Here is a 461,373-nt window from a genome sequence, read left to right on the forward strand (position 1 = left end):
ACGGGGTGTGGCGGCCGCCCTCGTCCTTCGACAGGATGTATGCCTGGCCCTCGAACTCCGTGTGGGGAGTCGTGGTGCCCGGCTTGACGACAACCTGTCCACGCTCGACATCTTCGCGCTTGATGCCACGAACGAGCAGTCCGACGTTGTCGCCGGCCTGGCCCGAGTCGAGCAGCTTGCGGAACATCTCGATACCCGTGACGGTGGTCTTGGTGGAGGTCTCCTTGATGCCGACGATCTCCACCTCCTCGTTCACGTTGACCGAGCCACGCTCGATACGACCGGTGACAACCGTGCCACGGCCGGTGATCGTGAAGACATCCTCGACGGGCATGAGGAAGGGCTTGTCCGTCTCGCGGACCGGGTCCGGGATGGACTCGTCGACTGCAGCCATCAGGTCGAGGATGGACTGCGTCCACTTCGGGTCACCCTCGAGTGCCTTGAGTGCCGAGATCGGAATGACGGGGGCTTCCTCGTCGAATTCCTGAGCGGCCAGCAGTTCGCGGACCTCCATCTCGACGAGCTCGAGGATCTCGTCATCGTCAACCATGTCGGCCTTGTTCAGGGCGACGAGGATGTAAGGAACGCCAACCTGGCGAGCGAGCAGGACATGCTCGCGCGTCTGGGGCATCGGGCCGTCGGTAGCTGCGACGACGAGGATAGCGCCGTCCATCTGAGCTGCGCCGGTGATCATGTTCTTGATGTAGTCGGCGTGACCCGGTGCATCGACGTGCGCGTAGTGGCGCTTTTCCGTCTGGTACTCAACATGCGAGATGTTGATCGTGATGCCACGAGCCTTTTCCTCGGGAGCCTTGTCGATCTGATCGAAGGCCGAAGCCTCGTTCAGGTCGGGGAATGCATCCGCGAGAACCTTGGTGATGGCCGCCGTCGTCGTGGTCTTGCCGTGGTCGACGTGACCAATGGTGCCGATGTTCACGTGCGGCTTCGTCCGCTCGAACTTCGCCTTCGCCACTTTGTGTCCTCCTGGACTGTTGTTGCTTGCCGTATGCAGCAGTGCGGTTGGTTGTTACTTGGTCGTGCTTCGTGCCGGAAGCAACCGAGGTCACTTGCCGGCGCGGGCTGGGGAGCTCGCTGTGCTTACTCGCCCGTCGCCTTGGCGATGATTTCCTTCGAGACGTTCGCGGGAACCTCTGCGTAGGAATCGAACACCATGGAGAAGTTCGCACGGCCCTGGGTCTTCGACCGCAGGTCACCGATGTAACCGAACATCTCCGAGAGCGGAACCAGCGCCTTCACGACACGGGCACCACTGCGTTCCTCCATGGCCTGGATCTGGCCACGGCGGGAGTTGAGGTCGCCGATCACGTCGCCCATGTACTCCTCGGGCGTTGTGACCTCGACAGCCATGAGCGGCTCGAGAATGACGGGGCCGGCCTTGCGGGCGGCTTCCTTCAGTGCCTGCGAACCGGCAACCTTGAACGCCATTTCCGAGGAGTCGACGTCGTGGTAAGCACCATCGAGCAGCGACAGCTTCAGGTTCACGAGCGGGTAGCCGGCGAGAACACCGTACTGCATCGCGTCCTGCGCACCAGCATCCACGGAGGGGATGTACTCGCGCGGGATACGTCCGCCGGAGACCTTGTTCTCGAACTCGTAGGTAGCACCGTCTTCGCCCACGAAAGGCTCCAGAGCGATGATGACCTTTGCGAACTGGCCCGAGCCACCCGTCTGCTTCTTGTGGGTGTAGTCGTGCTTCTCGACCTTCTTGGTGATGGTCTCGCGGTACGCAACCTGCGGCTTACCGACGTTCGCCTCGACCTTGAACTCGCGACGCATGCGGTCGACGAGGATGTCGAGGTGGAGCTCGCCCATACCGCCGATGACGGTCTGACCGGTCTCTTCGTCGAGTTCGACCGAGAAGGTCGGATCCTCTTCGGCGAGCTTCTGGATCGCGACGCCCAGCTTTTCCTGGTCGGACTTGGTCTTGGGCTCGATGGAGACCTGGATGACCGGCGCGGGGAACGACATCGACTCGAGGACGATGGGGCTCGCCTGATCGCACAAGGTGTCACCGGTGGTGGTGTCCTTGAGGCCGATCATTGCGTAGATGTGGCCGGCTACGGCCTCGTCTACCGGGTTCTCCTTGTTGGCGTGCATCTGGAAGAGCTTTCCGATGCGCTCCTTCTTGCCCTTGGTTGCGTTGAGCACCTGAGCGCCCGGATCGATACGACCCGAGTACACGCGGACGAAGGTCAGCTTGCCGAAGAACGGGTGAGCAGCGATCTTGAAGGCGAGAGCCGAGAACGGCTCTTCCTTGCTCGGCTTGCGAGTGATCTCTACTTCTTCGTCACCGAGCTTGTGGCCGACGACCTCGCCGATGTCCAGCGGGTTCGGCAGGTAATCGATGACTGCGTCGAGCATGGGCTGAACGCCCTTGTTCTTGAACGCGGAGCCACAGATGACCGGGTACAGCTCGGAAGCGACCGTCATCTTGCGGATGGCGCCCTTGATTTCCTCGACCGTGAGCTCTTCGCCGCCGAAGTACTTCTCCATGAGAGCTTCGTCGGACTCGGCAACGGTTTCGAGCAGCTTCTCGCGGTACTCTGCAGCCTTCTCGACGAGGTCCGCGGGGATCTCTTCGATGGTCGGCAGTGCACCGGTCGGAACTACGCCGCGCCAGGTGATGGCACGCATCTCGACCAGGTCGACGACGCCGTCGAAGTCGTCCTCAGCGCCGATGGGCAGCTGGAGAACGAGCGGCTTCGCGCCGAGACGGTCGATGATGGTCTGGACTGTGAAGTAGAAGTCCGCGCCCATCTTGTCCATCTTGTTGACGAAGCAGATGCGCGGAACGTCGTACTTGGCAGCCTGACGCCAAACCTGCTCGGACTGCGGCTCGACACCTTCCTTACCGTCGAAGACAGCAACTGCGCCGTCGAGCACGCGCAGCGACCGCTCCACCTCGACCGTGAAGTCGACGTGGCCGGGGGTGTCGATGATGTTGATCTGGTTGTTGTTCCAGAAGCAAGTCACGGCGGCAGACGTGATCGTGATGCCGCGTTCCTTCTCCTGCTCCATCCAGTCCGTCGTCGACGCACCGTCGTGCGTCTCACCGATCTTGTAATTGACACCGGTGTAGAACAGGATGCGCTCGGTGGTGGTGGTCTTGCCGGCATCGATGTGCGCCATGATGCCGATGTTGCGGACCTTGTTCAGGTCAGTCAGCACTTCCTGTGCCACAGGTTTCTTCCCCGCTCGTTGCTTGGTTTTCGGGTGTCGGCCGTATCCGGTGTGTTCCACCGTCAAGGCCATGGTCTTTCAATTATGTCTCTGCCGAGGCGAACCTGGCCACCTGCGTCCGGAAACCGGCGAGATGATCAGGTCGCCAACGGCGACAAGCGTCGGAGCCCCACCCGATGGCAGTTGCTCCGACGCTTTACATCACCAGCGGTAGTGGGCGAATGCCTTGTTGGCTTCGGCCATCTTGTGAGTGTCTTCGCGACGCTTCACAGCTGCACCGAGGCCATTGCTGGCATCGAGGAGCTCGTTGGCGAGACGCTCGACCATGGTCTTCTCACGACGTGCACGCGAGAAGGTGACCAGCCAGCGCAGTGCCAGCGTGGTGGAACGACCGGGACGAACCTCGACCGGCACCTGGTAGGTAGCGCCACCGACGCGGCGGCTACGAACCTCGAGTGCAGGCTTGACGTTGTCCAGGGCGCGCTTGAGAGTGACGACCGGATCGGTGCCGGTCTTCTCGCGTGCCTGCTCGAGAGCCTGGTACACGATTCGCTCTGCGGTGGACTTCTTGCCGTCCAGCAGGATCTTGTTGACGAGCTGCGTCACCAACGGGGAACCGTAAACCGGGTCGTTGATGAGCGGGCGCTTCGGAGCGGGGCCCTTACGTGGCATTAGCTCTTCTCCTTCTTGGCGCCGTAGCGGCTGCGTGCCTGCTTGCGACCCTTGACACCCTGGGTGTCCAGGGAGCCGCGGATGATCTTGTAACGGACACCCGGGAGGTCCTTCACACGACCGCCACGGACGAGCACCATGGAGTGCTCCTGAAGGTTGTGACCTTCACCGGGGATGTACGCGGTGACCTCGACCGAAGTCGTGAGGCGAACACGTGCGACCTTACGGAGCGCGGAGTTCGGCTTCTTGGGGGTGGTGGTGTACACGCGAGTGCACACGCCACGACGCTGCGGGCTGCCCTTGAGGGCTGCCGTCTTGACCTTGGCGGTCTTGTCGCGGCGACCCTTGCGGACCAGCTGGTTGATGGTTGGCATTTACCGGCTTTCTTGTGACGAACAGACTGCTCGAGCGAACTCGGGCCGTTCGAAAACGTGGCTGTTCTGAAATTAGGGATCTAGCAGTTGGAGCAAGAGAGCTGCTGCTCCTCACCCACCTCAGAGTCTGTACTCAGCACTTTCATGCCGCGCACTGCCCCCGAGGTCGGGCGTGTCGCATACCCCCACACAGGCAGCCGGATGCTCGTTCATCAGCAGTTTCTGCTCGAACGCGCGCACGGCAATACCTAGCTAGGCACACAGATCGGCCCGGGCATGCCGGACACGACCCATAACGATACCTGTCGGCGCGCCACGAGGTCAAAGCGAGGCCACGGTGATAGTGACCTCACGCTCTGACCAGACACTCTGGCTGCAAACTCAGACCACGCAGCCGGACCGGTCACGATCAGATGCTGCGGTTCAACGTCAACGCGCCGAGCTTTGCCGCAGCCTCGCACGGATCCGCGCCGCCCTGCGGCTCGGTGACCCACCACCCGAACACTCCCCCGGCCGGTGCGCTCGCGCTCACGCCGCAACTCTGCGGATCGGCCGGCTGGCGAACCTCGTAACCGCCACTGCCGTTGATGTCGATTTTCGCCACCACGTATCCCAGATGTTCGAAAGCAGCGCGCTCGTGATCGAGGGTGCCCGTCTCGAACCAGTTGAAGGTGATCTTGATCGGACCCGCGGCCCCGATGCCGTCCCAACGGCAGATAGCGCCGAAGAACCCACGCCCGACGGCGTCGGCACCCACGGCACCGGCGATCTGCTCGTCGGTGACGGCCTCGCATTCTTGGAGGACGTTGGCGAATTCCTGGCTGTCGCTACCGCCGTAGCTGCCCTCCGCACGGGGAGTCCCGATGACCACCGAGCCGCAGCCTGTCAGCAGAACCAGCGATCCAGCCAGGGCGAGCCCGATCCGTACGCGCTTCACGGCGCCCTCGAACTTCACTGTGCCCTCGAAACTGTTTTTTCCATCAGATCCCGCGCCACCGTGCATGGATCCGCGGTCGGCGGCAGCAAGCCGTAGGTGATCGACCAGTGCACGAAGTCTCCGCCGAACGCGATACCCAACTCGCACAACGAACCTGCCGTGGACGCGATGAAGCCTTGATGACCGCCGATCGTGATGTCGTCGGCAGGACGTCCGAGCAGGTCGGACCCTGCCCGTTCGCGGCCGATCGGGCTACCGCGGTACCAGGAGAAACTGACGCTCGGACCGCTCGAACCAGCCACCTCCCACTGGCAACCGACACCGTTGCGCGTCGTCGTCGCAAAAGTGCCGAGATTGAAGGCGTTGACAACTTCTTCGTCGGTCACCGAGCCGCATTCGGCGAACATCGGACCGGGATCGGTGGGTGCGAGCGCCGGCGAACTGGCGTCGTCCCCCGGCCGATCGGCGGACCCGTCGTCGGAGCTGCAGCCGACCACCGCCGAAAGCACGGCAGCCGAGACCAATACCGAAGTCCCGATCGAAGTGAGGGTGCGTGCGGCCATGGAGCCGACTGTACTTCTCGGTGGCCCCCGACACACGCCACGTGCGCACCTCGCTCATCGGTCGCCGCCACGCCGCTACCGATTCAGGGAGTCGGGACCGGTACCCGAACCAGCGTGGAATCCAATTGCGCCGCCCATTGTTTGACCACCTCGGTGCGTCGACGCGAGTCGTCGGTCAAGACGTCTGCCAGCCCCAGCCCGCGGGCCAGGTCCAGGGTCGCCTGTACCAAACGGTGCGTCACCGGATCGGAGTCGTCGACGCCCAGACTCTCGACGGCCATGCGGTGCGCGATGCGCCCGAACCGTTCCTCGAGGGGCAACACGCGGGCCCGCAGGTCGGGGTCGGAGGCAGCGGCCGTCCACACCTGCAGTGCTGCTTTGAACAGAGTCCCGGTGTAGTACTCGACCAACCGCGAAATGACCGCCTCGGTTCGTCCGGCACCCACCGGAAGGTCGGTCGATTCCTTTCGTGCCTGATCCATCCTGGCGTCGAACATCACCTCGAGCGCCGCGGTGATGAGGTCCTCGCGGGTCGGAAAGTGATGCTGCATCGCACCGCGGGACACCCCGGCACGCTGGGCGACGACGCTCATCGTCGTTGCGCTCCATCCGAGTTCGGCGAGACACTCCACAGTCACTTCGAGCAGGTGGGAGCGCGTGACTCGACTTCGGTCCTGCTTGGGTTCTCGAGTCATCGCGCCGCCATCCTTTCTACCGCTGTGTTCCAGTGCGCAGTTCTACTGCGCCCAGGCTGCTGGACGCTTCTGCAAGAAAGACATCATGCCCTCACGAGCCTCGTCAGAGGAAAACAGCCGGGCCGACTGCGCGATCATCTCCTCGCCGTCACGGTCGAATCCGGCCAGGACCGAACGCGTCGTGATCCACTTCGATTCGGCAAGTCCCTGCGGTGAACATTGGCGCAAGGTGCCGAGCAGTTCGGTGATCGACTCCCCCGTGTCCTGCGACGCGGCGGTGACGAGTCCGATGGATTCGGCCTCGTGCTGGCCGAACTTCTCTCCGGTGAGCAGGTATCGGCTCGCAGATCGCTGGTCGAGCCTCGGTAGGACCGTGAGCGAAATGATGGACGCTGCCAAACCCAACCGTGATTCCGTCACCGCGAAGGTGCTCGCCGGTCCGGCGACGACGATGTCGCACGCCCCGACAAGACCCATACCCCCGGCTCGGACGTGACCGTCGATGCGCCCGATCACCGGCTTGGGAAGCTCGAGAATGCTGCGCAAGAGCGTCAGCATTCCCCGCCCTCGTTCTTTGACGGCCTCTTCCGGAGATAAGGACGATCCGGAAGCCTCGCTGAGATCGGCTCCCGCACAGAATGTTCCACCGGTGTGGGTGAGCACCACCGCTCGAACTGCCGGATCGGCGGCCGCTGACGTCAACCCCGCTTGTAACTCCGTGACCAACCGCGTCGAAATCGCGTTGCGGTTGTGGGGTGAGTCGAGAGTGATCGTGGCAGCACCGCCCGATACTTCGTACCGTACGTATGGCTTGTCCTGATCCGTCATGAGTCTCCTCTTCAGTAGGACCGTTTAGTACGACCGCGGCAGACCGAGAGAGTGCTGCGAGACGAAGTTGAGGATCATCTCGCGGCTCACCGGCGCGACGCGGGCGATACGGGCCGCGCCGAGCATGGCGGCCAACCCGTATTCCTTCGTCAGGCCTGCGCCGCCGTGCGTCTGGATCGCCTGATCGAGCGCCTTGATGCTGGCTTCGGCGGCGGCGTACTTTGCCATGTTCGCGGCTTCGGCAGCACCGAAATCGTCACCGCTGTCGTAGAGCACTGCGGCCTTCTGCATCATCAGCTTGGCGAGCTCGAGTTCGATCTTCACCTGCGCGAGTGGATGCGAAATACCTTGGTGCGCACCGATCGGCGTCTTCCACACCGTGCGCTCGTTGGCGAACTTCACCGCAGCGTTCAGGGCGTAACGGCCCATGCCGATGGCCATCGACGCACCCAGGATGCGCTCGGGGTTGAGGCCGGCGAACAACTGCATCAGGGCGGCATCGGCTTCACCGACCAGAGCGTCGGCCGGCAAACGGACGTCGTCGAGGAACAAGATGAACTGGTGGTCCGGCTCGATGATGTCCATCTCCATCTGCGTCTTCACGAATCCGGGAGAATCCGTGGGGACGATGAACAGAGCGGGCTTGAGCTTGCCGGTCTTGGAGTCCTCGGTGCGCGCGACGATGAGGACCGCGTCAGCCTGATCGACACCCGAGATGTAGATCTTGTTGCCGCTCAGGATCCAGTCGTCGCCATCCCTGCGTGCCGTCGTGGTGATCTGATGAGAGTTGGAACCGGCGTCGGCCTCGGTGATTCCGAACGCCATGATCTTGGAGCCGTCGACGAGGCTGGGTAGCCACTGCTGCTTCTGCTCCGCCGTGCCGTACTTGCCGATGATGGTGCCGCAGATGGCCGGGGATACGACAACCAGGAGCAGACCGGCGCCCTGCGCCGCCAATTCCTCCTGCACCAGCGCGAGTTCGTAGATACCGGCACCGCCGCCGCCGTATTCCTCCGGCAGGTTGACGCCCAGGAATCCGAGTTTGCCCGCCTCGTTCCACAATTCGGTGAGCGGCTCACCCTTGCGCGCCTTGGGCAGCACGTAGTCGACGTAGTTGAAGCGCTCACCCAGTTTGGAAACGGATGCCCGCAGTTCCTTCTGCTCTTCGGTTTCGATGAAACTCATCATGCTTCCTCTTCTGTAGCGGGTTCTTCCACACGTGCGAGTACCGATCCGACCTCGACCTGCTGGCCGACGGCGACCGGAAGTTCTACCAGGACACCGGCAGTCGGCGCGGTGACGGTGTGTTCCATCTTCATGGCCTCTAGCCACAGAATCGGCTGGCCGGCAGTGACGGCGTCACCGAGTGCGGCGCCGAGGCGGATAACCGATCCCGGCATCGGAGCGAGCAACGAACCGGCGGCGACTTCCGCCGACGGATCCACGAAGCGCGGTGCTGCCGTCAACGCGACGGGCCCCAGCGAGGAGTCGACAAAAATCTCACTCCCGTATGCCGCCACGTCGAACGAACGCCGTACTCCGCTCTGCTCGAGCACTACCCGTGCAGCAGTTGCCGATACCAGGCTCACGTCGTCGAAGCCTTCTGCGTTCAACACGCCGCTTCGGCTCAGGGAGTAGCGGACGTCGTAGTCGCCCGACGCAGTGGAGTAGCTCTTGCTCTGCGGCTGCGACGGCAGGTTGCGCCACCCGCTGGGCAGGCGGCCGATGACGCGCGCCGACGCCCGGTTGTGCGCGGCATCGGCAAGTGCCGCCGCCAGCGCCGAAAGCCTTTCGGCGTCGGTGTCGGCCAGAGGCGTTGACAACTTCTCGAGGTCATGGGTCTCGAAGAACGCCGTATCGGTGTCCCCGGCAATGAAGGCGGGGTGAGCCAGGACATTGACGAGCAGATCGCGGTTGGTGCGCAGGCCGTGAATCCTGGTGCGCGCCAGCGTCGACGCGAGCAGCCGGGCAGCTGCGGTCCGCGTCGGCGCGTACGAGATGATCTTGGCCAACATCGGGTCGTAGTGGACGCCGACAACACTGCCGTCGACGACGCCGGAGTCGCGGCGAACGCCCTGCTCACGCAGAACACTGAATTCTTGCGGGTCACCGGGCAACTCGATGTGGTGAACGGTTCCACTCTGCGGCTGCCAGTTCTTGGCGGGGTCCTCGGCGTACAGGCGCACCTCGATCGAATGCCCCCGGATCTCCGGCTGTTCGTCCGGAAGTGCTTCACCTGAAGCGACCTGCAATTGCAGTTCCACCAGATCGAGTCCAGTGGTGCACTCCGTGACCGGATGCTCTACCTGCAAACGGGTGTTCATTTCCAGGAAGAAGAAGTCGCCTTTTTCGTCAGCCAGGAATTCAACGGTTCCTGCGCCTTCGTAACCGATGGCGTTGGCTGCGAGCCGCGAGGCGTCGAACAGCTTCTCGCGCATGGCGGGGATGCGCTGCACGAGCGGCGACGGTGCCTCTTCGACCACCTTCTGATGCCGACGCTGGATCGAGCACTCGCGCTCCCCCACCGCCCACACCCCACCGTGGCGGTCGGCCATGACCTGAACCTCGATGTGCCGACCGGTCTCGAGGTAGCGCTCGCAGAAGACAGTCGGGTCGCCGAAGGCGGACTGCGCCTCACGCCGCGCCGCTTCCAGTTCGCCGTCCAGCGCCGACAATTCACGAACGACACGCATTCCGCGTCCGCCGCCGCCCGCCGACGCCTTGATCAGCACCGGCAGATGAGCTTCGGTCACCGCAGCGGGATCGAGTTCGGACAGCACCGGAACTCCGGCCGCGTCCATGATCTTCTTGGACTCGACTTTCGACCCCATGAGCTCGATGGATTCGACGGGCGGACCGATCCACGTCAGCCCCGCGTCGATGACGCTGCGCGCGAACTCCGCGTTCTCGGAGAGGAATCCGTAGCCGGGGTGAATCGCGTCGGCGCCCGAAGCCTTGGCGGCGGCGATGATGAGCTCACCCCGCAGGTATGTCTCGGCAGGCGTGTTACCCGGCAGGCGAACCGAAGCATCGGCTTCGGCGACGTGAGGGCTGTCGGCATCCGCGTCGGAAAAAACCGCAACCGTGCCGATTCCGTTCTTGCGGCAGGTTGCAAAGACACGGCGGGCGATTTCGCCACGATTGGCGACCAGTACTGAAGTGATTGTCACGGCGTGCCTCACATACGGAAGACGCCGAAGTTCTCGGTGCCTTCGATCGGGGCGGTGGCAATGGCCGACAGGCACATTCCCACCACGGTGCGGGTGTCTCGGGGATCGATGACGCCGTCGTCGTACAGACGCCCGGACAGGAACATCGGAAGTGACTCGGCCTCGATCTGGTTCTCGATCATCGCGCGCATGCCGGCATCAGCCTGCTCGTCGAAAACCTGGCCGCGGGCCTCGGCAGCAGCGCGTCCCACGATGGAGATGACGCCGGCAAGCTGCGCACCGCCCATGACGGCGGACTTGGAACTGGGCCAGGCAAAGAGGAATCGCGGATCGAACGCCCGTCCGCACATGCCGTAGTGACCGGCGCCGTACGACGCTCCGAGCAAGATCGAGATGTGCGGAACCTTGGAGTTGGCTACCGCATTGATCATCATCGATCCGTGCTTGATCATGCCGCCCTCCTCGTATTCCTTACCCACCATGTAGCCGGTGGTGTTGTGCAGGAACAGCAACGGCGTGTTGGAGCGGTTGGCGAGCTGGATGAACTGCGTTGCCTTCTGGGACTCTTCGCTGAAGAGAACTCCACGTGCGTTGGCCAGGATGCCGATCGGGTAACCGTTGAGTTCGGCCCAGCCGGTCACGAGGGAGGAACCGTAGAGCGGCTTGAACTCGTCGAAGTCGGAACCGTCGACGATACGGGCAATGACCTCACGCGGATCGAACGGAATCTTCAGGTCGGCCGGAACGATGCCGAGCAACTCTTCCGGATCCTCGAGCGGTTCGATGATCTCCGCGCGAGGCGCCGGCCCCTTCTTGGTCCAGTTGAGTCGCTTGACGATCGAGCGACCGATGCGGATCGCGTCCTGCTCGTCGGCTGCGAAGTAGTCAGCCAACCCGGACTTGCGAGCGTGCATTTCGGCGCCGCCGAGTGCCTCGTCATCTGATTCCTCACCGGTGGCCATCTTGACCAGCGGCGGGCCTGCGAGGAACACCTTGGAGCGTTCCTTGATCATCACGACGTGGTCGGACATGCCCGGGATGTACGCGCCGCCGGCAGTCGAGTTACCGAAGACCAGTGCAATGGTGGGGATACCGGCTGCGGAAAGCTGTGTGAGGTCACGGAACATACGCCCGCCCGGGATGAACACCTCCTTCTGCGTCGGCAGGTCTGCACCGCCGGACTCGACCAGCGAGATCACCGGGAGGCGATTTTGCATGGCGATGTCGTTGGCGCGGAATCCCTTACGCAGCGTCCAAGGATTGCTGGTGCCGCCGCGCACGGTGGGATCGTTGGCGACGATCAGGCATTCGACACCTTCGACCACACCGATACCGACCACGGTGCTGGCGCCGACCGGGAAGTCACTCCCCCACGCAGCGAGGGGACACAGCTCGAGGAACGGCGAATCCTGATCGAGCAGGAGTTCGATCCGCTCGCGCGCCAGAAGCTTTCCCCGCTTGTGGTGCCGCTCGGTGTACTTCTCGCCGCCACCGGCAAGCGCCTTGGCGTGCTCGACCTCGATCTCGGCGAGCTTGGTGTTCATGGTCGATGTTGCGGTCTGATACACCTCGGAATTGGTGTCCAGCGTTGACCGGATGACACTCATGACTGATACCCCAATCGCTTGGCCGCGAGGCCGGTGAGGATTTCGGTGGTTCCGCCACCGATTCCCAGAATTCGCATGTCCCGGTACTGCCTCTCCACTTCACTTTCCTGCATGTATCCGAGGCCGCCGAACAGCTGAACGGCTTGGTTCGCAACCCATTCGCCCGTCTCGACTGCCGTGTTCTTCGCGAAGCACACCTCGGCGATCAGGTCGCCGTCACCGGCCATGTACCGCTCGATCACCGAGTGGGTGTACACCTTGGCGACGTCGATCTTGCGGGCCATCTCGGTGACGGTGTTCTGCACGGCCTGCCGACTGATGAGGGGCCGACCGAAAGTTTCGCGGGCGCGGCACCATTCGAGGGTCAGCTCCAGGCAACGTTCTGCACTGGCATACGCCTGCGCGGCGAGCGCGACACGTTCGGAAACAAATGCCTGGGCGATCTGCGCGAAGCCGCTGTTCTCTGCGCCGACCAGATTCTCCACCGGAACCCGGGCATCGACAAAGGACAGTTCCGCGGTATCGGATGCACGCCAGCCCATCTTCTCGAGTTTGCGTGAGACGGTGAATCCCGGTGTGCCCTTCTCGATCACGAGCAGTGAGACACCACCCGCGCCGGGGCCACCGGTGCGCACTGCGGTAACGACGAAGTCGGCTCGAACGCCGGAGGTGATGAACGTCTTGGCGCCGTTCACGACGTAATGATCGCCGTCGCGCTTGGCTGTAGTTGTCAGATGCCCGACGTCGCTGCCTCCGCCAGGCTCGGTGATGGCGAGCGAGCCGATCTTGTCGCCGCGCAGGGTCGGCTTGACCCACTTCTCGATCTGCGCCTCGTCGCCCGCTGCAATCAGGTGCGGCACCGCGATGCCGCAGGTGAAGAGCGAAGCGAACAGCCCGCCCGACGCACCTGCCTGATGCATCTCCTCACAGATCACGATGGAGTCGACGGCGTCGCCGCCCTCACCGCCGGCCGATTCGGGTGCACTGGCCCCGAGGAGCCCGAGAGCGCCTGCCTTGCGGTGCAATTCGCGCGGAATCTCGCCGTCGCGCTCCCACTGCGTCAGGTGCGGCAAAATCTCCTGGTTCACGAATCCGCGTACGGTCTCGCGAAGCGCAAGCCTTTCCGGTGTGGTCCACACGGTCACCGTGAATCCTCTTTCTCGTCAGTTGTGGGGAGTAGCGAAATCGGGATGTCGATGTGGCGCGAACGCAGCCATTCACCAATTCCCTTGGCCTGCGGATCGAACCGCGCCTGCGAGGCAACACCCTGGCCGAGAATTCCCTCGATCACGAAGTTGACGGCACGAAGGTGCGGAAGCTGGTAGCGAGTGACGTTCAGGTCTGCTGCTTCCGGTAGCAGTTCCTTGAGCATTTCGACGGTCAGATTGTGCGCCAACCACTTCCACTGATCGTCCGTGCGAACCCAGACGCCGACGTTGGCATTTCCACCCTTGTCGCCACTACGGGCACCGGCGATCGTGCCGAGTGGCACCGAAAGCGAAGACTGTGGCGGCAACGGCTCCGGACGCTCAGGTTCGTCGACGGCTTCGAGGTCCTGCGTCAGCGTCGACGGAGCGATGTCCACGCGAGTGCCGTCGGGCAGTACGGCCACGTGAGGCACCGATCCCGCGTCGACGTAGCCGGGGGTGAACACTCCGTACGGTTGTCCGTTGCTCGGCGGAGCGGTCAGCGAGAAGCCTGGGTAACTGGCGAGTGCCATTTCCACCGCAACCGCAGAGAAGGGACGACCGATCACCTTGGGATCGGAATCGCGAACCACGCAGCGCAGCAACGCACTCGCGGTTTCCTCGGTGTCGGAATCCGGGTGATCCGTGCGAGCGAGAGTCCAGGCCAGTTCGGCGGGCTTCTTCGTCAGCCAGGATTCGAGTTGAGTCTTCGCCAGATCGGCCTTGGCCTCGATGTCGAGACCCGTGAGGATGAACGTGGCCTCGTTGCGGAACCCGGCCAGCGTGTTGAGTGAGACCTTGTACTGCGGCGGCGGAGCCTCGCCCGTGACTCCGCTGATCAGCACCCGATCCGGGCCTTCCTGGGTGAGCACCGCGTTGTCGATGCGGGTGGTCACGTCCGGGCCTGCGTAGCGTCCACCCGTGATCTCGTACAGCAGCTGCGCCGTCACGGTGCCGACGCTCACCTCGCCATCCGTACCGGCATGCTTGGTGATGACCGAAGATCCGTCCGCGTTGATCTCGGCGATCGGGAATCCAGGACGGCCCAGATTCGGAATCTCGGTGAAGAACGCGTAGTTGCCGCCGGTGGCCTGGGTTCCACACTCGATGACGTGGCCCGCCGCGACAGCACCGGCCAGCTGATCGAAATCATCTCGCTTCCAACCGAAATGGTGAGCGGCGGGACCGACGATCACCGAAGCGTCGGTGACACGTCCGGTGACCACGACATCGGCGTCGGCCGACAATGCTTCGACGATGCCCCAGGCGCCGAGGTACGCGTTGGCCGTCAGCGGGGAGCCGAGTCCGAGTTCGTCTGCCCGAGAGACCAGATCGTCGCCCTCCACGTGGGCGATCTTCGCGTTCAACCCCAGCCTGGTGTTGACCTCGCGCAACGCGTCGGCCAGTCCGGCGGGATTGAGACCGCCTGCATTCGCGACGATCTTCACCCCCTTGTCGAGCGCAAGGCCGAGCGTGTCCTCCACCTGCCGCAGGAACGTCTTCGCGTAGCCGAGCGACGGGTCCTTCATCCGATCCCGCCCGAGGATCAACATCGTCAGTTCGGCCAGGTAGTCGCCGGTCAGGTAGTCGAGTTCGCCGCCCTCGAGCATCTCGCGCATCGCCGAGACGCGGTCGCCGTAGAACCCGGAGCAGTTACCGATCCGTACCGAACTCATTTGCCCACCTTCGATGCTCGTCCCTCATCGCTGGATCCGACGGCGGCTCGTCCCTCACCGCTGGGTCCGGCAAAGGCCTGCGCGAACCCGAGCCACTCGTCCGCGTCGGCACCCACGGCGACCAGATCGAGATCGGCGCGATTGGCGCGCTGGGTGACCAGCAAGCAGAAGTCCAACGCCGGCCCGGTAACCTTCTGCGGCGCATCTTCCGGCCCCCAGGTCCAGAGCGACCCGTCCGGCGCGGTCAACTCAACCCGGAAATCGTCGGCGGGCGGCGTCTTCTCGTTGACCGAGTACGCGAAGTTTCGCGTCCGCACACCCAGGTGAGCGATGTTCTTGATGCGCGCCGTCGGAGCGCGTTCGACGCCGAGTGCGTCGGCAACGTCCTGCCCGTGCGCCCACGTCTCCATCAGTCGCGCGGTAGCCATGGAGACACCGCCCATGGGCGGGCCGTACCAAGGGAACTTGGTTCCGGCCGGGGCGGCGGTGAGCGCCTCGACGAGTGCGGTGCGCCCCGCTCGCCAATCGGCGAGCAACTCCGCCGGCTGGCGGGCCGCCTGTTCGGCAGCACCGTCGTCGACAAACCCTGCCGGGTTCACGAACGCCGCCTTCAACTGCTCCGCGAACCCGTCCGGGTCGGTGATCGCCAGGATCGCTGCACTGTCCGTCCAGTGCAGGTGCCCGATCTGATGTGCGATGGTCCACCCTTCCGCAGGCGTCATTGTCGCCCACTTCTCCTCGGGCAGATCCGCAACCAGGGCGTCGAGGCTCTCGCCTTCGGCCCGCAAGTCATCGATGAACGTCTGAAGTTCGGCCATGCGACCAGCATCACACCCACATCCATAAAAATCAAGCACGAATGATTGTTATTGCGAAATCCTGTGGTGAGAGACTGAGTTCAACTGCCATCGACAACCAGGAGCACCCATGAGCGACGCCGTACTGATCTCGCGAACCGGCGATGTGGTCACGTGGACCCTCAATCGCCCGGACACCCGCAATGCGATCTCCGAGATCGACATGATCGAGGCCCTCGAAGACGCAGTCACCGCGGTCAACCGAGATCAGAGTGTGCGCACGGTCATTCTGACGGGGGCCGGATCGGCCTTCTCCTCCGGCGGCAACGTCAAGCACATGCGAGACAAGGAGGGCATGTTCGGTGGCGCACCCGGCGAGATCCGCCAGGGCTACCGGCACGGCATCCAACGCATCCCGCTCGCGCTGTACACGTGTGAGGTGCCGACCATCGCGGCGGTCAACGGCCCGGCCATCGGAGCGGGCTGCGACCTCTCACTCATGTGCGACCTCCGCATCGCCTCGACCGCCGCAGTCTTCGCCGAGAGTTTCGTCAAGGTAGGACTCATTCCCGGCGACGGCGGAGCGTGGCTGCTCCCCCGCGCGATCGGTAACGCCCGCGCGGCCGAGATGGCGTTCACCGGTGAACCGATCGATGCTGCGAGAGCACTCGACTGGGGTCTGGTCTCGCAGGTGACCGAACCCGAGGAATTGCTTTCCGCAGCGCACGCTTTGGCAGCTCGAGTAGCCGCCAATCCCCCGCAGGTACTCCGCATGACCAAAAAGCTCCTCCGCGAGGGCCAGCACCAGAGCCTCGAGAGCTTGCTCGAACTCTCCGCCGCCATGCAGTCGATCGCCCACCACACCCGAGATCACCACGAAGCCGTCGCCGCGATGCTCGAGCGTCGAAGTCCCGAGTTCACCGGAGAATGAAGGCCGGCAGTCAGCTACTGCCGGTCGGAGCAGTCCTCACGTCGATACTGTCGCTCCAGTTCGGAGCGGCATTCGCGACGACACTGTTCTCGCAGATCGGGCCGGCCGGAGCCACGACGCTGCGGCTGACGATCGCCGCGATCATCCTCGGCGTCATCGTCCGCCCGCGATGGAGCAGATGGTCGAACCGGCAGCGCAAAGGCATCTTCGCGCTGGGCATCGCCCTCGCCGTGATGAACGGCGCCTTCTACCTCGCCCTCGACACGGTGCCCATCGGAACGGCCGTCACCATCGAGTTCCTCGGACCGCTCACCCTGGCCGCAGTTCTGTCTCGTCGGTGGGCCGACGGAGCATGGGTGCTGCTCGCCTTCGGCGGAGTGTTGCTGCTCGGGTTGGGCGATCACGGCGAATCCGGTTTGGACCCGATCGGGGTGATGTTCGCGTTGATCGCCGCTACTGCGTGGGCCGGATACATCGTGGCCGGTTCCCACCTGGCCGCGACGCTCCCGAGCGCCGACGGGTTGGCAGGCGCAAGCATCGTCGCGGCCGTATTGACGCTGCCCTTCGGCGTCGTCTCGGGCGGAAGTGAACTGCTGGATCCGACGATGCTCGCCGCAGGCGCAGCCGTCGCCGTCCTCTCGTCCGTCATCCCGTACAGCTTGGAAATGTGGGCGCTGCGCTCTCTAGCCAAGAAAGTCTTTGCCGTCCTCATCGCCCTCGAACCCGCAGCGGCCGCACTGGCCGGAGTCCTCGTGATCGGGCAAACGCTCGACGCGTTCACACTCGTGGCCATCGCACTGGTGGTGACCGCGGGCGTCGGCACTGTCGTCATGAATCGAAAACCCACAGCGAAGTAGTCCAGGTACCGTCAGAGCACGTCATTCCAACGCACAGGAGAACCATGACCAACCCGATCATCGCCACCGTTCTCGGTAACACCCCGCAGATCGACGAAAGTGCGTTCATCGCACCCAACGCCACCGTTGTCGGCGCGGTGACCATCGCTGCGGGAGCCAGCATCTGGTACGGCGCGGTTATCCGCGGCGACGCAGAATCGATCTCCATCGGCGCTGACACGAACATTCAGGACAACTGCACCGTGCACGCCGACCCGACGTTCCCCGCAGTGCTGGGCGAACGAATCTCGGTCGGCCACAACGCAGTGCTGCACGGGTGCACCGTCGAAGACGACGTTCTCGTCGGCATGGGTGCCGTGGTGCTCAACGGCGCACACATCGGCTCGGGGTCACTGATTGCAGCCGGCGCCGTCGTGTCTCAGGGGATGCAAATCCCGCCTGGATCACTGGTCGCCGGCGTGCCCGCCAAGGTCAAACGTGAACTCTCCGAAGGCGAAAAGGCCGGTATCACCGCCAACGGCGCCGGCTACATCATGCTCGCGAAGGCTCACCAGGACATCGAACAAGCCTGATCGAAACGACGCTCGCGGCCGGTAGCAGCAAGAGCAACGACTAGCCTCGGGGCCGCAACGTACTGTTCGGCAACTCGGGTGCCGGGAGCGCCGGACCGTCGTATCCCGGCACGACGCCGAAACGCCGGTCCGGGACGCTGCCGTCGAATCCGGAGGCAAGCTCGGCCTGCCACTTGCGTCGATACTCGACGATCTCTTCGTGTGTACGGCCCATGAAGTTCCACCACATGATGACCTGCTCGCCCAACGGTTTCCCGCCGAGAAGTAGCAGTCGAGCCGGTTCGGATCCCGGATTGCGCAAAGTCAGTTTTCCGAAACCCGGTGCTTGATAACCCAACTCGGCCCAGCCGACAGTGGTACCACGCAGAACCACCGATCCTTGATCGACGATCACGCCGTGCTCATGTGAACGATCGACATCGAGGGCGATCTCGGCCCCAGGATCGAGAATCACCTCGGCACCGAGTAATTCGGTGAAGGTAGACACCGGAGACGTTTCACCGGCGAGCGAACCGAGGAACACACTGAGCGTGACACCATCGGTGGTCACCGGCTCCGGTCGATAGTGAACGAACGCGGGTGCGGTATCGCGCGCCGCATCCGGCAGCGCCACCCACAACTGCATCCCGTGCAGAACCTTCGTATTCGGCGTCGACACCTCGGAGTGCGCGATCCCACTCCCGGCCGTCATCAGATTCAGTTCACCCGGCCGCACCATCGCATGGGAACCGATGCTGTCACGGTGCTCGATCTCTCCGGTGAAAAGCCAACTCACCGTCTGCAAACCGGTATGCGGATGCGGCGGCACATGCATGCCCGGTCCTGAGCCGACGTCATCCGGACCGTAATGATCTGCAAAACACCATCCCCCGATCAGCGAACGCTCGCGTTGCGGGAGGGTGCGTCGCACTCGCATGGCCCGCGGGCCACCGAGCGGTACGTCGCGCGGGGTGAGGATCTGAATCTCGCTCTCCGCCGGATGGCCTTCGCATTCCTGCTCGACGGGCTGCGCTTCGAGGTTGCTCATATCGTCCATCCTGCCTCCAGTCATGACTGCGCGAGACGCAGACGCGTGCACAATTCGGCCAACAGTCGAAGTTCATCCGCGTCCAGGGCCGGTCCGACGTGGCGGCGGATGCTCGCGGCATGACGGCGACCCACTGATTTCTGCAGCGCTGCACCCGTTTCGGTGAGTTGCACGATCGTCCCGCGGCGATCCTGTGGATCAACACTTCTCGTTACCAGACCTTCGCCCTCCAACCGTTCCACCAGGCGACTGAGCGAAGGCTGGCTCAGCAATATCTCCCGATTCAGGTCACGCAGGCGAAGGGAACTACTCGGCGCAAGACTCAGCGTGAACAGCACGTCGTACTCGCGCATCGACACCTGATCCCAGACGTCGTCGGCAGAGAGCCGCCGCAGCACCGACACCTGTGCGCGAAACAAGGCTTCCCAGGCGTCGGTGGCGAGTTCGGTGGTGCTGACCGGAACCTCAGGCAGTTGCTCGTCAGGCAGTGACACTGCTTGCCTCACGAGCCGCCTTCATCGACGCGTGAGTGGGAGGGTTGTCCGGCACGTGTGCGGGCCGTCTGGCCGCGAACTCACGGCGCAGAACCGGAACAACTTCCTCACCGAGCAGATCGAGCTGCTCGAGCACCGTCTTCAGCGGCAGTCCGGCGTGATCCATCAGGAACAGCTGGCGCTGGTAGTCACCGAAGAAATCGGCAAACGCCAACGTCTTCTCGATGACCTGTTCAGGGGAACCGACGGTCAGCGGCGTCTGCTCGGTGAACTCTTCGAGTGAGGGCCCGTGGCCGTACACCGGGGCATTGTCGAAATACGGACGGAACTCCTTGACCGCGTCCTGACTGTTCTTGCGCATGAAGACCTGACCGCCGAGGCCGACGATCGCCTGATCCGCGGACCCGTGGCCGTAGTGCTCGTAACGCCGGCGGTAGAGATTGATCAGCTCGATGTAGTGCTCTTTCGGCCAGAAGATGTTGTTCGCGAAGAATCCGTCGCCGTGATACGCCGCGATCTCCGCGATCTCGGGGCTGCGGATCGAGCCGTGCCACACGAACGGCGCGACGCCGTCCAGCGGGCGAGGTGTGGACGTGAATCCCTGGAGTGGAGTGCGGTACTCCCCTTGCCAGTTCACGACCTCCTCGTCCCAGAGCCGGCGAAGAAGTTGATAGTTCTCGAGCGCCAACGGGATACCGGCGCGAATGTCCTTGCCGAACCACGGGTACACAGGCGCGGTGTTTCCGCGACCCATCATCAGATCGACGCGCCCCTCGGCGAGGTGTTGAAGCATCGCGTAATCCTCGGCGATCTTCACCGGGTCGTTGGTGGTGATCAGCGTCGTGGACGTGGAGAGCGTGATCTTCTCGGTCTGGGCCGCGATGTATCCGAGCATCGTGGTCGGAGATGACGGCACGAACGGCTTGTTGTGATGCTCGCCGGTCGCGAAGACGTCGAGACCGACTTCCTCGGCGTGCTTGGCGATGGTCGTCATGGCCTTGATGCGCTCGTGCTCTGTCGGGGTCTTACCCGTCGTGGGATCAGTGGTCACGTCACCGACCGTGAAGATTCCGAACTGCATGGTTGCTCCTCCGCGAACTAGATCCATGCGTTTGCATGTAACTGATCAAACATTCAACCATCCAGCTGTATTCCACGGCAAAAGGGTGAGGGCGGCACACAAGATGTGTGCCGCCCTCACCTGGACGAACGATCTACCGAAAAGCGGTCAGTGCATAACGATCGGCGTTGCCGTCTCGCCCTCGGCCACCGGCCTGGTGGTCTTGCTCCGCGGCAGGAAGAACGCCGGGATGAGGGTCAGGACGATCAGCACAGTGGCAACGAGGAAGGTGTTACCGAAGGCATCCGACGCCGCACTGAGAATCGAATTCGCAGCAGACTCCTGCGGACTTCCCGGTTCGGTCGGAATGTGCGAGGCCGCACCGACCATCGTCGTGTCGAGGCCACGATCGAGAAGCTGGTTGGTCAAGACCACCGACATCACGGCGGTACCGATCGAACCTGCGGTCTGCTGAACGATGTTCATCAGGGTGGAGCCGCGAGCAATCTGCTCGTTGGAGAGCGTCACGATAGCTGCGGTCATCAGCGGCATCATGGTGCAACCCATACCGAGGCCCATGACGAACAAGGCACCCATCAGCAGCCACGTCGGGGAATCCGAGGCAACCTGTGTGAACACACCCAAGCCGATCAGAATCAACGGCAAACCGGTCAGGACGATCTTGCCCGGGCCGATCTTGTCGACCAGTCGACCAGCGATGGGCATGGTGACCATAGCGCCGAGACCCTGCGGAGCCATCAACAATCCGGCAGCGAGCGTGGTGTGACCGCCGACCTGGATGAAGTAGCTCGGGAACAGCAACCCGGCGCCCATGAACGCGACGATGAACAGCGACGTCGTGATGACGGCGGTGGTCAACTGACGGTTCTTGAACAGGTGCAGGTCGATCAGCGGGTGATCCTTGTTGAGCGCGTGGAACACGAAGGCGATGATCAGTGCCAGACCGATACCGGCCGACACCAGAACCCGAGCGGACGCGACGGTTCCCACCTCAGGGATGGACGACACACCGAACAGGAACAGCGCCAGGCCGGGCGACAGCAGGATCATGCCGAGGAAGTCGAAGGACTCCGAAGGCTTCGCCTTGTCGGACGGCAGAATGATGAACGCAGCAGCCAGAGCGATGATGCCGATCGGCAAGTTGATCAGGAAGATCCAGTGCCAGCTCGCGGCCTCGATCAGCCAACCACCGAGAATCGGGCCGCCGATAGGACCGAGCAGCATCGGGATACCGAGAACTGCCATGACACGACCGACACGGTCCGGACCGGCGGCCCGGGTCATGATCGTCATACCGAGCGGCATCAACATGCCGCCGCCGAGACCCTGGAGCACGCGGAAGCCGATGAGCGAGGTGATGTCCCACGCCATCGCACAAGCGACCGAACCGAGCACGAACAGCACCAGGGCCGTCATGTACAGGCGCTTGGTGCCGAAACGGTCGGCAGCCCAACCGGTAACCGGAATGACCGTCGCCAAAGCGAGGGTGTAGGCCGTCATCGTCCACGCGACGGTGGCGTACGAAGTTTCGAAGTCCTCGGCAAAGGTGGTGAGCGCGACGCTCACCACGGTTACGTCGAGAATCGACATGATGGCGCCGAGCACCACCACGGAAGCGATCTTGAGGACCGCCCCGTCAAGTTTGTCGGACGCCGGTGCCGGCGCGTTCGGCGATGTCATCGCGAAGTCTCCTGGTTAAGTGCTCGCAGATAGTCACCCGCGAGAATGGGCTTGAGAGCCTCGAACAAACGAATCCGCTCTGGCTCAGGAACACGCGACGCGAATTCGCGAAGCTGGCCGCGCTTGCACTCGATGTGGTTGGTCGTCACCTTACGACCGGCCTCCGACAAGGAAACCCGCTTGACGCGTCGGTCCCGCTCGTCTTCACGGCGATCGACCAGACCCATATTCACGAGCTGATCGATGTTCCGCCCCGTAGCTGCCACCGAGAGCCGAAGCTCGTCGGCAACCTCGTTGATCGGGATCGCCGCATCACGTTGTGCAAGTACGAACAGCACACGCACCTGAGAGAACGAGAGATCCAGTTCGATCAACGCATCGATCGACTCCGAATCACCGGCGCTCATCAGGCGAGTGAACAACTCGTCGAGTGCTCCATACAGGTCATCAGAATCGGAAGCGATCACCTGGCAAATGGTAGTGCGGTTGCAACTATTGCCCAAATGAAAACATGTTGCAACTTATTATTTGGTGACCACCATCACGTTGCGAAGAATCATTCCTGCAGCAAGATGGCCTTTCCGAGAACTCTGCCGCTTTCGAGATCAGCCAGGGCAACTGCTGCGTCGGCAAGCGGATACCGTGCCTTGACCAGCGGACGCAAGCCGTTTCGGACGTGTTCTACCAGCGATGCGTGTACCTCGGCTACCGCCTCGGGATTGGTACGCGTGAACTCACCCCATGCCGCGCCGACAATGCTGATATTGCGAAACAGCACCCGGTTCACCTTTACCTCGGGAATACCGCCGCCGGCGAATCCGATCACCACGAGTCGTCCTTCTGGTGCCAGAACCCGGACCGCGTCGTCGAACGCATCGCCGCCCACCGGATCCACCACGATCTGAGCGCCGACGCCGTCGGTCAGTTCCCGAATCCGCTCTCCCCATCCCGGAGCCAGCGCGACCACCTCGTCGGCACCGAGCTCACGCAAGAAGTCATCGACGCCCTCGCGTCGTACCACGGCGATCACCCGGGCACCGTGCGCCTTGGCCAGCTGGATGGTTGCCGTTCCGACTCCGCCTGCAGCGCCCAGCACGACGACTGTCTCCCCCGCGACGATCTTCGCGCGACGAGCGAGCGCGAACTCCATCGTCTGATAGTTGATGATCAGCGAGGCCGCCTCGTCGAAGGCGAGTCCGTCCGGAATTCGGAGTACCTGCGCCGGGTTGACGGCAATCCGCTCTGCATACCCACCCAGATACGCGGCCCCGAGAACACGATCGCCCGGAGCGAAACCCGACCCTTCCGGCGCGGAGACCACGACGCCCGAGATCTCCGCGCCGGGAATGAACGGCGGTTCCGGGCGGATCTGATACTTGCCGTAGGTGATGAGTAGGTCCGGAAAGCAGACGCCACTGGCCTTCACATCGATGAGAACAAGACCTTCGGCTGCGGGCTCGGGAACCTCCTGCGCGACAATTCCTTCGGGACCGGACAGTTCCGTAACCACCATGGCGCGCACAGAAAGCTCCTCTTCGGGACATCTGAAGTCTGGACCGGTAACCCGGTTTTCTCGACTTTAACCCGGTACTCACGTCAGATCATCGTTCGCTCCCGATGTGCAGACGTTCGAGTCCGTCGAGAATCAGATCAAGACCGAAAGCGAATTCGGCGGCGTAGCTGTATCCCGGAGCTAGGACGTGCTCGGTGGTCAGCTCGGCCAGGTGCGGATACTGACCGCTCTCGAACGAGCCCATGATCGCCTTCGCCAGTTCCGTCGTTTCCTGCGCTGTTTCGAACGGCAAGCTCACCTCTTGCAGCACGAAGCCGTAGATGTACGCATCCATGATCGAAAAGGCATGCGCAGCAAGGGCGACCGGAAAGTCGGCAGCGCGTAGTGTTCCGATGACGGCGTCGTGGTGGCGCAGGGTCGCGGGACCAGGCGTCGTTCGGGACTCCATCAACGGAGTTGCCCACGGGTGCCTCCCCAGCACCTCCCGAGTCGATACCGCTCGCGCGTGAACTTCCGTTCGCCACGGCAGTCCCGGCGTCGGAAGATCGATCTCCGCAAAGACCGCGTCGACCATTCCGTCGAGCAGATCCCCCTTGTCCGAAACATGGTTGTACAGAGACATCGCCTCGACGCCCAGTTCGGTCCCCAGCTTCCGCATGGTCATCGAATCGATTCCGACGGAATCTGCAAGCGCCACGGCAGCGCGTACAACGTCATCTCGGGTCAATCTTGTGCGCTTCTCCACATTGACAGAACTTACACCGTAAGTGCAATACTTACGGCGTAAGCATTCGACGAACGGAGACTCGCATGCCGCAGGAACTGATGACCGCCGTCGTACAGGATCGCTACGGCGAAGCCGACGTTCTCTACCTCGACCACATTCCGCGCCCCACTGTCGCCGACAACGAAGTGCTGATTCGCGTCGAGGCCGCGTCCGTCGACCGCGGGGCATGGCATCTCATGGCCGGACTGCCATATCCGTTGCGCCTCGCGGGATTTGGACTGCGCAGACCTGAGAACCGGGTCCGCGGACTGGACGTTTCCGGCCGAGTGGAGGCCGTCGGCAGTTCGGTGACCCGCGTGGCAGTCGGCCAGGAGGTATACGGGATCGCGGTCGGTTCGTTCGCGGAGTACGCGTGCGCACTCGAGACGAAGATTGCTGCAAAACCTGCCCGGTTGTCGTTCGCACAAGCAGCAGCGGTGCCGGTCTCCGGCCTCACAGCGCTGCAAGCCGTGCGCGACCACGGCCGCGTGCAGGCCGGGCAATCCGTCCTCGTTCTCGGTGCGTCCGGTGGCGTCGGGATCTACGCGGTGCAGGTGGCAAAAGCCATGGGCGCGCTCGTCACCGGCGTATGCAGCACCTCGAAAGCCGATACCGTCCGCTCCCTCGGTGCCGACGAGGTTCTCGACTACCGCTTCGACGACGCCACCGACGGATCGCATCGGTACGACGTCATCATCGACACCGGCGGCAACCGCCGACTGCGAGATCTTCGACGGGCGCTCACACGCACCGGGAGGCTTGTGATCGTGGGCGGCGAGAACGGTGGACGGTGGCTCGGCGGAATCGATCGCCAAATCCGCGCACTGTGCTTGTCTCCGTTCGTATCTCAGAAGCTCGGGTCTTTGATGGCTTCGGAGAACGCCGAGGATCTGGAGGTGCTGACGGCAATGATCGACGCAGGTGTCATCACCCCGGTGATCGACTCCGTTCATCCCCTTGCCGACACCGCCGTCGCCGTGGCACGAATGGTCGACGGTTCCGGCTGCGGAAAGCAGATAATCGCCACTCGCTGAAAAGCCTGACAGAATCGGCTCACTCCAGCGAACAGGAATCTCACGTGAACCCAGATCTCACGCTCGCGCCGCAGCCAGACAGAGGACCGATCTTCGTCAAGTCCCGCCCGGTCCGTACCGGCGACATCGACGTCGCCAAGCAGGTCAGGCTCGACGCCGTCGCCCGTTATCTGCAGGACATCGGCAACGACAACATCGAAGCCGCCGGCGCCATCGACACTCATCCGCTCTGGATAGTGCGTCGTACGGTCGTCGTTGTCGTACGCCCGGCGATCTGGCCGGAAGAGTTGACGATGACTCGCTGGTGCTCCGGCTTCTCCACGAGATGGGCGAACATGCGCGTGCGCTTCGACGGCAGCAACGGCGCGCTGATGGAAACCGAAGGCTTCTGGATCAACATCAGCGCCGAGTCAGGCATGCCCACCAGGATGAGCGACGACTTCATGCGGCCGTTGGAAGAATCCACCGACGAGCATCGCCTGAAGTGGAAGCGTGTCCTCGCCGAGAACGCACCGGAGGCGGACGACGCGGGTGTTCTGGACACGCAGTTCTCTCTGCGCGCCACGGATATCGACCCGTTCGACCACGTGAACAACGCCGTCTACTGGCAGGCAGTCGAAGAGGTCCTCAGCGCTCGCACCGAACTGCGTACAGTTCCGCATCGAGCACTGATCGAGTACCTCTCCCCCATCGTCTCCAGCGACGACGTCGTCCTGCGCAGCCGCGTCGACGACAAGACCGTCACGGTCTGGTTCCTGGTCGGCGAAGCGCTCCGCGCAGTTGCGCAGGTGAGCGCCCTCTAACGCAGTTTCTGGGTCGCGACAGCCGCGACACCGAACACCAGCGCAAGAAGAATCGCGGCCCAGAAACCGAAGAGCCACCACACCACGCCGAACACGACCACTGCCGGGGCAACGGTGATGAAAGCGATGGTGGGGCTTTCGCGTACCACCTCGAGTGCAGTTCGGGCATTAGTTCGATCGAGCTTCTTACCGGCCATCGAAACCTCCTTCAAGGTCCTGACCATCCAGAGTAACCGGACTGACGGGCACAAAGCGGATACCGTGAACGCATGGCCGACCACCGCACCCTCGTCCTCATGCGACACGGCAAGTCCAGCTACCCCGAGGGCATCCGTGATCACGAGCGTCCGCTCGCCGAACGGGGCCTGCGCGAGGCCCGCATCGGCGGCGAATGGATCCGCGAAAACGTCCCGCCCGTAGACGCCGTTCTGTGCTCCACCTCCCGGCGGACCGTCGAAACCCTTGCCTCGACGGGAATCGAAGCTCCCGCCGGATTCGAGAAGTCCATCTACGGCGGCTCACCCGCAGACGTCATTGCAGCTGCGCGAACCACGTCCGACCACGTCAAGACGCTCCTGATCGTCGGACACGAACCCGGAATTCCCTGGACTGCACTCGATCTCGCATCGAACGAAAACTCCGAAGCAGCCCAACGTATCCGCGACAAGTTCCCGACTTCGGCGATCGCCGTCCTCTCCGTACCGGTGCCGTGGACCGAACTCGACGACTCCGTCGCCACTCTGCTCGAGTTTCACGTGCCTCGTTAGATCGACCACACCGCTAAAGCACCTCACGTAGCAGTCGGTCCGAAAGTGCAAGCGCGTCACGGTCGTACGTCGACGTCGACGCCAGCACTTCGTCGGCACCGGTCCGCTCGGCGAGATCGTGAAGCTGTTGTTTCACCTCGACAGGTGTGCCGTGCAGCGCCGACGCCATGAACGACTCGATACGCCTGGCATTTCGATCACTGCGCGGGGCGCGCCTGATCCCGTCCGGCGACGCGAGCGGCGGAAACTCCCCCGTCCGTGACGATTCTGCGAGCGCGTATGCCTCCGGGATCAGCAACTCACGCGCCGCGTCGGTGGTATCGGCAACCGCCACTTCGAGAGAAACCACCACATAGGGTTCGGGATGAGCGTCGGTGGCCCGGAAAGCTCGGCGGTACTCGTCCAATGCATCCACCCGGTCGGTGCTCCCGATTCCGAGTATCGGCCCACCCACGACCACCGGAATCCCCAGTTGCGCTGCCACTTTCAAACCTGTACGCGTCGCGAGTACGAAGATCGGCACCCCGGTCTGCGACGCCGGCCGTGCCGTCACTGCCGCGGATCCGTCCAGATAACGCCTCACCTCGTCCAGGTCCGACACAAACGTGTCCGGAGCGTCCTTGCTGCGTCGTAGTGCCTGACGTACGGGCTCCGTGAATCCCAGCGATCGGCCGAGGCCGAGATCGATTCGCCCCGGGTAGAGAGCCTCCAGCATCAGGAACTGCTCGGCGACGATCAGCGGTTGGTGATTCGGCAGCATGACCCCACCGCTGCCGAGTCTGATATCGCGCGTATGCGCGCCGATCGCGGCAAGCAGTACTGCCGGCGACCCGCTCCCGATCCCGGGCACCGCGTGATGCTCGGCGACCCAGAACCGGTGGTAGCCGAGAGCGTCGGCGTGCGCGGCACGTTCGACGGAATGCGTCAGAGCTGCGGAGTCGGGGTATCCGCTCCGGGTTCGGGATCGGTCGAGCAGTGAGAGAAGCACCCTCGGAGCAACAAGGAATTCGGAAAGTTTCATCCGGACGCCTAATGAGGACCGTTTCTGACCGCAATACCCGCAACACTGGACCTGTCGCCGGAATTCACCATCACATGAAGGGCACGTCATGGACATCAAGCTCGAACTGGTCGCCATTCCCGTCACCGACATCGACCGCGCCAAGGACTTCTACGTCCGCCTCGGATTCAATGCCGACCACGATCACACGGTCAGCGAAGACCTGCGATTCGTCCAGCTGACCCCTCCCGGTTCGGCCTGCTCGATCTGCATCGGCAAGGGAATCACCGACGCCGAGCCCGGCTCGGTCGTCGGCATGCAGGTAGTGGTCAAGGACATCGAAGAGGCTGAGCGCGAGTTCAAGAGCCGCGGCATCGACATCAGCCCGATCGACGACCAGGCCTGGGGGCGGTTCATCTACTTCGCCGACCCCGACGGGAACAAGTGGGCCGTCCAGGAGATCGTCATCCCGGACCTCAGCGGCAGCAACTCCTGAAAACGTCCCACTCCTGACATGAAAAATCCCCCCACCTCTTTCGAAGTGGGGGGATTTTCTACGAACTAACGCTTAGCGGTAGTCGTTGCTGAAGCCGTAGTCGTCCAGCGGAACTGCAGCACCGGTGTTCTGGCCGAAGCCGTCCGGGCTGTAGTACTGGTCGTCGTACGACGGCACTGCGTAAGCAGCGGCGCGTGCCTCTTCGGTGGGCTGAACCTGGATGTTGCGGTAACGGTTGATACCGGTACCGGCAGGGATCAGCTTGCCGATGATGACATTTTCCTTCAGACCGATCAGCTTGTCCGAGCGGCAGTTGATAGCCGCGTCGGTCAAGACACGAGTGGTCTCCTGGAACGATGCCGCGGACAGCCACGAATCCGTCGCGAGCGACGCCTTCGTGATACCCATGAGCACCGGACGGCCGGCTGCGGGCTCGCCACCCTCGGCGACAACGCGGCGGTTTGCCGACTCGAACTCGGCGCGCTCGGTGAGCGAACCGGGCAGGAACTCGGTGGCACCGGAATCGATGATCGTCACGCGACGAAGCATCTGGCGCACGATGACCTCGATGTGCTTGTCGTGGATCGACACACCCTGGCTCCGGTACACCTCCTGGACCTCGTTGACCAAGTGGATCTGAACCTGACGCGGACCCATGACTCGCAGGACCTCGTGGGGATCGGCAGCACCTTCCATGAGCTGCTGTCCGACCTCGACGTGGTCACCGTCAGCCAAGAGGCTTTCGCGACCGTCGGCGTGCTTGAAGACACGCAGACGCTGACGCTTGCTGAGCTTGTCGTAGACAACCTCTTCGCCGCCGTCGTCCGGAACGATGGTGATCTTGTAGAAACGATCGCCGTCTTCGAGCTGTACCCGACCGGTGACGTCCGCGATAGGAGCCTTGCCCTTGGGCACACGTGCCTCGAACAGCTCCTGGACACGCGGCAGACCGCCGGTGATGTCATCTCCTGCGACACCACCCTGGTGGAAGGTACGCATGGTCAGCTGGGTACCGGGCTCACCGATCGACTGTGCGGCGACGATACCGACAGCCTCACCGATGTCGACCAGCTTGCCGGTGGCCATCGAGCGGCCGTAGCAAGTGGCGCAAACGCCGGTGCCGGTGGTGCAGGTCAGGACCGAGCGGACCTTGACCGTCGTGATGCCGGCTTCGAGCAGAGCATCGATCGCGGGGTCACCGAGATCGTGGCCACGCTCGACGATGACGGTGCCGTTCGCGTCGACTGCATCGGCCGCCAAGGTACGGGCGTACGTGCTGGTCTCCACGTGAGCATCGCGGATCATCGTGCCGTCGGCCTGCTTCTCGGCGATCGTGGTGACGATGCCGCGCTCTGTTCCACAGTCGACCTCGCGGACGATGACGTCCTGCGAAACGTCCACCAGACGACGGGTCAGGTAACCCGAGTCGGCGGTGCGGAGTGCGGTATCGGCCAGACCCTTACGAGCACCGTGCGTGTTGATGAAGTACTCGAGAACCGTCAGGCCTTCCTTGAAGGAAGACTTGATCGGACGCGGGATGAACTCACCCTTCGGGTTTGTCACCAGGCCCTTCATACCGGCGAGCGAGCGAACCTGAGTCATGTTGCCGGCTGCGCCGGACTTCACGATCATCGGGATCGGGTTGCTGTCGGGGAAGTGAGCCTCCATGGCCTTGCCGACCTTGTCGGTCGCTTCCTGCCAAATGGTGACCAGAGCGCTGTTGCGCTCCTTCTTGTCCAGAGCACCACGCTGGTACTGCTTCTCGATCTTGTCGGCCTGAGCCTCGAAGTCCTCGATGATGGCAGGCTTCTCCGGCGGCACGAGCACGTCGGAGATCGAGACCGTGACACCCGAACGGGTGGCCCAGTAGAACCCGACGTCCTTGAGCTTGTCGACGGTCTGAGCAACCACGATCATCGGGTACCGCTCGGCGAGATCGTTGATGATCGTCGCCTGGCGCTTCTTCGGCATCTGCTCGTTGACGAACGGGTAGTCCGCCGGAAGCAGCTCGTTGAAGAGCACACGGCCGAGTGTCGTGGTGGCGGTCCAGCCGTCACCGTAGTTCCAGCCCTCGGGGAACAGTTCGTTCTCGAGGTCGCGCGGCGGACGCTGCTGCGTCAGACGCACCTTGATCTGAGCCTGAACCGAGAGCGCGCCGCGGTCGACTGCCATCTGAGCCTCGGCGGGCGAGGAGTACACGCCCTGCTCTGCCTCGTCGTTGGTCGGAGCAACGAGCTCACCGGTGACACCCTCGTCGAGACGGGTCAGGTGGAACAGACCCGTGACCATGTCCAGACGCGGCATGGCGAGCGGGCGACCCGAAGCAGGCGAGAGGATGTTGTTCGAGGACAGCATCAGGATGCGTGCCTCGGCCTGTGCCTCTGCCGACAGCGGGAGGTGAACAGCCATCTGGTCACCGTCGAAGTCGGCGTTGAAGGCCTCACACACCAGCGGGTGGAGCTGAATGGCCTTGCCCTCGACGAGCTGCGGCTCGAATGCCTGGATACCCAGACGGTGCAGCGTAGGTGCACGGTTGAGCAGCACGGGGTGCTCGGCGATGACCTCTTCGAGGACGTCCCACACCTGGACGCGCTTGCGCTCGACCATGCGCTTTGCCGACTTGATGTTCTGCGCGTGGTTCAGATCGACCAGACGCTTCATCACGAACGGCTTGAACAGCTCGAGAGCCATCAGCTTGGGCAGACCACACTGGTGCAGCTTGAGCTGAGGACCGACGACGATGACGGAACGACCCGAGTAGTCGACGCGCTTACCGAGCAGGTTCTGACGGAAGCGACCCTGCTTGCCCTTGAGCAGATCGCTCAGGGACTTCAGCGGGCGGTTACCCGGTCCGGTGACCGGACGTCCACGACGACCGTTGTCGAACAGGGCGTCGACCGACTCCTGCAGCATCCGCTTCTCGTTGTTGACGATGATCTCGGGAGCACCGAGGTCGATCAGTCGCTTGAGGCGGTTGTTGCGGTTGATGACGCGGCGGTACAGGTCGTTGAGGTCGGACGTCGCGAAACGTCCACCGTCGAGCTGAACCATCGGGCGAAGCTCCGGCGGGATCACCGGAACAGCGTTGAGGACCATGCCCATCGGCGAGTTGCCGTTGGTCTGGAATGCCGCAACCACCTTGAGGCGCTTGAGTGCACGCAGCTTCTTCTGGCCCTTGCCGCTGCGGATGGTCTCACGGAGAGACTCTGCCTCGGCGTCGAGGTCGAAGTTCTGCATCAAGATCTGGATGGACTCTGCGCCCATCGCACCCGTGAAGTACTCGCCGTAACGGTCGACCAGCTCGCGGTACAGGAGCTCGTCGATGATGAGCTGCTTGACGCTCAGCTTGGTGAAGGTGGTCCAGATCTCGTCGAGACGATCCAGCTCACGCTGCGCGCGGTCACGGAGCTGACGCATTTCGCGCTCGCCGCCGTCCTTGACCTTGCGGCGGACATCGGACTTAGCGCCCTCTGCCTCGAGCTCGGCGATGTCGGCTTCGAGCTTCTGCGCACGTGCCTCGAGATCGGCGTCGCGCTGATCTGCGACGGTCTTCTTCTCGACCTGCATCTCGGCTTCGAGGGTGGACAGCTCGTTGTGACGGAGCTCCTCGTCGACGCCGACGATGACGTAGGCAGCGAAGTAGATGATCTTTTCGAGATCCTTCGGAGCCAGGTCGAGCAGGTAACCGAGACGGCTCGGAACACCCTTGAAGTACCAGATGTGCGTGACCGGTGCGGCCAGTTCGATGTGACCCATACGCTCACGACGAACCTTGGCGCGAGTGACCTCGACGCCACAGCGCTCACAGATGATGCCCTTGAAGCGGACACGCTTGTACTTACCGCAGTAGCACTCCCAGTCCCGGGTGGGGCCGAAGATCTTCTCGCAGAAGAGGCCGTCCTTCTCGGGCTTGAGCGTGCGGTAGTTGATGGTCTCCGGCTTCTTGACCTCGCCGTAGGACCAATTGCGGATGTCCTCTGCACTGGCCAAGCCAATGCGGAGTTCATCGAAGAAGTTGACGTCGAGCACGTAACTTCCTTTCCCCGTTGGGGTTACGGTTGCCGGTCACCCGGCAACCTGACTGCCAATTCAAATGTGAACTACGCCCCCGGGCCGCTCTTTCAAGAGCAACCCGGGGACCGAAACCTAGTTCGCGAGGTCGTCGACCGTCGCAGCTTCGTTCCTGGACAGGTTGATGCCCAGGTTCGCTGCGGCCCGCTCCAAGTCCTCGTCGTCGCCGTCCGCCATCGTGATGGCCGCGCCGTCCGAGGACAGCACCTCCACGTTGAGGCAGAGCGACTGGAGCTCCTTGAGGAGCACCTTGAACGACTCGGGGATGCCGGGTTCGGGGATGTTCTCGCCCTTGACGATGGCTTCGTACACCTTGACTCGACCGACCACGTCGTCCGACTTGATGGTCAGCAGTTCCTGCAGCGTGTAAGCCGCGCCGTAGGCCTGCATCGCCCAGCACTCCATCTCACCGAAGCGCTGGCCACCGAACTGGGCCTTACCACCGAGAGGCTGCTGCGTGATCATCGAGTACGGACCGGTCGAACGAGCGTGGATCTTGTCGTCGACCAAGTGGTGCAGCTTGATGATGTACATGTAACCGACCGAGACCGGGTACGGGAACGGCTCGCCGGAGCGGCCGTCGAACAAGGTGGCCTTTCCGTCGGGTCCGACCATCTGCTCGCCGTCACGGTTCGGCAGCGTCGCGCCGAGGAGACCGGTGAGCTCGTCTTCCTTCGCACCGTCGAACACCGGGGTGGCGATGTTCGAGTCGGCCGGAGCGGACAGCATCTCTTCCGGCAGGGTCGCAGCCCAGTCGGGACGAGTGCCGTCGGACGCGATCTGAATGTTCCAGCCGGTCTTGCCGATCCACCCGAGGTGGGTCTCCAAGACCTGACCGATGTTCATACGACGCGGGACACCGTGCGTGTTCAAGATGATGTCGACAGGCGTGCCGTCCGAGAGGAACGGCATGTCTTCCTGCGGCAGGATCTTGCCGATGACGCCCTTGTTACCGTGGCGGCCGGCGAGCTTGTCGCCGTCCTGGATCTTGCGCTTCTGTGCCACGTAGACGCGGACCAACTCGTTGACACCGGGAGGCAGATCGTCGTCTTCGTCACGTGAGAACACGCGGATTCCGATGACCTTGCCGGTCTCACCGTGAGGAACCTTGAGGGACGTGTCACGAACCTCGCGAGCCTTCTCACCGAAGATGGCGCGAAGGAGGCGCTCTTCGGGGGTCAGCTCGGTCTCGCCCTTCGGCGTGACCTTTCCGACCAGCACGTCGCCGTCACGAACCTCGGCACCGATACGGATGATGCCGCGCTCGTCGAGGTCGGCAAGGACCTCGTCGGAGACGTTCGGGATGTCGCGAGTGATTTCCTCGGCACCGAGCTTGGTGTCGCGGGCATCGATCTCGTGCTCCTCGATGTGAATCGAGGTCAGGACGTCCTCTTCCACGAGACGCTGCGACAGAATGATCGCGTCCTCGTAGTTGTGGCCTTCCCACGGCATGATCGCGACGAGCAAGTTCTTGCCCAGCGCCATCTCACCGTTCTCGGTGCAAGGGCCGTCGGCCAGAACCTGGCCGGCCTCGACACGCTGTCCCTCGTCCACGATCGGACGCTGGTTGGCGCACGTGCCCTGGTTGGAACGCGCGAACTTGCGCATCCGGTACGTCTTGCGGCTTCCGTCGTCAGCCATCACCGTGACGTAGTCCGCGGAGATCTCCTCCACGACACCGGTCTTCTCGGTGATGATGACGTCGCCGGCATCCACAGCTGCACGCAGCTCCATGCCGGTTCCGACGAGAGGTGCCTCGCTGCGAACCAGCGGGACAGCCTGACGCTGCATGTTCGCGCCCATCAGGGCACGGTTTGCATCGTCGTGCTCGAGGAACGGAATCATCGCGGTTGCGACGGACACCATCTGACGCGGCGAAACGTCCATGTAGTCGATGTCGGAGGACGCGACGAACTCGACCTCGCCACCCTTACGGCGGACGAGAATCTTCGAGTCGGTGAAGCGACCCTCGCGGTCGATGGCCGAGTTGGCCTGCGCGACTACGTGGCGGTCTTCTTCGTCAGCGGTCAGGTAGTCGACCTCGTCGGTCACCTGTCCGTCGACGACGCGACGGTACGGGGTCTCGATGAAACCGAACGGGTTGACGCGGGCGTAGACCGACAGCGAACCGATCAGGCCGATGTTCGGGCCTTCCGGGGTCTCGATCGGGCACATGCGGCCGTAGTGCGACGGGTGAACGTCGCGAACCTCGAGGCCGGCGCGCTCACGGGACAGACCACCCGGGCCGAGGGCGGACAGACGACGCTTGTGCGTCAGCCCCGACAGCGGGTTGTTCTGGTCCATGAACTGCGACAGCTGGGAGGTTCCGAAGAACTCCCTGATCGCAGCGACGACGGGACGGATGTTGATCAGCGTCTGAGGCGTGATTGCCTCGACGTCCTGCGTGGTCATGCGCTCACGAACCACACGCTCCATGCGGGACAGGCCCACGCGGATCTGGTTCTGAATGAGCTCGCCGACGGTACGCAGACGACGGTTGCCGAAGTGGTCGATGTCGTCGACCTCGACGGGAACCTCGACGCCGCCCGGAGCCGTCATCGAGGTGTCACCTGCGTGCAGACGCACGAGGTACTCGACGGTGGCGACGATGTCTTCTTCGGTGAGCGTGGATGCAACGATCGGCTGACCCGCGTTCAGGCCGAGCTTCTTGTTGATCTTGTAACGACCCACGCGAGCGAGGTCGTAGCGCTTGTCCTTGAAGAACAGGTTCTCCAGCAGGGTCTGCGCGCTCTCCTTGGTGGGGGGCTCGCCCGGACGCAGCTTGCGGTAGATGTCGAGCAACGCCTCATCGGTGCCGGCGGTGTTGTCCTTCTCCAGCGTGGCCATGAGGATCTCGGAGAAGCCGAAGCGCTCCGTGATCTGCTCGGTGGTCCAGCCGAGTGCCTTGAGCAGGACGGTGACAGGCTGACGACGCTTGCGGTCGATACGGACACCAACGGTGTCGCGCTTGTCGACGTCGAACTCGAGCCATGCGCCGCGACCCGGGATCACCTTGACGCTGTGCAGATCCTTCTCGGTGCTCTTGTCGACGCTCATGTCGAAGTACACACCGGGGGAACGCACGAGCTGCGAGACGACCACACGCTCGGTGCCGTTGATGATGAAGGTGCCCTTGTCGGTCATCATCGGGAAATCTCCCATGAAGACCGTCTGGCTCTTGATCTCACCAGTGTTGTTGTTGATGAACTCCGCGGTGACGAACAACGGCGCCGCGTAGGTCATGTCCTTGTCTTTGCACTCGTCCGTCGAGGCCTTGACCTCGTCGAATCGAGGGTCGGAGAAGGACAGCGACATAGTGCCGTTGAAATCCTCGATCGGAGAAAGCTCCGCGAGGATGTCCTCGAGACCACCGGACACTGCATTGTCGCCGAGTGCCGCTGCTCGTTCACGCCAACTCTGCGCGCCGATCAGCCACTCGAACGAATCTGTCTGTACGTCAAGAAGCCCGGGAACTTCGAGGGGTTCGCGAACTTTCGCGAACGAAACCCTCTTCGGGGCTCCGGGGATTCCGGAAACTGCCTTGGTCTGGCTAGAGACTGCCAAGATGCGTCCTTCCAGCACCTCACGCGGGCCGCTCCGTGCTGTTGCGACCGCCGCTGTATCTGCTTCGAATTTCGCTGGTTACAACCCGAACGAAACCCGTCGCAGAAAGCAAGAAGTACTTGACTTCGCAGCGGTTGAGACGAGGGGTGGACAGGAGGCAGCCAGCGCAACGTCCAAAAGTACACCCTTACTCTGGAAATGTCGAGTCGGGTGTAACTGAGGGTCGAATTCAGATACTGACGTGAGACTGCCGATCACTCGTCCGTGCGTGTTCACCGATCAGAGTGGACCTTGCGGACCGCTCCGTCAAGGGCGAGAGCGCGTGTCGCAGCATTCGAACATTCGTGACGCGCATTCGAACACTGCCACCGGAAGTGTAGCCAGCAACGACGTCACATACGAAAAATCTGGACCGACATCGTGCGTCGGTCCAGATCTTCGCGCTGGTACGCAGGTGCTACTGGTCGCGAATCTCCGAGCTACTGGTCGCGAATCTCCGAGATCAGCCAGTTTCCGTCCTGCTTCTCCAGGCTCACGATGACCATTCCGGAGCGAGAGTCTGCCGCCACGCCGTTCTGCGTCGAGCTGACGTTCAGTTGGGCGAGCAACTGCGCCCGGTCCTTCTCGAGTCGTGTGATCCCGATCAGCGGGACATCAGCAGTCGTTGCCGTCTGAGTTTGTTCGACGCCGGCCTTCTGCGTGTCCTTGTACTGGGTCAGCTGATCGCGCATCGACTGGTTCAGGCCCTGGACACCCTTGTCGAAATCGGCGTCGAACGTGTCGGGAGAGAACGTGAAGACTGCAGCCAACGCCGACGGCGTCACACGAAGAACCTCAGCCGTGGCGCCTTCGTCCACCCAGGCGATGTCGTCCGTCTTCGCGCCGACTTTGAAGAAGGCGATGCCGGCGAGGATCGCGACGATGACCGCTGCGGCCCCCAGGATCGCGACCAGGCGCCAACCGGCCTTGGATTGTGTAGGTGTTGTCGCCGACTCCCCCGCGCCCGTCTCCGGGGTAGCAGGGGCCTTGGGCTCGTCTGCGACGGTTTTCGCCGGTTTGGTCAGATCGGGGCCTGGTGTGGATTCCGGAGCGTCGGTTTCCGTCTTCGGCGGCTCGATGTCTCCGGACTCGGCCTTCGTGAGCGTCGGCTCCGCAACCTTCGGCTTCGCAACCTCCTGTGTCTCTTCTTCCGGCTGTTCGATCGTGGGCTCGACCGGGTCCGAGTCGGACGTCCCCGCGGGGACGTTGAGCGAACGAGCGCTTCCAGCGATCTTCGGCCGACGGTTCTGAGGGGAGGACGGTCCGCCGGTACGACGTTTGGGTGGCATTACGCGCTTCTCCTTCGAGGGATGTCGGTGTGCAGGTTCGACGAACTACTGGCCACCGGAATCACCACCCTCGGTTGTCGGTGCAGGAGCACCGGATGCAGGTGCTTCGGTCCCCGAACCGGGTGCGGGCGTTGCGTCAGGAGCAGGCGTGGAGCCGTCGGCAGCCGGCAGAGTGCCCGAGCCGAGATCGAGCCGCGATCCGATCGGATCAGCGGACTGCGCCTTCCAGACCCCGTCGACCTCGACCATGCCCAGCCGCATGCCGAGCTGATTCTTGACGAACTGGTTGCCCTGGGTCGTGGTGACTCGAACGACGACCAGTGCCGTGGCGGTCCGGTCATCGGTATTGAGCTCGGTCAGCGCGGACTGCACAACTTCGGTGTCAGCCTTCGAACCCGAGTTACGCAACTCGTCGGTGATGGAATCCTGAACGGTCTGCAGGTACGTCGTCATCTCGTCACCGGTCACCGAAGAACGCATGTTCTCGATCGACTGGTCGAGATTCGCCGAATCCGCGTTGTTGAGGTTGATCGCGACTTGCTGCGCACCGATCAGCGCGTCGTCACGCATCTCGGCTGTGGTGCGGTCGGTGGTGAGCGCCCGAACGTACGGGACGCCGAACACACCGAGCGCAACCACTGCCGCCAGAAGCAAGACACCGACCGCAATCAGAGACGCTGTCAGCCCCTTCGGTCTACCGGTTGTCGGCGCTCCCGATTCGACTTGCTCGGGCCCGCCGGACTGCGGGGAACTGTTTCTCTGAATCACACTCACTACCCTACTTACCTGTTTTGCCCAGCCTCTGGCCGCGAATCGTCAACTGCCACAACTCAGTAGCCTGAACTGCACAAACTCGACCACATTCGGATCGGTCTACTTCGGTGTCACTCCGAGCAACGGTGCCAACTGCGTCGCGATCGGGTTGAGGTTCAACTTGTCCGGATCGACCTTCGGCTTGAAGTCCCAAGGCTGGATCGTGTCGGGATCGGCGTACACCACGCGGTTGGCACTGCGGACGCCCGTCTCGCTGCCCAGCGGCGTCTCACACGACGCCGCGGTGTTGAGCGGGAAATCCTGCTGGGTGTCGTCGAAATTGGGATTCTGACGCTTCATCTCGTCCAGGATCGCCATGGTGCCTTCGTAACCCACCGTGCACGAGAGCGGATTGTTGGTCTCGAGCACCAAGCCCTGATGGACCGTTCCGTCGCCGGGAGCAACCGTCGGTGCGGCAGCGGCCAGGCCGGGAAGGAAGATCAGGAACGGTTGCAGCGCGATCGTTCGGGGTGCAAGCGTCTTGGTGGTCGCGGCAAGATTGGTCAGGTCAGTCGTCAGGCTCGGGCCCGCCTCGTTGATGAGGGCACCGATCTGATCGCTGGCCGGGATGCCGTTGTCGATCAAGCGACGGATGTCCGGATCGCTGGTCCGCAACTGCGCCGTGACAGCATCGAGATCGGTACTGAACTGCTTGATCGCGGAGGACTGATCCGACTGCGTCGTCAGTACCGTCTCACTGTTCCGAATCAGCGCGAGCGTCTGAGGCAGAGTGTCGAGCCCGGACTGCGAGAGACCGGACAGCGAATCGGCCAGGACCTGAATGTCCTCGCCCTTGCCGTTGAATGCGGCACCGAGTTCGACGGCGACGGTGTGGAGCGCGTCGACCGGCACGGACTTGACCAAGCCGTTGGCACTGGTCAGCACATCCTCGATCGGGATCGGAGTTGTGGTGTCCCCCACCGCGATCACCGAGCCGTCCGCGAGGAACGGTCCCTGATCTGTATCGGGCTGAAGGTCGACGTACTGCTCACCGATGGCGGAGCGGTTGGCCACGACTGCACGGGCCGACGCGGGAATCTCCGGAGCACTGTTGTCGATCTTCAGGTCGACCTGAATTCCGTCGTCGGTCAACGACATGTCGCCCACTCGACCGACCGGCACACCGCGATACGTCACTTCGGCGTTGGTGAAAATTCCACCGGACGTGGCCAATTCGGTCTTGACCGTGTACTGACCGAACCCCATGAGGTTGTCCAGACGCACGTACTTGGCGCCGACGTAGATGAGACCCAGAAGCGCGACCACCACGAAGCCGACGAGCTGCCATCTGACCAGAGCTGATCTCACTGTCCATCACCACCGATTCCGAACTGTTCCAGCATTCCCTGGATGGGGTTGAGTGGGTCCGCTGCCGGAGCCGGTGTTGCCGGGTCACCGGCCGTGGTGGCGGGTAGACCGGCGACGACGGGGATCTGCGGCAGGATCGGAGCGATCGGCAGCAGCGACACCGTCGGCCAACCCGGCCGCGGTCCGTTTCCGTTGTAGTACGGGTTGGACGGATCGACTACCGGCTTGGGATTGCCGAACTTCGGCTGACGGTATTCCGGTTCACCCTGTCCGACACCGAGACCCGAGAGAGTGTTGCCGATCTGCAAGTCGACGCTCAGGAAGAGGTTCACGGAACCACCCTGCGCAATCTTCTCGACACCGTCCGGGAACGGGAACGTCGGAAGGAAAGGAAGTGCCCCGACGAAGTCGTCACCGGAGTCTGCAAGCGCCTGAAGCGTTGGACGCAGAGCCTGAAGATCAGCGATCAGATCGTCCTTGGACTGCGTGAGGACGTCGGTTCCCACTGTTCCGAGTCGATCCACCTGAGCAAGCATCTGCGTCAGCTGCGGGCGCTGCTCGTTGAGAACCTGTGTCGCAACGGGGAGTTCCTCGAGAATCTTCCCGATCTTCTCGTTCTGATCGTTGACGCGGGTCGAGAGCACATCCAGGCCGTCGAGCGCGCGGGTGATGTCGTCACGCTGTTCGTTGAGTCCACCGATGAGTGTGTTCGCCTGCTCCAGAAGACTTCTCGTCTTGCCCTCGCGACCGTCGAATGCGGCCCCGAGTTCTTCGACGATGGGTTGCAACTGGCCCACACCGCCGCCGTTGAGCAGCAGCGACAATGCGCCGAGAACCTGCTCGATCTCCGTGGCGTGGCGAGTGCGATCGAGCGGAATCAGGTCTCCGTCGGCCAGCTTCGCAGAGTCCGGTCCGGACGGCGGGGCCGACAACTGGATGAACTTCTCGCCGAGCAGGTTGGTCTGCTCGACCGCGGCAATTGCGTTGGCGGGTAGATCAACCGACGAGTCGAGGATGATTCCGACGTCCGCGGTCCATCCGTCCGGTCCGACCGACACGTCGTCGACTCGACCGACCGGAACACCGTCGACCTTCACAGCGGACTGCGGAACAAGGTCCAAGACATCGTCGAACTGAATGGTCAAGTGCATCGGATCGGAACCCACATCGGGACCGCCGGGAAGCGGAACCGCGTAGATTCCCTCGGACGAGCAGGCTGTTGCCGAGATCAGGACGGCGCACAGTCCGGCGCCGACTATCAATGAACGCTTCACTCGCCCTCCCCGTTTCCACTGGTCAGTCGCGGTGACACGACGCCGGGCACAGTGCCCGGAACTACCTGCATCTGCCGTTCGGAACCGGCAAGGATGCCGAAGGGAAGGTTCAGGCCTGCAGCCTGATTGGCTGCGTCGGTCATCGCAGCGACGTTTGCACACTGGTCGATAGCCGGTTGCATCTGCCTTCCCAATGCCTCGAACCGCGGATCACCGGGCAACAGCTTGCCGAGGTCCATCAACTTGCAGAGCACGCCGGCCGGGTTCTGCAGATCAGGGAACGCCAGACGTGAAGCCAGCACACCTGATTCGGCGTCGTACGAGTTGACCAAGTTGGAGATCGCCAGCGGAAGCATGGTGAGCGTGTTGGCCAGTGCTTCCTTGTTGTTCGCCAATGTCTGTGTCGGTTCGACGAGACCCTCGGTTGTCTGGACCAACTGATCGCGGTTGTCGGCCACGAACTTCGCGACGTCGCCGAGAGCAATCGAGAGCTGGTTCAGAGCGGCACCGAGATCGTCGCGCTCACCTGCCAAGAATCCGGTCAGGTCCGACAGCTGGGTGTTGAACTGACGCACCTGCTGATCGTTGGCCGCGAGAGCGCCCACGAAAGTATCCAGGTTCTTGATGGTGAGCGAGATGTTGTCACGCGAATCATTCAGCGTCCGTGCGGCATCCGAGAGGTTGGTGATGCTGTCTCCCAACGCTTCACCGTTGCCCTCGAGGTTGGCCGCACCCGTCTCGACGAAATCGGACAGCGCGCCGTTCTTGTTGGCACCTTCGGGACCGAGCGCCGACGCGAGTTCGTCGATGCTGGAGTACAACTGGTCGACCTCGACGGGCGTCGCAGTCTTCTCGATCGGAATGACTGCACCGCTGGCCATCTTGTCGCCGCCGGTGAAGACCGGTGTCAGCTGGATGTAGCGGTCGGCAACCACCGAAGGCGTGATCTGAGCGGCGCTGGCGCCGGCGGGGATGTCGATCCCACGATCGACGCGCAACTCGACCTTGACCTGATCTCCCTGAGGTTCGACGGATTCGACGGTGCCGACCTTGACACCGAGAACACGAACGTCGGAACCGTCGTAGATACCCACCGACTTGTCGAAGTAGGCGGTGATCTTGGTGGTACCGGCGCGAGTGAACACCCACCACAGCGCGCCACCGAGTACGAGTAACCCGATCAGAACAGCGGCGATGATCGCGACCGAGCGCTTCTTGGAGCCGCTTCCGGCTTCGGCAGTATCAGCCATCAGTTGCCTCCCAACGTACGAACGGGGTCACGGTAGCCCGGAATATCCGGCAGACCCGGCGGAAGGAGGTTCACGACGACCTGGTCGAACCAACGGCCGTTGCCGACCACGTTGGCGTACAAGCGAATGAAGGGTTCGTAGAGCTTCAGTGCCTTGTCCAAGTTCTCGTTGTTGGCCTTCAAGATGTCGATGACGCCGTTGAGCTGCGTCAGCGCCGGCCCGATTGCCGCCTCGTTGTCACGAACGAGACCGGTGAGCTGCTGAGAGACGCGCTGAGTTCCGGTGAGCAGCTGCGAAATCGCTTGCTGGCGATTGTTGAGCTCCTGCACCAGAAGTCCGCCGTCACGGATCAGCTGGGTGAACTCCTTGTTGCGATCCGCAAGAATCTGCGACGTCTTCCCGGTGGCGGCGAAGAGCTTCTGCAAGTCCTGATCGCGGCTCGCGATCGTCTGCGACAGCCGACTGACACCGTCGAGCGAAGCGCGGACATCGCCAGGTGTCTCGGAGAATGCCTGGGACAACGTCTCCATGCTCTTCGCCAACTGGTCGGTGTCGATGTCGCCGACGGTGTCCGCCGCGGCCGAGAAGGCCTGAACGACGTCGTACGGAGAGGTGGTGCGCTCGAGCGGAATCCGGTCCTTGGGATCGAGGTTGTCGGTTCCGCGCGGATCGAGTGCGAGGTACTTCTGTCCCAGAATCGTCTTGATCTGAATGGACGCAGAGGTTTGATCTCCCACCCACGCGTCACTGACCTTGAAGTCGACGAGAACACGGTCACCGTCGAGATCGACGGAAGTGACCTTGCCGACCTTCACGCCGGCGATACGAACCTCGTTACCAGGCTTGAGACCCGCAGCTTCGGAGAACTCGGCGGAGTAGGACGAGCCTGCTCCCACGAACGGAAGCGAATCGAGGAAGAACGCGGACAAAGTGGCCAACAGCACCACGAAGATACCGATGGCTCCGGCCATTGCCGGACTGCGACGTTTACTCATCGACCTTGCAACTCCCTCATACCGTCTTGAGTGCATCGCGTGGCCGCGTTGGTGTAAATCGGCTGATTGACCGTCGGCAGGCCGGTGGGCAGATTCAGCGAGGCAGACTGTCCTGGACCGGCAACGATGTCGATTCCGCACAGGTAGAACTGGAACCAGGAACCGTAACTCGCTACGCGAGCGAGCTTGTCGAGCTTGACCGGCAAGGTCTCGAGCACCGCGTTCACGTCGTCACTACGACGGTTGAGCGTGGTCGCCAGCGTGTTGAGCGCCGTGATCGAGCCCTGAATCGACGGCCGCGTCGGCTCGAGCAGATCTGCCGTGGCATCGGTCAACCCGGCGAGTGAGGTGACGGCCGAACCGACGACACCGCGCTCGTTGGCCAACCCGGTGACGAGTTGCTGGGTGTTGACGATCAGCGAATCGAGGTTCTTGTCGTTCGCGTTGACGGTGTCGAGAACGTCGTTGAGGTTCTTGATCACCGCCCCGATGACGGCGTCCTTGTCCGCGACGGTGTTGGTCAAACTCGCTGTGTTGCGGACGAGTTCGCTGATGGTGCCGGACTCCCCCTGGAAGACCTGGATGATCTGGTAGGACAGCTTGTTGACGTCGTCAGCGCTCAGGGTGGTGAACAGCGGCTTGAAGCCGTTGAACAGCGTCGTGAGATTTACTGCCGGGCGTGTCTGCGCCAACGGCAGGGTATCGCCGCCGGTGATCTTCTGCCCCTGGCTGCCTTCACCTTGCGAGAGCGAAATGTATCGCTGCCCGACCAGGTTGCGGAACCGGATCGTGGCGATGGAACTGGCAGGCAACCAATCACGGTCGGACACCGAGAACTGCACCTCGGCCTGGTTGTCGTTGACGATCGCGATCTTCTCGACCTGTCCGACACGAACACCGGCGATGCGCACCTCGTCGCCCTCGTTCAACGAGGTGACGTCGGAGAAGACGGCGTTGAACTTGGTGCCTCCGCCGCCGCCGAGGTTGGCGATGCTGGCGGCCAGCAATCCTGTCGCCAGGACGGTGACCACCACGAAGATGATGAGCTTTGTCAGTGGAGCTGCGAGTCCTCTCATTGGACGCTCACCTCCGCACCGGAAAATGCCGGAGCACTGACCATCGTGGTCCACGCCGGAACATCGTCCGGCGCAACACCGTTGGCCTGTCCGTAGATCACCTTCAACGTATCCTCTTCGAGTTTCGAGCCCGCGTAGCCGGCCTGCTGAGCAGGACCGCTGTTGTTGGTCGAGAACAACTGAGGTCCGGAGCCCTCGGGTGCAGGCAGGAATTCCATGGTGGCGGGACCGGGATTGCGGGAAGGAACCTGGTAGGAACCGTCACCGTACGAACCACCGGGGTACTGCGGGAACGGACGACCTGGCTCGGTGACGTTGTCGTAGCAAACCGGGCCGCGGTTGTCGACGAGCCGTGGCTCGTCCTGGTTGGGCAGGTAGCGACCCTTGGGGTTCACGATCTGAATACTCGCACGCACACCAGGATTGGGCGCGTCGGTGGACAGGATCTTGGCAGCTTCCGGGGCGGTGTCCGAGAAGCCCTTGAACGTGCACCCGAACGTCGGTGAGTACTGAGCCAGAAGCTGGAGAGCTTCCTTCGAATCCGCAGCGAGCGTGATGATCGAGGACGAGTTCGCTTCGAGGAAGGCTGCGGTGTCCGACGATGTCACGGTGAGCGACGCCAGCAGAGTCCGCAACTGTTCCTGCTTCTGAACCACCGTGTTACCCGTGGTCCGCAGATTGTCAAGAGCGTTGATCAGATCGGGCGCAGCGTCCGAGTACGTCTGGGAGAAGTCCGCGAACTTGCGCAGATCCTCTTGCACCGCGGGCAGCTCGGTGTTGACGCCGCGGAAGATCTCCTCGAGACGATCGACCGTCAGACCGAGCTCAGCGCCGCGTCCCGTCAGACCCTGCGCGAGAGAACCGAGAGTGTTCGCCAGATCCTGCGGCGGAATCGCCTGCAGAAGTGGGAGCAGTCCGTCCAGAACGTCGCCGACCTCGACAGCGTTTCCGCTCTTGTCCTGCTGGATCACCGTTCCCGCGGAAATCGGAGCAGCGGTGGTTCCCTCCGGAATGATCAGGGAGACGTATCGCTCACCGAAAAGCGTCTTCGGGAGCAGACGTGCCGTCACGTTCGACGGAATCAGATCAGCCTTGTCCGGTTCGATCGCGAGGACCGAGGTGACCTGACCGTCTTTTGTCGACGCGGATCGCACCTCGCCGACCAGCAGACCACGAACCTTGACGTCCGCGTTGGGTGGCAATGCATTTCCGACGGTGTCGGTGACGAGGTCGATCTTCACGACGTCCTTGAACGTCTTGTTGAAGGTTCCGATGGTGAAGGCCAGGAACAGTGCCAACACCACGAAGAACACGAGTCCGAGCACACGGCGGCGCAGGACTGACGGAGCCTCGATCATCCGGCCACCCTCACTGTCGTCGTGGTGCCCCAGATTGCGAGGCTGAGGAAGAAATCGAGAACGGCGATCGTGACGATTGCGGCGCGAACAGCACGGCCGACGGCCACGCCGACGCCTGCGGGACCACCCGAGGCATGGAACCCGTAGTAGCAGTGGATCAGAATCAGCACGAAGGCGAAGACCAGGACTTTCGCAAACGAATACAGCACGTCCTGCGGTGGCAGGAACAGATTGAAGTAGTGGTCGTACGAGCCCGTCGACTGCCCGTTGAACACGGTACTGATCACTCGCGACGCGAGGTACGCCGCAAGCAGACCCACGATGTACAGCGGGATGACGGCGACGAAGCCGGCGATCATGCGGGTCGTGACCAGGAACGGCACTGACGGAACTGCCATGACCTCCAGTGCATCGATCTCTTCGGAGATTCGCATAGCGCCGAGTTGAGCGGTGAAACCACAACCCACCGTGGCCGAGAGCGCAAGAGCCGCAACGATCGGAGCGATCTCACGGGTGTTGACGTATGCGGACAGGAAGCCGGTCAGGACCGAGCTACCCAACTGCTCCAGAGCGGCGAAGCCCTGCAGACCGACGACGACACCGGTGAATCCCGACATCATCGCGATGACACCGATCGTTCCGCCGATGACTGCGAGCGCACCGCTACCGAAGGTCACTTCGGCGAGCAGCCGAAGCGTCTCCTTCCGGTACCGATGCAGGGTGCGCGGGGTCCATGCGATTGCGCGCGCGTAGAACGACATCTGCTCGCCCGCGCGGTCCAACGCGTTCACTGGAATTCTGGCAACTTTGCGGCTCTTCAGCAGGAACTGATCGCCGCGGCCTCGTGCGATGGTCATTTAGGTCAAGATCCCTTCGCCGGCACGATCTGGAGGTACACCATCGTCAGAATCAGATTGGCGAAGAACAACAGCAGGAACGTGATGACGACGGCCTGGTTCACCGCCTCACCGACGCCCTTCGGGCCACCGGATGGGTGGAGTCCCTTGTACGCGGAGATCACACCGGCGATGACACCGAACACCGCGGCTTTGATCTCACCGCTCCAAATGTCCGGTAGCTGCGCAAAAGCTGAGAACGACGAGATGTAGGCACCGGGGTTACCGCCCTGCAGGATCACGTTGAAGAAGTAACCACCCGCGATACCGACGACGGACACCAGTCCGTTGAGCAGCACAGCGATCAGCACCATCGCGAGTACACGCGGAACCACCAGGCGCTGAATCGGATTGATTCCGAGGACTTCCATCGCGTCGATCTCTTCGCGAATGGTTCGTGAACCGAGGTCGGCCGTCACGGCCGATCCGGCCGCACCGGCGACCAACAATGCTGTCACCAGAGGGCTACCCTGCTGGATCACCGCCAGGACGCTGGCAGCGCCGGTGAACGATTCTGCACCCAACTGCTTGATCAGCGAACCGGTCTGCAGTGAGACGACGGCGCCGAAAGGGATGGCTACCAATGCCGTCGGCAAAATTGTCACGCTGGCGATGAACCAGGCCTGCTCGATGAACTCACGGAACTGAAATGGACGCCGGAACGTATTCCTGACGACGTCGACAAACAGTTCGACGATGTTTCCGGCCTGAGTTAATGCTCCGTTGACCGGACTCAGAACCGAGTTGCGGGTAACCCCCATCCGATATGCCTACCCTTGCCCGTGTGTCGTGTTTCCGTAGGGATCGCCCTCGTATGCAGGAATGACCTGCGTGTCTTGCGAGTTGTCGTTCCACTCCCCCTGATAGCCGCTCGCGTCGGCGTACTGGGGAGCGTACTGCCCAGTTCCGTCAACCTCGTCGAGGCTGTCCTGAATTGCCGCCTGAGCGTTAGCTGGGAGGGTGTGCATGATCTGGCGGACGCGCTCCTGGCGACGACGAACAGCCTGACGCTCCGGGTTTCCGGGGGTGGCCTTCATCTGCGGCACGATGCCCTCGACGTCGTCGACACCACCGGCGTGGTGACCGGCGTCGACGAGCGCCTGCTCGTGCGCCATCTGAGCCTCGTCCTTTTCCTCCGACATACCGATCGGACCGATCATCGTTCCGTTGAGGAACTGCTTGACGACGGGCTCGTCAGAGGTGAGCAGCACCTCACGAGGACCGAACATCACCAACTGACGACGGAAGAGCATGCCGATGTTGTCCGGCACCGTGCGTGCGAGGTTGATGTTGTGCGAGACGATCAGAATCGTCGCGTCCGACTGGGCGTTGATGTCGATCAGCGTCTGGCTGATGTACGTCGTACGCACCGGATCCAGACCGGAGTCAGGCTCGTCGACGAGGATGATCTCGGGATCGAGAACGAGTGCACGCGCAAGTCCGGCACGCTTGCGCATACCGCCGGAGATCTCACCGGGAAGCTTGTCCTCGGCGCCGACCAGACCCGTGAGATCGAGCTTCTCCATCACGATCTTGCGGATATCGGATTCCGACTTCTTGGTGTGCTCACGAAGCGGGAATGCGATGTTGTCGTACAAGTTCATCGAGCCGAACAGTGCGCCGTCCTGGAACAGAACGCCGAACAGCTTGCGGATCTCGTAGAGCTCCTTGGAGGAGCACTGCAGGATGTCCGTGCCGTCGATGACAATGGAGCCTTGTTCAGGGCGGAGCAGTCCGATCAGGGACTTCAGGAACACCGACTTACCGGTACCCGAAGGCCCGAGCAGTGCGCTGACCTCACCCGCGGGAAGTGTCAACGACACGTCCTGCCAAATCCTCTGCGACCCGAAAGACTTTGTCAGTCCTTGTACCGCTACCTCGACTCCCACCATTACCTCCGCGACGTCCGTTGCATGCATGCACCCGTGTGGGTTGGGTCACTCTATCGCATGGGAGTGGTACCCGTGACTGCGAATACTACTAACGAGTAGGGAAGAAGCATAATTCAGGTCACAGCCTAGTTCGGGCACCCCTCCCACCTGCATGGATTCCGACATATCACCCGCGAAAAAAGTTCAAAAAAAGAGGGCCACTCCCCGTGGGGAGTGGCCCTCTTCGTTACTACTCGCGAAGAGCAGCGGGAAAACCGTCTTACTTGATGACGATCTTTGCGCCGGCAGCTTCGAGCTTTTCCTTGGCAGCCTCTGCGGCGTCCTTGGCAACCTTCTCGAGGATGGCCTTCGGAGCGCTCTCGACGAGGTCCTTGGCTTCCTTCAGGCCGAGGCCGGAAACGACCTCACGGACGACCTTGATGACCTGGATCTTCTTGTCGCCAGCCGACTCGAGGACGACGTCGAACTCGTCCTGCTCTTCAGCAGCTTCTGCGCCGGCAGCCGGTGCGCCTGCAGCCGCGACGGCGACGGGAGCAGCAGCGGTGACCTCGAAGGTCTCCTCGAATGCCTTAACGAACTCCGAGAGCTCGAGGAGGGTGAGCTCCTTGAACTGGTCCAACAACTCTTCGGTGCTGAGCTTCGCCATTGTGGCGGTCCTTCCTGTAAGTCCCATGTCGCTGATCCGCGACCGGGCGGGGTTATAGCAGTGATGCGCGGGTGCGGATCAGCTTTCGGCTTCGGCCTCGGCCGGAGCCTCGGTGGCAGCCTCTGCGGGGGCCTCTGCGGCTCCGCCTTCTGCGGCCTTCTTCTCCTGCAGGGCAGCGGCCAAACGGGCCATCTGCGAAGCGGGAGCATTGAACAGGCCTGCGGCCTTTGCCAAGTTGCCCTTCATCGCGCCGGCAAGCTTTGCCAACAGGATTTCGCGGGATTCGAGATCCGCGATCTTGTTGACCTCTTCCACGGACAGCGCAGCGCCGTCCATGTAGCCGCCCTTGATGATGAGCGCCTTGTTGTCCTTAGCGAAGTTCTTCAGAGCCTTCGCAGCGTCGACCGGTTCGCCCTTGATGAATGCAATGGCGGTCGGACCAACGAACAGGTCATCAAGGCCCTCGATGCCAGCCTCTGCGGCGGCACGCTTGACCAGGGTGTTCTTGGCGACGGAGTAGGTGGCACCTTCTCCGAGAGCGCGTCGCAGTGTCGTGATGTTGCCAACCGAAAGGCCACGGTATTCCGTGACCACAGCGGCGGTCGAACCCTTGAACTGCTCGGTGATTTCCGCAACTGCGGAAACCTTCTCAGGCTTTGCCATACTTCGCCTCCTCTCGTGACAGTCGTTGTCCCACTCAGGAACCGCTGCACCTCATCGGGGTGAACCCGAGAAGACACAGTCCGCGACAGGCAAAACGCCCCGGCGCAAGCGCACGGGGCGTACAGAGGAAACATGAAGAAGAGGCTTACGAATCAGCGTAACGATGCAACGCAAAGCAGTGCATAACCAGGCAAACTGTAGAACCACTACATCAAGCTATCCCCCTACCTCGTTCACCTACGTGGGCCGCCGGGCACTCCCGGACTTTCAACCACACTCATTACTGAGTGCAATCACCAACGGTCTTGGGTAGAACATGATTTTGGGGTGAAGTTCATATCCAGCACTGAACTCCGCGTCGAAGACTACCTGACTACTCGCTGCATAACCAAATCGGCCTCGTCACGCAGCTGGTTTCTTCAAGCACCCGGTTTCTTCAAGCACCCGGTTTCTTCAAGCACCGATGGCCCTGGCGATCTTGTGTTCGATCTCTGCCCGAGCTCGGTCCGGCAGCACCAGCAGCCCGTCGAGTTCTTTGTGAGCCTTCCGATACGCACTCTGACGTTCCTGCGGCGTCGCGCCCTCGTCCATGGCCAGGCGCAGCAGACGTTGCGCCCGTACCAGGCGCTCTTGTTCATCGAGGGTGAATCCGCTCCGTCGGCGACGCTTCGCCTCCGCTTCCGCGATCTCGAAGGCGATCGAGTAAGCGTGCACCGCCTCGCGGTACTCGGTTTGTGCCTGCTGGTTGCCGATCATCGTCTCCGGATTGCCCGGACGGAGCAGATCGGCACGATATTTGGCTCGATGAAAATCGGCCGTCAAAGGCTCACGCATGTCCGTCATCATCGGAGTGTCGAGCAGTGTGACCGGATCGAGCTCGTACGAGAACCATCGGGCGTCGACCGCATCGTGCTGCTCGATGGCCTTGCCCAGCTCTCGGCGCTGCGTTTCTTCGTCGGCGTGATGTTGTGCGTTGGCCTGCGCGATGGCGACCTTGGTCTCCTGCTTGAGCCGGAAGCGCTCTTGCCGGCGCTCGATCCGCCTTTCGTTGGCAACCGCGACACCTTTCAGCGCCCCACCGATGGTGCCGCCGAAAACGAAGAGCAGCCACCAAAAGTTTCCGAGGAACTGGAACGCTTCGTGCATACCCCGATGATGCCACCGTTAGATCGATAACCACCGTTGGACCGGTACCACCGGCAGGGATCACCCTCTCCCGAAACAGACAAGAAGGCCGGCAGGGAGTGATCCCTGCCGGCCTTCTTGTTCGTATGCGGACTGCTTACGCGTCTGCAGCATCCTCGAGGAGGTTGCGAGTACGGTTCGGATCCACCGGGATGCCCGGACCGGTGGTGGTCGAGACCGTGATCTTCTTCACGTAGCGACCCTTGGCCGACGAGGGCTTCGCACGCAGGATCTCGTCCAGGGCTGCGCCGTAGTTCTCCACCAGCTTCTCATCGTCGAACGATGCCTTGCCGATGACGAAGTGCAGGTTGGCCTGCTTGTCGACGCGGAAGTTGATCTTTCCGCCCTTGATGTCGTTGACAGCCTTGGTGACATCCGCCGTGACGGTGCCCGTCTTCGGGTTCGGCATCAGGCCACGCGGTCCGAGGACACGGGCGATGCGGCCGACCTTGGCCATCTGATCAGGAGTCGCGATTGCGGCGTCGAAATCGACCCATCCACCCTGGATGCGCTCGATCAGGTCTTCTGCACCGACTACGTCAGCGCCTGCAGCCTCGGCTTCTGCTGCCTTCTCGCCAACAGCGAACACGATGACGCGAGCGGTCTTACCGGTGCCGTGGGGCAGGTTGACCGTTCCGCGGACCATCTGGTCAGCCTTACGGGGGTCGACGCCCAGACGAACTGCAACCTCAACGGTTGCATCCATCTTGGTGGACGACGTCTCCTTGGCGAGCTTTGCAGCCTGAAGCGGGCTGTAGAGCTTGTCTGCGTCGATCTTCTCAGCGGCGGCGAGGTACGCCTTGCTGCGCTTTGCCATTTGTTCTGTCCTTACTTATCACTGCAGCGAATTACCTGTGCAGTGGTGAATGGTTCAGTTGTGGTCGGGGCCTGGCCGGCCCTCCCACGTAGTGCTGTGGAGCGGACTATTAGCCCTGGACCGTGATGCCCATGGAACGAGCGGTGCCGGCGATGATCTTCGCGGCCTGCTCGATGTCATTGGCATTGAGGTCTTCAGCCTTGGTCTTCGCGATTTCGCGCACCTGATCCATGGTCACCGAGGCAACCTTGGTCTTGTGCGGTTCGCCGGAGCCCTTGGCGACGCCGGCTGCCTTGAGGAGCAGCTTGGCGGCGGGAGGGGTCTTCAGCTTGAAATCGAAGGTCCGGTCTTCGTAGACCGAGATCTCGACCGGCACAACGTTGCCGCGCTGGGACTCAGTCGCCGCGTTGTAGGCCTTGCAGAACTCCATGATGTTCACGCCGTGCTGACCGAGCGCGGGACCCACGGGAGGTGCAGGGTTAGCCTGACCTGCCTGGATCTGCAGCTTGATGAGCCCGGCGAGCTTCTTCTTCTTTGGGGGCATCTCTAGTTCCTAGTTTCTAGCTTGGGTGTGTGTCTTGCGTCGAACAAATTGCAAGTTTTGGGGTGGTCAGATCTTCGCGACCTGGTTGAAGTTGAGCTCAACCGGGGTTTCACGACCGAAGATCGACACGAGAACCTTGAGCTTCTGCTGCTCGCCGTTGACCTCGCTGATGCTGGCCGGAAGGGTTGCGAACGGGCCGTCCATGACGGTGACCGACTCGCCGACCTCGAAGTCGACCTCGATGAGGGGCTTGCCGAAGGACTCGGACGGTGCCTCGCCTGCTGCGACGGCGGCCGCTGCAGCCTGCTGCTTCTTCTGCTCCTGCTGCGGGAGCAGGAACTTGACGACCTCGTTGAGGGTCAGCGGCGAGGGACGCGACGTGGCACCGACAAAACCGGTGACGCCAGGCGTGTTGCGCACTGCGCCCCACGACTCGTCGTTGAGCTCCATGCGAACGAGGATGTATCCGGGCAGAACCTTGCGATTGACCTGCTTGCGCTGGCCGTTCTTGATCTCGGTGACCTCTTCGGTGGGAACTTCCACCTGGAAGATGTAGTCACCGACGTCGAGGTTCTGAACGCGAGTCTCGAGGTTGGTCTTGACCTTGTTCTCGTAACCGGCGTACGAGTGGATGACGTACCAGTCACCCGGGGCGCGACGCAGCGCAGCCTTGAGTTCGGCAACGGGATCCTCGACCTCGAGCTCGGCGGCGGGAGCGGCCTCGTCGGAGTTCTGGGCATCGTCGGAGATGACGTCCTCGGTCGCTGCAGCGTCTGCATCAGTGCCTTCGGCAACGTCTGCATCGGTGCCTTCGGCAACCACGACGTCTACTTCGGCTGCCGCCTCGGCAGAAACACGCTCTTCGGCCAAAGCCTCATTCGTGTCGTTCTCGGGGGTGCTCACTGGGGCACTCGCTTCCTCTCGTTACTCGGACCCGGGTCGGGTCTTGTCGCGCTCGCAGGCAAAGACGCCCGACTGCTACGGCGATCAGCCGAACAGCCAGGTGACACCCTTGATCACAGCGATATCGACGCCGCTGATGAAAGCGACCATGAAGACCACGAACGTCAGCACGACGCTGGTGTAGGTGATCATCTGCTTGCGGTTCGGCCAGATGACCTTACGGAGTTCTGCGATGACCTCGCGGAAGAATTTGCGCAGGCGCTTGAAGATGTTGTCCTTCTTCGCCTTGGGCTTCTTGCCGGGGTTCGTTGCAGTCGGCTTGGCCGAAGATGTCCGGGATGCCGTCCGGGCCGGAGTCTTCACGGTGGACGCGCTGACCGAGGCGCCGCGTGCAGCGCGCTTGCCGGTCGGCTTGTTGGAAACCCCACTGGATGCGGAGGGAGCCTTCTCGGCACCATCCTTGTCCAACGACAGATCGGAACGCGTAGTCGCGTCAGCTGCAGTGTCGTCGACACCGGTCGAATCGGCAGACGTTGAAGTCTCCGCATCCGAAGTGTCGGCGTCGCGCTTGGCGCGCTCCTCGCTCACGTCGTTCCTCTCAGTCGCTGGCATCCGGGGGCAGGGGCGACAGGACTTGAACCTGCAACCTGCGGTTTTGGAGACCGCTGCTCTGCCAGTTGAGCTACGCCCCTTTGGTTGACATCGACAGGTGGACCCTGCCTGAATCAACCGTTCTGCGATCACACAACATACGCGCTACCCGAGGTGAATGTCTTGCAACATTCAGGGCAGCGCGCAGCGCTGAGGAATCCCAGAAATCTCAGTGTACTTCAAAGCCCCGGAACAAACACAATCCGCCCTGCGATCAGGCTAGACGGACCGTGGCGGTGGCACGACCGAAGATCTTCTTACCTTCGGACTTGGCCACGATTGCCAGTACTGCGGTCTTGCTTTCTTCGTCGATCGACTTCACCTTGGCGGTGAACTCGATCTCGGCAGCCTTGTCGGCTGCCACGATCACCGGGCTCGTGAACCGTACGTTGTACTCGGTCACTGCGCCCGGATCCCCCAGCCATTCGGTGACGTAGCCGGCACCGATGCCCATGGAGAGCATGCCGTGCGCGACGACGTCCGGCAAGCCGGCAAGTCGTGCGACCTCGTCACTGAAGTGAATCGGATTGGGATCTCCCGAAACACCCGCGTAGTTGGCGAGGTTTCCACGCGTCAGGGTGACGGACTTCTCGGGGAGAAGTTCGCCGACACTCACGTCGGAAAATTTACGAAGCGACATGCATCATCACGTCCTTGACTGCGTGGGCGATGTTCTCGTCCACTTCCCCACCCGTTCGAGCAACGAGCGTTGTCCACGTGGTGACAACTGCTTCGTCGTTCTGATCGGTGATGATGTTCTTGGTCACGATGATGTCGCTACCTGCGGCCTGCCTGAACGAATCCAGGAAAACGTCGCAGAAGAGTCGGTCACCGACCTGCATGGGCTTGTGCAGTACCAGTCGCTGATCGGTCTGAAGAATCTGACTCAAGTCGTAGCCTGTGACGATCTCTTCGAACAGACGTCGCTGAGCAATGGCACCTACGATGGCGACGAACGTAATGGGAGCAATCAGGCCGTCGTATCCGAGGCCTTTGGCTGCCGATTCGTCGTAGTGCGCAGGATGCGCGTCCTGGACGGCGCGAGCGAACTCGCGCACCTTCTCGCGTCCGACCTCGTAGAAGTCTTCGACACGATAGTGGTGACCGACCATCTGGACGGCATGAGCGGCCGGGTCCGTAGGGACCTCGGCCGCTGCCTGGTTCTCTTGCAAATCTGTCACGCGGTGAGACTCTCTTCTAGCTAGGACCCGAAGACGCAGGCCCCGAGAGGGTCTTCCGCGAAAATCGTCGTCCTGTTAAGGACTTACTACTTCGACTCGCGATGCGACTGGTGGGTTCCGCAGTTGGGGCAGAACTTCTTGAGCTCCAGGCGATCGGGGTCGTTGCGCCGATTCTTCTTGGTGATGTAGTTGCGGTGCTTGCATACCTCGCAGGCCAAGGTGATCTTGGGCCGAACGTCGGTCGAGGAGGCCACGGGATGCCTTCTTTCGGGTGTATCTGATTACGAGCAATCAGGGTGGATCATGCATATTGTGTAGCGGTGACCGGACTTGAACCGGCGACGCAACGATTATGAGTCGTTTGCTCTACCAACTGAGCTACACCGCCTCGGTGTCGAGTGTCGCGCGGAAAGCACGGCACCACAATCCAGCGAGCCCCCTAACGGAATCGAACCGTTGACCTTTTCCTTACCATGGAAACGCTCTACCGACTGAGCTAAGGGGGCGTGGCTCAGGAGTGCGTTGCCGCTCTCTTGAAGCCTCCGAAAGATTACACACGAACGAGCGCCAGCACCAAATCCGCTGGTCATCGGGGTAAAAATGGTGCCGGAGCCCATTGTTGCACCGATCGGGGCCGCTGGCGAGGGCTTTGCGGGAACCAACTTGACCCCGCACTCCCCCGAAGCCATCCCAAGAAGCATTCCCGAGACCCCTGAGCCGCAGCCGACGCCGGCGTCACCAACGCGCACCCGACCTCGGAACAAGCACAAAAAAGTCAGCCCCGACTCTCGTAAAAAGAATCGGGGCTGACTTGGTGTGGCAGATGTAGGATTCGAACCTACGTAGGCATAAGCCGACGGATTTACAGTCCGCTCCCATTGGCCGCTCGGGCAATCTGCCGTGCTTGCACCAGGCTTCGATCCGGCGCATTCGCAAGTATATCGCGACGTGCGGCGGCCGAAAACGGCTTCCTCGGTGCGGTGAGAAGAATACAACGAACACACCCCCATTTTGCAAACCGGGTGGTAACGGGCGGTGCCGACCCGATAACGTCGAGGTGTCCACCGGTATGGAAGGTGGGCAGAACTCGATGTTCGTGAACTACCGGAAAGCGGGAGTGTGAAGTGGCTGATTCGTCCTTCGACGTGGTGAGCAAGGTTGACCGTCAAGAGGTGGACAACGCCCTGCATCAGGCTGCCAAGGAGTTGACCACGCGTTTCGACTTCCGAAACACGGGAGCGTCGATCGAGTGGTCTGGTGAAGAGACGATCACGTTGAACGCCGACACCGAGGAGCGACTGCTTGCCGCCCTCGACGTGTTCAAGGAGAAGTTGATCCGTCGTGACATCTCGCTGAAGGCATTCGATGCCGGCGAGCCGGCGCAGTCCGGAAAGATCTACAAGCTGTCCGGAACCTTGGTCCAGGGCATCAGCAGCGAGAACGCGAAGAAGATCACCAAGAAGATTCGCGACGAGGGCCCCAAGGGCGTCAAGGCGCAGATCCAGGGTGAGGAACTTCGTGTGAGCAGCAAGAAGCGCGACGACCTCCAGGGCGTCATCTCCCTGCTCAAGGGTGAGGACTTCGGGATCGCCCTGCAGTTCGTGAACTACCGGTAGTAGGGGCTGCGCCCCTGTGCGCGGTTAAGGAGTCCTGGGACTACCTAACCGTGCACAGGGGCCGAAGGCCTTACATCCCGGCCATCTTCTCCAAACGCTCGATACGATCCGCCATGGGCGGATGCGTCGAGAACAGCTTGCTCACCTTGTCCCCCGCTCTGAAGGGGTTGGCAATCATCAGGTGTGACTGCGCCGCGAGCTTGGGCTCAGGCGGCAACGGCGCGGCTGCCACGCCCGACTCGAGCTTGCGCAGCGCCGACGCCAACGCCAATGGGTCACCGGTGAGCTCGGCTCCCGATTGATCAGCCTGATACTCGCGAGAGCGCGAGACGGCCAGCTTGACCACGGTTGCCGCGATCGGTCCCAGTAGGGAGACGAGCAGCAAGGCGATCGGATTACTTCCCTGCCCGTTCCCTCGGCCACCGAAGATGCTCGCGTACATCGCGAAGTTGGCCAGGCCCGAGATGACGCTGGCCATCGCGCCGGCCACGGACGAGATCAAAATGTCCCGGTTGTAGACGTGAGAGAGTTCGTGCCCGAGTACGGCGCGCAGTTCGCGTTCGTTCAGGATCTGCATGATTCCGCTGGTCACGCACACCGCGGCGTGCCGAGGGCTACGACCGGTGGCAAACGCGTTCGGGGCGTTCGTGGGGCTGATGTACAGCCTGGGCATCGGTTGGTGCGCCGTCGTGGCGAGTTCGCGCACGATCCGGTAGATCGCCGGTGCCTCGACCTCGGTGATGGGCTGGGCGCGCATCGATCGAAGCGCCAGCTTGTCGCTGTTGAAGTACACGTAGGCATTCATGCCGACGGCAAACAGAACGGATCCCCACAGAAGGAACGGGCTGTTGAACAGCGAACCGATGAAGACGATCAGCGCCGACATCCCCACCAACAACCCGAATGTCTTCGCACCGTTCGCGTAGCCGTGCAAACTGCTCACCTCTTGCCTCGCTGGAGCCGAAGGCTCACCCGAACTCCCGGCGTATGCACCGGTTCTGTTCAGTCAACGAAGGACAGGGTCATCAGGGTTCCCACCCAGGGTCGTCAGGGTTTCACCCCAGGTGTGTCAGCCGACTCGTTCGATCGTGTAGTCCACGAGGCGCACGAGCGCTTCGTTCGCCGGTCCCTGCGGGAGCTCAGCCAACTGGGCCTTTGCCGAGACTGCGTACTCGCCCAGCTTTGCCTTCGCCTTGACCATGCCCGGCGAACGCTCGAGCAGTTCGAGAGCTTCTTCTACCAGTGCGTCTTCGGTGACCGGGCCCGCGAGCAGCTCCCGCAGGCGATCTGCGTCGGCTCCTTCTTCGCGGAACGCGTACAGGACGGGCAGGGTGTGGACACCCTCGCGCAGGTCGGTGCCCGGAGTCTTGCCGGACTGCGCCGATACGGACGAGATGTCGATGATGTCGTCGGAGATCTGGAACGCGGTGCCGACGGCGTCACCCAGGCGCTCGAGACGCTCGATGTGAGCTGCGTCGGCGCCGGAGAAGGTGCCGCCGAATCGTCCGGATGCAGCGATGAGCGAACCGGTCTTCTCCCACACGACCTTGAGGTAATGCTCGACCGGATCCTGTTCCTTCTTGACGCCGATCGTCTCGCGCATCTGGCCGGTGACCAGCTCTGCGAAGGTTTCGGCGATGATCCGAACAGCTTCGGGTCCGAGCGTCGATACCAGGCGTGATGCGTGCGCGAACAGATAGTCGCCGGCCAGGATCGCCACGCTGTTTCCCCAGCGGGCGTTGGCGCTGGGTGCTCCGCGCCGCATGGACGCCTCGTCCATGACGTCGTCGTGATAGAGCGTCGCCAGGTGAACGAGTTCGGTGACAGTCGCTGCGGTGATGATCGACGGATCGTTCGGCACCGGTCCGAGTTGCGCGGTCAGGATCGTGAACAACGGACGGAAGCGCTTTCCCCCGGCTCGCGCGAGATGCAGCGCGGCCTCGGTGAGGAAGTCTTCGCCGTCGGACAGCTCGCTGACCAACAACTCCTCGACATCGGAGAGTCCACCACGCACTACTGCGGCGAGCTGTTCGTCGCCCAGGTCGATGCCTGCAACGACGGTGCTCGATGCGGTTGCGTCGGCAGCAGTCTTTTCGGTGCTCACGATGTCAGTACCCATTCCTGTCGTCAGTGACGGCTCGGTTCCCACGGTAGTGAACCTAGCGGTTCGCACTCGGGACGGCCTCGCCACGGTGGCGATCGCGAGCCTGGGAAGATGTGAGTGTGTCCGTAGAAGAGCAGTCCCCCGTCGTCGATTCGCTTCCGGCCGAAACCGACATTGTGGTCATCGGCGCAGGTCCCGCGGGTTCTTCGGCCGCGGCATGGGCCGCCCGCAGTGGCCGAGACGTCGTGCTGGTGGACGCTGCCGTGTTCCCGCGAGACAAGACTTGTGGTGATGGACTCACTCCGCGCGCCGTGGCCGAACTGGATCTCCTCGGCCTCGGCGAGTGGGTTCGGTCACATACGACGAACAAGGGACTACGGTTGTCCGGCTTCGGCCAAGAACTCGAACTCGAGTGGCCAGGGACGTCGTTCCCGCCGATCGGCAGTGCGATCCCCCGGACCGAACTCGACGACGCCATTCGCCGGTGCGCCGTCGAATCCGGCGCGGTCATGGTCGAGGGCACCAAGGCTGTCGACGTCGAACTCGACGGTGATCGAGTAGCCGCCGTCGTACTCGCCGGCCCCTCGGGACGCAGCACTCTTCGTTGCCGGACGCTGATCATCGCCGACGGCGTTCGCTCGACGCTCGGCAAGAAGCTGGGACGGCAGTGGCACCGGGACACCGCGTACGGCGTCGCGGCACGCGCTTACGTCGCGACGCCGCGCAGCGCCGATCCGTGGATCACCTCGCATCTGGAACTGCGGGACGCCGAGGGCACGTTGCAGGCGGGGTACGGCTGGATCTTCCCGCTCGGCACCGGCGAGGTGAACATCGGCGTCGGGACACTGGCGACGTCCAAGCGCCCGGCGCCGGGTGCCCTACGTCCCTTGCTCGACTTGTACACCGACCAGCGCCGAAGCGAGTGGCAGTGGAGCAGCGAAATTCATTCCGTCGCTTCGGCTTTGCTACCCATGGGCGGCGCCGTCTCCAACATCGCCGGACGCAACTGGGCCGTGATCGGCGACGCCGCAGCGTGTGTGAACCCGCTCAACGGTGAGGGCATCGACTACGGCCTCGAAGGCGGACGTCTGGTGGTCGAACAGCTCGGCGCCGACGACCTCACGGAGCTGTGGCCGACCGTGCTTCGGGAGCATTACGGGCAGGCGTTCTCGGTCGCGCGCCGGCTCGCAGGCCTGCTGACGGTTCCGCAATTCCTGCCCGCCTCGGGCCCGATCGCGATGCGCTCACGGGCACTGATGACGGTCGCCGTTCGGGTGATGGGGAACCTCGTCACCGACGCCGACGCCGATCTGACGGCGAAGGCATGGCGTGCGTCGGGGGCCGCGTCGAGAAAGATCGACTCCCGACCGCTGTTCGGCTGAGCAAGTGCTGTGCGCCTTTATTAACCGCCCGCGGTTAATAAAGGCGCACAGCAGTTCAGGCAGTGGCGTAATGCAGCGCCACGATGCCGCCGGTGAGGTTGCGCCACTTGACGTTCTTCCACCCGGCAGCCTCGATCTTGCGTGCCAACTCTTCCTGGGTCGGCCAGGCACGGATCGATTCGGCGAGGTAGACGTAGGCGTCGGGGTTGCTGCTGACGGTGCGTGCGACCTGCGGGAGCGCCTTCATGAGGTACTCCATGTAGACCGTGCGGAAGGGCCCGAAGACGGGCGTCGAGAACTCACTGACGACGAGGCGGCCGCCCGGCTTGGTGACGCGGGCGATCTCGCGCAGTCCGGCTTCGAAGTCGGAGACGTTGCGCAGGCCGAAGGAAATCGTCGCGGCATCGAACACGTTGTCGGCATAGGGCAGGTACATCGCGTCACCTGCGACCATCGGAACTTTGCGCGAGATTCCGGCCTTGAGCATTCCCTTGGAGAAGTCGGTGGCGACGCACCAGGCACCGGAGCGCCCCAGTTCGACGGTCGAGACTCCGGTTCCGGCGGCGAGGTCGAGTACCTTCTCGCCCGGCTTGAGGTCGAGGGCTTCGCGGGTGGCCTTGCGCCAACCCTTGTCCTGGCCGAAGGACAGCACGGTGTTGGTGAGGTCGTATCGCTCCGCGACGTCGTCGAACATCGACGCGACTTCGTGCGGTTGCTTCTCGAGAGTTGCTCGGGTTCCGTGTGTATTGGCCACACCCGAAACGCTACCAACCCTCGGGCAGCGAGGGCGTTCAGGCTGCTCTGGCACCCGTTCGCCGCCCGAGGCCCTGCACGTCCTCGTAGTGACGGAGCAACTCTTCGCAGATTGCCGGCCAGGTCCGGTGCAGCACCGAGCGCCTCGCCGCGGAGCCGAACTGCACCCGCAGATCACGCTGACGAAGTGCGTCGACTGCGCTTGGCAGGAGTTCGGTGAACCTGTCCGTCGGCAGGAGGTAGCCGTTGCGGCAATGCGAGATCAGGTCACGCGGGCCACCGGCGTCCGGTCCGACGACAGGTACACCGCTCGCGAGGGCTTCCTGAACCGCCTGGCAGAAGGTCTCGTGCTCGCCGGGGTGAACGAATACGTCCAGGCTCGCATAGGCGTCGGCCAGCGCGGTACCGCCGAGTTGTCCGGTGAAGATCGCATCCGGCATCAGTCGTCGTAGGTTCTCGCGATCCGGGCCGTCTCCGACGATCACGATCTGCACGCTGGGATCGGCCGCCAGCACGGCCAGTCGCTCGACGTGCTTTTCGGGCGCGAGGCGACCGACGAAGCCGACCACCAACTGGTCGCTGTCGCCGATCCAGGACTGCCGCAACGCCGAGCTACGACGCGAAGGCGCGAATCGTTGTGCGTCGACGCCGCGGGCCCATCGGTGCACGCGCGGAATGCCGTGCTCTTCGAGGGCGTCGACTGCCGACGTGGAGGGTGCAAGGGTCCTGTTGCAGCTCTTGTGGATTCGACGGGTCCACGCCCACGCGGCGCGACTGGTGACGCCGAGACCGTAGCTTTCGGCAAATCCGGCGACGTCGGTCTGGTAAACCGCGACGGTGGGTATTGCGAGCCGCTTGGCGACGGCCACTCCCCCGGCGCCGAGCAGGAACGGAGACGCCAGATGGACGACGTCGGGCGCGAAGGTCCGCACGGCCGTCGTCAGACGCGGTTGTGGCAGGCCGACGGGGAGTGAACTGACTTTGGGCACCATGACGGCGGGCACCCGAACCACCTGAACACCTTCGTGTTCGGTGGCGGCAGAGGTGTCGGATCCGACAGTGTCCGGCGCAATGACCATGGCGTCGTGGCCAGTGCGATCGAGGTGTTCGAGCACGCGTAGTACCGAGTTGGTGACGCCGTTCATGTTGGGCAGGAATGACTCCGCAACGATGGCTACTCTCACACCGAGAACGGTGACAGGGCCAGGAAAAGTCCACGTCATGTTCGTGTGAAGTTCCGGCGAAGCGCGAACTAACTCGAGGCGACCGGTGCCGATCCCGGAGCTCCCGCTTCCCGCTTGCGCAGGTACCAGATCGACGGTCCAGCCAGGAGCCACGTCACGACGATCACCGATCCCGCCGGGATCAGCGCCACCGTCGCGTTGCGTCCCGCTACCCGGACCAAATCAGGGTCGGCTTTGGAGTACTCCACCTCGATGCGTTGTCCCACAGTCAGATTGGTGGGGTAGAGCACGCCGAGTTCGGGGTTGTGGTTGGCGCCGTCCGGTGTCACGAAGCTGATCGCCGAACGTAGCGAGCCTGCCGAGAGCACCTCGGCAGTTGCGGTCCCCATGTTCGATTCGATGGTCCGATCGTTGCGCCAGGCACCGAGAACCAGGATCACCGCGAGCACCGAAATGCCGACCGCAACCACCAGTACGCCGATGCGGAGGCGACGCAGAACCGTTTGCGTCACAGCTGTGCTCGCACGGAAGCGTGGAGTTCGCGCAGTCCACTGCGATCTGTCGCGACTTCGAGCACACGAATGCCGTTTGCGGGTTGCGCCAGCGTCGTTGCCAGGGCGTCGACGGTGACGGCTGCGTGCGGCACGCGGTAGGCCGCGCACAGCGCAGCGAGGTCCATGCCGTGCGGTGTTCCGAACACTCGCTCGAAGACGCCGGCGTACTGCGGGTCGCCTTGTTCGAGGAGCTCGAAGATGCCGCCGCCGTCGTCGTTGGCCACGACGATGGTGAGGTCGCTCGGCCTCGGCTCACCGGTCCCGATCAGCAGCCCGGACGCGTCGTGCAGGAAGGTCAGGTCGCCCATGAGAGCGACGGTCCGGCCGCCCTCGTACGCCAATGCGGCACCGACCGCCGCCGAGACGGTGCCGTCGATACCTGCGACCCCGCGATTGGACAGCACCCGGACAGCGGGCTTGGGATAGCTCACGAGGGCCGCGTCGCGAACGGGGTTGGAGGCGCCGAGCAGAAGCTGGTCGCCGTCCGCGAGTGCATCCATCACGGCAGCTGCCACGTGCAGGCCGGTGGCCTTGGGGTGGGCGTCGAGTTGCTTGCGGACGGCAGTTTCGGCGTGTTCGGTCAGCGCGGCGCATCGAGCAATCCAGGCGGGATCGGGCGTCCCGGTGACCACTGCCCTGGTTCCGGTGGCGAGCACGTTGCCGGATACGTCGGGCCAGCGCGGCCCGGTGGTCAGCGCGTAGACGTCGACGCTCGGATCGGCCAACACCTTCGAGACCTGACGATGCAACGTCGGGCGGCCGGTGATGATCGCCTGCTTGGGCTTGAGTTGCGAGAGCGCGAGTGGATGCAGTGCGATCCCGTGCATCGGAGCCGTCGGCTCGGCCACCGTCGGCAGGCCGGCCAGCTCAGGCCGAAGTGCGCTGCCATGTCCGGAAATGACCACCGTATCTGCGGTGAGGTCCAGATCGACCGGAACATCGAGCGTCGCGTTCTGGGTGGTGGTCCAGGCTGCACCGCCTGGACGGCCCTCCGGAACCGGGCCATGGACGTGCACGTCCGGCACCAGCGGCTCACGGAGCGGGATGTCGAAATGCACCGGACCCGCGTTTCCGGATCTGGTTCCGCGGGCAGCGGCGAGGACCCGGCAGACCGCCGAGCGCCACTGGCTGTTCTGCGTCGAATCGTCTTCGGCCAAGCCCAGGCTGATGGTTGCGCGAACCTGACTGCCGAAGAGCCCGAGCTGCTCGACGGTCTGGTTGGCGCCGGTGCCGAGCATCTCGTAAGGCCGGTTGGCGCTCAGGACCACCAGCGGCACTCGCGCATAGTTGGCCTCGAGGACAGCAGGTCCGAGATTCGCGACGGCGGTCCCGGAGGTCATCACGATGGGGACCGGTCGTTTCCCGGCGATTGCCAGTCCGAGTGCCAGAAAGCCTGCTGTCCGCTCGTCGATCCGCATGTGCAGACGCAACCGGCCGTCGAGATCGGCGGCCTGGAGGGCAAATGCGAGGGGCGCGTTGCGAGAGCCTGGACACAGCACGACTTCACGCACGCCACCACGAACCAGTTCGTCGACGACGGCTGTGGCTTGTGCAGTGGACGGATTCACGCCTTCAAGAGTGTCAGATGTTCGGGTGCAAGCATGCCCAGGGGCGGGGACAGCGGCATTATGTGTGGGTGCGCACACTCTTCGATCCAGCCGAGCTCGAACCCCGCCGGTTCTATCAGTTACTCACCGCTTCGGTGGTCCCCCGGCCGATTGCCTGGGTGTCCACCCTGTCGGCGGACGGCGTCGGCAATCTGGCTCCGTACAGCTTTTTCACCGTGGCAAGTTCGGCGCCGCCGATCGTGCAGTTCACGTCGGTCGGACGCAAGGACAGTCTGCGCAACATCGAAGCGACCGGCGAATTCGTGATCAACCTGGCGACCGCCACGCTCGCAGACGTGGTGAACAAGAGTTCGGCCTTCTACGACGCCGAGGCCGACGAATTTCTCGAGTTGAACATCCGTAGCGAACCGAGCGAGCGGGTTCGCCCCGTCCGGGTCGCCGACTCCCCGATCGCCATCGAATGCACGCTTCACCAGGTCATCGAGGTCGGTAATTCATTTGTCGTGATGGGAAATGTGGTCGCGGTCGCAGTACGTCCCGAGGCTGTCGCCGACGACGGGTTACCGGACTTCGCGGCAATCGCACCGATGAGCCGACTTGGCCGAGCGCAGTGGGGTCTTCCTCCCGAAGTCGTCGAAAAGGACAGACCCACCACTCCACACCGGCCGTAAATCAGGTTAGGGTTACCTGATTAGGTACGAGTAACAGCTAATCAGGGAGCAACCAGTCATGGCCAAGCGCGCCAAGTTCGTGAAACCGGCCTCACGCAGCATCGTGTCGGCGCAGGTCGTGGCGAACAAACGAATCAGCCCGAGCTTCATCCGAGTGACCATTGCCGGCGAAGAGCTGTCCACCATCGCACCGATGGGTGCCGATCAGTGGTTCCGCATGTTCATCCCGCAGGTCGGCCAGAGCGAACTCCGGTTGCCGAGCGCGGCAAGCAATCTCTGGTACGCGCAGTACCTGTTGATGTCCAAGGACACGCGACCGGTCGTGCGCAACTACACGATTCGCGCCTACCGTGCTGCCGGATCCGGTCTCTTCGGTGAGACCACGGAGATCGACATCGACTTCGCCTATCACGGCGACATCGGCCCGGCATCCGCGTGGGCGGACACCGCGTCGACCGGCGACAATGTCGCCCTCCTCGACGAAGGCTGCATCTACAACCCCACACCCGAGGCCAAGTGGCAACTGCTCGTCGGCGACGAGAGCGCACTTCCGGCGATCATCGGCATTCTGGAAACCGCGCCGGCAGACCTGCGTGCCGAGGTCTTCGTCGAGATTCCGAACATCGAAGACAAGCAAGACATTCCGGAGTTGGCGAACGTCAACGTGCATTGGCTCGTTCGCGAGGACGAACACGCAACGCCGGGTGTTCTGACCCTCGAGACCGTCCGCGCCGCCGAACTGCCCGAGGGGCCGTCCTACACGTTTGTCGCCGGCGAACAGGCACTCACCACCGGGCTGCGTCGGCATCTCGTGAACGACCGAAAGTTCGCCAAGACGGACATCACCTTCACCGGCTTCTGGCGCCACGGACATTCGGCTCACTGACAAACGAATGCAAAAAACGAGCGGCCCGGGAGAAACTCCCGGGCCGCTCGTTGTCTTACGTTCGCTTATGCAGCGTGCTTCTGGATCACATCGCCCAGACGCGGCAGAGCTGCAGTCACATGCTTCTTGGCCGAACCGCGCAGCTTCGAGTACATCGACTTGACGACGGCCTTGTCGCTACCTTCGATACGCTCGTCCGTCACCTCGAGGAGGGAATCGGCAACCGCGTCACCGCGGGCGCTGATGAAATCGGCGAAGCTGCCTTCACCGGAAGCCGAGAATTCCTGCCAGTACGGCTCGAGCTTTGCCACGAAAGCCGGCAGAAGCGCGGTGACGGCGTCCGGCACGATGGACGGGCTCACCTTCTTGACCGCGCCGTAGCCACCCTTGAGAGCCAGCCCTGAGGCCCCCGACTTATCCGAAACCTCTGCGTCGATCAAGGTCTGCACGTCCGCGACGACCGCGGGAACCCGTGATTCCTCGAGCAGGGTTTCGTTCAGAGCTGCAACCACTTTCGATCCCTTCATTCTTCACTGATGTTCATCAGGTCGCGCCCGAGACTATACGAAATTCGGCAGGTCTCTACTGCCGAGTATCCGATGGCAGCGCCTGGCCCTCTCCAACCACCAGTCGCGCCGGTCCGCGGGCGCGGCCAGCGTCTCGAGCAGAACCGGATCAGGCTCGACGGCACCAACGGACAAAGCGCCGTCGACGGCTGCTCCGGTGACCGCGATATCCCGGACGAACAGGCCGCCCGTGCCGAGGCCGCAGGCAAACGGAAGCCTGGGCAAGGCTGCCGCGGCCGCCAGTCCCGCGGACATCCCCACAGCCGTGTCCAGCGCACTCGATACCACCACCGGCACCCCGTAGTCCGCCAGCTGCGCCGACAGCGCCACCACAGCACGCATTCCGCCCAGCGGGGGCACCTTCACGACGGCTACGTCCGCTCCCCCGGCTCGTACGACGCGCAACGGGTCCTCGGCACGGCGAATGCTCTCGTCTGCAGCGATCCGCACACCGGTCCCCGCGGCGCGGACGCTGACCAGTTCCTCGACGCTTGCACACGGCTGCTCCGCATATTCGAGTTCACCGTCTTCGGTGATCGCTCGCAAAGCCGTGATCGCCTCGTCCACACTCCACCCGCCGTTGGCGTCGACGCGCACGTTCGGGATGTGCCGACGCACCTCGTTCACCCGGGCGACGTCCTGCGCCAACGACTGCCCCTTCTCGGCGACCTTGACCTTGGCGGTCCGGGCCCCGGGGAAGCGCTCCAACAATTGCGGAACGGTAGAGGCGTCGATCGCCGGCACGGTGGCGTTGACGGGAACGGCGTGACGAAGCGCAGGCGGCGGACCCAGCCACGCCGCCTCGATCCCGGCGAGCAGCCACTGCGACGCCTCGTCGTCGTCGTACTCGACGAAGGGTGCGAATTCTCCCCACCCGGCCGGGCCACGAACGAGCAGAGCCTCACGAGTCGTGATGCCGCGAAAGCGAACTCGCATCGGCAGCGCGAGCACCACGGCGTCCGAGATCAGATCGTCGAACGAGGGGAACATGTCAGGGCTGTCCTGGAAGCAGTTCGATCATGAGCGCCTCACCGTCGGCGAGGAGCTTGCCGTCGAGGTCGGTCAGGCGTGCGCTGACAAAGGTCTTGCGACCCTCGACCCGATCCACCTTCCCTTCGATCACCAGTTGCGTGTTGAGCGGAGTGATCGCACGGTAGTTGATGTGGAGGTAACCGGTCCGGGAAATCGGACGGCCACCCGCGTGGACCGTCATCCCGAAGACGTCGTCGAACAGCAAGGGCAGGACACCGCCGTGAGCGGCACCGTTGCCGCCCAGGTGGTAGCGGCGGAAGACGCCGGTACTGCGGACTCCTTCGGTGTCGAACTTCTCGACCATCCACGGGAGCATGAGGAGGCTGCCGCGTCCGGGCAGTTGGATGTTCGAGCCCGCGGGCGACTTGCCCTCCGGCACCTCGTACGGAGTCAACCGATCGGCAAGCTCCTCGGCCTGCGTAGCGATGTCTGCGAGTACGTCGTCGGGAACATTGGTCGAGACGGCAAGGTCCTGCAACCTGCGCATCGCTTCGACGAAGCGGCCGAAGTCCGGACCTGCGGGAGTGTGCCGGAACCGTGGAAATCCGCCCCGCTTCTCACCGTCTGTGACGATCTCCGTGCCGTCTGCGGTTTGTTCGCTCATGACCTGCACGTTAGCGCGCCCGGGAACGTGTTCTACCTCAGGCATCCGTTAGACACGCGAGGCGTGCCTCTATCGTGACTGAGGTGACCTTCAACCCGCAGCTCTGGCGCCCTGTTCCCGGATTCGAGAACCTCACCGACATCACGTACCACCGGCACGTCAGTCAAGGCACCGTTCGCGTCGCCTTCGACCGACCGGAAGTACGTAATGCGTTCCGCCCGCACACCGTCGACGAGTTGTACCGCGCGCTCGATCACGCCCGTATGACCTCCGACGTGGGAGCGGTCCTGCTCACCGGCAACGGACCGAGCGAGAAGGACGGCGGCTGGGCGTTCTGCTCGGGCGGAGACCAGCGCATCCGTGGCCGCAGCGGCTACCAGTACGCCGAAGGTGAAACGGCGGACACCGTCGACAAAGCACGCGCCGGACGCCTTCACATCCTCGAGGTCCAGCGCCTGATCCGCTTCATGCCGAAAGTCGTGATCTGCCTGGTCAACGGTTGGGCTGCGGGCGGCGGTCACAGCCTGCATGTGGTGTGCGACCTGACGCTCGCCAGCCGCGAGCACGCACGGTTCAAGCAGACCGACGCCGACGTCGGAAGCTTCGACGGCGGCTACGGCAGCGCCTATCTGGCAAAGATGGTGGGCCAGAAGTTCGCTCGCGAGATCTTCTTCCTGGGTGAGACGTACACCGCCGAGGAAATGCATCAGATGGGCGCGGTCAACAAGGTTGTCGACCACGCGGAACTCGAAAACGTCGCGATCGACTGGGCAGGCAAGATCAACGGCAAGTCGCCGCAGGCACAGCGGATGCTCAAGTACGCGTTCAACCTGCAGGACGACGGGTTGGTCGGCCAGCAGCTGTTCGCCGGTGAGGCAACACGTTTGGCGTACATGACCGACGAGGCCGTCGAGGGTCGCGACTCGTTCCTCGAAAAGCGTGATCCCGATTGGTCACCATATCCCTGGTACTTCTGAGACAGTAGGTGCGAGAGGGAGGTCGGACGTGGAGATTCTGAGTAGCCGTACGATATTGCGCCCGAGCGAGTACGAACGAACGCTGAGCTTCTACCGAGACACCCTCGGTCTGGCGATCGCTCGTGAATATCCCGGCGGCACAGTCTTCTTCGCCGGCCAAGGGCTGATCGAAGTCGCTGCGCACGGCGGCACCGGCGAAGGTGGCTTTCGCGGCGCGATCTGGCTGCAGGTCCGTGACCTCACTGCCGCTCAGACCGAACTGGTTCTCGCCGGAGTCAAGATCGCCCGCGAGGCCAGGCAAGAACCGTGGGGTCTGCACGAGATGTGGATCGCCGACCCGGACGGGACACCGATCGTGATGGTGCAGATCCCGGAGGACCATCCCATCCGACGCGATTCCCGGCCACCGTCCGCGTAGTCGAGACACCACTGTAGCCGAGCAGTGACAGATGCCCGCCACGACTTTCGTGGCGGGCATCTGTCGGTTCTTCGCAGAGATCAGTTGCGCGTGCTCAGCGCCTGAGAGATCTGATCTGTCTGGGCCTGACCCTCGAGCAGTTGGCGAACCAACCACAGCCGCAGCACCTTTGCCACCGATGCGGCCAGGAAGAGTGCGGCACCGACCACTGTCAGGGCGAGGAAAACCACGGTGAGGATCTGGTACGACACCAGATCCCGCAGGTCCGAGAGCGTCAGCGAAGAGATGTAGACGACGAAGGCGCCGACCACACCGACGACCATGAGCACCAGGCCGGCGATGCGCGTCGCAGCGTCGCCGCCTGCCTGCTTCTTGTCCAGCTTCAACTCTGCGATGTTCTTCTTGAATTCCTCACGGCGATCTTCGGCGAGAGTAGTCATCGTCATCCTCCTAGATAACTGGTAGAAAGTTCGTTTTCGATGTCGAGGGGATCGCCGGTCTTCACGACGCGTCCCTGCAACATCAGTGCGGCCGAGGTCGCGATGGGCAGCACCGCTCGTGCGAACTGCTCGGCGACGAGAATGGAAATGCCTTCGGCTGCAAGCGAGCCGACGACGTCGTACATCTGCGAGACGATTCGCGGTGCGAGACCCATCGACAGCTCGTCGAGCAGGAGCACCGTCGGGTGAGTGCCGAGCGCCCGTGACAGCGCCAGCATCTGCTGCTCGCCGCCGGACATCGATCCGGCCAACTGCCCGCGCCGCTCCCCCAGGATCGGGAACCTGCTGTACGCAACCTCTTCGAGTTCGGCCAACCCGACGCCCGTTCCCGTGGCGATCCACAGATTTTCGCGCACGGTCAGGTTTGCGAAGATCCCGCGTCCCTCGGGGATGGAGCAGACGCCCAGCCTCGCCAACTCCGAAGGCTCGACGCCGTTCACGACCTGGCCCGCGAGCCGGAACTCGCCGCGGGTGACCGGCAGGACGCCTGAGCAGATCTTGAGCGTCGACGTCTTGCCACCACCGTTGGGTCCGAGCAGCGCCACCACTGCGCCCGGTTCGAGTACCAGATCCACCCCGTGCAGAACCTCGATGGATCCGTAACCGGCACGGACACCGGACAGTTCGAGCAACGGTTCGGCGCGGTCGGGGCTGCGTATGCCCTCGTCGATTTTCGCCTCGCCAATTTTCGCTGAAGTCATACCGCCTCCTCCTCGGTCCCGATGTAGGCCGCGATCACTTCCGGATCCGTCCGGATCTTCTCCGGATCACCCGATGCGAGGACTGCGCCGTAGTCGAGCACGTGAATGGTCGAGCACACCTTCATCACCAGCGGAATGTCGTGCTCCACCAGACAGATTCCGAGTCCACCCGCCGCCAGCTCGGTGAGCATCTCGGCAAAGACCTCGGTTTCCTGCTCGGTCTGGCCCGAGGCCGGTTCGTCGAGCAGCAGCACTCGCGGGTCGGTCATGAGCGCCCGTGCAACTTCGACGACGCGGGCGCGTCCGGTGGGGATGTCCGCGACGTCCTTGTCCGCGACATCCGTCAGCCCGGTCAGCTCCAGCAGACGATCCGTCTCGCTGTCCACGTCGATCTTGTTGCGGCCGTTCGCCTTGTGGATGTCTCCCGCGACACGCAGGTTGTCACGCACCGACAGCGAGACGAACAGTTCGAGCCGCTGGAAGGTACGCGCAAGCCCGCGACCTGCCCGCTTGTGCGGCGGCAGCTTCGTCACGTCGACGCCGCCGAGGAACACCTGACCGGACGTGGGTTTCTGCAGCCCGGTGATGGTGTTGAAGAGCGTCGTCTTGCCCGCACCATTCGGTCCGATCAGTCCCGTCACGGTTCCGGGTTGCACGGTGAGCGAAACGTCCTTGACCGCGACGTGCCCACCGAAACGAACGCTCACACCGCGTGTTTCGAGAAGAGGTGCATCAGACATGGGCGGTCAACTCCTTCGGCGAGCCGCCCTGGTACTGAGGAATCCCCAGTTCGCGGTCGATCTCGTCACGGATCTCGGGGCTGTACGGGACGTCGATCCCGACGTCTTCGGGAACGACTGTCGCCTTGGCTGCCAATTCTTCCGGAGTGAGAACCGCACGGGGCATGACCATCTCGCCGATCACGGGCAGCATGAACACCACCGCGATCGTGATGGATGCGAACCACCAGTTGCCGAGTACGCCGGTCAGAGCAAGGACGTAGGTCAGCAGAACGACTGCGGCGCCGCCGATCAGAACCGGCCTGGCATCGGTGAGCCGACGGTAGCCGTCGATCACGCTGTGCACGGTGCCACTGGGGTTCGCGCCGACACCGATGCCGATCAGGGCCGGGCTGACGGCCGCGATGTTGCCCAGCAGCAGCCACATTCCCTCCAACTCCGGTTGCGCCGAAGCCAGATTGGTGAACGAGACCATGATGACGGCAAAGCCGATTCCGGCCATGAGTCCACCGAACAGCGCGCCGGTGACGTATCCGATGCCCGCGACGACGGTCAGCATGAGCAGCGAGAGGCTGACCATGATGGCAAAGCTCTCGCCCGAGACGGAACCCATCGCGCTCGACATCAGAATGCCGCCGAGACCGGCGATCCCTGAAGAGATCATGAAGACGCTCAGCTTGAGCCGAACCAGGCTCTGGCCGAGCATGGCCGAACCGGCCGGGCTGTCCTTCATCGCAGCGAGACGGCGCCCGTAGCCGCTGTTACGCAACGCGATGACGCCGACGCCGAGTACCGAGAACAGCGCGGTCACGGTCATCAGGAACACCGTTTCGTTGCTCAGATCGAGCGGGCCGATCTTCAGCGGCGGGAGGGCGATGTTGCCGTCTTTGAACAGCGAATACTTCATGCCGAACATCTCGTGTTCGGTGGTGTCGCGAAGGACCATGTTGGAGAGGAACACTCCGAATGCCATGGTCGCAAGCGCGAGATACAGCCCTCTGAGCCGCAGCGCCGGCAGGGCGACGAGGCCACCGATCACTGCGGTGACGAGGACTCCGACGACGATGCCCCACAGGTTGAGGTGCGCAGCCAACCCGGAACCTGAGATCCCGAAGTGGAAGGCCACGATGGTCGCGATAGCGCCGAAAGATACCGGCGCCAAGTTCAATTCACCCGCGTAGCCGGTGAGGAGTGTGAGCGAGAGTGCGATGATCGCGAAAGTCATTCCGATGGTCAGTGTCGTGACCGCCGACGTCACCATCAGCAGACGGATCAGGTACACGATGACGATCAGTGCTACGCCCCAGACGACGGCCTTGCGCACGCTCGGAACGTGGTACCGCTCACGAGTACGAGTGACCGCGCCGCGCAGGCGGTCCTGAGGTAGGACGATGAGTACGACGAACAGCGCGATCATCGGTAGGGAGACACGGAAATTCGACGTCCAACTCCAACTGGTCGGAAAGTACGCCAATACGTACGTACCGGCAAGCCCGAGAACCACGGCGCCGACGAACGTGCGTGGGATGCTGCGCAACCGACCGAACATGGCCGCGGCAAACGCGTCGATCACCAAGAGCGTCAACATGTTCGCCTCGAGTGTGCCGCCACTGATCGGGGTGATCAGGATGCCGGCCAGGACTGCGAGCGTCGAACCCATCGCCCAGGACAGTGCCGCGAGACGCTCCGGATTGTGGCCGTTGAGGCGCAGTAGTTCCGGATCGTCGACGACACCGCGCATCGCAACACCGGCACGGGTGCGCGTGAAAAGAATACGCAGGCCGACGGCGATCGCGATCGCGACGAGGATGCAGATCAGCTCGTGGTAGCGGATGCTCGCGCCGAACACCGTGATCTTGGACTGGTCACCGAAGAACATCTGCATCGTTCGGGCGGTCTCGGGATGCCAGAACCAGTGCGAGATCGAGAGCATTCCGAGCAGGATCGATACCGTCACAACGATTTTGGTGACCTCGGCGGTATCGCGTAGCCCCTTCATGATCAGGACGTAGAGGCCGAGACCCATCAGCGGACCGACCAGGACCAACGAGATCAGCAAGGCGACAACCGTGGGAAGTTCCCAGCCGTAGCGCAACTGCCAGTAGATGAACGCACCGAGCATTGCCTGTGCACCGTGCGCGAAGTTGAAGATGCCTGACGTGTTGTACGTGAGCACCAGCCCGGAGGCAGCGATCGCGTACACCGACCCCAGGACCAGGCCCAGGATCGTGAAAGTGACAAAAGTGTTCATGGCTGAACCCTCGTTAGGGACTCGGGCGGCGGTTGGCGCTCGCCGCCCGAGTCGGAAGAATCAGGACTGCGGCTTGATGACGTTGGCGTTCTGGTACTTCGTCGAAACGCGGTCAGCGCCGAGCTCGGTTCCCCAGGTGCTCTTGTCGGTCGCGACGAGGTACTTGGGGTCGCACTTGAATTCGCCCGCGGTGGACGGGAAGGCCTGCGAGTAGGTACTGCCCTTCAGCGAGGTCATGAGTCCGCAGGTGGCCGGCATGTTCTTGCCGGGATCGGTGACGGCATGCAATCCGCCGCCGTCCCACTCGTGAATGTTCGAGAGTTCGTCGACCATGCACTGACGCGTCAGATCGCTGCCGCACTCGTCCGCGGCGGCCGCCCACAGCAGGAACGACGACGCCGCCTGCATACCGAGAAGCGCAGTCTTGCCACCCTGCTCGGAAACCAGATCCACGTACTTCTTCACTGCGGGCACCTTGTCCGCGTTCTCGAGCATCTGGAAGGTCATGCCCGCGTTGAGGTTGTCGAGCAGTCCGGTGTCCTTGTTCCAATCGGAGACGGTCGCGCCGTACCAGGTGGCTTCACCGAAGAAGATGGGATCGATCCCGACCTGGTCGAGGGCCTTCACGAAGTTCAGCTCCGACGGGCTTGCCGATCGTGACGTCCAGATACCCTTCGCACCGCACTCCTTGTACTTCTCGGCAAACGGCACGTAGCTCGATTCGCCCTCGTAGTTGAGTGTGACGCCGCAATCCTTGAGCTTGAAGCCCGCTGCCTCGGCGATCGAACGAATCTTCGTGGTGGAGCTGATGATCGTGGGCATCGTGCTGTTGACGACGTCGAAGTCGTTCACCAGATCGGGATGCATCTCGGCCATCTGGAACCACTGCGAACCGTTCGCGTAGTCGACGGGGAACGGAACTCCCTGGAACGTCATGGGTCCGTTCGCGGCGTCCGGCGAGACGGTGAAGCCTGGCACTGACACCAGGTTGCACGCGACACGCGTCTGCTCCGCGGTCTGATCCATCGCGAAGCCGTAGCCGACCATCATGAACTGACTCGCGCACGCTTCCTGCATGACCGAGTTGGCCTGCGTCATCGCGGCGTCGTAGTCGGTACCGACGACCTTGCGGCCGTTGATACCGCCTTGATCGTTGCACCACGAGATGAGCGCGTTCACCGCATCGCTCATTTCCTTGTTCAGCCCGGGAGACTTCACGTACCCGCGGTCGTCACCGAACCCGATCTTGATCTCGGTGTCGCTGACGCCTTGATCGGTTGCGCCGGTGGCATCGCCTTCGCCACACGGCGAATCGAGGGTGCCGAACTTCGCGTCGGATGTGCTCGACGCAAGATCGGCGCTGACGCCTGATCCGCCGACAGCGACGGCGTAGGGATCGTCACCACGATTCGATGCGCAGGCTGATGCCAGAACGGCGGTCGCTGCGAGTGCCACGATCAGCTTCGTGGACTTGTTGGGCTTCACGGTCGGAGCTCTCCTTCTCACTGACAGACACCGAGATACAGAGGTGAAACCCCTGTTCCGGTGCGCTCGGTGCCCGTAGGTAATCAGCGTTTAAAACGGTCCGAATGTGCCTTCCCGGTGAGTGAGACCAAAAAGTGAGGTCCCACACAGGGTTCGGATTTCGTGGCGCTGAACACATCGCGAACGGCAGCGCCGCAGCCCACGCGCGGGGACGTACTCCACGGAGGCCCTGTTCGCATCCCGTTCGCTGTACTTTTACGCGTTCGATACGCACAATTCACGTTGTGACCGCAGAGCTCGTAATCCTCCTGGTGGTAGTTGTCACCGCCCTCGCGTTCGATTTCACGAATGGTTTTCACGACACGGGTAACGCAATGGCCACCTCCATCGCGACCGGTGCACTCAAGCCCAAAGTTGCGGTCACACTTTCCGCGATCCTGAACCTGGTCGGTGCGTTCCTGTCCGTCGAGGTCGCCGCGACGGTAGCCAAAGGTGTCGTCAACCTCGGCGCGGTCAGTGGGCAGGATCTGCTGCTGATCGTGTTCGCCGGTCTTGTCGGCGGAATCATCTGGAACCTGGCGACCTGGCTGCTCGGATTGCCGTCGAGCTCCTCGCACGCTCTGTTCGGCGGATTGATCGGCGCCGCGATCGCCTCCATCGGTATGGGCGGAGTCGAGTGGGGCGGAGTGCTGACCAAGGTCGTCGTCCCCGCAATCCTCGCGCCGGTCGTCGCTGCTCTGGTCGCGGGCGTCGGCACCAAGCTCGTGTACCGCATCACCGCATCCGTCAAGGAAGACGAGCGCGAGCGCGGTTTCCGTTTCGGCCAGATCGGCACCGCCTCCCTGATCTCACTTGCACACGGCACCAATGACGCCCAGAAGACTATGGGCGTCATCTTTTTGGCCCTGGTCGCTCACGGCACCATCACCGCCGAGACCGAGATGCCGTTCTGGGTGAAGTTCACCTGTGCCGTCGCGATCGCCCTCGGCACCTACCTCGGTGGTTGGCGCATCATCCGCACCCTGGGCAAGGGTCTTGTCGAGATTGCCGCGCCGCAGGGTCTGGCAGCCGAAGCGTCGTCCGCCGCCATCATCCTCACGTCGAGCCACCTCGGACTCCCCCTCTCGACCACCCACGTAGCCACCGGATCGATCCTCGGTACGGGTATCGGTCGCAAGGGCGCCGAGGTCCGTTGGGGTGTCGCCGGCCGGATGGCCGCAGCCTGGCTGATCACATTGCCGTCGGCTGCTGTCGTCGGAGCTATCTGCTGGGCTCTTGCACATCTGGTCGGCGGACTCGCCGGCGTGCTCGTCGTCTTCGCCGCGCTCATCGCCTTCGCGATCTTCATGTACATACGCTCGCGTAAGGAACCCGTGGACGCGGCGAACGTCACCGCCGAATGGGACGAGAATTCAGATGCGGCAATTGCCGAGATCCCGGCAGCCGAACCCACTCCGTCCACCGAAGCCACCCGCAACTCCTGAAAGGGGCGCAAGAGAATGCATCTACTCACCGATACCCTCGATTCGCTCTGGCAGGTAGTGGCAGTAGGACTGCTCTTCGGAGCGGGACTGCCGGCGATCTTCGCATTCGGCCTCAAGTCGCTGAGCCTGCCGAATCCCGACGGCACCGAAGGACCGACCACCCTGGGTAAAATGGGTGCGTACCTCTGTTTTGCGATCGTGCTCGTCACGATCTTCGCCGGAATTCTGTTGTTGATGAAGAACTTCTTGGCCAGCACGTTCGGAATCCACGTCTTCTGAGTGGTCGTCGCGGCACACCACTGAAACCACCGAAACGAAAATGAGGCCGAGGATTTGAGCAAGTATTCATTGCGCAGCGTGCTCGACTGGCTACGCGCCGGGTACCCCGAGGGCATCCCGGACAAGGATCATTTCGCCCTGCTCGCGGTTCTCCGTCGACGTCTGACCGACGAGGAGATCGAGCAGGTCGTTTCGATGTCCATCGAGTCCGCGCACGAGGTACCGGACCGCCACGTCGACTACGACACGATTCGCGCCATCATCGAGGGGATCCTCAACGAGGAGCCGTCCGAGGACGACGTCGATCGTGTCACCGAAAGACTGCGCGCAGGTGGGTGGCCGGTTATCGAAGACGTGGACGCCGACAACGAAGTTCGAGATGTGAGCTGACGTCATGGCTCTTCCGCCCTTCCTCACGTCGATAGTCGGCTGGTTGCGGGCCGGCTATCCCAATGGCGTCCCCGAACAGGACTACATCCCGCTCTTCGCACTCCTCACTCGCAGACTCTCCGAGGCCGAGGTCGACGCCGTCGCCGACGCGTTGATCGAGGACGGCGATCTGCCCATCGAGAAGACCGACATCCAGGTCCTCATCACGAAGATCACCAACGAGATGCCTCTCGAAACCGATGTCGACCGCGTGCGAAGCCATCTGGCTGACGGCGGTTGGCCCCTTGCCGGGCCGGACATCCGGTGAACGTTCTTCGCACACTCGCGGTTCCGCAGGGCGAGGCGGCTTTCGAGGTATTGCCTGCCGTCGCGCAGATCCTGGGCGGCGAGCACAACGCCGTGCTCCCCGTCCCGGCTGCCGACGCACGCGAGACGGCCCGACTGAGCGACGCTCTGCACCCCGATCAGCCCATCGACGACGGCGTCTCGCTGGTAGTCGCCACGTCGGGAACCACGGGAACGCCGAAGGGCGCGATGCTCGGTGCTGATGCCCTGCGGGCCAGCGGCGACGCGACCCACGAACGCCTCGGCGGCACAGGATCCTGGTTGCTCGTTCTCCCTCCGCACCACATCGCCGGTATGCAGGTTCTGCTGCGCAGTGTTCTCGCCGGAACGCAACCGGTGATCGTCGACGTCAGTGCGGGTTTCGACCCCGCAGCGCTTCCTGGCGCCGTGGCCGCGATGAGCGGACCGCGCCGCTACACCTCCTTGGTGCCGACGCAGTTGGTCAAGGCGCTCGGTGATCGCGCCGCGGTCGAGGCGTTGGCTTCACTCGACGCGGTTCTGCTCGGCGGCGCTGCGACTCCCGCGCCGGTACTCGCGCAGGCAACCGAAGCGGGCATCACCGTCGTCCGCACCTACGGGATGAGTGAAACCTCCGGCGGTTGCGTCTACGACGGAATCCCGTTGTCCGGAGCGCAGATTCGTATCGACGACGGGCGAGTGCTGCTGGGCGGACCGATGCTCGCGTCCGGGTACCGGGGGCTTCCCGACCACCCCGCTTTCGCCGAGCCCGGTTGGTTCCGGACCGACGACGCCGGAGCTGTGGTCGACGGAGTCCTGCGCATCAGCGGCCGGTTGGACGAGGCAATCTCCACCGGCGGGCTGACCGTCGTACCGCAGGTGGTCGAGGCCGCGTTGGCCGATCACCCCGCCGTTCGCGAGTGCGCGGTGATCGGCGTCGAGGACCAGCGGCTGGGGCAGCGGGTGGTGGCCGTGGTCGTACCCGAGGGCAAAGCTCCGACGCTCGACGAACTACGCACACATGCTCAGCGGACACTCGACGTCACCGCGGCGCCGCGCGAGCTGTTCGTCGTGGACGCACTGCCGCTCCGGGGGCCGGGCAAGCTCGACCGCGCCGCCCTGGTGGCTCGGTTCAGCTAGCAGCCGCAGCCCGATTGTTCAGCCGCAGGCCTGATCAGCGCCGCGGCTGCACAATCAGCGCGCGGCTCCGCGGAGGCAAGCCCGCTCGAACCTTTCGCGGACACGTTCGAAGTCGCGAAGATCCGCCCATACCCACCGGAACACCTCGAACCCCGCGTCCCGGATAGCGTCCTCCCGCAGTTTCTCGCGCTCTACCGCCCTACCCGGATTGTCGCCGCGGTACTTGACCATCCCGTCGAACTCGCCCACCACACCGTGCTCTTTCCAGAAGAAGTCGACTCGTCCGATGAACCTGCCACCGTGACGGATCTCGTGCTGCAGGGTCGGCTTCGGCCATCCGTCGGCGCGCATGCGTACCCGGCTGATGGACTCCCCCGGACTCTCGGCACCTGGTTCGACGAACGTCGCCGCCACTCGAGCGCGACTCATCCCCAGCCGTCCGCGCGCATGATCGAGCGAAGCGTCGACGTCCTCACGCCTCATCCCACGTCGCAGGGCGCAATCACCGATCACCACGGCGGTCTCGAACGGCGTCGTACGTGCGAGGTCGACGAACGTTCGCGCAAGCGACGTGGTTGCGACGCCGTCGATCAGCGCGACCTCCTCGGGCGGGACCACTGCTGGATGAAGATGCAAGGTCTGACTCTTCCGCCCACCCGAGCATCGGCTACGCGTCAGATGCACGGTGTCCAATCGCAATCCGCCGCAATCCAATCCGTGCATGACCGCTGCCGAAGCGTGGCTCACGATTGCGCCTGGTCCACAGCTTTCGGTGGCTACCATGACAGCGCAGCGGTGGCGTGCTCTCGCATCGAGTTCGCGGAAGTGATCGGCGCGCATGTAGATCCCCGCTGCGATTCGGTGCAGCTCGCCGCGCCTGACCGCTCGCTGCAACTGCGCGTCGCTGGTGCCGTCGCGGTGAGCCTGTGCCCGCGTGAGAATCTCCATGCAGCGAGCGTGATGCCGCCGCGCCCGCACACCGACAAGCAAGATCCGTCTGGGGATTGTTTGCCGGTTGTGGAGCACCGACCTCGCGCGCTGTGCAAGCAACCGCAAGTTCCACGCAAGGTCCATGCAAGATCGATCTGCCAAGCTTCATCCCATGAACCACACAGCTTCGCCTCTTGCCATCGAGGCCGACGGACTCGTCAAGAAGTTCGGCGAGCACCGCGCGGTCGACGGCGTCAGCCTCACCGTCCCCACCGGCTCGGTGTTCGGCGTCCTCGGGCCGAACGGCGCCGGCAAGACCACCACCGTCCGCATGCTCGCCACCCTCCTTCGCCCCGACGGCGGTGAGGCGCGCATCTTCGGTCACGACGTCAGCCGTGAACCCACCGCGGTCCGCTCCCTGATCGGCGTCACCGGGCAGTACGCCTCCGTCGACGAGGATCTGACCGCGACCGAGAACCTCGTGATCTTCTCCCGGTTGCTCGGCCTGAGCCGCCGCGATGCGCGCACCAAGTCCCTCGAACTCCTCGAGGAGTTCGACCTGGTCGAGGCCGCAACCAAACCGCTGAAGAACTTCTCCGGCGGTATGCGTCGGCGCCTGGATCTGGCGGCCAGCCTGATCGCCCGCCCGCCGCTGCTGTTCCTCGACGAACCCACCACCGGCCTGGATCCGCGCACCCGCGCCCAGATGTGGGTGACCATCCGGCGACTCGTCGCCGAGGGCTCTACGGTGTTGCTCACCACGCAGTACCTCGACGAGGCCGATCAGTTGGCCGATCGCATCGCGGTGATCGACCGCGGTCGCGTGATCGCCAACGGCACCGCCGACGAACTCAAGGCTTCGGTAGGGATCTCCTCCCTCCAGCTCAAGTTGGTCGACCGTGACCGAACCGAGGAAGCTCGCTCGCTCATCGCGGCTGCGCTGAGCGTCGAGGTGGGTGTCACCCCCGAAGTCGGGCGGATCACCGCACCACTGAGCGACCCGTCGATCACTGCGGACCTGTTGATCCGTCTGCGTGAGCAAGGAATTGCCGTCGACGAGATCAACGTACAGAAACCCAGCCTGGACGAAGTGTTCCTGACCATTACCGGGCACCAGCCCGAAGACGGTGGACGCAACGACGCCCAGTCCGACAACGACTCCGATCGGAGCGTCGCATGACAACCACCCTCACCAAACCCCGGTCGCCGATAGCCCAGCCGGATGCCGCACCGCGCCGCATCAGCCTGCAGCAGAGCTTCGCGAACACGTTCACGATGGCGTACCGCGGAATTCTCAAGATCAAGCACAACCCCGAGCAACTGTTCGACGTCGTCATCCAGCCGATCATCTTCACGTTGATGTTCACGTACATCTTCGGCGGCGCGATCGCCGGTGACGTGACGGCATATCTGCCGACGATCATCCCCGGCATCCTCGTCCAGACCGTCATCACCGGTTCCATCGTCACGGGCACTCAGCTTCGTGAGGACATGGACAAGGGCGTGTTCGACCGCTTCAAGTCCCTTCCCATCGCTCGTATCGCGCCGCTGTCCGGCGCATTGCTCGCCGACGTCGTGCGCTACGGCATCGCAACGACCATCACGTTCATCGTCGGTTTCGCGATGGGATACCGCGCCGCAGGCGGCGTGGTCGGCATTCTGTCTGCCGCGATCCTGGTCATGGTGTGCGCGTTCTCCATCAGCTGGATCTTCGCTCTCATGGGCGTGCTGATGAACAAAGCGTCCACGGTGCAGGGTGTTTCGATGCTCGTGCTGTTCCCGCTGACGTTCCTGTCGAATGCGTTCGTCGATCCTGCCACCATGCCGAGTTGGCTTCAGAAGTTCGTGAACGTCAATCCGGTCTCACACTTGGTGACCGCGGTTCGCGAGCTGGCCAACGACGGTCACTTCGGTATCCACGTCGTGTGGTCGTTGGTCGGCGCCGCGGTGATCGTTGCCGTCATGGCGCCCCTGACCGTCCGGATGTACATGCGCAAGACATAAGTCCCGCAACATCGTCCAGCTCTAATCCAGCACCGGTCCGCGAAGCGCAGCCAACACTGCTTCGCGGACCGCTCTGCGTGAGTAGCCCGACACCTTCTCGGTTTCCACAGACCACCTGTCGGCTCCGACTGCACCAACCGCGAAGTCGGAGAGGCGCGCATGGTGGAGCGAGACGAAGTCCTGTCTCCCCGGCATTTTCAACGACAGAGCCATCAGTTCGACCCCTCGATCGATGTTGCCCGTGACAAGATCGAACGACCCGATCGCCGACGCCAAGGAACCCGCGAGCGGCAGGTCCGCATAACCCTTGGGATCGAACTTGAGAGCACTCGAATCCTTCATCTGCAGAACACGATTTGCCACGAGTTCATGTCGGCCGTGAACGACGTGAGCACACACGGCCGCAGCACCGAGCAGAACGACGAAGGGATCACCGAAGATGTTCTCGATCGCAGAGCCCAACAACTCCAGTGCTTCTCGATACCTGGCCAACCCTTCGTCGATTCGGCCGTCGGCGAGATCCGCCTCGGCGATGCTCGCTATGAGCGCCGCGCGCCGTTGATCGGTTTCGATGGCACCGGTCCCACCCGAGTGCGCCAAGGCCGGGCGTGCCCGATCGAGAAGTGTTCGCCCGCCGGCGGTGTCACCGGATGCGATCATTGCTCCGGCTTGAAAGCAGATGAGCTGCATCGCCTCGTCACGTGCACCGAGGCGTTCCATCGACGCCGCCGCAATCGCGTAGAACTCGATGGCCTCGCCATATCGCGCGGATTGGCTGTGGACCGACCCGACATGCTGGGCCGCCATCGCAAGGCCCCACTCGTCACCGGCATTGGTCGCGTAGTCGAACAACGCTTCCCCGTCCAGCAATGCGCCCCGCAGATCCCCGATGTTCTCGCGCATATTCGAACGCGCGGACAGCGCAGCCATTCGGGTCTCGGGGTCGGAACTGCGAACGCCTTCCGCAACCAAACGCGCAAGTCTGTGGTTGGCGATCCCACTCGTGGTCAGCTTGATCAGAAATGCGAACAACGGACCGAGATCATCGCGCTCACGCAACAGCTTTCGAAGACGAACCCGCGCGCGGGCATGGTTTCGATCGGTCTCCGCGAAAAACAGATGCATCGCCACCAGAATGAACGTCGCGCCCACCAATTCTGCATTTACATCGCGTAGATCGTTGTCCGCGGTCGCCCCGACGATCTTCGACGCCCAGTTCGAGACTTCCGAATTCGATCCTCGTACGGCCCACAGAATCGCGAGGACGGGAAAGACGTTGGCTACGGTGACCGCGTCGCCGCGCTCCACGGCCCAGCGAAGAACCGCGAGAAGGTTGTCGTGCTCGGCGTCGAGGTCGGCAATCAGGCGCAGCTGATCCGTGCGTGCACGCACGACGGCGTCCTCGGCGATCGCGATTGCCCAGTCATCCAGGCGCCGGATGACTTCCGGCCCCTCTCCGGACGCGGCGAGTCGCTCCTCGCCGTATTCACGGACCGTCTCGAGCATGTAGTACCGAAGCTCACCCTGACCGTCGCTGACGGAAAGAAGTGACTGATTGACCAGCGCTTCGACGGCGCCGGCCACATCGGTCAACTCGCCCCACCCGGCAACGGCCTGCGCCGAGGAAAGCGTGAAACCTGCCGGGAATCGGCACAACCGACGCAACGCAATCTGATCACCGCTGCCCAACAGATTCCAGCTCCAGTCGATCACTGCGTGCAGAGTTCGATGCCGATCTGGAGACGTCGGATCATCGGAGCGCAACAATGCGAACCGATCTCGCAGTCTCGAACCGATTTCGTCGACGCTCATCGTGCGGACCCGGGCAGCCGCGAGCTCGATCGCCAACGGGAGTCCGTCGAGCGTCGTACACAGCTTGACGACCGCATCGACGTCCAGATGAACGGACGGCCGCACCGCACGGGCTCTCGCCGAGAAGAGTTCGACTGCCGAGCCGGTTCCGTCGTCGATCGCCAACGGCGGCAACGGGTACACCGCCTCGGCACTGATCATGAGCGGCGAACGACTGGTGGTCAGTACCGTCAGCTGACGACCGGCCGCGATCATCTCGGCCACGATCTCCGAACACGCGCCGATCACGTGCTCGCAATTGTCGAGGATGAGCAACATCGGACCGGCGGACAACGCCTCTTTGAGTCGCTCTCGCGCCGAATGCGTCCGGCCGACGGTCAATTTGCCTGGCGCCAGATCGGATTCGCTGATTCCGAGGGTGCCGCCGATGGCCGCGATGACATCTTCACTGCTGCGCAACGACGCCAACTCCACGAGTACCACCGCGACGCCAGGCTGGTTCACGGATCCGCGCAGGCCCAATTCGTGTGCGAGACGGGTTTTTCCGGCGCCACCGGGTCCGAGAATGGTGACCACACGTGAGCGAGCCAGCAAGGATTCGATCTGGTCGATGTCGCTGTCGCGACCGAGCAAGGTGTTGGGGGCAGCGCGTAGACCGATCGCCCGCGCAGCTCGCGGTGTTGCCGCAGGTGCCCCGAGAAGTTCCGCGTTCAGAGCCACCAGTGCGGGTGACGGATCAGCGCCCAGGCGATTGGCGAGGTGGTTGCGGAACTCCGCGAATACTTCGAGTGCCTCGTTGACTCGGCCGGCTCCGGCGAGCGCACGCATCAACGCTTCGGCCGCTGTGTCGTCGAACGGGCTTGCCAGATGGCGTCCGCGCACCAGTGGAATGGCGGCCGCGTACTCCCCCAACGTGAGCAACGCGTCGATCTGCACCGTCTCCAGTTCGTCGTACACGCGGCCTGCGTCGAGCGCCAGACGATCTGCGACGTCGCCGACCACGTCGCTCCCGGGGGTACCGCGCCACAGGCGCAGCGCCGCGGTCGTGACGGCGAGTGCCTCGGACGCGTCGGCGCCGCCGGCGCGCAGACGACGGGCGGCGTCCGCTGCCCGCGCCAGGTCGACACGCTCCCGAGCGAGAGTGAGCCGGTATCCGGCCGCCGTGACTTCGAGCGCCCCGTCCGGAAGTGCAGATCGCAGGCGCGAGACCTGAGTGTGGAGGGCGTTCATCGGTGAGCGCGGCGGCTCCAGCCCCCAGACGTCGTCGATCAGGCTCTGCGCGGTACGGGGCTCACCCGGATTGCGAGCCAGCGCAACCAGCAGAGTTCGAGCTCGCGGACCCGGCAACGGAACCAGACGATCGCCCACTTTGGTCGAAATGGGTCCGAGCAAGGCAATGTCTGCCGGGTCTTCGCCCGACTGCGCGTACCTGGCGCGCTCACTCACGTCTCGAGTCATGTGCTGATCCACCGCGTTCGATCGTATTGCACAGTGCAAAGATCGTTGTATGGCAACAGCTGCTCAATGGATCGAAGGCGCGAGGCCGCGCACACTCCCGAACGCGATTGCGCCCGTGCTGGTCGGCACCGGAGCCGCGGCGTCCCTGGACCTCGCAGTGTGGTGGAAGGCGCTCCTGGCACTGATCGTCTCCTTGGCCTTGATCGTCGGGGTGAATTTCGCGAACGACTACTCCGACGGAATCCGCGGAACGGACGACGACCGCGTCGGGCCACTGCGCTTGGTCGGATCGAAGTTGGTCAGTCCCGGAGCTGTGAAGGCCGCGGCGATCAGCTGCTTCACCGTTGCCGCGGTAGCCGGGTTCGTTCTGGCGGCGACCACAGCCTGGTGGCTGGTTGCGGTCGGCGTGTTCTGCATCATCGGTGCCTGGTTCTACACCGGCGGCAAGAAGCCGTACGGATACAGCGGGTTCGGCGAGATCGCCGTGTTCATCTTCTTCGGACTGATTGCAGTGCTGGGAACTCAGTTCGTACAGGCCGAGCGGGTGGATCTGGCCGGGCTGGCCGGCGCGATTGCCATCGGTTCGTTCTCGAGCGCGGTGCTCGTTGCCAACAATCTTCGAGACATCCCGACCGACACCGAGTCCGGAAAGATCACTCTCGCAGTCCGGCTCGGCGACGCCAGGACCCGCACGCTGCACGTGATCCTGCTGGCCGTCCCGTTCGTCGCGACCCTGCTGCTGATCCTGCGTACTCCGTGGGCATTGCTCGGATTGCTGGCGTTGCCACTGGCAATCCGAGCCAACGCCCCACTGCGTTCGGGCGGGCAGGGTATGGCCCTGATCCCCGCGTTGCGCGACACCGGACTCGCCATGCTCGTCTGGGGTGCCGCGACCGCAGTTGCGCTCAGTCTCGCCTGAAAGTCGACGGACTCAACGGTTGTCCGGGACGAACGCGCTGAGCAGGAAGTTCACGATCGAGATGATCAGCGCGCCCCAGACTGCCGTCCAGAAGCCGTCGACCGTCAAGCCGTAGGACGTTCCGGACGAGATCCACGCCGTCAGCATCAGCATGAGGGCGTTGATCACGAGCGTGAACAATCCGAGAGTCAGGATGAGCAGCGGTAGCGAGAGAAGCTGCACTACCGGCTTGATGAACGCGTTGACCACCGTGAAGATCAAAGCGATCACCGCGATCACGAGAACCGTGCCCCAGGTGCCGTTGTCGTGGTTGGCGATCGTGATGCCGGTGACCCACGCCGACGCCAGCCAGATGGCTATGCCGTTGATGATGAGACGTGCCAGAAATGTCATGTCTGAATGCTGGCACATCCCGCCCCGTGCATGCGGAGCCGTGCCGAATCTAGGCGGCGCGATTCATCTTCGCTTCCAAGCGCTCACGGATCACCGACATCGTGACCTGCGTTTCGAGGGCCTGACGGGTAGGCCCGTCGGCGACACGCAGGATGCCGAGCAGGATGTGTTCGGCACCGATTCGATTGTCCTTGTGCGCGAGCGCTTCACGAAGCGAGAGTTCCAACACCTTCTTGGAGTCCTTCTCGAATCGTGAACGAGGGAACCCAAATCGACTCTTGCGAGAAGTGTCGACGCCGTCCGGCACAGGAGTCTCGTCCAGCACACCTTCGCCGAAGGACTGCTCGAGACTCTCCCGAACCGCATCGAGATCGATGCCGATCGACTTGAGTATCTCGGCGTCGTCGTCGAAATTGTTCGAGCTACCTTCGTTCGATCCGGCGCCGGCGTGGTGGATCACGTCGAGGGAGACACCGGACTCGGTGAGCACCTCGGTGGCGATGCCCCGATCAGAGGTGAGCAGCGCGGTCAGAAGTTCCATCGGCGTGACCGGACCGGATCCGGCGACAGCATCGACAACGACGCCACGAGCCTGTGCGGAGAACCTTTCGAACATGGCAATTACCTGCCCTTCTCGCGCAGTGAACGCAGCATCGATTCCGACTGCGCGGACGCGTATTTCTTGTGGACGGCTTGACGGCTGACCTCGAGAGCTTCCGCGATCGCCTGCCAGGACCATCCGTGACGGCGCGCGTTGGCGACCTGAATGGCCTCGAGTTTTTCGAGTAGACGACGCAGCGCTCGAACAGCACGCAATCCCTCGGTGGGATCCGGGCTACCGGCGGCAGCAGCGAGAGAGGTTGCTTCGGTCATGATGTCAATTTAGGTTGACAACCGAAATCTGTCAACCAAAATTGACAGGCACGCCTAGTATCCGGCGACGGCTCCGTTCACTGCCACCTGCAAGTCGGCCTGCACAGTTCGGGCGATATCCATCGGCTTGTCCGGAAGTTCGGTCACCGGCATTCCGACAAAGACACTCGCAGCCTTGACGTCGCCGGCCACCGGACCGTAATTGATGCCGATCGACACCAGGGCCGGTGAGCAGCCCAACTTCTCGGCGCGCGCGACGATGTGGCCGATTCCGCTGTTGACGTGCTGCAGCCGCGTCGGGTCTTCGGTGTTGCACGTCCCTTCCGGGAAAATCGCCAGACAGTCCCCGTTGCCCAGCCGCTCGGCCGCGACGTCCATCATCACTCGGCCGGCATCCGAAACAGCCCGGAGGCCGTAGTTCTTGCTGCGAAAAACCGGGATGCTGCCCATCATGTCGACCTTCTTGCGCTGTGAAGGATCAACGAAGAGTTCGTCTTTGGCGAGGACCCGGGTCCGTCCGATCACTCGACGCAACGGAGTACGCCACGCGGTCGCCGCGAGCGTGAACTGGTCGCTCTCGGTCAGATGATTGACTGCCACGACCAACTGCGTCTTTCGTTCCAGCAGAGTCTTCAGCGCCGCTTCCGCACCCGGCGCGTACCTCACTCGCGGGCGGTACTTCAGCGCCAATGCGGCATAAGCGAGCTTCGCCACAAATCGGTTCTGCTGATGACTGCGGTAGTACTCGTACACAGCCTCGTAATTGTCGAGTGAAACTTCAGGATTGCCCATGATCCGCCCTCGCTGGAGAAGTGCCCCTTGACCAAACGATACACAACCTACGGTTGCGTAGGTTTGCGTTACAGAAGGCGTAGCGCTGGGAGAAACTCCACTCTCGAGGTAAAACGGTTTCTGTGATCCGCTCGGCCATATCCACCGACCTACCCGCACTGCAACAGATCGAGATCGCCGCGGGCGAACCGTTCCGAGACATCGGGATGGACGCCATCGCAGACGATCCACCGCCGACGCTCGACGAGTTGAACGATTTTCTCGCAGCCGAGCACATCTGGGTTCAGACCGACGCAAACGACGTACCCGTTGCGTACGCGCTCGTCGAGATCGTGGACGGCGGTGCACATATCGAACAGGTCTCCGTTCACCCCGATCATGCCCGCAAAGGCCTCGGAGCTCAGCTGATCGACGCCGTCACCGAATGGGCGGCGGACCACCACCACGATCTCGTGACTCTGACGACGTTCGTCGACGTTCCGTGGAACGCGCCGTACTACGAGCGACTCGGGTTCGTGCGCCTGGCCGAGAACACGCTCTCTCCCGGCCTGATACGCATCAGAACGGACGAGCAGTCGTCCGGGCTGGACGCCTGGCCGCGGGTGACGATGAGCCGCCCGTCACACGGTCCGGCGCCGGCGATTCAGGAACTGGCCGTCCACGCACCCGAACGGACGAACTCGTCCAACACTGCCGTCGGACCGAGCAGGTCGATCCCTTCCGACGCCACCCATTCGTCGTTGTAGTACGTGCCCGAGTAACGCTCTCCGCCGTCGCACAGCAGCGTGACGACGCTGCCGCTGCGCCCGGCTGCCATCATCTCGGCAATCAACGCAAAAGCTCCCCACAGGTTCGTCCCCGTCGAGCCACCTACTTTGCGCCCCAGGGCTGTGCTGGCGTGCCGGGCGGCCGCGATCGAGCCTGCGTCCGGCACCTTGATCATTCGGTCGACCACCTGACCGACAAACGACGGTTCGACGCGCGGACGGCCTATGCCCTCGATCCGGGAACCCCGTGTACCGACGATCGACGGATCGCTCGCTCGCCACGCGTCGAAGAACACGGAGTGCTCCGGATCTACCACGCACAGCCCCGTGTCGAATTTCCGATAGCGAAGAAAGCGGCCGATCGTGGCGCCGGTTCCGCCCGTCCCGGCTCCGACGACCACCCAGTCGGGAATCGGATGTTCCTCGTGCTCGAGCTGAGTGAAGATCGATTCGGCGATGTTGTTGTTTCCACGCCAGTCCGTCGCGCGCTCGGCGTGAGTGAACTGGTCCATGTAGTGACCGTTCAACTCACTCGCGAGCCGATGTGATTCCGAGTAGATCGAGGACGGATCGCTCACGAAATGACAACGTCCACCCTGCGCCTCGATCAGTGCGATCTTGGCGGGACTCGTGCTCGCGGGCATCACCGCGACAAAATCCAGGCCGAGCAACTTCGCGAAATACGCCTCGCTGACAGCCGTCGAACCGGACGACGCTTCGATGACTGTGGTCTCTTCGGTAACCCAGCCGTTGCAGATCGCGTAGAGGAAAAGCGACCGTGCGAGTCGATGCTTGAGACTTCCCGTGATGTGGGTCGACTCGTCCTTCAGATAGAGCTGGACGGTCCAGTTACTCGGCAGCGGATAGCGCAGTAGGTGAGTGTCCGCGCTGCGTTGCGCGTCGGCTTCGATCAGCCGCACCGCGTTGTCGACCCACTGGCGCGAGGTCCGACGGTCGACGTCGAGCGACTCCGTGGTCACCGCCCGTCTCCGCGCAGCTTGGAGCGAAGATCGTCACGATCGGACCGACGCTGGGCGTCGACCGCCGCGATGCCCGCATTGACACGCTTGCGCAGTTTCGCGAAGAGCAGCAGCGACAGCGGCAGCGCGATCAGAACTGCGAACAGTGCCGCGACGATCAAGGGAACGTCGGTGCCGGCGAGCTTTCCGCCACCGATGATGACGGCACCGATCACGACGACAAGCAGCAGCCGAGCGACCGAGTACAGCACCACGTCGCGGGCCAGTTGACCCTTGGTCACCGGCCCGGCAGCCGACTTTGCTTGCCCAGAGTTTGCGGAGGGTTTACTGGCCTTGACCGGCTCAGAAGGAACATTTTCGGGGTTTTCAGACAACTGACTCACCCTCTCAGGTTACCCATTCCGAATACGGGTGGGACTGAGCCCGCTATATCCATTTTGTCCTTTACTTAAACATTACTTTATCTTGAAAGATCGACTACCCGGCTATATCTGTGCAAACATTGCGCTACCACTCAGAAAACGGTCGAATGTGAGCGAAGGACTTCGAAACAAACTCGACGCAGGTTTTTGGCAACTGGTCGACACAACGGTTCGGAACCAAAGTTCGGAATCACTGCTCGGTTCGGAATCACTGTTCGTCAAACGTTCGACATCAACATGGAGGACCTCACAATGAGCGCACCAACCTTCAATACCGCCGCAGACGCACTCATGACGCCCGGACAGGTAGCGGCATTGTTTCATGTCGATCCCAAGACCGTGACCCGCTGGGCACACGCAGGACGACTGGGCTCGCTTCGCACACCAGGAGGACATCGTCGATTCCGTGAGACCGAGGTCATGCAGCTTCTGCGCTCGCTGACCACCGAAGCGGACAACAACTGAGCAACTTTCGCTCACGTCGAAGTACTTGTAGTACCCGACAGATCTTGCAGTACCCGACAGATACAGCACTAGCGCACCGAGCCGAAACGCTTGTCCGCACCACTTCTGGTGAAGCGGGCCGGAGACTGAGTAGGCTCGACTTCAGTTCCCTGAGGAGGTGCGCCGTGTTGTATCTGTTGGCGTTGGTGGGTTTGGTGACATTGATCGTTCTGATGTGGAAGGCGTTCGGGCCCGATCCGTCGACGCGTACCCCGGTGAGCGGCGTACGCGGGCCGGACGACGATCCCGAATTCCTGTGGAATGTGAACCAGCAAACACGACGCAAGCGCACGGAAGGGCCGGACGTACCGCCGACTGACACGTCGACGTAGCGTCCGGGCTCACCCGGCTATCCGATTACCGCCCCGGCAACGCGAACGGGGAGGCCGGAAAGTCCTGCGCAACCACCGCAGCCAACTCCAGCACCGCTTCCCGAGTACCTGGACGCAGCCGGTCCAGATCGATTTCGGCGCCCTCTTCCAAATGCGGATCGAACGGAATCAGTCTCACCGCTCGACAGCGCTGCTCGAAATGCTCGACGACCCGGGGCAGATCAACCTTGCCCGAGCGAGGCCGTACCGCGTTGATGACGGCTACGGACGTGGCGACCAGCCTGCTGTAACCGTGAGCGTCGAGCCAATCAAGTGTCGCGGAGGCGCTACGTGCACCGTCGACGGATCCGGAACTGACGACGATCAACGAATCTGCACCTTCGAGAATGGCCTGCATCGCCGAGTGCATCAATCCGGTGCCGCAGTCGGTCAGAACTATGCTGTAGAACTTCTCGAGCATGTCGACCGTGCGCGTGTAGTCCCCGCCGCTGAAGGCCTCTGAAACTGCTGGATCACTGTCGGATGCAAGCACTTCGAGACGGTGGCGATTCTGCGATGTGTAGCCGCGGACGTCGCTGTACTTCTCGATACTGTTCTCGTCGCGCAACAGGTTTCGCACTGTTGCCGGAGTTTCGAGCGGGATCTTCTGGCTCAGCGTTCCCCGGTCGGGGTTTGCATCGACAGCGACGACGCGATCGCCGCGGATCGAGCCGAACATCGACCCCAGTGTCGCAGTGGTCGTGGTCTTTCCGACGCCACCTTTGAGACTGAGCACCGCAACCTTGTAGCAGCCCTGCAGCGGCTGGTTGATCTGGCGCGTCAACTCGACGAGGTGCTGCTCCTTTGCACCGTTTCCGAGGTTCACCGATCGGCCGGACAACGTGTACAGCGCCTTGCGCCAGCCACCCACCGGGGCAGGCCGGACAGGCCGCTTGACGAGGAGCGCAGCCGAGAGATCTTGCGCAGTCATCGGGAGAGCTGACTCGAAGCGACTGTCCGGAGCCGAGTTGAATCCGGTCTGCGGCATCGGAGCGCGAGTAGGTGGCGCTGTCGGCGGGGCCATCGGCATGGCGTGGCCGTTCTGCAGGGCCTGGCCGTTCTGCACCGGCGCAGCGCCGGGGTGCCCGAACTGCCGAATCACGGGATTGGGCAGATGCACGCCGGGCGCAAAAGGCGCCTGCGGGTGCTGGAGCGGTCTCGCGGATCCATGCGCGGTCGGACTGGGCTGCGAATTCTGGACAGGCAGCGGATTCTGGACAGGCTGCGAATTCTGGGCAGGCTGCGAATTCTGGGCAGGCTGCGGAGCGCCAGTTCGTGAATCCGGAAGCGACCCTCCACGATTCGTAGGTTCGTAGGTCTGCATCGGCATCGCAGGCGAGGTCGAGAACTGGCCGTTGATCGGGCCTGGCTGCGCTGCCGGATACTGGATGACCGGAGTCTTGGGACCTGGCACCGGAGCCGCTGGGGTCGTCGTCGGCGGCGGAGCGGCGGGTGCACTGGGCGCCTGGCCGGCGACTTGCTGGAGCGGCCCGGAGTCGACCGGGGCCACGAAGAGACTACGAACGTCGCTGGGAACCGAGTCCGATGACGGCTCGGGCGCGGATGCGCGCGGCTCGCGCCGCGTCGGCTCGGCAGGGCGCACCGGCTCCCACAATCCTGCTCCGGCGTCTTCAATCTTGTCGGCCATCTCGCCGCTCCCCCTCGTCGATCCCACAGCTACCAGACAGCTAGTAATTCGCCAAGCTGCATCGTAACTGTTGCCCGCCCCTGACGTACCTACCGGTAATACCTACAGACCGGTCGGCAGCCACCCACGGTACCTCGAGAGGATCAGGTGAGTCCCGCGTAGGAGTGCAAGCCGGAGACGACCATGTTGATGATGAAGAGATTGAACAGCATCGCAACAAAACCGGCGATGTTGATCCAGGCGGCCTTCGTCTCCCGCCACCCGGACGTTGCCCTCGCATGCAGGTAGGCCGCGTAGATCACCCAGGCGATGAAGGACATCGTCTCCTTCGGATCCCAACCCCAGAAGCGTCCCCACGCAGCTTCCGCCCAGATGGCACCGAGGATGACGCCGGCGCCGAACAGCGGAAACGCGATGATCGTGCTCTTGTACGCCAAGCGGTCGAGAGTCTGGGCATCGGGCAGTCGCTCTGCGATCCGGCCACCGATGCTCGTGCCTTCGTCACCGGGCGGGAACTTCAGTCGCAGCAGGAACAGAAGGCTCGCGATACCGCCGATCATGAAGATTCCGGAGCCGACGCTGACGATCGTCACGTGAATCGGAAGCCAGTACGAGCGTAGCGCCGGCACCACGGGAGCCGCGTCGGCGTAGAGGACCGTGCCGGCGAGGAACATCAAGATCAGAACCGGCACCAGCAGGAAGACCCACATCGGACGGTACGCCGGTTTGATCAACAGGACGTGCCCGACCAGCAACGACGCCGCACACGCCATCGCCACGAACTCGTACATGTTGCCGAGCGGGAATCGTTCCGTCGCAAATCCGCGGAGCACGATCGACGCGATGATAAGCACCGTTCCGACGACCAGGACAGCTCGGCCCATTCCGCCGAATCGTTCCGAGAGCGACTTGCTCGGAGTCTCCGCGACCCTGCCAGGCACGGACGCGTCGACACCGCCGGCGGAGACCAGTTCCTTGTCCTGGACCGCCTTTGCTCTGGCCGACGCGTACTGCACGATGAGCAGCACAAACGCCAGCACGAGCACGGTGAAGGCGGACTTGAAGGCCCAGTCGCTGTACTGCGCGAGTGTCTCGTTCGTTGTCATCGGGCGTTCTCCTGCGCGTGCGGTTGGTTCACCGCGGTGGTCGGATTGCTTTTCAGCAAGCGGTCGGCGAGGCGGTCGAACTCGTCGCCCCAGCCTGCGTGGTCGGTGCGGGCAAGCCCACCAAGTTCTACTACAGTACGTCGTTCGTCATCTGGATAGATACGTGCCCAGACGCGGCGACGCTTGATCACGAGCGAGACGAGTAGGCCCGCCATCATGGTCAACGCCGAAACCAACACCCACACCTGAGCGGGATCGTGGGAGACCTGCAGGTTCACGAAGTCGACGGCACCATCGAATCGCACCTGGGTTCCGTCGGCAAGCGTCGCGCTCTCCCCCGGAAACAGATTGACTCGATCCTGCTTGACCAGTCGGCCCTGATTGATCAGTTCGGTGTTGAGTTCGAACAGCGATTGCGGGTTACCGGTATCGAGTCCGGTGTCGCCCTTGTAGATGTCGATGGCGACTGCCGGATCGTTCATCGCCGGGTAACTCGACGACAGCAGGTTGCCGTGGAACAGCGCGGTGGGCGCGAACAATCCTTCGATGGCAATCTGATTCTTCCGACGCTCGTCCGCATCGGGATACATGCCGCCCGGCGGGTCGAAGCGCATCGCGCCACTGCTCAGGAACGTCGTGGCGTCGTCCGGACGCCACTGGAGCGTCTCGGTGCGGGTCTCACCGTTCGGGAACGTGACGGTGAATGTCGGCGCATATCCGTGTCCCTGCAGGTACACACGATCGCCGGCGATCCGCAGTGGGTGGTTCACCTGGATGGTCGTGTCCCGCCAGGTATCGGACTCGAGGTCGTCGCCTGCCTGGTACGAGATGTCCGAGGTGAACATCTCGGCCTGACCGGTCTCGAGGTAGTCGGCCTGGAAATTCTTCACACGTACACACAGCGGGGTCATGCCGGTGCCGTCGAGGCTCAGACCGGCGACGAAGGAGTCGAACACTGCCGGCGAGGTCGTGCAGAACCCGGGGCCGTCGTTGGCGATGACGATGCGATTGCCCTCGTAGCCGAACAACTTGCCCGCGGCGATCGCGATCAACAATCCGACCAGCGAGAGGTGGAACACGAGGTTGCCGAACTCGCGGAGGTATCCCTTCTCCGCCGAGATGGTGATCTCGCCTTCGCGTCGTGATTTCGAATCGCCGCGACGCGTTTCGACGCGCCACCCGCGCAGTTCTTTCGACACCCGGGCAGCAAGTTCGTCGGGAGTCTCGCCGTCCACAACGCTCGTGGTGTGGTGCGGCAGGCGAGCAAGATTGCGCGGCGCATTCACCGGACGGGTGCGCAGCGCCTTCGCGTGCTCCACGCAACGCGGCAGGATGCAGCCGACCAGCGAGATGAAGAGCAATGCGTAGATCGCGGTGAACCAGAAACTGCTGAACACGTCGAACAATTCGAGGCGGTCCATCCACGGACCGAGCGTCGGACGCGCGGCGATGTAGTCGGTGACCTTGCCCTCGTTGAGGGTTCGCTGTGGCAGCAGGGCGCCGGGGATCGCAGCGAGCGCGAGGAGGAACAGCAGTACCAGCGCGGTCCGCATCGAGGTGAGCCCGCGCCAGGTGTTGCGCCCGAGTGCAACGACTCGACCGATCACCGACTGCTTCGGCAGCACGGGTTTCGGGTGGTCGTTATTGTCGTCAGCTGTCATATCGGCAGCGTCACCTCCGAGATAAATGCGTCGCGAACCCAGCCGACGAACTGGTCCCACGCGCCGGTGACGAGGGCGATCCCCACTGCCACCAACATGATTCCGCCGAAAATTTGAATGGTGCGTGCATTACGACGCAACCAGCCGACGCCGGTCAGCGCGCGCGCGGATCCCAGCGCCAAGATGATGAACGGCAGGCCGAGTCCGATGCAGTACGCGACGATCAACGTGACACCACGCGCGGCCGTCATCCCGTCGGTTCCCGCCGCTACGGACATCACGCCTGCCAATGTCGGACCGAGGCACGGCGTCCAGCCCAGAGCGAACACTCCCCCGAGCAGCGGCGCACCCACCAGTGACGACACGCGACGCGGTTCGAAACGAACGTCCTTCTGCAGCGCCGGAATCAGCCCGATGAAGACGAGACCCATTGCGATGGTGACGACACCGCCCACTCGCATCAGGACCTCGCGGTTGACGAGCAGCGTGGAGATCACGCCGAATACCGACGCGGTCGCGAGGACGAACACAACGGTGAAGCCCGCGACGAACAGTCCGGCCGCACCGGCCACCCTCAGTCGACTGCTCCGGGTGATCGTCCGCGTCTTCGCTTCTTCGGCGGTGATCGCGGGAGCGTCGGCACCGACGACGCCGGCCAGGTAGGACAGGTAGCCGGGAACGAGCGGCACGACGCACGGTGAAGCGAACGACACCAGACCGGCGAGCACACAGGCGCCGAGGGCGAGCAGAAGCGGACCGGACGACGCCGCGTTCTGAAACGCTTCGCCCACACCGGCACTCAGTGTGTCGCTGCCGGCCAGCAGCGTAGTGGTCGTGGTTGTCATCTTTACTGCGCGTCTTCCTGAGCTACTCGCTGGACGACGGGCAGCAAATCCTCGGCGAGAAGTTCTTGGAGGAACACCGCGGCGACGCGATGCTGGCGGTCCAGGACGATCGTCGTCGGAATGACCGACGTGGGGTAGCCGTCACCGAGGGCGATCAGCGAACGCATCGACGGGTCGTAGATCGACGGGTACGAGACCTTGTTGTCGACCACGAAGTCCTGCGCTTTGTTCTTGGTGTCGTCGCGGACGTTGATGCCGAGGAACTGCACGCCCGAATCCTTGGTCTGCTCGTAGACCTGTTCCAGGTCGTCGGCTTCGGCGCGGCACGGTCCGCACCACTGACCCCAGACGTTGAGAACGACGACCTTGCCCTCGAAGTCCTCGACACCGACCTTCTGACCTTCGTTCATCAGATCGGGCCCGGAGAGCTTGCCGATGGTGCCTCGGTCGGACGGCGGATCGTAGAAGATCTTGGTTTGTCCGCCCGGTGAGACGAAGTCGAAAGTTCCGCCCTGTGCGACGGCGTCGTCGCCGGTCGCGCAGGACGAGAGAAGAAGCATCGCCGACGCAGCGGCTGCGAATGCTGCGGCGATGCGGCGCGAAATCATGCTCCTGTCACTCTCGGGTCGGAGGCGCCGGCAGGTTCGGAGTAGACGATGTCGACCAGGGTGTCGCCTTCGTAGACCAGTGAAGTCAACGAGGCCAGTCCACACTGACGGTGACGGGGGTCGTGCCAGAGACGCTCGCCCTGCAGGAATCGACGCAGTGTCCAGACCGGGAGCTGATGGCTGACGACGACGGCTTCGTGTCCGACTGCCGCGACGCGTGCGGCATTGACGGCTGCGAGCATGCGATGCGCGATCTGCAGGTAGGGCTCGCCCCAGGACGGGGTGAACGGGTCACGCAGTTTCCACCAGTGACGCGGACGCGAGAGCGCACCGTCCCCGACGGCAACCTTGAGACCCTCGAACTCGTTGCCTGCCTCGATCAGGTTTTCGTCCGTGACGATGTCGAGCTTGTGTGCCTCGGCGATCGGAGTCGCGGTCTCTTGCGCCCGCTGCAGCGGCGACGCGACCACGTGGGTGATGTCGTGATCGGCGAGCACCGACGCGACCGCACGAGCCTGAGCTTCGCCCGCCACCGACAACCGGAAGCCCGGGAGCCGTCCGTAGAGGATCCCGCGCGGGTTGTGTACTTCGCCGTGGCGCAGGACGTGGACGATGGTGCGGGTGGACGTGTGGTCGGGGTGATCGGCGTCGGTCACAGTCGAGGGTCCTCGCTGAAGATGATGGATGTCGGAAGCGTGCGGGTGTTCTGGAATGGGAACTGGTCAGGGCTTGACGGCAGCAGCTGCGGCCTTGGCTGCGTGCGGCATGGCGTCGGCGATGATCGAGAAGGCTCGATCGTCGAGTGCTGCGGAGACGAACCACGCTTCGAACGCGCTCGGCGGCGGGTACACGCCGCGGGAGAGCAGTGCGTGGAAGAAGGCGGGGAATCGCCAGGTCTGCGCGGCTTTGGCTTCGTCGTAGTTGGTCACCGTGTTCTCGGTGAAGAACACGCTCACCAAGGTGCCTGCGTACTGCACTCGGTGTTCGACGCCTTCGGCGGTGAGTGCTTGGGTCATGAGGTCGCCGAGGGCGGTCGCGTTCCGGCCGAGCTTGGCGTACACCTCGGCGTCGGCGGCGCGCAGGCTCGCGAGTCCGGCGGCGACGGCTACGGGGTTACCCGAGAGGGTGCCTGCCTGGTAGACGGGACCGTCCGGTGCGAGGTGGCCCATGATGTCGGCGCGGCCGCCGAATGCTGCGGCGGGCAGTCCGCCGCTCATGACCTTGCCGAAGGTGTAGAGGTCGCCTGCGACGTTGTCGATGCCGTACCAACCCGAGGCACTGACGCGGAATCCGGTCATCACCTCGTCCATGATCAGGAGTGCGCCGTGCTCACGGGTGAGACGACGCAGTCCCTCGTTGAAACCGGGAAGCGGTGCGACGGCGCCCATGTTTCCGGCGGCAGCTTCGGTGATGACACACGCGATGGCGCCGGGATTGGCCGCGAAGGCCGCGGCCACCGCGTCGAGATCGTTGTAGCGCACGACGATGGTGTCTTCTGCTTGAGCGCCGGTCACGCCGGGAGAGGTCGGCAGCCCGAACGTCGCGAGGCCGGATCCGGCGTCGGCGAGAAGGGCGTCGACGTGGCCGTGGTAGCAACCGGAGAACTTGACGATCTTGGTCCGCCCGGTGAATCCGCGGGCGAGGCGGACTGCGCTCATCGTGGCTTCGGTTCCGGAGTTGACCAGGCGAACCTTTTCCACGGGCGCGACGCGGGCGACGATTTCCTCGGCGAGAGCGACTTCGCCTTCGGTCGGCGCACCGAAGGAGAGACCGCCGAGCGCGGCTTCGCGAACGGCTTCGACGACTGCCGGGTGAGCGTGCCCGAGAATCATCGGACCCCAGGACGACACCAGGTCGACGTAGTTGTTTCCGTCGACGTCGGTGAGGGTGTAGCCGGATGCTTCGCGAATGAATCGCGGTGTTCCGCCGACCGAACCGAACGCGCGGACGGGCGAGTTGACGCCACCCGGAATCACGTTGCCGGCACGTTCGAAGAGCCGAGCGGAGTTCGTTGCATGCACGTCGGGATCACCGGAAGACACAGTCACGGCTTCCAGTGTCCCAGTTCTGTCGAATCTGACAACGACAGGGTGTAGGACTTCGGTGCTCGAGGCGAGTTTTCCGGTCGAACCGGGCCCCGCGTGAGACGATTCCGGGCATGAAGCGACTGTTGACGACGCTGATGGTCTCGGCTGCGATTCTTCTCACATCGTGTGGTTCGGACGCTTCGAACGACGACAAGGCGACAGTTTCGTCGCCGCCGAGCGCCACCGACTCGGCTCGAACCACCGCGGCGACGAGCACCGACCCCGCGTTTCTCGGCGGGTGTTCGGCGGTGTCCGTCTACGTTCAGCAGCGTGTTCAGAGCGGCGACACGTCGACCCAGACGGCGGGCGCCGACTTCCTGAAGATCGTCGAGAACGACCCTTCGTACCAGGCTATGTCCGAGAGCGAGAAGGAACTCTTCCGCCAAGGAATCGAAGCGGGTGCCGCGGGCTCCTGCTGAATGTGAGGTTGGGATCGAACCGGGTTGCCCGCGGTGCGCTACGCGCTATCGTCGGTTCCATGGCCACCACAGCGGACCACCTCAGGACAACACTCGACGGACGCTGGCGGGAGGTGCGTGAGCGCGTTCGCGGCGAATTGAACGACGAACGTTTTGCTCCGCACTACACACCCAACACCGCCATTGCGCGCTCCAAGGCTCTCGAACAGATGCGGGTCCTCGCCGATCTCGGGTACGCCGCAAACGGTTTCGCCGTCTCTCACGGCGGAACGGGCGACGCGGGTGGCGCCGTCACCAGCATCGAGATGCTCGCGATGTCCGACCTCTCACTGATGGTCAAGGCCGGCGTCCAGTGGGGTCTGTTCGGCGGCGCCATCGAAAACCTCGGCACCGAGCGTCACCACCAGGCGTACGTCAAGCCGCTGATCGATCTGGACCTGCTCGGTTGCTTTGCGATGACCGAGACCGGTCACGGCAGCGACGTCCAGGAACTCGAAACCACGGCGACCTACGACGTCGAGACGGGCGAGTTCGTCGTCAACTCCCCCACTCCGTCCTCTCGCAAGGACTACATCGGCGGCGCTGCCCAGCACGCCACCGTCGCAGCGGTGTTCGCACAGCTGATCACCGGAGGCGAAAGTCAGGGCGTCCACTGCTTTGTCGTGCCGATTCGTGACGACGCCGGCAACGACCTCCCCGGCGTCACGACGTCCGACTGCGGGCTCAAGGGTGGACTGCCCGGAGTCGACAACGGCCGCATCGTCTTCGACCAGGTCCGCATCCCGCGTGAGAATCTACTCAACCGTTACGCCGACGTCGCCGAGGACGGCACGTACAGCTCGGCGATCGAGAACCCGAACCGTCGTTTCTTCACGATGGTCGGCACACTGGTTCGTGGACGTGTCACCGTCGGTGGTTCCGCGGCAGCGGCCGCCCGCGTCGGATTGGCCATCGCCGGTCGATACGCCCTGCAGCGCAGGCAGTTCAGTGCTCCGAAGAGTGACGACGAAGTCCTGATCATGGACTACCTCGTCCACCAGAAGCGTCTGCTGCCGTTGATCGCCCGCTCGTACGCTCTGCAGTTCGCACAGAACGAACTCGTCGCCGCGATGCACGACATCCAGAGCAGCGACGACCCGGATCCGCAGGAGCAGCGCGAACTCGAAGGTCGCGCCGCCGGACTCAAGGCCGCCAACACCTGGCATGCCACTCGGGCCATCCAGGAGGCACGCGAAGCCTGCGGCGGCGCAGGCTATCTCGCCGAGAACCGCCTCACCGCACTCAAGGCGGACACCGACGTCTTCACCACGTTCGAGGGTGACAACCACGTTCTGACGCAGTTGGTCGCAAAAGAACTCCTCACCTCCTACGCCGACGAAGTCCGCGGCATGAGCCCGGTCGACTGGATGCGCTTCGCCGCTACGACGGTCTCCGACGTGGTCAAGAAACGCACGGCAGCGCAGCAGATCCTGCAGACGATCGTCGACACTCGCCAGGACAACGAAGAGGACGGCAGCCTCTTCAATCGCGGCACCCAGATGAAGATGTTCGAAGACCGCGAAGAGTACCTACTCGCCACTGCGGCAAGGCGATTGCAGGCAGCGCAGAAGCGCGAGGAGAACCCGTTCGACGCGTTCAACTTCGTGCAGGACCACGTGCTCAAAGCCGCTCAGGCGCACATCGAGCGCGTCATCCTGGAAGCATTCGTCGCCGGCATCGACTCGTGTGAGGACGAGACCGCAAAGGAACTCTTCGGCGAGGTGTGCGATCTCTACGCACTGTCCGTGATCGAAGAGGACAAGGCCTGGTTCATGGAGCACCGGCATCTGTCGGTGGAGCGTTCGAAGGCCGTGACGCGCGGAATCAACGAGCGTTGCCGCACCCTGCGCCCCCACGTCGAGACACTGATCGACGGGTTCGGCATTCCGGACATCCTGCTGGGGTCCGCGATGCTCGACGGACCGGGCACCGACGCGGTACGGCTGAAGTAAAGGGTTCGGGTGAGGTCGGCAATCGCCGGCCCCACCACACTCAGTGCGCTGCTGCCTTTTTCGACTGGCGAGAGGCGAGCAGTCCGGTCAGGCCGAGTGCCGCGACCAGCCAGATCCCCAGAACGAGCAGGTGCGGTCCGGCGCCGTTGCCACTGAAGTAGATGACGGAGCGGATGGGCTCCATGGCTGCCGATCCGAGCCAGAACGAATGGATGTGCTGCCAAAATCCCGGCAGGAACGACACCGGAATGGCACCACCCGAACTCGGGAAGTTGATGAAAACGAGCACCGTCAGCACCGCGAAGATCGCGGCTTGGCCGAGCAGTCGATTGAGCAGGATGCTCACCGCACCGACGGTGAACGTGTAAACCATCGAGATTCCCAGCAGTTGCAGGATCTGGCCGAATGACGCCCCGAAGGCGTGCATGAAGATGCTGGTGATGCCGAAGGCTATGAGCGGGGTGAGTATCGCCGCACCGGCCAGGATCGAATACTGCTCTCGCAACCGCATTCTCGGCGCAACCTGACTGAGCACCGTGATGGTCAGGTAGCCACCGAGGGTGCAGACGATCAGGAAGTAGAAGAGTCCGACGGTCGAGGAGTCTCGCGCCGTGACAGGCGCCGAGTCGATCACCGTGACCTGCTGCCCCGTCTGCTCCGCAACCGAATGCGCCAAGCTGCTCACCACGGAAACCGTCGAGGCGCCCGCGCCGGTGGCGATATGTGCGGTCACGGTGTCACCGATCTCGATGGCGCCGATCGCATCGCGGTTGTCGATCCGAGAGAGTGCGTCGGCGGCGTTGGCTGTGGCAACGATGTCGAACTTGCCACCCGACGAAGCCTGGATTCCGTCGATCAGCGGGGCCGTGACGGACGGCGACCCGACCACCACGATCGGTGCCTGATTCGGCGTCGGCGCATGGAAGGCGCTGACGTAGCACAGGCAGAACATGATGACGAAGAACAACGGAAATGCGAGTCCACTGCCCACCATCTTCCAATTGGTCGGCGGATCGACAACTTCTTCGCTGGGTACTCGGACGTCGGTATCTGTCATATTCCACGCTCTCTTCACTAACCGCATCTAGCTGTCAACACCGTTGACAGACTCAACAGTCAACACCGTTGACACGTTATAGTCAACGCCGTTGACAACGCGGTCGGCGAGCGAGCACGGAGGTCGATGTCGTGACACCCACGAGGCACACGCCAGAGCAGGAGCAACCCTCGACATCCGAGGCGATTCGCGCGGCGGCGTTCCAACTGTTCGGCGAGCACGGGTTCGGCGGCACGTCAGTTCGCGCCATCGCCAAAGTTGCCGGAATCGATCCGGCCCTGGTCATCCGGCATTTCGGGTCCAAAGAAGCACTGTTCCTGGAAACCACGCCGGTTGCGGACTACTTCGAAGGCCAGTTCGACGGCCCACTCGACACCCTCGGTGAGCGAATCGCCGCCTTCGTCCTGGGCAAGGCCGACGCCCGGATGCTGTCGGTGTACACAGCGCTCATGCGAGCGTCGGACAGTCCACGCATCCGGGAGCGACTCAGAGACATGACCGGAGTATTCGCCACCAATCTCGCCGCTCGTCTAGACGGCGAAGACGCGTACACCCGCGCACTCCTGGTCTCCGCCCAGGTGTCCGGGCTGTTGAGCGTCCTCAGCGACGAGAGTATCCCCCAGTCCGCAGATCGCGACGAGTTGGCAAAACTCTACGGCCGGGCGATGCAGACGCTGATCGATCAGTACTGAGCGATGACCTCCTCGGCAAACCGCCGAACGGAGTCGAGTCGCCCCTGACGATCACCGGCGTCAACTTCGTAGCGATACCAGGGCAAAACTCTGATTTCCGTGACTCCGAGAGTCTCGAGTTCGCGATATCCGTCCAGATCACGAACATCCGTCGGCGAGACGTTGACGCCGAAAGGAACATCGGCACGACCGTACTCGACCCGCAATTCCGTGAGACAATCGATGGCGCAGGCTAATTCGGCTTTGGTCGTGTTCACCGACATCCAACCGTCGGCCAGCCTGGCTGCACGACGCAACCCCGGTTCGCTGTGCCCACCGATGTAGATCGGAACCGGAATCTCCGGAGCAGGACTGATCATCAGAGCGTCGAAATCGTAGTGCTTGCCGTGGTATTCGACCCATTCCGGCCCACGTCCCGCACACACCGCCTTGATGATCTCGATGGCTTCGTCGGTACGCGCGCCGCGGGTGCGCATCTCGGTACCGGTGAAGGTGAATTCCTCGGGAATCCAGGACAAACCGACGCCGAGAGCGACGCGGTTCCTCGACATCACGGCCATGGTCGCGACCTGCTTGGCTACCAACAGCGGATCGCGCAGTGGAAGTTTGAACACGTTGGTGTAGAAATGAATTCGCGATGTGACGGCCGCCATCGCCGCCATGGCAATGAACGGATCAGGCATCGGCGTCTCGGGCGCCCACATCCGCTTCCCGTCAGCAGTGTACGGGTACGGCGCCGACACCTGCTCCGGATAGAACACGGAATCCGGCATCGCGATTCCGTCGAACCCCACCTCTTCGGCGACCTGCGCCAACTCGCACAGTTCCAGGGCGTCGATCATCGCACCGGCCAAGGACCACTTCATCGTTCCACCGTTTCGCCGTTGGGCGAGATCCAAGCGCCGCCCAAGAACATGATGTCGGTGATGTTGCGTACGACGCCGTGAACATTGCCGTCCCATGCGGTCAACACCGACGCCGGCCCCCAGATCACGTAAGGCACAGTCGCGTTGGCGTACTCCTGCACCTTGCTGATCGCCTCACGGACAGCATCGTCCGTCGATGCCGTCTGCACAGCTGTGATCATCGCGTCCATCTCCGGGTCCGCGAAGCCGGACGGGTTGTTCTTCGAATCACTGGCCATACTGTTGTACAAATTGAGGTACGGCGCTTCTTCTCCGACCGGAGCGCCACCTCTGGTCATGTCGAAATCGTGGTCCTTGTATACCCGTCGAACCAGATCGGTCACATCGGTCGCGTAGTCGATGGTGACGTCGAAACCGATCGCGTTCAGCGACGCCTGAACCGTCAGTGCCGTCGCCTGTTGGCTCGGCTCCGAGGTGGTGAGGTAGCGGAGTTTCCCGTCGTACCCGTCGGACTTCGCTTGATCGAGCAGCGCCTTTGCCTTCACCTGATCGAACGGAATGCCTGCTGTGTTGTTGTACCAACGTGACGTCTGCGGGACCAGTTCGGAACTGGCGGTGCCCAATCCGTTGTTCGCCCGGGTATTGACCGCCGCCGGATCCACCCCGTAGGCGATCGCCTGACGGACGCGAACATCGGCCCCGGGCTTGCCCTCACGGTTGTTGATCGTGCCAATCCCGTTCTGTCCGGTCGGACTGAGGTAACCCGAGTATCCGTCGTCGAGAGCTTGTTCGATCACGGCCTCGTCGCGGAGGATGTACGTCATGTCGATCTGGCCGCTCTTCAACGATTCGTACTGAGACTGCGCACCCGACGTGGGAACAAACCGCACTGTGTCCAGTGGAGGTTTACCGCCCTGATAATCCGTGCGTGCGGCGAGTACCAGTTCTTCGTGCGGGGCGAACTTGGCCAAGGTGAACGGACCCGCCCCGATCGGTGTGAACGCTCTCTCCCCGGTTCCTGAAACCGACCCTGCCTCTCCCCCTGAACTTCGCGCAACGATCATTCCGGGCCCGAGCGACAACAGCGCCGGGAATTGACGCCAGGGCCGCTCGAGCACGAATTCGACTGTGGTGGCGTCGGGCGTCTCGATCCGATCCACGATGTTGAGCCAGGTCTGCGATACATCACCCTTGCCTGCCACGAATCGATCGATACTCCACTTCACCGCTTCCGCGTCGAGCGGACTTCCGTCGCTGAAGGTGAGGCCGTCAGCCAAAGTGACGGTGTACGAGGTGAAGTCGCTGTTGTTCGACAGTGTCTTCGCGAGTTGTGGCACGAAGCTCCCGTTTGTGGAGTCGCTGCGTACCAGCGTGTCGTAAATCGCGGCCATTTCGGTTCCGCCGGTCGAACCGGCGGCTTGCGTTCTCGTGGGGTCCAACGAGGAAGGGAACGAATAGGACCCGAAGGTGAGAACACCGCCGTCGATCCGCTCCCCCACATCTGGGGCGCCCACAAAACCAGCTGCGCCACTACTGCTCGGTGAAGCCGATCCCGAGTTGTCCCCACTGCTCGACGCGCAGCCGGCCAACATCAATGCACCGGCAAGCCCGAGCGCGACAAAGCGAGGGCCGAACCTAATCTTCCTGGTGTACATACGTTCCCAATCTCCGTCAGCGTGTCAGATCTTGACTACCTTCGACGTCGGGATCGGGTGCGAGTCCGCCTTGATCCAGCGCAGCGCCCATGTCCCCTCGGCATGCGAATCGGTGTCGATCCAGTTGCCATAACCCGGATCCTTCGCCGCCACGACGATTGTCATGGTGCCGTCGTCGTTGAGCTTCGCGGTGTGATTGTTGATGTAGATGTTCGTGCGGTTGTAGTCGAGGGACTCGACCCAGAAGTTCTGCAGCACGAAGTTGAAGTACTCGCAGTTCGGAACCTCGGTCTCGATGACCCACGCCTCGTCCTCGGCGAGCTTCCAGTAACCGTGGAAGTAGAAGATCGTCGGATCGCCGCCGGCATCCTGGAAGTAGTCCTGTCCCCAGTCGAAGATCTCGTTGGTGTGCGGCTGGAATTTGCGCGACCATTCCAGGAAGGTCTCCGCCATCCCCTTCACGATCCCGACGGACTTGGTGAGGCGCTCGCCGATCTCTTCCGGAGTCAACGGGACGAACTCCCCGTCCGGGTTCAGGCATTCGATGGTCAGATCACCGACAATCTCGTTGCGTCGATCCTGGTGAGTTTGCCGAACGGAGATGAGGTTGCTGTCGGGCGCCAAAGGCAGCCAAGCGCCCTCATCGGGCTTGTCGACGCTCGCGATGAACTCGAAACGGCCGTTCTCGTCGACCTCGAGGTCGTGGATATGCAGATCGCCGGTCTGCAGCATGGTGCCGTCGATGTGGTACCGATTTACGCGCGAGCCGAAGGTGATCAGCGGGACGGTGCCTCGGGTGCCGATGATCCGGTAGTTGTACTTACCGGAAATGTTGGCGCGCATGTAGACGTTGTCCGGGTTGTCGGCACCGATCTTCGTCATCATGTTCGGGTTCGGAGCCGACGAGAACTGCGGCCACCGCGGATCGGTGTACTCGACACAGTTGATCGTGCCGTACCGAAGCAACCGACTCAGGTAGCGGACGCCCTCGGCTTGAGTCAGCGGATCCTGAGGGACGATCTCGTCTTCCAGGACCTTTCCGACCTCGAGCAGATCTGCGCAGAACTTTTCCCAAACAGCATTCATGTGAATCTCCTTGTTTCGGTTGGGGCTTCGCCCTGTGTGCCTTTTTGGTAGTCGGCACTACCAAAAAGGCGCACAGGGCCGGTGGCCTTCAGGGTGTGGTGGCGAACTTCGCTTCGACGTCGGCAGCGCTCACGCCGAAATCCTCGAGCGAATAGCGATGCGACGGACGACGGTGCTCGGCAAGGCTGGCCTGATGCGACGCCTCCACCGCGGCGCGGGCGTCGTCTGTGAAGGGCAGGGCGAACTGTGCATAGATCTTCTCGACGGTGCCGACCGCATCGGCGATGAAGTCCTTGTAGTCGACGTCGATGAACTGATCGGGGTTGTAACGGCTACGGGCATTGTTGAAGTTCGCATTCCCTCGCGCCCACAACTCCAGTTGCGTGCGCCCGATGGCCGGACGATCGAAGGCCCTCGACATGTCGTGTCCGCCCTGCTCTACGAGGCTGAAGGTGGACGCCATCGATGTCAACGGGTCCCGGAAGGTCCGAACGAACAGTGCATCCGGATAGACCGACATGATCTCGTCGATCGCGAAGACATGGCTCGGGCTTTTGAGCACCCACCGTCTGTCCTGGTCGTGCAGCCCGATCAACTGCAGGTTCTTCTTGTGCCGCGCATATGTTTCGGTCCAGTCCTGCTCCGCCAGCCACCGGGTGTAACTCGGCACGTACGCCACCGTCTCGAACGCGGTCGAGAGCATCGTCTGCTGCAGCAGCCGCCAGCATTCCTCGACCTCCTCCGCCCCCATGAAATGAACCTTCATCAGGTCTGCCTCGTTACGCTGGCGAGCACGGTAGAAGGCGTCGGAGCGAACGTAATCTTCGTTCTCCGACCACTTGTCGCGCTCGGGGCGCGGCTGCGGCGTCTCGGCGAGCCACATCTCGGCGCCCTGATGCGCTGGGTCGGCACCGAGCAAGCGGTGCAGCGCGGTGCTGCCGGTGCGGGTCAACCCGACCACGAAGATCGGGCGTTCGATCGGAACATCTACGTGCTCTGGATATTTCGCGAATCCGGCCTCACTGGTCAGGCGACCCGCGAGCGCTCCGACGATCATCTTGCGAGCGATCACCTTGCCGTGAGGAGTGAGGTCGGCCTCGTTCTGGAACGACTCGAGGAGAACTCGAAGTCCTTCGAGATAGCTTTCGCTGCCGAAGTTTTCGTACCCGGCCGCCTCGCGCGCAGCCTGGTGCAGGTCATCGATGGAACCGATGCCGTCGTAATCCTGTGTCATGGCTAGTCCTTGTATGAGTTGATCAGTGGTGCGTGTGACCGCAGTTGACGTCGAGACATTGCCCTGTGATGGCCCTGGCTGAATCGGACAGGAGGAAGACGACAGCGTTTGCGATGTCATCTGGCTCCGGCAATCGGCGCAGATCGGCGCCCGCTGCGATCTCGTCGTAGATCACCTTGGGGTCGACTCCTGCCGCCGCCGCCTTCTTCTCGAACATGTTCTTGACCGAGTCCGCCCAGATATAGCCGGGAGCAACCGAATTGACTCGAACGCCCTTGGGACCGAGATCGATCGACAAACTGCGTGCCATTGCCAGGAGCCCGGATTTCATGATGCGGTAGGCCCCGAACCCGGGAAGCTGGTTGCGCAACACCATGGACGTGACCATCACGACGGACCCGTGCGACTCGATCAATGCCGGAGCAAATTCTCTGGTGACGTTCAACGCCGCGAGCAAGTTGATGTCGATGCCCGACTGGATGGACACCACGTCGGCGTCCAGGAGCGGGACCTGCGCGGGTTGAACAAATGCGTTGTTCACCAAGCAATGCACCGCACCGAACTCAGCGACAGTTGTCTCCGCCAACGAAGCGATCGAATCGACGTCGGTGAGGTTCGTCGGTACGGCCAACGCGATTCCGCCGCGGTCTCGAATCTCCCTTGCCACCGATTCCAAGCGCTCGGGTGTGCGGGCAGCCAGAACAACCTTCGCTCCGGCCGCCGCACTCTGCAGCGCAATCGAACGACCCAGCGCCGGGCCCACTCCCGAGACGACGACAACCTTGCCTGCCAGCAGGCCCTGATGGGTCAGCACAGCGCCTGCGGATCGAGAACAACACTCAGGGAGATGATCTTGCCGTTCTCGTCGAACTCGAACACGTCGGTGGCAGCGAAGTCAGGGATACCGGCGCGCTGCACCCGAAGCTGCATCGCTGCGTACTTTCCCGTCACCGAAATCGGACCGAGCAGGCTGACTGTGAAATCGACCTGCGCGTTCGCGGTATCGAATTCGCGAATCTCGTCGATGCCGCGGTAGGTCTTGACCCCCAGCGGTTCGTGTTGAACTGCGTCGGGCGCAAACAGCGCAACCAGTCCGTCGACGTCGTGACTTCCGAGACACTTGACGTAATCTTCTACGGCAGAAACTATTTCAGCCCTGTCAGGCATGGATGCTCCTCGTGTTCAGGCGGATCAAGAAATGGTTCCGCGGGCGCGGAGATGGTCGACGATCGCGATCGCAGCGTCCTCGGTCGTCGTGACACTGGTGTCGATGTGAATGTCAGGGTTCTGCGGCGGTTCGTACGGCGAATCGATTCCGGTGAAGTTCACCAACTCGCCCCGTCGAGCCTTCTTGTACAGCCCCTTGGGATCTCGCTCCTCTGCGACGGCAAGAGCGGTGTCGACGAAGATTTCGACGAACTGTTCGTCGCCGATCAATTCGCGGGCGGCATGACGCTCGGCCTCGAACGGTGAAATGAAGGACGCGAGCACGATCAGACCGGCGTCCGCCATCAGTCGGGTGACCTCGGTGACGCGACGGATGTTCTCGACGCGGTCGGCTTCGGTGAATCCGAGGTCTCGATTCAGCCCGTGACGGACGTTGTCTCCGTCGAGGAGGTAGGTGTGCGCGCCGAGTGCGTGTAGTTGACGCTCGACATCGTTCGCGATGGTCGACTTTCCCGAACCGGAGAGACCGGTGAACCAAAGAACTGCGGGTTGGTGTCCCTTGAGCCTGGTGTGCGCGGCCTCGTCGACGTCGACGGATTGCCAGTGAATGTTGTCCGATCGACGCAGCGAGTGCGTGATCATGCCCGCACCGACAGTGCCGTTGGTAAGGCGGTCGATGAGGATGAAGCTACCGGTGTCACGGTTGCCGACGTACGGGTCGAACGGGACCGGTCGATCGAAACTGAGGTTGCACACACCGATTTCGTTGAGCGCGAGAGTAGTCGTTGCGGTCTTCTCGAGAGTGTTGACGTTGATCTTGTGTTTCGGTTTGGTGATGCGCGCAGTGACTGTGACGGTACCGATCTGGCACAGGAACGGCCGTTCGGGCAGCATGGGAGCCTCACCCATCCAGACGATGCAGGCCTCGAACTGATCGGCTACGGCCGGCGGATTGTCGCCGATGGACAGCACATCACCGCGACTGATGTCGATCTCGTCGGCGAGCGTGATGGTGACCGAGCGGCCCGCACCGGCAACGTCGAGGTCGCCACCCATGGTCGCGATGCGCTCGACTGTGGACGTCTTTCCACTGGGGAGCACGCGGATGGGATCTCCGGGAGATACGGTGCCGGAAACGATCTGGCCGGAGAATCCGCGGAAGTCGAGGTCCGGCCGGTTGACCCACTGCACCGGCATCCGGAACGGAGCCGCGGCGGCAGCATCGTCGATGTCCACGCTTTCGAGATGCTCGATCAGGCTTGGTCCGGAGTACCACGGGGTATTCGCACTGCGCTCGGTGAGATTGTCACCCATGTATGCCGACATCGGGATGGCGACGAACCCGTCCAGACCGATCTCGTGAGCGAACTCTGCGTAATCCGCGGTAATGGCATCGAAGACCTCTTGCGAGTAGTCGACGAGGTCGAGTTTGTTCACGGCAAGCACCACGTGCTTGATCCCCAGCAACGACACCAGATACGAGTGCCGGCGGGTCTGAGTCAGTATCCCCTTGCGGGAATCGACAAGGATCACCGCAAGATCGGCGGTCGACGCGCCCGTCACCATGTTTCGGGTGTACTGCTCGTGCCCCGGAGTATCGGCGACGACGAACTTGCGTCGCTCGGTCGTGAAGTAGCGGTAGGCGACGTCGATCGTGATGCCCTGCTCACGTTCGGCGGCGAGGCCGTCGACCAGGAGCGCGAAATCGAGCCCCTCCCCCTGGGTTCCGCTCTTGCGCGAATCGGCTTCGAGCGCCGTCAACTGGTCGTCGAAGACGAGTTTCGATTCGTAGAGCAGACGGCCGATCAAGGTGCTCTTGCCGTCGTCGACGCTGCCGCACGTGATGAATCGCAGCATGCTCTTGTTTGCATGACGTTCGAGGTACGCCTCGATGTCGTCAGCGATCAGATCCGAGGAAACAGTCATCAGAAGTACCCCTCTTGCTTCTTCTTTTCCATCGACGCACTGGAGTCGTGGTCGATGACCCGTCCCTGGCGTTCGGAAGTGGTGGTGAGCAACATTTCCGAGATGATCTCGGTCAGGCTCGTTGCGGTCGATTCGACGGCTCCGGTCAGCGGGTAGCAGCCGAGGGTGCGGAAACGAACGCTCTTGAGTTCCGGGGTCTCTCCCGGCAGTAACGGCATCCGGTCGTCGTCGACCATGATCAGCGCACCGTCCCGCTCTACGACGGGCCGCTTGTCGGCGAAATACAGCGGAACGATCGGAATCTCTTCCTGGCGTATGTATTCCCACACATCCAGCTCGGTCCAGTTCGAGAGAGGGAAGACGCGCAGGCTCTCGCCCGGCGCTTTGCGGACGTTGTACATCCGCCACAGTTCCGGTCGCTGCTGCTTGGGATCCCAACGGTGCGCAGCTGATCGGATCGAGAAGATGCGTTCCTTGGCGCGGGATTTTTCTTCGTCACGTCGGGCGCCGCCGAATGCAGCGTCGAACTTGTAGTGATCGAGGGCTTGTTTGAGGCCTTCGGTCTTCCACATGTCGGTATGGACAGCGCTGCCGTGAGTGAACGGGTTGATCCCCTGCTTCACGCAGTCCGGGTTGGTGTGGACGATCAGATCGAGATCGCCTGCAGCAGCGGTACTGTCACGAAGTTTGTACATTTCACGGAACTTCCACGTGGTATCGACGTGCAGAAGCGGAAACGGCAGCTTCGACGGATAGAAGGCCTTGCGCGCCAGATGCAGCATCACGGCGGAGTCCTTGCCCACCGAGTACAACATCACCGGGTTCTCGCTCTGGGCAACAGCTTCACGCATGATGTGAATGCTCTCGGCTTCGAGTCGTTCGAGGTGCGTCAGTGTCGCGGTCATCGGCCCAGTTCCTCCAGTGCTTTCGGGGCGAGTTCGGGTCGGCAGATCAGCAGATCCGGCAACCACGGGTTTTCCTGGTTGTAGCGCAGTTCGCTGCCATCGATACGCGAAACATGCAGTCCCGCAGCATGTGCAACAGCAACGGGCGCCGCCGAATCCCACTCGTACTGTCCGCCCGCATGTGCGTAGATGTCTGCCTCACCCGAGACGACCGCCATTGCTTTGGCTCCGGCGGATCCCATTTCGATCAACTCCGCGCCCATCGAGTCGGCCATGCGCATGACCGGTTCCGGACGACGCGTCCGCGATACGACGACTCGAACCGGCGTCGCGGCATCCCGTTCGGTCCGATCATCGCTGCTCGAATAGGTGACGCCAAGGGCAGGCATTGCGACCGCACCGGTTGTGAGGACACCGTTTTCGGTCAGCGCAACATGAACGGCCCAGTCCGATCGTCCGGCCTCGCCGTACTCACGGGTGCCGTCGAGAGGGTCGACGATCCACACCCGATCCGCAGCCAGCCTCGCGAGGTCGTCAGCCCCTTCCTCCGACAGCACTGCATCCGCAGGAAAGCGTCGGGCGAGTTCGGCGACGATGAATTCGTGACTGAGCCGATCGGCCGCGTTCTTGAAAGTCGCGACATCACCGTCGTTTTCGCCGAGGGATTTCCGATGGTCGAGCAGAAGTTCTCCAGCCGCAGCGGCGATGTCGATCGCCGCGCGTTCATCGTTAGTGCGTGTCATAGGTACTCCACAACTGTGTAGACCTCCCGATCGATACGGGAAGAAAGGTCAGGCCGACCGCAGAGTGTCCAGCACTTTGCACTGGCCTCGATGTGGTCTGCGCCATACCGTAACACCAGAATGAACGATGTTCATTCTATTTCGAACAATGTTCATTCTATGATCTGAGTCACATCGAATTCTGGACGGCGCTCGACAACGAACAGTGTTCGATGTGAATTGAGGATGCCGACCACCGCGACTACGGTGATCAAATGAGCAGTACCAGCAGCAAGTCGATCTACGGCGACGCCGAAGTGCGTCGACGCCGAACTCTCGACGCGGCGATCTCGCTTCTGGACGAAGGAGGCTACTCCGCGCTCACGATCCGCGCTGTCGCCAAACGAGCCGGCACCAGCACTGGCCTGATCTACCAGTACTTCGTCGACAAGCAGGACATCTTCGCCGCCCTCCTCAGCGAAAGTCAGCTGGAAATGGCGGACTTCGTGAACTCGCTCCCCCGCGAGCAGGGACTGAGCGCCTTACTCGAGTCCATGATTTCCGAGTTTGCTCGGCACTGGGCACGGGTGGGTCGACTCACCACCACTTGGCGCGACATCGAAGGCATGGCCGGGTCCGACCGAGAAAGCATGCGGGAACTTCACGCATCCGTAGCGGTCTACAACTCGGCATTGATTCGAGCGCTCACCGAATCTGCTGCAGCCGAAGGGAGCCGGTTGATCGACGACCCCGCGTTGATCCATCTCGTGCTCTCCGGACTCAAAGGCCTGTCGGACACCATCGTCATCAACATCGCCAAAGAAGTCACACCCGAGTACTTCGTAAGCTTCTCCGCCCGGGCGCTCGCGCGGTCCATCACGGAGTGACGGACCGATACCTTACGAACGAACGAGGCGAGCGATGGCCGCCTGAGCTTCCTTGATCTTGACGTCCGCTTCCGGACCACCCTGCTTGGCAGCTTCGACGACGCAACCCGCAAGGTGGGCGTCGAGAAGCTTCAGGGACACGGACTGCAACGCGCTCGTCGCGGCGGATACCTGGGTGAGCACGTCGATGCAGTACCGGTCGTCTGCGACCATGCGTGAAATTCCGGCTACCTGACCTTCGATACGACGAAGGCGCTTGAGCAGATCGTCCTGCTCGGGGCTGTAACTACTCATACCGCAACTATACCCCCTACCCGTATGAGGGCTACTACGATGCGACGAAGCCCACCCGGACGCGGCGCACGACATCGATGGCCATCAGCCCCGCAACCAGAATCGACAACCCGGCGCCCGAGATCCAGAGACCGTCGTAGTGCGTGCTCTCGAACGGTGGAGCGCCCTCCAGTATCGGTCCGAAGTGGGACGTCGTCGTACCCGCTCGCCAGCACACGACCGCCAGAATCGTTGCGGCGACGATACCGAGTACACCGATCCACGTCTTCACGTCGACACGCGGGGATGGCTGTGGCTCAGTCATCGGCAGACCCGTCCGGTTCGACACCAACCACAACGACCTGACTCAACGCCTCGCGCAGTGCCTGATCGTCCTTTGCCCACGCCCGCACCAATCCCCCGGTGGTCAAACGTAAGCCGATACCGTGCCGACGCCTGGGCACTCCGGACAGCTCACCGAGCGCGCGTGCCGTTTCCCACGGTTCCATTTCGTCCTCGTAGGCAGCGTCGTCGGACTCCGGGAACACCTCGGCGATCTCGGTGATCGGCACCTCTTCGGTTCCCTGACGCAACGTGGTCGCGGTCAGAAGTACGCTCGCGTGCCGCCGTGCTGCGATCACCTGCACATAGACCAATCCGGTGAGGATCACGGCGAACATCGCCAGACCGAACCAATGCACCACCGGGCCGGTGAACAGTTCGATGACCAAGGCGATCAGGCAGAAGATCGGACCGAACGCGATGGCCCACCACCGAGAGCCCGGTTCGTAGTACAGAACGTCCGGGCCGATTTCCGGCGCGCGATCAGCCACGGGCAAACCAACTTCGGGTGGTGTCGCGGTAGATCGCGACGCAGGCACAGATCAGCATGACGGGAACAACCAGCGCGAGCACGGTACTGATCCCGGCCACGACCAGCGCGATCTGCAGCACCGCGAACACTCCGGACACGATCACCAGGATCCGTCGGCACAACGCCCTTCCGGCGCGAGTGGGACCGGCGAGGCCGCCGATCGCGAGGCCGGTCAACAGCAGAACCAGCCCTGACACCCGCACGAAGGTGACGTAGATGTCGATGTTTCCGGCCGAAACGCCTTGATCGGTGAACTGCTCACGCAACGAATACGAAGCGCTGGTGACATTGATCAGGCCGAAGAGTATGAGCAGGAACGCGCTGGCGATCCACAGCCAGAATGCTGCCTCGACAGCCGTCGGGCGCCTGACCTTCGTAGAGATACTCACGGGTTCAAGTGTGCGCTATCCGCTGACGATGCCCGGAATCATGAGCATCAGGAGTGTCACCAGAACAGAGGCTCCGAGGATCGCGAACAAGATCACTTCGGTGCGTGAACCACGTTGGCGCAGTGGCGCGTCGTGGGTGCTTTCCGTACGCAGGGCTTCCTGAGAACTCATCGCGTCCGACCTCTCCCCTACTACTTCAGTGACCCGTTTCACAGTACCCCGAGCTACCTACCGGTTCCCCGCCGGGGGGAAACGAAGAAAGTACGGATTGGACTCTTTTCGGTGCATCATCACGATCGCCCCGACAGCAGCAACTGCCTGCAGGATTTCCGCTCCGCCGAACAGCAGAGTGGCCGCGCCGCCGTCTCCGCCGAGCCCGAAGATCACCGGGATCGCGGAGACCAGCATGAAGACGCCACAGAACGTCAGCAACATTCGAGCCCAGTTCTTGCCGCGACTCATCGCGCGCACGAACAGAAGGAACACCGCGGTGACGATCACGACCAAAACCGCAGAGAACACGATGACCAGTGGGAACATGCCCTCCACGTCGGAACGCGTCAGACCGGCGTCGACAGCTGCCTGATTTCTGAGCATCTCGTCGACGAACATCGACTTCTGCCCGAGCAGCATCCAGATCATCGCGCCGCCCTGGACCAACCCCAGCGCCGTCACAGCCCACCACAACTGAATCGCAGTCACGACGTCCGTCGGCGGCTCGGGTTTCGGCGCAGGTCCCGGGTATCCGTTGTAACCGGGGCCGTATCCCGGGATCTGACCCGTCGGCATCGGTCCGAGTTCGCGGTACGGCTGATTCTCGAACGGCTGGTTCTCGTAGGGAGGTTCCCGGCGGGGCGGTTCCTGGCGCGACGGCGGCCACTGCTCGGTCATGACACCAGCGTATCGGTCGATACCGGCGCAGCCACCATGCGTGACTCCGTCACAGCCATCCGGCAACTTCCGACGCCCAGTACGTGAGGACCACGTCGGCACCGGCGCGGCGAATGCTGATGAGCGATTCGAGAATCGCCGCGTCCCGATCGATCCACCCGTTCTGCGCGGCCGCGGTGATCATCGAGTACTCCCCCGAGATCTGGTACGCAGCGACCGGAACCGGAGACCGGTCGGCGGTCTCACGCAGAATGTCCAGGTAGGACATTGCAGGCTTGACCATCACCATGTCGGCGCCCTCGGCGACGTCGAGGTCTACCTCGCGCATCGACTCGCGGCGATTGGCGCCGTCCTGCTGATACGTACGACGGTCGCCTTGCAGTGAGGATCCGACGGCTTCACGGAACGGCCCGTAGAACGCTGACGCATATTTCGCGGCATAGGCGAGCTGACCGACATCGACATACCCCGAAGCATCGAGTGCACCGCGGATCGCAGCCACCTGACCGTCCATCATGCCGCTGGGGCCGAGCAGGTGCGCACCCGATTCAGCTTGCGCGAGAGCCATTTCGACGTATCGGATCAAGGTCGCGTCGTTGTCGACAGCGCCGCCGGCAGTCAACACGCCGCAGTGGCCGTGATCGGTGAACTCGTCGAGGCAGGTATCGGCCATGATGACCGTCGAATCGCCGAGTTCGTCTGCCAGAGCGCGCAATCCGACGTTGAGGATGCCGTCGGGATCGGAGGCACCGGACCCCTGGGGATCCTTGTCCTCCGCCTTCGGGACACCGAACAGCATCAGGCCACCGACGCCGGCTTCCACCGCTTCCACCGCTGCGGACCGCAGCGAATCGAGGGTGTGCTGGAAAACGCCTGGCATGGAACTGATCTCACGCGGTGCGTCGATGCCGTCGGCGACGAACATCGGCAAAACGAGGTGCCGGGGTTCGAGCGAGGTCTCTGCCACGAGTCGCCGGAGCGCAGGAGTGCGCCGGAGCCGGCGAGGGCGATGAGTAGGAAACACGAGAAGTAGCCCTCCTTCGTCGGAACCTGTGAGCGGTTGAGGAGTCCACAGACTCCTCAACCCCTCACGGGTGCGCTAGCGCCTTCGAGACTTCTTGCGCGGGGGCGGCAAAGCACCTTCGGCGCGCAGACGAGCAGCATGCTCGGCGAGAGCCTCCACCAGCGGTCCCACCTGCGAGGTCTCGGGCTGCACGTCGACGCGCAGACCGAACTCGATAGCGGTTTCGGCCGTCTTCGGGCCGATGCACGCGACCAACGTGCGGGCGTGCGGCTTGCCGGCGATGCCGACGAGGTTGCGCACGGTCGAGGACGAGGTGAAGCAGACGGCGTCGAATCCACCGGTCTTGATCATCTCGCGGGTCTCGGCCGGCGGCGGCGCTGCCCGGACGGTGCGGTAGGCGGTGACGTCGTCGATCTCCCAACCGCGTTCGCGCAGGCCCTCTGCGAGGGTTTCGGTCGCAATGTCCGCCCGCGGCAACAGAACCCGGTTGACCGGATCGAAAACGTCGTCGTACGGGGCGAATTCGGCCAACAGGCCTTCGCTGGACTGCTCACCGGTCGGGATCAGCTCGGGGTTGATGCCGAACGAGCGCACCTTGGCTGCGGTTGCTTCACCGATGCAGGCGATCTTCACACCGGAGAAGGCGCGAGCGTCGAGGCCGAACTCTTCGAACTTCTCCCACACTGCGCGAACAGCATTGGTGGAAGTGAAGACGACCCACTGGTAGCGACCGTCGACGAGTCCCTTGACCGAACGCTCCATCTGAGCCGGGCTGCGAGGCGGCTCGACGGCGATGGTCGGAACCTCGATCGGGATCGCTCCGTGAGTGACCAGACGGTCGCTCATCTCGCCGGCCTGATCCTTGGTGCGCGGCACGAGGACGGTCCAGCCGTACAGAGCGCGCGATTCCCACCACGACATCTTGTTGCGCTGCGCGACAACCTTGCCGACGGTGACGATGAGCGAGCCCACCAGTTCGGATCCGGCTTCGTTGAGCGTCGCGAGAGTTGCCTCGACGGTTCGCTGCTGACGAGTGGTACCGCGGACGGTGATCGCAGCAGGCGTCTGCGGGGCCAAGCCGTTCTCGACCAGCGCGCTGGCGGTCTCGGCGAGATGTCCGGACGTCGCGTGCAGGACAAGCGGTCCCGGTGCAGCGGCCAGAGCAGCCCAGTCGACTTCACCGCGAACGTCGGCCTCGGTGTGACCCGAGCCGAGCGCCATGCCGGCGTAGCTCGGCACAGCCGAACCGGAAGGCAGACCCGGGAGAACCTCGAACTGAACCTGCGTACGGGCGACTGCGGTGACCTCTGCGATCACGGAATCCGTGGTCAGCGGGTCGCCGGAGACCAGACGCACGACGTCGTGGCCGTTCTTGGCCTCGTGCACCAATGTCTTTGCAACCTCGGCAGGCTCGCCGAGTGCCGGACGCACGTCCGCGATCAGCTCGCCGGTCTCCTCGTCGCGGCCCATGTCGATGCCGACGAGTGCGACGACGCCCTTGTCGACATCCGGATCGGTGAATGCCATTGCGGCGCCGGTGAGGACGTCACGTGCGCGAACGGTGAGCAGGGCGGGGTCGCCCGGTCCCGATCCCACGAACAGGATCCGTCCGGGAGTGTTCTTTCGGACTCGGGTCATCGGTGATTCTCCAGTGCGCTGTATCGAAATGGGAACTTGGTGCAAGTGCAAAGTGGGGCGTCAAACATCGGCTGCCTCGCCTGTAGTCACGTTCATCAACTCTCGGGCGCCGAGTTCGAGTAACTCGCGCGCTACCGCTCGGCCGAGTTCCTCGGCCTTGTCCGGCGCACCCACTGCGCCGGTACGGATGACGTCCGAACCGTCGATGGCGGCTGCGCAGCCGCGTACCGACAGTTCGTCGAAGATTCTGCCGTCGTCGTCGAGGGATTCGACGATCTCCGCGATCGCTCCCACCGGAGCGGTGCAGCCGGCTTCCAACTCGGCGAGCAGGGCGCGCTCGGCAGTAACTGCCGCCCGGGTACCCGCGTCGTCGTGCTCGGCTAGGATCGCCGCCAATTCCACATTGGCAGAAAGGCATTCGACGGCCAGAGCACCCTGCGCCGGAGCGGGGAGCATCTGCACGGGCTCGATGTTCTCGGTGATGAGATCGAGCAGACCGATACGAGACAGGCCGGCGCGAGCGAGGATCACGGCGTCGAGTTCACCGGATTCGACCTTGCCGAGACGGCGCTGCAGGTTGCCCCGCAACGGCACGATGTCGAGGCCGAGACCGAGTGCCTTCAGCTGCGAAACACGGCGCGGCGCCGAGGTTCCCACCTTGGAACCGGCCGGAAGCTCCCCGAGGACCAGACCGTCACGGGCGACCAGCGCGTCACGCGGATCTTCGCGTGGCGGAATCGCCGCGATGACGAAACGCGGGTCCTGCGCGGTCGGTAAGTCCTTGTAGGAATGCACCGCAACGTCGACGCGGTTGTCCAGCAAGGCTTCTCGAAGCTCTGCCGTGAACACTCCGACGCCGATCTTCTGGACGGGATCGGTGGACTGGTCGCCCTTGGTCTTGATGATGACCAACTCGGCGGGATGTCCGGCCGCAATGAGGGCATCGCGCACGGTACCGGCTTGCGTGGTCGCGAGAAGACTTCCGCGAGTGCCGATCCGCAGCGGGCTCCCCGATCGAGGGGTGGTGACGCTCATGCCTGCAGGTCCCTTCCAGTGCGGTCGCCGTCCACCAGATCGGTGGGTGTGGCCACGGCCGCGGGAGATCCGGGGCTGAGTTCGAAGAGTTCGCGCAGCGCTGCTGCGTAGGAGTCGCCGCCGGGGGCCGACGCCAGTTGCTTGACGCGCACGGTCGGGGCGTGGAGCAGCTTGTCCACGACGCGTCGCACGGTGCGTGCAACCTCGTCGCGCTGCGGATCGTCCAGGCCGGGCAGACGCGAATCGAGTCGCATCAGTTCGGCTTCGACGACGTCGGCGGCGCGCTGACGCAAAGCCGTCACGGTCGGAGTGACCTCCGCGAGGCGCTGTCCGGCAAGGTAGGTCGCAAGCTCGCCGGCGACGATGGTGCGTGCGGCATCTGCGTCAGAGGCGGCGGCGCCTGCCGCTGGATCACGCTGCAGCGTCTCCATGTCGAGAACGGTCACACCCGGCAGGCCGGCGACGGCGGGATCGATGTCGCGCGGCAGCCCGAGGTCGCAGATGACGAGGTGCTTGGTGTTGTCGCGATCGGGCTCGGCGAGTGCGCGGTGCACATCCGCCAGGGTGACCACTGCCCCGACCGCGCCGGTACAGGTGACCATGACATCTGCCTGCGCCATCGCGGCCGAAAGCTGATCGAAGGCAACACCGTCGGCGTCGACGCCGTTGGAGCGTGCCGTCTCTGCCAGGTGCTCGGCGCGTTCCTGTGTCCGGTTGACGACGACGATGCGTGCGATTCCGGCGCGGGTGAGATGCGCAACCGACAGACCGCCCATCGAGCCTGCACCGACAACCACGGCAGTGCGGCCGACCAGGCCGCCCTCACCGATGATGCCCGCTGCACGATCGAGAGCCACCGACACGACTGATGCTCCGGCGGAGTCGATTCCGGTTTCGGAATGCACTCGCTTGCCGACGCGCAGTGCCTGCTGAGCCAGTTCGTGGACGACGCGTCCGGCGGCCTGCTGCGCATCCGAAGATGCGTAGGCCGAACGGATCTGGCCGAGGATCTGCTGTTCGCCGATCACCATGGAATCGAGGCCGCTGGCCACCGCGAAGAGGTGCTCGACGGCTGCTTCGCTGTAGCGGACGTACGCGTGAGCGTGCAGCGCTGTCAGGTCGAGACCCGAATGGTCGGCCAGGATTTCACCGACCTCGGTGAGTGCACCGTGGAACGCGTCCACCACCGCGTAGACCTCCACCCGGTTACAGGTGGAGACGATCATCGCTTCGGAGATGTGCGAAGACGCCAGAAGCTTGTCGATCAGCTTCGGACGATCGGTGTCGGTGACAGCTACTCGCTCGAGCACCGGGACGGGCGCGGTTCGATGCGAGACCCCGACAAGCAGAACACTCACGGCGCGATCACTGATCCGTTTCTTGTCGAACCTGCTCCGACCGGAGCGGGTGAACTGGTGGATGGGACTGACGAAGCGGATGCGGCGTGAGCCACTCGTACTCGCGGCGCGCTGGATGCCTGATCGGCATTGCGCGCACTGTTGAAGGAGAGAACCTGCATCTCGACGGCTAGATCTACACGTCGCAGTTCCACGTGATCGGGAACGTCGAGGGCGATCGGCGAAAAACTCATGATGCAGCGCAGCCCGGCGCTGACGAACTGGTCGCACACGCCCTGAGCTGCCTCGTCCGGTGTGGAGATGACGCCGATGGTCGCATTCAGTTCACGGCAGGCGACGGTCAGTTCCTCGGTGCTGCGCACGACGAGATCCCCGACTCTGCTTCCGATTCGATCTGCATCACTGTCGAAGAGTCCGACCATCTCGAAACCGCGGCGGCTGAATCCGCCGTAGCCGACCAGCGCCTTGCCGAGGTTTCCGACTCCGACGAGAACGACCTTGTGCCCACGATCGAGTCCGAGTGCACGCTCGATGCGGATGCGGAGCCTGTTGACGTCGTACCCGACGCCACGGACACCGTTGGGTCCGAGGAACGACAGATCCTTACGCAACTTCGCTGATCCGACACCTGACGCCTGCGCGAGTTCCTCGCTCGAGACGATGGAGGTACCCCGGTCGGACATCACTCCGAGGACCCGCAGGTATGCGGCCAAGCGCGTCACCGTAGCCTGGGGGATGACGCGATCCTGAGCGATCGGGTCGGTAACCGAGGCGCTGGAAGCGTCGGTGACGGAAGAGCCCGCAGCGCCGGTGACGCGCTGAGCCACAGGCTCATGCGTCTGGTGCGGTTCGGTCACGTCGCTGGCTCCTCGTCCGGTCGACACGACTGTCGACCTCCACGATGCTCCGGGGGAATGTTCACACCACGGTAACCGCTTGTGAACCCATGCACAAAGTTGCTCGAGACGGGTTCGATGTGCCGTTCACCTGCAAAGCGGCTCCGCGGACAACTTTGAGGGTTGCCTTACTTGCGTAAATCGTCACGAAGGCGCTCCTCGTCGACTTCCCAGTAACCGTGCTCGCGTCCGTCGAGAAGAATGACGGGCAATCTGTCTCCGTACTCCGCTCTCAGCTCTGGATCCGTCGCGGCAGCTTCGTCCACGTCGATGCACGTCAATTCCAGCTCGAACTCGGAACAGACCCGTCGCAGGACCTCCGCCGCGCCGACGCAGGACGCGCATCCTGCGCGTGTCAACAGGGTCACTTCATGCGTAGCTGCAGTCATCGACGCATACCTTTCTTCTACGGGGACGCCATCTACTTGATCGGTCGAGTGTGCCTCCGGAGCCCCACTCGGTGCCAAATCGGCGGAGAGGAACGTCACACACCACAGGGAAGGTCACCATCCAACCCATCGGGCCTCATCGCGGAGGATAGGCTGACTCGAAGAGTTCTCTGCTCGAGAATGCAACACGGGAGGTGCGGGTGCCTGCGCGATCACTACCGAACGGCTCCGGATTCGGATCAGGGCTTGCCGGGGTCATTCTCCCCGGACGTCGCCATGTGAAGAATCCGCTGGGCCCGAGTGAGTCGGAAGTTCGAGCCAATCTCGCCGGCGAGGCGAGCGCTGACGCAGCTCTGGCATTGCACGAAGCTGCCAACCCCACAGAACCGGAAACCGGCGAAGAGCCCCCGGCCGTTCCGCGCGACCTCACGGCCGCCGCATTCTTCGACGTCGACAACACCATGGTGCAGGGTGCGTCGATCATCCACTTCGCCCGTGGTCTCGCTGCACGAAAGTATCTCAAGACCTCGGATCTGGTGGATTTCGCGTGGAAGCAGATCAAGTTCCGAGTCACCGGCCGAGAAAGTAGCGACGACGTCGCCGAAGGCCGCGAGAAAGCACTGTCCTTCGTGGCCGGTCGATCCACCGCCGAACTCGCCCGCCTCGGCGAGGAGATCTACGACGAGGTCATCGCCGACAAGATCTGGCCAGGCACGAGGGCGTTGGCCCAGATGCACCTCGACGCCGGACAACAGGTGTGGTTGGTGACGGCAACTCCGGTCGAACTGGCTCAGGTCATCGCCGAGAAACTGGGATTGACCGGCGCCTTGGGCACTGTCGCCGAGAGTGAGGACGGCGTCTTCACCGGCCGACTCGTCGGCGACATCCTGCACGGCATGGGCAAGGCGCACGCCGTACGGACGTTGGCGGTGCGTGAAGGACTCAATCTCAAGCGCTGTTCCGCCTACTCCGACAGCCACAACGACGTTCCGATGCTCTCGTTGGTGGGGACACCGGTGGCGATCAATCCCGACGCAGATCTTCGTGAACTCGCGAAGAACCGCGGGTGGGAAGTTCGCGATTTCCGCACCGGACGAAAGGCCGCCAAGATCGGCGTACCGACGGCGCTGGTGCTCGGAGCGGTCGGCGGGGCGCTCGCGGCAATTCTCGCCAGGCGCAAAGAACAGAACGTCTGAGCGGGTTCGGTCCGGATCGAGCAGCGATCCGGACCGAACTCAGCCGAGAAAGACGTTGCGACGCTTGGCCAACAGTCGATACAGCGTCTGCTGAATGGTTTCCCGGACGTGGTCCGTGACCTCGAACAGGACCATCGGATCGTCGGCGGCACCGCTCTCGAAGGTGTCGGTGACGATGGGCTTTCCGAACTCGATGTACCACTTCGACGGCAACGGAACCAGGCCGAGCGGCCCGAAGTGTGGAAACAGCGGTGTCACCGGGAAATACGGAAGACCGAGAACGCGTGCGAGTGTGGTGAGATCACCGATTTTGGGATAGATCTCCTCCGAACCCACGATCGAGCACGGAATGATCGGAACACCGGTTCGCATTGCGGCCGACACGAAGCCACCGCGCCCGAACCGCTGCAACTTGTACCGCTCACTGAACGGTTTCCCGATGCCCTTGAATCCTTCCGGGAACACGGCCGCGACTTCACCGTCGTTGAGCAGACGCTCGGCGTCGGGGTTGCAGGCCAACGTATGACCGGCTTTGCGCGCCAGTCCACCCACCACTGGCATCTCGAATGCCATGTCCGCAGCCAACATTCGCAGTGGACGATGCGCTGGATGGTGATCGTGCACGGCAACCGACGTCATCAGTCCGTCGATCGGGATCACACCGGCGTGGTTGGCGACCACAAGCGCTCCCCCGGTGAGGGGAATGTTCTCGATCCCACTGACCTCGACGCGAAACCACTTCTCGAACAACGGGCGCAACATCGGCATGACGACGTTGTCCGCGAAATGCGGGTCGAATCCGAACTCGTCGACCTCGTAGTCGCCCGACACCCGACGTCGGAAGAATTCTGCTGCCGAGGCGATCTGGTCGACGATCGCCGACCTGGCCGAATCGACGAACGTGCTCTCACCGCCGTGGTCGGCCGCCGAGGACACTCCGGACGGATGCCGACGTTCACTTTGTTCACGGATGTCACGCTCCGCACCGGTGACGGACTCACGCGAACGGGAAGTTGCCGACTTTCCGGTGTGAGTTGCGCTGGGCCGCAGGGGAATTACCTTCGCCACGTCAGTCACCCCTTCACCGCACTTCGTCCCGACAGCGGCATGTGCATCACGTCTGCACTTGTTGCCGCCGCGGCGGTGTCACCGCCGAGGATGGTGGTCAACGCATTCTCCGCCCGATCGATCCACTCGGACTTGATGATCCGGCGCGTCTGCATCGCACGCATGAAATCGTCGAGTGCTTGCATGGTGGTCCATCGCGGCTCGAACCCCAGCTCGCTGCGCATGCGAGTGGTGTCGAGTCCGCAGCCGAACCGGAAGTACTCGAGTTGCTCGTCGGTGTACAGCCTCATGGACGACCCCACCAACGCGCTCCCGACGCTGCGGAACAGAGCGAGCGGCATGGGAACTTCCACCCTGCCTGCCCGGCGGATCGCCTGCGACATCATGACCACTCCGTCGCCGGCGATGTTGTACGTACCCGAAGCGTGTCCGATGGTCGCCTTCTCCAGCGCCGCGAGGGCATCCTCGACGTGGAGCAATTGCAGGCGCGCGTTGCGCCCGACGATGGTGGGCACGAGTGGGGCGGTGACGTAGTGCCCGACGGTTGCAGTCAGCTGAGGTCCGATCAACGGCGCCAACCGCAGAATCCCGACCGAGATGTCCGGGCGCCGACGCCCCATTCCGCGGAGGTATCCCTCGATCTCGAGGCTGTCGCGGGCATATCCGCCCGGCGGCCGGCGGCGCGCACTCATTTCTTCGGTGAACTGAGCGGGATCCTTGGCACTGCACCCGTAGACGACCGAAGCCGAGCGCAGGATCACCTTGCGAACCGTCGGCGCTTTCTGGCAGACCGCGAACAGTTGCATGGCGCCGATGACGTTCATGTCCTTCATCGCGGCGCGGCTGCCGGCTTTGGGGGCTTTCTGAAGCGTCGACGCGTGCACGACGGTGTCGACCTCGGCGTTTCGGATCACTTTGCCGATCAGCGGATTGCGGATGTCTGCTCGCACGAATTCCGCGCGGCCCATTCTGCGCATCATGTCCTTGCTCGGACTGACGGCGTCGACGGCGATGACACGCTCGATCGACGGATTCTGCGCAAGCCTGGTCACCAGGTAGCCGCCGAGAAATCTGCTCGCCCCGGTCACCAGTACGACGCGAGGCGTCGTGCCCCCTGAAGTGTTGTCACCTTCAACCACCAAGTACCCCCATATCCAGTAGAAACGCGCTCTGCCGAAGCGTCCCTCCCGCGATTTTCCCCCACTTTACGGGCAGAGGGGGTCCCGCGCTGACTACCCAAATTTCGGCCATTCAAGACAAACCGCCCAGCCAATGAGACGTGGCACACATCGCTTCCCCCCGAATATGCTGATGCCCGCCACCCCGGAAGGGGTGGCGGGCATCAACAGGTACTGCTTATTTACCGAGTTTCCTGCGCTGTACTCGGGTACGACGAAGCAGCTTGCGGTGCTTCTTCTTCGACATGCGCTTGCGACGCTTCTTGATCACTGAACCCATAGCGGGTGTCCCTCACGTTCTTCTCTAGCGTTCCTGCGCACGCCGGTCACGTACGCCTGCGCCAAGCAATTGGCGCCTGGCCCTCGTTTTAACTAGCTCAGCGCCTTACGACACCAGCTTGCTGGTACGACAGTGACTCATCGTACCGGTGTGGACTCACTCGGCATAAACCGAGCCTCCGGCACAGCAACCGCTGTGCCCGCGACTCGGCTCACGCCGAGGTCATCCTCTTCGAACCGGCTGGTCAGCCGGCATCGAAGTACGAGGTTTCGAGGTAATCGTGTACCGCCTTCGCGTGTACACGGAACGAACGGCCCACTCGTACAGCGGGCAATTCGCCACTGTGTACCAACCGGTACACAGTCATTTTCGACACCCTCATCAAAGTTGCTACCTCAGCAACAGTGAGGAATTGCGTGCCGGCCACTGCCGGCTTTCCGTCGTGGGACGAACCCATGGACGGCTTGTTTGCAGACACCATTAATCCACATACCTCCAGCACGACTCGCGCCGCCGGCTTCCCCTCCGGCGGAACAGACACGTACGTACTAAGTCGAGCTTAGCTGTACTGGTGGGGTTAAAGCGACGGGTGTGGCTAAACGGACGACTATTCCGCAGCTGAACCCATCGCGGCCGAGCGCGACTTGGCGGCATCCAAGGCATCGAAGAACGCCGTCCGCAGGCCGCCCGCTTCGAGCTGACGCAGTGCCGCAGCCGTCGTTCCACCCGGTGACGTCACCGCGGCGCGAAGATCCGTCGCACTGTCGCCGGTGCGATCGAGCATCGCTGCGGAACCGACCATCGTCTGCACCACCAATTCGGTAGCGACCGGGCGCGTCAGGCCGAGACCGACTCCCGCGTCGATCATCGCTTCGGCAACCAAGAAGAAGTAGGCCGGGCCGGAACCGGAGACAGCAGTGACCGCGTCGATCTGCGATTCGGGAACCGTGACCACCTTGCCGACGCTGCCGAGGATGCCGCGTACGAGCTCGAGATGCTCGGCCTTGACGTGCCGTCCGGGCGAGAGAACGCTCACGCCCTCCCCAACCAGCATGGGGGTGTTCGGCATGACGCGGATGACCGGGAACCCTGCGGGCAGACGCGTTTCGAAGAACCCGGTCGGGATACCCGCCGCAAGGGAAACGATCAATTGCTCGAGGTCGCCGTCCAGATCGACCTTCGTCAACGCGGTGAGCGCCGATTCGACGTCGCCGGGCTTGACCGCGATGACGATGACGTCTGCGCCCTCGGCGGCGTCGGCGATCGTGCTGACGCGGATGGAGTATTCGGCGATCAATTCGTCTGCGCGAGGTTGATACTGCTCGGCGACAACCAGATCCTTGATGGCGTGGCCGGCCTGCAACAGCCCGGAGATCAGCGCCTCGCCGATCTTGCCGCCACCGATAATCGCAATTCTTGTCATGGCGAACAGCCTGCCACGACCGCAGCGATCGACCCTAGCGGGGCATCATCGCCAATTGACGACTCTGTACGACGACTGCGCCCGTCGAATCGAGAACAGCATGATCCTCTTCGAACCACGTGCTGCCCAGAACATCCGAGCTTGCCCGCACGCGAAGCCATCCCGGCGTCGGCAGTCGGCGCAGGTACGTCGTCAACTGCACGGTCGGCGCCCACCCGAACAGGCCGCGGTTCATCGTCACGGGCGCGCTGATGTCGCCCGCCATGATCGCGAACAGCACAGCGGTGTCGATGTCGTTCTCGTCCTCGGGTCGAGGACGAACCCACATCCTGACCTCGGCCTCGCCTTGACTGCCGGTCAGGAAGTGCGCCGAGGTGGTGTCGATTCGCATGTCGCAGCCCTGCCCGACGTGCACGACCTGCGCCATCGGGTGATCGCCGATGACGGCCACCGCACTCTCCGGCGGTTCCGGTGACATGTCGTCGATCGACGAGGCAGTGACGAAGGTGGGGTCGCCGTCATCGGGGAATCCGAGCGTGACCGCCGCGCGAACAGCGCTGCGTCCCGCCTGGCTCAACTCGACGTCGAACAGCGCGACCTGGCGTCCCTGCTTTCGGACGATCACCTCCAATTCGACTTCACCGGGGTCGGGGGCGGACAGATAGTTGGCGCTCACCGCGAGTGGCTGCATCTTCAGAAGCGAGTCGTTCTCACCTGCGCCGTCTCGCAGACATTGACGCGCGGCAGCGGCGCACACAGCCATCATGGAGCCGCCGTGCACTTTGGGCCCGATGGTCCAGATCGGATCGATCGTTGCGGTGTATCGCCCGTCGCCGAGCGAGGTGAGGCGATTGAGATCTTGAAAGGGACTGGTGCTCATCGATTTTCCTGTTCGGTGCTTTCTCGGTGTTGCGGGAAATGTCGTGCGGCCAAGTCTTGGTGCGCCAGGCGTCGCAATGCTGTCAGGACGGGTTCGTACATGGCGGTTCCGAGGACCGCATAGCGAATGCCGTCCTCGGTCGAACTGGTAGGCATCAGCTCGATTTCCACTTCGGCAATTCCTCGGATGTGGTCGCCGTATGCGCGCAATCGCTCGTCCGAGAGGCTCAGTCCGGCATCCTCGAGACCGATCAGTGCACGCTCGAGGTGAGCAACCGCCACGTACCTCGGCTCGTAGACCTGACCGAGAAACTCCAGAACCTTGCGAGCTCTGGGGAACTGTTGATCCGGCACCGGATCGACGTAGGGCGGTAGTTGCGCGATCGCGCGACCGAAAGTCTCGAATTCGGATCGCTCGTCACTGTCCACCAATTCGAGCACCGCACGAATCCGTGGAATCGCGAGTCCCGCCCCGGCCAGCGCCCTGATCAACGCGAGTCGCCGGACGTGCTGTTCGCCGTACCTCGCTCCCGTCGCGCTGGTCGGTTCACCAGGCATCAGCAGACCTTCACGGAGGTAGTACTTGATCGTGGCCAACGCAACGCCGGACTGTGCGGCCAATTCGGAAACCTTCACCGCTCCTCCGTCCAACTCGCTCGGGCCACCACTGGATAGTGATGCTATCCAATGATGGCCGAGCATCGGTAGGCAGGACACGCCTTGCGCTAGGGTTGAACCTTCTCTGCGCACACCACCAGAAATTTCCGAACGGAGCGAACAGGCGGAATGACGGATTTGCAGTCGGGGGCTCAACCCGACGAACAGTGGCGCATCGTCGAACCACTGACGCTGACTCCCCTGCTCACCGCCGCACTCGAGGTGTTCCACGAACTCGGTTACCACGGAGCGTCGGTTCGTGACATCGCAAAACGTGCCGGTGTCACCGTGCCGACGCTGTACTACCACCACGGCAACAAACAAGGCATCCTCGTCGCGCTGATGGAACCGGGCATCGAGAACGTCACCGCACGCGCGAGCGCTGCGGTCGACGCTGCCGGACCGTCGCCGACGGCACAGTTCGGCAATCTCGTCGAGGCGTGTGTTCTGCACATGACCAGTCGCTCCGACATCGCGTTCCTCGATTCCGAACTGCGGTACCTCGAGGACGCCGAACGAAAGAGCTACGCCGCCAAACGAAAGAAGCTCGAGAATCTACTCGTCGACGTTTTGACGGCAGGCGTCGACAGCGGTGAGTTCACGGTCCCGGACATCACCGGAACGGGCCGCGCACTGCTGGGCATGTGTCAGTCCGTCGTCCTCTGGTATCGACTCGACGGACCGCAGACTCCGCGCGAAGTCAGTGTTCTCTACCGCGAGATAGCTCTGAAAGCCGTCGGCGTCACTTCGTGAACGCTGGTCGAATTTCCAGGCATGTCCGATTAGCCCTTAACTGACGAACGTCACACCTGTCGGCTGACACCGAAACCGGGACGCGCCCACTGTCACGGGTCCACACTTAGAAGCAGAGATGCGCGGGGTGGATCCGCAGACCGAGGGAGTTCTTGACGTATGGCCAACAGCAATCCATTTGTTCCTCCGAGCGCGGTCGACGTCGACCTTTCCGCGGTTGCCTGGGGGGCAAACCGCACGATGTCCGACTTCGAGACGGGAATGTGGCGGATGGAAGAGGCGCAGCCGCAACTGCGCTCACCGATCGTTGCGGTAGAGGTTCTCGATCGAGCTCCGGACTGGGATCGACTTCTCGACGCAGTCGAGTGGGCATCGCACGTGGTTCCGCGTATTCGTATGCGCGCGGTGGAACCGGCGATGCAACTGGGCAATCCGGTGTGGTCGGTTGATCCCGAGTTCGACATCGGTTACCACCTACGACGCGTCCGCTTGCCTGCTCCGGCGGACTTCGATCACGCACTGCGCATGTGTCGTCACCTTGCGACCGAACCTTTCGACAAGGCTCGGCCGCCGTGGAGCGCGCTGCTCATCGAGGGTCTCGACGACGGTCGTGCCGTGTTCGTGGTCAAGACTCACCACTCCATCACCGACGGCATGGGCGGCATCCAGATGATGACGCTGCTGCACAGCAGGCGCCCGGATCCCACTCCGAACAAGCCCGACCGCACACCGCCGGCTCCGGAGCACCTGTCGTCGGTAGGTGCATTCGGCGAGGAGGTCGTCAGCGAGATCCGGCGTGCGCCATCCCGTATCGCCAAGCTGGTTCGCGGCGCCACCAATGTTGCGACCACGGCGATCTCGAGTCCGTTCAGCACGGCTTCCGAGGTCCTCGGGTACGCCAATTCACTCCGCAAGATCGTCACTCCCCCAGCTCGTTCCGGTTCCCCTCTGCTCCACGATCGTGGTCTCGGACGGTGGTTCGGAACTCTCGAAGTGGGTGTTCCCGAGCTCAAGGCCGGAGCAAAAGCTGCCGGCGGCTCACTCAACGACGCTTACGTCGCCGCTTTGCTCGGCGGCTTCCATCGCTACCACGAAGCCTTCGGACAATCCGTCGAGAGCATCCCGATGGGTATGCCGATCAGCATGCGCACCGGCGCGGATGCCAACGGCGGCAACCGGTTTGCAGCCGTTCGCTTCAACGGCCCGGTCGCCGAAACGGATCCGGCCAAACGCATCAGGCAGGTGCGAGAGATCGTTCTGAGTCTGCGTGAAGAACCCGCGTTGGACGCTATCGACGTCGCCGCCCCGATCCTCGCTCGCCTGCCGAACTATCTACTCGCGAACTGGTATCTGTCCCAGTCGACAGGACTGGACCTGCAGGCTAGCAACGTCGCCGGCGTACCGGTACCGGTCTATCTCGCCGGAGCGAAGATCGAGCGGATGTTCCCATTCGGCCCGGCGCCCGGTTGCGCGGCGATGGCGACACTGGTCTCCCACGTCGGGGTGTGCTGCATCGGAATCAATCTCGACACCGCCGCGATCACGAAGCCCGCGCTGCTGATGCAGTGCTTGCAGGAGAGCCTGGACGAGATCGTGGCTCTCGGAGTCACAACGGAAGGTGCGTGAGTCATGAGCGAGAACACGACCAACCCGCGCGTGTACCTCACCGAAACCATGACAGAGGCCGAAGCCGGCGTGCTGCGAAAGTGGCTTGCCGACAAGGCAACCTCATCCGAAACTCGGCCGGTCACCGTGAACATCACCGACAAGACTCTGGCAGAACTGGCGGCTCGGACCGACGACCCGATGCTCGCACCGCTTCGCGTGGTGTGGATTCCGGACACCCATACCAAACACAATGTCGCGGTGCGACTGCGTGATGCACTGGCACCACGGGATCCCCTCCACCCCGGACGCGGTGCGCAACGCAGAACCCTGCGCACCGACCCCTCACGGTGCCAAGTCATCGAAGGTGAACCAGCACCACTGAGCGATCTCGAGCGTCGCCTCGAAAAGAGCGGTGGCGGTTCACTACCCGAGTTCATCCGACGGCAGGCCGCCCTCGCACTCGAGCGCGCCGAATTGGGCCTTCTGGGTGGCCAGTACAAGGTGTCGCGGTTCGTCGTCGACGAGATCACCGACACCCGCCGGTTCACCACCGAGGTGATGGCTTTGGCCGACCGGTTGAACATCGCCGTCGCCGAAGTCGACCGCCGCGCCCGTGAAGCTCTCGAAGAAATGGTTGCCACCCAGAGTCGCCAGGCCATCGCGGTGTGGGATCGCCTGGGCCGCTACTTCGCTCGCGCCTACAAGCTGGACGTGGACACGAGCCGCTTCGAGGAACTCCGTGAGCTGAACAAGGAACACTCACTGGTCTTCCTCCCCAGTCACCGTTCGTACCTCGATCCCCTCGTCCTGCGTCCGGCGTTGATCGCGAACGGCTTGCCGCTCAATCACGTCATGGGCGGCCTCAACATCAGCTTCTGGCCCATGGGCTCGATCCTCAAGCGCAGCGGCACCGTCTTCATTCGTCGAAGCATCGGCAACGACGAGGTCTACAAGTGGTCGATGCACGAGTACATGCGCTACCTGCTCACCAAACGCTTCAATTTGGAGTGGTACATCGAAGGTGGACGCGGGCGTACCGGGAAACTACGCCCACCGCGCTTCGGTCTCCTGACCTACCTGACCAAGGCCTTTCAGGTCAGCGGCGCATCCGACGTGTACCTCGTCCCCGTCGCGCTGAGCTACGATCAGCTCTACGAGGTCGGGGCAATGGCTGCCGAGGCACTCGGCGCCGAGAAGACACCGGAAGGCCTGCGCTGGATGGTGGGTTACGTACGCGCACAGGGAAAACGCAACGGCGTCGCGCACGTGACCATCGGCCGGCCGCTCTCACTCGCGGACGCACTCAGCCAGGAAACCGATCAGCGCCTCGCCATTCAAAAGGCCGGCATCGAGGTGTGTCACCGCATCAACGAGGTCACACCGGTGACCGTGTCTTCACTGGCGATGTTGGCGTTCCTCGGAATCGAAGACCGGGCGTTGACAGTTCGTGAACTCACCGCGATTCTCACGCCGCTGTTCGGATACATCACCGCGCGAAATCTTCCGATCGCCGGCGACGTCGAACTGTCCGATCCGCGTGTCATCGAGAAGGCCCTGCAGACACACGTAGATTCCGGTGTGCTCGAGCGCTTCGATCGCGGCGGCGAGCAGGTCTTCTACCTCGGCAAGGACCAGCATCTTGTTGCTGCCTTCTACCGCAACAACACAATTCACTTTCTCGTCGTGCGCGCCATCACCGAACTCGTGCTCCAGGCAGCCGTCGAAGAGCGGTTCGAGGATCCCGTCGGAGACGGTTGGGCCGAGGCCAAGCGCATCCGCGACCTGATGAAGTTCGAGTTCTTCTTCAGCGACCGGGACACGTTCGAGCAGGAGATGCGAACCGAGCTGACCCTGATCGATCCCAAGTGGGAAACCGTCATGGCCGCCGACAAACGAACCGAGCACATGATCGAGACGGTGCGGCCGTACCTCGCGCACCGAGTGCTGCAACCGTTCCTCGAGGCGTACCAGGTTGTCGCCGATCAGCTTGTGCTCGCGCCGATTTCGACGTCGTTCGACGAAAAGTCCTTCATCAGCAACTGCATCGACGTCGCACATCAGCGTCGCCTGCGGCAGCAGATCGCCAGCAACGAATCGGTCTCCGGTGAGTTGTTCGCCACTGCACTGAATTTGGCGCGCAACCGTAACTTGATCGAAGTCGACGACGACGGAGTCCGGGCCAGGCGCCTGGCGTTTGCCGCGGAGATCAAGGTCCAGGTCGAACGTCTGCGCCATATCCGAGCACTCGCGCATGCACGGCTCGATCAGGTGGCAATGCCCGTGCCCGACGCCGCAGCAATAGTGACCATTCCAGAAGCAAACCGAGCACCCGCCGAGAGCGAGGAAGTAGGACTGTGACCGGACTCGAGCGTCTGCACTCCGCCATCGAAGCCGCGCCTCCCGGGCCCGGAACGATCGCCGCCTTCGACCTCGACGGCACGTTGATCAGCGGGTACTCAGCCAGCGTTGTGTACCGAGACCGCCTGCGACGCTTGGATATCAGCGTCGGCGAATTGTTGCGCACCACCGGCGCCGCGATCGACACCCAGTTCCGTGGCGCTGATGTCGGAGCGCTGATGGACATCGGCGTTCGCGCCCTGGGCGGCCGTACCGTCGAGGAACTCAACGACTGGGGCCGACGGTTGTTCAAGCAGGAGATCGCCGCGATGATCTACCCGGAAGCCCGTGGGCTACTGGCGGCGCACCGGCGAGCCGGCCACACGATCGTGATGGCCACGTCGGCGACTCCGTTCCAGGCCAAGTACGTCGCCGAAGATCTCGACATCGAAGACGTGCTGTGCACCGAACCCGAAGTCGTCGACGGCATGCTCACCGGCGAACTGTCCTCGCCCGCTCTGTGGGGGCCGGCCAAGGCCAATGCCCTTGCGGGCTATGCCGAGAAGATGGGCGCCGACTTGAAGAACGCGTTTGCGTACTCCAACGGTGTCGAAGACGTCTTCATGCTCGAGGCCGTCGGGCGACCTGTCGCGTTGAATCCCGATCGTGGTCTGGCCAGGATCGCGTTGCGCAATCACTGGCCTTCGGTCAGCCTGCGTAAACCGCAACGCGGCGCAACACCGATCTCGACGATCCGAACGGCAACCGCCATGGGTGCGCTTGCTGCCACCGCCGCCCTCGGCGCGTCGGCGGGCATCGTCACCGGCAACCGTCAACTGGGTGCGAACCTGGTCGGCACCTACGGCCCCGACATCTCGCTCTCACTGCTCGGCATCGACGTCGAGATCGACGGCGAGCACAACGTGTGGGACCACCGCCCGGCGGTGTTCATGTTCAACCATCAGAGTTCCCTGGACATGTTGGTCCTGGGAACTGTGATCAAGCGTGACGTGACCGGCGTCGCGAAGAAGGAAGCGGCAAGCGATCCACGGTTCATGCCCGTCGGTGCACTGCTCGACGTCGCCTACATCGACCGCACCGACACCACAAAAGCGAAGGCTGCGCTGCAACCGGCAGTCGACAAGCTCAAGAATGGTGTCTCGATAGTCATAGCTCCGGAGGGCACCCGTTCTCCGACGCCACGCCTGGGCCCTTTCAAGAAGGGCGGATTTCACTTGGCGATCCAAGCCGGTGTGCCGATCGTGCCCGTGGTGATTCACAATGCGGGTGAACGGATGTGGCGCAATTCGCTTGTCGCCCATCCAGGCCCGGTCTACGTCTCGGTGCTCGATCCCATCTCGACCGAAGGCTGGGAGACCAAAGACCTCGACGCACACGTCGAGAAGGTACGCGCGCAGTTCGAAGCTGCGCTACTTGCCGGCCACCGCTGAGCGTGCCAGGTGCTCGCGTGCAAACGCGAGCGCCTGCGCCAGCATCGACGACCGCTCCCGCCGGGTGCGCGCGTTCTGCGTGTTGATCTCGATGACAGCCTGGCCGCTGAATTCGCTCGCAGCCAATTGCTGACACAACTCCGCGCACGGCTGTGAGCCATGCCCCGGAATCAGGTGCTCGTCCATCGACGCCCCGCGACCGTCGGCCAGGTGCAGGTGCTCGAGCCCCTTGCCCATACGGGAGGCCAACTCCAAGGCATCCATGCCCGCCGTCGCGGTGTGCGACAGGTCGAGTGTGTAGTGAGCGTGATCGGAATCGGTCGGGTCGTACGACGGACTGAACGCGGACAACGCTGCCCCCGGACCACCACGTTTACGCAGCCGCTCCGCGGATTTGTCCTTGCCACCGAAGAAGCTGTCGGCGCGCATGGGGAACATATTCTCCACCGCCACCACGACGCTGCTCTTCGATTCGAGATCGACAACCTGTTCCGCGAAGCCTTCGGCGTACTTGCGCTGCCACCGGAACGGCGGGTGGACGACCACCGTCGACGCTCCCAAGGTTTCGGCAGTGCGTACCGAACGCTCGAGCTTCTCGACCGGATCGGAACCCCACACGCGCTGCGAAATCAGCAGACACGGCGCATGCACGGCCTGCACCGGAATCGCATACTTGCGAACGAGGGCAGCCACAGCACCGATGTCCTGACTCACGGATTCGGCCCACACCATCAGTTCGACACCGTCGTATCCGAGATCAGCGGCGTAGCGAAATGCTGCTTCCGTGTTCTCCGGATATACCGAAGCCGTCGACAAGCCGACAGCGATCGGCCGACGAACCATGCGCTGCGATCCCCCGATCATCGTCCGATCAACCCGAGGTCAACAAGAACGCCAGTGGACCGAGCGTCACGATCATGCCGACGACCACCGCGATCACGAAACTCGTGATGTCGTCCGTCTTGCGCAGAACTCGCACGACGGCCACCAAGCCGACGATCACGATCAGCGCGAGCACCAACGCCACCCACGGCAGCATGTCCCACAGCTTCTCGAAGCCCTTGAACATCGCGCCGCCGACGATCAGTGCAACAACCACCTGACCGGCAAGCACTGCCCATTCACGGATCGAGTTACGCTCGCCTGCCTCTTCCGCTGCCGGTTCGGCTTCGACATCGGACTCCGCGGCGGCACTGGACTTTTTTGCACTGTCATCGACAGCCGGCGCCTTGACCAGATCGACAACGGCGGTCGATTCGGCCTCGCCGGCATCCGCGTCTGCGATCTTGTCGATCAGTTCGGTGCTCTCTTCCGGCGCGGCCGGAGCAGGAGCAGTCGGTGCAGGTGCCTTCACGACAGGAGTGGGGACACGCGGCGGCAGGATCGGCGGACGCAACGACGGCGACTGCGTTGCAGCGCGCTCCTGACGCATCAGGTCGCCCGCCAGGGTCTGACCCGACAGCAGTGCTGGTTCCTGCGTTACCTGCGTCGGTGACGAGGAGTTGAGCGGTGCCCGGCTCACCCACTGTCCGGGCGAGGACTTCGAGGTCTGTCCCGGCGATGGCGTGGAAGTCGGCTTCGGAGTGGTGACCGGCGGTGTGGCAACCGGCTTCGACTCGGCCTTGGGTGCCTGCGGCTCGTCATCGTCATCGTCGTCGTCGAACGAGACGGCGAAGGCGGCGGTGCGGTCGGCGGGAACCTTCGGTGCCGGTTCGGCTGACTTGGCGGTTTCCGCGACAGCCTCGGCCGGCGCAGAAGATGCAGCGTTTTCTGGCGCAGGGGCTTCAGGCTGAGAAGCTGCTGGTTCGGCCGACTCGGGCTCGGCGGCCGCGCGCGATCCCGACTGGCGAACGATCGGGATCTCACCCGTCAGTTCGGCGACGGAGATGCCACCGGCTACGCCGCGCCGACGTCGTCCACCTCGGGATTCGACGCTCTGACCGTTCCGCTTGAGCAGTTCCGCTACGGAAATCTGCTGACTGTCCTCGGTCATCAAGCACTCACCACCAATTCACCGCCCATTTCTGTGTCGAGCTTTCGCAGAATCAGACCCTCACGCAGTGCCCAGGGACAAATTTCCAGTTCGTCCACTCCGAGCGCCCGCATGGTTGCCTCTGCGATGAGCGCGCCGGCCACAATCTGCTGTGACCGATCCGAGCTCACTCCTTCCAATTCTGCACGGTCCGCTGCCGTCATCCTGGATATGAAGGCTATGAGTTGCCTGAGTCCGCTGGAAGTCAGGGTCCGTTTTGCCCGGGGGCCTGCGGCAGAAGGGGCCGCGCCGGTGAGCCGAGCCAACGATCGGAAGGTCTTCGAGGTCCCGACCGTGCGGTCCCAGTCGCCGGCGGCGCGCAGTTCCTTGGCTGGTCCGACCAACTCCGCGTCCAGCCAGTCGCGCAATACAGCGACCCGGCGCTTGCCCGGCGGATCGGCCTGTAGCCAGTCGCGCGTCAACCGTCCCGCACCGAGTTGCAGTGAGAAGGCGACGTCCGGATCCTCGTCACCGCCTGCGGTGAGTTCGAGCGAGCCGCCGCCGATGTCCAGGTTCAGGATGCGTCCGGCGCTCCAGCCGTACCAGCGGCGCACGGCCAGAAAGGTCAGGCGGGCTTCGTCGACCCCGGAGAGAACCTCGAGATTTACTCCGGTCTCGGCGCGGACGCGGGCGAGCACAGCTTCGGAATTGTTGGCGTCACGGACGGCGGAAGTGGCAAAAGCCATCATTTCCTCGCATCCGGACGTCTTGGCGATACCGGCGAATTCGGAGACCGTCGACACCAAGCGATCGGCCCCTGACGTGGTGATATCGCCGCGGTCGTCAGTGTTTTCTGCCAGCCTCAACGTGGACTTGGTCGAGCTCATGGGTGTTGGGTGGCCGCCCCGATGGGCGTCCACAACCAATAGATGGACGGTATTGCTTCCGACGTCGAGTACCCCTAGTCGCACATCGCCACGTTACTGGGTCTACCGTCGGCCCTTGTGACAGCAGGTAACCCAGACCGGTCCCACAAGATGACTCCGAGCCCCGAGGTCGATCTCGATTTCCCGCGCGAATGGGTCGAATTTGTCGATCCGGACAACTCCGAGCACCTCATTTCCGCTGATATGACGTGGTTGCTCTCGCATTGGACCTGCGTGTTCGGCACGCCGGCGTGTCAGGGCATCATCGGCGACCGCCCGGACGACGGCTGCTGCTCGCACGGCGCTTTCCTCTCCGATCAGGAGGATCAGGACAAGCTCGATGCGTCAGTGAAAATGCTCACAGCCGAAGACTGGCAGTTCATGGAAAAGGGTCTCGGCAAGAAGGGCTACGTCGAAGAAGACGACCTCGAGGACGAGCCCGCGCTGCGCACCCGCCGCTACAAAGGTGCATGCATCTTCCTCAACCGGCCGGGTTTTGCCGGCGGCGAGGGCTGCGCACTGCATTCCATGGCGCTCAAGAAGGGCATCGAGCCGCTCGAGGTGAAGCCGGACGTGTGCTGGCAGCTACCCATCCGCCGCACCCAGGACTGGGTCGACCGGCCGGACGGCGTTCAGATCCTCAAGACCACGATCACCGAGTACGACCGCCGCGGCTGGGGTGAGGGCGGCGACGACCTCGCCTGGTACTGCTCCGGCTCCCCCGACGCTCATGTCGGGGAGCGGCAGGTCTGGCAGTCCTACGGGCCGGAACTGACAGAGCTTCTCGGAAAGCGTGCGTACGACGAGCTGGCTCGCCTCTGCAGGCGTCGCGCCGGCCTCGGCCTCATAGCAGTCCATCCGGCGACCACGATCGCTCAGAACAAAGCTCAGGGCTGACTCCACGTAAACAAAAAGAATTCAGCCGCTCACACGATCGTGTGGGCGGCTGAATTCGTCTCGAGGTTCGATCACGCTTCGAGCTTGTAGCCCAATCCTCGGACCGTGACCAGGTGTTCGGGCTTGGCCGGATCCGATTCGATCTTCGAACGCAACCGCTTCACGTGTACGTCAAGGGTTTTGGTGTCACCGACGTAGTCGGCGCCCCAGACGCGGTCGATCAACTGTCCACGGGTCAGCACCCGACCGGAGTTGCGGAGCAGGTACTCGAGGAGGTCGAACTCCTTGAGCGGCAACGTCACCGGGTTACCGGCGACCTGCACGACGTGACGCTCGACGTCCATCCGTACCGGTCCGGCCTCGAGCACCCCGTTGTCGGAGGCGAGATCCGCCTCGTTCTCCACCCCGCGACGCAGCACCGCACGGATGCGGGCGATCAGCTCGCGCGCCGAATACGGTTTGGTCACATAGTCGTCCGCGCCGAGTTCCAGGCCGACGACCTTGTCGATCTCACTGTCACGCGCCGTCACCATGATGACGGGAACGCCGGAGCGCGACCGCAGCGCCTTGCAGACGTCGGTGCCACTCATGCCGGGCAGCATGAGGTCGAGCAGGACGATGTCCGCTCCGGAGCGATCGAATTCCGCCAACGCCGACGGTCCGTCGTTGACGATGGTGGTCTCGAAGCCCTCCTTGCGGAGCAGGAACGCCAGCGGGTCCGCCAAGGACTCCTCGTCCTCCACGATCAGCACACTCGTCATCGTTTGGCCTCCATGCCGTTTTCTCTACTGCCTTGTTCTCGTCTGCCGATCCGCGTGGAACCGGCGGTTCCCGCGTCGTCAGAGTCGATGTCGTCGTCCGACTCCACGTGTGCGGGTATCTGCAACGTGAAGGTAGACCCTGTACCCGGTTTGCTCCACAGTTCGATGGAGCCGTTGTGATTGGCCGCGACGTGTTTGACGATCGCCAGCCCCAGACCGGTTCCGCCGGTCTGCCGTGACCGCGCCTTGTCCACGCGGAAGAATCTCTCGAACACTCGCTCCTGGTCCGCTTTCGCGATGCCTTCTCCTCGGTCGGTGACTGCGATCGCGACATTGTCGCCGCGTACCGACCGACTGACGGACACCGGAGAACCCTTGGGCGAGTATGCAATAGCGTTCTCGATGAGGTTGGACAATGCTGTGACGAGGAGAGTCTGATCCCCGAGCACTTCCAGCCCACTCGGATGGTCGGTGGTGACGGTGATCCCGGCGGCCTCGGCCGACAGATTCGACCTCGACAGTGCCTCGGACACCACGGTGTCGACGTCGACCACGTCGAGATCCGGCAGCTTCTCGGCGCCCTGGAGGCGCGAGAGTGCGATCAACTCGGTGACCATCTTGCCCAGACGAATCGACTCGCCCAGCACCCGTTCGCCGAAGTGCCGCACCGATTCCGGGTCGTCAGCAGATTCGAGCAGTGCCTCCGCGAGCAAACTCATCGCGCCGACCGGCGTCTTGAGTTCGTGGCTGACGTTCGCGACGAAATCGCGTCGCGTCGCCTCCATGCGGACCTGCTCGGAATCGTCGTCGGCGAACAGGACCACGAAATTGCGATCGTCCTTGCTGAGCAACCGGGCCGTGCCACGTACCGCGATCTTGTCGCGGCCGCGCTGAGCGGTCTGCGCCGTCAGATCGACCTCGACGGCTTGGCCCGTCCGTAGAACTTCCTGAGCAGCACGCCAGGCTCGCTCGTCGACCAGACGATTCTTGACGAGGCCGAGTTCCTCGGCGCGAGGGTTGAAGAGCACGACGTCGTGGAAACCGTCGACGACGGCGATACCGCTTTCCGAAGCCAACACGATGAGGTCGAGAACCTGAGACATCGTCAGCCCGGTCTGTTCGTCCGAGCGCTGACTCTGGCGCGACGACAGCCTGGGCACCAGCACCCCGCCGACGAGGTAACCGACCAAGCCGGCGACCACGACCAGCAGCACTGCAATCACGACACTCACGGCGCAATCGTACGTTCGCGCGAAGTGTCGGTTACGGCGGGTTCGGACGTTCCCGCCCGCGTAATCCGCCAGGTGGACGGCGTTGGTTCGTCGTTCATCTGTTGTTGGCCGAGGCCCCCCGAAAACACTGTTCGGGGGGCCTCGACGCACATCATCGGGTTGCTACTTTCCGCCCTGATTCGCCACCGCGGCGGCGCCGGCAGCTGCGGCCTCCGGATCCAGATAGGTGCCGCCGGGATTGAGCGGCTTCAGGTTCTCGTCGAGGTCGTAACGCAGCGGGATTCCGGTCGGGATGTTCAGGCCCGCGATGTCCTCGTCCGAGATGCCGTCGAGGTGCTTGACCAATGCACGCAGCGAGTTGCCGTGCGCGGTGACCAGCACGTTCCGGCCGGCGAGCAGCTCCTGGGAGATGGTGTCCTCCCAGTACGGGATCAGACGCTTGACGACGTCGAGCAGGCACTCGGTCAAGGGAACCTCGTCGAGGTTCGCGTACCGGGGATCGGTGTCCTGGCTGTACTCGCTGCCGGCTTCGATGGCGGGCGGCGGGGTGTCGTAGCTACGACGCCAGAGCATGAACTGCTCGTTTCCGTACTCTTCCTTGGTCTGCGCCTTGTTCTTGCCCTGCAGAGCGCCGTAGTGGCGCTCGTTGAGACGCCAGTCGCGCACTACCGGGATCCAGTGGCGATCGGCGGCGTCGAGTGCGAGGTTGGCCGTGCTGATCGCGCGGCGCAGCAGAGACGTGTAGAGAACGTCGGGCAACAGGTTGTGCTCGGCGAGCAGTTCGCCGGCGCGCTTGCCCTCGGCCATGCCCTTGTCTGTCAGGTGTACGTCCACCCATCCGGTGAACAGATTGAGTGCATTCCATTCGCTCTCGCCGTGGCGGAGCAGGACCAGGGTTCCGATACTCATGGCGTTCATCCTGGCACGAGTACCGGAACCCTTCTTGATCAACCCTGTCCGGAAATCAGCTCGGGGCTACTTCCGCAGTTCGCAGATCCTTGCGGAGGATCTTTCCGGCCGCGGATTTCGGCACGGTGCTGATGAACGAAACCTGGCGAACCTTCTTGTGCGGCGAGACTCGCTCGGCGACGAACGAGATCACGTCGGCTTCGGTCAACTCGGCGCCGCCCTGGAGCACGACGAATGCCTTCGGGACCTCTTCGCCCTCGGCGTCGAGCACGCCGATCACGGCGGCGTCGGCGATCTGCGGGTGGGTCAGCAGCAAGGCCTCGAGTTCCGCCGGGGGAACCTGGTAGCCCTTGTACTTGATCAGTTCCTTGAGGCGGTCGACGATCTTGACGACGCCGTCGCCGTCGACGGTCGCAATGTCACCGGTGTGCAGGTAACCGTCGTCGTCGAGGGTGTCCTTGGTGGCCTGGTCGTTGCCGAGGTAGCCGAGCATGATGTTCGGGCCCTTGCACCACAGTTCGCCGGGCTCGCTGACGCCGTCCGAGCCGAGAGCCGGGTACGCGACCTCTTCGCCCGTTCCGGGGTCGACGAGCTTGCATTCCATGTTGGCGATGGTCGGACCGCACGTGTCGAGGGCGATGTCGTCACGATCGAAGGGGATCGCGTGCGAGACCGGGCTCATCTCGGACATGCCGTAGCCCTGGCGGACGTGGCAGTTCAACCGGTCGGCGACGGCCTTGCCGAGCGCCGCGTCGAGCGGGGCCGCACCGGAGAAGATGGTGTGCACGCTCGAGAGGTCGTACTGATCGACAAGCGGGTGCTTTGCCAGCGCGACGGCAACGGGCGGTGCGACGAAGATGTACGTCGACTTCTGCTCGGCGACGATCCGCAGGAACTCGACGAGATCGAACTTCGGCATCGTGATGAGGCTCGCGCGGCGGTAGAGCGCAGCGTTGAGCAGGACAGTCATGCCGTAGATGTGGAAGAACGGCAGGACCGCGAGAATCTTGTCGTCGGTCTCGATGCCCATCCGCGGAATGATCTGGCAGACGTTGGCCACGAGGTTCCGATGGGTGAGCATGACCCCCTTGGGTCGGCCGGTGGTGCCAGACGAGTACGGCAGCACCGCGAGCTGGGTGGCCGGATCGAAGGAGACCTCGGGCGCCGCTGCGCCCTCGCCGAGCAGATCTCGCAGCGACAGATGGCCTTCGGCACCGTCGAGCACGAAGACGTTCTCAGCCGGGATACCGACCAGGTCAGCAGCTGCCTTTGCCTGCGGCAGGAGCGGCGAGACGGTGAAGAGGAACTTGGCCTTGGAATCGGTGAGCTGCTTGGCGATGTCCTCGGCGGTGTAGAGCGCGTTGATCGTGGTCGCGACGCCACCGGCACGAAGGATGCCGTGGAAGACGGAACCGAAGGCCGGGACGTTGGGCGAATGCAGCCCGACCACGTCGCCGACGGCGAGTCCGCGCGCTGCGAGAGCGCCTGCAACGCCGTTGATCTGTGCGATCAGCGAAGCGTACGTGGTGACTGCGCCCGAACTGCCCTCGACGAATGCCGTCTTGTCGAGGTCTGCGGGGTCGGTATTTCCGAACAGGAAGTCGTAGACGCTGAGGTTGGGGATTTCAACGTCGGGGAACGGACTCTTGAAGCTCACTGTGCTCCTCGAAAAGTTGCGCGGCGGGGTGGTGTGACCAACTTACTGTGACTCACGGGAACAGTATTATTCCGTGACGACAGTCACAAGTAAAGGTCACTTTACGTGACACATCCACGATGTGTCTCACCCCGCTCGATCAGCTCTGCGCGGGCTCCTCCTCGATGAGGTGCTTGAACGGTTCGAGATTCGCCAGCGACTCGCCTCGCGACACCCGCCACGCCCACTCACGCTTGATGGACGAGGAGAAGCCGAGTTCGAGGATGACGTTGAAATCGCCGTCGGCGGCTTCGAGAACCTGACCGAGCACTCGGTCGAGTTCATCGCCGGTCACGGCATGCTCCGCGATCTTGCCGACCAGGTAGATGTCCCCGACCTTGTCGAGTGTGTACGCCACCCCGTACAGACGACGGTTGCGCTTGAGCAGGAACTTGTAGACGCCTTCGAAGTTCTCGTCCACCTTGCGGCACACGAAGGCCTCGACCCGCACACCGTGATTGCCGACGGTGAGCAGAGTCGACGTCTTGAGTTTGTGTTCACCGGGAAGTTCGACGATGAAATGCGCGTCGTCTTTTCTGGTGAATTCGAGTTCGCGCTCGGTGAGAGCCTGCTCGATGGTGTCCGAAATGCTGCTCATGTACGCACTCCCCCGGTCCGGCGCAGACGCCACAGACCCCGCGCACGGCGGGGCGAGAAGTCGCTTGGACCGGTTCCGTTGTTGTAGTTGACTGCGGCTTTGCGATAGCTCTCGAGCAAACCGTCCGCGGTGTGTTCCCACGAGAAATTCTCGGCGTGACGCGGTGCCTGCGCGGCGAGTTCGGCCAAGCGCGTCGGCGCTGTCACCAAAGATTCGAGGGCGCCGGCCCAGTCTTCGGTGCGGTGTCCTTGAACCAGCAGGCCTGTCTCCCCGTTGCGTACGGCTACTCCCAGTCCGCCGACGTCGGCGGCGATCACGGGAGTTCCGCAGGCTTGAGCTTCGATGGCGACCAACCCGAAGGACTCCGAATAGCTCGGCACCGCAACCAGATCCGAGGCACGGTAGACATCGGCGAGACGCTCCGGTGCCTGCGGTGGCAAGAACGTCACCTGCGCGGTGATGCCGAGTGATCGTGCAAGTTCGATCAGCACGTCCGGCCGCGCGAGGCCGGTTCCGGACGGTCCACCGACGACGAGGATGCGCAGCGGCAACCCGGGGCTGCGGCTGATCACTTCGGCGGCAGCACGCAGCAGAACGTCCGGCGCTTTGAGCGGTTGGATGCGGCCGACGAAAGTCACGACGATCTCGCCCGGGTCCAACCCCAACGACGCGCGGGCTGAATCGCGATCGCCCGGTCGATAGCGGGTGAGATCGGCGCCGGGAGCCACGACGTCGATACGCGTGGGGTCTGCGCCGTACAACTCGTGCAGCGCCTTGGCTTCGTCGGTGGTGTTGGCGACCAGGCGATCGGACTCGGCGACTACTTGCTGCTCACCGATCTGACGTGCTGCCGGCTCCGGGGTGTCTCCCTCGGCAAGCGAAAGATTCTTCACCGCCGCGAGGGTGTGGGCAGTGTGTACGAGGGGGACGCCCCAACGGTCGCGAGCCAGCCAGCCGACCTGCCCGGACAACCAGTAGTGCGAGTGGATCAGGCTGTAGTACCCGGGCTCGTGTCGCGCTTCCTCCCGTAGAACGCCCGCGACGAAGGCACACAGTTGAGTCGGCAGATCCGCCTTGTCCAGCCCTTCGAAGGGACCAGCTGCAATGTTCCGAACCCGCACTCCGGGAGCGGCGTCCACCACGGGTGCGTCGGCCGAGGACGTCGCGCGGGTGAATATCTCCACCTCGACGCCACGTTTGGCGAGCTGAATCGCGGATTGCAGAACGTAGACGTTCATCCCACCCGCGTCACCGGTGCCGGGTTGCGCCAATGGCGAGGTGTGGACCGAGAGAACGGCCACCCGGCGAGGGCGCGAAATGTGCATGGGCGTCACGACTCCATACTGCCCCCTCACCGGGCGCGAACTCTAACCGAGGCTCGAGATGAAGGTTCGCACTTCGGACACGAATCGTGTCGGATCCTCCACGAACGGGCCGTGATTGCAGCCTTCCCAGTACGACGCCTGGGACTTGGGAATCAGTTCCTCGGCGTGCTTACCTGCACTCACGTCGACGACGGAGTCCTCGGTTCCGTGCAGAACGAGAACGGGGATATCCAGGTTGCGAAGCAAGTCGTCGTGACCGACAGCACGGTTGAACAATGCTGCGCGCACCCGCGGACGAGTCGAGAGGCTGTACCCGAACAAGGCCTGCGACGCTGCACCCTTGCCCTCGGGTGGGCCGGTGAGAGCGTTGCCGAAAGCGCCGAGTGCCCTGATCGCCTCGCGGGGATCTTCGGACATCGCGCCGGGAACCGCGCTACGCATCGCCGAGCCGACCTTGCCGCCCTTCTCACCGCGGCCGATGCTGGTGATCGCACCGACCAGAACCGCACCCGCCACCGCACCGGTTCCGTGCGCTGCCAGATAATCGCAGATCACCAGACCGCCGTACGACCAGCCGAGCAGTATCGCGTTCTCGGTAACGCCTTCTGCCGCGAGAACAGCCGCGACGTCGCCGGCCCAGTTCGCGGAGTCGTCGTATCCGGTTTCGGGAGCGTCGGAGTAACCGTGGCCGCGCAGATCGACAGCGATCAGGCGGTAGTCCGCAGCCAGGTCCGCGAGGACCTGCTCGCCCCAGCACTGCGACGACTGAGCCCAGCCGTGCAGCAGCACCAGCGGGGTCCCCGCCGAATTTCCGGTTACTCGATAGACGATGGACGTGCCGTCGACGCTGACGGCTTCACGAATAGACATGCCGTCACGATAGAGGCTGCGACTGCGGCGCCGACCGCGAGCATGTACGCCGACGAGACGCCGTAGCGGTCGATCAGTTGCCCGGCCAGCGCAGACCCGAGCGCCACGCCGACGCCGAGGCCGGTGACCGTCAGGGTCATTCCCTCCGTGAGCTTTTCCGGGGGGACGATCTGTTCGACCAGGGCTGTCGCGATGATGAGCGTCGGTGCGACGGTCGCGCCTGCCAGCACGTACGCGCCCGCGAGTGCGGCCACGTTTCCGACCAGGAGTAGTGGGACGCTGAGAACGGCGACCCCGGAGGACGCGATCATCAACTGACCTCGCAGCGACCGCGCCGGGTGCATCGACCCGAAGATCAGTCCCGCGATTCCCGAACCGCCGGCGAACAGCGCGAGGACCAGCGTCGCGGATCCCGGCGAATTCTGTTCCTGGGTGAACGCGATGGCGCCGACGTCGATGACGCCGAAGATCGTTCCGAGCATCACCATGATCACGATGACGATCCACATCACGTGGTTACCGAGAACCGACCGTCCGCGGCCGGGTCGACGCGGATGCACCTTCGGTTCGGTTCCGCGCTGTATGACCAGCAGCAGGGTTCCGGTGACCAGCAGAATCAGTCCCGCCAGTGGTCCCGCCTCGGGAAAGAGCCCGATGCTCAGGCCAACCGAAATGACGGGGCCCGCCACGAAACAGAGTTCGTCCACCACGGATTCGAAGGCAAAGGCGGTGCGCAGCTGAGGTTTTCCGACATAGATCGCCACCCACCTGGCGCGGATCATCGCGCCGATCGTCGGGGTGGCGCCGCCGGGGACGACCAGAACGAAAAGCAGCCAATCGGGAGCTTCCATCCGCACTGCGAGCAAGAGCGCCCCGATCGCTGTGACGCTCACGGCTGCGGCAATCGGCAGGACCGCACGCTGTCCGAAGCGGTCGACCGCACGTGAGACCGCGGGCGCGATGATCGCCGACGACAGCGCGAAAACTGCGGCGAGCGCGCCGGCGAGCGCGTAGTCACCACGAAGTTGCGAGATCATCGTCACGATTCCGATGCCGATCATGGCGATCGGCAGCCTTGCGACAAATCCGGCGGCCGAGAAGGCGACCGATCCGGGGGCGGCAAAGATCTCGCGGTAGGCGCTCAGCAGGCCTTTGTTGGTGGATTCGCTCATGTCAGCTTCTCGTGCACTGAACAAGGTTCACAGAGCCGAGGCCGACTCGACAAATCGTTTTCACTGTGCGCTCGGGTTGACCTGTCGGTAACTTGCCTTACGATTGCGCGAATGAGTGTCCTGGTGTGTTTCCACGCCCATCCCGATGACGAAGTTTTCACTACGGGTGGCGTGATGAGAATGGCCGCCGACGCAGGTCACCGCGTCGTAGTCGTCACCGCTACCGACGGTGCTCTCGGTGAATTCCCCGACGGCCTGTTGGACGAATACGAGACGTTGGCTCAGCGCCGCAGCCGTGAACTCGAGGCGTCCACCGACGCGTTGGGCGCCAATCGCGTCGTGTCCCTGCATTACCCGGATTCGGGGATGGTGGGTACGCCCGAGAACGAGAATCCGGAAGCGTTCTGCAACGTCGACGTCGAGAAGGCCGCCGAGCGTCTTGCCGAGGTTCTTCGTGAAGAGAACGCCGATGTCCTGACCATCTACGACCCCAACGGCGGATACGGGCACCCGGATCACATCCAGGTCCACCATGTCGGCGTCCGGGCCGCAGAACTCGCAGGCACGCCGTTCGTCTACGAGGCGTCCACCAACCGCGATCACATGAAGATGCTGATGCAGGCCAACCCCGAGTGGACCGAAGAGGCGCAGCCGCCGGACATCGAATCGTTCGGGCTTCCGGCAGACCAACTCACCACCGCCGTCGATGTCAGTTCGGTGATCTCGTCCAAGCGCGCGGCCATGTACGCACACGCGACGCAGGTCGGCGATTTCGGCCCGTTCCTCGAAATGCCGACGGAGCAGCTCGCCGCGGCATTCGGCACCGAGTGGTTCCGTCGCCGCAACGCGCCGGAAGGTCTGTCCGAAACCGCCCTTCCCCTCTGAAGTCACCGCCCTCGATAAACCGAAGTCCCGACGGAGGTTTCGGCGGCTCGTTACCATCGGTAGGCATGGACCTCGAACAACTTGTCGCGAGCATGCCTTTTGCAGTTCACACCGGAATTCAGTTGGACAGCGCGGCACCCGAACAGGTTGTCGGCCATCTGGATTGGGACAGCCACCGCACCACCGCCGGCAACGGAATGCACGGCGGCGCCTTGATGACGCTGGCAGACAGCGTCGGCGCCGTCTGTGCCTTCCTCAATCTTCCGCCCGGTGCAAGCACTTCCACCACCAGTTCGTCGACCGTGTTCACTCGCGGGGTGCGCAAGGGCACGGTCACCGCAACCGCCCGGCCACTGCGTGCGGGGCGCAGCACCGTCGCGGTCGTGACCGAGATTCGCGACGACGAAGGCCGCCTCGTCGCTCAGGTCACCGCATCACAGGCAGTACTGGGACCGTGAAGCGTCCCGCGTACCGCGCCTCGGGTGCCACCCTGCCGTACGGCAATCTGCTTGCCTCCCATGATGTTGCGATGGAGGGTTACTTCTGGCGATTCACGATGCCAGGCAGCGGACGGGTGGTGATCGCGCTCGCCGGAATCAACAAGTCCGACGGCGGCAACTGGTCGACGCTCGGTCTCGCGGCGCATCCAGGCGGATTCCTCCGTACCGCCGAACATCCGAGCGGATCGGCCGATCCACGGATCCTGGGGGCCTACGCCGACAACGCTTTCCGCGGCAATGCCGATCGACTGCAGGTCGATTTCGGCGACAGCCATCTCGACGTGCGGATCAGCAATCAGCGATTCTGGCCGCATCGCCGCTTCGGGGGATCGAGCTACTTCCAATCAGTTCCCGCACTCAATCAATACTGGCATCCGTGGCTGCTCGGCGGCCGGGTCGAGGGAAGCGCCGTCATCGACGGGCAGAACTGGGATCTCACCGGGGCACAGGTGTACGGCGAGAAGAACTGGGGAAAGGGAGGATTCCCGGAATCCTGGTGGTGGGGACAGGCACAGGGGTTCACCGATCCTCGAGCCTGCGTGGCGTTTGCCGGCGGCCAGGTCAGCGCCGGACCTCTGCGCACCGAAGTCACCGCCGTCGTTGCCGCGCTACCGGACGGAACGGTATTGCGGCTGGGTAATCCGCTGACGTCACAGGTGGAGACGACGGTGTCCGACGATCGCTGGACTCTTCGCGGCTACAGCCGGAAGTGGAGCGTCGACATCGACGGGACCGCGCCCATCGCCGACGCACATATTCTTCCTGTTCCGATACCTGCCGAGCGTCGAAACGTGCCAGGAGCGCTCGAGCATCTCGGTGGAACCATGTCGGTCATCGTCCGCCGGCGCGGCACCATAGTCTGGAAGGACAGGTCACGGTTGGCTGCTCTCGAGCACGGCGGATTGGATCGGGCGCAGGCCGAACTCACTCGACGGGAACAGCTCTCGCAAGATCGATGAGAGCGGAGGCCGCCGGATTCTTGCCGCCCGACGAACGCCAGACCAATTCCAGCCGAGATCGTGCTTCCGGTTCGAGATCGATCCGATGCAACTCCCCCACTGTCGACTCCGGAAGCACAGCCATTCCCAGCCCCTGCGCTGCCAATGAAACGATGATGCCGAGGTTGCTTGCCTCGAGCGCAACCGTCGGCTTGGTACCGGCTGCGGCGCACGCGAAGTCCAGACACGTTCTGATGCCGGTTCCCTCCGGCAGACAGATGACCGATTGCGTCGCGAGTTCGGCAAACGGCAGAGACGACACCTCGGCCAGCGGATGATCCGCCGCCACTCCGGCCACCAGTCGTTCGTCGGTGATCACCCTCGATTCGAGCCCTTCCGGCAGCTTGCCCGCCACCCCGATGACGGCTATGTCGAAGGTTCCGTCCAACACTCCGGCAAGCAAACTGCGCGAATCGTCCTCGGCCAGCGAAATGTCCAGTCCGGGGTGTTTGTTGTGCAACCGACTGAGCAGATCTGTGAGGTCGGCGGAAGCGCAGGCGGTAACCATCCCGACCGAAACGGAACCCCGAACCAGTCCGTTCAAGGCATCGACAGCGTCGCGGGTGCTCTGAACGGAAGCGAGTGCAGCGTAGGCGTGCGGGAGGACAGCTCGCCCGGCGTCGGTCAGACAAACGGTTCGACCACTTCGATCGAGCAATTCCTGCCCCAACTCACGTTCCAGCCGTTTGACCTGCGCACTCACACCCGGTTGGGCTACGTGAAGCCGCTCGGCGGCGCGAGTGAAGTTGGCTTCCTCCACTACCGTGACAAAGTATTCGAGCTGCCGAAGTTCCATAACTGCTGATTCTAGCTGCGAGACAAACTAGATCTTGGACTTATCGCCGGTGCGGTAGAACGATGGAAGCATGACAACAACAGATGACGTTCAGAAGGCCGGAACCCCGGAAGACATCGCGAAGCTTTTTGTGCAGTTCGCCAACGCTGGTGACGCAGACGCCGTCGCCGCACTCTACGAGGAGGATGCGGTGATGGCCTTCCCGCCCGGATCACTCACCGTGGGCCGCCAAGCCATCCGCGAGGTGATCTCTCAGATGCTGGCAGCTGCACCGAGATTCACCGTCGAGGAATCTCTACCGACGGTGATCAGCGGCGACCTCGCCATGACCTCGACCAAACCTTCCGACGGAACCGGCGGGCGCACGCAGGTCGCGCGCCGCCAGTCCGACGGATCATGGTTGCGAGTCTTGGATCGACCGGAACTCTGACTACCCTCTTCGCAGTCAGACGGCCGACGCGCGACGCATGGCCGCAGCGGGATCAGCAAACAGTGAACTCAGTGACACGACCGTGGAAGCGTATTCCTGAACCCGATTACCGAAACCGGTAATTCGAATGTCCTTACGCTCCAACGAGGATGCCGTCGAGAAAGCCTCGGCGACATGGGGCACTCCGGCGGGATAGTCGGTGAATGCCTGACCACCCAGAATCACACGATCCGGGTTGAACAGGTCACGCAGCATTGCCACCGTCCGGCCGAGGACGCGTGCTCGATCAACCAGAAGTTCGTGTGCCGGAATGGAACCCGACGACGCAGCCCGGTAGACGTCCGCGATCGTGACTCGCTCACTGCCCTGGATCACGGCGCCCGAAGACAAAGCCTGCGCAACTACAGCGCGGTCACTGATCGTTGCTTCAAGGCAACCCACGGCGCCGCAGGTGCACCGTGCGGACGAACCCGTCGGAAGGTGCGCGATCGAACCGGGTCCGCTGGACGGCGTGTGTACTCGACCTTCGAAAGTGATTGCGATACCGGCAGTTTCACGGGCGTAGAAGTACAGCCCGGTAGTGCCCGGTGTCGGAGCCTCGGCACGGTCGGTGCTGAGCAGAAGTTCCGACGCAGCCATCGCCTCGACGTGGGCTGCGACTGAGACGGGGAGATCCAAGCCGGCTCCGATGATGGATCCGACTTTGGCGCCCTTCCACCCCAGGCGCGGGTGATCGACTACTCCGGTCGCCGAATCGACGCGACCGCCGATGGCCACGCCGACGGCGAGTGGACGACGCTTGTGCCACCGTGAGGCAAACGATTTGGCCGAGCGCGCAATGGTGGCAAGCGCGACAGCAGAATTGGTGGCGGGAGTCGGAATCTCGACGGCGCCGAGCACCTTCCCGCGGATGTCGCTGGCGATGATGCTGGTGACGACGGCACCGATATGAATGCCCACGGTCAAGTACGGCTCGTGGTTGACCTCGAACGGAACCCGCGGACGCCCGATGGCGCCGGAGGCCGTCAAGTCTGCGCGTTCGCGCAGGATCCCGAGGTCCAGCAGGCTCGTGACCTGCCGGTTCACGGTGGCAATACTCAGTCCGGACGCTTTCGCCGCGGTATCGCGAGAGAGCGGTCCGCGGGATCGAGCAATGCGCAACACCGTCGCGGACGGTCCGTCGGCAATGCGCAGTTCGGGCACGACGATCTGGGTACGGGTCCGTGTTCCCGAGAGCGCGGTTCGCGATCGGATGTTCGGAATGGCGGAGATGGTGGGTGTCGACATGGCTGTCCCTTGCAGAAGGAGGAGAAGGCGCATATCTCTGTCGACCGCGAAATCAGCTTTTGCGCTGGTCAAGCGAAGAGAAAGACAGGAAAGGCGCAGAAATTAGCTGCAGAAAGAACGGCGGCGACAACACAGCTCTCGCGCCAAGGGCAGACGCGAACCAAGCGCAGCGGTCACATAGGTGACCCGCAAAGCGGCAGGCTGGTCGGTCGACATGGCTCCAAAAGTAGCAGCTTCACCGAGATTCACAAATCAGGTGCGGTAACGATCACACTGACCACAACCCTGTCGAGGCGGATTCTCGCGTGTTTGGGTGGGTGCACTCCCCACGAAAGGTGCACCATGTCTACAGCTTTCGCCAAGCCGACCCTCACGGACGCGGCATCAACGAACGGGGCGGCTGCCGGCGCCGCTCGCGGCACTGTCACCCCCCTCGGCGCGCATATCGGCGCCCGAATCGACGGAATCACTCTCGGCGAGCACCTCGATCCGGCGACGATCTCACTCATCCGACAGGCGCTTCTCGAACACAAGGTGATCTTCTTCCGCGGACAGAACCACCTCGACAACGATTCGCAGTACGAGTTCGCCCAGCTGTTGGGCACCCCGACCACTGCCCACCCCACGGTGAAGTCGCACGGCGCAAAAGTTCTGCCCATCGATTCGGACCTGGGCAAGGCCAACAGTTGGCACACCGACGTCACCTTCGTCGATCGCATCCCCAAGGCGTCGATCCTGCGCGCGGTGCAGCTGCCCGAATACGGCGGTTCGACGACGTGGGCGTCGGGGGTGGCCGCGTACAACGGACTGCCGGATCCACTCAAGGCGCTCGCGGAGAACCTCTGGGCTCGCCACACGAACGTCTACGATTACGCGGCCACCAGCGCCGAGCGTCTCACCGAAGATCGCACGGCCGCCTATCGCGAGGAGTTCCAGTCCACGTACTTCGAGACGGAGCACCCCGTGGTGCGTGTCCACCCTGAAACCGGAGAACGCACGCTCGTCCTCGGACATTTTGTCAAGAACTTCGTCGGGTTGAGCACCGAACAGTCGAACGGTGTGTTCAAGCTCTTGCAGGATCACGCCATCAAGCTCGAGTACACGACGCGCTGGAACTGGGAAGCGGGTGACGTCGCGATCTGGGACAACCGGGCCACCCAGCATTACGCGATCGCAGACTACGACAACCAGTACCGGCGTCTGGAGCGCATCACACTGGCCGGCGACATCCCGGTCAACATCCATGGGGAACGAAGCCGCAGTATCGCCGGCGACGCTTCCGAGTATTCGGTTATCGAAGGTGCAGTTGCGGCAGAAGGTGCCTCGAACAACTCATGACTCACGCAGATTCCGCACTTCCGCCGCACGCGCGCGGTTACGAAGGCTTCGAGGGTCGAATCGGCCGCACCGCAGCCGATTCGACCCCGGCGTGGCCCACAGCCACGACCCCGGCTCTCGGATCACCCAACATCGTCGTGGTTCTGATCGACGACATGGGATACAGCGACATCGGACCGTTCGGCTCCGAGATCGAGACTCCCACCCTCGACCGCCTTGCCTCGCAGGGCATTCGAATGACCAACTATCACACGACGCCCCTCTGCTCGCCGTCTCGCGCCGCGCTTCTCACCGGCCTCAATCCGCACCGCGCCGGGTACGGATTTGTTGCCAACGCCGATCCGGGATACCCCGGACTGCGTCTGGAATTGGCCGACGACGTCCAGACACTCCCCGAAATCCTCCGCGGCGCAGGCTATGCGACCTATGCGGTGGGCAAGTGGCATCTCGTGCGCGACGCAAACCTCGCCCCGGGACGAAGTCGTGATTCCTGGCCGACACAGCGTGGATTCGATCGCTACTACGGCTCACTCGAAGGACTCAATTCCTTCTATTACCCCAATCAATTGATCTCCGACAATTCTGTGGTCGACGTCGACGAGTATCCCGAGGGCTACTACCTCACCGACGATCTGACCGACAAGGCCGTCGGGTACATCAAGGACCTTCGCGCCCACGATCAGGACAAGCCGTTCTTTCTCTACTTCGCACACGTCGCCATGCACGGACCCTTACAGGCCAAACCCGCCGATCAGGCGAAATACCGCGGTCGCTACGACGAGGGCTGGGATCGAATCCGCGAGTCGCGGTTCGCCTCTCAGCTACTGCAGGGACTCTTTCCGGAGGGGACACGACAGGCACCGCGTAACTCCGAACCCGGGTTCGACGTGCCCGAATGGGATTCGCTCACGCCGGAGGTGCAGTCTCGGTTCGCCCGCTACATGGAGGTGTACGCGGCGATGGTCGACTCGATCGATCAGAGCGTCGGACGCATCGTCGACACCCTGGACGAACTGGGCGAACTCGACAACACGATCATCGTCTTCACCTCGGACAACGGCGGCACCGCCGAGGGCGGTTCGGACGGGACTCGAAGCTACTTCGCGCAGTTCGCACATATTCAGGATCCGGACTGGGTGGGCGATGTCCCACACGACGAATCCCTCATCGGCGGACCTGAATTGGGCGTGCACTATCCACGTGGATGGGGGCAGACGTCCAACACCCCCTTCCGGTTCTACAAAGGGCAATCCTTTGCCGGTGGGATCCGTGTTCCCTTCCTCCTGTCCTGGCCCGCGGGATTGAAACCCGAAGCGGGCGACAACGGGATCCGCGACCAGTTCGCGTATGTCACCGACCTGACGCCGACGCTTCTCGAACTGGCCGGAATCGAAACCCCCACCGTGCGAAACGGGCTGCCGGTCAAGGAGTTCGACGGTGTGTCGAGCGCGCCGGTTCTGCGTTCACCCACCGCTCCGAGTACCCACACCGAGCAGTACACCGAGGTGACCGGAATCCGCGGCTACTACAAGGACGGATGGAAACTGCTGGCGCTCGCTCCAGCTGACATCGACAAACCGCACTGGCAATTGTTCGACGTCCGAGCCGACCCGACCGAGCTCGACGACCTCGCATCACGGTTTCCCGACAAGGTTCGCGAACTCGCCGAGGCCTGGGACCACTCGGCGTGGGCGAACACCGTGTTTCCTCTACTGGGCAATACCGTCGGCGCGGTTCGCCGTCCGGAGGAAGAGGCACTCTCACGCCCGGTGCGACTACTTGCGGGAACGCCCCCGCTGGAGCGCTACCGCTCATCCAAACTGATCGGGTTCCGTGACTTCGACATCACGATCGAACTCGACGGTTACCGCGAAGGCGACGCCGGCGTCCTTGTCGCCCATGGGGATCCACAAGGTGGATATCTTCTCTACATCGAGGACGGCAACCTGCATCTCGGATACAACGCCTTCGGTTCATACTCCGTGGTCGATGCGGGGCCATTGCCGGTCGGCACCAAGCGAATCGACGTGTCCGTGGCTGTGTTACCGCGGTTGCGTTGGGATCTCCACGTCAGCGTCGACGGCATTCACGCGGGCCAACTGCTCGGGCAAGTACAACTGGTCGGGATGGCGCCGTGGACCGGCATCTCGGTCGGGGTCGACGCCAGAGGACCTGTGTCGTGGGAAGTACGACGACGCCACGGACCATTCCGGTACAGCGGCGCGCTGCGCGCCGTCACCTACACCCCTGGCCCGGTCAAGGTACCGCGTCGTCACATCGAATCCATCGAACGGGAGGCAGAGTATGCCGCCGACTAGCCCTACGATTGCATCATGACCATTTCTTCCGATGCCCGCATCGCCGTAGTCACCGGAGCCAGCTCCGGAATCGGTGAGGCCACCGCCCGCACCCTGGCAGCTCAGGGATTCCACGTCGTGATCGGTGCTCGCCGCGTCGATCGTCTCGAGAAGATCGCCGAGGAAATCGGTGGTACAGCTCTCGAACTCGACGTCACAGACGAGGATTCCGTCGACGCGTTCGCGGCCGTGGTCCCCCGTGTCGACGTGTTGGTCAACAACGCGGGTGGTGCAAAGGGTCTGGCAACAGTCCTGGACGCCGATCTGGACGACTGGCGGTGGATGTGGGAGACCAATGTTCTGGGTACGTTGCGTGTGACGAAGGCACTGCTGCCCAAGCTGATCGATTCGGGTGACGGTCTGGTCGTGACCATCACCTCGGTGGCCGCGCTGGAGGCATACGACAACGGCTCGGGCTACACCACCGCCAAACACGCTCAAGCCGTCCTTCATCGGACATTGCGCGGTGAACTGTTGGGTAAGCCCGTTCGACTGACCGAAATCGCGCCGGGAGCCGTCGTGACGGAGTTCTCACTCGTCCGGTTCGAGGGCGATCAGGACAAGGCCGACAAGGTGTACGAGGGAATCACACCGTTGGTGGCGCAGGACATCGCCGAGATCATCGGTTTTGTCGCGTCGCGGCCGTCACATGTGAACCTCGATCAGATCATCGTCAAGCCGAGGGATCAGGCAAGCCCCGGTCGGTTCCATCGCACCACCAGCTAGTTCGAATCGCACCGAACAGCTAGAGCCTCGGGCGAATCGACTGACGGAGGACGGAGTCGAGATTGCGTGCAATCTCGGCCTCCGTCACTTCCGCGGAAGCGCCGCGGGCACTCACGGTTTCACCCGCGGTGATGATGTACCGACCGTCGCCGGCATAGTCGTACCAGTGGAATGTTATTCCGTCGTCTGTCGGCCTGCTGTCGACGGCTCCTCCCGGGTATGCGGTGACTTCACCGATCGAGGTCCGCTCTCGGCCGAAGAATCTGCTCACTTCCTCGCTCCCGCGCGCACCGGCTGCGCTGCTCAGAAAGCTCTGCCTCCCGGCAGTTTTCGGCCTTTCGATGTTCAGGCCACGCTCCGATCCAGCGGGGCAGGTCGGCAGGTGATCGACGAGCATCCGCGGAATTGCCGACGGGCGTGCCACGGTGAAAACCACGTCGGAGCCACAGTCGACAGTCCTGCCGGGCAGTTGAGTCAGGAGCACACCCAGGTCGCCGGCAACAACACCGTGCAATCGCGTCACCGTACTCATCTTCTGCCCATGGAAACCGGAAACCTCCACACGAGCATCAGGATTCGCGAGAGCACCGAGAACGTGATGCAGCCGATCGTCGAGCACGGCAGACAGGTGCGCTCCCGCTCGACGTCGCGCCGCTGTCAACTCGATCATGGTGTCGGCCGCCGGACGAAACCGCAGCGGGTACGGGAGTCGGTCACGTCCGACCGCTTCCCAGAGAATCTGGAATTCGAGGCCGGTGAACTGCCATTGCATGGTGGTCATTCGCCCAGTACCGCCGGGGAGACCATGGGTAGGTCGCCGATCAGGGCGTTACCGTTCTCGACGGTGACGAGGTACCCGGGGGTGTCGTGAACGTTGTCTTCGTCTTGCCCTTGCCCTCGTCCCGGTGCCATGCCGCCGACGCCACCCATCGCGCCCCGACCGCTCTGCGCGCCCGTCGCCGAAGTACCGCCAGTTCCGTTGACTCCCCCACGTCCGCCACCGGCGAGGCCGCCGCCGCCGCCAGGGCCGCCAGGTCCGAGGGCTCCACCGGGCCCGAAGCCGCCGGTGCCGATTCCACCGGCAGAACCTCCACCCGAACCGCTACCCACCAGGCCTGACGGCACGCCGGAACCGAGCTGAGCACCATTCGGAGTTGCACGGGCAAGGCCATCCGGCGCTGCACCGGCGGACAGTGGACCGGCATGTGCCGCGGTGGTCCCGGCCGGGCCGGAATCGTTTGCGGACCGGGCGGCGTCGGCACCGGAATTCCCTTGGGTGTCAACACCACTACGGTTGTCACCATTTCCGGAATTGGGGCCTAAAGGGTTCTGACCGGAACCGTCTCCGGCCGGATTTGCACCGCCGGAGATTCCACCGTCCACTCCTCCACCAACTCCGCCACCCGACGCCGATGGCGCGCCGAGCCCGTTCCCCGTTCCCGAGGCCATACCTCCGCCGGAACCACCACCACCGAATGCGCCGCCACTTCCAGCCCCGCCACTTCCAGCCCCGCCATTGCCGGTGACCGGATTGAAAGCGGCCGGGAGGATCGGCACCTGGTCGTCCGCACGCTTCATGTACGGCAGATACACGTCCTTCATCACCTGGCGCGCTTGACGTTCGGCTTCTTCCGCTTCGTATTGGGCCTGCTTCCACGTAGCCCCGGGAACCAGGCTGAGAAACCTCTCGACCGTCGAGGCGCCGTCGGGTGCCGGAATCGAGCGTTTGGCCTCGTCGAGTGCGATCTTCGCCTCCTCGATCTTGTTCGAGATCAGATCGACCCGCACCTTCAGCTCACCCGCATCGGCCGAGTAGGCCAGCACTGCTTCCAACGCAGCCGAGCCTCCACGTCCCTGCCAGCCTTCGGTGATTGCACCGTTCACATCGCTCTGGAACTTCCCGATGCCAGATTCCACCCGGCCGGCAATGGCCTTCCAGGCCTCACCGATTGCACTCAGGGTTGCCGGATTCATCTCGCTGACGTGGTCGAAGATTTCGGAGTGCGACATCGCATCGAAAGGATCGTCGTCCACGATTGCATGTTCGCTGTACTCGAGCGATGACGTCTGGGCGGTGAGGGCATCGCGCTCACCCCACGCTCGTGCGCGCTCTGCATCGGCGTCGGCGGTCGCAACAGCCATCTCGTCGTCGAACGCGCCGCGGTCGTCGGTTACGGATTGCACCAGAGCAGATGTAGCGACTGCGCTCGCGATGGGAGCGCCGACAACTGGCAACGCCGCCACGCCGGACGGGACGGCATGCGTCGCTTCGGAGATCCTGCCAAGCACATCTTCCAGAAATGGAATGCCCACCGATGCCCCCTGACGTCGAAATCCCCGTCGGACTCCCCCGAGCCGACAGCGCTTACCTGTATTGACGCAAGCAACGCCCGGATGGTTCCGCTCGTCGACGGATTTCTCGGTTCACAGCAGTAGAGGCTTACGCCAGTGCAGACATCGACTTCCAGGTCGGCAAATCGATCGCCCAGTCGTAGATGTCGCCGTCCGCAGGCGACAGGTCGATCGACGTGCCGGTCACCTCGACGGGGTCACCGTAGAGGGCGGTTCCGAAGTATTCCTGCGCGTCGGATGTCGACAGGTTGATGCAACCGTTCGTGACGTTCGACGAGCCCTGCACCCCGGTGGTCTGAGGATTGGCGTGGATGAATTCGCCGTTGTTGGAGATGCGCACCGCCCAACGCTCACGCACGTTCTCGTAGAACGGCGGATTGGACATCATGAAGTCTTCGTACTTCTCCGTCACCATGTGAATGCCGCTGCGCGTGACGTTTCGAGGTTCGTTTCCCTCGCCGTAGCTGACGGGAATGTCCATGATCGTCTGACCGTCTCGCACCACCTGCATGCGGTGGCTCGGCGCGTTCGCCTTCACGATCTGGCTACGACCGATCGTGAAGTCGAGCGTGAGATCCTGGTCGCCGTAAGCGCCACCGCCGTAGTTCAAGCCGTAGAGCTTGGCGTCCAGATGGACAGTTGTGCCCGGCACCCAGTAATCGGCCGGTCGCCAATGGGCCCGTGATCCGCCGTTGTCGTCGGCCAGCCATGCCCACGATCCGGCGGTGGGCGGCACGGTGGTCACGACAAGCGCCTTCTCGACGGCCGCCTTGTCGACGACGGAGTTGTCGAACTGCAACGTGATCGGTGCCGCGATACCAACTTCCTGGCCGTCGGCGATGTTGAGGGTGGCGCCGGTGGTCGACTCCGGGGCGACCGTCGTAAAGCTCCCCTGCACTGGCACGGATTTACCGTCGGTTCCGGTTGCCGAGCCCGACCACGAATACGTGGTGCCGTAGCCGAGTGCCTCACTGACGGTGAACGTCGTCTTGTCAGGCGAGAGTTGTCCGGCGACGGCCTTACCGGCCGCGTTGCTGAGATTGACGTCGGCCAGTGTTCCCTGGGTCACCGCAACCGAGACGGGCGCGACCGGGCTGACGTCTTTGGTACCGGGTGCCGGCGTCGACACCACGGTCGCAACAGGCGCTGGTTCGGCGGCCGCCGCACCGCCTTGTCCGTCCTTGCCACCGATCGTGCAGCCGACGGCGGCCACCATCACCGCGAGCAATACAGCTACCAACGCAACAACACGCGAACGACTTCTCCGACCACCCAGCTCATGCACTTCAACAGGCTACCTGCGGGCTCCGTCAGGAATCAGATGGTGAAGCCCACAGTTACCGGTTCCGGTTCCAGGTGGACGCCGAACGCGGCTTCGACGCCGTCGCGAACCGTCCGCGCGAGCGAGACCACATCCGCGCTCGTTGCCGACCCTCTGTTGGTCAACGCCAAGGTGTGTTTCGTCGACAGCCTGGCCGGTGCATCTTCACCGGGATAACCCTTCGAGAATCCGGCCCGTTCGATCAACCATCCGGCCGAGAGCTTGGTTCCACCACTGCCCGGGAACTGCGGCACGGTGACGTCTCCGAGCTGTTCGGTTATTGCTCCGAGCACAGCGGGCAGCTTGTCGTCCGGCACCACGGGGTTGGTGAAGAAGGAACCCGCGCTCCAAGTGTCGTGGTCGTACGGATCGAGCACCATCGCCTTGCCTGTCCGCAATCCCAGAACCGCCTCGCGGACCTGCGACGCAGGCAACCGCTCGCCTTCCTCGGCCCCGAGTGCGGTGAACAGTTCGCGGTACGCGAGCGGGGCGCTCAATCCGTCGGTCGACGCATCGAATTCGACGGCGAGAACCACTGCTGCATCGGAATGCTTGAGAACACTCGACCGGTAGCCCAACTCGAGTTTCGACGGTTCGACCCACGACACTTCGCCGCTGCGTCGGTCGAGCAATTGAACCTGCCGGAGCCGCGAGCCCACCTCGACGCCGTACGCGCCGACGTTCTGCACCGGCGTCGCACCGGTCGAGCCCGGAATCCCGGACAGGCATTCGAGGCCGCCCAGTTCCGCGGCGACGGATTGGCCGACTACTTCGTCCCACACTGCGCCCGCTTCGGCAATGACGCGGTCCGTGTCGAGGCTCACGGTGGTGTTGGCCACACGAACGACAACTCCGTCGAATCCCGCGTCCGAGATCACGAGATTCGATCCGCCGGCGAGAATCAGCGTCGGGATCTGCTCGCGATCGAGCAGCGTCACGACGTCGATCAACGACTGCGTCGTCGGGCATTCGGCGAGCAGCCGCGCCGGTCCCCCGATTCGGAGCGTCGTCAATCCCGACAAGTCAACGTTCTCGGACACGAAAGCGCCTGATTCCACGACGCGTCTGCCAATGGTTACGTCCCACACATCGATAAACGGTAGCCTCCACAATCGTGAGCCGTCGCATCGAGCATTCGTCGAAGTACACAGTCCCCGCCGAGAAGGTCCATGAGGCGGTGACCTCCGAGCAGTACTGGCGCGACCGAATCGTCGCTGTCGGTGGTCCCGGCGCGGCGATCGAAGAGCTGACTGTTCGCGACGAGACCGTCGCGGTCACGATGTCGCAGATCATTGCTGCCGAGCATCTCCCGAGCATGGTGTCGAAGGTCGTCAACGGCGACATCGTCATCAAGCGCAGTGAGACGATGGCTCCTTTCAAGGACGGCAAGGCCACGGGCACCTTCTCCGCCCACGTCGACGGTGTTCCCGCCCGTATCGAGGGCACGCAGGTCCTGACTGGTGACGAGAACTCCGCCACTCTCGAAATCGAGGGTGAGGTCGAGGTCAAGATCCCGTTCCTCGGCGGAAAGATCGAAAGCGCGATCGTCGACGAGGTTGTCCGGCTCATCCAGGCCGAACAGGACTTCACCCGGGAGTGGATCGCCAAGTAAAATCCTGCGGGCGGCGATAGTTGTGGATACGGCCAATTTGGCTTGTCACAGCGCGTAACAGGTATTCTTTCCGATCATGGCTCGCCGCATCGACTACTCCGCCCGCTATCAGCACTCCCCCGAGCAGGTCTACGCGGCACTGGCGGACCGCTCGTACTGGGAGGCCCGCGTCGAGGAGATGCGCAAGCATTCCGAGAACCATGTGGAACATTTCGAGGTCACCGATTCCGGAATCGATCTCGTGCTGCACCACATTCTCCCGCGCACCGATTTGCCGGACATTGCTCAGACGGTGATGAAGAAGGATCTGGTCATCACGCGCAAGGAGTCGTACGGCGCCTTCGGCGACACCGTGACCGGAACGTACGAAGCGTCCATCCCGGCCGGGCCGGGGAATCTGTCCGGCACCATGGAGTTGTTCGCGACCGAGACCGGGTCCACGCTACGAACCACGTCCGAGGCGAAGGTCTTCATACCGTTCATCGGCGCGAAGTTGGAACAGCTCATGCTCATCAACCTCGTCGATCTGTTCCGCACCGAAGCCCAGGTCACCGCGACCTGGCTCGCCGCACGCTGAAGCCGACGTGAAGAAGGCTCCACCCCCGAAGATCGAGGGGGTCATCACCCGTGGCACGACGGGGATCAACAGACTGCGACGAAGTGACCGGTGGATCGTCCACAACCGCACTATCGCTCGCGCCCTGAACAATGCGGCCGATCCGTTGATCGTCGACCTCGGGTACGGGGCGAGGCCGGACACCACCTTCGAGATGGCAAGCCGCCTCACCGCTGTCCGGCGGGATCGACGCGTCATCGGGCTCGAGATCGACCCCGCCCGCGTGGTCGAGAGTCGTGACGGTGTCAGCTTCGCCCGTGGCGGATTCGAACTGGCCGGTCTCACACCCGTTTTCGTACGCGCCTTCAACGTCCTCCGGCAGTATCCGGAAGACGCCGTGGACTCTGCGTGGGCACACATTCAGTCCGGCCTCGCCCCGGGCGGACTGCTACTCGACGGAACCTGCGACGAGCTCGGAAGGCGTTGCGCCTGGGTGCTTCTCGACGCCGATCGTCCCTTGACCCTGACACTGGCCTGGGATCCCTTCGACATCGATCGCCCTTCCGACATCGCGGAACGTCTCCCGAAGGCTCTCATCCACCGCAACGTTCCGGGCGAGCCGATCCATGCACTGCTCAGCGCTGCCGATCGAGCCTGGGCAACTGCCGCGCCGCACGCCTCCTTCGGACCTCGACATCGCTGGGCTGCCGCATTGGAAATTCTTCGGGCGCAAGGAATTCCCGTGCAGCCCGCGCGACGACGTCTTCGCGACTGCATCCTGACGGTGCCATGGCATGTCGTAGCGCCGAACCCCTGAACTCGCAGACGGGAAACGCCTCGCCGCAGAAGTTGTCTCTGCGGCGAGGCGTCTGTGTGCAGGCGTCGGGCTAGGACCCGAAGATGTTTTCCAGGCTTCCCAGCGAACCTGTCGAACTGCCGCCGTTGCCGGGCTCTCCGCCGTCGGACTCTGCCGTGATCTTGACGGTGACTGCAGCCTGGGTCTCGGAACCGAGGTAGCCGTCAGTTCCGCTGAACACCGCGGTGATTCGGCGATCTCCGAGTTCGGTGAAGGTGTGCGAGAGCGTGGCCTTACCGTTCACCACCGCAACCGGTCCACCGATCGGGGTGGTTCCGTCCATGAACTGAACCGTTCCTGCGCTGAGCGTAGGTACCACTGCCGCAACGAGATCAACCTTCGCGCCCTTGACCGCTGACGCCGGAGCGCTCACGGTGATGGACGTTTCCTGATCCTCCGCGGCCGGAGCCGTGACCGAAACCGAGTGAGCGGCCGAGGTAGAGGTGAGGAATCCTGTTGCACCCGAGTAGACGGCCGTGATGTCGTGCGTACCGACGCTCGCGAACTCGTGCATGATCGACGCCTTGCCCTCGACGACCGGCACCGGCGAGCCGAGATTGCCCGAGCCGTCCTTGAACTGCACTGTGCCGCCCACCGGCGTCGGCGTGACGGTTACGGACAGACCAACTGCCGTACCGGTTTTTGCATCCGCCGGAACGGTCAAGACCGTCTGGGTCTGCTGGTCGGTGGGAGCCGGCGCCTTGACGTTCACGGTCTGGGCGTTCGATGTCGAGCCCAGGTAGTTACCCGAACCCGAGAACACTGCAGTGATGCTGTACTCACCCGCCACGTTGAAGATCGGCGTGGTTGTCGCTTTTCCGGTTGCGTCCACGGGAATCGGGGAGCCCAGATCCCTGCCACTTTCCTTGAACTGCACGGTGCCACCTGCAACACCGGTCGAGACAGAGGCAGTGAACGACAATGCCTCACCGGTCGACGCCGTCGACGGGCCGACGAGGGTGGTCGTTGTGTTCTCCTCGACCACCACCGGAGCGACTGTCAGCGCATGGGGCGCCGACGTCGAAGTCTGGTAGACACCGGAACCGGAGTACACCGCCACGATCGAATGCGCGCCTTCTGCATAGGAATTCGCCAGTGACGCCTTGCCGTTGGCGTCGACCGCAACAGCGCCGCCGAGGTCCGTTGCACCGTCTTTGAACTGCACCGTGCCACCCGCCGGCGTAGGCGACACCGTAGCCTCGACGGTCACGGACTCACCTGCGACCGCACTCGCGGGACCGGTGATCGCGGTTGCAGTGCTCTTGTCCGCTTCGGACACGACGACGTCGACAGCTGACGACGTGGAGGTCGCCACCTTTGCATTACCGAGGTACTTGGCCGTCACGCTGTGGGTTCGGACGTCAGCCGGTGTCCAGGCAAGTGTTGCAACACCATTGGCGAGCGCGCCCGCACCGATCTTGGAACCTGCGTCGAAGAACTCCACCGAATCACCGTCGGCACCACCGGTCACCGTCGCACTCAACGTCACCGGCTGCCCCACCTGAGCGCCACTGACCGGTGACACGGCCGTCGTCGAGACGTTCTTCTGAACATTGATCGACGGGCCACGACCATTCGTCGTGTCGTCAACGAACACCGTCCCGTCGAAATGCACCGTCGTCGACAAATTGGTACCACGAGCACAATCCGCGCCGACGCGATACTGGAATTCGAACGTCTTGACGTCACCGCCCCACATCGGCCACTCCGTAGCACCCGCACTCAACCGAACAGAATCAGCAGCCACCTCGTTGACACGGAACGCACTACCGTTCACCGTCGCCGAACCATCGACATACGTCATACACGCCGGATGAAAATCGCGCACCGCATACAGATTGTGAACCCCAGCAGTTCGCTTGAACACCGTCTTCGACGTGATCACATCACCCTCGGACGGCGTGCCGTTACTGATCGTCCGAGTCACCTTGTACCCATCGGAATTGAACTCCGCCGTCACCGGAGCCGCACCAGCAACCCCGACACCCGCAACCACCGCGAAACCCGCAGCAACAGCAAACACACTCAAACCTGCAACTGCACGACGTGCAGAACCTACAGACATAGATTTTCCTTCTCGAGAAGTGAGGGATATGGGTGATGCCCCACCACCTGAAGCGGGCGGGGCATCACCGGGTATCGATTGCTAGGAGCCGAAGATGTTGCCGAGGCTGCCGAGCGAACCGGTGCCGTTGCCTGGTTCTTCACCGTCGACCGGTGCGGCGATCTGGACGGAGACCTGATCGGAGGATGCCGTCACCGTGCCGGCACCCGAGTACTCCGCCGCGACAATTCGCTGACCCTGAGTTGCGGGCTTCCACGAAAGGCTGGCCTTTCCGGATGAATCGACCGTAGCCGTGCCGATGACGGTCTCGCCGTCCTTGAAGGTGACTGTGCCACCGGCATTTGCAGGACTGATCTGAGCGGAGATCGTCTGTGCAACGCCGACCTGCCCCGCTACTACGCTGAGATCTGTTGTGGAGCTTGTTGTTCCGGCGGGCTGTTCGGCGACTGTCACATTCGCGGTGGTACTCGACCCGGTGACGCCGGATCTGCCGGCGAACACAGCCTCGACGTTCTGCGCACCGGCAACCGTCGGAACCCAGGCGTAGGTCGCTTCACCGTTGCCTGCCACCGGCACCGAAGCGAGCACCGTTCCGCCGACCTTGAACGTGACCGTTCCACCGGTGCCCGACGCGGACACAGTCGCTTTGAGAGTGGTCGACTTGCCGACCTGCGCGCCCGAGATCGGCGCCAGCGTCGTACTGGACTGAGCATCGGCCTGCGAAACGTTCACGATCAGCGCTGCCGAAGCGGAACCGACGGCACGCGCCGTGTCGGCGAACTTCGCTGTGATCGAGTGGTCTCCACGGGTGGTCGGTGTCCAGGCAAGTGTTGCAACACCATTGGCGAGCGCGCCCGCACCGATCTTGGAACCTGCGTCGAAGAACTCCACCGAATCACCGTCGGCACCACCGGTCACCGTCGCACTCAACGTCACCGGCTGCCCCACCTGAGCGCCACTGACCGGTGACACGGCCGTCGTCGAGACGTTCTTCTGAACATTGATCGACGGGCCACGACCATTCGTCGTGTCGTCAACGAACACCGTCCCGTCGAAATGCACCGTCGTCGACAAATTGGTACCACGAGCACAATCCGCGCCGACGCGATACTGGAATTCGAACGTCTTGACGTCACCGCCCCACATCGGCCACTCCGTAGCACCCGCACTCAACCGAACAGAATCAGCAGCCACCTCGTTGACACGGAACGCACTACCGTTCACCGTCGCCGAACCATCGACATACGTCATACACGCCGGATGAAAATCGCGCACCGCATACAGATTGTGAACCGCGGCAGTTCGCTTGAACACCGTCTTCGACGTGATCACATCACCCTCGGACGGCGTGCCGTTACTGATCGTCCGAGTCACCTTGTACCCATCGGAATTGAACTCCGCCGTCACCGGAGCCGCACCAGCAACCCCGACACCCGCAACCACGGCAAAACCCGCAGAAATAGCAAACACACTCAAACCACCGACAACACGACGAACACCACTCACGGACATCCACATCCCTCTCGCACACGGGAGCAGACAGCCGTCCAGGACAAGCGTCCGTCTGCTTTTGATGCCGTGACGTTATCCCATTGACTGTAAAGTAACTACGCTTTTCGCCGAATTAGTTCATCGCCGACATCACCAAGCTGCAGCGATCATGGGTCGAAAGTCCCGAAGTACTGGTCCAGATATCGCTCCACCTGCACTGAAGTCAGAATATTCGCCCCGAAGTAGCGCATTTCAAATCTCTGATATTGGTGTCATATTCGATTTCGAACGTGATGCCAGAAGGTCGCAGAAGCATAGAAAATCAATCTCGACTACAGGCTTGCGGCGAGCGCCAACTCCACTCGGACGGCAACGTCGATGCTCGCGTTTTCACACGAGAAATACAACTCGTGCGCGTCCAGTCGACCTATCGCTACCGCATCGGCGACTACTTCGTTGAGCAGGACTTGAGAAATTCCACCGGAAGCGAGGTCGTGCACGGTGCGCAAAGGCGTGGTGATGCGGATGGGTCCAATCTGTTCGCACTCGTCGTCCGCGAGCGGCAGTCGGTGCAGGGCGACTTGGCGGGTCGGCGCCGCGAGTGGGTGCGCTGTCGAGAGATGAATAAAGCGAGGTTGCAGGTGCCCGAGGCCATGTAGATCTGCGGCGCTGTAATGCGAGACGGTGGCGCTACCGGCGAACCACGTGCACCACTTCGCAAATTCGTCCAAGGCAGTATGTCTGACGCGTTCGAGGCGAAAGAGTCCGCGGCACTCACATGTCCATGTTCCGGATTCCGTCATCTCCTCCATCGACGCCAGACCGAAACCCAGTTCGGACGCTTGGAGAGCCGTGACAAATCCACACTGTCGCAGCGCCAGCAGCTCGAGTGATTCGTAGTCCGAAGCCATGACCACCTCCGGTGACCGTCGAAAACGCCGTTTCGAACAGACTACGGGCGACTGTGTCGCGCATCACAGGAATGAGGAAGTGCGTATTCACAGAGTTCGTTCAGACTCGTCGGGAAGAATCTGGCGAATGACTGTCGCAGCGAACAACCCTCGTCCGCGCAACCGAGTGCTCGTCATCCTTCTCGTGGTGATCGCCGTGCTCGTGGCGGCACTCGTCGGTGGAGAACTGTACGTACGCAACCAGGTGAAGACCTGCATGGCCGATCAGTTCCAGAGCGAACTGGGATCCCAGGTCGACGTCGGGTTGAGCTGGAAGCCCGTACTCCTGCAGGCAGTCGACAAGAAGGTGCCGTACATCAGCATCGACAGTGACGACTCTTCGTTCGGCCCCGCAACGGGCATGCAGGTTCACGCGAAGGTGAACGACATCAACTTGCAGCCCTCGGCGGGTAACAGCGGCACCATCGGCAGCTCCAGCGCCGACGTCACCTGGTCTACCGCAGGCATTCTCGCCACCTTGCAGGAGCAGACCTTCGGTGGCCTCGTCTCCGGCGTCACCGCCGACTCGAGCGCCGGAACACTCGCGTTCGACGTCGGACCGGTCGGGCTCGCGAAGCTCACGGTCAAGCCCACCGTCACCAACGGTGTGGTCGACGTTCAGACCGTCGGCGCCGAGATTCTCGGATTGGGTCTGCCGACCGACCTGGTCGACGGCATCGTCCAGACACTCACCGACAGCCTGCAGACGTACCCGCTGGACATGAAGCCCACCAAGCTGACCGTTACCGACGACGCAATCCAGATCTCACTGGAGGGCGGCGCTTACGCCATGCCCGTCGCCGACGCGAACAACCAGAACGCCTCGGCGGTGCCGGACAGCTGCGGCCTGCTGACCTAGTCGGTCAGACCGTCCAATACTGCTCGGGTTCCGGACAATCCGAGACGGGTGGCGCCGGCCGCAATCATGTCGAGTGCGGCCTGCGTCGTACGTATTCCGCCACTGGCCTTGACTCCCACGCCTGGGCCGACCGTCCGTGCCATCAGTTCGACGGCCTCGACCGTCGCCCCACCCGCGGGGTGGAAGCCGGTGGAGGTCTTGACGAAGTTCGCCCCGGCACGCACGGCTGCGCGGCAACATTCGACGATGGCCTCGTCGGACAGGGCAGCGGTTTCGAGAATCACTTTGAGGATCGCACTCTCCCCCATCGCCTCACGGACGGTGAGGATGTCTGCGAGCACAGCGCTGTAGTCGCCGGCGACCGCCGCTCCTACGTCGATGACCATGTCGATCTCGGTAGCGCCCTGATCGACGGCCAGTCGCGCTTCGGCACCCTTGACCAGTGAATGATGCTTCCCCGACGGGAATCCGACGACGGCCGCCGTCACCAGTCCGTCGGCGCGAATCGGCAACATCGACGGCGAGACGCAGACGGCCAGCACACCGAGGCTGCGTGCCTCGTCGATCAGGGCGGTCACATCGGCCGCGGTGGCTTCGGGTTTGAGGAGAGTGTGGTCCACCATCGCGGCAACCTGGGAACGAGTGAGTGCAGCTTCAGACATGATGGAAAGCTTGGCACACCACCACGCGACCGTCGCCGCAGCCGCACCTGAGAGACTAGGCCGCATGACCGCTGCACCTTCGATCGACGATCGTCGCTATGTTCTGTCCCTTGGCTGCCCCGACACCACGGGCATCGTCGCACGCATCTCGACCTTTCTCACCGACGTCGGTGGATGGATCGTGGAGGCCGCGTACCACGCCGATGCCGACACCGGATGGTTCTTCACGCGTCAGGCGGTCCGTGCGTCGTCTGTGAGCATGAGCATCGACGAGCTTCGTGAACGGTTCAAAGCTGTTGCGGCCGAGATCGGTCCGGAAACCGAGTGGACTCTTCACGACTCCGGCGCACCCAAGAAGATCGTGCTGCTCGTGAGCAAGGAAGGTCACTGCTTGCATGACCTCCTGGGCCGCGCCGCGGGCGGAGAACTTCCGGCAGAGATCAGCGCCGTCATCGGAAATCACGAGGACCTGCGCAGTGTCACCGAGCGCCACGGGATCGACTTCCACCACGTTCCGTTCGCCAAGGACCCGGCCGAACGGGGACCGTCCTTCGAGAAGGTCCGCGCCCTGGTCGACGCCCACAACCCCGACGCCGTGGTTCTTGCACGCTTCATGCAGGTGCTTCCCGAATCACTGTGCGAGCACTGGGCCGGCCGCGCGATCAACATCCACCACAGCTTCTTGCCGTCGTTCATCGGTGCCCGCCCCTATCACCAGGCGTTCGCACGCGGCGTGAAGTTGATCGGCGCCACCTGCCACTACGTGACCGCCGAACTCGATGCCGGTCCGATCATCGAGCAGGACGTGATCCGTGTGGACCACGCCGACGATGTCGCCGACATGGTCCGCCAGGGTCGAGACATCGAAAAGCTCGTGCTCTCACGCGGACTGCGCTGGCACCTCGAGGATCGTGTTCTGGTCCACGGGCGCAAGACGGTCGTATTCAGCTAAGGCTGATCGGCAGGCAAGAGGGCAAGGACCTCCGGTACCGGCCGGAGGTGTGCGGCCAGAATTTCGAGAGCCTTGTCTGCATCGGATTCGTCCAGCGCCTCAACCAAGGCACGATGCTGCGCATTGATCGTGTCCAGGCGGTGCGGTCCCACGTTCAGGGCGCGCACCGCAACTCTCTGTTGCCGTGACCGGAGCGACTCGTAGAGTTCGGTCAGTACCGAGTTCTGTGCAGCTCTGACCATCGCAAGATGGAATTGCCGGTCGAGACCGGAAACCTCGAACCAATCACGTTCGCGCCCTGCAGCTTCCATCGGTTCGATCAGCTCGATCATTGACGTCGGCGCGCCGAAGCCTCGGGCACACAGCACCGTCACCGCGTGACCCTCGATCAGTTGCCGGCTCTGGTAGACCTCTTCGAGCTCACGGGCTGTCACGGTTCGGACCTGCGCGCCCTTGCGCGGCAGGAGAGTGATGAACTTTTCGGCGGCCAGCCGATGGAATGCCTCTCTGACCGGCGTACGGGACACCCCCATGGTCCCGGAGACCCACAGCTCGTCCAGGAATCGCCCCCCTTCGATCGATCCACGAATGATCTCGTCCCGCAACCAGACGTAGACGCGGTCGCGTGCCGGCCCCTGGGTGGCTGACGGGTCGGCAGTTGCCGGTGTCGACATCACAATCCCTTCGCACTGGCGTCCGCCGGGTTGACGAACTTGTAACAAATTCATCATACCGACTCTGGACACACCAAGTATTCTCTGTGTATACATGACGTATACGACAGCTGTGCGGGTCGTCACACCGATCAGATCAGTCGTAAAATCCCTACTGCCAAGGAGCCCACCAGCATGTTCAGCACTCCCGCCGACCGCCGTCACGCGATCTGGCTGTCCGATCCAAGCTTTGCCGCAGCAGAAATTGCGCGTGGGCTCGGCTACGGCGCGGTGATCCTCGACATCGAACACGGGTCGTTCGACCTTGCCGACCTCGAGCGATTCATCCCCTTCCTTCGCGGCCTGGACATGGAGGTTCTCGCGAAAGTACTGGGACCCGAGCGCGGACCCATTCAGCAGGCTCTCGACTTCGGCGCCACTGCCGTTGTCATTCCGCACATCGAAAATGCTTCCCATGCAAAGGAAGTCACTGCGTTCGCCAAATTCCCACCGCTAGGCGACCGTAGTTTCGCCGGCGGGCGCACGACCAACTACGGCGGTTTCACCGACGACTGGGTCCGTCGCCAGGACACCTTCACCCGTTGCTACCCGATGATCGAGGATGCCGGAGCAATCGAGAACATCGCAGACATCCTGGCACTGGACACCGTCGACGGCGTCTTCGTTGGCCCGTCCGATCTTTCGCTGCGCCGAGAACGCGGTGCATACACACGTACCGAGGGCGATTTTGCCGACCTCGCTATCGTTGCCGCAGCGGCAGCCGAAGCAGGCAAGCCGTGGGTACTGCCGGCGTGGAGCGTGGAAGAGAAAGAATTTGCCGTCCGACACGGCGCTGATCAGATGGCGTTGATCATGCAGCACGGTGCCCTCGCTGCCGGCTTTGCCGGACCGCTCGATCAGATCACTCGGATTCGGGAGTCTCGATGACAACACAAACCTCGGAACCCGGCTCGTCACCGATAAAGGCGGCCGTCCCGCCGAAGATCGGCCGTGCCCGTTGGGGTATCGCCGGAGTTCTCGGCGTCGGCATGTTCGTCAACTACATCGACCGCGTGAACCTCTCCATTGCCGCACCGGAGATCATGCGCGACTTCGACATCAGCGCTTCGCAAATGGGAATGGTCTCGTCCGCGTTCCTGTGGACGTACGCCATGCTCCAGATGCCGATCGGTTCGTTCATCGACCGCATCGGCGTGCGGTGGGTCAATCGAGCTGCCGCGTTTCTCTGGGCCGTGGCGTCGTTCGCCTCCGCTGCGGCAGGTGGACTGGGAATGCTCCTGGTCGCCCGACTCGTCCTCGGTGTCGGCGAAGCGCCTACTGTCCCGGCCGGCTGGAAAGCAATCGGCCAATGGTTCCCGAAGCAGGAGCGTGGGACCGCGACTTCCATCTTCGACGGGTGTGCCAAGATCTCGAACGTGATCGGCATCCCGATCATGGCGTTCTTGGTCACGACGTTCAGCTGGCACGCGGCCTTCATCTTCACCGGCATCCTCTCCGTGGCCTACCTCGCGATTTGGTGGCTGCTGTATCTGACGCCCAAAGAGGCACTGGCGAAAGGTCGGCTGAGCCAAGCGGAGTTCGACTACATCCGCGAGGGCGGCGCCGAAGACGAGGACGCAGAAACCAGCGGTTCGCTCAATGGTCTGGGCTACCTCCTGCGGCGACGCAAGACTTGGGGACTCGCACTCGGGTACGCGTCCTATACGTACGCCTACTACGTGCTCTTGACCTGGCTCCCCGCCTACTTGGAGAAGAGTTTCGGGGTCAACCTCCTCAAGGGCGGCATCTACACGATGATCCCGTGGCTCGTCGCCGTGATCGCACAGTTCCTCATCGCCGGCATCCTGATGGACAGGTGGTTGGCCAAAACGGGTGACGTCACCAAGGTCCGCCGTACGGTCCTCGTGGTCAGCCTCCTGGCATCACTTGCTGTCACGGGAGCGGCATACGCGGGATCGATCGCAGTCGCCCTGATCTTCCTCTCGATCGGAGCAGCAGGACTGGCAGTGTCGGTCCCCGCAGGTTCGTCCATCGTGGCGCTCATTGCGCCTGAGGGATACACCGGGTCGCTCGGCGGCATCGTCAATTTCGTGGCGAATCTGCTCGGAATCGCGGCGCCCATCGTGACCGGCATGGTGGTCGACGCCACCGGTTCGTTCGCCGGCGCGTTCATCGCGACCGGTGCGGTACTCATCGGCGGAATCTTCTGTTACACCGTGGTGCTCGGCAAGATCGAGAGAATGCCGGCGCCCCAAGCCCAGAAAGGCACAACCACATGGTCGACGTAGCAATCGCACAGTACGCCCCAGGACTCGACAAGCAGTCGAATCTCGAGCAACTCACGAAACTGGCGAGCGAAGCGGCGGAATCCGGCGCTCGCATCGTGGTCGCTCCCGAGTACGCGATGTTCACGGCTCCGAGCATGGACTCACGTTTCGTCTTGACCGCCGAGTCGCTCGACGGCGAATTCGTCTCAGCGCTGGCAGACCTCGCAACAACTCTCGGCATTCACATAGTCGCCGGGATCAACGAGGCAGTTACGGGCTCCGACAAGATCTCGAACACCTTGGTCGCCCTGGCCCCGAAACTCGGTGTCGTTGCGATCTACCGAAAGCTGCACCTGTACGACGCTTTCGGTTACAAGGAATCGGACGTCGTCCGTGCCGGTGAGATTCACGACCCCGAAACCTTTGTCGTGGAAGACGTCCGGTTCGGTCTTCAGACTTGCTACGACCTTCGCTTCCCGGAAACGACACGACGGATCGTCGATGCAGGCGCCGACGTTCTCCTCCTCCCGGCAGAGTGGGTGCCCGGCCCGTTGAAGGAAGATCACTGGACAACTCTCGTCCGCGCCCGCGCGATCGAGAACACGATCTACGTCGCGGCGGCCGACCAATGCGCACCGGCGGGATCAGGCGCGAGCATGATTGTGGATCCGATGGGCGTCATCGTCGCATCTCTGGGAGAACGCGTGGGTATGGCGACTGCAACCGTCTCCCTCGAACGAATCGCGGAGGTTCGGATGAAGAATCCGGCTCTCGAACTACGCAGATTCGGAGTCACCGCGCGCTAGAGATTGCGCAGTCGCACGATTTCCTTGTCGAACTCGTCGATGTTCTCGATCGACGACATGTGACCGACGCCCGGCAACACGATCAACCGTTCGAGGTTGCCGGCGTCGTCGAGGACCTGCGCAAGCTTGCGCGCATGGACCGGCGGAGTGAGCCGATCGAGCGAACCGACGAGCACGGTGGTCGGCACTTCGAGATTGTCGAGTCCCTCGTGAATGTCGAGGGTGCTCAGCGCTGCTCCCCAACCGCCACGAATACGCGGCTTGCACTCACGAACGATGTTCTCGCAGAACTGAATCTCGGCCTTGGTCGCGTTCGGTGACATCGAGACGTACTGGATCGCCTTCGTCATGGCGCCCGAGGAGACAAACGGAACGGGCGAACTGAGGATGGCGCGGCCCACGGGGACAGGCACCCGAGGAAAGCGATTGGGCAGTGGGATGACCGTGGTCTCGGCGATCAACCTTTCACTCGCGGTGCTCGCGAGCATGACCGCCGACGCGTACTTCTTGACCTCGTCGGGGTGACGACCAGCCCAGGCGATGATGCTCATCCCGCCCATGCTGTGACCGACGATGACCGCCTTCTTGTCCTCGCGAACCGTGGCTGCCAGCACGGCAGAGAGGTCGTCGGCGAGGACGTCCGGGCCGAGCGGAAGATTACCGACGGTGCTGCGTCCGTGACCGCGCTGATCGTAGGTGATGACGCGATATTCACCGGCAAGCGCATTGACCTGCGGGTACCAGAATTCGGTTGAGCACGTCCAGCCGTGACTGAGAACGATCGGATCGCCGTCGACGGGACCGTAAGCCCGGACATTGATGATCGCACCGTCGTCGGTGGTCAGTTCACTGATATCAGCTTTGAGCGTCGGAGTCTTCAGGAGTGCGTTGGGCTCGACGTCGCTCGAAAGAGTCAACCCGCGCGTGGATCGCCGATGACGGATCCCAGCGACTGCCGCGACGAGTGCTCCCACTCCGACGGCGCCTGCCAGTACTCGAAGCTCTGTGGTGCGCGAACGACTGGACATGCATTTACCCCTGACTGCTGCTGACGACAGACGGATGCAATCTATGTGTGACTGCCGTTAACCGACACTATCACTCGAACAACGCGCGTTGTCAGCGTTGGAGCGAAGAGTGGGGCAACACACGGTGACCTGGAACCGCGTCACCGGATGAGCAGAAACCGCGGCCCGCTACCAGCGGGAACCGCCATGCTGGATGTCGTCCACGCGCGGTCGAACGTCGACGAGATATACACACACTGCAACAACCGCGATGATGCCCAGGAGACCGACAGGGGATGTCGCCAGCAGGATCAACGCCGCAACGATCAGAATTCCGAGCCAGATCGGCTTGGTCAATTTGTTGACCGCGGTAAAGGCGTCCGGACGCTGCCTGACGGCATGAACGATCGCGTAGACAGCACCCACCAACGCGAGCACTTTCAGTGCGAGAAAGATCAGACCGACTAGCCCATCGACTTGAGTCACAACTACATCCTAAGTTCTCATCCGGTTCCCGACGAACACGAAGGCTCCCACACTCGGCTGAGCGCGGGAGCCTTCGTCAGGTGGAGCTGGGCAAAATCAGGCCTTCTTGGCCGGAGCAGCCTTCTTGGCCGGAGCCGGCGCGGTGGCCTTGGCCGGAGCAGCCTTTGCCGGTGCAGCCTTGGCCGGAGCGGCCTTCTTGGCGGCGGTGGTCGCGCGCTCCTGGACGTCGGAAGCAGCAGCGGTCACGCGAGCAGCAGCTTCCTTGGAAGCCTCGTCTGCCTGGTCACCGAGGTCGAGGACCTTCAGTGCTGCCTCGTCGCCTGCGTCGGCGATCTTCTCGCCGGCGTCAGCGATCTTCTCGCCGACCTCTTCTGCGGTGTCGGAGATGCGTCCGGCAGCGCGGCCGGCCAGCTTGGCAGCCTGCTCGCCCACGGCGCGCGTCTGACGAGCAACGGTTCCGAGTGCGTCTTCGGTCAGCTCGACGGCGTCGCCGAGTGCCGACTCTGCAGCAGCGATGCCCTCTTCGACTGCGGGCTGCTTGCGGATGCGCTCGACTGCGTCTTCGCCGCGCTCTGCGAGGGAGTTGTACAGATCGCCGGCAACCTTGAGGTATGCCTCGGCGACCTTGCGGAGTTCCTCGGGTGCGAACTTCTCTCGCAGCTCGGCGAGCTCTTCGGGCAGCTCGGACGGCAGGCCGGCGAGACGCTCGCGCAGTGCCTCGACGCTCTCGGCAACGTCACCCTGAACGGAAGCAAGCTTCTCGCGGGCACCGTCGACACGGCCGTTGACGTCACCCTGGGTGTTCTCGGCGCGCTCACGAACCTGAGCGACTACATCGGCCACGGCCTGGACAACCAGGTCGCCTGCGCCGACAGCGGCGTAGAGCGAGGTCTTGACGCTGTCGATGGCGTTCTTGTCAGTCATCTTGTTCTCCTAGTGAAGTCTCGGTGTCTGGAATTGCGGCCGATTCAGCGAAATCGGGCGCTGCGGCTGGTCTGGACGACTCGTTCTCGCGACAGAACGAGTCGTAGATTTCGAGCAGTACTTGCTTCTGCCGTTCGTTGATGGCCGTCTCGGCCAACACCGCGTCCCTGATGGGACTGTGCGGGCGTTGTTCGAGATATCCCGCTTGGACGTACAGGACTTCTGATGAGACCCGAAGACCCTTGGCAATTTGCGCCAGTACGTCTGCCGACGGTTTGCGCAATCCGCGTTCGATCTGACTCAGATACGGATTGCTGACGCCGGCGAGTTGAGCAAGTTGGCGCATCGAAACTTGGGCGGCTTCCCGCTGTGCACGAATGAACCCCCCGATGTCGTGTGCCGCAGAGCTGACGACGCGAGCTGCCAAGTCGCTTGCTCCGGCTGCGGCACCGGATAATTCACGATCTCCGTCATCGGAGTTCGTCGACTTCGCTGGCATTGCGTCCTCCCTTTCCAGTGGACATTTCCCAGGATAGGAGAGGGTGCTAACTATTGCAAGCACTACTGCTAGCACTCGTGGTGGACGTCACATACCGGACAGCTCAGCCGAAGATGAGAGTCGAAATCGTGTAGATCAGCAGCCCGGCGATCGAGCCGACAACGGTGCCGTTGATACGGATGAACTGAAGATCTCGACCGACCTGCAGCTCGATCTTCTGGCTCGCTTCGTCGGCATCCCACCGCTCGACCGTGTCGCTGATGACTCCGGTGATCTCGTCGGTGTAGTTCTCCGCGATGTACTTGGTGCCCTGCACCAGCCAGCCGTCGACCTTCTCACGCATGGATTCGTCGTCTCGCAGCCTGACTCCGAAGCCGGCCACGTTCTCGGCGACCTTGGTCCGCAGGGTGCTGTTCGGATCGTCGACCGACTCCATGATGAGGCGCTTGGCGACCTGCCACGTCGACGACGCCAGACCCGTCACTTCCTCGCGGCCCATGATCTCCGCCTTGATCCCTTCGGCCTTCTTGATGGTCTCCGGGTCGTTCTGCAGATCATCGGCGAAGTCGATCAGGAAGCGGTTGGCAGCGAGGCGTACCTCGTGTTCGGGATTGGAACGGACCTTCCAGGTGAACTCGACGAGTTCCTTGTAGATCTTCTCCCCCAGCATCGCGTCGACGAATTTCGGCGACCACGCCGGCGAATCGCGAACGATCACACGGTCGATCGTCTCCTGGCTGCCGAGTGCCCACTGATGCGCGCGCTCGGCAAGCAATTCGATGATCGGCAGTTGCTTGTTGTCCTTGAGCAACTCCCCGAGCACTCGGCCGATCGGCGGTCCCCACATGGGCTCGGCCAGCCGCTTCACGATCGTGTTGTCGATGATCTGGGCAATGTCCTCGTCGCGAAGAACCTCGACCATCCCGCGCAATACCGTCGACGTCTCGGCGGCGACGCGAGCGGCATTGGCAGGTTCAGCCATCCACGTACCGAGGCGGAGCGGAATCTGCGCCTGCTGCACCTTGGCCGACACAACCTCGGGAGCCAGGAAGTTCTGACCGACGAACGAGCTCAAACTGGCTCCGAGCTGGTCTTTCTTACGCTTGATGATGGCAGTGTGCGGGATGGGAAGCCCCATCGGATGACGGAAGAGCGCGGTGACGGCAAACCAGTCGGCAAGCGCGCCGACCATGCCCGCCTCGGACGCGGCCCGGACGTACCCGACCCACTCTCCGGCGCCGCGGGATTCCTGCCACCGGCAGAAGATGTAGACCACCGTCGCGAAGCCGAGGAGGCCAGTGGCGAAGACTTTCATCTTGCGAAGGTCCCGACGCTTGGCGGCGTCGTCGAAGGCGGAGAGGCTCAGTTGCTGCACCCTCGCCATTGTGCCGAAAGGTGTGACGCGGCGTAGCGCGAGCGACACGATGTCCGATTCGCTAGGACTTAATCCCCCGAACTGCGGATGTGAGTGCCCGAGATAAAGGCACGGACATTAAGCTGGACCAGAAAGTAGACCGATCGGACGTGGCTCGCACCACAGATATGAGATGACTCGTGGCCAAGAATGCCGTGCAGGACAACGAGCAGGTAGACGGCCCAGTCGTTGCTGATGCGAAGCCCGAGAAATCCGACGGTCGCAAGCGTCGGTGGCGCGAACACAAGATCGCTCGCCGCGAGGAACTCGTCGACGGCACCATCGCTGCTATCCGGGCCCGCGGCCGTGAGATCGGCATGGACGAGATCGCGTCCGAGATCGGTGTGTCCAAGACCGTGCTCTACCGGTACTTCGCCGACAAGAGCGACCTCACCACCGCCACGATGATGCGGTACGTCGAGACCATCCTGTCGCCGCGTATCTACGAAGCCATCAGCGGTGATCTCGACGATTTCGAACTCACCCAGGCCAGCATCACCGCGTACGTCGAGACGGTGGCATCCGACCCCGACATCTACCTCTACGTCATGGCCAACGGCGCCGGCGCCAACCGCGACGTCGTTGCCGATTCCGAGCGCATGATCGCCGAATTGCTCTCCACGGTGTTGGGCAATCGTCTTCGCGAGATGGAGATGGATTCCGGCGGTTCCCTGCCGTGGGCGTTCGGGATCGTCGGCGGAATTCAGCTCGCGACGCACTGGTGGATCTCCAACAAGTCGATGTCCGCAGAATCGCTGATCGACTACCTCACCATGATGACGTGGGGCGGCATCACCGGCATTGCTGCGGTCAACGGATCACCGGCCAAGTTCAAGTCGGTTCCGCATCCCCTCGTCAAGCCTGCCGAGGACTGACTCGCCCGAGACCGAACTTTCGAGCCACAGGGGTCGATCCTGTGGCACTCTTTCGGCATGGCACAAGACTCGCTGTGGGAAACACCGGCCGCCAAGACACTGCGGGCGGAGCCCGGGTTCGAACTCGATCAACTCGATCGCAACAGCACTCCGGGATTCACCGGAAACAAAGCTGACGGCGAACGTCTACTCGAGGAGCGCGGCGCGGTCCTGTCCGACCTGCAGGAGTTGCTCTACGCCAACGGCAGGTCCGGGGACAGCCGTTCCATCCTGCTGGTCCTGCAAGGAATGGACACCGCAGGCAAGGGTGGCATGGTCCGACACGTGATCGGTCACGTGGATCCTTCGGGAGTTCAGCACGCGGCCTTCGGCGTCCCGACCGAAGAGGAAAAGCAACATCACTACCTCTGGCGGATCAAGAAGGAACTCCCCCGCGGCGGCTATCTCGGTGTGTTCGATCGCTCCCACTACGAGGACGTCCTGGTCGTGCGCGTCCACGATCTTGTCCCTGAGGATGTCTGGAGCGCGCGCTACGACGAGATCAACCAGTTCGAGAAGGAACTCGTCGACGCCGGAACCACCATCGTGAAGGTGGCGATGTTCGTCTCGCTCGACGAGCAGAAGAAGCGGCTCGAAGAGCGGCTCGACCGCCCGGACAAGTACTGGAAGTACAACCCGGGTGATGTGACCGAACGCGGTTTGTGGCCTGCATATCAACAGGCGTATCAGGCAATGCTCGACAAGACGTCGACCGAGCACGCGCCGTGGTACGTCGTGCCGTGTGATCGGAAGTGGTACAGCCGAATTGCGGTCACGGAGCTACTGATCGACGCTCTGGAAAAGCTCGATCTCGACTGGCCGCCTGCCAACTTCGACATCGAGGCGGAGAAAGCGCGACTGGCACAGTCCTGATCAGAAGCAGTCCTGATCAGAACAGGTGTGGGGATTCGCGGTGCACTTTGTGGTCGTGATGAACGGTGCTGGTGTACAGGGCAACCGCCAGTCCGATGGACGCGACGCCGGCGAGCCCGGCAATCAACGCCCAACCACCGTGCCCTGAACCGGCGGCCACGAGAAAGCTGCCGAGACAGACAACTGTGGCCAGCACCAGGAAATACGACGCCCACGCTGCAAAGAGATTGAGCTTCATCGTTCGCTCCTCCGGTCGGATCTCTTTCGTTTCGACCGTACGCCGGAGCATGACGGTCGACAAGACACTCCTGTCGTGAGGTTTCCCGACGTCTACGCCGGGTAGCCGAATTGCATGGACATCGGAACTCTTTACCGCGGAATCGAATCGGCGCGCGGACTGGACGGTCCGTCCACTGGCATCAGACGCAGAATCCTCGAGATCACCGAGCGATCCGACAGATCGCGTACTGTCGCCGCACTTCTGCGCGGCGCCCTCGTCGGGCATCCCATCCATCCCGCCCTCGTGACCATTCCCGCGGGCGCGTGGACGGCTTCGCTGATCTTCGACGTGTCAGGCGATCCGCAGACTGCACGACGGTTGATCGGGCTCGGGCTGGTCTCGACGCCGCCGGCTTTGCTGACAGGCTGGCTGGACTGGTCCGAACGTGGCGACGTCGCACGCCGTGTGGGGCTGGTACACGCCGCGTCGAATGCTGTGGGGATCTGGTCTTTTGCCGCGTCGTACAGGCTACGCGGCAAGGATTCACTCGCGCTGGCGCGAGTTCTGTCGGTGCTGGGGCTCACCGCGGTCGGTGTCGGTGGCGCGCTCGGCGGTCACATCGTTTTCAAACTCATGGACGATCCTGCCGTCGAGGCTGCAGCGACTCCGGTTCTCGATCCCATCCTGGACGTGGTCAACTGAGCTGATCGGACCTCAATACTGTTCAGGCGTAAGCACTTCCGGAGTAGCTTCGTAGTTCTCGCGCGGTCTCGTCCGAATCCGCCAGTGGCCTGTTCATGACCCAGTGCGGGTTGCGCGTGCCCAGTGTCGCGGCAAAGTCGGCGACGGCGTCCGGGGTCGGCACTGCGTGTTCGCCCAGATATCCGAGAACGATGAGGTCCTCCCCTGAACGAGTCTCCACGGCCAGGGCCCAACCGCACGTCTCCTCCCACAGCAACGCCACCTCACGCCCAGGGAAACGCGGCACAGTTCGATCCAACGCGATGTAGGCCTCCAGAGGATGCTCGCGCCTGCAACACCATTGCTCTATGCCGGCCCCCACGCCGACCGCCACCCGTTGTACGTACCGCTCGAACCCGAGTCCGACGGTTGCGTCGACCAGCATTTGTTCTGTCATCGAACCTCACTCCTCGCCATCGTGTTTGGAATGTGCCCAGCGCTGACCGCGCCGAAACCCGGTTCAGATCACGGACTCCGGGTATCCCCAGACGAACCGATCAAGTGGAGAGGGGACCCGATGAAGTACTCGCCCGCTATGGCTCCCGGACGAATGCTGAAGATCTCCATGGTGTCGGTGAACGCCGATCCACTCGCACCGGTGGGCTGCTCGGCAGCCGGTGCACAGAACCTGCACGTCGACGAACTGTCCGCGGCCCTGGTTCGCGCCGGACACGATGTCACCGTCTTCACCAGGCGGGCACACGTCGGTGGACCGGACCGCGTTCGCGCCCGCGCCGGGTACTCCGTCGACTATCTCGAAGCCGGACCGACACACGCTCTCCCGGACGCCGAAATACTCCCCCACCTGGGCACCTTTGCCAGCATTCTGCGCGCTCAGTGGAGTACCGACCGACCCGATGTGGTGCACTCGCACTTCTGGATGTCTGGTGTGGCAACGGAACTCGCGACCCGCTCACTCGGCATCCCCGTACTTCAGACATTCCATTCCCTGGGATCTGCGGCGCACCGACACCTCGGAGCAGCCGACGACAGTCCATCGGAGCGGACTCACCTGGAACCGTTGATCGCCAGGGGCGCAACCCATGTGATCGCGACAAGTTCGGACGAGATCTTCGATCTGGTTCGGCAGGGGTCACCACGATCACGGACCACGATGGTGCCCTCGGGCGTCGATACCGAAGCGTTCACCCCGGAGGGACCCGCCGCGAAGAAGACCGCGCCGCATCGATTGATCTGCGTCGGAAGGCTGGTGGAGCAGAAGGGCTTCGATGTTGCCGTCGCCGCGCTGGCTTCGCTGCCGGACACGGAGTTGGTGGTGATCGGCGGGCCACCCGTCGCGCAACTGAGCACCGACGAGGTTGCGATCCGCTTGGTCAAGCTCGCCGAGCGGCTCGGCGTCGCAGATCGAGTCCAATTGTTGGGACGCGTTCCGCACCGCCAGCTACCGAAACTGATGCGGTCGGCCGACGCCCTCGTATGCACCCCCAGATACGAACCTTTCGGAATCGCGGCGCTGGAAGCGATGGCGTGCGGAGTTCCCGTAGTCGCGACTCCTGTTGGCGGACTGCGGGATACGGTAATCGACGGACTCACCGGGCGTCGGGTACCGGTGAACAGCCCCGTGGAAACCGCGCGCGCGGTCCGGCATCTTCTCGACGACGAAGACGAGGGCGCGGCGTTTGCACGGCAGAGTCGGGCCCGAGCGTGCGAATCGTATTCATGGGATCACGTCGCCACCGAGGTGGTCCGAACCTACGGCCGCTGCGTCACAGCACCGCCGAGAGCCCGCCAACACAAGGGCACTCACCGAAGTGAAGTGCACTGACGCTGACGGGCTCTACGAAGCTGATTTCTCGGAACTGGGGGTGACTCGAAACTATCGGCGAAAGGGCGGTATCAAGCCGGGAAACGTCGGGTCTCTTCGAGTCCGATTGCATGATCCAGCGACTCGTAGCAGGCAAACATCGACTCCTGACCAGCTGCTTTGAGTAGCCTCTGAACCGGGCGGGCGCAGACGAGCGCGAGTGTGCCGCCCACGTCGCGTGATCGCGTCGACAGGACCGACAGCACGGACAAGCCGCACGTCCCCATGAATTCGAGTTCGGAGAGATCGACAACCAGCGTCCGGTCCGCGGCAACGTGGTACGTCAAGAAGTCACGAAAAGCATTGGCGCTCATCAGGTCGATCTCGCCACGAACGTGGATCACAGCGGTATGTGCACTGATGCGGTGCGCGTGAAACGATGCGGTCGCTGTCCCGGTCGCGGGAGGTCCGTAATCTACCGATCCCTTCGCCGCGTTCGTAAAGCCTGAAATAGATGATCCTGGAACAACAGTCATGGTTCTCCCATCCCGCAACGGTTTACACTCTGCAAAAGAGAAGGGACCTCCGAAGGAGCCGCACGATGAACGGGTCTCCAGAATTGCGGATAAATCCCTCATCGGCTGTGTGCTCAACCTCGGTTTGAAACAGTACGCCAGCATGACCGGCGTCACAAGTGCGTTGCGACCATTCGTTTCGGTGTTCCGAACAAAAATGTGGTTTGGTCTGCGGTTCCGCGAGGTAATCCGATGTTGCGATCGCCAACGGTCGTGAGCAGAATCGTGTCGTTTACCCCGGCACCACCATCGACCAAATTTCGTGTTCGGGGGTCACTGTGAAGGTCGAGATGGGTATCGTTCTCGGCACCAGACTTCACCGCGACCCCTGGTACGACGATCCGGAGAACTTATGGCACACCTCAGCGCACTCGAGCCCGATCAGGATCAGACTCAGCCAGTTGTGGAGTTGAGGATTCAAGCGACTCTCGATCAGCTGTCGATTTTGCGTGCACTGGCCGCCACTGTTGCCATTCAGGAAAACTTCGACCTCGACGCCATCGCCGACATCAAATTGGCCATGGACGAAATCTGTACGCATCTGATTGTTCGTGCTGCGCCTGATTCGGTTCTGGTGTGTCGGTTCGTGTTCACTCCCCCGCAACTGCACGTATCCGTATCGACGACAACCACGGAGTACGAGGACAGCACTCAGCGATCGTTCGGGTGGCACATCCTCACCGAACTCACCGATTCGATTTCACTCGACCAGGAAGAGAACCTGGGCGGCGTCGGCTACATCACGACCATGAAGTTCACCAAGGCCCTCAGCGGGCGCCTGTGACCGCTTCCGCAGACGGCCCGTCACGCCCGCGCCGGCGGTCCACCGACGAATATCGGGACGTCATACCCGTTTTCGAGGAAATGCGGACCCTCGAGCCCCACAGTCCGGAGTACGAACGAGTGCGCACCGCACTGATCACCAGGTGCCTACCGTTGGCCGAACACATCGCCAGACGATTCGACGGACGCGGCGAGGCACACGACGATCTGGTTCAGGTGGCGCGTCTCGGTCTGGTCAACGCCGTCGACCGTTTCGATTCCACGCGCGGATCCGATTTCGTCTCGTTCGCGGTTCCCACCGTGATGGGCGAAGTTCGACGACACTTCCGCGACACCGGTTGGGCATTGCGGGTTCCACGCCGGATGAAGGAGTTGCACTTCCAACTCGGGCAAGCCATCAGCGAGCTGTCACAACAACTCGGGCACGCGCCGACCGTCGACGAGTTGGCCGAGACGTTGGGGATCGAACGTGAAGAAGTTGCCCAGGCGTTGATCGCCGGCAACGCGTACCAGACCGTCTCGGTCGACGGTGCCGCGTCCAATCACACCGACGATCTTCCGCTCGTGGAAACACTCGGTGACTACGACGCAGCACTCGAGAACGTCGAGAATCACGAGGCCTTACGTCCACTTCTCGACAAGCTGCCCGAACGAGAGCGGACGGTGTTGATGCTCAGATTCTTCGGAAACCTGACGCAGACACAGATCGCCGAGAAAGTCGGTGTGTCCCAGATGCACGTGTCGAGATTGCTCGCGAAGACATTGAGTAATCTTCGCGAGCAACTCGACTGAACGTGACTGAGGTGGTCAGATTGTTGCGGTGTCGATCACGAATCGGTATCGAACGTCGCTCTTGATCACGCGCTCGTAAGCGTCGTTGATGTCGCTCGCCGGAATCAGTTCGATTTCTGCGCCGATGCCGTGCTCGGCGCAGAAGTCGAGCATCTCCTGTGTCTGCGGGATGCCGCCCACCATGGAGCCGGCGAGGCTACGACGGTTTGCGGCGAGCGAGAATGCTCGAACTTCGATCGGCTTCTCCGGCAGGCCCAGTTCGACGAGCGTGCCGTTGATGGCGAGCAAGGACATGTAGGCGTCGATATCGAGATTGACCGAGACCGTGTTGAGGATCAGGTCGAACTCGCCGCGAAGAGCCTTGAACGTCTCACGGTCATTGGTCGCGTAGTAGTGATCGGCGCCGAGACGAAGGCCGTCTTCCTTCTTGCCGAGCGTCTGGCTCAGGACGGTGACTTCCGCGCCGAGCGCCTTGGCGATCTTCACACCGACGTGACCGAGGCCGCCGAAACCGATGATGGCGACCTTCTTGCCGGGGCCGGCATTCCAGTGCCGCAGCGGTGAGTACAAGGTGATGCCGGCGCACAGCAGCGGCGCGGCAACGTCGAGTTCGATGCCCTCGGGGATCGAGAGAACAAAATGCTCGGTGACGACGATGTGCGTCGAGTAGCCACCCTGAGTGCGCTCGCCGTCGCGTCCGGTGGCGTTGTATGTACCGGTCACACCCTTGCGGCAGTACTGCTCTTCGCCGGCCAGGCAGGCGTCGCACTCTCCGCAGGAGTCGACGAAGCAGCCGACGCCCACGCGGTCGCCGACTTTGTGCTTGGTGACATCCGAACCCACCGCGGCGACGACGCCGGCGATTTCGTGTCCGGGGACGATCGGGTACTTGGCTCCGCCCCACTCGTTGCGAGCGGTGTGGATGTCGGAGTGGCAGATGCCGGCAAATTTGATGTCGATGAGAATGTCCAGTGGACCGAGCTCGCGGCGTTCGACGGTGGTCTTCTCGAGCGGACCGTCAGCGGACGTCGCGGCGTAAGCAGCAGCAGTAACCATGCACACATGCCTACCCGTGCATGGAGGGACCTGCAAATCGCAGGCCCCTCCATGACGTGTTCTTGACGTGACTTACCCGGCGTCGCGCTCCGCTTGTTCGGCGCGACGACGCAGGCGCCTCGCGGCCGCAACCATGTTGCGCAGCGAAGGCTCGAGCTGCCATGGATGGCGGGTCTTGAGGCCACCGTCCGGGTTGGCCCACAAACGATCGAGAGAGATCGATTCGCTTGCCTCGGTGAGCAATTCGTCGAGCTCGTCGATGTCGGGAATCCGAGCCGAACGAGATTCGTACACACCGGGGCCGACGCCGTGCGTGAGCGCGCCTTCCTTGAGTGCTTCGAGAACCCACGTGATGGAGCGGGTCGCGACGATAGCCGTCACATCGGCGTCCAACCGTTCGATGGCGTCGACCACCGACGACCGAGCGGAGTACGTCAGATGTGTGTGGATCTGTGTTTCCGGCTTCGCTCCACCTGTTGCCAGACGGAACGCGTCGACGGCCCACTCCAGGTAGGCCTCCCGGCCGTCCTCACGCAGTGGCAGCAGTTCACGAATTGCCGGCTCGTCCACCTGGATGATGGCGATTCCGGCAGCTTCGAGATCCGCGATTTCGTCTCGAATGACAAGTGCCAGTTGCTCTGCCGTTTCGTAGAGCGGCTGATCCTGACGAACGAACGAACGGGCGATCATGGTGACCGGACCCGTCAGCATGCCCTTGACCGGCTTGTCGGTCAGCGACTGCGCGTACGCAATCCACTCGACCGTCATCGGCTTCGGACGTGCGATGTCGCCGTAGAGAATCGGCGGACGCGTGCAACGAGATCCGTAGGCCTGAACCCAACCGTTGTGCGTGAAGGCATAGCCCTCGAGCAGTTCGGCGAAGTACTGGACCATGTCGTTGCGCTCGTGCTCGCCGTGCACGAAGACATCGAGACCGATGTCCTCTTGCAGACGGATTGTGCGCTCGATCTCTTCCTGGATGCGCTTGTAGTAGTCGTCCCACTCCAAACGCCCCTGGCCGAGTTCGTAACGAGCCTGGCGAATCGCGTCGGTCTGCGGGAACGAACCCAATGTCTGGGCCGGAACCAAGGGCAGGTTCAACCGTTCCTGCTGAGCTTTACGACGCTCCTCGTACGGTGCACGCACACGATCTTCGGGCTTGATCGCGTTGACCCGAGCACGGACAGCGTGCTTGAGCTTGAAGTGCACCTTCGTCGGACGCTTACGCCACTTGTCCGAAGGACCTTCGGTGAGTGCCTTCGCCAGGGAGACGACCTCGCCGACCTTCTGCTTCGCAAAAGCCAGACGGTCTGCGACGTCTCCCGGAATGTCGTACTCGGAGAGCACGTCGTACGGCACGTGCAGCAGCGACGACGACGTGGAGACGACGAGGTCGGGCACAACGTCCTTGAGTTCGTTCAGGTACGTCAAGGTGTTGAACCGGTCGACGCGCCAGACGTTGCGACCGTCGACGACGCCCGCGTAGATGCGCTTGCGCTTGATGTTCGGCACTGCGGCCAGTTCCTCGGCCGTGATCTTGCCGTGCACCAAGTCCAGACCGAAGGCTTCGATCTTGGTGGGCGCCAAGATGTTGAGGGCTTCGCCGAACTTGCCGTACGGACCGGTCACCAACAGGCGTGGGCGGAGCGGAGCCGTCGACAGCTTCTCGTACGCACGTCCCAGAGCGGCTAGCTCCTCGGGGGTGCGGTCCTCGGTCACCGAAGGCTCGTCCAACTGAACACAGGTGGCACCGGCCTTGGCGAGCTGCTCGAAGAGCTTCTCGTACTCGGGCAGGAGCGCGTCCAACAAGTCGAGCGGGGTGAAGTTCGGATCGGACTTCTCGGTGGCAGGTCCGACCTTCGAGAGCAGAAGCAGCGAGACGGGCCCCATGATGACGGGGCGCAATTCGATGCCGCGCGCCTTAGCGCGTTCGAACTCGTCGAGAAGTGCCTCCGAGTTGAGCGAGAACACCGTGTTCGCGTCGATCTCGGGCTGACGGTAGTAATAGTTCGTGCCGAAGAAGCGCACCAGCTCGAGAGGCGGGAAGTCCGGGCGACCGCGGGCCATCGTGAAGTAGAAATCGAGCGGATCGAGGGCGCCCTCGAGCGGCTTGAACCGCTCCGGCACTGCGCCGAAGAGCAGCGCATTGTCGAGGACGTGATCGTAGAAGGAGAAGGTGTTGCCCGGAACCTGGCTCAGTCCCGTCGCAGCCAGTTCACTCCAGGTCGATTCCTGGAGTTCCTTGGCGACCGCGAGAAGTGCGTCCTTGTCCGAAGTGCCGTGCCAGTAGGACTCGAGGGCGCGCTTGAGCTCACGGCGCGGCCCGATGCGCGGATACCCCAGGACGCTGGAGCCGAATGCTGCAGTGCTGCTGGACATGCGGTCGACCTTTCTAACCGAGGGGCGCGAGCGCCCTGTGCGCGTTTATGGAGTCTCTACACTCCACAAACGCGCACAGGGGCTTTGGGCCTTAGCTTGCCTGCTTGGTGGAGCGACCGTTGTCGGCGTATTCGTAGAAGCCCGCGCCGGACTTCTTGCCGGTCAATCCGGCTTCGACCATACGCAGGAGCAGCGGCGGAGCGGAGTACAGCGGCTCCTTGAACTCTTCGTACATGGAGTCGGCGATGGACTTGACGGTGTCGAGTCCGACCAGGTCCGTCAGAGCCAGCGGACCCATGGGGTGCGCGAGGCCGAGAACCGTTGCCTTGTCGATGTCTTCCTTCGTAGCGAAGCCAGACTCGACCATGCGGATCGCCGAGAGCAGGTACGGCACCAGGAGTGCGTTGACGACGAAGCCGGAGCGGTCGGCACTGCGGACGACCTGCTTGCCGAGGATGTCGCTGGCAAAAGCCTCGGCGCGCTGCGAGACGGAGGCACTGGTCTTGAGCGTCGTCACCAATTCGACGAGCGGCAGAACCGGAACCGGGTTGAAGAAGTGCATACCGATGACTCGCTCGGGACGCTTGGTCGAGATGCCGAGCTTCATGATCGGGATCGACGACGTGTTGGACGCGAGAACCGCATCCGGGTCCGTCACGACCGCATCGAGCTCGGCGAAGATTTCGCTCTTGATCTTCTCGTCTTCGACGACGGCCTCCACGACGAGCTGGCGGTCCGCGAAATCTCCCAGATCGGAGGTGAAACGCAGACGCCATGCGGCCTGCTCACGCTCACGTTCTGTGATCTTTCCGCTGCTCACGCCGCGGTCGAGCGAACGCAGGATGCGTGAACGCCCGGCTGCTGCAAGCTCGCGAGTCTGCTCGAAGACCAGAACATCGACATGTGCGCGGGCGCACACCTCGGCGATTCCGGCACCCATGATTCCGGCGCCGATAACGCCGACGCGCTGAATTTTTTCGCTGGTCACGTCAGCTCCTTGTTTGTCTCGTGGAGTTTGTCTGGTGAAGGTGTTGTAAAAGGAGCACTTCGAACGGCGTCGACGCTGGTGGCCGACGCAATCGGAACTGCCTTGAAGACGAGAGAAAGTAGTGCGGTGATACAAGCAGGGGAGAGACCCGAAGCCGAGCCTCTCCCCCACCCGAAGTCAGTTCTTAGTGGAACTGGCCCTCTTCGGTGGAGCCCTTGAGAGCTGCCGTCGAGGTGTTGGGGTCAACGGTGGTGGCGATGGTGTCGAAGTAGCCGGCGCCAACCTCACGCTGGTGCTTGATAGCGGTGAAGCCACGCTCTTCGGCAGCCTTGAACTCGCGCTCCTGCAGGTCGACGAATGCCGTCATGCCTTCGCGGGCGTAGCCGTAGGCCAGGTCGAACATGCCGTAGTTGAGCGAGTGGAAGCCTGCCAGCGTGATGAACTGGAACTTGAAGCCCATCGCGCCGAGCTCCTTCTGGAACTTCGCGATGGTCGCGTCGTCCAGGTGCGCCTTCCAGTTGAAGGAAGGGGAGCAGTTGTAGGCCAGGAGCTGGTCCGGGAATTCGCTGCGAACGGACTCGGCGAACTTCTTTGCAACCTCGAGATCCGGCACGCCGGTCTCCATCCAGATGAGGTCTGCGTACGGTGCGTAAGCCTTGGCGCGAGCGATGCAGGGCTCGATGCCGTTCTTGACGCCGTAGAAGCCTTCAGCCGTGCGGGTTCCGTCGAGGAACGGGCGGTCACGCTCGTCCACGTCGGAGGTGATGAGGGTTGCAGCCTCAGCGTCGGTGCGGGCGATGATGACGGACGGAACGTCCGCAACGTCGGAAGCCAGACGAGCCGAGGTCAGGGTGCGGATGTGCTGCTGCGTGGGGATGAGCACCTTGCCACCGAGGTGGCCGCACTTCTTCTCCGAAGCGAGCTGATCCTCCCAGTGGACACCGGCAGCGCCGGCGCCGATCATGGCCTTCTGCAGCTCGTAAGCGTTGAGAGCGCCACCGAAGCCGGCTTCGGCGTCGGCAACGATCGGAGCGAGCCAGTTGCTGACGGAGGTGTCACCCTCGGTCTTGGCGATCTCGTCGGCGCGCAGCAGTGCGTTGTTGATGCGACGAACGACGGTCGGAACCGAGTTGGCCGGGTAGAGGCTCTGGTCCGGGTACGTGTGGCCCGAGAGGTTAGCGTCGCCGGCAACCTGCCAACCGGAGAGGTAGATGGCCTTCAGGCCGGCGCGAACCTGCTGCACAGCCATGTTGCCGGTAAGTGCACCGAGGGAGTTGATGTAGTCCTCGTTGTTCACGAGATCCCACAGGATCTCGGATCCGCGACGAGCGAGGGTCTGCTCCTCGACGACGGTGCCCTGGAGCTTGACGACCTGATCGGCCGTGTAGTTACGAGTAACGCCCTTCCAGCGAGGGTTGGTGTCCCAATCCTGCTGGAGCTCAGCTGCGGTCTTCGGGGTGCCGGTGGTCGACATCAAGACTCCATCTCTTTGATCTGCTGGTCCGGCCTGTTGTGAGCAGTACGTGCGTACTACTTCACATACTTGCCAGGCCCTTCTTGTGTACTTACCGAGAATGGCACATCGAAAAAGTGCCGTCTACCTGTTGCTAATGCCAATCTTCGCTACCTTTTCAACACACTTTGCTAAGTCTGTGAAGATTCCTACACGGCTGGTACTACCCAATCGGACAGGTTCCGTACTGGCGAGTAGCAAAGAAACCGCAGGCTGTGAACGAAATGCACTCAACTCCGTCACTTGCAAATTCCGGCAGTTCGCGCGGCACTCGGAACAGGCCCATCCGCTACTTCGGAGCCAACTTCACGACTCGCAAGTGACCGCAATCACTTCGTGGCAACAGGCTTCGCTCGGGCAATTCCAGGGATCTACCCGTCAGAAAGCCACAGACAACCCATTCGCCGGCCATATGCTGTCGAACCATGACTTGTCGTTCGACGCCCCCGACCGGGCGATAAAGCGGTGCCGGACAACTATCAGCGGCCACCGAACAACCAGGCATGGTCGCAATCCGGTCCACAGCCGCCACAGTTGGGCTACCGGGCCGCGCCGCAGTCGTATCCTCCGCCCCAGGGATTCCCGCCTGCACCGCCACGTGGAAATCCGCCGCCGCGTCGGCCCGGCTGGGTGATTCCGGTATCCGTAATCGGAGTCATCACTGTGTTGGCTCTCTTCGGCGGGCTTGCCTGGGTCCTCTGGCCGAAGGACGTCCCAAACTCAGCCGCCGGTGGCGCGGCCCAGACCACCATCACCGCCGCGAACACACCCGGCACCACGACAACCGCTCCCAGCACGACATCCCCGACGACCGCACGCGCCGCGAACTTCCCGGCCGGTGCGTCCGCCTGCCCCGGCGGGCAGCCGGCCGGAAGTTACAAGGAGTCCGCGACAAGTGGGGGCAAAACTTCGTGCGAGTTTGCCGAGGCAGTTCGGATCGCCTACGGAAACTCCGGTGCCACCGGTGCCTCCAGCACCGTGTCCGCACGTAGTCCGGTGACCGGCAAGGAGTACACGATGGCATGCAAGGTGACCTCCGGCATCGTCACCTGTACCGGCGGAGACAACGCGGTTGTGTACTTGCGCTGACGGGCGCAATTGCGGCATCGGCAACCCGGTGCGTGTCGTTCCAGTGTCGCACTTACGGATCCTCCGATAGCGTGACCGCATGCCTCTGTACGAGTTTCGCTGTACCGGCTGCGGCCCGCTCGAGCGGTCGTTCGCGATGGCCGAAGTGCCCCAGTCGATCCGTTGCCCCCAGTGCAGTCTCGAATCGAAGCGTGTTGTCTCGTCTCCCCGTTTGAGTCACAGCTCGTCAACCGCGATGGGTTTACTGGACAGCACTGCCCGATCAGCTCACGAGCCTGCCGTGGTCAGTGGGTCACTACCCGGCCGTGGCCGACAATCTGCCCCGACGACGTCCAATCCGTTGCACCGCAAGCTACCTCGCCCCTGAGCGTCCTCACCGCGCGTCCTGGCCGTGAGTCCCGATCCGACACGAAAGTCCTGCCGCCACGAGTTTTCCGTTTCTTCGAGAATGAGGAGTGCATATGCCTGAACTGCTGTTTCCACTCGATTCCGCCAAGAAATTCACCGACCAGGCGATCGTCGGCCACAATCGGTGGCACCCGGACATCCCGGCGGCGGTGACGGTGAAACCCGGTGATGCGTTTCGTGTCCATTGCCGCGAATGGTTCGACGGCGCGATACACAACGACGACTCGGCCGACGACATTCTCAATGCACCACTGACCACGGTCCACACGCTGTCCGGCCCCTTTTCCGTCGAAGGCGCGAAGCCCGGCGACCTCTTGATCGTCGACATCTTGGATATCGGGCCTATCCCCCAAGAAGATTCGGGTCCGTTGGCCGGCCAAGGCTGGGGGTACACGGGCATCTTCCCTCGAAACAACGGCGGCGGCTTCCTCACCGAACAGTTCCCCGACGCGTACAAGGCCGTCTGGGATTTCTCCGGCCAAACGGCGACGTCGCGTCACATTCCGCACGTCTCGTTCACGGGCATCGTCCACCCGGGGCTGATGGGTACTGCTCCGTCGGCGGCGTTGCTCGCCAAGTGGAATGCCCGCGAGGGCGCCCTCATTGCCACCGATCCCAATCGGGTTCCCCCGCTTGCACTTCCGCCCGAGCCCCGCGATGCAGTACTGGGAACCTTGACCGGTGACGAGTACACACGCGTAGCCGGCGAGGCGGCGCGCACCGCTCCCCCTCGCGAGAACGGTGGAAACCAGGACATCAAGAACCTCACCAAGGGCAGCCGAATCTTCTATCCGGTATTCGTGGACGGTGCGAATCTGTCGGTCGGCGATCTTCACTTCTCCCAGGGCGACGGTGAGATCACTTTCTGCGGTGCCATCGAGATGGGCGGCTTCATCGATCTTCGTGTGGACATCATCAAGGGCGGAATGGATACCTACGGCGTTTCCGAGAACGCCATCTTCATGCCGGGCAACACGGATCCGCAGTATTCCGAGTGGCTTGCGTTCTCGGGCACTTCCGTCACGTTGGACGGCGAACAGAAGTACCTGGATTCACATCTGTCCTACCAGCGTGCGTGCCTGCATGCGATCGAGTACCTGACCAAGTTCGGGTACGCGCCAGAGCAGGCGTACCTGCTGCTGGGTGCGGCACCGATCGAGGGCCGCCTGTCGGGCGTCGTGGATATCCCCAACTCGTGTTCGACGGTGTATCTCCCGACTGCGATCTTCGACTTCCCCCTCGCACCCTCGTCGAGCGGACCGTTCCAGATCGATCCCGGAATTGGCGCTCCGCGTTCGGAGAACAGGGTCTAGGCCTCCGGCCCCGTGAGTGGTTGAGGAGTGTGAGGACTCCTCAACCACTCACAGGGGGTACCGGTGCGAATTCTGCAAACCCACCTTTGCGAAGCCGGACTGTCACTCGTATCCTGGGAAAATGTCGAAAACCTTTGTCGGTGTCCGGCTCCGCCAACTGCGGACCGAGCGCGGGTTGAGTCAGGCTTCGCTGGCCAAGACGCTGGAGATCTCGGCAAGCTATCTCAATCAGATCGAGCACGACGTCCGGCCACTCACCGTGCCGGTCCTCCTGCGAATCAGTGAAGTCTTCGGTGTCGACACCACCTTCTTCTCCCCACAGGACGACACGCGCCTGATCGCGGAAATGCGTGAAGTTGCCCTCGATCAGGAGATGGGCATCGACGCCGACGCCCACGAAATCGCGGAGATGGTCTCCACGCACCCGGGCCTGGCCAAGGCGATGGTCAACATGCATCGCCGCTTCCGCAACACCACGGCGCAACTCGCCGCAGCGACGGAAGACCGCTTCTCGGACGGCAGCGGCAGCGGTTCGATCACCATGCCGCACGAGGAAGTGCGCGACTACTTCTATCAGCGGCAGAACTACATTCACGATCTCGACACCGCGGCCGAAGAACTCACTGCCCGGATGCGCTTTCATCGCGGCGACGTCGCCGGCGAGATCGCCAGACGCCTCGAAACCGTCCACGGCGTGCAGATCGTTCGACGAGTCGACCTGGGCGAGAACATACTTCATCGTTACGACCCGGATACCAGGGTCCTGGAAATCTCCGCACGGCTCTCCGGCGGGCAACAGGTCTTCAAGTTCGCGACAGAACTCGCGTACCTCGAGCACGGCGATCTGCTCGACTCGTTGGTGGCCGAAGGCAACTTCACCAGCGAAGCGTCGGTCTCTTTGGCGCGACTTGGATTGGCCAACTACTTCGCGGCGGCCACCGTGCTCCCATACAGCCAGTTCCACGACGTCGCCGAGGACTTCCGGTACGACATCGAGCGCATGTCCGCCTTCTATTCCGCGAGCTACGAGACGATCTGCCACCGCCTCTCGACTCTGCAGCGCCCCAAACTTCGCGGGGTTCCGTTCATGTTCGTCCGTGTCGACCGTGCCGGAAACATGTCGAAGCGTCAGTCCGCCACCGGATTCCACTTCTCCACCAGCGGCGGTACGTGCCCGCTGTGGAACGTCTACGAGACGTTCTCTTATCCGGGCAAGATCATGCCCCAGATCGCACAGATGCCCGACGGCCGCCGATACCTCTGGGTTGCTCGCACGGTCGAACGTCGAGCGGCTCGATACGGACAGCCCGCAAAGATCTTCGCCATCGGATTGGGATGCGAGATTCGACACGCCCACCGACTCGTCTACAGCGACGGTCTGGATCTGGACGAGTCGAATCCGGGAACTCCGATCGGCTCGGGCTGCCGTGTCTGCGAACGCCTCAACTGTCCGCAGCGTGCCTTCCCGCCGTTGGGTAAAGACCTCGACATCAGCGAGCACCGGAGTTCGATTTCGCCTTACGTGATTCGCTGACCGCGCTAACGCACGTAGTTGCGTAGGAACGCGACTGTGCGATCGAACGCGATCATCCCGTCCACGGTATCGAGGTCGAACTGATATTCGTGGTCCAGCGCAGGCTCGTGATCTTCGGGGTAGAACAGTGCGTCTACTTCGACGCCCAGATCGGCGAGCCGTTCTGCCATGGGTTTCGACTGGCTGGCGGTCAGTGGGTCGACATTTCCGCCGGTGATGAACGTCGCTGGAAAGTCCGAGGTCACATGGCCCAGTGTCGACATCTGACCCACTGCAGTCGACCCGTCGAAGTCCCTCGTTCCGAGATACCCCCACAGCGACTGCTTGTCGACGCCCCAACCGAAGTACTTCCCCTGCGACAGCAGGGGTTTCAGATCGAAGACCCCACAGTCGAGGACAACTCCGCGTATCTGCTCGGGACGTAATGCCGGTTCCACACCCATTTCCGACGCGTAGTCAGGGCTGGTCATGACCGTCGCCAACTGACTGGACAACTGCGCGCCTGCCGAATCTCCCGCAAGAAAGAGATTGTTCGAATCGACATGCAACCTGTCCGCATTGCTCACGATAAATCGATACGCGTCGTTCAGTTGATTCACTGCGGTGGGGTAATACGCATCTGGTCCCAGTGAGTAGTCCACCGAAATCACAGTGAAGCCTTGATTTGCCAACAGTTTGTAGTAACCGTCGGCATCAGTTCTCGATCCTGATATCCAGCCACCGCCGTGCACCCAGACCACCGTGGGTAGCGCCGAAGTGGACTCCGACGGGTAGTAAACGTCCAGTTGTGCATCGTCGTCGCCGTCGCGGTACGACTGATCGAGAATCGAGACGATTCCTGACGGTGCATGCCTGTCGAGTTGTGCGTGAGTCGCTTCGGAGCCACCCGCTGACATCCACCGTACGAGGAGAACTCCTGGCCACGGACTGACGATTGCCGCGGTTACCCCGGACAGCAGAATGACGACGAATACCGCCGCGATTCCGACAATGCGCCTTCGCCGTCTGTCGGGGGAAGACGCGCGCACAACAACTCCTGGGGTCGGATCGGATTCACCCAGGCTAGACCAAAAGGACTAGTCGAGAATTCCCCGGCAACACACCCGCGGCGCTTTGTCTGAAATGACCATTTCTTCAGCGTCTCAGCATCATCCGACAACTAGCGGGTGTGTGCGTCGAGAAACTGAACCGTGCGATCGAGGGCAGTGAGACCGTCGGCATTGTCCAGATCGAACTGATACTCGTGACCGAGCGCCGGAACGTGATCGGCCGGATAGAACAGTGTGTCGACCGCAACTCCCAACCCCGTCAATTTGTCAGCCAACGGTTTCGACTGAGAATCTGTCAAAGGATCCGCGTTGCCGCCGCTGATGTAGGCAGGCGGAAATTGAGCGCTGACGTAGTTCAAGGTCGACATCTGATCCGCTGCATCGGTACTCATGAAGTCACGCACCCCGGTATACGCCCAGAGGGACCGATCAACCCCCCAACCGATGATGCCGGGTCCGCCGACCATGTTCCCGACGTCGTAGATTCCACAGTTCAGGATTACTCCACGTAACTGATCCGGCCGCAGCGACGGGACCACGCCCACACGGTTCGCATACGCGGGATCAGTGACGAGAGTGGCGAGCTGACTCGAGAGTTGCGCTCCCGCAGAATCACCGGCGAGAACGACCGTCGTCGGATCAACATGCAGCCGTTCCGCATTCGCAACGACGTACGCGTGAGCGTCGTTGAGCTGCCGCACCGCTGTCGGATAGTGGTGCTCGGGTCCGAGTGAGTAGTCCAGGGACACAACGGTGTAGCCACGAGAGGCCAGCAACTCGTAGTACGGCGCGTAGTTGGACTTGCTTCCCGAGATCCAGGCACCGCCATGAGTCCAGATCACCGTAGGCAATGCGGTCGTCGTCGCTGCGGGAAAGTAGACATCCAGGTATGCGTCGTCGTCTTCGGCGCGGTACTGCTGGTCCTTGATCGAGTCGACGCCTTCGGGCGCGTGCTTCTCGAGCGCCTCGGTGACTTTCACGGCATCACGATCGAAGACCCATCGCACGGTGAGTGCGCCAGGTCTCGGGCTCAGAACGAAGGCCAGAACCACGGCTCCGACCAGAACGAACACAATTGCCAGAGCCCACAGCAAGCGCCTGCGCCACCGATGCGGTGAAGGGTTCGTCATCGGGTTTCCTTCACTCTCGGCAAAATGTCCGGATCAGCGTAACGCGGCGCCGGTACTGTCAGGCGCGATCAGCCGAGTTCAGCGATCCGCCGCTGCGCGAGTGCCTTGACTTCGCCCTTGGCTACTTTGCCGCCTGCCGCCATCGGCAATTCGGCGACCGTCATCACGTACTCGGGTATGTACTCGCGGGTCACTCCTCGGCTCTGCAGCCAGGCGGTCAGGTCCACCGAACTCAGATCGTCATCGGCGGACACGACGACCGCACAGACCTTCTCACCGAACAGCGGATCGTCGACTCCGACCACGGCGACCAGTTCCACCGAAGGATGCGCGCGCACGTACTCCTCGACCTCGACCGCGGAAATGTTCTTGCCGCCTCGAATGATGATGTCGGCTTTGCGCCCGACCACACGCACCCGCCCGGTCTCGTCGATCTCGACGATGTCGCCGAGAAGCATCCAACCGTCGTCGGTGTACAACTCGTCGTTTGCATCGACGTCGCCCCAATAACCCTGGCACATCAGCGGGCCGTTGACCGCAGGCTGACCGCGACGGACGGAGCCGGTCACTTCCTTTGCCGCATCGTCGAATACACGAACTTGCATGCGATCGATGACGTGGCCGCACGTCTTCAGTCGGGTATCGGAGCCGTCCGAAACCGTCGTCACCGAGACGGCGCCGGTTTCGTTTGATCCGTAGAACTGCAGGACAGCCGCTCCGGTACGTTGTTCGAAGGCCAGTGCCTCCGAATACGGCACGGCTTCACCACCGGTGAACATGAAACGAAGTGACGAGAGATCGGCCGATTCCGCGGCCTCCGAACGCAACAGCATCTTGAATTGTGTACTCACACAATTCAAAGCAGTCACCCGTTCGCGCTCGATCAACTCGATCATCACCGAAACGTCGAAGCGTTCCATGACGACATTGCGAGCACCGAGTAGCGCCGGCAGGAAATGCGAAGTCCAGAGGCCGAATCCGAAAGGTGCCGGAACCGCGCCGAGGAACACCTCATCCGGACCGATCGCCGCCGCCTCGGCGGCAATCTCGGAGAAACCAACCCAACGATCCTCGGTTTGTGTGACCAGTTTGGGTAGGCCCGTTGTGCCGGACGTCGAGTTCAGCATCGAAACGGCTGACGTGACAAAACACGGACTGGTTGCGGGGAACTGCTTTAGCTCGACCGGCAACGAGGTGAGTTCGCCGTTTGCACTCACGCGTTCGAAACTCACGTCGGCGCGTTCGTCGGCGAAGACGACGTCCAGTCCGGGATGCTCTGCCCGCAGACTCGCCACGAGTTCGGCGGTATCGACGCCGCGCAGCGTGCGAGTGGTGACGAGTACGGAGGCTTCCGAGCGGGCGATCAGATGAGAGATCTCGCGAATGCCCGAGCGCGAACCGATTCCGACCGCGACGCGGCCGGTACGAAATGCTGCGCAGAGAGCCGCATGGAATACAGCGGTGTCGGGGAGCAACACGGCTACATGTCCGTATCCCTCACCAGCTAGATCCAGCGCCGACGCGATCGCATCGGCAGCCGCGTCGTACTGTTTCCACGACACCCTCGATTCCGGAGTGACGAAGGCGGTTTCGTCCGGGATGGTCTCAGACCAATGCCTGACCATTTCGCTGATGCTGACGCCGGCGAACCGGTCCGGATTCGTGGCGAATTCACCGACGGTGAAGTCGAGTGTCTTCGTTTCAAGCATGATCGTCGATCATCTCCCGTCGGCGCTGAGGACGCCCATCGATTGTTTGTACGCGTTGTCCAGTGTCGCTGCGGAATCGCATTCGCGGACGAGTTCGCCGCGCTGCATGACATATCCGCGGTCGACAACCGATTTCAGTGCAGTGAGTGCCGGTTCCGTCACGATGACGGTCACACCCTCGGCGGCCAGACCCCCGACCAGCGCTCGCAGCTCCGCGACGATTTTCGGTGCCAGTCCTGTCATCATCTCGTCGAGGAGCAGCACCTTCGGGGTTTCAAGAAGTGCCCGCCCCAGAACCAACATCTGCTGCTCACCACCGCTGAGGACCCCGGCATAACTCTCGGAGCGTTCACGCAGGATCGGGAACCTCTCGAAAGCTGTTTCCACGGCTTCGGCTTTCAATCCCAGCAAGTCTGCGCCGACGCGTAGGTTCTCGCGAACGGACATTCGCATGAACAGTTGCCTGCCTTGGGGTACGTAGGCAAATCCGCTGCGGACACGATCCAGTGCCGATAATTTCTGGATCTCTCGACCATCGAATTTGATTGTCCCGGTGGCGGGAACCGAGCCGTAGATGGATCCCGCCAAGCTGGTCTTGCCTGCACCGTTCGGCCCGACGATCGCTGTCACTTCACCGGCGGGGGCGACAAGGGAGACTTCCCGGACGGCGACAGCGGATCCGTATCGAACTGTGACTCTGTCGAGTTCGAGCATGTCAGGCGCCTTCCTCGTATTCGGAACCGAAATAGACTTCTCGCATCGCGTCGCTGGCCAAGCACTCCTGCGGTGGTCCGTAGAACGCCACTGATCCGAAATTGAGCAGCACAATCTTGGTGGCGAGCGCCGCAATGAGATCGACGTTGTGATCGACCAGGACTACTCCTTTGCCCTGCGCGGCAATCGATCGCACGGCACCGGAGATGGCAGCGATGCCGTCGTGATCCGCGCCGGCAAACGGTTCGTCCAACAGGAGAACATCGGGTTCGGTCGCCATCGCCCGCGCCACCTCGACCAGACGCTGCGCCCCCAAACTGAGATCCCCGCAAGCACTCTCGACGTCGGCGACCGAGTATCGCGCAGCAATCTCCCGGGCCCGCTGTGCTGTCCGGTCCCAGTTCTCGAAAGGTCCTTTGATCGCCCACCACAGCGAGTGCAGAGGTGAGGTGATCTTGTGCCCGTACAGTCCCGGGATGATGTTGTCGACGGCGTCGAGTTCCGCCGCGAGCTGCGGATGTTGAAACGTGCGCGAGAGCCCTTGCCGTGCACGGCGCTCCGACGGCCCGGTCAAGGGAGCACCGGCGAGCGCGACGGTTCCGGAGTCTGCTTGCTGTGTGCCGAAGATGCAGTCCACCAGTGTGGTCTTGCCTGCCCCGTTCGGGCCGACCAGGCCGATCACCTCTCCCGGTCCGACGCTGAACGAGACATCGTCGACAGCGCGGACGCCGCCGTAGGACTTGTGGAGCCCGCTCACTTCGAGTAACCGCGTCATCGATTGCCACGCTCCTTGTACAGACGGTTCATTCGACCCAGAACGTTCTGACTCCACCCGATCACCCCACCAGGCGCGACGATGAGGATCACCAGGACGGCTCCGGCAAGCAGGAGTTCGCCGCTCCCCTGGTACCCGGGCATGTTCAGCGTCACGATCACCACGATCAATGCACCGAGCGGCGCACCCCATGCCGAACCTCGACCGCCGATGATCGGCATGAAGATCGCAAGGAAAACAATACTGAGAGTGAAGGTTTCAGGAGTGACAGCTTGCACCGACACAGTGAACAGCGATCCGCCGGTCGACGCGATCGCAGCACCGATCGCCAGCGCCACCACGGTCAGATGCGCAGGATTGACGCCGGAAGACCGTGCGACATTACGATTGTCGCGGGCAGCTTGCAACATCAGCCCCCACACCGATTTCCGAAGTCGATCGACAGCGACCGCGATCAGACACACGAACAAGATCGCGAACACGACCAATGCGTAGCGCGGTGGCTCCCAGCCGAACATCGTCACAGTCTCGACACCCGAGATCCCGGCCGACCCGCCGGTGAAACTCGGCCCGTCGATCAACCAGTGCTCGAAAGCGATACCGAACAACAAGGTCACTGCGGCAAGGTAGAAGCCGGAGAGTTTCTGTGTTGCCAAGCTGAGGAGTACTGCAACCGCTGCAGCGGCGAGGGCGCCGAGAATCCATCCCCACCACATCGACAACCCGGTCCGAACCGAGATCAGCGCAACGGCATACGCGCCGATCGCCGCATACGCGCTGTACGCCATCGACAGTGATCCCGCGAGCACGAATGGCACGTACATGCCGAGTGCGATCAGCGAATACGTCGCAGCGAGGAACACCAGATCCTGCCGGTACAGACTCGGCCCCATCCACAGCAGCACGGCAGCAACCACGACCACGGTGATCAGCGCTTCTCGTGACAGGGCGAGCATCCTCGTCCGGGAACCGCCGGATGTAGTGGGCGGATTTGACGTCAGCGGACTGGTAGAAAGCGAGGCCATCAGACGCGAACCTTCCTCGAGAGCAAGCCTTCCGGACGGAAAGCGAAGAACACCAGGGCAATCAACAGAATCGCGGTTTGAGCAGCACTCGCACCGAAGTAGTACGGGGCGAATACCTGGACGACGCCCAACACCATTCCGCCGATCAGCGGAGCCCAACTCCGGCCGGTACCACCGATGACGAGTGCGATGAATGCCGTCAGCGTCCATGACAGACCGCTCGTGAACTGAACACCGGCCTTGGGAGCGAACAGAAGTCCGGCGACGGCGGCGATCACACCCGCGAGGGTGAACGCGATGAGGCGTACCCGATCCACCGGCAAGCCCAGGACGCGGGCGGCATCCGGACTGTCGCCGACGGCGCGAAGCAGACGGCCCGAGGTGGACCGGTTCAGCCACAGTCCGATACCGACGAAGATCACTGCAGTTCCGACGACGAGTACAACGGTCGAACTGTCGACGGTGGCACCGAGCACCGATATCGGATCGAAGTCGAAGATCTTCTGCCCGGGAAGTGGTGTTCGGCCGAAGACAGTGCCGGCGAGCTGCTGGATCCCGAACAGTACTGCGGTCACAGCCACCAACGCCGGTAGTTCCCCACGACCCGATCGCTTCTGAACCTGTTTGACCACAAGCTTTTCCGTCAGGATCGACAGCGCCACCGCTACCGCGATCCCTAGCGGCATGGCAATCCAGAGAGCGAGCCGGTAATTGATCGCGACCCAACTCGACGCCATGGCCGCAACCATCGCATACGGACCCATCGCAAAATTGAAGAAATCGGCGCCGACCACCACGAGATACATTCCGAGGGCTATCAGTGAAAAGAATGCACCGATCTCGATGGCAGCGAGCCACAGTTGTGCGTCTGTCATGTCAAGGCTCCTCGGTTATCCACACGGGGGTTGGTAGGAATCCCACGGATGGGCCGGCTTGTTGTCCTCACCGAATTCGACGAGCACCAGTCCGCAGAGGCTGTCCGGAGCCAGGTGATCCTACGAGGAGAACGACAGTGTCAATCCGTCCTGGCCGAAGCTGGCGGGAAGTGCCGAAACCTGTTGAAGAGCATCACGAACGGCCGTCCGATCTCGGTGGTCGCCGGCAATTTCGATTGCCTCGGCCAACATCATGACGGCGTCGTACGCCTGTGCGTCGTAGGCAGTCAGTTGATAATCAGGCCCCTTAACCGCCTGGACCTTGCGACGCAGTTCGGCGGTTCTCGGGTTGTTCTCACTGAGCGAGCCCATGTACACCATGCCGCTCAACGCCTTCGGGTCCGCCAAAGCCCAAGATGCGGGCTGGTTCCCGATGGAAGCGAGTGAGAAGCGTTGCGTCTGCGGGGTGATCTTCGACAAGGTGTTGTGCGCGAGGATTTCGAAGTGCCCGCCGATACTGGCGACCAGAATCGCGTCCGGTTCGGTTTCCGCGAGACGTGAGACCTGTGCGGTGATGTCCGCGGCATCGACCGGCGCCTTTTCGACGCCCGTCACTCTCGCGCACTTCTCGAGCGCCGGCCGCAGGGTCTTGATGATTCCGTCGATGGACGCACTCGCGTCACCGAGAATTCCCAGGGACTTGTACCCCATCTTCTCGAAAGCCCCGCAGTACACCTGCGCGTACTGCTTCAAGGAGTTCGGAATCATGAACGAGTAGTCGTTGTCGGGCGCCGAGGCAAAGGCGTCGCTGAGAACGACCGGAGCTATCGCGGGGATCTTCGACTGCTGGAGAATCGACTTGGCCTGCAGCACCGACCCGCTGCCGGTGGCGAGGATGACCGCACTTGATCCGTGATCGACCAACTTCCGAATGATCGACGGGGTCTTGGTGGGACTGCTCTCGTCATTCTCGACAACCAATTCCACCTGCTTGCCGTTGATTCCGCCGGCCTGGTTGATCAGGTCGACAGTCATACGCACGGTCTTGCCGGCGATCGTGCTGTACGACGCACCGGGCCCGGTGGAGTCCTCGTCCAAACCGATGACGATGGTGTCTTCGGGAATGACACCGGCAGATGCGCACGCGCTCGCCCCGAGGACCACTGCCACGCAGACGGCAATCGCCTTTCCGAGTCTCACATCAATCTCCCGTCCAAACTCTGCTTGGTAAATCAAACAAGCGCTTGATTTACGAGTGTGGACAGAAGTATGCACTGGGTCACACCGATAGTCAAAATTCGAACTACACGCGCAGGAACTGCGGTGTTACGGCTTCTGCCGCTGCCGGATCGAGGAGCTGAGTTCGCGAATGACGGACTTCAATTCGTCGACGTCCGAACGGAGTTCGGCCATTTGGGAGTCAGAGCGGAGTTCTGCAAATTCGGAGGCAGGAGATACGGTCTGCGCTTCCTTCTTCGTCGTGGGCTGCGCAATGCGTGCCACCGGCTCGCCGTCGACGGAACGTGCGGCGAAGCCGTCCAGGAAAACCGAAATCAGATTGCGCTGCAGATCATCCGCCAACTCGGAAAGCTGCGGGCGATACTGCGCGACGGTGGACCAGACGGATTCACGCAGGAGACGGTGAAACTGTTCGGGATCGATGTCTTCCCGAAACTCCGCGTCGGCAATTCCGCGAGCGATAGCCGATCGCCAGTAGCTGTGTGCCTTCTGAACCAGGATGGTGATGGGCGTGTCCGCCGGTTGCGACGAAAGTATGGCTTCTCCCTGATAGACCTCCGTGGCATACGGGTGATCCACCGCCGATGCAAAAGACACCGAGACCATCGTTGCCAGGCGATCTCGGGCCGAACCTCCCGACTCGATCGAGTCTTCGTACCTGACGTTGAGGTCTTCGAGAAACCGGACGACGATCTCGTTGGCTATCGCATCCTTGGAGTCGAAGTAGTGGTAGAGGCTGCCGGAGAGAATCCCGACTTCGTCGGCGATGTCGCGTACCGTCGTCGCGGCGATTCCCCGCTCACTGAACAGCTTGGCCGCATGAGCGAGTATTTCGTCCCGTCGGGTCGAGCGCACGAGAAGATCCTTCCGACGTTCCGATCGTCAAGCGAGTGCTTGATCAATTTCTCGTCGATGCTAACACCGCACCCTCGCTGACCTGCGGTGTGAGGTCCTGGACATCCAATCGAAACACCGGACACACACTTGTCACCGACAGTCATTCCACCGCAACAACTTCCACCTACTCTGTGCACTCGACGAATACAGCGTTGTATACGCACTCCGGATACAGATCTGTCAGAGCCATTGTCTGCCAGAGCCATCGACACGAAAGGCCCGTACATGCGAACCTTCTCGAAGCGCACCCTTGCCGCGCCGGCCGCTCTCGCCGCGCTGGGCTTGGTTCTCACCGGCTGCGGAAGCAAGGCGACAGACACCGCATCGGGAGATTCGACGGCTACGTCGTGCGTCGACACCTCGGGGGACACGATCAAGGTCGGTTCTCTGAATTCACTCTCGGGCACCATGGCCATCAGTGAAGTGACGGTCCGCGACTCCATCTCGTTGGCGGTGCAGGAGATCAACGATTCCGGCGGTGTGCTGGGCAAGAAGATCCAGATCGTGGCAGAGGACGGCGCGTCGGAGCCGACAGTGTTCGCCGAGAAGGCCGAGAAACTGATCAGCAGCGATTGCGTCGCAGCAGTTTTCGGTGGCTGGACTTCCTCGAGCCGCAAGGCCATGCTGCCGGTGTTCGAGGACAACAATTCCTTGCTCTACTACCCGGTCCAGTACGAGGGGCTGGAAGATTCGAAGAACATCTTCTACACGGGTGCAACGACCAACCAGCAGATCATCCCCGCTCTGGATTACCTGAAGGAGAAGGGCGTCAAGTCGCTGTATCTGGTCGGCAGCGACTACGTGTTCCCGCAGACCGCCAACCGCATCATCAAGGCGTACGCGGCAGCGAACGGCATCGAGATCAAGGGCGAGGATTACACGCCATTGGGCTCGACCGACTTCTCCACCATCGTGAACAAGGTCCGCACAGCCGACGCCGATGCCGTGTTCAACACACTCAACGGTGATTCCAACGTCGCGTTCTTCCGTGAATACTCGAATGTCGGCCTGAAGCCCGCCGACATGCCCGTCGTCTCCGTCTCCATTGCGGAGGAAGAGGTCGGCGGTATCGGAGTCCAGAACGTCGAAGGCCAGCTGACGGCGTGGAACTGCTACCAGACCATCGACTCCCCCGAGAACAAGAAGTTCGTCGAGGCGTACAAGGCGAAGTTCGGCCAGGACAAGCCCACGTCCGATCCGATGGAAGCGGCATACACCTCCGTCTACCTCTGGAAGAACACAGTCGAGAAGGCCAACTCGTTTGCGGTCAAGGATATTCAGGACAACGCCGACGGTGTGACCTTCCAGGCACCCGAAGGACTCGTCACCATCGACGGCGACAACCACCACATCACCAAGACTGCCCGAATCGGCGAAATCCGTTCCGACGGACTGATCTACACGGTCTGGGATTCGGGACAGCCGATCGAGCCGGATCCGTACCTGAAGAACTACCCCTGGGCCGAGGGACTCGGCAGCTGATCGACGAAAGGCGGAATTGACGGAATCGACGAGTAGAGAGGTGGAGCGTCTGTCATGGATGTTGTGATCGGACAGTTGTTCACGGGTTTGAGTATCGGATCGATTCTCCTGTTGGCAGCGTTGGGATTGTCTCTCACGTTCGGGCAGATGGGTGTCATCAACATGGCACACGGCGAGTTCATCATGGCCGGCTCGTACACCGCATACGTAGTGCAGCAGGTGATCTCGAATGCAACGGGATCGTTGATCATTTCTCTGCTCGTCGGTTTTGTCGTCGGCGGACTGATGGGTGTCGTGCTCGAAGTGGTCCTGGTATCGCGGATGTACCACCGACCCCTCGATACCTTGTTGGTGACATTCGGCGTCGGATTGATCCTTCAGCAGTTGGCGCGCGACATCTTCGGCGCGCCGGCAGTCAATGTTTCGGCGCCGAGCTGGCTTTCGGGCGGGGTCGATATTTTCGGCGCCGTGGTACCGAAAACCCGCATCTTCATTCTGGTGTTGGCGATCGCAGCGGTGATCGCGCTTTCGGTCGCACTGAAGCAGTCGTCGATGGGTAGACGCATCCGGGCCGTCGTCCAAAATCGCGATCTGGCCGAGACGAGCGGAATCTCTTCTCGTCGTACGGACATCACGACCTTCTTCCTCGGTTCCGGACTCGCCGGCGTCGCGGGTGTCGCGTTGACACTCATCGGTTCCACCAGCCCGACCATCGGCCAGTCGTATCTGATCGACGCCTTCCTTGTTGTCGTCGTCGGCGGTCTCGGTCAGATGAAGGGAGCCGTGATCGCAGCCTTCGCCCTCGGCATCTTGAACTCGTTCATCGAGTACTCGACGACAGCGTCGATCGCGAAGGTGATCGTGTTCGTCATTATCGTCGTCTTCCTTCAAGTTCGGCCGCAGGGCCTGTTCGCAGTCAAGACGAGGAGCCTCGTATGAGCATCCTGAACAATTCCCGAATTCGGGTGTGGGGCGGTTTTGCACTTGCCGCGATCGTGCTGTTCGCCATCGCTCCGGCTGTGCTCTCGGACTTCAGGCTGTCACTGTTGGCCAAATTCCTGTGCTTCGCCATAGTCGCTGTCGGCATCGGCTTGGCTTGGGGCAGAGGCGGAATGCTCACGCTCGGCCAGGGCGTCTTCTTCGGAATCGGCGCATATGTGATGGCGATGCACCTCAAGATCGCCGATGCCGAACTCAAGGGCGACGCGGTACCGGACTTCATGTCCATCGCGGGCAAGACCGAACTTCCGGGATACTGGCAACCGTTCGCCTCGCCATTCGTGGCGATCTTCGCCATCCTTTTCCTGCCGGCCGCTGTTGCCTTTCTCCTCGGACTCGGTGTGTTCAAGCGGAGAGTCAAGGGCGCATACTTCGCGATCCTCTCGCAAGCACTCGCCGCGGCTTTCGCGATCCTCTTGATCGGCCAGCAGTCGATCGGTGGCAGCAACGGCCTCAACCGCTTTCGCACATTCTTCGGTTTCAACCTCAACGATCCGGCGAACAAGCAGATGTTGTTCTTCATCGCCGCCGGAGTTCTTCTCGCATCGGTCGCTCTGATTCGCCAGCTGATGAACTCCCGATACGGCGAACTCCTCGTCGCCGTCCGCGATCAAGAGGAGCGCGTACGTTTCCTCGGATACGATCCGGCGAACATCAAACTGGTCGCCTACGTGACCGCGGCGTTCCTCGCCGGTATCGCCGGTGCGCTTTTCGTTCCGATCGTGGGCATCATCTCCCCCGCCGACGTCGGGATCGTTCCGTCAATCGCCTTCCTCATCGGGGTCGCGATCGGTGGCCGCGCAACGCTTCTGGGTCCGGTACTCGGTGCGATCGGCGTCGCTTGGGCGCAGTCGACATTCTCGGAGAAACTCCCTTCGGGATGGATCTACGCACAAGGGTTGATGTTCATCGTCGTGGTCGGGTTCTTCCCGGCAGGTGTGGCCGGATTGTTCGCCCTGATGCGCCACCGCAAGAAGCGTGAGACCCCGGCCGACCCGCCGGTCAAGGTCTCCCAACCCGAACCAGTGGAGGTGTCGTCATGACCAACACAACCGCCACCAGCGAACCCACACCGGCACTGGGCGGCAACGCCGGAATGTCGTCCGAGTACCTCGAAGTACGGAACCTTTCGGTCAGCTTCGACGGTTTCAAGGCCGTCGACGGCGTCGACTTGACCCTCATGCAGGGCGACCTCAGGTTTCTCATCGGCCCGAACGGGGCTGGAAAGACAACGCTGGTCGACGCCATCACCGGACTCGTTCCCGCGACGGGTTCGATCACGAAGTCCGGCGAGCAACTACTCGGCAAGAAGGTTCACAAGATCGCCCGCCTCGGCGTCGGGCGAACCTTCCAGACGGCAAGCGTCTTCGAAGAACTCTCGGTGCTGCAGAATCTCGACATCGCGGCGGGAGCCGGTCGCTCGGCGTGGAACCTGCTCCGAAGGCGCAAAGGTGTGCTCCCCGAGATCGAGGAGGCTCTGGAGACAACCGGCTTGGAGCACCTCAGAGACACTCCCGCGGGCATTCTGGCGCACGGGCAGAAACAGTGGCTCGAAATCGGAATGTTGTTGGTGCAGAACTGTTCCGTGCTACTACTCGACGAGCCCGTCGCTGGGATGAGCCTGGAGGAGCGCGAGGAGACCGGAAACCTTCTGCGTCGCATCGGCGGTGCACGAACCGTCGTCGTGGTCGAGCACGACATGGACTTCATGCGATCGTTCGCCACGTCCGTCACAGTGCTCGCCGCTGGGAAAGTACTCGCCGAAGGAACTGTGGCGGAGGTTCAAGCCGACCCCAAGGTGCAAGAGGTCTATCTCGGCACAGCCGCTGCCGGAACCGATCTCGGCGCCGACACCGAACCGACCCCGGAGGACTGAATCATGCTCGAGCTCGTCGACATCCGCGCCGGCTACGGACGCACCGAAGTAATCCACGGCGTATCCTTACTGGTTCCCAGTGACGGGGTTGCGGCAGTCATGGGTCACAACGGTGCGGGTAAAACCACCTTGCTGCGCGCCGCCGTCGGTCTGATCAAACCTACGCGGGGAAAGGTACTTCTGAACGGTGAGGACATCACCGGACTACGACCGAGCGCCCGCGTCGCTCGCGGACTTGCCTACGTACCGCAGGGTCAGCAGTCGTTCGGACAACTGACAACTGCCGAGAATCTTCGGGTGGTCGCCGACGGGCGCAAACGCGGAAAGGCACTCATCGCAGAGGCATTGGATCTGTTTCCCGCGCTCACCACACTCCTCGACCGTCGCGCGGGACTTCTCTCCGGCGGGCAGCGCCAACAACTTGCCATCGCCCGCGCATTGATCACCGAGCCCAAGATCCTCATCCTCGACGAACCAACCGAGGGCATTCAGCCCAACGTGGTCGCCGAAATCGAAAGAACCGTCATGGAACTCACCGAGCGCGGCGATCTCGGTGTCCTCCTTGTCGAGCAGCACATCGGTTTCGCGCTCCAATCTGCTCAGCATTACAGCATTCTCGCGGCCGGACACGTGACCTCGACCGGTGAGGGCGGCACCACGTCCACCGAGGCGGTTCGTCGAGCGATGGCAATCTGACATGAGTGTGCGGCCGCCGCTGCGCGAACAGGTTTACCGGTCGATCCGAAACGATCTGATGTCCGGTCAAATCGCGCCCTCGGAACGACTGGGCGAGGAACGCCTGGCCCATCTCTACGGTGTCTCGCGAACACCGGTGCGCGAAGCGCTCGCAAAGTTGGAATCCGACGGGCTGGTCGAGCGCGACGAACATGGACTCTTTCCGTACCGACCGCACCTCGACGAGTTGGGTGGACTCTACGAGCTGCGCATACTCCTCGAGGTGCACGGGCTTCGTCGGGTACTCGACGGTGAGGCCCCCGCTCATGATCGAGACGCGCTCGGTTCCGAGCTCGACAAGTGGTACGCATTTCTCAAACAGATGCCGGTACCGGACGCCGGTTTCGTGACGCTCGACGAGGAGTTCCACATCGCGCTCCTCGCCTCGTCCGGAAACCACGCGTTGGTCGACGCCTTGCAGGCCGTCAACTCGAAGCTGCGCCCCGTGCGGATGTTCGACTACCTGACTCCCGACCGCATGAAGGCCACCGTGGAGGAACATATCTCCGTCGTCGAACTGGTTCTGGACGGCAAGATTCCGCAAGCCCACGAGGCGCTGGTATCGCACATCGACATCTCTCGTGCGGTTGTCCTCGACCGTGCTCGTCAGGCCCTCTCGTTGGCCGCCATGGCCAATGCCGTGCGTAACTGATCAGCGTCGTGTCGCTGAGTTCAGAGTGACGACTCCGGTGACGTGGTCTCTCGTCAGGGGGATCCTGAGGTACTCCCCCGGTGCGGTTGGCTTCGGGCCGAGTTCAGAACCGGGGACCGTACCCGTTGTGCCGTCCGAGCATTCGACTGCAACTTCGCTCGTGTAGTCCGCATCAGGCGCAACGTCGCAGGTGAGTCCGTCATCCGTGGTGAAGGCGGAGATACTCGAACCGACGGGCCCCTGGATTACTGTCCCGATTGGGTCCGCCGGAGCCGGTGTACTCGTGGTTGGTGTAGCCGTCGTTGTCGGCGTTGCTGTCGATGTCGGCGTTGCTGTCGATGTCGGGATTGCTGTCGGTGTCGGCACAGACGCGGTGGTCGTCATCCCTGCCGTGTTCTCAGCTGCCGTGGTCTCAGCTGCTGTGGTCTCAGCTGCTGTGGTCGAAGAAGTCGTCGATGACGGGGGTTCGCTCACCGAAGTAGGCGTCGGGCTGACCGCACGCGCAGCAAATCCGGTTGGGAGGCTCAGCGGCGTGACCGGGTATGTCGCGGTGCCAATTCCGCATTGAGCCGTTACAAGATTGAACGTCACGTTTGTGGTGCCCAGTATCTGCGCCCCCAGAATCGCAAAAGCTGCCATCGAAAGACTCACGCTCAGCGTCGATTGCGCCGTTGTTGCCGTGGACGTTCGCGTGCTCACGAGCTTGATGTTCGTGTATTGAATCGTCGCCAAGCCAGCGGCGTTCACAGTGGCGTCCGCCCCTGTCACCGTCACCGATCCGTTCTCGGCAGGCTGTGGAATCGTGAGGACGCGAGATCCCACCGTCACCTGATTCGTGGGGCTACTCGCCGATACCGATGCCCTGTTCGAGGTATCGCACGCAGCCCCTGCCGTAATCGGCGATGCCACAGTGACTATCGGCGCACTTACCAGATCAATCCCCAGTAGAGACAGCAAGTTCACTGTCACGGTCATCGAGGTGAGTGTCGACGTCGCATCGGTATCCGAAACAATTGCCGACTGGCAGCGGCCGCTCGCAGGCTGCCCGACCGAGTAGGCAGCGCACGACGAGATCGATCCGGTCCGGGACAACGAGTTGACACCCAGCAGCTTTGCAACCACCAGATTGGTTGTGTCCAGGTCCTTTCCAATCGTGTTCTGTTGTGAGACACCTTCGAACATCGAACTGCCGAAAAGATCTATCACGATTCCGCCACTGGACAACCCGAGCCCGCCGGCGCCTCTGCCGTACCCACTCGTCGTCCATGAACCGGTGGAAATCGGACCGGTCACGTATTCGGAGTCTGTCCACGCCGCTTCGGTCTCTCCGAACAGTGGGTGAGACGAGAAACCGGAGCCCAGAACAACCGCAACTGCCAATACGATGACTGAGAACAGGTGGCGACGCTTCATTGCCTCCCGCCGTCCGGCGGTAGAAGAACCTGAATGGGTTCGGTTTTCGGTTCGGCCAATTCGGCATCATCGTCGTCATCGGTATTGCGCGGCCAGAATACCGCAACCACCAAAGCGGCCATGGTCAGCGTGATCGCCCCCAGAACAAGAGGATTCGAGAAGTAGACGATCACCCGCGCCAATCCCGGAACGTGCCAGAGCACCTTTCGGACCGTGGTGACCTCGTATACCGCGGGATCAGCCGAAGCGTTGGCATCACCCTTGAGATCGAGAATCGTGATGCCGTTGTCCTGGGTACGAGCGGAGACGACCCGGTGGGTCACCGGCAGTTCGGACACTCCCCGATCGACGGTGACGACGTCGCCCACCTCGACGGAATCTGCCGGTACTTCCCGTACAACTGCCAGAGATCCGGTCGGAATGGTCGGCGACATCGATCCGGTCTTGAACATGATCAGTGTGATGTCGAAGGCGACGGCACAGATCACCAAAGCGATACAAACAACCCCACCGGCAGCGAGAACCTGAAGGATGCAGTCCCCGATGATCGTGGGGACCGAACGCTTCTTCGTCCGGGCATGTGTTGCCCGGGCATGTGTTGGCATTGCAGCTCCTTCAGGGTGTTGCACTGAACTGCCAAGTGGGAGTTGCCGTTTTACCGATCAACGCCGAGTTACTCCAATTAGCCGAGGTTCCGGGCAGCGAAATCTCGAAGCACAGCGCCACCGCGGCGCCCGGGGACGCTCCACCGGCGGGTAGCGCGATGGCCCCGACTGCGGAACCAGTTGAGAGCGACGGAAACACCGTCGCACTTCCCACCACGAATTGTGGTGTTCCCGTGGAGAAGGCTGACGCATCACAGGTCGTCGACTTGACCACCCGATACCGAAGCGCCGACGCCAGAGTGGAGTCGCCGGCAACCGTGGCCGCCTGCAGAGTGACGGATGCTGCCGGCGAGACCGGCACTGTTCGAAGAGATATCGGGCCGTACGAGAACGCACCGGGGCGAATCAGGAGCGCCGAGGGTGTGTACGTGAAAATGCCAGGGGCACTGGATGCATGCGACGACCATCCACCGCCGACGTTCGACTCGATTCCGAAGGTTCCGGTGCGAAACGATGCATCGCCCATCGTGCTGTCCACCCAACTGGCAGCCACGGTGGTTGCACCGATACCCAGGACGAGTCCCGAGGCCGCCAGTGCGTACACCTGACGCATTCGCCGTGTGACCACGCAGGCGTCAGGGGGTGGACTGGCCGGTGAACTGCCAGAGCAAGCGCCCGGTGTCCTTGCCCGACACGATCGAGGGGTCGACTCCGGCGGGCAGCGTGACCGCGAAGCACAGTTCGACCGGCACACCCGTGCCTAGCAAGGCGACATCCGAACCCGAACCTGCCGTCAAGGCCACCGGACTAGCTGTCGTGCCCACCCATGCTGTGCCTGCTCCAATTCCCGCCGCCGTGCAGGCCGTGGAGGAGACACCTCGATACACCGAGTACCGCAGGGCGGGTTTGAGATCGGCATCACCGCCCGTCGCACCGAGTAGTTGTACCGTCGCGCCGAAAGTGCTGGCCGTGGGACCGATCCGTAGCGCTACCGGCGCATATACCGTCGTTCCGGGTGCGAGTGTGTTGAATCCCGTGCTGAATTGGAAGTGGCCGGCGGAAGCGTCGACTTGATACTCACCCCAGGTCGTCAGTCCGTCGAAACTGCCCTGGAGATTCCAACTTCCCGTCTTGAACTGCGCGTCGCCGAAAACATTGTCTGTCCACGCTGCCAAGGTGACAGCGGCGCCGATACCGAGGACAAGTCCTCCGGCTAGTAATGCACGTACTTTGCGCTTGTTTACAGCCTTCCGATCAGTGGCCATGCTGGTCTCGATTCACTTGGAATGCGAAAGAACCTCCGATTCGGGAAATCTAGCCCCCACTTTCACCCGAAATATCCGAAATGACCGAAATTGAGACAAAGACTTGACGCCTTCTCCTCCTCGCCGCCATCTGTGGGCGTTGACCAGGGGGAAATAGGAAAGCCGGCCAGATGGTTGCACCTTCCAACGACGCTTGCGTTCTATTCGCTGAGAAAGGCTCCACCTCCATGGCCGTACCACTTTCCATCCTCGACCTCGCCCACATCGGGGACGACGAAACCGCCAAAGACAGCTTCGACGCCAGCGTGACCTTGGCGCAGCGTGCCGAGGAGTGGGGCTACAAGCGAATCTGGTACGCCGAGCACCACAACATGGGTTCCATCGCGTCTTCGGCAACCAGCGTTCTGATCAGCCACGTCGCCGCGAACACCAGCAAAATCCGCCTCGGCGCCGGTGGAATCATGCTGCCCAACCACGCACCGCTGACGATCGCCGAGCAGTTCGGCACCCTCGAGACTTTGCACCCCGGTCGAATCGATCTCGGTCTCGGCCGCGCGCCCGGTAGTGATCAGAAGACGATGCAGGCTTTGCGACGCGACCCGAGTTCTTCGGACAGCTTCCCGCAGGACGTACTCGAGCTTCAGGGCTACCTCGGCGACACCTCGCGCGTCCCCGGAATCAATGCCGTTCCCGGTAAGGGCACTCACGTTCCGCTCTACATTCTCGGATCGTCACTGTTCGGCGCCAAGCTCGCCGCGATGCTCGGCCTGCCGTATGCATTTGCCTCGCACTTCGCCCCCAACGCCCTGCGCGACGCCGTCGCAATCTACCGACGCGAGTTCAAGCCGTCGGAGCAGTTGGCGGAGCCGTACGTCATCGCCGGCGTCAACGTCATCGCCGCCGACACCCATGAGCAGGCTCAGCAGGACTTCCTCGCGGCCAAGCGTTCGCGCGTCAGTCTTCTTCTCGGGCGTGGACGCAAATTCACGGACGACGAAGCGGACATGCTGCTCGACTCCCCCGCCGGTCAGCAGGTTCTGCAAATGACCAAGTACAGCGCCATCGGCACGCCCGCCGAGGTGCGTGCGTACCTCGACGAATTCACCGAGCATGCGCAGGCCGACGAGCTGATCACGGTGTCGACCGGCACCAACCGCGAGGCATGGTTGCGCACGTTTGAACTCCTCGCCGACGTGAGCGATCTGGTGCCCGCCTAAGCTGCCGGTATGGGCGATCCATCCCGTCGCGGGTTCATCTCGGTACTGGCCGTACTACTTTCGACGGGTTGGGCCGCCAACCACTTTGCTTCGCTCATCCCGGTTCTCCGGGTGGACGAGGGCCTTTCGCATATCGTGCTCGACGGTGTTTTCGGTATCTATGCGCTCGGACTCCTACCCGGCCTGTTGACCGGTGGAGCAGTGTCGGACCGCGTCGGCCGAGCTGTAGTCGTCCTTCCCGGAGCACTCATAGCCTCGCTCGGAACCTTGATTCTTCTTCTCTGGCACGACGCGCCCGGGCTCATGGTCGGGCGCCTCGTAGTCGGTATCGGTGCCGGTCTGGCAATCGGCGCCGGTACCGCGTGGGCAGCTGACCTTCGCGGTAGGTCCGGAACCGTGATGGCGGGCGTAGTGCTCACCTCGGGTTTTGCACTGGGACCACTGTTTTCGGGTCTGTTGGCACAATTTGCCGCCTTCCCACTCGCTACGCCCTTTGTCGTCTCGGCCGTCTTGTCGGTGGGTTCGGTTGCCGCTGCTGCCTCGTGGAGTCTTACTCTTGCTCCCACCAAGGCTGCGACGTTCACACCGGTTCCCGACCGCTCTGCGCGGTCGGGAACCGGTGTGAAGGTCGCACTGCTCTGGGCACTTCCGTTGGCGCCATGGGTGTTCGCCAGCGCAACAGTGTCTTTCGTGACCATGACGGCCAGGCTCGGCGACCGCTACTCAGGTCCTCTCCTTCCGGGTTTCGCCGCGGCGCTGACTCTGGGTGCTGGAATCCTGGTTCAAACCGCTGCGCGCCATCGCAATTGGGGTCCTCAGGCCGGCACGGTCGGCGCCGCACTGGCGGCACTCGGATACTGCCTGGTCGCAGTCGGCGGCGCGCACCCCGCGCTCGGGTTGTTCATCGTCTGCGCGCTCGTCCTCGGTACGGCCTACGGACTGTGTCTACGTGAGGGACTGCTCGACCTCGAGTCGCTGGCTCCCCCGGCCTCGCGGGGCGCTTTGACCGGGATCTTCTACGTCGGCACCTATCTCGGATTCGGACTGCCGGTGCTACTGGTTGTCATCGAGCCCACGATGGGTCCGTCACTGCCGTTGGTGATCCTCGCCGCTGTTGCCGCAGTCGTTGCCGTGGTCCGATTCCGTCGATTGCGGTCGACCCAGGCTTCCACGTCACATCCGCGTCTCGAAGCCGCATCGGTCTGAACACCCGTTCGGACGGAGTTGGCGGTACTTGCAGTCGCAGCTACCCGGCGGTGTTAGCGTCGGAGGACCAGAAGGTAACTGCGTAGGGACACAGCACATGGGTAAGAGCGAGGCGGGCAAGGCCGAATCGGCCAAGAGCAGTGGCGACGATCTGACGGGTCGGCGCATCCTGATCACCGGCGCTGCCCGCAATATCGGTTCTTCGCTGGCCAGACGCCTGTACGACCGTGGCGCGTCCGTGGGACTGCTCGGCCTCGAGCCGGAACTTCTCGAGCAAGTCGCCACTTCCTGCGGCCGCGCGCCGTGGCAGTTGTGCGATGTCGCCGATCTCGAGCAGGTATCTCGCGGCGTCAGCTACATCGCTGAGCAACTGGGAGGCATCGACGTCGTCGTGGCCAATGCCGGCGTCGAGGCGAATTCGTCGATCCTCGGCGGAGACGTCGAAGACATGCGTCGCGCAGTCGAAGTCAACCTCATGGGCACGTACTACACCCTGCGCGCAGCGGGTCCCCACATCAGTCACGAAGATGGTTACGCCCTGGTGGTCGCCTCGGCCCACGGCGCGGCGAAGCACCCGTTCCGCGGACCGTTCGGTGCTTCGCGCGCCGGCGTCGAAGCGTTGGGCGACGCGTTGCGCCTGGAAATGAAACACCTTGGTACCAAGGTGGGCGTCGCGTATATCGGAGACATCGACACCGATACCACCGCACTCTCTTTCGACGGCGCTCGCGGAACCCTCGCCAGCGCCGGCACCACGACCGTCGCCGACGCCGTCGACGCGTTCGAGCGCGGTATCGTCGGCCGGAAGTCACGCGTACACGCGCCCCGCCGCAGCGCTGCGGTTCGCCACATCGCGCAACGAGCTATCGACCTCCGTCCCTCTCACATCCGTGGAGTCGCATGAACCCCCGCATCCCGCCCGGCCGATTCAAGGACCTCGGTCCGATCAACTGGGGAATCTGGCGTGTCCTGTCGAAGGCTGCCGGAGCACCCGATGCGCATCTGTTCAGCACCTTGGGGCGCACGGGTGGACTCTTCCGCGGTTGGCTGCACTACTCCGGCTCACTCATGCCCGGCGGCAAGATCTCTCGCCACGACACCGAACTGATCATCCTGCGGGTCGCGCACCTGCGGGACTGCGGTTACGAGATGGATCACCACATCAGGCTCGGCCGCAAAGCCGGAATCGACGCAGAAGAACTGGCCCGAATCATCGAGGGCCCTGGCGCTTCCGAGTTGAGTCCGCGTCACCGTGCGATCTTGACTGCGGTCGACGAGCTGGTCACCACCAAGGACATCACCGACAACACGTGGGGAACGCTCTCGCAGCATCTCGACGATCGTCGGCTGATCGAATTCACCTTGCTGGTCACTCAGTACGACGGCCTGGCCACCACGATCGGAACCTTGCGGGTTCAGCGCGACTTCTCCTGAAGTTCCGCGGCGGCCGTAACTCAGCTCTTACCCGAAGACATCTGGACGAAACACCTGATCAATAGCGTATACAGGTATGTCGACAGGGATGAACACGGCGCCGGAGCCACTGCGTGAGGTGGTCTACCGGGAACTACGCACCGAACTGGTCAACGGGACCATCGGGTTCGATCAACGCCTGACGGAACCGAAACTCTCCACGCGTTTCGGCATTTCTCGCACACCAGTACGGGAAGCGTTGACGATGCTGTGCGCCGATGGACTCCTGCGCCGGGAAGAATACGGGTTCTCCGCCGTGCGCCCGAGCATCCCGCGGATCCGAGACCTGTACGAGCTCCGAATCACTCTGGAACTACAAGGAATTACCCGGGCGATCGCAGATCCGACGATCCGGCACGACCGAACAATCCTCGACGACGAATTGGTGCGGTGGCGTGCCCTGGCTCTCGATCCGCCCGCTCAGGAACCGGGGTTCGTCGAACTGGACGAGGAATTCCACGTCGCCGTACTGAGTGCGTCGGGAAACAATGAACTGGTCGCGTCGCTGCTGTCGGTGAATTCCCGTATCCGGCACGTTCGGATGTACGACTTCATGGTCAACGGCCGCATCGACACCTCGATCGCGGAGCACATTCGAATCCTCGAAGAACTACGTGCCGGCAATCTGCCCGAGGCCCGCACGCTTTTGCACCAGCACATCGGCGAGTCTCTCGACGTCGTCCTCGACCGGGTGACCCGCGCGATCACCGCGCTCTCACTCGCCAACATCACGGACTGATCGGAGCAGTACACACCATGACCATCGCAGCAGAAGTTTTCACCCCGACAGCCCGGGTCGAGCAGGCATTCCAGCGGATCGAGGAAGTAGATCGCCCCGAAATCTGGATCACGTTGCGCCGCAAGGAAGATGTGCTTGCCGATGCCGCCTCGGCCGAAGCCAGACTCGCCGCAGGCGAGCACCTTCCCCTGGCTGGGCGCCTGGTCGCCGTCAAGGACAACGTCGACGTCGCCGGTCTGCCGACCACAGCGGCGTGCCCCGAATTCGCTTATGCGCCGGACGAAACTGCCAGTGCCGTTGCGCGGTTGATCGAGCACGGAGCTGTTGTTCTGGGGAAGACCAATCTGGACCAGTTCGCCACCGGACTGGTCGGAACGCGTAGTCCGCACGGAGCCGTTCGCTGCGCCTGGGACGAGAAGTTGATCTCGGGCGGTAGTAGCTCCGGATCCGCCGTCGCCGTGGCACTGGGGATTGCGGATATCGGAATCGGCACCGATACTGCCGGTTCCGGCCGGGTACCGGCGGCATTTCACGGGATCTACGGACTCAAGCTCTCGCTCGGCGTCATTCCCGTCCACGGAGTAGTGCCCGCCTGCATCGACTACGACGCTCTGACGGTGTTCGCCGGCGACCTCGAATCGGCAACCGCGGCAGCGGCAATCATGGTCGGCCACGAACCTCGAGATCCCCGCAGCCGCGTCTGGCCTTCCGACGTTCGTCTCGCGGCGGCGCCGAATCCCCGCGTCGCGGTCCCCCGAATCGAGGATCTCGCTCAACTTAGCCCGTCGTATCTGGCAGCATTTCAGGACACTGTGACAGCTCTGGTAGCCGGCGGCGCCGAGACCGAGACCGTCGACATCTCCGGGCTGCTCGACGCGGCCCGATTGCTCTACGACGGCGCCGTGGTGGCGCAGCGGTACGCCGCTGCCGGCGAGTTCCTCGAAACTCGTCCTGCCGGAGCAGATCCCGCGGTGTCCGACATCGTGCTCGGCGCGAAGCACCCCACCGGATACCAGCTAGTCGACGATCTCGACGCTCTCACCCACGCCAAGGCTGCCGCCCGGGAACTCCTCGCCGGGTTCGACGCCCTACTGCTTCCCACCACCACCGAACATCCGACCATCGCTGCCGTGACCGAGGATCCATTCGGAATCAACCGCCGGATGGGAACTTTCACCAACTTCTGCAACCTGCTCGACATGGCGGCCGTCGCGGCGCCCGGACACCGCACTGCCGAAGATCACCCGTTCGGCGTCATGTTCGTCGTACCCGCTTTCGACGACCAGATCGCCATCGACCTCGCTGCGCGACTCGGTGGTGTGCCTTCACCCGCCCTCGTCAATACCGGAATCGACCTCGCAGTATTCGGCGCTCACCTGCGCGGGCAACCCCTCAACACACAGTTGGTCGACCTCGGCGCGCGGTACGTCGAAACCGTCACGACCTCGGATGCCTACCGGCTCTTCGCTCTCGACACGACGCCACCGAAGCCCGGCCTGGTACGCCGTGGCCCTGGACTCGGCGCACCGGTCGTCGGCGAGATCTTCCGGATCTCACCGGCTGGCCTGGGAACGTTTCTCGCCGCCTTGCCCGCGCCGATGGCGCTCACCAGCGTCGAGTTATCGGACGGCAGAACGACAGTCGGTTTCAGCTGCACTCATGACGCCGTAAACGGCGCAGCTGACATCACCGGCTACGGCGGTTGGGCCGCGTACCTCTCTCGCTGACAGTCACGGCTTGCAGATTCGAGTGACGGCCTCGCGCACCACTTCACGGCGGCGCGCGATCTCGTCGGCGTCGACGTTCTGGTTGTCGGCCACACCGGGGGCCACGACCCAACCGAACACGAGGCCGAACAGCATCGTGATCAGGTCCTGGGGATCCCAGTGCTTCGAGATGAGGCCGTCTTCTTGAGCCTTGCGGATCGTGGCCATTCGCGGAACCCAGCTGGAATGTTCCTCGGCCAGCTTCTTCATCCGTGGTGCCTCACCCTGCAATTGACCCCAGATCATCATCCGTTGAATCTGTGGTTTGGCGAGCATTGCGTCGAACAGTTCGACGGCATGCGCGGGCATGTCTTCACCGGTGAACTCGACAGACTCCATCGCCTGCTCGAAGTCGACGTCGAGCACCGCGTGGAACAACGCGACCTTGTCACCGAAATAGGCGTAGAGGCGCTCCTTACTGGCGTTTCCGTTCTTCGCAATCCGATCGATGCGCGCACCGGCAAGCCCGTAGGTGCCGAATTCTTCTTGCGCAGCGTCGAGGATTCGCTGTTTTGTCGCGGTCACGTCAGTGGGAGCCATAGTGATGATGGTAACCGAACGAACTATTTCGTTTGACTCACCTGAGAAGGCTGGAATACCTTTTTCCAATGACTACCACGTCCCACGTCGACGGCGGCACTCTGCCACCGATCCCGGCTGTCTCCGAGAATCCGAATCATCAACGTCGCTGGCTGGTGCTCTGCATCGTCGCGTTCGCTCAACTCATGGTGGTGCTCGACGGCACCATCGTCTCCATCGCCCTGCCGGCAGCCCAGGAGGAACTGGGCATCAGCGACCTTGACCGCGCGTGGGTGGTCACGTCGTACGCCTTGGCGTTCGGTGCGCTGCTGCTCCTCGGCGGACGTATCGCAGACTACTGGGGCCGAAAGCGATCCTTCATCGTCGGCATGGCGGGCTTCGCGGTTGCCTCCGGCATCGGCGGCATCGCGCAGAGCGGTATCGAACTGTTCATCGCCCGCGCCGGCCAGGGCGTCTTCGCAGCATTGCTCGCGCCCGCTGCGCTGTCGATGCTCACCACCACCTTCATCGGAGAGAAGGAGCGCGCCAAGGCTTTTGCCGTCTACGGCGCGATCTCCGGCGGTGGCGCTGCCATCGGCCTGCTCCTCGGTGGAGTGCTGACGCAGTACGTCGACTGGCGCTGGTGCCTGCTCGTCAACATCCCGATCGCGCTGATCGCCATCGCTGCAGCCGTCCCGATCGTCAAGGAAACCAAAGCGCACGGCGACACGAGCTACGACCTTCCCGGCGCTGTCCTCATCGCCCTGGGGCTCGGATCACTGGTCTACGGATTCACACGCGCCGAGCACGGCTGGGGTCAGGCGGACACTTTGCTGTTCATCGCACTGGGTCTGGTCTTCCTCGCGATCTTCGTGGTCGTCGAGAGCCGCAGCAAGAATCCGCTTCTACCGCTGAGCGTTCCGTGGCATCGTGATCGCGGCGCTGCTCTGATCGGCTCCATGCTGGTGGGCGCCGCCCTGCTCGGCGGCACGTTGTACCTGACGTTCTACCTGCAGATCGTGCTCGGATTCAGCCCGGTCATGGCCGGCGTCGGATCGCTGCCGATGGCATTCTTCATCGTCTTGGCGTCGACCATCGCAGCGCAGTTGTCCACCAAGATCGGCCCCAAGCCGCTCATGGTCGCCGGCCCGCTGGTGGCCGCAGTAGGACTGCTCATGCTGACCCAGATCGAGGTACACAGCTCCTACTGGACGCACGTGTTCCCCGGCCTCGCGATCTTCGGCTTCGGACTGGGCCTGCTGATGGTGCCGATGCAGAACCTCGCACTTATCGGTGTTCCCGACCACGACGCCGGCGCCGCCAGTGCCCTCGTCAACGCCACCCTGCAGATAGGCGGCGCACTCGGAACTGCACTGTTCACCACGATCTACGCTTCGGCAAAGTCGGCCTTCACCGCCGACAACGCGGCGCCGATCCCGCCGGAAGGCATTCCTGTCGACATGTCGAATGCGACCATCCCGACCGGGGACCAATTGGCGCTACTCCCCCAGCCGGTGCAGGACTTCGTCGCCTCGATGACGGACTACTTCTTCGGCGCCGAGGTATCCGGATACTCGGCCGCATTCGGTTGGGCGGCAATCCTGTTGGCGATCATCGCACCGGTAGTGCTGGTTCTGGTCCGCGCCAAGAAGGGTGATCTGCCCGCCGAGGGTGCAGTCCACATGGGATAACCCCCTGTGCGCCTTTATTAACCGCCCGCGGTTAATAAAGGCGCACAGCAGGTCAGGCCTTCCTCAACACCTCAGCCACCGGAGCGCTGCTGCGGCCGATCAACTTCTGCAGGTCACCAGACTCAGTGTCCAACGCCCCCTTGGCAATTGCAGCATCGGAATCCGCGAGAATCTCTGCGACCGGGGCAGGCAGGCCGACGCTCTCGAGAATCCCCTTGTATGCGTCCTCGCTCACGAACTGGTACGCGACAGGCTTGCCTGCAAATTCGCTGATCTTCTCGGCCAATTCGGCGTAGGTGAGCCTCTCGTCACCGCCCAACTCGTACACTGCACCTTCATGACCATCGGTGGTCGCGACTACTGCTGCGGCGTCGGCGTAATCCGCACGCGCCGCAGCCGCGATCTTGCCTTCCGCTCCCGCACCGACCAGTGCGCCGCGTTCGATCACACCGGCCAGGTCGTTGGTGAAGTTCTCCCAGTACCAACCGTTGCGCAACAGCGCGAACGGAATACCGCTCCGAGTGAGCACGTCCTCGGTCGCCTTGTGCTCGGCAGCAAGCTTCATCGGCGTGTCCTGAGCATTCAAGATGCTCGTGTAGGCGATGAATCCGACGCCGGCAGCCTTCGCCGCGTCGATGATGTTGGTGTGTTGCGCGAGCCGTGACCCCACTTCACTTCCCGAGATCAGCACCAGCTTGTCGACGCCCGCCAATGCGGTTTCCAACGCCGAGGCATCGGCATAGTCCGCTTGACGTACAACTACTCCGCGGGCGGCGAGGCTTTCCGCCTTCTGTGGATTGCGGACGACTGCGACGATGTCGGACGCGGCGGTTCCCCGCTCGATCAACGACTCGACTACCAGTTGTCCGAGGTTTCCGGTTGCGCCGGTGACTGCAATGCTCATGCGAACTCCCGATCCAGGTTGAAGCGTAAATGCGTTCTGCAACCATCATGCACTTATTTTTCGTAAGTGCAACACGTCGAGTTAGCGCTATGGGATCGTGCAGTAGTAGCCTGGGTTCATGACCAGCACCGACTCACCTTCACGTGCTGCCCAGACCCCTGATCCGAATGCCGACGTCGTGGACCCAACGCTCGAGGCTGACGTCTTCGCTCGCGGGTGCAACTCTCGGGCGGCATTGCAGAATGCAACCGGACGCTGGGGCGCACTCGCGCTGGCGGCATTGAACGAGGGCCCGTACCGGTTCAGTGCCCTGCGCCGACGCGTCGACGGAGTCAGCGAGCGCATGCTCTCGCAGACCCTGCAAACACTCGAGCGGGATGGCCTCGTGCACCGTGAGGTACTCGAAACCATCCCGCCCAAAGTGGAATACAGCCTGACCGAACTCGGCGCCGACGTCGCCGCAAAGATCACGGCCCTGATCGAACTACTCGAATCGCAGGTGCCGAAAATCGTTGCGTCACAAGCGTCGTACGACGCTCGGAATCAGCTCAACTTGTCCGAAAGCTGAGCGATGAACTCGTCGAATGCGTAGGGAACGCTCAGCACCGTCGGAGCGGACGTAGCCATCGCGTAGTCCATTCCGACCAGACGAACCAGACGGCCGTTCGACACCGAGGTCATGTTCGCGAACGGACCGAAGGACATCAGCTTGTCCAGGTTGGTGCCGTCGGCGTCGACGAGAATGAAGACGTCGGCGTCGAGTGTGTCGATGGATTCCATGCCCACGGACACCGAACTGTCGCCGGAAGTGCACACTGCGTCGACACCGGGCGAGGTCTTCACCCCGAGCTGGCCGAGAAGACGGATCCGCGGGTCGGTGCCGCAGAAGACGATCAGGCCCTCGTCGGTGCGCATTGCATACGTTGCGGTTTTGCCCTGGAACTGTGGGTGATCAGCGGCCTGCTTCTCGAAGTACGCCCCGGTCTCGTCGATCAGCGTCTGAGCCTGCTCCGGCTGTCCGAGCGCTGCACCGATCATGCTCATCTGCTTGTCCCACGCCGTATCCCACGGCTGGTCGGGGAACGCGACGGTCGGCGCGATGTCACTGAGACGCTTGTACTCGCCCTCGTCGATGCCGGAGTAGACGGCGAGGATCACGTCGGGATCGAGCCCGAGGATCTGCTCGAACGGGATATCGGGATTGGTCGTCATGAGAACGGGCTTGGCACCGTTCAGACGCGAAGCGTCCCAGGGCAGGATGTTGTTCTCGATGCCGTCGCCGGAGAAGCTCTCCATGGCGACCGGAACCTTGTTCAGCGCGATCACCGCATCCTGGCCACTCCATCCGATGGTCACGATGCGCATAGGCTCCGCGTCGATCGTCGTCGAACCGTAGGCGTGGTCGACGGTCACGGGGAACGCCCCCGCCTCGGCGGCACCCGAAGCTTCGGTGTCCGATCCGGAGTCACCTGAGGTTCCACAGGCGGAGAGCGTCAGCGCGACGCAAGCCGCGAGCAGTACGGAACGAGTTTTCATGAGTGGTCCTTCGAAAGCCGGATGGTCGACTCGGGACGCTAATGCGTTGCGCGCCTACACCCCGACTCGAAGGCCTCAGATGGCGGTTTCGCAACACAACTCGACACAAAAGACGAAAAACCCCGTGTGCCTTTCCGGTAGTGCGAACTACCGAAAAGGCGCACGGGGCCGAAGGCCCTGCCGTCAGAAGTTGATCATGTGGCCGGCGAGGCCGTGGATCGCTTCCTGCAGTGCCTCACTGAGTGTGGGGTGGGTGTGGACGTTGCGTGCCAACTCGTTGACCGTGAGGTCCCACTTCTGGGCCAAGGTCAGCTCGGGCAGCAGTTCCGAAACATCCGGTCCAATGAGGTGCCCACCGAGCAGTTCGCCGTACTTCTTGTCGGCGATCAGCTTGACGAAACCGGTCGGGTCACCGAGACCGTGTGCCTTGCCGTTGGCAGCGAACGGGAAGTTCGCGACCTTGACGTCGTAGCCCTCGGCCTTGGCCTGCTCCTCGGTCAACCCGAACGAGGCGACCTGCGGCTGGCAGAACGTCGCACGGGGCATCATCCGGTAGTCACCGAGCGTCTGCGTCTCCGCGCCGCCGATGGTCTCGGCAGCGACGACGGCCTGAGCTTCCGCGACGTGAGCGAGCTGCAGCTTGGCGGTGACGTCACCGATGGCGAAGATGTGCGGGACGTTGGTGCGCATGTAGTCGTCGATCGCGATGGCGCCGCGATCGGTCAACGCGACACCGGTGTTCTCGAGGCCGAAGCCCTCCACGCGCGGTGCGAAGCCGACGGACTGCAAAACCTTGTCGACGACCACGGTCTCGATCTCACCGGACTTGTTGTCCTTGATCGAGACGGTGACCTTGCTGCCGTCGTCGCTGATGGACTGCACAGCGGCACCGGTCTTGATGGTGACGCCGAGCTTCTTGTATTGCTTGGCGATTTCCTTCGAGACATCGGCGTCCTCGTTGGGCAGTGCCCGATCGAGGAACTCGACGATCGTGACGTCGACTCCGTAGTTCTTGAGGACGTAACCGAACTCCATGCCGATCGCGCCGGCACCGACGATGAGGATCGAACCCGGAAGGTCACGGGTGAGGATCTGCTCTTCGTAGGTCACGACGTTCTCGCTCAGCGAGGTGCCCGGCAGCAGCTTGGTGTACGAACCCGTCGCGATGATCGCGTTGTCGAACGTGATCGTCTCGGTGCCACCCTTGCTCAGCTCCACGCTGATGGTGTTGGCGTCGACGAACGTGCCCTTGCCGTCGTACTCCGGGATCTTGTTCTTCTTCATCAAGAAGTGAATGCCCTTGACTCGCCCGTCCGCGACCTTGCGGCTGCGATCGAAAGCGGAGCCGAAATCGAAGGACACGTCTCCGGACATGCCGAACGTCTTCGCTTCTTTCGTGAAGATGTGCGCGAGTTCGGCGTTACGGAGAAGCGCCTTGGACGGAATGCAGCCGACATTCAGGCATACACCGCCCCAGTACTTCTGCTCGATGATGGCGGTGCTCAGGCCCAGTTGTGCCGCGCGGATAGCAGCGACGTACCCACCGGGGCCGGCTCCGAGGACAACGACGTCATAGTGTGAGGTCACGATTCACCAGGGTAGTCCTGCATCGTTTCGCTGTCCCCAGATGGTCGCATTACCCGTCGGTAGCCCACACTTCTCGGGCAACTCGGGCGAAATTTCCGCCGTACACGGCCTCGATCGACGGCTCGTCGAAGCCCCGGTCACGCAATACCTGATCAAGTGTCAGCACGTCCTCCGGAGGAGTCCACTGCAGTGGCCCCCACGCGGTGTACGCCTCGGAGAACGACGACGGGTTCTGCTCGATCTCTTCGCGGAAGTCATCGGCGTCGAAGGAGAAGTCGGAGCCGATCCCGACATGATCGATGCCGACGAGTCCCACAGCCTCTTCGATGTGGTCGGCCATCGCGGACAGCCGAGTCTGGTCGTCATCCGGTCCGTTGACGCCGAGGAATATGCCCACGCCGTTGACCCCGATTACGCCGCCGGTCTCCGCACACGCTCTGGCCTGATCGTCGGTGATGTTGCGCCGATGCTCCCACAACCTTCGGAGATTCGAGTGGCTGTAGATCATTGCTCGCTGGGTGATAGCTGAGATGTCCAACCCCGTCTGTACCGAACAATGTGAGCCGTCGACCGTCATTCCGACGCGATTCATCTCGGCAACCAGGTCACGGCCGTATCCACTCAACCCCGTGTCCGCCAGGTCCAAGCAGCCGCAGCCGGCAGCGTTCATGTAGTTATACGTCGGCAACATCGAGCGGACTCCGAGGTCGTAGAAGTACGAGACGTTGGCCAGGTCTCCCTCCAGCGGATTCGAGTCTTCCAGGTCGAAGGCCAGGGCGATTCCGCCGGACTCCTGAATCTCCACGACGCCGTCGACGCTGAAGACAGGGGTGATCTCCGGGAACTCGACCCGCGCCTGCCACGCGAAACTCTTGGCGATTGCCGTCGAGTCCGCGCGAGTCTGCGGCGAGTAACCGACGTTCACCGAAACGTAACTCCCCGCTGGGCGCTGATATCGGAGAAGATCTTCGACAGACGCGTTCGACTGCAGAGGTAGGCAACAATGTTGTTCCCATAGTGGATATGTCCGGTTCACTCACTAATCCCGTCGATGATCAGGGAAATTCACCTGAAACTGGTCGTACGTTCAGCAAATCTCTGGTTCACTGGCGGATAACGCACCGATGCGGTAGAACTTACAAGACTCACACGCCCTGTACCTATCGACAGAGCATGTACCCAGCATGAATTCCCGTACGGGAACAGCAACAAAGGACCGTTCACTCCTGGGCGGATTCGAAGGAATTTTAGGTGGAGGTTTCTGAACGTATGCGTGCTCGCACTTTCAAGCGTGGCCGTCTGGTCGCCGCTGTAGCCGCAGTATCCGTGCTGCCGATGCTGATCAGCCCTGCCGTGTCGTCCGCAGGCGGAGATCCGTCGACCACCACGGCAACTGTTGCCAAGGCAAACACAACGGGTTCCAAGCTCTCGAGCCGCACGGACAACGGGCGCATCGCCACCATCAAGGTGTACTCCCCTTCCATGGAACGCGATATTCCGCTCGAGGTCATCCTCCCGGCAGACGGCAGCGAACCCCGCCCGACGCTCTACCTGCTCAACGGTGCAGGCGGCGGCGAAGACCGGGCGACGTGGCAGCGCCAGACCGACGTCAACGAGTTCTTCGCTGACAAGAACGTCAACGTCGTCACCCCGCTCGAAGGTGCATTCAGCTACTACACCGACTGGGTGAACGACGACCCGTCCCTCGGCCGTCAGAAGTGGCAGACGTTCCTGACCCAGGAACTCCCGCCCGTCATCGACGCCGAGTTCAACACCAACGGCGTCCAGTCGATCTCCGCGATCTCGATGACCGCGACCTCGGTCCTCAACCTCGCCATCGCAGCTCCGGGCCTCTACAAGGGCGTCGGTGCATACAGCGGATGCGCCGAGACCAGCACACCGGTCGGCCAGTCCTCCATCGAACTGGTTGTGGGCATGCGCGGCGACGCTGACGTGACCAACATGTGGGGCCCCCTCGACGGCCAGGGCTGGATCGACAACGACCCCGTCGTCAACGCCGAGAAGCTCCGCGGCACCGAGCTCTTCATCTCCACCGGCTCCGGACTCCCCGGCCCGCACGACACCCTGAACAACGAGGCGATCAACGGACAGGTCGGCACACTCGCCAACCAGGTGATCGTCGGCGGCGTCATCGAGGCAGCAGTCAACTACTGCACCCACAACCTCGCCTACCGCCTCAACGATCTCAAGATCCCGGCCACCTTCGACTTCAAGCCGACCGGCACCCACTCGTGGGGCTACTGGGAAGACGATCTCCACAACTCCTGGCCGATGCTCGCTCGTTCGATGGGCATCTGACCGAAATCGTTCCGACTCGACCCCGCTCCCTGCACTTCCGGGAGCGGGGTCGAGTGCTTGTCTGGGCCGATTCGGGGGTTAATTCGGGGGTTAATTCCGGGGCCAATTCAATTGTCAGGCAATCGAATCGCGTCACTTTCTGCGCCCGCTCTGCTTTACTGACACATAACAAAAAGTGAACCTGTTCCAGTAAGGGCTCACAGGCACTTCGATCCGTTCCGGATCCGAAGACATTCAGGTGGAGGATCCGAACGTATGCGTGCTCGAATTTTCAAGCGTGGCAGTGTGATCGCAGCTCTCGCAGTGGCCACGGTGCTGCCGATGCTGATCAGTCCGGCGACAGCTTCTGCGGGCGGTGACACGTCCGGATCGCACGTCGTGAGCAACACCAAGACCGGCGACCGCAAGGTCACCATCTCGGTCTTCTCCCCGGCGATGGATCGCAACATCCCGCTCGAGGTCATCCTCCCCGCAGATGGCAGCGAACCCCGCCCGACGCTCTACCTGCTCAACGGTGCAGGCGGCGGCGAAGACTCGGCGACCTGGCAACGCAAGACCGACGTCATGAACTTCTTCCAGGACAAGAACGTCAACGTCGTCACTCCACTCGAAGGCGCGTTCAGCTATTACACCGACTGGGTGAACGACGATCCGGTTCTCGGTCGCCAGAAGTGGCAGACGTTCCTGACCAAGGAACTCCCGCCCGTCATCGACGCCGAGTTCAACACCAACAAGGTCCAGTCGATCTCCGCGATCTCCATGACCGCGACCTCGGTCCTCAACCTCGCCATCGCAGCTCCCGGCCTCTACAAGGGCGTCGGTGCATACAGCGGATGCGCCGAGACCAGCACCCCCGTCGGTCAGAGTGCGATCGAACTTGTCACAGGTACCCGCGGCGGAGCTGACATCACCAACATGTGGGGCCCCCTCGACGGCCAGGGCTGGAAGGACAACGATCCAGTCCTCAACGCCGAGAAGCTCCGCGGCACCGAACTCTACGTCTCCACCGGCTCGGGACTCCCCGGCCCACACGACACTCTCGCCAACCCCGCGATCAACGGTCAGGTCGGTGCGCTCGCCAACCAGGCGATCGTCGGCGGCGTCATCGAGGCAGCGGTCAACTACTGCACCCACAACCTCGCCTACCGCCTGAGCGATCTGAAGATCCCGGCCACCTTCGACTTCAAGCCGACCGGCACCCACTCGTGGGGCTACTGGCAGGACGATCTCCACAACTCCTGGCCGATGCTCGCTCACTCCCTGGGCGTCTGACCCGATTCGTTCTCACTCGACCCCGCTCCAGTGTTTCGGGAGCGGGGTCGAGTGCTGTCGGGAGCGAGCAGTAAGAATGGACGTATGACTTCCGATCAGCAGCCCACCACCGGCGACGACCCCTACCTCTGGCTCGAAGACGTGACCGGTGAGTCTGCACTCGATTGGGTCCGTCAGCACAATGCCGTGACCGAGGAGCAGCTCACCGACAACGAGCGCTTCGATCGACTGCAGAGCGACGTGCGCGAGATCCTCGATACCGACGCGCGAATCCCCTACGTCCGCCGTCGAGGTGAGTTCCTCTACAACTTCTGGCGCGACAGCACCCACGTTCGCGGATTGTGGCGACGCACGACGTTCGATCAGTACGTCACCGACGACCCGGAATGGGACGTCCTGGTCGACCTCGACGCCCTGGCCGAGGCCGAGGGCGAGAACTGGGTCTGGAAGGGCACGCAACTTCTACGGCCACACCGCAACCGTGCATTGATCAGCCTCTCCCGCGGCGGGGCAGACGCGGCGGTCGTTCGCGAGTTCGACATCGACAAGCGTGAGTTCCTCGCTCCCGAGGGCGAGAATCCCGGCTTCTACCTTCCCGAGGCCAAGACCGACATCGACTGGATCGACATCGATACCGTCTACGTCGGAACGGATATCGGACCAGGGTCGCTCACCGATTCCGGATATCCCCGTCTGGCCCAGCGGTGGAAGCGCGGCACTCCCCTCTCCAGCGCCGAGACCGTCTACGAGGGCCAGGCCACGGACGTGGCCATCTCGGCTTCGCACGATCCGACGCCCGGGTTCGAACGGGACTTCGTCACTCGCTCGGTCGATTTCTACAACTCTCAGCATTTCGAAGTTCGCCCCGACGGTGAACTGGTGCTCGTGGACGTCCCCGAGGACGCCGGGATCTCGATTCACCACGAGTGGTTGTTGATCCGCACCAAGTCCGTGTGGTCCGTCGAGGACACCGAATATCCGACCGGCGCACTGCTTGCCATCCGTTACGACGATTTCCTTGCCGGCTCACGAGCACTGACATCGATCTTCGAACCCGACGCACATTCCTCGCTCGAGCACTACACCTGGACACGCGATCATCTGATTCTGGTGGTCCTGACCGACGTGCGCACGACGCTGCGAATCCTGACGCCGGGCGAAAACGGCTGGGAGGATCGACCTTTCGAAGGGCTTCCAGAACTGACCAGTATCGAAATTCTCGACACCGACCCCGATGTCAGCAATGAATACTTCGTCAACTCGAGTGGATACACCTCCCCTGCAACTCTTTTACACGGCGTGATCGGCGAAACCGAACCCACTGCCCTCAAGCAGGCTCCCTCGTTCTTCGACGCCGAGGGCATCACCACGGAGCAGTTCTTCGCCACCTCTGCCGACGGCACCCAAGTTCCGTACTTCGTGGTGCGCAGTCCGCGTAGCGAGCCCGGCCCCACCCTGCTCTACGGGTACGGCGGATTCGAGATCTCGCTGACACCGTCGTACAGCGGTTCTCTGGGCCGTGCCTGGCTGACGCAGGGCGGAACCTATGTGGTTGCGAACATTCGTGGTGGCGGCGAGTACGGACCCGGTTGGCACACACAGGTTCTCAAGGCCGGGCGCCACAAGGTGCACGAAGACTTTGCTGCCGTCGCGAGAGACCTCGTCGAACGCGGAATCACGACCCCGGATCTTCTGGCAGCTCAGGGCGGAAGCAACGGCGGCCTGCTGATGGGCATCATGCTGACCAAGTACCCCGAACTCTTCGGCGCCATCGTCTGCCAGGTCCCGCTGCTGGACATGCGCCGATTCCATCTCCTACTGGCCGGCGCTTCCTGGATGGCCGAATACGGTGACCCCGATGTCCCCGAGGAGTGGGCATTCATCTCGGAGTACTCGCCGTATCAGAACCTCGACGCCGCCGCGTCGTACCCACCGATCCTGATCGCGACATCCACCCGCGACGACCGCGTCCACCCCGCACATGCCCGCAAGATGGCCGCACGGCTGGAAGAGCTGGGAAAGCCGGTGCTGTATTTCGAAAACATCGAGGGTGGCCACGGCGGCGCCGCGGACAATGTTCAGCTGGCCTTCAAGACCGCGCTGACCTACGAGTTCCTCTGGCAGAAGCTCGGCTGATCTTTCAGCGGTCGCGCAACCACGCGACGACGCGCTCGCTCGCAGCGGTGGGATTGCGTATCCAACCGTTGTGACCGAGTGGTTCGTCGATGTGCGTCATCGTCACTTGGGCCCCGGAGAGCTTGTCCACCAGGTTCTTTGCCGACCGGCGTGGAGCGAGATCGTCCCCTTCGATCGTGATCGACAGAACCGGCAAGGTCAGGCGAGCGATCCGCTCCTCGTAGTCGATATCCGCACCGACGGGTTCCATGCGACCGGTCCTGGCGAACCGGGCCCAATCGGTGATCAGTACTTTCGACTGTCGACCGAAGCCGCCGACGTTGACCCGGTCTCCAGGCCAGAAGCCGGCAATGTTGGCTGTCACCGACATCGCGGACGAACCCAGATAGAGTCCGGGCGCACGGATTCCGGGGAATCCGCGGTGATACGGCGATCCGGAGGCAACCAGGATCAGTCCGCCGAGCCGGCCCCGAATCCTGGACGCGTACATGACCCCGATCTGGCCGCCCATGCTGTGCCCCATCAGAAATGGTGTGCTGGCCGGAAACCGCTCACGCACCACCTCGAACGTCGCCGGACAATCGATCGAGACCAGTTCCTGATATCCGAAAACACTCGACGCGCTCGGGCGCGGTTTGCTGTCACCTTGGCCACGCAGTTCACCGATGGCCGCATTGAAGCCGGCTTCGACCAGGGCCTGCGCCACCGGATCGTAGAACCCGGCGGGAACTCCGAGCCCGGGCAACATCACCACCACGGGTGCGTCGTCGTTCGGTCCGGGAAACAGACGGATCGGGGTCACGGTGCCGTCGGGGAGTTGGATCGGTACGGTCTCCATTCAACTCACACTAACCACCCACGCCGCGGATGGGCAGAGCCCACGCGCCGACTATTCGAGGCTTCCCACGATCAGCGGATCCGGAGTACCCACGATCTCGTAATCCTTGTTGTCGTAATCGAACTGACTGAGCACGTGACGCATCGCGTTTATCCGCGCGCGTTTCTTGTCATTGCTCTTGATGACGGTCCACGGAGCGGTGTCGGTATCGGTGAACCGAATCATCTCTTCCTTCGCCGCCGTGTACGCATCCCACTTGTCCAGAGAAGCGATGTCCATCGGCGAAAGCTTCCACTGCCGAACGGGATCGACCTGTCTGATCGCGAACCGCGTGCGCTGCTCCAGCGGTGAAACCGAGAACCAGAACTTGATCAAGCTGATGCCGTCGTCGACGAGCATCTGCTCGAACAACGGCACCTGGCGCAGAAAACGCTCGTGCTCCTCGTCGGTGCAGAAGCCCATGACCCGCTCGACCCCGGCCCGGTTGTACCAAGACCGATCGAACATCACCAGTTCCCCGGCTGCGGGAAGGTGCTGCACATAGCGCTGGAAGTACCACTGCGTCGACTCGCGAGCCGACGGCTTCTCCAGCGCGACGACGCGAGCGCCACGAGGATTGAGGTGCTCCATGAATCGTTTGATCGTTCCGCCCTTGCCGGCAGCGTCGCGTCCTTCGAACACGATGGCGTGCCGTGCGCCGGTTTCTTTCGACCAGTTCTGCAGCTTGAGGAGTTCGATCTGCAGCAGACGCTTGGACATTTCGTACTCGTCCCGAGGCATCCGTGCGTCGTACGGGTAGCCCTCCCGCCAGGTGTCGACCTCGAAACCGTCCGGCGACGTCAGCAGCACCGGATCGTCGTCGTCATTGTCGTCGACGGTGAAGGCGGCGGTGTCGGCCAGATCGACGGCGGTCGAGAGATCCGCGAAGGCGCTGAGGAACGGTCGGCGTTCTGCTAAATCGGTCACCGCCGACAAGTTAGTCTCCCGCAGCAACCGTTCGGTGAAGCTGGGATGAACTACCGGGGTATGACACGACGGGCTCAAAAGATCAGGGTGCAGATGGGGGTCGTCCCCGATGGTTCCTGATGCGATCTCGCTTCAGAATTGAAGCATGACATTCGAAAGCAACACACCTCGCCCCTTCACCCGTTCCAACGACAAGAAAATGTTCGCCGGAGTGTGCGGCGGGATTGCAGATTACTTCGGCGCCGACGTCAATCTTGTCCGTCTACTCGCCGTTATCGCCGCTATTTGCACGGGTGGAACCGCGGCATTGGTATATCTCGCCGCCTGGATGCTCATGCCATTAGGGTGAGAATTCCGGCAATTCACATGGCGAGAATTACGCGCCGACAAAAGGTATTTCGGGGCCTACGCGCCAACACGAGCAGGCCCCGAAATCGACAATCTACTTGACGGCCAGGCCACTGACGCGGCCCAATCCTGACCGATGATCGCATCGACCGAGCCGGCAGCGTCCGCGACGGCCCCTTCAAGCATGACGTTCTCCATTAGACGTTCAGTGGTTCACTTGGGACGAGGAAATGACGCCAATCCGAAAACTCAGGGAATGACAGGCGGCGTAAAGCCGGGGGTGTCGAGAGATTATCGTTCGACCAACTCACGATTTTGGTCGGAAACTGCCTGCAGAAGCGTCGTGAACCCCACCCGCAATAATTCGATGTAGTGCTCGATATCCGGCATCGTCTCTCGCGAGACGATGACATTGAGCGTCAGAGAACCTCCACGCGCAGCAATGAGGAAGTGGCGCAGAATGTCTCCGTCGACCGGCGCCTGCCCACCGAGAACTGCCACCGCCGGCGCACCTTCGAAGACATTGCCGTCGACCGATACCGGGACATTGCTGATCGTCGTGTTCTGAATGACCTTGTGCGAAGGGTCAAGCTTGTTGATCCGACGCGAGAGACCGGTGAGTCTGAGCAGAGCCGCGGGCGACGTTTCGATGCGTGTGCCGTATCGACGGACGGCTGGGTGCAAACTCCGCCCCTTTGCCATCAGCGCCGAATCCCTGATTCGTGTCAGCCGCTCGACCGGATCTTCGACGTCCGTGTGCAGATCGACCGTCAACAGCGCCAGTTGGTTGGCCGATTCCCATTCGGCGATCTGCCGCATCGATCGGGGAACCATCGCCGCCAACCCACTGCCTGATTTCTCGCCCTTCTCCGACAGGTATGCGTCGAGAGCGCCGGCGACGACGGTCAGGAAGATGTCGTTGACCGTCACGTCCGGAACGGCCGCTCGGATCGCTTTGATGTCTGCGCCGTCCAGCGTCAGGAAATCGATCGTGATGTCTCCGCCCAGCATGCCGTTGAATCGGGTCGGCAGGCGGTCGGCCGAGTACGTAGGCAGCTCTCCGGCCTCTTCCGCCTCCCGAACCGTCTCGGCCGCAACCTTTGTCACGGACAGACCCCGGCCGAAACGGATCGCCTGGCCGGGCAAACCCACGACCGTGCGCCCGATCAAATCCAGCGACGAAAGCCCCGAACCGACACGCTTCGTCTCCGGCTTCGGCGGACCGGAGAACAGAAGGTTGGTCAGATCGCGGATCGCCAGACCGTCACCGGCCCCGTGGTGGGTCTTGAGCATGATCAGCGTCAGATTGCCCGGTAGCTCGTCGATCCCGTGCACTCCGGTCATGACGTGCAACTCCCAGGGCGGCCGGGACAAGTCCATCGGCTCACCGAGCGAGCACCCGAGCAATTCACGAACCGGCGCCCAACCGGCAACCGGGGCACGATGGACGTGCACGTGATCATCGACGTCGAAATCGGCCGGGACCCAATAGGGATAGTCCAGATCCAGCGGAACTCGCTGGAGTCGACTCGTGAACAGTGGCCAGTATCCGAATCTTTCGGTGATCCACCGAACCGCGTCGTCGTGCGTCATCTCTGCGAGCGGATGGCCCGTCGTGTCGAAGAAGTAGGCGCAGACCATGTGGCTCAGATGTCCGCCGGACTCGTTGTAGACGAACTCCGCGTCTCGCGGCCCCATCTGAGATACCGCGGCTGGCAACGAGTTCCGAAAGATCATGCATGCCCCTCAATTCCGACGCTGAACGAATGTCCGAATTGTAGCGAGCTGACATGCCGATCCTCTGGGTTCTGCTCGGAATCGTTGGGTATCACCGGATCCAGCAATCGGAAAAGGTGCCTGTGATTCCGATCGATCAGGAGGCAACCTCTTGGTTAGGTGAATCCGCAATCTGCATCGCGGCTGCCGCTGCCAAGTCATCGAAACTTGCCTCCCCCGCACGAGCAAAAGCCCGGCCCACCGAATGGTGGGCCGGGCTCTAGGAGCTAGGTGGAGATGGACTCAGAAGTCCATGCCGCCCATGCCGCCGGTCGGATCGCCTGCAGGCGCTCCGGCCTTCTCGGGCTTGTCAGCGACAACGGCTTCGGTCGTCAGGAACAGAGCCGCGATGGACGCTGCGTTCTGCAGTGCCGAGCGGGTGACCTTGACCGGGTCGTTGATGCCTGCAGCGAGCAGGTCGCCGTACTCGTTGGTCGCAGCGTTGAGGCCGTGACCTGCGGGCAGGTTGGAGACCTTGTCCGCAACAACGCCGGGCTCGAGGCCTGCGTTGAATGCGATCTGCTTGAGCGGAGCGGACAGTGCAACGCGAACGATGTTCGCGCCGGTTGCCTCGTCACCTTCGAGCTTGAGGTCGTCCAGTGCGGGAGCTGCCTGGAGAAGTGCAACGCCACCACCGGCGACGATGCCCTCTTCGACGGCTGCCTTTGCGTTACGCACTGCATCTTCGATGCGGTGCTTGCGCTCCTTGAGCTCGACCTCGGTAGCAGCGCCGGCCTTGATGACTGCAACGCCGCCGGCCAGCTTGGCCAGACGTTCCTGCAGCTTCTCACGGTCGTAATCCGAGTCGCTGTTCTCGATCTCGGCGCGGATCTGGCTGACACGACCGGCGATTGCGTCGGCGTCGCCGGCACCCTCGACGATGGTGGTCTCGTCCTTGGTGATGACGACCTTGCGTGCCTGGCCGAGGAGCTCGAGGCCTGCGGTCTCCAAGGAGAGTCCGACCTCTTCGCTGATGACCTCGCCACCGGTGAGGATGGCGATGTCGGCGAGCTGAGCCTTACGACGGTCACCGAAGCCGGGAGCCTTGACGGCAACAGACTTGAAGGTGCCACGGATCTTGTTGACCACGAGGGTGGAGAGAGCTTCGCCCTCGACGTCCTCGGCGATGATCAGGAGCGGCTTGCCGGACTGGATGACCTTCTCCAGCAGGGGCAGCAGGTCCTTGACCGTGGAGATCTTGGAGCTGACGAGCAGGATGTACGCGTCTTCGAGGACGGCTTCCTGACGCTCTGCATCGGTGGCGAAGTACGCCGAGATGTAGCCCTTGTCGAAGCGCATGCCCTCGGTGAGCTCGAGCTGCAGGCCGAAGGTGTTGGACTCCTCGACCGTGATGACGCCTTCCTTGCCGACCTTGTCCATAGCCTCGGCGATGAGCTCACCGATGGACGGGTCACCGGCGGAAATACCGGCGGTAGCAGCGATCTGCTCCTTGGTGTCGATCTCCTTGGCGGTCTCGAGCAGGCGAGCTGTGACAGCCTCGACAGCCTTCTCGATGCCGCGCTTGAGGCCGAGCGGGTTCGCGCCGGCTGCGACGTTGCGCAGACCTTCACGGACCAGTGCCTGTGCGAGAACGGTAGCGGTGGTGGTGCCGTCGCCAGCGACGTCGTCAGTCTTCTTGGCGACCTCCTTGACGAGCTCGGCGCCGATCTTCTCGTACGGGTCGTCGAGTTCGATCTCCTTGGCGATGGAAACACCATCGTTGGTGATCGTGGGGGCGCCCCACTTCTTTTCGAGAACGACGTTGCGACCCTTGGGGCCCAACGTCACCTTGACAGCGTCGGCGAGGGCGTTGAGGCCTCGCTCGAGGCCACGACGTGCCTCTTCGTCGAACGCGATGATCTTTGCCATTGCGAAGTGATCCTCCGGATAGGGGGTGACACACAAGGTGACCGCTCGTCGGGTCACCTCATCGGCACAAGGCGACCGTTTGACCGGTCACCTCATTACACGGGCGACCGATTTGCCTGGTCACCCATCTACGCCTGTGGTCTAGTCAGTGCCCGCGACGGACGACCGGGGGTGTCTATGGTTCCCGGTCTCACTGCCTCGACCTGGCACTCACGGTTCGCGAGTGCCAACTGCATTTTTAGCACTCGAGCGTGCCGAGTGCAAGGTTGAGCCTCAGCCCGCGATGCAGAACTGTCCGTTACTCAAATTGACCGCAAACGAGAGCACTCCGACGCAGTCGACGCCGTTGGCATCGGCCGTCGCGCCCGCCCCGTAACCGGCGATGGCGAAGGTGACATTTCCGTCAGCCGCCCCGGCCCGCGCGATACCGCCGCCGAGCGCGAATGCCTGCGCCTGACCGTTACCGCGAGAAGCCCCCAGCGCGGTTCCGAATCCGTTTGCATATGAATTGGAGTAGCCGTTGTCGGCGGCAACGCTCACTGCCGTACCGCTCTCGGCAGCACCGGCCTGCGAACGGCCGGCTCCGACGGACTGCGCGCCGCAGCTCGCGGTCTCTGAGACCTGGATGTCATTGGCCGACGGCGGCGAGACACACGTGACGGGGGCTGCCGAAGCAGCTCCCGCACCGGTCAGTGCCAGCCCGGCGGCGAGCCCCATACCTACAGTCATCACAGCCCCTGTTCTCGCCAGGCGGCCCCCCAACCGACTACTGGAAATTCCGCTGACTCGAGAGGATGAGCGGCGGAACCAGACTGACGAGATCAAGGGCATAGAAACTCCTTCGTGGAACAAGTTCATTGGATTCGGGCGCGAGAGTACCCGCTCGAGTGAAGTCCGTCACCCCCGCCTGGTCAAGCCTCGAGGACGACCCCGAGAAGGGCCGGAAGATCCGCGACCGAATCGATGACGTGGTCGGGCTTCTGAACCGAGAGGTCGAGCACTGTTTGCCGAAACTTGCCTGTGCGCACCAGAACTCCGGTCAGGCCGACCCGCTGTGAGGAGAGGACGTCCCCGATCAGATCGTCGCCGACCATCACCGTCGCCTCAGGTTCGACATGCATCAGCTCCGTGGCTGTAAGGAACCCCGTGAGAGACGGTTTACCCACCGCGGCGATATTTACACCCGCCACTTCCTCGAAGCCGGGCAAGTACGTTCCGGTGTCGATTCGAAGGCCACCTGACGTCTCCCACATCATCCCGCGGTGCATCGCGACGACGGGCACTCCGGCGAGCAGTAGTTCGAGCACTCTGCTCAGCGCCTCGTGGGTGAACTCCGGGCCGGCGCCGCCGAGAATCACGACCTCGGGATCGGCGTCGTCGAATTCGATTCCCTCGAGATCGGCGGACACGTCACCGTGATTGAGTACCCACGCCCTCGCGTCCGGGTACGTCGCCCGCACGTACTCCCCCGTGAGCCTGGCGGCAGTAACTATCTGGCTCGCCTCCACCTCGATACCGGCGTCGCACAACCCCTGCGCGATGAGTGTCGAACTGCGCGAGGTGGTGTTGGTCAGAAACCCACAGGCCAATCCGCGCCGCCGAACTTCGCGTACTGCTTCCCCTGCTCCCTCGATCGGCTGCCAGGACGTGAGCAGGACTCCGTCGATATCGAACAGAACACCTTCGATGTCGGCCATTGCACCAGCCTATATTCGCCATCGAGGTCCTGCCGAGGCGTCGAAACCCGAAATCCGTCGATCGCTCAGTAGGCTCCCACCCATGGACCTGCGCGACGACGACCTCTTCTCCGTCGCCGGTTCTCTGGCCGAATTGCTCGGCGCTCCCGTCACGATCGAGGACGAGAACTCGACGGTTCTCGCGTACTCCGGCGGCGAGCAGGCCGTGGACGAAGCTCGCATCGGCACGATCCTCGGTCGGCAGGTACCCAGCCGATTCCGCCAATTACTCTCCGATGCAGGAGTATTCGATCGGCTTCACCGAGAGAGCGATCCCATCTACGTCGACCTCGAAGACCCCTCGATCACGCCGCGACTGGTTATCGCAGTTCGCGAGAACGATCACCCCGTCGGCTCGATCTGGGTCGCACTGGCCGGATCACCGACGCCCACACAGGAATCGATACTTCGTTCCGCGGTATCTGTCGTGGCCGGGAGAATCGCCTCGGAGCGTGACCGGGTCGACAGCACACGCCGTCGCCAATCCCAGCGCGTCCAAGCATTGATCGGCGGTGGCGAACCCGCATTCCGCGCCGCAGACGACTTGCGGTTGGCAGGCCCGCTCACCGTCGTCGCCGTCGGAACCGTCGCGGGACCACTGCCGGCGGGGTTGGTCGCCTCCTTGAGCTTGTACCTGGACACTCTGGCCGTCGACGCCGTGATCGCACAGTTGATCGACTCGACGTACCTTGTTGTCGCCGCTGACGAAGCGAACGCCCGCCGACTGTTGGAGGACTTCCTCAGCCGCGCCCGCACACGAGCACAACTTGCCGTTGCGGTGGGCCGCACCGTGAAATCAGCCAGCGAATGCCATTTGTCACGCGCCGACGCCGACCATGTTCTGGGCGCGCTGCGACACAACCGGTCCGGCGGGATTGTCGCGGGTATGAACGACACCTTGGCGTCGGTACTGGCCTTACATGTTGCCGACATCTTCGACGGACTGAGCACCGCCACACCTATGCACGCCCTGGAAGGGTACGACCGTCGACATGGAAGCGAACTCGTCGCAACGGCCCACACCTTCCTCGACAAGGGCGGTGATGTCGCGAGTTCTTCCGCAGCATTGCATGTTCACCCCAACACTCTCCGCAATCGATTACGCCGCTGCAAGGAGATGTGCGGGGTTGACCTGAGCGACGCGGACACTCGACTGATCCTGATGCTTCAGTTCAAACTACGAAGTTCCTGAGCCGGCGAAGAAGGTATCGGAGCATCTCCCGTGCCGCTCCACTTTGGGAGGTATTCGACAAAATATCACCCAAAAGTATTAACGACCAGTCCGCCAAAAGTCATAATTACCGGCCACGATTCCCAAAACCCAGCAATTCGGCAATCATCAATCTTGCAATCTGGTTAGCGTTCCGCAAGATCTTCCTCTCACGGCCCAAATAGGCCATTTTGGTTGCCTGACCAGCATAAATGAAACACGTTTCAGTTTGGTTCTACAAATTCCTAGTCAAAGTGGACTTGCTCGAGCTAACCTCATTCTCGTCACGCCACATAAGACCCCGAACGCCACACGGATCTCTTAGCAGAACGATCGCAAGGGTCCGTGCACTAGTCGAACCTGCTCTTTGTGGAATGCAACAAGCATGCGCCGATGTACAAAAAGTCTTCCAGATCTATCGAAAGGATGGAACTTCATATGATCGCAATGTTCCTTCAAGCAACGGCTGCGTTGTTCACCGGATTACTGGACAATGTATGGAGCGGATCCCTAGTGCCCGGCATCGAGGGCGCCACCGGCTCGCTAGCCGGATTAATCGAGACCGGCTCATCGCAACCCTGATCCATTTCAGAACATCACCCAACGACAGGAGTAAACGATGGATCTAGGATCGATGGTGCCTTACCTCAAGGAACCGATAATTTTGCAGATCATTTCATTGCTCGTATACAGAGGCTCCATGGCGTCAGTCGACTTCGACTGGCAACCCCCACTCGGCTGACTTCAACAGAATTTCCTACCGTGATAAAAATCTACCGCAAGGAGCGTTAGCATAGTGGATACAGCAAGTATCATCGACGCAGTCACGAGCATTGATTCGCAATCATTGCTTCCCCCGTTCGTTTATGTGCAGGCAATAGTCGACGGCATCTTCAAGTCTATCTCCGCAGCCATCAACCTAATGGCTAGCGGTTCTGCAGGTATTGGTGGAAGCATTCAGACCGCCCTCGGCTCGACCGTTGCCCCGTAGTCGGGAGAGGAGACAATAATGTTCGATCTTTCAATGAGCTATCTGTCGGATCTGGTGGGATTTGGCTCAATCGACCTAGTAGGTACGTTCGCGAAGTATCTCAACACCCTGTCCGCGTACACGCCGACGCCGCTCTAAGGAAAGGTGATTTACAATGCTGCAAAGATATATCACCAGTTTGATCGCCTGGGCTACTGGGACCATAGAGTTGACCGGCCTGGGAAGTACCATTCTGCAGAAGTAAATTCTCTGGTGCAACTTCTCTACTCTGAACTTCGATGATCCCCGAGGCTCCAATTCGCCTCGGGGGTCATTTCGCGTTCCAAGCACGAGAGTTTTCCAGGCACGAGAGTTCCGGGCCACGAGAGTTCCGGGGCACGGACACTTTGATCCGGCACCCGCCACGTGAGGAGTTCGACATGAGACTGCCCAACCTGCTGGATGCGGCTGTCACACAGGTGAATCCGCGAGACGCGGACTTCGTCTACAACGAGTCCGCCGGCCACCTGAAGCATCTGGTCGGCGTGTACTTCTTCGAAACATCTCAGCACCCAGCCGCAGAATTCACGCAGGCGCAAGCCGTCGATTGGGTCACCGCCAGGCTCGGACACAATCGCATGTTCACCCACCGAATCCAGCACACGCCACTGGGACTCGGCCATCCGTACTGGGTTCCAGACCCCAACCTGGATGTGGGCGACCACGTGCGGGTCAACGCGATTTCCGAGCCGGGTTGGGCACCATTTCAAGAAATGCTCAGCGCCCTGCTGACCTCGAGAATGGATCTCAGCCGCCCACCGTGGGAACTGCACTTTTTCACGGGGATCGAGGGGCTTGACGCTCTACCCGGCAGGCTGACGGCGGTTGTGCTCAAGTCTCATCACAGCGCGGCCGACGGAATCGCGATCCGAATGCTGGGTGAAGCCATATTTTCGGATGCGCAACGGCCGAGGAAATCAGCACCTGCAATACGGTTCCTACGGGGACGTCTCTTCACGCGATCAGCGCTGAGTTTCCCCGGCCAACTTATCCAGTTCGCCAAGAGCATTCCGGGCAATCGGGCTGCTGCCCGTGCGGTAGTCGAGGCGAAGAGTGGTGGAGAATGGGACGAGTGCATCTACGAAAGTACTAGCACCCGCTTCAACTGCAAGGTAAGCGGGTCGGCATTGGTGGAGCCGATCATCCTCGCAGGCAACGAGGTTCGGCATGTGAAGAACGCAGTCCCCGGAGCGACTGTCAACGACGTCCTTCTGGCTGTGGTCGGTTGCGCGATGGCGCGATACCTTACCGAGAAGAGCGAAGCGCCTCGAGGTTCTCTGTTCGCGATGGTTCCGCGGTCCATGCGCAAGCAAGAGGAGTGGGAGTCCGCAAACCAATTGGTGAATCTGTCCGTGAACATGCACACCACGATCACGGATCCGCTGAAAAGACTCGCTCTCATCGCAGGGTCTGCACGCTCGGAGAAGGCCCGTACGTCCCACACAGCGGTCCGGCGGATGAGCACAGTGTTGGAGACCCTACCCGCTCCGATAGCGCGGTTGATGGCATATTCACGTCACCATGACGACTACAGCCCGGATGGGCCGCGGTATCAGCACACGATGGTGAGTAACATTCCGCTCTCGGTCAACGGACTGACCCTGAACGGGGCAACTGGCACTGCCGTACTCGCTAATCAAGCACCGGTCGACGGTGACGGGCTGCGGCACTTCATGGTAGCTGCGAGTGGCGGCAACCTAACGCTCAACGTTATTGCAGACGCCGCAACGATGCCAGATCTAGGCCACTACCTGGAGTTGCTTCGCGCGAGTTTCGAGGAACTGAAGGAAGCCGCAAAGACGCGTGAGCTCGAGAGCAACTCGACCGTCATCGCATCCTGATCCCTTATTCACCAAGACATTACGAGCCCGGCCTACCACTGCGGTAGGTCGGGATTCTTGTCGAGCGGGTAATTCTGCACGTAACTCGCATCCACATGGTCTGGAAGCGCCTCCCGGCACACACTTCTGGCACTCACGCACAAGACTACGCAAAACAGCGCTGCCTGAGTGGGGTGTCAGGCAGCGCTGCTAATCACCGGGGTCCGGATTGACTATGGATGCAGAACGCCCGCACCCGAATTCAGTGCCGGGTAACTACCGGTCGCACCCACCGCATTGGCGGGAATGCATGAGGTCGGCGCACTGACTGTCCCGAAGATAGGCACTGACGCCTTCGATGTGAAACGGAAGTAATTCGCCGAGAAGTTATACATCTGGGCCGCGGTGCCCTGAGTGTCGAACTTCACGTCCAACGCACTGTTCCGAGTTTGGAAACTAATCTTCGGAAGCTGGTATGTCACGCCTACGCCGACATCCGCACCGTCCACGATCAGTTGCGATCCGGTATCGGTGAGAGTGACCGTGCCTGTGTAGCCCGAACCGGAACCGGCCACCAGTGCGGCCGATCCTGCGACGAACGTCGCTGGGTCATAGCGGTAGACAAGCCTGACGTCATCAATGCCGAGGAATGTGACACCCGAGACGCCAGAACTGCTGGGTGTCGTCGCTGAACCGGGCTGAAGGGTGTATGAATTTACCCCGGGCGTGGCATTCACAGTGACGTGGTTAGCCGTGACCGAGGTTGGAACTACCTGATCCACGGTCTGCCCAACACTTACAGCGCGGCACGCCTGGTTATAGCTCGTCACCGTCGTACCTGCAGTTGCCGACGCCGGTGCAACTGCTGCGAATACCATGCCCGCCGAAGCAGTTACTACTGCTAGAGCGGCCACCGTACGTTTTGCCGTTGAAACATGCATATCTTCTACTCCTCATTCCCTTTCGGGATCGGTTTATAGCGTTGATAGCACTTCCTGCCAAAACGCAGTTCGAGCAAAGTTGAACTACTGCATTGACAGCCTCCGCATCACCGGAAGTTTCGCGGCGAAGGGGAAGTCTTTGAGGCCGTGCGCAGCACGATAGGATTTGTTCACTACCGATGCACGACCGAAATCTTGACAACGGAGATTAGCGATACGACATCACCCGGGAATCATGTCTCGATTCCGAAAAAGATGACGTCCGACCGTGAGAAACCACCTCCAATCAGCTGGTTTGGTAGCACCAATTCCACTGGATGCTCACACCGAGCGGTAAGTTGGAACAGCTGATCGACGATTGAAAGCCATTCACGATTTGCCGCTTATGTGATGACCGTCACCATACCTCAATTACTAGAACTTGTAACAGTTTTTGAAAGAAATCTCTCGACAACTTGAAACGGCGACCCCACTTACATCGAGGATTTGCACGCGACTAATACCAAGGAACTAACATTCAGCGAAACATTAATACTAAAGTATTAACAACGCAGCTCATTCCAGAGATGGTTAATACTTTAGTATTAATTCAAAAGTTCCAGTGCATTCACGAACCGACTCACTGTGATTCGCTTCCCAAGCGAGGGCTGTGCACTCGCACAACGCATTCCCCGAAGCTGTGGCCGAACGGCCAGTCCTTTTGCCACCCCTGCGATTCATGCTTGAGAGAAGAGCCGGATGTGACCGGCGTCTCGGTTCGAGCAGAGTCTGTAGAAGGAGTGCGTCATGGGAACTCGTCAAAGCCCCGATCGTGTGGTCGTGGTCGGTGCGGGTGTTGTCGGATTGTCGACGGCCTGGTTCTTGCAGGAACGTGGAGTCGAGGTCACCGTCGTCGATCGCAACGGCGTCGCAGCCGACGCGAGCTGGGGCAACGCCGGTTGGCTTGCCCCCGCATTGACGCTTCCGCTGCCCGAACCCGCAGTGCTCCAATACGGCTTGCGCGCGATGCTCAGCCCGTCGTCCCCGGTGTACGTGCCACTGACCACCGATCTGAAGCTGATTCGGTTCCTGGTCGGGTTCGCGCGCCACTGCACGCCGTCGAAGTGGCAGGAAGCGATGTCGGTCTACACCGAGGTCAACCGAACAGCCTTGGGCGCGTACGACGAACTCGCCGACGGTGGCGTCAAAGAGCTGACCCGCCTGGCCGATCCTTTCCTCGCCGCGTTTGCGTCCGAGAAGGACCGACAGACTTTGGTGGACGAGTTCCATCACGTCGAGGCCGCGGGCGGCGAGGTCGACTTCGACCTCCTCGACTACGACGCGATTCACTCGCTCGAGCCTTCACTCGGCCAGGGTGTGAAAGCCGGTTTGCGTCTGCGTAATCAGCGTTTCATCGATCCCCCGTTGTTCGTGAACTCGTTGGCGGACGCGGTTCGTGAACGCGGTGGAGAAATCGTCAGCGGTTTCGACGTCACGCAGATCGACGATCGGGTCGGCGGAGTCACTGTTCGCAGTGCACACGGTGATTCACGCGACGGCGACGCCGTGGTCATCTCGAGCGGTGCCCGCTTGAACAAGCTCGCAGCACCGTTCGGTGTGCGCAAACTGGTGCAGGCCGGACGCGGATACAGCTTCAGTGTCAAGCCCGAGCACCTCCCCAAGAACCCTGTGTATTTCCCCACCCAGCGCGTCGCATGCACTCCGTTGCACGATCGCTTCCGAGTGGCCGGAATGATGGAATTCCGCAGCCCTGACGCGCCGCTGGATCCACGCCGCGTGCAGGCGATCATCGATGCGGCCAAGCCGATGCTCAGCGGCATCGACTGGACTGCGCGGGAAGAGGAATGGGTGGGATCACGACCGTGCACTACCGACGGCTTGCCGTTGATCGGAGCCACGAAGTCGCCGCGGGTGCACGTCGCCGGTGGTCACGGGATGTGGGGAATCGCCCTGGGTCCGTTGACCGGAAAGATGGTGGCCGACTCGATGACCGGCGCTCAGACGCCGACCGTCATGCGCCACTTCGATCCGCTGCGCTGACAGCCGGTTTCACCCACTTGTAGTACGCGCCCGTCAGCAGAACCAGCCATCCGGCACCGACGAGCAGCGCAACTCGGGTATCGGCGATGACGCCGAGCAACACGATGACAAAAGCCAGGAACACGATCGCGAAGATCTGACCGTACGGCCACAGCGGCACTGGAAACTTCAGTGCCGCTGTTTCGTCTGCACTCATCTGAGCGCGGGAACGGAACTGCGAGAGCAGGATCATGATCCAGACGAAAATGGTGGCGAAGGTCGCCAGCGAGGCGATGACGAGGAACACCTGGTCCGGGATCAGGTAGTTGAGCAGTACTCCCACCAACAGGGCACCGGTCATGATGACAACAGTCATCCACGGAACACCGTTGGCGGAGACTCTCTTCATCACCTGCGGGGCCTGACCGGCATGCGACATTCCGAACATCATGCGACCCGCACCGAAAACGTCGCTGTTGATGGCGGACAGGGCCGCGGTGATGACAACGATGTTGAGGATCGATGCGGCCGTTCCCAATCCGAGGTTCTCGAAGATCTGGACGAACGGGCTGTTGTCGGAGTTGATGGTCTGCCACGGAATGATCGCCATGATGACGGCGAGGGTGCAGATGTAGAAGAGAATGATGCGCACCGGGACCGTGTTGACGGCTTTCCTGATGGTCTGCGCCGGATCCTCGGCTTCGCCCGCGGTGATACCGATGATCTCGGTGCCACCGAACGCGAACATGACGATCGCGAAACACGCGACGAATCCGCCGAAGCCCGTCGCGAAGAACCCGCCGTCCGACCAGAGGTGGCTGATTCCGGCATCGGTGTCGTGAACGCCGAATCCGAACACGATGATCGCGATGCCGCCGGCGATCATCGCGATGATGGCGGTGATCTTCACGAGCGTGAACCAGAATTCCAGTTCGCCGAACACCTTGACGCTCAACAGGTTTATCGCGCCGATGAAGAAGACGACAGCCAGAACCCAGATCCATCTCGGTACGTCCGGGAACCAGAACTGCATGTACAGCCCGAAGGCGGTGACGTCGGCGAGGCACACGATCACCATCTCGAACGTGTACGTCCACCCGGTCATGAAACCGGCGAGTGGTCCGAGGTGCTTGTTCGCGTACTCGCTGAACGAACCGGAAACCGGGTTACGGACCGCCATCTCGCCGAGCGCTCGCAACACCAGGTAGACCGCGATACCGCCGATCAGGTAGGCCAGGAGCACCGACGGGCCGGCTCGTTTGATGGCCTCGGCGCTGCCGTAGAACAGTCCGGTTCCGATGGCTGATCCGAGGGCGATGAAGCGGATATGGCGCGCTGTCAGCCCTCGCTTGAGGCCATCCTGCGTCGCGGCGTCGCTGTTCACTTCTCGGTACTCCAGTCGGATGGATCGTCATACGTGCGCGAACCATTGTCCGCTACCACCGCGCGTGTTCCCGCACGACCCTGTTGGACGGCCGTACAGTGACCTGACACACATGGTCCATTGACGGATCGCTTACGATCGACAAAAGTGTTTGTAACTTTACGTAGCATCAACTCGACTGGAGAGACTGTGTCCAACACCCTCGAAGCAAGCATCGACATCGACGCATCACCGCAGGACGTGTGGGCAATCGTCGCCGACCTGCAGCGCATGGGCGAATGGAGCCCCCAGTGCAAGGTGATGAAGGTAATCGGCGGGACCGTGCGTGAGGGCGCCAAGACGATCAACGTCAACCGCAAGGGCCTGCTGGTCTGGCCGACGTCGTCGAAGGTCGTTCGCTTCGAGCCCAACAAGTCGGTGGCGTTCCGCATCGCGGAGAACCGCACGATCTGGTCCTACGAACTCGAGCCGACCGCTACCGGCACCAAAGTGACCGAGCGTCGCGAGGCTCCCACCGGAACGTCGAAGGTCTCGCAGTTCCTCGTCAAGACCGTCCTGGGCGGAAACGCCGACTTCGAGGTCGAGCTCGTCGAAGGCATGAATGCCACATTGAAGCGTGTGAAGAGCGAGGCCGAGGCGGCTGCACGCACCGCTGCTTGACCCTCGACCTGGTCGAGGCATCAGGATCCGTTCCATGGATCCCGTGATGACACAGATAGCGCAGGCACAAGAATTGGCGAGCTCCGGCGATCGAGCCGGGGCTCGCTCTGCGTTCGAGAAGATGTGGGAAGAGATCAGCGCCGCCCCCGATGCGCTCCACATCGTCTCCCTCGCGCACTACATGGCCGACGTTCAAGACGATCCGGCTCAGGAGCTCTGCTGGGACCTGCGCGCCCTCGACGCTGCCGATTCGTTGACCGACGCGCGAGCCCAGGAACACCACGCATCGCTGCAGGTCGCCGGTTTCTATCCATCGCTGCACCTCAACCTGGCTGCCGACTACCGCAAACTCGGACGCGACACCGAGGCCGTCGAGCATCTGACGAAGGCCGAGGCGTCGGTCGGCACACTCGCCGACGACGGTTACGGCCGGATGATCAGGGGCGCTATCGAGCGACTGCGGGCAGAATTGATCCGTGACCACTAGTTCCGCCCTCTTGACGATCGGCGAGATGTCCCGGGCGTCGGCGCTCCCGATCAGCGCTCTGCGGTTCTACGACAAGGAAGGCGTGCTCGTCCCGCATTCCGTCGATCCGCACACCGGTTACCGCTGGTACACCGACGATCAGCTCCGCGACGCCCGCATGATCGCCGGTATGCGACGCGTCGGTGTTCCGATCCGCGACATGATGGCCGTCCTGACCGGGCCGGAACCGCATTCGTGCCTGGACGCCCATCTGCGCAACCTCGAGGACGGTCTCGCCGACGCCCGCGCCGAACTGGGGCGAATTCACCGGCTGATCGATTCGCTACCTGCCTCCGGCGGCGTGGACATCGACTCGTGGGATCTACGACGCGCACTCGACGCCGTGCTGTTCGCCGTGAACGAGGAATCGGAGTTCCCGATACTTCGCGGCGTCCACCTCGACATTCACGACGGCGTCGCTGCGTTTGTCACCACTGATCAGTTCCGGCTCGCGGTCGCAGAGGTGAAAGTTCACTCCGCTCTGACGGTGTCCGCTGTCGTTCCCGTGGCCTTCGCGCGATTGTTGCGCGATGTCGCCGGCGTCGTGACGCTGACTTTCTCCGCGCGCACGGTGACTGCGTCGTATCCGGGAGGTGAGGTGTCCAGCCCGCTGATCGAGGACGGCGAGTTCCCCGATCACCGAATCCTGCGCGAGCACAACGACGCCGTCGAACTGAGCGGCAACCAACTTGCCGCCCTGCTCAACGGCACCGAGGACAGCGCCGTCGTCAGCGTCGGCGAAGACGGTGGTGCACGGGTGAATCCGGGCGGAATGGATCCCCGTGAACAGTTCCGAGTACTGGTCGACCGACAGCGACTGCGCGACGCCGCCGCAGCCCAACCGGGGCGGCAACTGGTGATCCGAGTAAGCGGTGCGGCGCTGCCGCTGGCGATACGCACCGGCGACTGTGTCGGGTACTACTCGTACTTGATGCCACTACAGCCTGTAGGAGAGAAGGCGTTCACGTAATCTATGGATGCTCTACCACCCCGTACTGTCAGTGCGACCAGCAGAAGACCTACCGAGTAGTTAGAGGAGCCTGTGGCACGCCGACCCACACCCCCCGGAACCCCGCAACCCACCGGGATCGGACATATCGTCGATCTGGTTCGCCATGCGATTCCGCCACTTCATCCCGCCGGCCTGCCGTTCGTGCTGGCCCCGCTGGGAGTTGCAGCTCTAGGCCGCAACCGTAAGTGGGTGCGCCGAGCCGGTCTGACCACCGCCGCCGCATGCGCCACGTTCTTCCGTCACCCGCACCGGGTGCCGCCGAACCGCATCGGCGTCGTCGTCGCGCCCGCCGACGGCGAGGTGGCGTTGGTCGACAACGCCGTTCCGCCCGCCGAGCTCAATCTCGGAAGCGAGCCGCGCCCGCGCGTCAGCATCTTCCTGTCTGTTCTCGACGTGCATGTCCAGCGCAGCCCTGTCGGTGGAACGGTCAAAGAGGTCGTTCACCAGGCAGGCAAGTTCCTCTCCGCAGATCTCGCCGACGCCAGCGAGGTCAACGAGCGCAACAGCATGCTGATCGAAACCGCCGATGGTCACGACGTTGCGGTTGTCCAGATCGCGGGACTGCTCGCGCGCCGCATCGTCTGCTACGCCGGTGTCGGTGACGTCCTGCCGATCGGCGACACGTACGGACTGATCCGTTTCGGCTCACGCGTCGACACGTATTTCCCCGCCGGAACCACACTCCTGGTCGAGCCGGGACAACGCACGATCGGTGCTGAAACAGTTATCGCGCAACTGCCGTGAAGACGCCGAAGATGAAGTCAGCCGTGAAGAAGCCGGGAGCAGCCCAACCCGGCGCGAAGATGCCCAAACGCACCCAGGCGGTGCGGTTGCTGCCGTCCGTCATCACCATCCTGGCGCTGTGCGCCGGGCTGTCCGCCGTCAAATTCGCTCTCGACGGACAACCCGGTACCTCGCTCGCGATGATCGGCGCCGCTGCCGTCCTCGATTCACTCGACGGCCGCATCGCGCGACTGCTCGACGCCACCAGCAAGATCGGCGCCGAACTCGACTCACTGGCCGACTCCATCTCCTTCGGCGTCGCCCCGGCCCTGGTCCTGTACGTGACCTTGCTGGACGGCACCAGCATCGGCTGGATCATCGCGTTGATCTACGCGGTCAGCATCGTGTTGCGACTCGCACGTTTCAACACCCTGCTCGACGACGACGACGTCCCCGCGTACGCACGTGAGTACTTCGTCGGCGTTCCAGCTCCGGCCGGCGCACTCATCGCCCTCACTCCCCTGGCCGCGACGGCTCAGTGGGGTGACGGCTGGTGGTCTTCGCACTTCGTCGTCATCGTGTGGACGCTCTTCTCGGCTGCACTGATCGTCAGCCGCATCCCGACGCTGGCGATGAAGTCGGTATCCGTGCCGCCGCACATGGCGGCCGGCCTGCTCGTCCTGGTGACGTTGGCTGCGGCCGCACTCATCACCTACCCGTACATCCTGCTGATCGTTCTCATCGCGATCTACCTGGTGCACATCCCGTTTGCCGTGCACTCGAAGCGGTGGGTGGCAGCACGTCCTGAAACCTGGGACATCAAGCCTTCCGAACGCCGCGCGATCCGACGCCAACCCAACGTCGGTGGCCGCCGCTCGGCCGCTCGTCTCGGATTGCGGCGACCCCGCTAGTCCACGACGTACTCTCGAGAGGTGACTTCGCCGGAACTCGCCCTCACCGTTCGACTCAACACCTCTGCCGCCGACCTACGCCGCGGGGTAGTGCGCTTGCACCCCGAAGCGTTGGCGGCGTTGGGCATCCGCGAATGGGATGCCATCGCACTCATGGGAGCCCGCGGCACCGCGACCGTCGCGGGCCGTGCGCCCACCGGAACCCCGGCAGGCACGATCCTTCTCGACGACGTCACCATGTCGAACGTCGGCCTGACCGAGAACTCTTCCGTCGTGGTCGGTCCGGTGACGGTGTACGGAGCGCGATCCGTCTCCGTCACCGGCTCGTCCATGGCGACAAATTCGATCAGCTCGACGGTTCTGCGACAAGCCCTTCTGGGCAAGGTCGTCAGCGTCGGCGACACGGTCTCGCTCCTCCCCCGCGATCTCGGTCCGGGTACGAGCACTTCCGAAGCCACCCAAGCGCTTTCCCGCACCTTCGGCGTCGCGTGGACATCCGAACTGCTCACCGTCACGGCCGTCGAGCCTGCCGGTGGTCCGGTCAGCGTCCAGCCGAATTCGGCGGTCAACTGGGGTTCCGGCTCGGCGGGCACACTGACACCGAGTGCGCTTGTTTCCAGTCCGGCCGCCGTCGCGATCGAGCCTGCGCCGTCGGTTCCGCTGGATCACCTTGTCGGCGCGCAAGCGCAGGCAGCCAAGCTGACCGAGTGGCTCGGCCTGGCACTCGACGAACCAGAACTGCTCCGTACGCTCGGCGCCTCACCGCACCTCGGCGTCCTCATCACGGGCCCCGCCGGCGTGGGCAAAGCCACGTTGGCCCGCTCGGTCCTGTCCTCACGCAAACTTGTCGAACTCGACGGCCCGGGAGTCGGTGCCACCGAGGCAAATACCCGCCTGCAGCGAATCGTCGACGCCGTTGCTGCCGTGCGCGGCGGTGGTGTACTGCTGATCAGTGACATCGACGCTCTGCTTCCAGCCACCGCGGAACCGGTGTCCGCACTGATCCTCGAACAATTGCGCAGCGCCGTCGCAACCCCGGGCGTGGCATTCGTCGCGACCTCCGCCCATCCGGAGACCGTCGACGCGCGCCTTCGCGGCCAGGATCTCTGCGACCGGGAACTCGCACTTACCCTGCCGGACGGCGCAACCCGCAAGGCGTTGCTCGAACTCCTGCTCCGCCGCGTGCCCACCGGAACCCTCGAACTCGACGCCATCGCCTCGCGCGCACCGGGATTCGTGGTCGCCGACCTCGCGGCGCTCTGCCGTGAAGCTGCTTTGCGAGCGGCGACGCGGGCGTCCAAATCCGGTGATTCCCCGGAGATAACGCAGGAAGATCTTGTCGGCGCCCTCGAAGTGATTCGGCCACTGTCTCGTTCGAGTACCGAAGAACTGTCGATCGGCAGCGTCACCCTCGACGACGTCGGCGATATGGTCGAAACCAAACAGGCGCTCACCGAGGCGGTCCTGTGGCCGCTGCAGCACCCCGACTCCTTCGCACGCCTCGGTGTCGACCCACCACGCGGCGTGCTCCTCTACGGCCCTCCCGGCTGCGGTAAGACGTATCTCGTTCGTGCCCTTGCCAGCTCAGGTCACCTCAGCGTCCACGCCGTCAAAGGGGCTGAGCTGATGGACAAGTGGGTCGGCGCCTCCGAAAAGGCCGTACGCGAGTTGTTCCAGCGCGCACGCGATTCGGCGCCCTCGTTGATCTTCCTCGACGAAATCGACGCCCTTGCCCCGCGTCGTGGTCAAAGTTCCGACTCCGGGGTGTCAGATCGCGTCGTAGCCGCGTTGTTGACCGAACTCGACGGCGTCGAACCGCTACGCGACGTCGTGGTGTTGGGCGCCACCAATCGACCGGATCTGATCGACCCGGCTCTCCTGCGCCCCGGCAGACTCGAACGTCTCGTATTCGTACCGCCGCCGGATGCGGAGGCTCGCAAAGCGATTCTGCGTGCTTCCGGCAAGTCGGTACCGCTCGCCGAAGATGTCGATTTGGACATTCTGGCCGTCGATCTCGAGGGATACTCGGCAGCAGACTGCTCGGCTCTCCTGCGTGAGGCTGCACTCGCCGCCATGCGTCGGAGCATGGACGCGGCCGACGTGACGGCCGCGGACGTGGCAACCGCCCGTGAGAAGGTACGTCCCTCACTCGATCCCGAGCAGGTGGCACACCTACAGGCGTACGCGGACAACCGATAAGGACTGACCATGGCTGCTGATCTGGTTCTGTACGGCGACATCGTGACCATGCGCGAGGACTCACCACTCGCCCAGGCGCTCGCCGTGACGGGCGGCCGGATCACAGCCGTCGGCGCGCGCACGGACGTCGAGGAACTGGTGGGGCCGGATACCCGCGTTGTTGACGTCGGAGGCGCCGCTGTTCTGCCGGGGTTCATCGAGCCGCACGGTCACCCCCTGGAAGAAGCCATCGTGCTCGGGCCTGACGTCGTCGACATCCGGCCTGTCACGATCACCGAGGCGGATGCCGTAGTCGCTGCCGTCGTCGACACTGTTCGTTCGCGAGGTGCTGCCGGCGCTTCTCTGAACGGTTGGGACCCGTTGCTGCAGAAGGGCCTACCCGATCCGACCATCGACTGGCTGGACTCCGTAGCGCCGGAGTACCCCCTCGTGATCATGCACAACTCGGGACACGTCGCGTATTTCAACACGGCGGCAGCAGTGCAGGCCGGCATCACCCGCGATACCCCCGATCCGATCGGCGGATCGTACGGCCACGACGCGACGGGCGCACTCGACGGAGCCGCGTACGAAATGCCTGCGGTGTTCGCAGTCGCGGGCCACGCAGTCACTATCGGTGACGACTTCCCCGCACTGGTGGCGGCCGAATGCGCCCGGCTGAACGCCGCGGGAATCACCACCATCGCCGAATTGTCGTTCGACCCCAAGATGCGGCCCGCCCTGGCAGCGATAGCCGACGCCGGACTGCTCACCACCCGCCTGCGGCTCTACGAGATGTCCAACGACGCGCGCACTACCGAGGCGTCACCGGGCGACGGAAACGACCTGGTGCGCCAGATCGGCATCAAGGTCTGGTCCGACGGTTCACCGTGGGTCGGTAACATCGCCACCAGCTTCCCGTATCTCGATACCGAAGCCACCCGCGCGCTCGGGATCGCCTGCACGCACGGGCACGCCAACTACACCGGCGAACAGATCCACGACATCAGTTCCGCCTACTTCGCCAAGGGGTGGCAGATGGCGTGCCACGCCCACGGCGACGACGCGATCACCATGGTTCTCGACGCGTGGGAACGACTTCTGAAGGAGCACCCCCGGCCCGATCACCGGTTGCGCCTCGAACATGTCGGCGCGATGCGTCCGGATCAGTTCGTCCGCGCAGCGGAACTGGGCGTCACGGTCAGCATCTTCATCGACCACCTGCACTACTGGGGTGACGTTCTGGTCGATGACCTGTTCGGCCCCGAATACGGATCCGTTTGGGCCGCAGCAGGATCTGCACTCGCGGCCGGCCAGCGGTTCACCTTCCACAACGACGGACCCGTTACCCCCGCCAATCCGCTACGGAACATGCAGGACGCCGTCACCAGGCTTTCGCCCAGCGGCCGCGTCGTGGCACCCCAGGAACGGATCCCCGTGGACGCCGCCGTGCGCGCCCACACAGTCAACGCCGCGTGGCAGCTGTTCAGCGAAGATCACATCGGGTCCATCTTCCCCGGCGCCTACGCGGATCTTGTTGTGCTGTCGGCGAATCCCCTCGACGTCGAGCCGACCAGGCTGGCCGACATCACGGTGCTCGCCACCATCCTGGAGGGTCGGACGGTGTACGGAGACCTGAGCGCGATCGGCTGATCGGTCGCCGAACGCCGTGGACAAAGGCCGTAAACCTTCTCTGCTCGATTTCCAAGGATCGTTGCGAGAACGGAGACGGCGCAAGTGGCCTCAGGGTTCAGTGCGGATGTCGTCAATGACCTGGGCAATCGCATGTTTCGCCCAGGCCGTGATCTGCTCGTTCGTGTCGCGGTAGTACGGCAAGGCAACCAATGCAATCGACAGAGCCCATGCGCGGCCACGCGTCCAAGTTCCCTCGTCCACGTCAACACGAAGCCGGAATGTACGCCGAGTGCTCGGCGTCAGCAGAGTCCATGCAATGAGGCAGTCGAGATTGCCTGCCGCAAATCGAATGAAGATCCGAAAAGTCCCAAAAATCGGAATTGTCGAAAATTATTGCATAGGAAGCGTTTTCGAGATCCAAGTCTTGTGTTCGAAACTTTGTTCGATTAGACTTTGAGCATGGACAGTCGGGAAGCGTGGCAGCTGGATGGCGAGGGCCTCAAGAGTGAGGTTCTGGATCTGGTGCGCGCCCGGCACGAGTTGCAGTCGCGGATGGTGTTGTTGATCGTCGAGATGTTTTCCCGTGAGGTTCTCGGGGGGAAGGGTTTTCGGGCGATCGCGCAGTGGTTGCATGGTTCGACGAATTTGGAGATCGGTGAGTGCAGTCTGCTGGTCGGGTTGGCGCGGTTGTTGATGCTCGAACCTGTTGTCGCGGATGCGTTTCATCGTGGTGATGTGGATGCGTTGAAGGCGCGTCAGGTGGCGTCGTTTTGTCAGCATCCGCCGAAGAACATGACGGCGGCGGATGTGGACAAGGCTCGCGGGATCTTGTTGGGGTTGGCGTCGAAGAACATTGCGGATTGTGATGCGGTGCGGGCGGCGATTCGGCGGATCGAGAAGCAGTACGGCAAGCGTGGGGACGGTGTTCCGGTCGGCGAGGATTCGGAGCGGAACGAGTTCTACGCCTCGAAAGGCCTGTACGGCAGAGTAACTGTGAAGGGTGATTTAGATGCGGTCAACGGGGCCCGTCTGATCACGCTGCTGTCGAGCCTGTCTGCTCCGACACCGGAGAAGGACGGTGTCAAGGACACCCGCACGCCGGCATTACGACGGGCGGACGGGTTTTGTGAACTGTTGCGCCGGTACGAGCGGGCGGGGTTGGGCCCGATCGAAGGCGGAGTGAAACCGCACATCACGGTCACCGCGTCCGCGAAAGACATGACGGACCTTAAAGTTCTGAAAGACCTCTTGCCGTCCACCGAGGAGTTGGGGTTCGCGTGGACGGATTGGGTGGGCCCGATCAGTATCGACACTGCCCGGATGTTGGCCTGCGACTGCACTGTCACCCGAATCTGGTTGGATGAGAATGGTGTTCCGCTCGACTGCGGTAAGGAAGTGCGAACAGCGACCGTTCCGCAGCGACGGGCGTTGGCGGTTCGTGATGGTGGGTGTGCATTTCCGGGGTGTGGGACTCCGTCGGGGTGGTGCGATGCTCATCATATTGTTCACTGGAACGATGGTGGCCCAACGGATCTCGACAACCTGGTTCTGTTGTGCGGTCATCATCATCGGACGATGCATCACACGGAGTGGCGGGTGGAGATCGGCCCGGATCGAAAGACGGTGTTCTATCCGCCGATGTCGGTTGATCCGTATCAGCAGCCGATCGGCGGGAACAGCCCACCAACAGCAGCCTGAAGTGAAATAACTCGAGACGCGAGCACCGGGGCACGATCATGCCCCGGTGCCCATGCTGCGTTCCGTCATCTTCGCGGAGATGTACGGCCTACCAGCGGTTCCGAACCTCCTCGGCAAATCCGAGGAGATCTCGAACGACCACGGAGGTACCGTCGTCGAGGATCACTGTGCCGGAGAACTTTCCGAACACCTGATGCTGAATCGAACGCAGTACCCCGACGTCGAAAGTCGCGGCACGGTCGATGATCGGCTCGAAAGTCATCTCGAAGCGACCATCGTTGCTCGAGAAGTTCCACGGAGCGCCGTCGTACGTTCCCTGCGGGATGCCGAAGTCGATCCTGTCCAGTTTGTGTGCCCGACCGCCGACAAACACGATGTTCTCGCTGGCCGCCGTCGTGTCGCCGAAGCCGTAACCGATGTTGAATCCGAACCGCTCGCCGTTCACCAGTCCGGATGCAGAACCCCAGTACCAGGTGTTGTCGTAAGTCCAGACTCCCCTGCCCCAATCGAGAACGCCGAACGAGTCTTCCGAGCGAAATGTGAAGTCGTCACTCCCGATTCGCACGGTCCCGGCAGCGGGCAGGCAGTTGATCTTCTGGTTGTAGTAAAACGAACGGGACGCCTTCGGAAACGGTGTAGCGATCACCATCCGGTCATCGACAGGACCCGCCAGGAACAAATCGGCATGAAGGCCTCGCCCACCGTCGAAAGCCGGGTAGTCGACAATCAGGTGGCGCCCACCGTCCACATGGCGAAACTCGAAGCGAGCTTTACCTTTCGACACCACCACATCACCGTCGTCCGCGCTTTCGGGCAGACCGAGCCTTCCCATCGGGAACGGCAGCATCACGTTTTCGGTGATCTCGTGTGGTGTTCGGAAATCGAGCCAGGAGACTCCGAGCAAGCCCATGTACCCGTTGTCGGCGACGGTCAACGCGATGCCGTAATCCGCAGTGAGAACGCAGTAGTAGTCCCACTCCTTGATCCGGAACTTCGGAACGGTGATCGCAGAGCGTCGATACTTGCGAATCTCCGATGGGGCCCAACCCGTCTCGACCAAATGTCCGCCATCGTCGAGAAGCGGGCCGGGCGACATCAGTGTCTGCATTCTTACTTCCAGCGTCCCAAGATCTCGTTCGCACGGTTGGCCAATGCCATCTGGAAGAACGGACCGAAGCTCACACGTGCCACTCCGAGCGGACCGAAACTTGCCGGATCGTCCTGGTCCGGGATTCCGATCGCATTGATCGGAAGTGGAAGTTCGGACGTCAGGCGGCGCTGGGTCGCGTCGTCATGCCGCCCGACGGGGTAAAGAACGTCGGCGCCGGCGTCGGCCGCCAGCTTGAGGCGTGCGATGGCGCGATCGACACGATCGGACTCGTCACCGACCTGCTTCACGAACAGGTCGGTGCGCGCGTTGACGACAACGTGAACTCCGGCTGCGTCGGCGGCCTGACGAAGCCCACCCACAAAGTCGGCGTGCTCCTGCGCCTCACGCAAGCGTCCGCCTTCACTGTGGACGGTGTCCTCGATGTTGAGTCCGACAGCGCCGGCATCGATCAACCCGTCGATGAGAACTGCCGGCTCGAGCCCGTAACCACCCTCGATGTCCACCGAGATCGGGGCGTCGACCGCACCGGTGATCTGCTTGATCCGGTGCAGAAGTTCGTCGAAGGTGATGCCCTCGTTGTCCGGCTTGCCGATGGAATCGGAAACCGGGTGGCTGCCCACCGTCAGGGCTGCAAAACCTGCAGCCACCGCAAGATTCGCCGACCACGCGTCCCACACCGTCGGGAGAATGACCGGGTTACCTGGCTGGTGCAACGCCAATAGAGCAGTTGCCTTGTCGTTGATCGAAGTCATGCGGTGGCTCCTCGAGATCGTGGGGTGTACCTCTCACCTACCGACTCTAGTGAGCGACCGGGCAGCCTGTGCTCTTGTAATCGACCTGGAACTCCTTGATGCCGTTGATCCAACCCGAGCGCAGACGGCGCGGATCACCGATCTTGGTGATGTCCGGGACGTTGTCGGCGATGGCGTTGAACATCAAGTCGATCTCCATGCGAGCGAGGTTTGCACCGATGCAGAAGTGCGCGCCCGTTCCGCCGAAGCCCAAGTGCGGATTGGGGTTACGAGTGATGTCGAACGTCATCGGGTTCTCGAAGACGTCCTCGTCGAAGTTCGCGGAGCTGTACAGCATCACCACGCGCTGCCCCTTCTTGATCGACACTCCTGCCAGCTCGGTGTCCTCGAGCGCGGTGCGCTGGAACGCGGTGACCGGTGTCGCCCACCGGACGATCTCGTCGGCCGTCGTCTTGGGACGTTCCTTCTTGTACAGCTCCCACTGCTCGGGGTTGTCCAGGAACGCGATCATTCCGTGCGTGATGGCGTTGCGGGTGGTCTCGTTCCCTGCGACCGCCAGGATGAGCACGAAGAACCCGAACTCCTCCGGGCTCAAAGCGTCGCCGTCGATGTCGGCCTGGACCAGAGTCGTGACGATGTCATCTGCCGGACAGGTACGACGCGCGTCTGCCATTTGGTACGCGTATCCGAGGACCTCGGTGGACGCGACTGCCGGATCACCCTGGTATTCCGGGTCGTCGTAGCCCATCATCTCGTTGGACCACTTGAACAGCTTGTCCCGATCGTCCTGCGGTACACCGATCAGATCCGCGATCGCCTGGAGCGGCAGCTCGCTGGCAACCTGCTTCACGAAGTCGCCCGGGCCTTCGCTCACAGCGGTGTCGACGATGCTGCGCGCACGACGATCCAATTCGTCGCGCATGCCGTTGATCGCGCGCGGCGTGAACAGCTTCGAAATCAGCTTGCGGAGCTTGGTGTGCTCCGGCGCGTCCTTGTTGAGCAGAAGATGCCGGAGCATCTCGACGGCCTCACGTGGCATATCGTCGGCGAAACGCGCGATCGCGGTGTTCTCCCAGCTCGAGAACACATCGCTGCGCTGGCTGACCTCTTTGACGTCAGCGTGACGCGAGACCACCCAGTAGCCCTCGTCCTGGAATCCACCAACGGTCGGCGGCTGCTCACACCACCACACGGGCGCGCTTCGACGCAGTTCGGCGAATTCCTCGAAAGGGATCCGCTCCCCGAGGACAGCAGGATCGGTGACGTCGAATCCGGCCGGTAGGTCAGGCGTGCGAGTTGTGTCCGAGATGGTCATGGCGTCCTCTGATCGGTCGATTGTGCGCTACACCACAGAGTAGCTTTCACTAACGGGCTGTCAAGTGAAAGACGGAGAGTCTCGTGCAACTGACCCGTGAGAGCCCCCGCGGCACTAGGATCCCGGTAATGACAGATACCTCCGGCAGACTGACGCTGCGAGAGAAGCAGAAGCAGCGAACCCGCGCAGACCTCGTGGATGCCGCCGGCGCGCTCTTCACCGAACGCGGATACGCGGCTGTCACCGTCGAGGACATCGCCGGCCGGGTCGGTTGCAGCCGCGCCACCTTCTACCTGCACTTCCCCGGCAAGATCGACATACTCAAGGCCCTCGGCTCGAACACGGTCGTATCCAGCACGCTCGCGATATTCCAGGATCTCGACCACGTACTCGATTCCGGTTCGCGCGAAGAATTCGCCGGCTGGATCAACCGCGCTCTCGACTGGTGCCGCGATCACCACCACATGATGCGGGCGTGGGACGAGGCCATGGTCCTCGAACCCGAATTCCGAACACTGGCCCGCGAAGGCATCTCTGCACTGCCCAACGCGATGCCGTCGTACCTGGCACGCTGGCCGCAGAGCCGACACGACGAGGCGAAACTCCGGGTCGAGCTCCTGCTGACACAGATCGAGCGCTTCTTCATTCGGTGGGCGGAACAGGGCGCGATCACCGCGGGTGCGGACGTCGCGGCAGACGTTCTCACCGACATCTGGTTTCCGGCACTCACGCCGCCCACGACCGATGTTGCGGCGCCGCGATAGGTTGGCCCGATGCCACTCGACCTTCGAGCGATCCTCACCACCGTCGCTGCACTCCTGTCCGGGATACTCGCGGCGCTGGCCCTGACCAATCCCGTTCTTCGCGACTGGGCCATCGTGGCCTCCCCGTCGGAAGTAGATCGCTGGATCAGCAGCGGACCGACTGCTGTCGGACTCGGCGCCGTGATCGCCGTGCTTGCCTGCGCCCTCTCACAACGTCGCGGGTCCCGTCGGGCGGCGTGGATCGCGATCGCCGCCGGCGTCGCCGTCATCGCGATCGTTCGGGCAGTCGTACCCGAAGTTGCGTCACTGGACCTGTTGATCGCCTTGATCATCGTCAAAAGTGTTGCAGCGGGCACCATTCTGGGCTGCGTGGTTGCCGTCAGTTGGGACCGCACTGCCACGAAGAACGCGACACTCCTCGGCGTGCTCGCCACCTTCCTCGCGATCCGCACGTTCGCCGGTGGGACAGCCAGGATGACGACGTCTTCGGTGGGTGAGCCGTCGTGGTGGCTGATCGGCGCCACGGCCGCAGCAGCAATCGCCTGTGCAGTGACCGCGCAAGCCGGCTTCCGGATTCGCAAGCCGGACTCGGGTGAAATCCGCATCGCTCTCGTGGTGATCACCGCGCTGGCGATCGGGCATCGAGTGCTCGGCGCCGTGATCGACCGCCAGCAATACGCGTCTGAGGCGACCGCCTGGATCGTCATGGTTTTGGCGGCAGGCGCTGCGCTCGCCTTGACGTGGATCGCCGCTTACCGCCTCGGCGACGCCTCCGGTGCTGGTGGCAAGTTCCTCTGGGCGGCAACCGCACTGGCCGCTGCGTCGGCCCCGCTCTTCGTCGACATCGCGAAGGGTTCCGGCCACTGGGGAGACCTGAAGTCCCCTTGGGTACTGGTGCTTTTCGCGGCCCTGCCGGTTGCCGTCGGATTGAGACTGCACAAGCAGGTGCCAAACTTCGTGCCCATCGCCGTTCTCGTTGCGGTTCCACTGTCAGAACTACTGCCCTTCGACTCCGCGCACGGCGTCTGGTCAATCGCGCTGAAGATCGCCGCGCTGGGCCTCGCCGCCGGTTTACTGTTCGGTTCCCTTGCTCCCGGCAGCCTCGTCGACGCCACACTCGGACTCGCCATTCCCTTTGCCGCGATGACCTTCTCGTCGATCGCCATTCTCACCGATCAGCTCACCGCGCCGCCAGAGTTGACAGCGGCAGACATTCAGCGATTGATGGAACTTCCCATCCCGGCGCACGTCAGCGCCAACGGAGGACTATTCGGACGCGGAATAGGCATCACCATCGACTACGTCACCCCTCAGACCGTCGGCACTGCAATCCTCTTCGCCCTGATCATCGGATTCTGTGGTGCGGCGATCCTTCGACGATCCCACCCACCCGTCGAGGTATCGGAACCCACCGAGACCGCCTGATCGGGACAGACCGATGACCATCGACCTCCGGTCATGGACCGGCGCCCTCGCGGCCTTTCTCTCGGGAATCCTTGCCGCCGTGGCGCTGACGAACCCAGCGCGAATGAGATGGCCTGTTACCGAACCGCAGTCGAAGATCGACCAATGGATCAGCAGCCAATCCACCAGCGTCGTGGTGGGCGCCATCGTCGCCGTAGGGGCCTGCGCGTATCTCCAGCACCGCGGTTCTCGCAGGCGTGCGTGGGCGTTTGTGTACACGGGCGTCGTAGTGTTGATTCTGATCAGATTCCTCGTCGCCGAAGAAGTCGGTCTTGATCTGCTGAGCGTTCTGGGTTTCGCCAAAACCATTGCAGCCGGACTCATCCTGGGCGGCGCTGTCGCCGCATCGTGGGACAGCCGCCTCGGACGCAACCTGCTGATCATTGGCGTGGTGTCGACGTGGTTGGCCGCGCAATCGTCCACCGGCGATTTGATACCCGTCAGCACGTCGTCCATCGGCGAACCTGCCTGGGCACTTCTGTTGCTGACCCTGATCTGCGCAGTGGCGTGCGCAGTGACAGACGACTCCGAATTGCGGATCAGCGAAAGCGAACCGGGCGTCGCCGCAGCCGCTCTGGCAGTTGTCACCGGCCTCGCTGTCACCCAACGGATTCTGAGTTCGGTCGTCGACCGGCAAGAGAACCCACCGACGTTTTCGGGTTGGCTGGTCATGGTCGCGTCCACCGTCGCCGTCCTCACCCTGACCTGGTTCTGTGTGAGGAGACTGGACACAACTTCAGGCAGTGGCGGATTCCTTTGGGTTGCAACCGCTGTTGGAGCCGCCGCCACGACGGTGTTCGCGGATCTGACCGACCGCTTCTTTCTCGACGGTGACCGAACCTCGCCGTTGGTGATCGCTGCCCTCGCGATCATCGCGGTCGTCTTCGGCTTGTCGCGTTCCCGACACCGGGATCGCACGATCGCAGGTCTGGCTCTGCTGGCTGCGATCCCGTTGTCGGAGTGGATCTTCGACGGCGAACACGAACTTGCTCTACTGCTCCGCATTGTCGCGCTAGGCGTCGGGTCGGGATGGCTGCTCGGATCCGTACTGCCGTCGAATCCCGTCGCAGCGACGCTGGGGTTGACGATTCCTTTCACTGCCCTGGTCTTCATGTCGATCGGGCAGCACGAGATCGAGACAGTGTCGTCAACGTACGTCCGGCACGATCCGCCCTCGACGTACGTCGAGTACAACTCTGAATTGCGAGCCTACCTCGACGCGAGCGAGCCCGACGCAGCCTTCCGGGCCGAGGCCGCGACCATTGCCTACGCGTACGAGGCGCCGCCACGCTCCGACGGCGCGGCACTCCTGATGTGTGTAGTCGTCGTCGCCACCGGGATCGCGCTCCGCCGCCGCAGCCCCGTTGACACACCGTCACCGGACTGAGACCTCCTATTGCGGTGCAACTGGTACCGGATTGACTATTTTGGAGCAGTGCCCATCGCCCGCAGGACGCTGCTCGTCGCACTGAGTGGTGTGACGGCATTCGTCGTCACCGTCGTCGCTTTGGCACCGTTCGTGAACAGCCAGTCGACGTCGATTTCGACGGGCGACCGATTCTGGTCCATCTCGACCATCGGCGCAGGCGTCTTGGCTGTCGTCGCGGTCGGGACAGCCGCGATGATGGCCCGTTGCCGATTGCGGACCGCGGCCATGACGGTCTTCGGTGGGCTCCTCCTCGAACTGCCCGGGCTCTACGATCACAACTTCGAGGCACTCTCACCCGTCGGTGCGGGAGTCGCTGTCGGCGCGGTGACGGTTGCTGCCGCTCCCCGGGTTCGAGCTGCCTCGGTCGCGGGAACGATTGTGGCCGTGCATGTCTCGGATTCACTCCTGGACGAAGACGCAATTCCTCGGCGGTACGCGGACTACATCGCCGACAACACCAACCAGTTTCAACCACCGGTGTTGGGGGCAACACTGCTCGCGCTCGCTTTGGCCGCCGCCTGCGTCGCCGCGTTCTGGTTCCACGATTTCGACAAGGACCACCCCAAGGAACGGATGGCCGTTCGGCCGGTGACTATCGCGGCGGTGCTCACTCTCTTCGGGGTCGCGGCGAATTGGTGGTTCGAGATCACCACCGTCACGGCGGCCGTACCCCTTCTACTCGTCGCGCTCGTAATCACGGTGATCTGCGCGCGGGTGCTGGGCGATGGCGGTCGAATCCTGCTGATGTGTACCGCCGCCGTCGCAACTCTGGCGGCGGTGTCGGCGAACCGTCCCGCAACCGAAGCTATGGAATGGTCGAAAACCCCCGCCTCGACCGCCGTCGTGATCGGCGTCGTCATCGTCGCCGCGGCAGCAATCGGCGCGATCGCTCCCTCGCGGGTCGTCGGCTACGGATTGCTCCTGGCGGTGACGGTCGCCGGGATCGTCAGCTACGCCACGTCGCCGTCGCCGAAGATCGGTGACGTTCTCACGATCAGCGATCTTCTTGTCGCCTTCACCTCTGCGGTCGTCACGTACGCGATCGCCAGCGCGATGTACCGAGAGCCACCGCGGACCGGAGCGTCACGAGCCCTCGTCGGACTCGGTGTCATCTTCGGCCCGACGGCGCTGGCCCTGCTCGTCTATCCGCAGTTCGACTACGGATGGACGGCGTACACGCCGCTCGACGAGAACAAGCCGTTCAACGGCATCACGACGGTCGGCCCGTTCGAAATCTCGACCGACATCCTGATACTCGACGCCGTGGCACTGATCATCGTGGCCGTCTGCGCCTATGCAAGTCTGCGCTTGGGGCGAGTCAATCGATCCGGACCTCCGCCGATCAGTCGATCAGATCCATCGACGCCAGGCGATGGAACACTTTGAGCGATCCCGGCGCCACCTCGTCCATCGCTGCGTACTCGGTGAGCGTGAAATAGCGGAACTCGGCGATCTCGCTGGTCGGGTGCGGGTCTCCGGCCATCTCCGCCAGATAACAACTCATGTGCAGGCCCGTGTCCGCGGAATGTCCGAAAGCGTGAGCCTCGAAGACGTCGAGGAACGTGACCGTCCCGTCGACCAGATCGACGTCGAGTTCCTCCCGAATTTCGCGGTGCAGTGCCTGCTCGGGCGTCTCACCCGGGTCGATCTTTCCGCCGGCCATGTAGAACGCGGTCTTGCCCACGGAGCGGGTCTGGATCAGCTTGCGGTCACGAATGTGCGCAAGGGCGGCGGTACGGATGATCGTGGTGGGAGTCGACGAATTCACGTCGTCCAACCTACGTGTATCAGCGAGTGCCGATGATGTCCGAATCGACTCGCTGCACATCGAAACTGCCACGCCCGGTAATATGTACGCAAAGACAACCTCTCCGACAAGGTGAATTGTCTCGTTAATCCGATAGGTTCGATTTTGTTCGGACACCCCGCCGCCCGCTGACAACACGACGGAGTGCCTTTTGCTCGCTATCTTGCTTGCCCATGCCGTTGCCGCCCTCTTGGCTCCGCTTGTGGTGCGCAGGTTAGGGCGAAACGGCTTCTTCCCCCTCGCGATAGTCCCCCTCGCCAGCCTCGGCTGGGTCATCGACAAATGGGGCACCGTCGAGACGCTGCACATCACCTGGGTTCCCGGCCTGTCGATGGACATCGACTTCAGGTTCGACGCGCTTTCCGCCATCATGGCCGTGCTCGTCCTGGGCGTCGGCACGCTGATCCTGATCTACTGCGCCCGCTACTTCAACGACGACGAACCTCGACTCGGCATCTTCGCCGCCGAGATGGTCGCCTTCGCGGGTGCCATGTTCGGACTCGTGACCAGCGACAACATGCTGCTTCTCTACGTGTTCTGGGAACTGACGACCGTCTTGTCGTTCCTGCTCGTGGGTCACTACGCCGAACGCGCCACCAGCCGCCGCGCCGCGACCCAGGCACTGCTGGTCACCACCGCCGGTGGTCTGGCGATGTTGGTCGGTATGATCATCCTCGGCCAGGTCGGCGGCAGCTACAACCTGTCCGAACTGGTCGCGAACCCGCCGACGGGATGGCTCCCGTCCGTCGCGATCGTCTTGATCCTGATCGGTGCGCTCTCCAAATCGGCAATCGTGCCCCTGCACTTCTGGCTGCCAGGTGCGATGGCCGCGCCCACCCCAGTCAGCGGTTATCTTCACGCGGCCGCAATGGTCAAGGCCGGTATCTACCTCGTCGCGCGCCTGGCTCCCGGGTACGCCGATTCGCCGCCGTGGCGCATCACCATCATCAGTTTGGGTCTGCTGTCGATGATCCTCGCCGGTTGGCGAGCCATGCGCGCGTACGACCTCAAACTCGTCCTCGCCTTCGGAACCGTCAGCCAACTCGGCTTCATGATGGTCCTGGTCGGCATAGGCACGCGTGACGCCGCCCTGGCCGGCATGACGATGGTCGTGGCGCACGCGATGTTCAAGGCCGCACTCTTCATGGTCGTTGGCATCATCGATCACACCACCGGCACCCGTGACCTGCGCAAACTTGCTCACCTGGGTAAAGCGGCACCCGCTCTCGCGATCATCGCGAGCCTCGCTGCCGCCAGCATGGCCGGTCTACCACCGCTACTCGGATTCGTCGGCAAGGAAGCCGCACTCGAATCAGTTCTCGAAACGAACGCGCTCGGCCACTGGTCGTCGATCGCCGTCGTCACGGTGATCGTGTTGGGCTCGATCCTGACCGTCGGCTACAGCGTCCGGTTCATCTGGGGAGCCTTCGGACGCAAGACCTTGAGCAAGCCGAGTCCGGCCGTGAGCAAGATGCACAAGCCGGGTTGGCTGTTCCTGTTCGCGCCCGGCCTACTCGCGGTTCTCGGTCTGGCCGCCGGCATTCTCTCGCCCCAACTCGAGAAGCTGCTGACGCCGTACTCGACCACGCTGGCCCCCGGACCTCACGCCGACTACCACCTCGCGCTGTGGCATGGATTCAACACTCCGCTGCTGCTCACCTGCATCGTCATCGCCGGCGGCATCGCGCTCTACATCGCGCAGCGTCAGATCAGCCGCCTGCATTTCGAGCACCCGCCGCTCGGCAACGCCGACCGTATCTACGACGCGACCCTGCGCGGCATGGACACCATCTCGATGCGCCTGACCGGTGCCACTCAGCGTGGTTCGCTCCCCCGCACGCAGTCGACGATTCTTGCGACGCTGGTCGTGGTGCCACTGTTCCTGCTGATCATCGACACCGATGGCGGCGGAGTCGACCTTCGGATGTGGGATTCACCCATCCAGTTCACTATCGCGCTGATGATGATTTCGGCCGCCATCGCCGCGACGCTGATGCGCAACCGACTCGCCAGCGTCATCCTCGTCGGACTCACCGGCTACGGCTGTGGCGTGTTGTTCGCGCTGCACGGCGCACCCGACCTCGCGCTGACCCAGTTCCTCGTCGAAACCTTGACCCTCGTGATCTTCGTGCTGGTACTGCGGAAGTTCCCCGCAGAGGTCGACGAGAGCAAGGCAATCGGCTTCAAGTGGCCGCGTGCGGCACTCGCCGTCGCGGTCGGTATCACCGTCACCACCATCGCGGCCTTCGCGACCAATGCGAGAAACACTCGTCCGATCTACGAACTGCTTCCCGACGCGGCCTACGACCTGGGCAACGGCAAGAACGTCGTCAACGTCCTACTCGTCGACATCCGCGCATGGGACACGCTCGGTGAGATCTCGGTGCTGCTGGTCGCGGCAACCGGCGTCGCCAGCCTCGTGTTCCGCAACCGCCGCTTCGGTATCGCGCCGCGAGTCGCGGACGCCCCCTCCGTCATCGTCGACAAGGCAGCCGCCAACTCGGACACGACGTGGTTGCGCGGCGGAGACCTCATCGATCCTCGACACCGTTCGCTGGTTCTCGAGGTCACCACGAGGTTGATCTTCCCGACCATCATGGTGTTGTCGATCTACTTCTTCTTCTCCGGTCACAATGCCCCCGGCGGCGGTTTCGCCGGAGGCCTGACGGCGGGCCTCGCCCTCGTGCTGCGTTACCTCGCCGGTGGCCGCTACGAACTCGGTGAAGCCGTACCCATCGACGCGGGCAAGATTCTCGGCCTCGGTTTGGCGCTAGCCGCGGGCACCGCCCTGGTGTCGCTGTTCCTCGGCGCTCCGGCACTCTCGTCGGCTGTCTTCGAGTTCACGCTCCCGCTCATCGGCCACGTCAAACTGGTCACCGCACTGTTCTTCGACCTGGGCGTCTACCTCATCGTGGTCGGCCTGGTCCTGGACGTACTCCGAAGTCTCGGCGCCCGCCTCGACGCAGAAATCGAGGTGAAAGCACCATGAGCGCAAATATCGGAATGCTGATCCTGATCGGCGTCCTCACGTCGGCCGGTGTCTACCTGCTGATCGAACGAAGCATCACCCGGATGCTCCTCGGTCTACTTCTATTCGGTAACGCCATCAACCTCTTGATCCTGACCGTAGGTGGATCGGACGGGAATCCGCCCATCGTCGGCCGAGATTCGGTCCACGAGGAGATAGCGGATCCGCTCGCCCAGGGCATGATCCTGACGGCCATCGTGATCACGATGGGTATCGCCGGCTTCGTTCTGGCACTGGCGTACCGGTCTTACAAGATCAACACCGCCGACGCCGTCGAGGACGATCCCGAAGACACCAAGATCCTCAAGCGTCGCCTGCCTGCCGACGCTCCCGACCACGACCGCTCCGACGACCCGGTCACCGGTGCCCCGAGCATCGGCGGCGACGCATTCGACAAGGACGGAAACCCTATTCCCCTCGAACAACTGGTCAACCTCGAGGACATCGAATGCTACGACGACCTCCACGACGGCGACTTCGAGGACGAACCGGTACCCGACTGGGCCACCGACCTTGCTCGTAAGAAGGAATCCGAGAAGCGGCGCAAAGACGCTCGCCAGACCAAGATCGAGGGAGGTGGCGGCGCATGACCATCTCGGACAACCTGATGGGAGCCCTTGCGCCCCTGCCCGTCCTGATCCCGATGCTGGCCGCAGCTGCGACGCTGGTTGTCGGCCGACGTCCGCGTTTCCAGCGTGTCATCACACTGATCGCGCTCATCGGCGTCGTCGCGGTGTCTGGCTTGCTGCTCTACCTCGCCGACCGCGACGGTACGACGGCCGTTCAGGTCGGCGGCTGGGACTCCCCCATCGGCATCACACTCGTCGTCGACCGTCTCTCGGCGATGATGCTCGTGGTCTCGTCGGTGGTGTTGCTCGCCGTCATGATCTACGCGATCGGTCAGGGTATTCGCGACGGCAGCGAGGCCCAGCCGGTCTCGATCTTCCTGCCGACCTATCTCGCATTGACCGCCGGTATCTCCAACGCGTTCCTCGCCGGTGACCTCTTCAACCTGTACGTCGGATTCGAGGTTCTGCTCGCCGCGAGTTTCGTGCTCCTGACGCTCGGTGCCAGCGCCGACCGCGTTCGGGCCGGTGTCTCGTACGTGATGGTCTCGATGGTGTCTTCGCTGATCTTCCTGGCGGGCATCGCCTTCGCCTATGCGGCGACCGGCACCCTCAACATGGCCGACATGGCCCTGCGCTTCGACAACATTCCGCCGGGCACACGAACCGCCATCTTCGCTGTCCTGCTCGTGGCGTTCGGCATCAAGGCTGCGGTCTTCCCGCTGTCGGCGTGGCTACCGGACTCGTATCCGACCGCGCCCGCACCGATCACCGCCGTCTTCGCCGGGTTGCTCACCAAGGTCGGTGTGTACGCGATCATCCGCGCGCACTCGTTGCTGTTCCCGCAAGGAGAACTCGACAACGTACTGATGGTGTGCGGTCTGCTCACGATGGTGGTCGGCATCATGGGTGCCATCGCGCAGAGCGACATCAAACGTCTGCTCTCGTTCACACTGGTCAGCCATATCGGCTACATGATCTTCGGTATCGCACTGTCCACGACGTCCGGGCTGTCCGGCGCGATCTACTACGTCGCCCACCACATCATCGTGCAGACGACGCTCTTCCTCGTCGTGGGTCTGATCGAACGACAAGCCGGGTCGTCGTCGCTGCGCCGACTCGGCGGTCTGGCGGCCGCCAGCCCGATCCTCGCGATCGTCTTCCTGATCCCGGCACTGAATCTCGGTGGTATCCCGCCGTTCTCGGGCTTCATCGGCAAGGTCGCGCTCCTGCAGGCCGGTGCGGCCGACGCCAGCGCGCTGGCCTGGATCCTCGTCGCCGGCGGCACGATCACCAGCTTGCTGACGCTCTACGCCGTCGCCCGCGTGTGGACCAAGGCCTTCTGGCGAGCCCGCGCCGACGCGCCCGAAGGTGACCTCGCCGACGTCAGCCCGTCAGCACTGATCGACGAGTCCGAAGAGGACATCGCGTTCGTCGACCGCGAGGACGTCGGCAAGATTCCGGTCTTCATGCTGATTCCGACGGTCGGACTCGTCATCGTCGGCCTGGCACTGACGGTGTTCGCAGGCCGGATCATCGACATCAGCGACAGAGCGGCGAAGGATCTGCAAGACCGGTCCATCTACATCGACGCGGTTCTCGGCAACCACCGACCCGTGCCGGTCGACGAAGCTCCCGTCGCTGCAGACGACCCTGCTGTAGCTCCCAGTACCGACGCCCCGAACACCGACGCCCCGAACACCGAGGAGGCTCCGCGATGAAACGCGAACAGGTACTCCGCGTCGGGATCCTGCTGTGGCTGATGGTCGTATGGATCCTGTTGTGGGGCAACATCAGTTTCGGCAACATCTTCGGGGGACTCGCCGTCGGCCTGATCATCATGGTCCTGCTTCCCCTCCCTCGCGTACCGGTAGAGGGTCGGGTACATCTGCTGTCGATTCTGCGCCTGCTGTGGATGATCGTGTACTACGCGATCCAGTCGAGTATCCAGGTCGCGTGGCTGGCGATCCGTCCGTCGCCGCCGCCGGTCACCGGAGTTCTGCGGTACCAACTCGGGATCAAGTCCGACCTGGTTCTCACGCTGTGCATCGACGTACTGAACCTGATCCCGGGCACCATGGTTCTCGAGATCGACCAGAACCGGCGCATCGTCTACGTCCACGTGCTCGACGTCGGATCGCAGAAAGCCGTCAGCGCGTTCTACCGCTCGGTGGAGGATCTCGAACGGTTGTTCATCGCGTCGTTCGAACGTGACTCGGACTGGCAACCCAGCCCATGGCACCAGCGCGACTACGAATTCGATGCACCCCGGCAGGAGGACCAACCATGAACGGGTTCATCACCACCATCTTGATCATTTCCGGAGTGATTCTGCTGATCGCCGCCGTACTGACCACGTTCCGATTGCTCGACGGTCCGAGCTCACTCGACCGCCTCGTCGCTCTGGACACGATCATCGCGGTCTCGATGTGTGGACTCGCCGTCTGGGCCGCGTACAGCAAAGACACCACGATCGTTCCCGCGATCGTGGCGCTGGCACTGGTCGGCTTCATCGGTTCCGTGTCCGTCGCGCGCTTCCGGGTGAGTGACCAGTGATCGGCAACATCCTCGACACGATCGGGGCCATCTCCATCTTCCTCGGCGCGCTGCTCGCGCTGACCGCCGCGGTGGGAATCGTTCGCTTCCCCGACACCCTGCGTCGTATGCACGCGGCCACGAAACCTCAGGTGGTCGGACTGATCCTGGTGCTGATGGGCGCCGTGTTCCTGCTTCGTGGGAGCGTCGACATCTGGATGTTGGTCCTGGTGGGCATCTTCACGCTGCTGACCGCGCCCGTGATCGCGCACAGCGTCGGCCGAGTCGCCTACCGCGAACAGCGCGAAGAGGACGACCTCATGAAGATCAACGAGCTGGAAGACCCGGACTCTCTCCTGTAGCGGCATCCCACTCGCCGTCGCGCTCGCCCCACACCGCAAGTGCAGTGCCGGGGCGGGCGAAGAAGGTGGCGAAGTACGCGACCGACATGAGAACCAGGACAGCCATCAGCAGCGGCCCGAAGATCGCCGGGTACTCGGCCATCTGCACCGCAGCGAACCGGTACGAGAGCAACAACCCCGCGAGTAGTGCCGAGCCACCGATCAACAGACGCACTCGGAACCACCCCCAGCCTCGCTCCGGATCCCGTAGCGCCGCATCGAGGGTCAAGCACAGGACGGCACCGGCAATGAGGTCGACGCCGTAGTGGAATCCGAAGCCGAGCGTCGCGGTCAGGGTCGCAACGAGCCAGAACGATCCCAGGCTGCGAATCCACCACGGTCCGCTGCGCGAGTGGATGAACAATGCGACCGCCCACGCGGTGTGCAGGCTCGGCATGCAGTTTCGCGGTGCGGCGTCGTCGAACGGCAGCGACGACGGTGATGCGAAGTCGAAGTTGGGCACGATGTTCGGCCAGTAGTCACCGATCTGGAATCCGAACCCACGCGGACCGAAGGCGAACACCGGGCCGACCACCGGGAACAGGACGTAGAAGATCGGGCCGATCAGCCCGATGAGCAGGAACGTGCGCAGCAGGTGATGCGACGGCCATCCCTTACGTACTTGATAGAGAGCAACCACGATCACCGCGACCGGCAGTTCGACGTAGATCCAGTCGAGGGCTGCTGCACCGACGGGGCCCATGGCGTCGACGATCTGGCCCATCACCCACGACGGATTCCCGAGAGCCTGGTCGGCGAGGAACACGTACTCGTCCCACACGTCGGTGCCGACGAGAATGGTGATCTCCAGCCACGTCTCGGCAACCTTGGCCGCGATGATGAGCAACGCGCCGAGAGCGACGCCGTGCAGAACGCTGAGTCGACGCTCGCCGGACAACTTCCACACCGCGTACACCGCGATGGCCGTCAGTACCCAGGTGCCGCCGGTGCCCATAGTCAGCGGCCCACCCGAGAACCAGCGAATTGCCCCGACGACCACGTCGATCACGACTGCCGCGGATACCGCGTAGATGCGTTCTTTGTTGTTCAGTCCAACCAGCGCGAGAGCGAGACCCACCCAGGGCATGGTCGCCGAGCGAGGAACGAGGAAGTAGTCACCGAACAGGCTTTCCACCGGACCGAGATAGCCCTTGTACGACGCGAACGCCTGCACACCCAGGACCAGCACGGTCAATGCTGCTGTGCCGATCAGAAGGAGTCGATGAGAACTCGACCACGAACGATCCGACTGTCCGGGTACGCCCCCTCGTTGGGACCAACTGTCTATCAACACCGGACAATAGTAAACGCCGTGTGAACCGAATATGGACGCAGACTGGACAATCGGTCTGTATGCCCGTATTTCGACCCTACGAAACCATGGGCAACACGGAGTGCTCTAAGTACCCAACTCCGCGACCAATGCGTCGACTACCGCAACCAGATCGCCGCCCGTCGCTTCCGAGACACGGCGTTGACGCTGGTAGGAGGCACCGCGACGGGGAATGTCCGCCACCGACGCCAACTCGTCCGCGCAGCCGAGTGAGACCGCAATCGGCGCCAAGTCGTCGAGCAGGCGATCCAGATCGTCAGTGACGAGGCACTCGTTTGCGTCGGAGTCGAGGATGATCTCGGCGTCCAGTCCGTATCTCGCTGCGCGCCACTTGTTTTCCTTGACGTGCCACGGCTGCATGTTCGGCAGAGTCTCACCGGCACTCAGTCTGCGGTCCAGATCGACGATGAGGCAGTGGACCAGAGCAACGAGAGCACCCAGTTCAGCGCGTGTCGAGACGCCGTCGAACACCCGGACCTCGATGGTTCCCCACTTCGGCGCGGGACGGATGTCCCAGTGCATGCCGCCGATCTTGGTGATCACACCGGTCTTCATCTGGTCGTCGATGAACGACTCGTATTCGGCCCAGTTCTCGAACTGGTACGGAAGGCCGGCGGTTGGCAGCTGCTGGAACATCAACGCGCGATTGGACGCATAGCCGGTGTCCACACCGGCCCACATCGGCGAGGACGCCGACAGCGCCAACAGGTGCGGATAGCGCTGCAGCAGTGCGTTGATGATCGGGAAAACGCGATCCGCGGACGAGACACCCACGTGAACGTGCACGCCCCAGATCAGCATCTGCCGACCCCACCACTGCGTGCGTTCGATGAGTTCGTCGTAGTCGGGTGTCCGGGTGACCAGCTGCGTCGACCATTGCGCGAACGGGTGCGTGCCCGCGCTGATGAGGTCGACGCCGAGCGGATTCGCAGCGCGGCGAAGCAGATCCAGTGACCTGTCGAGATCACTCATCGCCTCGCCGACCGTCGAGTGAATACCCGTGACGAGTTCGACGGTATTTCGCAGTAGTTCCTTGGTGATGTGCGGGGTTTCCGAGCCGGCAAGCTCTTCGACCGCCGAAAACACCTCGGCTGCTGTGTTGGAGAGATCTCTGGTCTTGCGATCGACCAGCGCGATCTCCCACTCCACGCCCAGCGTCGGGCGCGGCGAACCTGGAAATGGAACTACCACGCAGAGAATCCAATCACAGTGTCGGTAAAAACACCGTGCTGGCTACTGCGTGGTAGTCGCCGGAAGTGATGCAAAACTCAGGTGAGTTTGTCAGCTCTTGGTGATGACACCGCAAGCGACGCGTCCGCCGGCGTCACCGGTGTCGAGCGTCTGCTGATCCGGTGCCGGCGCGTAACGCGTCGGGATGTTGCCGAAGTTGTCCGCACCGGCATGGATCATGACGGATGTTCCACCGTTTGCGACCAGTTCGTCGACGGTGAACGCGTCGGTCGTGGTGACCAGCGTGGCGGTGCCGTCTTCGAGGACCTGAACCGAAGTGAGGTCACCGCTCGCCGGGTGGCCCGAGTGCCCCTCGGCCTGGAAGTGTCCGCCTGCCGAGAGGAAGTTACCCGGCTCTCCGCCGCTGGGGGCTACGGAATTGGTCTCGCACTTGGCGACCTGGTGAACGTGGAATCCGTGGAAGCCGGGGGTCAGGCCCTTGGCGTCGAGGGTGACCTTGACGTCGCTACCTTCCTGCGCGAACGTGACCGTTCCGACCTTGGCGCCGTCGGTGCCGTTCAGCGTTGCGGTGACAGTCTCGGCAGAAGCGCCGGCGTGAGCCGTCTCGGAACCGTGGCCGCCCGCGCTTTCGTGCGCGCTGGGATCGGCTGCACCGGTCCACACCGGAGGAGTCGTGCCGGGGACGCTGCTGGGCTCTTCGCTGTTACTGCAAGCGGTCAAGCCGAAAGCGGCAATCGCGACTACAGGGGCAACGACGCGCCAGGACATACGCCGGGTGCTGCTGGGGGCCATCGAACCGCTCCTTTGAGGTGGCGAGAAAGTGCTTCTGATCATAACGGCGCGTGTAGTAGCTGGAACCGACGGGTCAGTTCCACCTTCACGACCGGTCAGTTGGAGGTCACGATCACGATCACGCCAGGTGACGCGTTCGCGATGCCGGCGAATCGAGGTTCTGCGGTGACTCCGAGTTCAGCTGCGATCTTCTGCGCCGCTGCCTTCTCCGCCGCGGACGATCCGTAGTACACCGTCGTCGTACTGACGGTGCCCTCGCTGTAGTTACCCGTCTCCTCGACGTTCCAACCTGCAGCCGTCAATTCCTCGGCAGTGCCTGCTGCCAGACCGGAGACGGTGCTGTTGTTGAGAACTCGAACGCTGATATTCGACGTGTCGACGCCGCTCGCGGAGCTGGAAGTCGTGGTCGTCGCAGTTCCCGAGGGACGCGACGTAGTGGTGGTATCGCCCGAAGCGGGTTGCGTCGTCGCTGCCGGCTTGGAAGTGGCAGATGCCGGTGCGGTGGCGCTCGTCGTGGCAGACGCCGAGGATTCGGTCTGCTCTGCTGCGGTGTTCTCGTCGCCCGATCCACCGTCGCTCGATCCACCCAGTGAGGCTGCTCCGAGACCGATGAACACGATCGCCAACGCGATCAACACCATGGCGATTGCGCGAAGCGGAGGTCCGGACGGCTGCTCTTTCGGGGTACTCACGATGTCGACCTTATCGCCAGTGTGTGGACAGCCCGATCATATGTACACGTGATTCAGGTGACCTCGAAGCCGAGGCGACGGGCGGCCCTGGCCTTCTGACGGCTGGCACGCAGACGACGCAGGCGCTTGACCAGCATGGGATCAGCCGCCAAGGATTCGGGGCGATCGACCAAGGCATTGAGAACCTGGTAGTAGCGGGTTGCCGACATGTCGAACAACTCCTTGATGGCTTCTTCCTTCGCACCGGCGTACTTCCACCACTGGCGCTCGAAGGAGAGGATGTCGTGCTCCCGGCGGGTGAGGCCGTCTTCGCCCACCTCGTGCATGCCTGCTGTATCTACTACCGAATCGTCGGCGCCAGTGCCTTCGGACTGGTTCCGACTACGCGCGGTTGCGCCGTCCATGTCACTCCTCGACTGCTGTGCTCGGCGTCAGCGAGACTCGTATGCCCGGTGTTCTTTTCCGACCGATATTCTCGCGGCCGTGAGTTTCCCGGTCCCCTGGCCCGAAGGTAACTCACAATTTCCCCCGCGGCCCACGTTCCGACCGAGCAACGAATTACATCGCTGTTCTTCAGCAACCATTGAACCATGATCGAGTGTGCGGGCCGTGATAACTGCGCGGGCGCGCCGCACTATCCTTGTCCGCATGGCTATCCTCCCCATCCGAATCGTCGGCGACCCGGTACTGCACAAGGCGACAGAGCCGGTCACTCAGTCTCCGGCCGAGATCGCCGAACTGATCGCAGACATGTACGAGACGATGGACGCCGCCAACGGCGTCGGTCTGGCGGCCAATCAGGTCGGCGTTTCACTCCGAGTCTTCGTCTACGACTGCCCCGGTGACGACCGCAGCAGCGAGCGTCGTCGCGGCGTCGTCGTGAACCCGGTACTCGAGACGTCCGAAATCCCCCAGACGATGCCCGACCCGGAAGAAGACTTCGAGGGTTGCCTTTCCGTTCCCGGCGAGCAGTTCCCGACGGGCCGCGCCGATTGGGCGAAGGTCACCGGCACCGACGCCGACGGCAACCCGATCGAGGTCGAGGGCACCGGATTCTTCGCACGGATGCTCCAGCACGAGACCGGGCATCTCGACGGTTTCCTCTACACGGACGTGCTGATCGGCCGCAACGCGCGCGCCGCCAAGAAGATCATCAAGCGTTCCGGTTGGGGCAAGCCCGGTCTGACCTGGACGCCGGGCACCGTCGACGATCCGTTCGGTCACGACGACGACGATTACGAAGACTGAGAATTCCGCTCTGAACGGCAACATTTCGATCGGTAGCCGGGTGGTTTTGCGATACAAGCTCCCACCCGGCTATTCGCATCCCATGACCGACGTCATCGGCATCCTCGAGGGCGCCGATCCCATCGCCGTCCGCAGCGGCGACGGTCGGCTGGTCCAGGTCTCCGCCGATCAGGTGATCGCACTCAAGACTCTCTCGGCCCGCCCGATTCGCATCGGCGAGATTCGAAACCTCGAAACGGCTGCTGCTGCGGCGTGGCCGGGGGTCGAGCAGGCGTGGATCGACGGTTGGTTGCTGCGCGCCGGTCACGGTTTCACCGGCCGCGCCAATTCGGCTTTGCCGCTCGGTGGTGCGGGGACGGTTGCCGGCTTCGACGCGAGCACTTTCGAACGGATACGCCAGTGGTTCGGTGACCGCGGCCTGCCGACCCTGCTGCTCCTCCCCGATCGACTCGGCACCGCTCCGGACGGGTGGACCAGCGAGAAGGAAACCATCGTGATGGCCGCCGATCTGGGCAATGTCACGCTGCCGCTCGGTCCTCCGGTCACCTCGTTCGCCGACCGCCCCGACCACAACTGGCTGTCGACGTACGACGCCCACGGAGATCCGGCGTACGTCGAGGCGGTCCTCACGGCTGTCGTGGGCAGTGCAACTTTCGGCGCGATCGGAAACACCGACACGACGCTTGCCATCGGGCGCGCTGCGCTCACCGAGGCGCCCGATGGCAAGCGCTGGGTAGGACTGACCGGCATTCACGTCGCCCCTGAACACCGTCGTCACGGAATCGGGTCGCTGATCTGCGGAGATCTACTCTCCTGGGGTCGTCAGAACGGTGCGACGCACGCGTACCTCCAGGTTTCGGCGGAGAACTCCGCGGCGATCGCGCTCTACGAGCGGCTCGGATTCGTCGAACACCACCGCTACCGATACGCCACCGATCCTGTCGGCGGCTGACGCTAGGCTTGCCCTCGTGCGCATCGCTACTTGGAACGTCAACTCCGTCCGTGCCCGTACCGACAGGATCATCGACTGGCTCGGTCGATCCGACGTCGACGTCCTGGCAATGCAGGAAACCAAGTGCAAGGACGAGCAGTTTCCGTACGAACGCTTCAAGGAAATCGGCTACGAGGTCGCCCACGTCGGGTTGAGCCAGTGGAACGGTGTCGCCATCGCTTCGCGCGTCGGCCTGGACGACGTGCAGATCGGCTTCGAGGATCAGCCCGGGTTCGACAAGGATCCCGAGGCAGACCCGGTCCGTGAGGCCCGTGCGATCGGTGCCACCTGCGGCGGTGTGCGGGTGTGGAGCCTGTACGTCCCCAACGGCCGTGAGCTGGAAGACCCGCATTACGCCTACAAGCTGGATTGGCTGGCCAAGCTGCGCGACGACGCGGAGGGCTGGCTCAAGCAGGATCCCGACGCGCAGATCGCCCTGGTCGGTGACTGGAACGTCGCTCCTACGGACGACGACGTGTGGGATCCCGCTTTCTTCGAGGGCAAGACCCACACGTCGGAGCCGGAACGAGCTGCGTTCACCGCCTTCACCGAGTCCGGGTTCGCGGACGTCGTTCGCCCGTACACCCCCGGCCCCGGTGTGTACACGTACTGGGACTACACGCAGCTTCGCTTCCCGAAGAAGCAGGGCATGCGAATCGACTTCATCCTCGGCTCTCCGGCATTCGCAGCGCGCGTCGAGGCGGCCGAGATCGATCGAAACGAGCGAAAAGGCAAGGGCGCCAGCGATCACGCTCCGGTGATCGTGAATCTCGGGTAGTTGTAAAGCTCGGAGCCTGATCGTCTGTTTGCAACCTCCGGCGGCTAGTCCTCGACGAGCAGTTCCAGATACTCGGGATGCTCGCCGAGGTACCGCTGAACATAGGTGCACACAGGCCGCACCGACCATTCACGTTCACGGGCGCAGTCCATCGCGAACTGCACGAGTACGGCTGCCAGTCCCTGCCCGCCGTACTCCTCCTTGACGACGGTATGCATGTACGCAACCACGTCGCCCGCTTCGGCTCCGCTCCCCGAAATCTCGTCCTCGTCGCGGTATCCGAGGATGCCGACCAACTCGTCGTCGGAGAGCAGTTCGAATCGTTCGTGCGACGGATTGTCCACGAGCGTGACTTCCGGTGAGGTTCCGGTTCTCGAGTTTTCGATGTCGTTCATTGCGGCGACCTCCACGGCACGATCTGCAACTGCGCGATCTGCGACTGCTGCGTTCGCACGCTCTCCATAACTGTGATCCATGCCACTCATAGAATCAGCTACCGACGACGCTGTCCCGGGTTCGACCAATTTTTGCACCGCGAACGACTCCACCGCAATCGCAGTGAAACGCTTTTTCGGGGTTGAGATAGAGTCGCCCGGTGCCGCTGTGACAGCGGGCACAAATTTCATACAACCACCACGGGGGCTCGCACCAGCGGGCTGAGAGGACGGCTAGGGCCGTCGACCGGATGAACCTGACCGGATAATGCCGGCGTAGGGAGCGCACCATGCAGGAGAAGTCTGTCCGTACGGCTGTTCACGCGACTGTCCACACCGCTGTGACAACCGGCCCGATCGAGGGCAGTAGCAAGCATTACGTCGAATCGGATTCTCTCCGGATCCCACTTCGACGCGTCACTCTCACCAATGGTGAGCATCTGGACCTGTACGACACGTCAGGTCCTTACACCGACACGGACGCCGACATCGACCTCGATGCAGGGCTCCCGACGACCAGGGACACCTGGGAACGCCCGGAAAGCAATCGGACGCAATTGGAATGCGCCCGAGACGGTGTGATCACCCCGGAGATGCGCTATTGCGCTGCACGCGAGGGCGTTTCAGCCGAACTGGTGCGTTCCGAGGTGGCTCGCGGGCGGGCGGTAATTCCCGCGAACCATCGCCACGGCGAGCTGGAGCCGATGATCATCGGCAAGAAGTTCGCCGTCAAGATCAACGCGAATATCGGGAACTCGGCCGTAACCTCCTCTGTTGCAGAGGAAGTCGAAAAGATGGTGTGGGCGATCCGCTGGGGCGCCGACACCATCATGGACCTGTCCACCGGCAAGGACATCCACCTGACCCGTGAATGGATTCTCCGCAACTCACCCGTACCGGTCGGCACGGTACCGATCTACCAGGCACTCGAGAAAGTCAACGGAGATCCCACCGCTCTGACATGGGAAATCTACCGCGACACGGTAATCGAGCAGTGCGAGCAGGGCGTCGACTACATGACCGTGCATGCCGGTGTAAGAATCGGTTACATCGCTCTGACTGCTGGTCGCGTCACGGGAATCGTCTCGCGCGGCGGCGCGATCATGGCCGCGTGGTGCATGCACCACAGGCAGGAATCGTTCCTCTACACCCACTTCGACGAACTGTGCGAGATCTTGCGCCGATACGACGTCACGTTCTCCCTCGGTGACGGGCTTCGACCGGGATCGATCGCCGACGCCAACGACGCCGCCCAATTCGCGGAGCTTCGCACTCTGGGAGAACTCACGCAGATTGCGAAATCCGCAGGAGTCCAGGTCATGATCGAGGGCCCCGGACACGTTCCCATGGACAAGATCGAGGAAAACGTCCGCCTGGAACAAGAGCTCTGCGACGAGGCACCGTTCTACACCCTCGGACCGCTCGCTACCGATATCGCGCCGGCGTACGACCACATCACCTCCGCCATCGGTGCGGCGATGATCGCACGGGCGGGAACGGCGATGCTCTGTTACGTCACACCCAAGGAACACCTCGGCCTGCCCAACCGAGACGACGTGAAAACCGGTGTGATCACCTACAAGATCGCTGCCCATGCAGCAGACCTGGCAAAAGGGCACCCGAATGCACAGGCCCGCGACGACGCACTGTCCAAGGCGCGCTTCGAATTTCGCTGGTTGGACCAGTTCGCTTTGTCACTCGACCCGGACACCGCCAGGGAGTTCCACGACGAGACACTACCGGCCGAGCCCGCCAAGACCGCACATTTCTGCTCGATGTGCGGGCCGAAGTTCTGCTCGATGCGGATCTCGGCGGACGTACGTCAGTACGCGGAAATCCTGGAAGCGGAAATCCCGGAAACCGAGTCTATCCGGACCGAGCTGCCGTTTCCCCAGGTCCGGTCGGTAGGCTCGTCGTCGTGAAGCTGCTGCCCCTGACCCCCGCCGGACAGACCCCGATTCGGGCATTGACCATCGCCGGAACCGACTCCGGTGGCGGAGCCGGCATTCAAGCCGATTCCCGCACGATGGCGATGTGCGGAGTGCACGCCTGCGTGGCCGTCGCCGCAGTGACGGTCCAGAATTCGGTGGGAGTCAGCGGATTCCACGAGATTCCGCCGGAGATCGTCGCCGACCAGGTGCGCGTCGTGGTCTCGGACATCGGCGTCGGTGCGGCGAAGACGGGAATGCTCGCGTCGACGACGATCATCGAAGCGGTGGCCGCGGTTGCCGCCGAGGTTGGGATCGGCCGCGACCGTCCGATTCCGCTCGTGGTCGACCCGGTGTGCGCGTCGATGCACGGCGATCCGCTGTTGCACGAAGAAGCTCTCGACGCGGTCCGCAACACCTTGATTCCGGCAGCCACGGTGGTCACTCCGAACCTCGACGAGGTTCGGTTGATCACCGGTATCGAGGTCGTCGACGACAAGAGCGCCCGCCAAGCGGCAGAAGCGCTGCATGCGCTCGGCGCTCAATGGTCCATCGTCAAGGGTGGCCACCTTCGTACTTCGGAGTTGTCCACCGACCTGTTGTTCGACGGCGACCGTTTCCTCGAATTCAGCAGTGCCCGGATCGACACCGGCAACGATCACGGCGGCGGAGACACGCTGGCTGCTGCGATCACTTGCGCTCTCGCACACGGCTATTCCGTTCCGGACGCGGTGGCGTTCGGCAAAGAGTGGGTGACCAAGTGTCTCGAGGCGTCGTACGACCTCGGCGCGGGACATGGTCCGGTGTCCCCGCTCTGGCGGCTCCAGGTTTAGTGCGCTAGTTCCGGCGCACGCGCCAGATTCCCAGGTCGACGGGAACTCCGTTGGGCGTGGTCGCGAAAAACCCTCGCCGCCATGGCCGGATCGTGAGATCGAGATCCTCCAGGGTGCCGGCTTCGAGTTCCTCGAGAGTTGTCGCCGACATCATGACGTTGCCGTCGCCGCCCAAGCCCATCATCCGGGCGGCGATGGTCACGTCGACGCCGAGCCAGTCGTCACCGATCTGACGCGGGGTACCCGTGTGTAGGCCGACGCGCATGCGCGGGGTGTATCCGTCGAGATCGACTTCCGCGAGCGCGTCCTGCGCGGTGAACACCGCCTTCAAAGCCGCATCCGGGCGAATGAACACTGCCATCAGACCGTCGCCCATCCGTTTGACGACGTGTCCGCCGTTGTCGGTGATCGGAGTTTCCACGGCCTGCGCCACCGCACGCAGAAGGGTCAGCGTCGCGCCGTCACCGGCTGCGAGCGACCAGGTGGAGAAGCCCACCAGATCGGTGAAGACGATGGTCAGTTCTTGATCCCCGCGGCCGCGGCCCATCTTTTCCAGCGCTGCCTGCCAGACCTGCAGTGCTCCGAGGCTCACTTCGCGAGTGGCTGCCGGTTTCTGATCGAGCAATCTGTCAGCGACGCGGGCCACGGCGCGGGCACCGCCGGGGCCGGCGAGCGAGAGCGGGTCCCCGAACCCGGGATCGCCGGGTAATGCCCGCCTGAGCCGCCGTAGCGCATCGATGAGCTGCTGTCGACGGTTCAGTTCTGCCGCAGAATTCAAGACGACGTCGACGACGCCTCGAACCGAGGAGGAAGAAGCACCTGTCGTGTCGGTGTTCTCCGGGGACAGATCAGCCATAACTCAAGCGTAACTCAGAGTTACAGACAGTGTGCTGCCGCGGTTCTCGCACAGTGGCCTCCTGGTCGCTCGCGCAGTCGATCATTCGGTCAGTCGATCATTCGGTCAGTCGATCATTCGGTTCTGGCCTGTGTCCGGGCATCGCCGACGGGAACTCCGTTCGGCCCGCTCAAATCCTGGGCATACGTCGCAACTCCGAAGGCTACTGCAGAAGCGTTGGCAGCGAGCGCTTCGCGATCGATGTTCGCGAGGTTGTCCTGGGCACTGTGGTAGTTCGGGTCGAAGGTCTCCTCCGCTTCTCCGCCCCACTTCTCGGCCTGTGCCGGCGTCTTGCGCTCGTCCGCGCCGCTGAACACTCCGCCCGCCGGGATTCCGATCTCGATGAACGGGCCGTAGTCGGAACGCCCGTCGAAGTCCGTTCCGTCCGCCGCAATCCCCCGATCGGCAAGGAAGTCGACGAAGGTGCGCTCGATGCCCGCCGACCCCTCGGGCCCGGGCCCCTCCCCCACGGCGTCCGAGTTGTCGCCGTCGTAAGCCAGGTATCCGGCGTTGGGCGAACCGAGCATGTCGAAATTCAGGTACAGGGCGATGTCGGCCCGTTCCTGATCGCTCAGACCCTCGACGTAGCGGGTGGAGCCGACCAATCCCACTTCTTCCGCTCCCCAGAAAGCGAAACGCACGGCATTTTCGATGCTCGGTGAGCTTCCCATCTGCAGCGCGGTTTCCAGTACGGCTGCGGTACCGCTTCCGTTGTCGTTGATTCCGGGACCTTCCGGCACGCTGTCGAGGTGGGCGCCCACGACAACCACGTTGTCGGTCGCGCCGGTCTTGGTCTGTGCAATCACGTTGCGCGACTTCGTCGTTTCCGTCGACGTGTCGAGAATCAGCGTGAGGTCTCCGGGCGCTGCGGCAAGAGCCTCGCCCGACGCCTTGCTCACCCCGCCGGTCGGGATGCGGGCGTCTTCGGGTTCACCCAAGGTTGCCCCGCCCAGCATCGCGTCCTCGTTGTTGGCAACCAACAACGCTGCCGCGCCGCGGTCAGCGGCGATCTTCTGCTTGTCGCCGAACGGGCACACTCCGCGGGTGACCAGCACGATTGCACCGTTCACGTCGCGGCCGTCGTAGTCGGTGGCCTCGCAACCGGGGGTCTCGTCGGCGGGAATCGCCACCAGACGCGCCGTGATTCCGGTCGGTCCCGTGGAGGTGGAATATGTCAGCGCCCGCACCGGAACATCGGAGCCGTCAGCGGCTTTCAGGGATTCGGTGCCGGGATCGAAGGAGCTGAAGTCGAATTCCGGGGTGCTGACCTCGAAACCCTTGTCTTCGAGCAGGTTTGCCACGTAGTCGACACTGGCGTCATAGCCGGGGGTACCGGCCGATCGATTGCCCTCGTTGTTGGCGGCGATCTTCTCGAGTTGCTCCAGATGCCCGGTCACGGCGTCGACCGTGACGGTCTCGGAGAATGCAACCGGGTCTGTCGGGACGGCCGCTTCACTTCCCGACGAGCATCCACTCACCACGAGTGCTCCAGCCATTGCGACCACAACCACACCGAAGAGTCTCATCTTCGGAGGATATCGGCCGAAGCACAGGAAAGGGACCCAGTACGAATGGTTTTTCGTACTGGGTCCCTACTCTGCTGTCACTCCTGGTTCTCGGTAGGTCTCCCGACAACACCTACCGAGGGAGCGACAAGATCAGGCGTCGCGACGATTCACGATGACGATACTTGCTCCGAAAATCACCAGAACGAAGGCCGCGAAGTAGATCAGGCTGCCCCAGGGTCCCCAGTGGAAGTCGACGCCACCGCTGCTCGCACTGAGGAAGTGGTTTGCATTCGCGAACGGCAGGAACGGGGTGATCTTCTCGCCGAAGCTGCCGAACAGTCCGAACAGGCTCTCGATGAGCAGCGGCCAGAGCAGGAGCAACGCAATTGCGCCGGCCGACTGGCGAATGATCGATCCGACGCCGACAGCGAGAATCACGCACAGGAAGGCGTAGATCGGGATGCCGTAGATCGCGCGCCAGTCACTGCCGCTCGACAGGGTCAATCCGGCACTCGCCTCGGTACCGGCGATGGCCTTGGCCATGGCGTACGCGCCGAAGGCGAGAACAAATGTCAGTACAGCACCGAAAGCACCGATGAGGCCGGCTTTGGCGATCAGAACCGAGGCACGGTTCGGAACGGCCTGGAAGGTGGTGCGGATGGTCCCGAAGCGGTACTCACTGGTGACCGCGAGGGCCGCCATGATCATGAGAACCATGATTCCGAAACCCGAGATGCCGGCCGTGGCAACGGCGGTGTCGAGGTCCGGTGCTCCCTGGACGTCGGAGGACGTCAGAGCCGACTTGGCAACCGCGCCCATGATGGCCGCGAAGCCGAGCGCGAGCACGACGATGATGACCGAGCACCACAGCGGCGACTTGGTCGTGGTGATCTTGATACGTTCAGCACTGAGAACAGCCATTACAGTGCACCTCCCATAGCCTGCTGCGTGTTTGCCTGCTGTGTATTTGCGTGGTGTGCACCGACACCCGGATCGATACCGGATGCGTGGTACTGGACATCGTCCCCGGTCAACTTCATGAACGCATCCTCGAGCGACCCCTGCTGAGAAGCCAACTCGTACAACACGATCCCCTGCGAACCAGCCAAACCACCGATCACATCGGTGGTCGAATCCACGACCACCAAAGCCGGGGCAACACCGGAACCGTCCTCACGCACCGTCAACCCCTGCGAGAGCAACACACTGCGCAACGCATCGAGCTGAGGACTACGCACCCGCACCGTCGACTCCGACGAACGATCCACGAACTCCGCAACCGTCGAATCCGAAATCAACCGACCCCGACCGATCACCACCAACTGCTCCGCCGTGAGCGCCATCTCCGACAGAAGGTGACTCGACACCAACACCGTGCGGCCCTCGGCCGCCAACCGCTGCATGAACTTACGAATCCAGACGATGCCCTCCGGATCGAGACCGTTGACCGGCTCGTCGAACAACAACACCTTCGGATCCCCCAACAACGCACCCGCCAACCCCAGACGCTGCGACATTCCCAACGAGAACCCGCCGGCCTTCTTACCCGCCACCTCGGACAACCCGACCAACCCGAGCACCTCGTCGACCCGGGACTTCGGGATCCCGTTCGAAGCAGCCATCCACTGCAGATGCGCCCGCGCACTGCGATTGGGGTGCACCCACTTCGCATCCAACAACGCACCCACCGTCCGCAACGGCGTCTTGAGCTCCCGGTACGGCTTGCCGTCGATCAACGCCGCACCCGACGTCGGCTGATCCAAACCCAGGATCATCCGCATCGTTGTCGACTTACCGGCACCGTTCGGGCCCAGAAAGCCCGTCACGATGCCCGGCTTGACCGTGAACGACAAATCGTCCACCGCTTTCGTCGGTCCGTAAACCTTGGTCAATCCCCTCAGTTCAATCATGAGGAGAACTCTGCCCTACCGGCAATGACCAGCACATCGGCCACAGGTCTAGTTCCGAGTGGTACTCAGGTAGGACATGAGTCCGGGCAATTCGGGCAGAACCCCGAGAAATCACCCGGATCTCGTCCCTCAGGACGACGCTTGAGCCCAGAATCGCTTGGGGATCCGGCCGGCGTGCCGCGCCTCGAAACCAGCCACGACAGCGTGACGCATCGCCGACGCCATCAGCGCGGGATTCTTGGCCCGCGTCACCGCTGTCGCAAGCAGGACGGCGTCGCAGCCCAACTCCATGGCAAGGGTGGCGTCGCTGGCCGTTCCGATCCCGGCGTCGAGGATGACGGGCACGCCGGCGCGCTCGACGATCATCTCGATGTTGTGCGGATTCGCGATACCAAGCCCGGTGCCGATGGGTGAACCGAGCGGCATGACCGCAGCGCAACCAACCTCTTCGAGGCGAAGCGCCAGCACCGGATCGTCCGTCGTGTACGGCAGAACGGTGAATCCGTCGTCCACCAATTGTTCTGCGGCGGAGACGAGTTCGATTGCGTCGGGCAGCAGTGTCCGCTCGTCGGCGATGACTTCGAGTTTAACCCAGTTCGTCTCGAGCGCTTCGCGTGCCAACTGCGCCGTCAGCACTGCTTCGGCGGCGCCCCGACACCCGGCGGTGTTCGGCAACGGTTCGATTCCGAGGCGACGAAGCAGGTCCAGAACGCCGGTGCCGCCGGCCGCGTCGACTCGCCGCATCGCGACGGTGGTCAGTTCGGTGCCGGAGGCGACGAGCGCTTCCTCGAGCACCGCAAGGTTGGCGGCGCCGCCTGTTCCGGTGATGAGCCGGGAACCGAAGCTGCGGCCAACGATAGTGAGAAGGTCCTGTTCAGCCACCCTGCACCGCCGTGAGGATCTCGATTTCCCAACCACGTCCGACGGATTCGTCCCAACGCCCGCGAGGAAAGAGCGCACCGTCGACGGCGACGGCGATACCCTTGCTCGGCAACTCGAGGTGCGTCAGTAGCTCGGTCACCGTGACTGCTCGATCGAACTCGAGATCTTCGCCGTTGACGGTGATCCCGATCGGGACCTGCTCACTCATGAATTTTCCTTAACTACTGCGAACCGCTCGGGTTCGGTTCCTTTTACCTCGACCAAAGATGTGCCGTTCAGCAACGCGACCGTCGCATCGGCGGTGACAGGCGTCAGCAGGACACCGTTGCGTCCGTGTCCGGTGGAGACGACAACACGATCGGACACGCGCCCGATCAACGGCAGGTTGTCCGGCGTCATGGGACGCAGGCCTGCCGCGCATTCGTACAGTTCGTATTCGCCGATCGCCGGCATCAGTGCCTCGGCGTCGTTGATCAGGTCCCGTACTCCGGCCATCGTGACCTGTGTGTCCTCACCGGACTCGTATTGTGTTGCGCCGACGACGATTCCGTCACCGCGCGGGACGAGGTAGGCGGGCCGCCCGTGGACGCTTCCGCGGATGGTGCGGCTGGGCGCCGGGGTGACTCCAGGCCTACTCCGCAGGCGAAGGATTTCGCCCTTGACCGGGCGTACCGGTAACCCGGGCCACAGCTTGGGTGACGCGATACCGGCGGTGAGCACGATCTGATCGGTATCGAGTTCGGCGAGGTCGTTGACGGCACGCGCGATCAATTCGACGCCGGATTCCGCACAGGCCTTCTGCAACGCGTCCAGCAGAAGTCTGTTGTCGACGGCGGACTCACCGACAGCCATCAGTCCCGACCGGATGCCCCGGCCGAGCATCGGTTCGAGTTCGCGGATGCGGGCGCGACCGAGAACTTCGAGTTCATGGCCCTGCGCGGTCACCCACTCGGCGATGGTCTGCAGGTCCTGCGCGTCGGCCGCATCGAGTGCAACCGTCAGCGAACTGTCCGCGGTGAAGACTGATGGCCCGAACTTTCCGAGCTCCTCACCGAACGTCGGCCACCGTTCCAGGGACGCTGCACCAACCGTCAACGCTGTCTCTTCACCCGGCCAGCCTTCGGAAAGCGGGGCGAGCATTCCGCCTGCCACCCACGAAGCACCTGATCCAATGGACGGGTCGTACAACCGAACGGACCACCCGTCGCGGGCTGCTCGCCACGCAATGGCGAGGCCGATGACACCGCCGCCGACAACCGACACCGTACGAGCGTGTGTACTCACGAAACTCCACCTCCACTTCCTGCGCCGGCATGATCCGGGTCAGGTCTGACGGTCGGGATCTGGTCGCGATCCCCTCTCAGCCCCACGAACCTCGCAGTCACGACAAAAAGTGACAACGACGTTTCAGGACTCCCGTGTCGAACCTTGCTCCCTAGAGGCTACCGTTTGCTCCGTGCACCCCACACATCCCAGTAACGTCATCGACCGGCGCGAGCGCCTGGCAGCAGCACGGCTGTACCTGTGCACCGACGCGCGCCGCGAGAAAGGCGACCTCGCGCAGTTCGCCGAGGCAGCATTGTCCGGCGGAGTCGACATCATCCAATTGCGTGACAAGGGCTCTGCCGGTGAGCGCGAGTTCGGCCCGCTCGAGGCCAAGGACGAACTGGTAGCACTGGGCATTCTCGCGGCCGCAGCGCGACGCCACGGCGCATTGTTGGCTGTGAACGATCGCGCGGATCTCGCGATGGCTTCCGGTGCCGACATCCTCCACCTCGGGCAGAACGACATTCCCGTCCCCTACGCACGAACGGTTGTCGGTGAAGACGTCGTCATCGGGCGTTCGACGAGTAGTCGCGCGCAGGCGAGTCTGGCCGCAATCGAAGAGGGCGTCGACTACTTCTGCACCGGGCCGGTCTGGGCGACACCGACCAAACCGAATCGAAGTGCGTCCGGTCTGGAACTGGTTCGATCGACCGCCGACGCCGCACCGCCGCGCCCCTGGTTCGCAATCGGCGGCATCGACGAGGAACGCCTGCCGGAGCTGCTCGATGCCGGTGCCACGCGCATCGTCGTCGTGCGTGCAATCACGCAGGCGTCGGATCCGCAGGCGGCTGCGCAGCGCCTCGCCGCGGCCGTCGCTGGACGCTGAAAACCGGTAACTGGCGACCGTCAACTGTTTGCCGGGCGATTTCCACACAGTTACGGGTCAGCACGCCTGACTCGAAACATGAACGGAAGTTGTCCGATCAGACAACAAACCCCCAGTTCCTAGGTGCGATTGGATGTCCGAAAAGTCGGATTACGTGATCTTGATCACAGTTGTTTCGATTGCGTGTCACATCCCATTCGGTTTGTTGTAGTTTACCTCCAGTTACTAACTGAACCTAGGAGCACTAAATGGGATCCCTCGACACCGGCTCGCTCAGCACCGAATCGCTCGAAGACCTGAACCTCGGCAAGATCAGCGAGCTGCTCAAGCTCGGTATCACCGCGGTCAGCTTCATCACGGCGCTGAACTCGCTCAGCTGAGCCTCGTTTCGGTCGACGACCGAAACACAGAAGGGCCGGACTCCTGAGGAGTCCGGCCCTTCTGCTGTATATGCCCTGTTAAGACTGCGTACTCGACGCCTCGGACAGGTTCTGGTCACTGCCTGACTGCTCACTGCCTTGGTGGGAACTGCCTTGGTGGGAACTGCCTTGGTGCGAGCTGCCCGACAACCATCCGAAGCCACCGTCTTCGAGTACGACGGTGTGTGGGTCGCCGGCCTGTAGGTCTTCGGTCTCGGCTGGTACAGGCGCAGTCCGGAGCTCGGGCCACGAGGAACCGAATCCCGGATGCAATGGCAGCGAATCGACGTCGGCTTCACGCACCCACCGCAACTCGGTGCTCTCACCGTTGGCAACCGTCGACAGTGGATGTGCCGCATCAGCCACGACGGTGGTGTAGGTCCACCCGCTCTCCGCGTGCATCGTCACTACCTCACCGCGGACGCGAACGGCGTCTTCGGCGATTCCGGCTTCTTCGTGTGCCTCCCGGACAGCGGCGTGCGTCGTGCTTTCGTGTGAGTCCCGTGCTCCACCGGGCAATGCCCAGGTACCACCTTGATGGCTCCACGCCGCACGATGCTGCAGCAAGACCAGGGGCGATCCGTCCGAATCGGGGGCGCGAAGAAGCAGTCCAGCGGCTCCGTGTTTACCCCAATGCCGAGTACCGTCCGGTCCGATCGACCAACCGTCACCGTCACCACGCATCGACTACCTCGCTCCGCCTGCTCTCGCCGTTGTCCCACACTAACCGTTTCAAACTGCTCCAGGTGTAGGTGATGCTTATATGCTCGCGAAGATGCCCTGAATCATTTCTCGGCGGCATCATTTCTCGGTAGCCCGCCTACAGCGAAGTGAGGTGCTCGATGGTCGACCGTGTCGTCCCGTCCATCGAACCCCGGTCGCTGCCGCCCTCCGAGGGCACTTCGGTATCGGCGGAGGACGAGCGAGCACTTCTGCGGCGCGAACTCCAGGCATTCATGTCCTCGACGCCTGGCCGGTTGACCGTCGTCGGAGTGATCTTGATTGCGATCACCTTGATCGCCGGACTCCTCGCCACCGCAGCGATCGAGAACCGACAGGCGAACCTCGACCTCCTCCTCGTCGAAACCGAACCTCTCGCCAACTCGGCCCAGAACCTCTACAGCGCGTTGTCTTTGGCAGACGCCGCCGCGGCCACCGCCTTCATCTCCGGCGGCCTCGAACCCGCCGAAGTACGCGACCGATACACGCAGTCGATCGGTGAGGCGTCGGCGGAGATCGTCCAGGCGTCGGCCGGTCTCGACTCGACTGATCTTGCCGGGCACAGCGCGTTGACCACCATCTCGACCGACCTCTCCGTCTACACCGGGCTGGTCGAAACTGCACGGGCGAACAATCGCGTCGGAAACCCGGTCGGGGCAGCATATTTGAGCGAGGCCTCGCAGTTGATGCAGACCTCGCTGCTGCCGATGGCTCAGCAACTGCACGCCTCGCAGGAGACCCTGGTCTCGCAGGTACAGCGCGATTTCGAGACTCCACCGTGGTGGCCGATCGTGGCATTCGTCCTCGTGCTGTGCGCGCTGGTGGCAACACAGGTGTACTTCTCCCGCAAGAGTCGCCGACGCTTCAATCTCGGGTTGATCCTTGCCTCGCTCGCCGTCGCGGCTGCGCTGCTGTGGCTGCTCACCGTCGGACTGGTGTCCGCACTTGCCACCGGACGCGCACTCGACGCGGGCGCCGAGCCACTGCACGAACTGACCGAGGCCCGGATCATGGCACAGCAGGCACGTACCGTCGAAACCCTCACGTTGGCGAGACGGGATTCAACTGCCGAGGACAACGTGACGTTCACTCGCAAGGTCGACGCCCTGCGCGACATCCTCGAGGGCCTACGCAGCGACGAACGCGCCCGAGTGAACAACGAGGTGCTGACCGCCGCACTGGATTCGCGCGAGCAATGGGTGGCTGCGCACACGCGCATGTACGACCGTCTCGGGACCGGCGACTTCACTTCCGCTGCCGCCATCACCATCGGCTCCGGAGAACAGGATTCGGCCGCGGAATACGGAAAGCTCGATCACGAACTCTGGCAAGGAATCGTGGATTCGCGCACAAATCTTCGGTCCGACGTCTCGTACGCCTCACGTGTGTTGGCTGCCTCTGCACCGGGCATGACTGTATTGGCAGTTCTCGGAGTTGCCGGAATCTTCATCGGGTTCTGGCCCCGACTGCGGGAGTATCAGTGACGGGAGTACCGGAGATGCGGAGGAAGCTCCCGGCCGTGTGCGTCGCGGTTCTGGCAGCGTCCGTGCTGGCGCTCGCCGGTTGCGGTGCAGATCGAGCCGAAGACCTGAACAACGCGGCCGCCACGTCGTACACGGAACCGCCGCTGCCGGCCGAGGCCACCATCGCGCCCAGTCCGACACCGACGACTACCGCGTCGTGCACCAACCTCACTGCAAGCCTGCGCCCCACACCCGCAGACGCATCTCCGCAGCCACCCACGCCGAGCCTCGACGCCATCCGCGCCCGCGGGCGGCTGATCGTGGGCCTGGACACCGGTTCCAACCTCATGAGCTTTCGCGATCCGGCGACCGGACGCCTCGAAGGCTTCGACGTGGACATCGCCCGCGAGATCGCCCGCGATCTGCTCGGCGACCCGGAGAAGATCGAGTACCGAATCCTGACCTCGGACGATCGGATCGCCGCACTCCAGGAATCCATGGTCGACGTGGTCGTCAAAACCATGACCATCACGTGCGAGCGGCGCGAGAAGGTCGACTTCTCGACGCAGTACTTCTCCGCCGAGCAACGAATTCAGGTCCTGCAGGGTTCACCGGTACGCGGCATCGCCGATCTCGCAGGCAAGCGAGTCTGCGCGGCCCGGGGAACGACGTCGGCCACGCGAATCCAGGAGCTCCAACCCGAAGCCACCGTCGTGACCGTCCCGATGTGGTCCGACTGCCTCGTCGTCCTCCAGCAGGGGCAGGTGGACGCGATCAGCACCGACGACACGATCCTCGCGGGCCTCGCCTCGCAAGACCCGTATCTCATGATGGTCGGTGGTTCACTGGGCGTCGAACCCTACGGAATCGGAGTGAACAAGGACAACCCCGACTTGGTCCGATTCGTCAACGGAACCCTCGAGCGAATCCGGGGTGACGGGACCTGGAACCGTATCTACGACCGTTGGCTCAGCGTCCTCGGTCCGTCACCCGGTCCCCCGCCGGCCGTCTACCGGGATTGAGGCTGACATGACCGAAGAAACCGGCCCCGAGCCCGACGCCACGCAAGCCTCCATACGCCCCGAGCCTGACTCCACGCAGGCAGTTCACCGCGAGCCTGACTCCACGCAGGCATCCCTACGCTCCGAACCCGAAGCCACCGGTGCCTACGAGCGCCTCGAACCGACCTCGGCCCAGATACGAGGAACCACGCCGTCCGCATCCTCCTCCCCGACCGGCCGCTCCACTCGATCCCGCCGCAGCCGGTCGGGACGAAAGCTGCGCCTCGGCGGCGGCCTGGTCGAAGTTCCCCCCGTCCCGCAGATCGACCCCGCATCTGCGGTGATGAGTGACCCGACGGTCCCCGAGCGCAAACGGTTCTGTTGGAAATGCAACGAACCGGTCGGCCGTAAGAGCGCAAGCACCAAGGCAACTCAGCACGGCACCTGCCCCAAGTGCGGTTCCACTTTCGACTTCCGCCCACTCCTCGAAGAGGGCGAATTGGTATCAGGTCAGTACGAGGTTCAAGGGCCCATCGCGCACGGCGGCCTCGGATGGATCTACCTCGCGATCGATCGTAATGTCAGCGACAGGTGGGTAGTTCTCAAGGGACTCCTGCATTTCGGTGATTCCGAAGCGCAAGCCGTTGCGGTAGCCGAGCGTCAGTTCCTCGCCGAGGTCGCCAACCCCAGCATCGTCAAGATCTTCAACTTCGTCGAGCATCCGCGCCCGGACGGGACACCCATGGGGTACATCGTCATGGAGTACGTGGGCGGACGATCATTGCGCGAGGTGCTGGCCGAATTCCCGGACGGCAAGCACATGCCGATCGAGCAGGCAATCGGCTACGTACTGGAAATCCTTCCGGCGCTGAGCTATCTGCATTCCACCGGCCTGGCGTACAACGACCTCAAACCCGAGAACGTGATGGTCACCGAGGACCAACTGAAGCTGATCGACCTCGGCGCCGTGTCCGGGATCGAAGACTACGGATACCTGTACGGCACTGCCGGCTATCAAGCGCCGGAGATCATCGAGACCGGCCCGACCATCGCCTCCGACATCTTCACCGTCGGAAGAACACTCGCGGTTCTCACCCTCGACATGCCCTCGAAGCACGGACGGTACCTCGACGGCCTTCCCGAACCCGAGGACGAGCCACTACTGCGCGACCACGAGTTCTTCCACCGTCTACTGCTACGCGCCACCGACCCGGATCCGAAGAAGCGATTTCAGTCCGCCGAGGAAATCGCGGGACAACTCACCGGCGTTCTGCGAGAAATCCTCGCCGAGCAGACCGGGCAGGAGAATCCCGGACTCTCGCTCGTGTTCAGCAGGCAGCGAACGTCTTTCGGCACCGATGAATTGGTCGGGCAAACCGATGTGTACGTCGACGGTGTCAGCCACGACGCCGCTCTCGATCCGCGCGAAGTTGCGCACGCACTTCCCATTCCGTTGGTCGACCCCACCGATCCCAGCGCGCCGTTGCTGGCAGCGGCGGTGCACAGCGAACCGTCTCAGACTCTCGATGCTCTCAAGCATGCCCGCGAGAACGGAATCGACCGAACGTCAGGCACACCGGCGGCCGCCGTCTCGGGCGAAGTTCGACTGGCCGAGGCCAAAGCTCATCTCGATCTCGGTGATCCGGAAACCGCACTGACAGTTCTGGGCGAACTCCAGCAGAACATCGGGGACCACTGGAAGATCGAGTGGTATCGAGGACTTGCGGCGTTACAACTGGACCGATTCGAGCCCGCTTTCAGTCACTTCGAGGCAGTTCTCACCGCACTGCCCGGCGAGGCTGCCCCCAAGCTGGCGTTGGCAGCGACGGCAGAACTGATTCTCCAGCACTGGGAGAGCGACGACCCGGACCAATGGTGCCGATTCTCCGAGAAGTACTACCGCACCGTCTGGCGGACCGAACGAAACTACGTGAGCGCAGCATTCGGGCTCGCCCGACAACTCGCCGATCACGGCAACAAGAAGGCAGCCATCGCCGCCCTCGACGAAGTACCCACGTCTTCCCGGCACTACAACGTCGCACGGATGTCCAGCGCTCTGACGATGCTGTCCGGCGTTCCGATCGCCGAACTCGACGAATCGACTCTGCGGGAAGCCGCCCGTCGTGTTCGGGCGCTACCCGCTGAAGAGAGCCGAAGCCTGCAGATGCGAACCCTGGTGTTGGGCACGGCACTCGATTGGATTCGCTACGGCAATCGCTCGCACACCGAACTCGAACCCATCCTCGACCTGCCCTTCACCGAGCAAGGTCTGCGCACCGGAGCCGAAGCCTGCCTTCGCGCCCTCGCTCGCGCCACGACCTCCCGCACGCACCGCTACGCCCTCGTGGACCGGGCGAATGCGGTGCGTCCGCGCAGCAATTTCTGACGGACGCCCCGAGGTTTACAGTGCTGCAGAAACCTATAGTGCGGCCACCAAAGCCTTCGCCGCGCGGGCGATCGCCAACTCCTCGTTGGTGGGGACCACCAGCACCTCGACGGCCGACGAGGATGCGGAGATACGACGCTCGTCGCGACTCTTCGCCTCGTTGAGAGCCGGATCGACCTCGATACCGAGACGGGAAAGCCCGGCCAGGCTGTCGCGTCGTACGTCGACGTTGTTCTCCCCGACGCCGCCGGTGAAGGTGATGACGTCGACGCCACCGAGTTGAACGATGAAGGCGCCGATGTACTTACGGAGCATGTGCACGTAAACGTCGTACGCAAGTTGTGCGTCTTGGTCGCCGCCCTCGATCAGTGCGAGCAGGGCACGGAAATCGTTGACTCCCGACAGTCCCTTCAAACCGGAGCGCCGGTTGAGGAGGTCGTCGATCTCGTCGACCTTCATTCCCGAGTTGCGGTTGAGGTGCAAGATGATGCCTGGATCGATGTCGCCGCTGCGGGTGCCCATGACAAGACCCTCGAGCGGGGTGAGGCCCATCGTGGTGTCGATGGCCTTGCCGCCCTTGATTGCCGAGGCCGAAGCGCCGTTTCCGAGGTGCAGGACTATCTGATTCAGCTCGGCCGGATCCTTGCCGAGGAACTCCGCGACCCGTCCAGACACGTATTCGTGTGAGGTCCCGTGGAAGCCGTACCGGCGAATCTGGTTGGCCTTGGCCACATCCCGATCGATCGCATAGGTGGACGCCGCCGCGGGCAGTGTGTGAAAGAAGGCGGTGTCGAACACTGCGACGTGCGGAACGTCTGGCAGTTCTTCGCGCGCCACCTCGATACCGATCACGTTGGCCGGATTGTGCAGCGGCGCAAGGTTCGACAAATCCGCGATGGCTTTCACGACGCCGTCGTCGATGAGAGTCGGCGAATAGAAGATGTCACCACCGTGCACGACTCGGTGACCGACTGCGATGATTCCGGCCTCACTCAGCGGCCGCCCGACCTCGGCGACGATGTCGAGCACCATCTTCAGACCTGCGCGGTGATCGGCGATCGGAAGGCTCCGGTCTTCGACTCCGGTGCGGTGGTTGTAGACGATGTGGCCGTCGGGCTCACCGATGCGCTCGATGAGACCGTGCGCCACCGATTCCGCCGTATCCGGATGCACGAGTTGAAATTTGATGGATGACGAGCCGGAATTGATGACCAGTACGGTGCCGTCGCTCACGCTTGCGCTCCCTGTGCCTGTATTGCCGTGATAGCCACGGTGTTGACGATGTCCTGGACCAACGCTCCACGCGAGAGGTCGTTGACCGGCTTGTTCAGTCCCTGCAGAACCGGCCCGACGGCGATAGCACCGGCGCTACGCTGCACTGCCTTGTACGTGTTGTTGCCGGTGTTCAGGTCCGGGAACACGAACACCGTTGCTTTGCCCGCCACCAGCGAATCCGGCATCTTCTTGTCGGCGACACTCTGCTCGACGGCGGCGTCGTACTGAATGGGCCCTTCCACCAACAGATCCGGTCGACGCTCGCGCACCAAAGCGGTCGCGGTGCGAACCTTGTCGACGTCGGCTCCGCTGCCCGAATCCCCGGTGGAGTACGAGAGCATCGCGATGCGCGGATCGATCCCGAACTGCGACGCCGTCTGTGCGGACGAGATCGCGATGTCCGCCAACTGCTCCGACGTCGGGTCCGGAACCACGGCGCAGTCACCGTAGGAGAGAACGCGGTCGGCCAGGCACATCAGGAAGATGCTCGAGACCGTCGAGACACCGGGGGCGGTCTTGATGATCTCGAACGAGGGTCGAATCGTGTGAGCGGTGGTGTGTGCAGCGCCGGACACCATGCCGTCGGCAATTCCCAAGTGCACCATCATCGTTCCGAAGTACGAGATGTCGGCGATCACCTCGCGGGCCCGCTCGATGGTCATGCCCTTGTGAGCACGCAGCGCGGTGTATTCCTGTGCGAAGCGCTCGGTGTACTCGGACTGCGCGGGTGCGAGTACCTGCGCGCCACTGATGTCGACGCCGAGTTCCGCTGCGCGTCGACGCACACTGGGTTCGTCACCGAGGATCGTCAGGTCGGCAACCTGGCGCTGCAGCAACCGGCCGGCCGCGCGCAGGATCCGGTCGTCGTCACCCTCAGGCAAGACGATGTGCTTGCGATCGCGTCGAGCACGGTCGATCAGCTTGTACTCGAACATCTGTGGGGTCACGACGGACGGGATCGGCAGTGCCAGTCGGTCCATCAGGACGTCGGCGTCGACGCGCTGTTCCATCAAGCTCAACGCGGTGTCCACCTTGCGCTGCGAACCGACTGCCACGCGTCCGCGGGTTTGGGCTGCGGCGCTTGCGGTGTCGAAGGTACCGAGGGTTGTCGTCAGGATCGGAAGACGCTGTTTGAGGCCGGCCATCAACGCTGCGATGGCTGGGTGCGGCGTGATCCCGCCATTCATGATGATGCCCGCGAGCGACGGAAATCCCTCCGCCTCATGCGCATTGAGCAACGCGAGCAGCACGTCCGAGCGGTCACCCGGTGCGATGACGACCATGCCCTCGACCAGACGCTCGAGGATGTGCTCGGCGGTCATGCCGCCCACCATCACCTTCAGCGCTTCGCGGTGCAGCAGTTCCGGGTCACCCGAATACAACTCGCCGCCGGTGGCCTCCATCAACTCGGCCATCGTGGGCGAGACGAGCAACGGAATCTCCGGCAGGCTCCACGTCGGAACACCGATGTCGGACAGCGCTGCGGTGACCTCGTCGAGCTTGTCGGGATCGCAACGATTGGCGACGACCGCGAGCAGATGAGCGTGGTTGGCGGCCAACTCGGCGGCGCATAGATGCGCGAGCTGGGCGACCTCCTCGACACTGCGCCGAGCGCCTCGAACCGCCAGCAGAACCGGCGCGCCGAGGTTCACGGCGATGCGGGCGTTGAAGCTCAGCTCGCTCGGGCTTGCTACGTCGGTGTAGTCACTTCCGATGATGACGACGGCGTCGCACTGCTCGGCCACGGTGTGGTACTTCGCGACGATGTCGGCCAGCGCGGCTTCAGGATCGGCGTGAACCTGCTCGTAGGTGACGCCGAGTGCGTCGGCGTAGGAGAGATCGGCGGTGGTGTGCTCGAGCAGCAGTTCGAGGATGTAGTCGGTTTCCTCGGTAGAGCGGGCGATCGGGCGGAAGACACCGACCCGGGCGACGGTCGCGCACAGCATCTGCAGCACGCCAAGCGCGATGGTGGATTTTCCGGTGTCACCTTCAGGAGAGGCAACGTAGACACTCGACACGGCAGCGGGCGCTTCTGGCATGCCCAACAGCCTAGTGTGGGCCGCCGCCCACCTTGCCACTGATCGTGGTCACGCTCACGCTCGTGCCGACAACCGGCGGCTACGAGAAAGACGAACGGTGCCTGCCACACGTCGAGTGGCAGACACCGTTCAGTTGATCTCGAGGATCAGCCCAGAGCACGCAAGCGAGGCGCGAGGTCACGCTCGAACAGTTCGAGGAACCGGCGCTGATCATGGCCCGGTGCGTGGAACACCAGGTGATTGAGACCGGCATCGACGTAGGCCTTGACCTGCTCGACGGCGTCGTCCGGATCGGAAGCGACGATCCAGCGCTTGGCCACCTGCTCGATGGGCAGAGCGTCGGCAGCGGCTTCCATTTCGATCGGATCCTCGATGCTGTGCTTCTGCTCCGGCGTCAGGGACAGCGGAGCCCAGAAGCGGGTGTTCTCGAGTGCAGCCTCCGGATCGGTGTCGTAGCTGATCTTGATCTCGATCATCTTGTCGATGTCGGCGACGTCGCGCTCGGCCTTGGCTGCGCCCTCGGCAACGGCTGGAAGCAGCTTCTCGGTGTAGAGCTCCATGCCCTTTCCGGAGGTGCAGATGAAGCCGTCACCGGCACGTCCCGCGTACCGGGCGACAACGGGTCCGCCGGCCGCGATGTACACGGGAATGCCGCCCTCGGGAACGTCGTAGATCGACGCGCCCCGAGTGGTGAAGTACTCGCCTTCGAAGTCGACACGATCCCCCAGCCACAGCTCACGCATCAACCGCACGGACTCACGCAGCCGCGCGAAGCGTTCCTTGAACTCGGGCCACTCGCCCTGGAAGCCGGTGGCGATCTCGTTGAGAGCCTCACCGCTGCCGACGCCGAGCATGATGCGTCCCGGGTAGAGACATCCCATCGTCGCGAACGCCTGAGCGATGACTGCCGGGTTGTAGCGGAACGTCGGCGTCATCACGGACGTGCCGATCTGCACGCGCTCGGTGCGCTCACCGACGGCGGTCATCCAGGCGAGCGAGAACGGTGCGTGGCCACCGTTGTGGCGCCACGGCTGGAAATGATCGCTCACCGCAACGGAATCCATGCCGTGCTGCTCTGCCAGAACTGCCAGCTCTACCAGTTCGCGAGGGCCGAATTGCTCAGCCGATGCCTTGTATCCGAGCTTGAGTTCCTGCGCCACCGTGCACTCCCTTGTCGTCTGTTTCGTTTACTTCTCTGACATGCTTCACGTTCTTTGCAGACTATCCAGACACCGCTGGGACTTCTCTGCGTATCTCAGCGAGCGAGGCTGGTGACCACCGTTGCCACGCCGGCTGCGACGGCAACCCCGGCCAGTGCCAGTGCAAACAGCCACAATGCGTGCGGTTCCGGCATCGCCGCTCCGTCCTCGAGCGCCTTCTTCACCTGTAGCCAGCGTCGCATACCTACCAGTGCGGCTGCCGCCGCGAGTGCGATCAGGGTCAGACCGAGAGTCGTGCGAACCCACCCGGTACTCCATTCCGGTACCAATTGGACGACGGCGATGCCTCCGGCCAGCAGGGCGAGTGAGCTACGCATCCAGGCGAGGAAGGTGCGCTCGCTGGCAAGGGTGAAGCGCTCGTCCGGGCGGTTCGGTTCACTCATGCGTGCTCACCTCCGTGCGGTGCCACCAGATCCGGGTCCTGACGCCAGTCGTAGACGACCTCGGTGCGCAGAACGATGTCCTGCAACGAACGTCGTCGTCGATCGACCGCCGACCACAGCAATCCGAAGGCGAAGAGCACGCAGAGCACCGCACGGATGAAGGCCAACGGCCAGCGCACGAGGCGATGCCCGGACGTGATCACCCGCAGCCCCATCACGAGGGACCCGACGGTCCGACCGGTGGTCGCCCAGCAGGCGGTCAGATACGCCACCGAGACACCGAGAAATGCCGTCGTGGACAGGAAGATTCCCGGTTCCGAGAAAGTGAAACTCTGTGGCGAGAAGAGCAGTCGGACGAAGGCGAAGCCCACGTACACGGAACCCATCAGGAGCAGGACGACGCCCAGGTCGATCAGTCCGGCGAGTCCACGGGTGACGATGCCGGCTGGGCCGGAACTCTCCTGGGCCACTAGCGTTCGCCTGCGTTCGTCTTCGGATCGGTCTCTGTCGACGGTTTTTCTGGTGACGGTTTATCTGATGACGGTGCGTTGTCGCGGCCGAAGAGTCGCCCGACGAAGCCGGCGACAGCGTCGTCCGCCTGCATGCCCTGCACTCGAGCTCCGTGCACGGCTTCCGTGGAGAGTGAACCGGTCGATTCACGAATCATCTGGGGCAGGTCGACGCCCTCGATGACCTGGTCGGCGATCTTGACGAGGTCGATGCGGTTGACCTGGCGTTCGAGGTCGACCGTGTCGACTATCCCGTCGAGATCGAGGCGATCGATCACCGCTTTGACGTCGAGGCGGCTTGCGATCTCGTCCACGTCGACCCGGTCGATGATCGGTTCGAGCGAGACCCGTTCGGCAATCTTGTCCACGTCGATGTTCTCGGCGATCTTGTCGATGTCCACGTGGTCGACGACGATCTTGGTGATGTCGACTTCGGACAGAGCAGCGTCGACGACAGCTTTGATCACCGTCCGCAAGGTCGAGTCGGCGAACTCCACGGTCGAGTGCATCGCTTCCGTGCCGCGAGTGGTGACCTGGGTGATCGCGCCGTCGAGTGCGTCACCGACGACAGGGATCCGCTGCACGGAATCAAGTGCGAGACCAGCGGTTCTGCGCGCCGCACCAGCCGTGATCGCGGCCAGCCCGAAGGCCAGCCGAATCACGTCGGATTCGGGGTGGTTCGACTGCGATCCCACGCAATTGTCTCCATCTTCTTATACGACTGTTACCCGGACATTCGTCACTCCTCTTCGCATTGTGCCACTGTTGGAAGGCACAAATACGCTGTCCGGCTTGCGCCTGGGGGGAAATATGAAGACACGTCGTTTCACGGTTCGGCTGACGATGGCGGTGGCCATGGCCGCCGGCTTTCTCGGCCTCAGCGCGCCGACCGCGAGTGCGGATTCCGTGGTCAGTCGCATCGACGTCTACTCCCCCTCGATGGACCGCTGGATCGCCAACGACGTGATTTCGCCGGCCGGAGGAGGCCCGGCCCCGACCTTCTATCTGTTGACCGGTGTCGGCGGCGGCGAGGACGGGATCTCGTGGTTCAACAACACCGGAGTTCGTGACTTCTTCGACGACAAACACGTCAACGTGGTCATGCCGGTCGGCGGCAAGTTCAGCATGTACACCGACTGGAACGCCGACGATCCGGTGCTGGGCCGTAACAAGTGGCAGACGTATCTCACCAAGGAACTACCGGCGGCGGTCAACGCTCGGTACAACACGACCGGTGTCAACGCCCTCGGTGGTGTGTCGATGGCAGGCGGACCGGTTCTGGACCTCGCGATCCAGTCGCCGGGCACCTACCGCGCAGTCGGCTCGTACAGCGGCTGTCCGCGCGCCGGCGACCCGCTCGGCCAGGCAGCGGTGCGCTCGATGGTCGAGATACTCGGCGGCGGCAACGCGGCCAACATGTGGGGGCCGTGGGGTAGCCCGCAGTGGGCGGCGCACGACCCGTTGATCAACGCCGAGAGACTGCGTGGCACAGCGCTGTTCATCTCGACCGGCAACGGCCTCCCCGGCCCGGTGGACGGAATCAACTCGCTGGCGATGGCCGCCGGCGTCGTTCCCGGCGCGGTCCTCGAAGGCATCACCAACATGTGCACCGCTGCCCTGCAGGGGCGATTCGGTCAGCTCGGCATTCCCGCGACGTTCAGCTTCCGACCCGAAGGCACCCACACCTGGGGGCTCTTCGAAGCCGACATGCGCGCGTCGTGGCCGATGATCGCGGGCGCTATCGGGGCGTGAGCCTCACGGCCCTCCTTACAAGCCATGGCGTCAGGTGAGACTGCGCGCCCAGTCCCGCATCCCGGCGGGGCCAGTGCCGGTGGCGTATTCAGCGAACCACACCCGGGTCACACCGAGCGTGATCGCGGCACCCATACACATGAGACATGGTTCGAGATTGACCGCCAATGTCAATTCACCGGACGCTCGAGTAATTCCGAGAGCCTCGTCGGCCTGCAAGAGCGCTTGAAGGTCCGCATGGACTACCCGTCGGCCGAGTGCCCGTTCTTGCGTATACGCCCGCCCGAGCACACGGTCGTCGTCGAACACGACTGCGCCGATCGGCATCTCCCCGAGCTCCATGCCCTCACGCGCTACGTCAAGAGCAACCGCAAGGGCATCTCGAGGTGAAAACATCACTCGACACTAATGGACCAAGGCAAACTCACGCTGCCAGTAGTGCGGGTAGTCCCCATTCCTTGGCAAGCAGCTCGTACGAGCGCAGACGATCCTCGTGCCGATGGGTCACCCCGGTGATCACCAATTCGTCCGCTCCGGTGAGCTTCTGCAAACTGTCGAGCCTGTCGGCGACGGTAGACGGTGAACCGACGAACTGCGTGATCAGCCGATCCTCCACCACTGCTTTGTCGGCGTCGGAAAGTGGGAGCGCTGTGGCCGGATCGGGGTACGGGATGGCGCCGTGTCCGCTGCGAATGCTGTGCGTCCAGTGCGCGAAGGTCGACGCCAACTCTCTCGCCGTCGCATCGTCTTCCGCAGCAACAACATCCGCGGACACGACGACATACGGCTCCGACAGGACGTCCGACGGACGGAATGCTGTGCGGTATGCCTCGACGGCATCGAGCGTACTCGACGGCGCCACATGGTAATTCGCACCGAACGGCAATCCGAGTCGTCCGGCGAGCTCGGCACTGGGGCCCGCGCTGCTTCCGAACACCCACAGTTCGACGTCGGCATTCTCGCCGGGACTGGCGTGCAATTCGATGCCGTCGCGGGTTCTGTAGGTACCGTTCAGGAGCGAGCGTATGTCGTCGACCTGCTGCTCGAAATCGGGCGCCTGCGCGCCCGGAAACGCCAATGCCTCGAACGACGCCTGCAATCTCGGTGACGTGAGAAGACCGGTTGGATCGAAGGGCGCCGGGATCACGACGCCGTCGCGTACGACGTTCTCTCGCTTCGATTCTGCCGGCGCAGGCGTTCCGGCAGCGACCGCGCGAAGTGCCTCCACCCGACGCTGTCCGCTGCGCCCGATGCCGAGATCGATACGACCCGGATACAACGCTTCGACGGTACCGAAGGCCTCGACCACCTGAGCCGCCGTGTTGTTGCCCAGCAGCACGGCGGCCGAGCCGACGCGAATGGTGTTGGTGGCGGCCGCGATCAGCCCGACAAGCACTGCTGGCGACGAAGAGGCAACACCGACGAAGTGGTGTTCGGCGACCCAGTAACGCTTGTATCCCCACGCTTCGGCAGAACGAGCGAGGTCCAGCGAGTTCCGCAAAGCCTGGCGGGCCGTTCCGCCCTCACTGATCGGCGAGAGGTCGAGTACGGACAGCGGCGCGCTCACCTCGGTCCGCTTTCGGAGCGGGTGTCCGGTGTCTTCTCGCCGGCTTCCACCGCGAACGCCAGGCGGTTCTCGGCGGGGGCCACCGGGCACGTCGCGTAATCGGTGAACGCGCAGGGCAGGTTCGACGCCCGATTGAAATCGAGGACTACCGCGCCACCGGGTTCAGGTGCACTCACGTGCAGCGAGCGGGCGGCCGGGTAGGTGGACACACCACTGGTCGCGTCGGTGAACAGGATGTGAAAGCCGTTGTCCTTGCCCGCGAACGCAATCAGCGTATGCGTTGCACCGTCGTGTTCGAAGCTGATGGTTCCTCGGGCGTCGTGATGATGCTCGAGGCGCTCGACGACCGCGCCCGTCGTCACCGTGCGAGCCTCCTCGAAAGCTGTGAAGACACCCTCGATGCGCCACTGCGGGTTCGGCTCGAAGGTCGGGATACCACTGAATTGCGCCAATGCCGGGGCCGACGAATCGTGGATCCGCAGAGCCACCTCGCCGGTGCGGCGGATGACCTCGACCAACCGCGCGCCCTGCTTGACGATCAGTCCCGGCGCCCCCTCGATCGGATTCAGAGTGGCCGCACCGTCCACTGCGACGCCGTCGATCGACAAGTCGTCTGCGGGCGTCGCGGTGACGACAACGGCATTCGCGTCGGCGCGCCATGCACCGGGCAGGTCGGCGAAGGTGGAATCGGTGTCCACCAGCCAATGCAACGCAGTCAGGCTCAGCCAGCCGAGGGGTTCGCCGAAGGTGGCGTCGCGCGAGGCGTGCCAGGCATTCCAATCGCCGGTGAAGGTGCTGGTGGAAGTGTCGGTAACGGTCATGATGCGCGGACTCCTTCAGCCTGCTCGTGCGGGTGGCGCAGCCCGAGATGGCTGCGCAGGGTGGTTCCTGAGTACTCGGTCCGGAAACTGCCGCGGTCCTGAAGTTCCGGTACGACGGTGTCGATGAACTCGTCGAGGCCCGCGGGGGTGATGTGGGGAACGAGGATGAATCCGTCGCTCGCGTCGCCCTGGACGTAGGTGTCGATCTCGGCAGCCACCTCCGCTGCACTACCCACGAACTGTTGGCGGGCAGTCACTTCGATGATGAGTTCACGGATGCTGAGGTTTTCGGCCTCGGCCTTGGCACGCCACTGATCTGCGACCGCTCGCGGATCCTTGACGTGGCGGACGCGTCCGCGGGTGATGTTGACGTCGTCCGACGGATCTTCCTTCGGCAACGGGCCGTCGGCGTCGTACTGGGAAAGATCTCTGCCCCACACCTGTTCGAGAAAAGCGATGGCAGTCTGGGGCCCGACCTGCTGCCGCCGGATGTGATACGCCTTCTCCTGTGCGTCCGCGGCGTTGTCACCGAGGACGAAGGTGGCGGCGGGGAGAATCTTGAGGTCTGCGTGCGTGCGTCCGTACTTGGCCAGGCGTCCCTTCACGTCGGCGTAGAAGGCCTTGCCTGCTTCGAGGGTTCCGTGTCCGGTGAAGATGGCGTCAGCCTTGGCGGCGCCGAACTCGCGTCCTTCGTCGGAGTCACCTGCCTGCAACAGAACTGGGTGCCCTTGTGGACTCCGAGGAACTTCGAAGCGCCCGGTGATGTCGAACTGCCTGCCGGAGTGTTGGAACTGGCCGACCTGTTGGTCGGTGACAAAAATACCGCGCTCACGGTCGACGATCGGACGATCGATGCTCCAACTGTCCCACAGCGTCCGTACTGCGTCGACCAACTCGTTTGCGCGTGCATACCGCTCGGAATGCTCCAGATACCCACCGCGGCGGAAGTTCTCACCGGTGAATGCGTCCGAGGAGGTGACCAGATTCCACGCGGCGCGGCCGTCGGAGAGATGATCGAGCGTCGAGAACTGCTTGGCCAACTCGTACGGCTCGTTGAACGTGGTGTTGATCGTCCCGGCCAGGCCGAGATGCGTTGTCACACCGGCAACCGCGTTGAGAATACTGAACGTATCCGGGCGGCCGACCACGTCGAGGTCGTGAATCTTGCCCTGATGCTCGCGCAGGCGTAAACCCTCTGCGAGGAAGAAGAAGTCGAACAATCCGCGTTCAGCACTGCGTGCAAGATGCTCGAACGAGCTGAACTCGATCTGGCTCTTGGACGCCGGATCGGTCCACACCGTGGTGTTGTTCACGCCGGGGAAGTGAGCGCCCAGATGAACTTGCTTGCGAATCCTGTTCTGTGTCATCGGTGTTCCTGTTCTTTTCTCGCGCTACGCGAACTGATTGACGGGCAACTCGAAACCCAACCGCTCGCGCAGCGTCGGGCCGGTAGTCGGTCGCGGATTGAGATTCGGCACCACGTCCGCCGCGATCTTCTCCACTGCGGCAGCCAAAGCCAAGGGACGCAGGACAACACCGTCGACCCCGGCCAGCCCACCCATCTCGCGAAGGAGGACAGTCAGGCCGGCGCTGTCACCGCGATAGAACAGCGAGTGCGGGGCGTACGGCGCTCCCGCCCATTCCTCGAGTTCCGCCAGAGCGTCGTCGGCGGCTCCGCGATCAGCGCCGAGAAGCACGTCGACGTCGAGGAGAACCCTGACGCTGCGCCCGAGGGCAGCGGCATTCGCGTGGACCAACTTGGCCGTGGCGTTGGCCTCGCCGAGGTCGGTTGCCGAGATCCGAATCAGATCTCCGCGCGCAACAGCGAGCTCGCGTGCCTCCGGCCTGCTCGCGTCGACGGCGATCAGCGGCTGCCCCTGCGGGGAGCGCGGCGTGATGGACGGCCCCTTGACGGAAAAGTTCTTTCCCTCGAAGTCGATGTAGTGCAGCTTGTCTCGATCGATGAATCGTCCGCTCGCAGCGTCCCGTATCTCGGCGTCGTCCTCCCAGCTGTCCCACAGCCGACTGACCACCTCGACAGCCTCGGACGCTTCCTCCCACGCGGACTCGGGGCCCTGCACTGCCTTTCGGCCGAACAACGACGCCTGCTCAGCGGTGTCGGACACCGCGACCTGCCAGCCGGCCCGCCCCGCTGAGGAGTAGTCGATACTCGCGACGGCCTTGGAGATGTGGAATGGCTCGGTGTGCGTGACTGTCGCAGTGGGGATCAGGCCGATACGCGAGGTCACAGCACTCAGCCGCGCCGCAGTTGCAACCGCCTCCAATCTGCCCCGCACTGCGTGCTGACCCTCGGATTGCAGTCCGAACGAGTCAGGGAGGAACGCCAGATCCACCCCACCCCGATCCGCGGCGGTCACCAGGTCCACCCAGTACGAGGGCGTGAACAGATCTTCGGCGCGCGAATCCTCGCGTCGCCAGGAGTACGGATGAGCTCCGGTTCCCTCGAATTCGAGGCCGACCAGGAATGCTCCGGAACTACGCTCGGACATGTTCGGCCTTTCGTGTCGAATGATCCCGCCCGGGGATCGCGTCGAGAAGTGTGCGTGTGTACTCGTTTCGGGGATTGTCGAAAATCTCGGTGGTAGTACCGATTTCGAGCAATCGCCCGGCCTGCATGACGCCGACGACGTCGCTGATCTGGCGAACAACCGCAAGATCGTGGGAGATGAAGAGATAGGTCAGGCCCAGTTCGCGCTGCAACTCGTCGAGTAGCGCCAGAATCTGCGCTTGCACCGAGACGTCGAGAGCGGACACAGGTTCGTCGAGAACGAGCAGGTCCGGCTTCAAAGCGAGCGCACGAGCGATCGCCACCCGTTGACGCTGGCCGCCCGAGAGTTCGGCCGGTTTGCGGCTCAGGAACTGCTCGGGAAGTGCAACCTGATCGAGCAACTCTGCTGCACGACTCTGCTGCTGGCTGCGTCCACCAACCTTGAAGGCCCGCAGCGGCTCCGCAACGATGTCCTGGACGGACAATTTCGGGTCGAGTGATGCATAGGGGTTCTGGTATACGAGCTGGATCTTTCGGCGCAGCTCGCGCAGATCGCTGCCCTTGACCTTCGTGATGTCGTGTCCGTCGAAGGAGATGGTGCCGGCATCCGCCTGCTCCAACCGCACGGCGATGCGCGCCGTGGTCGACTTGCCGGAGCCGGACTCCCCCACCAATGACACCGTCTGACCACGCGGAACAGTCAGCGATACCTCGTTCACCGCGGTGATCGAACTCCCGCGTCCGACGTTGAAACGCTTGGTGATTCCGGTCAACGTCAGCAGCGGGCTCGTATCCTGACGGACCGGCCGATCGACCGGTCCCGAGGACAGGCTCGGAGCCGAGTCGAGCAGCTTCTTCGTGTACTCGTGTCGCGGGTTGTCCAGAATATCTGCGGTGCGGCCGGATTCGACGATCCTGCCGCCCTGCATCACCAGGATCCGGTCCGCGCGGTCTGCGGCCACTCCCAGGTCGTGCGTGATCAGGAGCACGGCGGCACCGGATTCGGCGATTCGCTCGTCCAAGTGGTCGAGGATGCGTCGTTGAACCGTGACGTCCAGAGCACTGGTCGGCTCGTCGGCGATGATGAGGGCGGGGTTCGCGACAAGCGCGATACCGATCAGAACTCGTTGCCGCATACCGCCGGAGAGCTCGTGTGGGTACTGGCGTGCTCGGATTTCCGGCCGGTCGATACCCGCGCGCTCGAGCACCTCGACGGCGTCCAACCGGGCTTTGCGACGGTCTGCGAGGCCGTGGATCCGGAGGACTTCTGCAACCTGGTCGCCGATCCTCGTCACCGGGTTGAGCGAGGTCGTCGGATCCTGCGGCACCAAACCGATACGCGCGCCGCGGATTCGCTGCCACGCACGGTCGGAATACGAGTCGATCTGTTCACCCTCGAACTCGACGGTCCCGCCGGTGACGTGACCACTGCCGGCGAGCAGACCCAATATCGCGTGTGCCGTGGTCGACTTACCGGAACCCGATTCCCCGACCACCGCAACTACTTCGCCCCGACCGACGGTGAAGCTCACGCCGGATACCGCGGGCTCGGCGCCGTAGGCGATCTGTAAGTCGGTGACGGAAAGCAACTGTTCCTCGGTCGTGCTCATCGCCGGTTGTTCCTTTCGATCTCGTGGCCGATACGGTGTGCCGAGATGACCACGGCGACAATCGCGAGACCGGGAAGTGTTGTCATCCACCAGGCATTGGCGAGGAAATTGCGTCCCTCGGATACCAGCGATCCCCATTCCGGGGTAGGCGGAACAGCGCCGAATCCCAAGAAGCTCAGAGCCGACACGGCCAGTACTGCCTGCCCGAACTCGACAGCGGACAGCGCGACCACCGGCGCGTACGAGTTGGGAAGCACGTGCCGACGCAGGACACCGAGCCACTGCACACCTGAACTGAACGCAGCCTCGACGTACTGAGCTCCGCGCACCCGCATCACTTCGGCACGCATCACTCGCGCGAAATTGGCGACCATACTGACGCCGACAGCAATGGCGACGTTGATGGTGCCGAAGCCGAGTGCGGTGACAAGGGCCAACGAGAGCAGCAGTGCCGGAATGGACAGCAGCACGTCGACGATGCGCATCAGCACGGCGTCGACGACGCCACCGACAAAGCCCGCGAGCAATCCGATTATCGATCCCGCCACCAATGCGATTCCGACCGCCACCAAGGTTGCGGTCAGGGACAGCGCGGCGCCGTGCACGAACCGTGTGTACAGGTCACGTCCGAGATTGTCGGTTCCGAACCAGTGAGCCAGGCTCGGGCCCTGCAGTTTGTCCGCCGGGACACCGGACAACGGATCGCCGCTGGCGAAAAATCCGGGTGCGACGGCAAAGCCGATGGCAAGCAACACGATCAACACCGGAATCACCAAGCCGGGCTTTCGGATCCAGCCGATGGCCGTGGACTTTCGGCGCGAAACAACAGGTGCCTTCGCCTCGACGCTCGGATCGAGGAGTAGGGGTTCGATCAATGTGTCAGACATGAGCCGGCTCCAGATCGGTCGAGCTTTCGGTATTCGACTTTTCGGTGTGACTCTTCTTCGTCTGGATGATTCGTGGATCTATCAAGGGGTAGAAGAGGTCGACCGCGAGGTTGACGAGCACGAACACGAGAGAGGCGAACACAACGACTCCCTGCACCACCGGGATGTCCTGCGCCATCACCGACGTCTGTGTCAGACGGCCGACGCCCGCGCGAGAGAACACCGTTTCCACAACCACCGAGCCCGCCAGCAGCGTGCCGACCAGCACACCGGCAATGGTGAATGCCGGAATGCTCGCCAGTCGCAACGCGTGACGGGTCTGCACGCGCCAACGGCTTGCGCCCTTGGCGTACGCAGTCTCCACGTGCGGCGAACGTAGCGTCGACTGCAGGCTGGTCGTGAGCACCTGCGCGATCACCGCGCCGGTCGGGATCGCCAAGGTGATCGCCGGAAGAATCACCGTTGCGAATCCCTTGTCTCCGAATGCCGGGAAGATGTGCAGGCGGAACGAGAAGAGTTGCAGAAGAATCAGGCCCACCCAGAAAGTAGGCACTGCCACACCCAGCGGCGGCAAAGAGAACAACAGGTTCGCGAGCCACCGCTTGCGGGTGTAGGTAGCGAAGAACGCGATCGCCACTCCGAACAACACGGCCAGAACCAAAGCGGTGGTTGCCAGCACCAGAGTGCTGGGCAGCGCCGAGAAGATGGCATCCGTCACCGACTGACCGGTGGAGATCGATGTACCGAAATCGCCGCGAAGAGCATTCGTCAGCGACGTCCAGTACTGCACCCACACCGACTGGTCCAAGCCGTACCGCGCCCGAAGCTGATCGAGCGCAGCCTGATCCACTGCGACACCCTGACCGGACGAGTCGGCAGCCATGCTGACGGGATCACTCGGCAGGAGGAACAGAATCACGAACGAGATGGTGAAGGCGGCCCACAGAACCACTGCGGCCTGACCCAGTCGGGTGAGTACGTATCGAGTCATGATTACTTACCCGACAACCATGCGTCGTAGAACTGCAGGCGTGAGGAGGCTTCGAAGTTCAGGTCCTGCACACTCGATCCGGCGCCGATGGCCTGCGAGAGCTCGATGGTCGGGATGGAGAGTCCACGGTCGAGGATCAATTCCTGTGCAGTGGATACCAGTTCGCCGCGTTGGCCGTTGTCCGTGGCTGCAAGCTGGTCTGTGAGTACCTTGTCGAGCTCCGGATCTGCGCCGCGACGGTTCAGGTTGCGGCCCTCTGTGCTGAACGATGCCCGCAAGATGTCGGCGTCCGCGCGAGTGCTGTTGTAATACAGCGAATCGTAATCACCCGACACTCCCTTCTCGGTCCATTCACCGTTCGAGACCAGGTTGAGCTGCAGGTCGACGCCGACCTTCTTGAGCTGCTGCTGCACCAGCTCGAGGATGGCCTGGTTACCCGAGAACACCGGACTGAAGGTGACGCTGAAAGTGAGCTTCTGCCCGTCCTTCTCGCGGATACCGTCGCTGCCGGTCTTCCAACCAGCCGCGTCGAGGAGTTTCGCCGACTTGTCGGCGTCGTACGTCACGACACTGGATTCGTCGCTGTAGAGCGGAGTGGTGTGAGCCAACGGGCTCGTGGCCGGGAAGAACGACGGATCCAGAACGGTGTCGACGAGTTCTTGGCGGTTGATTGCGGGAATGATGGCCTGGCGAACAGCCTGATCGGCGAGAACGCCGCGACTGACGTTGGGCTGGAAGAAGAAGCTCACACCCGGGTTCGGCCTTGTGAGGATTCGTCCGCCTGCGCCCTCGATCTGCGGCGCATCCTGCGGAAGCGCATCGCTGACCGCATCGAGCTGGCCGGAGGCCACGCTGCCTGCCCGCACACCGGATTCGGGGACCACCGTGAAGTCGACGCCGTCGAGGTAGGCCTCGCCCTGATGCGCGACCGCGTCCGACGCCCAGTTGTATCCCGCACGCTTGGCGATCTTGACGCTCTTGTCCTGCTGCCAGTCGGTGTACACGAACGGTCCGGAGGCGATCACCGCTGCACCGGGGCAGCGCTGCTCGGATGCCAGCGCGGTGGTGGAATCGGCGAGGATTCCGAGCTGTGGCGTCGAAGTTGCCTGCAGGAACTGAACATTGGGTCCGGAGAAATTGATCTTCGCCGTGTGAGCATCTACGACGTCGGTACCGGTGTACGAGGACAGGTAACTCTTCGCCAACGACGCGTTCGGTCCGAGATTCTTGACCGAGTCGAAGGTCTTCTTCACCGAATCCGCCGTCACCGGGGTGCCGTCGCTGAAGGTGGCGTCGTCGCGAAGGACGAACGTGAAGCTAGCGGCGTCGGGGCTGATCTCCCAGCTCTTGGCGAGCCACGGGGTGATCTCTCCGGTGTCGGGATTTTGATCGGTCAGCGAATCCACCACGGTCCGAGTGACATACACGGTCTGGTTACTGCCGGCCTGGGCCGGATCGGCGCACGTCGGCGCCTGCGACAGACCGTAGCGAAGGGTTCCGCCGGACTGGGCGGGGCCTGCGTCGGCAGCACTGTCACTCCCGCTGCTGCAGCCGGCGAGGACGGTGCCGAGAACCGAGACAGCACCGATACCGGCGATTACGGTCGCGCGTTTGCGGGCACCGAATGAGGGCGAAGACACCAAGAACTCCTAAAGAGGCATGCCGAAGAGCGCACCCGTCGCCTGAGACGAGAAAGGCGATCGAGCACGAATCAATTGTGAGAGAAGAGAAAACAGACTTGTCGACGACTCGCCTGAGTGTGAATGACTGACCGAGGTCAGTTGGTACAGAAAGATCCCGCGGTGCGGCACAGGTCTACGTGACGACGCGACCAGGCGGTATCGAAACCGCCTTCGACTGCCTTCATTTCGTGTTCCTCCATCGGTCCTGGCGGTAGCACCCGCACCCGATCACTCGGGGGGTTGCTGCGACTTCAATGAGCCAGGTCTCTCGGTCGCTCTGGATGGTCGTTCGCAAGTGTACGAGGTTAAACCCGGGTGTTGTCAACCCGGTCGGTAGGAATTGCTGCTCGAGTCACATTTTCGAGGACCCGAAGTTGTTTCTCGAACGGGTGGATGCCCACCTCTTCGGGCGAGAGTGACGCGTCGTAAAGCGGTGTGTATCCACTGGACAGATACAGCGCGACGGCCTCGGGTTGCCGAGGACCCGTCGTGAGAAACACCCGGTTGTATCCACGAAGTTCGATCTCTCGTTCCAACTCGCGAACGACGGCCTTGCCGAGGCCGCGCTTCCGATAGTCGACCGATGTCCAGATTCTCTTCAGTTCGGCAGTGGTGGAATCGAATTGACGAAACGCACCACCGGCGATCGGCAGACCGTCGTGGGTGAGCACCAGAAGCGCACCCTGCGGGTAGGCAAATTCTTCTGCCGGATACGTCGTGAGATCCTCGAGCATCGCTTCGCGAGTCCCGCCGTAACGCGAACTGTATTCGAGTGCCAACTCCGCGATCAGTGGAGCTGCCAAGGGATCGTCCTGCGATACCGAATAGACCTCTACCGCTCCGACACCCTCGAGCTGTCGAGTTCCGAGCTCCAGTGCCACAACACTTTCCTCCATGAATCTGGTCAACGCTCCCCCAGCCTGAAAACTTCCGGAGCGAGGGTGGTTCCGTCGACGAGGTCCGCCACAAGTTCACCCAAGGCCGGACCGAACTTGAACCCATGCCCCGAGAACCCCGCCGCCACTGTGACGGCGCCGACTCGGTCGATGACGAAGTTACTGTCCGGCGTGCTCGTGTACAGGCAGGTGAGCGACTCGACACGGGTGGAATCGACACCGGGCAACCACGACTCGGCGTACTCCACCAATCGCTGCTCTCCGTCGACATCAGGGGTGTAGTCACGGGTCTGCGGAGTCACCACCGGCCCGGTCGCGTGTTCGCCGATCTTGATCCCGTCCTCGGAACCGAGCCCGTAGATCCCCGCGGTCTCCAATTCTGCGCCGGTGTGGTGGACGAAACTCGGCCACTCGACTCCGGGATCGAGCGGTGCAAAGTGGGCCGGTTGTTCCTGCGTCGTGCGCAGCGTCGGCAATACGATCTCGGAGCCGAGACCGCTGTCTGCGATCAGATCCGCAGTCCACGCACCGGCCGCGATCACTACCTGACGAGCTGCGAGCGTTCCACTGTCCGTCACCACGTCCACGCCGTAGGACGCCCGCGCGAGTGCCAACACCCGAACATCGTGACGGACCTCGGCGCCGGCAAACACCGCTCCCGCCTTCAGAGCGGTCACGGCGCGGTCCGCGTGCAACCGGCCTGCATCGGGGTGATGGAGCACCGTGGTGTCGAATCGCAGCCCCGGCCAACGGGCGGACGCCTCGGCAGGGGTGAGGATCTCGCCCTTGATGCCCGCCTCGAGAAGTATCTTCGCCTTGGACTGCACTGCCTGCGGCAGGCCGTGATCAACGGCACCGGTGAGTTCCAGGAACCCGATGTCCGTCGTGGTCTCCAACTCCCGCCACAGCGGCAGCGCGTCGGCCGCCAACCCGGTGTACAGGTGATTGTCGTACGCCTGACGGTAGATGCGCGAAGTACCGTGCGACGCACCGTGCTTGTGCCCCGGCCCGAACTGTTCCAGCTGAACGACGCTACGTCCGCGCGCCGCGAGCCGCCAGGCGGCGGAGGACCCGACGAGTCCTCCGCCGATGACGATCGCATCGAAAATCTCACTCATGGACGAGAGCTCACTTGGTCTTCGGAAGGCCGGGCGGGTTGATCAGGGACGTGTCGACGGCTTCGCTGGTGATGTTCCAGCGCTCGAGGATCTGCTGGTACGTGCCGTTCTCGATCGTGTGGTTGATCGCGTCGTTGATCGCCTTGATCAGGCCGTTGTCCTTCTTCACCAGCACCGCGATCTGCCCCTGCAGGGTGTCGCCGGCCCCGGAGAACTCACCGACAACCTCGGTCTCCCCCGACTGCTTGGCGTGGAACTGCGACGACGGGTTCGGGCCGAAGTAGGCGTCGATCCGGCCGGACTGCAGCGGGAGGTAGTAGTCGGTGGTGTTCTGGTAGTAGGAGATGTCGGTAGGCGCCAGGCCGGCCGCGACGTTCTGCTCACTCCACTTGACCAGCAGCGCTTCCTGATTGGTGCCCGAGGAGACGGCGATCTTCTTGCCCGCGACGTCCTTGGGTTCCTTGATGGAGATTCCGGCACCCTTCTTGGCTTCGAAGGCGAGGGTGTCGAGACGGTAGGTCGCGAAGTCGTACTTCTCCTTACGCTCCTCTGTGACAGTCACATTGGAGAGGAAGGCGTCGGCCTCACCGGAGTCGATCCGGACGAAGTTCTGTGCCCAATCTGCTGTCTGCAGGTCGACCTTCAAGCCGAGAACGTCACCGATCAGATAGGCGAAGTCGGTCTCGGAACCGATGAGGGTGGTGTCGTCGTCGGCGTAGAAACGGAGCGGCGGAGCGGAACCGGCACTACCGGTGACGCGCAGCGTGCCACGATCGCGGATGTCCTGAGGTAGCTCGGCGGCGATTGAATCCACCTTGTCGGTGGTGATGCGGTTCTGATCGGCCGTGAGGTTGTAACCCGCAGCAGCGGTGACCTGGGCGCCGTCGGACTCGGCGTCCGCGCTGCTGCATGCAGCGCTGAGCAATCCGACGGTGGCAAGCGCCGAGATCAGAAAAGTCGCGCGACGGGATGTGGAGAACATCAATTTTTCCTTCCGGGAATGAGTCTGGGTCGCGTCAGAGGACGCGGGAGAGAAAGGCTTTGGTCCGTTCGTGGACCGGATTGTCGATCACCTGCGAAGGCGGGCCCTGTTCGACGATGACGCCGCCGTCCATGAAGACCGCAGTGTCCGCCACTTCCCGAGCAAATCCGACCTCGTGTGTGACGATCACCAAGGTGGCGCCGTCACGGGCCAGCTGAGCCAGGACTTCGAGAACCTCGCCCACCAGTTCCGGGTCGAGCGCCGACGTCGGCTCGTCGAAGAGAATGACCGCCGGCCGCAGTGCCAGCGCTCGCGCTATCGCGACGCGCTGTTGCTGGCCACCGGAGAGTTGGCGGGGATACTCGTCCGCCTTGTCCCCCACTCCCACTCGCTCGAGCAGTGCGCGGGCCTCGCGGTACACCTCGTCACGATCACGCTTCTGGGCCGAGAGCGGCGCTTCCACCACGTTTTCCAACGCGGTCAGGTGCGGAAACAGGTTGAAGTTCTGGAACACGAATCCGATGTGCGAACGCTGTTTCAGGATCTCGCGGTCACGCAGTTCGTGGAGTCGATTTCCCTTGCGCCGGTATCCGATCAGCTCTCCGTCGATCCGTACGGTTCCGCGGTCGACTTTTTCGAGGTGATTGAGGGTTCGCAGCAAGGTGGACTTACCGGAACCCGACGGACCGAGAATGACGGTCACTTCGCCCTTGCGGACCAGGAGATCAACGCCGGCAAGTACTTCCAGCGTGCCGAAGGACTTGTGAATTCCGCGCGCTTCGACGGCATACACCGTCTCTTCGGCCAGTTCTGCGGTCATCGGGTCGCACCTCTCGGAATATCGAGACGCGCATCGCGAATCTCTTCGAACTTCTTGCGCGCCTTCTGTACCGGAGTCAACGGAAGAGCACGGGCGGATCCTCGTGCATAGTGGCGCTCCACGTAGTACTGACCGATCGAGAGCAACGTCGTGAGGATGATGTACCAGATCGTGGCGACCATCAGCAGGGGCACGACTCGTCCGTTGCGTCCGAAGATGACCTGCACCTGGTAGAACAGTTCGGCGATTGCCATGGTGGAGACGATCGACGTTCCCTTGAAGAGTCCGATGACCTCGTTGGCGGCGTTGGGGAGGATCGCCCGCATTGCCTGCGGGAGAACGATCTTGAAGAACTGGCGACTGCGCGGAATGCCGAGCGAGTGAGCAGCTTCGATCTGACCGTGATCCACCGAGATGATTCCGGAGCGAATGATCTCGGCCGAGTATGCAGCCTGGTGCAGCGCCAAACCGATGACTGCCGCGGTGAATCCGCCGATCACACCGCTGACCTGGAAGGTGAAGAACTCGGGACCGAAAGGTATTCCGAGAGAAAGTGTCTGGTACAGGTAAGTGATGTTGAACCAGAAGAGCAACTGCACGATGAGTGGAATCGAGCGGAAGGCCCAGATGTAGGTCCAGGCGATCACCTGCAGGACCGGATTCTTCGACAACCGACCGAGTGCCAGGAAAACACCGAGACCGAACCCGAGGATCGTCCCCCACAGGGTCAGTTTGATCGTCATCCACAACGCGGCGAGCACTGATTTCGCGGTGAAGTACTGCGCGAACGTCGGCCAGTCCCAGCCGGGGTTGACGACGAGCCCGTGGATGAACTGAGCAAGCAGGACCAGCACGACCGCACTGATCACCCAGCGCAGCGGGTGCCAGGTGCGAGCGACGACAAGCTCCGAGTCGGGAAGTTGCGACTCGGACACCGACTTTTCGGGGCGGACATCGGTGGGCGCGCTCACGGCGCGCTACCTGACGGAGTGGACATCACGAATAGACCTTTCGGGGAAATGGGAACGCAGCTGTGTCCTCGAGTTGGTGCGCTCGAGTTGCGAAGACGACGAGAGTTCGGTCAGCGACAGTGACACGAAGCGGTGCGGCACAGATCGATGTGACGTCGCTTGTGCGCAGCGTGCGAAGTGGTACCCATGTGATGCCTTCCATCGGTCCTGGCGGTAGCACCCGCTCCCGATCACTCGGGGGGTTGCTGCGACGTCGACGAGCCAGGTCTCTCGGTCGCTCTGGATGGTGAGCAAAGACTAGACGCGAAATGTCGAGTCGTCAAATGTTGTATTTCCCTGCACTGCAAGGGAAATGAAGTGTCTACGATGTTGAAATCGCATTGATTTCAACGGTGTCCGAAGCCGCGTTCGGCGTGTTGAATGGAGCGTTCGAATGAAGACCGGGACCGCCGTCCGGACTGACTTTTCCTCTGCCGTACCGTCTGCGGAGTGAGTGGACTCGACGCTTTCTTCATCTTGTTGGCCGGTATCGGCGCGGGCGCGATCAACGCCGTGGTCGGCAGTGGAACGCTGATCACGTTTCCCACCCTGGTCGCCTTCGGCATGCCGCCCGTGACCGCAACCATGTCCAACGCGGTCGGGCTCGTCGCCGGCGGAGTTTCGGGTACCTGGGGCTACCGACGTGAGCTGTCCGGACAGTGGGACCGACTGAAGTGGCAGATTCCGGCGTCCCTCGCCGGAGCACTACTCGGTTCGTGGTTGCTCATGCACCTACCCGAGAAACTGTTCGAGACCATCGTTCCGGTGCTCTTGGTCCTCGCTCTCGCGCTCGTCCTCCTCCAACCACGCATCCAGGCGTGGGCCAAGAAGCGTTCCACCGAAGAAACGACGCTGTCCACCAAGAGGCTGATGCTCCTGACCGCCGGCACTTTTGCAGTCGGCATTTACGGCGGATACTTCACTGCCGCGCAGGGCATCCTTCTCATCGGTGTGATGGGTGCCATCCTCCCGGAAACCCTCCAGCGCATGAACGGCGCGAAGAACCTGCTGTCGCTGCTCGTCAACATCGTTGCAGCAGGGATGTACATCACTCTGGCATTCGATCAGATCAATTGGGCAGCAGCCGGTTTGATCGCCGTCGGCTCACTCGGTGGTGGCGTTCTCGGTGCCCGCTACGGACGGCGCCTGTCCCCCACTGCATTGCGCTACACGATTGTCGTCGTCGGCCTGATCGGACTGTGGCGCCTTCTCGCTTGACCGCCCACATCGGGCGCCACCCGCACATACTGGAGTAATGACCAGTACAGAAGATCAGACCGGTTGGACCTACCTCATGGACATGGACGGGGTTCTCGTCCACGAGGAGCACTTGATACCTGGAGCGGACACGTTCCTGGCAGAGCTGGCGTCGAACGACATCCCGTACATGGTGCTCACCAACAACTCCATCCGCACCCCGCGTGACCTGCGAGCACGCCTGCTCAATTCGGGACTCGACATCCCGGAGAAGTCGATCTGGACGTCAGCGCTCGCAACCGCGACGTTCCTGGCCAACCAGCGGCCGGGCGGCAGCGCCTACGTGGTCGGCGAATCGGGCCTGACCACCGCCCTGCACGACATCGGTTACGTCCTGACGGACAGCGACCCCGACTACGTCGTCCTCGGCGAGACGCGAACGTACTCCTTCGAAGCGATCACCACCGCTATTCGCCTGGTCGAGCGTGGATCGCGGTTCATCGCCACCAACCCGGACGCCACCGGACCGTCGCGAGACGGCTCGCTGCCGGCCACCGGCTCTGTCGCGGCACTCATCACCAAGGCGACCGGACGCGATCCCTACTACGTCGGCAAGCCCAACGCCTTGATGATGCGCTCAGCCCTGCGGTCCATCGGCGCTCATTCCGCCAATACGTTGATGATCGGCGACCGCATGGACACCGACATCGTCTGTGGCCTCGAAGCCGGACTGCAGACGATTCTGGTGATGACCGGGATCTCGACCCGCGCGTCGGTAGAGCTCTACCCCTACCGCCCGACCATCGTCCTCGAGTCGGTCGCCGATCTTGTGGGAACAACAACCGATCCATTCCGTAGCAACACAAACAATTGATTCAAATTGCAAAACAAAACCGAAACTCGGTAATTAACTGGTAAAAAACAGCAGATTTGCCAGGTTCCGACTCGTCCGCTTTGTCCAACTGAACAAACCAACGGTTTTATTCGCACCAAACTTACAAACGAGTAGTTAGACGCAGGTCAAAGATCATTTCGACACCGAGTGACAGTTGGACTCCAGTCGTAAAATTGATTTTTCGAAAAGTGGTAACGAATCGTTTGCCGTGTCTGATACTCATGTCTGAATGGCCCCATTTCGGGTCCCAGACATGAAATGAGATTTTCATGAAGAAGCAGACCAAGGGTGCGATCGCTGCTGCGGCGGCCGGTGCCCTCCTCCTCGGCGGTGCCGGCTCGCTCGCAGTCTGGAGCGATTCGGCCGACGTCAGTGGCGGCGGGCCCGTCACGTCCGGCGCCCTCGACCTGAGCTCTTGCGCACCGGTCGGCGGGGGTTGGAACTCCCTCAACCCGACGAAGACCGCGATCACCAACATTTCGGCCTACCGCATCGTCACGACCGAAAGCATCGAATACACCTGCGACGTCACTGTGACCGCAGTGGGCGATCGTCTCGCGGCTGTTCTGACCGCTGATACGGCCGGAATCGTTCCGGGTGCGAACAGCGCCGAGCTTGCCGCTGCTGTCGTGCCCGTGACGACAATCAAGGACACTGGTGGCAACCCGATTTCGCAGATCACCAAAGCCCAGAACGGAACGATCGTCCACGTCGGAGTCCGGCTGAACTTCAACGAGGTGGCCAATCAGGTCGCGCAGAACCAGTCGCTGAACTTGTCGGCGATGAAGTTGGTCGTCACTCAGACAGCACTGACACCGGCCCCGTAATTTCATGAGGAAAAAGGTCTGGGGAGCGATCGCAGTCGCGGTGGCTGCTGTAGCGGTGTTCGCATCGTCGCAGCAGTCGCTCGCGCTGTGGTCCGATTCGGCGAGCGCGAATGGCGGTACGGCGACAGCCGCCAGCGTCAACCTCACGGTTGGTACATCTGCCGGAACCAGTGCGGCGTACACCCTGGCGAACTTGACGACGGCCGCGACGCCCGTTGTCCCGGGAAACACGGTGCAAGCACCGCTCACCGTCAAGAATTCGGGGGCTGATCCTCTGCAATGGCGAATGCAGTCGACGACCGCACTTACGGGATTCACGTTGACCACGTACGGAGTCGCCAACGAAGGCGCCTGCCCTGCCGGCGTCAACACCGCGGCTCCGGCAGTGACCCCACTGACGTCCGGATCGATGAATGCATCGCTGCAGTACCCGGTTTCGCCGGCGTACATGCCGAGTCCGCTGGTCTCAGGCGGTACGTACATTCTGTGCTTGCGACTCACGGTAGGCGTCGGGGCGGTCTCAGGTGCAACAAGCACCACGACCTTGACCTTCCAGGCAGGTCCGGTATGATAAAACACTCCACGAAGCGCACCGATCGCACCGGCCCACTCTGGTGGATCACCTCTATCGTCAGTTGGACACTGCTGCTGGCAATTTCGGCAGTCATCGTCGCAACCATTGTCGTTCCCTTCTTTGCCGGAGCGCAGCGCTTCACGATTCTGACCGGTTCGATGCGCCCGACGTACAACCCTGGATCACTGGTAGTGGTCAAACCTGTCGATCCGTCCGAACTGGGGATCGGTACACCTATTACGTACCAGCTGGAATCGGGTCAGCCGACCGTCGTCACGCACCGGATCATCGCCACAAGTGAAAACCAGAAGGGTGAAAGAACTTTCATCACCCAGGGCGACGCGAACGGTGAGCCTGACGAGAAGGAAGTACGGCCGGTGCAGATCCGGGGAAAGGTCTGGTACAGCCTGCCTTATCTCGGTTACGTGAACACCTGGCTGACGGGAGAGCAGCGCACCGTGATCGTGGTGATCGTAGTGACCGCTCTACTGCTGTACGCGTCGTACATGATGATCAGCGGCATCCGTGACGGCCGGAAGGAGCGAGCTCGAGCCCGATTGGCTCCTGACCCTGCAACTTTCGCGCCCAGAGACTCCGCCCAGATCGAGAAAGGCCAGCACGATGCCCTCGCGCCCTGACCGTCCGGCCCATCGGATTCGTCACCTGTTGACCAGCACGCGCTTTCGCGCGCTGCTCGCTTTGGGGATGGTACTGGGTGTCGGCGGTGTCACTACACTCGCCGCCTGGACGTCTTCGGCGATTGCGACTTCGGGCAACATCACGACCGGGTCGATCAATCTGCAGTTGAACAGCATTGCCCAGCCCACCCTGACCAAGTCCCTGAATTTCAGTGAGCTTGGCAAGTCCGGAATGATTCCCGGTGATTCGAATACCGCTCTGATCAAGGTCAACAACCTCGGCACAGGGGCAACTGTCCCACTGAAGTACACCATCACGTCTACGAGTAGTGGTGCGTTGACGACCTCTCTACGAATGACGGTCTCCTCCAACGGAACTGTTGCCAACAAGTGCACTGACGGCGCCAACGTCGTGTCCTCGCTCGCGCTGACACTCACCGCGAATCAAGCCATCGGTAGCCCCGACCGCCCACTGGCGGTAGGGGCTACCGAGAATTTATGTGTCTCGGTGCAGCTTCCGACAACACCGACACCGCCGACGAACAGCACGTCGAATATCGACCTGACGTTCACGGCAAAGGTGTGATGGCAGTGTCCCGACACACGAAGATGTCACCGAAAGCCTCGACGCCACCTCGGATTCAGGAAATTCTGCTCACGCTCGGCGCGCTCGCAGGATTTGCTTGCATTGCCCTCTTCATAGCCGGATTGGCCTTCGGCATCTCACCGCTGATCTTCAAGAGTGGATCGATGTCTCCCGCGATCAACACCGGGGCACTGGCATTTGCGCGAACAGTGCCTGCTTCAGAAATTCAGGTCGGTGACATCGTCAGCGTCTTCGACAGCCAAGGCACGCGCATCACCCATCGTGTCGAGACGATCGAGCAACAAGGCAACAATCTTGCAATTGCACAGCTGCGCGGTGACGCAAATCCCGTCACAGACCCAGGTCCTTACGTCATCACCGAAGCGGATCGAGTCTTCTTCAGTATCAACCGGCTCGGCTACGTGGCTGTCTGGCTGTCCGGACCGAGTGGGCTTGTGCTTGGTGCGATTGCCGGCGGAGGACTGCTGTACATCGCGTTCCGTCGACGTGAGGCTTCCGACGCGGAGGAACCTCAGCGGGATCGTCAGGACATACGCGGCGACTCCCATGCCCTCAAGGCCATCGTCGCCTTGGCTACGGTCGGTCTCACGGTGGTCGGTGTGTCCCAGATCGGTGGTACCAAGGCGGGGTACACCGACACAGCCACGGCAACAAGCATTCAGTTCGGCACTGCTGCAACCTTTCCCACGTCGCCAAGCACAGCCAGTTGCGCGGTGAATTTTGCGCTCGTTGTTCCGGTCGCGGTGACAATCACCTGGCCCGCGACTGTCGGAAGCTCATACCGTCTAATTGCCCGCGATAGCAACGGATCCTTGTTGGGATCGAATGACTACACCGCAACGTCTACTACAGGCTCCATGAGATACGGCTCGGGCGGTACAACAGTCGCGTTCCCGCTCATAGTCGGCACCTACAACATCGAAATCCATGGACTGAGCGGCACGTCGGTCACGCCGTCGTACTCCGGCTACCAATTCAGCATTCTCGTCGGCCTGCTCTACTCGTGTGGCGGTCCGATCAGCGGGACATCTGCTCTCAGTCGATCGGCAGCGCCGGCACTGGCGGCAGACGCTCCGAGCACTCCTACTACGGCCGTCACTTCCACGACCGCCTCATCCACCACGCCCACCACGACATTGGCGCCGGCTGTGACAACCACCAGCACAACTGCACCGTCGACAACCACCAGCACAACTGCACCGTCGACAACCACCTCGTCACCGGCTACAACTACGGCGCCCCAGACGACGACCGCTACAACGACAACGACAACGACAACGACAACGGTGCCACCAACTACGACCACCCCGAGCGAGGTTCCCGTCGACGCCCCGGCGACCACGACCGGTCTCAGCGCCCAGAAGCTCTCGACTGCCAGCGGAACGGTTGTGTCCGTGTCGAATTCATCGGGCGCTGAGGTATATCGAGGTCCCGTTGACAGCGACGCTGTACTGCATTGGCTCACCGGAACCGATCAGTTGTATGTGATCACCACTGGCGGCGTCACCGTCATCGACACGTCAACGGGAGTCTGGGCCGAATCTCCTACCCCGAGCGAACTGCCGGACGAGATCAAGGCGCTGGTGCCGTGATGAGAAAGACAACGAAAGCTGCCATGGCAGTTGCCGCGGCCGGAGCCGTATTGCTCGGCGGTTCGGGCACATTGGCGAAGTGGACCGACAGTGCGACCCTGACAAGCGCCGCTGTCCAGTCCGGGACCCTGGATCTGGGAGCATGCGTGACCACGAGCGGCGGGGGCTGGTATTCGCAGGTCTACGTCAACGCGCCCACCAATCCGAATCCACTCGTATATATCCCGGACATCACTACCTACCGGCTCAAGCCCGGATTCAACTACACGTATTTCTGCGATTCGAAGGTGATGGCCACCGGCCCACGTCTGAAAGCGAACGTGACAGTCGACAAGACCAAGTTGAGCGGCGGGCTCGCAGCCGCCAACATCGACCTTCGCACGTACGTCACGGATCAGAGCAACAATCTTCTGTACGACAGCACAGCACCGACGCCGAACCTCATCGCGGTCACGTCGGCCCTGAACAACACCAATCTGACGGCGCAGGTGTTGTTCACGATCTACCCCACCGACACGACAAGCTCAGGTCTCACACTGAATACGACGGCGTTGACGATCGACGTCAAACAACTGGGTCTCACGCCCGCACCGTAGAACGCCTTGCCGTCGGAAGTTCGAGGCAATTCGCTCCAGCGATTCAGCCGAGTGCTCGCTTCAGATCAGCCAACAGATCAGCCGTGTCTTCGAGCCCGACGGACAGACGGACAACGCCGTCTGTAAGACCCACTGCTGCACGGCCTTCCGGACCCATGGCCCGGTGCGTTGTCGTGGCGGGGTGAGTGATCAACGACTTGGAATCTCCCAAGTTGTTGGAGATGTCGATGACGCGCAGGCCGTTGAGAACCTCGAACGCCCGCTTCTTGCCCTCTCCGTCAGGCGCATCGAGCTCGAACGTGACAACCGTTCCGCCACCGCTCATCTGAGACTTCGCGAGCTCGTGCTGCGGATGCGACGTCAGGTACGGATACTTGACCCACTTGACGCCGGAGTGTCCTTCGAGGAATTCGGCGATCTCGAGTGCCGAAGCCACGGAGTGCCGAATACGGACCGGCATCGTCTCCAGGCCCTTGAGCAGAGTCCACGCATTGAATGGACTGAGCGCAGGACCGGTGTGCCGCATCAGTTCTCGAACGGGACCGCTGATGTATTCCTCGGTACCGAGGATCGCGCCACCAAGCACGCGGCCCTGACCGTCGATGTGCTTGGTGCCGGAGTACACCACGACGTCGGCGCCCAGATCGAGGCTGCGCTGCAGAAGCGGCGTCGCGAAGACGTTGTCCAGCACTACCTTTGCCCCGGCAGCATGAGCAAGCTCCGACACCCGCCGAACGTCGACGAGGGACTGCATCGGGTTGGACGGCGTCTCGAAGAACACGGCAGTGGTCGGCACCGAGAGCGCCTCTTCCCACTGCGCGTTGTCTTCACCGTCGACGAAGACGACCTCGACTCCCCAGCGCGGAAGAATCTCGTTACACACGACAAAGCAGGATCCGAACAGGCTGCGCGCGGCAACCAATCGGTCGCCGTTGGCCAACAGTGCGCCCAACGCCGTGAAGACTGCCGACATTCCGCTGGCCGTCGCAAAGCACGCTTCTGCGCCTTCGATGAGACGCAAACGCTCTTCGAACATCTTGACCGTCGGATTGCCGTAGCGGGAGTAGACAAAATGATCCACTTCGCCGGTGAAGGCTTGTTCGGCGGCTTCTGCACTCTCGTAGACGAATCCGGAGTTGAGGAACAGCGCTTCGGAAGTCTCCTCGAACCCGGTGCGCATCAGTCCGCCGCGAACACCGAGAGTGCCGAGACCGACGTCGTCCGGCAGCGCTCGTTGAAATGCGCCACCCTGGGGAATTCCGCTCACTGCTGCCTCCATGGCAAGCCGATGGCCCGCCAACCTACAAGTCCGCGATGTCCGTCGGCACCCAATGCGCCTTCGAACCCGTCGAGCACGTTGTACGACGGGCCGATGCCCGCCGCAGTCGCAGCTTCCGCCGCACCGATGGAACGTTGTCCGGATCGACACAGGAAGATCACCGGACGCTCCGACCCGGAGGAATCGGCGGTGATGCCGGCTTCCTTCAACTGGTCGACGAAGTTGTCATTGCGCGCGCCGGTCGGGTGGCTCACCCATTCGATCAGTGCGGCCTGCTTGCCGAGGGAGGAAACATCGGGGACACCGACGTACTTCCACTCCGCATCGGTCCGCACGTCGACCAGCACGGCGTCGGGGTTTTCGCGGAGCAGCTCCCAGGCTTGCTCCGGCGTCAGATCGCCTGCGTAACTCACGTAGTCCATGTTTTCACAAGACTGCCGTGAGCGCCTGAGCGGGCCGTCAGTTACAGACGACCCAACGGTTGCCATCACGGGTCAGGGCCCAGGTCGAGACCCGCTCGCCCGCTCCGCCGCCGGTGATCGTCACGTCGGCCCGGGCGCGATCGCCGTTGACCACGACCCCGTCCACACCCTTCAGTTCGACCGTCCCGTCGACTCCGGCCATCGGACCAGTGCTCGAATTGAAGCTCGCGCAGGTCAGGGTCTTGACCGTCTCCGCGTCATTTCGATTCTCGGCATCGACGTAGTCAGTGACGGAGCGGCTCACGCGGTCCGACTCGGTGACGTTCTCCTCGGCCGGCGAGATCCACGATGCGACGAAGATTCCACCCAGAATCAAGGCGACGATGGCAACAGCCAAGAGGAACGGCCCCGCAGACGCCTTCTTGCCATCGATGTTGTCGGATTCGCGAAGCTCGTCACTCATAACGCCAATACTCCCCCACAACTTGAAATTGTGGCCCGTCAAGGACCAGGCCCCTACCCCGAATACCCGAGACAACGGGAGAATGGGAAGAAAGAATAGGTTTACCCACAACCGATCGAGTGAGAGTGTGGATCCGTTCGGCCGCAACCGAGGCACTGTGCTTAGGTTCGGCTAAATTGGATACTTGTCGATATGTTGTCCGAACTTCGAAGAAGGTAGCTGTCCTCACGATGACTGACTCCAACCGCCCACTCCGGGTCGCGATCGTCGGCGCCGGCCCCGCCGGCATCTACGCCGCCGACGCCCTCATGAAATCCGACACCGCAGTCTCCGGCCGCGGCGTCAGCATCGACCTCTTCGAGCGCATGCCCGCGCCCTTCGGCCTGATTCGTTACGGCGTCGCGCCTGATCATCCGCGCATCAAGGGCATCATCACCGCTCTGCACAAGGTGCTCGACAAGCCTCAGGTCCGCCTGCTCGGCAACATCGACTACGGCACCGACATCACCCTCGACGACCTGCAGTCGTTCTACGACGCGGTCATCTTCTCGACCGGCGCCAACGCCGACCGCGCGCTCGGCATCCCGGGTATCGAACTCGACGGCAGCTATGGCGCGGCCGACTTCGTCTCCTGGTACGACGGCCACCCCGACGTGCCGCGTACGTGGCCGCTCGAAGCCGAGAAGGTCGCTGTCCTCGGCGTGGGCAACGTTGCGCTCGACATCGCCCGCGTCCTCGCCAAGACCGGCGACGAACTGCTGCCGACCGAGATCCCCGCCAACGTCTACGAGGGCCTCAAGAACAACAAGGCCGTCGAGGTTCACGTCTTCGGACGCCGTGGCCCGGCCCAGGCCAAGTTCACGCCTCTCGAACTGCGTGAGCTCGACCATTCCCCGACCATCGAGGTCATCGTCGACCCCGAGGACATCGACTACGACGAGGGCTCGGAGCAGGCTCGCCGCAACTCCAAGCAGGTCGACATGGTCGCGAATACGCTGCAGGACTGGGCAATTCGCGACGTCGGAGCCCGCCCCCACAAGCTGTTCCTGCACTTCTTCGAATCTCCCACGGAGATCCTCGGTGAAGACGGCAAGGTCGTCGGCCTGCGCACCGAGCGCACTCAGCTCGACGGCACCGGCAACGTCAAGGGCACCGGCACGTACAAGGACTGGGATGTCCAGGCCGTGTACCGCGCCGTCGGTTACCTCTCGCAGAACGTCACGCAGCTGCCGTTCGACGACCAGGCGGGCACCGTCCCCAACGACGCCGGACGTGTCGTCGCCGACGACAACGCCGAGGGCGCAGCCCGGTTCATGCCGGCCACCTACGTCACCGGCTGGATCAAGCGCGGCCCCGTCGGCCTCATCGGCCACACGAAGGGTGACGCCAACGAAACCGTCGCGAATCTTCTCGAGGATTCCGTCGGCTTCGCCGGCGCCGCGAACCCCGACGAGAACGCCGTCATCGAGTTCCTCGAAGGCAAGCAGGTGCCGTACACGACCTGGCAGGGCTGGTACCGCCTCGACGCGCACGAGCGCAGCCTGGGCGAGCCCGAAGGCCGTGAGCGCATCAAGGTCGTCGAGCGTCACGACATGCTGAAGGCGTCCGAGCCCGACCGCGCGAACTGAGTGCGCAGAAGTAACTGAACAGAAGCCCTCCACCGGCCCGACGCGACCCAGGTCACATCGGGCCGGTGGTGTGTGCGGGGACCCAGGGCAACAGGGCAAAATAGACCCCGTGTTTGACGCCCACGTGCATATCATCGACCCGCGCTTCCCGCTGGTCGAGAATCACGGGTACCTGCCTGAGCCCTTCACCGTGGCCGATTACCGGGCCCGGCTTGCCTCACTGAAGGGCCTGAGTGTTGACGGCGGCGCGGTGGTGACCGCGTCGTACCAGGGCAATGACCAGGAATACCTGAAAGCCGCCTTGTCCGAACTCGGCGAAGGCTGGGTGGGCGTCACTGCTTTGCCGCTCGATGCGACGGACGAAGACATCGTTGCGCTGGACGCGCTAGGAGTGCGCGCCGTCCGATTCAATCTGCGCCGAGGCGCCACCGACCTGCGTCTACTCGCCGATCTCGCCAACCGCGCATTCGATCTGGTCGGCTGGCACGCCGAGTTCTACGTCGATGCCACGCTGTTGCTGTCGCTGGAACCCGTCTTCGCCAAATTGCCGGCGGTGAGCATCGACCACTTGGGAATGTCCACCCGCGGACTGCCGTATCTCCTGAACCTCGTCGACCGCGGGGTACGCGTCAAAGCCACCGGGTTCGGCCGCACCACCATCTCCGACGTCGGCGACGTGCTTCGCCAGATCCACGCGGTCAACCCCGCTGCGCTGATGTTCGGCACCGATCTACCCGGCACACGGGCACGTCGAGCGTTCGAGGTCCACGACCTGGACGTGATCGCCGAAGCTGTCGGCGACGACCTGTCCGCGGTCATGTGCGACAACGCCCGCTCCTGGTACCGCTGCGCTCAAGTGAACGCGACGGCTCCCAGCCACAGCCCCGCCGCGATCAGCGCTCCGAACAGTTCCACCAGCATGGACAATCCGACTGCCTTCACCGCGTGAAGCGTCGACGACCAGGCGATGTCGTAACGGCGCAGCCGCGCTAGTTCGGCGAAATACGTTCCGACGATGAATCCGAGGAACAAGCCCACGACCGGAATCACGAAGAACCCGATGATGCCGACGACGCCGCCGACCACCACCGACAGGTTGGGCACTCCCCCGGACTTCATCCGCTTGCCTGGCCAGGTGTACTTCACGATCCCGGTGACCACCAGTGCCAGCGTGGACAGCGCGAACACCGTCCACGCCGTCGCGCCGCCGGTCATGATCGCCCACACCAGAATTGCACCGAAAACGAGAAGTGTCCCCGGAAGAATCGGAACGACGACACCGATCAGACCGACCAGGATGACCAGCCCGACGAGGACCTCGGCCACAGGACTCATCCGACGGGACGCACCTTCGACGCGGCCTCGCGAGCACGGGCGCGTGCAGTCGGCGCATCGGCGGCCGTCGACACTGCAACACCCATGCGACGACGCGTGAAGCTCTCGGGCTTGCCGAAGAGCCGCAGGTCCGTCTCGGGAACCGAGAGTGCCTCGGCGACGCCGTCGAATCCGATCCCCTTGGCCTCCATTCCGCCGTAGATCACCGCCGATGCTCCCGGCACCGTGAGCGTCGTGTCGACCGGCAATCCCAGGATCGCGCGGGCATGCAGCTCGAACTCCGAAAGTCGCTGCGTCCGCAGAGTCACCAATCCGGTGTCGTGCGGCCGTGGGCTCACTTCGGAGAAGAAGACGTCGTCACCCTTCACGAATAGCTCGACGCCGAAGATGCCTCGCCCGCCCAGAGCCGTGGTCACCTTCTCGGCGACGTCTCGGGCCGAGGCGAGGGCAACTGCAGACATCTGCTGCGGCTGCCACGATTCGATGTAGTCACCGGCTTCCTGCAGGTGCCCGATCGGCTCGCAGAACGACGTCTCGACCTGACCGCTCTCACCGACGGCGCGAACCGTCAATTGTGTTATCTCGTAATCGAAATCGACAAAACCCTCGACGATCACCCGGCCGTGATTCACACGACCTCCGGCCATCGCGTAATCCCATGCGGCGTCGAGATCTTCGGCGGATCGAACCGTCGACTGTCCCTTCCCCGACGAGGACATGACGGGCTTGATGACGCACGGGAAACCGATTCGGTCTGTCGCTGCCTGCACTTCGGCAAGCGAGTCCGCGAAAGCGTACGGCGAAGTGGGCAGGCCCAACTCCTCGGCCGCGAGCCGACGGATCCCCTCACGGTTCATCGTGAGCTGGGTGGCGCGGGCGGTGGGAATGACCACCGCGGCCCCGCGTTCTTCAACGAGTGCAAGCGCATCCGTCGCAATGGCCTCGATCTCGGGAACCACGAAGTGAGGCTTTTCCAACTCGATGACGGCAAGCAGCGCTTCCGGATCGGTCATGTCGACGGTATGCGCACGATGAGCCACCTGGTGCCCAGGGGCATCGGGATACCGATCCACCGCAATCACTTCGACGCCAAGACGCTGCAACGCGATGACAACTTCCTTACCCAACTCGCCTGATCCCAACATCATCACGCGGATGGAGTTCTCGGTCAGGGGAGTTCCGAATCGGAGCGGAAGCGTCGGCAGGGGCGAAGGCGTCGAATCAAGCTGCATGGGTGCGACTATATGCCAATCCCGATGCAGGTCAGCGCGGTTATCGGCCGTCCACCACACCTTCGCGGCCAAATCCTCGCCTGATCGTTCGTGGTATGTCAGGTTTGCGATAGGTGCGGGTGGCCATATCCGGCTCGGAATTCCGTTGCGGCAATGCATCGTTGCCGAGCCGGCGCACTTTCACGAGGTTGCGCCCGGCGCGCTTGGCTTCGTACAGAGCCTCGTCCGCGACGGTCATAAGGGTGGTCAACGTCGGCGTCGCATGATCGACCCACGCGACGCCGACACTGACGGTGCTCGTCACTTCTGATTCGGCCGAGTACTCGACTTGCGCGCCGCGGACCGCCTCGGCCACATCGACTGCTCGCGCGTAGCTGCAGTCCGGAAGCAGAATGGCGAACTCCTCGCCGCCGAGCCTTCCGATCAGATCGCCGTCCGACAATCGGTCAGCGGCCCGTTCGGCGAAGTTCGCGAGAACGCTGTCACCGGTCATATGTCCATGCGTGTCGTTGATGCTCTTGAAGTGGTCCAGGTCGAGCATCAGCAGGCCGACCGGGGATTGTGTGCGAGCCGCGGCGGCAAGCTCCGATTCCGCGTGTCCGAGAAACGCACCACGCGAGAGGACCCCGGTCAGATGGTCGAATTCGACAGCAAGGAAGAGCTCACGCTCGGCAGCGCGACGTTCCTCGGTCGCACAGGCAACCGCGATCGGCCCCAACGCGATCAGCGTGACGGCAATGGACGTGATGACGTCCTCGTTCCACGTCGAGGCAGCTTGATCTCCGATATCGAGTCGACCGCTTCCCGCCATCATGAGTGACCACACCGACCAGACCACTGAAACGAAGGCAGTGCTCGGAACCGAGATGCGAGTGGCGCACCACAGGAGAGCCGGAATCGGAAGGACCAGCGCGATCGGCCCTTCGATGCTGAGGGCGATCGGCACGCAGGCTGCAGTGGCGAGTAGCGGAACGCTCATAGCGGCGACAGTTTTGGCAGTCAGTTTGCTGCGGAACTCGGCAAGGCTCGACGGGATGGTGAGAGTGAGAATGAGAGGAAGGACCAGCAGGTACGCCATGACCTCGGTGGCACCCCAGTGGAAGAACGTGTCGGTAAAGGACTGACCGCGTAAGAGCCGGTCCAAGGCGCCGGCAGTGGCCGCGGTACCAGTCGCCGCGACGAACGAGACGAAGACCATCCACACCAGCGACTGCGAATCGACCAATCGGAACGGTGTGCGCTTCAAGTAGTACAGAACAAGAACACCGACTGTGACTCCGGCGAGGTTCGCCCCGTTCAACTGCACCGCAAGCGAGAGCGAGTTGCCGGTGATCAGGTCAGCGCAGACGTATCCGACAGCCGCAGCGATCCACGTCGGCCACTCGATCAGGACCGGCCATCTGACCATCATTCCCAGCAGAATGGCGTTGGCGCACCAGAATGTCGCGAGCAAACCTGGTGGGCGCGTGAGGATGCCGATCAACGAAGCCGCAAGTACAACGGCCAGCACTAGGAGAAGGCGCAGAAAGCGACTCGTCCCTACCATGCGTCACCTCGCGGTCGGCTACCTCTGAATTCGGGAGCACCGGACGTCGCGGTGACCGTATGCCGATGTCGTCGAACCATCGTACGCAGGTGCTGCCACTCACAGTTCTGTGTTCACACGCCAAAACGGCAACTACGAAAATCTCCGCAAACGCGGGTGCCCTCCGGCCACGACAGTGGACAGAGGGCACCTGCATGCAATCCGATTGGCAGAGCCGAATGGACCTGCCGGAAGGGATGACTACTCGGCGGATCCGCTGGACAGACCCGAGAGTGAACCGGTGGACGAGCCCTCGCCCTCGCCGGACAGCGATTCGGTGGGAACGGACTTGAGGAAAGCTCCGAGCGCGGTGAGCAGGGGTCCGAGGGTGCTGAGTGATCCGAACATAGGAGGTTCTCCTGTTTGTGAGGTGGTGTGATGTTCCAGCGCCATTCCGGCCGCAGGCGGTGGCCGAGATGGTTCGGGAAACTTCTGCCGCGCGGATGGCTGAACCGCCCCCCGAACAACATCCCGAGCTGTGATGTAGCGCACTAACTTGGCGCTGCCTGCATTTATAGACTGACTGCCCACACTTGTCTAGCTACCGAATAGCTATCAACTTGAACTGTCGGTAACACCTTCTGACATAATTGCAGTTCAGAGGCCAAATAGACGGTTCGAAATATCCCATAATGTGATTTAGCTCACAATTGAAATGCAAAAAGTGTGGCCCGCAGACAACCGCGAGCCACACTTTCGGACAAACGGGACTTACTTGTCAGCCGCCGATCCTGTGCCCGGGGTGAGCGAGCCACCACCGAGTGCCGTGAACAGGTCCTTGAGTACCGGAATGAACGTCTTGACGACGCCGCTGAAGTCTTCGAATGAACCCATGTCGGGCCTCCTTATGTCGGGATGCAGTTGAAATGAAGTGGGGACCGAGAATTACTCGGCAGTGGAACCAGCCGAACCCGAGCCGTCCGCCGATCCCGCGTTCAACTTGGTCACGAATGCGAGAACGCTCTTGAGGAAGGCGTCGAGATTCTGAATTGAGGTCATGCGACTACTCCTGTGTTGTTTCGGAAGAATTGTTGTGGTCGAACGTCAGGAGTTCGAGCTCGCGGTGTCCAGCCCCTGAAGGGTCTTGAGCATGTTAACCAGGGGAAGAAGCTGGAGAATGCCCCAGCCCATGCCGTTGGCCTTGAGAAGGTTTCCGAGGGATCCCATGTGTGACTCCTTGCATGAATATCTATGACGCGGCGCACGTTTTGTTCGCTCCGCCTCTTTGTAGCCAAGCTAAATACGTACGTCCAGTTTGTTTCTATCCAAGAAGGACCGTGACATATTGGAGCAATGTGTAAACCAGCAGTTCAGGCCCTGTGACCTGAAACCAATATCGAATTCAAGTGTGTTGGACATCACATTCGATTTGGACAAATGGATGCAATCGTCAGAGTCGGTGCCAACCTCGACCACGATCTGTCATACCGTGTGCTTGTGATCAATCGCGAACGAGCGGCAACCGAAGCAACTCACCGGGAACCGTCGTGCTAGCAAAACTCCTCAAGGCGTACCTGCCGCCGTACCGCTGGTTGCTTGCCGGGGTCCTCGCACTTCAACTCTTCGGGGCCATCGCGTCGTTAGTCCTCCCCACGCTCAACGCTCGGATCATCGACGACGGTGTCGCCCGAGGCGACACCGGATTCATCATGTCCACCGGCGGGATCATGCTGCTGGTCTCGCTTGCGTCGATCATCGCGTCGGTCGCATCGACCTATCTGGCGGCAAAATCGTCGATGGGCTTCGGCCACGACGTTCGAGGCGCCTTTTACAAGGCCGTCGGCAGCTTCTCTGATCGCGAATTCAACAGTTTCGGTGCGCCGACGCTGATCACACGGAACACCAACGACGTCCTGCAGATCCAGGCCCTGGTCATGCTGACCTCCTCGATGCTCGTCAGCGCCCCACTGATGTGTATCGGCGGCATCATCATGGCGCTGCGCGAGAACCTGCAGATGTCCTGGCTCCTGACGATTTCGGTACCACTGCTCGGCATCACCGTCTCGGTCGTGGTGGCCAAGCTGATCCCGCATTTCCGGACGATGCAGACGCGGATCGACAACATCAATCGATCACTGCGCGAACAGCTCACCGGTATGCGTGTCATCCGCGCCTTCGTTCGAGAACCCGACGAGACGATCCGCTTCGACAAAGCCAACAAGGAACTGACCGACACCTCGCTCCTCATCGGTCGCTACCAGGCGGTTCTGCTGCCCACCGTCATGTTGATCGCCAACCTGTCGAGCGTCGCGGTGCTGTGGTTCGGCGCGCATCTGGTCGATACCGGAGACATGCAGATCGGCCAGATCAGCGCCTTCCTCGCCTACGTCATGCAGATCCTGATGTCCGTGGTCATGGCGACCATGTTGGCCGTCGTGATTCCCCGCGCGGCCGTGTGTGCCGACCGCATCACCGAGGTACTCGACACCGAGCCGACCGTGCCCGCACCGGCCCAGCCCCTTCGCCCGACCAGCCCCTACGGCGTTGTCGAGTTCGGTGGAGCCGGATTCACGTATCCGGGAGCAGAAACGCCGGTCCTGTCGAATGTCTCGATGCGATGCATGCCAGGAACGGTCACCGCGATCGTGGGCAGTACCGGTAGTGGCAAATCGACCCTCGTCTCACTCATCCCCCGACTCTTCGACGTCACGGCCGGCGCCGTCCTGGTCGACGGCTTGGACGTCCGTGGCTGGGATCAGGACGAACTCTTCGCCAACTTCGGATACGTGCCCCAGAAGGCCTACCTGTTCGCCGGCACGATCGCGAGCAATATCCGCTACGGAAACCCGACCGCCACCGACGACGACATCTGGGCAGCCCTCACCATCGCCCAGGCAGACGACTTCGTCCGTGAACTCTCCGACGGTCTCGAGTCTCCGATCGCCCAGGGCGGCGGCAATCTCTCGGGCGGACAGAAACAACGTCTCGCCATCGCCAGAGCTGTGGTCCGCAGACCCCGGATCTTCGTCTTCGACGATTCGTTCTCCGCACTCGACATGCACACCGACGCCGCAGTCCGACGCGAACTCCGCACGGTCTCGACTCATTCGACGGTCATCATCGTCGCGCAGCGCGTCGCGTCCATCATCGATGCCGACCAGATCATGGTCCTCGAAGACGGCGCTCCGGTCGGTCTCGGCGACCATCAGTTCCTCCTGGCCAACTGTCCGACGTACCAAGAGATCGTGGCTTCCCAGATTCCCGCGGAGATGAGCGCATGACCAGCCCGCAGGACCCGACGTGGGGCAGCCCCAACAGCCAGTACTTCGACGATGCCCCGACGGTGGTGTTCGCCAAGATCCCGAGCGAACCTGAATCCGCGGACGGGGATGCGAAGTCGAGTAACCCCGAGAACCCCGACAAAGAGCCGAAGCCCGCGCTGACCGCGACGGACACCAAACCTCGCCACTTCAAGGCGACGATGAAGCGGCTTCTCTCGCTTCTGCAGCCACACAAGTTTGCGGTCGTCTGTGTCGTCGTTGCGACGATCGCCAGCATCGCGCTCTCCGTCGCGGTGCCGAAGATCCTCGGTCACGCGACAGACCTCATCTTCGCCGGGTTCATCGGCAAGAGCCTGCCCGCCGGACTGACCCGCGATCAGGCAGCAGAGGCGATCCGCGCATCAGGAAATTCGACGTTCGCCGACCTCGTCGCCAACTCGACCGACGTCGTTCCCGGTGTAGGTCTGAACTTCGACGCCATCGGCAAAGTCGTCATGCTCGCGATCGTCGTGTACTTGCTCTCGTCGCTACTTGCCTGGTTGGAAGCATTCCTCCTCAACATCATCGTCCAGAAGACCATCTACAACCTGCGTGCATCGGTCGAGGCGAAGCTTCACCGTCTCCCCCTTCCATACTTCGACAAGACGCCGCGCGGCGAGATCCTCAGCCGCGTCACCAACGACATCGACAACATCTCGTCGACGTTGTCGTCGACGTTGACGTCGCTCCTGACGTCGGTGCTCACCGTCCTCGGCGTCCTGACGATGATGTTCGTCATCTCTCCGATGCTCGCCCTGATTGCACTGATCGCGGTGCCGGTATCGGTGCTCCTCGTTGCCAGGGTCGCCAAGCGTGCACAGGTGTTGTACAAGGCTCAGTGGACCGAGACGGGCAAGATCAACGCACAGATCGAAGAGAACTACAGCGGTCGCGACCTGGTACGCGTGTACGGGCATCAGGCCGAAGCCGAGCGTGAATTCGCCGAGCAGAACAAGAAACTCCTCGACGCGTCCTTCGGCGCACAGTTCCTCTCCAGCCTGATCATGCCGGTCATGAACTTCGTCGGAAACATCACCTACGTGCTGCTCGCTGTAGTCGGCGCACTCAAGGTCGCCAGCGGCAACATGTCACTCGGTGACGTTCAGGCGTTCATCGTCTATTCGCGCCAGTTCAGCCAACCACTCACGCAGATCGCGTCCATGTCGACGAGCCTGCAGTCCGGAGCAGCGTCGGCCGAGCGGGTCTTCGAGCTTCTCGACGAACCCGAGCAGTCGCCCGACATCGACGTGCCACTAATGCCCGAGCCTGCCGGACGCCATCGCAACGTCGGACACATCGAGTTCGAGAACGTCTCGTTCCGCTACGAGCCGGACAAGCCGTTGATCGAGAACGTGTACCTGACGGCTCGGCCCGGGCAGATGGTCGCCATCGTCGGACCCACCGGTGCCGGCAAGACCACCTTGGTCAACCTGCTCATGCGCTTCTACGAAGTCGACTCGGGCCGAATCACTCTCGACGACGTCGACATCTCGCAGATGCGCCGCTCCGACTTGCGCAAGCACGTCGGCATGGTCCTGCAGGACACCTGGCTCTTCGGCGGAACGATCCGCGATAACATCGCGTACGGCCGGCTCGACGCCAGTGAATACGAGATCCACGAAGCCGCACGCGCTGCCTTCGTCGACCGCTTCATCCACACGCTCCCGGACGGGTACGACACCGTGCTGGACGAGGAGGCATCGAACATCAGCTCCGGCGAGAAGCAGCTCATCACGATTGCCCGAGCATTCCTGTCGGAGCCGTCGCTGCTGATTCTCGACGAGGCGACCAGCTCGGTCGACACACGTACGGAACAGCTTGTGCAGCAAGCAATGTCCGCGTTGCGCGTCGGGCGCACCAGCTTCATCATCGCGCACCGGCTCTCCACCATCCGTAACGCCGATCTGATCGTCGTGATGGAGGCGGGCAAGATCGTCGAGCAGGGCACACACGACGAACTCATCGCAGCTGCGGGCGCGTACTTCCGTCTCTACAACGCTCAGTTCGAGGGTGCCGCCGTCTAGTGATCGGCGCCTCCCTCGGCGGACACAGTGCCCCGGAGCACACCTGACCGATTCGACACGTTACCGTCGAGTCAGGAGTGTTGTCACCGTCTGAATTGGGAGTGCGTGTGTCTGCAGAAGCTGTGGAGAAGAAGGGCCCGCTCGCGGGCATTCGGATCGTGGAATTCGCTGGATTGGGACCGGGCCCGCACGCCGCGACGCTTTTGGCGGACATGGGCGCCGACATCGTCATCGTGCAGCGCGCAGGGCAGATTCCGCAGGACTCGAACGCAACCGACCAGATCAAGCGCGGCCGCCGCATCGTCGAGGCCAACCTGAAGGATCCGGACGAGGTCGCCAAGGTTCTCGATCTCCTGGGCCGCGCCGACGTCCTCATCGAGGGCTTCCGCCCCGGCGTCATGGAACGCATGGGACTCGGACCCGACGTGGTGTCGGAGCGCAATCCGCGCCTCGTTTACGCCCGTATGACGGGCTGGGGACAGGAAGGACCGCTCGCCAACGCCGCCGGTCACGACATCAACTACATCTCACTGACCGGTGTCCTCAACGCCATCGGACGCAAGGGTGAACGCCCCGTCCCGCCGCTCAACATGGTCGGCGATTTCGGCGGCGGTTCCATGTTCCTGATCTTCGGCATTCTGTCGGCTCTCGTCGAGCGCTCGACGTCCGGTAAGGGCCAGGTCGTCGACGCGGCGATGGTCGACGGAACCCTCGCGCTCTCGCACATGATGTGGGCATTCCGCGGTCGCGGCGTCTGGTCCGACGAGCGCGGCGTCAACCTCCTCGACACCGGCGCTCCGTTCTACGACACCTACGAGACCTCCGACGGCAAGTACATGGCCGTCGGATCCATCGAACCGCAGTTCTACGCATTGTTGCTCGAGGGCCTCGAACTCGATCCCGCGACGCTCCCTCACCAGATGGACACGTCCAAGTGGGACGACATGAAGACGCTCTTCACCGAAAAGTTCTTGTCCAAGACTCGCGACGAGTGGGCCAAGATCTTCCTCGGCACCGACGCCTGCGTCTCCCCTGTCCTGACTTTCGCCGAGGCTCCGTCCAACGAACACATCGCGGCCCGCGGTTCGCTCATCGAACTCGACGGCGTCACTCAGCATGCTCCCGCACCGCGCTTCTCGCGCACGCCCACCGCGACGCCCGCTGCGCCGGCGCGTGAGGCGACGGATATCGACACGGTCTGGACCTAGGGCCTTCGGCCCCGTGCGCGGTTAAGGAGCCTCAGGACTCTCTAACCACGCACGGGGCGTCAGCCCAACCTGTAGAACCTGAACATCTCGTGCTCGATCGGCAGCACGTCCACCCGCTCGAAACCGGCCGCCTTGGCATAGCTTTCGAGTGTCGAGTGCCTCATCACCGTCCCGGTGGCAACGCTCCCCGGATGCGACAGGCTGTCCGGTAAGCAGCAGGTCAGCGAAAATCCGTACAGCAATTGCTCGATCGGACCCGCCTCTGGATCGAACACATCTGCCGTTCGTTCGTCCATGACGATCACCGGAGCGCCCGGCTGGGCAATCGCCCGAGCCGTGGACAGAAATCCCACCGGATCCGGAACGTCGTGAAGGCATTCGAAAGCGAAGACGGCATCGTAGGTCCCGGCATCGACTCGCCCGGCCTCAGGAGCCTGTCCGGCGACGTCGACCAACGAGAAATGTACTCGGTCGTCCACCCCACGATCGTGGGCGTTACGACGGGCAGCGTTCACCGATGCCGCGTCGACGTCGAAGCCGTGCACTTCGATCTTCGGGTATCCGAGGGCGAGCGCGATCGACGACCAGCCCTCCCCCATCCCGAGATCAGCGACCTGTCCGCCGCCGACAAGTATGGCGTGCAGGTCGGTGACTACCGGCAGGAACTGCTGACAGAGCTGCTGGAGATACATCGGCCGGTTCAGCAGGGCCTGGCCCTCGCGAGCATCGGGGCCCATCGATTCCCACGTGACTCCCCCGCCGTGACGATAAGCGTCGAGTAGACGCGGCATCGACGACGTTGTCGCGACGAACAGCCTCGCCAACGGCGCCAGAAAAAGCAGGTTCTCGTCGTCGACCAGAACATCGGCGTGGGCCTGCGGCAGGCTGTACCGGCGATCGGCATCCGAATTGACGTCCACGTAACCGGCGACGGCCTGCTGCTCGAGCCACTCCCGCGCATACCTTTCGACGGTCCCGGTCCGGTCCGCCAGCTCCGTCGACGTGAGCGGGCCGTGATCGCTCAGCGCGCGGTACCAGCCCAGCCGGTCGCCCAGATACACAGCCTGCAGCTCCGACGCCCCGAGCGTGGCCGCGAACAATCGTTCTGCGAGCGCGTCCGCCGCACTTGTTCCCGCTGCGCCTGTACCGTCTACCGCCGTCATGCCCTACCTCCCGGTTTCACACCACTTTCAGGGTGTGTACCCAGTTCTCAGACGACGACCATTCGTTGGTCTGCCGTGTCGCGATCCGTCGCGAGGGTGTCGTACGCAGCGGCGATGGACGCGACGCCGCGAATGAGGTCCTCGGGAGAACGTGCGTACGGCACGCGGATGAATCGTTCGAACGCACCTTCGACGCCGAAACGGGGGCCGGCGGCAAGGAGTACGCCGAAGTTGGGTGCCACCGCCGCCAATGCCGTCGAAACGGGCGCGGACATTCGCATCCACACCGACATTCCGCCGGAGCCGATGGTGGGACGCCAGTCCGGCAGATGCTCTGCCACTGCACCGAGGAGTACCGCACGCTGTTCTCGCAGAACTTCGCGACGCTGTTCGAGCAACGAGCGGTCGTCGGCGAGCAAGTAAGCGGCTGCCAACTGATCCATGACGGGAGTACCGAGGTCGACCGCGGCACGCGCCCCCACCAACTGGGTGATGAGCGCGGCATCGGCGCGAATCCAACCGACACGTAGCCCGCCCCACAGCGACTTCGCGGTCGAACCGAGCGTCACCACTTCGGTTTTCGCCGCGCCTCGCCCATGTGAGGCGACCGGCGCCGGCGGCGGTGCGTCGAGCCACAGGTCCACCATCGTCTCGTCGACGACCAGAGTCATTCGCGTTTCGTGCGCAATCTTCGCAAGCTCGGCGCGGCCGGAAGAGTCCATGCAGAGGCCGGTCGGGTTGTGAAAGTCGGGAATCAGGTATGCCATTCTGGCAGCGGTTTGCCTTGCTGCACTTCGAATCCCGTCGAGATCCCAGGCTCCGGCCGCCGCGAACTCCGGTCGGACCGGAACCGGCACGGGCCGAGCACCGTTTCGCCGAATCGCTTCCAGCGCATTGGGGTACGTCGGATGATCGACCAGCACTCGCTCGCCGGGTGAGGTGAGCACCGACAGCAACAACCGAAGCGCGTGCTGCGCACCCGAGGTCACCATGATCTGTTCGGCGGTGGTGGGAAGACCCCGCGCCGTGTAGCGCTGCGCGATCACGTCACGCAAGTCGGCGATCCCGACCGGTTCCATCCCGTGCGTGGGCAGGAAGTTCGGAAGTTCCTGCAGCGCAGACGCATACGCCAGTTCGACCTGAGCGGCGGGAGCTGCCATCGCCGCGTAACTGAGGTCGACGACGGGCCCACTCGGCCCCGGTTGGTGGGAGCGGAACATCAACCCGTTCGGCCGCGCGCCGGCGGGCAAAGCCACGGTGCTTCGCGAACCCTGCCGGCTGATCAGATACCCCTCGTCTCGCAGCACCGAGTACGACGACGTGATCGTGGTTCGACTGAGTTCGAGCACCGCCGCAAGTTCACGCTCACTCGGCAGTGCGACCCCCAGCGGAACGCGACCGTCGTGCACGAGCAGGCGGATACCGTCGGCGAGCGCACGGTACGCAGGCCTGCGTCCGGACTCTTCCTGCCAGGACCCCAGATCGCGCGCAAGCGAACGGGCACCGAGAACTCGAGTCATCATGCAGTCCAGTATCGACAACTTGGCTATGTAACTCAATACCAGTCGAGTTGATCATATGTCCATGACTACCTTCGCAACCCTGATCGGCATCGGACTCTTCGTGGCGCTCGTCTACTTCTTCGCGCCCGCCGAAGGTGAAGGTACTTACATTCGTTTGGAGCAGTTTCGCCTGGCAGCACCCCTCGGCGGCATCTTCCACGACAAGACTTCAGACCGCGAGATCAACTCTGTCAGACCCCCGTGCGATTGTGATCAGGGGGAAGAATTCACTGATCTCAGTCCAGTTGCGTAAAACTGGACTCTTTTCGCACTCAGAAAGTCTCCAGAGAGGGTTCCCATGCCGGCTTCCAAAAAGATTCTCTACATCGATCTCGACAACACCTTGGTCAACTTCCAGTCGGGCATCGATCGCCTGACCGACGGCGTCCGGGATAAGTACAAGAACGACCTCGACGAAGCGCCGCACATCTTCTCTCGCATGGATCCTCTCGACGGTGCTATCGACGCCTACCACCAACTGGCGCAGCAGTTCGACACCTACATCCTCTCGACAGCGCCGTGGAAGAACGCCACAGCCTGGCACGACAAGGTTCTGTGGGTCCAAGAGCACCTCGGCATGGAGGAGGGCAGCGTCGCGTACAAACGTCTGATCCTCTCGCACCACAAGCACCTCAATCGAGGCGAGTACCTCGTCGACGACCGCGGAGCAAACGGCGCAGATCGATTCGAGGGCGAGTGGATCAAGTTCGGCAGCACCAAGTTTCCCGACTGGAAGACCGTCACCGCGCACTTGTCGAAGCTGGCTTGAAACACGAATCCCCGCTCCTGCTTGCAGGAGCGGGGATTTCGAGGGAACGAACTAGCGGACGATCTCGCGCCGGACGATCGTCTCGTCGCGGCCGGGACCGACACCGATGCAGGAGATGAACGCACCCGAAAGCTCTTCGAGCCGAAGCACGTAGTTCTGCGCATTCTGCGGCAGTTCCTCGAAGGTGCGAGCCTCCGAGATGTCTTCCCACCAGCCTGGCATCTCTTCGTAGATGGGCTTGGCGTGGTGAATGTCGCTCTGCGACATCGGCATTTCGTCGTGGCGGACACCGTCCACCTCGTACGCGACACAGATCGGCACGGTGTCGAGGCTGCTCAACACGTCCAGCTTGGTGAGGAAGTAGTCGGTGATGCCGTTGACGCGCGTCGCGTAACGCGCGATGACAGCGTCGAACCATCCCGTACGACGAGCGCGTCCGGTGGTGACACCGACCTCGCCGCCCTGCTTCGCCAGGTATGCGCCGTGATCGTCGAACAGCTCCGTCGGGAACGGACCGGAACCGACACGCGTCGTGTACGCCTTAAGGATTCCGAGCACCGTGGTGATCTTGGTGGGACCGATGCCCGAACCGACCGCCGCACCACCCGAGGTGGGGTTGGACGAGGTCACGTACGGGTACGTGCCGTGGTCGACGTCCAGCAGAGTGCCCTGCGAACCTTCGAGCAAGACGGTCTCGCCGCGCTCGAGGGCGAGGTTGAGCTCCAGGCGCGTGTCCGAGATGCGGTGCTTGAAACCCTCGGCCTGCGTCAGTACCTCTTCGACGACCTGCTCCGGGTCGAGTGCCTTGCGGTTGTAGATCTTGACCAGCACCTGGTTCTTGAATTCGAGTGCCGCTTCGACCTTCTGGGTCAGGATCTTCTCGTCCAGGACGTCCGCAGCACGGACACCGACACGGGCGATCTTGTCCTGGTAGCACGGGCCGATACCGCGGCCGGTCGTGCCGATCTTCTTCGCTCCCAGGAAGCGTTCGGTGACCTTGTCGATGGCCACGTGGTACGGCATGATCAGGTGCGCATCAGCAGAAAGCAGCAGGCGGGACGTGTCCACGCCGCGCTCTTCCAGGCCTGCCAATTCGGTCAACAACACACCCGGGTCGACGACGACACCGTTACCGATGACGTTGTTGACGGCGGGGGTGAGGATTCCGGACGGGATGAGGTGCAGTGCGAACTTGTCACCGTTCGGCAGAACCACGGTGTGTCCGGCGTTGTTACCGCCCTGGTATCGCACGACCCACTGAAGCTGCTCGCCCAGTAGATCTGTAGCTTTGCCCTTACCTTCGTCGCCCCACTGGGCGCCGATCAGGACGATTGCCGGCATGACGTTGTCTCCTACGGTCGACGTGCAGCAGTTGTCCCGCCGCATTGGTACTGCCTGGCTTCCGCGCACATGATGCAGCGCCGAACTGTTGCAGTGACCGAAGGAGCAGTCTAGCCCAGAGCACCAGACCAGACCTGACGGTCCAGAATTTGGCCGGTGACCATCACGATTGCGAGTCGACACAGAGACTCGCACTAAGATCGTCGGCAGTGATTCGGACGGCCATTTCGGGGAAGGGTGGCGAGGTCCCACTACCCGAGAAGAAGTCTTGATCGAGCTAGGAGTGGCTTTGACCCCTGTGGTGCTCAAATGTGGCGATTCGCCGGTTCCACTCCCCCTGGGTGAACTCACGTCGTTCACTGTCCCTGAACTTCCGGAGAAGCAGGACTTCGACGAGGCCCTGTCCCAACTGCAGGTCGTCACGGAGCCTCGCTTGATCGTCGTGGGTAACGACGGCGCGTTTGCCGCGGCATTGACACGGTTGATGCGACTGGAGCGACTCAACGTCGAACTCGCCTACGTCACCGAGAACAGGTCCGACGCAACCGACGCGTACAAACTCGCAACCGGTGCCCGGGCGGCGCGCACGGCGTTGAAAGGCACAGTCCACACCGTGCCGCTCATTCGCGACGACGCCGGAATCGCGCTGGTCGGTGCGGCAACTGTCACGGGTCCGGCCGATGCCGCCGAATTGATCGGCGAGGCGTATGTCGACGACAACAAGCTGTTCTCCGGCACAGTCCCCGGTATCCGGATTGTGCCGAGCCCCAAGCTCCCGGGGATCAAGGCATCGGTCGACCGCAAGAGTCGCTGGAGCGGGCGACGCTGGCTGGAAGGACGAGCGATTCAGCTGGGCTCGCCGGCAGCGCGCCTGGTTCGCGACGGGGTAGCCAACCCACGCGATCTCAAGCGTTCGACCTTCTACCGGCACGACAAGACTTGGTTGTTGGTCAGGTGAGAACCGGAGCAGCACGGTCGGCGGTTCGTCCGAGCCCTGTCTTCCTGGGCGTAGTTGCGATCACCGTCATCGCCGGAGTTGTCGCCTGGAACTCGACGTGGGGTTCCATCGCGGGCCGTGCGGGTGTTTTTGTCCTCGTGGTCGCAGGCTGGGTGGTCACGCTGTGCTTGCACGAATTCGCCCATGCATATCTGGCGTGGCGTCACGGAGACACCGACGTCGAGGCTCGTGGTTATCTGACGCTCAACCCGCTCAAGTACAGCCATCCGATGCTCTCGATCGGTCTGCCGGTGCTGTTCATCGCCTTGGGCGGCATCGGGCTTCCCGGCGGCGCCGTGTACCTGCGCACCGGGATGTTCCCGCCCAAGGTGCAGGCGCGAATATCGCTCGCCGGTCCGTTCACGAACGCCGTCGCCGCGGTAATTCTCCTCGTCGTCATACGTACGTACGGCTCATCGGCCGAGCATCTGACGTTCTGGGCCGGCCTCAGTTTCCTGGCCTTCTTGCAGGTCATGGCAACAGTTTTGAACCTGCTCCCAGTCCCCGGTCTGGACGGTTACAACGCACTGGAGCCCTACCTCGCACCCAACACACGGCACCAACTCGACCAGTTCAAGCCGTACGGACTGCTCCTGCTGGTTGCGCTCCTGTTCGTCCCACAGATCAATGTCGTCTTCTTCGACGCGATCTACTGGATCTTCGAACTGAGCGGTGTGTCCGACTACTACGCCATGCTCGGTAACGCCCTCATGCGTTTTTGGACGTGATCGAGTGCACTGGAGGAGACTCGTGAGAGTCTGACATTTCAGACATTCATTCTTCTTCAGGAGAGCATCGATGATTGCGACGTCATTTCAGTCCGGCGGAGTGGAGTACACCCTCACGCGGGCCGAGATTCGACACGTGGAAGCACTGATCGACTTGCTCGCCGACGACCCGATCGGGAGCACCCGGGAGACGACCAACCCCGAGGCCCGAACGATCTACGAGGACGCATTCAAGCGAATCGACGAGGATCCGGCGCAACTCCTCGTCACCGTTCTGGTCGGTGACGCGGTAATCGGCACCATGCAATTGACCTTCATTCCGGGTATGAGCCGAATGGGGGCGACACGACTGCAGATCGAAGCTGTTCGCGTCCACGAGGATTACCGGAGCAAGGGCATCGGCAGTTCGATGATCCGTTGGGCCTGCGAAGAAGGTGCCCGGCGCGGCGCGTTCCTGGCGCAGCTCACCTCGGATCAAACTCGCAAGGAAGCCCACGACTTCTACGAGCGACTCGGATTTGTCGCCTCCCACATCGGGTTCAAGAAGTCGCTGAGCTGACACACAGCCACCCAGCCAACCACCCAGACTCCCAAACGCGGGCTCGAGCACCGGGGCATGGTTGTGCCCCGGTGCTCGCGTCTCGAGTTGTTTCACTTCAGGCTGCTGTCGGTGGGCTGTTCCCGCCGATCGGCTGCTGATACGGATCAACCGACATCGGCGGATAGAACACCGTCTTCCGATCCGGGCCGATCTCCACCCGCCACTCCGTGTGATGCATCGTCCGATGATGATGACCGCACAACAAGATCAGGTTGTCGAGATCCGTTGGGCCACCATCACCCCAGTGAACAATATGATGAGCATCGCACCACCCCGACGGAGTCCCACACCCCGGAAACGCACACCCGCCATCACGAACCGCCAACGCCCGCCGCTGCGGCACCGTCGCCGTTCTCGCTTCCTTACCGCACTCGAGCGGAACACCATTCTCATCCAGGAGGATCCGGGTGACGGTGCAGTCGCACGCCAGCATCCGGGCAGTGTCGAGACTGATCGGCCCTACCCAATCCGTCCACGCAAATCCCAGCTCCTCGGTGGACGGCAACAGGTCTTTCAGAACTTTAAGGTCCGTCATGTCTTTCGCCGATGCGGTGACCGTGATGTGTGGTTTCACCCCGCCTTCGACCGGGCCCAACCCCGCCCCCTCGTAACGGCGCAACAACTCGCAAAACCCGTCCGCACGCCGTAATGCCGGAGTACGCGTGTCCTTGACACCGTCCTTCTCCGGCGTCGGAGCCGACAGGCTCGACAACAACGTGATCAACCGTGCCCCGTTGACCGCATCCAGATCACCCTTCACAGACACCCGCCCGTACAAGCCTTTCGAGGCGTAGAACTCATTCCGCTCCGAATCTTCCCCGACCGGAACACCGTCCTCACGCTTGCCATATTGCTTCTCGATCCGCCGAATCGCCGCCCGCACCGCATCACAATCCGCAATGTTCTTCGACGCCAACCCCAACAAGATCCCGCGAGCCTTATCCACATCCGCCAGGGTCATGTTCTTCGGCGGATGCTGACAAAACGACGCCACCTGACGCGCCTTCAACGCATCCACATCACCACGATGAAACGCATCCGCGACAACAGGTTCGAGCATCAACAACCGCGCCAACCCGACCAGCAGACTGCACTCACCGATCTCCAAATTCGTCGAACCATGCAACCACTGCGCGATCGCCCGAAAACCCTTCCCCCCGAGAACCTCACGGGAAAACATCTCCACGATCAACAACACCAACCGCGACTGCAACTCGTGCCGGACACGCACCAGATCCAGAACCTCACACTTGAGGCCCTCGCCATCCAGCTGCCACGCATCCCGACTGTTCATACCCAAAGTTTAATCGAACATACTTTCGAGAACCAGAGCCAAAGCGGACAACTTCGAGAAGATCTACACTCGAGAGCTGTTGAGATGCATTGCTATTCGCGCAACCGCCGACGCGATTCGTTGACAGAGACTCGCAACTCCCCCAAAGGCACTTCACGACCCGACTCACTGCGCACCTCGACGCGAACACGCTCGCCAGTGGCGTCGTCCGCCACCTCCAACGGTCCACCTTTTCCGCCGTGCAGATACTTGTCCCCCCACTGCATCAGCGCAAGAACCGCCGGCAGCAGGTCACGACCCTTCTCGGTGAGCACGTACTCGTGCCGCGTCCGCTTTCCAGGTTCCTTGTACGGCACACGCTCGAACAGTCCCGCCTCAGTGAGTTCTTTCAGCCTTGCCGACGCAACCGCCTCGGTGATGCCGACTCGCGACGCGAAGTCGTCGAAACGCGTTGTGCCGTAATAGGCCTCTCGCAGAATGAGCATCGCGGACCGGGTGCCGACCACTTCCATCGCCCGCCCGATCGAACAGTGCGTGGCCCGCCAGGCGTCGCGATCTTCGAGCACTCCGGTCAGTCGTACAGCGTCCATGCAATTCACCATACCCCCTGGCTTGCCATAACCATAGCCAGAGTCTAGATTGCTGACTATGGAACTTCATAGCCAGCCAGTGCGGACTGGGCCGCTCCTCGCAATTCTGTCGGGAGCGCCGTTTGTCGCCAGCCTCGATCTTTTTGTGGTCAACGTGGCCTTCGGCGACATCGCCAAGAGCTACCCGGGCCACTCACTCGGCGAGTTCAGTTGGATCCTCAACAGCTACGCGATCGTCTACGCCGCGCTTTTGATCCCCCTCGGACGCTGGGCGGACCGGATCGGGCACAAGCGCGCCTTCATCGCCGGCCTCGCACTGTTCACCCTCGCCAGCGCCGCCTGCGCTTTCAGTCCGTCATTGTGGGCACTGGTGGCATTCCGCATCGTTCAGGCAGTCGGCGCCGCAGCGCTCACCCCGGCCAGCCTCGGCCTCCTGATCAGTGCACTCCCGGCTGCGAAACGTCAATCCGGCGTACGCATCTGGGCGGCAGCCGGCGCGGCCGCTGCGGCATTCGGCCCCGTCGTGGGCGGTATTCTCGTCGAGGCGTCGTGGCGCTGGGTCTTCCTGATCAATGTTCCAGTCGGGATCGTATTGCTCTACTTCGCAGTCCGACTCGTCCCGGATTCAACACACAAGGACTCCGATGCCGGGATCGACTTCGTCGGCGCCGCCCTCCTCACCGTCGGAATCGGCTCTCTCGCGCTGGCACTCGTCCAGGGACCTGATTGGGGATGGACCGACAACCGCGTTCTGATCGCCTTCGCCGTCGCCGTCGCGACCCTACTTTCGTTCTGGTGGAGCAACTCTCGCCATCGCACTCCGTTGATTGCTCCCGATCTTCTGAAGATCCGCTCCTTTGCCTGGTCCAACGTCACCGCCATCTTGTTCAGCGCGGCATTTGCTGCCGGACTGCTCTCGAACATCCTCTGGCTGCAAGAAGTTTGGGGATACTCGGCATTGCGCACCGGTTTCGCCGTCTCGCCGGGTCCGCTTCTGGTTCCGCTGTTCGCGATCGCCGGTGGATCGCTTTCGCGCAAGTACTCGGCGGGACGCGTCGCCGCACTCGGCAGCCTTCTGTGGGCAGTCGGAACCGTACTCGTTCTCGTCTCGGTTGATTCGACGCCCAACTACGCGACCGGACTCCTGCCGGGCTGGATCATCGCCGGGATCGGTGTCGGCCTTGCCCTGCCGACCATTCTGTCGCAGGCCACGGCGGATCTTGCACCTGCCCGATCGGCCACCGGTAGCGCAATCGTCAGCATGAGCCGACAGATCGGAACCGTTCTCGGCGTGAGTGTTCTGATCGCGGTTCTCGGCTCCTCCGTCGACCCCGACACCTTCCGCCAGGCCTGGTGGGTGATCTTTGCCGTCGCGCTTGTGTCTGCCCTGGCATCGCTGGGAATGACGCCTGCGACCACACCCACCCCAGTTGTCCCTGCTGAATCCGCCATCCCTGAAAGGAATTTGTCATGAGAGACGCAGTTATCGTCGAAGCCGTTCGCACTCCGATCGGCAAGGGAAAGGCGAACGGCGCCCTGCACGGCATCAACGCCGTCGACCTCCTCGCCCACAGCCTCAAAGCGGTGGTCGAGCGCACCGGTATCGATGCCGCGCTGATCGACGACGTCATCGGCGGCGCGGTCAGTCAAGTCGGTGAACAGAGCCAAAATGTCACTCGCACTGCCCTTCTCGCCGCCGGCTACCCCGAGTCGGTACCGGGAACCACCGTCGACCGACAGTGTGGAAGTAGCCAACAAGCAGTTCATTTTGCTGCTCAGGGCGTTATTGCCGGCGCGTACGACATCGTTGTCGCTGCCGGAGTCGAGTCGATGAGCCGAGTCCCGATGGGCTCGAGCAGCGTCGGGCGCGAGTCACTCGGTGTAGGTTTCGAAGAGCGTTACCCGGACGGACTGGTACCGCAGGGCATCAGCGCCGAATTGATCGCTGCCAAGTGGGGACTGAGCCGCACCCAACTCGACGAGTTCTCGGCGTCAAGTCATCGGAAAGCCGCGCTGGCAACCGAGAGTGGTTACTTCACCAAGGAACTCGCCACGCTCCCGCAACTGTCGGTCGACGAGGCCGTCCGCCCCGGCACCACGGTCGAGACCCTTGCCGGCCTACGGACCGCCTTCGAATCCGACTACTACGCCCAGCGATTCCCACAGATCGACTGGTCCATCACCGCGGGCAACAGCAGCCCGCTTTCGGACGGCAGTTCGGCGGTGATGATCACGACCAGTGAGATCGCCGCGAAACTCGGCCTCACCCCGAAGGCACGGCTGCACAGCTTCGCTGTCGCCGGCGACGATCCGCTGTACATGCTCACGGCGGTCATCCCGGCCACCGAGAAGGTCTTGGCCCGTGCGGGTTTGACGATCTCGGACATCGATCTGTTCGAGGTCAACGAGGCCTTTGCTCCCGTCGTCCTCTCGTGGGCAGCAGACACCGGCGTCGATCTGTCCAAGGTGAACGTCCACGGCGGTGCCATCGCACTCGGCCATCCGCTGGGCGGCAGCGGAACCCGGATCATGACCACTCTGGTCAACGCTATGGAACAGCGCGGCGCGCGCTACGGACTCCAGACCATGTGTGAGGCAGGTGGGCTGGCCAACGCAACCATCCTGGAGCGCTTGGGCTGAGCAATCACCGCTGGACGGCACTCGGACACTAGTGACCGAGTGCCGTCCATTCGGGATCCGGCTTGCGCGCAACGACCCGGAACACGATTCCACCCCGTCCACTGCGCTGCACCTCGTCGATCAGGAAGCCTGCGTTTTCGAGGTATCCGACCGGTTCGCGGGTGAGGTGATCGGCACCGAACCGTACAGAAAGCGGTTCGACGGCCTTCATCAGCGCCCGTACAACCGTGTTGGTGCTCGGCCCGTGCTCAGCGAGCACGAATCGACCACCAGGCACCAGCACTCGAAATGCTTCGCTGGCAACTCGGTCCGGATCGGGGATCGTGCAGAACGCGTAGGTGGAGACCAATGTGTCCACGCATTCGTCAGGAACATCGAGTGCTTGCACGTCTCCGAGTCGTAGGTCGACTTCGGTCTTCACTCCCTCGGAGACCTTGACCCTGGCCTGATCGAGCATCGCAGTCGAGATGTCCACGCCGATGACGTAGTCGACGTCGTCCCCGTAGAGAGGCAGGTTCAGCCCGGTGCCCACGGCAATTTCGACCACGCGCCCATGCGCCTGATCTACTGCCCATTTCCGGGCGTCACCGAGCACAAAGCGCTCGAAGCGCCCGATCTGTCGGTCGTAGTGCGCCGCCATTGCGTCGAAAGTCTTGGCGACCTGTGCAGTGTCTGGTTCACGCATAGTGCCCCGTTTCGATCGATCTTCTGTGCAGTCTTACACGCGAGCACCGGGTCGGGAAGACCTTTCGTGACGAAGAGCGACCGGCCGCGCGACGCAGTCCCTGACGGATGACCCCGGTATCGTTCCAGGTGACCTGACCTCACCAACGACCATCATGGATAGAGACCTCGTGCGATCAAGTAACTGCGTCACCGGATCGGTCCGGCCACCTTTTTCCACTGATTCCACTGGAGGTCTGTGATGGCCGGAGGACTCTTCGCCCTACTCGACGACGTCGCAGCCCTGGCTCGTATGGCTGCCGCCTCGATCGACGACGTTGCCGCCGCAACCGGTAAGGCTACCGCCAAAGCGGCAGGCGTCGTCATCGACGACGCAGCCGTCACGCCGCAGTACGTCCGTGGGCTCGCGGCCGAACGCGAGTTGCCCATCATCAAGCGCATCGCCATCGGATCGTTGCGCAACAAGCTGCTGATCATTCTTCCGATCGCTCTGCTGCTGAGTCAGTTCCTCCCCTGGCTGCTGACGCCACTGTTGATGGTCGGCGGCTGTTACCTCAGCTACGAAGCGGTTCACAAGATCTGGGGTGCAATTTTCGGCCACGGCGACCACCACGAGACCGCTGACGAGCATCCCCGCGACGAAGAAGCAGTGGTTTCCGGTGCCGTCCGCACCGACCTGATCCTGTCCGCCGAGATCATGGTGATCGCACTCAACACCATCGCGGGCGAAGGTTTCTGGAGCCGGTTGGTGATCCTTGCCGTCGTGGCGGTCGTCATCACCGTGGTCGTCTACGGCGTCGTCGGACTGATCGTGAAGATGGACGACATCGGATTGAAGATCGCCGAGACGTCGTCTGGCTTCACCCACAAGGTCGGCCGAGGCCTCGTTCGCGGCATGCCACACGTGATGTCAGTGCTCTCGGTCGTGGGTACCGCCGCGATGCTGTGGGTCGGTGGCCACATCTTGTTGGTCGGCATCGACGAACTGGGCTTCCACCCGCTCTACGACGCCGTTCATCACGGCGAAGAAGCAGTCAGTGACATCGCCGGAGTCGGCGGGGTACTGGCGTGGATCGTCAACACACTTGCGTCGGCGGCACTGGGTCTGGTGGTCGGCGCCATCATCGTCGCAGCTCAACTGGGTATCACCCGCCTGCTCGCAAAGCGTTCTGCAACGGCCTAGTCACTGCGAGTTGTGGCGGAGCACCATCTGCTCCGCCACAACTCGCAGTCCTTCACGCAACGACCGTGGCTCGAGCGCTTCGACGTCCGCTCCCAAACCGATCAACTGCGAGAGCGCGACAGCTTCGCTCTCGAGTTTCAGCTCGGCACTCACCCATCCGTCGTTGTCCTCTGGCCCCACTTCGACGGCAGCGGCAAGCTCGCCCACCACATCGGGGAGCCGGCGCCTGCCCTCTGGTGACAACCGCACGCGACACTCGAAGCGAAGCAGCGAACGGTCGAACTCGGCCATCGACGCCGCCCACCACGACGGCAGGTCGAAATCCACCGGCCGAGTGAACGAATCATCTTCTACCACGGCATTTTTGATGCGCCCGACTCGAAACGACAGCGTTCGACCGTTCATCCCCGCCACCAGATACCAAACACCGGCTTTGATGACCAGACCCAGCGGTTCGACCGTCCGCTCGCGATCGCGATAGGCGAAGCGCAGTCGACGCGAGTCCAGCACAGCGGATGTGACGATCGGAAGCGCAGAGATGTCGTCGACGCCGCCGAACCAACCCGGAACGTCCACGAGAATGCGGTCCTGCCACAGTCGTGCACTCTCGCGCAGGGGACCGGGCAGGGAGCGGAGCAGTTTGGCCCCCGCCGAACCGACGGCGTCGGATCGCCCGAGATCTGCAGCGATGGACGGCACGCCCAACAGCATGAGTGCGGACGTCTCGTCGTCCGTCATGCCGGACAGCTTGGACTGCCAACCGTCGAGCAGACGGATGCCACCACCGGGGCCGCTCTCGGTCCAGATCGGCACGCCGGCAGCCGACAACGAGGCCACGTCGCGGTAGATCGTCCGCACCGAAACGCCGAACTCTTCGGCCAACTGATCGGCGATAACGCCGCGACTCCCCTGCAAACGCAGCATGAGTTGGAGCAACCGCGCGGATCTCATGGACCGAACATTACCGAGAATCACTGACAGAAGTTGTCAGGAATAGGGGTGCACAATGACCGTCATGGTCACTTGGAAGCAGTTCTCCGAAGAAGTACCCGCTCTTGCCGTCGCGGTCCAAGCACGATTCAAAGCCCACAAGCATCACGTCCTCGCAACGCTGCGCAAGGACGGTTCACCGCGGGTCAGCGGCACCGAAGTCGAAATCCTCGACGGGCGTCTGGTGCTCGGTTCGATGTTCGGCGCACTCAAGGCGAAGGATCTCATCCGTGACGGGCGCTACGCCCTACACAGCAATCCCGGTGAGCACACCATGGAGGGCGGCGATGCGAAGATCGCCGGAATCGCACGCGAGGTGACCGGCGACGAGTTCGAAGCCGTGCTCGCAAGCTACACCTACGAGGTTCCGAAACCTCTGCACCTCTTTGTCCTCGACATCGACGAGGTGGTGCACACGACGGTCGACGACGAGCACATGTACGTCGATCTCTGGAAGCCGGGCAAGGAGATCACCCGCTTCACCAAGTGACGTTCTTCTCGCAATGCTCGCCGTTGGCACACGATTCCACCTGAACGGTGGCGTGGGAAAGACCGTGACTCTCGAGGACGGTGCGCGCGGATTCCAGAACGTTCGACGAATTCGCGTCACTGGTCAGGTGGACCGTCGCGACATCCATGCCGGTGGTGAGCGTCCAGACGTGTAGGTCGTGAACACCCATCACGCTCGGCAGCGCCGCCAGGTCGGCCTCGACCGCTTCGACGTCGACGTCGGCCGGCGACGCCTGCGTCAGAATGCGCAGCGATGCTGCGGCCAGTTTGATCGCACGCGGCACCACCCACAGCGAGATGAGAACACCGACGACGACGTCCGCCCACGTCCAGTTGAACAGCAGGACAAGGCCACCGGCGATCAGAACTCCGACGCTACCGACGGCGTCTGCAAGCACTTCGAGGTAGGCGCCACGCACCGCGAGGCTGTCCTTGGAATCGCCGCGCAGCATCAGCATCACGACGATGTTCGCGGCCAGACCGGCGGTCGCAGTGATGATCAGGGCGCCGCCCGGGATCTCGGGTTCGTTACCGATGCGGCCGATTGCCTCGTAGAAGACCCAGGCGGCGACGGCCAGCAGCATCACGGCGTTGGCCATGGCGGTCAGCACTTCGGCGCGGTGCCAACCGAAGGTCCTGGCCGCGGTGGTGCTGCCCTTCTTCGCGAGCAGCAAAGCCGTCAATCCCATGGCCATGCCCACCACATCGGTGAGCATGTGGCCGGCGTCGGCAAGCAGCGCCAGCGAGTTGATCAGAATGCCGACCGTAGCTTCGAGTACGAGAAATGCAACGAGGATCGCAAGCGCGATCGCCATTTTCTTGATGCGTTGCGGTGACGGCCCTACTCCGACCGAATCTGCTGCCGAGTGGCCGTGTGAATGGCCGTGCCCTGCTCCCATTTGTCCTGTTCCCTCCCAAGTCCTTCTCAGAGCATATGCATACATTCGCATACATACAATGAGTTGCTCAGTGAGCGGGAAAAGGCAGAGGTCAGTGATCCGGCTCGTACGCCGGGTGCGGCACAGTGGGCGGCAGAGTGGCGATCGACGAGATGCGCTTCATGCCTGCTACCTGCAAGAGGTCGACGACCAGCGATCGAATCTGGGCAAACACCACCGTCGAGGACAGGCCCGCGTTCTCGACTATCGCCGGTTTCAGTTCCTTCGCCACCGAGCGCAGGACGCGCGCTGCCTCGGCCTGATCAGGCTGCTCACCCGGCTCCGCCAGGATCATGTCCTTGAGAACTTCGACGGCTTTCGACAAGCGCTCGACCTGAGCCACCAGACGAGGATCGAGGATCTCGTCGTCCCTGACCAACGTCAACGAACGACGCGCGAGCACTCGAATGTTGCGCATCGCGTTGTCGATGGGATCGGCTGTCGCCATGAGCCTTTCGAGGCGCGGTCGACTGTTCCAGTACAGCGGGGAGATTCGGCTGATCTCGCGCCCGCCGAGAAGGTTGCTGCGCAATCCGTCGATGGCACCCTGAGTAGCGCGCGCCTTCTGCAGCGCCTTCACGATCGGGTCCGGATCGTTCGCGACGAGGCCGTCTGCCACCAATTGCAGTACCTCTGACGCTGTTCCGAGAATCGATGCAGCGTCCTTGCGTGCGCGTCGCACCGGGTGCGTGGGGATGATCGCGACCACCGCGATGCCCACCAAACCACCGACAAGGGCGTCGATCATGCGATCGGGCCCGCCGCTGCCGCCCGGTGGGATCAGCGTCGCCACCAGCACGGCCGAGTTTCCGGCCTGCATGGAGAAGATCGGCCCGCTGTTCAGTAGCACCGCGACGGACATCGCCAGCACGACAACCAAACTGATCTGCCAGGGTCCGCTCCCGATGCCGGAGATGATCAGGTCACCGATTCCGATACCGACCGTGACACCCGCAACCAACTCGAACGAACGTCGTAGTCGGGCGCCCAACGACAGACCGAGCGAGACCACGGCGGCAATCGGCGCGAAGAACGGCGCATGGTGCCCGATCACCGTAGTGGCAACCCACCACGCCAATCCGGCCGCCAAGGCACATTGAATGATCGGTAGCGCCGACGTCTGAAGCCGACGCACCGATTTGCGAGCCCGGTCCTTGATACCGGCCCGGCTCGGACGGAAACTGCTAACCGAGGCCAAGCGCTTCGGCGGCGTTGGGATCGCAGTCTTCGAGCAGATCTAGGCAACGCGCGTACTCGTCGGCCTCACCGATCGTCTTCGCGGCCTTGGCCAAGACAGCGACGCAACGGAGGAATCCGCGGTTCGGTTCATGGCTGTAGGGCACAGGACCGAAACCCTTCCAACCGTTACGACGCAGTTGGTCGAGTCCGCGGTGGTAGCCGGTACGCGCGTAGGCGTAGGCAGTGATGGTTTCGCCCTTGTCCAGGGCAGCCTCGGCGAGGTAGGCCCACGCGATGGAGGCAGTGGGATGGTCGGCCGCGACCTGGGCCGGGTCAGCGTGGTTGAGCAGTGCCGATTCCGCCTCGTCGTCGCCGGGAAGCAGAGTGGGCTTGGGTCCGAGCAGGTCACCGAATTGGGTCATGCGCTCATTGTGCCCGCTACGCCTTTCTGCCACAGGACCGCCTCGCCGACGGTCGGAGTTATGCCCGGTACATACCGGTCGTTACCCTGACATGGTCATTGCCGCATAAGACCGAAGGGTTACCCGTGCCGGACTCGAAAGACGACAACTCGAAAAAGAGCGCAGCCCCGAACGGTGCGCCCGAGAAGTCGGCCCCGACCGAACCTGCGACTGTGGCGATCCAGAAGGCAGACAAGAACTCGAAGGCGGACAAGAACTCGAATGCGGGCGGCGACGCCAAAGCCGCCAGCGCGCCAACCGTCGCGATCCCCAAGGCAACTCAGGCACCCACAGCAACACCAGCAGAAACACCGGCAGCAGCACCGACACCCCAGCCCGAGCCGGAGCCCGCCACCGTCGCGATTCCGAAAGCCTCGCAGCCGACACCGCCACCCCGGCACGCTCCAACCCCGCCGCCACCGCCACAGCGCTCCGCGCCTCAACCGCCACAGCGCTCCGCGCCTCAACCGCCACAGCGCTCCGCGCCTCAACCGCAGCAGCGCGCCGCACCTCAACGTGTGGGTGTCGCAGCGACCCCACCGCCGGCCCAGCCGATGCCGACTCGCATCGAGCCTGCCGCGCCGGAAAAAACCAAGCGCAGCGGCAAGGGCTGGTACATCGCGGCAGCAGCGGCCGGCGTCGCCGTCCTCGCGGCCATCGGCATCGCAGTCTTCGTCTCGTCCAACAGCGGTAGCGGCGAAAGCTCACCTGAAGCCCAGGTTCAGACCGCCATCTCGACGTACGTCGATGCTCTTCAGACCGGCGATCTGGCGACGCTACGAACGTCGACGTGTGGGGCGCTGGGCGAGTACTACCGCACCATTCCGGACGCGGCGTTCGCTCAGGTCCACGACAATGCCGTCGCTCAGAAGACGATCCCACAGGTCGGAGCCGTCGATGCGGTGCGCATCACCGACGACACCGCGATCGCGCAGGTCCAGGCAAGTTTGCCGAGCACCGGCGAACAGTCGTGGCGCACGTTCGACCTCGAGCGCCAGGACGGCACGTGGAAAGTCTGCGATCCCAGCAAGTAAGCACCTGAACAGAAAATGCGCGCCGACGAGAAATTCGTCGGCGCGCATTTTGTTCTGTGAAGCGCAGTTGTGAAGCCGATCAGCCTGCGGACACCGAGCGTCCGGCCGACTTCAGGTCGTTGCACGCCTCGACGACGCGAGCCGTCATGCCTGCTTCGGCCTTCTTGAGGTAGCTGCGCGGGTCGTATGCCTTCTTGTTTCCGACCTCGCCGTCGATCTTGAGGACGCCGTCGTAGTTGGAGAAGAAGTGTCCGGCGATCGGACGGGAGAACGCGTACTGGGTGTCGGTGTCGACGTTCATCTTGACGACGCCGAAGTTCAGCGAATCCTCGATCTCGGACTTCAGCGATCCCGATCCACCGTGGAAGACGAAATCGAAGGGCTGCGAGCCTGCGGCCAGGCCGAGCTTGGCAGCGGCGACCTTCTGGCCCTCTTCGAGAACCTCGGGCTTGAGCTTGACGTTGCCCGGCTTGTAGACGCCGTGGACGTTGCCGAAGGTGGCTGCGAGCAGGTACTTGCCCTGTTCGCCGATGCCCAGAGCATCGACCGTCTTCTCGAAGTCTTCACTCGAGGTGTAGAGCTTGTCGTTGATCTCGGCCTCGACGCCGTCTTCTTCGCCGCCGACGACACCGATCTCGACCTCGAGGATGATGCGTGCAGCCTTGGAGAGGGCGAGCAGTTCCTTGGCGATTGCCAGGTTCTCGTCGATCGGGATAGCCGAGCCGTCCCACATGTGCGACTGGAACAGCGGGTTACGACCGGCGTCGACGCGCTCCTGCGAGATCGCGAGCAGCGGACGCACGTAGGTGTCCAGCTTGTCCTTCGGGCAGTGGTCGGTGTGCAGCGCGATGGTGACGTCGTACTTTGCCGCGATCACGTGTGCGAACTCGGCGAGCGCAACAGCGCCGGTGACCATGTCCTTGACGCCCAAACCGGAACCGAACTCGGCGCCGCCCGTCGAGAACTGGATGATGCCGTCACTGCCGGCGTCCGCGAAGCCCTTGATGGCTGCGTTGATGGATTCGGAGCCGACACAGTTGATGGCGGGGAAGGCAAAGGAATGCTCCTTGGCCCGACCAAGCATCTCGGCATAGACCTCGGGAGTTGCGATAGGCACGGCGGGAGTCCTCCATATACGTGTCGTTCGGAGCGCTCGGCGATGTGAAAGCGCTTCGTGTGGTCCTAGCAGTATGGCAAGTCCGACTCGTCACGTCTCTTTGCGGTCTCGGCCGCCGCCACCGACGCGATGACCTGCGGTGGTGGGAAACACTCAGATTCGGCCGGTACTCTGGCCCCCGTGAATGTGCAGGCAGCAACTGAATCCGTGACGAACCTGGCCTTGCTGCCCGGCTTCCTCGATCCCGTGAACCTCTTGAATTCCTTCGGAACGTGGGTTCTGGTGGGACTGCTTCTGGTGGTCTTCATCGAATCAGGGCTGCTGTTTCCGCTCTTGCCCGGCGATTCTCTGCTCTTCACCGCAGGGCTGATCGCGGCTTCCAAGTCCACCGAGATCGAACCGTTCGCGCCGCTGTGGGTGCTCCTGGTGACGATTCCGATCGCCGCGATTCTGGGTGACCAAGTCGGGTTCTACATCGGCGCCAAGGGCGGAACTGCCCTGTTCAAGACGGACGACGCGCGGTTCTTCAAGAAGAAGTACATCGACGAGTCGCATGCCTTCTTCGAAAAGCACGGCCCGATCACCATTATCCTGGCGAGGTTCGTGCCGATCGTGCGTACTTTTGCACCGGTTGTCGCGGGCGCCTCGAAGATGAAGTACTCACTGTTCCTGACCTACAACATCGTCGGCGGCATCCTGTGGGGTGCCGGTGTGACTTTGCTCGGCTACCTCCTGGGGCAGATCGAATTCATCCGCGACAATGTCGACTACATCTTCATCTTGATCGTCCTGGTGTCGGTTCTGCCGATCGTCTTCGAAATCGGAAAGCGAATTCTGGCGTCGAGACGTGGTGAATCGGCGAATACTTCCACTACGGACAATTCGACGGTGACAGTCCCCGAAGACCCCACCCCCTGATTGCAGAACGAGGCGAAGAACTGACCACGATGACGCTCGCATCCGGCAGTTTCTCCCCACTCGAGACTGCCGGGCCCCTGTTGGTCTGGATTATCGTCGTCACGTTCGTCTTCATCGAGTGCGCGATCATCCTCGGGTTGTTTCTCCCCGGCGACTCACTGCTGATCACAGCCGGAATCGTGCTTGCCGGTCACGAATCCGGTGCAGGCCACGTGTGGGCGCTGTCGGTGGGCGCGATGATCGCTGCCATTGCCGGCAACCAGGTCGGGTACGTCATCGGCCACCGGACGGGCAACCACATCAAAGCCCGTAAGGGCGGCAAGTACTTCACCGAGAAGAATCTGCACCGCGTCAACATCCTGTTGGAGAGACACGGGTTCTGGGCCGTCCTGATCGCCCGCTGGGTTCCGTGGGTTCGCACCTTGTGCCCGATGGTCGCAGGCGCAGCCAAGATGAACCACACGCGCTACACCATCGCGAGCACCATCGGCGCGATCATCTGGGCACCGGTGCTCCTGCTGCTCGGTTTCTACGGTGGCTCGTTCCTCGATCGCGTTCCGTGGTTGCTGCCCGCCGTGCTGATCGTGATGATGGTCAGCTTGGTCATCGGCACCGCTTTGGGAATCTGGCAGTACCGCAAGGAAATGGCCCGACCGGCCGAAGACGTCGAGGTCGAAGAGGTTCTCGACTAGAAGCTGTCTGCTCAGTGCAGGTGGCTCTGGTCCCACGCCGGAAGCGGGTCCTCGTAGTGAGTCCAGGCCCGCGGTCCTTCGCGTAGTTCGTCATCGGTCAGCAGAGCCGGATCGAGGATTCGCGATGGCGCCGCCGGGTCGAGTTTCACTCCGATGAACACGATCTCCTGCCCTGGCACCTCCGCTGCCGACGCCCACAGTTGCGCCGGTTCGACGACGAGGTTGGGGCCTGCCTGCGACCAGATAGCGGCGAACTCGGGCCTACTGGCGATCCAGCAGAAGCCTTTGCTTCGCAAGAGTCCCGCGAACTGACCGAGCGCAGCCTCGAGTCGCGCCGGATGGAAGGGGCGTGAGGCTCGATACGTGACGCTGCGTATTCCGTATTCCTCGGTTTCCGGGGTGTGCCCGCCGGCCAGCTCCTCGTCCCAACCGGGTACTTGCGCAGCCAGTTCCAGGTTGTAGAGACCGGTTTCGAGGACGCGATCGAGGGTGACTTTTCCGTGGTCGGTCCGAATCAGCTGAGCAGTGGGGTTGAGCCTTCGAAGCGTTGCCTCGACGGTTCCCGCCGCCCGCGGACTCACCAAGTCGGTTTTGTTCAGCAAGATGACGTCGGCGAACTCCACCTGATCGACCAGGAGATCGGAGATGCTGCGTCCGTCCCCCTCCCCGGCTTCGAGGTTGCGCTCGTCCAGTCGCTCGCCTTTTGCCAGCTCGCCGAGGAAGGTCGACGCGTCCACCACGGTCACCATCGTGTCGAGCTTCGCGAGCGCGCCGAGGCTGAAGCCGTCCTCGAATTCCCAGTCGAAGGTGGCCGCCACCGGCATCGGTTCGGAGATGCCGGTGGACTCGATCACCAACTGATCGAACCGCCCCTCGCGGGCCAGCGCGCCGACGGCGTCGATCAGATCCTCGCGCAGCGTGCAGCAGATGCATCCGTTGGTCAGCTCGACCAACTTCTCCTCCGTGCGATCGAGGTGGCCCTGGCCCGCGACGAGGGCCGCGTCGATGTTGATCTCGCTCATGTCGTTGACGATGACGGCGACCCGACGGCCGTCGCGATTGGCGAGGATGTGATTGAGGAGTGTGGTCTTGCCTGCGCCCAGAAATCCGGACAGCACGGTTACCGGTAGCTGCTTCATACCTTAATGATAACCATTGTCATTATCGACAACGGGAGGCGGGCCTACTGCACTGCGGACGCACTACCCGAGAACTGGCTCTCGGGCCTCGGCAACCCGAAATGATCACGAAGCGTCGTACCCGTGTATTCGGTCCGGAACAGACCGCGATCCTGCAGGATCGGGACCACACGTTCGGTGAAGATTTCGAGTCCACCCGGGTAGTACGGCGGCATGACATTGAATCCGTCAGCAGCATCGCTGGTGAACCATTCCTCGATCGTGTCGGCCACCTGCTCGGCGGTTCCGGCAAACACCCGGTGTCCGCGCGCACCCGCCAAACGATGAAGCAGGCCCCGAACCGTCGGACGCTCACGCTCGACTATGCCGGCGATCACCTGCAATCTGCTTTGCTTGTTGTCGGTGACATCACCTGCCGCCGCGAACAATTCGACGGGAACCGGTGCATCCAGTTCCAGATTCCGAACATCGGTCCCGGTGAGTGCACCGAGTTGCGCGAGCCCGTACTCCGGCGAGGTCAACTCGTTGAATTCTCGCTCCAGCGCTTTGGCTTGTTCCTCGGTGTCACCGATGAACGGGCTGATTCCCGGCAGAATCTTGACATGATCGGGGTTGCGCCCGAACTGCGCAGCCCTCGACTTGATGTCGGTGTAGAACGCCTGCGCATCGGAAAGTCTCTGGTGCGCTGTGAAAATCGCCTCCGCATACTGACCGGCAAACGCGCGACCGTCGTTGGACGCCCCGGCCTGCACCAGCACCGGGTATCCCTGCGGCGTTCGCGGTGCGTTGAACGGTCCCCGCACCCGAAGATGCCGGCCGACGTAGTTGATCTCGTGAATCTTGTTTCTGTCCGCGTAGATTCCGTTCTCCCGGTCCAGACTGATCGCGTCGTCCTCCCAGCTGTCCCACAACCGCACCACCGCGTCGACGAATTCCCTTGCACGCGAATACCGGTCGCCGTGGTCCGGATGCTTGGCCAGCCCGAAGTTGGCGGCAGCCAGATCCGTACCCGTGGTGACGATGTTCCACCCAGCGCGTCCGTTCGAGATGTGGTCGAGCGAGGCGAACAGCCGAGCCAGGTTGTACGGCTCGTAGTACGTGGTCGACGCCGTCGCGATCAATCCGATCCGCTCGGTTGCCACTGCAATGGCCGTCAACAAGGTGATCGGCTCCAACGTCCCTGCGGGACCGTGCTCGACGTCGCTGCGCAACGCGGGACCGTCGGCGAAGAAGATTCCGTCGAACTTCGCCGCCTCAGCAGTGCGAGCGATCTCCTGGAAATACGTGACGTCGAACAGACGTTCCGGCGTTGTCCACGGATGACGCCACGCCGCTTCGTGATGACCGGCGGGGTGGATGAACGCGTTGAGGCTCAGTTGGCGCGGAGAATCAGACATGCCTGAATGCTGGCAACTGCCGCCGCAGTCCGACAGGGTTAGGGTTCGCGTGATTCCAACTCGGGGTTGGCAGCTCGGTATCGTCACATGGGTGAGCCGCGTAGTCGTAGCCGAGTTCGTACCGTCCGGATCGACAGCATCGGTTCTTCACCAGTGGTGTGAGGTCTTCGCCGAAGGCCAGCGTCACCTGTCCGGAACCGCGCCGACAGCGACGGCGCTGATGGAAATGATCGAGGCCGAGGACGGTTCAGTCGATGTATGGCGTTGGATCGCACGCGACGGCGGAACGGACGAAGTCCTCGGCATCGCCCAGGCGCGACGCAACTCGGCGGAACCTGATCTCGCAGAATTTCGGATGTACGTGACACCCCACGCGCAGCGACGAGGGGTAGGACGAGCGCTTGCCGAACTCGCCGAAGTCGACATCGCCGGGTTCGGCGTGCGAAGAATCAGAGTGACGGCGCTCGTCGGAAGCGCAGCCGAGCATTTCCTGGGATCGTTCGACGGCCACCGTGTGTTGCTTCGGTTGGCCAACCAGGTTCAGCACATCAGCCCTCCCACCGCACACAGTGCCCGCCCCGGCTATCGAATCGTCAGTTGGCGCAACCGAACCCCGGACGAGCTGGTCCACTCCTTCTCGGAGGCATTGAACCGACTCCTCGACGCGCCGGGCGCCGAACTGCAGATGCCCGAACGTAATTGGGGAGCCGACGAGGTCAGATCGTGGGAACAGAAGATGACGGGTGGCTCTCAGGTACTCCTGGTGTGCTGCGCGGTCGACGACAGCGTCGGCGAAGTAGCCGCAGCGACAGTGGTGACGGTGGACGAACATGACAGCACCCACGCATCGCAGCATGACACCGTGGTACTTCCCCAGCACCGCGGACACGGTCTCGCTCGGTGGGTCAAGGAGCAACAAGCGTCTGTGTTGGCAGCTGAATTTCCCTCGCTGCGAAGAATTTACACAACGGTGAACGCGGAAAATCACCCGATGCTGACCGTCAATCGGAGCCTGGGATACCAGACCGTTGCGGAGCGGATCCTGGTGGAGATCAGGAGAGTCGAGAGTGCGTTGCACAAGCCTCGGTGACGATCTTCCTCCACAGGAGCGGGTGAGACTGCCAGAAGTTGTGCGCGACACCGTCGACGACCTCGAAACTACCGTTAGGCACGAGCTCGGCCAGTTGCTGCAACGGCCACGACGGGCGAATATCGTCGGCCGCCGCGAGAAATGTCATGGGCACGGGTGAGTCGGCCAACTGCCGAAACAGCTGTGGTTCATGGATCCATTCGATGAACGATTCTTGAAGCGATTGCCAGACAACAGGTTCCCAAGGTATCTGCGGGTCCGGCTCGATTCCCGCTTCGTACTGCTTCGACCAGGTCCGGTCCTTGTGGAGGCCGTGCCCCGCGATGCCGACGACGCCGGACACCGATTCCGGACAGTCGAGTGCGTACCGCACCGCCAAGTCGGATCCCCACGAGTGCCCCAACACGACCCAGCTGTCGATCTCGAACGTGCGTCGGACGAGTTCGAGGTCCGCAACCGCCTGCGCCATCGTATGAGCGCCGCCACCGGACCGGCCGACTCCTCGTGGCTCAGGGCACCACGCGCGCATTCCTTCCGGAACCAGCTCGTCGTGAGCAAGATAGTGAACGCATCCCGGGCCGCCGGAGAGAACCAGAACGTCCGCCCCTGCCCCACCGACATCGATGTGAAGACGTACGCCGTCCGTGTCGACCACGTGCCGGGATTCCATGAGGGAAAGCCTAACGCTTACGCGGGTATCCAGCCGCCGAGACGACAAAGGCCGCCTCCATGAGCATCCACCCACCCACCTGCACCGAGAGGTCTCGCTCGGGCACGCTCGACGAGCGCACCGTTCCGGCGGCGAAGGTGGCGATGTCGCCGGACAGACTCGGCAACTGAGCATCCTTGGTCCAGTCGTGCCCGAACAGCGGCAGACCTTCGATCTGCAGTCTGTTGTTCCAGGCCGCTTCCGCGGAGGACAGAACGATCTGCGCTGCGAGTTCGCGCGCTCGCAGGTCCTCGTGAGTCTCCCAGGACAAGTTCACCACCACGAACGCGAGGTAGCGAGCCAGGATTGCGTTGAACAGTCCGCCGTCGCCTCCGCCACCGCCCGTGATGACTCCGTACTCGGTCATTCCGTCGTACACCGCGTCGACGAGTTTGTGGACTCGCTCGCGGTGGCGCGGTTCGCCCAATCGCGTCGACAACTCGGTTTCCAACCCCAGCGTGACGCCCTGACAGTACGAATAGATCGCGCGCTCGAGGGTGCCGTCGCGGCGGATACCGTCGAAGATCAGTCCGGAGTCCGGATCCCGCAGCGTCTCGTCGATCCAGTCGGCCGTTGCCTGCGCGCGCCAGAGTTTTCCGGTGCGCGCCAGCATGATTCCGGCGGGTCCGTTTGCCGGGGTGTTGTAGAAATCGGAACCTTTGCACCACGGAATACCGCCGCCGTCGGCCGGGGACCACGAATCGAAGAGTTGCGATTCGAGCGCCTGGACCGCGGTCCGGTGATCGACCGAGAACATACGTTGAGCACGTTCGAGCGAGAGGCCCAGCCACGCCATGTCGTCGTAATAGTTGTTGGTCCACGCCGAGACGTTGCGGACCCGCACACTGCGGGCAACCTTCGCCACCCGGCGACGACGCTTGGGCGTCGGGTCACGTTCGAGCGCGTCGATTGCAGTGTCGAGCAGGTGTGCTTGCCACCAGTAGTGCCACGGCTTGAACATCCGCTCGCGCCGAACAGCGGGCCAGGCAACCACGCCGAGTGCTGTCCGGGGCATTCCCCACAGGCGCCGAAGGTGACGACTGACTATCGCGCCCTCAGCCGCATCGGCTCGCTCTGCCCACACTTCCTGCATAACTACCTATCCTGTCTGGTCGAGGCGCTACGCGCTAGCCGGAATTCGCGAGCGAGATCAGCGGGAATCGGCGAGATCGGCATGCTCACGTACCCACGCGTGCATCGCAATCCCGGCCGCGACACCGGCGTTGATGCTGCGAGTCGACCCGAATTGCGCGATCGAGACCGTCATGGACGCAACCTCTTTCGCATGATCGGTCACTCCGGGCCCTTCTTGACCGAACAGCAGGATGCACTCTCGCGGCAGGCTTGCCGTTTCCAGCGGCACCGACCCCGGGGTGTTGTCGACGGCAACGATCGTGAGTGAATTCTCACGGGCGTACTCGACGAGCTCGCTGATGTCGGCGTGGTGAACGATGTGTTGGTATCGATCGGTCACCATGGCGCCCCGCCGATTCCAGCGCCGACGCCCCACGATGTGGACCGCGGCCGCAGCAAACGCGTTTGCCGTGCGAACCACCGTGCCGATATTGGCGTCGTGCGCGAAGTTCTCGATGGCGACATGCATCGTGTGACGGCGCGAGTCGATGTCCTCGACTATCGCTTCCCGCGTCCAGTACCGGTACTCGTCCAAGACGTTTCGACGATCACCCTCGGCCAGAAGTACGGGGTCGTAGCGCTCGTCTGTCGGCGGTTCCGTGTCGTGCTCCTCGGCCCACGGCCGGACGCCGTTGGGGTTCTCGCCCCACTCGGTGGGTCCCGGTTCACCGGCCCCACCGGAGACGTCGTCGGCTGCGACTTCGGTCATCAGTACACCTCGTTGGAATCTGCAGCCACCGTGAAGCCGTGCGTGGTCTGATCGTTGACACACGAGACGTCTGTCGCGGTGGTCGTACAGGTGAAACCCAGTTTGCTCAGCGGTTGACCGGCCGCCAACACCGGATCGGCGTCGGGACCGCCCGAGGTGTACACCTCTCCGCCCGAACACATGAAAGCACCCTCACCCTCGTCGGTGACGCGAATACCGTTGCCCCAGTTGACCATGCAGCTCTCCGGCCGCGGCGGAACCGGAGTGGTCGTTCCCTCGCACCCGGCTTCGATTCTGGTGGGCAACTTGATGATGCCGCACTGGAAGTTCCCGTCGGGAGTGGTGAAGTAGTACGACTCGTTGCGCTCGAACTGCACGTCCGTGAGCGTCGTCGTCGGTGGCAGCGTCGTGGTCGGTGGTTCGGTGGTCGTGGGGACGACGGGCGCGACGGTGGTGGTTGTCGTCGGCACTGCGGTAGTGGTGGTCGAACTTGGCTGCGCCGCTACGGTCGGCGCTGAATCCGCCTCCCCGCCGCACCCTGCGAGCACGAGCGCCGACCCGACGCCCAACAAGACGAACCCCACCCGAACACGAACCACCCGACTACCTCCACACACGTCATCTTGGCCCAGCAACAGCCGACAGTGCACTCTATCGTGTGGTCGACTAAGTGCTGGTGACGCGCTTGTTCATCAGCCGTGAGAGCCACGCGGGCGAGAACCGCGACGCACTGAGAAAGAGCTTCGCCTGCGTTCCGACCGGGTAGTGAACCTTGTGTAAGCGTCCGGCGCCGCGTGTGGCCGCCCACAGTTCCTTCGCGACGTCGGTGGCAGTCAGCTTGATACCCAACGATCTGGTGGCTCCGGTGTCCATTCCAGTGACCATCGCGGTCTGGACGAACAACGGCCAGAGCGCGAGAACACGGATGTCGTGCTGTGCCCATTCCAGATCGAGTGCCTCGGTCAGGCCGCGGATCGCGAACTTGGTTGCACCGTACGTCGCCAGTTCGGGCTGGCCGTAGATCGCCGAAGCGGAGCACAGATTGACCACCTGAGCGCCGACGGTATCGCGGAGGTACGGGAAAGCCGTGTGCGTGCCGTTGAGGGTGCCGGTGATGTTGATGTCGACCATTCGGCGATGCGCCGCAAGAGAAATATCCTCGAACCGTCCCGAGGAGAGCACGCCCGCATTGTTGATCAGGATGTCCAGACGCCCGGACTCCCCGGCAAAATCGGCCAGACACTGCGCCCATCCCACCGGATCGGTGACGTCCAGGACACCCGTCACGACGCTCCCACCGAAACCGTCGATCTCGGCCTTCAAGGAGGCAAGGCCGGCGTCGTCGATGTCGAACGCGCCGACGCGGTATCCGTTGCGCGCGAACAACAGCGACGTCTCCCGCCCGATTCCAGCCGCAGCACCGGTGATGAAGACGTTCGGTTCGCTCATCCGGTCAGGCTATCCTGGATGTGGAGGAAATCTGATGAATCACCGTCGCGTCGTACACACCGTGTGTTTCATCGCGGTGGGATATCTGATCGTGCTCGCGGTGTGGCTCGGATGGCTGGTCGAGCACACCCCACCTGGCACTCTGCCCTATCAGATCGGCGGGCTACTCGCCGCTTTCGGCTCGGTACTCGGATTCGGAATGGCCTGGGCCAATCGACCGACCCGCGCCGAGCGCAAGCTCGAAAAGCACGGCCTCGAAGGGTGGGCACGAATCGACAAGGTCACACCCCTGCGCCGAACCGTCGACGGCGAGTTGGCCAAGCTCGCACTCCGCCTCACGGTTCCAGGTTCCGATTCGTACTCGGGCCGGATCGAGTACGAGATCCGACCCGAGTTCAAAGACAAGATCACTCCCGGATCCACGGTCACCGTCATGGTGGACCCGAAGAACCGAGACCGAATCATGCTGTGCCCGTGAAAAACTAGACGCTCTTCTTGCGTCCCAGCGCCAACATGCCCTCCACCAGCATCAGTTGCGCTCCCGCGTACGACGCCAGGATCACACCCTCGGCAGCGGCGCGGCCGGCGGTCCCTCGAATGAACAGTCGACGCACCACGATCAGCCCGTCGGACGCGGTGAAGAGCACTCCGCCCAATCCGAGCCAGGAGCGTCGATCCTTGTTCGGGACGACAACGTCGAGCACGGCCTTGGACTGCGGTGCCAGAGCGGGGTCCGCCGACAACGTCGAGGTGGTTCCCAACATCAATCCGTATCCGGTGAGCGGCGTCGACACGCTCGGTGCCTTGGCACGGAGCAGACCGGACGCCGTCGACCAACCGCTGATGCGGGGTTTGAGGGCAGCACGGGTCGGCCGTGCCCCGCGGCGCAGGAGAAGAGCCGAGTAACTGGCCTGCATCACCGCGAACGACGACGCGCCCTTGATCAGACGAGCATCGTTGTCCGGGTCGATCATGAACACGTCGCCGACGGTCGCAGCGGCGAGGCCGGCGAGAAGCAGTGCGGTATCGGCTGTTTCCGTCTCCGAGCGCTTGCGCAGCACTCGGGCCGCCAAGGCAGGTGCAATCAGCGGCTTCGCGATCTGCTGAACCCGCTCGTTACCGACCACTGCCCCGACCACCGTCGCTGCCGTCGCCGCCGCAAAAACTGCGTGCTCGATGCCCCACTTGCCCGCCATCACAATCCTCCTGTTGGTTACACGTCCAACAGCGACCGTACTGGGTCACTCAGGCAGCATCGCCGGATTTGACGTCCGCGCCGTAGACATCGACGTATTCCTGCCCCGACTGGTCACAGAGCACTGACATCAATTCGTCCGTCGCCGCGCGCACGACGGCCTGGTAGCCACGAAGTTCGCGGTACCGAGAGAAGTCGATCGGCTCCCCTACCGTGATCCGGACCTTGCTGAAGCGCCACATCCGCGTACCCGGCGGGTTGACTGCGTCGCCGCCGTGCACGACGACGGGAATGACCGGCGCCCCGGTTTCCAAGGCGACACGAATCGCTCCGGTCTTTCCCTTGTACAGGCATCCGTCGGGCGATCGCGTTCCCTCGGGATAGATCCCCCAGACGCCGCCTTTGTCGAGAATTCCGATGGCCGTGTCCAATGCCGCACGGGAGGCATCGGCGCCACTACGGTCGATCGGCACCTGACCCGCCCCACCGAAGAACCAGCGCTGCATCGCGCCCTTCACACCGGTCCCGGTGAAATATTCACTCTTCGCGACGAAGGTGATGCGTCGGCGCACCATGAGGACCAGGAAGAACGAGTCGACGACTGCCCGATGGTTTCCGGCGAGAATCACCGGCCCTTTCTTGGGGATGTGGTGCTGCCCCTCGATCGTCGGCCGCCCGAACAGCCAGAGGACCGGGCCGATCAGAACGTATTTGAACAGCCAATAGAGCACAGGGCATCACCTTTTCCGTCTAGTAGACAGTGTCTACGTCCAGAATAATAGACACTGTCTTCCATGACTGTCAGCAGCCTTCGCGAAACACTCGTCGCCACCGGCGTCGAGATTCTCGATGCCGACGGCGCCACAGAACTGACGCTACGGGAGATCGCGCGTCGGGCGGGCGTGTCGCACGGCGCCCCGCGGAGATACTTTCCGACCCACAACAGCCTGCTTGCCGCAATTGCCTCACACGGCCTGCGCGATCTCACCGAAAGACTCCAACCGGCACTTGTCGGCAAACAACCCGCTCGTAGCCGATTGATCTCGGCAGCAATCGAATACGTGTCATTCGCCCAGGAGCGGCCGGCGATGTTCGAGTTGATATTTCGCCACGACCTCCTCGAAGCCGCCGGCAGCAACCTCCGAGAGTCGTCACTCCCGCTCTTCGCCGCCCTGCAAGCCTTGACCGAAGAGGCCGACGCGTCCGATCCCACCACTTCTGCGGTGAACATCTGGACCGGAACCCACGGCATCGCAGTGCTGGCGGCAAATCGAAGCCTCGCGCTCGTTGCACCAGGCCTCGACATCGCGACACTGGTCACCACGAGTGTCACGGACCACCTTTTACGGACTCGTTGATTTACATAGTTACCCTATGCAATAATATTTTTCGTGACAGATGAAGAGCAGCAACTGCACGAACTACTCGTCGACCTCGTGAGCAACACGCACCGCTTCGCGAAGCTGGCAGGTTCTTTCGCGTCCGATCAGTACCCACGCGCCTGGCTGCGCGCGCTCTCGCTCCTCGAGGAATACGGCGAAATGCGGATCAGCGATTTCGCTCGACTCGACAGAAGCTCGCAGCCCTCTGCCACTGCCCTACTGCGCAAACTCGGCGAGAACGGTTACGTCGAACGCCGCGCCGACCCGGAGGACGCCCGCGCAGTGCGCGTCGCCATGACCGAGAAGGGTCGAAAGATCCTGAACGACGGCCGAAACGAGATCGCCGACGCTCTAGTCCCCCACTTCGTCGAACTCGGGCCCGAGCAGATCAAGAAACTGGCCGACGGATTGGCCGAATTGCGGTCCATCATCAAGACTTCCGACCCCAGCTGAAATACCCACCACTGAAAAAGGAGGTGGCCGTGAGCAACACGACCGCGACATCAACGCACCAGAACGAGGCTCCGCCGAGCCTCCTGAAACAACCGAAAGCGGTGTGGGCGGTAGCCTTTGCCAGCGTCATCGCCTTCATGGGCATCGGATTGGTCGATCCGATCCTCAAGCCGATCGGCGAACAACTCGACGCCACACCGTCGCAGGTTTCGCTCCTGTTCACCAGCTACATGCTCGTCACCGGCGTGGCCATGCTCATCACCGGTGTGGTGTCCAGCCGCATCGGCGCCAAGAAAACACTTCTTGTAGGCCTTGCCATCATCATCGTGTTCGCCTCTCTGGCAGGCGCTTCCAGCACCATCGGCCAGATCGTCGGATTCCGTGCCGGCTGGGGACTGGGCAATGCACTCTTCATCGCAACGGCATTGGCGGCCATCGTCGGCGCGGCCAGCGGCGGCGTCGCACGGGCAATCATCCTCTACGAGGCTGCACTGGGCATCGGTATCGCGGTCGGACCGCTGGTCGGCGGCGTTCTCGGTGACATCAGCTGGCGCGCACCGTTCTTCGGCGTCGCAGCCCTGATGGCGGTTGCTTTCATTCTCATCGTCGTGATGCTTCCGAGCGCACCCAAGCCCGAACACCACACGTCCATCGCTGCACCGTTCCAGGCGCTGCGACACCGCGGGCTACTCACCGTTGCCATCACCGCGCTGCTCTACAACTACGGATTCTTCACGCTGCTCGCGTACACACCGTTCCCCCTCGACATGGGGGCGTACCCGATCGGATTCATCTTCTTCGGCTGGGGCCTGATGCTGGCGATCTCGTCGGTTTTCCTCGCTCCTCGCCTGCAACGACGCTTCGGCACACTACCGATGATGATGCTGGCGCTGACACTGTTCGCACTCGACCTCGGCATGATGGCGCTCTTCACCGAGAACAAGATCGTCTTGATCGTGGGTGTCGTCCTCGCCGGGTTGTTCCTCGGTGTGAACAACACACTCATCACCGAAACCGTCATGATCTCGGCGCCCGTGGAACGGTCGACCGCCTCGGCTGCTTACAGCTTCGTTCGATTCGTCGGCGGCGCCGCAGCTCCGTGGGTAGCCGGCAAGCTCGGCGAGTCCAACGTCCACATGCCGTTCTGGGTCGGCGCGGTGCTCACCCTCGCCGCCGTGTTCGTCCTGTCGAGCGGACGCAAGGTCCTCGCACACGTCGACGACCACGATCCCGCGCCGCACAGCGTCGACGAAGCACTCGCCGTCACCGTAGGCGACTGACCCTGTGAGTGGTTGAGGAGTGCAGGGACTCCTTAACCACTCACGGGGCATCAGCTCAGGTTCAGATCTTCCAGGCCCAGCAGCGATCGGTACTCGACGCCCTCGGCGCCGATAATCGCGTCCGCACCCGTCGCGCGATCGACGACGGTAGCGACTCCGACCACTGTGGCCCCTGCCTCGCGCAGAGCCTTCACTGCTGTCAACGGAGAATTGCCCGTCGTGGTCGTGTCCTCGACAACCAGGACACGCTTGCCCACGATGTCCGGGCCCTCGATCTGACGCTGCATCCCATGAGCCTTCGCAGCCTTGCGAACGACAAACGCGTCGATCGGGCGTCCGGGAGCGTGCATCACCGCCATCGCAACCGGATCGGCGCCCATCGTCAAACCTCCGACGGCGTCGAAATCCCAGTCCGCGACCAGTTCACGCAGCAGCGAGCCGATCAGCGGCGCCGCCTTGTGGTGAAGTGTCGCGCGGCGAAGGTCGACGTAGTAGTCGGCTTCCTTGCCCGAGGACAACGTCACCTTTCCGTGTACAACAGCCAATTCGCGCACCAGCGCAGCCAAATCCTCACGATCGCTCATGAGTGCTCAGCCTACCGACCACCGGCTTATGCTCGGCTTCTGCCTCTGGGCTACGTTCGGCTGCTGCCTCTGGGCTACGTGCGCCCGCGGCCTCGTCCAACGATGTTGGTCAACCGGCGAACCAGCCCCTTGGGAACCAGACGCCCAGCCGTCGTGAGGACCTTGTACTGAATTCCCGGAATGCTGATGACCTTGTTGTCACCGAGATCCTTCATCGACGCCGCAACCACCTGGTCGACGCTCAGCCACATCGGCTTGGGGATCGTGGACATCTCGATGCCCGCACGCTCGTGGAACTCGGTGCGGATGAAGCCCGGGCACAGCGCCTGAACGCGCACTCCCGTCCCGGCCAACCCGCCGGAAAGCCCTTCGGTGAACGAAATGACATAGGCCTTGCTTGCCGAATACGTCGAACCCCGTCCGGACAGCAGGCCCGCGACGCTCGCCACGTTGACAATCGTTCCGTGCGCCGACGCGATCATGCTGGGCAGCGCCGCACGGGTCAGCCGCATCACGGCGGTGACGTTGACGTCGAGTTGAGACTGAAGAAGCGCCGGATCTGCAGTCCAGAACTCGCCGGAGGTACCGAATCCGGCGTTGTTCACCAACACCTCGACGCCCTTCTCCAGACGAAGCGCGACGGTGTCGCGTCCAGCCTCCGATGCGAGATCGGCAACCAGAATCTCCGACTCGGTGCCGAACATCGTCTTCAACTCGGACGCGAGGTCGTGCAATCTGACCTCGTCACGTGCGACGAGAACCAGGTCGTATCCGAGGGAGGCGTATTTCTTGGCGAAACCGGCGCCGAGACCAGAGGTAGGTCCGGTCACCAGGGCAACGGGACGCACAGGGCGATCCGAGTGGGAAGTCGACATACCGGCCACGCTAGTGGTTATCGCGGCTGGACGGGAACCTTAAAGGTCAGTCGACCGGGCGAATTGTGCCCGAGCGCTGCGACGCCGGACGCTGAGCCGGCTTGTCAGCCGCCTCGGGCTTGCGCAGCGATTGATCCGGACGTGGCGCAGATTCCCGCGGTGCAGGCTCACGCGGTGCGGACTCACGCGGGGCAAATTCACGCGGCGGAGCTTCACGGGGCGGCTGCTCTTGACGCGAACGGGGCTGTTCTACCGGATCCGGAGTTGGGCGAGACTTCTCGGCGCCCGGCCGCGGGCGGCTCGGATCGTGATCGACCTCGAGTTCGTTGGGATCGGTGACGGGAGGCAGGACATGCAGAATGCCGGACAGGCGCGCAACCGACTCGATTGCAGCGTCCCAATCCCGGCCGTTACTGGTCACCGGAAGCGAACCGAGCGTCCACTGACCTTCGCTCCACAGCATGCTGATCGACGACGGAACCGATTCGGTGAACGCCACCATGCGCTGATCACAGACACGACGTGCGATCTCGAGATCGGTCGCGAAGACGACTCGTGAACCGATCGCACCCAGCAGGTTCAGGTCGCCGTCCTTGGGCGGAGCCGTCGATTTCAACCGAAGATCGATGTCGACGTCCGACCCGATCTCGCGGCGAACGGCGACGATGGTTGCGGTCTCTTCCAGGTCGAACAGCACGAACTGCTCTCCGCGACGACGGCCTCGGACGACGTCGGTGGCAGTCAGGTAGTCCTGCTTCGCCATGACCGCGCGATGCCATTCGCCCGCCAGCTGATCGTCAGTGGCCGTGTACGTGTATCCCTGCGCCTTGGCCCAGATCTGACGCACTCGCCCGGATTGATCTCGCCTCGTCCTGTCGACGTACAGGAGCGCACCCGCGCCTGCGAGTGCAATTGCTGCCAGTCCGAACCACATTCCAGTCATCACCCTCCAGGGTAGCGACTCGCGGCCTCAACCTCCCGCGACACCCTGGTGGACTCGCCTGATGTGTCGTGAACGACTCAGTTGCCGAACTTCGGCAACGACGTACTCAGAATCGTGTTGGCGGTCATCGTGCCGTTCTCCACCGGAGTTCCGTCGACGACGATGTTGTCTCCCGGTTGCAGATCGGCGATCGTGGCGCGGTTGAGCGCGATGAGGGTGGTGTCGGCTGTGGTCAGAACCGTCACCTGCGATCCACCGATCGAATCGATGACCAACGTGCCGCCGTCGTTCGACTTGACGGTGCCGACGGCTCCCCCGGCGTCGCCGATGACTTCGCCGAGCCCGCCCGGGAGCTGGCTGAGCGGGGAATCCGTCGTCGGAGTCGGCGCCGTGGTGCTGGCCTTCGGCGGTGTGGTGGTCGGCGCCTGCGTCGTGGTGGTCGGCGGAACGAAAGCGGTCTGGGTTCCCTTGTCGTTCGAACCGAACGCCGAGAACGCGACGATCGCGATCACGGCGACCAGGATCCCGACCACGCCGGCAGCCACCCACGTCGCGAGCTTGCGCTTCTTGCCGCCGCCCGACGACCCGTCTTCGATGAACGGCTGTTCCGGCGGAACTCCCCCGCCACCACCGGCAACCGGATACTGCTGTGTGTTTCCGTACTGCTGTGTATTCCCGTACTGATCCGGGTTCCCGTACTGCTGGGCCGTGTACGGCGGATATGCCTGCGTCGCACCCGGCGGCGGGGCCTGCGGATCGAACTGCGGGTTGTAGGCGGGGAAGGCCTGCGTGGGATTCGGCTGCTGCCCCTGCTGCCCCAAGTACTCCGTGTTCTGATCCGGGCCACCGTAGGGATACTGCTGTGCCCCCGGATACTGCCCCGCCCCCGGCTGCTGACCGAAGTACTCCGTCGGCTGGTTCGGATTCTGGCCGGACACCGTCCCGTACTGCTCTGTCGGCTGGTCGGGCGTACGCCCCCACACCTCGGTGGCCTCGGGATCCTCACGGCGCGGCCCACCCGAGTTACGCGGATCGTTCTGATCGGTCATGCCTGGCTCACCTTCGGTTGGGACGAAAGAGCGTCGAAGTCGTTCGGAGAGGCGCGGGTGCAGACATCCCCAGTTCGAGCATCCAGCCATCCAGGGTAGAACAAAATGCGAATGCCCCGCCGATCCACTTGGATCGACGGGGCATTCCACTTACCGAATCAGGACAGAACCAACTGATCCGCGTCCTCACTGACACCGACGTGCACGGTGTCGCCGTCCTGGACCTTGCCGGCTAGGAGCAGCTTGGCGAGCTGGTCGCCGATCGACTGCTGAACGAGTCGACGCAATGGCCGAGCGCCGTACAGCGGGTCGTAGCCGCGCACCGCGAGCCACATCCGGGCAGCACCGTTCACCTCGAGGGTGAGACGACGCGCAGCCAGACGCTTCTGCAGCTGCTCGAGCTGGATGTCCACGATGTGCTCCAACTGCTCTTCGGAGAGCGAGTCGAAGACGACCACGTCGTCGAGACGGTTGATGAACTCGGGCTTGAACGCGTGGCGTACCGCGTCCATGACCTGCTCCCGCGTGCCACCGGATCCCAGGTTGGAGGTCAGGATCAGGATGGTGTTGCGGAAGTCCACCGTGCGGCCTTGACCGTCGGTGAGACGGCCTTCGTCGAGCACTGCAAGCAGGACGTCGAACACGTCGGGGTGTGCCTTCTCGACCTCGTCGAAGAGGACCACCGAGTACGGGCGTCGCCGAACTGCTTCGGTGAGCTGGCCGCCGGCTTCGTAGCCGACGTAGCCCGGAGGGGCACCGACGAGTCGGGCCACCGAGTGCTTCTCACCGTATTCGCTCATGTCGATGCGGATCATCGCGCGCTCGTCGTCGAAGAGGAAGTCCGCCAAGGCTTTGGCGAGCTCCGTCTTACCGACGCCGGTCGGGCCGAGGAACAGGAAGGAACCGGTGGGCCGATTGGGGTCGGCGACACCTGCTCGGGCGCGGCGAACCGCATCCGAGACGGCGACGACGGCGTCGGTCTGGCCGACGACGCGCTTGCCGAGTTCGGACTCCATGCGGAGCAGTTTCTCGGTCTCGCCTTCCATCATCCGGCCGGCCGGAATGCCGGTCCAGGCTGCGACCACGTCTGCGACGTCGTCCGGCCCGACCTCTTCCTTGAGCATCACGTCACCGTCGGAGGCGGCTCCGGAAGCGACTGCTGCCTCTTCCAGTTCCTTCTCCAGCGCCGGGATGCGGCCGTAGCGCAACTCGGCTGCCTTGCCCAGATCGCCGTCACGCTCAGCGCGTTCGGACTCTCCTCGCAGGGTTTCGAGCTGTTCCTTCAGCACGCGCACCGAGTCGATGGCCTGCTTTTCGTTCTGCCAGCGGGTGCTGAGCTGATTGAGCTTTTCGCGATCGTCGGCGAGTTCCTGACGCAGCTTCTCGAGCCGAGCCTTGGACGCGTCGTCGGTTTCCTTCTCGAGTGCCACTTCTTCGATTTCGAGTCGGCGAACAGTGCGTTCCACCTCGTCGATCTCGACGGGTCGCGAGTCGATCTCCATACGAAGTCGCGATGCGGCTTCGTCCACGAGGTCGATGGCCTTGTCCGGCAGGAACCGCGAGGTGATGTACCGGTCCGACAGCGCGGCAGCAGCCACCAACGCGGAGTCGGTGATGCGTACGCCGTGGTGAACCTCGTAGCGCTCCTTGAGACCGCGCAGGATGCCGATGGTGTCCTCGACCGAGGGCTCACCGACGAGCACCTGCTGGAAACGACGCTCGAGTGCTGCGTCCTTCTCGATGTACTTGCGGTACTCCTCGAGCGTGGTGGCACCGACCAGTCGCAGCTCACCGCGGGCGAGCATCGGCTTGATCATGTTGCCTGCGTCCATCGCGGATTCACCGGTGGCTCCGGCGCCGACGATGGTGTGCAACTCGTCGATGAAGGTGATGACCTGTCCGGCACTGTTCTTGATGTCGTCGAGAACTGCCTTGAGGCGTTCCTCGAATTCACCGCGGAACTTGGCACCGGCGACCATGGACCCGAGGTCCAGGGACACGACGGTCTTGCCTCGAAGCGATTCCGGGACGTCACCCGCGACGATGCGTTGGGCAAGGCCCTCCACGATCGCGGTCTTGCCGACGCCGGGCTCACCGATGAGTACCGGGTTGTTCTTGGTACGACGCGAGAGCACCTGCACGACACGGCGAATCTCGGTGTCGCGACCGATCACCGGGTCGAGCTTGCCGCTACGTGCAGCTTCGGTGAGGTCGGTGGAGTACTTTTCCAGCGCTTGGTAGGTGCCTTCGGGCTCCGGGCTGGTGACGCGAGCGCTGCCGCGGACGGTGGTGAAGGCTTCACGCAATGCGTCCTGGGTAGCGCCATGACGTACGAGCAACTGCGCGACGTCGGAGTCGCCGGCGGCCAGTCCGTAGAGGACGTGCTCGGTGGAGACGTATTCGTCGTCCATCTCGGTGGCGAGGTGCTGAGCAGCAGTGAGTGCCGCGAGTGCCTCACGCCCGAGTTGCGGGGTGGAGCTTGCGCCGGTTGTCTTGGGCAGGCGATCGACGATTGCCTGTGCTTCACGGTGTACGACCGTGGGGTCGACGCCTACAGCTTTGAGTAGTGGGGCAGCGATGCCGTCGGTCTGGTCGAGCAATGCGACCAGCAGATGGGCAGGCCGGATATCGGGATTACCCGCCGACGACGCCGACTGCAGTGCAGCCGTCATCGCAGCCTGGGTCTTGGTTGTTGGTGTGAACGAGTCCACTTGTCACCTTTCTGGCGAAGTCGAACGGGAAGAGCCGCGACCGGTTGGTATTGCGACTGTGTCAATATGCTCAACGCGGACAAACTTGAGTCTATTCCGCTCAAGTTTGTTTTCGCCAGGCCGAGTTGGTTTCGTAGGTCACATTTTCAGCCGTACTAGAATTGTGGCGAGAGTTGCAGCTGGTGCGAAAGGGGGATGGATTGGATCCGACAGTGATCGCCCGTCTGCAAACCAGCCTCGATTCTCTGACTGACGACGAAGAGAGCCGTGCGCACTTCTCGGCAGTGTTCTACACCGGCCTCTTCGCGGAACATCCTCTGTACCGCTCATTGTTCCCGGCCGGGATGGAATCGCAGGGGCACCGTTTCTTCAGAGCGATCGAGTTCGTCGTCAAGAACCTTCCCCAGCATCGTCGGATCCGGAAGTTCCTCACCCAACTCGGCCGCGATCATCGCCGCTACGGCGTCGAGCGTGAGCACTACGAGGCTGCCGGTGTTGCACTCGAGCGCGCAGTTCGGTCGATGTACGGAACCAGCGCGCACAGTCGCTACAAGTGGACGCCGGAACTGGAGGACGCCTGGTCTCAGTTCACCGACCTCGTCGTGAGCACGATGGCCGACGGCGCCGAGTCCGATACGACCCCGGCACTCTGGGGCGCAACCGTGGTCAGCCACGAACGAGTCCTCGACGATCTGGCGATAGTGCGCCTCGAAGCCGACCCACCCATTCCGTACGGGGCGGGACAGTACGTCGGCGTTCAGATTCCCCAGCGCCCGAAAATGTGGCGGTACTACTCACCGGCGATTCCGACCAACCCTTTCGGTCAGCTCGAGTTCCACATCCGCAAGGTGTCGGGAGGATGGGTCAGCCCCGCGATCGTCAGCGAGACCAACGTCGGTGACCGCTGGGTCATGTCCACTCCCCTCGGCGGTCTCGAGGTCGATTTCACCAGCGACCGTGACGTTCTCATGATCGGATCCGGCACCGGCATCGCCCCACTGCGGGCACAGGTGATGGAAATGTCCCAACGCGCGCACAATCCGCGCGTGCACCTGTTCGTCGGCGGCCGGTATCCGTGCGACCTCTACGACCTCGAAACGCTCTGGCACATCTCGCTCAGTAATCCGTGGTTGACCGTCGTACCGGTTTCCGAAGAACCCGAAAACCCTTGGTGGCACAACGGACCGGTGCTTGAGCCACCCTTCGGAATGCACAGCCGACTGATCGGACCGATCGGAAAAGTGGTCTCGCAGTTCGGCTCGTGGGCCGACCGTCAGGTGCAGATCTCGGGGTCACCGTCGATGATCAAGACCACCGTCTACGCCTTGCGGGCCGGCGGAACTCCACTCGACCAGATCCGGCACGACCCGCTCTACTGACTACAGGAGAACTTTCATGGCCCAGCGAACCTGGTCGAGCACAGTCGTCGAACATCACCGTCTCCGTGAGGATCTGGCGGTTGTCCGCCTGGTCGGCGATGTCGTCCCCTTCCGCCCCGGCCAGTACGTCGATGTCAGCGTCCCGCAGAATTCGCGGTTGCTCCGCCGACTCTCCCCCGCCCTGCCTCCCTCACACGACGGGAAGTTGGAGTTTCACGTCAAGACGGTTCCCGGCGGTTGGGTCAGCGGTTCGATAGTCAAGGACACCCAGCCCGGTGACGTCTGGCAGATCCTCGACCCGCGCGGCAACCTGTCCGTCGACGAGAACGGCCCCACCGTCATCATGGTCGCGGGCGGAACCGGCTTGGCCCCACTCCGGTCGATCATTCTCGATCTGGCTCAGACCCCGAACCCGCCGCAGGTGTACCTCTTCTTCGGCGGCCGAACGCTTCGCGATCTCTATGCGGCGGACATGTTGTGGCTACTCGCCGATCAGTTTCCGTGGTTGCAGCCCATTCCTGTCGTCGAAGATCTCTCCGACGGCGGCCCGCCCGACGGATGGTTCGACCGTTTGAACGTCGACATCGGATTCGGCGACGATCATCTCATCGAAGGCACGCTCGCCGACGTCGTCGCGTCGTACGGTGCGTTCACCGAACATCAGGTCTTGGTGTGCGGATCAGCGGCCATGGTTCGATCGACGCGTGATCGATTGATCGAGGCCGGAACGCCGGCCGAGGTCATTCAGTTCGATCCGTACTGACGGTCAGTACGTCGGATCATTGCGAACGGTGTCGACGTCGATGCCCACCGCGCGAAGCCTGAATTTGGTGCTGTTGACCATGGATTCGCTGCCGACGACCTGGATGTCGTAGCCCGCCCAGTCCCCGAACGAGGTCACGACCTTTCCGACCTTGCCGACGATGCGCCTTGCCATGCCGATCGGCGGCAGCGGTTCCGGTTCGTTGTGCCACCACGGATTCTCGTCTTCTTCCGAGACCGGGATGATCGTGAGCCACGGGTGCTTCTCGGCCAGCTTCCACAGATGCGGAAGGTCGTAGAGATCGCACGGATGCTGTCCGGAGTAGAACAGTTGGACCTTGCGAGTGTTGCCGCGTCGGATCAGTTCGAGGATCTGAGCGCGAAGAGGCGCGACACCTGTTCCCGACGCGATCATCAAAAGGTCCTTGGAGTTCTCCGGAATCCCCAGGGCGCCGATGGGCGAACCGACCACCCAGGTGTCACCGACAGCGGTTTGGTTCACCATGACCGGGCTGACCCACCCGCCGGTGACCTGACGAACGTGGAACTCGAGGACTCCAGTCCCGTCGTACGGCGTGGCCGGTGAGAGGTAGCGCCACATCCGCGGCCTCGCGGCGACCTGCACGCTGACGTACTGACCGGCGCGGTATTGCATAGTCTGGTCGAGTTGCAGCCTGACGACGGCGACGCCCTTGATGACCGGGCGGCATTCGATGACGGTGGCACTCCAGGCGGGCGGGCCGTCCTCCGCGTTGGCGGCGTCCATCATCGCTGCCGAGATGATCGCGAGCGCGTTGCGCCATGCGCTGTCGACCTCGTCTGTCCACATTTCGGCGCCACCGAAAGTCTCGAGTGCTTCGATCAGGGCATTGCCGACTGCCGTGTAATGCTCGTCGGTGACGCCGTACTTGCGGTGATCGCGGCCGAGCTGCGCGAGGTACTCGAGTATCGCGTCGGACTCGTCGAGGCGTTCGACGACGTGAGCGATAGCGCCGACAAGCCGGTCCCGCTGCACATCCATCGCCGCCGGAAAGAACTCCCGCGTTTCGGGCGATCGAGCGAACAGGATCGAATAGAAGGTACGGGCGAGCCGTTCCGGACCATCTTCTACCGCAGCGACGGATTTGAAGCTCGACCGGACCAGAGAGATTGCTTGCGAATCCACGCTCATCCTCGTCCCGACTAGACGCGGCAAGACCCGCCGCGGAATTTCGTCTGCAGCTTATGTCACAAATGTCTGACTCGTAAATCATTCTGGACAAGTGTCACAATGCGACCCCATTTCGCGGTGTGACCGTCCCTTTCTTATTCTTGCGTGCAAGATAAACAAGAGCTTCGACACTCTCAATCGCCGAGCTAACGTTCAGCGAAATCTCAACCAGCCAAACAGGAGTCGTGCCGTGGATTTTGTTCGACAGGACGAATTGCCCACCGATAGCGGGCTTACGTCCCAGATCGCCTCCACCACCCCGACGCTGACCGAGCTTCAACGTCGGGAACTCGAGTGCGTCGAATTTTTCGACTCTCCGGAACTGGGCCACCTCCCGACGTCTCGGCGGCGCGAGGCCTTGCGTGAGCTCCACCGGACCGGTACCTACACGCACACAGCGGAGGAATTGCTCGTCGGCGCCAAACTCGCCTGGCGAAACCACGCCAGGTGCGTCGGTCGCGCGCATTGGCGGACCCTCAAACTCATCGACGCGCGCGATGCCGTCACGGCTTCCGCTCTCGCAGAAGCGTGCTGGGAGCACCTGCGACTGTCGACCAACGGCGGCGCTCTGCAGTCCGTCGTGACGGTCGGGCCGCTTCCCCGCGAGGACGGCCAGGAGTACCGCATCCTCAGCCCGCAACTGATCCGCTACGCCGGCTACCGGCAACCGGACGGCACCATCCTGGGCGACCCGTGGCACGTCGATCTCACCGCTCAGGTCACCGCGATGGGATGGAAGGGCGCCGGCACGGCGTTCGACGTTCTCCCCGTGCTGATTTCGGTTCCCGACGAACCCCTGCAGTACTTCGACGTCCCGACCGACCTCGTTCTCGAGGTCGAGATCGAGCATCCCGAATACAGCTGGTTCGCTGATCTGGGGCTTAAATGGCATGCCGTTCCCGCGGTCTCGGACATGAACCTCGACATCGGCGGAATCGTTTATCCCTGCACACCGTTCAGCGGTTGGTACGTCAGCACCGAGGTCGGTGCACGCAACTTCAGCGACACCGATCGCTACAACATGTTGCCGACCATCGGGGCGATGATGGAGCTCGACATGAGCCACGACCGCACGCTCTGGAAGGACCGTGCACTGGTCGAACTGAACCGCGCAGTTATCCACAGCTACCGCAAGGCCGGCGTCATCATGGTCGACCATCACACTGTCGCAAAGCAATTCATCGATCACATCGCGCGTGAGGACAAGGCCGGGCGCAAGTGCCCGACCGACTGGTCATGGGTGAACCCGCCCATGTCCAGCTCGCTCACGCCGACGTTCCACCGCCTGTACGACGAGCCCGATCTCGACATCCGGCCCAACTTCGTGACTAAAAAGAAGAAGGGCACTGACCAAGGCCGGTGCCCCTTCCACAACTGATCGCACTCAGAAGGGGATCTGCCCCAATCCGACACCGACCACGAGCATCGTGATCGAGATCAGGCCTGCTCGCCACAGGACCTTCTTGTGGTGATCCGCCAGGGACACACCGGCGAGCGTGACCAGCAGCAGGATCGCCGGGACCAGCGGACTCTGCATGTGCACGGCCTGCCCGGTGATCGAAGCGCGCGCCATCTCCACCGGCTCGATGCCGTACTGGGCTGCCGTCTCGGACAGCACCGGCAGCACACCGAAGTAGAACGCGTCGTTGGTCATGAAAAACGTGAGCGGAATGCTCAGGACGCCCGTGATGACGGCCAGATGCGGGCCCATCGCGTCGGGAATGACCTGGAGCAGCCACTCTGCCATCGCCTCGACCATGCCGGTTCCCTGGAAAACGCCGGTCAGCACCGCTGCTGCCAGCACCATCGCGACAACGGAGACGATGCTCGACGAATGGCGTGCGATTGCTTCGCCCTGATCCTTGACCGCCGGGAAGTTGACCGCGAGAGCGATCGACGACGCAATCATGAACAGCACCGGGATGGGCAGGATGTCCATCACGAGCACGACGAGAAGGATCGTCGTCAGCGCGGCGTTGAACCAGAGCAGCTTCGGTCGCAAGGTGTCCCGCTTGGGGTCGAGGCCGTCGATGAATCGTCCGGTGTCGCCGCCGTCGTCTTCGGAGTCGTTCGAGCCGCCGGTGCCGGCGCTACCGGTGCTGGAACTTCCACCGTTTCCGACCTTTTCGAGGATGCGCTCAGAAGTCAGGACCAAAGTCCCGATCCTGCGACGCTCCATGATCCCGAGGTGAATCGCGAATCCGAGCACCATGATCAGGCCGACGATCAACGACGGCACCATCGGGACGAACACGTCGGAGGGCGAGAGTCCCAGCGCGCTAGCCGCCCGCACGGTCGGGCCACCCCACGGAATGATGTTCATCGTCGCGTTGGACAAGCCGGCGATCACCGTCAGTACAACGGGACTGACACCGAGTTTGAGGTAGAGCGGCAGCAGCGCGGAGGTCACGATGATGAAGGTCGTCGAACCGTCTCCGTCCAGCGAAACCACCATCGCGAGCACCGCGGTGCCGACCACGAGCCGCATCGGATCGTCTCGCACCATCCGCAAGATGAGTTTGACCAGCGGATCGAAGAGGCCGACGTCGATCATGATTCCGAAGAAGATGATCGCGAAGAACAACAGCGCCGCGGTGGGTGCGAGCGACTTGATGCCGTCGGTGATCATGTCGCCGATGCCGAGGCCCGCTCCGGCGAGTAGTCCGAAGGCCACCGGCACCAGGGTCAGTCCCACCACCGGGGTCGCGCGTTTGGTGAGGATCAGGAACATGAACACCGCAACCATGAGGAAGCCGAGTGTGACGAGCATGATGAACTCCTTTTGTGCTGAGTTGCCGAGAAAAACGGCACGGCAAATCGAGCCGGTGACCTTCGTGGAGGTGAAACGAAACTTCGGTTGTGCTCAGTTGGTTCCGGGCGGATCGAGTGTCGCGTCGACGAACCGGGATTGTTCGGCGAGGAAGGCAGAGAACTCGGGTTCGGTGAGAACTGCGCTGTTCCAACCATTTCGGTCGGACAGCTCGTTCCACCGTGGACTTGCCGCAAGATTCCGCACTAAATTCTGTAAATGCTGACGCTGGTCGTCCGTCAATCCGGGGGGCGCCATGAGACCCCGCCAGTTGGTGAACGTGACGTCGACGCCCGACTCCGCCATGGTCGGTGCATCCACCGCCGGAGTGCGCTCCGGCGAACTGACCGCAAGGACCCGAACCGTGCCTGCCGCAATCTGATCCAGGTACTCCCCGATACCGGTGGCGGCGACGTCGACCTGCCTGGTCAGCAGCGCCGGAAGTAGTTCTCCGCCGCCGTCGTAGATTCGGTAAGGGGACAGCGACGGATCGACGCCGACCGCCCGTGCGAACAGAAGGCGGAACAGCCCGTCCGGTCCGCCTTCACTCGACCCACCACCGATCGAGATCGACGACGGATCCGCCACCCAGGCCTGCGTCAGATCTGCCAGAGTTTTGTACGGCGAATCTGCCGGCACCAGTACAGCTTCCGGTTCTTCGACCAGTCTCGCGATCGGTGTCACGTCGGAAAGGGTGTGCTCGGACGGCAGTATCTCGAGCGAACCGAGAACGCCGAGTCCCATGACCATGAGTAGATCGGGATTTCCGCGTTCGAGAGCCAACCGGTTGAGTCCGACGATGCCACCCGATCCGGGCAGAACAACGACGTCGGCGTCGACGGTCCCTTCGTCGGCCAGTGCCTGCACCATGGTCCGGGCGGTCAGGTCGTAACCACCACCGGCCACCGAGGGCACCAGTACACGCAGTTCTTCGGAACTCTCACCCGCTCGACCACCGGCGAAGAAGGACTCGACCGGAGTGCATCCGGTCGAGAGCACAAGAGCCATCGCGCAAGCACCGAGCAGGGCGATATGCCTGCTCAGTCGCTTCGATGTCCTCATGGCCTTGTCCTTGTCTGCCGGCTGTCTGCTGGCTGTCTGCTGGTACCGCTGTGTGAACAGGTTTCATACTGACGCACTTTGTGACTGGGGTCACCATTGGGAAAGCAAATTGATTTGTGCTCATTGTGCTCACGAACAGCTGCTTTCCCGGCATCGAACCGAAGGCTAGGGTCTGGCTGGTGTCCTCAGGAAACGAGCAGGCCGAGCGAGAGCGCAAGTCGCCTCTGCGTGAGCGCCTGTTCCGGCGCCGGCACACTCTGGCGACCCAACTTCTCGAACTGCAACTTCTGATCGTCGTCGCAGTTCTCGTGTGTGTCACCGCCCTCTCTCTCGCTCAGTCGTCTGCGAGTTTCCAACGCGAGGAGGGACGTCGCGCACTCTCGGCAGCGGAATCACTCGCAGCCAATCCAGCGGTACGTGAACTACTCCCCCAGGCTCAGACTCGTCTCCGCTCCGGACTACAAGGTTCGGTCGACTCGGTGCGCGCCATCTCGGGCGTCACCTACGTCTCGCTTGCCGACGCCGACGGCAGTGTCGTCATTTCGACGCGTCCCGGCGATGTCGGCATCGACGCACGTCAGACACAGGATCGGTCATGGACGGGTTTAGTCGACACGTCCTCAGGCAAGGCAGTGGAAGCGCACGTTCCGATTCTCGGCAGTGAAGGAGGGATCACCGGAACCGCGATCGTCGGCATCGAGTACCCCTCGATCTGGACGCGACTGCTGCAATCTGCACCGAACCTCCTGGTATACCTCGCGGTGGCCTCGCTTCTCGGGGGCGTCGGTTCGATCCTGTTGGCCCGCAGGGTCAAACGGCAGACCCTCGGCATGGAGGCCCGCGAGATCCTGGACCTGGTTCGCCAACGTGAGGCGATGCTGCGTGGCCTCAAGGAAGGTGTCATCGCATTCGATGCGCAGGGAAAGGTGGTGCTGATGAGCGACAGTGCCCACCAACTCCTCGACATCCCACGCGGGAGTGCCGGTAGATCTGTGCGAGACCTCGGTCTCGACGACCGACTCCAGAGTGTACTGACCTCCGGCACAACCGAATCCGATCAGTTGGTTCTTGTCGGAGATCGACTACTCGTCCTCAACACCGTCTTGATCGAATCGAAAGGCCGCACCATCGGGTCGGTCACCACCTTCCGCGACCGCACCGAATTGCGCTCCGTGGAAGAAGAACTCGACGTGACCAAAACCAGCACGGACGCGCTACGCGCCCACATCCACGAGTTCGACAATCAGTTGCACACCATTTCCGGCCTCATCCAGCTCGGCGAGTACGACGAGGTGGTCGGCTACGTCGAGGGCCTGACCATGGAGCGCGCACAGGTCAGTGCAGCCGTGACCGACAAGATCGCCGACGTCGGCACTGCCGCACTCGTGATCGCCAAGATAGGTGCCGCTGCACAGGGATTGGTCACCGTGGAACTGACCTCGGACACGCACCTTGACTCGGTTGATCGCCGACTCGGCCGAGACCTCGTGACGGTGGTCGGAAACCTCGTCGACAATGCCGTCGACGCTGTCGGTGAGATGCCGGAAGCGTCGCGCCGCAAGGTTCGATTGTCGATTCGGGGCCGTGGCACCGCCGTCGAAGTGCGGGTCGAGGACGCCGGCCCCGGTATCGCGCCGGAGAATCGCGACAGGGTTTTCGGCCAGGGCTGGAGCACCAAGGGACAATCGAGCGACGGACACGGTTTCGGCTTGGCACTGGTACGCCTGACGTGTCGTCGACGCGGTGGCGACGTCACCGTGAGCAGTCGTTCGACAGAGGGCATCGAATGGACTGTCTTCACCGCAGTCCTACACGACGGAGAGGGCGCATGATCCGGGTACTGGTGGTCGACGACGACTTCATGGTGGCGAAGGTGCACAGCGGATTCGTCTCGCGGATAGACGGTTTCGAAGTGTGTGGCGTTGCCCATTCGGCCGATGCCGCGCTGGCCGCAGTCGGTGAGTTGCAACCCGACCTGGTGCTTCTCGACGTCCACCTGCCTGGCACCACCGGACTCGATCTGATCGCCCCGTTTCGCGAGCTGGCACCGGAGCTGGATGTTCTTGTCATCACGAGTGAGCGCGAGGCCGGCTCGGTCAAGAAGGCGCTGCGCAGCGGCGTCGTGCATTACCTGATGAAGCCATTCACGTTCGAGGTTCTCCGTGAGCGTCTCGAGCGTTACCGATCGACATACGCGAATCTCGACAGCCCCGGCGAAGCAGAACAGACAGCAGTGGACGAGGCCTTCGGTGTGGCAGGTGGCGCGCCCGGGGCGTCGTCCCACAAAGGTTTGCCCAAGGGACTCAGTCCCGAGACTCTTCTGTTGGTCGAGACAGCTCTGCGAGACGACACCGAACCCGCCTCGGCAACAGACATTTCCGAGAGAGTCGGTATCTCGCGCGCGAGCGCGAGGCGCTACCTCGAGTACCTCTACGAGTCCGGGCGGTCCACCACCTCGCTGAAATACGGAGTGGTGGGCCGCCCGGAGCGTCGTTACGTCTGGAAACGCTGACCCTTCGCTACACGACGCTGGTTCCTAGACTGCGCGGGCGCTGGTCTCCCAGTACCGCGCGCGCAGTGCCTTCTTGTCCAGCTTGCCCAGCGGTGTCAACGGGAGTGAATCCACGAAGTCGATGCTCTTGGGAGCGTGAACCGAACCCTTGGCTGCCTTCACCTTGTCGACCAGTTCCTCGGTGTCCACGGTCAGTCCGGCACGAAGCACCACGCAGGCCTTGACGGCTTCGCCCCACTTGTCGTCCGGTACACCGACTACCGCCACCGATGCGACGGACGGGTGCGCCGAGATCACGTCTTCGATCTCGCGCGGGAACACGTTGAAACCACCGGTCACGATCATGTCCTTCTTGCGATCGACGATGGACATGAACCCGTCCTTGTCCTTACGTGCGATGTCTCCGGTGTGCAGCCAACCCCCACGGAACGCCTCGGCGGTTTCGGCCGGCTTCTTCCAGTAGCCCTTCATGATCAGCGGGCCGCGCACGCAGATCTCACCGAGCTCTCCCTGCGGCACCTCGTTGAGGTCGTCGTCGAGCAACCGGACGTCGAGCCATGGCACCGGCCGCCCACAGGTCGCGAGGCGGGCCGGATCGTCGGCGACGTGTTCTTCCTTGCGCAGCACCGAGATTGTCATGCCGCACTCGGTCTGACCGTAGAACTGGAAGAAGATCTGCCCGAACTTCTTGATGCCCTCTTGCAATCTGGCCGGGGACATCGCGGACGCTCCGTAGAACAGCGTTTGCAGACTCGATACGTCACGCTTGGGCAGATCGGGGTGGTCCATGAGCATGTAGATCATGGTGGGCACCAACATGGTTGCCGTGATCTTGTGCTTCTCGATCGCCTCGAGCACGGCCCCCGGTTCGAAGGCGGGCAGGACGATCAGAGCGCCGCCGCGCAGCAAAGTCGGGATGAAGAACGCCGCGCCTGCATGTGAGAGTGGCGTGCAGATGAGAAAGCGGTTGTCCTCGGGCCACTGCCACTCCGACATCTGGATCTGATTGAGCGCTGCACCCGAACGGAACGATCCCACAACACCTTTGGGCTTGCCGGTCGTTCCACCGGTGTAGACCATGCTGCTGGCGTCTTCGGCATCGACGTGCGCTGCCTTCAGCGGCGCAGGCTCGAATGTCGCGGCCAGAGCAAGGATGTCGATCCCCACTTCGGACGGGCCCATCGAGAGCACGTTGGTCAGCGAAGGCGACGACGCCTTCAACTCGGCGGCGCGCTCTTCGAAGGCGTTGGGATCGAAGATGAGGGTCTCGATCTCGGCGTCGTCGACGATGTACTTGTGGTCGTCGAGCGATCCCATCGGGTTCAAGGCACTCGCCCGGCAGCCGGTGATCATGGTCGCGCCCATGCTGATCAGCACCTCGGGGCGGTTCTTCGACAGCATCGCGGTGCTGGTGCCCTGAGTGATTCCCAACGACGCGAGAGCCTGGGCGAAGCAGCTGATCTGATCGCGCATCTGCCCTCCGGTGAGGATCACGTCTCCGAGGTACAGCGCAGGCTTGTCGTGATTGCGTTCCAGAGCGGTGATGAGCAGGTCCGGACCGTATACCGGTCGGTGCAGGTCAGCGAACTCGTCTGTCATCTGGTCTTCCTTCTGCTCGGCGCGTGCAGTCATCGAGATGTGCTCCCGGTCACGGATACGATATCCAGAATTGCACAAAACTGGAACAGGTTCCACCTCTTCGATCGAATCCGAGAATGCTCCCGATCAGCGGGAAGCCCGTCGTCACCCGCGAGAGCGGTGATTAGCGTCGATGTACCCACCGAGACGACAGCGTCTCGGTCGCGTCCAACGGAGAGTGTCATGACTACCAACCTCGGTACCGCCCACTTCACGGCATCTGCTCCCCGTACGTCCACCACGCTCCTCTCGGATTTCGACTCGCTGTACGGCACCGTGCGCTCGGCACCCGACGGGTCCGTCGTCGAACAGGACGTCGTGTTCTTCGGGCGCCCTGATCCGGGCGCGCTGCTCACCGGATCCGTGAGGCCGCTGGGCTCGACTCTCGAGCGGATCACCGAATACCACGACCAGACCGGGCATCTGGTTGCCGAGGTCTTCGTCCGGGAAGCCCCGACAGCGGGCACCGGAACCGATTCCGTTGCTGCCCTTGCCGATTTCGCCGCTCGTCGTTACGGCTCGGCGTCGCTACGACGGTTCCGCGGACGTTGCACCGCAACTTCCGCGGGAGCAGATCTGAACTGCTCCGTGACGGTGCTCGCTACGTACGAGAAGGACCACGAGAGCGTCGCCGACGTAGCTCTGGTCGCCACCGATCCCACCGGGGTCGTCACCGCTCGGGCCTGGGCGACTTACGCGATCGACGATGTGGCGACACTCGCGAGCTGAATCTCTGCAGGTCACCGAGCGGGTGTTCCATCCAGCGGGAACTGCCGTATCTCCAGAGGACGCTTCGTCGTTGTATGAGACGGATCACATCACTGGAGCGTCGCAAGACGCGGCTCGGAGGAAGACATGGCACTCGGAACCGGCCCACTCACCACTACGGACGCCTCGACGCAGTCGGGCGCCGGCGAGGAAATTCGAGAAATCGAAGCGGCAGCGCCCCCGGCGCGGTTCGCGCGTGGATGGCACTGCCTCGGACTGAGCAATACCTATCGCGACGGTCAGCCCCACCAGATCGAGGCATTCGGCACCAGCCTTGTCGTCTTCGCCGACAGCAAGGGCGACATCAAGATTCTCGACGCCTACTGCCGCCACATGGGTGGCAACCTCGCTCACGGAACCGTCAAGGGCGATTCGATCGCCTGCCCGTTCCACGACTGGCGTTGGGGCGGTAACGGAAAATGTACGGCGATCCCCTACGCACGACGCGTTCCGCCGCTGGCCAAGACACGGGCGTGGACCACACTCGAGAAGAACGGTCAGCTGTTCGTCTGGCACGATCCCCAGGGAAATCCCCCGCCCGCCGAGGTCACGATTCCCGACATCGAGGGCTTCGGAAGCGATGAGTGGAGCGACTGGAGCTGGAACACGCTCACCATCGAAGGCTCTCATTGCCGCGAGATCGTGGACAACGTCGTGGACATGGCCCACTTCTTCTACGTTCACTACTCGTTCCCCAAGTACTTCAAGAACATCTTCGAAGGTCACGTAGCGAGCCAGTACATGGAATCGGTGGGACGTGAGGACATCATCAGCGGCACCAACTACGGCGATCCCAACGCTGTTCTTCGTTCGGATGCTTCGTATTTCGGTCCGTCGTACATGATCGACTGGATCAAGAGCGAAGCCAACGGGCAGATCATCGAAACTGTATTGATCAACTGCCACTACCCCATTTCGAACAATGCCTTCGTGTTGCAGTACGGCGCGATGGTCAAGAAGCTTCCCGGTATGGACGACGAGTCCACTGCCGCGATGGCCGCGCAGTTCACCGAGGGCGTCGAGATGGGATTCCTTCAGGACGTGGAGATCTGGAAGAACAAGGCCCCGATCGACAACCCGCTGCTCTCGGAGGAGGACGGCCCGGTTTACCAGTTGCGGCGCTGGTACAACCAGTTCTACACCGATGTCGAGAACGTCACGGAAGACATGACGAAGCGCTTCGAATTCGAGATCGACACTACCCGCGCAGTGGAGAGTTGGAAGCGGGAAGTCGCCGAAAACGTTGCCGCACGTGACGCCCAGGCGCTCGAGACAACCTCCTGATTCGCAGTCGAAAACACTGCTGAGACAACCTGACTGAACGCAAGGAACAACATGACGTACGAAGTGCTCGAACAGATCAACGCGATGGCCGACGACATCTTCGCCGAAGGCATCGAGGCCGAGCGGATCGGCCGGGTGGCCGACGACACCGCCAAGAAGATGAAGGCAATCGGTTCCATCCGCATGCTCCAACCCAAGGAACACGGCGGAATGGAGGCGCATCCTCGCGAGTTCGCCGAGACCGTGATGCGCATGGCTTCGCTCAATCCCTCGGCCGGCTGGGTACACGGGATCGTCGGAGTTCACCCGTGGCAGCTCGCGTTCGCGGATCCCAAGGTGCAGCAGGAGATCTGGGGATCGGATCCCGACACCTGGATGGCATCGCCGTACATGCCCGGCGGAATGTGTATCCCCACCGACGGCGGCTACAAGTTCTCCGGCCGCTGGCAGTTCTCTTCCGGCACCGACCATTGCGACTGGGCTTTCCTCGGTGCGATGGCGTGCGACAAGGACGGCAACATGGAGATGCCGCCGCGCATGCTCCATGTGATCATTCCGCGCACCGACTACGAAATCATCGAAGACTCGTGGGATGTCATGGGACTTCGCGGCACCGGCTCCAAGGACCTCGTGGTCAAGGATGCGTACGTCCCCGATTACCGCGTCATGGACTGCGACGAGGTCATCGACGGAACGGCGGTGCGCAAGTACGGGCGCACCGAGACGCTGTACCTGATGCCGTGGTCGAACATGTTCCCCCTCGGTATCACCGCCGCCACCATCGGCATCTGCGAGGGAATGCTCTTCCACGCCAACGAGTACCAGGCCGATCGCATCAACGCACAGGGCACGGCGGTCAAGGACGACCCGTACACCTTGTTCGCCATCGGTCAGGCAACTGCCGACATCCGGGCAGCCCGCGACACCCTGCTGGCCAACGTCGACCGCATGTGGGATCGAGTGGATGCCGGCAAGGAAGTCACCTTCGAGCAGCGCGCCGAGGGACGTCAGACTCAGGTGCAGGCAGCGTGGCGCGCAATCAACGCGATCGATCAGGTCTACCCGCGCTGCGGCGGCAACGCACTGCGGATGGACAAGCCGCTTCAGCGATTCTGGCGCGACGCCCACGCGGGACAGCACCACGCAATTCACGTGCCGGGCACTGTATTCCACGCCGCCTCGCTGAGCCGTCTCGGCGCAGATCCGCAGGGTCCGCTGCGGGCGATGATCTGATCAGACTTCGACACAAGAAATCGACAGGAACAGAACACGATGACACACACTGACATCAAGGGACTTGGCTACGTCAAGATCTCGACCAACGACATGGCACGTTGGCGCACTTTCGCTTTCGATGTTCTCGGATTCGCCAAGGGCAGTGGGCCGGACGAGAACGCTCTCTACCTACGACTCGACGAGCGTGCTGCTCGCATCGTCGTCGTCGAGGGTGAGCGCGACGAGATCGTCAACATCGGTTGGGAGGTCGCCGATCACGCCGCACTGCGCCGCGTTCAGGAGTCCCTCGAAAAGAACGGCACCGAGGTGGAGCAGCTTTCGCTCGCCGAAGCGGATGCTCGACGGGTCGAAGAGGTCATCGCCTTCACCGATCCCGGCGGAGCAGCCATCGAGGTCTTCCACGGCGCGATCCTCGACCACAGCCCCGTGGTGACGCCCTTCGGCGCTCGATTCGTCACCGGCGCACAGGGTCTCGGCCACGTCGTGCTCCCGGTGATGGACAGTGCTGCGAGCTTCGACTTCTACACCGAGGTGCTCGGCTTCTACCCGCGCGGCGCCTTCCGCCTGCCGGCCCCGCCCGAATTCGGGCCGCTGCGAATCCGTTTCATGGGCGTCAACGAGCGTCACCACAGCTTGGCCCTGTGCCCGGCACCGCACGGCGGCGCACCCGGCCTGATTCACATCATGGTCGAGGTCGACACCCTCGACGCTGTCGGCCAGGCTCTCGACCGCGTGATGAAGGACGGATTCTCCGTGTCGTCGACCTTGGGTCGCCACACCAACGACAAGATGATCTCCTTCTACGTCCGCGCACCCGGCGGATGGGACATCGAGTTCGGCACCGAGGGCGCGAAGGTGGATCAGGACTCGTACTCCTCCGAGGAGATCACCGCTGACAGCTACTGGGGCCACGACTGGTCCGGAAGCGAACCGCTGGCAGCTATGTAGTACCTGTCGGCGACGATGTACTACCTGCCGGTAGTAAACCAACGAAGGGGCTTGCGCGAGCATTCGCGCAAGCCCCTTCGTCGTTTCCACCGTGACGCGCCCGAAAACAGACCGGTGATCCACTTCACAAATCCAGAACTCTATGACACTATTTCTAATTGAAATAGCCAGTTCACTGGTTGTGGAGCTCTAAGAGAAGTGAGGTACACGATGACACTGCAGGCTGTGGATGCTTTAGGCGCCGATTCGGCCCCGACAGCAATTCTCGATCGCGTCTCGCTGGTTCTCGACGCCTTCGACGGTCCCGGCAGGTTGACGCTCGCTCAGGTCGTTCGGAGCACGGGCCTGCCACGCTCGTCTGCCCACCGCATGCTCGAACGTCTCGTCTCGATGCGTTGGCTGCGCCGCGACGGCCGCGACTACGAACTCGGTATGCGCCTCGTCGAACTGGGATCGCTCGCGGTTCATCAAGACCGCCTCCACGCTGCAGCCATGCCGCTCCTCCACGAGCTCTACCGCGTCACCGGCTTCGTGGTTCACCTCGGCATCCTCGACGGGCCCGATGTGGTCTACATGGAGAAGATCGGCGGACGCCTCGCTGCCGCGGTGCCGACGCGTGTGGGTGGTCGACGCCGGGCCGAGACCACTGCGATCGGCCAGGCACTGCTTGCATTCGGTTCGCCGAAGTCCTCGGGCTACGCACTGCCCCACCTCGCCAGGATTCGCGAATCAGGGGTGGCATTCGAAACCGGAAACGGCCTACCGGGATTCAGCTGTCTCGCGGCACCGATCGGCCCCATCGGCCGCGCTGTTGCCGCGGTATCCATCTGCGCGCCGTCGAAGGCTCTCCGACTCGACCACGTCAGCGCAGCGCCGGTTCGGATGGCGGCCGCCGCCATTTGGCGTGGCATCGACGGCGGATCGCTGAGCGTCACTCCGACGTTGCAGCGTCGTCACCTGCTGCGCAACATGCCGACCGCAGCCGGGGCCTGACTCAGATATTCGAGCCGTTGCCGGTGAGACCGGCTTGCTCGAGCGCCAACACGTACTCCTCGACGTTCTTCCATCTGCCAGGCGTCGAGGGCAACGGCGATCCCAGTCGGTCGTGCTCGGCGACGTTCGCGAACTCGGCGGACGCACGATCGATGTCTTCGAGTAGTTCGCGAGCAAGTTCGATCTCGGCTCGGAAGTACCGTTCCGACCATCGCAACGTCATGACCGGGAACGACCAGGCCGGCTCGTTCTCGGCATGATCTGCGTGGAGTTTCGCGCGTCGAATCTGCTCTTCGACGTTGGCGATATGGGCTTCGACCAGTGCCTTCAGTCGCTCGGGTTCGTTGAGGTGTCCCATCCACAGACGCAACATGACGCCGTGCTTGAGCACCGGGACTTCCACCGGCGCCTCCCGTGACCACGTCCGGACGGCGTCGGTTCCTGATTGGGTGATCGAGTAGAGGCGCTTGCCCCGTACCCCGGGCTCGGAGACGACCCGGGACTCCACGAATCCGATGCTTTCGAGCTTCTTCAGCTCTGCGTAGACCTGGCTGATGGACGGGCTCCAGTAGAAGAAGCCGACACTCCAGTCGGCCCACTTCTTCAAATCGTTTCCGGTCAGTTCCTCCCCGAACGTCAGCATCCCGAGCACTGCCCAGCTGGTAGCGGGAAGTCCTCGGGACACGTCATCAGGTTCGGACATGCCCGAAGTCTAACAATCACTGGTGATTTGCTGGTTTCGTAGAATCCGAACGGACCGCTGAGCGGGATCAAATTTGCCCGAGACCCCTCCACCTGACACTCGGTCGGTCCGAACCCGTGGCGAGAAGCCATTGCTGCCATTGAGTGGGACTGCCGCTGGATTACGACCGCGGCGCCACACATCGTTGCTTCTGAAGCTGTTTGCAGAGTTTTGAACAGAGATTTGAACAAGGAGACGACATGACCGTGGAAAACGCCGAGCCGCCAGTTCTGGACGGACGCACACTTCGCAACGTGATGAGCAATTTCTGCACTGGCGTCACCGTCATCACCGCTCACGATGGAGACTCACCCCTCGGCTTCACCTGCCAGTCTCTGGTCTCGGTATCGCTCGATCCCCCGTTGCTTTCGTTCTGCCCGGCGAAGACGTCGACAAGTTGGCCGAAGCTTCGCGAATCCGGAACTCTCTGCATCAATGTTCTCGCCCACGATCAGCAGGACATGTGTTCGGCGTTCGCTCGCGGCGGGACCGACAAGTTCCTCGGCGTCGAGTGGGACGCGGCCGGCAACGGTGCTCCGGCGCTCAGCGGCGCACTCGCTCGCATCGAGGCCACCGTCGAGCAGGAGCACGACGCCGGTGATCACACCATCGTCGTCGCACGAATCACCGATCTGAACGTGCTGCGCCACGATGGTCCGCTTCTGTTCTACCGCGGCGGCTTCGGACGCTTCGACGCCTGAATTTCTTGCGGGCCGTCCCGCTGCGTGGGAGATTGCGACGCCGAATCGAGACGGCACCGATAGCGTCCGAAGTAGTTGTCAGACCCTGAACTTCTCGACTGATCGGACTAACTCGATGACCACTCTCGAACCAGACACCACGGCCGCGATCACGGCGACGGTTACCACCTACCTCGACGCCGTGGCTCGCGGATCGTCAGCGGACATCGCCGCCCTCTACGCCGAGAACGCGACACTCGAAGACCCGGTCGGCAGCGAACCCCGTGTCGGCAAAGCGGCGATCACCGAGTTCTACGGCGCTCTCGAGGGCGGTTCGCAAGAGACGGAGCTTCTCACCTTGCGGGTGAGCGGATCCAGCGCGGCCTTCCACTTCCGCGTCGTCACACCGGTGGGCGATCAGGTCTACGAGGTCGAACCGATCGACGTCATGACTTTCGACGCGGACGCCAAGATCACGAGCATGCGCGCGTTCTGGTCACCGGCCGATCTGATTGCACGCTGATGCGTCAGGTCAGCTGTCGGAACTGCGGAAACCGCGTTCTGGTCGAGAAATACAGCGAAGCGCACACCAGCGTTCAATGGCTCGAAGAATCGCAAGTGGTGTGCCCGGAACTGGGGCGTGAGAACGGTCGAGCCAACGCTCAGCGGACGTGTGGCGCTCTGCGTCAGACGATCAACGACCTTGCCGACGCCGGTGAGCTGGAGATGAGCCTGCGCAGCTACCCGGTGCCGGGCAAGCTGTCCTGAACGCTACCGCGTAGGACTTCGGCGAACGTGCGCGCCGATTCCAAGTCGTCGGCGTTCGGCCGCCCCTTCCGGATACCGCCGAACGGCTTGAACGGAAAATACGTATCCCACGCACGGGACGAGAAGGCTGCGACCACATCGAAGCCCTTCTGCTCGAGCAGCTGAACCAGTGGACGCGAAAAGCGATGAATCCCCTTGTCGGGAAAACCACTGGTGGCGAAGACAAAAGCTTTGGATCGCCGTTCTTCGGGGAGTGCCTCGATGAACGAGCGTAGATCTTCGTGGTACGAGCGTAGGTAGATGCCGGAGCCGAAGCCCACCAGGTCGCAGTCAGCGAGCTGCGCGGCGTCGATGTCACCGGGCTCGACCACGCGAGCATCGAGAACTTCTCCGATGACGTCGGCGATACGCTTCGTATTGCCATGGGAGACAGAGGTACACACGATGATTGCCTTCATCGACTGCCTTCTTTCGTCGCTGTGTGTGGGACGCCATCTACGTTCTCGCGCAGGTAGATCCAGGTGATGAATCCCCCGCAGATTGCAAAAATCACGGCGACAACCGAATATGCGTCGAGCGGAAACCCAGTCCAGATCAAGCCTGCAACAAGGACCATCGCACCAACAGCCAGACCTGCCGATACTTCCTTGGACATACGCATCCCTCCCCTGGTTCATCACTGACAGTTCCAGGATAGAGGTACCAGCGAAGCTACGGACAGCCGTGACGGTGGGGAATGATGCCGGTATGTCAGCACGATTGAAAGGACGCAGGCGCGCGGTCAACGCTTTGCTCGTCGACGTCGAACGATGGGCCGCTGAGCACGATGACGTCAAAGCTGTAGCGCTGGTCGGGTCCTACGCGCGCGGCGCGGAGCGTATGGCGAGTGATCTTGATCTGATGATCCTGGCCGACGACGCGAACGCGCTCGCAAATGAAGACTGGTTCGTGCGGCTCCGCCCCGACGCGCGATTCATCAGAGCCGCAAACTGGGGGCCAGTTCGAGAACGACGCTTCCGCCTACGGTCCGGCCTCCTCGTCGAGCTGAATTTCGCGAGCGAGAGCTGGGCGGACGTTCCGCTCGACGCGGGCACTCGACGTGTTCTCGAAGACGGTCACCGAATCCTGTACGACACGGGGCCTCTTCGTGTCGCTGCGAGTGCAGTAGGAATTGATCGATGAGCACTGCGTCGGTCTTCGAAACCTTAGCCGCCCAAATATCCGCGTTGCGCGGCTCGCCTCTCGTCGCGATCGACGGTGTCGACGGGAGCGGCAAGACAACCTTCGCTAAAAGCCTTAAAGCACAGCTGAATACACGCCCCGCCATCGTGATTCACGTCGACGACTTTCTGAATCCGCCGGAGATTCGTCATCGTAGAGGTCGGCAATCACCGGAAGGCTTCTGGCTCGACAGCTACGACTACGACGCCCTCGAACGACATGTTCTCGATCCGTTGGGGCCGGGCGGGAGCAGAAGGTACCGACAACGGCGGGACAGCGACGCGTACCTGCATGCAGCCGATGGAGCGATAGTCCTTGTCGAAGGACTCTTCCTGCATCAAGACGAACTCGCCGAACGATGGGACTATTCGATCTTTCTCGACGTGCCCTTCGAGGAGACCGCGCGGCGAATGAACCTTCGCGACGGAACGAACGCGGATCCGGATCATCCTTCGATGAACAGATATGTGGGCGGGCAACGGCTTTACTTCGCCGCTGCAAAACCCTGGACCCGAGCCGACTGCGTCATCGACAACTCCGACCCGGGCATGCCGCGCATCCACTCCTGATATCGCGTCGAGATCGCGAGCGATACTCGTATTCCGCCATCCCTCCCTGCCTGGGAACTCTCCCGAACGGTCGCGAGAAGTCGCGTAGGGTTTCTCAATGACGTCACCAACTGCCTCCCGCATCAGAACTCTGAACTGGATCGCATTCGGGATCGGGATTCTGCTGACTGCCCTCGCAATTTACGATCTCGTTCAAGGCGAGCGTTCAACCAGTGTATGGATCGCCGTTGTGTGTTGGCCGATTGTCGCAACACTCAGTGCGGTCCAGCTATTCAAGTCGAGACCCAACAGCTGAGTACTAGATGGGCACCCACTGATCCTCAGGCGAATGTCCGGAACAGGCCTTCTCTCGCTCACCGGGAAGGCACGTATGAGGCGCCACCATCCGACCATAGCTTTGTGACATGGACAACAACGTCGATGTCATTGTCATCGGATCGGGCGCTGCCGGATCCGCCGCAGCACTCCAAGCACACGCTGACGGCGCGTCGGTGGTGATTCTGGAGAAGAGTGGACGCGATACCGCGGGCGGCAACACTCGACTGTCCGGCAGTGGATGGTTCGTCAACCAGGACCCTGCCGCCGCCCGCACCTTCCTGCGTTCGTTGAACGGAACGTTCACCGTTGCCGACGACGTCATCGACGCCTGGGCAGAGAATACGCAAGGACTGTCCGACTGGCTCCGCAGTCTGGGTGCAACTGTGGCGATGACCGGCGATTTCCATTCCACGGCGGAGTACGGCGAACTCGACGGAAGTTCTTGTTACGCAGGGATGGATACCATCGAAGGGAAGATGGGCAATGAACTTCTCTACCGCTTCCTCGTTTCCGCTCTCGCTGAACGCGGCATCACAACTCTTTTCGACACCGAAGCCACCAGACTCTTGACGGATGAATCCGGATCGGTGACCGGAGTCGAGATCCGTTCGGGTGAACAAACTTCGCAGATCCATGCGCGCCGAGGTGTCATCCTTGCCACCGGAGGTTTCGAAGCAAATCCGGCCATGGTGCGCGATTACCTACGCCTGGAGAATCCGAAGATCTGGGGCTCACCTTCCGCAACAGGCGACGGCCACCGGATGGCACAGGCAGTGGGCGCGGATCTGTGGCACATGAACAACATGATGACCATTACGGGAATCCCCGGCGACCTCGAAAATCCGACTGGATTCTTCCTCGCACTGTGGAACGCGCACAACTATGTGTTCCTCACCCGGGAAGGTCGACGCTTCACCGACGAGTCAGCCGAAATGCGGCACGGTCATGTGTTCAGAGAGGGTTCCTACCAACACTTTCCGGTGCAACCGATGAACATTGTGTTCGACGAGACGATGAGGTTGGCCGGGCAGCTGAGCCCCGGTCGCGACGCACTGCCCGTCGGACACATGGTCCTCGACGAAGGATACGAGTGGAGTTCGGACAATCAAGCCGAGATCGACAAGGGTTGGATCGTCAAAGCGGACACGCTTGCCGAACTCGCCGGGAAGCTCGGCTTGGACCCCACCGTCGTGGAAACGAGCGTGCACCACTACAACGAGGCGTGCGCGGACGGTGTAGACCATTCCTTCGGCCGCAATCCGGAAACTTTGGCCCCGGTGGCAACCGCTCCGTTCTACGCCGTCTCCGGGCCGCCACTGCTGGGATGGAGTAGCGGTGGGCCGCGCCGCGACGGTCATTCCCGCGTCCTCGACACCGCCGGTAGCCCGATTCCGGGGCTGTATGCGGCGGGCGCAGTGAGTTCCACCTACAGCGCGGCGAAGGACGGTGGATTCCATATTGCCGACGCCTTCGCGTTCGGTCGTGTTGCCGGCGCCCATGCTGCCGCGCGCGCGACAGCGGGCGACTGAGTCACGTACGAGCGGCCTTGACCTCGTCGAAGAACGCGACGACGGCGGCTTCGTTCTCCGGCGGAACGGTGAGCGATGCCCGTGGACCCGCTACCGCGATGGAGTCGTCGGCGAGCCGGTTTCCAATGGTGAGTTTCAATCCCGATTTCGACGGTTTCGCCTTCACCGCAATGTGTTCGACATGCCAGCGAGCCACTTCGCTCGTGCTCGCGGCGGTGCGGTCGAAGACCTCCACCGTGCGGTGGTCGAGGACCATGACGATGTTGGTCCCGACGGTGACTTCCAGATAGCGTCGTTCCGCCACGGTGTGCGCCTTTCGGTTAGGTGAAACCGACGCTACACACCGTGGCGGAACCCAGCGCGACAAACCTCAGCTATTCAAAACTTCAGCGGGACGAACTCCCCGCATCCACCGGCAGGGCGACCGACGTGATGTAGCGGGCCTCGTCGGAGGCCAGGAACAGTGCCGCATTCGCTACGTCCACCGGTTCGATCCACGGAATGGCAAGCATGTTCATCGTCATCGCCGCCGCAGCGAATTCCTCGCGCGTCGGGTTCTCGAGATCGGGGCGGAACTTGCCGCGCACCAACGGGTTCTGAATCATCGGGGTGTCGACGTTGGTGGGATGGACAGTGTTGACCCGCACGTTGTACGGAGCCAACTCCTTTGCCAGCGAACGCATCAGACCAACGACTCCATGCTTGGCTGCGGTGTAGTGCGCAACTCCGACCAGCCCCCGCAATCCGGCGATGGAGCTGGTGAGTGTCATCGATCCCCCACCTCGCGCGATCAAATGCGGCGCCGCAACCGTCGTGGTGTGCCACACCCCGGTCAGGTTCACGTCCAACATGGTCTGCCACATCGTTTCCGACATCGTCAGAGCCCCGTCGGAAGACGTGATACCAGCTGTAGCGCACACGATGTCGAGTCCGCCGAGCGTTTCGACCCCCGAGTCCACCGCGCTGCGTAGTGCCTCAAGATCCCGAACGTCCACTACCGCAGATTCGACCTTTCGCCCCAGTGCCTCGATCTGGGCTACCGTCTCGGCGAGATCGGATTCCGACGCGGGCGGGGTGACTGTCGTTTCCACCGACGCGCACACGTCGATCGCGATGATGTCCGCACCTTCTTCGGCGAATCGCACGGCCTGAGCCCGGCCGATTCCTCGTGCCGCACCCGTGATCAGCGCGATCTTGCCTTCCAATCGAGAAGTCATCAATTCACACTTTCTGGGTCAGGCCGGCGTCGACCACCAACTGACAGCCGGTCATGTAGCGGGACTCCGCGGATGCGAGAAACAGGACGGCATTGCTGACATCCACCGGATCGACCCAGGGAACAGGTAGCAGGTTGCGTGCGCTCAGTACTGCAGCGGCGTCTGCTTCCGTGGGATTCTCGACGTCCGGGCACAGGTTCGCGAACACTCGCTCGTTGATGATCATCGGGGTACGTACCGAACCCGGATGCACGGAGTTGACGCGAATACCCTCCGCGCCCAACTCGTTGGCCAGCGTTCTGGCCAGGCCCACCACGGCGTGCTTGGCGGCGCTGTAATGACTCGCTCCGGCAATACCTTTGATTCCCGCTGTCGAGCTGACCAGAACGACGGATCCACCGTCGCCGAAGTGCGGAACACAGGCCTTGACGGTGTGCCACGCCCCAGTCAGATTGACGTCGAGCGAGCGGTTCCACACTGCAGGATCGATGGTCCACGACGGTCCCGGCGTGTCGTACACGCCTGCATTCGCGACGACGACGTCCAACCCGCCGAGTTCGGCGACACAATCGGCGACTACCGCGGCGAGATCTTCGAAGTCACGAATGTCCGCGACGCCGGTGACCGCCACGCCTCCACGCTCGCGTACCGCCTGGGCGGTCTCCTCCAGCTCGGACTTTGCCTGCACGACATCCAACGCGATCACGGACGCGCCTTCGTCGGCGAGACGCTCGCAGTGTGAGCGGCCCATCCCGCCGGCCGCACCCGTCACCAGTACACGAAGACCCTCGAGGCGACTCATGCGTGCACCGCGCTGTTCAGTTCGAAGCCTCGGTATCCCGCTGCTGCCACGTCTGCACAGATGTCGGAGTAGACACCGAATCCTCCGATGAATGGCATGAATATCCTCGGTTTTCCCGGAATGTTGGCTCCCATGTACCAGGAGTTCGCGGATGGAAACAGCGTCGCCGACGCCCGGCGTGAGCATTCGTCGAGCCAGTTGTCCACGGCTTCGGCACTCGGTTCGATGTTGTCGATGCCCGCCGAATCGAGGTGGTTGATCGCGCCCGCGATCCAGTCCACGTGCTGCTCGGCAGCGAGAATCATGTTGGACAGCACACTCGGGCTACCCGGCCCGGTGACGATGAACAGGTTGGGGAACCCGTGTACTCCGAGGCCTAGATACGTCCTTGGACCCGCATGCCAGTTCTCGCGCAACGTCTCGCCATTGCGGCCGCGGATCTCGATGCGATCGAGCGCTCCCGTCATCGCGTCGAACCCGGTGGCGAACACCAGCGCATCCAGTTCGTAGTGCGCATCGGCCGTCTTGATTCCAGCCTCGTCGATCGCCTCGATCGGTGCGGACTTGAGATTCACCAGGCTGACGTTGTCACGGTTGTAGCTCTGGTAGTAGTTCGTGTCCGTGACTATCCGCTTGGTTCCGATGGGGTGGTCGTTCGGAATGAGCAGGTCGGCGATCGCCTGATCCTGGACTTCCGAGCGAATCTTGCGTTCGGCAAACGCTGCCGCTGTCCCGTTGGCCTCGATGTTGCTCGTCTGGTCTGCGAATGTCTTGGCGAACAGGACACCGCCGAGCTTCCACCGCTCCTCGTATGCCGCGTTTCTCTCGGCCTCCGAGACTTCGAGGGCGCTGCGAGGATCCGAAACGAACGGCGATCCACCGCCACTGCGCTTGGACAGCGCTCGACGCTCTGCGTAGCCGGCCTTGATCTCGGCGCGGCGCTTGTCATCGAGAGGCGTGTTTCCTGCCGGCACACTGTAATTCGCGGACCGCTGGAACACGTAGAGATGATCGGCCTGCTCGGCGATCAGCGGAATGGACTGGATGCCCGAAGATCCGGTACCGATCACGCCGACTCGTTTGCCGGTGAAGTCGACTCCCTCGTGCGGCCAGAAACCGGTGTGGAACACATCGCCACCGAAGGTCTCACGGCCCGCAATGTTCGGAACGTTTGCGGTCGAGAGGCTGCCCGTGGCGCACACGACGAAGCGTGAGGTGACGTCGTGACCGCCGTCGGTCTGTACTCGCCACGTGGCAGTACCCTCGTCGAACTGTGCGCTCAGAACGCGTGTGTCGAAGGTGAAGCCAGTGCGTAGGTCGAAGCGATCAGCCACGTGATCGAGGTACGAGAGGATCTCCGGTTGCGCGGCGTACTTCTCGCTCCAGTCCCAATCCTGTTGCAGCTCTTCGGAGAACGAGTAGGAGTAGTCGAAACTCTCGACGTCACAGCGTGCGCCGGGGTAGCGGTTGAAATACCACGTGCCGCCCACTCCGGAGCCCGCCTCGAAGCCGTGGACGCGCAGCCCCTGCTCGCGAAGTCGGTGCATGGCGTACATGCCAGCGACGCCGGCGCCGATGACTACGACGTCGAGTGGTGCGGTGGAGAAGTCAGGATCGGTCATGGTGGTCACGCTACGAGTGGACTGGTTGGTAGAGGAACGGGTTCTCCCGCTGGGTGGGCTACGGCAGTGGAGAGCGTTGGTGTCCACCGATCGGGGGACACCGATGTCATCCAGCACTCGGACCCGTAGGTGGACAGACCCGAAGGGATTTCGGGGCCATAGTTGTCTCATCACCGAAACACGGTCACCGAGGCCGACAAATCGAGGAGAAACATCATGGCTACCAACACAATTCGACCCGAAGCAATTTCCTTCTCCGGCCTCAGCATGGCAGCTCTGGTCGCCCGCGCCGCCGGTGCGAACGCTGTGAAGTCGATAACCGACACATCCGTCACGACGGCGATGATCAGCAATTCGGGCTTCGGGGCCCTGTATCTGGTCGACGCATCCAATCCGAACGGCGACTGGATCGTCCCGCCGGCCGACTACATCCTGCCGAACATGAACGTCAACGTGGTCGCCACGAGCAAGAATCAGAACGACTTCCCCGTCGTGCTCACGTACCGCTCCGACGACGGTGGAGTGTTTGTCTTCAGCGCCACCAACTCGAAGACCAGGGCAGACGCCGGCGGAACGTACGCCCCCGACGGCCACGACGTCACGGTGACGATGACCTCGGGTTACCCGGCCATGAACGTCACGTACGTACTGCGGTGACTCCCGTTCACTCCAACAGACCCTGCCGCATCGCGGCGGCGACGGCGGCGCCTCGATCGTTGACTCCGAGTTTCTCGTAGAGGCGCTGCACGTGGGTTTTGACGGTCGAAGGCGCAAGAAAGAGCTGGGAGGCGATGGTGGGGATACTGGCGCCCTGTGCGATCAATCCGAGGACTTCACGCTCACGGGCGCTGAGAGTCGGGCCGGACGGCTCGCTGCGACGACGCACCTCGCCTACCAGTCCGGCAGCGATGCTGGGCGGCAACACATCTCGGCCCGCGGCGCAGTCGAGCACGGCGCTCACGATCTCGGCCCGGGTGGATTCCTTCGGCAGGAATCCGGCAGCACCCGCCTGCAGAGCCTGATATACGACGGACGATTCGTCGTGAGCACTGAGCAGGAGCACCCTGGTCGGCAACTCGTCTCGAACCACTGCTGCTGCCACCTGGGTCCCGTCCAGGTGCGGCATCCGGAAATCGATCAGCGCCACCTTCGGGCGTAATTCCCGAATCATTGCGAGCGCAGCTGCGCCGTCGTCGGCCTCGCCCAGAACGTCGATGCGGTCACTGCCGGTCAGGGCCCGAACCACGCCCTCACGAAACAACGGGTGATCGTCGCCGACCACCACGGAAACCTTGCCGACCACCGGCTTCGTGCCTTCTCGCATTGCTCACTTTCTCACGCCCGTACCAGCAATGCGAGCACTTGCGCCTCCCCCGATCGGGGGACACGCGATTCAACCCCGCCACGGCCCCGTCGGCGGACATACAGCAGCCCTGATTCGCGACAAGATTGATTCATCGCCGAGAACGGCAACCACACACCAGCCCAGGAGCAGACATCATGCGTACCAACACCACTCGCTTCGTAGCAGTCACCGCGATCGCCCTCGCTCTCGGCGGAACCGCACTGGGAACCGCGGCGGTCGCCAACGCCGGCACCATGCCGACGGACGGCCCGACGGTTGCCATGACCATCACCAACAACACCGACAACCCGATGCTGCTGGACAGCGCGTCCAACCCCTACGGACAGTGGATCAACGGCCCCCGCTCCTACCTGGCTCCGCACACGACCGAAATCGTCACCGCCTACAGCAGCGATCCCGGCGGCATCGGTGTCGACGTCACCTACAACGTGGCCGACGGAGTCCAGACCGTCATGGCAGCCAACAACTACGCCGGCAACCCCACCCTCGACGGGACCCGCATCATCGGTGACCCGACGCACGTCATCCTCACCGACTACATGGCCACCGGCTACCCCACGATGAACGCCTCCTACGACGTCTTCACGCAGAACTGAACCGAGCGTTGAAGCAACCACGAACTTGATCCGCTACGGCCCACGACCCGGTATCCGCATGGATGTCGGGACGTGGTGTGCGCTGACCAGCTCAGACGCGTTCGACCAACACGCAGCGGGCACCACTGAAGATCGTAGGCATGCACTTGTTGCAGTGGATGCACAGTGATTGGGTATCGGATTCGGCTGCGATCCGATTGATCAGATCCGGTTCTCTGAGCAGTGCCCGTGCCATGGCGACGAACTCGAACCCTTCCGCCATTGCGGTATCCATGCCCGCTTTGTCCGTGACACCGCCGAGCAGCACGAGCGGCAACTTCACCGCAGCACGGATCTGCCGAGCCTCTTCCAGCATGAACAGCGGCTTGTACGGATAGGCATGCAACATGCTCTTGCCCACCAACTGCACACCGAGCCGAACAGGCTGCGGCATCGCGGCGGCAAACTCGCGGATCGGCGCATCGCCCTTGAACAGGTACATCGGGTTGAGCAGTGAGCTACCCATCGTCAACTCGAGCGCATCGACACTTCCGGATGCCTCGAGCCACTGCGCCACCTGGATTGCTTCGTCCACCCAGAATCCGCCTGGCACACCGTCGTCCATGTTCAGCTTGGCCAAGATCGCGATCTTGTCGCCGACGGCGTCGCGCACACTGCGCGCAGTTTCGAGTACGACGCGAGCCCGATTCTCGAGCGATCCGCCGTAAGAATCCTTACGACGGTTCAGTTTCGGGCTCAGGAACGAGCTCGCGAAATAGTTGTGGCCGAAGTGGATCTCGACGGCGTCGAATCCTGCCTCGACGGCAAGTCGCGCAGCGCTCCCGTGCGCCGCCGCAATTCTGGTGATGTCCGCTGTGGTGGCAGTGCGAATCATCCTCATGCTCAACGGATTGAACGAACTCGACGGTGCCAGCGCGGGCAGTCCGGTCGACTTCTGATTCGCGACGGGGCCGGCGTGCCCGAGCTGCGCCGATGCCGCTGCCCCTTCGGCGTGAATGGCATCGGTGAGTCGTCGCAGTCCGGGGAGGGCATCGGGCCGCATCCACAGCTGGCCGTATTCGGTGCGCCCTTCCGGTGCCACGGCGCAATACGCGACGGTGGACATCCCGACTCCGCCGGCTGCCGGGCGGCGATGGAACTCGATCAGCTCGTCGGTGACCAGGGCGTCGGGAGTTTTGCCCTCGAATGTCGCGGACTTGATGATTCGATTTCGCAAGGTCACCGGGCCCAGCTTTGCCGGGGCGAGCACGTCGGGAGCAGTCATCAAGTTTGCCTCTCGCAGGGGTTGTTTGCTGGACGGTAGATCGATGGTCCAGAGCTGGCCAGCCCCCGTGCCACGGAGCGGGAAAACAACTTCAGCCCGGCCTACGTGGCCGGGCTGAAGTGACATCGCTGCAGATCAGATGCGTCCGAAGTACGCGTCCTTGAGCACTGCCAGGTCGTCGATGTCCTTGGCGTCGGCGTCGAGGACCACCTTGCCGATGTCGAGGACCGTCACGTGATCGGCGACGCTCATCGCGGCCTCCACTGCCTGCTCCACCAGCAGAACAGCCAGGCCGGTTTCCTTGAGCTGCTGGACGCGGTCCATCACCTCACCGACGATCACCGGAGCCAGCCCGCCCGACGGTTCGTCGAGAAGGAGCAACCGCGGCTGCGCCATCAGCGCTGCGCCGATCGCGAGCATCTGCTGCTGACCGCCCGACATGGAACCGGCGGGAAGCGCACGCTTCTCCCCCAGGATCGGGAACATCTCGTACATGGACTCGACGGATTCCATCAGCTCGCCGCGCTTTGCCTTGCGGGTGTACCCGCCCAGCAGAAGGTTCTGCTCGACGGTCTGCTTGTGAAAGACCCGCTTACCCTCCTGCACGTACGCCATACCCTGCCGCACCCGCTTGTGGGCGGGAACTCCGGTGATGTCGGCACCGTCCATTTCGACGGTTCCAGAGGCCACCTTGTTGAGGCCGGACAGAGCACGGAGCGTGCTCGTCTTGCCTGCACCGTTGCGTCCGAGCAGGGCTGTCACCTGACCGGGATAGACGTCGAACGAGACATCCCAGACGACGCGCAGATCGCCGTACCCGGTCTGCAGGTTACGGACCTTCAGAATCGGTTCCATCACTTCACCTCGCTGGTCTGATGGTCTACCGCGCCGATTTCTTCGAGCAGCGCATCCTCATCACCGGACTTGACTCCGAGGTATTCGCTCAACACGCGCGGGTGATGTTCGATCGTCGCCGCATCGCCGGTGGCGATCACCTGCCCCTGCGCCAGTACCACGATCTCGTCGGCGAGCGAGAGCACGAGGCGGAAGTTGTGCTCCACCAACACCACTGTGGCCCCAGCATCTCGCAGTACCCGGATCAGGTCTGCCAGGCGTTCGAGTTCGTCCTCGTCGAGTCCGGACGCAACCTCGTCGAAGAGTACGACCCTCGGCTCGGCGATGACGGCGCGAGCAACTTCGAGCATGCGACGCATCCCCAGGGGCAGCGACGTCGCGATCTCGTTGCGCAGGTGCGACATCCCCACGAGCTCGAGAACACGCTCGGCCTCGACGATGTCGGCCTTCGCGATCCTGCGGAAGCTGGGCAGGCGAAGCACAGCCGACGCCATCGACGCGCGGTGCACCGAATACCGTCCGGATGCAACAGCTTCCAGAACCGTGATGTTCTCCGGAATCGTCGGAGTTTGGAACGTGCGCGCCACCCCCACGCGCGCCACCTTGTGCGGCGACGACTGCGAGACCACCGTGTCACCGATTGTGATCACGCCGGCGTCCGCGGTGTAGAAGCCGCAGATCATGTTGAGCATGGTCGTCTTACCCGAACCGTTGGGCCCGATCAACGCGGTGACCTTACCGGCCTCTGCCGTCAGGGTTGCCGCATTGAGTGCCTGGTTACCACCGAATGCCTTGGACACTCCGTCGACCACCAACCGAGCGCCATTGATCGGCGCCAGTTCCGGTGTTCCGCCGCTGTTTTCCTTTGCGACGACTACGCCCAGGCCGGCCCTGCGATCGAGTTTCGAGACGATCGCTCGCCCGACCTTGGTCAGCCCACCGGAGAGCAGCACACCGCCGATGATCAGGAAGCCTCCGTAGAAGATCAGCGAGTATTCCTGAAATGCCGTCGACTGGTTGGGACCGAGCTGCATGATCGCGGCACCGACTACGGCGCCGTACACACTTGCCGCACCGCCCAGGATGGATGCCGCCAGAACCGCTGTCGCAAAGGTGAACCCGAAGGCTTCCGGCGAGATGAACAGGTCGGTATTGGCGAACAACGCACCCGCCAGACCGGCCGGGAACGCACCGATCGCATAGCCGAGCAGTTTCATCCGGAACACCGACACACCCTGCGACGACGCCAGCACCGGCGACTGCTTGAGCGTGCGGAACGCGATGCCGTGGCGCGAGACCACCAGGTTGCGCATCACCGCGAACCAGAGGACGGTCACCACGACAACCACCATGTAGTACTGCTGGGTGTCGAGTTCGGAGCCGAAGAGCGTCGGCGGCTCCATACCGGTGAGGCCGTTTCGGCCGCCGGTCTTGCCGCCGAAGATCGCCAGTACGTCCGGCACGAGCAGCACCAGGAAGAACGACGTCATCGCCAGGGACCAGTTGCCCAGTCGCAGACCGGGAACGCCCGTCAAGATGCCGACGCCCAATGCCACGGCACCGGCCGCAGCGAGCTGGACCAGGATGTCGGTGTGACCGGCCTGGGACATCAGACCCGCGGTGTATGCACCCGCCGCGTACATCGCGGCCTGGCCGAGCGCCAGTTCACCGGCAAAGCCGAGGCTCAGGTTCAGGCCGCTGACCACAAGTGCCAGGATGCAGGCCAATTGAATCTGCCGTGATGTCGACAGGTCGAGCCCCATCACGGGCAGCAGCAAGATCACTACCGCCAGGACCAGCGGGATGATCCAACTCGGAAGGGAACGGAAAGTCCGCCACGCGCTTACCATTTCACACCACCCGTTCTCGGACGTTGCCGAACAAGCCGGCAGGTTTGACCATCAAGATGATGATCAGCACCGTGAAGACGGCGATATTGCTGTACTGACTTCCCGCCCACAGGGCGGTGAACGATTCCACCAGGCCGACGGTCAGGCCGCCGATCAAAGCACCTGGCAGAGAGCCGAACCCGCCGATCGCCAACGCCACGAATCCCTTGAGGGCCAGCGCGGCACCCAACGTCGCAACTGCAAACGTCTTGGGGCCGACAAGGAGTCCGAGGACACCGGCCAACGCACCCGAGAAGGCAAACGCACCCAGCGCCAACCGTCGTACATTGACTCCTCGCAGCATCGCCGCTTCACGATCCTCGGAGATGCCGATCAGAGCCAGACCCGTCATGGTCTTCTTCGAGACGTAACTCAACCCGATGACCAGTGCGATCGCCGCAACAAGCAGAGCGATCTCGACCGGGTAGGTACGGCCGCCGAGTAGGGTGATCGGTTCGTTCGATCCGAAGAACGGAACCGTGAGAGGTTCACTACCCCAAATCAATTGAGTTGCACCATTGAGCAGAGTGGCAACGCCAAGCGTGGTGACCAGCTGGTTCTGGTGATCGGCCACCGGTCTGATCGCGACGATCTCCTCGACCGAGGCGAGGAGCATCACGGTCACGGTTGCCATGACGGCCACCACGAGAACGGGAAGTTTCAGGGTCACGAGACCCGTGTAGGCGACGAAAGTGCCCACCATCATCAGCTGAGCTTGAGCGAAGTTGAACGTGTTGGAGGAAACGAAAACGATGTTGTACCCGATGGCAACCAGCACGTAGACCGCGCCGAGCGCCAATCCGGACCACAGAATGGTCATGACGCAGCCGGGTTTCCGAACTGACCGTTGAGGATCTTCGTCGGGCTGATGAACTTCAGCTCACTGGTATCCGGGTTCGGGCCGTGGTTGTCAGAGCTGAAGTTGTAGCGCGAGAGGAATGCGGTCTTGGCATTCTCCTGAACCTCTGCGGTTTCCAGTGCTTCGGCGAGCTTCTTCGGATCGGTCGAACTGCCGACCTTCTCCGCTGCTGCCGCGACGAGGGGGAATGCGTCGTAGTTGTCCGCGAGGATCAGCGTCGACGGGATCGAGCCCAGCGACGCCATCGTGTCCACCATCGTGTTGACGAGCGCGTTGTTCGGATCGAACACCGTGCTGGTGAACACCTGCGTCACCAGGTTCTTCACCTGCGGGGTGCCGAGCACGCCGGCGGGCGGATCATTGGCGATGAGGTTGGTGGCAGAGACCGACGTGTTGCCGATCAACGGCACGTCCCAGCCGAGTCGCTCCAGGCTCTGCAACACGTATCCGAGCGGGGCGCCGTACGCGTCCAACGCGATTGCCGTTGCACCGGCATTCTTGAGCGACTGCAACTGCGCCGTCATGTCCAGAGCAGCGGCGTCGTATTCTTCGTTGCCGGCAGCTTTCAGACCGACTTTCTCGAGCGCACTGGTCATCTCCTCGCCGAAGAGTTCACCGTAAGCGGTACTACCGTGCAGGACTCCGACGCTGCTGTAGCCCTTGGTTTTTGCATACTCGGAGATGCCGCGAGCGGTGTCGGTCGCGCCCGGAGCCAGGTCGAAGTTCAGCGGGAACTTCGAGGGGTCCGTGGAATCGGGAGAAGGCGCCATGCTCAGCGAGAGGATGTTGTTCTGCTTGAGGATCGGGAGAACCGCAGCCGCGATCGACGAAGGACCCGAGTTGAGGTAGAGGTCAGGCTTGTTCCCCGAGTTGATGGCTTCGCGCAGCTTGGTGACGGCGATGGTTGCATCACCCGCGTCGTCGACAGTGGTGAGCTCGATCTGACGGCCGCCGATGCCCCCGGCCTCGTTCTGGACCTGAACGCCGGCCTTCGTGGCCAGCAGGGAAGTCTGCGAGTTCGCCGCGAGAACACCCTGCGCACTGATCCCGCCGGTCAGCAGGACGCGGTACGGCGAATCCGCGCCACCTTCGGACTCCGAAGAACCACTACACCCCGCGAGAGCCAGAGCCGTCACGGCAACTGCCGCAACAAGAATGGGCCGACGATTCATGTCTGCACTCCTAGAACACATGTATGCACCGAACGTCAGGCGAATACCTGACGAAAGAAGGATCGGCCGGTGGGAACGCCTGATTTCGAGCACCAGCCAACCAAGCACCCGCTTGATGATCTAGCAAGCAGTTGCTTGGGTTGGAGCATAGAATGTGATCTGGATAACGTCAAACGCACAAAAGAGGAGTCATGGAAGCGGACGCTATGCATATTCGGGCGGCCTCGACAGACCGATTCCCGCTGGGTGGAAACGCCAAAACGGCCCCACGCCCTGCGGGATTCGATGAGGTGAATCCGAGCAGGGCGTGGAGCCGTTTGCGTAAAGGTCTGAACTATCGCTGGTTTCGTGGCTTCCAAACCACCAACGCGTTGTTGCGTGGAATCGGAACGAGGTCCCGGCGATAGCCCGCATGGACTTTCGCGATTTCCTCGGCCAGTTCGCGGACGCGATGCTGCAGAGCCTCGACCTGGTTGGTCAGTTCGATGATCCGTTTGATTCCGGCGAGGTTGACGCCCTCGTCCTGCGAAAGCCGTTGCACTTCACGCAGAAGCGCAACATCACGCGGGGAGTAGCGTCGTCCGCCACCAGTGGTTCGGTGAGGGGTGACCAAACCGAGTCGATCGTAGTTACGCAAGGTCTGCGCATGCATTCCGGCCAACTCGGCTGCCACCGAGATCACGAAGATCTGGGCGTCAGGATCGACCGTCGCATCCCATTGATTCTGCGGTCGTTCGGTCATCATGCACCGGCCCACCCGGCCCGTGGATCGAACCCGCTCGCCTTCTCGGCTTCGAGATAGGTCTTCAGCGCTTCGATCGCCGGGTCGTCCAACTTCTGCGGGACGGATACCTTGACGGTGACCAGAAGGTCGCCGGCCCCCTCGGGACGCTTGGGGATGCCGCGTCCGCGAACTCGCAGAATGCGTCCGTCCACCGTTCCGGCCGGAACCTTCACTCCGACACGGCCGTCCAGGGTCGGCACGGACAGTGTCGTCCCGAGCACCAGTTCGCCGTAGCTCACCGGAACCGTCAGCGTCAGATCGTCGCCGTTACGGCCGAAGACATTGTCCGGCTTGACGCGGATGTTGACGAACAGGTCACCCGCCGGAGCTCCGCGGAGACCCGCTTCGCCCTTGCCCTTGAGTCTGATTTTCTGACCGTCGCTCACGCCTGCCGGCACGCGAACCGTGATGGTCCGTGTCCGGTTGGTGACGCCGCTACCGTGGCAGTCCTCGCAAGGCGAGTCGATGATCGAGCCGGTTCCCCGGCAGTCGTCACACGGCTCACTGAATCCGAATGCGCCCTGGTTGCGGCTGACCACGCCGGTTCCGTTGCAATGCGGGCACACTCGCGGGCTGGTGCCCGGCTTTGCGCCGCTGCCGTGACACGTGGTGCACGACGTCGGGCTGGTCAGACGAAGTGGGACCGTGACACCGAGCGCCGCTTCGCGGAAGGCGAGCGTCGTCTCGGTCTCGAGGTCCTTGCCTCGACGCGGGCGGTTGGGCGCAGCTGTGCGCTGGCCCGCTCCCCCACGATTGAACAATCCGCCGAAGATGTCTCCGAGACCCGAGTCCTGCCCGCCGGCACCGCCGCCGAACAGGTCGTTGATGTCGAAACCACCAGCGCCGGGGTTGAATCCACCGCTACCTTGCGCACGGGGACCGAAGCCTCCGCTGGCAAAGAGGCGCCTGGCCTCGTCGTACTCCTTGCGCTTGTCCGGATCAGACAGAACGGCATGAGCTTCACTGACGGACTTGAAACGCTCTTCGGCCTTCGCATCGTCAGGGTTGGCGTCGGGATGAAGATCCCGGGCCAGCTTGCGATACGCCTTCTTGATTTCGTCGGCCGTCGCGGTGGACGAGACGCCCAGCTCCTTGTAGAAGTCCTTCTCGATCCACTCCCGTTGACTCACTGGGCGTCTCCTCCTCTCACTCTTACTTCGCTTCTTGTTCTGAACCGTCTGCAGGCTTGTCGCCTACCCGGTCCGTCACGGCCACCATTGCGGTCCGAAGGACCCGGTCGCCGAGCTTGTAACCCTTGCGCATGACCGTCCCGAGTACGGGGTCGTGGCCTTCGCCTTCATGCTGCACCGCTTCGTGGAGTGCGGGATCGAAATCGTCGCCCTCGTTACCGAAGTCGGTCAAACCCAGACCCGTCAGGGTCGTGTTGAGCTTGTCCGCGAGTGCACGCAGTGGACCTGATTCGAGGTCACCGTGTGCCCGAGCGCGATCCAGGTCGTCGAGGATTCCGATGAGTTCGGTGATGACCGAAGCGCGCGCGGTTTCCTTGATGACCTGCTTGTCACGCTCGACGCGACGACGGTAGTTGGTGAACTCCGCCTGAAGTCGCTGCAGATCCGCAGTTCGTTCGGCGAGCTGATCGGTGGCGGATGCTTCCTCCACGATCGACTCTGCTTCCTGAACTACCCCTGTGTCTTCCGAGTCGAGCGGCGGCAGGGATTCCCCCGCCGCCTCTCCCTGTGCACCGGTCTCGGGGTCGACCGGGTTGTTCTCGGAGTTGTCCGAGGTCACTTCTTGTCCGAGTCGGTGGGCTCGTCGACAACCTCGGCGTCGACGACGTCGTCGTCATTGCCTGCGCCGTCGGTGTTTCCGGCCTCGTTTGCAGCGGAAGCCTCGTAGATGGCCTGGCCCAGAGCCTGCGACTCGGTGCCCAGCTTCTCCACTGCGGTCTTCACTGCAGCGATGTCGGTGCCTGCCAGGGCGTCGTTGACATCCTTGACCGCTGCCTCGACCTTGGTCAGGATCTCCTCGGAGACCTTGCCCGCGTTCTCACCTTCACGCTGCTCCTTGACGAACTTCTCCGTCTGGTGGACCAGCGACTCGGCCTGGTTGCGGACCTCTGCCTCTTCGCGACGTGCCTTGTCTTCCTCGGCGTGAGCCTCGGCGTCCTTGACCATGCGCTCGATCTCTTCCTTGGACAGACCGGAGCCGTCCTGGATCTTGATCGTGTTTTCCTTGCCGGTGCCCTTGTCCTTCGCCGTCACGTGCACGATGCCGTTGGCGTCGATGTCGAAGGTGACCTCGATCTGCGGAACGCCACGCGGGGCGGGCGGCAGATCGGTGAGCTCGAAGGAGCCGAGCAGCTTGTTGTGCGAAGCGATTTCGCGCTCACCCTGGAAGACCTGGATCTGCACCGAAGGCTGATTGTCGTCAGCGGTGGTGAAGGTCTCGGAACGCTTCGTGGGGATGGTGGTGTTGCGCTCGATGAGCTTGGTCATCACGCCACCCTTGGTTTCGATACCGAGGGAAAGCGGCGTGACGTCGAGGAGCAGAACGTCCTTGACCTCGCCCTTGAGCACGCCGGCCTGGAGTGCGGCGCCGACTGCGACGACCTCGTCCGGGTTGACACCCTTGTTGGGCTCACGGCCACCAGTCAGTTCACGAACCAGATCGGAGACTGCCGGCATACGGGTGGAGCCACCGACGAGCACGACATGGTCGATGTCCTTGACAGCGATTCCGCTGTCCTTGATCACTGCCTGGAACGGCGCACGGGTGCGATCGAGCAGGTCCGAGGTGATCTTCTGGAACTCGCTGCGGGAGAGCTGCTCGTCCAGGAAGAGCGGGTTCTTGTCCGCGTCGACCGTGATGTACGGGAGGTTGATGGAGGTGCTCTGCGAGCTGGAGAGCTCGATCTTCGCCTTCTCCGCAGCCTCACGCAGACGCTGCAGGGCCATCTTGTCCTTGGTCAGATCGATGCCGTTCTGAGCCTTGAACTTGTCGACCAGCCAAGCGACGACGCGCTCGTCCCAGTCGTCGCCACCGAGGTGGTTGTCACCGGAGGTTGCGCGAACCTCGACGACGCCGTCGCCGATTTCGAGCAGGGAGACGTCGAAGGTGCCGCCACCGAGGTCGAAGACCAGAATGGTCTGCTCGGTGTCACCCTTGTCCAGTCCGTATGCCAGTGCAGCCGCGGTGGGCTCGTTGACGATACGAAGGACGTTGAGGCCGGCGATCTGGCCGGCTTCCTTGGTTGCCTGACGCTGTGCGTCCTCGAAGTATGCGGGGACGGTGATGACGGCGTCGGTGATGTCTTCGCCGAGGTAAGCCTCCGCGTCACGCTTGAGCTTCATGAGCGTGCGGGCGCTGATTTCCTGCGGCGTGTACTTCTTGCCGTCGATTTCCACGTTCCAGTCAGTGCCGATGTGGCGCTTGACGGAGCGGAGGGTGCGGTCGACGTTCGTGACTGCCTGGTTCTTCGCGGGCTGACCGACGAGAACCTCGCCGTTCTTGGCAAATGCGACCACCGAGGGGGTGGTACGTGAGCCTTCGGCGTTGGCGACCACTACGGGCTCGCCGCCCTCCAGCACTGCAACTACCGAGTTGGTCGTACCGAGATCGATACCGACTGCACGAGCCATAGTGTTCCTACCTTTCGTTCTGCGGTTCTCTGCCCGAGTGGTTGATCTCGAACATGACCGCGAGTTTTTCGCTTGGTGAGCGTCCTCCGCTCAAGTTTGCCTCCGACCGTGGCCGGGAGTCAACTTGAAGTTGAGCCGAGGGCGCTCAAGCTTGTCGAAATGGTCAACTACAGCCCACGTAGATTTGTTCCCGCCTTCCCCGAAAAGCCGAAAAAGTGCGCCACATCACGTCCGAATCTCTCCGAATGGCTACGATCGGCCGGTGACCGATCCCGACAATTCTCCCGTTCGACCTGCTCGACCGGCGCCGGCGCGCCCGGCACCCGAGCGACCCGACGTCTCGGTTCGGCCGCTCCGACCTGCAGCGAACGACGAGATGCCCAAGGCCGTGACCTTGTCCACCTCTGCCTGGATCGGCTCGTTCGTCGTCCTGGCCGGTATCGCCGGAGTGGTAGTCACCAGCCTCGACGACGTCCGGTCAGCCCTCGAAGAATCGACTGCGCGCGACAATCCCGGATACTCGTCCACCGACATCTCCGATGCCGTGACGGTCGTCCTGGCCGGCAGTGGCGGCGGCGCTCTCGTCCTGATCCTGCTCGCACTCATGAGCCTTCAACTCCTCCGTGCCCGCAAGAACGCCGGGCGGGTGATGACGGCGACCGTCGGAGCCCTCAGCATCGCGGCCGGACTCGGCTTCATGTCTCTGGTCGACGGCGCCGCGGATATCGGCGCCGGAGTTCTGAGATGGGGTCCGATTCTCTACTGCGTCCTTGTAGCAGTGGCGGCGATCGCTCCGTTTGCTCCCGGTGTCAGCACCTGGCTGCGAGTACGCCGATGAAGGTTCACGTACAACTCGACTCCGCGCCGGGCGCGGGCGCTGCTCGCAGCCGTGAACTCGCGGACACCGGCGCCGGTGGCCTGTTCACCTTCGAGGGACCACACGACGTGTTCTTCCCGCTCGTCGAAGCGGCATCGGCCGTCGACCTCGACCTGATGACCAACGTCGCCATCGCATTCCCCCGCAGTCCCATGCATCTGGCGCATTCGGCCAACGACCTACAGTTGCTCAGTCGCGGCCACTTTCGCCTCGGTCTCGGATCGCAGATCAAACCGCACATCGAAAAACGCTACAGCGCAACGTGGTCGCGTCCAGCGGCCCGCATGAAGGAGACGGTCGCAGCGGTCAAGGCGATCTTCACGGCGTGGGAGAACACCTCGACGCTGAACTTCCGCGGCGAGTTCTTCACCCACACTCTGATGCCCCCGACGTTCGATCCAGGCCCCAATCCCTATGGACCGCCGCCCATCCTGATGGGTGCGCTCGGACCGGTGATGACCCGGACGGCGGCGGAGGTGGCCGACGGACTCCTGGTCATGCCGTTCCACACGCAACGCCATTTCCTCGAACGAACACTTCCGGCCGTCGATGCCGGCCTCCGTGAATCCGGCCGCACCCGAGACGAATTCACGATCATCCCGCAGGTCATCGTCGGCGTCGGCCGCGGCGACGATCAACTTGCCGCGGCCGCCCGAGGCGTCCGAGCCCTGCTCTCGTTCTACGGTTCGACGCCCGCATACCGTCCGGTGCTCGACGTCGAAGGGTGGGGCGAGGTCCAACCGGAACTCAATGCCCTGTCGAAGCGAGGTGGTTACGCCGACATGGCATCACTGATCACCGATCCGATGCTGACCACACTCGCCGTCGTCGGCACCCCCGAAGAGTGTGCTGCCGAGATTCGGCGGCGGTTCGGCGAGCATGCCGACGAAGTGTGCTGCTACTTCCCGGGTTACGACGTAGAACCGTCAGACGTGGCGTCGATGATCTCGGACCTGATGTAACTGCGAACTCAGATAAGCAGGCCTACAGGCGAATTACTCGAAATCGAATGATTCCGACAGCCGCTGAAGAGTAAACGGTTGCCGTAGTTTGGCGACCACGTTCTGATTCGCGAACATTCCCTTCTCCCAGACCGCTTGCTCACGGGGCCGAGCATCCAGCCAACGCACACGAACCAGGTATTCGCTCAGTTCCTCGTCGTCTGCGTTCTCGCCCAAGCTATTCGCGCGCACGGGACACTCGAGTAGAGGAATCGACTTTCCTTCTATATCCACATTGAAATCAGCCACTCTGACGGCTGGTTCTTCGACAACACCGACACCGACGTATCCCGTCGAGGGTATCTCTGCCCACACGCGCGCGCCTTCAAAAAGCTTGAACATAGCTTTTCGATATTTGTCCCCCTGACCCGCTGACACATACCCGTACTCCCGCATGTCGTCCCAGTTGCGGTGCCGACCCTCCCCAATCGCCACGAAGAAGTCCACACCGTTCCACGTTGGCTGCTTCTTGTTTCCCGCGCCTGCCTGTGGGAGATCGAGAGCCGGGTCAGACATCCAAGACCGGGCGAGGTATTCGCGATCCTCGTCGAACAAGTACTCAAAAAACAGGACGTTGATCGGGACGCCATAGCCCCGGACATACTCGACGATCTGCTCGGTACTCGAATCAAGACCAGTAGCCACGATCACGAGATGATGATCGTTGTTCACTACTTCAGGCACTTCGGATTCGAACCGATCAATGAATGCCGAAGCAAAATCTTCACCAGGGTGATTCTTCTCAAATAAGTCACTCACGGCTTCGAAGGACAGGTCACGCACCCAGAAACCGTATTCCAGTGCCTGAGCGACGACGTCGCGTGGAGTTCGGTCCTTCTTCAGTTCGATTACGTATAGGTCTCCTTCCGCGTCGATGGCGAGGAGATCGATCCGTTTGGCAAAATCCGTCATCACTTGTGGGCCGATGACCAGCAGATCACCGAGGCCGAGTATCTCGATGCGACTTTCGATGATCTTTTCGAGCCGAGCCTCGGACTCGATTACTCGGGGTGGCACGCGCAGGACATCGGTTCCGTCAACACGCCACAATCCGAATTTTACAGGCATCGCGACAGAGTATCCGGTCGACCGAGAACTCAGGCCCCCAAGGTACGGGCCAGCTCGGTCAACGACTCCCGGGCAGCACGCAGGCTCGCGTCACCCTGCTCGATCAGCGGTGCCATCGCCGGAATACGCTGCGCCAAAGTCAGTTCCGCGGTGATGACGGAGACATCCATTCCCATCGACACCCCGAGCACCTGAACGAGTGGCGGGACGGTGTGATCGTTGGCCTCGTTCCCCGAGCCCGGCGCATAGGTGTTCCCACGGCTGGACACGATCACCACGGGCTTACCTGCGAGCGGCTGAGTACGCGTGTCGAAAGGCACCGTAGTCCCCAGGACGTGCACGTAATCTATCCACGCCTTCAACGTCGACGGGATCGACCAGTTGTACATCGGCGCGCCGATCACGACTACGTCTGCAGCGGTAAGTTGCTCGATGACCCGAGCCTGTAGTGCTTCCGCGGCGGGATCCGGAATCTCTCCCTCGACCCGCAAACGTGGTGCATAGTGCAGAGCCGCGTCCGCGAGGTGCGGCAAGGGATCCCGGTGCAGGTCCACCGTCACCGTCGTGTGATCCGGACTGTTGTTCGACCACTGCTGAGCGAACAGGGCGGTGAGATCACGAGAGGTCGAGTGGTGGAGTTCGGCAGACGAATCGATGTGAAGTAGCTGTGGCATCCTTCATCAGTACCAGAGCGCGCTCAACTCTTCTCCGCGGCGAGATCGGATTCTGCCGCGTACTGCGCCAGCAGGACACGTTCGCGCTCGCGGCGCGGATAGAAGAACGTCACCACCGCGGCACCGGCACACACGATGATCATCGCCGCGATGTAGGCGTTTGTATCCCCGTCCAGGAAGGCGTTTTTGGCGGCGGTCATGATTTGGTCCGCGTATTGCGGGTAGCGTTCCGCGAGAACTTCGGCGCTGGAGAAAGATTTGGTGAGCGCAGCCTGAGTTTCGGGAGTCACCTCGGATGCGTTCGGCGAGGACGAGATCGCATTCCCCAACGATTTTGCGTACCCGGCCGTGAGTATTCCGCCGAGAATCGACTGCATGATGGCGCCGCCCAGATCGCGTTGCAAATCCGAGGTTCCCGACGCCATACCAGCGCGGTGCACGGGAACGGATCCGGTCAGCGAACGCGATGCCGGTGTGCCTGCCAGGCCGACGCCGATCCCGACAAGCGCATAGGCAAGCGCGACCTGCCAATACTGTGTGCTTTCGTTCCACAGGAAAAGCGCGACAAACAACCCGAGAACCACGAACAGGTAGCCGGAGAGCAGCGTGACGCGGGCGCCGTACCTTTCGATCATGGTCGCCGAGCGCGGCGCAACGATCACCATCGCCAGCGCAGCCGGAATGATCGCCGCACCGGCTGCCAGCGTCGAGTAGCCGAGGACGTTCTGCAGGAACTGCTGGCCGATGAACATCGCGCCCATGAGCGAACCGAACACGACCAACCCGCCCACCGCCGCGACCCAGAAGGTCGGGCGCGCAGCTACGTGAAGATCGAACAGCGGATTGACCGCGCGTCGCTGTTGCAGGAAGAACCCGATACCCGCGACGACCGCTATCGCCCCGAGCACCAGAGCCAACGTGCCCGAACCCTTCACCGGCGCAAAGTTGATGGACAGCACCAGCGACCCGATGAAGACGATCGACACTATGCCGCCGAGGTGATCAACTCGCTCGGTCGTCTCGTTGACGTGCGCGGGCACCAACACCAGCGAACAGATCAGTGCCACGAGAGCCAACGGAAGGGTGACGAAGAAGACCGAACCCCAGTGAAACTGCTCGAGCAGCGCCCCCGAGACGATCGGACCGAGTGCTGAAATCGCGCCACCGATTGCGGACCACATGGCAATCGCCTTGGTCCGTGCCGGTCCGGCCCACAGCGCCGTGATGATCGCCAGCGTGGTCGGGAATGCAAGACCTGCCGAGACGCCTCCGACTATCCGAGCGAGGAACAGCACTTCGAAGTTCCCGGCGAATCCAGCCACGATCGACGCCGGAATAGACAGCGCCATGCCGGTGACCAGCAGCATCTTGCGGCCGTATCGGTCTCCCAACGCCCCAAGGTAGAGCACCGTTCCGGCCAGGCCCAACGAGTACCCGACCGCGATCAGGTTCAGTTGTGTCTGGCTGGCGTCGAAGGCCCGCCCGATGTCCGGCAGCGCGACATTCGCGACCGAGAGATTGAGATTCGCGACCGCAGCGACCAGGATGAGCGTCCCCAGGACGAGGGTGGCTCGATCCGGTGAAGCGGACTTGATGTCACTCGCCATGCGCGTGCTCCCATCGAGGTGGGACCCGAACCTGGGAGTTATGTCCGGGTCATCCCGAACTCAAGATAGAACCCTCTCCAAGCGCTCGCACAGTGAACGGGTCCCTATTCGGGCACAATTTCAGCCAAGACGCCCTCGGCGCTGCGGGCAGCAACCAGGCAGGCGCGGGAGGTGAACCTGTCGAAGAGCGGATGCCTGGACAACTCCCGCCATCGCCGGACAGCCGCGGTAGCCCGCGCACGCTGGACCTCCGGCGATTCTTCCGGTTCGCAGCCCAACCGGTCACTGGCCCGGATTCCGTAGCCACCGATCAGCCTTTGCAGTTGTGCCAGGTCGTCGGGTGGCAGATCTGTGTGTACCGAACGAAGTCGCCCGAGCAGGCGAAGTTCGTGGAAACCGTGAACATCGGCAAGCAACCGTTGTGCCTCCGCCGCGATCAGATCGCCTTCCTCACTCGGATCGGCTTCGAGGATTCGGCCCAACGTCACCAGCGCGGTGTGCGATTTCAGTTGATCCGCGCGCTGCCCGAATTGAACGTCGATCACCTGACGAAGCTCGTCCAGTCCGCTTCGCTCCAGCAATTCCGCGGCCAGGGACGGGGAATCAGTGGCACCCAGCTTGATCGACGTCACGGCGAGGCGAATTCCGAAGAGCCCGAACCGATCGGCCAATTGCGCCCGCATCGCCGCATCGACCGGGAGTGGACTGTCCTGCCTGGCAAAACGATCCGCGGAGAGCAGTGCCAGGCTCAGATCCTCGGATGCAACCTGCGCGAGCGCCGAGAAGGCAGCGAACTCACTCTGCCTCATCGTCCGTGCGGCGAGTGCCAGCAGACCTGCCACGGGAACCACCGACTGACACAGGCCGGTTCGCTCCAATTCCTCGGCAAATCGTGCCGCGACGTCCTTCGCCGAAGACAACGCATCGAGCCTGCCTGCGCCGACCTCGTCGGCACGCGAGAGGACACCGATCACTCCGAGTGGGCCGGATTCTCCGCCGACATGATCAGCGATCTTCCCGAGGAACTGCATGTCACTGGCGTTCAGGGCGCGCAGCAGGTAGACCACCGCGTCCGCGCCGGGCGCACCACCATCGGGAACCAGCATGTCCCAGGTTCGGGCCGAAACCTCGGTCGAGAGCGACGACGTACCTGGGGTGTCGATGATCGTCGTACGAGCCAATGCCGAAGACGGCCAGTCGACGTCGATGCGGTCCACCGAGTCTGCGGTGTACTCCCCCAGATCGAACGTGAGCCTGCCGTCGCGGCGCGTCACCGGCACGTTGAACTCGGCACCGTTCTCGGCCGTCGCAGTCACCTGGGGCGTTGTCCCGTTCCGATACCAGGTGACGACGCGCGTGCACTCCGTCGCGTCGGTAGGCGCTATGTCCTGTCCGACAAGCGAATTGAGCAGCGTCGACTTCCCCGCCTTGAGGGAGCCGGCGAGCGCCACCCGGAGTGGCTCGTCGAGCCTGGCAGCGCATTCGCCCAACTGGGCTCGCGTCTGCGGCTGGTCCGCGTAGACCCGTCTGGCCTGGTCGATCAGAGCATGTGCCGACTCCACGGCGGTCGTGGCACTCATGCGTTGGTCACCTTTGCCGGAGCAGGAGCGGGAGTTTCGCCGATCAGCGTTCCGGCAACGGCGTCAAGCTCTGCGACGACGCGCATGTCGGTCTCCAGACGCTTGATACGAGCGGCGTGTTCGCTCGACTCCAACTGCGCGGCTTCCTGCGTGGCGCGGAGGGATTCGTTGATCGAGCGCAGCGCCTGCTCGGCGATGTCGGTGAAATGATCCCGCAGAAGCCGCTGCACCAGGCGGAGGCGGTCCTTCGACTCCTTGCCCACCTGGAAGCTGACGTCGTCGGCGAACCGTCGGATTGCCGCTTTCGCCTCGGCCCGACGCTTGAGCACCTGTGCTTGTTTGTCTTCGCGATAAGCCTTGGTACCCAGCAGAACCCCGGCTCCGATGGAGATCGGGTTGACCAGTGCCATGCCCATCATCGTGGTGATCAAGCCGAACATCAGGACGCCGCCGTACGAGCCGCGCATGCCGACCAGGACCTTCTGAGTGATGCCGATACGGCCGGATTCGAGGTCCGACAACGCGCCAACCGGTTCCAGGAAACCGTCGGTGTCGGCGACGTCGAGATGCGGGAGCGCGACGTCGCCGGTCTCCGCGAAGTGCTGCGCCACAACTTCTGCCAACCATTGAGCTCGATCGTGAGCCCACACGAAGTTGTCACCGATAGCGGTGGCGATCTCCTGTTCGAGCCACTCCCCCACTACGTCCCAGTCCTTACCTGGATCGCCTTCGTCGACCGTCTCTTCGGCCTGGCGGGTGACCCGGCGCAACCGGTCCCGGAGGTCGTGATCGATGTCGGCGGCAAGGTCTGCAATGCCGTCGCCGAGGCTCTGTTGCCAGAGCGAGGTCTTCTTGTGCAGTTCCTCGGCCGCTGCCCGGGCACGCTGCAGGCCGGCGACCGCCGCTTGAGCGGTGGACGGATCCTTCAGCGCCGCAAGCTCACTGCCCATCTCCAACGTCAGATGTGCTGCCGAGGAACGCACGTCCATCGCAACTGCGCGTCGCGTGTTCGACTCGGCACGCGCAACCACGTTGTCCCGCAGGAACTGATAGAGGTCCAGAAATCCGGATTCCGCCTCGAGTTCCTTGTCCCCCAGCCTCAGTGCGTGCGACCGCAGTACCGAGGAGATCGGAATGAGCGGCAGGTCCAACCCGGCGCGCTGGAGATGTCCGCGATCGGCGTCGAGGATCTGTCGCCAGTGCGGGTACAGATCGGTCTTGCTGATCAGACCGGCCACCGCAGGACACAGATTGACGACCTGGCGGATGAATCCCAGCTCGGGTTCGGTGAACTCCTGACTGGAGTCCGACAGAACCAACACGGCATCGGCCGCAGTGATCAATCCCAATGTTCCTGCAGCATGCGGATTTCCATGACCACCGACACCGGGGGTGTCGATCAGAACCAAACCGTCGGCCAACAGCGGACTGGGAACACCCACTTCCACACGCAGAACTTCACGCCCTTCGGCGCGAGGCGTGGCCGGGGTGATCCCCATCAGTTCTTCGAGCGGGAGGGGCACCCGGATGGGCGCCGCACCCGGATCGGCGAGAATCAATTCGGCGACCGCGGTCTCCGCGTACTGCACGACCGTCGCCACGGCAGTGGTCTCGTCGTCACCGACCGAACACACGTCGATGCCGAGCAGAGAATTGACGAACTGGCTCTTGCCCTGTTTGAGGGGACCGACCACCACGATACGAATACGTGGATCATTGACTCTGACCTGAGCATTCTCGAGTCGGCGCACCAGATCCGTGCGCCCGAAATCCTTCGCCACGACGGCTGTTCGTTCGAGCAACGACGCCGTCGACGACGCGACGCGCGCCTTCCGACTGCTTACCTGACTCGCTGAATCACTCATGAGCTACGTTGACCCGCAATTCTTCCCGACTCGAATATCCGGCCCTGCGAACGCATAGCGCACGCAGGGCCGGATTTGTTACATCAGGTCATTTTGACCGATTTCAGTTCCTGCGTCAGCAGATCAGGGATGCAGGTGATCGACAACCGCAACCGGGTCGATGTGATCGACCGGTGCTGCAACCGAATCCTCGGCGAAGAGCGAGTGTCCGGTATCGGCGCTCAGTCCCGAATCGGAGCCCGCACCGAAAGCGTCGGTCGCATCGATCGACGACCACGGGTTCAGCGCACCGGTCAAGGAACTTGTCAGGTCGGACACGCCGCTGACTGCTCCACCGAGGGATCCACCCAGGTCAGCGACTCCGCCGCCGCCAACGGTACCGCCACCGTCGACGGTGCCACCGGCAGCCGCGGCTGCGTCGGCACCGATCGAACCTGTCACGTCGGTGACTGCTCCGACAGCCCCGCCGAGCGATCCACCGAGATCGGTGACGCCGTTCAGTGCTCCGCCGAGCGACCCACCCAAACCGGCCGCAGCGTTCGTGGCGGCGTCGAGACCTGCTGTTGCGTCGAGACCTGCTGTTGCGTCCAGAGCACCGCCCACCGTTGCTCCGAGGTCGCCGGTCACACCGCCGAGGTTCAGGCCGTCTGCCGCGATGCTTCCGAGGTCGACGGAAGGCAGTTCAGCGGAGATCGGGCCAAGGTTCACTGCGCCGAGGTCGACGGAGGGCAGGTCGGCGCCGATCGAACCGGTGTCGATTCCGCCGAGGTTCAGTGCCGTGTCCAGCGCTCCACCGAGTGCGCCCTCGGCACCGAGAACGCTGTCGAGAGAGCCCCCCAGCCCGAGGCCGGCTCCCAGCGCACCGTCCAGCGCGCCGGTGAGGTCCGTGCCCACGGAACCGACAGCACCCAAGCCGCCTGCACCTGCGAGAGCGGTGTCGAGAGCCGCAGCCACACCGGCTGCCAAGCCTGCTTCGCCGCCCAGCCCGAGTGCACCACCGAGGTCGATTCCGGTAAGTCCGCCTGCGCCCAGCGCTGCGTCGAGTGCGCCGCCGAGACCGCCCGCCAGCCCGGCATCGACGCCGAGTGCCGAACCGAGGACACCTTCGAGAGCCGTCGACAGATTCGCACCGCCGCCCAGAGCCGCTGCGAGGTCTGCGCCGAGACCGCCTTCGAGGTCGAGTGCTCCCCCGAGCAGTCCACCGAGTGCGCCGCCCAGGTCGGCTCCGACCGTTCCGCCGGCACCGAGGGCGCCGGAGAGTGCCGCGCTGAGCTGCGCGCCCAGGTCTGCACCCCCGCCGAGTACGGCGTCGAGGTCGAGTCCTCCGCCGAGGCCCAGTGCTGCGTCGAGTGCGCCGCCGAGTGCAGTTTCCAAGCCGCCGCCGACTCCGAGAGCTCCGCCGAGTGCGCCGCTCAGTGCAGCACCGAGATCGAGGCCGCCCGCGATATCGGTGAGAACGCTGACATCCGTGATCGCTCCGAGGACGCCGCCGAGTGATGCACCCAGATCGGCGCCGATCGTGCCGCCGGCTCCCAGGACACCGGAGAGCGCGCCGGACAACGCCGTGCTGAGGTCGCCCGTCAGAGCGCCGGCCAGATCGAGGCCGCCGCCCAGTGCAAGGGCGGATTCCAGTGCGCCGGTCAGGCTCGCGCCCAGTTCGCCGCCGATGTCGAGGAGACCGCTGAGGTCTGCTGCGCCGCCGAGGAGTCCACCGAGAGCCAGTCCGAGGTCGGCTCCGAGGTCGCCACCGATGGCAAAGACGGGTGCGAGGGCTCCGCTGAGCCCCGCCGTCAGGTCGAGTCCGCCGACCGCGCCGATGGCGGCGTCGAGGGCTGCGCCCAGTTCCGCGGTCAGACCGCCGGTCACTCCGAGGGCGCCGCCCAGAGCCGCGCTGAGCTGTGCGCCCAGATCGAGAGCTCCTTCGAGATCGAGTGCACCGCCGAGGCCCAGGCCGGCTTCGATGACGGCGCCGAAGGCTGCGCCGAGGTCGGCACTGATCTCGCCGCCGATGGCAAGCGCAGCGCTGAGGGCTGCTGCGAAGTCGCCGACCAGGTCGAACTGGCCGCCGAGGGCGCCTCCGACTCCGAGGCCTGCACCGGCACCGAGACCCAGGCTGCCGCCGAGGCCGCCACCCAGTCCACCGGTGAGACCACCACCGATTCCGAGACCGCCGCCGATGGCACCCGCAGCGGACGCGCCGGCGTTGACGATCGCGGACAGGTCGGCGCCGCCACCGGCAAACAGTCCGGACTCGGCAACCAGCGGAGCGACGGCGACGATGTCGGCGGGGCTGACGTCGCACAGACCGGCAGCATTGAGTGCCGCGGTCGGGTTGGCGCAGTAGTTGGCAGCTGCCTCGTCGTCACGAAGTAGCCCGAGGATGAATTCGAGTACGGCGTTCGTTGCCATGGCGGGTTCTCCTGAAGTTCGTTGACCGGGTTGTTGCCGGTGGGTTGTTGCCGGTGATCCGGAAACTGGTGCGCTGCCAGAGGTAGCGAGTGGAATCAACGCTAAGAACTTTTGCGACTGGGGCCAACGGGGAGCACCCCCCTCTTCTGCGTGGACAGACGGGGAAGGCCCCTACGGGGTACGCCCGCTCGGAATAGGGGGATTTGCTCCGATTAGGGGATCGGTCCCCTACTTCGCCGCGACGCCTCCGATCCGGTAACGATCTAGGTCCTGAAACCGACATCGCAGACAACCGCGACAGTCCTTCTGTCGCCCACGACCAGGGGAGTTCGTTCATGGCGGCAGGGCTCGGCATCAGCATCGGTTCGGCCACTCTCGTAGCTGTCACCGACGGCTCGACCGGTGAAACGCAACAGGTCCGCTTACCCAGTGCGCTGCAATTGGACGACGGAACCGTCATCACCGGATTTGTCGAGCGCGTCGGAGACCCGATCCCGATACTTGCCGCCGACGGTACCGAGTACCGCGGCGAGGCTCTCGCAGCGACAGCGGTAGGCGCGCTCGTCGGCCAGGCTGGCGGCGAAGAAGGTCCAACTGTAGTCCTGGCTCACCCGGTGGGGTGGAATCGTCACACAGCACGAACCATGGAGTCCGCGCTGGACGACGCCGGGGTTCACGGGGCTACTCTCGTCGCCGAACCCGCGGCCGTCATGGCGTGGCTCGCCGCTTCCGGAAACGCTGCCAACGACGGTCTGACCGTCGTCTACGACCTCGGCGCTCGCTCGCTCGACGTCACGATGATGTCCACGACCGGCGGACGAAGCGAGATCTTCGGAAAGCCACTGCGCAGCGAGGACATCGGCGGCGACGAATTCGATCACCTCGTCACCGTGCACCTGCTCGATGCGGTTTCCGACCACTTCGCAGCCCTTGATCCCTTTGCTCCCGAGACGATTGCAGCGCTGGAAACTCTGCGCGAGCAAGCCCGCGCAGCCAAGGAGGAACTTTCCACCGAGACGGAAACCGTTGCTCGCGTGACGCTTCCCGGCGCCGTCAGCGACATTCGACTGGTTCGTTCCGAGCTCGAGGATCTGATCAGGCCCGCCCTCACCGAATCGGTGGCCTTGGTGCGCGAAAGCCTGCGATCTGCCGGCGTCGAGTCCAGTGATGTCAATCAGGTTGTTCTGGCCGGCGGAAGCTCGTCCATTCCCCTTGTCGCCGAACTACTGTCCGCGGAGCTTCGTGTTCCGGTGATCGCCGACGCCGATCCCGCGTCGTGCGCGGCGTCCGGCGCCGCGGCACTCGCCCTCGACGCCCGAGACTCGCAAGTGCCGGCCGCCGCCACTGCGGTGATTCCCGCCGAGCCGTCGCGCAAGCCCGCACCGGTTCCTGCCTTCTCGACTCCGTTGCTTGCCGAGCCGACAGAGGAAGAGAACACGGCGACTCGACGCTCGTCGAGGGTGGGCGTCGTTGCTGCGGTGGTAGGAGCGTTCATCGTGCTCGCCGCAGGCGGACTCGGAATCGGAACGGCCATGGACAAGATCAACGTTCCGTCCAGTTCGGCGGACACCACCAGTGAGTCCACCTCGTCCACCGCTTCGACCACGCCGGGCTCTACCCCCGGCAGCACCACGGCAGCCGAAGCAGCAGGTAACGGATCCACGACTGCGAACAACGTTACTCAGAACAATCAGCCCGGCTCTCCTGCTGCCGCAGGCGGTTCGACGACGGTACCAGGGGCAGTTCCGGTTGCCGGCGCACCAGCTGGATCTGCTCCCGCACCAGGTGAGACCGCCCAGTCGGCGCCTGCACCTGCCGCACCCGGCGCCCCGGCGCCCGCACCGGCTCCCGCCCCGGCACCGGCACCAGCGCCCGCGCCCGGAGCAGGCGTCGGAACCGGTATCGGTGATGCTGCGACCGGCATCGGCAACGGTGTCGGCGGTTTGGTCGACGGCGTCGGGGACGGTGTCGGCGGCGTGGTCGGAGGTCTCGGTAACGTCGTCGGTGGTGTCGGAAACGTGGTCGGTGGTGTCGTCGGCGGCGTCACCGCGCCGATCCGCTGACCGGCGGGCATTCGATGAACCGTGACAGCGGCACCGAATCATCTTACATTGCAGGACTTTTGCGCGGCATCGACCTGACTGCATCGCCACTGCGCCTGTTCGTCACCGGGACCGACGCCAGCGCTCGGCCCCAAGTGACGAGGGCGGTGCGCAAGAGGATCGAATCTGGTGACAGACCTGTGGTCACCGTCGTCACGCATGACGCCCCGGCCGATGCGATTGTGGTGATCGCGGACGCGCAGGCTCTGACCCCCGACGAAATCCGTGCTCTGAACGAGCTGGTTCAACGTGACGACCTCGGAGTAGTCATCGCCTCCGATCGGATCGATCCTCCACTCGCACCGATCTACTCGAACATCTCGAGTTTCGGTACCGTCCTGCATCTGAACCCGTTGAACCGGTCAGATATTCGGAAGATCGCCGCGGAGCGAAGAGTTCCGCTCGACGATCGTGCCGTGCTGACGCTCGAGCATCTGGCCGGTGGTTCCTTCGGGGCCGTCGAAGCGTATTTCACCGCCGCCTCGGCGGGCCGCCCGGAAATGGCGACAGCCGTACGCACACACATCCTCCATCAGGTCACCGCTCTGCATCCGATCGAGCGTGAGATCCTCGAGGTTTCATTCGCCGTCCCGGACATCGACGCTTTCGAGCTCGATCTGGGGCAGGAGAAGTTCAGTCTCACAGCGGCATTCGACCGAGCACTGGCCACCGGACTGTTCGGTTCGCGATCACCTCTCGTCGCGAGCGTTGTGGCAGAGTCGACCAGCACAGGACGTATCCGCAGCGAGCTGATCAGAATCGTCGAATCACGAGCGAACGCGAGAACCCTCGATATCGATACAGCACGAAGACTTTTCGACTCCGGCATCCGCCACCGCGATCTCACGGCTGTACTACGAGACGCAGTCGACGCGAGCACGCCGACCGTCGCGGCAGATCTTTTTCGTCGTGTGAATTCGATCGAGCCTCTCGGCGTGGCGGACACGCTGCTGTACGCCCAGGTTTCGGCTCGGAGTGGTGACCTCGACACTGCCTGCCGCCTGGCCGATTCCGTCATCGCCGAACCCGATCTCGACAACGCGAGACTGGCTGCGGCGGTGCGAATCCGCGCAGCTTCGTCCGCAGCATGCGGCCAACTCCGCGCCGCCGCAGATCTCTACACCTGGCTCGGGCCAGGGCGCACCGAAACCGAATCCCCCTTCGCCGCAATCACCTTCCTCGGCATCGGCAACGTCGATGACGCGAACGCGGCGCTCGCCGGGCATACTGGATCACCGTCGAGCTCCACGGTCGGCGCTGCCACACTGGCCAATGGACTGATGCAATCGGTCACGTGGAGTGCACCGAGTGCGCTCAACACGATGTCGCGCGCACTTTCGCTCCCCGGCGGCTCCGGCACATCTGAATTCCAGCCTGATTCCGCCCCGGCGCTGGTAGCTCTTGCACTCCTGCACAACGGCGCCCATGAACGGGCCGCCGCTGTCGTCGCGGCCGCGATCGCCGCCGACGACGCAAGCAGTCACACGTGGGCGCGGCTTCACCTTCTCGACGCGTGGATCGCGATGACCCGTGGGCACGACACTGCTGTCGAAGATCTACCGGAGGAGGTAGTCCGCGGCCCCCTCCGTGAGCGTGACGCACTGTTTCTGCATGCCATGATCGTGGGTCTCGCTCGACGCTCCGGCGATCTCGCCCAGCTGCGGCGCGCCTGGTCGGGCGCAGCCGGCACCCTCTCGTCCTGCAGCGTGGATCTCTTCAATTTGCTTCCCATCGGCGAACTGTGGCTTGCGGCAGTACGACTCGACGAGGCCGAGCAGGTCGAGCATCTGGTCGACGACGCACGCACGCTCCTCCGAGCACTCGGCGAGCCTCCGCTGTGGTCTTCGCCGCTGCATTGGTACGGCGTCCAGGCGTCGATCCTCTCGCAGTCACCGGCCGATCTCCTTCCACACGCCCATACACTCGCGGAATCAGCCAAAACCCACACTTACGCAGCCGGTTTGGCGACCGCCGGACGCCAATGGCTCCTACTCATGCAGGGCAGCGTCGACGCAGACGACGTGGAAGCTGCAGCGCGAACACTCAACCGCATCGGGCTGCCCTGGGACGCGGCCCGCTTGGCGGGCGAAGCAGCATTGCGCACACCGGACACCAAATCGGCCACCGCATTGCTCCACGTTGCGCGCTCGCTACGCACAACGTCGACGGCCGAGACGAATGCAACCGATTCGACCGACAGCGCGGCACCACCGTCGGTACTGACCGAGCGCGAACAAGAAGTTGCCGAACTCGTCGTCGTCGGCCTGACCTACCGGGAAATCGGCGAACGCCTCTACATCTCCGCAAAAACCGTCGAGCACCATGTCGCACGCATCAAGCGGCGCGTCGGGGCGCAGTCTCGTTCGGAACTACTCACCATCCTTCGCAGCATGACACCGCCGAACAAATAGTTAGCTGCATATTGTCCGGAGGGTTGCGTATATCCGTTTAAGTGATAGTTTTCACAGGAATCAGGACATGCACGCCGAGCAAAGTTCGGTAACTGTGAAACGGGGATTGCTATGAAGTGGGGAGTCGAACTCGCCGTCGGCAATAAACGAAGCATTGCTGCGATCGCGAAACCCGACTCGGAACCAGTGATCCTCGAACGCGAATCGGTGCTGCACCACGCTCCTGACGGCACCGTGCAGCTAGGTGAAACCGCGTTGGGGTCAACCGGCTTGCGCGGGTTCCTCGACAGGGTCGGAACTGACGATACCGACAACTTCTCCGAGCACATGACGCGAGGAGAGGAACTCGTAGCGACAGCAATGTATTGCCTGGTCAAGGAGGTCCGAACACTCACTGATCAGAACCTGAACATCTCTGCGGTGATCCCGGCAGGTTGGTCGAGCGATTCCGTCGACGCACTGCGCGGCGCACTCGACAGCATGGATCTCGACGGCGTCGAACTGATTCCGGAAGAGAAAGCCTCCGCGGCCTGGCTCGCGGATCCGGATGCCGACGACAGTGCAGCCCGCGGAGCCGCAGCGTTGGCCGCGCCTTACTCGATCACCTCTACCTGTTCCGAACCCGAGCCAACCGATCTTGCCGAGCCAGAGGACACCCTCGAGGAGTTTCCGCCGTTCGTCCTGACCGAACCGGAGCCGGAATCCGGCGTGGAAGTACCGGGCACGAAAGCACCGAGCGTCGACGGTTGGCTGAATCGTCAGTGGCGATCGGAGCGCCGACCGATCATCGCCGCAGCCGCCGCCGCAGTCTTTCTGACGGTGTCGGGGTGCGCGGCCGCGGTCATCATCGGACACACTCCGACCATTTCAGCGCCCGGGATTCTCGACGCACAATCTCCCCTGCCCACCGGCACCACGCCCGCCACTGCGGCGAGTCAGCCCGGCACGGTTTCGCACTCAGCGACCTCGCTCCCGTCGGAAGTACCCGCTCTCGGCGCGCAGCCGACGGCGCAGTCGTGGTCATCCGAAGCGGAATCGACCTCATCCGAATCCCAGCCCATCCCGGCGAGTCCGGGCACCGGTACCGAGAAATCCACTACGGCGAACGTCCCCGCGCAACAGGGATCGCCGATCACCATCCAGCTCGACCCCCTTCGGATCGAGAACCTGCCGCCGGTCGTCGGACCGCTGAATCCGGTCGATCCGGCTACCCCGGACACTCCCGCCGTGACCGACCCCACTGATACACAGACAACGCCGACGCAGCCCTCCAACCCGACCGACACAACCGATCCGGTGGTGCCGAATCCCGACATGCCCGTCATGCCATTGGCCCCGAGACCCGGAATGCCAAGTTAGACAGAAAGGTTGAACAGCCAGAGAGGAGGCGCATATTCCTCGTCGAAACTTTTCCCCTATGGTGGGTGCGGTACCTACCGGCTCGGTGCCGGGGACTTGAAGGGATTTCATGCGTAACTCGTTGGCGATCCGCACCGCTGTGGTCGGCGCCTCGGCACTACTGCTCGCAGCTCCATTCACCACGACGGCATCGGCAGAGCCCGCCTCCGACACGCATGTCGAACAGCTCGAAGCCGACCAGCTTCCGGCTGAGCTGGTCGAGGCGATCACACGCGATCTGAAGATCTCCCCACAGGAGTATCTCGACCGCGCTGCCAAAGCTCAGGAACTCGGCGCGTACGCCCAGGAATTCAAGTCCGAGCGCCCCGGCGACTACGCCGGATCGTGGATGGGACTCGACGGTCAACCCGTCGTAGCCGTCACCACCACCGAAGCTGCTCGAATCGCGGCCGACGACGGATACCGCACCCACGTCGCCCCCGTCTCCGCCGACACCCTCGAGAAGACGCTGGCCGACGTCAACGGATGGATCGCCGGGCTGCCCAAGGAAATATCACGCGCAGTCAATTCGGCGACTATCGACGTCTTGAACAATCAGGTCGTCATCGACGTTGCGAACAGCCCCGTCGGGCAGGCACTCAATCTTCCGACCCTGCTCGAGAACACCAAGATCGTTCTCAGCCCGGACGGCGGCGGATCGGTTGATCCCGGAGCGCTCGGCGGCGACACCTACATCACGTCGACAGGTCCCATTCGCGAGACGCCGACCGAGAACATCTCGGTCTGCTCGTTCGGGTTCAACGCCGTCGACGATCAGAACAATGCACTCAATATCAGTGCCGGACACTGCAATCCGGCCGAGGGCTCGAAGTCGCCGGTCTACCTGCCGAATCACGCGAACGTCGACGACAGTCAGTTGATCGGCGCCTTCTCACAGTCTTCCGTCGGCAACAACGCCGGTGATCTCGATTACTCGGTCATCAAGTTCGACCAGTCGGGCATCGACGCGGGCCTCGACCGCGCTGCCGTCCGCGGTGCCAACGGGACCACCCTCGCGATCACCGGAACAGCACGTCCCGTGATCGGCGCTCCCATCTGCAAGTCGGGTCAGACGTCGTCCTTCACCTGTGGCGTCGTGGCAGCCGATCGCGTCGAAACACAACTGGTCATGGCTGACGGCGATTCACGAACCGTCCGCGGGTTCGCTGGTACCGCGTGCACCCTCGCCGGGGACAGTGGCGGCGCCATCGTCTCCGGAACCCTGGCGCTGGGCATCACCAGCGGTTCCAACAGCAGCGGCGCACCCAGTTGCAACGAAGCGAACCTGGTACTCGCGACCTCCGGTGGAACCTCGAATCTGGGTATCCCGGTCGGAGACATCCTCGACGCTGCAGATCGTGCATCCGGCGGCGGTGTCGGTTCCGGAATCCGCGTTCGCACTGCGGGTTGACCAACGCCTGATTCACAGCACTGTGCCCGCCGATCTGTTCTGATCGGCGGGCACAGTGCTGTTGTCGGTCGGGGTCAGCGCTGTTTGCTCATGTAACGGGTGGGAATAGCGCGTTCGAACCCATATAGTCATGGTCGACTGTGATCGGCTCACCACAAGTCCGTGAGCCGTATCCGTGTGCTCCCAGGGGGGTGGTACGCGGTCAACGAAGTGGAAAGGCCCACATGCGAAGCTCCATCGCACGTCGCGCCGCAGTGTTCGGTTCGGCCGCGCTGCTGCTCCTCGGACCGATTACCGCGGTCGCGAACGCAGAACCGAATGAATCCGGGGTATCCGATCAGGCAGCCCATCTGCCCGTCGAACTCACCGAAGCCCTACAGCACGACTTGGCGCTGACGCCCGACCAGTTCGTCTCGCGTTCCGAACTCGCGCAGAAGCTCGCAGAGTTCGCCGCCATCGCGCGCGTCCAGTTTCCCGACTCTTTTGCCGGCGTGTGGCTCGACGACCTCGGCAAGGGCATCGTCGCTCTCGCTGACGGTCGCGACAAGGATGCTGCCCGCGAGGCCGCCGAGAAGGCAGGCTTCGAGGTCAAGGACGTCGCGCAGAGCGAGCAGGCTCTGCAAGGTCAACTCTCGGCACTCAACACCTGGCTCGATTCGCAGCCTGCCGAGGTCGCAGACCTCGTGCGTGGCATCGCCGTCGACGTGGTCGGCAACGGAGTCGCCCTCACCGCCGATCCTGCCGCCGGCATCGAATTGCCTGAGTTCCTGAAGCGGACCGTCGTCCACACCGCTGCGCCGCTACTGGTTCCCCCGATCGTCGCGGACCTCATTCCCGCAACCGGATCCGCAACCGGCGACGCTGCACTGGGCGGAGACGCCTTCGGCGCGACCTCCGGTAACACCGGACTACGTTGTTCATTCGGCTTCAACGGCACCGACGGTTCAGGACGCACGGTCAACATCAGCGCCGGTCACTGCGATCCCAACCGTGCCGCTGCCGGCACCTCGAACTCGAGCCAGGTCTTCCCGATGGTGAACAACCAGACCGGGCCCCGCGTCGGATACTTCGCCAAGAGCAGCTTCGACGGGCGTGACTACTCGATCATCAACATCGACGACAACGCGAAGTACCGCTTCGAGAACAACAGCGTGCGGGTCCCGTTCAACCGTTCGGTCAATATCACCGGTACCGCCGATCCCATTGTGGGCGCCCCGGTCTGCAAGGCAGGATCGACCACAGGCTTCAGCTGCGGCGTCGTCACCGGCGTCAACCGCGTCGCCAAGGTCTTGGATCACACCCTCGACAACGGCTTCACCACCAACATCTGCGTCCTGCAGGGTGACAGCGGTGGCCCCATCGTCTCCGGAACGTTGGCAGTGGGCATCACGAGTGCGTCCAATGTCGCCACCTCTCCCCTGTGCGAGATCGCTCAGGCCGAGACGTTGTTCGGACAAGAAGCACCGACGCAGTACGCGACGCCGATCAACGACATCCTCGCCGCCAATCCAGGCCTGAAGGTTCGCGACTACTGATCGCACGCATTCCCCGAGACAGCAAAACGGGCGCCACACCTTCTGAAGGTGTGGCGCCCGTTTCGGCGTTCGTGACGTTCTACTGGAAGAGAGTTGTTCCAGCCGGAGCGTTCAGAACCTTGATCAGGTCCAAGCCTGCGACGACGGCGGTTCCGCCGCCGGCGAGGATGGTACCGGCGACTCCACCGATACCGGCCCCTGTGACAATGCCGGGCAAGCAGCCGACGACCAGGCCGGCCAGACCCACGATGCAACCGATGACCGCCCCGACGATCGTGCCGGTGAGGCTACCGATCTGCGTGGCAAGCCCGAGCTGTGACTGGAACTTCTCGATTGCCTTCTGATCCTCGTCAGGCGAAGCAACCGGGGTGAACTCGGCAGCGACCGGCTTCGGCTTGGAGCTGGCCGGGTCCAGGTTCGGCTTGAGGGTGAGGGTCTTGCCGTCCTCACTGATGGTCTCGTCGAACGGGAACTGAACGTCCCCGAGGTTGAACGCGAGAGGAAGGCTCACGAGAGTTGCGCCCTGGCTGTTCTGCAAGTCGACGTGTGTGCCGTCACCCGATACCCGGAATGCCCCGGCATCGATTGTGGTGACAACAGCCTGGTCGACGACCTCGGCGGTGTACGAAACGTCGGGTGACGTCTCCGGAGCTGCGTAAGAAGTACCTGCAGCGATGCCCGTAGCGGCAATGGTCATCGCTGCGATGGCCGCAGCTTTACGAATGAACATTTTTGATCCTCCCCGGGAGCGAGCGGGCGCAAGTCGATGACTCACACCACCCGTTTCCCCTGTGCGTGACGGGCGTAACGATAACAGCCGGTCGGTTGTCCTCACCTGCCCGGAAACCGACTTAGGGCTGCCTGACAGAAAGGAGCCCGACGGCCACCGCCTAACGTGACGACCAGACATGTCTGCGTTTGACCAAGCCCGTCCGACGCAGAAGATTGATCTCTCCAGGCCACGAGCGGTTACCAGTCGGTATCTACAGGCTGGTAATGCTAGTTACTGGCGGGTAACATAACGCAGGTTAGTATCAGTGGGCTGTCCCGAGGTGGCCGACGCGTCGCCCTGAAACGAAAGGCCGCGACATGAATGCCCTGACGATTACGTTGGGCACGATTGGTGCTCTGCTGAGCTTGGTGTGTTGGTACATCTTCCTCTCAGGCGCGCTGAGGATGTTCAACACCGTGCGCATCGGCCAGTCGGCACCCGATCGATGGCGCCCGTTCTTCCCTCGCTTCAAACAGATGATCATCGAGTTCATCGCGCACACGCGCATGAACAAGTTCCGCAGCGTCGGCTGGGCCCACTGGCTCGTCATGGTCGGCTTCCTCGGCGGATTCCTGCTCTGGTTCGAGGCTTACGGCCAGACGTTCAACCCCGAGTTCCACTGGCCCATCTTCGGTAACACGTGGGCGTGGCACCTGTGGGACGAGATCCTGGGCCTCGGCACCGTCATCGGTATCACCACGCTGATCGTGATCCGTCAGCTCAACCACCCGCGCCTGCCTGCGCGCCTGTCCCGGTTCGGCGGCTCCAACTTCAAGGCCGCCTACGTCATCGAGGGCATCGTCCTGCTCGAGGGCCTGGGCATGATCATGGTCAAGGCCGGCAAGATCGCGACCTACGGTCACGCCAACCCGTGGACCGACTTCTTCACCATGCAGGTCGCCAAACTGCTTCCCGCCAGCCCCGTCATGATCTCGGTGTTCGCGTTCGTCAAGCTGATGACCGGCATGATCTGGCTCGCGATCGTGGGCCGAAACATCACCTGGGGCGTCGCCTGGCACCGCTTCTCCGCGTTCTTCAACATCTACTTCAAGCGTGAAGACGACGGCACCGTCGCGCTCGGCGCGGCAAAGCCCATGATGTCCAAGGGCAAAGTCCTGACGATGGAGAACGTCGACCCCGACACCGACACTCTCGGCGCCGGAAACATCGAAGACTTCTCCTGGAAGGGCTGGCTCGACTTCACCACCTGCACCGAGTGCGGGCGTTGCCAGTCCCAGTGCCCTGCTTGGAACACCGGAAAGCCGCTCTCCCCCAAGCTGCTCATCATGTCGCTGCGTGACCACGGCTACGCCAAGGCCCCGTACCTGCTCGCTGGTGGACGCAAGGACATGGGCGGCGACGAGATCGGACTCGTCGACAGCGAAGGCAACGTCAAGGAAGCCGCACTCGCAGCCATCCCCGAGGCAGCACGCCTCGAGGCCGACCGCAAGCTCGTCGGTGAAACCGTCGAAGGTGAGATGGCCCCGGTCATCGACGCCGAAACCTTGTGGAGCTGCACCAACTGCGGCGCCTGCGTCGAACAGTGCCCCGTCGACATCGAACACGTCGACCACATCATCGACATGCGTCGCTACCAGGTCCTGATCGAATCGGAGTTCCCCTCCGAGCTCGCCGGCCTGTTCAAGAACCTCGAGAACAAGGGCAACCCCTGGGGCCAGAACTCCAAGGACCGTCTCAACTGGATCAACGAGATGGACTTCGAGATCCCCGTCTTCGGCAAGGACGCCGACAGCTTCGAGGACTACGAGTACCTCTTCTGGGTCGGCTGCGCCGGCGCCTACGAAGACCGTGCCAAGAAGACCACCAAGGCCGTCGCCGAACTCCTTGCCACCGCGGGAGTGAAGTTCATGGTCCTCGGCGCCGACGAAACCTGCACCGGCGACTCCGCACGTCGTGCCGGCAACGAGTTCTTGTTCCAGCAGCTCGCAATGCAGAACATCGAGATGCTCAACTCGGTCTTCGACGGTATCGAGCAGAAGAAGCGCAAGATCGTCGTCACCTGTGCGCACTGCTTCAACGCCCTCGGCAACGAGTACCCGGAGGTGGGCGGCGACTACGAGGTCGTGCACCACACTCAGCTGCTCAACCGTCTGGTGCGCCAGAAGAAGCTGATCCCGGTTGCGTCCGTGAGCGAAGACGTCACCTACCACGACCCGTGCTTCCTCGGACGCCACAACAAGGTTTACGACGCTCCCCGTGAACTCATGGAAGCCTCAGGCTCCAAGCTCGTCGAAATGCCGCGTCACGGCGAACGTTCCATGTGCTGTGGTGCCGGTGGTGCTCGCATGTGGATGGAAGAGAACATCGGCAAGCGCATCAACGTCGACCGCGTCGACGAAGCGCTCTCCACCAACCCCAAGAAGATCGCCACGGGTTGCCCGTTCTGCCGCGTCATGCTCACCGACGGCGTCACTGCCCGCCAGGAGCAAGGCCAGGGCGAAGGCGTCGAGGTCGTCGACGTCGCGCAGCTGATGCTGAACTCCGTCACCCGCCTCGATCCCGCCCAGCTCGGCGAGAACATCAAGGTGATCCCGCGTGAGAAGGCCCCGGTCGCTGCTGAGGCAAAGGCTGAGACCGTCGAGCAGGATCGGGTCGCCGAAGTCGAGGAAGCCGCCGCGACTCCGGAAGCCAAGGCTGCACCGGCAGGCAAGGGTCTGGCCATGAAGGGCCTCGCCAAAGCACCAGGCGCAAAAGCTCCCGGAGCCAAGGCACCAGGCAAGGGCCTCGGAATGGCCGGCGGGGCAAAGGCTCCCGGCGCCAAGAAGGCAGCTCCCGCCGCAAGCGCGGAAGCTCCCGCCGCCGAAGCTGCTGCACCGGCCACACCTGTGGCAAAGCCCAAGGGGCTCGGTCTTGCGGGCGGAGCCAAGGCTCCCGGCGGCAAGGGACTGCAGATGAAGGGCGCCGCCAAGGCACCCGGAGCAAAGGCCGCTGCCGCACCGGCAGCGGAAGCACCGGCAGCTGAGGCTGCTGCACCCGAAGCTGCTGCACCCGTCGCCAAGCCGAAGGGTCTGGGCCTGGCGTCGGGCGCCAAGGCTCCCGGCGGCAAGGGACTGCAGATGAAGGGCGGGGCCAAGGCTCCTGGTGCGAAGGCTGCACCTGCTGCTGAAGCACCTGCCGCTGCTCCGGCTGCACCCGCCGCTGCACCGGCATCTGCACCGTCAGAGGCTCCGGCCGCCGAGGCGGAAGCCCCGAAGGCTCCACCGGTCGCCAAGGCCGGCGGACTCGGATTCAAGTCGGGCGCAAAGGCTCCCGGCGCTCGGAAGGCAGCTCCTGCTGCAGCCCCGGCGCCAGCTGCGGCACCGGCTCCCGAGGCCGAACCCGTGAAGGCAGAACCCGCCGCCGAACCCGTGAAGGCAGAACCCGCCGCCGAAGCACCTGCTGAAGCGTCCGCACCCGCGGAAGCTCCGGCTCCTGCTGCCGCGCCGCCCGCCCCCAAGGCAGGTGGGCTCGGATTCAAGGCCGGCGCAAAGGCTCCCGGCCGCAAGAAGTAACCGCTCCACACGCGAATGCCCTCACCGTCATGGTGAGGGCATTCGTGTTTGTGTGGGGAGCCAATCCCGACCGAGCACCCTTTCCCTCGACTCAACACACCTTGCTCTACGCGGAAAGCGGTGCTCGCCGTGGACAAGTGGTGCTCACTCCCCCGCTGCCAAATCGAGGTCGCCCTGTCAATCTGCGACAAGCATCACCGCACCGCGCGCACGCCCGACGCCCCTTTCCTGCTGCCGTCCGATGACGTATCGCCCCGGAGCGATTCCGGTCGCGCCGTGCTCCGGATGGATCAGGTACGCGGTCACTCGGGTGTCGAGCATGCCGAGCGCAAGGCCCCGAGCATCATTCACCGGCGTCGACCACGTGCACTCCCCTTCGTCTGCAACCAGACTGTGGGGGTTACCGCCCGCCGCGCTTCGCAGCAACTCCACTCCCGAGAGCGGCACTCTCACAGAGCGTGTCCACGGCAGAGGCGCCACGATATTTGCGAGCAGCGAAAACGGGATCACGATGAGATCGCCCTGCGCCTGAAGTCCGTCGATCACAGGAATGGACACTTCCTGGTCCAGGTAGTCGAAGACATCGAGGCCGGTGAGGGTGGTGAGAGCGGACAAGGTCATGTTCGAGTTCATAAGTATCACCAAGGGTTTGAGGATTGAGGGTTTGAGGATTGGGGCTTGAGGGGTCGAGATTCAGGTTCGACGAACGAGACGGGAGTAATCGGCGCCGGTGATGCCGTAAGTCCAACCGGCGGCATCCAACGCGGAGGTAAACCATCCGGGTACGTGAAGGCCGTATCGACGCCGATGCCCGTCGCGTTCGAAAGAACCGTTGACCGCGAGGAGAATGCGTCCACTTCGGCCCCAGCCCTCCGGTGACGCGTAGAGCTGCAGCAGGCAACCGACATTACCGGGATCGTCGGCTTGGTCGACCAGTGTCAGGCCGGCCAGCTCGATGTAGGAATCCCACCCGATCCGCTCGATTGCACATCGACGGATCTCTACATTGCGCTCGTGTGCGATGCGTTCGGCGGTCGGGTCGAGCACTACCCAGTCGGGAACGATCGCTCCGTGCAGAACGAACGCCTTTGTTCCGTCTGCGAATTCGAGTGCCGGGGAATCAGAGTGGTGGAGTCGGCGTTCTCCCCGCGCACTGCCCGGTATCCGCTCCGAGTGCAAGACCCTGGGTCGTTCCGCCATGATGCACACGTCGTCGAACGCCCACCACCACCCGGTCGAGTCAGCCAGTGCGGTCTGCACATCGAGAAGTTCACGGTCTTCCGAGCGGAAGGTCGCAAGACCGTATCGATGGCATGTGTCGTAGTACGCGATTCGATGGGCGTCCTGCTGCCCGTACCAGGTCACTCCACCCGCCACCGGGGTCGACATCGTTCGTATCGCAGCTGCGACGCCGTCGAACAGTGTGGTGTGCAACGATTCCCAGATTGCGGATCTGATGATCCGCGCTGGATTGACGCGGCGCTGAGTCGAACCCCGCTGATCCGACCCCTCGGACACGCTGGCACCAACGCCCCCGAACGCGCGACGTTCCATCTTCCAGCGTTCTATCTGCCAGTCAATGCTCCGACGTTCGATACGCGCGTTCATACGTCGGCGCGACGCCGAAAACATGCTCGCGATGTGCCCGCAAGCGCAGTCGAGTCCAGTGCCGTCGAAGGACATCTTGTTCGACAGACCTTCGGCGGCGATCAGATCCGATCCAGCAGAGGGCGACTGAACCCAGACGAACTCCGGTTTTGGGAGCCCGGATCGTCGGTATAGTTGCGCGACAGCAGATTCTGCCGTGGATCGATCGGCCGGACGTGTACACAGACCGCGTTCGAGCCATACGTCGCGGACTGCTTCCAAGGCCTGATTGTCTTCATCGAAGATATCGATGTTCTCGGTCGATGTCGCTCGACGTGACGTCGACGAGCGAAACGGTGCGGCGCTCACGCGACGGTGGCGGTGTCCGCCTTTCCTGTAGTCATAGTTCAACAGCCTGGCACGCAAACGCTCCGGACGCAAGGGTTGCCTAGAGTGCGACACCGAGAACCTGCCACCGTTTCCCCACACCCAACACCCTCTCCAGCGACGCGAAACCGGTTCGAACTGTGGACAAGTGGTGTTCACTCACGGCTATCCACAGCCCAGGGTTCACGGCTTCCTTTCCAGTGCCGGGCGCAGCAAGATCGATCGGTATGGGGGAACAAATACGCATCATCCGTCGGCCAGAGCAACTGTCGAAAGGTCGTACCGATTCCGAGATCCGGCAGGCCTGCGCGAGTGGAAACTGGTCCAGAATCCATCGCGGTGCCTACGTACCCAGCGACCACCTGTCCCGCCTCGACGCCTACGGGCTACATCGATTGCGCGTCGAGGCTGTGGCCGGTACCGCTTCGGCACATGCAGCGGTCAGCCACATCTCGGCAGCGGTGGTGCACGGCTTCGAACTCTGGAACACTCCGCTCGAAGTTGTGCACCTCTCTCGGGACCGACGAGGCGGTGGCCGTAAATCCGCTCGACGACACGTGCACTCGGTATCGTTCACCGACGACGAGGTCACCCACGTCGGCGGCCTGCGCGTCACGACTCCGGCACGAACTGTTGCGGATCTCGCGAGGACGCTCCCTTTCGAACCGGCTCTCGTGGTGGGCAATTCAGCATTGCACCGTTCAGCGTTGACCAAAGATGCAGTTGCGGCCTCGCTTGCACTCAGCCCGAACCATCCGCGCCATCGACATGCGCTCCACGCGCTCACCGCGATGGACTCGCGCATCGAAAGCGTCGGTGAATCACGGAGCCTCGCATTGTTCCTGCAGGAGCACTTACCACTCCCCGAACCCCAGGTCGAAATCCACGACGCCCGAGGGTTGGCCGGCCGCGTCGACTTCCTGTGGCGTGAGCAGCGCACCATCGGAGAGTTCGACGGCCGCATCAAATACGGCCGACTGGTGCCCGCCGGTCGCAGCGCCGAGGACGTGCTCTGGAACGAGAAGCTCCGCGAAGACCGACTCCGTGACGCGGGGTGGGAAGTCGCGAGGTGGACGTGGGCCGACCTGTCGACCCCGTCACTGGTGGTAGGCCGGATCCTCGCGGCCTTTGCGCGCAGCCGCGGGGCCGTCAGCTACTGATCGCAGGCTTCCACAGCTCGAGCGTCGCAATGCCGGGTGGGGTGAATCCGAGCACCTGCCCGTAGAAGGACAGCTCGGCGTTGCGTGAGCTGATGATGGTCGACTGCTTGCGGAATCCGTGAGATTCACCCTCGTAGGCCAGGTAGGCATGCGGAATACCCTTGGTCACCAGAGCATCCCGGAATCGCTCCGCCTGCGAAGGTGGCACGATCGGATCGTCGAGACCCTGGAGCAGCAACACCGGGCAGTTCAACCCGTCGACGTTGTTGAGCGGAGCACGTTCCGCGTACAGGTCGGCAGATTCCGGCAGCGGGCCGATCAAACCGTCGACATAGCGCGATTCGAAATCGTGAGTTTCCTGCACGAACAGGTCCAGTTCGGCCACGCCGAAATAGGAAGCACCACAAGCGAACACGTCGGACGTCGTCAGTGCGGCCAGAACGGTCCATCCACCGGCAGATCCGCCTTCGATGGCAAGGCGGGCCGGATCGGCAAGCCCTTGCTCAGCCAACCCGGTGACGGCGGTGACGACGTCCTGCACGTCGACGACACCCCACTGTCCGCGCAGCCGGTTGCGGTACTCACGTCCGTAGCCGGTCGACCCGCCGTAATTCACATCGACGACGCCGATTCCGCGGCTGGTGAAGAAGGCGTAGACGAGGTTGAGGGCCGGGGCGACGTGCGCCGTCGGCCCACCGTGAACAAACGCAACGTATGGCGGCAGTTCGCCGTCGAGTCCTTTGTATCGCGGACTGCGCGGCGGATACGCAACGGCGTGAACTTCTCGCCCGTGTCCGTGAGCCACGACAGCTCGCGCTTCCGGAAGGTATGCAGACTCGGGCAATTCTTCGACCGACGAACGGATTTCGGTGAGTTCGCCGGTACCGAGGTCGAACTCGCGTAGCGCGCCCGCCAGTTTCGCGCCTCCCGAGGTGAGCAGCAACCGATCGCCGCGAACCTGCATGAGGCCGATGCTGGTGACACCCGGGATCGCGATGTCGCGCAGTTCCCCCGACGCCGGATCGAGTACCGCCAGCGTGTCGGTTCCCACCGTGCGTGCGGTGAGAAGGTGCCCGTTGTCGAGTTCGACGAACCAGCGCGCACCGAAGCGCCACTGTGGGCCACCGAAATCCGCATCCACCGGGCAGATCGGGGTGATCTTGCCGCCGACGCGATAGATGTTCCACCAGCCGCTGCGATCACTGATTGCGTAGAGTTCGTCGTCGGTGATCCACTCCGGTTGCAGGACGGACTCTTCAAGTCCGCCGATCAGCACGGAGTACTTCTGAGCGACGCCGTCAACGAGTGGAGCTACCCGCAGTTCGGTACCGTCCCAGGGCATTTGCGGATGGTTCCACGCGATCCAGGCTATTTTGGTTCCACTCGGCGAAAGCCTCGGTGACGAGAGGAAGTCCGAGCCGCCGACGATCGAGCGAATCTTGCCGGAACCGTCCAGCGGAATCGCGCAGATATCGCGAGTGATCGCCCCGTCCTCCGCGTGCGCTTCCCGAACCGCCCACACCTCACCGTTCACGATCTGCAGGTCTGCGTATCGCAACGCGGCCGGCGACGCGGGTTCAGGCGTCAGAGCCCGCGGAGTGACTCCTTCGAGGATGTACACCCGTTGATCGGAGAATTCACTGAAGACCAGTTTTCCGGACTCGGTGACGGTCCAGGCGCCACCGCCGTACTCGTGAACCCTGGTCCGGGCGTTCCACGGCGCAGGGAGGATGTCGACGGGTTGGTTGTCGAGACCGGATCGACGGATCGATGTCCGACCACCCTCGGTCGGACGAAGTTCAGCCCACCAGATCTCGTCACCGACGTATCGTCCACCCTCGACAGGGTGGCCACCTGCAGCCAGATCCGCTGCTCCGATCGGAGAAGTCCACGATCCGTACGGGGCTGCAATCTGCTCGCTGGGGGTCATCGCTCGACAATAGCCAACTGGTCGCGCGACACGGTCCCCGACAATGCACTTGCACAGTGGTGGAATCATGTAACTCGTGAGCACACCAGAACCCGTCCGCCATCGTCAGCCGCAGCGCGAGCTGGAGCAGTCGTCGAAGCTCCAGAACGTCCTGTACGAAATCCGTGGGCCGGTGCACGCGCATGCCGCCCGGTTGGAGGCGGAAGGACACCGGATCCTCAAGCTCAACATCGGCAACCCGGCACCGTTCGGATTCGATGCTCCCGACGTGATCATGCGGGACATGATCGCTGCCCTGCCCTATGCGCAGGGCTATTCGGAGTCGAAGGGCATTCTGTCGGCGCGGCGCGCAATCGTGACGCGTTACGAGCTGGTTCCCGGCTTCCCCGAGCTCGACGTCGACAACATCTACCTCGGTAACGGTGTTTCCGAGCTGATCACGATGACCATGCAGGCCCTTCTCAACAACGGCGACGAGGTTCTGATCCCAGCGCCGGACTACCCGCTGTGGACTGCGATGACGAGCCTGTCCGGAGGCACGCCCGTCCACTATCTCTGCGACGAGGCCAACGACTGGAATCCCGATATCGCCGATATCGAATCCAAGATCACCGACAAGACCAAGGCTCTCCTCGTCATCAACCCGAACAACCCCACGGGTGCGGTGTACTCCATGGAGGTTCTGCAGCAGTTGGTCGATCTGGCACGCAAGCATCAGCTTCTGCTGCTCGCCGACGAGATCTACGACAAGATCCTCTACGACGACGCAAAGCACATCTCGCTGGCAACACTTGCCCCTGATCTGCTCTGCCTGACCTTCAACGGCCTCTCGAAGGCCTACCGCGTCGCCGGCTACCGCTCCGGCTGGGTGGCGATCACGGGCCCGAAGGATCACGCCGCCGGCTTCCTCGAGGGACTCGACCTCTTGGCGTCGACCCGCCTGTGCCCCAACGTCCCCGGACAGCACGCCATTCAGGTCGCCCTCGGCGGACACCAGAGCATCGAAGACCTGATCCTGCCCGGCGGTCGCCTGCTCGAGCAGCGCGACGTCGCGTGGGAGCGATTGAACATGATTCCGGGTGTTTCGTGTGTGAAACCCCGCGGTGCGCTCTACGCGTTCCCTCGTCTGGATCCGAACGTCTACGAGATCCACGACGACGAGAAGTTGGTTCAGGACCTGCTTCTCCAGGAGAAGATCCTGATGGTTCAAGGCACCGGATTCAATTGGCCGAACCACGATCACCTTCGGATCGTGACCCTTCCGTGGGCCCGGGATCTCGCCGTGGCCATCGAGCGATTCGGCAACTTCCTCACCAGTTACAAGCAGTGATTTCGGCCCGTCGAATCGGGCAAAATCAGGTAAACAATTCGTTGTACAAATACCCCGTAAACGTAAAAGTGCGGGGTATTTGTGAGACCTTGGTCACAACATTCGCATACCAGGCGGTTTGATTGACACTTTAACTATTTAGTGACCTGCCCTGATGCGAAAACGGTCCAACCGGTACGTGATTCGTCGTGAAATTGGTAGTTGGACAACGCGCCAAACCCGATTGAAATTGGGTACATTGGTTATCAGCACTTCGGTGCCGCGAGCACCTGGTATCCCTCCCCCCCCTGTGGATACCAGGTTGGTGGCGGGGACAACCCCCCCTGTTCCCCGCCACCCAGCTCGACCAATCCCAGTTTCGCCTCTTTCCCGGAAATCACCTGTGCCGACGCTGTCGTCGATCGACACTATCCGCAGAAGCTGACCATTCGCTTCGGAGCCGATAACATTGCACCGGTGCAAATCCCCAGTCCGACACTCAGTTTCCGATGAGTCACGGCCACGGCCACGGTGGCCCCATTCAGATCGGCCCCACCGCATCACGCGTCGTCATAGGCTTGCTCGTCGTCATCGGCATGGTTGTCGTCGCGGCAGCTGTCGCGCTGTGGCCGGACAAGAACACCATTCCCGTCCCGCTCCCCTTTCAGAATGCCGACGGCAGTTCGGTGGAGACCGAGGCGGGCACCGTCACGATGCAGGATCTCGGCGACTGCGGAAGTTCCTCCGCCGGAAGGGTATTCGTCGGTGCACCGCAACCGCCACCCACCTCCGCCTATCAGTGCCAGCGCAGTATCGTCGATATCGAGTCCGGGCCGAATGCCGGAACGAAGACACTCCTCGAGATCATCCCGGGTGCCGGACAACCGGATCTACGGGTCGGTGACCACATTCGCCTGGTGCGTCAGACCGACCCGAACGGAAACACGCAGTACTCCTTCGAAGACTATTCGCGTGGTCTCCCACTGGCGCTGATCGTCATCGCGTTCGCCGTCGTCATCATCGCCGTTGCGCGGTGGCGCGGACTACGCGCACTCGTCGGTCTGGTGATCGCCTTCGGCGTCGTCGTCGGGTTTCTCCTGCCCGCATTGCTCGACGGTAAGCCTGCGATACCGGTTGCACTGGTCGCCGGCGCGGTGATCTTGTACGCGGTTCTCTATCTGGCGCACGGTGTCTCACTCAAGACCAGTTCGGCTTTGCTCGGCACCCTTGCCGCGATGGTGCTCGCTGCCGTTCTCTCCTACCTCTGTATCGAACTGACGCACCTCACCGGGCTGTCCGAAGAGCAGAACACCAATGTGCAGACATACATCGAGCACATCGACATCACGGGCCTGCTGCTGGCGGGCTTCATCATCGGATCGCTCGGTGTTCTCAACGACGTCACCATCACCCAGGCATCTTCGGCGTTCGAGTTGGCCGAACTCGACAAGCACGCACCCCGCCGAAAGGTGTTCAGCGGGGCGATGCGGGTCGGACGCGATCACATCGCCAGCACGGTCTACACCTTGGTTCTCGCGTACGCCGGCGGGGCGTTGCCACTGCTTCTGCTTTTCAGCGTCAGCGGTCGCCCTCTTCAGGACGTCCTGGTCGGTGACGCTGTAGCGATCGAAATCGTACGGTCCGCGGTCGGCGGGATTGCTCTGGCGCTATCTGTTCCGCTCACTACTGCTATCGCCGTGATTCTGGCTCGCCCACCCGGTAGTGCGGTCAAGGCCGGCCCCACGTCAGGCGGCCGACACTCCAAACGCTGAAAGCGAGCCTCAGAGTCCGGGAATCGGTGGGAGAACCGGTAACAGAATCGGCGGAAGCCCCGGAATGTAGATCGCGGGCGGTGGCGGCGCGGGAGCGGGCGCGGGCGGCACGTAAGTGTCCTGCACGACTGGCGGAGCCTCGACGACCGGAGGGGCTTCCTCCGTCGTCGTCGGGGGCGGGGTCGTTGTGGTCGTAGGCGGCGGGGTAGTCGTGGTCGTCGGCGGCGGCGTAGTCACCTCGGTTGCCACAGGTCCGGCATCCTCGGAATCGAAGACCTTTCCTCCGTAGCCCAATCCCAACCCCACGATCACGATCGCCGCGATCACACCGGCGCCGAGGCCCGCGAACCGTAGCGGGTTTCTCGGCTCTTTGGATGTCGATTCGACGGGTTGTGTCCCGGCGAGCCAGGACGGGTGTGCGGTTCCTGCCCCGGGTGCCTCGCCTTCGTACATCGCCGAGTACGCCTGGGCGTCAACCATCACAGCCTCGGTGTCGGCGTCATGTTCTGTACCGAATCCGTCCGTGGCCTGGTCGCTGTCGGCGACCGCGAGATTTGCGGCCGGATCGAATCGTTGCTCGTGTCGGTTCGGTCGCGGCTGAGGCAGTTCCGCCGCGTAAGGGCTCGGCACCTGTTCCTGCGGAACGGACTTCGTGCCGGAAGCGGCTTCGGACAAGGCATTCGGCCGCTCCGATTCCGCGAGCGTTGCCACCCCTCCGTGGCTGAACGCCTGAACCGGAACGGGTACCTCCGCCGGGGTGTGGATCGGATACGGCGCAAAGATCGGCGCTACAGCCGGAACCTGAACCGGGGCAGATACCGCGCGCGCCGATGGCGTCATCGACGACTCCGCGATCAGCGCAGCGCCTTGCGCAGTCACGAGTTCCGGCTGCTCGGGCGCGATGAGGGGGCACTTCAGCCACGCGGCGAGGGTCGCCCGCACGATCGGAATGCGTGCACCGCCACCGATCAGGAGAATCGCGTCGGGGTTACGGCCGGACGTTGCGATGACCTCTCGTATCTCGCGTGCGAAGGCCTCCACCGACGTGACGACCAACGAATCGAAAACTTCCCGCGACAGCAGGAGAAGCCCGCCGGGCCCGGGCAGGCACACCGCACTTCGTGAGGACAGCTGTTCCTTCGCGAGTCGGCATCGCGCCTGCAGTTCGGCATCGCCACCCGGGTCGGCCGGCGTAGCTATACGGCGACGCACGGTCTGATCCGAGTAAACGAGCTCGTCGAAGTGATCTCCGCTGACCCGCGTCGACCGGGCGGTGACGACGGTAGACCGCATCTGCCTGTCCACAATGCTGATCGTCGATCCAGAACTACCGATGTCGACGACGACGAGTGTGCTCTGGTCGGTCAGCGCACCGGACTCCTCGAGCATTCGAAGCGTCGCGACTACTTCGGGAACCAGCTCGAAGTTGTCGATGCCTTTCTGTTCGAACGCTGTTTGGAGTGCTCCGGCCTGCGCTTGATCCCGGTAGGCGACGACCGTATTGCTGCCGAGATCGGCATTCTCGGTCAAGGCCACGCCGGTTGCCTCCGCTGCGACTTCCTCCGGAATCTCACGACCGCGATCGACGGCTCTGGATCGGAACACCGGACCACTGTGGTCGGGCGTCCCCGGGCGCGCCAAACGCACAGCGCTGGCTCCCACCGTCACACCCAAAACCAAGTTCATGATCCACCTTCGTCGACCGGCGACGGGTTCCGTCAGCAGACCCCGTCATTCCCCGGCCGGAAGTCTACCCACTGGGCATGGTCTGCGAGGTTCGCGCATCTCACCTAAGGCCTTCTCGCAGCTATTTTTTCGCAACCTGGACGGTCGACCTACCGCCCCAATCCGCGGTAGTTCCAACCGGCGCCGCGCCACAGGTCCGGATCGAGGCAATTTCTGGCGTCAACGATCACCCGCCGCCGAACGAGCGGTTCCAAATCGCCGGGCACGAGTGAGGCGAACTCGTCCCATTCCGTGGCGATCAAGACCACATCAGCATTTCTGCAAGCTTCTGACGTGGAGGTTGCATAGTGAAGGGTGGGAAACAGTCGGCGAGAATTGTCCATGGCCTTCGGATCGAAAACGGTGACCGCTGCCCCGTGCAACTGCATCATTCCGGCAACGTTGAGCGCAGGCGAATCGCGTACATCGTCGGATTCGGGCTTGAACGCGGCCCCCAGAACCGAGACGTTAGCTCCCAGCAAACTGCCATCGCAGGCTGCCGTCACCAGTTCCACAGCTTTTGTGCGTCGTCGCATGTTGATGCTGTCTACCTCGCGGAGGAAGTACAGGGCCTGGTCGACACCCAATTCCCCGGCGCGTGCCATGAACGCCCGAATGTCCTTCGGCAGGCACCCACCGCCGAACCCCAAGCCCGCATTGAGGAACCGTCTACCGATCCGAGCGTCGTACCCGAGAGCGTCGGCCAACATCGTGACGTCGGCGCCGGTCGCCTCGCACACCTCCGCAATCGCATTGATGAAGGACACCTTGGTCGCGAGAAACGCGTTCGCAGATCCCTTGACCAACTCGGACGTCGCCAGATCGGTCACGAGGAACGGCACCCCAGCGCCCAGTATCTCGGCATACACCTCGCGAAGAACGCCTTCGGCGTTTCCCGGCCGGTCACGATCGATCCCCAGAACCAACCGGTCAGGGCTCAAGGTATCCGCGATCGCGTGTCCCTCACGCAGGAACTCCGGATTCCAGGCCACCTCTACCGAGCCACCCGCCGGCGAATTCGCTCGCAGTCGCTCGCCGAGCGCCGCTGCCGTGCCTACCGGCACCGTCGACTTCCCGACTATCAGCGAAGGCTTTCGCAACAACGGCGCCAACATGTCGATCACCGAATGAACATGACTGAGATCTGCGGCGTACTCCCCCTTCTTCTGGGGCGTCCCCACACCGACAAAATGGATGTCGGCAAAATCCGAGGCATCGGCGTAGGAAGTCGTGAACTGCAGCCGACCCGACGCCAGATTCTTCTCGAGCATGTCGGTCAGACCCGGCTCGAAGAACGGGACCTCCCCACGAGACAACTTGTCGACCTTGGACTGGTCGATGTCGACTCCCAGCACGTCGTGACCAAGTTCGGCCATACACACTGCGTGGGTCGCCCCCAGGTATCCCGTTCCGAACACGGTCATCTTCATGTGTTGTTGGTATGCGTCCGAACTTTCCGAAACGCGTACGCCAGGTGGGCGCGAAACCAACATCGGGCGTACGACGAGTGCGTCGCGCGTGCAACCTATGCTTCTGCCATGCACGTTCTCTTCGTTTGTACGGGAAACATCTGCCGATCACCCACTGGCGAACGCCTTGCACGTGCCTATGCCGCCGAAGCCGGAGTTTCCGGATTCACCGCGTCGAGTGCCGGAACCCGGGCGATGGTCGGACACCCGATCGAGCCGACTGCTGCGAGGGTTCTCGCGGGGCTCGGCGGCGACCCCACGGAGTTTCAAGCCCGACGCATGACAACAGCGCTGGCCTCGGACGCCGACCTCATTCTCACGATGACCGAAAGTCAGCGAGACAAAGTCCTGGCGATGGCTCCGGCGCGGCTCAAGCGCACGTTCACACTTCGAGAAGCCGCACGGTTGGGCTCGCTCGCAGATGCACGAACTGTCGAGGACCTCGCCGCCGCCAGGCCCCGATTTCGTGCCGCCGAACCCGAGGACGTCATGGATCCGATGGGTAAGGAAGAGAACGTGTTTCACGAGATCGGACTTGAGATCGCTGATCTCCTCGGCCCGCTGCTCAGCCGACTTCGCTTCGGTGAGCGCTGAGAGCGGGCACCGCGGTCAACTGCGGTAGCGACTTGTCCGACTCGTAGTAGTAGCTGTACTCGTACGCATTGCGTCCGCGAGACGGCGTCATCGTGATGACAGTGCCCAGGACGTGTGCACCCACACTCTGTAGGTTTCCGACCGCGCGCGCCAGTTGATCGCGCTTCGTGGAGCCGTGTCGGGCGATCACCAGAGCACCGTCCGACATCGCGGCCAGGACCGCGGCATCCGTGACGGGTAGCAACGGCGAGGCGTCGATGATGACGTAGTCGTATCGCGCCCGCAGTTCATCGAGAACATGTTTGGCCGTGTCCGTGCCGAGTAGTTCGCTCGGGTTCGGCGGGATCGGTCCGGAGGCGAGCACTGTCAGCCCGTCGAATTCGGTCGGCTGAAGCACATCGTCCAGCGTCGCTTGACCGGAGAGCACCGAACTGACGCCGACGCTTCCGATCAACCCCAGATACTTCGACACTCGCGGCTTCCGGAGGTCGCCTTCCATCAGGCACACTGACTTACCGGCCTCCGCCAAGACAAGAGCGATGTTCACGGCGGTCGTCGTCTTACCCTCGGAGGGAAGCGAACTCGTGACGACGATGACACGCGGTGGATGATCCACCTCGAGGAACTGAAGGTTGGTGCGCAATTCACGGAAGGCTTCGGCACTCACGGAATTTCCGTCACTGAAAGTGATCGCATGGTTGACTTCGACGACTTTGTCGAACGGGATCGTGCCCACCATCGCCGCACCCGCAATCTCTTCCACCGTTCGACGATCCTTCACCGTGTTGTCGAGTCGATCGCGAATCAACGCAAGCGCGATTCCCGACACCAGTCCCGCCACTGCTCCGAGAGCGAGATTGCGCGAAGTCTTGGGCGAAACGGGAACAGACGGCTCTTGGGCCTGTTGCTCGACGACCACACGTGCAGGCGGCGTTCCGCCGTTCTCGGGTGTCTCCAGTTCCTTTGCCAGTGCGACGAATTCGGACGACAGAGTATTTGCGATCTCTCGCGCGAGCTCCGGTGAAGGATCCTTGACTCCGAGGTCGATCAACACAGTGTCGGGCGCCGACGTCGCAGTGACCTTGGAGGCCAACTCTTCAGCCGACATCCCGCCGACCACCCTCGGTCCCAGTTCGTCGATCGTCCGCTGCGCAAGTGTCCGGCCGGTCAGGAGTTTTGTATAGGACAGAACTCGCTGCTGTGAAAGTTGACTGCCCTGCAGTGCCTCGTTGACCGAGGTACCCGCCGACGTCGAAACGAACAGCCTCGTCGAGGCCTGGTAAACGGGCGTCGAAAGAAGAGAAGCGCAAAGGGCTCCCAGGATTCCGAGCACGGTTACAGCAGCGACTATTCGCCATCTGGCTTGCAATATCTTCAGGTAGTCGACAATTTCCATCTTGATGTCTCCTTCGGCTCACGCATGTCCACTGCGGGTCTGAGCGGTCTTTGCCGGTCAGACCGCGAGGGCGAACCGGGCTTTCTCAATTTCGATATCGATCAGCTGCGACGGACGAAACGTCCTGTGCTCACGGGCGTCCCAGTCCGCGGTAGTTCCAACCTGCGCCTCGCCACTCGTCGGGGGAAAGGCAATTGCGCCCGTCGACGATCACCTTCTTGCGAACGACTGCATCGAGATCGGACGGCTGCAACTTCAAGAATTCGGGCCACTCGGTCAACACCAGGACGACATCGGCGCCTTCGCACGCCTCCAACGCATTTGCCGAATAGGTCAACGTCGGGAACAGCGCACGCGAATTGTCCATGGCCTTCGGGTCGTACACGTTCACTGCTGCGCCTTGAAGCTGAATCTGACCCGCGACGTTGAGCGCCGGCGAATCACGAACGTCGTCCGAGTCCGGTTTGAACGCGGCACCCAGAACTGCGACTCTCGCACCGAGAAGCGATCCGCATGCCTCCCGCGCCAGTTCGACCATGCGTGTCCGTCTGCGCATGTTGATGTTGTCGACTTCGCGTAGGAACGTCAGTGCTTGGTCGGCACCGAGTTCACCGGCGCGAGCCATGAAGGCACGGATGTCCTTGGGTAGGCAACCGCCGCCGAAACCAATTCCCGCGTTGAGGAATCGACGTCCGATCCGAACGTCGTACCCGATCGCGTCGGCGAGCACTGTGACGTCGGCGCCAGCAGCCTCGCACACTTCGGAAATCGCGTTGATGAACGAGATTTTCGTGGCCAGGAATGCATTCGCTGACGCTTTGACCAACTCGGACGTAGCGAGGTCCGTGACGAGAAAGGGAATTCCCTCATCGAGGAGGTCTGCATAAACCTCGCGCGCAGCGGATTCCGCGCGACCGTGTCGACCGCGGTCGACCCCGAGCACCAGACGATCTGGATGCAATGTGTCCTGGACGGCAAACCCCTCGCGCAGAAACTCGGGATTCCATGCGACTTCGACGCCGTCACCAACCGGTGCCAGTTCCCGCGCGCGCTTACCGAGCCGTTCCGCGGTTCCCACCGGCACCGTGGACTTCCCGAAGATGACCGCGGGTTTGGTGAGCAGCGGTGCCAGAGTTTCGATCACGGCATCCACGTAGACCATGTCAGCGGCGAACTCACCCTTCTTCTGCGGCGTACCGACCCCGAGGAAGAACACGTCCGCAAATTCAGCGGCTTCCTCGTAAGACGACGTGAACTTCAGCCTTCCTCGATCGATGTTTCGTCGTAGGACCTCGCCCAAACCTGGCTCGTAGAAAGGAACTTCCCCTGCTGCCAGTTTCTCCAGCTTGGCCGCGTCGACATCCACTCCGAGGACCTCGTGACCGAGTTCGGCCATACACGCCGCGTGTGTCGCGCCCAGGTATCCCGTGCCGAAAACTGCTATGCGAGTGCTCATGTTGCTCGATCTGCTTTCTCGACAGTGTGTGAAGTGTTGATGGGATGGGTAATTCAGGTGCGTACGGCACCGATGTTGTCTCGGTACCACGAGACCGTCGACGCGATTCCTTCGCGCAATCCGATTGTCGGCCGCCATCCGAGTTCACGAATCATGCTCACGTCCAGAAGTTTCTGCATTGTTCCGTCAGGCTTCGAGGTGTCCCACCGCGTCTCGCCGGTGTATCCGACCTCGTCGGCGACCATCGAAGCGATCTCACGAATTGTGTGGTCCTCGCCGGTTCCCACGTTGACGTGCGATGCACCGTCGTAGTTGTCGAGCAGATGCAGACACGCCGACGCCAGATCGTCGACATGCAGAAATTCACGTCGAGGATTGCCACTCCCCCAGTTGACAACCAACGGCACTGCGGATGACTGCGCCTCGTCGTAGCGCCGAACGAGGGCGGGAAGTACATGCGATCCACGCGGCGAGAAATTGTCTCCCGGGCCGTACAGGTTGGTGGGCATCGCCGAGATCCAGGATCGACCATGCTGCCGCCTGGCAGCTTGAACATGGAGTATTCCCGCAATCTTTGCTATTGCATAGGCGTCGTTGGTCGGCTCGAGATGCCCGGTGAGCAGGTATTCCTCCTTGATCGGCTGCGGCGCCAATTTCGGGTAGATGCACGATGATCCGAGGAACAGGAGACGCTCGACGCCGTGTGCAAGGGCAGCGTCGAGCACGTTCACCTGGATACGGAGATTCTCCGACAGGAAGTCGACGAGGAACGTGCTGTTCGCCGCAATCCCCCCAACTTTTGCTGCTGCAAGGATCACGTTGGTCGGCTTTTCGCGGGCGAAAAAATCGAAAACAGCTTCACGGTCACGCAGATCGAGTTCGGCGGAGGTCTGTCCGAGCAACCGGGAGAAGCCGGCAGATTCCAGTTTTCGCCACACCGAAGAGCCGACCAGACCTCGGTGTCCAGCCACGTAGAACGGTGCGCCTCGATCGAGTGGTCGCGCTGCGAATGAATCACTCATCGCGTCGCCAACCAGTCGGGAAGTGCCGGAGTGTCGATCCACGGGCGCCCTTCATGTTCGAGCGCTTCGATGTCTGCCTCGACCATGATCCGGGCCAGTTCGGGTGTGTGCACGCCGGCCTTCCAACCGAGTTTGCGCTCGGCATGGCTCGGATCCCCGATCAGTGCGTCCACCTCGGTCGGCCGAAGATACCGTTCGTCGAATCGAACGTGGTTCTCCCAGTTCAGACCTGCGTGTTCGAAAGCGACTGTGAGGAAGTCGCGCACCGAGTAGTTGCCACCGGTGGCCAGCACAAAATCCTCAGGCTCGTCGACCTGCAGCATGCGCCACATTCCCTCGACATACTCCGGCGCGTACCCCCAATCGCGTATCGCATCGAGATTACCCATGTACAGATGATCCTCGATCCCGGCCTTGATACGGGCGACTGCCCGCGTGATCTTGCGCGTCACGAACGTCTCACCGCGCCTGGGGGACTCGTGATTGAACAGAATTCCGTTCACCGCGAAGATTCCGTACGCCTCACGGTAGTTCTTGGTGATCCAGTACGAGTACACCTTCGCCGCACCGTAGGGCGAGCGTGGATAGAACGGTGTCTCCTCGTTCTGCGGCGGTGGTGTGGCACCGAACATCTCAGAGCTCGACGCCTGGTAGAACCGGCAGTCGAGTCCGGCCATCCGAACCGCCTCCAGTAGTCGGATCGACCCGACACCTGTCGTGTTCCCCGTGTGTTCGGGTTCGTCGAAGCTGACTCTGACGTGAGACTGCGCAGCGAGGTTGTATACCTCGTCCGGTTTGATCTGCGCGAGCAGCGTCACCAGGCGCGCTCCGTCACTGAGGTCACCGTAGTGAAGGAAAAGCCGTGCATCCGCATGGTGGGGGTCCACATAGATGTGGTTGATCCTCGAAGTATTGAACGTCGACGATCGACGGATCAGTCCGTGAACCTCGTAGCCTTTGGAGAGCAGCAACTCGGCGAGGTAAGAGCCGTCCTGTCCCGTGATTCCGGTAATCAGTGCGCGTTTCATCCTGCGTTCCTTCCGTTGCGGGACAGCCCGCCTGATAGTTGCGAAACCACGGTTGTGGTCCGTATTCCTCCGAATCGCCCGGCAGTCTTGATCTCGCTCATGTGCGTCCCCCCGAACGGCCGAGGAACTTTCGAATGTCGCGCGATGCCAACCGAACGAATGTCGAGTTACCGAACAGGTAGCGCCGCCACAGACGTTTGGGTTCCGATGCAAGTCGATACAGCCACTCGAAACCCGAGTTCTGGACGAAAGATGGTGCTTCCGAAACAGTTCCGGCCAAAAAGTCGAAGGCCGCGCCGACACCGACGGCCACGTAGTCGGTTCGATCCGCTATCGCCTTCGTGACAAAATCCTGCTTCGGAGCTCCCAAGCCGACCCACACGATGTCCGGGGCCGACGGACCGACCTTCGTGATGATGTCATCGACGAACTCCTTGCTGAACGCGGCAAACGGCGGGGCATAAGTGCCAGCCACCTCGATGCCCGGGTATAACTCCTCGACTCGATCCGTCAAGAGGCTCAACGTCTCTTCTGTCGTGCCGACAAAGTGGTGACGAAGGCCGTAGCGGCGCCCCTTGTCCAGGGTGGCCTCGAAGAACGACGGACCCCGGACTGGTCGAACACCGACGTGATCGGAAGCGGTGCCGCCGATCAGGCGCATCACCCAGTTGACCGGGGTTCCGTCTGCGAAGTTCACACCGGGACCCTTCAAAACCGCTGAGTAGTCGCGATCGCTGTGCGCCGCCGACACGCAGTAGGAATTCGACAACCTCACGGAGACTCCGGTTCCCGCTCCCTCTCGTCTGTCGTTGACTACCCAATCGGTAGCTCCCTCGAGATTGGTCGCGGCAAACGGAATGCCACCCACCTCGATGACCTCGAACGGACTGCTCATCTGTCTCACCACTTCTTCGAGTTCGTTTGTTGACGTTCATTGCACTGGCCGTAACTGCGCGACAAGACCGATGTCAACCGAGATCGAGTCCAATCACGCTGCGGTTCAAAGAAAGAAAGTTCTGTCTCGACAACCGATCGAGCGATACGAGAGGCGAGAGTCGACGCCGGAGCAACCGGGATCGCCACGGCGTTCCTACCGGCCAGTGTCGGCACACCGCCGAGATCCAAACAGACCACCGGGAGGCCCACCGCAGCCGCTTCGGCCGCCACCCAGCCGCCCGAATCGTGCATGCTCGGGAAGAGCAGAACGGAGGAGGACCCCATCTCGCCCACCACTTCCGATCTGTCGCGCCACCCGCGAAGCGTGACCTGACCGCGCCGATACGGAAGCGACTTCTCGATCCGCCCGCGGGCGGGTCCGTCCCCGACAAAGGTCATGGACCACTCGGTGCCCAAATGCTCGAGCGCGTCCAGAATCAGGTCGATTCCTTTGTACTGCAACAGTCTTCCTACGAACAAGAGCCTTCGTTTCGGCCTGGGTACCGCTTGCTTCTCGATTCCGTCGTAGTCCAGAACACAATTGGGTTGGATGACGACGTTGCGTGCCCGCGGTGCGCCACGTCCGCTGTCGGAGTTCATCGCGATGAAAGTGTCAACTCGTCCGGCCATGAAGATATGTGTCAGTGACCGAACGGCTTTCGTCGAGCAGGTTCGAACTACCGTGGATGCCAGATACCGCACACCGATGCGCTTGGCGAGCGGCATCGGCGGGTAGGTGTTGCCCCCGGCAGGCCCCCATACGAGTCGTGCGCCGCCGGCTCCACCGAACAGCACCGGTGGAGGCAGCCAGTCGGAGGCGAACGTTGCATGGTGCAGGACGTCGAAGTTTGCCGCTTCACGCCGAACGAACACCGAAGTGCGCCAGAGCCATCGGAGGTAGCGACCGTACGATCCGGCTTCTTCCGCGGTCAAAGTCGCTATTCGCACGACACGAACTTCGCAACCGAGCTTTTCACACTCCGATTCCAATGCGGTCGCCTCACCGGAGCGAGTCACCACCGTGATCGACTCACACAGTTCGGAAGCCGCCGAGAGAAGCGCCCAACCCGCACCGGATTCACTCCCCTGATTCGGATCGCAGGCGTATGCCGTCATCAACAACCGTGTCATCGCGCTACCACCAGCCTCTGTGCGCGCGGCTTCCGAGAATCGCGGCAGCTGAATCGCTCTGAGAACCAACCGATGTTGCGTGCACCGTGGTCGAGAACCACGCGTTTGATCCGTGGACTGATCAGGGCAACGGGGATCAACGTCGCCGACGCGAGTACGAGCAGAGCGCGTTTGGCACTCTGAGCCGTCAACAGTGGCAGGTCGAACTGTCCCTGACAGACCGCGAGGATTCGTCCGTTGTTGACATACCGGGCGAAGAGCCAGGAGTCCCGACGCCGATTCTCGTCGACGGGTTCGTACGCAAGCGCCTCGTCGCACCACAACAACCGGACACCGCCGGCGCTCATTCTGAGCGTGAACTCGGTGTCCTCGCCGCCAGGTAGATCCCAGTCGTCACTGAAGTTCAAGCCGTTCAAAGTCTTCAGGTCCAACAACAGATTTCCAGCGCCTGCAGACGCGACCGGGGTGCCGGTCGAATGGCGAACGCGAGTGTGCAATGGAAGTTCTGAGGCAGGCAGACCCACCGGAATCACAGGACCGGCCACAGCACCTGCGTCGAAATCTGCGGCGCAGG

The 461,373-nt window shown here is 62.8% G+C and carries 449 protein-coding genes, 4 tRNA genes and 3 riboswitches (2 of these 456 cut by a window edge); of the genes, 169 read left to right on the forward strand and 284 right to left on the reverse strand.

The annotated features are described in order from the left end of the window. The 14 genes from tuf to QM596_RS22405 form a co-directional block, all read right to left on the reverse strand. Positions 1-973, reverse strand: partial view of an elongation factor Tu gene (tuf, locus tag QM596_RS22340; protein WP_019744283.1) — the 5' portion only. 218 nt of this gene lie to the left of the window's left edge; 973 of the gene's 1,191 nt are visible here — the first part of the coding sequence; the start codon lies at positions 971-973; its stop codon lies off the left edge, out of view. Positions 974-1,098: 125 nt separating this feature from the next. After that, a complete protein-coding gene (gene fusA / locus QM596_RS22345) occupies positions 1,099-3,201 on the reverse strand; it encodes an elongation factor G (RefSeq protein ID WP_003942073.1) in 2,103 nt (700 codons plus the stop codon). A gap of 201 nt (positions 3,202-3,402) precedes the next feature. Further along, complete coding sequence (gene rpsG, locus QM596_RS22350; protein WP_003941856.1) at positions 3,403-3,873, reverse strand: 30S ribosomal protein S7; 471 nt, start codon at positions 3,871-3,873, stop codon at positions 3,403-3,405. Next, complete coding sequence (gene rpsL / locus QM596_RS22355) at positions 3,873-4,247, reverse strand: 30S ribosomal protein S12 (protein WP_003941908.1); 375 nt, start codon at positions 4,245-4,247, stop codon at positions 3,873-3,875. Before rpsL ends, rpsG begins: the two co-directional genes overlap by 1 nt. Before the next feature lie 409 nt (positions 4,248-4,656). Beyond that, positions 4,657-5,202 carry a DUF3558 domain-containing protein gene (locus QM596_RS22360; protein WP_060939051.1) on the reverse strand — a complete coding sequence of 182 codons (546 nt, stop codon included), beginning with the start codon at positions 5,200-5,202 and terminating at the stop codon, positions 4,657-4,659. Next, positions 5,199-5,747, reverse strand: coding sequence for a DUF3558 domain-containing protein (locus QM596_RS22365; protein ID WP_279164374.1), 549 nt, complete (start codon positions 5,745-5,747; stop codon positions 5,199-5,201). The genes QM596_RS22360 and QM596_RS22365 overlap by 4 nt, the downstream gene beginning before the upstream one ends. Positions 5,748-5,830: 83 nt before the next feature. After that, entirely contained in the window at positions 5,831-6,442 is a 612-nt protein-coding gene (locus tag QM596_RS22370) for a TetR/AcrR family transcriptional regulator (RefSeq protein ID WP_019744287.1), read from the reverse strand. Positions 6,443-6,484: 42 nt separating this feature from the next. Beyond that, complete coding sequence (locus tag QM596_RS22375; protein ID WP_046378231.1) at positions 6,485-7,270, reverse strand: enoyl-CoA hydratase family protein; 786 nt, start codon at positions 7,268-7,270, stop codon at positions 6,485-6,487. A gap of 24 nt (positions 7,271-7,294) precedes the next feature. Beyond that, positions 7,295-8,455, reverse strand: coding sequence for an acyl-CoA dehydrogenase family protein (locus QM596_RS22380; protein ID WP_283310203.1), 1,161 nt, complete (start codon positions 8,453-8,455; stop codon positions 7,295-7,297). Beyond that, a complete protein-coding gene (locus tag QM596_RS22385; protein ID WP_283309964.1) occupies positions 8,455-10,440 on the reverse strand; it encodes an ATP-binding protein in 1,986 nt (661 codons plus the stop codon). The genes QM596_RS22380 and QM596_RS22385 overlap by 1 nt, the downstream gene beginning before the upstream one ends. A gap of 8 nt (positions 10,441-10,448) precedes the next feature. Continuing rightward, complete coding sequence (locus tag QM596_RS22390; RefSeq protein ID WP_019744291.1) at positions 10,449-12,047, reverse strand: acyl-CoA carboxylase subunit beta; 1,599 nt, start codon at positions 12,045-12,047, stop codon at positions 10,449-10,451. Continuing rightward, on the reverse strand, positions 12,044-13,192 hold the full coding sequence (locus QM596_RS22395) for an acyl-CoA dehydrogenase family protein (protein WP_007728404.1): 1,149 nt from the start codon (positions 13,190-13,192) through the stop codon (positions 12,044-12,046). The genes QM596_RS22390 and QM596_RS22395 overlap by 4 nt, the downstream gene beginning before the upstream one ends. Then, the gene (locus QM596_RS22400; protein ID WP_283309965.1) at positions 13,189-14,910 is read right to left on the reverse strand and encodes an acyclic terpene utilization AtuA family protein; all 1,722 of its coding nucleotides are present in this window, start codon (positions 14,908-14,910) and stop codon (positions 13,189-13,191) included. Before QM596_RS22400 ends, QM596_RS22395 begins: the two co-directional genes overlap by 4 nt. After that, complete coding sequence (locus tag QM596_RS22405) at positions 14,907-15,728, reverse strand: TIGR03084 family metal-binding protein (protein WP_007728406.1); 822 nt, start codon at positions 15,726-15,728, stop codon at positions 14,907-14,909. The genes QM596_RS22400 and QM596_RS22405 overlap by 4 nt, the downstream gene beginning before the upstream one ends. A 109-nt stretch (positions 15,729-15,837) precedes the next feature. Here QM596_RS22405 and QM596_RS22410 point away from each other — a divergent pair, with 109 nt between their 5' ends. Genes QM596_RS22410 through QM596_RS22420 form a run of 3 tightly spaced genes read left to right on the forward strand, consistent with a single transcriptional unit; the run spans position 15,838 to position 18,067 of the window. Further along, positions 15,838-16,638, forward strand: a complete 801-nt coding sequence (locus QM596_RS22410; protein WP_003942035.1) for a crotonase/enoyl-CoA hydratase family protein — start codon at positions 15,838-15,840, stop codon at positions 16,636-16,638. Continuing rightward, positions 16,635-17,495 (forward strand): EamA family transporter, encoded by an 861-nt coding sequence (locus QM596_RS22415; protein WP_042453112.1) that lies wholly within the window; start codon positions 16,635-16,637, stop codon positions 17,493-17,495. Before QM596_RS22410 ends, QM596_RS22415 begins: the two co-directional genes overlap by 4 nt. A 44-nt stretch (positions 17,496-17,539) precedes the next feature. Further along, on the forward strand, positions 17,540-18,067 hold the full coding sequence (locus QM596_RS22420) for a gamma carbonic anhydrase family protein (RefSeq protein WP_003941993.1): 528 nt from the start codon (positions 17,540-17,542) through the stop codon (positions 18,065-18,067). A 40-nt stretch (positions 18,068-18,107) separates the two neighbouring features. Here QM596_RS22420 and QM596_RS22425 read toward each other — a convergent pair whose 3' ends face one another. The 7 genes from QM596_RS22425 to QM596_RS22455 all read right to left on the reverse strand — a co-directional run bounded on the left by QM596_RS22425 (position 18,108) and on the right by QM596_RS22455 (position 24,607). Then, the gene (locus QM596_RS22425; protein WP_039972959.1) at positions 18,108-19,094 is read right to left on the reverse strand and encodes a pirin family protein; all 987 of its coding nucleotides are present in this window, start codon (positions 19,092-19,094) and stop codon (positions 18,108-18,110) included. A 20-nt stretch (positions 19,095-19,114) separates the two neighbouring features. Further along, entirely contained in the window at positions 19,115-19,588 is a 474-nt protein-coding gene (locus QM596_RS22430) for a MarR family winged helix-turn-helix transcriptional regulator (protein ID WP_081305419.1), read from the reverse strand. Then, positions 19,575-20,669 carry an LLM class flavin-dependent oxidoreductase gene (locus tag QM596_RS22435; RefSeq protein ID WP_054187847.1) on the reverse strand — a complete coding sequence of 365 codons (1,095 nt, stop codon included), beginning with the start codon at positions 20,667-20,669 and terminating at the stop codon, positions 19,575-19,577. Before QM596_RS22435 ends, QM596_RS22430 begins: the two co-directional genes overlap by 14 nt. Positions 20,670-20,816: 147 nt before the next feature. Further along, on the reverse strand, positions 20,817-22,349 hold the full coding sequence (locus QM596_RS22440) for a DHA2 family efflux MFS transporter permease subunit (RefSeq protein WP_003942006.1): 1,533 nt from the start codon (positions 22,347-22,349) through the stop codon (positions 20,817-20,819). Continuing rightward, positions 22,346-22,816: a MarR family winged helix-turn-helix transcriptional regulator gene (locus tag QM596_RS22445; protein WP_003941890.1), complete on the reverse strand. Its 471-nt coding sequence runs from the start codon at positions 22,814-22,816 to the stop codon at positions 22,346-22,348. Before QM596_RS22445 ends, QM596_RS22440 begins: the two co-directional genes overlap by 4 nt. Positions 22,817-22,905: 89 nt before the next feature. Continuing rightward, positions 22,906-23,871 (reverse strand): NADPH:quinone oxidoreductase family protein, encoded by a 966-nt coding sequence (locus QM596_RS22450; RefSeq protein ID WP_283309967.1) that lies wholly within the window; start codon positions 23,869-23,871, stop codon positions 22,906-22,908. A 79-nt stretch (positions 23,872-23,950) separates the two neighbouring features. After that, positions 23,951-24,607, reverse strand: a complete 657-nt coding sequence (locus QM596_RS22455; protein WP_021334063.1) for a TetR/AcrR family transcriptional regulator — start codon at positions 24,605-24,607, stop codon at positions 23,951-23,953. A gap of 65 nt (positions 24,608-24,672) precedes the next feature. On the opposite strand from QM596_RS22455, the gene QM596_RS22460 reads away from it, so the two are divergent. Both QM596_RS22460 and QM596_RS22465 read left to right on the forward strand, forming a co-directional pair. Next, on the forward strand, positions 24,673-25,662 hold the full coding sequence (locus tag QM596_RS22460) for an NAD(P)-dependent alcohol dehydrogenase (RefSeq protein WP_084326720.1): 990 nt from the start codon (positions 24,673-24,675) through the stop codon (positions 25,660-25,662). A 44-nt stretch (positions 25,663-25,706) separates the two neighbouring features. Then, positions 25,707-26,465, forward strand: coding sequence for an acyl-[acyl-carrier-protein] thioesterase (locus QM596_RS22465; protein WP_283309968.1), 759 nt, complete (start codon positions 25,707-25,709; stop codon positions 26,463-26,465). Here QM596_RS22465 and QM596_RS22470 read toward each other — a convergent pair. Then, positions 26,462-26,662, reverse strand: coding sequence for a hypothetical protein (locus QM596_RS22470; protein WP_003941897.1), 201 nt, complete (start codon positions 26,660-26,662; stop codon positions 26,462-26,464). The two genes, QM596_RS22465 and QM596_RS22470, sit on opposite strands and share 4 nt — an antisense overlap. A 72-nt stretch (positions 26,663-26,734) precedes the next feature. On the opposite strand from QM596_RS22470, the gene QM596_RS22475 reads away from it, so the two are divergent. Next, positions 26,735-27,232, forward strand: a complete 498-nt coding sequence (locus tag QM596_RS22475) for a SixA phosphatase family protein (RefSeq protein WP_007728426.1) — start codon at positions 26,735-26,737, stop codon at positions 27,230-27,232. 13 nt (positions 27,233-27,245) lie between these two features. Here QM596_RS22475 and QM596_RS22480 read toward each other — a convergent pair whose 3' ends face one another. Further along, complete coding sequence (locus tag QM596_RS22480) at positions 27,246-28,253, reverse strand: LLM class flavin-dependent oxidoreductase (protein ID WP_283309970.1); 1,008 nt, start codon at positions 28,251-28,253, stop codon at positions 27,246-27,248. Positions 28,254-28,341: 88 nt separating this feature from the next. Between QM596_RS22480 and QM596_RS22485 the strand changes: the two genes are divergently transcribed. After that, positions 28,342-28,728 (forward strand): glyoxalase superfamily protein, encoded by a 387-nt coding sequence (locus QM596_RS22485; RefSeq protein ID WP_003942070.1) that lies wholly within the window; start codon positions 28,342-28,344, stop codon positions 28,726-28,728. Between the two features lie 72 nt (positions 28,729-28,800). Here QM596_RS22485 and QM596_RS22490 read toward each other — a convergent pair whose 3' ends face one another. The 27 genes from QM596_RS22490 to QM596_RS22620 form a co-directional block, all read right to left on the reverse strand. Further along, positions 28,801-32,757 (reverse strand): DNA-directed RNA polymerase subunit beta', encoded by a 3,957-nt coding sequence (locus tag QM596_RS22490; protein WP_003941914.1) that lies wholly within the window; start codon positions 32,755-32,757, stop codon positions 28,801-28,803. 117 nt (positions 32,758-32,874) lie between these two features. Then, the gene (gene rpoB, locus QM596_RS22495) at positions 32,875-36,381 is read right to left on the reverse strand and encodes a DNA-directed RNA polymerase subunit beta (RefSeq protein WP_019744305.1); all 3,507 of its coding nucleotides are present in this window, start codon (positions 36,379-36,381) and stop codon (positions 32,875-32,877) included. 461 nt (positions 36,382-36,842) lie between these two features. Continuing rightward, positions 36,843-37,691 (reverse strand): hypothetical protein, encoded by an 849-nt coding sequence (locus tag QM596_RS22500; RefSeq protein ID WP_283309971.1) that lies wholly within the window; start codon positions 37,689-37,691, stop codon positions 36,843-36,845. Positions 37,692-37,736: 45 nt separating this feature from the next. After that, positions 37,737-38,465 (reverse strand): hypothetical protein, encoded by a 729-nt coding sequence (locus tag QM596_RS22505; RefSeq protein WP_019744307.1) that lies wholly within the window; start codon positions 38,463-38,465, stop codon positions 37,737-37,739. A gap of 99 nt (positions 38,466-38,564) precedes the next feature. Beyond that, positions 38,565-39,812: an MCE family protein gene (locus tag QM596_RS22510; RefSeq protein ID WP_021334066.1), complete on the reverse strand. Its 1,248-nt coding sequence runs from the start codon at positions 39,810-39,812 to the stop codon at positions 38,565-38,567. Beyond that, positions 39,809-41,086: an MCE family protein gene (locus tag QM596_RS22515; protein ID WP_020906821.1), complete on the reverse strand. Its 1,278-nt coding sequence runs from the start codon at positions 41,084-41,086 to the stop codon at positions 39,809-39,811. The genes QM596_RS22510 and QM596_RS22515 overlap by 4 nt, the downstream gene beginning before the upstream one ends. Continuing rightward, complete coding sequence (locus QM596_RS22520; RefSeq protein ID WP_021343467.1) at positions 41,083-42,336, reverse strand: MCE family protein; 1,254 nt, start codon at positions 42,334-42,336, stop codon at positions 41,083-41,085. Before QM596_RS22520 ends, QM596_RS22515 begins: the two co-directional genes overlap by 4 nt. Further along, entirely contained in the window at positions 42,336-43,331 is a 996-nt protein-coding gene (locus QM596_RS22525; RefSeq protein WP_003942053.1) for an MCE family protein, read from the reverse strand. The genes QM596_RS22520 and QM596_RS22525 overlap by 1 nt, the downstream gene beginning before the upstream one ends. Then, on the reverse strand, positions 43,328-44,407 hold the full coding sequence (locus QM596_RS22530; RefSeq protein WP_019744310.1) for an MCE family protein: 1,080 nt from the start codon (positions 44,405-44,407) through the stop codon (positions 43,328-43,330). Before QM596_RS22530 ends, QM596_RS22525 begins: the two co-directional genes overlap by 4 nt. Further along, positions 44,404-45,765: an MCE family protein gene (locus QM596_RS22535; protein ID WP_243617473.1), complete on the reverse strand. Its 1,362-nt coding sequence runs from the start codon at positions 45,763-45,765 to the stop codon at positions 44,404-44,406. The genes QM596_RS22530 and QM596_RS22535 overlap by 4 nt, the downstream gene beginning before the upstream one ends. Further along, positions 45,762-46,622: an MlaE family ABC transporter permease gene (locus QM596_RS22540; RefSeq protein WP_003941894.1), complete on the reverse strand. Its 861-nt coding sequence runs from the start codon at positions 46,620-46,622 to the stop codon at positions 45,762-45,764. Before QM596_RS22540 ends, QM596_RS22535 begins: the two co-directional genes overlap by 4 nt. Positions 46,623-46,627: 5 nt before the next feature. Next, positions 46,628-47,422, reverse strand: a complete 795-nt coding sequence (locus QM596_RS22545) for an MlaE family ABC transporter permease (RefSeq protein WP_003942038.1) — start codon at positions 47,420-47,422, stop codon at positions 46,628-46,630. A gap of 9 nt (positions 47,423-47,431) precedes the next feature. Next, positions 47,432-48,553 (reverse strand): ABC transporter ATP-binding protein, encoded by a 1,122-nt coding sequence (locus QM596_RS22550; RefSeq protein ID WP_024487305.1) that lies wholly within the window; start codon positions 48,551-48,553, stop codon positions 47,432-47,434. Positions 48,554-48,812: 259 nt separating this feature from the next. Further along, entirely contained in the window at positions 48,813-49,199 is a 387-nt protein-coding gene (rplL, locus tag QM596_RS22555) for a 50S ribosomal protein L7/L12 (RefSeq protein ID WP_003941857.1), read from the reverse strand. A 78-nt stretch (positions 49,200-49,277) separates the two neighbouring features. Beyond that, entirely contained in the window at positions 49,278-49,862 is a 585-nt protein-coding gene (gene rplJ / locus QM596_RS22560) for a 50S ribosomal protein L10 (protein WP_003942074.1), read from the reverse strand. 453 nt (positions 49,863-50,315) lie between these two features. After that, positions 50,316-51,008 carry a hypothetical protein gene (locus QM596_RS22565; protein WP_021334067.1) on the reverse strand — a complete coding sequence of 231 codons (693 nt, stop codon included), beginning with the start codon at positions 51,006-51,008 and terminating at the stop codon, positions 50,316-50,318. Between the two features lie 136 nt (positions 51,009-51,144). Beyond that, the gene (rplA, locus tag QM596_RS22570; RefSeq protein ID WP_003941982.1) at positions 51,145-51,864 is read right to left on the reverse strand and encodes a 50S ribosomal protein L1; all 720 of its coding nucleotides are present in this window, start codon (positions 51,862-51,864) and stop codon (positions 51,145-51,147) included. Between the two features lie 109 nt (positions 51,865-51,973). Then, positions 51,974-52,408 (reverse strand): 50S ribosomal protein L11, encoded by a 435-nt coding sequence (gene rplK, locus QM596_RS22575; RefSeq protein ID WP_003941896.1) that lies wholly within the window; start codon positions 52,406-52,408, stop codon positions 51,974-51,976. Between the two features lie 66 nt (positions 52,409-52,474). Continuing rightward, positions 52,475-53,311, reverse strand: coding sequence for a transcription termination/antitermination protein NusG (nusG, locus tag QM596_RS22580; protein WP_283309973.1), 837 nt, complete (start codon positions 53,309-53,311; stop codon positions 52,475-52,477). 84 nt (positions 53,312-53,395) lie between these two features. Then, entirely contained in the window at positions 53,396-53,899 is a 504-nt protein-coding gene (secE, locus tag QM596_RS22585; RefSeq protein WP_020968963.1) for a preprotein translocase subunit SecE, read from the reverse strand. 31 nt (positions 53,900-53,930) lie between these two features. After that, positions 53,931-54,003: transfer RNA gene (locus QM596_RS22590), tRNA-Trp, on the reverse strand. 173 nt (positions 54,004-54,176) lie between these two features. Beyond that, the gene (gene hadB, locus QM596_RS22595; RefSeq protein ID WP_003941909.1) at positions 54,177-54,602 is read right to left on the reverse strand and encodes a (3R)-hydroxyacyl-ACP dehydratase subunit HadB; all 426 of its coding nucleotides are present in this window, start codon (positions 54,600-54,602) and stop codon (positions 54,177-54,179) included. After that, a complete protein-coding gene (hadA, locus tag QM596_RS22600) occupies positions 54,589-55,143 on the reverse strand; it encodes a (3R)-hydroxyacyl-ACP dehydratase subunit HadA (protein ID WP_019744315.1) in 555 nt (184 codons plus the stop codon). The genes hadB and hadA overlap by 14 nt, the downstream gene beginning before the upstream one ends. An 86-nt stretch (positions 55,144-55,229) precedes the next feature. Then, complete coding sequence (gene rpmG / locus QM596_RS22605) at positions 55,230-55,397, reverse strand: 50S ribosomal protein L33 (RefSeq protein ID WP_003941903.1); 168 nt, start codon at positions 55,395-55,397, stop codon at positions 55,230-55,232. A gap of 61 nt (positions 55,398-55,458) precedes the next feature. Next, positions 55,459-55,531: transfer RNA gene (locus QM596_RS22610), tRNA-Met, on the reverse strand. 45 nt (positions 55,532-55,576) lie between these two features. Next, a tRNA-Thr gene (locus QM596_RS22615) sits at positions 55,577-55,649 on the reverse strand. A 311-nt stretch (positions 55,650-55,960) separates the two neighbouring features. Beyond that, positions 55,961-56,043: transfer RNA gene (locus QM596_RS22620), tRNA-Tyr, on the reverse strand. 224 nt (positions 56,044-56,267) lie between these two features. On the opposite strand from QM596_RS22620, the gene QM596_RS22625 reads away from it, so the two are divergent. Next, the gene (locus QM596_RS22625) at positions 56,268-56,759 is read left to right on the forward strand and encodes a YajQ family cyclic di-GMP-binding protein (RefSeq protein ID WP_003941854.1); all 492 of its coding nucleotides are present in this window, start codon (positions 56,268-56,270) and stop codon (positions 56,757-56,759) included. 70 nt (positions 56,760-56,829) lie between these two features. Here the strand turns inward: QM596_RS22625 and htpX are convergent, their stop codons facing one another. After that, positions 56,830-57,693, reverse strand: a complete 864-nt coding sequence (gene htpX, locus QM596_RS22630) for a zinc metalloprotease HtpX (RefSeq protein ID WP_029254860.1) — start codon at positions 57,691-57,693, stop codon at positions 56,830-56,832. A 135-nt stretch (positions 57,694-57,828) separates the two neighbouring features. Next, positions 57,829-58,878 carry a polyprenyl synthetase family protein gene (locus tag QM596_RS22635; protein WP_020906817.1) on the reverse strand — a complete coding sequence of 350 codons (1,050 nt, stop codon included), beginning with the start codon at positions 58,876-58,878 and terminating at the stop codon, positions 57,829-57,831. 104 nt (positions 58,879-58,982) lie between these two features. Between QM596_RS22635 and QM596_RS22640 the strand changes: the two genes are divergently transcribed. Next, positions 58,983-60,245 carry a geranylgeranyl reductase family protein gene (locus tag QM596_RS22640; RefSeq protein ID WP_397510097.1) on the forward strand — a complete coding sequence of 421 codons (1,263 nt, stop codon included), beginning with the start codon at positions 58,983-58,985 and terminating at the stop codon, positions 60,243-60,245. 55 nt (positions 60,246-60,300) lie between these two features. Here QM596_RS22640 and QM596_RS22645 read toward each other — a convergent pair whose 3' ends face one another. The 4 genes from QM596_RS22645 to menD form a co-directional block, all read right to left on the reverse strand. After that, the gene (locus QM596_RS22645; RefSeq protein ID WP_283309974.1) at positions 60,301-60,999 is read right to left on the reverse strand and encodes a demethylmenaquinone methyltransferase; all 699 of its coding nucleotides are present in this window, start codon (positions 60,997-60,999) and stop codon (positions 60,301-60,303) included. A 37-nt stretch (positions 61,000-61,036) separates the two neighbouring features. Then, positions 61,037-62,182: a glycosyltransferase family 4 protein gene (locus QM596_RS22650; RefSeq protein WP_024487303.1), complete on the reverse strand. Its 1,146-nt coding sequence runs from the start codon at positions 62,180-62,182 to the stop codon at positions 61,037-61,039. 68 nt (positions 62,183-62,250) lie between these two features. Next, positions 62,251-62,694 carry a DUF3592 domain-containing protein gene (locus tag QM596_RS22655; protein WP_020906814.1) on the reverse strand — a complete coding sequence of 148 codons (444 nt, stop codon included), beginning with the start codon at positions 62,692-62,694 and terminating at the stop codon, positions 62,251-62,253. Further along, a complete protein-coding gene (menD, locus tag QM596_RS22660; RefSeq protein WP_020906813.1) occupies positions 62,691-64,304 on the reverse strand; it encodes a 2-succinyl-5-enolpyruvyl-6-hydroxy-3-cyclohexene-1-carboxylic-acid synthase in 1,614 nt (537 codons plus the stop codon). The genes QM596_RS22655 and menD overlap by 4 nt, the downstream gene beginning before the upstream one ends. Before the next feature lie 68 nt (positions 64,305-64,372). On the opposite strand from menD, the gene QM596_RS22665 reads away from it, so the two are divergent. Further along, on the forward strand, positions 64,373-64,975 hold the full coding sequence (locus QM596_RS22665; protein WP_021343457.1) for a flavin reductase family protein: 603 nt from the start codon (positions 64,373-64,375) through the stop codon (positions 64,973-64,975). Positions 64,976-65,033: 58 nt separating this feature from the next. Continuing rightward, positions 65,034-65,861: a siderophore-interacting protein gene (locus tag QM596_RS22670; protein WP_020968957.1), complete on the forward strand. Its 828-nt coding sequence runs from the start codon at positions 65,034-65,036 to the stop codon at positions 65,859-65,861. 65 nt (positions 65,862-65,926) lie between these two features. On the opposite strand, the gene QM596_RS22675 is transcribed toward QM596_RS22670, so the two are convergent. From QM596_RS22675 to QM596_RS22685, 3 genes are read right to left on the reverse strand one after another with little or no spacing between them, the layout of a single operon-like run. Further along, the gene (locus QM596_RS22675; protein ID WP_003941973.1) at positions 65,927-66,373 is read right to left on the reverse strand and encodes a DUF6918 family protein; all 447 of its coding nucleotides are present in this window, start codon (positions 66,371-66,373) and stop codon (positions 65,927-65,929) included. A gap of 48 nt (positions 66,374-66,421) precedes the next feature. Then, positions 66,422-67,417: an o-succinylbenzoate synthase gene (locus QM596_RS22680; RefSeq protein WP_060939061.1), complete on the reverse strand. Its 996-nt coding sequence runs from the start codon at positions 67,415-67,417 to the stop codon at positions 66,422-66,424. Position 67,418: 1 nt separating this feature from the next. Then, positions 67,419-68,063, reverse strand: coding sequence for a PaaI family thioesterase (locus QM596_RS22685; RefSeq protein WP_024487302.1), 645 nt, complete (start codon positions 68,061-68,063; stop codon positions 67,419-67,421). An 83-nt stretch (positions 68,064-68,146) separates the two neighbouring features. Here QM596_RS22685 and QM596_RS22690 point away from each other — a divergent pair, with 83 nt between their 5' ends. Beyond that, positions 68,147-69,040 carry a 1,4-dihydroxy-2-naphthoyl-CoA synthase gene (locus tag QM596_RS22690; protein WP_024487301.1) on the forward strand — a complete coding sequence of 298 codons (894 nt, stop codon included), beginning with the start codon at positions 68,147-68,149 and terminating at the stop codon, positions 69,038-69,040. 28 nt (positions 69,041-69,068) lie between these two features. Further along, positions 69,069-69,458, forward strand: coding sequence for a VOC family protein (locus QM596_RS22695; protein ID WP_019744328.1), 390 nt, complete (start codon positions 69,069-69,071; stop codon positions 69,456-69,458). An 80-nt stretch (positions 69,459-69,538) separates the two neighbouring features. On the opposite strand, the gene QM596_RS22700 is transcribed toward QM596_RS22695, so the two are convergent. Genes QM596_RS22700 through QM596_RS22720 form a run of 5 tightly spaced genes read right to left on the reverse strand, consistent with a single transcriptional unit; the run spans position 69,539 to position 75,135 of the window. Further along, the gene (locus QM596_RS22700; RefSeq protein WP_003942018.1) at positions 69,539-69,898 is read right to left on the reverse strand and encodes a hypothetical protein; all 360 of its coding nucleotides are present in this window, start codon (positions 69,896-69,898) and stop codon (positions 69,539-69,541) included. A gap of 2 nt (positions 69,899-69,900) precedes the next feature. Then, positions 69,901-70,659: an ABC transporter ATP-binding protein gene (locus QM596_RS22705; RefSeq protein WP_019744330.1), complete on the reverse strand. Its 759-nt coding sequence runs from the start codon at positions 70,657-70,659 to the stop codon at positions 69,901-69,903. Continuing rightward, positions 70,656-71,399 (reverse strand): ABC transporter ATP-binding protein, encoded by a 744-nt coding sequence (locus QM596_RS22710; protein WP_020968954.1) that lies wholly within the window; start codon positions 71,397-71,399, stop codon positions 70,656-70,658. Before QM596_RS22710 ends, QM596_RS22705 begins: the two co-directional genes overlap by 4 nt. Beyond that, complete coding sequence (locus tag QM596_RS22715) at positions 71,392-73,650, reverse strand: ABC transporter permease (RefSeq protein WP_153212713.1); 2,259 nt, start codon at positions 73,648-73,650, stop codon at positions 71,392-71,394. The genes QM596_RS22710 and QM596_RS22715 overlap by 8 nt, the downstream gene beginning before the upstream one ends. 60 nt (positions 73,651-73,710) lie before the next feature. Beyond that, positions 73,711-75,135, reverse strand: a complete 1,425-nt coding sequence (locus QM596_RS22720) for an ABC transporter substrate-binding protein (RefSeq protein WP_020968953.1) — start codon at positions 75,133-75,135, stop codon at positions 73,711-73,713. 284 nt (positions 75,136-75,419) lie between these two features. On the opposite strand from QM596_RS22720, the gene QM596_RS22725 reads away from it, so the two are divergent. From QM596_RS22725 to menE, 5 genes are read left to right on the forward strand one after another with little or no spacing between them, the layout of a single operon-like run. Continuing rightward, entirely contained in the window at positions 75,420-76,619 is a 1,200-nt protein-coding gene (locus QM596_RS22725; protein WP_019744333.1) for an inorganic phosphate transporter, read from the forward strand. A 15-nt stretch (positions 76,620-76,634) separates the two neighbouring features. Next, entirely contained in the window at positions 76,635-76,898 is a 264-nt protein-coding gene (locus QM596_RS22730) for a membrane protein (protein ID WP_019744334.1), read from the forward strand. Positions 76,899-76,952: 54 nt separating this feature from the next. Beyond that, positions 76,953-77,288, forward strand: coding sequence for a DUF3349 domain-containing protein (locus tag QM596_RS22735; protein WP_019744335.1), 336 nt, complete (start codon positions 76,953-76,955; stop codon positions 77,286-77,288). A gap of 4 nt (positions 77,289-77,292) precedes the next feature. Further along, positions 77,293-77,595, forward strand: a complete 303-nt coding sequence (locus tag QM596_RS22740) for a DUF3349 domain-containing protein (RefSeq protein ID WP_019744336.1) — start codon at positions 77,293-77,295, stop codon at positions 77,593-77,595. Further along, positions 77,592-78,731 carry an o-succinylbenzoate--CoA ligase gene (gene menE, locus QM596_RS22745; protein WP_279219649.1) on the forward strand — a complete coding sequence of 380 codons (1,140 nt, stop codon included), beginning with the start codon at positions 77,592-77,594 and terminating at the stop codon, positions 78,729-78,731. Before QM596_RS22740 ends, menE begins: the two co-directional genes overlap by 4 nt. A gap of 54 nt (positions 78,732-78,785) precedes the next feature. Here the strand turns inward: menE and QM596_RS22750 are convergent, their stop codons facing one another. Further along, complete coding sequence (locus QM596_RS22750) at positions 78,786-79,679, reverse strand: MDR/zinc-dependent alcohol dehydrogenase-like family protein (RefSeq protein WP_283309981.1); 894 nt, start codon at positions 79,677-79,679, stop codon at positions 78,786-78,788. 154 nt (positions 79,680-79,833) lie between these two features. On the opposite strand from QM596_RS22750, the gene QM596_RS22755 reads away from it, so the two are divergent. Together QM596_RS22755 and QM596_RS22760 are read left to right on the forward strand one after the other, a co-directional pair. Next, the gene (locus QM596_RS22755; RefSeq protein WP_003941960.1) at positions 79,834-80,841 is read left to right on the forward strand and encodes a daunorubicin resistance protein DrrA family ABC transporter ATP-binding protein; all 1,008 of its coding nucleotides are present in this window, start codon (positions 79,834-79,836) and stop codon (positions 80,839-80,841) included. Further along, positions 80,838-81,665, forward strand: coding sequence for an ABC transporter permease (locus QM596_RS22760; protein WP_283309983.1), 828 nt, complete (start codon positions 80,838-80,840; stop codon positions 81,663-81,665). The genes QM596_RS22755 and QM596_RS22760 overlap by 4 nt, the downstream gene beginning before the upstream one ends. 21 nt (positions 81,666-81,686) lie before the next feature. Here QM596_RS22760 and QM596_RS22765 read toward each other — a convergent pair whose 3' ends face one another. Next, entirely contained in the window at positions 81,687-84,935 is a 3,249-nt protein-coding gene (locus QM596_RS22765) for an AfsR/SARP family transcriptional regulator (RefSeq protein WP_283309984.1), read from the reverse strand. Between the two features lie 49 nt (positions 84,936-84,984). On the opposite strand from QM596_RS22765, the gene QM596_RS22770 reads away from it, so the two are divergent. Then, positions 84,985-85,854, forward strand: a complete 870-nt coding sequence (locus tag QM596_RS22770; protein ID WP_007728497.1) for a 1,4-dihydroxy-2-naphthoate polyprenyltransferase — start codon at positions 84,985-84,987, stop codon at positions 85,852-85,854. A 12-nt stretch (positions 85,855-85,866) separates the two neighbouring features. On the opposite strand, the gene QM596_RS22775 is transcribed toward QM596_RS22770, so the two are convergent. The 4 genes from QM596_RS22775 to QM596_RS22790 are packed head-to-tail and all read right to left on the reverse strand — an operon-like array spanning position 85,867 to position 87,912. Next, on the reverse strand, positions 85,867-86,247 hold the full coding sequence (locus tag QM596_RS22775; protein WP_003941998.1) for a phage holin family protein: 381 nt from the start codon (positions 86,245-86,247) through the stop codon (positions 85,867-85,869). A 49-nt stretch (positions 86,248-86,296) separates the two neighbouring features. Next, positions 86,297-86,863, reverse strand: a complete 567-nt coding sequence (locus QM596_RS22780; protein ID WP_020906798.1) for a Clp protease N-terminal domain-containing protein — start codon at positions 86,861-86,863, stop codon at positions 86,297-86,299. Between the two features lie 5 nt (positions 86,864-86,868). Further along, positions 86,869-87,120, reverse strand: coding sequence for a helix-turn-helix domain-containing protein (locus QM596_RS22785; protein WP_003941869.1), 252 nt, complete (start codon positions 87,118-87,120; stop codon positions 86,869-86,871). Positions 87,121-87,174: 54 nt separating this feature from the next. Next, positions 87,175-87,912 carry a lysophospholipid acyltransferase family protein gene (locus QM596_RS22790; protein ID WP_003941959.1) on the reverse strand — a complete coding sequence of 246 codons (738 nt, stop codon included), beginning with the start codon at positions 87,910-87,912 and terminating at the stop codon, positions 87,175-87,177. Positions 87,913-88,034: 122 nt separating this feature from the next. On the opposite strand from QM596_RS22790, the gene QM596_RS22795 reads away from it, so the two are divergent. Beyond that, complete coding sequence (locus tag QM596_RS22795; RefSeq protein WP_020968948.1) at positions 88,035-88,658, forward strand: GNAT family N-acetyltransferase; 624 nt, start codon at positions 88,035-88,037, stop codon at positions 88,656-88,658. Here the strand turns inward: QM596_RS22795 and cds1 are convergent. Continuing rightward, on the reverse strand, positions 88,556-89,659 hold the full coding sequence (cds1, locus tag QM596_RS22800) for an L-cysteine desulfhydrase Cds1 (RefSeq protein WP_019744346.1): 1,104 nt from the start codon (positions 89,657-89,659) through the stop codon (positions 88,556-88,558). The two genes, QM596_RS22795 and cds1, sit on opposite strands and share 103 nt — an antisense overlap. After that, on the reverse strand, positions 89,656-90,042 hold the full coding sequence (locus QM596_RS22805) for a DUF4229 domain-containing protein (RefSeq protein WP_019744347.1): 387 nt from the start codon (positions 90,040-90,042) through the stop codon (positions 89,656-89,658). Before QM596_RS22805 ends, cds1 begins: the two co-directional genes overlap by 4 nt. A gap of 291 nt (positions 90,043-90,333) precedes the next feature. Here QM596_RS22805 and QM596_RS22810 point away from each other — a divergent pair, with 291 nt between their 5' ends. Next, the gene (locus tag QM596_RS22810; protein ID WP_003942029.1) at positions 90,334-90,546 is read left to right on the forward strand and encodes a BldC family transcriptional regulator; all 213 of its coding nucleotides are present in this window, start codon (positions 90,334-90,336) and stop codon (positions 90,544-90,546) included. Between the two features lie 164 nt (positions 90,547-90,710). After that, positions 90,711-90,917: a hypothetical protein gene (locus tag QM596_RS22815; protein WP_019744349.1), complete on the forward strand. Its 207-nt coding sequence runs from the start codon at positions 90,711-90,713 to the stop codon at positions 90,915-90,917. A gap of 25 nt (positions 90,918-90,942) precedes the next feature. On the opposite strand, the gene QM596_RS22820 is transcribed toward QM596_RS22815, so the two are convergent. The 7 genes from QM596_RS22820 to hemL all read right to left on the reverse strand — a co-directional run bounded on the left by QM596_RS22820 (position 90,943) and on the right by hemL (position 98,872). Further along, a complete protein-coding gene (locus QM596_RS22820) occupies positions 90,943-92,604 on the reverse strand; it encodes a MinD/ParA family ATP-binding protein (RefSeq protein WP_283309985.1) in 1,662 nt (553 codons plus the stop codon). Between the two features lie 143 nt (positions 92,605-92,747). Further along, positions 92,748-93,710 (reverse strand): c-type cytochrome biogenesis protein CcsB, encoded by a 963-nt coding sequence (gene ccsB, locus QM596_RS22825; protein ID WP_003941951.1) that lies wholly within the window; start codon positions 93,708-93,710, stop codon positions 92,748-92,750. Then, entirely contained in the window at positions 93,707-95,371 is a 1,665-nt protein-coding gene (resB, locus tag QM596_RS22830) for a cytochrome c biogenesis protein ResB (RefSeq protein ID WP_042453041.1), read from the reverse strand. Before resB ends, ccsB begins: the two co-directional genes overlap by 4 nt. Then, positions 95,368-96,216 carry a cytochrome c biogenesis CcdA family protein gene (locus tag QM596_RS22835; RefSeq protein WP_007735278.1) on the reverse strand — a complete coding sequence of 283 codons (849 nt, stop codon included), beginning with the start codon at positions 96,214-96,216 and terminating at the stop codon, positions 95,368-95,370. Before QM596_RS22835 ends, resB begins: the two co-directional genes overlap by 4 nt. Positions 96,217-96,218: 2 nt before the next feature. Then, on the reverse strand, positions 96,219-96,824 hold the full coding sequence (locus tag QM596_RS22840) for a TlpA disulfide reductase family protein (RefSeq protein WP_007735280.1): 606 nt from the start codon (positions 96,822-96,824) through the stop codon (positions 96,219-96,221). After that, a complete protein-coding gene (locus tag QM596_RS22845) occupies positions 96,821-97,480 on the reverse strand; it encodes a histidine phosphatase family protein (RefSeq protein WP_003941868.1) in 660 nt (219 codons plus the stop codon). The genes QM596_RS22840 and QM596_RS22845 overlap by 4 nt, the downstream gene beginning before the upstream one ends. 66 nt (positions 97,481-97,546) lie before the next feature. Then, positions 97,547-98,872: a glutamate-1-semialdehyde 2,1-aminomutase gene (hemL, locus tag QM596_RS22850; protein ID WP_037129903.1), complete on the reverse strand. Its 1,326-nt coding sequence runs from the start codon at positions 98,870-98,872 to the stop codon at positions 97,547-97,549. Positions 98,873-98,982: 110 nt separating this feature from the next. Here hemL and QM596_RS22855 point away from each other — a divergent pair, with 110 nt between their 5' ends. Beyond that, positions 98,983-99,330: a hypothetical protein gene (locus tag QM596_RS22855; RefSeq protein WP_007735283.1), complete on the forward strand. Its 348-nt coding sequence runs from the start codon at positions 98,983-98,985 to the stop codon at positions 99,328-99,330. A gap of 59 nt (positions 99,331-99,389) precedes the next feature. Then, the gene (locus tag QM596_RS22860; RefSeq protein WP_024487810.1) at positions 99,390-101,321 is read left to right on the forward strand and encodes an acyl-CoA dehydrogenase family protein; all 1,932 of its coding nucleotides are present in this window, start codon (positions 99,390-99,392) and stop codon (positions 101,319-101,321) included. Positions 101,322-101,361: 40 nt separating this feature from the next. On the opposite strand, the gene QM596_RS22865 is transcribed toward QM596_RS22860, so the two are convergent. Beyond that, complete coding sequence (locus tag QM596_RS22865) at positions 101,362-102,378, reverse strand: ABC transporter permease (RefSeq protein ID WP_125050484.1); 1,017 nt, start codon at positions 102,376-102,378, stop codon at positions 101,362-101,364. A gap of 131 nt (positions 102,379-102,509) precedes the next feature. On the opposite strand from QM596_RS22865, the gene QM596_RS22870 reads away from it, so the two are divergent. Next, entirely contained in the window at positions 102,510-103,070 is a 561-nt protein-coding gene (locus QM596_RS22870) for a TetR/AcrR family transcriptional regulator (RefSeq protein ID WP_003941925.1), read from the forward strand. Here the strand turns inward: QM596_RS22870 and QM596_RS22875 are convergent. The 9 genes from QM596_RS22875 to QM596_RS22915 all read right to left on the reverse strand — a co-directional run bounded on the left by QM596_RS22875 (position 103,061) and on the right by QM596_RS22915 (position 112,652). Then, positions 103,061-103,936: a TIGR03619 family F420-dependent LLM class oxidoreductase gene (locus QM596_RS22875; RefSeq protein WP_283309986.1), complete on the reverse strand. Its 876-nt coding sequence runs from the start codon at positions 103,934-103,936 to the stop codon at positions 103,061-103,063. The two genes, QM596_RS22870 and QM596_RS22875, sit on opposite strands and share 10 nt — an antisense overlap. Then, positions 103,933-105,591, reverse strand: a complete 1,659-nt coding sequence (locus QM596_RS22880; RefSeq protein ID WP_064074194.1) for an ABC transporter substrate-binding protein — start codon at positions 105,589-105,591, stop codon at positions 103,933-103,935. The genes QM596_RS22875 and QM596_RS22880 overlap by 4 nt, the downstream gene beginning before the upstream one ends. Positions 105,592-105,615: 24 nt before the next feature. Next, positions 105,616-106,677, reverse strand: a complete 1,062-nt coding sequence (locus QM596_RS22885) for a DUF1214 domain-containing protein (protein WP_042925645.1) — start codon at positions 106,675-106,677, stop codon at positions 105,616-105,618. An 88-nt stretch (positions 106,678-106,765) separates the two neighbouring features. Further along, positions 106,766-107,911: a sulfotransferase family protein gene (locus QM596_RS22890; RefSeq protein WP_083059024.1), complete on the reverse strand. Its 1,146-nt coding sequence runs from the start codon at positions 107,909-107,911 to the stop codon at positions 106,766-106,768. A gap of 22 nt (positions 107,912-107,933) precedes the next feature. Next, on the reverse strand, positions 107,934-108,725 hold the full coding sequence (locus tag QM596_RS22895; RefSeq protein ID WP_064074195.1) for an SDR family oxidoreductase: 792 nt from the start codon (positions 108,723-108,725) through the stop codon (positions 107,934-107,936). Next, on the reverse strand, positions 108,719-109,078 hold the full coding sequence (locus QM596_RS22900; protein WP_283309987.1) for a nuclear transport factor 2 family protein: 360 nt from the start codon (positions 109,076-109,078) through the stop codon (positions 108,719-108,721). The genes QM596_RS22895 and QM596_RS22900 overlap by 7 nt, the downstream gene beginning before the upstream one ends. A gap of 24 nt (positions 109,079-109,102) precedes the next feature. Next, the gene (gene cysN / locus QM596_RS22905) at positions 109,103-111,004 is read right to left on the reverse strand and encodes a sulfate adenylyltransferase subunit CysN (protein WP_283309988.1); all 1,902 of its coding nucleotides are present in this window, start codon (positions 111,002-111,004) and stop codon (positions 109,103-109,105) included. After that, positions 111,004-111,909 carry a sulfate adenylyltransferase subunit CysD gene (gene cysD / locus QM596_RS22910; RefSeq protein ID WP_019744365.1) on the reverse strand — a complete coding sequence of 302 codons (906 nt, stop codon included), beginning with the start codon at positions 111,907-111,909 and terminating at the stop codon, positions 111,004-111,006. Before cysD ends, cysN begins: the two co-directional genes overlap by 1 nt. Then, positions 111,906-112,652: a 3'(2'),5'-bisphosphate nucleotidase CysQ gene (locus tag QM596_RS22915; RefSeq protein ID WP_042453014.1), complete on the reverse strand. Its 747-nt coding sequence runs from the start codon at positions 112,650-112,652 to the stop codon at positions 111,906-111,908. The genes cysD and QM596_RS22915 overlap by 4 nt, the downstream gene beginning before the upstream one ends. 254 nt (positions 112,653-112,906) lie before the next feature. On the opposite strand from QM596_RS22915, the gene QM596_RS22920 reads away from it, so the two are divergent. Further along, positions 112,907-113,518, forward strand: a complete 612-nt coding sequence (locus tag QM596_RS22920; RefSeq protein WP_003942004.1) for a TetR/AcrR family transcriptional regulator — start codon at positions 112,907-112,909, stop codon at positions 113,516-113,518. 12 nt (positions 113,519-113,530) lie between these two features. Here the strand turns inward: QM596_RS22920 and QM596_RS22925 are convergent, their stop codons facing one another. From QM596_RS22925 to QM596_RS22980, 12 genes are all read right to left on the reverse strand, one after another. Further along, positions 113,531-113,812 carry a metal-sensitive transcriptional regulator gene (locus QM596_RS22925; RefSeq protein WP_003942012.1) on the reverse strand — a complete coding sequence of 94 codons (282 nt, stop codon included), beginning with the start codon at positions 113,810-113,812 and terminating at the stop codon, positions 113,531-113,533. Positions 113,813-113,846: 34 nt separating this feature from the next. Beyond that, positions 113,847-114,116, reverse strand: a complete 270-nt coding sequence (locus QM596_RS22930) for a hypothetical protein (RefSeq protein WP_283309989.1) — start codon at positions 114,114-114,116, stop codon at positions 113,847-113,849. Next, positions 114,109-114,624 carry a transport-regulating membrane protein Mce1N gene (gene mce1N / locus QM596_RS22935; protein WP_003941872.1) on the reverse strand — a complete coding sequence of 172 codons (516 nt, stop codon included), beginning with the start codon at positions 114,622-114,624 and terminating at the stop codon, positions 114,109-114,111. Before mce1N ends, QM596_RS22930 begins: the two co-directional genes overlap by 8 nt. Then, positions 114,617-115,054, reverse strand: coding sequence for a hypothetical protein (locus QM596_RS22940; RefSeq protein WP_003942066.1), 438 nt, complete (start codon positions 115,052-115,054; stop codon positions 114,617-114,619). The genes mce1N and QM596_RS22940 overlap by 8 nt, the downstream gene beginning before the upstream one ends. Before the next feature lie 15 nt (positions 115,055-115,069). Beyond that, on the reverse strand, positions 115,070-115,225 hold the full coding sequence (locus QM596_RS22945) for a hypothetical protein (protein ID WP_003941930.1): 156 nt from the start codon (positions 115,223-115,225) through the stop codon (positions 115,070-115,072). Positions 115,226-115,282: 57 nt separating this feature from the next. Next, entirely contained in the window at positions 115,283-115,945 is a 663-nt protein-coding gene (locus tag QM596_RS22950) for a hypothetical protein (RefSeq protein ID WP_003942024.1), read from the reverse strand. Positions 115,946-115,994: 49 nt separating this feature from the next. After that, on the reverse strand, positions 115,995-116,969 hold the full coding sequence (gene hemB / locus QM596_RS22955; protein ID WP_007735309.1) for a porphobilinogen synthase: 975 nt from the start codon (positions 116,967-116,969) through the stop codon (positions 115,995-115,997). A gap of 75 nt (positions 116,970-117,044) precedes the next feature. Then, a complete protein-coding gene (locus QM596_RS22960; RefSeq protein ID WP_003941969.1) occupies positions 117,045-118,607 on the reverse strand; it encodes a bifunctional uroporphyrinogen-III C-methyltransferase/uroporphyrinogen-III synthase in 1,563 nt (520 codons plus the stop codon). Positions 118,608-118,667: 60 nt separating this feature from the next. Next, positions 118,668-119,642, reverse strand: coding sequence for a hydroxymethylbilane synthase (hemC, locus tag QM596_RS22965; RefSeq protein ID WP_007735311.1), 975 nt, complete (start codon positions 119,640-119,642; stop codon positions 118,668-118,670). Then, on the reverse strand, positions 119,639-121,000 hold the full coding sequence (locus tag QM596_RS22970; protein WP_003941867.1) for a glutamyl-tRNA reductase: 1,362 nt from the start codon (positions 120,998-121,000) through the stop codon (positions 119,639-119,641). The genes hemC and QM596_RS22970 overlap by 4 nt, the downstream gene beginning before the upstream one ends. Then, positions 120,997-121,884 (reverse strand): redox-sensing transcriptional repressor Rex, encoded by an 888-nt coding sequence (locus tag QM596_RS22975; RefSeq protein ID WP_007735314.1) that lies wholly within the window; start codon positions 121,882-121,884, stop codon positions 120,997-120,999. Before QM596_RS22975 ends, QM596_RS22970 begins: the two co-directional genes overlap by 4 nt. 140 nt (positions 121,885-122,024) lie before the next feature. Continuing rightward, complete coding sequence (locus QM596_RS22980; RefSeq protein ID WP_003941953.1) at positions 122,025-122,285, reverse strand: glutaredoxin family protein; 261 nt, start codon at positions 122,283-122,285, stop codon at positions 122,025-122,027. A gap of 200 nt (positions 122,286-122,485) precedes the next feature. On the opposite strand from QM596_RS22980, the gene QM596_RS22985 reads away from it, so the two are divergent. Continuing rightward, positions 122,486-123,481, forward strand: a complete 996-nt coding sequence (locus QM596_RS22985) for an HAD family hydrolase (RefSeq protein ID WP_003941873.1) — start codon at positions 122,486-122,488, stop codon at positions 123,479-123,481. Positions 123,482-123,520: 39 nt separating this feature from the next. On the opposite strand, the gene QM596_RS22990 is transcribed toward QM596_RS22985, so the two are convergent. From QM596_RS22990 to QM596_RS23020, 7 genes are all read right to left on the reverse strand, one after another. After that, a complete protein-coding gene (locus QM596_RS22990) occupies positions 123,521-124,558 on the reverse strand; it encodes a lysophospholipid acyltransferase family protein (protein ID WP_042923247.1) in 1,038 nt (345 codons plus the stop codon). Beyond that, positions 124,555-125,688: an NAD-dependent epimerase/dehydratase family protein gene (locus tag QM596_RS22995; RefSeq protein WP_007735316.1), complete on the reverse strand. Its 1,134-nt coding sequence runs from the start codon at positions 125,686-125,688 to the stop codon at positions 124,555-124,557. The genes QM596_RS22990 and QM596_RS22995 overlap by 4 nt, the downstream gene beginning before the upstream one ends. 217 nt (positions 125,689-125,905) lie before the next feature. Further along, entirely contained in the window at positions 125,906-126,007 is a 102-nt protein-coding gene (locus tag QM596_RS23000) for a 30S ribosomal protein bS22 (protein ID WP_003402602.1), read from the reverse strand. Between the two features lie 244 nt (positions 126,008-126,251). Continuing rightward, the gene (locus tag QM596_RS23005; protein ID WP_003941845.1) at positions 126,252-126,488 is read right to left on the reverse strand and encodes a helix-turn-helix domain-containing protein; all 237 of its coding nucleotides are present in this window, start codon (positions 126,486-126,488) and stop codon (positions 126,252-126,254) included. Positions 126,489-126,614: 126 nt separating this feature from the next. Then, positions 126,615-127,430 carry a pyrroline-5-carboxylate reductase gene (gene proC / locus QM596_RS23010; RefSeq protein ID WP_019744381.1) on the reverse strand — a complete coding sequence of 272 codons (816 nt, stop codon included), beginning with the start codon at positions 127,428-127,430 and terminating at the stop codon, positions 126,615-126,617. Positions 127,431-127,464: 34 nt separating this feature from the next. After that, positions 127,465-128,310 (reverse strand): thioesterase family protein, encoded by an 846-nt coding sequence (locus QM596_RS23015; RefSeq protein WP_020906772.1) that lies wholly within the window; start codon positions 128,308-128,310, stop codon positions 127,465-127,467. Beyond that, positions 128,307-128,945, reverse strand: a complete 639-nt coding sequence (locus QM596_RS23020; RefSeq protein ID WP_020968930.1) for a MerR family transcriptional regulator — start codon at positions 128,943-128,945, stop codon at positions 128,307-128,309. The genes QM596_RS23015 and QM596_RS23020 overlap by 4 nt, the downstream gene beginning before the upstream one ends. 150 nt (positions 128,946-129,095) lie before the next feature. Between QM596_RS23020 and QM596_RS23025 the strand changes: the two genes are divergently transcribed. From QM596_RS23025 to QM596_RS23040, 4 genes are all read left to right on the forward strand, one after another. Then, the gene (locus tag QM596_RS23025) at positions 129,096-129,719 is read left to right on the forward strand and encodes a TetR/AcrR family transcriptional regulator (RefSeq protein WP_019744384.1); all 624 of its coding nucleotides are present in this window, start codon (positions 129,096-129,098) and stop codon (positions 129,717-129,719) included. 159 nt (positions 129,720-129,878) lie between these two features. Next, on the forward strand, positions 129,879-131,345 hold the full coding sequence (locus QM596_RS23030; protein ID WP_019744385.1) for a wax ester/triacylglycerol synthase domain-containing protein: 1,467 nt from the start codon (positions 129,879-129,881) through the stop codon (positions 131,343-131,345). Between the two features lie 3 nt (positions 131,346-131,348). Next, positions 131,349-133,685, forward strand: a complete 2,337-nt coding sequence (locus tag QM596_RS23035; protein ID WP_283309990.1) for a glycerol-3-phosphate 1-O-acyltransferase — start codon at positions 131,349-131,351, stop codon at positions 133,683-133,685. Further along, the gene (locus QM596_RS23040; protein ID WP_019744387.1) at positions 133,682-135,115 is read left to right on the forward strand and encodes an HAD-IB family hydrolase; all 1,434 of its coding nucleotides are present in this window, start codon (positions 133,682-133,684) and stop codon (positions 135,113-135,115) included. Before QM596_RS23035 ends, QM596_RS23040 begins: the two co-directional genes overlap by 4 nt. Here QM596_RS23040 and QM596_RS23045 read toward each other — a convergent pair. Genes QM596_RS23045 through QM596_RS23055 form a run of 3 tightly spaced genes read right to left on the reverse strand, consistent with a single transcriptional unit; the run spans position 135,095 to position 138,058 of the window. Then, positions 135,095-135,979 (reverse strand): sugar phosphate isomerase/epimerase family protein, encoded by an 885-nt coding sequence (locus tag QM596_RS23045; protein WP_020968928.1) that lies wholly within the window; start codon positions 135,977-135,979, stop codon positions 135,095-135,097. The genes QM596_RS23040 and QM596_RS23045 overlap by 21 nt on opposite strands. Positions 135,980-135,986: 7 nt before the next feature. Beyond that, a complete protein-coding gene (locus tag QM596_RS23050) occupies positions 135,987-137,108 on the reverse strand; it encodes an Rv0497 family membrane protein (protein ID WP_029254835.1) in 1,122 nt (373 codons plus the stop codon). Further along, positions 137,108-138,058: a Ppx/GppA family phosphatase gene (locus tag QM596_RS23055; RefSeq protein ID WP_003941975.1), complete on the reverse strand. Its 951-nt coding sequence runs from the start codon at positions 138,056-138,058 to the stop codon at positions 137,108-137,110. Before QM596_RS23055 ends, QM596_RS23050 begins: the two co-directional genes overlap by 1 nt. Positions 138,059-138,124: 66 nt before the next feature. Here QM596_RS23055 and QM596_RS23060 point away from each other — a divergent pair, with 66 nt between their 5' ends. Continuing rightward, positions 138,125-138,910 carry a DUF3109 family protein gene (locus tag QM596_RS23060; RefSeq protein WP_003941928.1) on the forward strand — a complete coding sequence of 262 codons (786 nt, stop codon included), beginning with the start codon at positions 138,125-138,127 and terminating at the stop codon, positions 138,908-138,910. 71 nt (positions 138,911-138,981) lie between these two features. On the opposite strand, the gene QM596_RS23065 is transcribed toward QM596_RS23060, so the two are convergent. The 8 genes from QM596_RS23065 to QM596_RS23100 form a co-directional block, all read right to left on the reverse strand. Next, a complete protein-coding gene (locus QM596_RS23065) occupies positions 138,982-139,671 on the reverse strand; it encodes a winged helix-turn-helix domain-containing protein (RefSeq protein WP_003942020.1) in 690 nt (229 codons plus the stop codon). Beyond that, positions 139,668-140,903 carry a sensor histidine kinase gene (locus QM596_RS23070; protein ID WP_019744391.1) on the reverse strand — a complete coding sequence of 412 codons (1,236 nt, stop codon included), beginning with the start codon at positions 140,901-140,903 and terminating at the stop codon, positions 139,668-139,670. Before QM596_RS23070 ends, QM596_RS23065 begins: the two co-directional genes overlap by 4 nt. Before the next feature lie 162 nt (positions 140,904-141,065). After that, positions 141,066-141,821 carry a phosphoglyceromutase gene (locus tag QM596_RS23075; RefSeq protein ID WP_003941992.1) on the reverse strand — a complete coding sequence of 252 codons (756 nt, stop codon included), beginning with the start codon at positions 141,819-141,821 and terminating at the stop codon, positions 141,066-141,068. 46 nt (positions 141,822-141,867) lie between these two features. Then, complete coding sequence (locus QM596_RS23080; RefSeq protein ID WP_019744393.1) at positions 141,868-143,469, reverse strand: AMP-binding protein; 1,602 nt, start codon at positions 143,467-143,469, stop codon at positions 141,868-141,870. Positions 143,470-143,608: 139 nt separating this feature from the next. Continuing rightward, a complete protein-coding gene (locus tag QM596_RS23085) occupies positions 143,609-144,106 on the reverse strand; it encodes a type III secretion system chaperone family protein (RefSeq protein ID WP_003941943.1) in 498 nt (165 codons plus the stop codon). Then, a complete protein-coding gene (mshA, locus tag QM596_RS23090; protein ID WP_020906764.1) occupies positions 144,103-145,431 on the reverse strand; it encodes a D-inositol-3-phosphate glycosyltransferase in 1,329 nt (442 codons plus the stop codon). The genes QM596_RS23085 and mshA overlap by 4 nt, the downstream gene beginning before the upstream one ends. A gap of 42 nt (positions 145,432-145,473) precedes the next feature. Continuing rightward, the gene (locus QM596_RS23095) at positions 145,474-146,301 is read right to left on the reverse strand and encodes an alpha/beta fold hydrolase (protein ID WP_020906763.1); all 828 of its coding nucleotides are present in this window, start codon (positions 146,299-146,301) and stop codon (positions 145,474-145,476) included. After that, entirely contained in the window at positions 146,247-147,473 is a 1,227-nt protein-coding gene (locus QM596_RS23100; protein WP_283309991.1) for an MFS transporter, read from the reverse strand. The genes QM596_RS23095 and QM596_RS23100 overlap by 55 nt, the downstream gene beginning before the upstream one ends. 111 nt (positions 147,474-147,584) lie before the next feature. Here QM596_RS23100 and QM596_RS23105 point away from each other — a divergent pair, with 111 nt between their 5' ends. From QM596_RS23105 to QM596_RS23115, 3 genes are all read left to right on the forward strand, one after another. Then, complete coding sequence (locus QM596_RS23105; RefSeq protein WP_019744397.1) at positions 147,585-148,358, forward strand: PIG-L family deacetylase; 774 nt, start codon at positions 147,585-147,587, stop codon at positions 148,356-148,358. A 65-nt stretch (positions 148,359-148,423) separates the two neighbouring features. After that, the gene (locus QM596_RS23110; protein WP_283309992.1) at positions 148,424-148,816 is read left to right on the forward strand and encodes a PaaI family thioesterase; all 393 of its coding nucleotides are present in this window, start codon (positions 148,424-148,426) and stop codon (positions 148,814-148,816) included. Further along, positions 148,813-149,817, forward strand: a complete 1,005-nt coding sequence (locus tag QM596_RS23115) for a tocopherol cyclase family protein (protein WP_019744398.1) — start codon at positions 148,813-148,815, stop codon at positions 149,815-149,817. Before QM596_RS23110 ends, QM596_RS23115 begins: the two co-directional genes overlap by 4 nt. Here QM596_RS23115 and QM596_RS23120 read toward each other — a convergent pair. Beyond that, a complete protein-coding gene (locus QM596_RS23120; protein ID WP_141487571.1) occupies positions 149,783-150,652 on the reverse strand; it encodes a LysR family transcriptional regulator in 870 nt (289 codons plus the stop codon). The genes QM596_RS23115 and QM596_RS23120 overlap by 35 nt on opposite strands. A 70-nt stretch (positions 150,653-150,722) precedes the next feature. Here QM596_RS23120 and QM596_RS23125 point away from each other — a divergent pair, with 70 nt between their 5' ends. Beyond that, positions 150,723-151,082 carry a YybH family protein gene (locus tag QM596_RS23125; protein ID WP_019744400.1) on the forward strand — a complete coding sequence of 120 codons (360 nt, stop codon included), beginning with the start codon at positions 150,723-150,725 and terminating at the stop codon, positions 151,080-151,082. Positions 151,083-151,097: 15 nt separating this feature from the next. On the opposite strand, the gene QM596_RS23130 is transcribed toward QM596_RS23125, so the two are convergent. Beyond that, entirely contained in the window at positions 151,098-152,369 is a 1,272-nt protein-coding gene (locus tag QM596_RS23130; RefSeq protein ID WP_020906761.1) for an ROK family transcriptional regulator, read from the reverse strand. A 342-nt stretch (positions 152,370-152,711) separates the two neighbouring features. Here QM596_RS23130 and QM596_RS23135 point away from each other — a divergent pair, with 342 nt between their 5' ends. Genes QM596_RS23135 through QM596_RS23145 form a run of 3 tightly spaced genes read left to right on the forward strand, consistent with a single transcriptional unit; the run spans position 152,712 to position 156,790 of the window. Beyond that, positions 152,712-153,707: a TauD/TfdA dioxygenase family protein gene (locus QM596_RS23135; protein WP_020906760.1), complete on the forward strand. Its 996-nt coding sequence runs from the start codon at positions 152,712-152,714 to the stop codon at positions 153,705-153,707. Continuing rightward, positions 153,704-156,025 carry an arylsulfatase gene (locus tag QM596_RS23140; RefSeq protein ID WP_283309994.1) on the forward strand — a complete coding sequence of 774 codons (2,322 nt, stop codon included), beginning with the start codon at positions 153,704-153,706 and terminating at the stop codon, positions 156,023-156,025. The genes QM596_RS23135 and QM596_RS23140 overlap by 4 nt, the downstream gene beginning before the upstream one ends. 15 nt (positions 156,026-156,040) lie before the next feature. Then, on the forward strand, positions 156,041-156,790 hold the full coding sequence (locus QM596_RS23145) for an SDR family NAD(P)-dependent oxidoreductase (protein WP_283309995.1): 750 nt from the start codon (positions 156,041-156,043) through the stop codon (positions 156,788-156,790). A gap of 19 nt (positions 156,791-156,809) precedes the next feature. Here the strand turns inward: QM596_RS23145 and QM596_RS23150 are convergent, their stop codons facing one another. The 4 genes from QM596_RS23150 to QM596_RS23165 all read right to left on the reverse strand — a co-directional run bounded on the left by QM596_RS23150 (position 156,810) and on the right by QM596_RS23165 (position 161,503). Beyond that, positions 156,810-157,571, reverse strand: coding sequence for an ESX secretion-associated protein EspG (locus QM596_RS23150; protein WP_029254829.1), 762 nt, complete (start codon positions 157,569-157,571; stop codon positions 156,810-156,812). Then, positions 157,568-159,103 (reverse strand): hypothetical protein, encoded by a 1,536-nt coding sequence (locus tag QM596_RS23155; protein ID WP_283309996.1) that lies wholly within the window; start codon positions 159,101-159,103, stop codon positions 157,568-157,570. The genes QM596_RS23150 and QM596_RS23155 overlap by 4 nt, the downstream gene beginning before the upstream one ends. A gap of 127 nt (positions 159,104-159,230) precedes the next feature. Beyond that, positions 159,231-160,427, reverse strand: coding sequence for a L,D-transpeptidase (locus QM596_RS23160; protein ID WP_047889775.1), 1,197 nt, complete (start codon positions 160,425-160,427; stop codon positions 159,231-159,233). 32 nt (positions 160,428-160,459) lie between these two features. Then, the gene (locus tag QM596_RS23165; RefSeq protein ID WP_020906754.1) at positions 160,460-161,503 is read right to left on the reverse strand and encodes a UDP-N-acetylmuramate dehydrogenase; all 1,044 of its coding nucleotides are present in this window, start codon (positions 161,501-161,503) and stop codon (positions 160,460-160,462) included. A gap of 74 nt (positions 161,504-161,577) precedes the next feature. Between QM596_RS23165 and QM596_RS23170 the strand changes: the two genes are divergently transcribed. The 3 genes from QM596_RS23170 to QM596_RS23180 all read left to right on the forward strand — a co-directional run bounded on the left by QM596_RS23170 (position 161,578) and on the right by QM596_RS23180 (position 163,448). Then, the gene (locus QM596_RS23170) at positions 161,578-162,075 is read left to right on the forward strand and encodes a DUF2505 domain-containing protein (protein ID WP_019744408.1); all 498 of its coding nucleotides are present in this window, start codon (positions 161,578-161,580) and stop codon (positions 162,073-162,075) included. A gap of 76 nt (positions 162,076-162,151) precedes the next feature. Beyond that, entirely contained in the window at positions 162,152-162,652 is a 501-nt protein-coding gene (locus QM596_RS23175) for a DUF2505 domain-containing protein (RefSeq protein WP_003941898.1), read from the forward strand. Positions 162,653-162,659: 7 nt separating this feature from the next. Continuing rightward, positions 162,660-163,448, forward strand: a complete 789-nt coding sequence (locus QM596_RS23180) for a hypothetical protein (RefSeq protein ID WP_021343392.1) — start codon at positions 162,660-162,662, stop codon at positions 163,446-163,448. 70 nt (positions 163,449-163,518) lie between these two features. Here QM596_RS23180 and QM596_RS23185 read toward each other — a convergent pair whose 3' ends face one another. The 3 genes from QM596_RS23185 to QM596_RS23195 all read right to left on the reverse strand — a co-directional run bounded on the left by QM596_RS23185 (position 163,519) and on the right by QM596_RS23195 (position 167,954). Then, entirely contained in the window at positions 163,519-165,552 is a 2,034-nt protein-coding gene (locus QM596_RS23185; RefSeq protein ID WP_283309998.1) for an Ig-like domain-containing protein, read from the reverse strand. 81 nt (positions 165,553-165,633) lie between these two features. Further along, a complete protein-coding gene (locus QM596_RS23190) occupies positions 165,634-167,064 on the reverse strand; it encodes an Ig-like domain-containing protein (protein WP_283309999.1) in 1,431 nt (476 codons plus the stop codon). A gap of 311 nt (positions 167,065-167,375) precedes the next feature. Continuing rightward, positions 167,376-167,954: a type IV toxin-antitoxin system AbiEi family antitoxin domain-containing protein gene (locus tag QM596_RS23195; RefSeq protein WP_133728565.1), complete on the reverse strand. Its 579-nt coding sequence runs from the start codon at positions 167,952-167,954 to the stop codon at positions 167,376-167,378. Between the two features lie 127 nt (positions 167,955-168,081). Between QM596_RS23195 and QM596_RS23200 the strand changes: the two genes are divergently transcribed. Beyond that, a complete protein-coding gene (locus QM596_RS23200) occupies positions 168,082-168,852 on the forward strand; it encodes an LmeA family phospholipid-binding protein (protein WP_029254824.1) in 771 nt (256 codons plus the stop codon). Here QM596_RS23200 and deoC read toward each other — a convergent pair. Then, positions 168,849-169,514: a deoxyribose-phosphate aldolase gene (gene deoC / locus QM596_RS23205; RefSeq protein ID WP_020906748.1), complete on the reverse strand. Its 666-nt coding sequence runs from the start codon at positions 169,512-169,514 to the stop codon at positions 168,849-168,851. The two genes, QM596_RS23200 and deoC, sit on opposite strands and share 4 nt — an antisense overlap. A 64-nt stretch (positions 169,515-169,578) precedes the next feature. Between deoC and purU the strand changes: the two genes are divergently transcribed. Next, positions 169,579-170,466: a formyltetrahydrofolate deformylase gene (gene purU, locus QM596_RS23210; RefSeq protein ID WP_003941509.1), complete on the forward strand. Its 888-nt coding sequence runs from the start codon at positions 169,579-169,581 to the stop codon at positions 170,464-170,466. Here the strand turns inward: purU and QM596_RS23215 are convergent. Then, a complete protein-coding gene (locus tag QM596_RS23215; protein ID WP_020968909.1) occupies positions 170,463-171,140 on the reverse strand; it encodes a GntR family transcriptional regulator in 678 nt (225 codons plus the stop codon). The genes purU and QM596_RS23215 overlap by 4 nt on opposite strands. Positions 171,141-171,314: 174 nt before the next feature. On the opposite strand from QM596_RS23215, the gene QM596_RS23220 reads away from it, so the two are divergent. The 3 genes from QM596_RS23220 to QM596_RS23230 are packed head-to-tail and all read left to right on the forward strand — an operon-like array spanning position 171,315 to position 174,213. Continuing rightward, entirely contained in the window at positions 171,315-172,067 is a 753-nt protein-coding gene (locus QM596_RS23220; protein ID WP_020968908.1) for an HpcH/HpaI aldolase family protein, read from the forward strand. Then, on the forward strand, positions 172,064-173,428 hold the full coding sequence (locus QM596_RS23225) for an MFS transporter (protein WP_003941494.1): 1,365 nt from the start codon (positions 172,064-172,066) through the stop codon (positions 173,426-173,428). The genes QM596_RS23220 and QM596_RS23225 overlap by 4 nt, the downstream gene beginning before the upstream one ends. Further along, positions 173,416-174,213: a carbon-nitrogen hydrolase family protein gene (locus tag QM596_RS23230; RefSeq protein WP_003941519.1), complete on the forward strand. Its 798-nt coding sequence runs from the start codon at positions 173,416-173,418 to the stop codon at positions 174,211-174,213. Before QM596_RS23225 ends, QM596_RS23230 begins: the two co-directional genes overlap by 13 nt. Here the strand turns inward: QM596_RS23230 and QM596_RS23235 are convergent. From QM596_RS23235 to QM596_RS23255, 5 genes are all read right to left on the reverse strand, one after another. Then, entirely contained in the window at positions 174,210-175,241 is a 1,032-nt protein-coding gene (locus tag QM596_RS23235) for an alpha/beta fold hydrolase (RefSeq protein ID WP_021333908.1), read from the reverse strand. The two genes, QM596_RS23230 and QM596_RS23235, sit on opposite strands and share 4 nt — an antisense overlap. Positions 175,242-175,409: 168 nt before the next feature. Then, positions 175,410-175,706: a DUF2516 family protein gene (locus tag QM596_RS23240; protein WP_003941505.1), complete on the reverse strand. Its 297-nt coding sequence runs from the start codon at positions 175,704-175,706 to the stop codon at positions 175,410-175,412. Between the two features lie 96 nt (positions 175,707-175,802). Further along, complete coding sequence (locus QM596_RS23245) at positions 175,803-176,630, reverse strand: heparin-binding hemagglutinin (RefSeq protein WP_019744417.1); 828 nt, start codon at positions 176,628-176,630, stop codon at positions 175,803-175,805. Next, positions 176,623-177,129, reverse strand: a complete 507-nt coding sequence (locus QM596_RS23250; RefSeq protein ID WP_019744418.1) for a helix-turn-helix domain-containing protein — start codon at positions 177,127-177,129, stop codon at positions 176,623-176,625. Before QM596_RS23250 ends, QM596_RS23245 begins: the two co-directional genes overlap by 8 nt. Before the next feature lie 103 nt (positions 177,130-177,232). Beyond that, positions 177,233-178,513 (reverse strand): DUF445 domain-containing protein, encoded by a 1,281-nt coding sequence (locus QM596_RS23255; RefSeq protein WP_020968906.1) that lies wholly within the window; start codon positions 178,511-178,513, stop codon positions 177,233-177,235. Positions 178,514-178,683: 170 nt separating this feature from the next. Here QM596_RS23255 and QM596_RS23260 point away from each other — a divergent pair, with 170 nt between their 5' ends. Together QM596_RS23260 and QM596_RS23265 are read left to right on the forward strand one after the other, a co-directional pair. Beyond that, positions 178,684-179,418: a TetR/AcrR family transcriptional regulator gene (locus QM596_RS23260; protein WP_003941527.1), complete on the forward strand. Its 735-nt coding sequence runs from the start codon at positions 178,684-178,686 to the stop codon at positions 179,416-179,418. A gap of 57 nt (positions 179,419-179,475) precedes the next feature. Then, complete coding sequence (locus QM596_RS23265; protein ID WP_019744420.1) at positions 179,476-180,330, forward strand: polyphosphate kinase 2 family protein; 855 nt, start codon at positions 179,476-179,478, stop codon at positions 180,328-180,330. 16 nt (positions 180,331-180,346) lie between these two features. Here the strand turns inward: QM596_RS23265 and QM596_RS23270 are convergent, their stop codons facing one another. Continuing rightward, on the reverse strand, positions 180,347-180,568 hold the full coding sequence (locus tag QM596_RS23270; RefSeq protein WP_020968904.1) for a hypothetical protein: 222 nt from the start codon (positions 180,566-180,568) through the stop codon (positions 180,347-180,349). A gap of 114 nt (positions 180,569-180,682) precedes the next feature. Between QM596_RS23270 and QM596_RS23275 the strand changes: the two genes are divergently transcribed. After that, on the forward strand, positions 180,683-181,252 hold the full coding sequence (locus QM596_RS23275) for a DUF2231 domain-containing protein (protein WP_020968903.1): 570 nt from the start codon (positions 180,683-180,685) through the stop codon (positions 181,250-181,252). Positions 181,253-181,274: 22 nt separating this feature from the next. Here the strand turns inward: QM596_RS23275 and QM596_RS23280 are convergent, their stop codons facing one another. Further along, entirely contained in the window at positions 181,275-181,688 is a 414-nt protein-coding gene (locus QM596_RS23280) for a DUF6292 family protein (protein ID WP_020968902.1), read from the reverse strand. 120 nt (positions 181,689-181,808) lie between these two features. Here QM596_RS23280 and QM596_RS23285 point away from each other — a divergent pair, with 120 nt between their 5' ends. Next, entirely contained in the window at positions 181,809-183,077 is a 1,269-nt protein-coding gene (locus tag QM596_RS23285; protein ID WP_020906742.1) for a glycosyltransferase, read from the forward strand. A gap of 71 nt (positions 183,078-183,148) precedes the next feature. On the opposite strand, the gene QM596_RS23290 is transcribed toward QM596_RS23285, so the two are convergent. Next, the gene (locus QM596_RS23290; protein ID WP_349307329.1) at positions 183,149-183,736 is read right to left on the reverse strand and encodes an STAS domain-containing protein; all 588 of its coding nucleotides are present in this window, start codon (positions 183,734-183,736) and stop codon (positions 183,149-183,151) included. A 247-nt stretch (positions 183,737-183,983) separates the two neighbouring features. On the opposite strand from QM596_RS23290, the gene QM596_RS23295 reads away from it, so the two are divergent. Beyond that, positions 183,984-184,415, forward strand: coding sequence for an ATP-binding protein (locus tag QM596_RS23295; protein WP_020968899.1), 432 nt, complete (start codon positions 183,984-183,986; stop codon positions 184,413-184,415). Next, positions 184,412-185,206, forward strand: a complete 795-nt coding sequence (locus QM596_RS23300; protein ID WP_020906739.1) for an RNA polymerase sigma factor SigF — start codon at positions 184,412-184,414, stop codon at positions 185,204-185,206. Before QM596_RS23295 ends, QM596_RS23300 begins: the two co-directional genes overlap by 4 nt. Positions 185,207-185,221: 15 nt before the next feature. Here the strand turns inward: QM596_RS23300 and QM596_RS23305 are convergent, their stop codons facing one another. The 4 genes from QM596_RS23305 to aceA form a co-directional block, all read right to left on the reverse strand. Continuing rightward, complete coding sequence (locus tag QM596_RS23305; RefSeq protein ID WP_019744429.1) at positions 185,222-186,262, reverse strand: NAD(P)-dependent alcohol dehydrogenase; 1,041 nt, start codon at positions 186,260-186,262, stop codon at positions 185,222-185,224. A gap of 72 nt (positions 186,263-186,334) precedes the next feature. Next, entirely contained in the window at positions 186,335-188,641 is a 2,307-nt protein-coding gene (gene metE, locus QM596_RS23310; protein WP_019744430.1) for a 5-methyltetrahydropteroyltriglutamate--homocysteine S-methyltransferase, read from the reverse strand. A 91-nt stretch (positions 188,642-188,732) separates the two neighbouring features. Further along, positions 188,733-189,629 carry a 3-hydroxybutyryl-CoA dehydrogenase gene (locus QM596_RS23315; RefSeq protein WP_003941541.1) on the reverse strand — a complete coding sequence of 299 codons (897 nt, stop codon included), beginning with the start codon at positions 189,627-189,629 and terminating at the stop codon, positions 188,733-188,735. Positions 189,630-189,813: 184 nt separating this feature from the next. Beyond that, on the reverse strand, positions 189,814-191,103 hold the full coding sequence (aceA, locus tag QM596_RS23320) for an isocitrate lyase (RefSeq protein WP_003941533.1): 1,290 nt from the start codon (positions 191,101-191,103) through the stop codon (positions 189,814-189,816). Between the two features lie 504 nt (positions 191,104-191,607). Between aceA and QM596_RS23325 the strand changes: the two genes are divergently transcribed. The 4 genes from QM596_RS23325 to ramB all read left to right on the forward strand — a co-directional run bounded on the left by QM596_RS23325 (position 191,608) and on the right by ramB (position 195,486). Further along, positions 191,608-192,231 carry a serine/threonine protein kinase gene (locus QM596_RS23325; protein WP_257209939.1) on the forward strand — a complete coding sequence of 208 codons (624 nt, stop codon included), beginning with the start codon at positions 191,608-191,610 and terminating at the stop codon, positions 192,229-192,231. 79 nt (positions 192,232-192,310) lie between these two features. Further along, the gene (locus QM596_RS23330) at positions 192,311-192,598 is read left to right on the forward strand and encodes an FmdB family zinc ribbon protein (protein ID WP_020906737.1); all 288 of its coding nucleotides are present in this window, start codon (positions 192,311-192,313) and stop codon (positions 192,596-192,598) included. Positions 192,599-192,692: 94 nt separating this feature from the next. Then, positions 192,693-193,952 (forward strand): formamidase, encoded by a 1,260-nt coding sequence (fmdA, locus tag QM596_RS23335; RefSeq protein WP_019744435.1) that lies wholly within the window; start codon positions 192,693-192,695, stop codon positions 193,950-193,952. Positions 193,953-194,073: 121 nt separating this feature from the next. Then, a complete protein-coding gene (gene ramB / locus QM596_RS23340) occupies positions 194,074-195,486 on the forward strand; it encodes an acetate metabolism transcriptional regulator RamB (RefSeq protein ID WP_019744436.1) in 1,413 nt (470 codons plus the stop codon). 5 nt (positions 195,487-195,491) lie between these two features. Here the strand turns inward: ramB and QM596_RS23345 are convergent, their stop codons facing one another. From QM596_RS23345 to QM596_RS23385, 9 genes are all read right to left on the reverse strand, one after another. After that, entirely contained in the window at positions 195,492-196,514 is a 1,023-nt protein-coding gene (locus QM596_RS23345; RefSeq protein WP_019744437.1) for an alpha/beta hydrolase, read from the reverse strand. A 131-nt stretch (positions 196,515-196,645) separates the two neighbouring features. After that, entirely contained in the window at positions 196,646-197,665 is a 1,020-nt protein-coding gene (locus QM596_RS23350) for an alpha/beta hydrolase (RefSeq protein ID WP_020968896.1), read from the reverse strand. 68 nt (positions 197,666-197,733) lie between these two features. Beyond that, positions 197,734-199,374: a class I adenylate-forming enzyme family protein gene (locus tag QM596_RS23355; protein WP_020906734.1), complete on the reverse strand. Its 1,641-nt coding sequence runs from the start codon at positions 199,372-199,374 to the stop codon at positions 197,734-197,736. 9 nt (positions 199,375-199,383) lie between these two features. Continuing rightward, positions 199,384-200,088 (reverse strand): ABC transporter ATP-binding protein, encoded by a 705-nt coding sequence (locus tag QM596_RS23360; RefSeq protein WP_020906733.1) that lies wholly within the window; start codon positions 200,086-200,088, stop codon positions 199,384-199,386. 1 nt (position 200,089) lies between these two features. Next, positions 200,090-200,863, reverse strand: coding sequence for an ABC transporter ATP-binding protein (locus QM596_RS23365; protein WP_283310000.1), 774 nt, complete (start codon positions 200,861-200,863; stop codon positions 200,090-200,092). Next, complete coding sequence (locus QM596_RS23370; RefSeq protein WP_283310001.1) at positions 200,860-201,888, reverse strand: branched-chain amino acid ABC transporter permease; 1,029 nt, start codon at positions 201,886-201,888, stop codon at positions 200,860-200,862. Before QM596_RS23370 ends, QM596_RS23365 begins: the two co-directional genes overlap by 4 nt. Beyond that, positions 201,888-202,763: a branched-chain amino acid ABC transporter permease gene (locus QM596_RS23375; RefSeq protein WP_283310002.1), complete on the reverse strand. Its 876-nt coding sequence runs from the start codon at positions 202,761-202,763 to the stop codon at positions 201,888-201,890. Before QM596_RS23375 ends, QM596_RS23370 begins: the two co-directional genes overlap by 1 nt. A gap of 120 nt (positions 202,764-202,883) precedes the next feature. Next, positions 202,884-203,963 (reverse strand): ABC transporter substrate-binding protein, encoded by a 1,080-nt coding sequence (locus QM596_RS23380; protein ID WP_283310003.1) that lies wholly within the window; start codon positions 203,961-203,963, stop codon positions 202,884-202,886. Between the two features lie 126 nt (positions 203,964-204,089). Continuing rightward, positions 204,090-204,857, reverse strand: a complete 768-nt coding sequence (locus tag QM596_RS23385; RefSeq protein WP_283310004.1) for a TetR/AcrR family transcriptional regulator — start codon at positions 204,855-204,857, stop codon at positions 204,090-204,092. Positions 204,858-205,124: 267 nt separating this feature from the next. On the opposite strand from QM596_RS23385, the gene urtA reads away from it, so the two are divergent. The 6 genes from urtA to QM596_RS23415 are packed head-to-tail and all read left to right on the forward strand — an operon-like array spanning position 205,125 to position 210,643. After that, on the forward strand, positions 205,125-206,381 hold the full coding sequence (gene urtA / locus QM596_RS23390) for an urea ABC transporter substrate-binding protein (protein WP_283310005.1): 1,257 nt from the start codon (positions 205,125-205,127) through the stop codon (positions 206,379-206,381). A 54-nt stretch (positions 206,382-206,435) separates the two neighbouring features. Further along, positions 206,436-207,320, forward strand: coding sequence for an urea ABC transporter permease subunit UrtB (urtB, locus tag QM596_RS23395; protein WP_003941514.1), 885 nt, complete (start codon positions 206,436-206,438; stop codon positions 207,318-207,320). Further along, on the forward strand, positions 207,317-208,423 hold the full coding sequence (urtC, locus tag QM596_RS23400; protein WP_021333894.1) for an urea ABC transporter permease subunit UrtC: 1,107 nt from the start codon (positions 207,317-207,319) through the stop codon (positions 208,421-208,423). Before urtB ends, urtC begins: the two co-directional genes overlap by 4 nt. Beyond that, on the forward strand, positions 208,420-209,256 hold the full coding sequence (gene urtD, locus QM596_RS23405; protein ID WP_019744448.1) for an urea ABC transporter ATP-binding protein UrtD: 837 nt from the start codon (positions 208,420-208,422) through the stop codon (positions 209,254-209,256). Before urtC ends, urtD begins: the two co-directional genes overlap by 4 nt. Before the next feature lie 3 nt (positions 209,257-209,259). Then, positions 209,260-209,952 carry an urea ABC transporter ATP-binding subunit UrtE gene (gene urtE / locus QM596_RS23410; RefSeq protein ID WP_003941544.1) on the forward strand — a complete coding sequence of 231 codons (693 nt, stop codon included), beginning with the start codon at positions 209,260-209,262 and terminating at the stop codon, positions 209,950-209,952. Position 209,953: 1 nt separating this feature from the next. Beyond that, a complete protein-coding gene (locus QM596_RS23415; RefSeq protein ID WP_020906727.1) occupies positions 209,954-210,643 on the forward strand; it encodes a GntR family transcriptional regulator in 690 nt (229 codons plus the stop codon). On the opposite strand, the gene QM596_RS23420 is transcribed toward QM596_RS23415, so the two are convergent. From QM596_RS23420 to QM596_RS23435, 4 genes are read right to left on the reverse strand one after another with little or no spacing between them, the layout of a single operon-like run. Continuing rightward, the gene (locus QM596_RS23420) at positions 210,644-212,056 is read right to left on the reverse strand and encodes a hypothetical protein (protein ID WP_283310006.1); all 1,413 of its coding nucleotides are present in this window, start codon (positions 212,054-212,056) and stop codon (positions 210,644-210,646) included. It abuts the gene before it with no gap. After that, positions 212,053-212,661, reverse strand: coding sequence for a signal peptidase I (locus tag QM596_RS23425; RefSeq protein WP_030535532.1), 609 nt, complete (start codon positions 212,659-212,661; stop codon positions 212,053-212,055). The genes QM596_RS23420 and QM596_RS23425 overlap by 4 nt, the downstream gene beginning before the upstream one ends. Positions 212,662-212,671: 10 nt before the next feature. Then, complete coding sequence (locus QM596_RS23430; protein ID WP_020906724.1) at positions 212,672-213,289, reverse strand: hypothetical protein; 618 nt, start codon at positions 213,287-213,289, stop codon at positions 212,672-212,674. Positions 213,290-213,296: 7 nt separating this feature from the next. Beyond that, complete coding sequence (locus tag QM596_RS23435) at positions 213,297-213,926, reverse strand: SipW-dependent-type signal peptide-containing protein (protein ID WP_019744453.1); 630 nt, start codon at positions 213,924-213,926, stop codon at positions 213,297-213,299. Between the two features lie 227 nt (positions 213,927-214,153). On the opposite strand from QM596_RS23435, the gene QM596_RS23440 reads away from it, so the two are divergent. The 6 genes from QM596_RS23440 to atzF all read left to right on the forward strand — a co-directional run bounded on the left by QM596_RS23440 (position 214,154) and on the right by atzF (position 220,288). Then, entirely contained in the window at positions 214,154-215,143 is a 990-nt protein-coding gene (locus QM596_RS23440; protein ID WP_020906723.1) for an LLM class flavin-dependent oxidoreductase, read from the forward strand. A gap of 9 nt (positions 215,144-215,152) precedes the next feature. Further along, positions 215,153-216,349: an MFS transporter gene (locus QM596_RS23445; RefSeq protein WP_283310007.1), complete on the forward strand. Its 1,197-nt coding sequence runs from the start codon at positions 215,153-215,155 to the stop codon at positions 216,347-216,349. A 97-nt stretch (positions 216,350-216,446) separates the two neighbouring features. Further along, positions 216,447-217,253, forward strand: coding sequence for an SDR family NAD(P)-dependent oxidoreductase (locus QM596_RS23450; RefSeq protein ID WP_182261784.1), 807 nt, complete (start codon positions 216,447-216,449; stop codon positions 217,251-217,253). Further along, complete coding sequence (locus QM596_RS23455) at positions 217,250-217,783, forward strand: carboxymuconolactone decarboxylase family protein (RefSeq protein WP_019744457.1); 534 nt, start codon at positions 217,250-217,252, stop codon at positions 217,781-217,783. The genes QM596_RS23450 and QM596_RS23455 overlap by 4 nt, the downstream gene beginning before the upstream one ends. Before the next feature lie 76 nt (positions 217,784-217,859). Further along, positions 217,860-218,561 carry a GntR family transcriptional regulator gene (locus QM596_RS23460; protein WP_283310009.1) on the forward strand — a complete coding sequence of 234 codons (702 nt, stop codon included), beginning with the start codon at positions 217,860-217,862 and terminating at the stop codon, positions 218,559-218,561. Positions 218,562-218,578: 17 nt separating this feature from the next. After that, entirely contained in the window at positions 218,579-220,288 is a 1,710-nt protein-coding gene (gene atzF, locus QM596_RS23465; RefSeq protein ID WP_283310010.1) for an allophanate hydrolase, read from the forward strand. Positions 220,289-220,291: 3 nt separating this feature from the next. Here atzF and QM596_RS23470 read toward each other — a convergent pair whose 3' ends face one another. After that, positions 220,292-220,867, reverse strand: coding sequence for a TetR family transcriptional regulator (locus QM596_RS23470; RefSeq protein WP_019744460.1), 576 nt, complete (start codon positions 220,865-220,867; stop codon positions 220,292-220,294). Positions 220,868-220,935: 68 nt separating this feature from the next. Between QM596_RS23470 and QM596_RS23475 the strand changes: the two genes are divergently transcribed. Then, positions 220,936-222,537, forward strand: a complete 1,602-nt coding sequence (locus QM596_RS23475; protein WP_003941517.1) for an MFS transporter — start codon at positions 220,936-220,938, stop codon at positions 222,535-222,537. A 52-nt stretch (positions 222,538-222,589) separates the two neighbouring features. Here QM596_RS23475 and QM596_RS23480 read toward each other — a convergent pair whose 3' ends face one another. Beyond that, positions 222,590-223,441, reverse strand: coding sequence for an SDR family oxidoreductase (locus QM596_RS23480; protein WP_021343373.1), 852 nt, complete (start codon positions 223,439-223,441; stop codon positions 222,590-222,592). A gap of 118 nt (positions 223,442-223,559) precedes the next feature. On the opposite strand from QM596_RS23480, the gene QM596_RS23485 reads away from it, so the two are divergent. After that, entirely contained in the window at positions 223,560-224,009 is a 450-nt protein-coding gene (locus QM596_RS23485) for a winged helix-turn-helix transcriptional regulator (RefSeq protein ID WP_007735410.1), read from the forward strand. Here QM596_RS23485 and QM596_RS23490 read toward each other — a convergent pair. The 3 genes from QM596_RS23490 to QM596_RS23500 form a co-directional block, all read right to left on the reverse strand. Then, positions 223,985-224,977 (reverse strand): iron-siderophore ABC transporter substrate-binding protein, encoded by a 993-nt coding sequence (locus tag QM596_RS23490; protein WP_019744462.1) that lies wholly within the window; start codon positions 224,975-224,977, stop codon positions 223,985-223,987. The genes QM596_RS23485 and QM596_RS23490 overlap by 25 nt on opposite strands. Before the next feature lie 183 nt (positions 224,978-225,160). Beyond that, entirely contained in the window at positions 225,161-226,564 is a 1,404-nt protein-coding gene (lpdA, locus tag QM596_RS23495; RefSeq protein ID WP_003941477.1) for a dihydrolipoyl dehydrogenase, read from the reverse strand. A gap of 49 nt (positions 226,565-226,613) precedes the next feature. Continuing rightward, the gene (locus QM596_RS23500; protein WP_502943432.1) at positions 226,614-227,489 is read right to left on the reverse strand and encodes a dipeptidase; all 876 of its coding nucleotides are present in this window, start codon (positions 227,487-227,489) and stop codon (positions 226,614-226,616) included. Positions 227,490-227,833: 344 nt separating this feature from the next. Here QM596_RS23500 and QM596_RS23505 point away from each other — a divergent pair, with 344 nt between their 5' ends. From QM596_RS23505 to QM596_RS23515, 3 genes are all read left to right on the forward strand, one after another. Beyond that, positions 227,834-228,883: an alpha/beta hydrolase gene (locus QM596_RS23505; RefSeq protein WP_007733735.1), complete on the forward strand. Its 1,050-nt coding sequence runs from the start codon at positions 227,834-227,836 to the stop codon at positions 228,881-228,883. Positions 228,884-229,138: 255 nt separating this feature from the next. Beyond that, on the forward strand, positions 229,139-230,155 hold the full coding sequence (locus QM596_RS23510) for an alpha/beta hydrolase (RefSeq protein ID WP_003941485.1): 1,017 nt from the start codon (positions 229,139-229,141) through the stop codon (positions 230,153-230,155). Positions 230,156-230,239: 84 nt separating this feature from the next. After that, complete coding sequence (locus QM596_RS23515; RefSeq protein WP_283310013.1) at positions 230,240-232,291, forward strand: prolyl oligopeptidase family serine peptidase; 2,052 nt, start codon at positions 230,240-230,242, stop codon at positions 232,289-232,291. Between the two features lie 4 nt (positions 232,292-232,295). Here QM596_RS23515 and QM596_RS23520 read toward each other — a convergent pair whose 3' ends face one another. Together QM596_RS23520 and ppk2 are read right to left on the reverse strand one after the other, a co-directional pair. Continuing rightward, on the reverse strand, positions 232,296-233,129 hold the full coding sequence (locus QM596_RS23520; RefSeq protein ID WP_283310015.1) for an alpha/beta hydrolase family protein: 834 nt from the start codon (positions 233,127-233,129) through the stop codon (positions 232,296-232,298). A gap of 51 nt (positions 233,130-233,180) precedes the next feature. After that, positions 233,181-234,095 (reverse strand): polyphosphate kinase 2, encoded by a 915-nt coding sequence (ppk2, locus tag QM596_RS23525; protein WP_024487730.1) that lies wholly within the window; start codon positions 234,093-234,095, stop codon positions 233,181-233,183. Between the two features lie 145 nt (positions 234,096-234,240). Here ppk2 and QM596_RS23530 point away from each other — a divergent pair, with 145 nt between their 5' ends. Beyond that, the gene (locus QM596_RS23530) at positions 234,241-234,444 is read left to right on the forward strand and encodes a PspC domain-containing protein (RefSeq protein ID WP_003941534.1); all 204 of its coding nucleotides are present in this window, start codon (positions 234,241-234,243) and stop codon (positions 234,442-234,444) included. A gap of 56 nt (positions 234,445-234,500) precedes the next feature. Here the strand turns inward: QM596_RS23530 and QM596_RS23535 are convergent, their stop codons facing one another. The 5 genes from QM596_RS23535 to QM596_RS23555 form a co-directional block, all read right to left on the reverse strand. Beyond that, a complete protein-coding gene (locus QM596_RS23535) occupies positions 234,501-234,629 on the reverse strand; it encodes a hypothetical protein (RefSeq protein ID WP_256261640.1) in 129 nt (42 codons plus the stop codon). Positions 234,630-234,734: 105 nt separating this feature from the next. Then, positions 234,735-236,180 (reverse strand): wax ester/triacylglycerol synthase domain-containing protein, encoded by a 1,446-nt coding sequence (locus QM596_RS23540; RefSeq protein WP_283310018.1) that lies wholly within the window; start codon positions 236,178-236,180, stop codon positions 234,735-234,737. Positions 236,181-236,462: 282 nt separating this feature from the next. Continuing rightward, positions 236,463-238,088 (reverse strand): chaperonin GroEL, encoded by a 1,626-nt coding sequence (gene groL, locus QM596_RS23545; RefSeq protein ID WP_003941476.1) that lies wholly within the window; start codon positions 238,086-238,088, stop codon positions 236,463-236,465. Positions 238,089-238,361: 273 nt separating this feature from the next. Then, positions 238,362-238,919, reverse strand: coding sequence for a DUF6764 family protein (locus QM596_RS23550; protein WP_019744475.1), 558 nt, complete (start codon positions 238,917-238,919; stop codon positions 238,362-238,364). 80 nt (positions 238,920-238,999) lie between these two features. Next, on the reverse strand, positions 239,000-239,785 hold the full coding sequence (locus QM596_RS23555) for an HAD-IIA family hydrolase (RefSeq protein WP_064443292.1): 786 nt from the start codon (positions 239,783-239,785) through the stop codon (positions 239,000-239,002). 82 nt (positions 239,786-239,867) lie between these two features. Here QM596_RS23555 and QM596_RS23560 point away from each other — a divergent pair, with 82 nt between their 5' ends. Then, positions 239,868-241,016 carry a PucR family transcriptional regulator gene (locus tag QM596_RS23560; RefSeq protein ID WP_064443504.1) on the forward strand — a complete coding sequence of 383 codons (1,149 nt, stop codon included), beginning with the start codon at positions 239,868-239,870 and terminating at the stop codon, positions 241,014-241,016. Positions 241,017-242,444: 1,428 nt separating this feature from the next. After that, positions 242,445-243,905, forward strand: coding sequence for a wax ester/triacylglycerol synthase domain-containing protein (locus QM596_RS23565; protein ID WP_283310020.1), 1,461 nt, complete (start codon positions 242,445-242,447; stop codon positions 243,903-243,905). A gap of 212 nt (positions 243,906-244,117) precedes the next feature. Here QM596_RS23565 and QM596_RS23570 read toward each other — a convergent pair whose 3' ends face one another. Then, positions 244,118-244,825 (reverse strand): hypothetical protein, encoded by a 708-nt coding sequence (locus tag QM596_RS23570; protein WP_147307994.1) that lies wholly within the window; start codon positions 244,823-244,825, stop codon positions 244,118-244,120. Between the two features lie 786 nt (positions 244,826-245,611). On the opposite strand from QM596_RS23570, the gene QM596_RS23575 reads away from it, so the two are divergent. Further along, positions 245,612-246,865, forward strand: a complete 1,254-nt coding sequence (locus QM596_RS23575) for an NAD(P)/FAD-dependent oxidoreductase (RefSeq protein WP_020906709.1) — start codon at positions 245,612-245,614, stop codon at positions 246,863-246,865. On the opposite strand, the gene QM596_RS23580 is transcribed toward QM596_RS23575, so the two are convergent. Further along, the gene (locus tag QM596_RS23580) at positions 246,837-248,228 is read right to left on the reverse strand and encodes an amino acid permease (RefSeq protein ID WP_019744479.1); all 1,392 of its coding nucleotides are present in this window, start codon (positions 248,226-248,228) and stop codon (positions 246,837-246,839) included. The two genes, QM596_RS23575 and QM596_RS23580, sit on opposite strands and share 29 nt — an antisense overlap. 189 nt (positions 248,229-248,417) lie before the next feature. Here QM596_RS23580 and QM596_RS23585 point away from each other — a divergent pair, with 189 nt between their 5' ends. The 7 genes from QM596_RS23585 to QM596_RS23615 all read left to right on the forward strand — a co-directional run bounded on the left by QM596_RS23585 (position 248,418) and on the right by QM596_RS23615 (position 255,891). Continuing rightward, positions 248,418-248,888 (forward strand): SRPBCC family protein, encoded by a 471-nt coding sequence (locus QM596_RS23585; RefSeq protein WP_283310022.1) that lies wholly within the window; start codon positions 248,418-248,420, stop codon positions 248,886-248,888. Between the two features lie 34 nt (positions 248,889-248,922). Then, positions 248,923-249,375, forward strand: coding sequence for a hypothetical protein (locus tag QM596_RS23590; protein ID WP_019744481.1), 453 nt, complete (start codon positions 248,923-248,925; stop codon positions 249,373-249,375). Further along, positions 249,365-250,384, forward strand: coding sequence for a DNA polymerase III subunit beta family protein (locus QM596_RS23595; RefSeq protein WP_283310023.1), 1,020 nt, complete (start codon positions 249,365-249,367; stop codon positions 250,382-250,384). The genes QM596_RS23590 and QM596_RS23595 overlap by 11 nt, the downstream gene beginning before the upstream one ends. 72 nt (positions 250,385-250,456) lie before the next feature. Then, entirely contained in the window at positions 250,457-251,170 is a 714-nt protein-coding gene (locus QM596_RS23600; RefSeq protein ID WP_003941540.1) for a phosphatidylserine decarboxylase, read from the forward strand. A 59-nt stretch (positions 251,171-251,229) separates the two neighbouring features. Next, positions 251,230-252,060: a CDP-alcohol phosphatidyltransferase family protein gene (locus tag QM596_RS23605; RefSeq protein WP_029254795.1), complete on the forward strand. Its 831-nt coding sequence runs from the start codon at positions 251,230-251,232 to the stop codon at positions 252,058-252,060. A gap of 21 nt (positions 252,061-252,081) precedes the next feature. After that, positions 252,082-254,259, forward strand: a complete 2,178-nt coding sequence (locus QM596_RS23610; protein WP_003941536.1) for an AAA family ATPase — start codon at positions 252,082-252,084, stop codon at positions 254,257-254,259. Between the two features lie 9 nt (positions 254,260-254,268). Further along, positions 254,269-255,891 (forward strand): amidohydrolase, encoded by a 1,623-nt coding sequence (locus tag QM596_RS23615; protein WP_283310025.1) that lies wholly within the window; start codon positions 254,269-254,271, stop codon positions 255,889-255,891. Between the two features lie 90 nt (positions 255,892-255,981). On the opposite strand, the gene QM596_RS23620 is transcribed toward QM596_RS23615, so the two are convergent. Beyond that, positions 255,982-256,134, reverse strand: a complete 153-nt coding sequence (locus QM596_RS23620; RefSeq protein WP_060939319.1) for a hypothetical protein — start codon at positions 256,132-256,134, stop codon at positions 255,982-255,984. A gap of 198 nt (positions 256,135-256,332) precedes the next feature. Between QM596_RS23620 and QM596_RS23625 the strand changes: the two genes are divergently transcribed. Beyond that, positions 256,333-257,571, forward strand: coding sequence for an HNH endonuclease signature motif containing protein (locus tag QM596_RS23625; RefSeq protein WP_283310028.1), 1,239 nt, complete (start codon positions 256,333-256,335; stop codon positions 257,569-257,571). A gap of 88 nt (positions 257,572-257,659) precedes the next feature. Here the strand turns inward: QM596_RS23625 and QM596_RS23630 are convergent, their stop codons facing one another. The 3 genes from QM596_RS23630 to QM596_RS23640 are packed head-to-tail and all read right to left on the reverse strand — an operon-like array spanning position 257,660 to position 260,749. After that, positions 257,660-258,679: a DUF2804 domain-containing protein gene (locus tag QM596_RS23630; protein WP_283310030.1), complete on the reverse strand. Its 1,020-nt coding sequence runs from the start codon at positions 258,677-258,679 to the stop codon at positions 257,660-257,662. A gap of 2 nt (positions 258,680-258,681) precedes the next feature. After that, the gene (locus QM596_RS23635; protein ID WP_007730096.1) at positions 258,682-259,434 is read right to left on the reverse strand and encodes an isocitrate lyase/PEP mutase family protein; all 753 of its coding nucleotides are present in this window, start codon (positions 259,432-259,434) and stop codon (positions 258,682-258,684) included. 46 nt (positions 259,435-259,480) lie between these two features. Continuing rightward, positions 259,481-260,749, reverse strand: a complete 1,269-nt coding sequence (locus QM596_RS23640) for a cytochrome P450 (protein WP_019744488.1) — start codon at positions 260,747-260,749, stop codon at positions 259,481-259,483. 128 nt (positions 260,750-260,877) lie between these two features. On the opposite strand from QM596_RS23640, the gene QM596_RS23645 reads away from it, so the two are divergent. Genes QM596_RS23645 through QM596_RS23660 form a run of 4 tightly spaced genes read left to right on the forward strand, consistent with a single transcriptional unit; the run spans position 260,878 to position 265,792 of the window. Beyond that, complete coding sequence (locus QM596_RS23645) at positions 260,878-261,513, forward strand: TetR/AcrR family transcriptional regulator (RefSeq protein ID WP_020968862.1); 636 nt, start codon at positions 260,878-260,880, stop codon at positions 261,511-261,513. Between the two features lie 9 nt (positions 261,514-261,522). Next, entirely contained in the window at positions 261,523-262,938 is a 1,416-nt protein-coding gene (locus QM596_RS23650; protein WP_283310032.1) for a hypothetical protein, read from the forward strand. A gap of 13 nt (positions 262,939-262,951) precedes the next feature. Further along, on the forward strand, positions 262,952-264,364 hold the full coding sequence (locus tag QM596_RS23655) for a hypothetical protein (RefSeq protein WP_283310034.1): 1,413 nt from the start codon (positions 262,952-262,954) through the stop codon (positions 264,362-264,364). 48 nt (positions 264,365-264,412) lie between these two features. Then, positions 264,413-265,792 (forward strand): hypothetical protein, encoded by a 1,380-nt coding sequence (locus QM596_RS23660; protein WP_225320317.1) that lies wholly within the window; start codon positions 264,413-264,415, stop codon positions 265,790-265,792. Here QM596_RS23660 and QM596_RS23665 read toward each other — a convergent pair. Then, entirely contained in the window at positions 265,749-266,174 is a 426-nt protein-coding gene (locus tag QM596_RS23665) for an NUDIX hydrolase (protein WP_243617366.1), read from the reverse strand. The genes QM596_RS23660 and QM596_RS23665 overlap by 44 nt on opposite strands. A gap of 190 nt (positions 266,175-266,364) precedes the next feature. On the opposite strand from QM596_RS23665, the gene QM596_RS23670 reads away from it, so the two are divergent. The 6 genes from QM596_RS23670 to mnhG are packed head-to-tail and all read left to right on the forward strand — an operon-like array spanning position 266,365 to position 272,704. Continuing rightward, complete coding sequence (locus tag QM596_RS23670) at positions 266,365-269,202, forward strand: Na+/H+ antiporter subunit A (RefSeq protein WP_019744494.1); 2,838 nt, start codon at positions 266,365-266,367, stop codon at positions 269,200-269,202. Continuing rightward, positions 269,199-269,831 (forward strand): Na(+)/H(+) antiporter subunit C, encoded by a 633-nt coding sequence (locus tag QM596_RS23675; protein ID WP_019744495.1) that lies wholly within the window; start codon positions 269,199-269,201, stop codon positions 269,829-269,831. The genes QM596_RS23670 and QM596_RS23675 overlap by 4 nt, the downstream gene beginning before the upstream one ends. Then, positions 269,828-271,528: a Na+/H+ antiporter subunit D gene (locus QM596_RS23680; protein WP_029254784.1), complete on the forward strand. Its 1,701-nt coding sequence runs from the start codon at positions 269,828-269,830 to the stop codon at positions 271,526-271,528. Before QM596_RS23675 ends, QM596_RS23680 begins: the two co-directional genes overlap by 4 nt. Next, positions 271,525-272,097, forward strand: a complete 573-nt coding sequence (locus tag QM596_RS23685) for a Na+/H+ antiporter subunit E (RefSeq protein WP_003945063.1) — start codon at positions 271,525-271,527, stop codon at positions 272,095-272,097. The genes QM596_RS23680 and QM596_RS23685 overlap by 4 nt, the downstream gene beginning before the upstream one ends. After that, positions 272,094-272,363, forward strand: a complete 270-nt coding sequence (locus tag QM596_RS23690) for a monovalent cation/H+ antiporter complex subunit F (RefSeq protein ID WP_003945061.1) — start codon at positions 272,094-272,096, stop codon at positions 272,361-272,363. The genes QM596_RS23685 and QM596_RS23690 overlap by 4 nt, the downstream gene beginning before the upstream one ends. Then, positions 272,360-272,704 (forward strand): monovalent cation/H(+) antiporter subunit G, encoded by a 345-nt coding sequence (mnhG, locus tag QM596_RS23695; RefSeq protein ID WP_003945045.1) that lies wholly within the window; start codon positions 272,360-272,362, stop codon positions 272,702-272,704. Before QM596_RS23690 ends, mnhG begins: the two co-directional genes overlap by 4 nt. Here mnhG and QM596_RS23700 read toward each other — a convergent pair. The 5 genes from QM596_RS23700 to napA form a co-directional block, all read right to left on the reverse strand. Then, positions 272,670-274,037: a phosphatase PAP2 family protein gene (locus tag QM596_RS23700; protein WP_021333973.1), complete on the reverse strand. Its 1,368-nt coding sequence runs from the start codon at positions 274,035-274,037 to the stop codon at positions 272,670-272,672. The two genes, mnhG and QM596_RS23700, sit on opposite strands and share 35 nt — an antisense overlap. A gap of 105 nt (positions 274,038-274,142) precedes the next feature. Further along, positions 274,143-275,267 (reverse strand): glutamate--cysteine ligase, encoded by a 1,125-nt coding sequence (locus QM596_RS23705; protein WP_283310036.1) that lies wholly within the window; start codon positions 275,265-275,267, stop codon positions 274,143-274,145. Positions 275,268-275,357: 90 nt separating this feature from the next. Then, positions 275,358-276,059 (reverse strand): superoxide dismutase[Cu-Zn], encoded by a 702-nt coding sequence (sodC, locus tag QM596_RS23710; protein ID WP_020906693.1) that lies wholly within the window; start codon positions 276,057-276,059, stop codon positions 275,358-275,360. Between the two features lie 95 nt (positions 276,060-276,154). Next, positions 276,155-276,751, reverse strand: a complete 597-nt coding sequence (locus QM596_RS23715) for a LytR C-terminal domain-containing protein (protein ID WP_021333972.1) — start codon at positions 276,749-276,751, stop codon at positions 276,155-276,157. Positions 276,752-276,804: 53 nt separating this feature from the next. Beyond that, on the reverse strand, positions 276,805-277,155 hold the full coding sequence (napA, locus tag QM596_RS23720) for a nucleoid-associated protein NapA (protein ID WP_007730120.1): 351 nt from the start codon (positions 277,153-277,155) through the stop codon (positions 276,805-276,807). 244 nt (positions 277,156-277,399) lie between these two features. Between napA and QM596_RS23725 the strand changes: the two genes are divergently transcribed. From QM596_RS23725 to QM596_RS23735, 3 genes are read left to right on the forward strand one after another with little or no spacing between them, the layout of a single operon-like run. Next, positions 277,400-277,999, forward strand: coding sequence for a peptide deformylase (locus QM596_RS23725; protein WP_019744501.1), 600 nt, complete (start codon positions 277,400-277,402; stop codon positions 277,997-277,999). A 10-nt stretch (positions 278,000-278,009) separates the two neighbouring features. Next, positions 278,010-278,951 (forward strand): N-acetylglutamate synthase, CG3035 family, encoded by a 942-nt coding sequence (locus QM596_RS23730; RefSeq protein WP_420803294.1) that lies wholly within the window; start codon positions 278,010-278,012, stop codon positions 278,949-278,951. A gap of 16 nt (positions 278,952-278,967) precedes the next feature. Next, on the forward strand, positions 278,968-279,768 hold the full coding sequence (locus tag QM596_RS23735) for an exodeoxyribonuclease III (protein WP_003945060.1): 801 nt from the start codon (positions 278,968-278,970) through the stop codon (positions 279,766-279,768). A 44-nt stretch (positions 279,769-279,812) separates the two neighbouring features. On the opposite strand, the gene QM596_RS23740 is transcribed toward QM596_RS23735, so the two are convergent. After that, positions 279,813-280,244 carry a GNAT family N-acetyltransferase gene (locus QM596_RS23740; protein ID WP_223257849.1) on the reverse strand — a complete coding sequence of 144 codons (432 nt, stop codon included), beginning with the start codon at positions 280,242-280,244 and terminating at the stop codon, positions 279,813-279,815. A 248-nt stretch (positions 280,245-280,492) separates the two neighbouring features. On the opposite strand from QM596_RS23740, the gene thiC reads away from it, so the two are divergent. Then, on the forward strand, positions 280,493-282,124 hold the full coding sequence (gene thiC, locus QM596_RS23745; protein ID WP_283310040.1) for a phosphomethylpyrimidine synthase ThiC: 1,632 nt from the start codon (positions 280,493-280,495) through the stop codon (positions 282,122-282,124). Beyond that, a complete protein-coding gene (gene thiD / locus QM596_RS23750; RefSeq protein WP_003945044.1) occupies positions 282,121-282,963 on the forward strand; it encodes a bifunctional hydroxymethylpyrimidine kinase/phosphomethylpyrimidine kinase in 843 nt (280 codons plus the stop codon). Before thiC ends, thiD begins: the two co-directional genes overlap by 4 nt. A 4-nt stretch (positions 282,964-282,967) precedes the next feature. Here the strand turns inward: thiD and QM596_RS23755 are convergent, their stop codons facing one another. From QM596_RS23755 to thiO, 7 genes are all read right to left on the reverse strand, one after another. Then, on the reverse strand, positions 282,968-283,819 hold the full coding sequence (locus QM596_RS23755) for an adenylate/guanylate cyclase domain-containing protein (protein ID WP_047268851.1): 852 nt from the start codon (positions 283,817-283,819) through the stop codon (positions 282,968-282,970). A gap of 113 nt (positions 283,820-283,932) precedes the next feature. After that, positions 283,933-285,384, reverse strand: a complete 1,452-nt coding sequence (locus QM596_RS23760) for a M20/M25/M40 family metallo-hydrolase (protein WP_192712084.1) — start codon at positions 285,382-285,384, stop codon at positions 283,933-283,935. Between the two features lie 132 nt (positions 285,385-285,516). Continuing rightward, complete coding sequence (locus tag QM596_RS23765; protein WP_047268852.1) at positions 285,517-286,287, reverse strand: ABC transporter permease; 771 nt, start codon at positions 286,285-286,287, stop codon at positions 285,517-285,519. Continuing rightward, a complete protein-coding gene (locus QM596_RS23770; RefSeq protein ID WP_283310043.1) occupies positions 286,287-287,276 on the reverse strand; it encodes an ABC transporter ATP-binding protein in 990 nt (329 codons plus the stop codon). Before QM596_RS23770 ends, QM596_RS23765 begins: the two co-directional genes overlap by 1 nt. A gap of 129 nt (positions 287,277-287,405) precedes the next feature. Beyond that, positions 287,406-288,158 (reverse strand): thiazole synthase, encoded by a 753-nt coding sequence (locus QM596_RS23775; protein WP_283310045.1) that lies wholly within the window; start codon positions 288,156-288,158, stop codon positions 287,406-287,408. Next, a complete protein-coding gene (thiS, locus tag QM596_RS23780; protein ID WP_003944402.1) occupies positions 288,151-288,366 on the reverse strand; it encodes a sulfur carrier protein ThiS in 216 nt (71 codons plus the stop codon). The genes QM596_RS23775 and thiS overlap by 8 nt, the downstream gene beginning before the upstream one ends. Next, complete coding sequence (gene thiO / locus QM596_RS23785) at positions 288,363-289,442, reverse strand: glycine oxidase ThiO (protein ID WP_283310046.1); 1,080 nt, start codon at positions 289,440-289,442, stop codon at positions 288,363-288,365. Before thiO ends, thiS begins: the two co-directional genes overlap by 4 nt. Continuing rightward, positions 289,442-289,588, reverse strand: a riboswitch (TPP riboswitch). (Overlaps the previous gene by 1 nt.) A 26-nt stretch (positions 289,589-289,614) precedes the next feature. On the opposite strand from thiO, the gene thiE reads away from it, so the two are divergent. Next, a complete protein-coding gene (gene thiE, locus QM596_RS23790; protein ID WP_019749516.1) occupies positions 289,615-290,310 on the forward strand; it encodes a thiamine phosphate synthase in 696 nt (231 codons plus the stop codon). A gap of 248 nt (positions 290,311-290,558) precedes the next feature. Next, entirely contained in the window at positions 290,559-290,690 is a 132-nt protein-coding gene (locus QM596_RS23795) for a hypothetical protein (RefSeq protein ID WP_003944354.1), read from the forward strand. A gap of 78 nt (positions 290,691-290,768) precedes the next feature. Here the strand turns inward: QM596_RS23795 and QM596_RS23800 are convergent, their stop codons facing one another. Next, positions 290,769-291,413: an NUDIX hydrolase gene (locus tag QM596_RS23800; RefSeq protein WP_019749515.1), complete on the reverse strand. Its 645-nt coding sequence runs from the start codon at positions 291,411-291,413 to the stop codon at positions 290,769-290,771. Between the two features lie 158 nt (positions 291,414-291,571). Here QM596_RS23800 and QM596_RS23805 point away from each other — a divergent pair, with 158 nt between their 5' ends. From QM596_RS23805 to QM596_RS23815, 3 genes are read left to right on the forward strand one after another with little or no spacing between them, the layout of a single operon-like run. Next, a complete protein-coding gene (locus tag QM596_RS23805; RefSeq protein WP_029254777.1) occupies positions 291,572-292,933 on the forward strand; it encodes a GlnX family signal transduction membrane protein in 1,362 nt (453 codons plus the stop codon). Between the two features lie 14 nt (positions 292,934-292,947). Next, on the forward strand, positions 292,948-293,934 hold the full coding sequence (locus QM596_RS23810; protein ID WP_020968847.1) for a glutamate ABC transporter substrate-binding protein: 987 nt from the start codon (positions 292,948-292,950) through the stop codon (positions 293,932-293,934). Between the two features lie 7 nt (positions 293,935-293,941). Further along, positions 293,942-296,299, forward strand: a complete 2,358-nt coding sequence (locus tag QM596_RS23815) for a serine/threonine-protein kinase (RefSeq protein ID WP_283310049.1) — start codon at positions 293,942-293,944, stop codon at positions 296,297-296,299. Between the two features lie 33 nt (positions 296,300-296,332). On the opposite strand, the gene QM596_RS23820 is transcribed toward QM596_RS23815, so the two are convergent. From QM596_RS23820 to QM596_RS23845, 6 genes are all read right to left on the reverse strand, one after another. Then, complete coding sequence (locus tag QM596_RS23820) at positions 296,333-297,532, reverse strand: acetate kinase (protein ID WP_047269457.1); 1,200 nt, start codon at positions 297,530-297,532, stop codon at positions 296,333-296,335. Further along, the gene (pta, locus tag QM596_RS23825) at positions 297,529-299,613 is read right to left on the reverse strand and encodes a phosphate acetyltransferase (protein ID WP_042452123.1); all 2,085 of its coding nucleotides are present in this window, start codon (positions 299,611-299,613) and stop codon (positions 297,529-297,531) included. The genes QM596_RS23820 and pta overlap by 4 nt, the downstream gene beginning before the upstream one ends. 146 nt (positions 299,614-299,759) lie before the next feature. Beyond that, on the reverse strand, positions 299,760-300,773 hold the full coding sequence (gene fgd, locus QM596_RS23830; protein WP_003944371.1) for a glucose-6-phosphate dehydrogenase (coenzyme-F420): 1,014 nt from the start codon (positions 300,771-300,773) through the stop codon (positions 299,760-299,762). Positions 300,774-300,868: 95 nt separating this feature from the next. Continuing rightward, the gene (locus QM596_RS23835; RefSeq protein WP_003944317.1) at positions 300,869-301,216 is read right to left on the reverse strand and encodes a YidH family protein; all 348 of its coding nucleotides are present in this window, start codon (positions 301,214-301,216) and stop codon (positions 300,869-300,871) included. Further along, positions 301,213-301,686 carry an RDD family protein gene (locus QM596_RS23840; RefSeq protein ID WP_003944375.1) on the reverse strand — a complete coding sequence of 158 codons (474 nt, stop codon included), beginning with the start codon at positions 301,684-301,686 and terminating at the stop codon, positions 301,213-301,215. Before QM596_RS23840 ends, QM596_RS23835 begins: the two co-directional genes overlap by 4 nt. Further along, positions 301,686-302,420 carry a hypothetical protein gene (locus tag QM596_RS23845; RefSeq protein WP_283310051.1) on the reverse strand — a complete coding sequence of 245 codons (735 nt, stop codon included), beginning with the start codon at positions 302,418-302,420 and terminating at the stop codon, positions 301,686-301,688. The genes QM596_RS23840 and QM596_RS23845 overlap by 1 nt, the downstream gene beginning before the upstream one ends. Positions 302,421-302,535: 115 nt before the next feature. Here QM596_RS23845 and QM596_RS23850 point away from each other — a divergent pair, with 115 nt between their 5' ends. Next, positions 302,536-303,477 carry an alpha/beta hydrolase gene (locus QM596_RS23850; protein WP_054827563.1) on the forward strand — a complete coding sequence of 314 codons (942 nt, stop codon included), beginning with the start codon at positions 302,536-302,538 and terminating at the stop codon, positions 303,475-303,477. A 30-nt stretch (positions 303,478-303,507) separates the two neighbouring features. Here the strand turns inward: QM596_RS23850 and QM596_RS23855 are convergent, their stop codons facing one another. The 16 genes from QM596_RS23855 to QM596_RS29830 all read right to left on the reverse strand — a co-directional run bounded on the left by QM596_RS23855 (position 303,508) and on the right by QM596_RS29830 (position 318,519). Continuing rightward, positions 303,508-303,873: a nucleoside deaminase gene (locus tag QM596_RS23855; protein ID WP_256933184.1), complete on the reverse strand. Its 366-nt coding sequence runs from the start codon at positions 303,871-303,873 to the stop codon at positions 303,508-303,510. A 28-nt stretch (positions 303,874-303,901) separates the two neighbouring features. Beyond that, complete coding sequence (locus QM596_RS23860; RefSeq protein ID WP_193595518.1) at positions 303,902-305,044, reverse strand: LLM class flavin-dependent oxidoreductase; 1,143 nt, start codon at positions 305,042-305,044, stop codon at positions 303,902-303,904. Continuing rightward, complete coding sequence (locus QM596_RS23865; RefSeq protein ID WP_283310053.1) at positions 305,041-305,865, reverse strand: DUF1684 domain-containing protein; 825 nt, start codon at positions 305,863-305,865, stop codon at positions 305,041-305,043. Before QM596_RS23865 ends, QM596_RS23860 begins: the two co-directional genes overlap by 4 nt. After that, a complete protein-coding gene (locus QM596_RS23870; protein ID WP_054186921.1) occupies positions 305,862-307,232 on the reverse strand; it encodes an NtaA/DmoA family FMN-dependent monooxygenase in 1,371 nt (456 codons plus the stop codon). The genes QM596_RS23865 and QM596_RS23870 overlap by 4 nt, the downstream gene beginning before the upstream one ends. Positions 307,233-307,256: 24 nt before the next feature. Next, positions 307,257-308,375 (reverse strand): LLM class flavin-dependent oxidoreductase, encoded by a 1,119-nt coding sequence (locus tag QM596_RS23875; RefSeq protein ID WP_283310056.1) that lies wholly within the window; start codon positions 308,373-308,375, stop codon positions 307,257-307,259. Next, the gene (locus tag QM596_RS23880) at positions 308,362-309,984 is read right to left on the reverse strand and encodes a dipeptide ABC transporter ATP-binding protein (RefSeq protein WP_029254771.1); all 1,623 of its coding nucleotides are present in this window, start codon (positions 309,982-309,984) and stop codon (positions 308,362-308,364) included. The genes QM596_RS23875 and QM596_RS23880 overlap by 14 nt, the downstream gene beginning before the upstream one ends. Then, positions 309,981-310,871: an ABC transporter permease gene (locus QM596_RS23885; RefSeq protein WP_007726838.1), complete on the reverse strand. Its 891-nt coding sequence runs from the start codon at positions 310,869-310,871 to the stop codon at positions 309,981-309,983. The genes QM596_RS23880 and QM596_RS23885 overlap by 4 nt, the downstream gene beginning before the upstream one ends. Continuing rightward, entirely contained in the window at positions 310,864-311,862 is a 999-nt protein-coding gene (locus tag QM596_RS23890) for an ABC transporter permease (protein WP_003944382.1), read from the reverse strand. Before QM596_RS23890 ends, QM596_RS23885 begins: the two co-directional genes overlap by 8 nt. Positions 311,863-311,864: 2 nt before the next feature. After that, complete coding sequence (locus QM596_RS23895) at positions 311,865-313,502, reverse strand: ABC transporter substrate-binding protein (RefSeq protein WP_003944291.1); 1,638 nt, start codon at positions 313,500-313,502, stop codon at positions 311,865-311,867. Between the two features lie 137 nt (positions 313,503-313,639). Further along, positions 313,640-313,744, reverse strand: coding sequence for a putative leader peptide (locus QM596_RS29730; RefSeq protein WP_019749498.1), 105 nt, complete (start codon positions 313,742-313,744; stop codon positions 313,640-313,642). Then, a riboswitch (SAM riboswitch) is annotated at positions 313,738-313,832 on the reverse strand. It overlaps the preceding gene by 7 nt. A 17-nt stretch (positions 313,833-313,849) precedes the next feature. Beyond that, on the reverse strand, positions 313,850-314,440 hold the full coding sequence (locus tag QM596_RS23900) for a GNAT family N-acetyltransferase (RefSeq protein ID WP_019749497.1): 591 nt from the start codon (positions 314,438-314,440) through the stop codon (positions 313,850-313,852). Between the two features lie 8 nt (positions 314,441-314,448). Next, a complete protein-coding gene (locus tag QM596_RS23905; protein WP_097387703.1) occupies positions 314,449-315,558 on the reverse strand; it encodes an FAD-dependent oxidoreductase in 1,110 nt (369 codons plus the stop codon). A gap of 10 nt (positions 315,559-315,568) precedes the next feature. Continuing rightward, positions 315,569-316,540, reverse strand: a complete 972-nt coding sequence (locus QM596_RS23910; protein ID WP_007726832.1) for an ABC transporter substrate-binding protein — start codon at positions 316,538-316,540, stop codon at positions 315,569-315,571. A gap of 34 nt (positions 316,541-316,574) precedes the next feature. Next, positions 316,575-317,360 carry an amino acid ABC transporter ATP-binding protein gene (locus QM596_RS23915; RefSeq protein WP_020968833.1) on the reverse strand — a complete coding sequence of 262 codons (786 nt, stop codon included), beginning with the start codon at positions 317,358-317,360 and terminating at the stop codon, positions 316,575-316,577. Continuing rightward, positions 317,357-318,331, reverse strand: a complete 975-nt coding sequence (locus QM596_RS23920; protein WP_003944440.1) for an amino acid ABC transporter permease — start codon at positions 318,329-318,331, stop codon at positions 317,357-317,359. Before QM596_RS23920 ends, QM596_RS23915 begins: the two co-directional genes overlap by 4 nt. A gap of 110 nt (positions 318,332-318,441) precedes the next feature. After that, entirely contained in the window at positions 318,442-318,519 is a 78-nt protein-coding gene (locus QM596_RS29830; protein ID WP_350318888.1) for a putative leader peptide, read from the reverse strand. A 7-nt stretch (positions 318,520-318,526) separates the two neighbouring features. Then, positions 318,527-318,621: riboswitch (SAM riboswitch) on the reverse strand. A 199-nt stretch (positions 318,622-318,820) separates the two neighbouring features. Between QM596_RS29830 and QM596_RS23925 the strand changes: the two genes are divergently transcribed. The 8 genes from QM596_RS23925 (at position 318,821) to QM596_RS23960 (ending at position 325,296) form a co-directional block, all read left to right on the forward strand. Further along, positions 318,821-319,588 (forward strand): sulfite exporter TauE/SafE family protein, encoded by a 768-nt coding sequence (locus tag QM596_RS23925; RefSeq protein WP_003944404.1) that lies wholly within the window; start codon positions 318,821-318,823, stop codon positions 319,586-319,588. Between the two features lie 37 nt (positions 319,589-319,625). Next, on the forward strand, positions 319,626-320,441 hold the full coding sequence (locus QM596_RS23930; protein ID WP_003944345.1) for an HAD-IIA family hydrolase: 816 nt from the start codon (positions 319,626-319,628) through the stop codon (positions 320,439-320,441). A gap of 290 nt (positions 320,442-320,731) precedes the next feature. Then, positions 320,732-321,289 (forward strand): alternate-type signal peptide domain-containing protein, encoded by a 558-nt coding sequence (locus QM596_RS23935; RefSeq protein WP_047269467.1) that lies wholly within the window; start codon positions 320,732-320,734, stop codon positions 321,287-321,289. A 4-nt stretch (positions 321,290-321,293) separates the two neighbouring features. Then, on the forward strand, positions 321,294-321,860 hold the full coding sequence (locus QM596_RS23940; protein ID WP_283310059.1) for a hypothetical protein: 567 nt from the start codon (positions 321,294-321,296) through the stop codon (positions 321,858-321,860). Beyond that, complete coding sequence (locus QM596_RS23945; RefSeq protein WP_283310061.1) at positions 321,857-322,501, forward strand: signal peptidase I; 645 nt, start codon at positions 321,857-321,859, stop codon at positions 322,499-322,501. The genes QM596_RS23940 and QM596_RS23945 overlap by 4 nt, the downstream gene beginning before the upstream one ends. Positions 322,502-322,529: 28 nt before the next feature. Continuing rightward, the gene (locus QM596_RS23950) at positions 322,530-323,087 is read left to right on the forward strand and encodes a SipW-dependent-type signal peptide-containing protein (protein ID WP_283310062.1); all 558 of its coding nucleotides are present in this window, start codon (positions 322,530-322,532) and stop codon (positions 323,085-323,087) included. A 5-nt stretch (positions 323,088-323,092) separates the two neighbouring features. After that, complete coding sequence (locus QM596_RS23955; RefSeq protein ID WP_283310064.1) at positions 323,093-324,700, forward strand: signal peptidase I; 1,608 nt, start codon at positions 323,093-323,095, stop codon at positions 324,698-324,700. After that, positions 324,700-325,296, forward strand: a complete 597-nt coding sequence (locus tag QM596_RS23960) for an alternate-type signal peptide domain-containing protein (protein WP_047269470.1) — start codon at positions 324,700-324,702, stop codon at positions 325,294-325,296. Before QM596_RS23955 ends, QM596_RS23960 begins: the two co-directional genes overlap by 1 nt. 43 nt (positions 325,297-325,339) lie before the next feature. On the opposite strand, the gene QM596_RS23965 is transcribed toward QM596_RS23960, so the two are convergent. From QM596_RS23965 to QM596_RS23975, 3 genes are read right to left on the reverse strand one after another with little or no spacing between them, the layout of a single operon-like run. Beyond that, entirely contained in the window at positions 325,340-326,563 is a 1,224-nt protein-coding gene (locus tag QM596_RS23965; protein WP_172403504.1) for an O-succinylhomoserine sulfhydrylase, read from the reverse strand. Next, a complete protein-coding gene (locus tag QM596_RS23970; protein ID WP_007726822.1) occupies positions 326,560-326,988 on the reverse strand; it encodes a rhodanese-like domain-containing protein in 429 nt (142 codons plus the stop codon). Before QM596_RS23970 ends, QM596_RS23965 begins: the two co-directional genes overlap by 4 nt. Before the next feature lie 46 nt (positions 326,989-327,034). Beyond that, the gene (locus QM596_RS23975) at positions 327,035-327,460 is read right to left on the reverse strand and encodes an Rv0361 family membrane protein (RefSeq protein WP_019749485.1); all 426 of its coding nucleotides are present in this window, start codon (positions 327,458-327,460) and stop codon (positions 327,035-327,037) included. A 230-nt stretch (positions 327,461-327,690) separates the two neighbouring features. On the opposite strand from QM596_RS23975, the gene QM596_RS23980 reads away from it, so the two are divergent. Both QM596_RS23980 and QM596_RS23985 read left to right on the forward strand, forming a co-directional pair. Beyond that, complete coding sequence (locus tag QM596_RS23980; protein ID WP_019749484.1) at positions 327,691-329,088, forward strand: FAD-dependent oxidoreductase; 1,398 nt, start codon at positions 327,691-327,693, stop codon at positions 329,086-329,088. 109 nt (positions 329,089-329,197) lie between these two features. After that, positions 329,198-330,037, forward strand: coding sequence for an amidohydrolase family protein (locus QM596_RS23985; RefSeq protein ID WP_024487914.1), 840 nt, complete (start codon positions 329,198-329,200; stop codon positions 330,035-330,037). On the opposite strand, the gene QM596_RS23990 is transcribed toward QM596_RS23985, so the two are convergent. The 6 genes from QM596_RS23990 to QM596_RS24015 form a co-directional block, all read right to left on the reverse strand. Continuing rightward, complete coding sequence (locus tag QM596_RS23990) at positions 329,941-330,423, reverse strand: DUF456 domain-containing protein (protein ID WP_019749482.1); 483 nt, start codon at positions 330,421-330,423, stop codon at positions 329,941-329,943. The two genes, QM596_RS23985 and QM596_RS23990, sit on opposite strands and share 97 nt — an antisense overlap. After that, positions 330,420-331,655 (reverse strand): formate-dependent phosphoribosylglycinamide formyltransferase, encoded by a 1,236-nt coding sequence (gene purT, locus QM596_RS23995; protein ID WP_182262734.1) that lies wholly within the window; start codon positions 331,653-331,655, stop codon positions 330,420-330,422. Before purT ends, QM596_RS23990 begins: the two co-directional genes overlap by 4 nt. Positions 331,656-331,695: 40 nt before the next feature. Continuing rightward, on the reverse strand, positions 331,696-333,201 hold the full coding sequence (locus QM596_RS24000; RefSeq protein WP_238077012.1) for a GGDEF domain-containing protein: 1,506 nt from the start codon (positions 333,199-333,201) through the stop codon (positions 331,696-331,698). A gap of 240 nt (positions 333,202-333,441) precedes the next feature. Then, on the reverse strand, positions 333,442-333,588 hold the full coding sequence (locus QM596_RS24005; RefSeq protein ID WP_003944356.1) for a hypothetical protein: 147 nt from the start codon (positions 333,586-333,588) through the stop codon (positions 333,442-333,444). A 363-nt stretch (positions 333,589-333,951) separates the two neighbouring features. After that, complete coding sequence (locus QM596_RS24010) at positions 333,952-334,074, reverse strand: hypothetical protein (RefSeq protein ID WP_019749478.1); 123 nt, start codon at positions 334,072-334,074, stop codon at positions 333,952-333,954. 210 nt (positions 334,075-334,284) lie between these two features. Continuing rightward, a complete protein-coding gene (locus tag QM596_RS24015; RefSeq protein ID WP_003944443.1) occupies positions 334,285-334,407 on the reverse strand; it encodes a hypothetical protein in 123 nt (40 codons plus the stop codon). Positions 334,408-334,727: 320 nt separating this feature from the next. On the opposite strand from QM596_RS24015, the gene QM596_RS24020 reads away from it, so the two are divergent. The 3 genes from QM596_RS24020 (at position 334,728) to QM596_RS24030 (ending at position 339,732) form a co-directional block, all read left to right on the forward strand. Then, the gene (locus tag QM596_RS24020) at positions 334,728-336,461 is read left to right on the forward strand and encodes an ABC transporter ATP-binding protein (protein WP_019749475.1); all 1,734 of its coding nucleotides are present in this window, start codon (positions 334,728-334,730) and stop codon (positions 336,459-336,461) included. Further along, positions 336,458-338,524 (forward strand): ABC transporter ATP-binding protein, encoded by a 2,067-nt coding sequence (locus QM596_RS24025; RefSeq protein ID WP_019749474.1) that lies wholly within the window; start codon positions 336,458-336,460, stop codon positions 338,522-338,524. Before QM596_RS24020 ends, QM596_RS24025 begins: the two co-directional genes overlap by 4 nt. A gap of 107 nt (positions 338,525-338,631) precedes the next feature. Continuing rightward, positions 338,632-339,732, forward strand: coding sequence for a CaiB/BaiF CoA transferase family protein (locus tag QM596_RS24030; RefSeq protein WP_283310071.1), 1,101 nt, complete (start codon positions 338,632-338,634; stop codon positions 339,730-339,732). 59 nt (positions 339,733-339,791) lie between these two features. On the opposite strand, the gene QM596_RS24035 is transcribed toward QM596_RS24030, so the two are convergent. Together QM596_RS24035 and yczR are read right to left on the reverse strand one after the other, a co-directional pair. Then, a complete protein-coding gene (locus QM596_RS24035; RefSeq protein WP_042951098.1) occupies positions 339,792-340,895 on the reverse strand; it encodes a class I SAM-dependent methyltransferase in 1,104 nt (367 codons plus the stop codon). A 47-nt stretch (positions 340,896-340,942) separates the two neighbouring features. After that, a complete protein-coding gene (gene yczR / locus QM596_RS24040; RefSeq protein ID WP_019749471.1) occupies positions 340,943-342,418 on the reverse strand; it encodes a MocR-like transcription factor YczR in 1,476 nt (491 codons plus the stop codon). 61 nt (positions 342,419-342,479) lie between these two features. Here yczR and QM596_RS24045 point away from each other — a divergent pair, with 61 nt between their 5' ends. Both QM596_RS24045 and QM596_RS24050 read left to right on the forward strand, forming a co-directional pair. Continuing rightward, positions 342,480-342,710, forward strand: coding sequence for a hypothetical protein (locus tag QM596_RS24045; protein WP_021343262.1), 231 nt, complete (start codon positions 342,480-342,482; stop codon positions 342,708-342,710). 45 nt (positions 342,711-342,755) lie between these two features. Further along, the gene (locus QM596_RS24050) at positions 342,756-343,226 is read left to right on the forward strand and encodes a 5' nucleotidase, NT5C type (protein WP_092765806.1); all 471 of its coding nucleotides are present in this window, start codon (positions 342,756-342,758) and stop codon (positions 343,224-343,226) included. A gap of 51 nt (positions 343,227-343,277) precedes the next feature. On the opposite strand, the gene QM596_RS24055 is transcribed toward QM596_RS24050, so the two are convergent. Next, on the reverse strand, positions 343,278-344,567 hold the full coding sequence (locus QM596_RS24055) for an adenylosuccinate synthase (protein WP_097387707.1): 1,290 nt from the start codon (positions 344,565-344,567) through the stop codon (positions 343,278-343,280). A gap of 283 nt (positions 344,568-344,850) precedes the next feature. Between QM596_RS24055 and QM596_RS24060 the strand changes: the two genes are divergently transcribed. The 3 genes from QM596_RS24060 (at position 344,851) to QM596_RS24070 (ending at position 346,851) form a co-directional block, all read left to right on the forward strand. Next, a complete protein-coding gene (locus QM596_RS24060; RefSeq protein ID WP_019749469.1) occupies positions 344,851-345,525 on the forward strand; it encodes a hypothetical protein in 675 nt (224 codons plus the stop codon). Then, the gene (locus QM596_RS24065) at positions 345,522-346,292 is read left to right on the forward strand and encodes a site-2 protease family protein (RefSeq protein WP_019749468.1); all 771 of its coding nucleotides are present in this window, start codon (positions 345,522-345,524) and stop codon (positions 346,290-346,292) included. The genes QM596_RS24060 and QM596_RS24065 overlap by 4 nt, the downstream gene beginning before the upstream one ends. A gap of 70 nt (positions 346,293-346,362) precedes the next feature. Next, entirely contained in the window at positions 346,363-346,851 is a 489-nt protein-coding gene (locus QM596_RS24070) for a GNAT family N-acetyltransferase (RefSeq protein WP_020968817.1), read from the forward strand. Between the two features lie 97 nt (positions 346,852-346,948). Here the strand turns inward: QM596_RS24070 and QM596_RS24075 are convergent, their stop codons facing one another. After that, positions 346,949-348,187: an HNH endonuclease signature motif containing protein gene (locus tag QM596_RS24075; protein WP_283310077.1), complete on the reverse strand. Its 1,239-nt coding sequence runs from the start codon at positions 348,185-348,187 to the stop codon at positions 346,949-346,951. A 92-nt stretch (positions 348,188-348,279) separates the two neighbouring features. Then, positions 348,280-348,777: a winged helix-turn-helix transcriptional regulator gene (locus QM596_RS24080; RefSeq protein WP_003944415.1), complete on the reverse strand. Its 498-nt coding sequence runs from the start codon at positions 348,775-348,777 to the stop codon at positions 348,280-348,282. A gap of 58 nt (positions 348,778-348,835) precedes the next feature. On the opposite strand from QM596_RS24080, the gene QM596_RS24085 reads away from it, so the two are divergent. Together QM596_RS24085 and QM596_RS24090 are read left to right on the forward strand one after the other, a co-directional pair. Then, on the forward strand, positions 348,836-350,251 hold the full coding sequence (locus QM596_RS24085) for an MFS transporter (protein WP_030535982.1): 1,416 nt from the start codon (positions 348,836-348,838) through the stop codon (positions 350,249-350,251). Further along, positions 350,248-351,417 (forward strand): thiolase family protein, encoded by a 1,170-nt coding sequence (locus QM596_RS24090; protein WP_020906649.1) that lies wholly within the window; start codon positions 350,248-350,250, stop codon positions 351,415-351,417. Before QM596_RS24085 ends, QM596_RS24090 begins: the two co-directional genes overlap by 4 nt. Positions 351,418-351,445: 28 nt before the next feature. Here QM596_RS24090 and QM596_RS24095 read toward each other — a convergent pair whose 3' ends face one another. Continuing rightward, on the reverse strand, positions 351,446-352,102 hold the full coding sequence (locus QM596_RS24095; RefSeq protein ID WP_003944335.1) for a class I SAM-dependent methyltransferase: 657 nt from the start codon (positions 352,100-352,102) through the stop codon (positions 351,446-351,448). A gap of 240 nt (positions 352,103-352,342) precedes the next feature. Here QM596_RS24095 and QM596_RS24100 point away from each other — a divergent pair, with 240 nt between their 5' ends. Further along, entirely contained in the window at positions 352,343-353,284 is a 942-nt protein-coding gene (locus tag QM596_RS24100; protein ID WP_029254756.1) for a DUF808 domain-containing protein, read from the forward strand. On the opposite strand, the gene QM596_RS24105 is transcribed toward QM596_RS24100, so the two are convergent. Continuing rightward, entirely contained in the window at positions 353,285-354,235 is a 951-nt protein-coding gene (locus QM596_RS24105; protein ID WP_133728355.1) for a helix-turn-helix transcriptional regulator, read from the reverse strand. It lies immediately after the preceding gene. A 64-nt stretch (positions 354,236-354,299) separates the two neighbouring features. On the opposite strand from QM596_RS24105, the gene QM596_RS24110 reads away from it, so the two are divergent. Beyond that, positions 354,300-354,764, forward strand: coding sequence for a pyridoxamine 5'-phosphate oxidase family protein (locus QM596_RS24110; protein WP_029538588.1), 465 nt, complete (start codon positions 354,300-354,302; stop codon positions 354,762-354,764). Here QM596_RS24110 and QM596_RS24115 read toward each other — a convergent pair. The 3 genes from QM596_RS24115 to QM596_RS24125 all read right to left on the reverse strand — a co-directional run bounded on the left by QM596_RS24115 (position 354,754) and on the right by QM596_RS24125 (position 357,323). Further along, positions 354,754-355,683, reverse strand: coding sequence for a cation diffusion facilitator family transporter (locus tag QM596_RS24115; RefSeq protein WP_283310082.1), 930 nt, complete (start codon positions 355,681-355,683; stop codon positions 354,754-354,756). The genes QM596_RS24110 and QM596_RS24115 overlap by 11 nt on opposite strands. Before the next feature lie 91 nt (positions 355,684-355,774). After that, a complete protein-coding gene (locus tag QM596_RS24120; RefSeq protein ID WP_019749453.1) occupies positions 355,775-356,920 on the reverse strand; it encodes an FUSC family protein in 1,146 nt (381 codons plus the stop codon). Continuing rightward, positions 356,907-357,323: a DUF3151 domain-containing protein gene (locus QM596_RS24125; protein ID WP_003944361.1), complete on the reverse strand. Its 417-nt coding sequence runs from the start codon at positions 357,321-357,323 to the stop codon at positions 356,907-356,909. The genes QM596_RS24120 and QM596_RS24125 overlap by 14 nt, the downstream gene beginning before the upstream one ends. Positions 357,324-357,448: 125 nt before the next feature. On the opposite strand from QM596_RS24125, the gene QM596_RS24130 reads away from it, so the two are divergent. Beyond that, positions 357,449-358,396 carry an Rv0361 family membrane protein gene (locus tag QM596_RS24130; RefSeq protein WP_283310084.1) on the forward strand — a complete coding sequence of 316 codons (948 nt, stop codon included), beginning with the start codon at positions 357,449-357,451 and terminating at the stop codon, positions 358,394-358,396. A 79-nt stretch (positions 358,397-358,475) separates the two neighbouring features. Here QM596_RS24130 and fbaA read toward each other — a convergent pair whose 3' ends face one another. After that, positions 358,476-359,513, reverse strand: coding sequence for a class II fructose-bisphosphate aldolase (fbaA, locus tag QM596_RS24135; protein ID WP_021343256.1), 1,038 nt, complete (start codon positions 359,511-359,513; stop codon positions 358,476-358,478). Positions 359,514-359,693: 180 nt separating this feature from the next. Here fbaA and QM596_RS24140 point away from each other — a divergent pair, with 180 nt between their 5' ends. Together QM596_RS24140 and QM596_RS24145 are read left to right on the forward strand one after the other, a co-directional pair. After that, the gene (locus QM596_RS24140) at positions 359,694-360,431 is read left to right on the forward strand and encodes a VTT domain-containing protein (protein ID WP_029254751.1); all 738 of its coding nucleotides are present in this window, start codon (positions 359,694-359,696) and stop codon (positions 360,429-360,431) included. Between the two features lie 29 nt (positions 360,432-360,460). Beyond that, the gene (locus tag QM596_RS24145) at positions 360,461-361,123 is read left to right on the forward strand and encodes a DedA family protein (RefSeq protein ID WP_019749448.1); all 663 of its coding nucleotides are present in this window, start codon (positions 360,461-360,463) and stop codon (positions 361,121-361,123) included. Positions 361,124-361,134: 11 nt separating this feature from the next. Here QM596_RS24145 and QM596_RS24150 read toward each other — a convergent pair whose 3' ends face one another. Further along, a complete protein-coding gene (locus tag QM596_RS24150) occupies positions 361,135-362,262 on the reverse strand; it encodes a GTP-binding protein (protein WP_283310086.1) in 1,128 nt (375 codons plus the stop codon). A 44-nt stretch (positions 362,263-362,306) separates the two neighbouring features. Then, positions 362,307-363,659 carry an LLM class flavin-dependent oxidoreductase gene (locus tag QM596_RS24155; protein WP_097387714.1) on the reverse strand — a complete coding sequence of 451 codons (1,353 nt, stop codon included), beginning with the start codon at positions 363,657-363,659 and terminating at the stop codon, positions 362,307-362,309. Between the two features lie 91 nt (positions 363,660-363,750). Here QM596_RS24155 and QM596_RS24160 point away from each other — a divergent pair, with 91 nt between their 5' ends. Then, the gene (locus QM596_RS24160; protein ID WP_283310088.1) at positions 363,751-364,749 is read left to right on the forward strand and encodes a GNAT family N-acetyltransferase; all 999 of its coding nucleotides are present in this window, start codon (positions 363,751-363,753) and stop codon (positions 364,747-364,749) included. Here QM596_RS24160 and QM596_RS24165 read toward each other — a convergent pair. From QM596_RS24165 to QM596_RS24185, 5 genes are all read right to left on the reverse strand, one after another. Beyond that, on the reverse strand, positions 364,712-365,419 hold the full coding sequence (locus QM596_RS24165) for an alpha/beta fold hydrolase (protein ID WP_020968806.1): 708 nt from the start codon (positions 365,417-365,419) through the stop codon (positions 364,712-364,714). The genes QM596_RS24160 and QM596_RS24165 overlap by 38 nt on opposite strands. 10 nt (positions 365,420-365,429) lie before the next feature. Then, positions 365,430-366,551 carry a glycoside hydrolase family 76 protein gene (locus QM596_RS24170; RefSeq protein WP_003944321.1) on the reverse strand — a complete coding sequence of 374 codons (1,122 nt, stop codon included), beginning with the start codon at positions 366,549-366,551 and terminating at the stop codon, positions 365,430-365,432. A 57-nt stretch (positions 366,552-366,608) separates the two neighbouring features. Further along, the gene (locus QM596_RS24175; protein ID WP_113682302.1) at positions 366,609-367,301 is read right to left on the reverse strand and encodes a TrmH family RNA methyltransferase; all 693 of its coding nucleotides are present in this window, start codon (positions 367,299-367,301) and stop codon (positions 366,609-366,611) included. After that, a complete protein-coding gene (locus QM596_RS24180; protein ID WP_020968805.1) occupies positions 367,301-367,900 on the reverse strand; it encodes a DUF6636 domain-containing protein in 600 nt (199 codons plus the stop codon). The genes QM596_RS24175 and QM596_RS24180 overlap by 1 nt, the downstream gene beginning before the upstream one ends. 67 nt (positions 367,901-367,967) lie before the next feature. After that, on the reverse strand, positions 367,968-368,750 hold the full coding sequence (locus tag QM596_RS24185; protein ID WP_283310092.1) for an SDR family oxidoreductase: 783 nt from the start codon (positions 368,748-368,750) through the stop codon (positions 367,968-367,970). A 34-nt stretch (positions 368,751-368,784) separates the two neighbouring features. Between QM596_RS24185 and QM596_RS24190 the strand changes: the two genes are divergently transcribed. Then, positions 368,785-369,228 (forward strand): hypothetical protein, encoded by a 444-nt coding sequence (locus tag QM596_RS24190; RefSeq protein ID WP_020906637.1) that lies wholly within the window; start codon positions 368,785-368,787, stop codon positions 369,226-369,228. A 4-nt stretch (positions 369,229-369,232) separates the two neighbouring features. On the opposite strand, the gene QM596_RS24195 is transcribed toward QM596_RS24190, so the two are convergent. After that, positions 369,233-369,946: a lysoplasmalogenase gene (locus QM596_RS24195; RefSeq protein WP_021343244.1), complete on the reverse strand. Its 714-nt coding sequence runs from the start codon at positions 369,944-369,946 to the stop codon at positions 369,233-369,235. 49 nt (positions 369,947-369,995) lie between these two features. Continuing rightward, entirely contained in the window at positions 369,996-370,676 is a 681-nt protein-coding gene (locus tag QM596_RS24200) for a lysophospholipid acyltransferase family protein (protein ID WP_019749437.1), read from the reverse strand. 63 nt (positions 370,677-370,739) lie between these two features. Here QM596_RS24200 and QM596_RS24205 point away from each other — a divergent pair, with 63 nt between their 5' ends. Genes QM596_RS24205 through QM596_RS24215 form a run of 3 tightly spaced genes read left to right on the forward strand, consistent with a single transcriptional unit; the run spans position 370,740 to position 373,060 of the window. Further along, the gene (locus QM596_RS24205) at positions 370,740-371,303 is read left to right on the forward strand and encodes a TetR/AcrR family transcriptional regulator (RefSeq protein WP_283310095.1); all 564 of its coding nucleotides are present in this window, start codon (positions 370,740-370,742) and stop codon (positions 371,301-371,303) included. 33 nt (positions 371,304-371,336) lie between these two features. Next, positions 371,337-371,780, forward strand: coding sequence for a MarR family winged helix-turn-helix transcriptional regulator (locus QM596_RS24210; RefSeq protein ID WP_020906635.1), 444 nt, complete (start codon positions 371,337-371,339; stop codon positions 371,778-371,780). A 23-nt stretch (positions 371,781-371,803) separates the two neighbouring features. Further along, positions 371,804-373,060 carry an MFS transporter gene (locus QM596_RS24215; RefSeq protein ID WP_020906634.1) on the forward strand — a complete coding sequence of 419 codons (1,257 nt, stop codon included), beginning with the start codon at positions 371,804-371,806 and terminating at the stop codon, positions 373,058-373,060. A 50-nt stretch (positions 373,061-373,110) separates the two neighbouring features. Here the strand turns inward: QM596_RS24215 and pyrE are convergent, their stop codons facing one another. The 5 genes from pyrE to clpB all read right to left on the reverse strand — a co-directional run bounded on the left by pyrE (position 373,111) and on the right by clpB (position 379,222). Continuing rightward, positions 373,111-373,644 (reverse strand): orotate phosphoribosyltransferase, encoded by a 534-nt coding sequence (pyrE, locus tag QM596_RS24220; protein WP_019749433.1) that lies wholly within the window; start codon positions 373,642-373,644, stop codon positions 373,111-373,113. Between the two features lie 74 nt (positions 373,645-373,718). Beyond that, positions 373,719-374,519: an SDR family NAD(P)-dependent oxidoreductase gene (locus QM596_RS24225; RefSeq protein WP_070385423.1), complete on the reverse strand. Its 801-nt coding sequence runs from the start codon at positions 374,517-374,519 to the stop codon at positions 373,719-373,721. Between the two features lie 46 nt (positions 374,520-374,565). Beyond that, on the reverse strand, positions 374,566-375,453 hold the full coding sequence (locus QM596_RS24230; protein WP_070385439.1) for a TtfA family protein: 888 nt from the start codon (positions 375,451-375,453) through the stop codon (positions 374,566-374,568). Between the two features lie 86 nt (positions 375,454-375,539). Continuing rightward, entirely contained in the window at positions 375,540-376,511 is a 972-nt protein-coding gene (locus tag QM596_RS24235) for a hypothetical protein (RefSeq protein ID WP_060939127.1), read from the reverse strand. 158 nt (positions 376,512-376,669) lie between these two features. Beyond that, complete coding sequence (gene clpB / locus QM596_RS24240) at positions 376,670-379,222, reverse strand: ATP-dependent chaperone ClpB (protein ID WP_283310098.1); 2,553 nt, start codon at positions 379,220-379,222, stop codon at positions 376,670-376,672. 182 nt (positions 379,223-379,404) lie between these two features. On the opposite strand from clpB, the gene QM596_RS24245 reads away from it, so the two are divergent. Next, the gene (locus QM596_RS24245; RefSeq protein WP_372507614.1) at positions 379,405-380,601 is read left to right on the forward strand and encodes an FAD-binding oxidoreductase; all 1,197 of its coding nucleotides are present in this window, start codon (positions 379,405-379,407) and stop codon (positions 380,599-380,601) included. Between the two features lie 16 nt (positions 380,602-380,617). Next, the gene (locus tag QM596_RS24250; protein ID WP_003944435.1) at positions 380,618-381,364 is read left to right on the forward strand and encodes an FAD-binding oxidoreductase; all 747 of its coding nucleotides are present in this window, start codon (positions 380,618-380,620) and stop codon (positions 381,362-381,364) included. Between the two features lie 3 nt (positions 381,365-381,367). Here the strand turns inward: QM596_RS24250 and QM596_RS24255 are convergent, their stop codons facing one another. Continuing rightward, positions 381,368-382,528 (reverse strand): globin domain-containing protein, encoded by a 1,161-nt coding sequence (locus QM596_RS24255; RefSeq protein ID WP_283310100.1) that lies wholly within the window; start codon positions 382,526-382,528, stop codon positions 381,368-381,370. Between the two features lie 235 nt (positions 382,529-382,763). Here QM596_RS24255 and QM596_RS24260 point away from each other — a divergent pair, with 235 nt between their 5' ends. Next, positions 382,764-383,951, forward strand: a complete 1,188-nt coding sequence (locus QM596_RS24260) for a nitric oxide synthase oxygenase (protein ID WP_020906627.1) — start codon at positions 382,764-382,766, stop codon at positions 383,949-383,951. Between the two features lie 6 nt (positions 383,952-383,957). On the opposite strand, the gene QM596_RS24265 is transcribed toward QM596_RS24260, so the two are convergent. Both QM596_RS24265 and QM596_RS24270 read right to left on the reverse strand, forming a co-directional pair. Continuing rightward, the gene (locus tag QM596_RS24265; protein ID WP_003944372.1) at positions 383,958-385,343 is read right to left on the reverse strand and encodes a CitMHS family transporter; all 1,386 of its coding nucleotides are present in this window, start codon (positions 385,341-385,343) and stop codon (positions 383,958-383,960) included. Between the two features lie 93 nt (positions 385,344-385,436). After that, entirely contained in the window at positions 385,437-386,444 is a 1,008-nt protein-coding gene (locus QM596_RS24270) for a Bug family tripartite tricarboxylate transporter substrate binding protein (RefSeq protein WP_153210893.1), read from the reverse strand. Between the two features lie 179 nt (positions 386,445-386,623). On the opposite strand from QM596_RS24270, the gene QM596_RS24275 reads away from it, so the two are divergent. Continuing rightward, complete coding sequence (locus QM596_RS24275) at positions 386,624-388,276, forward strand: sensor histidine kinase (protein WP_244891395.1); 1,653 nt, start codon at positions 386,624-386,626, stop codon at positions 388,274-388,276. Beyond that, positions 388,273-388,956, forward strand: a complete 684-nt coding sequence (locus tag QM596_RS24280; RefSeq protein ID WP_030535965.1) for a response regulator — start codon at positions 388,273-388,275, stop codon at positions 388,954-388,956. The genes QM596_RS24275 and QM596_RS24280 overlap by 4 nt, the downstream gene beginning before the upstream one ends. 24 nt (positions 388,957-388,980) lie before the next feature. Here the strand turns inward: QM596_RS24280 and QM596_RS24285 are convergent, their stop codons facing one another. Further along, positions 388,981-390,555 carry an AMP-binding protein gene (locus QM596_RS24285; RefSeq protein WP_080910223.1) on the reverse strand — a complete coding sequence of 525 codons (1,575 nt, stop codon included), beginning with the start codon at positions 390,553-390,555 and terminating at the stop codon, positions 388,981-388,983. A gap of 222 nt (positions 390,556-390,777) precedes the next feature. On the opposite strand from QM596_RS24285, the gene QM596_RS24290 reads away from it, so the two are divergent. The 5 genes from QM596_RS24290 (at position 390,778) to QM596_RS24310 (ending at position 395,823) form a co-directional block, all read left to right on the forward strand. Beyond that, complete coding sequence (locus QM596_RS24290) at positions 390,778-391,323, forward strand: hypothetical protein (RefSeq protein ID WP_020968793.1); 546 nt, start codon at positions 390,778-390,780, stop codon at positions 391,321-391,323. 126 nt (positions 391,324-391,449) lie between these two features. Further along, the gene (locus QM596_RS24295; RefSeq protein ID WP_020906621.1) at positions 391,450-392,646 is read left to right on the forward strand and encodes a 3-ketosteroid-9-alpha-monooxygenase, oxygenase component; all 1,197 of its coding nucleotides are present in this window, start codon (positions 391,450-391,452) and stop codon (positions 392,644-392,646) included. Positions 392,647-392,697: 51 nt separating this feature from the next. Continuing rightward, positions 392,698-393,879, forward strand: a complete 1,182-nt coding sequence (locus tag QM596_RS24300; RefSeq protein WP_019749417.1) for an acyl-CoA dehydrogenase family protein — start codon at positions 392,698-392,700, stop codon at positions 393,877-393,879. Positions 393,880-393,918: 39 nt separating this feature from the next. After that, complete coding sequence (gene bphC / locus QM596_RS24305; RefSeq protein ID WP_020968791.1) at positions 393,919-394,830, forward strand: biphenyl-2,3-diol 1,2-dioxygenase; 912 nt, start codon at positions 393,919-393,921, stop codon at positions 394,828-394,830. Between the two features lie 210 nt (positions 394,831-395,040). Beyond that, entirely contained in the window at positions 395,041-395,823 is a 783-nt protein-coding gene (locus QM596_RS24310) for an IclR family transcriptional regulator (RefSeq protein ID WP_020968790.1), read from the forward strand. A 1-nt stretch (position 395,824) separates the two neighbouring features. On the opposite strand, the gene QM596_RS24315 is transcribed toward QM596_RS24310, so the two are convergent. After that, positions 395,825-396,526 carry a PadR family transcriptional regulator gene (locus tag QM596_RS24315; RefSeq protein WP_019749414.1) on the reverse strand — a complete coding sequence of 234 codons (702 nt, stop codon included), beginning with the start codon at positions 396,524-396,526 and terminating at the stop codon, positions 395,825-395,827. Positions 396,527-396,765: 239 nt separating this feature from the next. Here QM596_RS24315 and QM596_RS24320 point away from each other — a divergent pair, with 239 nt between their 5' ends. The 3 genes from QM596_RS24320 (at position 396,766) to QM596_RS24330 (ending at position 398,013) form a co-directional block, all read left to right on the forward strand. Then, positions 396,766-397,266 (forward strand): flavin reductase family protein, encoded by a 501-nt coding sequence (locus QM596_RS24320; RefSeq protein WP_020906617.1) that lies wholly within the window; start codon positions 396,766-396,768, stop codon positions 397,264-397,266. Positions 397,267-397,381: 115 nt separating this feature from the next. Next, the gene (locus tag QM596_RS24325) at positions 397,382-397,768 is read left to right on the forward strand and encodes a nuclear transport factor 2 family protein (RefSeq protein WP_020906616.1); all 387 of its coding nucleotides are present in this window, start codon (positions 397,382-397,384) and stop codon (positions 397,766-397,768) included. Next, entirely contained in the window at positions 397,768-398,013 is a 246-nt protein-coding gene (locus QM596_RS24330; protein ID WP_020906615.1) for a hypothetical protein, read from the forward strand. Before QM596_RS24325 ends, QM596_RS24330 begins: the two co-directional genes overlap by 1 nt. Here QM596_RS24330 and QM596_RS24335 read toward each other — a convergent pair. Both QM596_RS24335 and QM596_RS24340 read right to left on the reverse strand, forming a co-directional pair. Further along, positions 397,986-398,471 carry a flavodoxin family protein gene (locus QM596_RS24335; protein WP_243617391.1) on the reverse strand — a complete coding sequence of 162 codons (486 nt, stop codon included), beginning with the start codon at positions 398,469-398,471 and terminating at the stop codon, positions 397,986-397,988. The two genes, QM596_RS24330 and QM596_RS24335, sit on opposite strands and share 28 nt — an antisense overlap. Next, positions 398,468-398,668, reverse strand: a complete 201-nt coding sequence (locus QM596_RS24340; RefSeq protein WP_021334256.1) for a hypothetical protein — start codon at positions 398,666-398,668, stop codon at positions 398,468-398,470. The genes QM596_RS24335 and QM596_RS24340 overlap by 4 nt, the downstream gene beginning before the upstream one ends. Before the next feature lie 92 nt (positions 398,669-398,760). Here QM596_RS24340 and QM596_RS24345 point away from each other — a divergent pair, with 92 nt between their 5' ends. The 3 genes from QM596_RS24345 (at position 398,761) to QM596_RS24355 (ending at position 401,650) form a co-directional block, all read left to right on the forward strand. Then, on the forward strand, positions 398,761-399,195 hold the full coding sequence (locus QM596_RS24345; protein ID WP_046379814.1) for a nucleotidyltransferase domain-containing protein: 435 nt from the start codon (positions 398,761-398,763) through the stop codon (positions 399,193-399,195). Beyond that, on the forward strand, positions 399,192-399,803 hold the full coding sequence (locus tag QM596_RS24350; RefSeq protein ID WP_283310112.1) for an AAA family ATPase: 612 nt from the start codon (positions 399,192-399,194) through the stop codon (positions 399,801-399,803). The genes QM596_RS24345 and QM596_RS24350 overlap by 4 nt, the downstream gene beginning before the upstream one ends. A gap of 404 nt (positions 399,804-400,207) precedes the next feature. Next, positions 400,208-401,650: an FAD-dependent oxidoreductase gene (locus QM596_RS24355; RefSeq protein ID WP_283310113.1), complete on the forward strand. Its 1,443-nt coding sequence runs from the start codon at positions 400,208-400,210 to the stop codon at positions 401,648-401,650. Position 401,651: 1 nt separating this feature from the next. On the opposite strand, the gene QM596_RS24360 is transcribed toward QM596_RS24355, so the two are convergent. From QM596_RS24360 to QM596_RS24375, 4 genes are all read right to left on the reverse strand, one after another. Then, a complete protein-coding gene (locus tag QM596_RS24360; protein ID WP_020906608.1) occupies positions 401,652-401,954 on the reverse strand; it encodes a hypothetical protein in 303 nt (100 codons plus the stop codon). Positions 401,955-402,036: 82 nt separating this feature from the next. After that, on the reverse strand, positions 402,037-402,867 hold the full coding sequence (locus tag QM596_RS24365) for a mycofactocin-coupled SDR family oxidoreductase (protein WP_283310116.1): 831 nt from the start codon (positions 402,865-402,867) through the stop codon (positions 402,037-402,039). 4 nt (positions 402,868-402,871) lie between these two features. Next, positions 402,872-403,669, reverse strand: coding sequence for a mycofactocin-coupled SDR family oxidoreductase (locus tag QM596_RS24370; protein ID WP_283310117.1), 798 nt, complete (start codon positions 403,667-403,669; stop codon positions 402,872-402,874). Continuing rightward, positions 403,666-405,291, reverse strand: a complete 1,626-nt coding sequence (locus tag QM596_RS24375; protein WP_283310119.1) for a flavin-containing monooxygenase — start codon at positions 405,289-405,291, stop codon at positions 403,666-403,668. The genes QM596_RS24370 and QM596_RS24375 overlap by 4 nt, the downstream gene beginning before the upstream one ends. Positions 405,292-405,507: 216 nt before the next feature. On the opposite strand from QM596_RS24375, the gene QM596_RS24380 reads away from it, so the two are divergent. Continuing rightward, positions 405,508-405,948, forward strand: coding sequence for a hypothetical protein (locus QM596_RS24380; RefSeq protein WP_019749394.1), 441 nt, complete (start codon positions 405,508-405,510; stop codon positions 405,946-405,948). A gap of 7 nt (positions 405,949-405,955) precedes the next feature. Here QM596_RS24380 and QM596_RS24385 read toward each other — a convergent pair whose 3' ends face one another. Beyond that, positions 405,956-406,615: a response regulator gene (locus QM596_RS24385; protein ID WP_019749393.1), complete on the reverse strand. Its 660-nt coding sequence runs from the start codon at positions 406,613-406,615 to the stop codon at positions 405,956-405,958. A 176-nt stretch (positions 406,616-406,791) separates the two neighbouring features. On the opposite strand from QM596_RS24385, the gene QM596_RS24390 reads away from it, so the two are divergent. Further along, positions 406,792-407,253 (forward strand): hypothetical protein, encoded by a 462-nt coding sequence (locus tag QM596_RS24390; protein ID WP_283310121.1) that lies wholly within the window; start codon positions 406,792-406,794, stop codon positions 407,251-407,253. Between the two features lie 91 nt (positions 407,254-407,344). Here QM596_RS24390 and QM596_RS24395 read toward each other — a convergent pair whose 3' ends face one another. From QM596_RS24395 to dnaK, 9 genes are all read right to left on the reverse strand, one after another. Continuing rightward, on the reverse strand, positions 407,345-408,520 hold the full coding sequence (locus tag QM596_RS24395; protein WP_024487410.1) for an NADH:flavin oxidoreductase: 1,176 nt from the start codon (positions 408,518-408,520) through the stop codon (positions 407,345-407,347). A gap of 132 nt (positions 408,521-408,652) precedes the next feature. After that, positions 408,653-409,372, reverse strand: coding sequence for an ABC transporter ATP-binding protein (locus tag QM596_RS24400; protein WP_020723665.1), 720 nt, complete (start codon positions 409,370-409,372; stop codon positions 408,653-408,655). Then, positions 409,372-411,222, reverse strand: a complete 1,851-nt coding sequence (locus QM596_RS24405) for a branched-chain amino acid ABC transporter ATP-binding protein/permease (protein WP_097387723.1) — start codon at positions 411,220-411,222, stop codon at positions 409,372-409,374. The genes QM596_RS24400 and QM596_RS24405 overlap by 1 nt, the downstream gene beginning before the upstream one ends. A 1-nt stretch (position 411,223) precedes the next feature. After that, positions 411,224-412,081 (reverse strand): branched-chain amino acid ABC transporter permease, encoded by an 858-nt coding sequence (locus QM596_RS24410; protein ID WP_019749388.1) that lies wholly within the window; start codon positions 412,079-412,081, stop codon positions 411,224-411,226. Beyond that, the gene (locus tag QM596_RS24415; protein WP_047890168.1) at positions 412,078-413,292 is read right to left on the reverse strand and encodes an ABC transporter substrate-binding protein; all 1,215 of its coding nucleotides are present in this window, start codon (positions 413,290-413,292) and stop codon (positions 412,078-412,080) included. Before QM596_RS24415 ends, QM596_RS24410 begins: the two co-directional genes overlap by 4 nt. A 334-nt stretch (positions 413,293-413,626) precedes the next feature. Then, a complete protein-coding gene (locus QM596_RS24420; RefSeq protein ID WP_003944355.1) occupies positions 413,627-414,037 on the reverse strand; it encodes a heat shock protein transcriptional repressor HspR in 411 nt (136 codons plus the stop codon). Further along, positions 414,034-415,206 carry a molecular chaperone DnaJ gene (dnaJ, locus tag QM596_RS24425; RefSeq protein ID WP_172933243.1) on the reverse strand — a complete coding sequence of 391 codons (1,173 nt, stop codon included), beginning with the start codon at positions 415,204-415,206 and terminating at the stop codon, positions 414,034-414,036. Before dnaJ ends, QM596_RS24420 begins: the two co-directional genes overlap by 4 nt. 22 nt (positions 415,207-415,228) lie before the next feature. Next, entirely contained in the window at positions 415,229-415,825 is a 597-nt protein-coding gene (grpE, locus tag QM596_RS24430; protein ID WP_019749385.1) for a nucleotide exchange factor GrpE, read from the reverse strand. Next, positions 415,822-417,675 (reverse strand): molecular chaperone DnaK, encoded by a 1,854-nt coding sequence (dnaK, locus tag QM596_RS24435; protein WP_019749384.1) that lies wholly within the window; start codon positions 417,673-417,675, stop codon positions 415,822-415,824. The genes grpE and dnaK overlap by 4 nt, the downstream gene beginning before the upstream one ends. A 262-nt stretch (positions 417,676-417,937) precedes the next feature. On the opposite strand from dnaK, the gene QM596_RS24440 reads away from it, so the two are divergent. Then, a complete protein-coding gene (locus QM596_RS24440; RefSeq protein WP_283310128.1) occupies positions 417,938-418,513 on the forward strand; it encodes a hypothetical protein in 576 nt (191 codons plus the stop codon). Continuing rightward, positions 418,510-419,514, forward strand: coding sequence for a TIGR03617 family F420-dependent LLM class oxidoreductase (locus tag QM596_RS24445; protein WP_283310129.1), 1,005 nt, complete (start codon positions 418,510-418,512; stop codon positions 419,512-419,514). The genes QM596_RS24440 and QM596_RS24445 overlap by 4 nt, the downstream gene beginning before the upstream one ends. A 33-nt stretch (positions 419,515-419,547) precedes the next feature. Here the strand turns inward: QM596_RS24445 and QM596_RS24450 are convergent, their stop codons facing one another. The 6 genes from QM596_RS24450 to QM596_RS24475 form a co-directional block, all read right to left on the reverse strand. Next, positions 419,548-420,621, reverse strand: coding sequence for a DUF8606 domain-containing protein (locus QM596_RS24450; RefSeq protein WP_283310131.1), 1,074 nt, complete (start codon positions 420,619-420,621; stop codon positions 419,548-419,550). A gap of 29 nt (positions 420,622-420,650) precedes the next feature. Further along, positions 420,651-421,295 carry an FMN-dependent NADH-azoreductase gene (locus QM596_RS24455; RefSeq protein ID WP_047890170.1) on the reverse strand — a complete coding sequence of 215 codons (645 nt, stop codon included), beginning with the start codon at positions 421,293-421,295 and terminating at the stop codon, positions 420,651-420,653. 23 nt (positions 421,296-421,318) lie between these two features. Beyond that, positions 421,319-422,902, reverse strand: a complete 1,584-nt coding sequence (locus QM596_RS24460; protein WP_283310133.1) for an MFS transporter — start codon at positions 422,900-422,902, stop codon at positions 421,319-421,321. Between the two features lie 104 nt (positions 422,903-423,006). Further along, positions 423,007-424,482 carry a dynamin family protein gene (locus tag QM596_RS24465; protein WP_283310135.1) on the reverse strand — a complete coding sequence of 492 codons (1,476 nt, stop codon included), beginning with the start codon at positions 424,480-424,482 and terminating at the stop codon, positions 423,007-423,009. Next, positions 424,479-426,347: a dynamin family protein gene (locus QM596_RS24470; protein WP_021334270.1), complete on the reverse strand. Its 1,869-nt coding sequence runs from the start codon at positions 426,345-426,347 to the stop codon at positions 424,479-424,481. The genes QM596_RS24465 and QM596_RS24470 overlap by 4 nt, the downstream gene beginning before the upstream one ends. Positions 426,348-426,470: 123 nt before the next feature. Then, positions 426,471-428,756 (reverse strand): IniB N-terminal domain-containing protein, encoded by a 2,286-nt coding sequence (locus QM596_RS24475; protein WP_046378121.1) that lies wholly within the window; start codon positions 428,754-428,756, stop codon positions 426,471-426,473. Positions 428,757-429,091: 335 nt separating this feature from the next. Here QM596_RS24475 and QM596_RS24480 point away from each other — a divergent pair, with 335 nt between their 5' ends. The 5 genes from QM596_RS24480 to QM596_RS24500 all read left to right on the forward strand — a co-directional run bounded on the left by QM596_RS24480 (position 429,092) and on the right by QM596_RS24500 (position 437,613). Further along, the gene (locus QM596_RS24480; RefSeq protein ID WP_283310138.1) at positions 429,092-430,819 is read left to right on the forward strand and encodes an Hsp70 family protein; all 1,728 of its coding nucleotides are present in this window, start codon (positions 429,092-429,094) and stop codon (positions 430,817-430,819) included. Between the two features lie 14 nt (positions 430,820-430,833). Beyond that, positions 430,834-433,269, forward strand: a complete 2,436-nt coding sequence (locus QM596_RS24485; RefSeq protein ID WP_283310139.1) for a LuxR C-terminal-related transcriptional regulator — start codon at positions 430,834-430,836, stop codon at positions 433,267-433,269. Positions 433,270-433,380: 111 nt separating this feature from the next. Continuing rightward, positions 433,381-434,628 (forward strand): hypothetical protein, encoded by a 1,248-nt coding sequence (locus tag QM596_RS24490; protein WP_283310141.1) that lies wholly within the window; start codon positions 433,381-433,383, stop codon positions 434,626-434,628. A 109-nt stretch (positions 434,629-434,737) separates the two neighbouring features. Continuing rightward, positions 434,738-436,078 (forward strand): S1 family peptidase, encoded by a 1,341-nt coding sequence (locus QM596_RS24495; protein WP_019749373.1) that lies wholly within the window; start codon positions 434,738-434,740, stop codon positions 436,076-436,078. 224 nt (positions 436,079-436,302) lie between these two features. Further along, complete coding sequence (locus QM596_RS24500; RefSeq protein WP_020968769.1) at positions 436,303-437,613, forward strand: S1 family peptidase; 1,311 nt, start codon at positions 436,303-436,305, stop codon at positions 437,611-437,613. Positions 437,614-437,692: 79 nt separating this feature from the next. On the opposite strand, the gene QM596_RS24505 is transcribed toward QM596_RS24500, so the two are convergent. Further along, positions 437,693-438,343: a DUF8020 domain-containing protein gene (locus tag QM596_RS24505; protein ID WP_264614024.1), complete on the reverse strand. Its 651-nt coding sequence runs from the start codon at positions 438,341-438,343 to the stop codon at positions 437,693-437,695. A gap of 359 nt (positions 438,344-438,702) precedes the next feature. Between QM596_RS24505 and QM596_RS24510 the strand changes: the two genes are divergently transcribed. Then, on the forward strand, positions 438,703-441,897 hold the full coding sequence (locus QM596_RS24510) for a (Fe-S)-binding protein (RefSeq protein ID WP_283310147.1): 3,195 nt from the start codon (positions 438,703-438,705) through the stop codon (positions 441,895-441,897). Positions 441,898-442,074: 177 nt separating this feature from the next. Here the strand turns inward: QM596_RS24510 and QM596_RS24515 are convergent, their stop codons facing one another. Together QM596_RS24515 and QM596_RS24520 are read right to left on the reverse strand one after the other, a co-directional pair. Further along, entirely contained in the window at positions 442,075-442,530 is a 456-nt protein-coding gene (locus tag QM596_RS24515; protein ID WP_283310148.1) for a DUF8820 family protein, read from the reverse strand. A 60-nt stretch (positions 442,531-442,590) separates the two neighbouring features. Then, on the reverse strand, positions 442,591-443,853 hold the full coding sequence (locus tag QM596_RS24520; RefSeq protein ID WP_283310150.1) for a DUF6745 domain-containing protein: 1,263 nt from the start codon (positions 443,851-443,853) through the stop codon (positions 442,591-442,593). Between the two features lie 245 nt (positions 443,854-444,098). Here QM596_RS24520 and QM596_RS24525 point away from each other — a divergent pair, with 245 nt between their 5' ends. Next, a complete protein-coding gene (locus QM596_RS24525) occupies positions 444,099-445,031 on the forward strand; it encodes a hypothetical protein (RefSeq protein WP_283310152.1) in 933 nt (310 codons plus the stop codon). On the opposite strand, the gene QM596_RS24530 is transcribed toward QM596_RS24525, so the two are convergent. After that, the gene (locus QM596_RS24530) at positions 445,021-446,961 is read right to left on the reverse strand and encodes a S9 family peptidase (RefSeq protein ID WP_046378116.1); all 1,941 of its coding nucleotides are present in this window, start codon (positions 446,959-446,961) and stop codon (positions 445,021-445,023) included. The genes QM596_RS24525 and QM596_RS24530 overlap by 11 nt on opposite strands. Positions 446,962-447,037: 76 nt before the next feature. On the opposite strand from QM596_RS24530, the gene QM596_RS24535 reads away from it, so the two are divergent. Beyond that, positions 447,038-448,291 (forward strand): pyridoxal phosphate-dependent aminotransferase, encoded by a 1,254-nt coding sequence (locus tag QM596_RS24535; RefSeq protein ID WP_019747413.1) that lies wholly within the window; start codon positions 447,038-447,040, stop codon positions 448,289-448,291. A 488-nt stretch (positions 448,292-448,779) separates the two neighbouring features. Continuing rightward, the gene (locus QM596_RS24540) at positions 448,780-450,042 is read left to right on the forward strand and encodes a YibE/F family protein (protein ID WP_030535944.1); all 1,263 of its coding nucleotides are present in this window, start codon (positions 448,780-448,782) and stop codon (positions 450,040-450,042) included. Positions 450,043-450,051: 9 nt separating this feature from the next. Here QM596_RS24540 and QM596_RS24545 read toward each other — a convergent pair whose 3' ends face one another. Both QM596_RS24545 and QM596_RS24550 read right to left on the reverse strand, forming a co-directional pair. After that, positions 450,052-451,728, reverse strand: a complete 1,677-nt coding sequence (locus tag QM596_RS24545) for a DUF7159 family protein (protein ID WP_283310155.1) — start codon at positions 451,726-451,728, stop codon at positions 450,052-450,054. Positions 451,729-451,877: 149 nt separating this feature from the next. Further along, positions 451,878-453,197 carry a UDP-glucose dehydrogenase family protein gene (locus QM596_RS24550; protein ID WP_060939105.1) on the reverse strand — a complete coding sequence of 440 codons (1,320 nt, stop codon included), beginning with the start codon at positions 453,195-453,197 and terminating at the stop codon, positions 451,878-451,880. 108 nt (positions 453,198-453,305) lie between these two features. Here QM596_RS24550 and QM596_RS24555 point away from each other — a divergent pair, with 108 nt between their 5' ends. After that, complete coding sequence (locus QM596_RS24555; RefSeq protein ID WP_069146129.1) at positions 453,306-453,830, forward strand: arsenate reductase/protein-tyrosine-phosphatase family protein; 525 nt, start codon at positions 453,306-453,308, stop codon at positions 453,828-453,830. Here the strand turns inward: QM596_RS24555 and QM596_RS24560 are convergent. The 7 genes from QM596_RS24560 to QM596_RS24590 form a co-directional block, all read right to left on the reverse strand. Then, positions 453,802-455,226, reverse strand: a complete 1,425-nt coding sequence (locus QM596_RS24560; protein WP_021333832.1) for a tyrosine-protein kinase domain-containing protein — start codon at positions 455,224-455,226, stop codon at positions 453,802-453,804. The two genes, QM596_RS24555 and QM596_RS24560, sit on opposite strands and share 29 nt — an antisense overlap. A gap of 130 nt (positions 455,227-455,356) precedes the next feature. Further along, entirely contained in the window at positions 455,357-456,682 is a 1,326-nt protein-coding gene (locus QM596_RS24565) for a UDP-glucose dehydrogenase family protein (RefSeq protein ID WP_020906581.1), read from the reverse strand. 53 nt (positions 456,683-456,735) lie between these two features. Further along, entirely contained in the window at positions 456,736-457,704 is a 969-nt protein-coding gene (locus QM596_RS24570; RefSeq protein WP_020906580.1) for a GDP-L-fucose synthase family protein, read from the reverse strand. Next, on the reverse strand, positions 457,701-458,732 hold the full coding sequence (gene gmd, locus QM596_RS24575) for a GDP-mannose 4,6-dehydratase (RefSeq protein ID WP_019747421.1): 1,032 nt from the start codon (positions 458,730-458,732) through the stop codon (positions 457,701-457,703). Before gmd ends, QM596_RS24570 begins: the two co-directional genes overlap by 4 nt. Positions 458,733-458,829: 97 nt before the next feature. Then, positions 458,830-459,627: a WecB/TagA/CpsF family glycosyltransferase gene (locus QM596_RS24580; protein WP_019747422.1), complete on the reverse strand. Its 798-nt coding sequence runs from the start codon at positions 459,625-459,627 to the stop codon at positions 458,830-458,832. Positions 459,628-459,632: 5 nt separating this feature from the next. After that, positions 459,633-460,799 (reverse strand): glycosyltransferase family 4 protein, encoded by a 1,167-nt coding sequence (locus QM596_RS24585; protein WP_283310161.1) that lies wholly within the window; start codon positions 460,797-460,799, stop codon positions 459,633-459,635. Then, positions 460,796-461,373 carry the 3' portion of a glycosyltransferase family 2 protein gene (locus QM596_RS24590; protein ID WP_283310162.1) on the reverse strand. Its footprint extends 319 nt past the window's final position, so the window shows 578 of its 897 coding nt (coding positions 320-897); the start codon falls outside the window, past its right edge; its stop codon occupies positions 460,796-460,798. Before QM596_RS24590 ends, QM596_RS24585 begins: the two co-directional genes overlap by 4 nt.

Origin of the sequence: Rhodococcus sp. IEGM 1406, assembly GCF_030056745.1 — a bacterium.
In the GTDB taxonomy this organism is placed as follows: domain Bacteria; phylum Actinomycetota; class Actinomycetes; order Mycobacteriales; family Mycobacteriaceae; genus Rhodococcus_F; species Rhodococcus_F erythropolis.

Bases quoted from the DNA above. Each gene is read 5' to 3' on its own strand.
- QM596_RS23890 (WP_003944382.1), bottom strand. From the start codon at position 311,862: ATGACTCGATACGTACTCACCCGACTGGGTCAGGCCGCAGTGGTTCTG.
- QM596_RS24155 (WP_097387714.1), bottom strand. From the start codon at position 363,659: ATGTCTGATTCTCCGCGCCAACTGAGCCTCAACGCGTTCATCCACCCC.
- QM596_RS22700 (WP_003942018.1), bottom strand. From the start codon at position 69,898: ATGACTACTCTCGCCGAAGATCGCCGTGAGGAATTCAAGAAGAACATC.
- QM596_RS23225 (WP_003941494.1), top strand. From the start codon at position 172,064: ATGACAACACAAACCTCGGAACCCGGCTCGTCACCGATAAAGGCGGCC.
- QM596_RS23850 (WP_054827563.1), top strand. From the start codon at position 302,536: ATGAAGACACGTCGTTTCACGGTTCGGCTGACGATGGCGGTGGCCATG.
- QM596_RS24565 (WP_020906581.1), bottom strand. From the start codon at position 456,682: ATGAGCACTCGCATAGCAGTTTTCGGCACGGGATACCTGGGCGCGACA.
- QM596_RS24225 (WP_070385423.1), bottom strand. From the start codon at position 374,519: ATGTCGACTTCCCACTCGGATCGCCCTGTGCGTCCCGTTGCCCTGGTG.
- QM596_RS22855 (WP_007735283.1), top strand. From the start codon at position 98,983: ATGAAGCGACTGTTGACGACGCTGATGGTCTCGGCTGCGATTCTTCTC.
- QM596_RS24270 (WP_153210893.1), bottom strand. From the start codon at position 386,444: ATGAGGACATCGAAGCGACTGAGCAGGCATATCGCCCTGCTCGGTGCT.
- QM596_RS23835 (WP_003944317.1), bottom strand. From the start codon at position 301,216: ATGAGTGAACCGAACCGCCCGGACGAGCGCTTCACCCTTGCCAGCGAG.
- QM596_RS23085 (WP_003941943.1), bottom strand. From the start codon at position 144,106: ATGAGCAGCATTTCGGACACCATCGAGCAGGCTCTCACCGAGCGCGAA.
- QM596_RS24375 (WP_283310119.1), bottom strand. From the start codon at position 405,291: ATGACCGATCCTGACTTCTCCACCGCACCACTCGACGTCGTAGTCATC.
- QM596_RS24560 (WP_021333832.1), bottom strand. From the start codon at position 455,226: ATGGAAATTGTCGACTACCTGAAGATATTGCAAGCCAGATGGCGAATA.
- QM596_RS23940 (WP_283310059.1), top strand. From the start codon at position 321,294: ATGAGGAAAAAGGTCTGGGGAGCGATCGCAGTCGCGGTGGCTGCTGTA.
- QM596_RS22915 (WP_042453014.1), bottom strand. From the start codon at position 112,652: ATGACACGCACTAACGATGAACGCGCGGCGATCGACATCGCCGCTGCG.
- QM596_RS24460 (WP_283310133.1), bottom strand. From the start codon at position 422,902: ATGGCGAGTGACATCAAGTCCGCTTCACCGGATCGAGCCACCCTCGTC.
- QM596_RS22790 (WP_003941959.1), bottom strand. From the start codon at position 87,912: ATGGGCAATCCTGAAGTTTCACTCGACAATTACGAGGCTGTGTACGAG.
- QM596_RS24080 (WP_003944415.1), bottom strand. From the start codon at position 348,777: ATGGACGCTGTACGACTGACCGGAGTGCTCGAAGATCGCGACGCCTGG.
- QM596_RS22415 (WP_042453112.1), top strand. From the start codon at position 16,635: ATGAAGGCCGGCAGTCAGCTACTGCCGGTCGGAGCAGTCCTCACGTCG.
- QM596_RS23435 (WP_019744453.1), bottom strand. From the start codon at position 213,926: ATGGCCACTGATCGGAAGGCTGTAAACAAGCGCAAAGTACGTGCATTA.
- QM596_RS22945 (WP_003941930.1), bottom strand. From the start codon at position 115,225: ATGAGTTCTCAGGAAGCCCTGCGTACGGAAAGCACCCACGACGCGCCA.
- QM596_RS23440 (WP_020906723.1), top strand. From the start codon at position 214,154: ATGGCCGTACCACTTTCCATCCTCGACCTCGCCCACATCGGGGACGAC.
- QM596_RS24370 (WP_283310117.1), bottom strand. From the start codon at position 403,669: ATGAGTCGCCTCGAGGGTCTTCGTGTACTGGTGACGGGTGCGGCCGGC.
- QM596_RS24315 (WP_019749414.1), bottom strand. From the start codon at position 396,526: ATGTCCGAACCTGATGACGTGTCCCGAGGACTTCCCGCTACCAGCTGG.
- QM596_RS23740 (WP_223257849.1), bottom strand. From the start codon at position 280,244: ATGGATCACAGTTATGGAGAGCGTGCGAACGCAGCAGTCGCAGATCGC.
- QM596_RS23415 (WP_020906727.1), top strand. From the start codon at position 209,954: ATGAGTGTGCGGCCGCCGCTGCGCGAACAGGTTTACCGGTCGATCCGA.
- QM596_RS24510 (WP_283310147.1), top strand. From the start codon at position 438,703: ATGAATGCCCTGACGATTACGTTGGGCACGATTGGTGCTCTGCTGAGC.
- QM596_RS24170 (WP_003944321.1), bottom strand. From the start codon at position 366,551: ATGCAGGAAGTGTGGGCAGAGCGAGCCGATGCGGCTGAGGGCGCGATA.
- QM596_RS22980 (WP_003941953.1), bottom strand. From the start codon at position 122,285: ATGACTGCAGCTACGCATGAAGTGACCCTGTTGACACGCGCAGGATGC.
- aceA (WP_003941533.1), bottom strand. From the start codon at position 191,103: ATGTCGACCACCGGCACCCCGAAGACCGCAGCTGAGCTCCAGCAGGAT.
- QM596_RS24325 (WP_020906616.1), top strand. From the start codon at position 397,382: ATGACCACTCTCGAACCAGACACCACGGCCGCGATCACGGCGACGGTT.
- QM596_RS23510 (WP_003941485.1), top strand. From the start codon at position 229,139: ATGCGTGCTCGAATTTTCAAGCGTGGCAGTGTGATCGCAGCTCTCGCA.
- QM596_RS24045 (WP_021343262.1), top strand. From the start codon at position 342,480: ATGACTACCTTCGCAACCCTGATCGGCATCGGACTCTTCGTGGCGCTC.
- QM596_RS23900 (WP_019749497.1), bottom strand. From the start codon at position 314,440: ATGGAGGAAAGTGTTGTGGCACTGGAGCTCGGAACTCGACAGCTCGAG.
- QM596_RS22765 (WP_283309984.1), bottom strand. From the start codon at position 84,935: ATGACTCGAGACGTGAGTGAGCGCGCCAGGTACGCGCAGTCGGGCGAA.
- bphC (WP_020968791.1), top strand. From the start codon at position 393,919: ATGACACACACTGACATCAAGGGACTTGGCTACGTCAAGATCTCGACC.
- QM596_RS23195 (WP_133728565.1), bottom strand. From the start codon at position 167,954: ATGGCTTCGGACTACGAATCACTCGAGCTGCTGGCGCTGCGACAGTGT.
- QM596_RS23265 (WP_019744420.1), top strand. From the start codon at position 179,476: ATGGCACAAGACTCGCTGTGGGAAACACCGGCCGCCAAGACACTGCGG.
- QM596_RS23930 (WP_003944345.1), top strand. From the start codon at position 319,626: ATGACCAGTACAGAAGATCAGACCGGTTGGACCTACCTCATGGACATG.
- QM596_RS24190 (WP_020906637.1), top strand. From the start codon at position 368,785: ATGAATCACCGTCGCGTCGTACACACCGTGTGTTTCATCGCGGTGGGA.
- QM596_RS22485 (WP_003942070.1), top strand. From the start codon at position 28,342: ATGGACATCAAGCTCGAACTGGTCGCCATTCCCGTCACCGACATCGAC.
- QM596_RS24185 (WP_283310092.1), bottom strand. From the start codon at position 368,750: ATGAGCGAACCGAACGTCTTCATCACCGGTGCTGCGGCTGGAATCGGG.
- QM596_RS24490 (WP_283310141.1), top strand. From the start codon at position 433,381: ATGAAGTGGGGAGTCGAACTCGCCGTCGGCAATAAACGAAGCATTGCT.
- QM596_RS23520 (WP_283310015.1), bottom strand. From the start codon at position 233,129: ATGGAGACCGTACCGATCCAACTCCCCGACGGCACCGTGACCCCGATC.
- QM596_RS22420 (WP_003941993.1), top strand. From the start codon at position 17,540: ATGACCAACCCGATCATCGCCACCGTTCTCGGTAACACCCCGCAGATC.
- QM596_RS24300 (WP_019749417.1), top strand. From the start codon at position 392,698: ATGACGTACGAAGTGCTCGAACAGATCAACGCGATGGCCGACGACATC.
- dnaK (WP_019749384.1), bottom strand. From the start codon at position 417,675: ATGGCTCGTGCAGTCGGTATCGATCTCGGTACGACCAACTCGGTAGTT.
- QM596_RS22760 (WP_283309983.1), top strand. From the start codon at position 80,838: ATGACAACCACCCTCACCAAACCCCGGTCGCCGATAGCCCAGCCGGAT.
- QM596_RS23810 (WP_020968847.1), top strand. From the start codon at position 292,948: ATGCGGAGGAAGCTCCCGGCCGTGTGCGTCGCGGTTCTGGCAGCGTCC.
- QM596_RS24165 (WP_020968806.1), bottom strand. From the start codon at position 365,419: ATGGAATCCCGGCACGTGGTCGACACGGACGGCGTACGTCTTCACATC.
- QM596_RS22775 (WP_003941998.1), bottom strand. From the start codon at position 86,247: ATGACATTTCTGGCACGTCTCATCATCAACGGCATAGCCATCTGGCTG.
- QM596_RS22925 (WP_003942012.1), bottom strand. From the start codon at position 113,812: ATGAGTAGTTACAGCCCCGAGCAGGACGATCTGCTCAAGCGCCTTCGT.
- QM596_RS24205 (WP_283310095.1), top strand. From the start codon at position 370,740: ATGACTGTCAGCAGCCTTCGCGAAACACTCGTCGCCACCGGCGTCGAG.
- QM596_RS23050 (WP_029254835.1), bottom strand. From the start codon at position 137,108: ATGACCGAGGACAGTCAGCAGATTTCCGTAGCGGAACTGCTCAAGCGG.
- QM596_RS23515 (WP_283310013.1), top strand. From the start codon at position 230,240: ATGACTTCCGATCAGCAGCCCACCACCGGCGACGACCCCTACCTCTGG.
- ccsB (WP_003941951.1), bottom strand. From the start codon at position 93,710: ATGACAACGAACGAGACACTCGCGCAGTACAGCGACTGGGCCTTCAAG.
- QM596_RS23105 (WP_019744397.1), top strand. From the start codon at position 147,585: ATGAGTGTCCTGGTGTGTTTCCACGCCCATCCCGATGACGAAGTTTTC.
- QM596_RS23490 (WP_019744462.1), bottom strand. From the start codon at position 224,977: ATGAAAACTCGTTCCGTACTGCTCGCGGCTTGCGTCGCGCTGACGCTC.
- QM596_RS24400 (WP_020723665.1), bottom strand. From the start codon at position 409,372: ATGGAACCGATTCTGAAGGTCCGTAACCTGCAGACCGGGTACGGCGAT.
- QM596_RS24385 (WP_019749393.1), bottom strand. From the start codon at position 406,615: ATGCGAGAAGGCACGAAGCCGGTGGTCGGCAAGGTTTCCGTGGTGGTC.
- resB (WP_042453041.1), bottom strand. From the start codon at position 95,371: ATGACAGCTGACGACAATAACGACCACCCGAAACCCGTGCTGCCGAAG.
- QM596_RS23980 (WP_019749484.1), top strand. From the start codon at position 327,691: ATGACTGACTCCAACCGCCCACTCCGGGTCGCGATCGTCGGCGCCGGC.
- QM596_RS22370 (WP_019744287.1), bottom strand. From the start codon at position 6,442: ATGACTCGAGAACCCAAGCAGGACCGAAGTCGAGTCACGCGCTCCCAC.
- QM596_RS22425 (WP_039972959.1), bottom strand. From the start codon at position 19,094: ATGAGCAACCTCGAAGCGCAGCCCGTCGAGCAGGAATGCGAAGGCCAT.
- QM596_RS23295 (WP_020968899.1), top strand. From the start codon at position 183,984: ATGGCACACCTCAGCGCACTCGAGCCCGATCAGGATCAGACTCAGCCA.
- QM596_RS23975 (WP_019749485.1), bottom strand. From the start codon at position 327,460: ATGAGTGACGAGCTTCGCGAATCCGACAACATCGATGGCAAGAAGGCG.
- QM596_RS23100 (WP_283309991.1), bottom strand. From the start codon at position 147,473: ATGAGCGAATCCACCAACAAAGGCCTGCTGAGCGCCTACCGCGAGATC.
- rpsL (WP_003941908.1), bottom strand. From the start codon at position 4,247: ATGCCAACCATCAACCAGCTGGTCCGCAAGGGTCGCCGCGACAAGACC.
- QM596_RS22530 (WP_019744310.1), bottom strand. From the start codon at position 44,407: ATGAGAGGACTCGCAGCTCCACTGACAAAGCTCATCATCTTCGTGGTG.
- QM596_RS24390 (WP_283310121.1), top strand. From the start codon at position 406,792: ATGCGTACCAACACCACTCGCTTCGTAGCAGTCACCGCGATCGCCCTC.
- QM596_RS24485 (WP_283310139.1), top strand. From the start codon at position 430,834: ATGAACCGTGACAGCGGCACCGAATCATCTTACATTGCAGGACTTTTG.
- QM596_RS22390 (WP_019744291.1), bottom strand. From the start codon at position 12,047: ATGAGTGTCATCCGGTCAACGCTGGACACCAATTCCGAGGTGTATCAG.
- QM596_RS23230 (WP_003941519.1), top strand. From the start codon at position 173,416: ATGGTCGACGTAGCAATCGCACAGTACGCCCCAGGACTCGACAAGCAG.
- napA (WP_007730120.1), bottom strand. From the start codon at position 277,155: ATGGACGGCGCAACCGCGCGTAGTCGGAACCAGTCCGAAGGCACTGGC.
- QM596_RS24555 (WP_069146129.1), top strand. From the start codon at position 453,306: ATGCACGTTCTCTTCGTTTGTACGGGAAACATCTGCCGATCACCCACT.
- QM596_RS24110 (WP_029538588.1), top strand. From the start codon at position 354,300: ATGGTCACTTGGAAGCAGTTCTCCGAAGAAGTACCCGCTCTTGCCGTC.
- QM596_RS23625 (WP_283310028.1), top strand. From the start codon at position 256,333: ATGGACAGTCGGGAAGCGTGGCAGCTGGATGGCGAGGGCCTCAAGAGT.
- QM596_RS22865 (WP_125050484.1), bottom strand. From the start codon at position 102,378: ATGACAGATACCGACGTCCGAGTACCCAGCGAAGAAGTTGTCGATCCG.
- QM596_RS24015 (WP_003944443.1), bottom strand. From the start codon at position 334,407: ATGGGATCCCTCGGAAACCTTCTCAAGGCCAACGGCATGGGCTGGGGC.
- QM596_RS24455 (WP_047890170.1), bottom strand. From the start codon at position 421,295: ATGCCACAGCTACTTCACATCGATTCGTCTGCCGAACTCCACCACTCG.
- QM596_RS23865 (WP_283310053.1), bottom strand. From the start codon at position 305,865: ATGACCGTTACCGACACTTCCACCAGCACCTTCACCGGCGATTGGAAT.
- QM596_RS23200 (WP_029254824.1), top strand. From the start codon at position 168,082: ATGACTGTCGCAGCGAACAACCCTCGTCCGCGCAACCGAGTGCTCGTC.
- QM596_RS23075 (WP_003941992.1), bottom strand. From the start codon at position 141,821: ATGAACGCCATGAGTATCGGAACCCTGGTCCTGCTCCGCCACGGCGAG.
- QM596_RS24505 (WP_264614024.1), bottom strand. From the start codon at position 438,343: ATGTTCATTCGTAAAGCTGCGGCCATCGCAGCGATGACCATTGCCGCT.
- QM596_RS23270 (WP_020968904.1), bottom strand. From the start codon at position 180,568: ATGAAGCTCAATCTCTTTGCAGCGTGGGCGTCGTATTTCCTGGTGCTG.
- QM596_RS23770 (WP_283310043.1), bottom strand. From the start codon at position 287,276: ATGATTGAACTGAGGGGATTGACCAAGGTTTACGGACCGACGAAAGCG.
- QM596_RS23365 (WP_283310000.1), bottom strand. From the start codon at position 200,863: ATGACGCGGTTACTCGAAGTGAGCGGGCTCCACAAGTCCTACGGCGGC.
- QM596_RS22520 (WP_021343467.1), bottom strand. From the start codon at position 42,336: ATGGCTGATACTGCCGAAGCCGGAAGCGGCTCCAAGAAGCGCTCGGTC.
- QM596_RS24475 (WP_046378121.1), bottom strand. From the start codon at position 428,756: ATGGCAACGAACGCCGTACTCGAATTCATCCTCGGGCTACTTCGTGAC.
- QM596_RS22950 (WP_003942024.1), bottom strand. From the start codon at position 115,945: ATGACCGAGCAGTGGCCGCCGTCGCGCCAGGAACCGCCCCGCCGGGAA.
- QM596_RS23575 (WP_020906709.1), top strand. From the start codon at position 245,612: ATGGGAACTCGTCAAAGCCCCGATCGTGTGGTCGTGGTCGGTGCGGGT.
- urtD (WP_019744448.1), top strand. From the start codon at position 208,420: ATGACCAACACAACCGCCACCAGCGAACCCACACCGGCACTGGGCGGC.
- QM596_RS24000 (WP_238077012.1), bottom strand. From the start codon at position 333,201: ATGGTAGGGACGAGTCGCTTTCTGCGCCTTCTCCTAGTGCTGGCCGTT.
- QM596_RS23145 (WP_283309995.1), top strand. From the start codon at position 156,041: ATGACCATTTCTTCCGATGCCCGCATCGCCGTAGTCACCGGAGCCAGC.
- QM596_RS22770 (WP_007728497.1), top strand. From the start codon at position 84,985: ATGGCAACAGCTGCTCAATGGATCGAAGGCGCGAGGCCGCGCACACTC.
- proC (WP_019744381.1), bottom strand. From the start codon at position 127,430: ATGACAAGAATTGCGATTATCGGTGGCGGCAAGATCGGCGAGGCGCTG.
- QM596_RS24420 (WP_003944355.1), bottom strand. From the start codon at position 414,037: ATGATGACCGAACGACCGCAGAATCAATGGGATGCGACGGTCGATCCT.
- QM596_RS23530 (WP_003941534.1), top strand. From the start codon at position 234,241: ATGACATTCGAAAGCAACACACCTCGCCCCTTCACCCGTTCCAACGAC.
- QM596_RS22730 (WP_019744334.1), top strand. From the start codon at position 76,635: ATGCATCTACTCACCGATACCCTCGATTCGCTCTGGCAGGTAGTGGCA.
- QM596_RS23875 (WP_283310056.1), bottom strand. From the start codon at position 308,375: ATGTCCGAGCGTAGTTCCGGAGCATTCCTGGTCGGCCTCGAATTCGAG.
- QM596_RS23065 (WP_003942020.1), bottom strand. From the start codon at position 139,671: ATGACGAGTGTGCTGATCGTGGAGGACGAGGAGTCCTTGGCGGACCCG.
- QM596_RS24350 (WP_283310112.1), top strand. From the start codon at position 399,192: ATGAGCACTGCGTCGGTCTTCGAAACCTTAGCCGCCCAAATATCCGCG.
- QM596_RS22540 (WP_003941894.1), bottom strand. From the start codon at position 46,622: ATGACCATCGCACGAGGCCGCGGCGATCAGTTCCTGCTGAAGAGCCGC.
- QM596_RS22835 (WP_007735278.1), bottom strand. From the start codon at position 96,216: ATGACAACCACGACCACTACGCTGCTGGCCGGCAGCGACACACTGAGT.
- pyrE (WP_019749433.1), bottom strand. From the start codon at position 373,644: ATGAGCGATCGTGAGGATTTGGCTGCGCTGGTGCGCGAATTGGCTGTT.
- QM596_RS22500 (WP_283309971.1), bottom strand. From the start codon at position 37,691: ATGCCACCCAAACGTCGTACCGGCGGACCGTCCTCCCCTCAGAACCGT.
- QM596_RS22785 (WP_003941869.1), bottom strand. From the start codon at position 87,120: ATGACCGAAGCAACCTCTCTCGCTGCTGCCGCCGGTAGCCCGGATCCC.
- QM596_RS23560 (WP_064443504.1), top strand. From the start codon at position 239,868: ATGGACCTGCGCGACGACGACCTCTTCTCCGTCGCCGGTTCTCTGGCC.
- QM596_RS23765 (WP_047268852.1), bottom strand. From the start codon at position 286,287: ATGGCTGTTCTCAGTGCTGAACGTATCAAGATCACCACGACCAAGTCG.
- QM596_RS23915 (WP_020968833.1), bottom strand. From the start codon at position 317,360: ATGACCGCAGAACTGGCCGAAGAGACGGTGTATGCCGTCGAAGCGCGC.
- QM596_RS22715 (WP_153212713.1), bottom strand. From the start codon at position 73,650: ATGAACACTTTTGTCACTTTCACGATCCTGGGCCTGGTCCTGGGGTCG.
- QM596_RS24280 (WP_030535965.1), top strand. From the start codon at position 388,273: ATGATCCGGGTACTGGTGGTCGACGACGACTTCATGGTGGCGAAGGTG.
- QM596_RS23680 (WP_029254784.1), top strand. From the start codon at position 269,828: ATGACCATCTCGGACAACCTGATGGGAGCCCTTGCGCCCCTGCCCGTC.
- thiC (WP_283310040.1), top strand. From the start codon at position 280,493: ATGCAGGAGAAGTCTGTCCGTACGGCTGTTCACGCGACTGTCCACACC.
- QM596_RS23250 (WP_019744418.1), bottom strand. From the start codon at position 177,129: ATGCCAGCGAAGTCGACGAACTCCGATGACGGAGATCGTGAATTATCC.
- QM596_RS22860 (WP_024487810.1), top strand. From the start codon at position 99,390: ATGGCCACCACAGCGGACCACCTCAGGACAACACTCGACGGACGCTGG.
- QM596_RS23605 (WP_029254795.1), top strand. From the start codon at position 251,230: ATGCCCAAACGCACCCAGGCGGTGCGGTTGCTGCCGTCCGTCATCACC.
- QM596_RS23285 (WP_020906742.1), top strand. From the start codon at position 181,809: ATGAAGTACTCGCCCGCTATGGCTCCCGGACGAATGCTGAAGATCTCC.
- QM596_RS23015 (WP_020906772.1), bottom strand. From the start codon at position 128,310: ATGAGCACCAGTCCCTTTCAAGATCTCAATCGCCTCACCTCGCTCGGC.
- QM596_RS22375 (WP_046378231.1), bottom strand. From the start codon at position 7,270: ATGACGGATCAGGACAAGCCATACGTACGGTACGAAGTATCGGGCGGT.
- QM596_RS23760 (WP_192712084.1), bottom strand. From the start codon at position 285,384: ATGAGACTCTTCGGTGTGGTTGTGGTCGCAATGGCTGGAGCACTCGTG.
- QM596_RS23685 (WP_003945063.1), top strand. From the start codon at position 271,525: ATGAAACGCGAACAGGTACTCCGCGTCGGGATCCTGCTGTGGCTGATG.
- QM596_RS24335 (WP_243617391.1), bottom strand. From the start codon at position 398,471: ATGAAGGCAATCATCGTGTGTACCTCTGTCTCCCATGGCAATACGAAG.
- QM596_RS24450 (WP_283310131.1), bottom strand. From the start codon at position 420,621: ATGCCTGTAAAATTCGGATTGTGGCGTGTTGACGGAACCGATGTCCTG.
- QM596_RS22960 (WP_003941969.1), bottom strand. From the start codon at position 118,607: ATGACCCGAGTCCGAAAGAACACTCCCGGACGGATCCTGTTCGTGGGA.
- QM596_RS23280 (WP_020968902.1), bottom strand. From the start codon at position 181,688: ATGACAGAACAAATGCTGGTCGACGCAACCGTCGGACTCGGGTTCGAG.
- QM596_RS24415 (WP_047890168.1), bottom strand. From the start codon at position 413,292: ATGAATCGTCGGCCCATTCTTGTTGCGGCAGTTGCCGTGACGGCTCTG.
- QM596_RS22685 (WP_024487302.1), bottom strand. From the start codon at position 68,063: ATGAGCGAACAAACCGCAGACGGCACGGAGATCGTCACAGACGGTGAG.
- QM596_RS23800 (WP_019749515.1), bottom strand. From the start codon at position 291,413: ATGCGTGGTGACGGTGACGGTTGGTCGATCGGACCGGACGGTACTCGG.
- QM596_RS23420 (WP_283310006.1), bottom strand. From the start codon at position 212,056: ATGAAGCGTCGCCACCTGTTCTCAGTCATCGTATTGGCAGTTGCGGTT.
- QM596_RS24070 (WP_020968817.1), top strand. From the start codon at position 346,363: ATGATTGCGACGTCATTTCAGTCCGGCGGAGTGGAGTACACCCTCACG.
- thiS (WP_003944402.1), bottom strand. From the start codon at position 288,366: ATGAGTGAGCAGGTCCCGATCGGGATCACCGTCAACGGCGAAGATCTC.
- QM596_RS24365 (WP_283310116.1), bottom strand. From the start codon at position 402,867: ATGACTTCTCGATTGGAAGGCAAGATCGCGCTGATCACGGGTGCGGCA.
- QM596_RS23650 (WP_283310032.1), top strand. From the start codon at position 261,523: ATGCCACTCGACCTTCGAGCGATCCTCACCACCGTCGCTGCACTCCTG.
- QM596_RS23690 (WP_003945061.1), top strand. From the start codon at position 272,094: ATGAACGGGTTCATCACCACCATCTTGATCATTTCCGGAGTGATTCTG.
- QM596_RS22545 (WP_003942038.1), bottom strand. From the start codon at position 47,422: ATGGGGGTTACCCGCAACTCGGTTCTGAGTCCGGTCAACGGAGCATTA.
- QM596_RS23630 (WP_283310030.1), bottom strand. From the start codon at position 258,679: ATGCAGACACTGATGTCGCCCGGCCCGCTTCTCGACGATGGCGGACAT.
- QM596_RS23190 (WP_283309999.1), bottom strand. From the start codon at position 167,064: ATGTCCGTGAGTGGTGTTCGTCGTGTTGTCGGTGGTTTGAGTGTGTTT.
- QM596_RS24470 (WP_021334270.1), bottom strand. From the start codon at position 426,347: ATGAGTGATTCAGCGAGTCAGGTAAGCAGTCGGAAGGCGCGCGTCGCG.
- QM596_RS29830 (WP_350318888.1), bottom strand. From the start codon at position 318,519: ATGGGTACCACTTCGCACGCTGCGCACAAGCGACGTCACATCGATCTG.
- QM596_RS24290 (WP_020968793.1), top strand. From the start codon at position 390,778: ATGACTACCAACCTCGGTACCGCCCACTTCACGGCATCTGCTCCCCGT.
- QM596_RS24330 (WP_020906615.1), top strand. From the start codon at position 397,768: ATGCGTCAGGTCAGCTGTCGGAACTGCGGAAACCGCGTTCTGGTCGAG.
- QM596_RS22880 (WP_064074194.1), bottom strand. From the start codon at position 105,591: ATGTACACCAGGAAGATTAGGTTCGGCCCTCGCTTTGTCGCGCTCGGG.
- QM596_RS23255 (WP_020968906.1), bottom strand. From the start codon at position 178,513: ATGGCGAGGGTGCAGCAACTGAGCCTCTCCGCCTTCGACGACGCCGCC.
- QM596_RS23000 (WP_003402602.1), bottom strand. From the start codon at position 126,007: ATGGGTTCAGTGATCAAGAAGCGTCGCAAGCGCATGTCGAAGAAGAAG.
- QM596_RS23885 (WP_007726838.1), bottom strand. From the start codon at position 310,871: ATGTCTGACACATTGATCGAACCCCTACTCCTCGATCCGAGCGTCGAG.
- QM596_RS23130 (WP_020906761.1), bottom strand. From the start codon at position 152,369: ATGTCGACACCCACCATCTCCGCCATTCCGAACATCCGATCGCGAACC.
- mshA (WP_020906764.1), bottom strand. From the start codon at position 145,431: ATGCACATTTCGCGCCCTCGCCGGGTGGCCGTTCTCTCGGTCCACACC.
- QM596_RS24230 (WP_070385439.1), bottom strand. From the start codon at position 375,453: ATGTGGTTCGGACTGGCAGCAATTGCACTCGCAGGCGCGGGTGCGCTC.
- QM596_RS24250 (WP_003944435.1), top strand. From the start codon at position 380,618: ATGGCCCAGCGAACCTGGTCGAGCACAGTCGTCGAACATCACCGTCTC.
- QM596_RS23870 (WP_054186921.1), bottom strand. From the start codon at position 307,232: ATGACACAGAACAGGATTCGCAAGCAAGTTCATCTGGGCGCTCACTTC.
- QM596_RS22920 (WP_003942004.1), top strand. From the start codon at position 112,907: ATGAGCAGTACCAGCAGCAAGTCGATCTACGGCGACGCCGAAGTGCGT.
- QM596_RS24310 (WP_020968790.1), top strand. From the start codon at position 395,041: ATGACACTGCAGGCTGTGGATGCTTTAGGCGCCGATTCGGCCCCGACA.
- QM596_RS24050 (WP_092765806.1), top strand. From the start codon at position 342,756: ATGCCGGCTTCCAAAAAGATTCTCTACATCGATCTCGACAACACCTTG.
- QM596_RS22550 (WP_024487305.1), bottom strand. From the start codon at position 48,553: ATGGTGGGAGTCGAGGTAGCGGTACAAGGACTGACAAAGTCTTTCGGG.
- QM596_RS23355 (WP_020906734.1), bottom strand. From the start codon at position 199,374: ATGCTTGAAACGAAGACACTCGACTTCACCGTCGGTGAATTCGCCACG.
- rplJ (WP_003942074.1), bottom strand. From the start codon at position 49,862: ATGGCAAAGCCTGAGAAGGTTTCCGCAGTTGCGGAAATCACCGAGCAG.
- pta (WP_042452123.1), bottom strand. From the start codon at position 299,613: ATGCCAGAAGCGCCCGCTGCCGTGTCGAGTGTCTACGTTGCCTCTCCT.
- QM596_RS22820 (WP_283309985.1), bottom strand. From the start codon at position 92,604: ATGGCCGACAAGATTGAAGACGCCGGAGCAGGATTGTGGGAGCCGGTG.
- QM596_RS24530 (WP_046378116.1), bottom strand. From the start codon at position 446,961: ATGACCCCCAGCGAGCAGATTGCAGCCCCGTACGGATCGTGGACTTCT.
- QM596_RS22840 (WP_007735280.1), bottom strand. From the start codon at position 96,824: ATGATTTCGCGCCGCATCGCCGCAGCATTCGCAGCCGCTGCGTCGGCG.
- QM596_RS24005 (WP_003944356.1), bottom strand. From the start codon at position 333,588: ATGTTCGGATCACTCAGCACCCTCGGACCCCTGCTCACCGCGCTCGGA.
- QM596_RS23935 (WP_047269467.1), top strand. From the start codon at position 320,732: ATGAAGAAGCAGACCAAGGGTGCGATCGCTGCTGCGGCGGCCGGTGCC.
- QM596_RS23990 (WP_019749482.1), bottom strand. From the start codon at position 330,423: ATGAGTCCTGTGGCCGAGGTCCTCGTCGGGCTGGTCATCCTGGTCGGT.
- QM596_RS23470 (WP_019744460.1), bottom strand. From the start codon at position 220,867: ATGGCTCCCACTGACGTGACCGCGACAAAACAGCGAATCCTCGACGCT.
- yczR (WP_019749471.1), bottom strand. From the start codon at position 342,418: ATGATGACTCGAGTTCTCGGTGCCCGTTCGCTTGCGCGCGATCTGGGG.
- QM596_RS23485 (WP_007735410.1), top strand. From the start codon at position 223,560: ATGACCAGCACCGACTCACCTTCACGTGCTGCCCAGACCCCTGATCCG.
- QM596_RS23025 (WP_019744384.1), top strand. From the start codon at position 129,096: ATGACGGATTTGCAGTCGGGGGCTCAACCCGACGAACAGTGGCGCATC.
- QM596_RS23370 (WP_283310001.1), bottom strand. From the start codon at position 201,888: ATGGCCTCGCTTTCTACCAGTCCGCTGACGTCAAATCCGCCCACTACA.
- QM596_RS22365 (WP_279164374.1), bottom strand. From the start codon at position 5,747: ATGGCCGCACGCACCCTCACTTCGATCGGGACTTCGGTATTGGTCTCG.
- QM596_RS23640 (WP_019744488.1), bottom strand. From the start codon at position 260,749: ATGACCATCTCGGACACAACTCGCACGCCTGACCTACCGGCCGGATTC.
- purU (WP_003941509.1), top strand. From the start codon at position 169,579: ATGACCGCTGCACCTTCGATCGACGATCGTCGCTATGTTCTGTCCCTT.
- QM596_RS24195 (WP_021343244.1), bottom strand. From the start codon at position 369,946: ATGGCGGGCAAGTGGGGCATCGAGCACGCAGTTTTTGCGGCGGCGACG.
- QM596_RS22535 (WP_243617473.1), bottom strand. From the start codon at position 45,765: ATGATCGAGGCTCCGTCAGTCCTGCGCCGCCGTGTGCTCGGACTCGTG.
- QM596_RS24465 (WP_283310135.1), bottom strand. From the start codon at position 424,482: ATGAGTGCCACGACCGCCGTGGAGTCGGCACATGCTCTGATCGACCAG.
- QM596_RS23290 (WP_349307329.1), bottom strand. From the start codon at position 183,736: ATGCTGGCGTACTGTTTCAAACCGAGGTTGAGCACACAGCCGATGAGG.
- hemC (WP_007735311.1), bottom strand. From the start codon at position 119,642: ATGAGCGTCACCACCCCTCGATCGGGGAGCCCGCTGCGGATCGGCACT.
- QM596_RS24150 (WP_283310086.1), bottom strand. From the start codon at position 362,262: ATGAAGCAGCTACCGGTAACCGTGCTGTCCGGATTTCTGGGCGCAGGC.
- QM596_RS24545 (WP_283310155.1), bottom strand. From the start codon at position 451,728: ATGAACTTGGTTTTGGGTGTGACGGTGGGAGCCAGCGCTGTGCGTTTG.
- QM596_RS23350 (WP_020968896.1), bottom strand. From the start codon at position 197,665: ATGACGAACCCTTCACCGCATCGGTGGCGCAGGCGCTTGCTGTGGGCT.
- rplK (WP_003941896.1), bottom strand. From the start codon at position 52,408: ATGCCCCCAAAGAAGAAGAAGCTCGCCGGGCTCATCAAGCTGCAGATC.
- QM596_RS22705 (WP_019744330.1), bottom strand. From the start codon at position 70,659: ATGACTTCAGCGAAAATTGGCGAGGCGAAAATCGACGAGGGCATACGC.
- QM596_RS23565 (WP_283310020.1), top strand. From the start codon at position 242,445: ATGAGACTGCCCAACCTGCTGGATGCGGCTGTCACACAGGTGAATCCG.
- QM596_RS24125 (WP_003944361.1), bottom strand. From the start codon at position 357,323: ATGACCCAATTCGGTGACCTGCTCGGACCCAAGCCCACTCTGCTTCCC.
- QM596_RS23755 (WP_047268851.1), bottom strand. From the start codon at position 283,819: ATGGCTGATCTGTCCCCGGAGAACACCGACACGACAGGTGCTTCTTCC.
- QM596_RS24075 (WP_283310077.1), bottom strand. From the start codon at position 348,187: ATGAACAGTCGGGATGCGTGGCAGCTGGATGGCGAGGGCCTCAAGTGT.
- QM596_RS23305 (WP_019744429.1), bottom strand. From the start codon at position 186,262: ATGGTTACTGCTGCTGCTTACGCCGCGACGTCCGCTGACGGTCCGCTC.
- QM596_RS23175 (WP_003941898.1), top strand. From the start codon at position 162,152: ATGGCTCGCCGCATCGACTACTCCGCCCGCTATCAGCACTCCCCCGAG.
- metE (WP_019744430.1), bottom strand. From the start codon at position 188,641: ATGTCCAGCAGCACTGCAGCATTCGGCTCCAGCGTCCTGGGGTATCCG.
- QM596_RS22710 (WP_020968954.1), bottom strand. From the start codon at position 71,399: ATGTCTGATGCACCTCTTCTCGAAACACGCGGTGTGAGCGTTCGTTTC.
- QM596_RS24480 (WP_283310138.1), top strand. From the start codon at position 429,092: ATGGCGGCAGGGCTCGGCATCAGCATCGGTTCGGCCACTCTCGTAGCT.
- QM596_RS23140 (WP_283309994.1), top strand. From the start codon at position 153,704: ATGACTCACGCAGATTCCGCACTTCCGCCGCACGCGCGCGGTTACGAA.
- QM596_RS23445 (WP_283310007.1), top strand. From the start codon at position 215,153: ATGGGCGATCCATCCCGTCGCGGGTTCATCTCGGTACTGGCCGTACTA.
- QM596_RS23675 (WP_019744495.1), top strand. From the start codon at position 269,199: ATGAGCGCAAATATCGGAATGCTGATCCTGATCGGCGTCCTCACGTCG.
- QM596_RS23150 (WP_029254829.1), bottom strand. From the start codon at position 157,571: ATGACCACCATGCAATGGCAGTTCACCGGCCTCGAATTCCAGATTCTC.
- QM596_RS22885 (WP_042925645.1), bottom strand. From the start codon at position 106,677: ATGAATGCTGTTTGGGAAAAGTTCTGCGCAGATCTGCTCGAGGTCGGA.
- QM596_RS22780 (WP_020906798.1), bottom strand. From the start codon at position 86,863: ATGTTCGAAAGGTTCTCCGCACAGGCTCGTGGCGTCGTTGTCGATGCT.
- QM596_RS23540 (WP_283310018.1), bottom strand. From the start codon at position 236,180: ATGATCTTTCGGAACTCGTTGCCAGCCGCGGTATCTCAGATGGGGCCG.
- hadB (WP_003941909.1), bottom strand. From the start codon at position 54,602: ATGTCGCTTCGTAAATTTTCCGACGTGAGTGTCGGCGAACTTCTCCCC.
- QM596_RS23220 (WP_020968908.1), top strand. From the start codon at position 171,315: ATGTTCAGCACTCCCGCCGACCGCCGTCACGCGATCTGGCTGTCCGAT.
- QM596_RS23655 (WP_283310034.1), top strand. From the start codon at position 262,952: ATGACCATCGACCTCCGGTCATGGACCGGCGCCCTCGCGGCCTTTCTC.
- urtE (WP_003941544.1), top strand. From the start codon at position 209,260: ATGCTCGAGCTCGTCGACATCCGCGCCGGCTACGGACGCACCGAAGTA.
- urtB (WP_003941514.1), top strand. From the start codon at position 206,436: ATGGATGTTGTGATCGGACAGTTGTTCACGGGTTTGAGTATCGGATCG.
- QM596_RS24035 (WP_042951098.1), bottom strand. From the start codon at position 340,895: ATGACGGCGGTAGACGGTACAGGCGCAGCGGGAACAAGTGCGGCGGAC.
- cysD (WP_019744365.1), bottom strand. From the start codon at position 111,909: ATGACCGCGACACTGACGCACCTCGAACGACTCGAAGCCGAGAGCATT.
- QM596_RS23505 (WP_007733735.1), top strand. From the start codon at position 227,834: ATGCGTGCTCGCACTTTCAAGCGTGGCCGTCTGGTCGCCGCTGTAGCC.
- QM596_RS24090 (WP_020906649.1), top strand. From the start codon at position 350,248: ATGAGAGACGCAGTTATCGTCGAAGCCGTTCGCACTCCGATCGGCAAG.
- QM596_RS22435 (WP_054187847.1), bottom strand. From the start codon at position 20,669: ATGCAGTTCGGAATCTTCACGGTCGGTGACGTGACCACTGATCCCACG.
- QM596_RS24115 (WP_283310082.1), bottom strand. From the start codon at position 355,683: ATGGGAGCAGGGCACGGCCATTCACACGGCCACTCGGCAGCAGATTCG.
- QM596_RS23615 (WP_283310025.1), top strand. From the start codon at position 254,269: ATGGCTGCTGATCTGGTTCTGTACGGCGACATCGTGACCATGCGCGAG.
- QM596_RS22405 (WP_007728406.1), bottom strand. From the start codon at position 15,728: ATGGCCGAACTTCAGACGTTCATCGATGACTTGCGGGCCGAAGGCGAG.
- QM596_RS24585 (WP_283310161.1), bottom strand. From the start codon at position 460,799: ATGACACGGTTGTTGATGACGGCATACGCCTGCGATCCGAATCAGGGG.
- QM596_RS23005 (WP_003941845.1), bottom strand. From the start codon at position 126,488: ATGGTGTCTGCAAACAAGCCGTCCATGGGTTCGTCCCACGACGGAAAG.
- QM596_RS23030 (WP_019744385.1), top strand. From the start codon at position 129,879: ATGGCCAACAGCAATCCATTTGTTCCTCCGAGCGCGGTCGACGTCGAC.
- QM596_RS22890 (WP_083059024.1), bottom strand. From the start codon at position 107,911: ATGACACAGGATTACGACGGCATCGGTTCCATCGATGACCTGCACCAG.
- QM596_RS23045 (WP_020968928.1), bottom strand. From the start codon at position 135,979: ATGATCGGGGGATCGCAGCGCATGGTTCGTCGGCCGATCGCTGTCGGC.
- QM596_RS24580 (WP_019747422.1), bottom strand. From the start codon at position 459,627: ATGAGCAGTCCGTTCGAGGTCATCGAGGTGGGTGGCATTCCGTTTGCC.
- QM596_RS24380 (WP_019749394.1), top strand. From the start codon at position 405,508: ATGGCTACCAACACAATTCGACCCGAAGCAATTTCCTTCTCCGGCCTC.
- QM596_RS23480 (WP_021343373.1), bottom strand. From the start codon at position 223,441: ATGAGCATTGCAGTCACCGGCGCAACCGGAAACCTCGGACAACTGGTA.
- deoC (WP_020906748.1), bottom strand. From the start codon at position 169,514: ATGTCTGAAGCTGCACTCACTCGTTCCCAGGTTGCCGCGATGGTGGAC.
- QM596_RS23135 (WP_020906760.1), top strand. From the start codon at position 152,712: ATGTCTACAGCTTTCGCCAAGCCGACCCTCACGGACGCGGCATCAACG.
- QM596_RS24010 (WP_019749478.1), bottom strand. From the start codon at position 334,074: ATGGGTTCATTCGAAGACTTCAGCGGCGTCGTCAAGACGTTCATTCCG.
- QM596_RS23035 (WP_283309990.1), top strand. From the start codon at position 131,349: ATGAGCGAGAACACGACCAACCCGCGCGTGTACCTCACCGAAACCATG.
- QM596_RS24025 (WP_019749474.1), top strand. From the start codon at position 336,458: ATGACCAGCCCGCAGGACCCGACGTGGGGCAGCCCCAACAGCCAGTAC.
- QM596_RS23215 (WP_020968909.1), bottom strand. From the start codon at position 171,140: ATGTCGACACCGGCAACTGCCGACCCGTCAGCCACCCAGGGGCCGGCA.
- QM596_RS24500 (WP_020968769.1), top strand. From the start codon at position 436,303: ATGCGAAGCTCCATCGCACGTCGCGCCGCAGTGTTCGGTTCGGCCGCG.
- QM596_RS23120 (WP_141487571.1), bottom strand. From the start codon at position 150,652: ATGGAACTTCGGCAGCTCGAATACTTTGTCACGGTAGTGGAGGAAGCC.
- cysN (WP_283309988.1), bottom strand. From the start codon at position 111,004: ATGACTGTTTCCTCGGATCTGATCGCTGACGACATCGAGGCGTACCTC.
- purT (WP_182262734.1), bottom strand. From the start codon at position 331,655: ATGCAGCTTGATTCGACGCCTTCGCCCCTGCCGACGCTTCCGCTCCGA.
- QM596_RS22930 (WP_283309989.1), bottom strand. From the start codon at position 114,116: ATGACTGAGCCACAGCCATCCCCGCGTGTCGACGTGAAGACGTGGATC.
- QM596_RS24285 (WP_080910223.1), bottom strand. From the start codon at position 390,555: ATGACAGACGAGTTCGCTGACCTGCACCGACCGGTATACGGTCCGGAC.
- QM596_RS22410 (WP_003942035.1), top strand. From the start codon at position 15,838: ATGAGCGACGCCGTACTGATCTCGCGAACCGGCGATGTGGTCACGTGG.
- QM596_RS24320 (WP_020906617.1), top strand. From the start codon at position 396,766: ATGACCGTGGAAAACGCCGAGCCGCCAGTTCTGGACGGACGCACACTT.
- QM596_RS23795 (WP_003944354.1), top strand. From the start codon at position 290,559: ATGGGATCCCTCGACACCGGCTCGCTCAGCACCGAATCGCTCGAAGAC.
- groL (WP_003941476.1), bottom strand. From the start codon at position 238,088: ATGGCAAAGATCATCGCGTTCGACGAAGAGGCACGTCGTGGCCTCGAG.
- QM596_RS24085 (WP_030535982.1), top strand. From the start codon at position 348,836: ATGGAACTTCATAGCCAGCCAGTGCGGACTGGGCCGCTCCTCGCAATT.
- QM596_RS23455 (WP_019744457.1), top strand. From the start codon at position 217,250: ATGAACCCCCGCATCCCGCCCGGCCGATTCAAGGACCTCGGTCCGATC.
- QM596_RS22440 (WP_003942006.1), bottom strand. From the start codon at position 22,349: ATGACATCGCCGAACGCGCCGGCACCGGCGTCCGACAAACTTGACGGG.
- QM596_RS22750 (WP_283309981.1), bottom strand. From the start codon at position 79,679: ATGGAGATTCTCACGCGGGCACAGGCTCACCGCGACGGCACCAGCGAC.
- QM596_RS23555 (WP_064443292.1), bottom strand. From the start codon at position 239,785: ATGGCCGACATCGAAGGTGTTCTGTTCGATATCGACGGAGTCCTGCTC.
- QM596_RS23460 (WP_283310009.1), top strand. From the start codon at position 217,860: ATGTCGACAGGGATGAACACGGCGCCGGAGCCACTGCGTGAGGTGGTC.
- QM596_RS24550 (WP_060939105.1), bottom strand. From the start codon at position 453,197: ATGAAGATGACCGTGTTCGGAACGGGATACCTGGGGGCGACCCACGCA.
- atzF (WP_283310010.1), top strand. From the start codon at position 218,579: ATGACCATCGCAGCAGAAGTTTTCACCCCGACAGCCCGGGTCGAGCAG.
- QM596_RS23110 (WP_283309992.1), top strand. From the start codon at position 148,424: ATGGACCTCGAACAACTTGTCGCGAGCATGCCTTTTGCAGTTCACACC.
- QM596_RS22810 (WP_003942029.1), top strand. From the start codon at position 90,334: ATGAGCGCACCAACCTTCAATACCGCCGCAGACGCACTCATGACGCCC.
- QM596_RS22380 (WP_283310203.1), bottom strand. From the start codon at position 8,455: ATGAGTTTCATCGAAACCGAAGAGCAGAAGGAACTGCGGGCATCCGTT.
- QM596_RS23330 (WP_020906737.1), top strand. From the start codon at position 192,311: ATGCCTCTGTACGAGTTTCGCTGTACCGGCTGCGGCCCGCTCGAGCGG.
- QM596_RS22480 (WP_283309970.1), bottom strand. From the start codon at position 28,253: ATGAAACTTTCCGAATTCCTTGTTGCTCCGAGGGTGCTTCTCTCACTG.
- QM596_RS24055 (WP_097387707.1), bottom strand. From the start codon at position 344,567: ATGCCGGCAATCGTCCTGATCGGCGCCCAGTGGGGCGACGAAGGTAAG.
- QM596_RS24235 (WP_060939127.1), bottom strand. From the start codon at position 376,511: ATGACCGATCAGAACGATCCGCGTAACTCGGGTGGGCCGCGCCGTGAG.
- QM596_RS24095 (WP_003944335.1), bottom strand. From the start codon at position 352,102: ATGCGTGAACCAGACACTGCACAGGTCGCCAAGACTTTCGACGCAATG.
- QM596_RS23060 (WP_003941928.1), top strand. From the start codon at position 138,125: ATGACTCCGAGCCCCGAGGTCGATCTCGATTTCCCGCGCGAATGGGTC.
- QM596_RS24410 (WP_019749388.1), bottom strand. From the start codon at position 412,081: ATGACCATTCTGTGGTCCGGATTGGCGCTCGGCGCGGTCTACGTGCTG.
- sodC (WP_020906693.1), bottom strand. From the start codon at position 276,059: ATGGCCCCCAGCAGCACCCGGCGTATGTCCTGGCGCGTCGTTGCCCCT.
- rplL (WP_003941857.1), bottom strand. From the start codon at position 49,199: ATGGCGAAGCTCAGCACCGAAGAGTTGTTGGACCAGTTCAAGGAGCTC.
- QM596_RS24405 (WP_097387723.1), bottom strand. From the start codon at position 411,222: ATGGTAAGCGCGTGGCGGACTTTCCGTTCCCTTCCGAGTTGGATCATC.
- QM596_RS24295 (WP_020906621.1), top strand. From the start codon at position 391,450: ATGGCACTCGGAACCGGCCCACTCACCACTACGGACGCCTCGACGCAG.
- QM596_RS23275 (WP_020968903.1), top strand. From the start codon at position 180,683: ATGGACATCGGAACTCTTTACCGCGGAATCGAATCGGCGCGCGGACTG.
- QM596_RS24105 (WP_133728355.1), bottom strand. From the start codon at position 354,235: ATGAGATCCGCGCGGTTGCTCCAACTCATGCTGCGTTTGCAGGGGAGT.
- QM596_RS23125 (WP_019744400.1), top strand. From the start codon at position 150,723: ATGACAACAACAGATGACGTTCAGAAGGCCGGAACCCCGGAAGACATC.
- QM596_RS23475 (WP_003941517.1), top strand. From the start codon at position 220,936: ATGACTACCACGTCCCACGTCGACGGCGGCACTCTGCCACCGATCCCG.
- QM596_RS23645 (WP_020968862.1), top strand. From the start codon at position 260,878: ATGACAGATACCTCCGGCAGACTGACGCTGCGAGAGAAGCAGAAGCAG.
- QM596_RS24570 (WP_020906580.1), bottom strand. From the start codon at position 457,704: ATGAGTGATTCATTCGCAGCGCGACCACTCGATCGAGGCGCACCGTTC.
- QM596_RS23570 (WP_147307994.1), bottom strand. From the start codon at position 244,825: ATGCATGTTTCAACGGCAAAACGTACGGTGGCCGCTCTAGCAGTAGTA.
- QM596_RS23095 (WP_020906763.1), bottom strand. From the start codon at position 146,301: ATGTCTATTCGTGAAGCCGTCAGCGTCGACGGCACGTCCATCGTCTAT.
- QM596_RS22400 (WP_283309965.1), bottom strand. From the start codon at position 14,910: ATGAGTTCGGTACGGATCGGTAACTGCTCCGGGTTCTACGGCGACCGC.
- QM596_RS23450 (WP_182261784.1), top strand. From the start codon at position 216,447: ATGGGTAAGAGCGAGGCGGGCAAGGCCGAATCGGCCAAGAGCAGTGGC.
- QM596_RS22565 (WP_021334067.1), bottom strand. From the start codon at position 51,008: ATGCACGAAGCGTTCCAGTTCCTCGGAAACTTTTGGTGGCTGCTCTTC.
- QM596_RS24175 (WP_113682302.1), bottom strand. From the start codon at position 367,301: ATGACCGAAGTCGCAGCCGACGACGTCTCCGGTGGGGCCGGTGAACCG.
- QM596_RS23425 (WP_030535532.1), bottom strand. From the start codon at position 212,661: ATGCCAACACATGCCCGGGCAACACATGCCCGGACGAAGAAGCGTTCG.
- rpsG (WP_003941856.1), bottom strand. From the start codon at position 3,873: ATGCCACGTAAGGGCCCCGCTCCGAAGCGCCCGCTCATCAACGACCCG.
- QM596_RS24525 (WP_283310152.1), top strand. From the start codon at position 444,099: ATGGGGGAACAAATACGCATCATCCGTCGGCCAGAGCAACTGTCGAAA.
- QM596_RS23375 (WP_283310002.1), bottom strand. From the start codon at position 202,763: ATGACAGACGCACAACTGTGGCTCGCTGCCATCGAGATCGGTGCATTC.
- QM596_RS23805 (WP_029254777.1), top strand. From the start codon at position 291,572: ATGGTCGACCGTGTCGTCCCGTCCATCGAACCCCGGTCGCTGCCGCCC.
- QM596_RS23635 (WP_007730096.1), bottom strand. From the start codon at position 259,434: ATGACTTCGATCAACGACAAGGCAACTGCTCTATTGGCGTTGCACCAG.
- QM596_RS22875 (WP_283309986.1), bottom strand. From the start codon at position 103,936: ATGAAGTGGTCCTTGGCCGGTGCGATGATCGACGCCCTGGAACTGTGC.
- QM596_RS23550 (WP_019744475.1), bottom strand. From the start codon at position 238,919: ATGCCCTTGATCTCGTCAGTCTGGTTCCGCCGCTCATCCTCTCGAGTC.
- QM596_RS24445 (WP_283310129.1), top strand. From the start codon at position 418,510: ATGAAGGTTCACGTACAACTCGACTCCGCGCCGGGCGCGGGCGCTGCT.
- QM596_RS23880 (WP_029254771.1), bottom strand. From the start codon at position 309,984: ATGAGCACGACCGAGGAACAGTTGCTTTCCGTCACCGACTTACAGATC.
- rplA (WP_003941982.1), bottom strand. From the start codon at position 51,864: ATGGCAAAGCGCAGCAAGGCGTACCTCGCCGCCGCTGAGAAGATCGAC.
- fmdA (WP_019744435.1), top strand. From the start codon at position 192,693: ATGCCTGAACTGCTGTTTCCACTCGATTCCGCCAAGAAATTCACCGAC.
- QM596_RS23245 (WP_019744417.1), bottom strand. From the start codon at position 176,630: ATGACTGACAAGAACGCCATCGACAGCGTCAAGACCTCGCTCTACGCC.
- QM596_RS24340 (WP_021334256.1), bottom strand. From the start codon at position 398,668: ATGTCCAAGGAAGTATCGGCAGGTCTGGCTGTTGGTGCGATGGTCCTT.
- QM596_RS24100 (WP_029254756.1), top strand. From the start codon at position 352,343: ATGGCCGGAGGACTCTTCGCCCTACTCGACGACGTCGCAGCCCTGGCT.
- QM596_RS29730 (WP_019749498.1), bottom strand. From the start codon at position 313,744: ATGGAGGAACACGAAATGAAGGCAGTCGAAGGCGGTTTCGATACCGCC.
- QM596_RS22460 (WP_084326720.1), top strand. From the start codon at position 24,673: ATGCCGCAGGAACTGATGACCGCCGTCGTACAGGATCGCTACGGCGAA.
- QM596_RS23905 (WP_097387703.1), bottom strand. From the start codon at position 315,558: ATGAGTGAGATTTTCGATGCGATCGTCATCGGCGGAGGACTCGTCGGG.
- QM596_RS22635 (WP_020906817.1), bottom strand. From the start codon at position 58,878: ATGGGTACTGACATCGTGAGCACCGAAAAGACTGCTGCCGACGCAACC.
- QM596_RS22900 (WP_283309987.1), bottom strand. From the start codon at position 109,078: ATGCCTGACAGGGCTGAAATAGTTTCTGCCGTAGAAGATTACGTCAAG.
- QM596_RS22670 (WP_020968957.1), top strand. From the start codon at position 65,034: ATGGCCAAGCGCGCCAAGTTCGTGAAACCGGCCTCACGCAGCATCGTG.
- QM596_RS24540 (WP_030535944.1), top strand. From the start codon at position 448,780: ATGAGTCACGGCCACGGCCACGGTGGCCCCATTCAGATCGGCCCCACC.
- QM596_RS23185 (WP_283309998.1), bottom strand. From the start codon at position 165,552: ATGTCTGTAGGTTCTGCACGTCGTGCAGTTGCAGGTTTGAGTGTGTTT.
- QM596_RS23945 (WP_283310061.1), top strand. From the start codon at position 321,857: ATGATAAAACACTCCACGAAGCGCACCGATCGCACCGGCCCACTCTGG.
- QM596_RS23360 (WP_020906733.1), bottom strand. From the start codon at position 200,088: ATGCTCGAACTCGACAGAGTCACAGTTCGATACGGATCCGCTGTCGCC.
- QM596_RS24355 (WP_283310113.1), top strand. From the start codon at position 400,208: ATGGACAACAACGTCGATGTCATTGTCATCGGATCGGGCGCTGCCGGA.
- QM596_RS22525 (WP_003942053.1), bottom strand. From the start codon at position 43,331: ATGAGTAAACGTCGCAGTCCGGCAATGGCCGGAGCCATCGGTATCTTC.
- QM596_RS22680 (WP_060939061.1), bottom strand. From the start codon at position 67,417: ATGTTCCCCTCGTTCGACGATCTGATCTCGGACGCCGTGGTGCTCGCG.
- QM596_RS23910 (WP_007726832.1), bottom strand. From the start codon at position 316,540: ATGTTCTCCACATCCCGTCGCGCGACTTTTCTGATCTCGGCGCTTGCC.
- urtC (WP_021333894.1), top strand. From the start codon at position 207,317: ATGAGCATCCTGAACAATTCCCGAATTCGGGTGTGGGGCGGTTTTGCA.
- gmd (WP_019747421.1), bottom strand. From the start codon at position 458,732: ATGAAACGCGCACTGATTACCGGAATCACGGGACAGGACGGCTCTTAC.
- QM596_RS23855 (WP_256933184.1), bottom strand. From the start codon at position 303,873: ATGTTTTCACCTCGAGATGCCCTTGCGGTTGCTCTTGACGTAGCGCGT.
- QM596_RS24145 (WP_019749448.1), top strand. From the start codon at position 360,461: ATGACGCTCGCATCCGGCAGTTTCTCCCCACTCGAGACTGCCGGGCCC.
- QM596_RS22755 (WP_003941960.1), top strand. From the start codon at position 79,834: ATGAACCACACAGCTTCGCCTCTTGCCATCGAGGCCGACGGACTCGTC.
- QM596_RS22475 (WP_007728426.1), top strand. From the start codon at position 26,735: ATGGCCGACCACCGCACCCTCGTCCTCATGCGACACGGCAAGTCCAGC.
- QM596_RS23590 (WP_019744481.1), top strand. From the start codon at position 248,923: ATGGATCCCGTGATGACACAGATAGCGCAGGCACAAGAATTGGCGAGC.
- QM596_RS24345 (WP_046379814.1), top strand. From the start codon at position 398,761: ATGTCAGCACGATTGAAAGGACGCAGGCGCGCGGTCAACGCTTTGCTC.
- QM596_RS22470 (WP_003941897.1), bottom strand. From the start codon at position 26,662: ATGGCCGGTAAGAAGCTCGATCGAACTAATGCCCGAACTGCACTCGAG.
- QM596_RS23235 (WP_021333908.1), bottom strand. From the start codon at position 175,241: ATGTCCAGTCGTTCGCGCACCACAGAGCTTCGAGTACTGGCAGGCGCC.
- QM596_RS24495 (WP_019749373.1), top strand. From the start codon at position 434,738: ATGCGTAACTCGTTGGCGATCCGCACCGCTGTGGTCGGCGCCTCGGCA.
- QM596_RS22740 (WP_019744336.1), top strand. From the start codon at position 77,293: ATGGCTCTTCCGCCCTTCCTCACGTCGATAGTCGGCTGGTTGCGGGCC.
- QM596_RS23725 (WP_019744501.1), top strand. From the start codon at position 277,400: ATGGCTATCCTCCCCATCCGAATCGTCGGCGACCCGGTACTGCACAAG.
- QM596_RS23815 (WP_283310049.1), top strand. From the start codon at position 293,942: ATGACCGAAGAAACCGGCCCCGAGCCCGACGCCACGCAAGCCTCCATA.
- urtA (WP_283310005.1), top strand. From the start codon at position 205,125: ATGCGAACCTTCTCGAAGCGCACCCTTGCCGCGCCGGCCGCTCTCGCC.
- ramB (WP_019744436.1), top strand. From the start codon at position 194,074: ATGTCGAAAACCTTTGTCGGTGTCCGGCTCCGCCAACTGCGGACCGAG.
- QM596_RS23960 (WP_047269470.1), top strand. From the start codon at position 324,700: ATGAGAAAGACAACGAAAGCTGCCATGGCAGTTGCCGCGGCCGGAGCC.
- QM596_RS24515 (WP_283310148.1), bottom strand. From the start codon at position 442,530: ATGAACTCGAACATGACCTTGTCCGCTCTCACCACCCTCACCGGCCTC.
- QM596_RS23535 (WP_256261640.1), bottom strand. From the start codon at position 234,629: ATGCTTGAAGGGGCCGTCGCGGACGCTGCCGGCTCGGTCGATGCGATC.
- QM596_RS24265 (WP_003944372.1), bottom strand. From the start codon at position 385,343: ATGCTCGTCACACTCGGCTTCCTCATGGTTGCGGTGTTCATGTTCCTG.